The organism is Sulfitobacter delicatus, from assembly GCF_900102535.1.
Taxonomy (GTDB): domain Bacteria; phylum Pseudomonadota; class Alphaproteobacteria; order Rhodobacterales; family Rhodobacteraceae; genus Sulfitobacter; species Sulfitobacter delicatus.
Genome location: NZ_FNBP01000002.1, coordinates 112,262 through 461,127, shown reverse-complemented (window position 1 = coordinate 461,127; position 348,866 = coordinate 112,262). Strand labels below are relative to the sequence as shown.

Sequence of the window (348,866 nt, the reverse complement as noted above, 5' to 3'; positions counted from 1 at the left end):
GAGACGGCGACGGTGGAGATCCTCTACGAGATCAGCGACGGCAATGGCGGGACCTCCTCGGCCTTGGTCACGGTGACGGTGACCGGCACGAATGATCTCCCAATTGCGTCTACAGATGCCTTTGCCGGTCTCAGGGGGCAGGACGTTGTCGGTAATTTTCTTGATGACAACGGAAACGGTGAGGACAGTGACGTAGATGGCGATCCGCTTTCAGTGTTGCCCGGAGAATATCAAACTAAGGAGGGCGGCACCGTCTTTGTTCAGTCAGACGGTAGCTTCATCTACTCTCCCAGCGACTACTTTGTTGGAGAGGATTGCTTTCAATATACGCTTACAGATGGTGAAGGTGGTTCGGCCACGGGGGATGTCTTTTTCACTATCGACGCTCTCAGTTCAGACTCCGTGGGTACGTCTCAGGATGATCTGATTGTGACGCGGAATGGTATTCAAGAGCTATTTGGCCTCAGTGGGGACGATACTATCCGTTCTGGAAATGGTGACGACATTATTGGCGGCGGAGCTGGTAACGACGAACTTTTCGGGGAGAACGGCGCGGATATTCTGAGTGGTAACAGCGGCAACGATACTCTGGTTGGAGGGCGCGGCGACGATACGCTAATTGGTGGCGAGGGTAGCGACGAGTTCCATTTTGAGCGATCCCACGGAAGCGATCTCGTTTTGGATTTTGAGATTGGGGCCGATCTATTGGTCGTAGGAGAGAACCTCAAAGCCAGCTCTTTTTCTGAACTTTCGTTGACACAAGTGGATGGGGACGCCTTTGTAAACTTCGGCGGGGCCAGCGTCACCTTGACGGGTGTCACTGTCGGCAACCTGACGGAGGATGACTTCCTCTTCCTGTAGCAGCATAAGATTGATGCGCCGCTCGCCCAGAACTGGGCGGCGGCCATTAATCAGCGTGGCATTGTCAGAAGAAAACGCGTGGTGCGCAGGATAAGCGCTGCCATTTTAACGAAGAAGCGCGGTCTCTTAAGGTCATTTATGGCGTACCAAGTTAGGAGGGCAAAAGTGACAGATGGGAAGAAGCTGAAAGCGCCTCAGGGCCAAGGCATGCGCTATTTCGGCCAAATGGTACTTAGCGATTACACCAATAGGCGAACAATGCGGCTACGATGAAGTAAATTTCAGCAACTTGCGTTGCCCGGTAGGCTCAAAACAATACAATCGCGATTGATCAGTCTCCTGCACCGCTTTAGCCCGAATGCCGTCGCTTAAATCCCTAATCTGCACGTAGCCAGCCAGCTGTACTTGACGCTCCCATAGGCATGAAATAGTAGATGGTTTTGCAGCGCGGGCGTTGTGTAATGGTAAGACCTCAGCCTTCCAAGCTGATGATGCGGGTTCGATTCCCGCCGCCCGCTCCAGCACTTCCCATATGACCAACTCTCCGCATCCGAAGCGCCGGATCGCTTGCCAATGGCTTGGTTTCCCCTACGTCACCTTCTATAGGGGCCGTGCCGCTGCGTTGCGCAGGGGCCGCAATCCAAGAAGGACATATCATGCTGAAGCACTTCGCGCCGGGCCTCGCCGGTCTGGCCCTCTCCACCCTTGCCACGCCCTTGGCCGCGCAGGAACCCATGCCCGTCAAAGTCTTCATCGGTGCGATGTTCGAGATTGGCGACAACACCGGCGACCGGGCGGGCGAGCTCCAGCACTGGTACGAGAAATACTGGACCGAAGCCGAGGCCCAAGAGATCCCCGGCGCCTTTTCCGACATGTATTGCAACGACGACGGCGTCTGCGGCTCGGTGCTGGGCATGGGCAAAGTGAACTCCTCGGCCTCTATGCAGGCGATCCTGCTCAACCCTGCTTACGACTTCTCGCAGACCTATTTCATGCTCTCGGGCGTCGCGGGCACCCCGCCGTCTCGCGGGACTATTGGCGACGTGGTCTGGGGCAGCTGGCTTATCGATTATGACCTCGGCCACCGTTGGGCGCCCGAAGAAGGCGAGCCCGACGCGCCGGTCTTCATGCCGCGCGCGGGCTATGAGGACTACCGCCGCTTTGAGCTGAACGAGCAACTGGTGAACTGGGGCGTTTCCCTTTCTGAAAAGGTCGAGATGCAGGACAGCGACGCAGCCCGCCAATACCGCCAGCGCTATCCCGACGAGGCCGCCCAAGCCGCGCCCAGCGTCAAGGTCGGCACCCATATGACCGGCGACACCTTCTTTCACGGGCCGGGCCTGTCGGAAGAGGCGCAGTATATGGCCGAGCTTTACGAAGCCGACGACTATATGATCACCGAAATGGAGGCCGCCGCCATCGCGCTGGTCATCAAACGTCTGCACGGCACCGACCGAATCGCCAGCCTGCGCGGCGCGGTGAACTTTGACCAAGGTCACCCGGATGAAACCACGCTGGAGCACCTCGACCCCGCGCCGGGTGAGACCGCAGGCGGCTTTGCCGAGACGGTGCAGAACATCACCCTCGTCGGCGCGCCCTTGGTTGACCGCATCGTCGCCGATTGGGACGTATGGAAAGACGGCGTGCCCGCACTTCCCGCCGAATAAACGATACGACCCCTGCGGCGCTGGCATAAGCGCCGCAGGGCAGGGCGGCAGATTGTCCCTAAGGGCCAGTCCTGCTTGACCCCGCCCCATGCCCGCGCCATGACCTTTGTCGAAAGACAAAGGAACGCCCATGGCCCGCACGCCCACACCTGCACCGACTGCCAAAGACGAACGCGAGAAATCGCGGCGGATCGGGGCGCTTGCGGCGCTCATGCCCTTCATGCGGCCCTACCGGTTGCTGATGGCGGCCGCAGGCGCGGCGCTGGTGCTGACGGCGATGATCTCGCTCACGTTGCCTTTGGCCGTGCGTCGGGTGATCGACAATTTCAGCGCCGACGAAGCCGCATTGCTCGACCAGTATTTCCTCGCCGCGCTGATCATCGCCGGGCTGCTCGCCGTGGGCACCGGGCTGCGCTATGCGCTGGTGACACGTCTAGGCGAGCGGGTCGTGGCCGACATCCGCCGTGCGGTATTTGATCGCGTGATCGGCATGAGCCCGGCGTTCTACGAGCGCATCATGACCGGCGAAGTCCTGAGCCGCATCACCACCGACACCACGTTGATCCTTTCGGTGATCGGCTCTTCGGTCTCCATCGCCCTGCGCAATGTGCTGATCTTCACCGGTGGTCTGGGGCTGATGCTGCTGACCTCGGCCAAGCTGACCGGGCTGGTGCTGCTGATCGTGCCCGCTGTGATCATCCCGATCCTGACACTGGGCCGCCGCCTGCGCGGGCTGAGCCGCGAGAACCAAGACTGGATCGCTGCAAGCTCGGGCAACGCCTCCGAATCGCTGACAGCCGTGCAAACGGTCCAAGCCTTTACCCATGAAACCGCCAGCCGCGGCCAGTTCGCGCAGATGACCGAAGCCTCCTTTGACGCAGCCCAACGCCGGATCAAGACCCGCGCCGCGATGACCGTGATCGTGATCTTTCTGGTCTTCACCGGCGTGGTCGGCGTGCTCTGGATCGGCGCGCGCGACGTGCGGGCCGATGCGATGAGCGCGGGCGCGTTGGTGCAATTCGTGATCTATGCCGTCATGGTCGCCGGGGCCGTCGCAGCGCTCTCGGAAATCTGGAGCGAGTTGCAACGCGCTGCGGGTGCCACCGAGCGTCTGATCGACTTGCTGCAAGCGCAGGACACGGTCAAAGACCCGGCCCCCGAGACTGCGCAAACGCTGCCTGAAAAGGTCGCCGGACACATTGCCTTTGAAAACGTCCAGTTCACCTATCCCGCGCGGCCCGATGTGGCCGCACTTGACGGCATCGACCTCGACATCCGCCCCGGCGAAACCGTGGCCTTCGTCGGCCCCTCGGGCGCGGGCAAGACCACCATCATCCAGTTGATCCTGCGCTTTTATGACCCCGCCTCTGGCCGCATCACCCTCGACGGGGTCGACCTGCGCGACATGGCCCGCGACCACTTCCGCCGCGCCGTGGCGCTGGTGCCGCAAGACCCGGTGATCTTTGCCGCCACGGCCTCGGAAAACATCCGCTTTGGGCGGCCTGATGCCACAGATGCCGAAGTCGAAGAAGCCGCCCGCGCCGCCGCGGCGCATGAGTTCATCACCGCGCTACCCGAAAGCTATGACAGCTATCTCGGCGAACGCGGTGTGATGCTCTCGGGCGGGCAAAAGCAACGCATCGCCATCGCCCGCGCCATCCTGCGCGACGCGCCCGTGCTGCTGCTGGACGAGGCCACCAGCGCGCTGGATTCCGAAAGCGAAGGGCTGGTGCAAGCCGCCGTGGACCGTCTCAGCGCCGACCGCACCACGCTGATCGTGGCGCACCGTCTGGCGACGGTGAAAATGGCCGACCGCATCGTCGTCATGGAAGCCGGGCGCATCGCCGCCATCGGCACCCATGACGAATTGGTTGCCAGCGATGGTCTCTACGCCCGTCTGGCGCGGCTTCAGTTCACCGATGGGGCCGTCGCCGCATAGCGCCAGCCCACTGGCGCAACGTCACCCCCGTTAACGTAGCGTTTCCTGCTGCCGATTGCTTGCGAAACCGCGCGTTTCGCCGCAGTCTGGCAACAGGAGAACAAGCCGGCATACCGGCAACAGGGGAGGAGACCTAATGACATTCGCCGGGATCGAGGACCGCAACGCCATCGCGGCGGAAATGCCGTGGGAAGACCGCGATATCGCCAAGACGCTCTATGGCATGCTCAGCAACACCGCTGGGAAGTTTCCCAACAACAACGCCGTCAGCTACCAGATTTTCTCTGGCCCGAAGGACAAGGCCGAGACGCTCAGCTGGAAAGAGCTGCATGGCCGCGTGACACAGGCCGCGAACCTGTTCCGCAGCCTGGGCATCGGGGAAAAAGACGTCGTGGCCTATGTGCTGCCGAACTGTAACGAGACCACGATCACCTTGCTGGGTGGTGCCGTGGCGGGGATCGTCAGCCCGATCAACCCGCTGCTGGACGCCGAGCAAATCGGCGCGATCCTGCGCGAAGTGGGGGCGTCTGTCGTCGTCACCCTGCGGCCTTTCCCCAAGACGGATGTGGCCCAGAAAACCGCCGAAGCGGTCAAGCTCGCGCCCAACGTCCATACGGTGCTTGAGGTCGACCTCGTCCGCTACCTGACCCCGCCCAAAAGCTGGATCGTGCCCCTGGTGCGGCCCAAAGGGCTGGCCGAGAACCAGGCGACCTACAAAAACTTCAACGCCGAGATCGCCAAGCAGAGCACCACGCTGGACTTCGAAGACGTCCAAGAAGACCGCGTCGCCTGCTATTTCCACACGGGCGGCACAACCGGCATGCCGAAGGTGGCGCAGCACAAGTATTCCGGGCTGATCTACAACGGCTGGCTCGGCCATCGCCTGCTCTTTGGCGAAAACGACAACATTATGTGTCCGCTGCCGCTGTTCCACGTTTTTGCCTGCCACGTGATCCTGATGGCCGCCGTGGCCTCCGGCGCACATGTGGTCTTCCCCACGCCGCAGGGCTACCGGGGCGACGGGGTGTTCGACAACTTCTGGAAGCTGGTCGAGCGCTGGAAGATCACCTTTATCATCACCGTACCGACAGCCATTTCGGCCAAGATGCAGCGGCCCATTGATGCGGACGTGAGCACCGTGAAAACCGCCTTCTCAGGCTCCGCACCGCTGCCGCTGGAACTCTTCCGCCGCTTTGAGAAGGCCACAGGCGTCACGCTGGTCGAAGGCTACGGCCTGACCGAGGCGACCTGTCTGGTGTCCTGTAACCCGACGGACGGCATTAAAAAGGTCGGCTCCATCGGCATCGCTTTTCCCTATACCGACGTGCGCATCATCAAGAACACGCCGGACGGTCCGATCGACGCCGATGTGGATGAGATTGGCGAAATCTGCGTGTCGAACCCCGGCGTCTTTGCGGGCCATACCTATGTCGAGGAAGAGAAGAACAAAGACCTCTTCTACCACGGCAAATACCTGCGCACAGGCGATCTGGGCCGGATCGACGGCGACGGCTATATCTGGATCACGGGCCGCGCCAAGGACCTGATCATTCGTGGCGGTCACAACATTGACCCGGCGGAGATCGAAGAGGCGCTGCTGGGCCATGAAGCCGTGGCCTTCGCTGGCGCCATCGGCCAGCCTGACGCCCATGCGGGCGAGGTGCCCTGCGCCTTTGTCGAACTGGTCGACGGCGGCGAGACGAGCGAGGAAGAACTGTTGGCGTTTGTGCGCGAGAAGGTGACGGAACGCGCGGCGCAGCCAAAGCATCTTACGATCATGGATGAACTGCCCAAAACCGCGGTGGGCAAGATTTTCAAACCCGATCTGCGTAAAAATGCGATCACCCGGATTTATAACGGCAGTCTGGAAAAAGCCGATTGCGCCGCACGGGTGACCGAGGTGACCGACGACAAGAAGCGCGGTCTGGTGGCACAGGTGACGATGAACGGTGCCAGCCACGAGGAAGTCGGCAAAGTGCTCAGCGTCTATACCCGCCCATGGGAGCCTGCGACGGCCTAAGCTTTCTCGACGATGTAGAAGACCAGAACCGTCGGCCGAAAGGCCGGCGGTTTTGCATTTCCGCCGCGCAGTTTGGTGCGGCGGGCGGCACCGTCCTTAGAGGGCGATAAATCCTGAATGTCTGGCGCTGTGCCTCGCCGCGCACCCCAATTCCGCCTGCCGAAACCCCGCAAAGTCACCCTCTACGGGGAGGGCGGTCGGTGCCCAATCCGCTACCGTATGGGGCGTTTCAAAGGCCCCCATTTGCCCCGACAAAACCCGTCAATTTTTCGCAAAGCGCTTATTTAGAAGGCTTTCTTGACCAAAGGGAAAGCAAGATCGCGCCCTTCGCTGAGAACATAGCGCCTATGCGCATTTGGCAGTTTAAAACCTCCCAGGGGCGGACTAACTCTGCATTGCAGCATTGATGTTGCACCGCAGCATTCTGAAAGGAGCCGCACCATGTCGATGGCACTTACACAAGACCGCAGCGCGCCTCTGGGCGCATTTAAGGGGCCGCGCAGCCGCTTTGCGTCGTTCTGGACAGCCACGACGAAGGCTTGGGCCCGCCACGCGTCCTACCGACGCACCCTGTCCGAGCTCCGGGCGCTCAGCGACCGCGAATTGGCCGACTTTGGCGTCGTACGCTGTGACATCCGTCGCCTCGCCCGCGAAGAACTTTTGAAGGACTGAACCGATGAAACTGACACATACCCTTACCGCCGCCTCCCATAGCGCCCCCCTGCGGGACGTTCTTTCCAATGTATCGGCCACCGCCGGCACTTTGGGCACCAAGCTCCGCGCAGGTTTCGCCGCTGGCGTGACCCAGATGCAAATCTCGCGCATGCAGTCGGTGCTGAACGGAATGACCGACGAGCAACTGGCCTCCGCCGGGATCGCGCGTGACGACATCCCCCAGCACGCCCGCGCGCTGGTCACCGAAGAATACGACGGTCTGTAAGCCCCGACTTATGACCGCAAGAGATCAATGGCGCGCCTGATCGCGCCATTGTCAGGGGTCGGACGCCCACCTCCTCCCGGGCTGCTCTGACGCCGCATATTAACGGTCCACCTCCTCCCGGACCCGTTATACCGGCCGGCAAGCTTACCTCCTCCCAAGCTTGCCGGCCCATGCTTTTCTGACAGATGGGGGCCTGCCTGCCGCGACGGACATCGGGGGAGGGTGTCTGCCTCCCCCGCACCCCCTCCGAAAGTATTTTTGGCCAAAAAGAGTTAGGGGGCCGCGCTGTCGAGCCAAAGAGTGACCGGGCCATCGTTGGTCAAGGCGACCGACATGTCCGCGCCGAAGCGGCCCGTTTCTACTGGGATGCCGAGTGCGCTGAGATGTTGGGCAAACTTTTTATAAAGTGCCTCTGCCATTTCGGGCTTTGCCGCGCCGGAGAAGCCGGGTCGATTGCCGCGGGAGGTGTCGGCGGCGAGGGTGAACTGGCTGACCACCAGGGCCGCGCCGCCGGTTTGGGTGAGGCTTAGGTTCATCTTGCCCGCGTTATCTTTGAACAGGCGTAGTTTAGACACTTTGAGCGCCAGTTTTTCGGCGGTCTCGGAGGTGTCTTCGGGCATGGCACAGACGAGGATTAACAGGCCCGGGCCGATCTTTCCGACAATATCTTCTTCGACCGTGACCGAAGCTTCGGTCACCCGTTGCAAAAGCGCGCGCATTTCAGTCCTTCCAGTCGATGATCGTTTCGGGCGCGGCCCGTTCGGTGCGGAACTTATTGGCCGGATGCTCGATATCTGGCAGGCCAAAGGAGATTGCGCAGAGGACCAGCCGGTCGGCGGGCAGGTCCAGATGGTCGCGCACCAGCGGGGCGTAGGAGGCGATGGCGGCTTGCGGGATGCTCGCGATGCCGAGGGCGGTGGCGGCGAGTGTGAAGGCCGACACAAAACCGCCGCAGTCCATCGCGCCATAGGGGCCAAGTTCAGCGGGAGAGGTCACGATGGCCACATGGGGCGCGTCGAAGAGCGCGAAGTTGCGCAACATCTGCGCTTTGCGGGCGGCGCGGTCGGATTTGGCGATGCCGACGGCGTCATAAAGCTGGAAGCCGCAGCTGCGGCGGCGCTCGGCATAGGCGCCAGAATAGCCTGTGGGCCATGGCAGGTCCGGCTCGACCGGGGCATCGCTGTTTGCCGCGTCGAGCAGGGCCGCGCGGAACCGTTCGGTGGCCTCGCCCCGCGTGATGGTGAGTTGCCAAGGCTGCGCGTTGCACCACGAGGGCACATGGCGGGCGGCGCTGACGATCTGGGTGATCGTGGCCTCTGGCAGCGGATCAGGCCGGAAGGCGCGGCAGGAGTAGCGGGCGCGCAGGAGGTCTGAGAAGGCGTCGAAGGTTTCGGTCATTGCTGCTGTGCCACAAAATAGCCGACGATGGCGGCGGCGATCAGCCCTAGCACCACGGCGATGGTGATCTTGATCGCGGAATAGGGGCGTTCGCCCTGCACCTTGCCAGAGTGGCCATTGACGACGAAACGGTAGGTCTTGCCGCGGTATTTATAGGCCGCGAGCCAGACCGGCAGCAGGATATGTTTGAAGGTCACATCGCTCACCTGCGTCTGGATGTCATGCACCCGCTGGCGGTCGCCGCCGATGTCGAATTTCACGTCGCGCTCGATCACCCGGTCCATATGGGCGCGGGCTTGGGTAAAGCCTTCTTCCAATGACACGCCATAAGCCTCGGCCCTGAACCCGGCGAGGTATTCCGGCGCATAGGGTTCCAGCGACGACAGGTCCCAAGGGTGCAACGCGTCGGTGTGTTTCTTGGGCAGGGAGCGTGAGGCCAGCACCAGCACATCGTCAAAGAAGCGCGCCACCCGGCCCGAGGCACTGCGCCAGCGCACTTTCGGCACCTGTTGCCGCACCCGCTTGCCGTTGCGCATGACCGTTTGGGTCACGTAATAGACCGTGCCCCGCTCGCCGCGATAGCTGGAGGCCGTCCGCGCGTCATAGGTCCAGTAGGGTACGTAAATTCCCTGCATTTTCCGCCCCTTGCGGGCATATTGTTGCAGGCCATTGGGCGCGAACCAGAGGCTGCCGAGCCAGTCTTTCATTGCACCGCGCGCGCTTTCTTCGGATTGGGCAAAGGGCAGCACGGCGCGGGGTTTGATGTGGCGGTTGGTGCCGGTGTCGATCACGATGGGCGTGGCGCAGAAGGGACATTCGGTGGCGTGTTTGCCGGGCTCGAACTCCACCTGCGCCGCGCAGTTGGGGCAGGTGGTGACGCGGGTCTCTTCCATCTCGGCGGCGGGCAGGGCGGCTTGCAGCCCGGCGCGGAAATCTTGCTCGGCGATGGCCGAAGCGTGGCGTCCGGTCCCGTCGATCGGCTCGACATTGCCGCAATGGTCGCAGACCAGCAGCGTCTGCGCGGGGTCAAAGCGCATGTCCGACCCGCAGGTGTCACAGGGGAAACGGTGTTCTTCGAGCGGGGCTGCGGGGGGCTGGTCGATGGGGGGCATGGCGGTGGCTTTGCTAGGGCAATCGGAGCCGAGCCTAGCGGCGATGCGCGGTGCGGGCCAGACCTGTGCTCACAAAAACCGGTGCAAGATTTTGGGGGCCATGATCCTCAGCGCGTTGTCACGCAGATGAAGGTGTCGCCAGAGTGAAACAGCCCATGCGCTCCGGCGAGGGCGGCCAGAAGGTAGAACTCAAAGATGTGGACCTTGCCGACCAGATCATGGGCGCGGGGCAGGTCGAGCGGTGGGGCCACCGGCAGGATGCCCCCGGCCATGAACAGGCGCGGCGCGGTGAGGCCCAAGAGGAACCCGGTCAGCGCGACCCCGAACAGCCCCCAGATCAGCGCGCGGTGCATTCCTTGGTGCACGCGCCGCGCCCAGGGTGGCAGTTTTGGTCCCGGACGGCTGGCTAGACCGCGGCGCAGGTAGTCGGCGGTCCAGAGCAGGCAGGCCGTGACGAAGACCAGCCCGAGGAGGGAGTGAATGCGAAAGGCCGCTTGGCCAAAGGGCAGTACATCGGCGGGGGTGACGAGGATGAACCAGATCAGCAGCGGCACCATCGACCAATGCAGCGCCTTTAGGGCGCTGCGGCGGTGGGGGAATTTGAAACGCGCGGTCATAGGGCAGACACGCGCAACCGGGGGCGAGAGTTTCGCGCCCCGCGAAATGTCACGGCGCAGGGGGCGGCGGGGGTGGCGGCATGACGGTAAAGAGCTGCGCAAGCTCTGCCACATCCTCGGCCCGCTGCCAGCCATCTTGGCCCGGCGTCCAGACCATGCTGTCGCGGCCAAGGTTGCCTTCGCTCGCCTTGCGTCCCATCGCGGCTTTGGAAAACGGGCCTGAGGTCGCGCCGTTTTCGGCGATGTGCCAGACCTTTTCCACCGGCGGGGGCGGTGGCGCTACCGGCGCTGCCGTCGCGGCAGGGCGCGCGCCCCAAGGCCCAGCCTGCGCGGTGGCGGCCTGCGCCATGCTCATGCCCAAGCCCGCGCCGAGGCCGGTTTGCATCGCAGCACCCCCCGCTCCATCGCGGCCAAGCGCTTCGGCGGCTTGGAACTGCATGTATTCATTGAGATTTCCAACCACACCCATTGAGGTGCGCTTGTCCATCACCGCCTCGACCGCAGGCGGCAGGGAGATGTTCTCGATATAAAGCTCCGGCATCGCCAGACCGTATTCCGCGATCTGGGCTTCGATTTCCTTGCCGACCAACTGACCCAACTCACGTGTGTTCGCCGCCATGTCGAGCACCGGAATGCCCGAGCTTGCCAAGGTGCGGGAAAACGCCTGCACGATGATGTTGCGGATCTGGAAAGAGATCTCGTCCATCGTAAACTCGCCATCTGTCCCGACAATCTCGGTCAGGAAACGCGCAGGGTCGCTGACGCGCACCGAATAGGTGCCAAAGGCGCGCAGACGCACCGGGCCGAACTCAGGGTCGCGGGCGATGATCGGGTTCTTGGTGCCCCATTTCAGGTCGTTAAACCGGGTCGTGTTGACGAAATAGATCTCGGACTTGAACGGGCTCTTGAAGCCATGGTCCCAATGCTGCAGCGAGGTCATGATCGGCATGTTATTGGTCTCGAGCATATAGAGACCGGGGGTGAAGACATCCGCCAGCTGCCCTTCATGCACAAAGACCGCCGCTTGCCCTTCGCGCACCGTCAGCTTGGCACCGTATTTGATCTCATGACCCTCACGCTCAAAGCGCCAGACCATCGTGTCGCGGGTCTCGTCCGTCCAGTGAATGACGTCGATGAACTGGCCGGAGAGGAAATCGAAAATGCCCATGAGAATGGTCCTTCTGTCGGTAAGGCTAAAGGGTGCGCTACAAGGGCCCGTCCGTCAACTCGCGGGCGATGATGCGGGTGCGGGGATTGACCTCGTCTGCTGTCATGCCGGGGCGCAAGCGGGGATCGTAGAGCATCTTGAGCAGCAGCTCGTCCTGATCCGTCAGCAGCGCGAATTCGTCGTCATCGTTAAAGATCGAGGGCCGTGCGGCGGGGTAGTCATTGGCCAGCCCCAAGCCTTGCGCCAGTTCCTCATGGATACAGGACAGCCGCAGCAAGCCCGGGTTTTCCGAGCGGATCACGGCCACGGCGGCGGTATAGACATTGGGGTTGCTCCCCGCAGCATAGGCGGCCACGGCGCAGTAAGTGTCGCGGCGCATGTTGCGCATGGCCCGCAACGAAGACGCGCTGACCCCGGGGACCTGCTGCGCGGCCTGTGCGAGTGTTTCGACACGGTCATCTTCCGAAGCCACGATCACCATGAAATTCGGAATGCCGGTGGTCGAGATCGGATGGCCGGTGATGCGTGCCAAGCGACGGGCATAGGCTTCGATATTGATCGTGTCGGTGCGGCGTTGCGAGGGGGTAACCGACTCGCCAAACAGGATGCCCATGCGAATGGGGGATTCCCAGCGGCGCAGGGGGCTTTGGCCGCCACGTCCGGCGAAATTGCCGTCATATTCGTTATAAAGCGCAATCTGCTCGAAATTGCGCGCCAGCATGTCAGCGGTGAAAGGCGTGTCTTCCCCGCCGCCATCACGGCGCAAAAGCCCTTGTTCCAACTGCGCCTTTTCCACCTGATGCAGATAGCTGCGCAGCATCGCGCTTTTCTGCGAGGTGGGGCGGGCAACCTGCGGCGGGCGCGGGGCCGGTGCCTCGGGCCGCGCCTGTGGTTTGGCGACGCTTTGGGGCGTTCTCGGCGGGTCGACACAGGCCGACAGCGCCAGCCCTAAGGCCAGCACAATACCGCTCTGCAGAGGACGCTGCAGACGTCTAAACACTTCCGCTTTCTTCACCAGAACCTCAGTTTGGGACTGCACCGCCGGTGGCATCGCCTAGCCCGGTCTCTCGGGCCTTGGCCGAGGCCAGCGTATCGCGCAGACGGGTTTCCATCTCTTGCAACTCTTGCTCGGCAGCAGCGCGTTTGGCTTTGCCTTCGTCGGCAATTTGCAGCGATTCTTCGATGGTGCCAATCAGATCTTCGTTGGCCTGTTTCACGGCCTCAATATCAAAGACCCCGCGCTCCATTTCCTGACGGATCACCTTGTTGCTGTCGCGCAGGTTCTTGGCGTTGGAGGTCAGCAATTCATTGGTCAGGTCATTGGCCTCACGCACCGCATTCGCCGCCTCAGAGCTGCGCTGAATGGTGACCGCCTGCGCCAGTTGGGTTTCCCACAGCGGCACGGTGTTGACCAAGGTCGAGTTGATCTTGGTCACAAGGCTTTTGTCGTTCTCCTGCACCAGCCGGATCGAGGGCAGGGACTGCATGGTGACCTGCCGCGTGAGCTTAAGGTCATGCACCCGGCGTTCCAGATCATCGCGGGCGGCGCGCAGGTCGCGCAGCTCCTGCGCCATCATCACCTGATTCTCATCCTTGGCTTTGTCGAGCGCAGTCTGTTTGGCGGGGATCGTCTTATGATCCAACTCGGTGATCTTGGCCTCACCTGCCGCGATATAGAGCGCCAGTTCATCGTAGAATTGCAGCGTCTTTTCATAGAGCAGGTCGAGCGATTTAATGTCTTTCAGCAGCGTGTGTTCATGGCCGAGCAGATTGTCGGTGATCCGGTCGATCTGGCTTTGCACTTCCTCAAAGCGCGCGGTGAACTTGGCGAAAGGCGTGGCGCGGCCCAGCAATTTTTCCCACCAGCTTTGCTTGCGCCGCACGTCCAGTTCCGACACCGAGAAGCCCCGGATCGCGCTGACCATCGACCGCAGACTGTCGCCCGCCGGGCCCACGTCCTTGTTGCGCACGTCGGCGAGCATCGACTGGCTGATCTCTTGCAATTCCGATTGCGCGGCAGAGCCGAAGCTGACGATCGACTGCGTGTCGGTCACGTCAATCTCGGCCATGCGTTTTTCGATCTCGATGCTTTGAGTCGGGTCGGCCTTGGCCAAGGGCACGATGGCATTGGCATCCGATGGCTCGGGCAAAATGTGGGCGTTAACTTCTTCGACGAGCCCTTGAGACTGGGCAGCTTTTTCGCGGACGGCTTCGGTCATCAAATATCTTCCTTAGAATTGGCAGGGGCGGGTTGTTCCAACCGGACCCCCTCGCGGGAGAGACGCGCGCGCAGCACGTCGATTTCGACATTCAGATCGCTGCGGTCATCCAGCAGGGATTTCGCCGTGCGGGCGGCGAAATTCTCGTCCAGATCGTCCAGCAGCGCGAGGTAATCGTCGCGGGCTTTTTCATCGCGGTTGCGGGCGTATAGGTCAGCAAACTTCACCGTCGCATCATGCGCGCCGCGCAGGTAGACGACAAGGTATTTGCGCGCGGCGGTCAGATCGCGGGGGTCTTCCTCAACCGTGCGGATCAGTGTGCGGGCGGTGTCTTGGAATTCGGCCAGCCGTGCTTCGGCGCGCCGGTCGCCTGCGCGTTTGATCGCGCTGCCCATGCTGGCGAGCAGTTTTTCGGCCTCATCCACCACACGAGCGACGCGGTCCTGCTGGAAAGTATCGACGCCTTCCATCCCTTTGTTTTTCAACGGATCAATGCCAAATGCGGCGAGGTGCAACCCGCCTGCGGTAAGGCCAAAGAGCACCGGGGCCACGACGCCCGGCTCGGAGCTATAGGCCGCGACGGCAGCGCCCAGTCCCGCCAGCAGTGCCGCGAAAATCTTGCGCGGGAAGGTCGGGCGGCGGGCGACTTTGCGGTCGTGGTATTCGGCTTCGGCGAGCAGACCTTCGCGCAGCAGCCAGACGCCGGAGGCCAGCAGAAAGGCGCCGATCAGCCCCAGCACCAGCGTGCTGGCACCCCCGGTGAAGGAGGTCACAGCCAGCACCACAGGCGGCAGGAACAAGAGGTTCACCCGCCCGCCAACCGGATTGACGCGCAACTTTGGCCGGGGGCGTGGCGTGTCGCCGGGCGTGTTTTTGGGGTCGGGGCTATACTGCCCACCAAACCGTTGCGCCATGGCTTAAAGCCCTCCCAGCAGGCCGCTGGTCACGCCCAAGAGCACAAGAAGCAGCGCCACATAGGCGATTTTCTGAAAGCTGGTCGGTGCCATGACATTCCCCCTTTTGCTGCCCCAGATTGGGCGCAACGCCGCATCGGCGCTGTCGGCTGCGCGGCCTAAAGCCGAGACTACTGCGAGGATGATAACGGCGAGCGCGGCGAAGACCAACAAAAACAGCAATATACGTGCCAAATCGGCGCTCCTATTCCGGCGGTTTCACGCCGGAAGGCTCCGGCAGTGCTGACCCAACGCGGCGCTGCGCTGCGGCGTTCCGAAAGGCGCGCGTCTTAGCGGCGGGGTTTTGGCCCCTTGCCACCGGGCCTCGCCGTTGGGCGTGCGCCGGGTTTGCCGGTCGGTCTGCCACCGGAACGCGCAGGGCCCTTGCCCGCAGCCGCTTTGCCACGTGGGGCGTGTTTGGCTTTGCCACCACCACGGCGGGGCGGCGGCGCGTCATCTTCGCTGCGCTCGACCGGCATGCCGGGCTGGCCTGCGCCGCCGAAACCACCGGGCTTGCGCCGGGGCGGGCGACGAACGGAGGTCGGCTTTTTGACGGCGGTGCCAGTGGGGTCTTCCAACTCCAACCCCAATTGGTCACGCACGACCTTGCGGCGCAATTCTTCGACTTCGCCGGTCTTCAACTCGCCCAATTGGAAGGGGCCATAAGACACGCGGATCAACCGGTTCACGGTGAGGCCCACGGCCTCCATCGCCCGTCGAATCTCGCGGTTGCGACCTTCGCGCAACCCGATGGTGAGCCAGGCGTTCGCCCCTTGCTGGCGGTCCAGCGACACATCCATCGGCTGGAATTGTTCACCCTCTACCGTGATGCCTTTGCGCAGTGGCTCCAGCATCTCGTCCGTCGGGCGGCCATTCACCCGCGCCCGGTAGCGGCGCAGCCAGCCGGTGCTGGGCAGTTCCAGCTTGCGTTTCACGCCGCCGTCATTGGTCAGCAGCAGCAGCCCTTCGGAATTGAGGTCGAGCCGCCCCACGGTCATCACGCGGGGCATGTCTTCGGGCAGGGCGTCAAAGATCGTCTCGCGGCCCTTTTCGTCAGAATTCGTCGTCACCAGTCCGGTAGGCTTGTGATAGAGCCAGATGCGCGGCGGCTCGGGCGCGCCGACGGGGGTGTTGTCGACGGTGATCTTGTCCTCGGACGTCACGTTCAGCGCGGGCGAGGTGATTTGTTCACCGTTCACCCGGACGCGGCCCGCTTCGATCATGCGCTCGGCCTCGCGGCGCGAGGCGATGCCTGCGCGGGACAGCACTTTGGCGATGCGGTCGCCTTTGCTGGCTTCGGACGAATCAGCAGTCGGGCCGGAGCCGGAGGAGGGTGGTTTCGCGTTCATACTCAGCGCTTACCCTGTTTCACGCCCTTGCGAAAGGGTGGCGTTTGCGGCCATGTGGCGGAATGGAGTTTCGCTCATATATGGCTCAGGCGCTGGCCGAAGCGCGCGCAGCGGCAGCGCGGGGCGAGGTGCCGGTGGGGGCTGTGGTGGTCTCTCCGACGGGCGAGATCGTGGCGGCGGCGGGCAATGAGACCCGCGCGCGGCATGATCCCACGGCCCATGCCGAGATGCTGGCCCTGCGGGCGGCCTGTGCGGCACTGGGGTCGGAGCGGCTGATTGGTCACGCGCTTTATGTCACGCTGGAGCCCTGTGCGATGTGTGCAGGCGCGATTGCGGCGGCGCGGATCGAGCGGCTGTTTTATGGCGCGGCGGATCCGAAGTCCGGCGGCGTGGCGCAGGGGGCGCGGGTGTTTTCGCACGCTCAGTGCCACCACGCGCCCGAGGTTTTTGATGGTATCGCCGCGGGCGAAGCCGAGGACCTGCTGACCGGTTTTTTCAAAGCTAAAAGAGGGGGCTAACCCATGGCGGGCAGTAAGGACTTGGCCGTATTCGTGCGCGAGGCGCTAAGCGCGGGCCGAAGCCGCGAGGAAATCGCCGCGGTGCTGACAGAGGCGGGCTGGTCGGCGCATGAGGTGTCTGACGCGCTCGACGGTTGGGCCGACGTGCCCTTCGCCCCGCCCGTACCGCGCCCGCAGCCTGTGGTCACGGCGCGGGACTTTTTTGTCTATGCGTTGATGTTTGGCGCGCTCTTGTTTGGCGCGGGCTATCTGGTGGGGCTGCTGCATGCCTTGATCGACCACCTGCTCGAGCCGTCAGGCCGCACGGCGGATCACCGTATCCGCTGGGCCATGGCGGTGCTGATCGTGACGCTGCCGCTGTACCTCTGGCTCGCCACACGTGAGCGCAGGCGGCTGGCGGCGGACCCGGCGTTGCAGCGCTCGGCCATTCGGTCTTGGATGACCAATGTGACGCTGCTCTTCGCCGCCGCCGTGCTCTTGGGCGATCTGGTGGCGGTGATCTATGCCTTTCTGAACGGAGACTTCACCCTGCAATTCGCGCTGAAGTCGCTTGTGGTCGCAGGCGTCGCCGGAGGGATCTTTGGCTATTACCGTGCGGGGAGCGCGCGGGGAGAGGTTGCGTGAACCGGCTGCTTTTTGTCGGGGTTCTGGCCGTTGTGCTGGGGGCCTTGGTTGCGGGCTTGGTCGTGGTTGGCGGGCCGGGGCATGCGCGGGCGGAAAAGCGGGATGAACAGCGGCGGGCTGATCTGCGGCGGGTTGCGGATGCGGTGATTTGTGAGGCGGGCGGTCAGGCGGGGTTTGCGCGGGCCTGTCGCGGGGCGTCTGATGCGGCTGATCCGCTGACGGGGGCGGCCTATGAGGTGGCGCGGGGTGAGGAGGCTTTTGCGGTCTGCGCGACGTTTGAGCTGGCGTCGGAGGAGGCGAGGGCTGATTGGCGCGCGCCTTTGCACTTTGACGGGGCGCGCGGATGCTTGCGCTACGAGCTTGTGCCGACTTCGGGCCAATGGGTGGCGCAAGAGCGCTGAGCCGGGCAGCGCCGGACCGGGGGATGGCGCTTCAGACGGGGCTATTTGGCAGTTTATGTTTGCTGCGGTGACTCGAACATTACCGGCACGCGCTACGACAGCGAAAGCGCCAGCCCATCGCACCAGAGGTGCGCTGTTGAATTGTCGGCACGCCTACGGCGTGACGGACGGTCTGGCGCTGCCCGGCGGCCTGCGGCCTTGATTCCGGGCGGGGTGAGCGCGGCGACGTTTCGAGTGTCCTAGCGACGTCATCCCCCCAACGCAAAAGGCCACGCGCAGTGCACGTGGCCCTTCAAACCATCAGGTCAGGCGATCTTACTTGATCTTGCCTTCCTTGTATTCCACGTGCTTGCGCGCAACGGGGTCGTACTTTTTGATGACCATCTTCTCGGTCATGGTACGAGCGTTCTTTTTGGTGACGTAGAAATGGCCTGTGCCCGCGGACGAGTTCAGACGGATCTTGATCGTGGTTGGCTTCGCCATGTGTCTTCTCCTGCTGCAGCGCCGCGCAGGCCTGCGTGAATTCTGAATTTCGGGTTCTAGTCAGACCCGCGCCCGAGTCAACCGCTATTTGCCCGCCCGAGGTCAAAAGACGCCGGATTTGTCGAAAAACCTGCCTTTCGATGCCGAAAGAGCAAGAAGTTGCGCGGAAGGCCTATAAGCCGGATTCTGTACCTGTCGCAAAACAGGCGATGACCATTCCTCTGACCGCACCGTTGCCGATGCGGCTACAGCTGCCAACCCGGACCTGCTGGGGCAGAAGAGCCCCGCCTCTGACCCAAAGATCAGTGGCGCGCGGTCCCTATTTGGCATTGCTCCCGGTGGGGCTTGCCGTGCCAGAACTGTTGCCAGCCCCGCGGTGGGCTCTTACCCCACCGTTTCACCCTTACCCCTCGGGTATTCCGGCAAGCCGGACCGAGTGGCGGTTTCTTTTCTGTGGCGCTTTCCGTCGGGTTGCCCCGCCCGGGCGTTACCCGGCACCGTTCCTTCTTGGAGTCCGGACTTTCCTCCCCGGTGCTTTTGCAAGCACCGAAGCGGCCATCCAGCCTTCCGCGCCTGACCGCCCTAGACGGGGGCGAGCGGCGCGTCAATGGGCACGGGGAGGGCGGCGAGATCGTCAGGGGAGAGAGGGCCACGCCCCTGCGGGCGGAACCGCATGCGCACGGTGCTGAGGAGCGTGTCATCGTCGCAGGGGGCGGTGAAGCCTACGGCCTCGGCGGCTTGCCGGAATGTCTTGGCCTCGACAGCATCCGGGGCAGGGCCAACCCCCGCGGGCAACGCCAGCCCCTGACGCCCCAACCGCGCCCAATCGAATCGGGGGCCGGGATCGAGTTTGCGGCCCGGTGCCATGTCGGAATGCCCGATCACCCCTTCGGGGGCGATGCCGTGCCGGGCCATGATGCCGGGCATCAGGGCCTCCAGCGCCCGCATTTGTGGCTCGGAAAAAGGATGATCGCCGCGGTTGTCCAACTCAATTCCGATGGAGCGCGAGTTGATGTCGTCCTGCCCCGCCCATTCACCCACACCCGCGTGCCACGCGCGCTGGTCTTCTTCAACCAATTGCAACACGCGGCCGTTGCCACAGATCAGGTAATGCGCCGAGACAGCCGCAGAGGGGTCGCAGAGCCGGTCCAGCGCCGCCTCGGCGCTGTCCATCGCGGTGTGGTGCAGCACGATCAAATGAGGGCGCAGCCCCCCGCGTCGCGGGCCGCAATTGGGCGAGGGATGCGCCGTGACGTCAGGCGCTTGGGCCATGGATCAGCCCTGAGCAGCCCGGCGGAAGGGCGTCGGATCCCAGTCGCAGGCAAAGCCGTCGCCATCAGGGTCCATGCCGTTGCGGTCTTTCTCAGGGCCACCGGCGGCGAGAAAGGCGATCTGCGCTTGGTCGGCATGGCCGTATTGCGAACAGGCCCGCTCATATTTGCGCGCTTTGTTGAAGCCGATGCGGCTATAGAGTTTCTGACCGACAGATTGCTTGGTCTGAAGTGCATAGGCCACAATGTTGGGGCCGCTGTCGGTCCGCTCGGGCAGGGCTTCGGGCTGAACGACCTGATATTGCGCACGGTTGGCGGCGACCCGGGCGGCATCGGCTTCGATGCTGCGCTGGTCCGAGACGGCGTCGAAGTTGTTTTCGTTCGAGATGCCAACGGCGTTGACCACGGCAGGGGCCGGGTTCGACGGGCTGGCCTGAACCGGCGCGCCGCCGGGTCGGGTGGCGGCAAGGACGCGGGCGGTCTCGGCCGCTGTGGCTTCGGGCGAGCCGTCATCAGGCACCGGGGTCGTGGCTGGCGTCGTGGCCGCGATGGCGCTGTCGATATTGTTGCCCGCCAGCGCTGCATCACGCGCACGCTGCTCGGCCTCGAAATTGCTATCGCCGAAACCCACGCCGCGCCCGGAATCGGGAATGGCCGGTTGGCAGGCTGCCAGAAGACCGCCTGCCGTGATCGCTAGAAGTGTCCGTGTGATCATCTGATCCGCTCTTGCCTGTTGATTACCGCCCGCGGGCTTACCACCATTTTTCCGGCTTGGCCACAAACCCAGCCGCCCGTTCCAGCGCATAGGCGGAGGACAGCAGTTCGGCCTCTTCCCACGGACGCCCGATCAGTTGCAGACCCAGCGGCAAGCCTGTCGCGCTTTGCCCTGTCGGCAGCGCGACACCGGGCAGACCAGCGAGGTTCACGGTGACGGTAAAGACGTCGTTAAGGTACATCGCCACCGGATCGGCGTCTTTCATTTCGCCCAGACCGAAGGCCGCCGAGGGGGTGGCGGGGGTGAGGATGCTGTCGATGCCTTGGGCAAAGACGTCCTCAAAATCTTTCTTGATCAGGGTGCGGACCTTGCGGGCGCGGTTGTAGTACGCGTCGTAGAAGCCTGCGGAGAGCACATAGGTGCCCACCATCACGCGGCGCTGGACCTCGTGACCAAAGCCCTCGGCGCGGGTTTTCTCGTACATCTCGGTGATGCCGTCGCCATGGTCGAGCTTGGCGCGGTGGCCAAAGCGCACGCCGTCATAGCGCGCGAGGTTCGAGGAGGCCTCGGCAGGGGCGATGACGTAATAGGCGGGCAGGGCGTATTTGGTGTGCGGCAGCGAGATGTCGACGATCTCGGCGCCCGCGTCTTTCATCATGGCGATGCCGTCTTGCCAGAGCTTTTCGATCTCCTCGGGCATGCCATCCATGCGGTATTCGCGGGGGATGCCGATTTTCTTGCCACGGATGTCGCCGGTCAGGGCCGCTTCGAAGTCTGGCACGGCCAAGTCGGCGCTGGTGCTGTCCTTGGCGTCGTGGCCGCACATGGCTTCCAGCATGATCGCGGCGTCGCGCACGGTCTTGGTCATTGGTCCGGCTTGGTCGAGCGAGGAGGCGAAGGCGACGATGCCCCAGCGGGAACAACGGCCATAGGTCGGCTTGATGCCCACGGTGCCGGTGAAGGCCGCAGGCTGGCGGATCGAGCCGCCGGTGTCGGTGCCGGTGGCGGCGAGGCAGAGATCGGCCGCCACGGCCGCGGCAGAGCCACCCGAGGAGCCGCCCGGTGTCAGTTCCGCCGTATCGCCTGCACGGCGCCACGGGTTCACCGCATTGCCGTAGACGGAGGTCTCGTTCGACGAGCCCATGGCGAATTCGTCCATATTGAGCTTGCCCAGCATGACCGCGCCGCTGTCTTTCAGCTTCTGGCTGACGGTGCTTTCATACTCGGGCAGGAAGCCTTCGAGGATGCGGCTGCCCGCTTGGCTTGGCACGCCCTTAGTGCAGAAGAGGTCTTTGATGCCAATGGGCAGGCCGCACATGGCAGGAGCGTCGCCTTGCTTGATGCGCGCGTCGGCAGCGGCGGCCTGTTCCATCGCGATCTCTGGCGTGCGGTGGACAAAGGCGTTGAGCGCGCCGGCACCGTCGATGGCCTTGAGGCAGGCTTCGGTCAGGTCTTTGGATGTGGTCTCACCCTTACGCAGGGCGTCGCGGGCGTCGGCAAGGCCGAGTTTGTTCAGATCGGTCATTATTCCACCACCTTCGGCACGGCAAAGAACCCTTCACGGGCATCGGGGGCATTGGCGAGAACTGCGTCTTGCTGGTCGCCGTCGGTGACCACATCTTCGCGCCGCTTGAGCCGCTGCGGGGTGACGGTGGTCATCGGCTCGATGCCTTCGACGTCCACTTCGCCCAGCTGTTCGATAAAGCCGAGGATGGTGTTGAACTCCTCTGCCAGCGCGGGGAGCGCATCGGGTTCGACCTTGATCCGGGCCAGTTTTGCCACGCGTGCGGCGGTGTTTTCGTCGATCGACATGAACATCTCCATCTCTTTGTGGGTCCTCTACCGTTTGGGGGCGGGCCTCGCAAGGGTTTGGAGGGTCGGAACGGAGCCGGGCGGCGCCAGACCGGGGGATGGCGCTTGATCGGGGGGCGTGCCCCTTAATTCTGGGCGATAGTATGCTGAGGGCTATCGGCTGCCCGCGGGTCGGCGATCCGACAGAATATCTTGCCACTTTATAGATCAGCCATGATGTGTGTCCTCGAAGTCGTACCCAGCCTCACCAAATCGCCTACCCGGGGGGCGGGCAGGCGATGGCCCGGCGCCTGCGGCTTGATTCCGGGCCGGGGTGGCAGGGGAGACGTTTTCTTGATTCCGCCGCAAGGAAGCGCAACTCTGTTGCGAGCAACAAATCAGGAGGATCCCATGAACATCATCTGGCTCGGCCACGGCTCATTCCGCATCGAGATCGAAGACCAAGTCCTGCTGATCGACCCGTGGCTCAACGGCAACCCGATGTTGTCGGAGGACCAGCACGCAGAGGCGATGAACGGTGCCACGCAAATCCTCGTCACCCATGGCCATTTCGACCACACCCAAGACATCGCCGATGTCGCCAGCCGCACCAATGCGCCGGTGGCAGGGATGTATGAGCTGATGGCATGGTTCGAGAGCAAGGGTGTGGCGCAGACCAACGGCTTTAACAAAGGTGGCACGATCCGCGTGGGCAATGTCGCGGTGACGATGGTGCCTGCTTCGCACTCTTCCTCCATCAGTGGAGACAATGGCCCGATCTACACGGGCATGGAGACCGGCTTTATGATCGCGGGCGAGGGGCATACGATCTACCACTCCGGCGACACCGCAATCATGGCGGATATGGACTGGATGGGCGACTACCACAAACCCGACATCGGCATCCTCTCGGCAGGGGGGCATTTCACCATGGACATGGCGCAGGCCGCCTATGCCGCGAAACGGTACTTTGACTTCAAGACGGTGATCCCCTGCCACTACCGGACCTTCGACCTGCTGGAGCAATCGGCCAAAGTGCTGGCCGACGGTCTGCCCGGTGTTGATGTGGTCGAGCCGCAGGTTCTGCAGCCAATCAAGCTCTGACTAACCACGCCGAATGGCCCGGTGCCAGCCAAGGCATCAGGCGAACTGCTTCAAATTGGGGGAGGGGCCGTTGATAAAAAGGCGGCGCCGCCAGATCGGATGTGCAAAGCAGGTTTCCCTGCACCTCAAAGCGCATTGACGTGACCCCTTTGGGGCCTTTCATCCTATGGGTGCCAAGAGGGTGGAAAGTCCTCTGGCGCAATCGCGATTGGTGAGGGTTCTAACCTTCGATGCTTACCACCACCTAACCCAAGCGCACGGTCCCGGTGCAACGCTGCTGGCTTGCCATGCCGCACCGAAGCCGCGATACTTAACGCTAAGCTATTGGGGAAATGCCATGTCTGCCAAACTGAGTGCCGCGATCCTGATCCTGCTGACAGCGGCCTGCATGCCGATTGAGCAGGCCAAACCGACCGGGAGCGTCGGCTTCACCGGCATTGGCGGAGACCGCCCGGTGATCTTCCCCGCGGACCTGATGGTCTGGGAACCGAACTAGACCGCCCCGCCGCCTCATGCCCAGAGAAGGCCATTACATTAACCGCAGCAACTGGCTGCGCGCCGCCGTTTTGGGGGCGAACGATGGTATTGTGTCCTCGGCCAGTCTGCTGGTCGGGGTGAGCTCTGCCGGAATGGCGCATGACAATGTTGTGCTGACCGGTCTTGCCGGCCTCACCGCCGGGGCGTTGTCGATGGCGGCGGGGGAATATGTATCGGTCTCGGCGCAATCAGATGTGGAACGGGCTGATCTGGAACGCGAACGCGTGGCGCTGATCGAAGACCCGGATTACGAGCTGAGCGAATTGGCCGAAGGGCTGGAGAACCGCGGCGTGGAAAGTGACCTCGCTCTGGAAGTCGCCGCGCAGATGACCGACCACGACGCGCTGGGCGCCCATGCGCGGGAGGAATTGGGAATGTTTGGTCTCGCCGGACAAGCCGACCCGCTGCAGGCTGCTGTCGCATCGGCAGGGGCCTTCGCGCTGGGCGGCGGGTTGCCGTTTCTGGCGGCGGTCCTCGCCCCGGACGGGATACGCGGCATGGCTGTGGCGCTCATTGCCGTGCTGGCGCTGGTGCTGCTCGGGGCCGGCGGCGCGCGGCTGGGCGGCGCGCCTGCTTGGCCTGCAGTGCGGCGGGTGGTGTTCTGGGGCGGGCTGGCGATGGCCGTGACCGCCGGGGTCGGGCAGTTGTTTGGAGCCGTCGGCTAAGCGGGTTCGAGCGCGTGCTCGGTGATCCAACTTTGCCGTAGAGCACAGGCGGCGATCAGGGGGATCGCGGCGGCGCCGAGGAAGGCAATTTCCGGCCCCGGACCTTTAAGCACCAGACCGGCAAAGCTCGGGCCAATGACGCTGCCGCTGGCGGTTGCGAGCAGCGTCGCGGTGAAGCTCATCGACGGCAGAGACGGGAAGAGTTTCTCGGACCAAAAGGCGAGAACGGCGCTGGTCATCATGACATTTATCCCCTGCAACCCCGCCGAGATCACCAGCGCGGTCCAGCTGTCGGACAGCAAAGCGGCGAGGGCAAAGGAGGTCGCGGCGGCGAGCAGCAAGAGCTGCACAAGCGGTGCCAATCCGATGCGGTCGCGAATGCTGCCCGTCAGCAACCCAGCCAGCCCAAAGAACCCGTAGCTGAGAAACACCACCGAGGGGACGGCGCTGTTCGGCATGCCGAGCAAGCTGCTTTGCGAAAAATGGTCGGCGGCGAAGGAAATGTAGATGGACGACGTGATGCCAAAGACAAAGGCCAAGCCGAAGAGCGGGACGGCACTTTGTTGCAGCAGCATCCGCCAAGACGCATCTGGCGCGGCCTCGGGGGCTCTGCCCACGGGGCGCAGCGCGGTCCAGTTGCCGATAAGGCTGGCGAGGGCCAGCAGCGCGAAAACCCCCCAGCAGATGCGCCAATCGAGGCCCGTAAAGACCATGCCGAGCGCAATCGCCGCCGCCAACATCACACCGACGCTCGTGCCGGTGCTGATCTCTGAAAGAGCCGTGGGCCGGTCGGTGTCTCTAATCTTGCGATGCACGGCGTCGTTAAACGGCGTCCAGGCGAAGCCGGCACTGGAAGCCGCTAGAGACACGCCGGCCGCCAAGACAGTGGGATTGGGCGCGAGCGCCACGACGCCAAGCCCCAGCGTTGCCGCTGCCAACCCGGTGAGGACCGGCGCCGCCGGGCCTTTGCGGTTCAGCAGATATTGCGCGATCAACAGCCCGATGAAGAAACCCGCAAAGCCGAGGCTGGAGATCAGCCCCACCGTCGCTGGCGAGAGCTAGAAGGACGATTTGAAGGCAGGCACAAAGAGGCCAAAGCCCATGCGCGCCGGTCCGTAGCTGATGGCAGTGGCCGCGAAACCGGCGGCAGATAGGCTGTGAAAATAGTTAATGGCGCGGCCCTCCGTTCCCTATTTAGCGCGAAAAGGGGCGGCTCGGTTCCGCGCGGGGGGAGATTAAACGTCGCGCCAACGAAAAAGGGCCGGTCCCTTTCGGAACCGGCCCCCCCCCTTGTCTCAATGCCCGCTGGCTTATTCGCGATTGCCGAAGAGCGACAGCAGCATCATGAACATGTTGATGAAGTCCAGATAGAGGCTCAGGGCGCCCATGATGGCGGCTTTGCCCAGCCACTCGGTGTCGCCGTGATGCGCGTGGGCCAGATACTCGGTCTTGATCTTCTGCGTGTCATAGGCGGTCAGACCTGCGAAGATCAGCACGCCGAGGGCGGAAATGGCAAACATCAGCGCCGAAGAGGCGAGGAAGATGTTCACGATGGATGCCACGATCAGGCCAATCACACCCATGATCAGGAAGCTGCCCCAACCGGAGATGTCCTTTTTAGTGGTGTAGCCCCAGAGCGACAGGCCCGCGAAGGCGATCGAGGTGATCAGGAACACCTGCGCGATGGAATAGCCGGTGAAGACCAGAAAGATCGAGCTGATCGAGATGCCCATGACGGCGGCAAAGGCGTAGAACACGACCTGCGCTGTCGCGGCGGACATTTTGTTAATCATCGCGCTAAAGCCGAAAACAAAGGCCAAAGGTGCGAACATCACGACCCATTTCAACGGCGAGGCATAGAGCGCGTAGCCGATTTGCGTCAGGTACTTGCTCTCGCTCAGCTGCGCCACACCGGCGGCAGGGTCCGTGGTGACCGACAGGCCAGAGATGGCCCAAGCGGCGGCGAAGGTGATGAGCATGCCAATCGACATGGTGCCATACACCTTGTTCATATGGGCGCGCAGACCCTCGTCGATCGCAGAGGCGCGCGACCCGGCGGTTGAGCGAATTGTATTGACGTCAGCCATTTAGTGACTCCCATTGGCAAAGTAGCGTGCCCAAAGCTCGGCGGCACGTTGTTGGGTTGAATATCGGGTCTGAGCGCTTGAAATTCAAGTCTCTTAGAGTCTGATTTTAGGGGCGTTTCTGACCCGAAGCTTGTATTGATTATGTCGAATTTTAAGGCAAATTCGACGGGTGTGCAAAGCGACACTCAGCCGCACAGCAAGCGCGACGGGCTCTACCACCGTCCCATCGGCGGATTTTGTCCTATGAGCGCAGCGCTTCATATGTTTACAATTTGACCACCCAACGGCTTGCCGCGCCGCTGCGGGGCAGACATCCCGCGCACGCAAGAACATCTTTAATATCAACCTATTCATCTCAGGGTTGCCTATGATCGTGCCGTAAACATCATAGCAGGGCACCTATTCTACCTTAAGGGCAATGCCGCTTCTTTCCGAGGTCTTCTCCCTCAGGTTGCCGGGAAAAATAGGGCGAATGCTCACTATCGCGTGAAAGGGCTTTGTCGAAAGCAACGCAACCGCTATGTTTGTCTCATGGCTCCCGGTGCAACCCCTGCGGTATTGTTGGGCGGCGGGGCAGACGACACTTCTGTCGCAAATACAGTTCGGCACATGACGCGTGCCCCCGATAAGGAATAGGCGAGATGGTTCATGTGGTGGATGTACATGTCGGCAAGCGCATACGGCAACGGCGCTGGCTGACCGGGATGACACAGCAAAAGCTGGCCGAAATGGTTGGCATCAAGTTTCAGCAAATCCAGAAATACGAGACTGGCGCGAACCGTGTCAGCGCCTCGCGGCTCTGGGACATTGCGGACGCTTTGGAGGTGCCGGTGTCCTTCTTTTTCGAAGGGCTAAAGGAGGACGGCACGGAGGTCGCCCCCGAAGAGGGTCTGCCCGCCGATCTGATGGGCGACAAGGAAGCGATGGAGCTGGTGCGGTCCTATTACGCGATCCCGGAAAACCAGCGGCGTCGGTTGTTTGAACTGGCGCGGGTCTTGAGCGACGTGGCCTGATACGACCTCTGGTTGAAATGCACGTATATGCTGGCCGTTCCGCGGTAAAAGCGGGGCGGCTTTTGCAGTCTGAGGCTTGCGCAGAGACCCGCAAACTGCCAAGCATTTTGCATGGTAAACACGACAGATTTTGACCCCGACATCCGCCGCGTGGCGCATCTCATGGCGGATGCCGCACGGGCGGTGATCCTGCCCTATTTCCGCGCGCTTGATCTGATTGCCGACAATAAACTCGGCGCAGGCTTTGATCCAGTGACGGAGGCAGACCGCGCCGCCGAACGGGCGATGCGCGAGGTTTTGGCGCAGGAGCGTCCGGCGGACGGATTTTTGGGCGAAGAATATGGCGCGCAGCCGGGGACGTCGGGGCTGACTTGGGTGCTCGACCCGATTGATGGCACCCGCGGGTTTCTCAGCGGCACGCCGACATGGGGTGTGCTGATCGCGGTGAGTGACGTGTCGGGGCCGTTTTATGGGATCATCGACCAGCCCTATATCGGCGAGCGGTTTGAAGGTGCGCCGGATGGGGCGCTGCTGACGGGTCCACATGGCCAGCGCAGCCTTGCGACACGCGCGCCGCGAGACCTGCGTCAAGCGATTGTTTTCACGACATTTCCGGAAGTGGGCAGCACGCAAGAGGCCGCGGCGTTTCGCGCCGTGTCGGCACAGGCTCTGCTGACCCGTTACGGGATGGATTGCTATGCCTATGCGCTCGTCGCGGCGGGGCAGGTCGATCTGGTGATCGAGGCGGGGCTCAACGCCTATGACATTCAGGCGCCCATCGCGGTGGTACAGGCCGCGGGTGGGATCGTGACTGATTGGCAGGGAAATCCGGTGCATGAGGGCGGGCGTGCCGTGGCGGCGGCGAATGCCGAAATTCACGCGCAGGCTTTGGCGATCCTGTCGGAGCACTGACCCGCGCGTTGACGCATTGCTCAACTTTAGGTTATGGAAACGGCTCAGGTCGGTTCTCATGCCCGTTTTCCATCGGCCCCATGCATTCTTCATGAGACGGGCGATTGAAGAGTGTGCGCAATGGCCGAAATTCTCATCCGCGGGGCGGACCACCTTGTCACCATGGATGACGACCGTCGTGAGCTAGCCGGCGCTGACCTGCTGCTGCGCGATGGGGTGATTGTCGAGATCGGGCAGGGTCTGCAGACCACGGGCGAGGTCGTCGAGGCCAAAGGCTGCGTCGTGACCCCCGGCTTGGTCAACACGCACCATCATCTGTACCAAAGCATGACCCGCGCCGTGCCGGGCGCACAGGACGCGCTGCTGTTTGGCTGGCTGCAACGGCTCTACCCGATCTGGGCGCGGATGGGGCCGGAGCATATGTTCGTCTCGGCGCAGATCGGGCTGGCGGAGATGGCGCTGTCGGGCTGTAGTTTGAGTTCGGATCACCTGTATCTCTACCCTAATGGCGTGCGGCTGGAGGATACGATCCACGCCGCCGCCGAACTGGGGCTGCGGTTTCATCCGACGCGGGGGGCGATGAGCATTGGCGAAAGCAACGGTGGCCTGCCGCCCGACATGCTGGTCGAGCGTGAGGCGGCGATTTTGGAGGATAGCATTCGTGTGGTGGATGCCTTCCACGATCCGGCCGAAGGGTCGATGTGCCGTGTGGGCTTGGCACCCTGTTCGCCGTTTTCTGTCAGCCGCGAATTGATGCGCGACACGGCGCTGTTGGCGCGGGACAAGGGGGTGATGCTGCACACCCATCTGGCCGAGAATGCTGAGGATGTGGCCTATTCGCTTGAGAAATTCGGCTGCCGGCCTGGGCAATATGCTGAGGATCTGGGTTGGCTGGGTGACGACGTTTGGCATGCGCATTGTGTGCAGTTGGACGCGGGCGAGATTGACCTTTTTGCACGCACGCGCACCGGGGTGGCGCATTGTCCTTGCTCAAATTGTCGCTTGGGGTCGGGCATCGCGCAAGTGCGCGCCATGCTCGATGCGGGGGTGCCGGTGGGGTTGGGAGTCGATGGCTCGGCCAGTAACGACTGCGGCAATCTCGCGGCGGAGGCGCGGCAGGCGATGCTCTTGCAACGCGTGGCGCAGGGCGCGGATGCGATGAGCCCGCGGGCGGCGCTGGAGATGGCGACGCGGGGCGGCACGGATGTGCTGGGGCGGCCTGATTGCGGACGGCTGGCGGTCGGCAAACGCGCGGATGTGGCGATCTGGGATGTGTCCGGCGTGGCGAGTGCGGGCAGTTGGGACCCTGCTGCGCTGCTTCTTGCCGGGCCGACGGCTGTGCGGGACCTTTTTGTTGAGGGGCGGCAAGTGGTGCGCGATGGTCAGGTCGTGACGATTGATCTGGCCGCACAGGTGGCGCGGCAGAATGAACTGGCGAGGGGGCTTGCTGGATGAGGCATGTTTTGGCGGCGGTGATGGCGCTGGCGGCGGTTCCGGCTTTGGCTGATCCGATGGGGCTGGAGGCCGTGAATGCGCTGCGGGATGTGAAGGGGTTGAAGCCTCTGAGCTATAGCGACCGGTTGGAGCAGGCGGCGCAGGCCCATGCCCGCGATATGGCGAAACATGGGTATTTCAGTCACAGCGGGCGGAATGGTTCGACTGTGGGGAAACGGGTGACGAAGGCGGGGTATCAGTGGTGCTTTGTGGCCGAGAATATCGCCAAGGGTCAGCGGTCTTTGAACGCGGTGATGAGGGGCTGGACCAATTCGTCCGGGCATTATCGGAATATGGTTGAGCCGCGTGCGCATGAGATGGGGATGGCGCGGGCTGAAGGCGATGTTTGGGTGATGGTGCTGGCGGCACCTTGTTGAACGCTCGATGAATGTCCCGCCCGGCCTTGGGCCGGGCAGCGTCATGCCATAGGCATGCCTTCGGCATGACCCGCCCCCCTGGGGCGGCGCTTTTGCGCCACCCCGCGGGTCGGCGCTGCCCTTAGTTAGGTGTCTTGACCGATGCGCTTTCCTGCGACCCAAACATCCTTCACCGCCCGGTCATCGCCCATCATGATCGTCGCGAAGAGGCTCTCCCAAATATCCTTCGCCGCCCCATGCCGCTGCGCAATCGCGGATGTGGAGTCTAGCGACAGTACAGTGATATCCGCCTCCATCCCTTCGGCCAACGAACCCACCTGATCCTGCAAATGCAGGCTGCGCGCCGAGCCTGCGGTGCCGAGCCAGATCAACTGCGCCGCGTGCAAAGGCGTCCCCCGCAACTGGCCGACCTCATAGGCCGCCGCCATGGTCCGCAGCATCGAAAAGGACGACCCGCCGCCGGTATCTGTGGCTAGTGCCAAGGGGATGTTCCGTTTCGCCAGTCCGGTCATGTCGAACAGGCCGGAGCCGATGAATGTATTCGACGTTGGGCAATGCACCAGCGCGCCGCCGACCTCGGCCAGCCGATCGATCTCGCGTGGCTCAAGGTGGATCGCATGGCCGTAAAGGCCACGTTCGCCGAGCAGTCCGTGTGTTTCATAGGTGTCGAGATAATCGCGGGCGTCGGGGTAAAGCTCCCGCACCCATGCGATCTCATCGGTCTGTTCGCTCAGGTGCGTCTGCATCAGGCAAGTCGGATGCTCCGCCCAAAGCGCGCCGAGGGCCGAGAGCTGCTCGGGCGTCGAGGTCGGCGAGAAACGCGGCGTGATTGCATAGCTTGAGCGGCCCTTGCCATGCCAGCGCTCAATCAACGCTTTGCTGTCGTCATAGGCCGATTGCACCGTGTCGCGCAGCCCTTCGGGGGCGTTGCGGTCCATGCAGGTCTTGCCCGCGACGATGCGCTGGCCCCGATCCGCCGCCGCTTGGAACAGCGCGTCGGCGCTATGCGGGTGGATGGTGCAGTAAGAGGCAACCGTGGTGGTGCCGTGGGCCAGCGTGAGGTCGAGATACCGCGCGGCAATCTGCTCGGCATAGGCCGGGTCCGACAGGCGCATCTCTTCGGGGAAGGTGTAGCTGTTGAGCCAATCGATCAGCCGCTTGCCCCAAGACGCGATGATCGCGGTTTGCGGGTAATGCACATGGGCGTCGACAAATCCGGGGCAGATGAGCGCGTCACTGTAGCGCGTGACCTCAGCCTGCGGATGCGCGGCGCGCAGTTTTTCGCCATTGCCGACAGCCGCGATATGGCCATCCTCGATCAGCACGCCGCCCGCGCTGTCGATCTGCACGGCGTCTTCCCATGCGCTTTGCATCGGGTTGCCGGAATAGGTGAGCGTCGCGCCCAAAAGGAGTCGTTGATTTGTCATGCCAGTGGTTTAGGTGACGCCGGGACGGGGAACAATACCGAAGCGTCGCGGGTGGCATTGTGCCAGCCGGGGCGCTTGCATATGGTCGGCCCCAAGATCACACAGGCAGGGAGACGGCTGGATGTCAGAGCAGATTGAGGAGCTGGATCCGGCGGTCGCGCCCGAGGATGAGGCCGAGGCCTATATGCTCGACCGCAAGGCCGTATCCGCGATCCTTGAGACCGTGGAGGCCGGGGATCAGGCGCATCTGACCCAGTTGATGGAACCGCTGCACGCGGCGGATATCGCTGACCTTTTGGAGCAGATTGACGAGGCCGACCGGGCCGCGCTGATCCGGCTTTACGGGCAGGAGTTTGACGGCGAAATCCTGTCGGAACTCGACGAGTCGATCCGCGAGGAAGTCATCTCGATCCTGACGCCGCAGGTGCTGACCCAAGCGGTGCGCGAGCTCGACAGCGACGATGTGGTTGATCTGATTGAGGATTTGGAGGGGGACCAGCAAGAAACCATCCTTGACGCGCTGGAGGAAACCGACCGGGTTGCCGTTGAACAGGCGCTGAACTGGCCGGAGTATTCCGCAGGCCGGATGATGCAGCGCGAGGTCGTCATGGCGCCGGAGCATTGGACGGTGGGCCAAGCCATCGACCACCTGCGCGCCACGGCGGAGGAAGACCTGCCGGACCAGTTTTACCACATCGTCATGGTCGACCCGCGCCTGCATCCGGTGGGCAATGTGACGCTTGGCAAACTCATGCGCTCGCGCCGCGAGACGCGATTGGCGGATATTCTGGAAGAGACCTTTCAGATCATCCCCGCGATGCGTGATGAGGGCGATGTGGCCTATGCGTTTAACCAGTACCACCTGATCTCGGCCCCTGTGGTGGACGAGGAGGGGCGGCTGATTGGTGTGATTACCATCGATGATGCGATGGCAGTGCTGGATGAGGAACACGAAGAAGACATCCTGCGTCTGGCCGGTGTGGGCGAGGGGTCGCTGTCGGACCGTGTGGCCGAGACGACCAAGCAGCGTCTGCCGTGGTTGGCGGTGAACTTGGTCACGGCGATTGCGGCGTCGATGGTGATTTCGCAGTTCGAGGCAGCCATTGCGCAGATCGTGGCACTGGCCGTCTTGATGCCGATCGTGGCGTCGATGGGCGGCAATGCGGGGACGCAGAGCCTGACCGTCGCCGTACGGGCGCTTGCGACCAAGGATTTGACCGGCTCCAACGTCTGGCGGGTGATCCGGCGGGAAGTCTTGGTGGGTTTGGTCAATGGGCTGATCTTTGCGGTGATCATGGGCGTGGTCGGGGTGGTCTGGTTCGGCTCGCCCGCGCTTGGCTATGTGATCGCCACGGCGATGGTGATTAACCTCGTCGTGGCGGGTTTGGCGGGCACGGGAATTCCGATCTTGCTGGAGCGGTTTGGTGTGGACCCGGCGTTAGCCTCGGGGGCCTTTGTGACCACGGTCACGGATGTTGTGGGGTTCTTTGCCTTCCTTGGACTCGCGGCTTGGGTGTTGTTGTGACCGACGGGGCAGCGGCGAAGGCGGCAGCGCGCAAAGCGGCTTTTGCGCGGCGTAAGCCTTTGTTCGAACAAGCGAATGCGGCGCAGGCGGGGTATCTGTCGGAGGTGCTGGCGGGCTACCGCGGCGTGCCGCTCTCGGGGTTTATGCCGATCCGTACCGAGATTGACCCGCGCCCGGCGATGGCCGAAGCCTGTGCCCATGGGCCGGTGGGGGTGCCGGTGATTATGTGGCCGGACCATCCGCTATCCTTTTCGCGCTGGACGCCGGAGACGCCGATGGTGGCGGGGACTTTTGGCGCGATGATCCCGGAGCATAACGACTTTTTTGTGCCGGAGATCGTGATCGTGCCGCTTTTGGCGTTCAACCGCAGGGGCGCGCGGTTGGGGTACGGCGGCGGGTTTTATGACCGGACGCTGGCGATGCTGCGGGCGCGGCGTGCGACGATGGCGATTGGTTTCGCTTTTGCGGGGCAGGAGTGGGACGACATTCCGCTGGAGGAGACGGATGAGCCGTTGGATTTGATCGTGACGGAGGCGGGGGTGATTGAGGTGTCGGGCTGAGGTTTGATTTGCGGGCCGCCGGGGGTTTCACACCCCCGGACCCCCGTGAAGTATTTTTGGCCAAAAAGAGGGGGGCGTAGGGGGGCGGCGAATAGGGCTTGCTGTGGCGAGGCTTGCGGCCTAGTCCATAGCCCATGAAAATTCTATTCCTTGGCGATGTGATGGGCCGGGCCGGACGGCGGGCGATCACGGAAAATCTCACCCGGCTGCGGCGCGAGTGGAAACTCGATTTCATTGTGGTGAATGGCGAGAATGCCACCGGTGGCATGGGGCTGTCTGGCGCGCATGCGAAGACCGTGTTGGACGCGGGCGCGGATTGTCTGACGCTGGGCGACCATGCCTTTGACCAAAAGGACATGCTGAGCTTTATCGAGCAGGAGCCGCGCGTGATCCGGCCGCTGAACTTCTCCAAATCCGCACCGGGCAAGGGCGCGCGGTTGTTTACGGCGCAGAATGGTAAGAAGGTTTTGGTGACCCAAGCGCTTGGGCAGGTGTTTATGAAACGGCCTTTTGATGATCCGTTTTCGGCGCTGGAGCCGGTGTTGAAGACACATCCTTTGGGCGGGATGGCGCAGGCGATTATCGTCGACATGCATTGCGAGGCGACGAGCGAGAAGATGGCGATGGGTCATTGGTGCGACGGGCGGGCGAGCCTTGTCGTCGGCACCCATACCCATGTGCCCACGGCGGACGCGATGGTGCTGCCGGGCGGGACTGCTTATCTCAGCGATGCGGGCATGTGTGGTGATTATCATTCGGTGATCGGCATGGAAAAGACCGAGCCGTTGCGGCGCTTTATCACCGGCATGCCGAAGGAACGCTTTACGCCTGCGAACGGCGAGGCGACGCTGTCGGGCGTGTATATCGAGACCGATGACCGTACGGGGCGCGCCACGCGGATTGTGCCGGTTCGGGAGGGCGGTGCGTTACAGGCGAGCGCTCCCTAAGGTTGACGGCTGGTCGCCGCGCGTGACGCTTGCGCCGCGCGCGGCAATCGGGGTAACTGGACAACGCGCCTTTGCCCGAACAACAGGTTCTTGATGGATTTTTTTAGCTTTTCTCCGATGGAGACGGCGGTGCTGACGCTGGTGGTTGTTGGCATGATGTTCGTGCTGTTTCTGCGCGAATCTTTCCCGACTGAGGTGGTGGCCATTGCCGGTGCAGCCTTGTTGCTGGCGCTTGGTGTGCTGCCCTATGACGACGCATTGGCGGTTCTGTCGAACCCCGCGCCTTGGACCATTGCGGCGATGTTCATCATCATGGGCGCTTTGGTGCGGACCGGGGCTTTGGACGTGCTGACCCGACTGGCCGAGCGTTCGGCCAAGACACATCCCAAGACTGCCGTGGCGGGGGTGATCCTGTCGGTCATGGCGGCCAGTGCGATTATGAACAATACGCCGGTGGTTGTGGTGATGATCCCGGTGGTGGTGCAGCTGACGCGAACGTTGAACACCAAAGCGTCTAAGCTGCTGATCCCGCTGAGTTATGCCGCCATTATGGGGGGCTCTCTGACGCTGATCGGGACATCCACGAACCTCTTGGTCGATGGTGTGGCGCGGGGGCAGGGGCTGGCGCCTTTCGGCATTTTTGAGATCATGCCCGTGGGGCTTGTCGTCTGCGCTTGGGGGCTGATCTATATGCTGCTCTTTGCAGACAAGTTACTGCCGGCGCGCGACAGTATGGCGAATATGCTGTCGGACCGCTCGAAGATGAAGTTCTTCACCGAGGCGGTGATCCCGCCCGAAAGCAACCTCATCGGGCGTGAGGTATTGGACGTGCAGCTGTTCAAACGCGAGGGCGTGCGGTTGATCGACGTGGTGCGTGGCGACGACTCGCTGCGGCGCAATCTCAAGGGGGTTGAACTGCAGATGGGCGACCGCGTCGTGCTGCGAACACAGATGACCGAACTGCTCAGCCTGCAGAACAACAAGGAACTGCGCCGGGTTGATCAGCTGTCGGCGGTGGAGACCACGACCGTCGAGGTGCTGATCACGCCGGGGTGTCGCATGGTGGGGCGTTCGCTTGGCTCAATGCGGCTGCGGCGGCGCTATGGGGTTTATCCGCTGGCGGTGCATCGGCGGAACCAGAACATCGGCCAGCAGCTGGACCAGTTGATCGTCAAAGTGGGGGACACGCTGCTGCTGGAAGGCGCTGCCGAAGACATTCAGCGTTTGGCGAGCGATATGAATCTGGTTGACGTGACCCAGCCTTCCGCGCGCGCCTTTCGCCGGAGCCATGCGCCGATTGCGATCACTGCGCTGGTGGGGATCGTGGTGCTGGCGGCCTTTAATGTCGCGCCGATTTTGGCTTTGGCGGTGATTGCTGTCGCGATTGTGTTGGTGACGGGCTGTATTGATGCGGAAGAGGCGTTTTCGTTTGTCGAAGGACGTTTGCTAGCGCTGATCTTCGCCATGCTGGCCGTGGGGGCCGCGCTGCAAAACTCGGGGGCGATTACGCTGATCGTCGAGAATATCGCACCCGGTTTGGCACAACTTCCGCCCTTCTTTATCATATGGGCGGTGTTTTTGCTGACCACCACGCTGACCGAGATCGTGAGCAACAACGCCGTGGCGGTTATTATGACGCCGATTGCGATAAGCCTCGGCAATGCGCTTGGGATAGACCCGCGGCCCTTGGTGGTGGCGGTGATGATCGCGGCGTCCTGCGCCTTCGCCACGCCGATTGGCTATCAGACCAATACGCTGGTTTACGGGCCGGGGGGGTATAAGTTCACCGACTTCATGCGCATTGGGATTCCGCTGAACCTCAGCATGTCCGTTCTGGTCAGCGCGGTGATCCCGCTGCTGTGGTAGCTTAGGCGCTGCGTTTTTCGGTCTGGGCGACGATCTCTTCAAAGCCGCGCTGTGCGACGAGGAAGTTCGCGGTGAGCGGGGCGGTGAGCTCGGATTGGTCCGAGAAGTAAGCGCCGACCCTGCAAATCTGCGCAGCGAACTCCGGGTGCACGCCCGCGTCGTCATAACGGCGGATGCGGTCTTTGCTGAGCCAGCCGCGTTTCTTGGCTTCCTTGCTGATGAGCTTGAGACGCTGCACTGCGTGGAAGGTCAGGTAAACCGATAGGTAGTCGAGGTAGTCGGGCAGGGGGATTCCGCAGGTCGGATCGAAGGCGTCGATCACCACGTCGACCATGTCTTGCGGCGCGAGGGGCCATGCTTCGTCCCCGATCAGCCAAGCGATGTCTTCGGCCCCGTGGCGGAGGCCGGCGTATTCAAAGTCAAACCAGCGCAGCTTGTCATCACGGCCGATCGCGGCATTGCCCGAGCGGCAGTCCCATTTCACGAATTGCCGCGCCGGGGTGTCGATGCGTGTGTAGGCAGCAATTCGGTCGAACTTGTCTGAAATGCCGCCGCCGAGCCCCTGCAGGAAATCGACCGCATCGACGAAGTTCAGCACCCAATCGCGGTTGTTGCCGAGATGCGGCATGATCTCGTTCAACTCGGTCTGGCGCGCGGCACCGTGGATGCGAAAGATTGCGGACACGGCCTGTGCGGCGAGGTCAAGTTGCGCGGGCGGCGCGACCTCGGCGATCTCGACATTAAGGCGGCGTTTGCCGACGTCGGATTGGAACATGATTTCGCCCACCACGCCCAGACATTCGGGCAGGTCGCTGGAGTGTTTGCCGAGTTCTGTCAGCACATGGGCCTCCAGATGGGTGCGGCGGAAGTTCGGGCGCAGGGTGGCGATGACGGTACGGTCGGCCAGATGCAGGCGGAAGCTGGAGCGGTTCTCGCCCCCCGGGGCCGAAACGCGGGCCACGTCTTGGCCGAAATGCTTGCGCGCGGCGTCAACGATCTGCGCCTGAGCGCTCTTTTCCTTGGGTCGTGCCATCGGGGCCTCCGTTCGTCTTTGCGCCTGTCTAGGGGCGGGGCCTGACAAGGCTACGGCGGGGATAAGGCAAAACAAAGGCAATTTGTTCGGACCTCGGCTAGGGTGATTCGGGCGCTGGCAGAAAGGATTGGCGGCAGCTTTGGGACAATGCTTTGGGCGGATTCGGTACTGTTTCCAACTGCGCCGCAAAATGAGGCGAATTTACCGATAAAACGGAAAGAATTTGGCGAGAATGGGCCGCCCCCTGTAATTTGGGCCACCTGTGGGGGACGCGGGGCCAAAGGGCCGCCGCGGCTGCAAATTGTTAGATGAGGGATTGTCGCGATGGGGTATAGATTTTCGAAAGGCTGGGATGGTCATGGCGGTGGTCGTGGCGGCAAATGGGCGAAATGGGCACGCGATGAGCGCGGTTCGGGCTCTGGCGGGACCAAAGGCTCCGGCTCCGGCGGCACGCGCGGCTCTGGCGGTTGCAAGGCCAGCGGCACGAAATCTTATCACAATGGCGGTGTAGAAGGCTCGACCTTTGCAAAATGGTACGATGAGCATCTCGCCAATAAATTCGACGACAAAGATGACGGTAAGGGTTCCGGCTCTGGCGGGACGAAGGGCTCCGGCTCGGGCGGTACGAAGGGCTTCGGCTCGGGTGGTACGAAGGGCTCCGGTTCTGGCGGTACGAAGAGCTCCGGCTCTGGCGGTACGAAGGGTTCCGGCTCTGGTGGTACCAAGGGTTCCGGCTCAGGCGGCACGAAGGGTTCCGGCTCTGGCGGGACGAAGGGTTCCGGCTCTGGCGGGACGAAGGGTTCCGGTTCTGGCGGCACTAAGGGCCCCGGCTCCGGCGGTACGAAGGGCCCCGGCTCCGGCGGTACGAAGGGTTCCGGCTCTGGCGGTACGAAGGGCTCCGGCTCGGGTGGTACGAAGGGCTCCGGCTCTGGCGGTACTAAGGGCTCCGGCTCGGGTGGTACGAAGGGCTCCGGTTCTGGCGGTACGAAGGGTTCCGGCTCTGGCGGGACGAAGGGTTCCGGCTCTGGCGGGACGAAGGGTTCCGGCTCTGGCGGCACGAAGGGTTCCGGCTCTGGCGGTACCAAGGGTTCCGGTTCTGGCGGTACGAAGGGTTCCGGTTCTGGCGGTACGAAGGGTTCCGGCTCTGGCGGGACGAAGGGTTCCGGCTCTGGCGGCACGAAGGGTTCCGGCTCTGGCGGTACCAAGGGTTCCGGTTCTGGCGGTACGAAGGGTTCCGGCTCTGGCGGGACGAAGGGTTCCGGCTCCGGCGGCACGAAGGGTTCCGGTTCGGGCGGCACGAAGGGTTCCGGCTCGGGTGGCACCAAGGGCTCTGGTTCTGGCGGCACGAAGGGCTCCGGCTCTTGCGGCACCAAAGGCTCGGGCTCCGGTGGGACGCAGGGCGATCCCGGTGGGGATGATAAATCCGTGCTGCAATTCTACATGGGTGAGAATGGCGAGATCACCATCTCTGTCACCGAAACGCCAGAAGGGCAGTTGCACTTCAACCTCGCGCCGTCGGAAGGGACCGATCCGGATGACACACCGGACATCGACGGGATCTTCTTTGACGTGGCCGAGGGCAGTTCGGTCGATATCCTGAACTTCTTTCCCGATCCGAATACGGACGGTCGTGATGTGACGGATATTCAGGCCGCGGATGACGGGGTTACGGGCTTGCCCAATGGCGCTGAGGCCGGTGGCACATTTGATGTCGGACTGCAGTTCGGCAAGGTTCCCGATCAATCTACGGGGGACGTCGAATCTACAGACTTCACCCTGTGGACTTGGCCCGGTGCCCTGTCGTTTGAGGACATTGATCTCGGCGGTATGCGTCTGGTGGTGGACTCGGATGACGGCCCCGGGGAGATCCTCGAAGTTACTGGCAGTGATGACCCGACGTGGGTGGACCCTGACGATGGCGGCGCGCTTGAAAGTTCCTCGGCACTGATGGACGCGCTGAGCCTGACCTCGGTTCCGGAAGAAGAGGACGAAGGCTATGACCCGCCTGAGGAAGACGTCTTTGATATGGTCTGATCCAGACCACTAGAGAACGGAAAGGCGCGTCAGAGATGGCGCGCCTTTTGCTTTGGGCGTGAGGTTGGTGCGAGGCGATTTGAAGGCGGATGTGCCGGGTAAATATTCACGCGGAACTGCCGTAACATTCTACACAAGCAGTCCGCGAATGCGTGTCTGTGGCGGGAGTATCTACTCGTCAGCGCAGCCCGCTAAGGCCGCGATGCAACCCAAGCCAGAATATCAACTGGTAGGATTTCCGCCGATCCCGCAGGTAACCTCATAGAAACCGCAGTTATTCGGCCGAACTGCAGGCGTCGCCCGAACTTCTATCACGCAGCAACGCGATCACGCACATTCGCGCGACTTTACTTGAGTTGTGACAAGCGGCGATCCGGCCTACGATTATGGCACCTGAACTAGGGTTTCCTCCCCTTCTCCAACCGCCTCCTGCCCGCTCCCACCTTCCACTTTGCGAGGGGGCGTCTGAACTGGATGAACCCGACTTACCTTGAAAGGAAATGTCGTGAAAATCCTAATTGCAGCTACTGCCGTCACGCTCTTTGCCACTGCCACCTATGCGGGGCAGTCGACGCGCTATGATGATCTGATGCTCGACACCTCGGCAGGTGCGACTGTCGTTTACTCAGAGGGTGCGCAAATTCATCGGCCAGATCACCGTCCTGCCGACCTTTGGCTGGACACTTTTGGTCATGGGAACCACCCCGAGCCAGTCCTCTCTACGCGGAACGTGCTCAGCGCGACGCCGGGTTTCCCGTTCGGGGGCTATGGCGCGGGAAACGACAGCCGGTAAGTTCGTATCTGACCGCCTTATAGATGGCTATCGGCCCGGGCAAAGCGCCCGGGCTTTCCGCATTTTAGACCTGCTGCTTCAGCAAAGTCACAGCGGCCAGAACACCAGTATCGCCGGGATCGAGACCGCCACTACGATGATCTCCAGCGGCAGCCCCATGCGCCAATAGTCGCCAAAGGAATAGCCGCCGGGGCCGAGGATCAGCGTGTTGTTCTTGTGTCCGATGGGCGTGAGAAAGGCTGAGGACGCCGCGACGGCTACGGCCATGAGGAAGGGGTCGGGCGAGACGTTCAGTGTCTGCGCCATCTGGATGCCCACCGGGGCTGCGACGATGGTGGTGGCGGTGTTGTTAAGCACGTCAGACAGCGACATGGTTACCACCATCAGCACGGTGAGCACGACCCATGCGGGCAGACCCTCGGTCAGCCCCACCAGCGCGCCTGCGATCAGCTCGGTGCCGCCCGAGGTTTCCAGCGCGGCGCCCAGCGGGATCATTGAGCCCAAGAGCACGATGACCGGCCATTCGATATGGGTGTAGAGTTCCGACAGCGGCACGATCTTGGCCAGGACATAGCCGACCACCACCAAGCCGAGCGCGATAGGCAGGTAGATCAGGCCGAAGGAGGCCGCGGCAACGGCGCATGCGAACATGCCGATGGCGAGCCATGTTTTGCTGTCTTGGGTCACAGCAAGGCCGCGATCTGCTAAGGGCAGCACGCCGAGCCAGTCAGTGACATGGGCCACAGTGTCGCGCGGCACGAGAAGCAGCAGGATGTCGCCCGGTTTTAACTCGGTCGTACGCAGTTGCGAGGTGATCTTGCGTCCCTGTCGCGACAGACCCAGCAGAACCGTGCGTTGCCGCCATGACAGGCCCACGCCCTGCGCCGTGCGCCCCTTCAGGCGGGAGGCGTCGGTTACCACCACTTCGACAATTTCGACCCCGTCGCCGTCTGCCATCAGCAGCTCTTCGCGGTCGCTGTCGGTGAGGGCGAGGTTCAGCGTGCTGCGGAACTCGTCGAGTGCGTCGGGCGTGGCTTCGAGCACCAGTGCGTCGCCGGCGCGCAGGGTCACGTTGCGCGCGGTGCCGTAGCGGCGCTTGCCGTCGCGCATCAGGCCGAGGATCGCCACATCGGCTTTGTTCGCCTCCTCCTGCAATTCGGCGAGCCGCTTGCCGATCTGCTTGTTGTCTTCGGGCACAGTGAGTTCGGCGATATACTGAGCGATGTCCTCGGGCTCGATCATTGCGTCTTCGCGGGCGGGGATCAGGCGCCAGCCGATCAGGGCCACAAAGACCAGCCCGGCGATGGCCGCGAGCCCGCCGACGGGGGCGAAGTCGAACATCTTGAACGGTGCGCCGAGCGATTCCTGCCGGATCGAGGCGATGATGATATTGGGCGGCGTGCCGATCAGCGTGGCCATGCCGCCGAGGATGGTCGCAAAGCTGAGCGGCATCAGGCTCAACCCCGGCGCGCGTCCTGCCTTGCGGGCGGTCTGGATGTCGACCGGCATCAGAAGCGCCAGTGCCGCGACGTTGTTCATAAAGGCCGAGAGCACACCGCCCACGGCCCCCATGATCGAGATGTGCGCGCCGAGCGAGCGCGATGAATCCACCAGCGTGCGGGTGATCAACATCACCGCGCCCGAGCGCACCAGCCCGGCGGAAACCACCAGCACCAGCGCCACGATCAATGTCGCCGGATGGCCAAAGCCGTCAAAGGCGTTTTCGGTCGGCACCACACCCAGCACCACCCCGGCCATGAGCGCCGCGAAAGCCACAATGTCATAGCGGAGCCGCCCCCAGAGCAGCAGGCCAAAGACCGCGCCAAAGAGGGTGAAGAGGATGATTTGATCTGCTGTCATGAGATAGGTCTAGCGTGATTGCCCTAATGGGGGGGAGGGAAACTGTGGCGGCGACGCGGGGGGCTTTCCGCCCCCCGGACCCCCCGGAAAGTATTTTTGGCCAAAAAGAGCAGGGCAGGGCGGCGGTGGCGCATGGCTTGTTCCAGCGGTGATGCTGGCATATAGAGTGGCGCAAACGCATTGCCAGAACGAGGTATTCATGGCCGGTCACTCCAAATGGGCAAACATCCAGCATCGCAAGGGCCGTCAGGACAAGCTGCGCGCCAAGGTGTTTTCCAAACTTTCCAAAGAAATCACCATCGCGGCCAAGATGGGCGACCCTGACCCGGAAAAGAACCCGCGTCTGCGGCTGGCAGTAAAAGAGGCCAAGGGCCAGTCCATGCCCAAGGACAACATCGAACGCGCGATCAAGAAGGCCGTGGGCGGTGAGGGCGAAGATTACGAAGAAATCCGTTACGAGGGCTATGGCCCGAACGGCGTGGCGGTGATCGTTGAGGCGATGACCGACAACCGCAACCGGACGGCTTCGACCGTGCGCTCGACCTTTACCAAGAACGGCGGCAATCTGGGCGAGACGGGCTCGGTTGGCTTTATGTTCGAGCGCAAGGGTGAAGTGATTTACCCCGCCTCCGTTGGTGATGCGGACACGGTGATGATGGCGGCGATTGAGGCCGGGGCCGAGGATGTCGAAAGCTCTGAGGACGGCCACGTGATCTATTGCGCTGATACGGACCTGAACGATGTGTCCACCGCGCTTGAGGCGGAGTTGGGCGAGTCGGAGTCGACCAAGCTGATCTGGCGTCCGACCACGACGACAGAGATGGACCTTGAGGCCATGGAAAAGCTGATGAAGCTGGTTGATGCGCTTGAGGAAGACGATGATGTGCAGCGCGTCACCACGAACTTCGAGGCCTCTGACGAGGTCATGGCGCAGCTTTAACGCGCCTCTTGAACCAGCGCCCCGCGCGCTGCGGCCTTGATGGCGGCGGTGAGCGGGGCCAGCGCGGGTGCCATGATCCGTGCGACCTGCCAATAGAGCGGCACATCCAGGGGCAGCGCCTCGTCGAGCGAGACGAGGCGGCCTTCCTCCATATCCTTTTGCACCAGCGGGGCGGGGTTCATGCCCCAACCCAAACCTTCTTGCGCGGCGGCGACGAAGCCGTTGCTTGAGGGCAGGTGGTGGCTGGGCGGGGTCAGCCGTTTCCCGGTTTTCTGATGCAGCCAGCGGACCTGTAGCTGGTCCTTGCGGTCAAAGGTCAGCATGGGGGCGGCGGCCAGTGTGGCGGGGTTGACGCCTTGGGCGAACCATTTTTCGCAGAAGGCCGGGCAAGCGGTCGCGTGGTAGCGCATCGCACCCAGCGGCGTCACATCGCAGCCGGGGGCTGCGCGTGACTGGCCGGTGACCGCCGCGCTGACCTCGCCCCGGCGCAGCCAATCGGCGGAGGTGTCTTGGTCGTCGATCACCAGATCGAAGAGCATGTCGGGCACTTGGGCCAGCGCCGGAATCAGCCAAGTCGCCAGCACATCCGCGGGCACGGCGAGCCGCAGCCGGGGTGGGACGCTGCCCGTGTCTTGGCCCAAGGCCTGTGCTTCGAGCAGGGCGACATCTTCGGCATGTTTGGCCAGCCGCTGGCCGAGCGGCGTAGGGGTGCAGGGCTGGCCGCGCAGGACCAATGTGGCGCCAACCCGGTCTTCCAGCGCTTTGAGCCGTTGGGAAATGGCCGAAGGGGTTACCCCAAGCGCCGCTGCCGCTGCGTCGAAACTGCCGAGCCGAAGGATATGGGCGAGGGCGGTCAACTGGGCGCTGTCGAGCTGCATAAGTTTTTCTAATCCACACCAAAACTATTGAATTTGAGTAATCTTGGCGCCCCCGCTAAGCAAAGGCAACACAAGACAGGATTGCCCGATGCTCACCTCCTTTCTCCCCGGCTTTGCCCTGAGCCTCACGCTCATCATGGCGATCGGCGCGCAAAACGCCTTCGTCCTGCGTCAAGGGCTGCGGCGCGAGCATGTGCTGCCGGTCTGCCTTGTCTGCGCGGTCTCTGACGCAATCCTGATCACGGCGGGGGTGGCGGGCTTTGGCGCGCTGGCCGAAGCCGCGCCATGGTTTGGGCCGCTGATGCGCTATGGCGGGGCGGCGTTTTTGCTGTGGTACGGCTGGCGCAACGCGGTCTCGGCCTGGCGCGGCGGCGAAGCGCTGGAGGCAGAGGGGCAGGCGACTCGCAGCTTGGGCAAGGCGATCCTGACCCTACTGGCGCTGACTTGGCTGAACCCGCATGTCTATCTCGATACGCTGGTGCTGCTGGGCTCGATCTCGGCTCAATATCCCGACCGGCTGAGCTTTGGCATCGGCGCAGCGCTAGCCAGTTTCGTTTTCTTCTTCGCGCTCGGCTATGGCGCACGGCTACTCGCGCCGCTCTTTGCCAAGCCGCGCAGTTGGCAGGTGCTGGACGGCGTGATTGCGCTGACCATGTGGGCCATCGCGGTGAAATTACTTGTGATGTAAAGAAATATGCCGCGCCCATCTTGCCCTTGGCAGCGCTTTGGGAAAGGGTCGCGGCATGACACAAAGCCCCGCCACCACACCCGACATCCCCGTTCCCGCCAACCGCCCGCTTGTCGGGGTCTTTTGGATGCTGGTGACGGGGGCGTGCTTCATCGGCGTCACCGCGCTGGTCAAATACATGGGGCCGCGCCTGCCCTCGGCCGAGGCGGCATTCCTGCGCTATGCTATGGGGCTGGTCTTTGTCCTGCCGATCCTGCGCTCGCTGCTGGCAACCCCGGTGAGCAAGCGGCAATGGGGCCTGTTCGGGATGCGGGGGTTTTTTCACGCGGGCGGCGTGATCTTGTGGTTCTACGCCATGACCCGTCTGCCAATTGCCGAGGTGACGGCGATGAACTACCTTGCGCCGATCTATGTCACGGTAGGGGCGGCGATTTTCCTTGGCGAAAAGCTCGCCGCACGGCGGATCGTGGCGGTCTGTCTGGGGCTGGCGGGGGCGGCGATCATCCTGCGGCCCGGTTTTCGCGAAGTCTCGACCGGGCATCTGGCGATGCTGCTGGCGGCGGTGGTCTTTGCCGGGTCTTACCTCTTGGCCAAAGTCCTCGCGGATGAAGCGCGCCCGGTGATGATCGTCACCATGCTGTCGATCTTCGTCACCATTGGGCTCGCGCCTTTTGCCTTTGCTGTCTGGATCACGCCGACACCGCAGGAACTGCTAATCCTCGCCGGCGTCGCCTTCTTTGCCACGGCGGGGCATTTCACGATGACCTTGGCCTTTGCCGCTGCTCCGGTGACGGTGACGCAGCCGGTGACTTTCCTGCAATTGGTCTGGGCCACGATCCTTGGCGTGGTGGTTTTTGCCGAGCCGGTGGACATCTGGGTGGTGCTCGGCGGCGCGGTGATTTTGGGTTCGGTCACCTTTATCACATGGCGCGAAGCGATGCTGAAACGGGAGGTGACACCTCCGGCACACGCGACAAAGTTCTGATAGGCGCGGCGGCCTCCGGTACTTGATTGACGCGTCAATAAAAAATCCCCTATCCTGTGGCGGTCACGCGTCAAAGGATCCGAATCCAATGCCCAAAGTCGGAATGGAACCCATTCGCCGCTCTGCGCTGGTCAAAGCCACCATCGCCGAGATCGGTGCCGCACAGTCGCTGGATGTGACCGTGAGCCAGATCGCCAAGCGGGCGGGCATGTCGAGCGCGCTGGCGCATCACTATTTCGGCGGCAAGAACCAGATCTTCCTCGCCGCAATGCGCCATATCCTGTCGGAATATGCCGCGGGGGTGCGCCAGCGTCTGGCCACAGCGCGCACGCCGCATGACCGGGCGGCGGCGATCATCGTGGCAAGCTTTGACGACACCGGCTTTCACCCCGGCACGGTCAGCGCATGGATGACGCTCTATGCGGGCGCACGGACCAACCCCGAAACGCGGCGGCTGCTGACGGTCTATCAACGGCGGCTGCGCTCGAACCTCACCTATGCGCTGCGCCCGATCAGCCCCCAGCCCGAAGGCGACGCCGACACTTTGGCCGCGCTGATCGACGGGCTCTATCTGCGCGCCGCCCTCTCGGACAACGTCAGCGCCGCCGAGGCCATGACCCGGGCGCTCTACACACTCGACCTGCTGCTGAAAGCAGGCCGCTAAACACGGCCATTAAGCGCGAGGCTGGCTGCCAGTGTTCGCTCTTTTTGGCCCCAAATACTTTCGCCGAAGGCAAGAAGGTTATTGCAATGCCCTATGATCCCCAACCCAACGCCAGCCACTTCATCGATGGCGCTTACGTCGAAGACACAGCCGGCACGCCGATCCCGGTGATCTACCCCGCCACGGGCGAGACCATCGCCACGGTCTACGCCGCGACGCCCGCAATTGTTGAGCAAGCCATCACCTCGGCCCGCAAAGCACAGGCCGCATGGGCGGCGATGAGCGGCACCGAGCGGGGCCGCGTGCTGCGCCGGGCCGCCGATATGATCCGCGATCGTAACCACGATCTGTCGGTGCTCGAGACCTATGATACTGGCAAGCCGTATCAGGAAACCTCCGTGGCCGATGCCACCAGCGGGGCCGATGCGCTGGAGTATTTCGGCGGGCTGGCGGGCAGCCTGACGGGGGAGCACATACAATTGGGCGAAGACTGGGTCTACACCCGCCGCGAGGCGCTTGGCCTTTGCGTGGGCATCGGGGCGTGGAACTACCCGACGCAGATCGCCTGCTGGAAGGCCGCGCCCGCGTTGGCTTGCGGCAATGCGATGATCTTTAAGCCGTCTGAAACCACGCCGCTTTGTGCTTTGAAGGTGGCGGAGATTTTGGTCGAGGCCGGGCTGCCTGCGGGCCTGTTCAACGTGGTGCAGGGCATGGGTGAAGTGGGCCAGTCGCTAGTGACTGATCCGCGTGTTGATAAGGTCTCGCTCACCGGGTCGGTGCCGACGGGCCGCAAGGTCTATGCCGCGGCGGCGGAGGGTATCAAGCATGTGACGATGGAACTGGGCGGCAAGTCCCCCATGATCGTCTTTGAAGATGCCGACATCGAGAACGCGATTAGCGGCGCGATCTTGGGCAATTTTTACAGCTCCGGTCAGATCTGTTCCAACGGCACGCGGGTCTTCGTGCACCGCGACATCAAGGAAGCATTTCTCGCACGCCTCGCCGAACGGCTAGGCGACGCGGTGGTCGGCGACCCGATGGACCCCGACACCAGCTTTGGCCCGATGGTCAGCGAACGCCAGATGCAGATCGCGCTGGACTATGTCGCAAAGGGCGAGGCCGAAGGCGCGCGTCTGGTCTATGGCGGCCAGCGGATTGAGCGCGACGGTTTTTACATGCAGCCCACGGTCTTTGCCGATGTCAAAGACGGCATGGTGATCGCCCGCGAAGAGATTTTTGGCCCTGTCATGGCGGTCTTGGATTTCGAGGATGAGGCAGAGGTCATGGCCCGCGCCAATGCCACCGAGTATGGCCTCGCAGCGGGCGTCTTTACCAATGACCTCAGCCGCGCACACCGAGTGGCAGCCGCGTTTGAGGCGGGCACTTGCTACATCAACACCTATAACGACGCGCCGGTCGAAGCGCCCTTTGGCGGGATGAAGAACTCCGGCGTCGGGCGCGAGAATTCCAAGGCGGCGATCAACCACTACAGCCAGTTAAAGTCGGTCTATGTACGCATGGGCGATGTCGAAGCGCCGTTCTGAACGACGAAAGTGAGGGAGCAGCGCGCGTCAGCCTTGCCGGGCGCTGCCCCACACCCGTGCGGACCCACGGAAGGGGAAACGAATGGAAGCTGAATTTGTCATCGTCGGCGCGGGCTCTGCGGGTTGCGCCATGGCCTACCGTCTGGCCGAGGCGGGCCGCAAGGTTACGATCATCGAACATGGCGGCAGCGACGCGGGGCCGTTCATTCAGATGCCGGCGGCGCTCAGCTATCCGATGAACATGCCGCGCTATGACTGGGGCTATAAATCCGAGCCGGAGCCGCATTTGAACGGGCGCGAATTGGTCTGCCCGCGTGGCAAGGTCATCGGCGGCTCGTCCTCGATTAACGGCATGGTCTATGTGCGCGGCCACGCCAAGGATTTCGACCATTGGGAAGAGAGCGGCGCGCAGGGCTGGGGCTATGCCGACGTGCTGCCCTATTACAAGCGCATGGAGACTTGGCACGAGGGCGGCCACGGCGGCGATCAGGCCTGGCGTGGCAAGGACGGGCCTTTGCATGTGAGCCGGGGGCCGCGTGCCAATCCGCTGTTTGATGCCTTTGTGCAGGCGGGCGCGCAGGCGGGCTATCAGGTGACCGAGGATTATAACGGCGAGAAACAAGAGGGCTTTGGCCCGATGGAGCAGACCGTCTGGAACGGGCGGCGCTGGTCGGCGGCGAATGCCTATCTGCGGCCTGCGCAGAAGACTGGGAATGTGACGCTGATCCGCGCTTTGGCGCAGCGGGTGGTGATTGAGGACGGGCGCGCCGTGGGCGTGGAGGTCAAGCGCGGCGCGGCGACAGAAATCATCCGCGCGCAGCGCGAAGTGGTGTTGGCCGCGTCCTCGATCAACTCGCCGAAACTGCTGATGCTCTCGGGCATCGGTTCGGCGGCGCATCTGGCGGAACATGGCATCGAGGTGGTCGCTGACCGTCCCGGCGTGGGGCAGAACCTGCAGGACCATCTGGAGCTCTATATCCAGATGGCGTCGAGCCAGCCAATCACGCTTTACAAGCATTGGAACCTGCTGTCGAAAGCGGTGATCGGGGCGCAGTGGCTCTTTACCAAGACCGGCATGGGCGCCTCGAACCAGTTTGAATCCGCGGCCTTCATCCGCTCGAAGCCCGGCGTCGAATACCCTGATATTCAATACCATTTCCTGCCCATCGCCGTGCGCTATGACGGGCAGGCAGCCGCCGAGGGGCATGGGTTTCAGGCCCATACCGGCCCGATGCGCTCCAAATCGCGCGGCGACATTACGCTGCGCTCGGCAGACCCGGCAGAGGCGCCGCGCATCCGCTTTAATTACATGTCGCACCCCGATGATTGGGAGGAGTTCCGCACCTGTATCCGCCTCACGCGCGAGATTTTCGGCCAAGAGGCGTTCAAACCTTTCGTGAAGCACGAAATCCAGCCCGGCGCGGCGCTGCAATCGGATGCCGAGCTTGACAGTTTCATCGCCGAACATGCCGAGAGCGCCTACCATCCTTGCGGCACCTGCCGCATGGGGGCGGCGGATGATCCGGGCGCGGTGGTTGACCCACAGGCGCAGGTGATTGGCGTTGAGGGGCTGCGCGTCGCCGATAGTTCGATCTTCCCGCGCATCACCAATGGCAACCTCAATGCGCCGTCGATCATGGTGGGGGAGAAGGTCTCGGACCTGCTTTTGGGCCGCGATCCGCTGCCGCGGGCGAATGAGGAGCCTTGGCTGCATCCGAACTGGCAGGTGGCGCAGCGCTGAGCGTTAACCTCTCTTAACATCTCGCCTTGCAGGGCGCCGAGCAGGGCGTCATACCTGCCCCATGTTAAGAATTTGTTCACTCTTTGCCCTCACGCTGACGCTGTCTTTCGGGGCCGCTTCGGCGCAGGGGATTAGCGGCGCTGTGCGCGTCATTGATGGCGATACGTTTGACGTGGGCGATACGCGTGTGCGCCTGCACGGGATTGACGCTTTGGAAGCGGCGCAGACTTGCGAGACCGAAGGCGGGCAGCCTTGGGCCTGCGGGGATTGGACGACTCGTCAGGTGCGAGACCGCTATCAGGGCGCACAGGCGCGTTGCGAAGCGCTGGACCGCGACCGCTATGACCGTGTTGTTGCGCGCTGCTTTGTCGGTGGCGCTGATGTGGGGCGTATGTTGGTGCAAGAAGGGCTGGCTTTTGCCTATCGCAAATATGCGATGGATTATGATCTGGACGAAAAAGCCGCCTTTGTCGCGGAACGCGGGATACATGGGTTCAAGACAATCTCCCCCGCCCGCTACCGGGTGACCCGCCGCAGCGGAGCCGAGCCCGCGCGCGCCGAGGGAAGCTGCCAGATCAAAGGCAATATCAGCGCCAAGGGCACGAAGATCTATCATCTGCCGGGGCAGGACTTCTATAGCCGGACCCGCATCAACACCGGTAAAGGCGAGCGCTGGTTCTGTTCGGAAGCCGAAGCGCGTGGCGCAGGCTGGCGGCGCGCGCGGCGCTGATTATTCGACGCGGTAGGGCAGCACGTCGCGCAGATGCGGATCGACGACGAGCTGCCGTTCCAAGGGTGGGACGGAACGTTGGTGGCAATCGCGCCGCTCGCAAATGCGGCAGGAAATGCCAATCGGTTCAAAGGCATCGCTGCGGGTGACATCCATTCCATCGGCATAGACCAGCGCGGGCGCATGGCGCACTTCGCAGCCAAGGGCGATGGCATAGCGCCGCACCGGGGCGCCGAAGCGGCCCGCCGGTTTCGAGATGTCCCGCGCCAGACTGATGTAACGCACGCCGTCCGGCGTCTCGGCCAGTTGGCGTAGAAAGCGGCCCGGCGTCTCAAAGGCGCGGTGAACATTCCACAGCGGGCAAGCACCGCCAAATCGCGCAAATTGCAGGCGCGTGGCGGAGTGACGTTTGGTGATCGTACCCGCCTGATCGACACGGACAAAGAAGAAGGGGATGCCCTTGGCGCCGGGCCGTTGCAGGGTCGATAGCCGATGCGCCACTTGCTCGATTGAGGCGCCAAAATGGGTCGCGAGCACCTCGAGATCATGGCGGCAGGCGCGGGCTTTTTCCAGAAAGCGTTCATAAGGCAGCAGGGCCGCCCCGGCGAAATAGTTGGCCAGGCCGATTTTGGCGATGTCGCGGGCGGCGGGGCTGTGAAAGCGAGCCAGATCGAGCGTCGCTTCAATCAGCGCGTCTTGGCGCGACAAGGCGACTTGCAGCAGCAGTTGAAAGGTCTGCGTCTCGGGCGCTGCGCGGGCGGAGATACGCAGTACTTTACGGGCAGGGTCGAAGTCGCGCAGCCGGTCGACGTCGTCGAACTCCACCGTGACCCCAACGTTCGCGAGGGCCGTTACCGCAGCGACGCGGGTGTTGCCGGGGCTGCCGTCGCGGGTGGCGAAGTGCTCGGCGGCGCGGTCGACGGCGTCGATGTAATTGTCGCAATAGTGGAAGAAGTCGCGGACCTCTTCCCAAGGCGAGGGCATGGCGCGGGCGTCCTCGCGGCCCAAGGCTTCATCCAGCGAGGCGAGGCGTTCATGCACCTGTCGGTAGCTTTGATGCAGAGACAGGAAGGCATGGGCCAGCCCCGGCGCGTTTGAGGCGGTTAGGCGGATGTCGGCCATGGGGGGCATGCTGCCTGCAAAGATCGGATCGGCTAGCGCCTCGCGCAGATCGCTGACCAGACGCTCGCCGTCGCCGCTGGAAAGCTCGGTGACGTCCAGGCCAAACTCGGAGGCCAGCGCCAGCACGACGGCGGTGCTGACGGGCCGGTTATTGTTTTCCATCTGGTTGAGGTAGGGAAGGGACACGCCGAGCCGCGCGGCGAAGTCCTTTTGCGTCAGACCCGCGCGGGTGCGCGTTTCCCGCAGCTTTACGCCAGCATAGAGTTTTTGAATGGCCATCACGTGCCTTTGCAGTTTTGCAATTTGCGACAGGGTAGCTTTGCAAACTGCTGCTCGCAAGGTGGCGTGGGTTGGTTAACGCGGGGTTAAAGCCCCAGCACCTTTTCGCGGTGGATCACCAGCCAGATCGAGGCGACAGAGGCCAGAGCCGTCAGCAGCATCAACCAAAGCAATGGGTAGGCGCCGGTCTCTGGCGTCAACAACGCCCCAGCCAGCGCGCTCAGCGCCGCGCCCCCGACGATCATGATCGCCCCGCCAAGGCCGGAGGCCGTGCCGGCAAGATGCGGCCGGACCGACAGCATCCCGGCAGTGGCGTTGGGAATGCAGAGCCCGTTGCCGAGACCGACCAGCGTCATCAGGCCGAAGAAGCTCAGCGGCGAGCCGTAACCGGCGAGAAAAATGAGCAAAGACACAGAGCCGCCCACGGCGTTGGAGATGCAGCCCCAAAGCACCAGAGTGTTCACGCCGTAGCGGGTTGCGGTGCGAGCGGTGATGAAATTACCGACGAAATAGCCGATCGCGGGCGCGCCGAAATAGAGGCCGAGCACCGCAGGCTCCATGCCAAAGACCACGGTGCCCACAAAGGGCGCGCCGCCGAGATAGGCGAAAAAGGCGCCCGAGCAAAAGCCCGTGGCCAGCGCATAGCCCCAGAAGCGCGGTGAGCGCAGCAGTTCGGGATATTCGCCGAATTGCTGGCGTAGCGTCTTGCCCGTTGCGCGGGCCGTTTCGCCCAGATCGGCCCAGGTGACCCAAAACACCAGCGCGCCAAGAATGAGCATCGCCCAGAAGGAAGCCTGCCAGCCAAAGGCTTGCTCAAGCAGGCCGCCTGCAGCCGGGCTGATCATCGGCACCAGCGCCATGCCCATGGTGACATAGCCGATCATCGAAGCGGACTGGTCCTGCGTGTAGAGATCGCGGATCACGGCGCGGCTGAGGACCATGCCGGTGGCAATCACTGCCTGCGCCATGCGGAACACGAGGAAGACCGCGATGTTTGGGGCGAGCAAGCAGCCCAATGTGGCGGCGAGAAACAGGCCCAGACCCCAGAGCATCACGCGACGGCGGCCAAGATTGTCGGATATGGGCCCGATGAAGATCTGCATCACGCCGCTGAAGAACAGATAGAGTGGCACCGAAAGCTGGATGACCGCATAATCCGTGCCAAAGTACTCGGCCATCTGCGGCAGGCTTGGCAGGAAGATGTTCATCACCATGGCTGATAGACCTGCGAGCAGGATCAGTGTGGAGATGTGGGGCGGAGTGGTCCGGTCAAGATAGCGGACAAGGGGCAGGTCGCTCATGCAAATGCAAGTAATGCGACCGCCGGGCATTGTCCATGTTAACTACCACGCTTTGCAAGTTTGCGATTTGCTTCGAAGCCGCTGTAATAGTTTTGCAAATTTGCGATATTGCTCTTTGGTTGGCCGCTGGCCTTCGATAGGATGGCGCAAATCACAGCAGGGGTGCGTCATGAAAGACATTCTCGAACAACTAGAGCAGCGCCGCGCAGATGCGCGTTTGGGCGGCGGTCAGGCGCGGATCGACGCGCAGCATGGTCGCGGCAAGCTTACGGCGCGGGAGCGGGTCGATCTCTTGCTCGACGAAGGCTCTTTCGAAGAGTTCGACATGTTCGTGACCCATCGATGCACCGACTTTGGGATGGAAGATCAAAAGCCAGCCGGCGACGGTGTGGTGACAGGTTGGGGCACAATCAACGGTCGCCTCGTCTATGTGTTCAGCCAGGATTTCACCGTCTTTGGTGGTTCGCTGTCGGAGACCCATGCCCAGAAGATTTGTAAGATCATGGATATGGCGGTGCAGAACGGTGCGCCGGTTATTGGCATCAACGACTCCGGCGGCGCGCGCATCCAGGAGGGTGTGGCCAGCCTTGCAGGCTATGCCGAGGTCTTCCAGCGCAACATCGAAGCGTCCGGCGTGATCCCGCAGATCAGCGTCATCATGGGCCCCTGTGCGGGCGGGGCGGTCTATTCGCCCGCGATGACCGACTTCATCTTCATGGTGAAAGACAGCTCTTACATGTTCGTCACCGGCCCCGACGTGGTGAAAACCGTCACCAACGAAGTCGTCACCGCTGAGGAACTGGGCGGCGCCACCACCCATACGCGCAAATCCTCTGTCGCCGACGCGGCCTTTGAGAATGATGTCGAAGCGCTGGCCGAGGTCCGCCGCCTCGTTGATCTGCTGCCCGCCAACAACCGCGATAAACCGCCCGTCCGCCCGTTCTTTGACGACCCTGAGCGGATTGAGCCCTCGCTCGACACGCTGGTGCCTGCGAACGCCAACACGCCATACGACATGAAGGAATTGATCCTGAAGCTCGGCGATGAAGGTGATTTCTACGAGATTCAGGCCGAGTTCGCCAAGAACATCATCACGGGCTTCATCCGCATGGAAGGCCGCACCGTCGGTGTCGTCGCCAACCAGCCGATGGTGCTGGCGGGCTGTCTCGACATTGACAGTTCGCGCAAAGCCGCACGCTTCGTGCGTTTCTGTGATGCTTTCGAGATCCCGATCCTGACATTGGTCGACGTGCCCGGCTTCCTGCCCGGCACCGGTCAGGAATTCGGCGGCGTTATCAAGCACGGCGCGAAGCTGCTCTTTGCTTACGGCGAAGCTACCGTGCCGATGGTCACCGTCATCACCCGCAAAGCCTATGGCGGCGCCTATGACGTGATGGCTTCCAAACATCTGCGTTCTGACTTTAACTACGCCTGGCCCACCGCCGAAGTGGCGGTGATGGGTGCCAAGGGCGCGACCGAGATCATCCATCGCAAAGACCTGAACGACCCCGAGAAAATCGCCCAGCACACCAAGGATTACGAAGACCGTTTCGCCAATCCCTTCGTTGCTGCCGAACGGGGCTTTATCGACGAGGTCATTCAGCCGCGTACCACCCGCAAGCGGGTCGCCCGCGCCTTTGCTTCGCTGCGCAACAAAAAGGTGCAGACTCCCTGGAAGAAGCACGACAACATCCCCTTGTGAGCGCCCCCATGGTCCTTCATCCTTTTTCAAATACCGATCCCACCGGGGCCGCTCGCGGAACCGCTGGCGGGCTGGGTGGTTTTTCCTGCAAAGGAGGATCAACCCATGCCCAATTCATCGATCAAGGACGAAGAGACCTACAAATCCCTGCGCGAGGACGGGGCGAGCAAGGAGAAAGCCGCCCGGATCGCCAATGCGCAGGCCAACGACAGCCAGCACCCCAGCAAGAAGGGGGGCAAGCAGCCGCCCTACGAGGACTGGAGCAAGGACGACCTCTACGAGCGGGCACAGGAGCTCGATATCGAGGGGCGGTCGGATATGGACAAGGACGCGCTGATCGAGGCGCTGCGCAATCACTAGCGCGGGGTCTCATGGCGGGTGTGCTGGCTTTTGGGCTCGCTGCACCTGCCTTTGCCTTTGACGTGCCCTCGGGCCAGCAGATCGACTTGCAGGAAGTGTTGGTCGAAGAGTTGGGCGGGGAGACCTGGCTGCGCTTTCGCTTCATCGCGCCGCAGATTGCTGAGGGGCCGGAGGCGATTGGCTATGATCTCGCCGCGCCGGATATGGAGCATCTCTGCGCATCGGTCGCACTCCCCTATATGGCCGAACATGCGCTTGCCGGGCAGGTGATCATCGTCTCGCTTGCCGATCGCGCAGTCGATTTTGGCGCGGCAGACCCTGACGCGACCCAATATTTTGAAGCCTTTCGTGCCCAGGACGATAGCTGCATCTGGGAGGGTTTGTGATGCGGCCACAATATCTTGCGGATTTCCGCCGATACCCCTTTTTGAATGAGGCTTTGGAGTCACAGGCAAGTCGTTTGCGCTTGCAGCCATATCCATTGCCATGTGAATCGCATAAGATGCGGTCAAGGAATACCGACGTATCCCTTACCTCAGTACCGGGGCCCCTGCGGCATATCGCCGTGGCGGGTTTCATAAACACAAACAGGAGATTTACATGTCCAAGAGCATCAAGATGCTGGCAGCGTTCGGTTTCGTCGCTTCCGTTGCAGCCTGCACAAGCGGTCAGACCGAAGAAGAATACGTTGTTGTCGAGCCCGCACCGATTTCGGTCGAGCCCGTATACACCGGCAAGTACAAGTAATGCCGTTGCAGGACAGGCGTCCGCGCCTGTCCTGATCTCCACCCTATCTGTCACCCCTGCAATCGGAAGGGGTGTCTGATGCCCGCCTATATGCTAAAACATCGCGGGTTTCCGGGTCGACTGCCCGGTACCGATTTCCAATTCACCATCCGCCGCCCGAACCCCAAAGGGGTCACGCCAATCACCCGGCGCGAGCGTAGGCCGGACCGTCGCCCGCCAGACCGGCGCGCCGATCTGGCTTTTGTCAAAGCGCTTTACGAGCATTTTGGCGACCAACCCTTCGAGCGCGGCAATCTGGACGCGGGGCGTCTGTCATGGCTCTTCGGCCGTGAGGTGCTTCCTGCAACCGATCCGTTCGATCCAGCCGATTATGAAGCGCTTTTGGTACTGGATGTGCAAGCCGCGCGCGCGGCCTTCCCAGAAGCCTTTGGGGATTAATCGGCATGATGTTGCCGCGCCTTTCTCCAGATCAGCATAGGCTTGCCGATGTGCAGGCGATGCCGCCGTCGCACTTGGCGCGCGCGCAGGACTGTCACATGGTTCTGGGGACTGGTGGGACACGATTTGTCCAAGGTTCTGCTAGGCTTGAAGACCATACCCCTTCCCCTGCCGGGCAGCGGACCAGTGCGCTGGCATCGTTGTCCGGCTTTTTCGATCTGTGGTCCTTCGGGCACAAGACGGTGGACAAGAACGCAGCCCCGGAACCCGACGCCTGTCGGTCGGTTGGCCAAAGAACAATAAGCAGTGAAGGAACAGGCAGATGTCGATCCGTACAATCATTCTCGCGCTTGGCGCGACAGCCGGGCTTGCCGCTTGCGGCAACACAATCCCCGAGCAATCGCTTGCCGGTGCCGCCGTTGGCGCAGGCGCCGCAGCGATCACCAGCGGGTCGCTCCTGCAGGGCGCAGCTATTGGTGCGGCAGGCAATGTCGCCTATTGCCAACTCAACCCCGGCAAATGTCGCGGCTACTGAGCCGCGCTCTGATCATTCAATTCTGACGGCTCCGCTGGCCCCTCGCGCCCGTGGCGCCGTTTTTCCCTCTCTCAATACAGGCACCGCGCAGCCCCGGCTGACGCGGCTTTTCGCGTTGCCTGCCAGTGTCAAAGGAAGTGCTGATGTTTGACAAGATCCTGATCGCCAACCGGGGCGAAATCGCCTGCCGCGTTATCAAAACGGCCAAGAAGATGGGGCTAACCACAGTCGCCATTTACTCGGACGCCGACGCGCAGGCGTTGCATGTCGAAATGGCGGACGAAGCCATTCACATCGGCCCGCCCCCCGCCAACCAATCTTATATCGTCATCGACAAGGTGATGGAGGCGGTCAAACAGTCCGGCGCGCAGGCAGTGCATCCGGGTTACGGTTTCCTGAGCGAAAACAGCAAGTTTGCCGAAGCTCTTGATGCGGCTGACGTGGCCTTTGTCGGCCCGCCTGTGGGCGCGATTGAGAAGATGGGCGACAAGATCACCTCAAAAAAGATCGCGCAGGAGGCCGGGGTGTCGACCGTGCCGGGCTATATGGGCCTGATCGAAGACGCGGACGAGGCGGTCAAGATTTCCAACGAGATCGGCTATCCGGTGATGCTCAAGGCCTCCGCGGGCGGCGGCGGCAAGGGAATGCGGATCGCATGGAATGACGAGGAGGCGCGCGAGGGCTTTCAGTCGTCCAAGAACGAGGCCGCGAACAGCTTTGGTGATGACCGTATCTTTATCGAAAAGTTTGTGACCCAGCCGCGCCACATCGAAATTCAGGTGCTCTGCGACGCCCATGGCAATGGCATCTATCTGGGCGAGCGGGAATGTTCGATCCAGCGCCGCAACCAGAAGGTTGTCGAAGAGGCGCCGAGCCCGTTTCTTGATGAGGAGACCCGTAAAGCGATGGGCGAGCAGGCCGTGGCTCTGGCCCAAGCCGTGGGCTACACCAGCGCGGGTACCGTGGAATTCATCGTTGATGGCGACAAGAACTTCTACTTTCTTGAGATGAACACCCGCCTTCAGGTAGAGCACCCGGTCACTGAGTTGATCACCGGCGTGGACCTCGTGGAGCAGATGATCCGCGTGGCCAATGGCGAGAAGCTGTCGATCACCCAAGACGATGTGAAACTGAACGGCTGGGCCATCGAGAACCGTCTTTATGCCGAAGACCCGTACCGCGGCTTCTTGCCCTCCATTGGCCGTCTGACCCGCTACCGCCCGCCGCAAGAAGTGGCCGCCGGGCCGCTTTTGGAGCAGGGCACTTGGCAGGGCGATGCGCCTGCCGGCGACATGGCCGTGCGCAACGACACCGGCGTCTTTGAGGGCGGCGAGATTTCGATGTATTATGACCCGATGATCGCCAAGCTCTGCACCTGGGCGCCGACCCGGGCCGAGGCGATCGAGAAGATGCGCGTGGCCTTGGACAGCTTTGAGGTTGAGGGCATTGGCCACAACCTGCCGTTTCTGTCTGCCGTGATGGACCACCCGAAGTTCGTTTCGGGCGAGATGACGACCGCCTTTATCGCGGAAGAATATCCCGACGGTTTCGAGGGCGTGACCCTGCCAGACACAGAGTTACGCCGCATCGCCGCCGCCTGTGCCGCGATGCACCGGGTGGGCGAGATCCGCCGCGCCCGCGTCTCGGGTCGGATGGACAACCACGAGCGCAAGGTCGGCAGCGACTGGAACGTGCGCCTGCAGGGCGAAAACTTCGACGTGGTCACCAAAGCCGATCCCGAAGGGGCCACGGTGCAATTTGCCGACGGGGCCGAAATGCGTGTCCGCGGCGATTGGACCCCGGGCGACCAACTGGCGGTTCTGACGGTGGACGATGCACCTTTGGTGCTGAAGGTCGGCAAGATCTCAGGTGGCTTCCGCATCCGCACGCGTGGCGCGGACCTCAAGGTTCATGTGCGCACGCCGCGTCAGGCCGAACTGGCCGCGCTGATGCCCGAAAAGCTGCCGCCTGATACGTCGAAGATGCTGCTCTGCCCGATGCCGGGTCTGGTGGTGAAGCTGGATGTGGAAGTGGGTGACGAGGTTCAAGAGGGCCAAGCGCTCTGCACCATCGAGGCGATGAAGATGGAGAACATCCTGCGCGCCGAGAAGAAAGGCGTGGTCAGCAAGGTCAACGCGGGCGCGGGCGACAGCCTTGCCGTGGACGATGTGATCATGGAGTTCGAATAAGGTGCCTATCCCCGACTTCCAGAAGTTAATGAAGCCAGTCTTGGCTTCCGCTGCAAACGGTGAGCGTGCGATCTCTGATGTTGTGGACGAATTGACGGAAGAGTTTGAGCTAACGCCCGAAGAGCGGAATGAGATTCTGCCCAGTGGAAAGCAGACCCGGTTTGCGAACCGGGTCCATTGGGCCAGAAGCTATCTGAAGCAGGCGGGATTGTTAGCGAATACCAAACGTGGTCATTTTGCGCTGACAGAAACGGGAAAAAAGGTATTGGCGAGTTCGCCCAAGCACATCGACAAAACCTTTCTAACGCAGTTTCCCGAATACCTTGAATTTAAATCTCGGAGCGGCACGACTGATAAAGAGGAAGTAGCAGCCGCTCCTAACCAGCAGACCCCCGATGAGGTTTTGAATGCCGCGTTTTCAGAAATTACCTCTGCTTTGGCCGAAGATCTCTTATCCAAACTGCGTGAGGCTGATCCTGCATTTTTTGAAGACGTAATCGTTCGTCTTCTACTGAAGATGGGATATGGCTACGATATGCAAGCCGGGCGCGTTATTGGGCAGGCCGGAGATGACGGTGTTGATGGAGTCATAAACCTAGATCGTCTTGGCGTTGACCAAGTATATGTACAAGCCAAACGTTACGCCGCGCACAATGTGATAGGAAGCGGAGCTTTACGAGACTTCTACGGGGCACTCGGAATGAAGGATGTGACGAAAGGTATTTTCGTTACGACCTCTACTTTTTCACCAAGCGCAGTGCAAACGGCAGAAAAGCTCGGCGCTAGAATTGTGCTTGTCGACGGTCCTCAATTGGCCCGTCTTATGATCGCACACGAGGTGGGTTGCCGAGTTAAACGCACTTATGAAATCGCTGAAGTTGATGAGAGCTTCTTCGAATGAGAATTGCAGCGAATATAGGGTCTCATTCTAGTAGAGGACTATCGTTCGCTTTGCGTTCTCTAATCTCCCGCTGGCGCAATGGCATCTTGTCGATGCTGCGGGTGATCTCGCGCACGTCCCATGGGAAGGGTTTGCGCAGCTCGATGCCGCCTTCCTTGTCGACCAGCACCAGCATAAAGCCACGCGGCCGCATGCGCAGCCTCAGCGGGCTGCGCGCGGCGGGGTCTGTGTCGGTCAGCACGATGACATCGCGCAGGCGTAATTCGTCCTCGCGGTCTTGCAGATATTCCATTTGCGACACGAAGGCGGGGTCGTTTTCCGAGTTGGCAAAGACCAAAACGGGTCGCTTTTTCCACTGGAATTCGCTCAAATCTGCCATATCAGCGGGCAAGAACAGCGGGTCTTCTGCCGGTACATCCGCGCTTTGGGCGCTGGCCGTAGCGGCGATAAATCCTGCAAAAACAAGTGAGATAAGACGTTTCATTAATGCTCCTGTCCCCTCAGATATAGGCGCTCGGCCCGCGTTTGCGAAGGTCAAAGCGCCGCAGGGGGGGATTAATCCCATTGCAAGGCATTTTGGCCCATGACGTCGGTGTTCCCTGCGTCATGGCCGGTCGGGGCGGCCGTTCTGCCAGCATTGGGCCGCGCCATCATGGACGTCATTCTTCACATCGGGGCCCATCGCAGCGGCACCACCAGTTTTCAGCGCTACCTGCGCTACAACCACGCGGAGCTGAGCGCGCGCGGTATCGGCTTTTGGGGCCCCACGCGGGTGCGGCAGTCGGTCTTTCCCGGCTTGTTTCCGGGGCCAGCCGTGGCACGGGGGCGCGACCCGGTGCGCCGGGCCGAGGGGCGGGTGCAGATGCAGGTGGCGCAGTGTCGCGCTCAGGGGCTGAGCCAGTTGCTTATCAGCGATGAGAATATGATCGGCAGCGCCCGGCAGTGTTTGCGGCACGCGGCGTTGTATCCGGCGATTGGCGAACGTATGGCCCGCATCGGCAGCGCCTTTGGTGGGCGGATCAAACGCGTGGTGCTGAGCGTGCGGGCGCCGGACCTGTGGTGGGCGTCGGCGGCGGCTTATACCGTGGGGCGCGGGCATCCGGTGCCGAGCGCGCAGACCCGCGAGGCCATTGCGCAGAACCCGCGGTCTTGGCGCGATGTGGTGACCGATCTGGCCTGTGCCTTGCCGGAGGCCGAGATCAGGATCACTCCTTTTGAGCAATTCGCGGGCCGCTCCGATGCGCTTTTTACTGCCTGCACGGATCAGACAGCCCCCATGGGCAAGGCGCAGTGGCTGAACCGTGCGCCGGACCTCAGCGCCCTGCGCGACACACTGAACGAACGGGGCGAAGACCCCGCGTTGCTGCCAACATCCGCCGGGCGTTGGCAGCCGTTTGATGCGGCGCAGGCAGCAGCCCTGCGCGAACGCTATGCCGACGATCAGTTCTGGCTCGCCGCCGGGGCCGATGGTCTGGCCACTTTGACAGAGGACCCCAGCCGGAGAAGAGCAGGCCCAAGCCTGCCGCCCGGCGCCATGAGAGAAGGACATGCATATGACATCCGAGAACAAGGACGCCAAAGCCCGCTGGCGTGATCTGGCCACCGGCGAATTGCGCGGGCGCAGCCTCGACGATCTGACGTGGAAGACGCTGGAGGGGATCGACGTCCAGCCGCTTTATACCGCTGACGATGTGGATGGGCTGGAGCATCTGGGCAGCATTCCGGGCGAGGCGCCTTTTACGCGGGGCGTGAAGGCCACGATGTATGCGGGGCGGCCTTGGACGATCCGGCAATATGCGGGGTTTTCCACGGCCGAGGAATCCAACGCCTTTTATCGTCGCGCTTTGGCCGCCGGGCAGCAGGGGGTTTCGGTTGCCTTCGATCTGGCGACGCACCGGGGCTATGACAGCGACCACCCGCGGGTTGAGGGCGATGTCGGCAAGGCTGGTGTGGCGATCGACTCGGTCGAGGATATGAAAATCCTCTTCGACGGCATCCCGCTCGATCAGGTCTCGGTTTCGATGACGATGAACGGCGCGGTGATCCCGATCCTCGCCAGCTTCATCGTGGCGGGCGAAGAGCAGGGCCACGACCGGGCCAAGCTTTCGGGCACGATCCAGAACGACATCCTCAAGGAATTCATGGTGCGCAACACCTATGTCTATCCGCCGGAACCGTCGATGCGGATCATCGGGGATATCATCGAATATACCTCGGACCATATGCCGAAGTTCAACTCGATTTCGATCTCGGGCTATCACATGCAAGAGGCCGGCGCGAACCTCGTGCAGGAGCTGGCCTTCACTATCGCGGACGGGCGCGAATATGTGCGCACGGCAATTGCTGCGGGCATGGATGTGGACCGCTTTGCGCCGCGGCTGTCGTTCTTCTTTGCCATCGGCATGAACTTCTTCATGGAGGCCGCCAAATTGCGCGCCGCGCGTCTCTTGTGGTCGCGGGTGATGGAAGAATTTAAGCCGAAGAACCCCAAGTCCTCGATGCTGCGGACACATTGCCAGACCTCCGGTGTAAGCCTCGCCGAACAAGACCCTTACAACAACGTCGTGCGCACCGCTTACGAGGCACTCTCGGCGGTCTTGGGCGGCACCCAGTCGCTGCACACCAACTCGCTGGACGAAGCCATCGGCCTGCCGACGGAACATTCGGCGCGCATCGCCCGAAACACCCAGCTGATCCTGCAAGAGGAGACCGGCATCACCAATGTCGTCGATCCTCTGGCGGGTTCTTACTATGTCGAGAAGCTGACCGCCGATCTGGCCGAAGCCGCATGGGAGTTGATCGAGGAAGTCGAAGAGATGGGCGGCATGACCAAGGCCGTGGCCTCCGGCATGCCGAAGCTGCGCATCGAAGAAGCCGCCGCGCAGCGTCAGGCGGGCATCGACCGGGGCACCGAGGTCATTGTTGGGGTGAACAAATATCGCCGTGACAAGGAAGAGCCGATCGACATTCTCGACGTCGACAACGTCAAAGTTCGGGCCGGTCAGGTGGCGCGTTTGGAGCGCATCCGAGCCGAGCGGGACGAAGACGCCTGCACCGCCGCCTTGGCGGAACTGACACGGCGGGCGGCCGAGGGCGGCAATCTGCTCGACGCGGCGGTCGAAGCCGCACGCGCACGCGCCACAGTGGGGGAAATCAGCATGGCGATGGAAAAACAATTCGGGCGGCACCGGGCCGAGGTCAAGACGCTCTCGGGCGTCTATGGCGCGGCCTATGAGGGCGACGCGGGCTTTGCCGACATTCAGAAATCGGTCAACGAGTTTGCCGAAGCCGAGGGCCGCCGTCCGCGTATGCTGGTGGTCAAAATGGGTCAGGACGGGCACGACCGGGGCGCCAAGGTGATCGCCACGGCCTTTGCCGATATCGGCTTTGACGTGGACGTGGGGCCGTTGTTCCAGACGCCCGCCGAGGCCGCGCAGGACGCGGTCGATAACGACGTGCATGTGATCGGCATCTCCAGCCAAGCGGCGGGGCATAAGACATTGGCGCCGCAGCTTATTCAGGCGCTGAAGGATGCGGGTGCTGAGGATATTCTGGTGATCTGTGGGGGTGTGATCCCGCAGCAGGATTACAAGTTCCTGCAGGATGCAGGCGTAAAGGCGATCTTTGGTCCCGGCACGAATATCCCCTCGGCGGCGCAGGATATTCTCAAACTGATCCGTGAGACACGCAAGTGAACGGTGGCAGGCTCCTCGCCCTCCGGGGCGGGGAGCGGATGGCGGCATGACTCTGCGCGCGGCTGAGCGCAGCGACGCGGCGGCTGTGGCGGGGCTGTGGAACGGTATGATCCGCGACAGCCTCGCAACCTTCACCACGGAAGAGAAAAGCGCGGATGACATCGCCGCGCTGATCGACGCCCGCGCGGGCGTCTTTTGGGTTGCCGAGGTCGCGGGGCAACTCGCGGGCTTTGTCACCTTCGGCAGCTTTCGCGGCGGGCCGGGCTATGCCGCGACGGTGGAGCATAGCATCGTGCTCTCGGGAGCGGCACAGGGGCAGGGGCTGGGCCGCGGCTTGATGACGCGGGCGATGGATGGGGCGGCGGCGCAGGGGCATCATGTGATGGTTGCAGCGATCAGCAGCGCCAACCCCGGCGCGGTGGCTTTCCATGAAAAGCTGGGCTTTGCTCAGGTCGGACGCATGCCAGAGGTTGGGCGCAAGCGGGATCAATGGCTTGACCTTATCCTCATGCAGAAAATACTTGGCGCACCCTGACTTTCACCGCCACGCGGGCTAGGATTGGGGGGTCACCACCGAAGGGCACGCCCATGTCGATCTGGACACGTATTACCGAGGCTTTGTCGGCCCTCACCGCGGGCGAGGGGCTGTCGGCTGTCTTTGACCGTCTGCGCAGCCCGCCGGAGCGGTCGGTGGCCTTTACCATCGCGGTGATCGCGCTTGGGGCCAAGATGGCCAAGGCCGATGGGCTGGTGACCCGCGACGAGGTGACGGCCTTTCGCGAGGTGTTCCAGATTGCCGAAGGCGATCAGGATGGCGCGGCGCGGGTGTTCAACCTCGCACGGCAAGACGTAGCGGGGTTTGAGGAATACGCCCGGCGCATTGCCACGATGTTCGATGACCAGCCCGAGATGCTGCACGATCTGATGGAGGGGCTGTTCCACATCGCTATGGCGGATGGGACGTATCACCCGAATGAGAATGCCTTTCTGGAGGATGTGGCCGCGATCTTTCGGATGGATGAGGAAGAGTTCGCCTCGCTCAAAGCGCGTTTCGTGCCGGACAGTTCGCCCCTGCCACGCACGGTTCTGGGCATCGGGCCGAATGCCACGTTAGAAGAGGCGCGCAAGGCGTGGCGGCGCTTGGTGCGGGAAAACCATCCCGATGCGCTGGTGGCACGGGGATTGCCGGAAGAGGCGATTAAGATGGCCGAGAAGCGCATGATCGACATTAACCGCGCGTGGGAGACGATCTCGGGCAAACACGCCTGATGCGCTTTGCGACTTACAATGTCGAATGGTTCGCGAGCCTGTTTGACGACGACAATCAGCTGTACGACGATGGCGGCTGGTCAGCGCGGTATCAGGTGACGCGGGCGGAGCAAACGGCGGCTTTGGGGCGGGTTTTCACGGCGCTGGACGCAGATGCGATCATGGTGATTGAGGCGCCGAACCATGGGCGGCGGCAGTCTACCGTGCTAGCCCTAGAGAATTTCGCAAAACGGTTCGGCCTGCGGGCTTGCGGCGCGGTCATGGGATTCTCCAATGACACGCAGCAGGAGATTGCTCTGCTCTATGACCCCGAAAGGCTGACCGCGCGCCATGTGCCGCAAGCCTCGGCAGAGGCACCGCGATTTGACCGCACGCTACGGATCGATCTGGACGTGGATGCCACAGAGGATCAGGTCGTCTTTTCCAAACCGCCGCTGGAGTTGGAGGTTGTGACGCAAAGCGGCTTTGCCTTCCAAATGATCGGCGCGCATTTGAAATCGAAAGCGCCGCATGGGGCGAAGTCCGACGCGGATGTGCTGCGCCTTGCCATCGCCAATCGGCGCAAGCAGTTGGCGCAGGCGATTTGGTTGCGGCGGCGCATCGATATGCTGATCGCGGCAGGGCAGCCGGTAATGGTCATGGGCGATATGAACGACGGGCCGGGGTTGGACGAGTTTGAGGACCTCTTTGGCCGCTCCTCGGTCGAGATCGTATTGGGGGAGGGCAACGGCGCGCTTTTTGACCCCCATGCGAAACAGGCGCTGAGCCGCCGTTTGGGCGCTGCGCCAAGCTCTGCACGGTTCTGGATACGGCCCGAGAAGCGCTATCTGCAGGCGCTTCTGGATTACATCATGGTGACGCCGGAATTTTGCGAACGAGCGGCAAGCTGGCGGATCTGGCACCCGATGGACGATCCGGAATGTTGGGGGAATACGGGGTTGCGCGATGCCTTGCTGACCGCGTCGGACCACTTCCCGGTGACGTTGGACGTCGATCTCTAGGCGGGCGCGCGCCTAAATCTTGCGCAGAAAACTCGACAACGCTGAGCGGCTTCCTACATCAAGGGCATGACACGTTTTATGCCCCTCATTGCCCTGTGCACGCTGCTGCCGGTTTCGGCGCTCGCACAGGATGACACCGAAGGACGCGGCCTTGGCTTGATGGAGCAGGGCGCGCAGATGTTCATGGACGGGATCATGGAAGAGATGGGCCCGGTCATGGAAGGGTTCGAAGGCTTTACCGAAGCCATGCGCCCTGCGCTGCGGGACTTTGCCCGCGAGATGGGGCCGAAGCTGACCGAGCTTTTGGACGACGTCGAGGATTGGAACGCTTATCAGGCGCCTGAGATGCAGCCCAATGGCGATATCATCATCCGCCGCAAGCCCGATCATCCGATGATGCCGCCTGAGACTCCCACCGAGCCTGAGCCGCAGATCGACCTTTAAGCTTCGGGCTTTGCCGCGGGCGGTCGCTTGCCGGTGCGCACATGCACCTCGGCCTCCAGCGAGTTCGCCAGAGAGTTCAGCCGCGCCTCTGCCACCTCGCCAAAGAGCGGTACCATGTCGGGCGTAAGCCACAGCTCCAGCTGCTTTTTCTTGGGGAACCAGCGCAATTCGCCGCGCTGTTCGTTCTTGTCCATCCACAGCATCGCGCCAAAGCGCATGGCTTTGCCGAGAATTTCCGCCTCAAGCCGGGTCTGTTCGTCGACCATCTCATAGAGGTCTTCAAACCGCGTGTTCTCGCGTTTGTTGGAGTAGCGGTGTAGCAGGGCGAGGCCCAGATAGATGCGTTCGGCGTGTTTCAGCCCGCCCAAGTTCGCGCGAGTGGCATTGTCGAAACAGGTCTCAGCCCTGTAGTCGGGATGCGCGCGCCAGCTGACGTCGTGCAGCAGACAGGCGGCTTTGACCAGGCGTTTGCGGGCGTGCGGGGCCGAACGGTAGAGCGGCAGGATGAAGTTATAGAGCACCTTGCCGAAGCCGGGCATACGGGCGTCTTTGGCTTCGGCGAAATAGCAGGCTTCGATCAGCGGATCGCGGTCGCGCAGGCGTTGGGGCATTTGCTCGTAAAGCATGCCTTCGCGGATGCCATAGCTGGAAATGGCGATATCTTTGGGGCGGAAGGTTTTGACCAGACGGCTCAGCACCTCCGCCGCATAGGGCACCAGCGACATCCGGCTGGAGGAGACGTTGCAGGCCGCTTTCAGCTCTTTCAGGTCGCTTTCTTGGATGAATTTGACCGTCTCGCGCACCGAGGTCACGGTCATGCGGTATTCGTGCAGCACGTGCAGCGGGTAGCCGCGGCGGTACATGTCGATCCGCGCAATCGCCCGCCATGAACCGCCGACGAGGAACAGCCGGTCACGCTGGCTGCCCATCGTTTCGTGCAGGCTGTTCATCACCTCTTTGATGTGGTCTTTGCGGCCTTTGGCTCCGCCCTTGAGGTCACGCAGTTTCAGCGGGCCAAGCTGCGAGGTGACGCGTTTGCCGACACGCCCGCCGGAGATTTCCGCCAATTCCATCGAAGAGCCGCCGATGTCGCAGACCAGACCGTAGGCACCGGGCCAGCCCAAGAGCACGCCTTGGGCAGAAAGCCGGGCCTCTTCTTCGCCGTCGATGACCCAGATGCGCAGGCCGGTTTCACGCAGCACATCGGCGCAGAATTCGCGCCCGTCCTTGGCATCGCGCACGGCGGCGGTGGCAACGACGGTAAGCTCCGACAGACCCATGCCATCGGCAAGCTTGCTGAAGCGGCGCAGGGCCGAGAGCGCGCGGAGGCGGCCTTCGGGCGAGAGATGCCCGGTTTCGGCCATCCCCGCGCCGAGGGCGCACATGATCTTTTCGTTGTAGAAATAGGCCGGCGAGCGCGCCGCGCCGTCAAAGACCACGAGGCGGACGGAGTTCGAGCCCACATCCACCACGCCCACGCGGGCCAGCGCCCGGGCGCCAGGGTCTTCGAACAGTGGTTTGCCGAAAAGCCCCAGCTCCGCCACGCCGGTTTCAGGGACGGCGGGCGCTCGGGAAGGGTCGGTCTGGTCTGCCATCAATGCTCCTGCGGGCCATCCGTTTGCAAAGATATTTGGCGCAGGGGGGCGGGGAGGTCAATTGCTAACGCCCCCGTTCCGCGCTCAATCCTCGGTATGGGTCAGCTTGGGCACATCCGACGCCCCCGCGCTGCCGCGCCCGGAAAGTGACGGGTTTTCCATGAAAAAGCGGTGGCAGTTAAAGGCGAATGTGCCCTCGGGCACGGCGGGGCGGGTGAATTTTCCCTCCGGCCCCATGACCCAGCTTTGCGCCACATCGGCAAGGTTCGCGGCCATGACTTGGCTGGTGATCTGGGCCTTTACGGTGGGGTTTTCGATCTCGACCAGTGTCTCGACCCGGCGGTTCAGGTTGCGGCCCATCCAATCGGCGGAGGACATGAAAACCCGCGCTTTTTTATGCGGCAGCCCGTGGCCATTGCCGAAACAGACGATGCGGCTGTGTTCCAAAAACCGCCCGATGATGGATTTGACGCGGATGTTGTCCGACAGGCCTATGACGCCCGGGCGCAGCCCGCAGATGCCGCGGATCACGAGGCTGATCTCCACGCCTGCTTGGCTGGCGGCGTAGAGCGCGTCGATCACCTCGGCGTCGATCAGCGCGTTCATCTTGGCCCAGATCGCCGCCGGTTTGCCGTTGCGGGCATGGTCCGCTTCGGCTGCGATCAACTCCAGCAAGCGCGGCTTGAGGGTGATGGGGGAAATGGCGAGATTGTCGAGCTTCTCGGGCGGGGCGTAGCCGGAGAGGAAGTTAAAGACTTTGGTGGCGTCGCGGCCAAGGTTCTGGTCGCAGGTAAAGAGCGAGAGGTCAGTATAGATGCGCGCCGTGATCGGGTGATAGTTGCCGGTGCCGTAGTGGGTATAGGTGACCAGTTGGTCGCCTTCGCGGCGCACCACGGTGGAGATTTTGGCGTGGGTTTTGAGGTCTAGGAAGCCATAGACCACATGCGCGCCGGCGCGTTCCAGACGGCGGGATTGGCGGATGTTGGCGGCTTCGTCAAAGCGGGCCTTAAGCTCCACCAAGGCAGTGACCGACTTGCCATCCTCGGCGGCTTCGCAAAGCGCTTCGACAATCGGGCTGTCGCGCGACGTGCGGTAGAGGGTCTGTTTGATCGCCACCACATCAGGATCACGCGCCGCCTGGGCAAGGAAGCGGACCACCATGTCGAAGGTCTCATAGGGGTGGTGCAGCAGCATGTCTTTCTGGCGGATCGCGGCGAACATGTCGCCGTCGTGGTCGCTGACACGCTCAGGGATGCGGGGGGTGAAACTGGGCCAAAGCAGGTCCGGGCGGGCGTCTGTCACCAGTTTCGACAGGTCGGCGATGCCGAGCATGCCGTCGAGTTCGATCACGTCCTGCGGGCGCACGCAAAGTTCGCGCATGACCACGGACTTCAGCTTTTCCGGTGCCCCGGCGGAATGGGTGAGCCGCACGACCTCGCCCCGGCGGCGGCGTTTCAGGGCGACTTCGAACTCGCGCACAAGGTCTTCGGCCTCGTCCTCGACCTCGAGATCGCTGTCGCGCAGCACGCGGAATTCAAAGTGGGCTTTGAGTTTGTAGCCCGGGAAAAGGTTCGGGATGTTGATGATCAGCAGGTCTTCGAGCGGCAGGTAGCGCAGGCAGCCGTCGGGGGCGGGCAGGGAGACGAAGCGGTCGATCTGGCCGGGGATCGGCAGCAGCGCTTGCAGGGGCCGTTTGTCGCGGGTGCGTTCGAGTTGCAGCGCCAGCGCGTAGCCGGTGTTGGGGATAAACGGGAAGGGGTGTGCCGGGTCGATGGCGAGGGGGGAGAGTACGGCGAAGACTTGGTTGAGGAAGACGCTTTCGAGGTACTTTAGATCGTCCTCGGTAAGGTCAGCGGTGCGCTCCAGCATGATGTTCTGCGCATCCATCTCGGTCATCAGGTCCACCAGCACGCGCTGTTGCGAGAGCATCAGCTTGCGGGCGTCTTCGTTGATCAGCACCAGTTGCTCGGCGGGCGTCAGGCCGTCGGCGGCAGCGGTGGTATTGCCCGCTTGGGCCAATTCGCGCAGGCCCGCGACGCGGACGGTGTAGAACTCATCGAGGTTGGTGGCCGAGATTGACAGGAAGCGCAGCCGTTCCAGCAGGGGCACGCGGGGGTTCTCGGCCTCTTCCAGCACGCGCCAATTGAAATCCAGCCAGCTAAGCTCACGGTTAAAGAACCGGCCCGGCCCGGAAGTGTCCAGCTCGGGCAGATCGGTGGCGGGCGGAAACGGCGCCTCAAGGAAATCGGCTTGGGTCATGCGGGCCTCATGACATTGGAATGTAACGGGTTTATGATAGCGCTGCCCCGTCTGCCCGCCAGTATCACGCCTGCGGTGGGGCGATGTCCAGCACCTGCGCGGCTAGCGCGCGGGTCAGGGGCCGCTTTTGCGCCAGGCTGGCGGCATCCAGCCGGTCGACCAGCGCGATGGCGGCGGCAAAGGATCGGTCCATCCGGGTCATCAGGTAGTTGATCAGTTCCGGCTTGGGCGTGAGTTGGCGGTCGGCGAGCAGTTTGACCAGCAGCGCTGACAGCAGCGCGTCATCGGGGGCGTCCATTTCGACAGCGGTGGCACCGCGCATGCGGCTGACGAGGTCAGGCAGGGTGAGACCCCAATGTGCAACGCCTCCGGTGCCGGTGAGCAGCAGGGCTTGGCCTTCGGCCAGCACGAGGTTGTGCAGGTGGAAAAGTGCGGTTTGGGCATCGTCGTCATTGGCAATGAGATGCACGTCTTCGACCGCGACGGGACCACGGGCGAGGGCGGGGATGTCGGCGTCCATGAGGTCCGTCGCGCTGATGATCTGCGCGCCCGAAAGGTCGGCCCAAACATGCGTGAGATGCGTCTTGCCCGACCCCTGCGGCCCGGTCAGCGCCAGCTTGCCTCCGGCCCAGCCGCGCCAGCCGTCGATCATCGCCATGGCCATGGCGTTCGACGGCGCCACAAAGAAAGCGTCGCGGCCCAGAGCCGTCCGGCTGGGCAGGTTCAACCCGAGTTGGTGGGCCATGTCAGCGGATGTCCTCGTCAAGTGTCGGTTCCGGTTCGCGGCCTTTGTAAAGCACGCTTTCGCGGTAGCGCGCTGTGGCGAAACGCGCGATCACCCCGATGGCCGCGGCCACGGGCACGGCGACCAGCAGGCCGACGAAACCAAAGAGCGTGCCGAAGACCGACAGCGCCAGCAGCAGCCAGACCGGGTGCAGGCCGACGGAGTTGCCCACCAGTTTGGGCGTCAGCAAATTGCCCTCGACGATCTGCCCCAGCACAAAGATGCCCGCCACCAGCCCGATGGAAATCCAATCGCCCCAGAACTGGAACAGCGCGAGGCCAATCGCCAGCGCCCCGCCGATCAGCGCGCCTAAGTACGGGATGAAGGTCACCAGCCCGGCGATAAAGCCGACGACAAGGCCAAATTGCAGGCCCACCAGCATCAGCGCCACAGCGTAATAGGTACCAAGGATTAGGCAGACTGTGCCCATGCCGCGCACAAAAGAGGCCAGCGTCGCGTCGATCTCGCGCGCGAGTTGGCGGATCGTGGGGGCATGGTCGCGGGGCAGCAGGCGGTCGATGGCGGCGACCATGCGGTCCCAGTCGAGCAGCAGGTAGACGGCGACCACGGGGACGATGACAAACAAGAGCAGGATGTTGATCAGCGAGGCAAAGGAGGCCAGTGCGGTTTGGAACAGCTCACCGCCGCGTTCTTGGATCGTGGTGCCTAGCGTGGTCAGCGAGGTGCGCAGGGTCGAATCGTCGTCCAGAAGCGAGGGGAAACGGTCGGTGATGAAATCGGTGAAGTTGCGGGTGACCTTGGGCGCGGTCTCGATCAGGTTGACGGTCTGATTGACCAGCGTCGGGATCACCAGCAGGGCCATGAGCACGAAGATCAGGATTGCCGCCACGGTGATTAGGGCCGTGGCCATCACCCGGCTGAGGCCCAAACGCTCTAATCGGTCAGCGACGGGATCGAGGAAATAGGCAATCGCCCCGCCGAGCAGAAAGGGCAGTAGCACGTCGCCCATGAACCACAGCGCCACCATGAACACCGCCGCAGCGATGCCCCAGTATTTCAGTTGGTCTCGGATTGGCAGGGCCATGATGCTCTCCGGCAAGGAATGTTCTCACATCGCCCATGTGGCGTTTCGTTTCAAGTCTCGCCTGTGGGGCGGGCGGCTTGACAGTGGCACGGATCAGGCGACGATGGCGCGAAATTGAGGGAGCAGATGATGCGCAGTGAATTTGATGACGAGTTAGAACAGCGGCTGGTCCGCTATGCCAAGATCGACAGCCAGAGCGATGCGGACAGCCCGACCTCGCCCAGTACCGAGATCCAACTCGATATGTCGCGGCTGCTGGTGGAGGAACTGACCGCCATGGGGGCTGAGGAAGTGACGCTCACCGACTACGGCGTCGTGCTGGCGACAGTGCCCGCCACGGTCGAAGGCGGCCCGGTGATGGGCTGGGTCGCGCATGTGGATACCGCGCCGCAGTATAACGCGACAGGCGTGAAGCCGGTAGTGCATCGCGGGTATAACGGCGGGGATATCACCTTTGCCGACGCGCCGGAGTTGCGGCTGTCGCCCGAGAATTCGCCCTATCTGGCTGAAAAGCAGGGGGAGGACATCATCACTGCCAGCGGGCTGACGCTGCTGGGTGGCGATGACAAGGCGGGCGTGGCGATTGCCATGACGGCAGCCCGGCATCTGATCGACAACCCGGAGATCCCACACGGCAAAATCCGCCTCGCCTTTACCCCGGACGAAGAGATCGGGCGCGGCGTGGATGCGCGGCTGCCCAAGGATCTGGGCTGTGACTTTGCATATACCTTTGATGGCGGCAAGCCGGGTGAGATTGAGTACGAGACCTTCAGCGCCGATGGGGCCGTGGTCAAGATCACCGGCGTCTCGGCCCATCCAGGCTTTGCCAAGGACAAGATGGTCAACGCGCTGCATTTGGCGGCCAAGATCATCAGCACTTTGCCGCAGGCCACGATGACGCCCGAAACGACCTCGGGGTTGGAGGGGTTTTTGCATGTCTCAGAACTTAACGGCGGCTCTTCGGAGGCCGAGATCAAGCTGATCCTGCGGGACTTTGAGCGGGACGGCTTGCAGGCCAAGGGTGATCTGCTGCGCCAAGTCTGCGCCGCCGTCGCCGCCGGAGAGCCGCGGGCGAAGATTGAGGTCGATATCCAGCCACAATACCGCAACATGCGCTACTGGCTGGAGGAGGATATGACCCCCGTCGATCTGGTGCGCGGGGCTGTGGAAGCAGTCGGGCTAGAGCCGCGCTCGGCCCCCATTCGCGGCGGCACCGATGGCTCGCGCCTCACGGAGATGGGTGTGCCATGCCCCAATGTCTTTACCGGGATGCAGGAAATCCACGGGCCGCTCGAATGGATTTCGGTGCAGGACATGGCGCTGGCGACCCGTGTGGCGGTGGAACTGGCGCAGCGGACCGCAAAAGCCTGAGGCGCTGGGCGCGATGTGATTGTCTCGCCCCCTGACATGCACTAGTCAGGGGGCAATTCGTCAATGAGGAAACACCATGCGTCTGTCCCGATATTTTCTGCCCGTGCTGAAGGAAAACCCTGCCGAGGCGCAGATCGTCAGCCACCGGCTGATGCTGCGGGCGGGAATGATCAAGCAATCCAGCGCGGGGATCTATTCCTGGTTGCCGCTGGGCTACAAAGTGCTGCGTAAGATCGAAGAGATCGTGCACCAAGAGCAGGAGCGCGTGGGCCATATTCCGATGCTTATGCCGACCCTGCAATCGGCGGACCTGTGGAAGGAATCAGGCCGCTATGATGCCTACGGCCCCGAGATGCTGCGTATCCGCGACCGTCAGGACCGTGACATGCTTTATGGTCCCACCAATGAGGAGATGATCACCGACATCTTCCGCAGCCATGTTGGCAGCTACAAAGACCTGCCGCTAACGCTTTACCACATCCAGTGGAAATTCCGCGACGAGATCCGCCCGCGTTTCGGCGTGATGCGCGGCCGCGAATTTCTGATGAAGGACGGCTACAACTTCGATCTGACCAAAGAGGATGCGTTGCACGCCTATAACCGCCATCTGGTCAGCTACCTGCGCACCTATGAGCGCATGGGACTGCAAGCGATCCCGATGCGCGCGGATTCGGGCCCGATTGGTGGCGATGACACGCATGAGTTCCTCGTGCTTGCCGATACGGGCGAGAGCGAGGTCTTTTACGACAGCGAGATCACCGATCTGACCTTCGGCAACCGCGAGATTGACCCCAGCGATCATGACGCCTGCCGCGCCGTGCTGGATGAGTTCACCTCGCGTTATGCCCGCACGGATGAGACCCACGACCCTGAGCTTTTCGCCAAGGTGCCAGAAGAGCGTCAACGCACGGCGCGGGGCATCGAAGTGGGGCAAATTTTCTACTTCGGCACCAAATATTCCGACGCGATGAACGCCAAGGTGCAAGGCCCCGACGGCAAGCAGGTGCCGGTGCATATGGGCAGCCACGGCATTGGCGTGAGCCGTCTGCTGGGCGCGATCATTGAGGCCAGCCATGATGACAAAGGCATCATCTGGCCCGAGGGCGTGACCCCGTTCCATGCGGGTATCGTGAACCTCAAGCAGGGCGATGATGAAGCCGATGCGGCTTGTGAAGCGCTTTACAACAGCCTCAAGGCACTGGGCCTTGATCCGCTGTATGACGACCGCAAGGGCGGGGCGGGGATGAAATTTGCGACGATGGACCTCATCGGCCTGCCGTGGCGCATCACCGTGGGGCCGCGCGGGCTGAAGAACGGCGTGGTGGAACTGACCAGCCGGCGCACTGGCGAAAGCGAAGATCTGCCGCCCGAACAGGCGGTCGAGAAGATTGCCAAGATTTACGCCGGTATCGTCTGAGGGTGGCCATGATCCTGCGGGCGCTGACATTGGCCGGTGGGATTATGGGAGCAGCATTTGCCGCACAGGGCCCGGGTTTTGCCCGGGCCTATCTGTTTGAACTGGAGACACATGCGCAGACCCTTGCTGCGGTGATCGCCGATTTTGACCGGGCCGCCGCCGAGGTGGGGCTGGACCGTGCTGCCGCCTTTGAGCACATGCAGGGCACGCCGCTTTTCGACCGGCGGCGGATTGATTTGGAACGTCAGTTTGCGGGCCATGCCGCTCTCACGGCCAAAGTGGCGCAGATGCGCAGCGCCGGGCCGTTCATGCGCAGCTATCACCTCTGGCGCGACCCTGATGCGGGCACCCTGCGCCGCACCTGGGCGCGCTTCCACCCCAACCTGCCGCGCAGCCGGGCGGAGATGCTTTTTGCCGCGATCGGCGGTGTCTCAGTAGCGCTTCTGGCTGCCGGGCTATTCTGGCTCGCGCGCTGGCCACATCGCCGCCACCGACGCCGGGCCTTGCGCGCTTGACCCTTTTGCGGCAAAGCCTCAGGTTGCGCCCACCTCAGACCGGAGCCGCCCAAAATGGCCAGTAAACCAACCCGCACCGCGCCCTTCGCGGCCTTTGAATGGATGATCGCTTGGCGCTACCTGCGCGCGCGCCGTGCCGAAGGCGGCGTCAGTGTGATGACATGGATCAGCCTCATCGGCATCACGCTGGCGGTCTTTGCGCTGATTGCCACGCTCTCAGTCCGCTCGGGCTTTCGCGCCGAGTTTGTCGACACGATCCTTGGCGCCAATGCCCATGTCACCGTCTATACGATGGGCGAGGTGCAGGAAAACGGCCAGATCGACCGCACCATCGAGAATTACACCGAAATGGCTGCCGAGGTCGCCAAGGTCGAAGGCGTGACCCGCGTGGCCCCGCTGGTGCGCCAACAAGTCATGGCCAACCGGCGTCAGTCCAATGCGGGCGTCGAGGTCTTTGGCATCGCCGCCGACGACCTGATGACGATCCCCGGCATCCAGCCCTCGGAACGCTCGCAGGGCGACATTGCGCGCTTTGAAGAGGGTATCGCCATCGGCAGCGGCGTGGCCCAGAGCCTTGGCGTGCAGGTCGGCGATACGATCAAGCTGATCTCGCCCAATGGGGTCAAAACCGCCTTTGGCACCAGCCCGCGGGTGAATGGTTATGAGGTGGTCTATGTCTTCTCTGCTGGGCGCTATGATATTGATAAGACACGGGCCTATCTGCCCATTGCCGAGGCGCAGTCTTTCTTTAACCGCGAGGGCGTGGCGGATGAGTTGGAGGTCATGGTCGAAGACCCCGAGAGCGTCGACGCAATGGCCTCGGCGCTGATGCAGGCGGCGGGCGATTTGGCGCAGGTCTGGACGTGGCGCGATGCTTCCGGTGCGTTCTTGAGCGCGTTGGATATCGAAGACCGGGTGATGTTCGTCATCCTGTCAGTGCTGGTGCTGATCGCGGCGATGAACATCGTCTCAGGGCTGATCATGCTGGTGAAGAACAAGGGGCGCGACATTGGGATTCTGCGGACAATGGGGCTGTCGGAAGGTTCCGTGCTTCGGGTGTTCTTCATCTGTGGCGCCTTTACTGGGATCATCGGCACGGCGGCGGGCGTGGTGCTGGGCGTGCTTTTCGCTGTCTATGTCGACCAGATTTTTGGCTTCGTGAACTACCTCAGCGGCGGCACCGCGTGGGACGCCTCGATCCGCGGCATCTACTTCCTGCCCGCAAAACTGCAACTGGGCGATGTGCTCTCCGCCGTCGCCCTGTCGCTCGGCCTCAGCTTTGTCGTGACGATCTTTCCCGCCCGCCGTGCGGCGCGGATGAACCCTGTGGAGGCCCTGCGCTATGAATGATCCTATCTTGCGCCTGAGCGGCATTTCCAAGGCCTATAACCCCGGCAAACCAAACGAAGTCCACGTCTTGCGCGGCATTGATCTGGAGGTCGCGGCGGGCGAGGTCGTGGCGCTGGTGGCGCCTTCGGGCGCGGGCAAATCGACGCTGCTGCATATCGCGGGGCTGCTGGACACCGCCGACAGCGGCACGGTTGAGATTGCGGGCGATGACTTCACGGGCCAGAGCGATCGCAAGCGCACCGGGGTGCGCCGCGCGGATGTGGGGTTTATCTATCAGTTCCACCATCTGCTGCCAGAGTTCACCGCGCTTGAAAACATCGTGCTGCCGCAGCTTGCCAATGGTGTGGCGCGCTCTGCTGCCGAGGCGCGGGGGCGCGAGCTGCTGGCTGAGGTGGGCATCTCGGAGCGTGCCGACCACCGGCCTGCGGCGATGTCGGGCGGCGAACAGCAGCGGGTGGCCTTTTGCCGGGCGCTGGCGAATGAGCCGCGTTTGCTTCTGGCGGATGAGCCGACGGGCAACCTCGACCCGACAACTTCGGACCAAGTCTTTGGCGCGTTGATGACGCTGGTGCGCAGCACCGGGCTGGCCGCCGTGATCGCCACGCATAACCTTGAGCTGGCCGCGCGGATGGACCGCCAGATCCGGCTAGAAGCAGGGCAACTCGTGCCTGTCTGACCAGCCCCGCGCATTGGCGTTTGCGCCAGTGCCGCCCGGCGCCTATCATCTTGGTAAGGGCCGCGAGTGCCCGTCCAAGACCATAGGAGCAGATATGCCGACGCCTAAACTACCGCTGATCTTCGTAGGCGCAGCCGCCGCCATCGTGGCCGCCTGCACCGCGCCCTCGATGCCCGAAGCGCCTGATGGGGCCAAGTTCTATGCCGCGAACTGCGTGTCCTGCCACGGGATGCCGGGGCAGGGGGATGGGCCACTGGCGGCGGGTCTGAACCCCGCGCCGGCTGACCTGACCCTACTGGCACGCGAGAACGGCGGCAGTTTCCCCCGCGCACGGGCGCTAAGCTATATCTATGGCGACCCGGAGAAGAGCCATCTGGCCCGCGTCATGCCGCAGTTTGGCGGCGCGATGGCCGATGACACGGTGCCGGTCGAAGTCGATGGTGTGCTGACCCCGACCCCGCGTGTGCTGGCCGGGCTGCTGGCCTATCTGGAGAGCATCCAGCGTTAACCGCAGATGCCGTTCAACTCGACCCCGTCCCACGGCAGGCTCACGTCCGACAGGCGGCTTTGGGGCAGGGGGGCGACGGGCATGACCTCTGAAAGCATGCCGTGCAGCCGCTTGGTGCGCGGCGCTTGCGGGTCCAGCGCGCGGCAGCAAACGAATTCTTCGACGATTGAGCCCTGCTGTTCGTAGCCGAAATCGAGGAATCGCGGTTGGGTGTCGACCTCAAAGAGATAGGGGTCGGGGCTGGAGAACTGCTCGCTGGCCGCCCGCAGCGGGGAATAGCCCGTCACCGCCCGGTTTTGCCACTGCCAAACATGGGTGACCTCATGCGCCAGCAGCATCGCGGCGATCAGGCCGATGCGGTCGGGGTGATCGGGCAAGTAGTCTTCGAGATACCAGTCCTTGTCGAAGAGTAGGTTGTTCCACAGCGCCACGGCGGCGGGTTTGGAGGTAACGGTGTCGCCCTCAGGCGGCGGCAGGATACGCTCGCGACAGGTGGTGCGCGGGCGCGGTTTGCGCTTGAAAGTGACCGCGCGGGTCGGGGCGCCGTCGTGCAGGCGGACGCGGTTGTAGTCGACGGAACTGCCGTGGATGGTGGAGAGATAGGCGCGCTCGTTCTCCGTCAGCGGACGGCCGCAGGCGGTGAGGAGGAGCAGCAGGAGGAGGGCGCGGATCATGGGGGGAGTTAGGACCGGTGTAGGCGGCGGATCAAGGGGAAAGATTGGGGGTTGGCGCTGACGGTGCGGGTAACTGCGGTTGCGGTCCCGACCTGTCGTTGTGTTGAAGCCCCTTCCCCATGGGGGGAAGGGAAGGGGCTATGCGCCAAAGGCGCATGGGATACGGAACAGATGTAGCTGGGAAATTTGTATTGCTTATACGGTCTCGAAAACCATGAGACTTAGCCAAAGCTTTAGATCTTCTAATTTAGGGGATGAGTACATACTAGAGGGTCCGCCGTCGGATACCTTGACCAAGTATGTGCTCTCAAATCTTCTAATTTCAAATTCTTTCGAACGCGCACGAAAGAAGTGAACATCTTCTGTTCTCCGCCAATCGTGGAAGAAATGAGGGCTGCAATTTACAGTTTTGTACTTTGGTTTAAGCGTTTCATATAGCCAAGCCGGGTTCATTCTTATGTAGTTGTCTGCTGCGGCTCTTAGCTTTGGGGCAACGCGTCCCTGTGCAGGGTCGGCAAACGAAACGACTTCCACAACAACACCAGATTCAGCAACGGCCTCCACCAACGGTAGAAAATCGCCATCTGCTCCGTAAAGAGTGCAGGTTCTCATAATGTTGGCGTAGGCTAAGCGGGTAGCGTCAATGGCAAGCTTAACGTCAACACCTTCTTGTTTGCGGGTTTTCGGTTTTTCGACGAGTTCACCCATTTTTACTATGAAACCGTCGTTGGCCTCTATGTCGAGCAGCCATTTGGGTTGAACCGTATTATCGTTGATTGCAGAGTACACATAGCAACGATCATGACCTAAGACACGAAACAATCTGTAGAAATCAAAATAGTCGTTTGCCTTTTTTTCTATCCCATTCCGACTAAGTTCATTCTCGTAAGTTTTCCAAACGTTGTCGCCATCGATAAATGCGAACTTGGGGTCCCTGTGCCCGTGCGTAACTGTCCGACTGTAAGTTCGATATACGTTTGAGTTAGTCAAACATCCAACTCCTCCACAAACTGCGCATTCTGCTGAATATACGCAAAGCGCATCTCCGGCTTCTTCCCCATTAAGCGCTCCACCAAATCCCCGGTCTCCCCCGGCACGTCCTCATCCACAGTCACGCGAATAAGCTTGCGGGTCTCGGGGTCCATCGTGGTCTCTTTGAGGTCCTTGGCGTCCATCTCACCCAGACCTTTAAACCGGCTTACGTCGATCTTGCCTTTGCCGCCCAAGCCCTTCTCCAACCACATGTTTTTCTCGGCCTCGTCCAAGCAATAGACCCGCTTGGCGCCTTGGGTCAGGCGGAAGAGCGGCGGGCAGGCGAGGTACAGATGCCCGGCATCGATCAGCGGGCGCATTTGGGTGAAGAAAAACGTCATCAACAGCGAGGCAATATGCGCGCCGTCGACGTCGGCGTCGGTCATGATGATGATCTTGTCATAGCGCAGATCGTCAAGGTTGAACTTGGTGCCCATGCCGACGCCAAGCGCTTCGCAGAGGTCGTTGATTTCGGCGTTGGTGGTGATCTTGCTGGAGGCCGCGCCGAGCACGTTGAGGATTTTACCCTTCAGCGGCAGCAGCGCTTGGGTGTTGCGGTTGCGCGCGCCCTTGCCCGAGCCGCCCGCCGAGTCGCCCTCGACGATGAACAGTTCCGTGCCTTCGCGGGTCTTGCTGGTGCAGTCGGTCAGCTTGCCGGGCAGGCGCAGTTTCTTGGTGGCGGATTTGCGGGCGGTCTCTTTCTCCTGACGGCGGCGCATCCGCTCTTCGGCGCGCAGCACGAGGAAATCGAGGATCGCGCCGGCGGATTTCGTGTCCGCCGCCAGCCAGTTGTCAAAGTGGTCGCGCACCGCGTTTTCCACCAGACGCGCGGCCTCGGTGGTGGCGAGGCGGTCTTTGGTTTGGCCGACGAATTCCGGCTCGCGGATGAAGCAGGATACCAGCGCGCAGCCGCCGGTGATCAGGTCGTCGCGGGTGATGTCCTTGGCCTTGCGGTTGTTCGCCAGTTCGCCATAGGCGCGGATGCCCTTGAGGATCGCGGCCCAGAAGCCGCCTTCGTGGGTGCCGCCTTCGGGCGTTGGGACGGTGTTACAGTAGGACTGGATGAAACCGTCGCGGGCAGGGGTCCAGTTGATCGCCCATTCGACCTTGCCCGGCACGCCAAAGCGTTCTTGGAACTCCACGGTGCCGGCAAAGGGGTTCTCGGCGTAGGTGGTTGATTTGCCGAGCGTTTCGCGCAGGTAGTCGGCAAGGCCGCCGGGGAAGTGGAAGGTGGCTTCCATCGGCGTGTCACCGTCTTCGATCTCGGACTTCCAGCGGATTTCGACGCCGGAAAAGAGATAGGCTTTGGAGCGCACCATCTTGAGCAGGCGCGAGGGTTTGAACCGATGCGCGCCGAAGATCTGCTCGTCGGCGTGGAAGGTGACGGTGGTGCCGCGCCGGTTGGGGGCGGCGCCGATTTTCTCGACCGGGCCTTGGGGGATGCCGCGGGAGAAGCGTTGCTCGAAGAGTTCGCGGTTCCGTGCGACCTGCACCACCATGGAATCAGACAGCGCGTTGACGACCGAGGCACCAACCCCATGCAGACCGCCCGAGGTCTGATAGGCTTTGCCCGAGAATTTGCCGCCTGCGTGCAGCGTACAAAGGATCACTTCGAGCGCGGATTTTTCGGGGAATTTCGGGTGCGGATCAATCGGGATGCCGCGCCCGTTGTCGCGGATGGTGACGGCGTAATCGGCGTGCAGCTCGACCTCAATGCGCGTGGCATGGCCCGCGACGGCTTCGTCCATGGAGTTGTCGAGCACCTCGGCCACCAGATGGTGCAGCGCGCGCTCGTCGGTGCCGCCGATATACATGCCGGGGCGCTTGCGGACGGGCTCCAGCCCCTCCAGCACTTCGATGGAGGAGGCGTCGTAATCTGTGGGTTCCTGGCCGGAAAGAAGGTCGGTCATGCGGGCCTGCTCTTTGTTTGTGATTGAGGGGCATTTTGACAGTCCCACGCGCCGGGGGCAATCATGCTTTGCAAGGTCGGGTGGATTCAGGTGGCTTTGGCGCGGAGCCATGTGGCGAGGCTGTCTTCGTCGATGCGCCGCTGTGCGACGTCGCGGATCAGGTCACCGGCCTCGATGGTCTCGTAATCGAGTTGAACGCCATTGAGATCAAGGCAGATATCAAGCGCGAGATAAGCAGTGCGCTTATTCGCATCGTTGAAAACATGGCCTGTCGCTACCGCTACGCAATAGGCAGCGGCGAGGTCGAAAACGTCGTTGATCATACCGTATACGAGCCGGTTCTCCACCCGCGCGAGAGCACTCTCAAGCGACTTGTCCATCGCCATTCCTTGTAGCTCGCCGGGGTTCAGTGCGGCATCATGCAGTTGGACGACCAGGTCGGGCGTTAGAAGGACAAAACTCATTTGTCTTTCAGATAGTCAAGAACCGGCTGGTTCATGTGCTTTCGACGCTCGAGACTCTGCATCACCTCATCCAATGTGGCCACCCGCGGCTCTTCCTGCAACGTCGCTTCCGCCGGGACAAAATATCCCACACAACGCGAGTTTTTCATTACCGCGACGGGCTTGCCGCCGGAGCGTTCCAGCACCTTATGCGGTTCGCGCATTTCGGTCATTGTAGCGATGTGGTTGGTGTGGATACGAGTCATGTTGCGCTCCTGAGTGTATATTTGAATATACATTCATGGATACATTTTACAAGTCTACGCCGACACAGTCCAAGATTGCCTCGGCAACTTCCTTAGGCTTTTGGTGGTGCAGCCAGTGATCGGCGCCTTCAATCTCAACACGGGTGAGGTCGGCCGCAAATAACTCCAACCCCTCTGTCGCCTCTGGCAGCAGCGCTGTGTCTTCACTCCCCCAAATCAGCAGATGTGGACAGCGGACCTGCAGGCGTTCGGTCGGGAAGCCCGGCAGGCTGATCGGGCGGCCCGGTTCGGCGACCTGCAGGGGCGAGGCACGATACCAGTTGATCATCGCCCGCATCCGCCCCGGACGACCCCATTCGGCGTGGTATGCCGCGCGGCGTTCGGGGGTAAGCCAGCTGAGGTCCATATTGGCGGAGAAGAGTTCGAGCAGACCTGCGAAGTCGTCGACAGAGAGCTTGCGCGAGCTGCCTTCCTTGCGCAGCACGGGAATATATTGCGACGCTTTGGTTTGCGCGCCCCCGGTTGCAAGGGCTTTCTGAAAGGGAACAGGGTGGACGCCGTTAAGGACGATCAGCCGTTCGACAAGCTCCGGCCGGAACATCGCCAGCGCATAGGCCACCGAAGCCCCCCAGTCATGCCCGAGCACCGTAGCGGGCTTGTCGCCAAGCAGTGCCGCCATATCGGCCATGAGATGCGCCATCGCGTAAGGCTCGATCCCTTCGGGCGCGCTGCTTTGGCCATAACCGCGTTGGTCCGGCGCGATGCAATGGAAATGCGCGCAGAGGTAGGGGGCGAGGTCGACCCAAGCGCCGCCGTATTCGGGAAAGCCATGTAGCAGCAACAGGGGGGGTAAGCTCTCGTCGCCCCAGTAGCGCAGGAAAATATCCTGCCCGTTGACGTGGCGCGTCTCGGTCCTTGTCGGCTCCATGGCGACCCCTCCCGCGTTTAGTTTTGCCGTTTTGCGGAAGTTTTGCAAGGAATACATGGCTTTGGGCGCTGATGCTAAACGTTTCAGGCTGCAGTAGGAGCGGCAAAAGCAGACTTCCCCTTTTCAATGGCGCGGCGTAAGGCTTTTGCATGAAGACACCGATGACAAACCGAAACCATATCCGCGCGATCCTAACGCTCGGCCTGCCGCTGATTGGCGGACATCTGGCGCAGATGGCAATTGGGGTAACCGATACCGTGATGCTGGGCTGGTATTCGGTTGAGGCGCTCGCCGCCGTGGTTCTTGGGAGCACCTATTTCTTTGTCCTGTTCATCTTTGGCTCGGGCTTTGCCATGGCAGTGATGCCATTGGTAGCCGCCTATGACGCCGAGAATGATGAGATCGGACTGCGCCGGGCCACGCGCATGGGGCTGTGGTTGTCCGTAGGTTTCGCCATGATCGCGCTGCCCGCGATGGTCTGGTCGACGCCGGTGCTGGGACTGCTGGGGCAGGGGCCGAACCTTGCCGAGACGGCGGGCGGGTATCTGTCAATTGCAGGCTGGGGCATTGTACCGGCGCTTTTGGTGATGGTGTTAAAATCCTACCTTGCGGCGTTGGAGCGCACGCAGGTCGTGCTTTGGATCACCCTGCTTGCCGCTGGCGTGAATGTGCTGGCCAATTACGCGCTGATCTTCGGCAATTGGGGCGCGCCGGAACTGGGCGTCATGGGGGCGGCGGTGGCTTCGGTCACGACGCAGTTTGTCTCGCTGATCGGGGTGGTTATCTATGTGCTGATCGCTCTGCCGCAGCACAGTCTGTTCGTCCGGCTTTGGCGCGCAGATACGCAGATGTTGAAGCGGGTCTTTACGCTTGGTCTGCCCATTGGCCTAACCACGCTTAGCGAAGTCGGGCTCTTTGCCGCGTCATCGCTGATGATGGGCTGGCTGGGGACGATCCCGCTGGCGGCGCATGGGATTGCGATCCAACTCGCTTCACTGACCTTCATGGTACACCTTGGTCTAAGCAATGTTGCCACGATCCGCGCGGGCAATGCCTATGGGCGCCGTGATGTGCAGCATATGGCGCGGGGTGCGGTGATTGTGACTGCGCTGTCGCTGGTCTTTGCCCTTGTGACCATGGTCGGCTTCGTAGGCTGGCCGGAGCCGCTGATCTCGGTCTTCATGCAGGAGGATGAGCCGGCGCGTATGGAAATTCTCGCCATCGGCACTGGGCTCTTGGTGATGGCCGCGCTTTTCCAACTGGTCGACGGCGCGCAGGTGGTGGCTTTGGGCCTGCTGCGCGGCGTGCAAGACACGCAGATGCCGATGATCATGGCCGCGATTAGCTATTGGCTGGTCGGCATGCCCTGTTCCTATCTGCTGGGCTTCACACTGGGGTTCGGCGCGATGGGCATCTGGGCTGGGCTGGTGGCCGGGCTCGGCGTTGCCGGCGTGTTGCTGAACCTGCGGTTCTGGAAACACACGATTAAGAAGATGCCGTTCTGATTTCTTCTTAGGCCAAAAAGCACCGGTTAGCCGCCTGCTACCCGCGACCCATACGGTCAGCCTTTTTCCGCACCAACGTGCTGCGCAGGTCATGCATGGCCAGCAGGAGGTCATCGGTTACAGCGTCAAGCTGTTCATCCGTGGCGCGGGACTGTACCCATTGGGTCGTAAGGTTTAAATGATCCACCGCCCGGCGGATGTCGTCGATTTCGCGGGCGGCGAGGGTCTCTCGGCGGGCTTCGATCCAGCGGGAGATCTCGGCCTCATCTGTCTCGGTTAGCCGGTGAAGACCGTGCGGTTTCACCTCGCCATTGCGAATATTGACCACGGCGATCTGATCCATCTCGATCCGACGCTGGCGGTTTTCGGAATCGAGCCGAAACACCGCCGCGCCGTTGTCGCGGACCCGGAAGTAATAGTCTGGAAGATCGCCCGCCATTGGTTTCGTCCTTACGTCAGCCCGGCGCAGAAGGTCTGGATGCGGGTGCATGCCTCTTTCAACGCCTCATCCGAAGTAGCGTAGCTGACGCGGAAATTGGGTGAAAGCCCGAAGGCCGCGCCAAAGACGACCGCGACGCCGGTTTCCTCTAGCAGTGCTGTGGCGAAGGCTTCGTCATCGGTGATCTTGGTGCCCGCCGCCGAGGTCTTGCCAATCAAGCCCGAAATCGAGGGATAGACGTAGAACGCGCCTTCAGGCGTCGGGCAGGTGACGCCAGGAATGGCGCTGAGCATCTCGACCACCAGATTGCGGCGGCGTACGAACATCTCGTTGTTGTCGGGGATGTAATCCTGCGTGCCGTTCAGCGCCTCGACCGCCGCCCATTGGCTCACGGAGCAAGGGTTCGACGTGCTTTGCGACTGGATTTTGCGCATGGCGCCGATGAGCTTTTCCGGCCCTGCGGCATAGCCGATGCGCCAGCCGGTCATGGCATAGGCTTTGGACACGCCGTTAACCGTGAGCGTGCGGTCATAGAGCGCCGGTTCGACCTGTGCAGGCGTGCAGAACTCAAAGCCGTCATAGGCAAGATGCTCGTACATATCGTCGGTCATCACCCAAACATGCGGGTGGCGCATCAGCACATCTGTCAGTGCCTTCAATTCATCGCGGCTATAGCCCGCACCGGTGGGGTTCGAGGGCGAGTTAAAGATGAACCATTTGGTTTTCGGCGTGATCGCCTCTTCCAGCGCCTCGGGCGTCAGCTTGAAATTGTTTTCCAGCGTCGCGGGCGCGATCACCGGGGTGCCGCCTGCAAGCAGCACCATATCGGGGTAGCTGACCCAATAGGGCGCGGGGATCACGACCTCTTCGCCGGGGTTCATCGTGGCCATCAGCGCGTTGTAGAGGATCTGCTTGCCGCCGGTGCCGACGCTGACCTGCGATGGTGTATAGTCCAGCCCGTTGTCGCGTTTGAACTTGGCGCAGATCGCCTGCTTCAGTTCCGGGATGCCATCGACGGCGGTGTATTTCGTCTTACCCGCTTCGATTGCGGCGACGGCTGCGTCCTTGATATTCTGCGGCGTGTCGAAATCCGGCTCGCCCGCGCCAAGCGCGATGATGTCACGGCCCGCGGCTTTCAACTCCGCCGCCTTGGTGGTCACGGCGATGGTGGGCGACGGTTTGACACGTTTAAGGGTCGCGGACAGGAGTTCCATTTCGGCCTCGGGTTGCTTATGAATATCCCCACGTTAATAGGGGCCGCCCCCGCACCCGGCAAGGGTGTCTGTCAGGAGAGCAAGCATGAGTGACGAGATTGACTGGTACGGCCCCGACGCTGCCACTTTTGGCGACCGTGTCGCGGCGGCGCGTGAGCAAACTGGCATGACGCAAGCGGTGTTGGCGAAACGTTTAGGCGTGCGGCTTTCCACGCTGCGCGGTTGGGAGGAAGACTTGTCAGAGCCCCGCGCCAACCGCCTGTCGATGCTGGCCGGGTTGTTGAATGTCTCCATGATGTGGCTGATCAACGGCGAAGGCGAAGGGGTTGACGCGCCCGAAGACGGCGCGGCCGCACGGCGGGGTGATCTGGAGGATGTGCTGGTCGATGTGCGCGCGCTGCGAACCGATCTGCTGAAAAAGGCTGAGGCCGTGGGCAAGCTCGAAAAGCGCATCCGCCGCCTGATGTCGGAGCCTGCCGATGTCTGAAGCCCCTGAACACCGCCTCAAACGTCTGCAGATGCGCTCCATGCGGCGCGGGATCAAAGAGATGGACCTGATCCTGTCGGCCTATGCCGAAGCGCGGTTGCCGCAGATGGATGACGCCGGGCTGACGCTCTATGATCAGATGCTGAATGAGAACGACCACGACCTGTATCTCTGGGTCAGCGGACAGGCCGAGGCGCCCGAAAAATATGCAGGATTGGTGAGCGATATACGCGGCCATTTGACTGAAGCGCGCGGCTGACTTTGGCGCGCGCTATTTCGGCGAACGTTAGCTTCAGGCCAGTTTAACGAATTATTCTGTTTTATTGTTCAGTTTCCGGCTCAACCAGATTGAGTCGGAGACAACGCATGAGCATTCAAGACCCCGCCACGCAGCCCTATGCTGTGAAAGGCTTCATGGTCGGCTACCTTGAAGCCCTGTCATTGGTGGAGCGGCTGCACCGCCTGCTTCTGGACGTCATCAAGGATGAGTTTGAACGCGTCGGTGTGTTGGAGATCAACGCCGTGCAAGCGTTGCTGCTGTTCAACATCGGCGACAATGAAGTGACGGCGGGCGAGTTAAAAAGCCGCGGTTACTATCAGGGCAGCAACGTCAGCTATAACCTCAAGAAGTTGGTCGAGATGGGCTATATGCACCACCAGCGCTGCGAGATTGACCGCCGCTCCGTCCGTGTGCGGCTGACCGAGCGCGGGCGCTACATTCGCGATGTGGTATCAGACCTCTTCTCGCGCCATGCCGACGGGATGGAAACCAAAGGCGTGTTGGGCGATGCGGGGATCGAAGACATCACACGTTCGCTCAAGCGGATGGAGCGCTATTGGTCAGATCAGATCCGCTACATCTATTAAGCTGCGGGTCTTAGTCAGCGTGAGCGGGCAGGACCAGTTCGGAAAAGACCAGCCCGTCCAGCTCGCGCAGCAGTTTCTCGGCCATGGCGCGGGCGTAGTCGTCAAAGCCAAGCGCCGTTTGAACAAAAGAATCCGGGCCGAGGATGACCTCGGCGCGGAAATAGGACGACAGGCTGCCAATCTCGGCCTGCCGGCTGTCGCCGGAGGCCGGATTATCGGCGCCGATCACCAGCGCATTGATTGTCACCCCGCTTGCTTCGAGGCTCTCGCCTATGTCCCGAGGCCGCGGCCCGAAGTTTGAGATGCCGTCGCCAGAAATATCCAGCGTATGTTTCGCGCAGCCTGAGCGCGCAGCCAGCAACTGCGCGCCCAGTTGCATCGCGGTGCCAAGTGCCGTGCCGGGGGTCGTGACGCGCCGGGTCGTGCTGCGCAACTGGAAAGTGACGCCCTCCAGCGTTTCAGCATTAGCAATTGTCGTCCAAGGTAGGATCACCGCCTGATCACCCGGGCCGCTCCATTCATAGACCAGCAGATCAACGGCGTGGCCCGGCAGCGCCAGCAATGCCGCCTGCACCCGCTGATCGGTTAGCGCTTGGGCAAGCCCGTCAATCTGCTGGCGGTACTCCCGCGCATCGACCGAGCCGGACACATCCAGACCAAGGGCTAAGGCTTGACGGCAGGCGGCCTCAGCCCCCAAAGGCACAGTCAGCAATGCGATCAAGGTGAAGACTGCGCGGATCATCCATTACGCTCCAGTGCGCGGGGCAGGGCACCGAGCGTTGCGGGGCTGACCTCACGGATCAACTTGGCCCGCATGGCCCGCTCAAAATCGGCAAACCCCGTGGCAATCACCATAAAGGCCCCCGGCCCATGCAGGACTTCTCTGCGGTAAAAGCCGATCAGCCCGATCTCGCCCTCAAAATCTGCTGCGTTGACCACCAGCCCATTCACGGTGATTCCTGCAAAAGCGGGGTCGTCATAAGCCGTCAGCGGGCCAAAGCCTTCGTTGTTCTGCCCGTCACCCGCCATATCGAGTGTTCGGGCATCACAGCGGGGAGCTTGGTCAAAATAAGTGGCACCAAAGCGCAGGGCATGACCCATAGCGGTTGGCAAAGTGGTCGCGCTGCGTTGGCTTGCGTCGATGGTATCCGCCGCTCGCAAAAGCGCATCGGGGTGGTCGATCAGCGTCCAGTCCAGAACGACTTTCTGGTGGCTCTGCCCTGACCATTCATATGCCGCCAAGGCCACCGGCGCGTCATCTGCAAAGAACGCGCGGGCGACCTCAGGGCTGCGCAGCGCGGCGGCAAGACCCCCGCGCTGCAACTTGTCTTCCTCGGGGTCGACCGAACTTGAGACATCAAGCGCCAGCAGCAGGGCCAGACGACAAGGGGCCGCCTGACCGGCCATTGGCACCAGCATCAGCGCCAGCGCGGCACTGATGCAAAACCTTACCAATGGCCGGTGTTCTCCATGCTGGCCCATGGTTCTTGTTGGGGCAGGGCGTCGCCCTCTTGCAGCAGTTCGACCGAGATATTGTCGGGCGAGCGGACAAAGGCCATGCGCCCGTCCCGCGGTGGGCGGTTGATGGTCACGCCGTTGTCCTGCAGGTGCTGGCAGGTCTCGTAAATGTTCTCGACCGTATAGGCGAGGTGCCCGAAATGACGGCTGTCGCTTGGCAGGCCTTCGTCGCCGTCCCAGTTGTAGGTCAACTCAACATCCGCATGTCCGTCGTCCTGTCCTGGCGGGCAAAGGAAGACCAACGTGAAGCGGCCGCCCTCATTATCGATCCGGCGGCGCTCAACAAGGCCCAGAAGTTTGTAGAATGCGATGGAGGCGTCGAGGTCCTTCACGCGCACCATTGTGTGCAAGTATTTGATGGGCATTGTCTTTCCTTTGTTTCTGACGTGACGAGTGTGCAGATCAAAAAAGGGATTGAAACCCCATATTCAACCCAAAACTCTCGGTCTCAAAGCGCGTGACATTCGAGGTCGTCTTGCGCGCTTCGAACGTGAGTTTAGGGGCAAATCCGTAACTGTCAAAATCCGTAAACAACAGCGACGTGGATACAGCGGCACCCAGATCGGCGCGAGGCTCTGCAGTATACAGCGGATCGTCATAGTGTTTAGCCTGCGCTGTAAGTGCCACTTGGGCGGTGGCTCCGAGCACGGGATTGGCAAAGGTGTATTGTAGCCCCAACGTCACTGCGTTGTGGGTCAGAGCGCGGCTGTCAGTATCGGTTCGGCCAAGTTCGGCGTTCCATGCCACTTTGCCACCCGCCGCGGTGGGGCGGGCCCAGCTGGCGCTTAGTATCCCCGTCACACCAGAGCGGCTGTCATCGTCCTTGCGGTGTGAATAGCCAAGCTGTGCGTTCCATGAAAAGAGGCGGCTCTCAGGCCGAGCATAGGTCTGGCGCCAGTTTGCTTTGATTTCATCGGCCAGAGGGTTTTCGCCAGACCACAGCCTGCCGAAGCTTAGCGAGACCGTTTGGCGCGGCGCCTTTGGCCCGGTGGTGAAATCCCTGCCGACTTCTGCTTGGACGCGCCGAAATGCATAATCGGAAGCATCTACCCCGGCGGGCACGTCATCGTCGGTAAAGACGGTATGACTTTCTGTCCAATTCAGCGCCGCGAAACTGCGCCGGGTCTGGGAGATGTCGAAGTTATAGCGCAGGCTGGTGTTCTGGCGCAGCACGAAACCCGAAATGGGGACAGCGGCGGGGTTGGTAAAGATCAGCCCGCCCAGCACAAAGGTATTGTCCGAAGGCGCGCCGTTGACGTTATCGCTGGGATCGATGCTGAAGGACAGGTCGACCGACCAAGGGTTGGTCATGCTGACATAGCGGTAATCGCGGATGGCGCGGGCGCGGGTCTGTTCATCGGGGGCAACATGCGCGGCACGACGTAGCCAGAATTGTGCGCGTGTCTTGGCCCCGTCAGAAGAAAGCGCCTGTGCCATTGCCATGGCCGCACCATAGCGCTCCACCGGACGGTCCGAGGCCTGGTAGCCCTGCCGCGCCACGCGGCGTGCATTGCGGGCGTCGCCCAAGGTGCGTCTAGCATGGGCGTTTAGTATCAGGCTGGTGGCGTCCTCGGGATCTCGCCGGATCAACATGTCTGTGATATCAACGGCAGCCTGAGCCTGCCCCCGCGCCAGCAGTTGCGCGGCAGTCATCCGCGCTTCTTCCGGGGCAAGGGTGGACTGCGCCGCGCTGGAACCGCCCGCAAGCGCCAAGGCGGCAGCGAGAACAAATTTGCGCGTCATTGGGTTGCGATGAAACCGCCAACTTCGCGCACGCCGGATCCTTCGACGAAGACGATGCCAGCGATCTCTGCCCCTTCCGTTCCGGCAAAAACACCTTGCCAATTGCCGCTTGCACCGGTGGAGTCACCCGCGCCGTCAAATTCTGTTGCTGTGGAACTGCCAAGGCTGCTGTTGTCAAAGTCGATTGTCGTATCAGCTAGGGAGATGAAGCCGTCCAAATTCCCGATCAGGGTGCCATCGGTGGTGTAGACTTGCCGGTTGCTAATTGATCCGCCCGCTGCGCCATCGATATCGAAATCGTCGAAATCAACCCGAAGCCGCGCGTCTCCGGTGACGAAGGTTACGCCGTCGTTCGTGCCATCTCGTGTGGTGCGGACCGCCGCATATTCACCATTGTAGGAATAGATCCCCGAAGTGGGCAGATTGGGTTTATTTCCAAGCCGTTGAGCGCCCGCACCGCCATAGCCGAAGTCGACATAGCTATTTGTACCCGCCGCCGCGACTTGTGACTCTCCGGAATCCGAGCGGCGGAAGACTGCAAAATATTGCAGTTCATTCGTGCCCCGTTCTGGATTGCTGTCATACGCATCGAAACCGTTATTGAAGGCTTCAGTGCGAATGCGGTCGTAAGCATTCTCGGGGTCGTCAAATGGAATATTGTTGAGCGTCAGCGTGTCCGTATCCGGGTCATAGGTGACATTGTTCAAGGTCAGCGTGTCGTTATTTTCAGTGAAATAGACGCTGCTGGACCCAGCCTCAGTATCAGGGTCATCGTCTACGCCAAACGGCGCGGTGCCACCACAGGCCGACAGGCCAAAGCCGAGCGCAAGGCCCATCCAAATACGTGTCATATGCTCTGCCTCGATATGAATTGTTTTATTTGTACTTTTTCGCAAACAGTCCCAAATCGGCGGCCCATCTGTCAATGCGCTTACCTCAAAGGGCTGGAATTACCGCGTGACTGCTACCGAAAAACAATAGTCTGAGCGCAGCGCTTGAGGCCGGCCCTTCGCAGGGCTATGCAGAAGGAAAGGTCACGATGACGAGGGTTGCCGCGTGAAACAATACCATGACGCCTTGCGCGAAGTACTGGAGTGCGGGGTCACTTCGACGGATCGCACCGGGACCGGCACGATCTCCCACTTCGGGATGCAACAGCGCTACCGGATGGCCGATGGGTTTCCGCTGGTGACGACCAAGAAATTGCATCTCAAATCTATCGTGCACGAGCTTTTGTGGTTCCTCGCGGGGGACACGAACATTGCTTACCTGCAGGAAAACGGCGTTTCGATCTGGAACGAATGGGCCGATGAAGACGGCGACCTCGGGCCTGTTTACGGCCACCAGTGGCGGCGTTTTCCGACGGTGGGGGAGCCGATGCCGCAACCGGATGGCACGGTGCTGCACCAAGCGGGGCAGGTCGATCAGATCACCAAGCTCGTGGAGGCAATTCGTAGGACCCCCGATAGTCGGCGGCTTATCGTATCGGCTTGGAATCCCGGAGAGGTCGACCAGATGGCGCTGCCGCCCTGTCATACGCTGTGGCAGGTGCGCATCGCGGGGGGCAAGCTGCATCTACAGCTCTACCAGCGCTCCGCGGATATGTTCTTGGGCGTGCCTTTTAACATCGCCTCCTATGCGTTGCTGCTAGAGATGCTGGCCCATGTCACCGGCTACGAGCCCGGTGACTTCGTGCACTCCATGGGCGACGCGCATATCTACTCCAACCATATCGAACAGGTAAAAACCCAACTCGCGCGGACCCCGAAGCCGCTGCCGCGCCTGCGGATTAACCGCAAGGTCTCTTCGATCTTCGATTTCCGCTATGAGGATTTCACCTTTGAAGACTACAATCCCGACCCTGCGATAAAAGCCCCGGTGGCAGTCTGATGCTGAGCCTCGTTGTCGCCCGCGCCCGCAATGGAGCCATCGGTAAGGATGGTGATATACCGTGGTCCTTGCCCGAGGATCTGAAGTTTTTCCAGCGTGAAACGACGGGGGGCGCGGTCATCATGGGGCGGCGCACTTGGGAGAGCTTGCCGTTTAAGCCATTGAAGAACCGGCTGAACTGTCTCGTTTCCAGCAGCGACAGCGATGATGTGCATGTGGAGCGTGACCCGCAATCTGCCTTGGGCTATTGCGCCGCGCAGGGCTATCGACGTGTCTATGGTATCGGGGGCGAGGGGATTTATCGCGCGCTTTTGCCGTTAGCAGATCGCCTGCTTGTGACGGATGTGGATGTCGAGATTGAGGAGGCAGACGCCTTCTTTCCCGACTTCGACCCGACAGATTGGGTGGAACTCGGCAGTCTTTGTCTGCGCGAAGAAGGTCCGCGTGCCGTGGCGCGCGAATGGCTGCGGCGGCGCTGACTCTCCATTGACATAAGGCGCGCGCCGCGCAGACTGCGGCATATGTTTAATCTTGCTGCACCGCCCGAGGGGTTCGTTGATAACCCGTTCCTGCACTACGATCGCCTTTTGCGGGAGAGCCCGGTGTTGCCGCAGCCGGACGGATCGGTGCTGATCTGCCGCCATGCCGATCTGAACGCGATCTACCGCGACACCACGCTCTATATATCGGACAAAAAGCAGGCCTTCGCGCCGAAATTCGGCCCCGGCAGCCCGCTCTTTGAGCATCACACCACCAGCCTCGTCTTTAACGATCCGCCGCTGCATACGCGGGTAAGGCGGATTATGACTTCGGCCCTAACGCCAAAGGCACTGGCCCGAATGGAGCCGGGGCTGATCGCTACGGTGGATCAATTGCTAGAAGGTTTGGGCGAGACGCCAGACCTGATCGACGATTTCGCCAGTTGCATTCCCGTTCAGATCATTGGCAACTTGCTTGATGTTCCGATGGAAGAGCGCGGCCCGCTGCGGGACTGGTCACTGGCGATCCTCGGCGCGCTGGAGCCGGTGCTGAGCGACGCGGAACTGGAAACCGGACATCAGGCCGTGCGCGCGTTCAAAGCCTATTTGCAAGACCTCATCGCCAGACGCCGCGCCGAACCGGGGGATCCGGAAACCGACGTATTGACGCGCCTCATCGCAGGCGACGACCACGGTCAGTTGACCGAGATCGAGCTGATCCAAAACTGCATCTTCATCCTCAACGCCGGGCATGAAACGACGACCAACCTGATTGGCAGCACTTTGGCGCTGTTGCATGACCACCCCGATCAAAAGGCGCGGTTGATCGCGGACCCGTCGCTTATTGCGCCTTGTATCGAGGAAGTACTGCGCTTTCGGTCACCCAACCAATTTGGCAACCGCGAGACGACGGCGCCGGTTACGATCGGCGGCGTGGATATCCCGACGGGCACCAATCTGCACCTCTGTATCGGTGCAGCCAACCGCGACCCAGAAGTCTTTGACGCGCCACAGGAATTCGACATTGCGCGCAAACCTAATCGTCATCTGGCCTTTGCGGGCGGGCCGCATGTCTGCGTCGGGCTGACCTTGGCGCGGATGGAAGGCAAGATCGCGGTGCAGCGCTTCCTGAACCGGTTTCCGGAGTATGAGATTACCGCGGGACGTGAGGGCGGTGGACGCATTCGTTTCCATGGCTACAGCCGCCTGCCGGCAAGGCTCGGCTGACCGGTCGGGACGGAAAAAGCTGGACTTGGCGAAACCAGCCCTGCAATCTTTCGGCATTCCATGCTCAAGCAACAGATTGTGAGGATTATCATGCGTCTACCAACAGCTATCGCTGCCGCTGCTGGGCTTTTCCTGGCCAGCATGGCGCCGGGCCAGCTTGCCGCCCAGCCGAAAATCTATGCCTACCCCAGCAGCGCGAATTACTGCCCGGCAGGTCTGCAGCCGATCACCATCTCCGGCGTGATCTGCTGCGGGACGCCGAACCAGTCCATGACCTACGCACAGGTCAAAGCGCATCCCGCTCCCCGCGTTAAGCGCTACCGTGCTGCGGCGCCACGCCGTTCGGCGCGCGCGCATTGCCCAGTAGGTGCCAAGGGCTGCTCCTACGATTGATCGCCACTGGCGACCCCCGGCGCGCGAGCGCCGGGCGCTGGCTTAGAGTAGGGCGAGATCGGTGGCCATTTTGCGGCCATCGCGCCCTTCGGTCAGCTCAAAGCTCACCTTCTGGTCATCCGCCAGCCCCGTCAGGCCTGACTGTTCGACCGCGGAAATATGAACGAAAATGTCGTTTCCGCCGTCCTCGGGTGCGATGAACCCGTACCCCTTTGTGGTGTTGAACCATTTCACGGTGCCTGTTGGCATAATATCCGTGCCTCCTTTGCTTTGACGTCTTTGCCCGAGGGCAAAATGGCGAAAGCGGTTGAAGTGCTTGCCGCCATAGGGAAAAGATCGCGCAGTCTTTGAAAAAATCAAGCGATCGATGGTTAAAGCTTTCTCGTACGCCTTCGGTTCCAAGCACTTTGGGAGAAATGAAATGCGGGTTTATGGGCTGAAAAACTGCGATAGCTGCCGCAAGGCTATGAAGGCGTTGCCGGGCGCGGAACTGGTCGATGTCCGGGCGGAGGGTGTGCCGGAGGACGTCTTGAATCGCGCTTATGCACAGTTCGGGGATGCTCTGCTAAACACCCGTTCGACCACCTGGCGCGGGTTGGATGACAGCACACGAAGCGCGCCTCCGCTGGAACTGATCAAGGCGCATCCCGCGGTGATGAAGCGACCTCTGATCGAAGCTAACGACCAGTTATTTATCAGCTGGAACAAAGAGGTAGAAGGAAAAGTTAAAGCGATGCTTTAACTGCGACGATCTGTGAGCCGGTCTAGGGCCAATGGCCCGGCACCTCGGATCACGAGTACGATCAGTAGGAATACCCAGAAGGCGCGCTGATCGAGAATTGGCGCATCGGCAAAGCGGTCGAACCATGCGCCAAGGGCACTCGCCTGACCGTGACCGTAGATGTCGGTCAGCGACTGCATGATGACAAAGCCGATCATAGCGAGCGCTGCCAAACGGGTCAGCAGGCCGATGACGATCAGAAGCGGCAAGATAAATTCCGCAACAGTTCCCGCGACCACGACAAGCCAGTGAAACATGTTCATCGCGTCGCTGTCATAGCCCACCGCTTCAAAGGCGCGGGGGAAGATTTGGGCGTAGGCGCCCGTGGAGGGGGATAGAAACCCCAGCACCCCGTCGCCCAGTTTGGTGAGCCCCGAGTTGAGGTAATAGACCAGCAGCACGCCAGCAAAGACGAGCCGCGCGAGGGTGGGTATCAGCCAGTCGGCGGCTTCAAATCGCGCGGTCGCTCTGCGGTAGGTTTGGGAAATCTGCATCATGATGGCGTCTCCAGAGAAATGTCGCAGAACGCCCCGGTGCTCAGGGCGAGAGAAAGCGCGGCAGCGAGGTCGAAACCGTCAAATCGCACGACGGTGGCTTCATGCGCCGCACCGAAAGACGCGCCCTCGACCAGTTGCCCAAGCCAGAACCCGGCGCCGGAGGGCAGCAGGTGGGGGACAGGATCAAAACCCGGGCGCGTGATCAATACGTCCTGCGCCTCGGGCCGGGGTTTGGGGGCGTCGTCAGTAAAGTTAAAGCGCCAGATGTCGAAGAGCGGGTAGCGCGAGCAAAGGATGCGTGTCGCGGGAGCGAGGCGCAGTCGCACGTTGAGCAGCGCATCCGGGGCAAGGGACTGGATCGCCTGCGGGTCAAGCTGGGGGGCATCTGCGGCATGATAGGAGGCACGCAGGACGAGATCGAGCCGTGCGGCATCGGGCAGATAGCCGATATGCTGCAGGGGGGCGAAATCGGCCAAAAAATCGGGCAGGTCATCGCCGTAGTGCATCATCATCGGTGTTTTCGGCGGATGCGCCCGAACATAGAGCGGGGCCAGCGCCGCGAAATTTCGAGCGCCGATCAGCTTGCGCAGCAGCGGAAAGGCTGTCTCCAACGCGGCAATGAGGGAATGGGTGACGTTGTTGCGGTAGACACCGTAGCGCGCCCCTGCCGGCTGTCCCTGACCGTCGCGCAGGCCTTGAGGCACGGGCAGTTCCGGGTCCAGCAATCCGGCGCGAAACGCACGTTGGTCCGTCACGTCAGCACCAGCGCCGCCCGCTCGGCCTCGGCCCGCAGCACCGGCCAATCCGGCACGTCGTTGTCCCATTCGACCAGCACCGGTTTCGGCCCGGTTTGGGCCAGCGTGTAGGAGAGCAAGTCCCAGACGGGATCAACGACCGGCTTACCGTGACTGTCGATCAGCAGGGGCGCGCCATGGTCATCGGTATCCGCGTCATGGCCGCCGACATGGATCTCGCCCACGTGCTCGGTGGGGAAGGCGTCGATATAGGCTTGCGCCGAAAGTCCAAGGTTGTTGGCGGAGATGAAGACGTTATTCACGTCGAGCAGCAACCCACAGGAGGTGCGCTGCACCAGTTCAGCCAAAAATTCGGTTTCCGACAGGGTGGATTCGTCGAAGGCGAGGTAGCTGGACGGGTTTTCCAGCAGCATCTGACGGCCTATGGCCTGTTGCACTTCGTCTATATGCGCGGCTACTCGGACAAGGGTCTGGTCGGTATAGGGCAGCGGCAGCAGGTCGTTAAGATATTCCGCGCCATGGGTGGACCATGCGAGATGTTCCGAAAATGATGCAGGCTGCACGCGGTCGCAGAGACGTTTCAGCCGGGCAAGGTGATCCGCATCAAGCGGGCCCTCGCCGCCAATCGACAGGCCGACGCCATGTACCGAAAGCGCGAATTTTTCTTGTAGGGCGGCAAGTTGCGCCAGTGGTCGGCCTCCGTCTCCCATGAAGTTCTCGGCATGAACCTCGACCCAGCGGACCGTGCCGGGATCGGCCATCAGTGCTTCGAAGTGCTGGGCTTTGAACCCGACACCGGGAGCGTTCGGTAGTGTGTTGATCGGGGGGGCATCATCGCGCATGGGGGCCTCCGGCAGGTTGCGGGGCGGGGTCCGGGCGGTCTGGACCGCCCGGTATGGTTCAGATCACGCCGGCAGGTCGCGATCAAGCGGCTCAAGCGAGCCTTGGCGCTCGGTGCCATCTGCCATTTCGGGCAAGTCCATCTCGGTGCAGGTGCCTTCATCGACAAGGGTCCATGCGTTGCCTTGGTAGTCCTTAACGGAGGTGCCGGCGCAGGTGGTGCCCGGCCCAGCGGCGCAGTCGTTTTCACCGGCGAGCGAGACGCCGTAGCATTTCTCTTGCGAGGCGGCCTGAACGGCGGTGGCATGGGTCGACATCGCCGCAGCGACGGCTCCGGCAATGGCAGCGGTCTTTAGTGTGTTGGACATGTTCTGTCTTCCTCTCCTGTTGGTTGGCTTGGATGGGCTAACTAGAGCAGGCTCTCTGTTCACAAGCTATTCACGAGCCAGTGTGTCACGGATGCGTTAAGAAAACCGCCCAAAAGTGGGGGATTTTGCCGGGTTCCAGCGCTGGAACCCGGGTTTTGTTACAGAATGGGGGGAAGGGCGTGCCACGCAAGCCCGGATTCAAGCCGCAGGCGCCGGGCCATCGCCTGCCCGCCCGGACGGGCAGACGATTGAGCGAGGCTGGGTTCGACACTGAGGACGCACATCATGGCTGAGCCATAAAGTGGCACGAAGAACCGTCACATCGCCCACCCGCGGGCACGCGATGGCCCTCCGTTCCTCAACGCAGATCGGGCGGGGTCGCCTCCAGCGCCAGTTCCCCGGTCAGCGCTTCGAGCGGCTGCACCGAAGTCTGCTTCTGCCCAAGACGCCGGACCGACACAGTACGCTCCTCGACCTCACGCCCGCCCACGGCCAAGATCACCGGCACTTTGCCGACCGAATGCTCACGGACCTTGTAGTTGATCTTCTCATTGCGCATGTCGGCCTCGGCGCGAACGCCTGCGGCTTTCAGGGTCTCGACCACTTCGGCAACATAGTCATCCGCTTCAGATGTAATCGACGCCACGACAACCTGACGCGGGGCGAGCCAGAAGGGCAGCTTGCCCGCGTGCTCTTCGATCAGGATGCCGATGAAGCGCTCGAAAGAGCCAAGCGTCGCGCGGTGCAGCATCACGGGGTGGTGTTTGCCCCCATCCGCGCCAATATAGGTGGCGTCCAGACGTTCAGGCAGGACAAAATCCACCTGATGGGTGCCACATTGCCAGTCGCGGCCAATGGCGTCGGTCAGCACGAACTCCAGCTTGGGGCCGTAAAACGCGCCTTCGCCGGGATTCAATTCCGGCTCGATCCCGGCCTTGCGGGTGGCCGACAACAGCGCAGCCTCGGCTTTGTCCCAAACCTCATCCGAACCGGAGCGTGTCTCGGGCCGGTCGGAGAACTTCACCTTGAAGTTCTCAAAGCCCAGATCGCGGTACATGGAGCTGAGGAAATCGATATAGACGGCGGTTTCGCTCTCGATCTGATCCTCGGAGCAGAAGATATGTCCGTCATCCTGGGTAAAGCCCCGCACCCGCATGATGCCGTGCAAGGCGCCCGACGGCTCGTAGCGTGCGCAGGAGCCGAACTCGGCCATGCGCAGCGGCAGGTCGCGGTAGGATTTCAGGCCTTGGTTGAAAATCTGCACGTGGCAGGGACAGTTCATCGGTTTAAGCGCGTTCACCGCCTTCTCGCGGGCGTGTTCCTCGTCCACTTCGACGATGAACATGTTCTCTTGGTACTTCTCCCAGTGGCCCGAGGCTTCCCATAGCTTGCGGTCCACGACCTGCGGGGTGTTCACCTCGACATAGCCGCCTTGGCGCTGCTTGCGGCGCACGAAGTCTTGCAACTCGGTGTAGATGCGCCAGCCGTTAGGGTGCCAGAAGATCTGGCCGGGGGCTTCTTCCTGCATGTGAAACAGGTCCATTTCGCGGCCCAGCTTGCGGTGGTCGCGTTTGGCGGCTTCTTCAAGCATGTTCAGATGGGCGCGCAGCTTTTCCTTGCCGGTGAAAGCGACGCCGTAGATGCGTTGCAACATGGCGCGGTCACTGTCACCGCGCCAATAGGCGCCCGCGATGGACATCAGTTTGAAGGCATCGCCCGGCACTTGCCCGGTGTGTTGCAGGTGTGGCCCACGGCAGAGGTCTTGCCAGTCGCCATGCCAATACATCCGCAGCGGCTCGTCGCCGGGAATGGAGTTGATCAACTCGACCTTATAAGGCTCGCCGTTGTCCTCATAATGTTTGATCGCACGGTCGCGGTCCCAGACCTCGGTGCGGACGGGGTCGCGTTTGTTGATGATCTCTTTCATCTTCTTTTCGATCACGCCGAGGTCTTCGGGGGTGAAGGGCTCTTTGCGGTCGAAGTCGTAATACCAGCCGTCTTTGATCACCGGGCCGATGGTAACTTTGGTGTCAGGCCAGATTTCCTGCACGGCGCGGGCCATGATGTGGGCCAGATCGTGGCGCACCAATTCGTTGGCCTGTTCTTCGTCGGCCATGGTGTGGATCGCGATGTCGGCATCTGCCTCGATCGGCCACGCCAGATCGTAATGCGCGCCGTTGACGGTGGCGCTGATGGCCTTTTTGCCCAGCGATTTAGAGATGTCGGCAGCCACTTCGCCCGCGGTGATACCGGCGTCATATTGGCGGCTGTTGCCATCGGGAAGGGTGAGGGAGATTTGGGCCATCAGGGGCGCTCCTCGTCGGTTTGGCGCCTACGAGACGCCCGGTTGCGGGTTTGGTTCGCGCTTGTTTGGCCGCGTGGGGGCGGCTTGTCAATGCGGGTGGGGCGGGGAAACTGGCCTGAGGCTACCTGCGCGCTATGTCAGGGCAGGACGATGAGGGACATGACAGATGCAAGATGACACGGTGCAACGCGCTTTCGCAACGATTTCGGGGGCCGACGAACTGGCACCGGGGTTGGAGGATGAGGCCCAGCAGGCAGAGGCGCGCAACGGGCTGCGCCATATCGTGTCGTTGTCGATGACCAAGGTGGCAGACGGGCTGATTGATCCCAAGCTGGTGCTGGCATGGCTGCTGAGCGCGCTTGGCGCACCGGCGGTCTTTGCGGGCGCATTGGTGCCGGTGCGCGAGGCCGGGTCGCTGCTGCCACAGATCGCGCTGGCGGGCATGGTGCAACGTATGGCGCGGCGCAAATGGGCTTGGGTTTGGGGCTCGGTCGGGCAGGGGGTGGCGGCCGCGCTGATCGCGCTGGCGGCCTTATCGCTTGAGGGCGCGGCGGCTGGCTACGCGGTGATCGCGGCGCTGGCGGTCTTGGCGGTTTGCCGAGCGGCCTGTTCGGTGTCGTTCAAGGAGATTTTGGGCAAAACGGTGGGCAAGACCCGGCGCGGCTCGGTGACGGGGTTGGCAGGGTCGGCGTCCTCGGTCGGCGTGGTGATCTTTGCGGGCCTCCTGATGTCCGGCGTGTTTCAGAGCCGCGGCGTGGTGATCGCGGCGATTGCGCTCGCAGCGGGGCTGTGGATCGCGGCGGCACTGTTGTTCTCGACCATTGAGGAAAGCCCGAGCGAGACTGAGAACAGCAAAGGTGTCGATTTCGCGCTCCTTAAAGGCAACCGCGACCTGTGGCTTTTCATTCTGGTGCGGGGGCTTTTGGTCTCTACTGCGCTGGCGCCGCCCTATCTGGTAGTACTGGCCGGATCGTCCGAGAGCGGGCAACTGGGGCAGTTAGGGGCGCTGGTCCTGGCCTCCGCGCTGGCGTCTTTGGTCAGCTCCTACGTTTGGGGGCGGCTATCGGATATGTCGAGCCGTCGGGTTCTGATGCTGACCGGGGTGGTCGGGACGCTGGCAATGGTGCTGGCGGTGGCGCTGTGGTTCATGGGGCTGGCCGAGGCGGTTTGGGCGATGCCCGGCGTGCTCTTCATTCTGATGATCGCCTATCACGGCGTGCGGCAGGGACGCTCGACCTATCTGGTCGACATGGCGCCAAAGGACAACCGCGCCGCCTATGCTGCGGTGAGCAATACGGTGATCGGGTTGCTCTTGCTCTTAGCCGGGGTGCTCGGCGGTGGAGCGGCTTTGATCGGGCCGCAGGCGACCTTGATGCTCTTTGCCGTCATGGCGGCGGCTGCCGCGGTCACGGCGCATTGGTTGCCCGAGGTCGAGCATCTGGGCGACGGCTGACTTGCCCTTGCCCGCGCCGCCTTGCATGATTGGCCCAAAGACGGAGGCATCATGGCAGAGACCCAATTCATCGACACGCCCCAAGGGCGGCGCATTGCGTATCATTACACCGAAGGGCAGGGGCCTTGTGTGGTTTTCCTCGGCGGGCTGAAGTCCGACATGATGGGCACCAAGGCGGTCTTTCTCGAAGACTGGGCGCAGCGCGAAGGGCGGGCCTTTTTGCGGTTCGACTATTCCGGCCATGGGGAATCGTCTGGCAGTTTTACCGAAGGCTGTATTGGCGATTGGCATGAGGACACGCTGGCGGCGGTTGAGCAGTTGACGGAGGGGCCGCTGGTCATCGTTGGCTCTTCGATGGGCGGCTGGCAAGCGCTGCTACTGGCGCGGGCGATGCCGGAGCGGATCGCCGGGCTGGTGGGCATCGCTGCTGCACCTGACTTCACTGAGGACGGCTATTGGGCAAATTTCTCCGAAGGCCAAAAGCAGATCTTGGCCGAAGTCGGACAGGTAGAACTGCCCTCGGACTATATGGAGCCTTATATCATCACCAAGCGCATGATCGAAGATGGCCGCGACAGGCTGGTGCTGCGCACGCCGCTCGATTTGCCGTTTCCGGTGCGCCTCTTGCAAGGCACGGCAGACACTGCCGTCAGTACCGCCACTGCGGTGAAGTTGCTGGACCATGCGCAAAGCCCCGACATGCGGCTGACCTTGGTGAAGGACGCGGACCATCGGTTTTCCGACGAGACCTGTTTGGCGCTCATTACCGATGCGGTGAAGGATGTGTCGGGCGGTAGGTAGCGCGGAACCGCCGATGGGCCGGCGGCTCATGTAGGGTGTTGACCGCGCGTGCTAGAGCAGCGCCAAGTGAAGGAGACTGCATGAGACACCATTTGCCTAAATCCGCGTTCCCCTTTGAAAGCCGCACCCATGGCTGAGCCACTTGTCCTTCTTCCCGGCATGATGTGCGACGCGCGCGTATTCACCCCGCAGGTCGCGGCCCTTTCGGGAGAGACCACGGTGGTTCTGGCCCCGGTGACCCAAGGCGAGCGTATCGAAGAGATTGCTTCGGGTTTGTTGGACCAATTGCCACCGCGTTTTGCGCTGGCAGGGCAGGGAATGGGCGGTGTGGTCGCTCTCGAATTGCTGCGGCGCGCGCCAGACCGGGTTAGCCGGATCGCGCTATTGGCCACGCAAGTTCTTCAGGAACTCCCCGCCATTGCTGCCGACCGTGAACCCCAGATCATAGCAGCGCAATCTGGGCGGTTGACTGAAGTTCTCCAAAATCGTCTGACGTCGGGATTTCTAGCGCCGGGGCCACAGCGTAATGACGTTTTGGCGCTTGCCATGCAGATGGCAGAAGGTCTCGGGTCGGAGGTCTTTGTGCACCAATCCCGTGCGCTCCAGCGGAGACGGGATCAGCAGACAACACTGCGCAAATGCAAAGTTCCGGCGATGGTGCTTTGCGGGGAACATGACACGATCTGCCCGGTCAAACGTCACAGCTTTATGGCTGAACTCATTCCCTACGCCCAACTGCGTGTGCTGGAAAATGCCGGCCATTTGCCGAGCCTTGAGCAACCGGAGGCCACCACTGCCGCGTTACGCGACTGGATGCAGCAGCCTCTGGTTCTTCAGTAAAAGGCGCAGCCTTAGGCTGCGGCCGTCTTGCGCTGCGCTTTAGGTTTACTGTCACCATTGTTCGCGTCGATGAAATCGAGCACCAGCGGTCGAATGTTATTGCGCCAGCTTTTGCCTGCGAAAATACCGTAATGGCCCGCGCCGTCTTCGAGGTGGCTGGCCTTTTTGGAATCCGGCAGGCCGGTGAGCAGATCCAGCGCCGCGATACATTGACCGGGGGCCGAGATGTCATCCTTGCTGCCTTCAACGGTTTTGACCGCCACGGTGGTGATCTTGCCAATGTCGACCTGACGGCCTGCCACGGTAAAGACATTGCGCGCGATGTCGCGCTCCTTGAACACGCGCTCTACAGTTGAAAGATAGAACTCCGCCGGCATGTCCATCACGGAGAGGTATTCATCGTAGAACTTATTGTGCTTGTCGTGCTCATGCGCCGCTTTTTGCGCCACGCGGGTGATCTGATTGGCGAAGGCATCGCGGTGGGTGTCGTTGTTCATCGAGATGAAAGACGCAAGCTGCAGCAGGCCGGGATAGACCTTGCGGCCCACGCCCGCGTATTTGAAGCCGACGCGCTGGATCATCAATTGCTCAAGCTGACCCATGGTGACGCTATGACCAAAGTCCGTCACATCCGTGGGCGCGGCATTCGGGTCGATCGGACCGCCGATCAGCGTTAGGCTGCGGGGCTGTGCGGCTGGGTCTTCCTCGGCTAGATAGGCCGTGGCGGCCAGCGCCAGAGGGGCGGGCTGGCACACTGCGATCACATGGGTGTCGGGCCCAAGCTCGCGCATGAAATCAACCAGATAGAGGGTATAATCCTCGATATCGAATTTGCCTGCACTAACTGGAATATCGCGGGCGTTATGCCAGTCTGTCACATAGACGTCGCAATCAGGGAGCAGGGAGATCACAGTGGACCGCAGGAGGGTGGCATAGTGACCGGACATCGGTGCAACCAGCAAAACCTTGCGGCCTGTGTCTTTGCGCCCCTGCACGGTGAACCGCAGCAGATCACCAAAAGGACGCTCGAGCACCGGCTCGATGCTGACAAGGCAGTCCTGCCCGTTAGGGCCGACCACCGGGGGGATGTTCCAATCCGGCTTTGCGACCATACGGGCAAAGCTACGTTCGGTCACTTCGCCCCAAGCCGCGAGCCATTCCATCGCAGGGTTTGGAAACATGGAGAAAGCGGGGTAGGATGCCATGGCAAGCGCAGAGGCGCCGAGCCATTGATTGGTGTTCCGAATGGACTCCATCATGTCGTAGGTGGCCATATAGCGCATGGGGGGCTCCTTGATGCTGCACCTGCGAAGATAGGAGGTAAAGGTTAAGATGACAACAGAATCCACCACTTCAGATCCTACGGAGGCGGCTGCGCTGACGCGAATGGCGCAAAACTTGAAGAAAGTTGAGGAGTTAACCGAGCGGCTGACGCGTGTGTTGACCTCACGTAAAGGGCATCAGCCGGCGCTCGATGCGCCCAATCAGGAGCTGTTTGCAAAGGCAGCACAGTCCTATTGGTCTGAGGCGATGACCAACCCTGCGCGTCTGATGGAGCATCAGATGGGCTATTGGGCCAAATCGGTCACCCATTTCGTGGAAACACAGCAGGCGCTGGCTAAGGGCGATTTCGCCGCACCGCAGGATGAGGCGCCCCAAGACAAGCGTTTTGCCAATCCGCTGTGGCAGACGCACCCTTATTTCAGCTTCATCAAGCAACAATACCTCATCAACGCAGAGGCCCTGCGCCAGGCGGTGGAAGACGCCGCTGACATGGACCCGGCTGAGAAGAACCGGTTGGTCTATTTCACTCAACAGATCATCGCGATGATGTCGCCAACAAACTTTCTCGCCACCAATCCGGACGCGCTGGAACGTGCGGTAGAGACAGAGGGCGAAAGCCTCGTCAAAGGCTTGGAGAATATGATCTCTGACCTTGAGGCTAACAATGGTGAGTTGGTGGTCAAACTGGCAGACGACAGTGCGTTCGAACTGGGCCGCAACATCGCCACCACGCCGGGCAAAGTGGTATTCCGCAACCGCATGTTCGAGTTGATCCAATACACGCCCAGCACGGATGAAGTTCATAAGACCCCGCTGCTGATCTTCCCGCCTTGGATCAACAAATACTACATTCTCGATCTCAAACCTCAGAACAGCCTCGTGAAATGGCTGGTCGATCAAGGTCACACCCTGTTTGTGGTGTCATGGATCAACCCGGACGCCAGCTATGCCGATGTCGGCATGGAGGAGTACGTCGAAGAGGGTTATCTCGCCGCGATCGAAGAGGTGAAGGCGATTACCCATGAAAAACGTGTCAACGTTGTGGGCTATTGCATCGCAGGGACGACGCTGGCGCTAACTCTGTCGCTGCTCAAACAACGCGGCGATACGTCGATCAAATCCGCAACCTTCTTTACCGCGCTCACTGATTTCTCCGATCAAGGCGAATTCCAGCCCTTCCTCACCAATGACTTTATTGACGGGATTGAGGCCGAAACGGCGGACAAGGGCATCCTGCCGTCGGTGGTCATGGCGCGAACCTTTTCCTTCCTGCGCTCGCATGACCTCGTCTACGGCCCTGCGGTGCGCAGCTATATGATGGGGGAAACCCCGCCGGCCTTCGATCTGCTCTATTGGAACGGGGACGGGGCCAACCTGCCGGGGCGCATGGCGATGGAGTATCTGCGCGGGCTTTGTCAGCGCAATGAGCTGGCCGAGGGCGGCTTTGACCTGCTCGGTCATCATCTGGAATTGGGCGACATCGATGTACCGCTCTGCGCCGTGGCCTGTGAGACCGATCACATCGCCCCATGGAAAGACTGCTTCTGCGGGGTGCAGAAGATGGGGTCGGACGACAAGACCTTTATCATGACCCAATCCGGCCATATCGCCGGCATCGTCAATCCGCCGACCCGGAACAAATACGGGCACTACGTGAACGGCGATCTGGCGCAGGACCATGCAGCATGGCTGGAGGCCGCCAAGTTCCACGAAGGCTCCTGGTGGCCGCGTTGGGGCAAGTGGCTGAAGAAGCGTGCGGGAGCGCAAGTGCCGGCTCGATTCCCCGGTGACGGCGGGCGTGAAATCTTGGCAGACGCGCCAGGGGAGTATGTTGCGCGCAAGGCAAGCGGTTGATCTAGCAGCACATTTTTGGTGAGTAAAGGTTTATGCTGCAATGCAGAAAAAAACCTTGAAATGCTGCGATGCGGCATCTATATTGTGGTCAGACGCGAAACGAGTGGGTCCTTCTCCCGCTCCCCTGCAAATGCAGTAACAAAGGATAGAGAAATGACCAACACACCTGATATGACCGCGATGTTCAAAGACGTCCTGGGCGCTTTCCCGATGGATAACTCCGCTATGAAAGACGCATTCAAAAACACAGCAACTCTGAACGAGAAGCTGTCGAGCGTTGCTTTCGACGCGGCTGACAAATCCGCCGACATCTCCTCGGCTTGGACCAAAGACACGCTGACACGCCTCACAGCGATGACAGCAGCCAAGAACGAGCCAACCGACTACGCCAAAGCGATGACCGAGTTCGCTTCCGCTTCCGCAGAAGCCGCTGCCGAGCACATGGCCGCTTTCGCTGAAGTTGCGAAAAAGGTTCAGATGGACACTGTTGAGCTGATGATGGCCGCAGGCAAAGACATGCAGACCGAAGCAACCGCAGCCGCGACCAAGACTGCCGAAAAGGCACAGGCCGCGACGCAGAAACCTGCTTCCAAGTAAGCCGCCACGCGGCGCAGCCGCGATGGTTCTAAATTAAAAGAGGGGCGGGTCCGAATGGGCCTGCCCCTTTTGTCATGCGCCCTTTCTATTTGCCGATCCCTGTCCTAAGCTGCGGCGCAGCACCACTGGCCGGGAGGAATATCGTGGCGGAAAAACCGAAGCCCTTGCTCATCAAACGCTATGCCAGCCGCAGGCTCTACAACACCGAAACCAGCGACTATGTCACGCTGGAAGACATCGCCGGTTTCATCCGCGATGGCCGCGAAGTGCAGATTGTCGATCTGAAGTCCGGCGACGACCTGACCCGTCAATATCTGTTGCAAATCATCGCTGAACACGAAAGCCGCGGGGAAGCCGTACTGCCGGTTGATGTGCTCACCGACCTCGTGCGCAGCTATATGTCCGGCAATGTTTCAGTTGTGCCACAGTTCCTGCAGGCGTCTTTTGACATGCTGCGCGATGGCCAGAGCAAGGTTGTCGAGAACATGAGCGCCATGAACCCGATGGCCAAGATGCCCGGCATGGAAGCGATGCAAGCGCAGCAAGAAGCCTTTATGAAAGCGATGACCGGCGGTTGGGCCAAATCCACCTCGCCCGATAAATCCCAGTCACAGCCTGAAAAGGGCGATGACCTCGACGCAATCAAAAAGCAATTGGCCGAATTGCAGGACAAGCTCTCGAAAATGAGCTGAACCTCCCCTCTTTTTGGCCAAAAATACTTGCGGGGGAGTTTGAGGGGGCCAAGGGCCCCCTCAATTCTTTGAAAAGATTAGGCTGCTTTGGCCTCAGAAACCTCGGCCAATACCTGCAAAATCACATCCGCCACCGCGTCGATCTCCTTAGGCGTCAACTGCACAGGCAGGCGCACATCACAGGCGCGCATCAGCATGGCGCGGGTGCGCGGCAGGTCCGGTAGGTCTTCGATAAACTGCCAGTTCCAAAAAGCGCGCGCGTTGTCGGTGCTTTGACCAAAGACCTGCACTTTCACACCCGCGACCGCAGCCGCTTCGGCAAAGGCGCGGATCGTCGCGTCTGACAGGCCAACCAGATTGAACTGGATCGAATCCGGCGCACGGGTCTCTCCGGGCAGGGGGGCGGGCACGTCGATCAGGGGCGAGGCCGAGAGCCGTGCGGCCATGTGATCGTGATTGCGCAGCCCATCTGCGACGCGGCGCGGCAGATGCGGCAGTTGCGGGCGGATGATTGCGGCAGACAAGTTCGACATGCGAAGATTGTAAAGCGGCAGCTTGTTCTGCCATTTGGCAAAGCTGTCCTGCAGGGCACTGTGTTTCTTCCAATTGTGCTCATAGGCGCCCGACATGATAATCGCCCGGGCCACCAGATCAGCGTCGTCGGTTATCAAGATGCCGCCTTCGCCCGCGTTGATCATCTTGTAGGACTGGAAGGAAAAACAACCGATATCGCCAATCGTACCGATCTTGCGCCCGTGCCAAAGCGTGCCGAGCGAATGGGCGGCGTCTTCGATCACCGGCACGCCCGCGTCGCGGCAGAGCGTCATGATTGCGTTCATGTCCGACGTATGCCCGCGCATATGGCTGATGATGACGGCCTCGACACCCGGCAGTTTGGCCGCAAAGTCTTTCAGGTCAACGCGGTAATTTTCGCCGACTTCGCAGAGTACCGGTTTGCAGCCTGCGTGGATCACCGCGGAGGGCACGGCCGCAAATGTGAAGCCCGGAATCAGCACCCGCGCGTCTTTCGGCAGGTCCAGCGCCAGCAGCGACAGGAACAGCGCGGCAGAGCAGGAAGACACCGCTAGCGCGTATTTGCTGCCCATCATTCGGGCAAACTCGTCCTCAAGCAGCGACACTGGCGCGTCCTTCGCGGCGGTGTAGCGGAACAGGTCGCCGCTTTGCAGCAGGTCCGCAATGGCGGCTTCGGCCTCAGCGGGGATCGGTTCGGCCTTATGCATGTCGGGCAGTGCCATATTTCAAAATCCTGAATAGTGGTTTCCAGAATTGTAAAACAATCAAAGCGGCGCACCAAGCGATTTCGCGTTGGGATTAGAGCCCGAGACGGTCCCGCGTTGCGTACCAGAGCATCGCCAGCGCCAGCAGCGGGCTGCGCATGGAGGGGCCGCCGGGGAAGGGTGTGGCGGGGATCGCGGCCATCGTGTCGAACCCGTCGGTCTCGCCCTCAATCGCCTTGGCCATGAGGTAGCCCGCGTGGGTCGCGGTGCCGACGCCGTGGCCGGAGTAACCTGAAGCGGAGAGGATATTTGGTGCAACCCGCGCCACATAGGGCAGGCGTTTCATGGTGATGCCCAAGGTGCCGCCCCATGCATAGTCGATCTGTACGTCCTTCAACTGCGGAAAGACCTGCGACATCGGCTTGCGCACCTTGGCAGCGATGTCTTGCGGGAAGCGGTAGCCGTAGCTTTCGCCGCCGCCAAAGAGCAGCCGTCCGTCATGCGACAGACGGAAATAATTGACGACAAAGCGGCTGTCGGCCACGGCCACATCACGCGGCAGCACGTCTTTCACACGCTCGCCAAGCGGTTCGGTCGCAGCGATGAAATTGTTGATCGGCATGACCTTTGCCGCCACTTCGCCGTTCAGGGTGCCAAGGTAGCCATTGCAGGCCAAGACAACATGCTCAGCGCTCACACTGCCGACGGAGGTCTGCACCAGTGGGCGCTTGCCTTCAACGATGTTATGCGCGGGGCTGGCCTCATGGATCCGCACACCGGCCTCTGCCGCCGCGCGGGCAAGGCCAAGCGCATAGTTCAGCGGGTGCAGATGCGCCGCGCCCATGTCGAGGAGACCACCCTTGTAGTCGGGCGAGCGGCAGACGGATTGCAGCGCTTCATGGTCGAGCGCCGTGATCTCGTCATAGCCGTAGTGTTTCTGCAGATGCTCTGCGTAGTCGTGCAGATGCCGTACCTGTGCATCGGTAGACCCTGTCCAAGCCACGCCAGGCTTCAGGTGACAATCGATGTTGTGCTTCTGGATCAGCTCTTTGACCAGTGCCTTGGCTTCTTCGCCCATGTCCCAAAGCCGCGCCGCATGTTCGGGGCGCAGCATCTTTTCCAGCGCATCCTGCTCCACGCGCTGGCCCGAGCCAAGCTGCCCGCCATTGCGCCCGGAGGCGCCAAAGCCCACCCGCTGTGCGTCAATCAGCACCACATCGCGCCCGGCTTCGGCCAAATGCAGCGCCGCCGACAGGCCGGTATAACCGCCGCCCACGACGCAGACATCGGCCTTCACATCGCCTTGCAGCGGAGGGTAGGCCTCATGCGGGGTGGCGGTCGCGGCGTACCAGCTGGCCGGGTATTGGCCAGGGGCATCATTGGCGTAAAGCAGGTTCACATGGGCCTCCGAGGGTCAAACGTTCATCAGCAGATGTTCACGTTCCCAAGGCGAAATGACCTGTAGGAACTCATCATATTCTGCACGTTTCACTATAGAGTAGACTCGGGCGAAATTTGGGCCGAGCACCTCATGCAGGTCATTTGCTTCTTCAAAGACATCAAGCGCTTGGCCGAGCACGCGGGGGATGTCGCCTTCGCCCTCATAGGCATCGCCCTTGAACTCGGCCGAGGGGGCTTTCTTCTCCATCAGGCCAAGGTAGCCGCAGGCGAGGCTGGCGGCGATCCCGAGGTACGGGTTGCAGTCCATCCCAGCGAGACGGTTCTCCACGCGACGCGATTTCGGCCCCGAAAGCGGCACCCGGATACCCGTGGTGCGGTTGTCACGGCCCCATTCGAGGTTGATCGGCGCGGCGTGGTCTTTGACGTAGCGGCGGTAGGAGTTCACGTAGGGCGCAATCACCGCGAGCGCGCTTGGCATGTGGTTCTGCAATCCAGCAATGAAATGCATGAAGGCGTCGGTTTCGGACCCTTCTTCGCCCGCAAAGATATTCTCGCCCGTTGTCGTATCCAGCACCGAATGGTGGATGTGCATGGCGCTGCCCGGCTCGTCGGCGATGGGTTTGGCCATGAAGGTCGCGTAGCATTCATGGCGCATTGCGGCTTCGCGGATCAGGCGTTTGAAGTAGAAGACCTCATCCGCCAGCTTCACCGGATCGCCATGTTGCAGGTTGATCTCAAGCTGACCCGCGCCGCCCTCTTGGGTAATGCCGTCGATCTCGAAGCCCTGTGCTTCGGCAAAGTCATAGATGTCATCGATCACCGGGCCGAATTCATCCACGGCGGTCATCGAATAGGCCTGACGTGCGGCGGCGGGGCGACCAGAGCGGCCCATCATCGGCTGAATTTCCTTGGCCGGATCAATGTTGCGGGCCACGAGGAAGAACTCCATCTCCGGCGCCACCACCGGCTCCCACCCCTGATCGCGGTAAAGCTGCACCACGCGTTTCAGCACGTTGCGCGGGGAGTAGGGCACCGGCTCATTGTTTCGGTCAAAGGCGTCGTGGATCACCTGCAAGGTCCAGTCGCCCGTCCAAGGCGCGGCGGTGGCGGTGCTCATGTCCGGACGCAGGATCATGTCTTTTTCGATGAAACCATCGTCGCCCGCGGCCTCACCCCATTCGCCGGTGATGGTCTGGTAGAAAATGCTGTCGGGCAGGTGGAAGTAATCCTGCCGCGCGAATTTGGAGGCGGGCACCGCCTTGCCCCGTGCGATGCCGGGCAGGTCGGGGATGATACATTCGACTTCGTCGAGCCTGCGGCCCTCAAGATAGGCGCGCGCCGCTTCGGGAAGCCCTTCTGTCCATTCGTTGGCCATCAGGCCCTCTCTTTCCTGTTTTCTTTGAAGAATGTCGCCATTTTGTCGGCGATCTTGTCGTTATCAATCGGCCCGCCAAGTGCGGCGCTGGCCTGTTCCAACTGGTGGTCCGGCACCACGCCTTTGCCCCGGGTGCGGATCAGACCGTCGATGAAGTCATGGCCAAACTCGGGGTGCGGCTGCACCGTCCAGATGCGATTGTCATAGGCGAGCGCGGCATAGGCGCAGAAGTCGGATGAGGCCACCACCTCGGCCCCTTCGGGCAGTTCGACAATCTGGTCCTGATGCCAGGCATTGAGGGCAAGCTTTTCGCCCTCCATGTCATATTCGGTGCGTCCGATGGACCAGCCGTTGGCGAATTTCTCGACCCGCCCGCCAAGCGCCTGCGCGATGATCTGGTGGCCAAAGCAGATGCCCACCATCGGGCGGCCTTCGGCATAGGTGTCGCGGATGAAATCCTCAAGCGGGGGGATCCAGTCGTGGTCCTCATAAGCGCCATGTTTCGAGCCGGTGATGAGCCAGCCGTCTGCTTGGGTCACCGCCTCGGGCAAGATGCCGTCGACGACCGAGAAGATCTCGAAGTCGAAACCGTGGCCGTCGAGCAGTTTGGTGAACATTTCGCCATAGTCGCCCAACTCCTTGCGGAAATTGTCAGGCGAATGGCCGGTTTGCAATATGCCGATTTTCATGGGGTCACCTGTTACACGGTGTCGAGATAGATCTCGACCTGTTCCTGCGGGGTCAGTTCCTGCATGTAATGCAGTTCTTGCCGTTTGGTCAGCACGAAGTTGCGCACCATTTCCGGCGCAAAGATACGCGCGACATGGGGGCAGGCCTCAAACAGATCAATCGCGGTTTTCCAGTCGCTGGGCATCTGCGGCAGGTCGGCGGCATAGGCGTTGCCGGTGATCGGCTCTGGCGGCTCCAGCCCGTCTTCGATGCCGTTAATCGCAGCGCCTAGAACAGCGGCCAGCATCAAATAGGGGTTCACATCGCCGCCCGAGACCCGGTGCTCAATCCGCCGCGCCTTGTGGCTGCCCGAGGGGATGCGGATCGCGGCGGTGCGGTTTTCATAGGCCCAGCAGACGCCGGTGGGGGCATGGGCGCCGGGCACCATCCGGTCAAAACTATTGGCATGGGGGCAGAAGACCAGCGCCGAGCCCTCCATCGCGGACATACAGCCCGCCACCGCATGGCGCATCATGTCGGTGCCGCGCGGGCCGCCGTCGTCAAAGACGTTGTCGCCGTTCTCATCCAGCACCGAGAAATGCGTGTGCAGGCCGGAGCCGGAGTAATCCTCGTAAGGCTTTGCCATGAAGCTCGCGGCAAAGCCGTGGCGGCGGGCGAGGCCTTTGACCAGCATCTTGAAGAGCCACGCATCGTCAGCGGCGCGCAGGGCGTCGTCGCAATGCATCAGGTTGATCTCGAACTGTCCCAGACCCGCCTCGGAAATCGCGGTGTCGGCGGGAATGTCCATCTCTTCGCAGGCGTCATAGAGATCGGTGAAGAAGAGGTCGAACTGGTCCAACGCCCGGATCGACATGGTCTCAGCCGCTTTGCGGCGTTTGTTGGAGCGGGGCGAGATCGGCACCTGAAGGTTGCGGCCCGAATCGTCGATCAGGAAGAATTCCAACTCCACCGCGCAAACCGGCGTCAGTCCGCGCGCTTTATAGCGGTCGAGTACGGCGCGCAGGGCATGGCGCGGGTCGCCGGGGTAGGGGCGGCCGTCTTCGCGGAACATCCAAATGGGCAGCAGGGCCGAGGGCGCGTCGAGCCAGGGCATCGGCATAAAGCCCCGTTCGGTGGGTTTCAGCACCCCGTCCGCATCGCCGCTCTCGAACACCAGCGGGCTGTCGTCGATATCCTCGCCCCAAATGTCGAGGTTCAGCACCGAGATCGGGAAGCGGGTGCCTTCTTGGGTCACCTTGTCGGCGAAACGCACGGGAATGCGCTTGCCGCGGGCCTGTCCGTTCAGGTCAGCCGCCGCCACGCGAATGGTGCGGACTTGGGGATGTTTGCGTAGCCAATTGTTCATACGTCACCTGCAAGGGCGGTGGGCATGTCTTGGGGCCATCTGCCATAGGGGCAATAGCGGTCGACGCCCACGCGCCGGATAATTTGATCAAATACTTGGTACTACCGGATCAGATTAGGACGCAAGCGAATTTTACGGCGTTGTGCCTGCGGTAGGTGGCGGTTGAGCCGGGAATTGATCAAACCGAAAACCCCAATGATGCAGAGCGTCAGCAGAATGAAATAGCCCGCAAGGATCGGGTAAGGCACGAAGGGGTTGAAGGTTTTGTCAGCAAAATAGCTGGCGTAATAGAGCGCGTCGCCGCGTTGCTGCCAGGCCGGGAAACCGCTGAAAAACACCAGTGTCGTGGCGTGAAACAGGAAGATCGCCTCGTTGGTGTAGGCGGGCCATGCAAGCCGCAACGAGGTCGGCCAGATCACCCGGCGAAAGCGCGACCAGCCCGAGAGACCGTAGGCGTCCGCCGCCTCGACATCGCCCTTGGGGATTGACTGCAACGCGCCGTAAAAGATTTCGCCCGAATATGCGGCAGTGTTGAGAAAGAGCACGATGAGCGCGCCGAGCCATGCCGCGGTAAAGGGGGCAAAGAAGGCGTATTCGGACTTCAGCGACAGGAACAGGAAGTAGCCAAAGAAGAACTGGATAAAGAGCGGCGAGCCGCGGAAGATGAAGATGAACCACTCTGCCGGTTTGCGGAACCACGGGTTCGCACTGGCTTTGCCGACGCCCAGTGCGGTGGCAAAGAAGAACCCCACCAGCAGCGCGATGACGCCAAAGTAGATGTTCCACAGCAGGCCCGAGCCGATCAGCGTGAACTGCTCGCAGAGCGTGAACCCTTCGCGCGGGAGCAGCCTTTCGCCATAGCCCAGCGAGCGCAGCCCGTAGTCCTGAATGGTCTGAAGACAGCTCATGCGCCGGCCCTCCGCTGGGCTTCGCCGCCGGTGGTGGCTTGGCCGCGTGTCAGTCGTTTCATCAAGCGGTCCAGCGCCACTTCGGAGATGCGGGTGAAGAGGAGGTAGAAGACCAGCAGCGCCAAGAAATACCACATGCGGTAGTCGGGATGCGGATAGTCGGTAAAGCGCGGGGTCTTGGTGCCGCCCAATTCACGCGCCCAATAGACGATGTCTTCGACGCCCAACAAAAACAACAGCGGCGTGGCCTTGATCAGCACCATCCACAGGTTGCTCAGGCCGGGCAGGGCATAGACCCACATCTGCGGCACCAGCACCCGCCAAAAGGTCTGGCGGTGCGACATGCCGTAGGCCTCGGCCGTTTCAAGCTGCGGGCGCGGCACGGCGCGCATGGCGCCAAAGAGGACATTGGCGGCAAAGGCGCCGAAGACGAGGGCAAAGGTGAAGACGGCAAGGGCGAAACCGTAGGTCTCATGCACCCATTGCGCGGCATTGCCCAAGGGCATTTTGGCGGCTTGGCAGACCACAAAGTCGCTGCCCTGGCGGATCGGCATGTCCCAATCCGCGCAGAGCACCTTGTGGCGCAGGTATTCGATGCCTTGGTCCAACGCGATGACGAAAAACAGGAAAAAAGCGATATCGGGCACACCACGCACCAGCGCGATATAACCCTTGCCGACCCAGCTCAGCGGCGCAAAACGCGCCCGCGCCAGCATCGCCCCGCCAAAGCCAAAGGCCAGCGCCACAGGGGCCGTCACGGCGAGCAGCAGCAAGACCTTGAGAAAGGACATGTAGAACGACATATGGACGCCGGTTGTCAGGTAACAGGCGGTCCAGAACCAGTCGTCCAGGATCGATGGGTCAGTGCAGAAAGAGAACATATGCCCCCATGGGCTAAGCCGCGCGCGGGGCCCGCGCAGGGAAAGTCAGGCGCGCCGGATTGGGGCGCGCCTGAGGTTAGATCACTCGTAGGTGGTGGTGTCGTCGCCGAACCACTTTTTCAGCATGGTGTTCAGCGAGCCGTCTTCTTTCATCTCGGTGATGACAGCGTCAAAAGTGTCGCGCAGTTCGGTGTCGGACTGGCGCAGACCCATGCCGATACCCCCGCCGAGCGGCACATCTTCACCGACAAACATCAGCTCACCGCCGGATTCCTCGACGATTGGCACGAGGTAGTCTTTGTCAGCAAAGACCGCATCCGCTTCGCCATTGCGCACTGCGGCAACGGTCTCTTCAGGTGTCGCGAATTCGATCAGCGTGGCACCGCTTTCGGCCACATAACCGGCCTGAATGGTCGCGGTCTGGCCAGCAACAACGCCGCCTTCCAGATCAGCTTCTTCCGACGCCGCAACATAGGCGGAGGCGGTCGGCGGATAGTAGTTCTGAGTGAAGGCGATGACCTCCTTACGCTCATCGGTGATGCTCATGCCGGCCATGATGGTGTCATAGTTGCCCGACACGAGGTTGGGGATGATGCTGTCCCAGTCGTTCTTGACCCATTCGCAGGTCAGCTCGGCGCGTTTGCACAGCTCGTCGCCCAGTTCGCGCTCAAACCCGTCAACTTCGCCGGCGTCGTTAATGAAGTTATAGGGGGGGTAGGCGCCCTCGGTGCCCATGCGGATGGTCTTGCCATGGCTTTCGGCCAGAGCCATGCCGGCCGTGAGGCTGAGTGCGGCTGTCGCCAGTAGGATTTTTTTCATTTGGTTGCTCCCTTTGGTTTTTATTTACGCAGGCTGGGTTGCCGATAGGAACCCACGCAGACGTTCCGATTTGGGCGCGCCGAAGAGTTCTTCGGGCGTCCCTTGTTCTTCGATCAGACCTTTGTGCAGGAACACGACATGGTCGCTGACGTCGGCGGCCAGTTTCATGTCATGGGTCACGATGACCATCGTGCGTCCCTCTGCGGCGAGGTCTTTGATAACTTTGACGACTTCCTGCTCCAACTCGGGGTCAAGCGCGCTGGTCGGCTCATCAAAGAGCAGCGCCTCAGGCTCCATGCAAAGCGCGCGGGCAATCGCAGCGCGCTGTTGCTGGCCACCGGAAAGCTGGGCGGGGTAGGCGTCACATTTGTCGCCAATGCCGACCTTTTCAAGATAGCCGCGCGCGGCGGTTTCGACCTCGGCACGGTCGCGGCCCAGCACGGTCAGCGGGGCTTCCATGACGTTTTGGAGGATCGACATATGCGCCCAGAGATTGAACTGTTGGAACACCATCGACAGATTCGTGCGGATGCGCAGCACCTGTTTGGCATCTGCGGGGCAACGGTAGTGGCCATCGCCCTTCCAGCGCACCGGCTCACCCTTAAAGATCACCTCGCCCTGCTGGCTGTCTTCTAGCAAGTTGCAGCAACGCAGCAGCGTGGATTTGCCAGAGCCGGACGACCCGATCAGCGAGATCACATGGCCGCGCGGCGCGGTGAGGTCGACCCCTTTGAGAACCTCCAGAGCGCCATAGGCTTTGTGCAGGTTCTTGATCTGAATAACCGGAGTATCTGTTGTCACGGAAGCGGTCGCCAATCTGTCGTTTCAGTGCGCTATAAAGCGACAAATCTCCGATGATTGCAACGTGGTTTCCGTTGTGTGGAGAGGGGAAATGGTTGACCCGTGGTCAACCGTTCCCAGCAACCCTCTGGCGGGCCATGGCGCTGTCCGTATCCGTTACCCCCAACAGGTTCGACACCAAGCGGAGGAGGGCGTCTTCCTCATCCGAGCGGCTGCCATCGGCCAGAACCACTTGCCAGAGCGTTTCAATCACGCCGAGGCGGTGCTCATAGGGAACCGCATCCTTGATCGCGCGGGTAAAGCGAACCGTATCGGGAGCCTGCGCTTCCAGCTCTTCGCCTTCTTCGCGGAGTGCGGTGGCCTCTGCCTCGCTCAATCCATAACGTTGTGCGGCGATCTTATCGATCAGCCGACGCTCGCTCATGGCGTAGTCATTGTCAGACCGGGCGATGCGCACCAAAAGCGCGGTCAGCGCGAGGCGGGCATCGTTGTCGGCCATCGGGGCGGGCTCGGGCTGGGTCAGCCGCTTGAGGAAATCACCAAACATGTTCTGCGATATAGTCCGTGGCGGGGCAAAGGCCAACCCGCAGAGGTGCGGGCGCGGCGTGAGCAGATTAAAGCGAATTCAAGGCTTTGGCGCGGGCATTCGCCATGTCTTCATCCGACAGACCAAGCGCTGTTTCGATGGCAACGAGTTGAATTTCCTCATCGTCATTGCGCGCGCCATCTGAGAGCGCCACTTGCCACATCGCCTCTCCCAAAGCCTTCCGATCGTCATAGTTGACCTCTTCGCGCAGGATGCGGGTGAACTCCGGTGTGCCGGGGGCGTCGCGTTCCAGGGCTTCGCAGGTCGCGCGCAGCTTTGCCGCCTCGATGGGCTTGAGCCCAAAAGTTTGCGCAAGAATGCGGTCAATCTGCCCGATCTCGGACGCGCGGTAGTTCCGGTCGGCCAGTGCCACGCGCACCAGCAGGGCGCCCAAAGCCAGTTGGGCGTTGGGTTGCGGGAGCGGTTTGGGCGTCGCCTTGCGGCGGGGGAACAGTCGGGACAGCATGGGGCTCACTTATCTCAGGGGACGGGGTTGCCAAAGGGGAAACTGCGCCCCGGGCGCTCAGGTTCCGCGAAGGCTTGTTAGCGCCTAGTTATCGTAGCCTTCGACAATCACCAGTGACCCATCTGCCACATTCAGCCGGATGTCCTTGGCGCGCTGGTAGCCGGGGCTTTCGTAGCAGGCGACGGCTTCGGCGTAGCTGGGAAATTCCAGCACCACGGTCCGGGTGCGCATCTGGCCTTCGCGGATCTGCTGGGTGCCGCCACGGACGAGAAAGCGCGCGCCGTAATCGGCGAAAGGCTTGGCATTGGCGGCGCGGTATTTGTCGTAAATCTCAAGGTCGTGGATATCCATTGTGGCGATCCAATAGCCTTTTGGCATTTGTTATTTCTCCTGTCGGGTCAGCGTGGCGAAACGGGTGGTCAGGGCTTTGGCCTCGGTCTCCAGCCCGTAGGGGGGATTGATCACGAACATGCCCGAGCCGACCATGCCATGCCCGGGCCGCGCGGGCGGAAAGCGGACTTCGTGGCGCAGGGCTTCGGGGTGATTGGCGGTAAGCGCGTCCAGCATCGGCAGATGCGCGCGGTTGGTCAGGATCGGATACCACAGCCAGATGATCCCGACGTTCCAGGCGCGGCTGAGCTTGGCGATCTGGCGCGGGATGGTTTCGTAGTCGGTTTTGATCTCATAGCTGGGGTCGATCAGCAGCATCCCCCGGCGCGGCGTCGGCGGGGTGAGGGCGAAGGCCATCTCGAACCCGTCGCTAAGGTGGCATTTGGCCGGGTAGGGCGACATCGCCAGATCAAGCGCGCTGTGTTCTTGCGGGTGCAGTTCGGCCAGATGGATGCGGTCATCGGGGCGCAGCAGTTTGGCCGCCAGCAGCGGCGAGCCAGGGTAGGCGCGGGGGCCGTGGGTGGCGCGGATGTCTTGCAGGACTTTTGCATAGGGGTGATCGGGGGCGAACCATTTGGCGACCTTGTCGATGCCCTGGCGCGCCTCGCCGGTCTTTTCCGCTGCCGCATCGGAGAGGTCATAGAGCGCCCGGCCCGCGTGGGTTTCCAGATAGGTGAGCGGTTTGTCCTTGCGGGTCAGATACGACAGCGTCCAGGCCAGAAGCGCGTGTTTGTGCACGTCTGCAAGGTTTCCGGCGTGGTAGATATGTTGATAGCTGAGCATGGTTTAGGTGTAGCGGAGTGGTTGGCGGGTGCAACGCGAAAGAGTGGGACGGTGAGGGCCAGCGCCTGCCCGCGGGTCGGCGATGCTATGGGTGGTTCGTGCCACTTTATGGTGCAGCCATGTTGTGCTCTTTCGAAGGTGCGCGCCTGCCGCAAAATCGCCTACCCGTCCGGGCGGGCAGGCGATGGCCCGGCGCCTGCGGCTTGATTCCGGGCCGTGTGGTGGGAGCTAGATAAGAAAAAGGCCCGGCGTTTAACGCTCGGGCCTTCTAATTCAAACCAACCGCGATACTTCTTTCGCCGCCCGCACAAAATCCTTGAACAATGGGTGCGGCTCAAAGGGCTTAGACTTCAGCTCCGGATGGAACTGCACCCCAATAAACCAAGGATGATCCGCCCATTCCACGATCTCCGGCAACTTCCCATCCGGCGACATGCCCGAGAACTTCAGCCCAGCCTTCTCAAGCTGTTCTTTGTAAGCGATATCAACCTCATAACGGTGGCGATGCCGCTCATCAATCGTGGTGGTGCCATAGGCTTCGGCCACCCGCGAGCCCTCAACCAGCGTCGCGTCATAAGCGCCCAGACGCATGGTGCCGCCCTTGTCGTCATCCACTTTCCGCGCGACCTTGTGGTTGCCCTGCACCCATTCCTTCAGGTGATAGACCACCGGTTCGAACCGCTTCTTGCCGGCCTCATGGTCGAATTCTTCGGAGCCAGCCGTCTTCAGCCCAGCCACATTTCGCGCCGCCTCGATCACAGCCATTTGCATGCCAAGGCAAATCCCCAGATAGGGCACCTTGTGCTCGCGCGCATATTGCGCGGCCTTGATCTTGCCCTCGGTCCCCCGCTCGCCAAAGCCACCGGGGACGAGGATCGCGTGGAAACCTTCAAGATGCGGCCCGGCGTCTTCACTGTCGAAAATCTCGGCATCGACCCACTCGACCTTCACCTTCACCCGGTTCGCCATGCCGCCATGGGTCAGCGCCTCGGCGATGGATTTATAGGCATCCTCAAGTTGGGTGTATTTGCCCACGATAGCGACTTTGACCTCGCCCTCGGGGTTGTAGATGCGGTCCGCCACATCTTCCCACCGCGTCAGGTTCGGCTTGGGCGCGGGGGTGATCTCAAAGGCGTCCAGCACCGCTTGATCGAGCCCTTCGCGGTGATAGGCGAGCGGGGCCTCATAGATCGACTTCAAATCCTGCGCGGCAATTACCGAGTCGGGGCGCACGTTACAGAACAACGCCAGCTTCTCGCGCTCTTTTGCGGGGATCGGACCCTCGGAGCGGCAGACCAGAATGTCCGGCGCGATGCCGATCGAGCGCAACTCTTTGACCGAGTGCTGCGTCGGCTTGGTCTTCAACTCGCCGCTGGCTTTGACAAAGGGCAGAAGGGTCAGGTGCATAAAGATACACTGGCCGCGCGGCTTGTCCTGAGAGAACTGGCGGATCGCTTCAAAGAAGGGCAGACCTTCGATGTCGCCCACGGTGCCGCCAATCTCGCAGAGCATAAAGTCGACTTCATCGCCGCCGATATCAAGGAAGTCTTTAATCTCATTGGTGACATGCGGAATGACCTGAATGGTCTTGCCCAGATAATCGCCACGGCGCTCTTTTTCCAAAACGGTGGAGTAAACGCGCCCCGAACTGATACTGTCGGTCTTGCGCGCGGCCACACCGGTGAAACGCTCGTAATGGCCCAGGTCCAGATCGGTCTCCGCGCCATCGTCGGTGACAAAAACCTCGCCATGCTCAAACGGCGACATCGTGCCGGGGTCAACGTTCAGATAGGGATCAAGCTTGCGCAGACGGACCGAAAAGCCACGCGCCTGCAGCAAAGCGCCCAGAGCCGCCGAGGCCAGACCCTTGCCCAAAGACGAGACCACACCGCCGGTGATAAAGATATAACGTGCCATGTGAGCGGAGACCCCCGTGAGAATTGAGTTTGTTGCGGGCATAAACCAGCCAAACGCGTTGCGGAAAACCGCAACACCACGGGATTTAAGCCTTACAGGATTCGGATGTGCGAGGCAAGGCCCGCCGCAACATGATGTTGCAAGCTCGGTCCGTGCCTCAAGGTTTTGTGTTCGTTAGGTTAATCGGCCGCAGGGACCAGTGGCGCGTCGCCATCTGCCGAGGGCGGCAACAGATCGTCACCAGCAGGCAGGGCCGGGCTGCCGTTCTGGGCAGGCGGTGTCGCGCTCAGACGGTCGATGACAGAAGAGCCAGCGGATTTTTCAGCCGCAATGATAGTCAGCGTGATCGATGTCGCAATAAAGCCGATGGCAAGGATCCACGTCATCTTGCCCAGAGCGGTCGCGGCCGAGCGACCGGACACAGCGCCACCGCCGCCCCCGATGCCAAGGCCGCCGCCCTCGGACCGTTGCAGCAGCACCACGGCGATCAGGCCAAGGGCCAGAATCAGGTGAATGATCAGAACGACGTTTTCCATGGGCGAGACTGCTTTCGGTTTTGGTTGGCGGGTATCTATGCGTCTTTGATCATGGGGGCAAGGGTGGATTGGCGCGCGGCGGCGATCCGATCAACGGCTGAGAAAAAAAGACTGGTTGAGAAACGCTCGGCGCAAGCAAAGACCGCCGCATGGGGACGACGGTCTTTTGAAGCAGTACTCAACCACACTATGTAAGAGGGCTATCCTGGAAATAAGGTGGTGCAGACTCGCTTCGTAACCCTACTATAGCACAAAAATCGGGCATCCGGGCATAGATTGTTTGCAGGAAAATGAAGCCATTGGCCGCTTCGGCAATGGACAGCCGATTATCGCTCGGGCAGTCTGCGCCCATGCCACATGATCATCACGACCACGACCACCCCCATGCCCTGCTGCCGCCGGAGCCTGCGCTGCGCGTCAAGGCGCTTGAAACGCTGCTCACCCGCAAAGGGCTGATCGATCCCGCCGCATTGGACGAGATCATCGACACCTATGAAAACCGCATCGGCCCGCGCAATGGTGCGCAGGTGGTCGCGCGCGCTTGGAGCGATCCTGGGTTCCGCACCGCTTTGCTAGAAGACGCCACCGCCGTGGTGGCCGACATGGGGTTCTTCGGGCGGCAAGGCGAACATATGGTGGCCGTCGAAAACACCGACGAGGTGCATAACATTGTCGTCTGTACCCTCTGCAGCTGCTACCCGTGGCCGCTCTTGGGCATCCCGCCCGGCTGGTACAAATCCGACGCCTACCGTGCCCGCGTGGTGCGCGAGCCGCGCAAAGTGCTGGCGGAGTTCGGGGTCGAATTGCCCGAGCAGACCGCAGTGCGCGTTTGGGATTCGACCGCCGAAGTCCGCTATCTGGTGATTCCACAGCGTCCCGCCGGGTCCGAAGGGCTCAGCGAGGAAAAACTGACCAAGCTGGTCACCCGCGACAGTATGATCGGCACCGGTTTGGCAAAAACGCCATGACCCGGGTGCACGACATGGGCGGGCGTTTCGGGGACGGTCCGGTCACGCCCGAAGCCGAAGACGTGGTCTTCCATACCGACTGGCACCGCCGGGCCTTGGCCCTGACGCTGGCCACGGGCACCTTGGGCAAATGGAACATAGACGTGTCGCGCCACGCCCGCGAATGTCTGTCGCCGCAGGACTACACGACGTTTAGCTACTATGAGAAGTGGATCGCCGGGGTGGCGGATATGCTCGTCGCCCGCGGCGTGGTCAGCGCCGATGAGCTGGAAGGGTCCGCCGAGCCAACCCCAAGCCCGCTGGCCGAGAAAGCGTTGAAGGCGCCGCAAGTGGCTGGCGTCTTGGCCCGTGGTGGTCCTGCTGATCGACCCAGCGACATCGCCCCGACCTTTGCGCCCGGCGACAACGTCGTGACCCGCAAACACCCCGCAAACACCCTCGTCCCCGGCGGCCATACACGTCTGCCCGCATATGCTGCCGGTGCGCGGGGCAGGGTGGTCCGTCTGCACGGCACCCATGTGCTGCCCGACAGTAACGCCCACGGCCTCGGCGAAGCGCCTGAGCCGCTTTACGCCGTGGCCTTCCCGGCCTCTGAGCTTTGGGCGCACCCCGAACATCCGCGAGACGAAGTCGTGCTCGACCTGTGGCAAAGCTATCTGGTGACGCCATGACCGCCCCATCCGCCCCCGAACCCGTCTTTGAAGCGCCTTGGCACGCGCAGCTTTTCGCGGTGACAGTGCATCTGAATGAAACCGGTCTCTTCGATTGGCCCGACTGGGCTGCGCACTTCAGCGCAACCCTGGCCCGCCACGGGCTGACGCGCGACCTGAACGGCGGCGAGGACTACTTCAACGCGTGGCTCGAAACGCTCGAAACCCTTTTGATTGACCGCGGCCACGCCCAACCGGGCGACCTGCGCAGCCTGCGCGAGGGGTGGGAGGCCGCCTACCTAAACACCCCCCACGGCGACCCGGTGCATCTCGACCCCGCGCTCACCTGATTCTTTTTGGCTCTAAATACTTCCGCCGGAGGCCAGAAAGTTCTACGCCCCCTCCCACCGGGCGCGACGTTTTTGCAGTTTCACAAGCCCGCCACTGTCGCTATACGGGCGCCGGACATCGCAAAGGAATATATCATGGCCAATGTCGTCGTTGTCGGCGCCCAATGGGGCGACGAGGGAAAAGGCAAGATCGTGGACTGGCTCTCGGAGCGCGCCGACGTCATCGCGCGCTTTCAGGGCGGGCATAACGCCGGGCACACGCTTGTCATCGACGGCAAGGTCTACAAACTGCATGCGCTGCCCTCGGGTGTGGTGCGCGGCGGCAAGCTGTCGGTCATCGGCAATGGTGTGGTGCTGGACCCATGGCACCTGCTGAAAGAGATCGAGACCATCGAAGGGCAGGGCGTCGAGATCAACCCCGAGAACCTGATGATTGCGGAAAACACGCCGCTGATCCTGCCGTTCCATGGTGAGTTGGACCGCGCCCGCGAAGAAGCGGCGAGCAAGGGCACCAAGATCGGCACCACCGGGCGCGGCATTGGTCCCTGCTACGAAGACAAAGTCGGCCGCCGCGCCATCCGCGTGGCCGATCTGGCCGATCCAGCGACATTGGAGGCTCGCGTTGACCGCGCTCTGCAGCACCATGACCCGCTGCGCAAAGGCTTGGGCGTCGAAGCCATCGACCGCGACGCGCTGATCGCGCAACTGCAAGAGATTGCACCGAAAATTCTGCCCTTCGCAGCCCCCGTTTGGAAGGTGCTGGCCGAGAAACGCAAAGCCGGCAAACGCATTCTGTTCGAAGGCGCGCAGGGTGCTCTGCTCGATATCGACTTCGGCACGTATCCCTTCGTCACCTCCTCCAACGTGATCGCGGGGCAGGCGGCGACGGGCGTGGGCCTTGGCCCGACCGCCATCGACTATGTGCTGGGCATCGTCAAAGCCTATACCACCCGCGTCGGCGAAGGTCCGTTCCCGACCGAGTTGGAAGACGCCGACGGCCAGCGGTTGGGTGAGCGGGGCCATGAGTTTGGCACCACCACAGGGCGTAAGCGTCGCTGCGGCTGGTTCGACGCGGCGCTGCTGCGCCAGACCTGCGCGACCTCGGGCATCACCGGCATCTGCCTGACCAAACTCGACGTGCTCGACGGCTTCGAGACGCTGAAGGTCTGCGTCGGTTACGATCTCGACGGCGAACGCCTCGACTACCTGCCCACCGCCGCCGAGCAACAGGCGCGCTGCGTGCCGATCTACGAAGAGCTGCCGGGCTGGTCCGAATCGACCGAAGGCGCGCGCAGCTGGGCCGACCTTCCGGCCAATGCGATCAAATATGTGCGCCGGGTCGAAGAGTTGATCCAATGCCCGGTCGCGCTGGTCTCCACCTCGCCAGAGCGGGAGGACACCATTCTGGTGACCGACCCCTTCGCGGATTGATCGGATGGCGTTAAGCTACAAAGCCCGCCGCCGTTGGTCGCTGGTGATCCTTCTGATCGGCTTGCCCAGCTACATCGCTGTCGCGGTCTGGGCGGTGGCGCAGTTTGACCGGCCTCCGGTCCTACTGGAACTGGGCATCTATATTCTGCTCGGCTTGATCTGGGCGATCCCGCTAAGGTTTGTGTTTAAAGGGGTTGGCCAAGCTGACCCCGATGCCGACGACTGAAACAAAAAAAAAGCGCCCCGCGGGGCGCTTTTTCCTATCTCTGCTGCAGTTTGGGCTTAACCAACCGCGCGGTGATCGGGGCGGAAACCGATGTCTTCCGACACGGTGAAGCGTCCGCCTTTGATCTTCTCAATCTTGCCTGCACGCAACAGTTGGCCAAAGGAGCGCAGCCCGTCTTCGCGGGAGAAATCCTCAAGACCCACCGAGCGAACTTTGCCCATCAATTGCGGACGCGAAAACTGATCGCGGCCCTCGACGAAGGACATATAGGACGCAGCAGCTTCGAGCAGTTCGGGCAGTTTATGCGCACCCATATCGGCGGCAAAATCGGCAAAGCTCTCGGCATCGGGGTTGTCTTTGGGCTGCTCAACCACGGCGGCGACGCGGCGTGGGCGCACGGGGCCGGTGGGGCGCAACTGGTCTACGTCGATACGCTGTTCGGCCACCAGTTTAAGCGGGGCAGGACGGGCATCGCTTGCCGGGCGTTCGGTGCGGACGCTGCGGCTTTCGGGGCGACGCGGACGCACCACCTCGGCCAGATCCTCGCGGTAGGCCTCGGTAGACGTGGGTTTCGTGCCGGGGCCGCCCATGGCTTCATCTGCCTTTTTGGCTGCGACCGCAGCGCGCAGATGTGCAAATGCATCGCGGCGCGTGGCGCTTTCGGGCTCGCCCATCTTGCTGTCGGTCTCATCCATCAGACGCGACATATCGGGGCTTGCTTCATCATCGATGGTGGGCAGGCTGCGACGCGCGGGTTGGGCCGCCTCATCTTTTGCTTCCGGGGTGTCGACAAGCGCTTCGGCTTCTTCTGATGTCTCTTCTTCAGAACCCTCTACGGCACCAGCCAACACGGCGGCGAAATCGTCTTCTTCGTCGGTTTCCGGCTCTGCTTCGGCTGCCACTGTCGGCGTTTCGGCCACTGCGGGCTCAATGCTCGGCACGTCGGCTTCCTCTTCGACCGAGGCCGTACCGTTCAACTCGGCTTCAAGCGCTGCCAGTTCGCGGGCCAGATCGTCCTCGTCTTCAGGGGAGAGGGACGAATTGCGGTTGGTGTTTTCTGCTGCAGTCTCAGACGTAGCTGCCGCATCCTTTTGCTCGGTCACCTCTTCGAGGGTTCCGCTGGCAATCGCGGCATCTAGATCGGCACGTTTGACCTTGATGACACGGCCACGGGGCGCGGGCGCTTCGGCTTCGGGCTCACGCGGCGCTTCGGCCTCAATCTGTTCGGGCTCATCACGCTCCAGACGGCTCAGGATGTCGGCGAGGTCGTCGTCTTCGTCCTCTGCTTCAGCTTCCGCTGTGTCGGCTGCGTCGTCGGCTTCCAGAGCATCTTCGATGTCGCGACGTGCGGCGGCGATGGCTGCGTCATGCTGCGCGTCACCCGCTTCTGGGGCTTCGGCCAGCACGGGTGCTGCGGCTTCTGCAACTTCGTCCTCGTCGTAGCTGTCTTCGTCATCCTGCTGCGCCACCACCGCGCGGATGCGCTGCAGTTTGGCGGCGATGCTGTCGGCGGGAGCTTCGTCCTGAGCGAGGATGTCTTCAGCAGCCGAGGCTTGAACTTCGTCCTCGTATTCGGACTGCGGCTGAGGGCTTTCAGCGAAGAAAGCTTCGGCCTCCGTCAGCTCTTCCTCGGTCGCTTCCGCTTCGGGCGCTTCAACTTCAGGCGCTTCGGCCTTCGGTGCTGCTGCGACTTCTACTTCGTCTTCGGCCATAGGCTCAGCAGCAGCGGCTTCCGGCGGGCTTACAGGCGCTTCTTCGGCCACCACGGCAGCTGTATCCGCGATCTCTGCCTCAAGCGCAGCGGCGGGGGCGTCTTGTGCTTCAGGGGTCTCGGCCAGCGTCGGTGCCAGAGCAGTGGCTTGAGGCGCGGGCGCTTCTGCCGCGGCGGGCTCCGCGCTCTGATCCTCCAGCGCGCTCAGCACGATCTTGCCTTCCTGCTCGCGGGCCTGCACCCGGCGGGAGACTTCTTTCTGTGCGATGCGCGCCAACATCTCTGCGTCGGGCTGCGGTGGCTCTGCGCCAAAGTAACGGTCATCCGATGCCAGATCACGGAAATACTCGGCAATGGCCTTCATCGTGCCAAAGCTGTCGTCGAAGCCTTCCAGCGTGCACGAAAAAGTGCCATAGGAGACCGTCAGAATTTTGTTGCTGTTCATCATCGGATGCTCGTCCTCTGCGGTGTTGCAGATATCGTTTACCACGATGTCCAAGACCAAAGCGGCCCGAATCTGTGCCATTCAACGTATGATTTCAAGGCGAGATTAAGGCAGGTTTCCAAAAGGGGCGTTAATTGACCACCTCAGATTACATTGTTCACAGTTCGGGTCCAGTCACCTTAATCGGGGGCGGCGAGGCGACCCAGCAGGATCTTTCAGACGCTCTGGCATTGGCCCCGACCTGTGTGGCCGCCGATGGAGGGGCGGCGCTTGCGGTGGCAGCAGGCGTGCCGCTGGCGGCGCTAATCGGCGATCTGGATTCAACAGCACCTGATGTGCTCGCTCAAATCCCACCGGCGCGCCGCCATTTGATTGCCGAACAGGAAAGCACCGATTTCGACAAAGCCCTAAGCCGGATCGATGCGCCGCTGGTCTGGGGCGTCGGCTTTACTGGCGGGCGGTTGGATCACCAGTTGGCGGCCTTCAATACATTGGCCGCTTTCGCGCATCGGCCCTGTATTCTCCTGGGTCCGCAGGAAATCGTCTTGCTGGCCCCACCGCGGATCACCTTGCCGACTATGGCGGGAGAGGTCGTGTCTCTCATGCCGCTTGCCCCCGTGCGCGGCACGAGCACAGGCCTGCTCTGGCCGATTGACGGTTTGGACTTTGCGCCGGGAGGGCAGATTGGCACGTCCAATCAGGCGGCAGGGCCGATCGATTTGACCTTTGAAAGCCCTGACATGCTGATGATCATCCCGCGTCGGCTTATGGCGCCGCTGACGGCGCAGTTGCTGCAGCCAGATCGCGCGCACTGGCCCGTTCGCGCAGAACGACATAAAGCCCCGCACCCATAATGATAACGATGCCGACCCCGGCCAAAGGGTTCGGTAACTCGCCAAAAATCACCAACCCCAAAAGGGTCGCGAAGGGGATTTCCAAATATTGCATTGGCGCCAGCGTCGCAGCAGGCGCATAGCGCAACGACCATGTCATCAGAAGATGCGCCGCAGTGCCAAGCAGACCGATGCCCAAAAGCAGGGTCCAATCGAAACTGTCAGGGCGGATCATCTGCAGCGGGGCGAGATGGGTCGCCGGGCCGGCTGCCAGAAGCGGCACCACGATCAGAACCGCCAAAACGCCGCTGACAGCTTGCAGGCCAATGGGATCGGTTTCCTTTGCGATCTGGCGGGTGACCAGCATGAAGAGCGAGAAGATTACGGCGACGGCGACCGGCAATAGAGCGGGCCAGCCGACAGTCGCGAAGCTGGGTTGTACCACCAAAAGCGTCCCCAGAAACCCGACGATACAGGCGCTTAGCCTGCGCGGGCCGACCTCTTCGTGCAGGATGTATTTACCTAACATCAACATGAAGAAGGGCATCACAAAGGCGATGGCGACCGCATCTGCAAGGGGCAGGTATTTGAGCGCCGTGAACATCGCCGCGATCCCCGCCATATGCAGGACAGTGCGCAGGACCGTCAGCAGCCAGACACGACCTCGCATGCGCCAGACCCGCTGGCTGCCCCATACGAATGGGACAAGGACAACGGCCTGCACTGCAAAGCGGATCATGACAACCTGCGCCAGCGGCACCGACTCGCCCAGCAGTTTGGCCACTGCGTCTCCTACCGGAGCCATGACGCAAAAGCCCAACATGAGCGCCACGCCGAGAATGGGTTTGTCCTGATGCATGAGAGAAGATTAGAGCAGAATCAACAGATCGCGCAATCTTTGGTTGATAGGTCGAATAGTGCGCAACCAAAGACATTTTGGCTGCGGGCTTGGCCGCTCTCTCACACACGGCGCAAATGCCAGATGGTGCAGGGGGTTAGGTGAGGTGCTTCATCTTGTCATCCTATGCGACCTTAACAAATATTATGCAGGTTTGGCCCGGTTGCTGAGTGAAAAAGTCCGCTGCTCAAGCTGCGGGGCGGCTCAACGTAACTTGGTTTCGACCGTGAACCTTGGCCGAATAGAGCGCCCGATCCGCCTCTGCGAGCAACCTATCCACACTGTCCATTTGACCCTCACCCCTCTTAGGGCCGACGGCAAGGCCGATGCTAATTGTCACTCTTAAGGGCTGGGTCGAATGGGGGAGGTGAAAGCCCCGACCGGCAATATCGGCGCAAAGCCGCGCCGCTGCGGTTTCACCTTCGGCCATCGTGGTACCGGGCATAACGATCAGGAATTCTTCCCCGCCAATCCTGGCGATAAGGTCCATTCCGCGCAGGTTGTCGCGCAGGCGTTGCGCGGTTTGCACCAGTACCGCGTCCCCAGCCGCATGACCGAATTGGTCATTAATCTGTTTGAAGTGATCTAAATCGGCGACCATCACTGCGAAGGGTCGGTCGGTCTCCTGCGCGCGTTCGGCGATCCTTGCCAGATGGGGCATGGCGTAGCGTCTGTTGTGCAGCCCGGTCAGCGGATCGAAAACAGCCGCTTTAAGCCCTGTGCGAACCGTCGCACGCAATTGGTCCGCCGTCCGTTTCCGGCGCAGGAGCGCATGCAACCGAAGGGTCATTTCAGCCGCATCGAACCCGTCGGTCATCAAATCATCCGCACCAAGATCGAGCGCAGTGGCGGCGAGCGCCGTATTTGGCGACAGTTGCACAACCAACAGACCGGCATGCCGGGTATGAGCATTAGCCCGTAGTGCCGAGATCAGACGACAGGCTGCGGTTGCGCCATTTGGATCGGAGGGGAGGGCCAGCACAAAAACATCCGGCGGCCCGTCGGCAGGAATTTCGCAGATCGCATCATCCGGTTTGGCCAGTGAAAGCCGTGCCCGCAAGCGGGGGCGAAGCCCATGCGCCCAGCCAAGTGTCGTGGCACTATTATCGTGAAGCAATACACAGTGGCCCAGTGGCGCGTAGTCTGCCGCCGGTTCTGCCAAGCCAAGCGCCCGTGTCGTGTCGTCCCGCATTTGCCATTCATCCGCAGCATTGCGCGCTCGGATCAGGCTTCGGACACGCCCCAGCAGCAATGTATCATCTAGGGGTTTCAGTAAAACGTCGCTGACCCCGGCTTCGAGCGCCGCAAGCCTGCTGTCAGCATTGTCCCGGTTGCCAATGGCCAGCACAGGAAGTTGCAGAGAAGGGAACCGATCTCTCAGTCCCTTGCAGAGGTCGGAAGCCGTCCCGTCGGGCAAAGTTAGCGCACAGATCACCAGATCCGGCGGACGTCGACCCACCTCAGCTATGGCCTGTCTAATGTCATCTGCTTGAGCAACCTTGTAGTAAGCCGAGGCGAGTTTGACCTTAAGGCTGATCCGATTGGTCGCGATAGTATCGACGATAAGGATAGTCCCCTGCACGACAGCTCCTTCACCGTACAAACCAGTTTATCGTGCCAGTCTTTGCGCCTATTGGTTAACAAAGCGTTTCTACCTTGCCGGAAAAGATGAATTCTATGTCCTATACGACAGAAGCCGCCGAAACTTTGGCTCTGCGTGCCCTCGCATGGCTGGCCGCGAACGATGACCTGCTACCAGTGTTCTTAGGCAGCACCGGGGCTTCAGAAGCTGATGTGAAGGCGCAGGCCGGTGATCCTGTGTTTTTGGGCGCCGTGCTGGACTTCTTGATGATGGATGACGCTTGGGTCATCGCCTTTTGCGACCATGCCGCCCTGCCATACGAGCGCATCATGGAAGCGCGCGCGGCGCTTCCGGGGGGCGAGCAGGTGCATTGGACGTGAGTGAAGTCAAAGCCGTACTCTTCGACAAGGACGGCACACTGTTCGACTTTGCAGCCACTTGGGTACCTTGGGCGGAGCACTTCTTGCTGAAGGCTTTCGAGGGGGATCAGGACCGGGCAGGGGCAGCAGGCGCGGCGATCGGGTTTGACTTGGCTGTGCGGCAGTTCAAGCGCGATAGCATTGCGATTGCAGGCACACCGGATGAGGTTGTCGCGGCGCTGGCGCCGCATCTGCCGTGTATAGACCCATCTGTCCTGCTGACTTTGCTGAACACCGAAGCCGCCGCCGCGCCGCAACGCGAAGCCGTGCCCTTGGCCCCTTTGTTGCGCCAATTGCGCGCGCGGGGTTTGCGGCTTGGTGTCGCTACAAACGATGCGGAACATCCCGCGCGGGCCCATCTGACGGCAGCGGGCGTTGCCGAGATGTTCGATTTCATTGCGGGGTTTGACAGTGGGCATGGGGGCAAGCCTGATACCGGCCAGTTGCTTGCTTTTGCGGCCCATGTCGAATTGCCGCCTGCGCAGATCGCCATGGTGGGGGACAGCTTGCACGATCTAGAAGCCGCGCGGGGCGCCGGAATGATCCCAGTTGCGGTGCTTACTGGGCCAGCAGAGGCTGATGTCCTTGCCCCCCATGCCGAAATCGTACTGTCAGACGTTGGACAATTGCCTGCTTGGCTGGATCAGCGGCAGCCGTAAATAAGAACGAAACTTCTACCAACGGGTATCGCCCTAGTCCTGCGTATCCCGGCGTTGCACGCCTTCAAGCAAATCTGACGACAAGTGCTCGCCGTGAAGCACCGAGATATTGCCCGTCGTTTCCAGCACCACAGCCCGCACCTGCGAGAAATCCAGTGCATTGGCCTCGCGGAGCTTGGCGATCAGGTCGGCCCGTGCCACCCGCGTCTTGCGCAGCGCTTCGTCAAGGATCACACCGTCGCGCATGAGCATCACCGGTTCATTCTCAACCACCCGCTCGAACTGATCCGAAGACTGTCGCATCTGCGCGACCACATATTGCGCGCCGAGCAAGGCGGCGATGGCCAAGGTCGGCTGCGCAAACTCGGGCCATGTCGTCGCTTGGCAGGCCCCCGCCAACAAAGAGCCCGTGGCCACGGTGGTCACGAAGTCAAAGGCGGTCATTTTTGAAAAGGCGCGCAGTCCGATGACCCGCACAACAAAGATCACCCAGCCGAGAGCTATCGCGGAGAGCAGGATCGCGCGGGCGATCAAGTCGAGCATGTCACTGTCAAAGAACATCGGTTAACCAAACTCCTCACGCAGCGCACGTCCACGGCGAATGAAAAGCCGCCCGAGCAGGACAACCATCGCCATGGCGATCAGGCCTAGATAGCGCTCATATAACCCGTCAATCCCGGTAGGCAGAAAGAAAAACGGCGGTGCCGAGATCAGCCAGAGCAGCGAGATCACCCGAAGCGCCTTCCCTTGTCCCGGTGCGGTTTCTTCCAACCCATGCGACAAAAGCCAAGGGATCAGCAGCATCAGCAAACCGAGCGCGTATACCAGATAGATGTGAATCACGACGCCATCGGAATCGTTGTCGCCATATTCATTCCGCGCCCCAACGAGAAAGACGATGAGCGCCAAGGCCGCGAGCCCAATGGTCCCCGCGCTCCAACGCGCGCCGCCGAGGTGCACATGGGCGCAGAGCAGGGCGCATGCGACCAGTGCGGCGGAGAACGCATAGATGCCAATGTCGACGATGGATTCATAGCGCCCCGCACCGAGGTCGCTGATTGTGTCAGCAATCCAGTCATGATCAGGGACAACAAAATCGGCAATGAGGATGGAAACCGCAAAGACGACGCAGCCGAGAACGGCTACCCAGCCAAGGCAGGTCATGAACCCCGGCGCGCTCTGCTGCCGGGGGGCGGTTATCGTTTCATGCATGGTCCTACCTTACGTATGGGGTGCCGCGGGATTAGTCCGACAGACGGGAGCGTTCCTCGGCATTCGGGCTGCCTGCCGGTGCCTCGTCTAGCGTGGCTTCAGGGCGGTGCAGCTTCTCATCTGGCTTCTTCGGTGGTGTCTTGTTTTCTTCTTTGGGGTGTTTGGGCTGATCACTCATGGCGCTGACTCCTGTCTCGGTTGCGGGAAGGGTGGTGCGGATCGGTCATCGCACAAACGCCTTGGCTCACTGTCCGGTTCCCCCGCTACGGTCTGGAACCGCAGCGCAAGGATAGGAGCGGAATTTCCTGACAACTGGATTTATCAGCCCAATCTTAACCCTTCGCGCCGCATCTTGATGTCGGGAAACACGGGAATGAGGCAGCCATGCACGGGCTTATCAACCGCAGCATTCAGAATTTCGTTTGCGACAGCTACGGACCAGCCAACTGGGCCGAGGCCGCGCGTTTGGCCGGGTTGGAGTTCACAGAGTTCGAGGCCATGCTGAGCTATCCGGACACTATCACGCCCGCCGTGCTGGACGCGGTCTGCGACGTGTTGGACCGCCCCCGGGAGGAGGTCCTGGAAGATGTCGGCACCTATCTCGTGTCGCATCCGACCTATGAGGCCGTGCGGCGACTGCTGCGCTTTGGCGGGGTGAACTTTAGCGATTTTCTACATTCATTGGATGATCTGCCAGCGAGAGCGCGCTTGGCCCTTGCGGACCTAGAACTGCCGGGGATCGAGTTGCGAGAGCATGCCGATGGACAGTTCTCCTTGCTTTGCGAGGCACCGGTCGCGGGTTATGGCCATCTGATGATGGGGGTATTGCGGGTGATGGCGGATGACTATGGCGCCCTTGTGTTGCTGGATCACACAGGCAGCGCGGGCGGGGTTGAGACGTTGACGATCATGGTCGTGGAGGCGGACTATTCCGCCGGTCGCAGCTTCGATCTGGGGGCGCGGGCATGACGGACCTGCTCGAAAACGCCGCCGTGCTCGATGTGCTCTGCCCGATGCATCTGGTGCTGACGCCCACCGGCCATATCCACCACGCGGGGCCGACGATCCAGAAGTTGCGCCCTGACACCCCACTGGCCGGGCAACGGTTTCTCGAAGCCTTCGCGGTCAAACGCCCCCGAACGATCCGAGGCATGGACGACCTGCGCCGCGCCGCGGATATCAAACTGCATCTGGAATTTCACGACGCGCCGCGGACCGAGTTCAAAGGCGTGCTTGTGCCCTTGCCGGATGGCCGGATGATCGTGAACCTGTCCTTCGGCATTTCGATCCTCGATGGGGTGCGGGACTATTCGCTGACCAACGCCGATTTCGCCGCTACCGACCTTGCGATTGAAATGCTTTATCTGATGGAGGCCAAGACAGCCGCGATGGAAGCCTCGCGGCGGTTGAACCTGCGCCTGCAGGGCGCGAAAATTGCAGCAGAGGAACAGGCTTTCACCGACACGCTCACCGGGCTGAAGAACCGGCGGGCACTAAATACGGTGCTGGAGCGTCTTATCGCGACGCGCGAAGCTTTCGCAGTTATGCATATCGATCTCGATTACTTCAAAGCGGTGAATGACACGCTGGGCCACGCGGCTGGGGACCATGTCTTGCAAGTGGTGGCCCGCGCCATGGTCGAAGAAACCCGCCGCACGGATATGGTCGCGCGGGTTGGCGGGGATGAATTTACCGTCGTCTTGCAGGACGTGAACAGCGACGACGTTCTGCGCCGGGTTGGGCAGCGGATCATCAACCGTTTGGAAGAGCCGATCCAATTCGACGGCGAGGTCTGCAAAATCTCCGCCAGTATCGGCACGGTGTGGATACAGGGCGGGCAAAAGCTCACCATGGAAAACATCCTCGCTGACGCAGATGTGGCGCTTTATGCCTCCAAACACGCAGGGCGGGCCTGTCAGACATTCTACACACCCGATCTGCGCGATGCGCCGGCCAATGGCACCCCGCCGCCCGGACGCGGCGTCGCCCGGGGGTAACCAGGGCACAGCGCATAGCAGTGGACCGCACAGGCGCCCTGTCGTATCAACCGAAGCATGAAGTCGCCCTCGCACCTGTTTCGCCGCCTGCGCCAACGCCTGCATGACGCCCGCCGTCGCAGACGCTTTGCGCGCGCGTTGACCCATCTGCACGGGCCCAAACAGTTAGACGTGGCTTCCGGTGACGTCGTGTTGATCGCGCTGGTGCGCAATGGTCGCTATTACCTTGATGCCTTCTTTGCCCACTATCGCGCGATGGGGGTGAAGCATTTCGTCTTCATCGACAATGGCTCGACCGACGGCACCATAGAGCGGATCAAAGCCGAGCCGGGCACCGTGATCGATCAGTGCGACCTGCCGCTCGCGCAGTATGAAGACCTGATCCGCCAGTACCCCGCCCAGACCTATGCGCAAAACCGCTGGTGTCTCTATGTCGATATGGACGAGATGCTGGATTTCGAAGGCCGTACGCGCATCGGCATCCAAGGCTTGGTGCAGTATCTCGAAGAGCAGGGCCATACCGCGCTCATGGCTCAGATGCTTGAGATGTTTCCCAAGGGCAGCCTCTCTGATGCGGCCGGGTTGAGCTACGAAGAGGTGCTGCGGGCATTCATCTACTTCGACATCAGCACCTTGCGAAAGCTGGACTATCACAGCGACCAAATCCCCTTTGCAGCGCTGCTTGCAAACAACCAATTGTCCGACGACGCGGTGCAGTTCATCTTTGGCGGCGTGCGCGGCAAGGTGTTTGGGGAGGACTGCTGCCTGACCAAACATCCGTTAATATTCAATGGGCCAAAGGTCACTCCTGCGCCGCACCCGCATCTGTCTTGCGGCGTAGAGGTTTCGGATGTGACGGCGGTGATCAAACATTATAAATTCGCCAACGACCCCGCCGCGCGGGATGCGGCGAGTCTCTCCGCGGGCGATCTGGCGCATGGCGAAGACGCGCGGCGTCTGGCGGTGGTGAGCCAGAACCCTGATGTCTCGCTCTTCTCCCTCGACGCACGGCGGTGGAACCGGGTCGAACTGCTTTATCGGGCAGGGTTTCTGGTGCCGTCCGAGCGCTACAGCGCCCATGTCGCGGCATGGCAGGCTGAGGGCGCGGCGTGAGCCTTGCCGCCGTTGTCATCGGTCGGAACGAGGGCCAGCGGCTGGAGCGCTGCTTGCAGTCGCTTAAAGGTAAAATTTCGCAAGTGATCTATGTGGACAGCGGCTCCACCGACGGCTCTCCCGATGCAGCCCGCCGCTTGGGGGCAGAAGTGGTGGCGCTGGACATGACGCGGCCCTTCACCGCCGCACGGGCGCGCAACGCGGGTGTCGCGGTGCTGGGGGACGGGATCACACTAGTGCAGTTCCTCGACGGCGATTGCATTTTGCGAGACGGTTGGCTCAAGGCCGCACAGGCGCATCTTAAAGCCCATCCAAAGGTCGCTGTGGTCTGCGGCCGGCGGCGGGAGGAGCAGCCTGAGACCTCAATCTACAACACTTTGATCGATCAGGAATGGGACACGCCCGCAGGCGAAGCGCTGGCCTGCGGGGGCGACGCGCTGATGCGGCTCGCGGCACTGCAGGAGGTCGGCGGCTATCGCGACGATCTGATCGCGGGGGAAGAGCCGGAGCTTTGCCAAAGGCTGCGGCGTGCAGGCTGGCAAATCTGGCGACTGGATGCCGAGATGACATGGCACGACGCGCAGATCACCCGCTTCGGTCAGTGGTGGCGGCGCAGTCTGCGGGCAGGGCACGCCTTTGCCGAGGGGGCTGCGCTCCATGGGAGGGGGCCGGATAAGCACTGGGTGGCCGAAACCCGGCGTACGCTGCTTTGGGGGGCGCTGTTGCCAGCGGTGATCGTTCTGTTGGCCTTCCTTTGGCCGCTCGCGGCGCTGCTCTTGCTCTTGATCTATCCGCTGCAACTCGCGCGGCTGGCGAGACGGGGTGGGCTTAATTGGGCTTTTTTCACTTTGCTCGGTAAGTTCCCCGAGGCTTTGGGCGCACTTAAATACCACCTGCGACGTGACGGTCGGATCATCGAATACCGTTAGCGCCGCGCGCGCAGGGCATCGCGTGTCAGTCCCGGCAGGATGGCAAAGCAACGCGCATAACGTGGGACCATGCGGGCGGGACTTTGTAACGCGCGCCAGAGCCATTCGAGCGCCAGCATCCGCATCCACTTCGGCGCCCGGCGCTGCCGTCCGGCCAGAAAATCCAGCCCGGCGCCGATGGAAGCAAAACCGACCTCAGGCGCGACCACCCGTCCGCGTGCAGCAAGCCGTTCCTGTTTCGGCGCGCCGAGGGCCAGAAAACACAGGCGCGCACCGCTTTCAGCAATGGCGCGAAGGGCGGCGTCGGCTTCGAGGCTGTCGGGGTCGAACCCCATCGGTGGAGCGGCTTGGTGGCAGATGATTAGCCCCGGGACGCGGGCCACCAGCGCCTTTGCCGCGCCGTCGAGGGCGTCCGCATCGCTGCCATACAGAGCCACCGGCACGGACAGTTCGGCGGCCATCTCGCATATTGGCAGAATCAGATCTGAGCCGGGCATCAGTTCTACCGGCTGCCCGGCGAGTTGCGACAGCCAGACCACCGGGCGGCCGTCGGCGACCACGAGATCTTGCGCGGCATAGGCCGCGGCGAAGTCAGGTTCGCGTGGCAGTTTTGTCAGATGGTCGAGGTTCAGCGTGGCGAGGGCGAATCCTTGCTGCGCTGCAAGGCGATCACGCAGGGCGAGAAACAATGCTTCGCGGGTCGGCACGTTGACCACAACGGCGGCATCCCCTCGGCCAAACTTCATGCGTGGAAACGCTTGTGCAGAAGCGAGCCAGATGGCCGTAGCGGGGTCACCCGAGACCTCACCTTATTGATTTTATTGGCCATCTATCTGCCTTCTCAGCCCTGCGCCGTTCCATACCCTGAAACTAGCGGGATGACAGGGCGCAGGCCAGATGGTAATTTGCACCGCAATCCGCCCGAAAGACCGGGCGCAGTATCACGGGTGCCTCGCGCCTGCTCATGCAAGGACGTCATGCCAAATCCCGTCGCCTATCTGATGCTGCTGATCTGGCCCTTTATCTGTCTGGGGCTGTTTCGCAATCTGCCGCTGCAGCGGGCGCTGATCTGGTCGGTTCTCGGCGGCTACCTATTCTTACCGCCGCTGGCTGAGTTCAACCTGCCTCTGGTGCCTGCGCTCGACAAGGTCTCGATCCCGAACCTGAGCGTGCTGCTGATCCTCTGGCTGGGCACCAACGAAAAGCTGCGGCTCTGGCCTGCCTCGCGACTGGCGGCCTTGCTCGCCGTGGGGTTGGTCGTATCTGCAATCCCGACGGTGCTGACCAATGGCGACCCGATCCTGTTTCAAAGCTTGCGGGGTTATGAGCCGATCCTGTTTCCGGTCGACGCTTTGCCCGGGCTTTCCCTGCGCGACGTGGGCTCAGTCCTAATTGGGCAAATTCTGACGCTGGTGCCCTTCCTGCTGGCGCGGCAGTTTCTGGCGGACGAAAAAGGGCTGCGGGAATTGTTGCTGGCCTTTATGATCGGCGGGCTGGTCTACTCGCTGCCCTCGCTGTTTGAAATCCGCTTCTCGCCACAGTTGAACACTTGGATCTACGGGTTCTTCCAGCACTCCTTTGAACAAATGATGCGGGACGGGGGCTTTCGGCCAATCGTCTTTTTACCTCATGCGCTCTGGCTCGCACTTTTCATGTGTATCGCGCTTGTCTCAGCCTCGGCACTCGCACGGCAAACACCGGTCTTGGACCGTTGGAAAATGCTGCTTCTGGCGGGCTATCTCGCGCTGGTGCTCTATCTGTGCAAGAGCCTTGCCAGTCAGGCCTATGCGTTGCTGCTGGTGCCCATGGTGTTGCTCGCGCCCGCAGGTTGGCAAATCCGTCTGGCGGTGGCCTTTGCAACCGTAGCGGTGATCTATCCGATGCTGCGCAATGCAGGTGTCGTGCCGCTAGATGCGATCCTCGCACAGGCCGAAGCGGTCAGTGCCGAGCGAGCGCAGTCGTTGGGCTATCGGTTCCACAATGAAGAGTTGCTACTGGCCCGCGCGGCGGAAAAGCCGTGGTTTGGCTGGGGCGGCTGGGGGCGGAACTTGATCCGCGCTATGGACACAGGGCAAATTCTTTCGATCCCCGACGGGCGCTGGATCATCGTCTTCGGCACCTTTGGCTGGCTGGGATACCTGTGCGAGATGGGGCTGCTGGCGCTGCCCATCGTGCTGATCGGCCTACATCTGAAGAAACACGGCGACGCAGGCCTATCGCCTTGGGTGGCACCGCTGACCCTGGTCCTTGGCATTACGATGATGGATATGCTGCTGAATGCCACGCTCACGCCGCTGACATGGCTTAGCGCCGGAGCGATACTGGGGCATGCAGAACGGCTGGCGGCGCGTCGCCCGAGCTCGCGGTCGGATGTTGCAGGGCCGACTTTGTCAGGGTCAAAACGAACTGTGTTTTGATGGTTTCGGGCTAAGCACTTCTTCAAATACGACAAAAATTGAGCCTTTGGGCACAGTCACGGCTAATTTTCGCCAGATTCCCCTGTTGTAAACCGTCAACGGAACTACTTTGAAAACGAAAGGCGCATCGCTGCGGAAACCGCAGGAGATGGGACATTGTTGGCCGGATGAATAGCAACAAGTACAGTTTGTCGCGCGGTGACATTGCCATTGTAGGCATGTCCGTTGCCGTCCCCGGCGCGGAAGGGATCGACGCCTATTGGGCGAACCTGCGCGACGGCGTAAGCGCCCTCAAACGGCTGGATGAAGCGGCGTTGCTCGCCGCGGGCGAAAGTGCAGAGCGCATGGCCCGGCCAAACTATGTCCCCGTCGCCGCGGATATGCCCGGCTATGACATGTTCGACGCCGAGTTCTTCGGCTTCTCACCCAAAGACGCGGCGATCCTCGATCCGCAGCACCGCAAGTTCCTTGAGGTTGCTTGGGAAGCAATGGAGCAGGCCGGCCATCCGCCAGAGAGCATTCCCGGCCCGGTGGGCGTCTATGCCGGCTGCGGCATGGGGAGTTATTTCTATTTCAACATCTGCTCGAACCCCGATCTGGTCGACGACGTGGGCATGTTCCTGCTGCGCCACACCGGCAACGACAAGGATTTCCTGTCAACGCGGGTGAGCCATGTGTTCGACCTCAAGGGCCCGTCGATCAACTTGCAAACTGCCTGTTCTACTTCGCTCGTGGCCATCCACTATGCCGCTCAGGCGTTGCGCGCCGGTGAGGTTGATATGGCGCTGGCCGGGGGCGTGACCATCGAACTGCCGCAGGGCAGGGGCTATGAGTTCAAGGAGAACGAAATCCTGTCGCCGGACGGAGAATGCCACGCTTTTGACCACCGCGCGCAGGGCACTGTCTTTGGCTCCGGCGCGGGTGCTGTAGCATTGCGGCGGCTGGAGGATGCCATCGCCGACGGTGATCATATTTGGGCAGTCATCAAAGGGTCGGCGATCAACAACGACGGCGCGGCCAAAGCGGGCTATCTCGCGCCTTCGGTGGATGGTCAGACCGCCGCGATTGCAAGCGCGCTCGATGCCGCAGGCGTGGCGGCACAGAGCATTGGCATGGTCGAATGCCACGGCACCGGCACCTATCTGGGCGACCCGATTGAGGTCGCCGCCCTCACACAGGCCTACCGCGCCGAGACAAAGGCCCAAGATTTCTGCCGCATCGGGTCAGTCAAAACCAACATCGGGCATCTCGACACCGCAGCTGGTGTGGCCGGGCTGGCCAAGGCTGCGCTGTCGCTGCACCACCGCCAAATCCCGCCCTCGCTGGGCTATGAAGCGCCCAACCCGGCGATCCCGTTCGACGGCTCCCCCTTCCGCGTTAACGACAAGCTGCACGATTGGCCCGCGCAAAACACGCCCCGCCGGGCCGCGGTCAACGCGCTCGGGGTGGGCGGCACCAATGCGCATATGATCCTCGAAGAAGCCCCGGCGCGGGTGGCGTCCGAGGAAAGCGATTTTCCGTTTCAGGTGCTATGCCTCTCTGGCCAGAGCAAAGCCGCGCTGGAAGCCAACTGCGCCGCGCTGGCCGCCCACCTCCGCGCCCATCCCGAGCAGCCGCTCGCCGATGTGGCCTATACGTTGAAAGAAGGCCGCCGGGCGTTCGACAAACGCCGCGTCTTGGTGGCCGAGAGCCATGAAGAAGCCGCAGCCTTGCTGGAGAGCTGGGACAGTCGCCGGGTCTTTACCCATGACCACCTCGGCGAAAATCCCGACGTTGTGTTCATGTTCCCCGGCGGCGGGGCGCAATATGCCGATATGGCGCGCGACCTGTACGAGACCGAGCCGGTCTTTGCCGAATGGATGGACCGTGGGCTCGCGCATCTGGAACCGCAGCTTGACTATAACATCCGCGCGCTCTGGCTGCCTGAACCACAGGACCGCGCCGCGGCGGATGCGAAGCTGAAACAGCCCTCGGTGCAACTGCCGCTCATCATGATCGTGGAATACGCGCTGACGCAGTTATGGCTGTCTTGGGGTGTCAAACCTGCCGCGATGGTTGGGCATTCGATGGGCGAAAACGTCGCCGCCTGTATGGCCGGGGTGATGCGGTTTGAGGACTGCATCGATCTCGTGCTGCTGCGCGGACGGCTCTTTGATGAGGTGCCCGCAGGCGGGATGATCAGCATCTCTGCCACGCTGGGTCAGATCACGCCGCATCTTGGCCCCGACCTCGATATCGCAAGCGTTAACGGGCCGGAACTCATCGCCGTTTCCGGACCGGACACGGCGCTGGCGGCTTTGCAAGACCGATTGGATGCCGCCGAGATTGAGCACCAGCGCATCGCCATCGACATTGCCGCGCATTCGCGGATGCTGGACCCGATCCTTGGGCGCTATCGCCAGTTCCTTGCGGACCTTGATCTGCAGGCGCCGAACCTGCCTTTCGTTTCCAACCGTACCGGGGAGATGATCACGCCTGAGCTGGCCACCGACCCCGATTATTGGGTCGAGCAGTTGCGCCACACAGTGAACTTTGCCGATTGCATCACCCGGCTGGCCGAGGGCCGCAAACGCGTCTTCCTCGAAGTCGGCCCCGGCAAGGCGCTTTCCGCCTTAGCGCAGATGAACACCAACGTCGCGCCGCGGCAGGTGCTGTCTTCGCTGCGGCATCCCGATCAAGACATGGCCGATGACGCCTATTTCATCGGGGTGATCGGGCGGCTCTGGGCCTGCGGGGTCGAGGCTGACTGGACGCAGATCTGGGGTGAGGCGCGGCGCAACCGGGTGGTCTTGCCCACGTACCAGTTCCAGCGTGCACGCTATTTCATCGAGCCGGGCGAGGCCGCGCAAGCCAGCACCACGCCCGCCTTGCAGCGCGAAGACGACATCTCGAAATGGGGCGCGGTCCCGCATTGGCAGCCGCGCTATGCCGAGGTTGATACAACACTGACCGGTGCGTTGAACTGGCTCATTTTCGCGGATGCGGGCGGTATAGCTGCGGGTGCGATCACTGCGCTGCAGGCGGCCGGGCACAGCGTCGTGCAGGTCACTGCCGGGGATGGTTTCGCCAAGGTTTCGGACAGTCACTACACGCTTGCCGCAGAACAGGGGCGGCAGGGCTATGATCAGTTGATTGCCGCATTGGGTGAGGCGGGGCGATTGCCGGACCGCATCGCGCATTTCTGGCTCACTGACGATGTCAGCCCACCACGCCCCGGGTCCAGCCATTTCGACCGCAATGTCGAGCAGGGGTTCTGGAGCCTCACTTGGCTGGCGCAGGCCTTGGCGGATGTGGATCGCGAGGCGCCGCTGCATTTGAGCGTTTTCACCACCGGGGCGGTGCAGGTCCGCGACGAGGCGCTGCCGCATCCGGAAAAGGCAATAATTTCTGGTCCGGTTGGGGTCATGGCACGAGAACTGCCCGCGCTGACAGCCGCGCAGATTGACCTCGAGGTTTCGCCCCCCGTGGCGCAGGTAGGTTGGTTCTCAAAACCCACTGCAGGTACCGAGACGATCTCACCGGAGGATTTGCTTGACGAACTCTTGGCCCAGCCCGCAAACCTGCAGGTCGCCCATCGGGGCGGTCGGCGACATGAGCTTCGGTATCGGCCAGCAGAACTGCCGCAGGACGGTCTGCACGGCTGGAAAATCGGCGGCAGCTATCTGATCACTGGCGGCTTTGGCGGCATTGGCCTGACCCTTGCCGCAGACATTCTGGCAACCGAGGGCACGCGGGTCGTGCTGCTCAGCCGGGCTGCATTGCCGCCCCGCACGCAATGGGATGCCTATCTCGCCGACCACGGGCCCGCCGAGGCCACAGCACGTCGTATTCGCGCCGTGCAGCGGTTGGACGCGCTGGCGGCGCAAAACGGTGGCGCTGTCGAGGTCGCGCAGGCGGATGTGGCCAACCTCGCGCAGATGCGCCGCGTACTTGATGATTTGCAGACCCGCCACGGCGGTCTGACCGGGCTAATCCATGCCGCGGGCGTGCTGGATGATGCGCCGCTGCTGGCCAAGGGCGATGCGGCCATTGATGCGGTGCTGGCACCCAAGGTGCAGGGCTTGCGGGTACTTGACCAATTGCTGCCGGATGGCACGCTTGACCTGATGGTGCTCTTCTCCTCGACCTCCACCGCGACCCGCGCGGCGGGGCAGTTGGACTATGTGGCGGCGAATGCTTGGCTCAACGCCTTTGCCCAAGCGCGGCGCGGGGGCGAAACCCGCGTGGTGGCGGTGAACTGGGGTGTCTGGGCGGATGTGGGCATGGCCGCCGACAGCCTAAGCAACGGCGCTGCTGCGGTCTTGCCCGCGCGCCCGATCGACGCCGCGTTGCTGCGAGAAGCCGGGGCAAGCGAAGATGGCGCACCGATCTTTACCACTCAGATATCCGCGACAGATTGGCTCTTTGACGAACACCGCACCGCGGACGGGAGGGCGGTGATGCCCGGCACCGGCTATGTCGAATTGCTCGCCGAAGCGGCCAAGGCTCACGGGCTGGCAAGTTTCGCGCTCCAAGACCTCTATTTTCTGCGCCCTCTGCAATTGGGTGATCAAGCATCGGCGAGGCTCAGGATCACGCTGCGCCCGGAAGATACTGGCTTTGCCGCTGAGTTGCGGAGCGCTTGTGTGGTGAACGGCAAGGAGGCTTGGCAACTGCACGCCCAGGCACGGCTCGCCCCAATGCCCCAGCCTGCGGAAACCCTTAATCTTTCCGCCATCGCTGCCAACTGCCCTGCTGTTGAAGAATCCGCGCCGGGGGGCCGTTTGCGCGCGGTGCAGGAGGCGCATCTCGAATTCGGCCCGCGGTGGCATGTCTTGCGGCGCACGGCCCTAGGACAGGGCAGAGGATTGGCTGAGCTCCATCTGCCCGAGCCTGGGCACAGCGATCTCGCCGCGGGTCACCTGATGCACCCCGGCCTGATGGACATCGCGACCGGCTGGGCGATGAAACTGATCCCCGGCTACGGCGCGCGTCACCTCTGGGTGCCGCTGTCCTATGGCGAAGTGCGGTTCCATGCGCCTCTGCCCGCCGACATCCGCTCGCATGTCCAGCTGGTTACAGGCGACGCGGCAAGCGGCGCGGCCCGGTTTGACGTGACCATCTGTGACCCGCAGGGACGGGTGCTCGTCGAGGTGCGCGACTTTGCCATGCAACGGCTCGAAGGCGCGCTGGCTGATGTGCCACCGCCCGACGCGCGCGAGGTGGAGTTTGAGGCGAGCAAAGAGACACAAACTCTCAGCCCCGCTGAAGAACGTCTGGCCCGTATGGTGCGGCAAGGTATCCGCGCGCAGGAAGGACCCGAAGCGCTGCGTCGGGCACTGGCGCTGAATGTGCCGCAGGTGATGGTCTCTTCACTGCCGCTTGAGACTCTCATCGCACAGGCCGACGCACCTTTGAACGAGCCTAAGGCCGCGGGGCAGAGCTTTGAACGCCCTGACCTCGACGGTGATTTCACTGCGCCGCGCAATGCAATCGAAGAAAAGCTGGCCGAGATATGGTCAAACCTGCTCGGCATTAGCCCGGTCGGGGTTGAGGATAGCTTCTTTGACCTTGGAGGGCATTCGCTGATCGCTGTGCGCCTTTTTGCTGCGGTAAAGCGCGAGTTTAAAGTCGAGTTCCCGATCTCAGTGCTGTTCGAGGCGCCGACCATCGCCGATTGCGCAGCGCTCATCGCGGCGCGCCGGGGCGATCAGCCAAGCGACGGCGCGGCCCCCGATACCACCCAGCTTGCTGCCCGGCAATTCAGCTATCTGGTGCCGCTTAACCAATGCAAGACTGACGCCGCTCCGCTCTTTGTCGTGGCGGGCATGTTCGGCAACGTGTTGAACCTGCGCCATCTTGCGCTGCCCTTTAGCGATGAGCGACCGGTGGTTGGCATTCAGGCCCGCGGGCTTATTGGCGATGACGCGCCGCATGAAGATGTTGCCGCTGCCGCCGCCGATTATATCGATGAGGTTCGGGCGATGCAGCCCGAAGGGCCCTATCTGCTGGCTGGCTATTCCGGCGGGGGGATCACTGCCTATGAGATGGCACAACAACTCCGCGCGGCGGGCGAGGAAGTTGCCGTGCTGGCATTGCTCGATACGCCGTTGCCCGTGCGGCCTTCGCTTTCGCGTAAGGACAAGGCTTTGATCAAGCTCGCAGAACTGCGCGACAAAGGACCGGGCTATCTGGTCGAATGGGCGCGGAACCGTTGGGAATGGGAGCGCAGCCGCCGCGCGCCTCAGGTTGCCTCCGGTGAAGACACGGCTGCTGGTGTGGCCTTCAACAGTCTGCGCATTCAGTCAGCCTTTCTCCGCGCCGTTGGAAGCTATGAAACTCAACTCTGGGACGGGCCGATGACCCTGTTCCGCCCGCCACTTGACCGCCACTGGAAAGTATCGGACGGCTATTGGGTCAGCACCGAGCGAGAATATGTTTTCGAGGACAACGACTGGCGGCAATACGCGCCGAACCTGCAGGTGATCGAAGTGCCGGGAGACCATGTGAGCATGGTGCTCGCCCCCAGCGTCACGGTTCTAGCACAAGAATTGCGTGAGGTGATCGCGACGGCTTTGGCAGAGGGCACCCCCGCTGACATCCCACAGGCCACGGCGGCGGAGTGATGAAGATGAAACCTCCAAGCCTTTTGGTTATCGTGCTGAACTACCGCACCGCCGAGATGACCCTGCGCGCCGCCGAAGCCGCACTGGCCGATCTGCCCGCGCAGGACGTAGCGCGCGCGGAACTGGTGATCGTCGACAATGACAGCGGCGACGGCTCCGCAGCGCTGCTGGAACAGGCAATCGCCCAGCGCGGTTGGGGGGCGGGCCACCGGGTGCGGCTGATCCGTGCGTCTCGCAACGGCGGCTTTGGTGCAGGCAACAATATCGCGATGCGGGCGGGCATGTCAGACGGCAGCGCGCCGGATTTTGTGCATGTAGTGAACTCGGACGCTTTCCTTGATCCGGGCTGTATCTCGGCCCTGCTTTCGCATCTGCAAGCCAACCCACAGGCCGGCATCGTCGGCAGCCATGTGCGCGGCGAGGATGATTTGCCACACACCACCGCCTTTCGGTTTCCTACTATCGCCGGGGAGTTCGAAGGGGCCGCGCGGCTCGGTCCGGTCACGCGGTTGCTAAAGTCCCATGTGGTCGCTCCGCCGCTGCCGAGCCAGGCTGCGCAGGTCGATTGGGTCGCCGGGGCCAGTGTGATGCTGCGCGGGGAAATGTTGCGTGAAATCGGTCTTTTTGATGAAGGCTACTTTCTCTATTTCGAAGAAACCGACCTTTGCCTACGCGCCGCCCGCGCGGGCTGGCATTGCTGGTATCTGCCGCAAGCGCGCTGTGTGCACGTCGGTTCGGTTTCCACAGGGATGAAAGACTGGCAGCGCATGCCGCGTTACTGGTTCGACAGCCGCCATCGCTATTTCGCCAAGAACCACGGGCGCGCCTATGCGTTGCTCGCGCTGCTCGCCCGCCTTTCGGGCACCGGATTGCACCATCTGCGTTGTCTGCTGACCAAACGCAGGCCGGAAGAAGCCCCCGGCTTTGCCCGCGACCTGCTGGCCCATGCGCTCACCCGCAAACGCCACCGCCCTCATACCACCACGACCCGCCGCCCCGCCACGGAGGACCACTCATGACCGCTGCTTTCCAGACCGCGCCTCTTGCGACTCTACTCATGGGCGACGAATCCCTCACGATTGCCTGCGGCGACATGCTGCTGGCCGGGGGGCACCAGATCGCTGCTGTTGTGGCGCGCGACGCTGCCGTGCGCGATTGGGCGACGGGGCAGGGCCTTGTGGTGCATCCCGACACCGGCAGCCTCTTGGACATGCCGGTCGAGGCTGATTGGCTGCTCAGCATCGCCAACCTGCGGTTGATCCCGGATGCGGTGCTGTCCCTACCGCGGCGCGGCGCGATCAATTTTCACGACGGCCCCCTGCCGCGCTACGCCGGGCTGAACACACCGGCGTGGGCGATCATCAATGGCGAGGCGCAGCATGGTGTCAGCTGGCATCTGATTGAAGGCGGTGTCGATACCGGCGATTTGCTGGCACAGCGTGCCGTCGAGATTGCTGAAGATGAGACCGCCTTTAGCCTGAACTCGAAATGCTACGCCGCCGGGATGGAAAGTTTCAGCGAGGTGCTGGCGCAGTTGGAAAGCGGCGAGTTGACCCCCACGCCGCAGGACCTCAGTCAACGCAGCTATTTCGCGCGGGCCAAACGACCCGAGAACGGCGGGGTGATTGATTTCACCCAGAACGCAAAGGCGATTGAGGCATTGGTCCGCGGGCTTGATTTCGGGGAGTACTGGAACCCTCTGGGCATGCCAAAGGTGATGACGGCGAAGGGGCAGTTTTTGACGGTCGGGCGGGCTGAGGTTTTGCCCGGGACCGGAGGCACGCCCGGCAGCGTTATTGAAGTCACGCAGGACAGGCTCGTAGTCGCAGCGGGCGAAGGCGGTGTAGCTGTCTCAGGGCTGCGAGATCTTTCGCGCAACCAGTTGGACCTCACGAACCTTTTTACCCCCGGCGATATTTTGACCTCAAACACCGGGCCATTACCTGATCCGGCGGAAGAGGCGCATTGGCGGAAAGCACTCTCGGGATTTGATCCAGCGCCCGTACCTCTTGCGAAACCGGCGGGCGAAGACGCCGACATTCAGTCTCTGCCGATTGCCTTGCCCAAGGAGTTGACCCGACAGCAGCAAATCGCCGCAATCGCTCTCGTTGCACTGCGGAGCGCCGGGTTGGAAACGGGCGGATTGGCCCTCGCTCGGAGTTCGGTATCCGCGCCATTGGTTGCGGATTGGCTGCCTTTACAGGTCAGCGCCGCGGCAAGAACCCAGACCAAGGATTTAATTGCAGAACTTGCGCCGCAAATCAGCCGCGCAGAAACGTCGACCGGCTTCGCCATCGACCTGCCTCTGCGTGATCCGGCATTGCAGGGGTTCGAAACACCCGACTTCGCGATCAGCTTGACCGACCAACCGCTGCAAGGCGCAGCCATGACCTTGTGCCTGTCCGGGGACGGTGCGCGCTTGGTCTATGACGCGAACCGGATCGACCAGAATACCCGCGATCTTTTGGCAGCCCGTTTGGCAGCGGCCTTCAAAGCGATCAATACCGCTGAGACCTGTGCCGATGTATGGGCACTGCCAGACGCGGAAAACAACCGCCTTTCCCAGATAAACGACACCACCCGCAGGCATGAGGCGATGCCCATCCACGCGGCGTTTGAAGCACAAGTCGCCGCCACGCCAGAGGCCACTGCGCTGGTCTTTGAAAGCGAGACCCTTAGCTATGCTGCGCTTAACGTCCGTGCCAACCGTCTGGCGCATGTGCTGCGCGATATGGGCGCGGGGCCGGGGGTGCCGGTGGCGCTTTGCACGACACGTAGGGTGGATCTGCTGGTGGGCGCTCTGGGCATTCTCAAGGCCGGGGCCGCCTATGTTCCGCTAGATCCCGGCTACCCCGCAGATCGCCTCGCGCATTACCTCACTGATAGTGGCGCGCCGATCGTGGTGACGCAAAGCGCGCTGGCAAACAGCTTGCCCTCGCATAAGGCGCAAGTGCTGGAGATCGACCGCGCGCCCGCGCTAGCGGATGCTCCGGATAACAACCCGACACATACCGCTGGGAACGACGATCTGGCCTATCTGATCTACACCTCCGGCTCGACCGGCACGCCCAAGGGGGTGATGGTCAGCCACGGCAATGTCGCGAATTTCTTTGCCGGGATGGACGACCGGATCGACCATGATGCGGGCGCGGTCTGGCTTGCCGTGACGAGCCTTAGCTTCGACATCTCTGTGCTGGAACTGTTCTGGACCCTCGCGCGCGGCTTCAAACTGGTACTCGCAGGCGATGACAGCCGGGCGCTGATGTCCAACGGGCCGATTGCCACCAGCGACCGCAAGATCGACTTTAACCTATTTTACTGGGGCAACGACGATGGCGTGGGGCCCAAGAAATACGAACTCCTGCTGGAAGGGGCCAAGTTCGCCGATGCCAATGGCTTCAATGCCGTCTGGACGCCCGAGCGGCACTTCCATGCCTTTGGTGGCCCATACCCAAACCCTTCGGTCACCGGTGCGGCCGTTGCGGCGGTGACGCAAAGCCTCGACGTGCGCGCAGGCTCCTGCGTGGCGCCGCTGCACCATCCGGCGCGGATCGCCGAAGAATGGGCGGTGATTGACAACCTTACCAACGGGCGCGTCGGACTGGCGATTGCCAGCGGCTGGCAGCCGGACGACTTTGTCCTACGCCCCGAGAACACGCCGCCACAGAACAAACCCGCGATGTATGACGCGATCGACCAGTTGCGCCAACTCTGGGCCGGGGAGCCGGTAGAGTTCCCTCGTGCCGACGGAACGCCTCATGCGGTCGTCACCCAGCCGCGCCCCGTCTCTAAGGTGCTGCCAATCTGGGTCACCACGGCGGGCAACCCGCTGACGTGGAAAGAAGCGGGGGAGATCGGGGCCAATGTGCTGACCCACCTGCTTGGCCAGTCGGTCGATGAGGTCGCGGACAAAATCAAGATCTACCACGATGCCCTACGCGCGGCGGGCCATGATCCCGCAGATCACAAGGTCACCGTGATGCTGCACAGCTATCTGGCCGAGACCCGCGCCGAGGCCGAAGACGTCGCGCGGGAGCCGATGAAGGATTACCTGCGCTCGGCAGCGGGGCTGATCAAGCAATATGCTTGGGCTTTCCCCGCCTTCAAGAAGCCAGCAGGGGCAAGCAATCCGTTTGAGATCGACCTCGAAGAGCTGTCGCCCGAGGAAATGGACGCGATCCTCGAATTCGCGTTCCAGCGCTACTTCAACGACAGCGGCATGTTCGGCACGGTGGAGGACGGGCTTGCACGTACAGAACAGCTCAAGCGCATCGGTGTGGATGAGATCGCCTGTCTGATCGACTATGGCATTCCGACAGATAAGGTTCTGGCGGGGTTGCAGCCGCTGGCCGAGGTGCTGCGTCGCGCGAATGCGGGCGGGCAACCGGCAGAGGACGATCACTCTATCGCCGCCCAGATCATCCGCCACGGCGTGACCCACCTTCAGTGCACGCCATCGATGGCGCAGATGATGGTGATGAATGACGAGGCACGCGGAGCGTTGGCGCGGGTGCGGTCGCTTATGATTGGCGGTGAGGCCCTGCCGGGCACGCTGTTATGCGCTTTGCGCGATGCCACGGACGCCCGGATACAGAATATGTATGGGCCGACGGAGACGACGATCTGGTCCACCACCCATATGCTCGACGGCACCGAAGGCACCACCGCGCCCATCGGCACGCCGATTGCCAATACGCAGGTCCATGTGCTCGACGCTGACCGACAACCGCTGCCCATAGGCGCGGCGGGGGAATTGTGGATTGGCGGGCAGGGGGTAACGCAGGGCTATTGGCAGCGGCCTGAGTTGACCGCTGATCGTTTCATCGCCGATCCAACGGGGGCCGGGCGGCTCTATGGCACCGGTGATCTGGTGCGGATGGATGCAAATGGCGTGCTGCATTTCGAAGGCCGCGCGGACGCGCAGGTCAAGATTCGCGGGCACCGGATTGAACTGGGCGAGGTGGAAATCCGGCTTGCCGAACTGCCCGGCGTGACACAGGCGGTTGCGGTTCTGCGCAACGATGGCACGGGGCAGAGCGGTGCGCAGTTGGTGGGCTATGTGGTGGCCGAGGCCGAAGTCGATGGTGAGTCGGCACGGCGTCATCTCGCGACGCATCTGCCCCACATCATGGTGCCGCAGGCGATTGTAACTCTGTCCGCTATGCCGCTGACACCGAATAAGAAAATTGATCGCAAGGCGCTGCCTGCGCCGATGAAACGCGCGACGCCACGCCCTTCGAATGCCTCTGAGAATGAGGCAAAGTCAGCGAGCGGCAGTGCCGCGCGGATCGCAGAAGTTTGGTCGGGCTTGTTGGGCGTCAGCGATATTCGCGGCGAGGATAATTTCTTTGCGCTCGGCGGGCATTCCTTGCTGGCCGTGCAAGCGCACCGTGACATCAAGGTCGCCTTGGGACTGAACGCGCTGTCAATCACCGACATCTTCCGCTTCCCGACCCTTGCGGCCCTCTCTGCGCATGTGGACGGTCTGACCGGAGCGCCAGCGACACCGGAACCCATCGTGGCCGAAACGCCTGCGCGCAGCGAGACTATGTCAAAGCGCCGCCTGATGCGGGCGAACCGCGGACGCGGCTGATGGCTGAGGAAGAGATCGCGGCTGCGGTCCGCGGGCTCTTTGACCCGTCTGTCGGGGTCGCCGTCAGAAGACTGGATGCCACCCATTCGCCGCTTCTGCCGGGCGAGGCCGCGCATCTGTCTCGGGCGCGGCCTGCGCGCATAGCCGAGTTTACCGCCGGTCGGACTGCGGCGCGGAAGGCAATGGAGGCGCTTGGCGTTGACCCGCAACCTGTGCTGATGGCCTCCGACCGTGCGCCGATCTGGCCTGAGGGGCTGGTTGGCTCGATCAGCCACAGCGCCACATGGTGCATCGCGGTGCTGGCGCGAAAAGGTGATTTCGTGTCCTTGGGGGTCGATATCGAAGAGGATAGCCCGCTTCCCAATGACCTCGCCGGGGAAATCTGCAGCCCCACAGAGCTGGCTCACGCGGCAGGTTGGAGCAATGGGGCCACGCGCATCTTTTGCGCCAAGGAGGCCGGGTATAAGGCGCAATACCCGCTCACAGGCGCGCTTTTCGGCTTTGACCGATTTGCCGTTCAATTGAACGACGATCACAGCTTCGATGCACGATTTACCCAAGCGACCAAAGGGTTTAGACGCGGCGATAACCTGCCGGGGCGTATCCTTTCGGTGGCGGGCCACCTTGTCAGCGGGGTGGCGATTGGGCAGATTGCAGCGAAAGGAGCTTGATCTCATGGTCGCATTAACACGCCGCCTGTTTCTCGGCGGAGCCGCATTGGCCAGCCTCGGCGGAGGCACTTGGCTATTTCGCGGGGCGCGGCTGCGCGAACGGGCGGATGCCGTCTATGCGACCCCCTTGGCTGCGCCCTCAGCGCCGATGGAGGTGTATCATCTGGGCCATTCACTGGTGGGGCGCGACATGCCTGCGATGCTCGCGCAGATGGTCGGGGAGGGGCATGATTATCACAGCCAGATCGGCTGGGGCACGTCCTTGCGCGACCATTGGGAGCCCGAGGTGCCGATCAAGGGGTTTGAGCGCGAGAACGGCCACCCGCAGCACCGCCCGGCGCGTGCCGCCATCGGGTCGGGGCGTTATGATGCGGTGGTGTTGACCGAGATGGTCGAGATTGCGGACGCCATCCGCTATCACGACAGCGCCGACTACCTTGCCCGTTGGGCCAATTTGGCGCGCGATGCCAATCCGGATACACGCGTCTATCTCTACGAGACATGGCACCATACCGACGACGGTAATGGCTGGCTCAATCGGATCGACCGCGATCTCGATAAATACTGGCGCGGGCAGGTCCTTTACCCGGCGCTGCATAAGGGCGATGTACCGATTCATTTGATCCCGGCCGGGCAGGTCATGGCGGCCTTTGTGCGCGCAGTGGATGCCGCGGGGGGCGTTGGCGGAATTATCAGCCTGCATGACCTTTTCACCCGCAATGACAAGGGCCGCCCGGACACGATCCACTTTAACGATCAGGGCGCCTATCTGGTGGCGCTGACCCATTATGCCACGCTCTATCATCGCGACCCGCGCGGCCTGCCGCATCAGTTGAACAAAGCAGACGGCACCCCCGCCAAAACGCCGAGCGCCGAGGCAGCGCGGTTGATGCAAGAGGTGGTCTGGGACGTGGTGCGCGCCCATCCCGACACCGGGGTCGCGGCGTGAGCGGCCTCGGCGGGCTGCTTTCGGTCCTGATGGTGGGCCACAGCCTGTTCGGCCAAACCGGCCCTGACATGTTGCAAGAAGCGCTGCGCGCCGGTCGTGGCAAAGGCGAGGTGCGCGCGCAGATCATCAACGGCGCACCCTTGCGTTATAATTGGGAGGAATCGGACAAGGCAGAAGGCGTCGATGCCCGCTCGGTACTGCCAGAGGGCGGGACCACACATTTGATCCTGACCGAAGCCATTCCGCTCGCAAACCACACCCGCTGGTCGGATACCGAAGTCTATGCGCAGGCGTTCTTTGGCCTCGCGGCCGCCGCCAACCCCACGGTCAAAGTCTATCTGCAAGAGACATGGCATTCGCTGAAGAGCGGTAGCGGTGAGGCGGTAGAACATGACGCGCAGGCGGATATCCCTTGGCGCCAACGTCTCGACGAAGACCTGCCTGCATGGGAGAGCATTGTAGATGCGGTCGCGCGCGGGCGGACGTCTGACAGTGCGAGCGTCTCATTGATCCCTGCCGGTCAGGCGATGGCGCGGCTTTATGATGAAATCGCAGCGGATCGGATACCGGAGCTACGGGGCATAGATGCGCTCTTTGCCGATGACATTCACCTCAATGACCTGGGCCATTACTTCGTTGCGATGGTGCAATATGCCACCCTTACGAAGAGCGATCCGCTGGGATTGCCGACAGACTTCAGCGACGGCTGGGGCAAAGCCTTCGACACGCCAAGCCCGGAACTCGCCCGACATTTGCAGCGGGTCGCTTGGGCCGCTGTGCGCGATTATCAGGGCGGGGCCGTGGTTCCCGTGCCACCGCCGGCGCCAGTGCGGCTGAGTGCCTCGGAGCAAAGCGCGCCTGTTGCTCCCAACGCTCCCCCGCCAGCGCCAGCTTTGCCGGACCCGATAGCGGCGGACAGCCTTCCGACTGTGCCCGCGGCTCCGAAAAGCGCAGAGAATGATGCGGCGCCCGCTCAGGCGGACAAACCGGCCCGACCGTTTGCGATTACAGCACCTCCGGACGCCGTGCCGGGCACAACGGACCTCGGCATTGGTCTTGCCGCCATCGCCGACTGGAGCACGCAGCAGCCGTTTCTCGACCTGATGAAGACCGCGCGTCCGTGGCTTGGCCACCTCGCAGGACGCTTTGGCGGTATGGAATACGAAGAACTGCTGGCCGGTGGATATCTCGACGCCGAAGGCTGGCCGGTCAAAATGCCGCGCAAGCTGGGCAGTATCGGGACACTGATCTTGACCGACATGCCCGAAGCCGCGACCTCCCTCAAAGGGCGCTACGTCCTGCGTTTCGAGGGCAGCGGGATTATCGAGGTCACGGGCCGGGCGCAGAACGTCCGCTACGGCAAGAACACGGTAAGTTTTGACTACACGCCGGGGCCGGGCAGCGTGGACATTCGCATCCAGCGGATCAACAGCAAAAACCCGCCGCGCAATATCACCGTGCTGCGTGAGGACCGTATCGCAGCCTATGACAGTGGCGCCCAGTTCAACCCGGATTGGACCCGGCATCTGGAAAACATGGACGTGCTGCGCTTCATGGACTGGATGATGACCAACAACAGTCCGATCTCGGCCTGGAAGGATCGCCCGCGGCCTGAGGACGTTACCTATGCGCTGCGCGGCGTACCGGTCGAAGTGATGGTTTCGCTGGCCAATGAACTGGGGATCGACCCATGGTTCAACCTGCCGCATCTTGCACAGGACGACTATGTCACCCGCTTTGCCGATCACGTGAAGGACGCGCTTTCGCCGCGGCTCACCGCGCATGTGGAATATTCAAATGAGGTTTGGAATTGGCAATTCACCCAGACTGCTTGGGCCGACGAGCAGGCGCAGGCTCGGTGGGACGAGGCCGAAAAGGGGATGCAGTTCTACGGTGTTCGAGCCGCTGAGGTAGCCAAACTTTGGACCGAGGTGTTTGGGAATGAGGCTGAGACCCGGTTGCGCAATGTGATTTCCACTCAGACAGGGTGGTTGGGGCTGGAGACCGAAGCGCTCGAAGCACCGCTCTTCGTCGCGGAGACAGCGGGCAACCAACCCCCGGTGGAAGCCTTCGATGCCTATGCGGTCACGGGCTATTTCGGGGGCGTGCTGGGGTTGGAGGATCGTGGCGAGATGGTGCACGGCTGGCTGAATGACAGCGCCGCCCAAGCGCGGGCAGAGGGTGAGGCAGACGGGCTGAGCGGTGAAGGGTTAGAAGCCCATATCGCCGCGCACCGCTTTGACGCTGCCGCAGCGCTTGCGGAGAAGGAATTGCGAAATGGCGCGGTCAGCGGTGATGCGAACGATACGCTGGCGGATCTGATTGGGCGCGTCTGGCCCTACCACGCAGCGGTAGCCCGCGCGCATGACCTTGATCTGGTAATGTACGAAGGCGGAAGCCATGTGGTTGGCCTCGGCGCGCAGGTGGATGACGATGCGCTTACGGCTTTTTTCCATCATCTTAACTACGCGCCGGAAATGGGGGCACTTTACGCCGATCTTTTGGCGGGCTGGCAGGCTGTAGGCGGGCAGCTCTTTACCCATTACTCTGACGTTTATACCCCGACGAAGTGGGGGGCTTGGGGCGCGCTGCGCCATCTCGATGACGACAACCCGCGCTGGCAGGCTTTGCAGACATGGGAGTAGCGCCGGGCGGGAAACCTCGGGTCAGCGTCATCCTCCCGGCCCATAATGAAGCGGCGTGGCTGCCGGAGTGTTTGCGCGCGTTGCTGCGGTCTGAGCCCGTCGCCGGGTCGGTCGAAGTGATCGTCGTCGCGAATGGGTGCAGCGATGAGACAGCGCAACTGGCGCGCGGCTTTGCGGAGGAGTTCGCGGCGCGAAGCTGGGGGTTGCAGGTGATCGAACTGCGAGAGGGCAGCAAACTCGGCGCTCTTAACGCGGGGGAGGCGGCGGCTTCGGGGGCGGTGCTGGTCTATCTGGACGCCGACGTACTGGTCTCATCCCCGCTGATCGGGCAGCTGGCCGAGGCGCTCGACTGCGACACTCCGCGCTATGGCAGCGGAACACCACGCGTCACGACGGCGGGCAATTGGGTGACAAAACATTACACGCGGTTCTGGCAAACGACGCCTTTTATGACCCTCGGGGTGCCGGGCTTCGGCGTCTTCGCGATGAACCGTGCAGGGCGTGCGCGCTGGCAAGACTGGCCCGACATTATCTCTGACGACACATTCGCGCGGCTGAACTTTCGCCCCGAAGAACGGATCGCCGTGCCTGCCACCTACGACTGGCCCATGATCGAAGGTTTTGCCCCGCTGGTCCGGGTGCGGCGCAGGCAGGATATCGGGGTGCAGGAGGTTGAGACGCTATATCCCGATCTCATGCGCAACGATGATCCGCAAGACCGAGCGCAGCCTCTCTGGCGCCGGGCCATGGCAGATCCGCTGGGTTTTGTTGTCTTCATCTCAGTAAGGCTGGCAATTCGCTCACCGATCCTGCGCAGTTCGAACCGTTGGGCGCGGGGGCGTTAAACGTTCTTTGAGCGCGGCGCCTGCGCGGTTTGCATGTGCCGGGCCAACTTTCCGGCCTCATGAGCCACGTCATGACGCTCAAATACGCGCGTGCGGGCGGTCTGACCCATCTTGTCCAAGGTTAGTAGAGGTGCGTCGTGTAATGCTGCCATAGCTTCGGCCAGCGCGGTCACATCCCCGGCGGGCACCAGCCAGCCGGTTTGCCCCGGTTGCACCAGTTCAGGCGTGCCGGCGATATAGGTGGCGATGACGGGGCGGGCGGCGGCCATGGCTTCCATCACCACCATTGGTAGACCTTCGGCAAAGCTGGGCATGACGAGGCCATGTGAAGCGGCAAGCTCTGCCGTAACCCGCGCTTCATCGACCCAGCCGATCAGCGAAATGCACTCGGTCAGGCCATGGCGCGCGATCTCGGCCTCGATCTCGGCGCGCATTTCACCATCGCCGATCAGGGTGAGATGCAGATCCGGGTGGCTGTCGCCCAGCCGGGCCATTGCTGCCACGAGCGCCAATTGCCCCTTCTGTTCGACAAATCGACCGATGGAGACCACTCGCCGGGGGCCTTCCGGGAGCGCTGCTGTCGCAGGGAACTTCGCAGGTTCAATGCCGCAGTGCACGACCTTGATGCGCGGCCAGTCTTCGGGCGCGGCCCAGCGGCAGAGCTGGCTGCGCCCGAACTGGCTAATGGCCACGGTGAAGGCGGCGTGATGGATTTTGTCACCAAGCGACAAGGCGCGGGGGCTGTCGAACTCTTCGGGCCCGTGCACCGTGAAACTGTAGCGCGGCCCGCCGAGCAAATGGCAGAGCATCGCGACCATAGCCGCGTTGGTGCCAAAGTGGGCGTGCAGGTGTGTGACATCACTGCCTTTGAACTGCTCAGCCAAGTAGCATGCTTCGGCCAGATAGATCAGATGCCGGGTCAATCCGCTCTCTGCCCGCCGTGCCGCGCGCCAGACCTGACGCAGCGCCGTGCCAAAGCGCGAAGGGTTCTGTCTGAGAGTCTTAGCTGCTGCGGCAAGAAGCGCCCCTGCGCCCGCCTGCAACACATAATGCGTCTGCGCCTGCTCGGCTTTGTCCTGCGGATCGACCAGCGCCACATCCGGACCGCGCATGGCAAAACGGGTCACCACATGGCCCGCCGCTTCCAGCGCCGCAATCTCGCGTCGGATGAAAGAATGCGAGGGCTGCGGGTAGGTGTTAAGGATATAGGCGATCTGCACAGGCGGGCCTCGGGCTGGGGGCGTTAAACCTTGTTACCCGCCCGCTTGCCACTGGCACAAGGGCGCGCAAGCCATTAGTCTTGCGACAAGAATTGACAGAGGCGCGCGATCGGGTGTTTTCAAAGGTTTCCCATGCGGTGACGGGCAATCGCCTGATGGCACGCGCGTTGCGGTCGATGTCATGGATTGTGCTGGGCTATGGCGCGTCGCAGGCGTTCCGTCTGGGCTCCAACCTGATCCTGACACGGCTGCTCTTCCCCGAGGCCTTTGGTCTTATGGCGCTAATCCAAGTGGTGATCGTGGGGCTGACGCTCTTCTCGGACGTTGGCATCGCCCCCTCCATCGCGCAAAGCAAACGCGGCGATGATCCGGATTTCCTGAATACGGCCTATACCATCCAAGTCCTGCGCGGCATCGGCCTCTGGCTCGCAGCCTGTGCGCTAACGTGGCCGGTGGCGCAATTCTATGACGCGCCGCTGTTGCTGACTTATCTACCTATCGCCGCGCTCACACTCGTGGTGTCTGGTTTCAACCCCACCCGGATCGAGACCGCGCATCGACATTTGCAAATGGGGCGGCTGACGCTGCTAGACCTGTCTTCGCAGGTCATCGGTATCGTGGTCATGGTGGTGGGCGCGGTGATCTGGCAGTCCGTCGCAGCGCTGGTGGTCGGTGGCGTGGTGGGGGCGCTGGCAAAGCTGGTGTTGACGCATTTCCTCCTCCCCGGCGCGGCCAATCACTTCCGCTGGGAGAAAAGTGCAGCACAGGAGCTGGTGCATTTCGGAAAATGGATTTTCCTGTCGACGATGTTCTGGTTCTTCGCCAGTCAGGGTGACCGCGCGATCTTGGGTAAATTCCTGTCGCTGGAAGGTTTGGGCATCTACAATATCGGCTATTTTCTTGCCAGCTTTCCGCTTTTGCTGGGGCAGAATGTCACCGGACGTGTGATGATCCCGATCTACCGCGAGACGGAAGGCCGCGACCACGCCAAGCTACAAAAAATGCGCTATGCGCTGAGTGCCGGTCTGCTGATGATGCTGGCGGTGATGGCGCTGGCCGGGCCATGGCTGGTGTCGGTGCTCTATGACCCGCGTTATCTGGCGAGCGGGACGATACTGGTGGTTTTGGCACTGGCACTGATGCCACAGGTGATCGGGCTGACCTATGATCAGGCCGCGCTGGCTGCGGGGGATTCGCGGCGGTTCTTTATTTCATCGGCCACGCGGGCGAGCTTTCAGGTCGGGTTGCTGCTCGTGGGCGTGATCTACGCGGGACTGCCGGGCGCGCTTATTGGCATGGGGGTTGCGATGGTGCTGTCACATCTGGTGCTGATCTGGTTGGCCAAAGCGCATGATGTCTGGGACGGTATGCACGACTTGACCTTCGCCACAGTGGCTGTCGGGCTTGGTGGGCTCGCGCTCTGGCTGCATTGGGACCGGCTGCTGGACCTGAGTACGCTTGGCTGAGGTCAGCCCTGCCGTGCGTTCTTACGCGCCTGTCGAGCCGCGCGCCCCTTTTGTCCCGCTTTCAAGCGTTCCTGCCATACTTTGCCTAAGGTGCGGCGCTTTTCGCGCGGGCTGAGATCGGGGATCGAAACCACGGGGATCAACCCCGTTTCGCGGGTCATTTGCCGCGCGGAGCGAATAACCGGGCGGCGCAGCTCCAGCAGGAAAGCCACAATCAGCGCCAGCGCGATGCTGGCCATGCCGCCAATGGCCGCGCGTTTCTTCCGGCTGAGCGAGATCGGATATTCCGGCAGTTCGGCCGCTTCCAATGTGGTCAGTTTCTCGCCGCGCTCATCTGCTTCAAGCGAGAAGCCGACCTCCGCCTCATTGCGTCGGGCGGTGATAACTTCCAACTGATCCTGCAACTGTTCCAAGCGGCGCTCGAACCGGGCTAACTCACGATCGACTTCCGGCGAGGTTTGCAGACTGGCACTCAGGGCATCACGTTGCTCTTCGAGCAAGTTGCGCTGTGTGGTGAGGCTTTCGAGCGTGGCTTCCAGATCGGCCTGTTCGCGGGCGATGGTCGCAGCGCGCGCGTCGGGGTTAACCCGCTCGCGGGCCAGACGCGTCGCGATGATCTCGCGGTCCAGTTCGAGAATTGCTTCGTTGAGACTGCCAATCTCGCCCCGGCGGAATTCCAAACCACCGTCGAGCGAGAGGTCATTCTCAGAGCGGAAATCAGCGCGTTCTGCTTCAAGCTGTGCGATGTCGCGAATGAGGTTCTCTTCCTGACGCTGAAAGAACTCCAAAGTCTCGCGGGTTTGCTCGCGGCGTTGCGCGGCAGAGAGGGCGCGGGTCCGGTCAGCAAATTCGCGGGCCACGGCCTGTGCGTCGGCGGGGTCGTCCATCTCTGCGGTGAAGGTGACGACCGAAATACGACCGTCGTCGCCATAACCCTCACGCGGGGCGGCCACTCCGGTAATAGTGACTGAACGGCGCAGGAGATCGACTTTTTCGGTCATGCGCAGGGCTGTCAAATCTTCATATAGGCCGTATTTCTCAATGATATCGACAAGGTTTCCCCGCGCCATCAATTGCTGTTCGATCAGCTGCAATCGCCGCGCCGAAGAGCCTTCGACGGTCGAGGGTGCAAGGTCGTTAGCGATCTTGGGCTGTTCGATCTGGATCACTTCCGAGGACTGATAAACATGGGGCACAGATAGGGCCCAAAAGACCGATGCAATACAGCCCAGCAGGATGATCGTAATGATCACCCCCGCACGGCGGCGCAGCATGTCGATGAAGTCATCGAGAGTGTAGATCGGTCCCATCGGTCTCTTTCCAGCCAGCCTCAAGCACCCGCGTCCTGTCTCGGGCGGGTTTTCTTAGCCTAGACCAAAACAATTGGGCGATAATAGGGCGTCAGGCGCAACGATAGCGGTCCCGTTAGGCGTATTTTGGTAGGCTGGACGCGCGGGCGCGGTTCAACACGACGCCTAGCAGAGGCACCTGACCGTCCAGCATACGCTCACATTCGCGCAGGTGACGTGCCATCGTCTGGCTGCCATCAGAGACCAGCAGAACACCATCAAGCTGTGGCAGGAAGGCCGAGAGGTCATCATGGCTCAGCATCGGCGGCATGTCGTATAGCACAATCTCCGGGCGCAGGGCGGCGCGCATGCGCAGCAGGGTTTCAGCCGTGGCGCCATCCTGCAGGATTTCGGCAGCGTTAACCTCGGCTTGGTCGTTTAGGCCAAGCGCCAATGTGTCGCTAACCCGCTGCAGATGGCCGCCAAGCGGCGCACGCCCGCCTAGCAGATCGCTCATCGCGCCCGGTGCAGGCATATCGAATGCCCGGGCCAAGCCGGGGCTGCGCATATTCATATCCATCAACACGGTCCGCGACCCAGGCACACGCGAGAGGCTCAGCGCCAGATTGGTCGCCGTGAAAGTATTGCCGCAACCGCTCGTTGGAGAGACCACTGCGATATTGACCCAACCATGCTCAAGCGTGGTCTGGCGCAGCCGCGTGCGCAGCAGGTCAAAGGCCCGCGCGGCGGCACTGTTGCGGTTGTCATCCACCAGCGGCATATCTCCACCGGGGCCGGGGCGGGTGACACGCAGGTCCTGCCAGCGGGGCGCACGATCATCACTGATGACAGGCGCAGCATGGCTCTGACGTTCTGGTCGAACCGTTGCGGGCAGCGGGGCGGGGTGGAATACGTCGATGTTCTCGTCGTCATCCTCCAGCTGCTCAATCACCGTTCGGCGCGGCCGAATGCTGTGGCGCATACCTGCGCCGCCAAAGGAGGCCAGAACGTCGCTGTTGTCCGCCCCAAGGGCGTCGGATGCATAGTTATCTTTCATCTTCTTCCCTTTCGATTTTCTGAACATGACGTGGCTGCATTCCGGTTGTCGATGTGGGCGGGCGCATGGTCAGCATCCTGTCCGGCGCAGCACAACGCCCACGGTTTTCATGAGGATCGTCAGATCCATAGGCAGAGATATGTTGCGACGATAGGCGCCGTCCACCTCATTGCGGTAGGTAAAGCGACTGTTGTTGCGCGCCGAGACCTGCCACAGCCCAGTAATGCCGGGCCGCAGCGCGAAATAGGATTTCGGATCACCATACATCTCAAGCTGGTCGGGCATCATCGGACGCGGACCGATCAGGCTCATGTCCCCGGTCAGCACGTTCCAGAGCTGTGGCAGCTCATCGAGTGACGTGGCGCGCAGGAAGCTGCCCACGGGAGTGATGCGTGGATCATCCTTGAGCTTTTGCATCTCGTCCCATTCCCGGCGCATGGCAGGGTTTTCAGCGAGATAGCTTTCAAGTACCGCATCCGCATCACGGACCATCGTGCGCAGTTTAAGGATGGAAAACCACTTTCCACCACGCCCCAGACGGGGCTGCGTATAGAAGGGAACGCCGCTTTCAATCCACAGGGCGAAAGCGCAGAGCGCGATCAGCGGCAGCGCAATAGGCAACGCTGCAATAACCAAAAGGCGATCCAGCACCGGTTTGCCATAACGGCCATAGAGCCCCTTGGGCCGAAGATTGAGACTCGGCAAGCGGCTCGGGAGGGGGATGGCAGCATAGCCAGCAACAGCGGGCTGCATACGCGCCACAGGACGCTCAAGCCTTGGGGCGAGCGCTGTGTAGGTGTGCAAACCGTATCCCGGCCTGTCCGCGTTGAAATGCTTCATGCAAACCCCCCAGGGTTCATTCGTGACAATGTAGGCCTCACAAGAGGCCTTGGTTTTTCCAATCCGGCGCAAACAGTAGAGCGCGACGGTTCCTTTGGTCAGGTAAGGCAACTAACATTTGTTACCATCTTTTCGCCTTATTCGATCCATTTTCTCAGAAACAGACTGTTTCCCAATGGCTTGGAACGGGGTCTTCAAGGCGCCTTTGCAGCGTTTCCCGGACCGGTTTTTGCTCAGCAAAATTGCGCTATGGGACGCGGGCTACCGAAAGCTACCGACACCTTTAAGGTATTGCGGAGAATGGGATTTTAAAGGCTGGCTATAGAATGAATCTGCGCCTTTTAACGCGGGATGCCAGTATTGTGTTTGGCCTGATGCGGTCATCCGAGGATCTCGGCTCTCATAGCCACGACTGCTATCACGGGCTGCTTTGGTCGACTTCTTGGCGGCGGGAAATGGGCAAGAATTGGGCGCGCAGGCGAGATGAACGACTCATCCCCAAGCGCGCATGCAAGACGTCGGAGCGACGCAACGCCGCCGGGCAGGGCGAAATTGTTTGATTAGCTAAGTGGAGAGAAACTGTGTCTTTGCCGCAGGACGCATAGAGAAATTATGCTGGGCGAAATCGGACGGATAAGTGCGGTGTCCAGCGCGCTGAAATCGTGGACAGGCCCTGACCCTAAGTATGATCGAACTAGATTAAGGACAGCGTTATAGCGGTCCTCGCGTTCAGCAAAACGTATCGGCGCAAGTCTTCATCTACGGAAATTCAGGAATAAAGTGGCAGCCCGTAGGGGACGAGAAGACAGGTAGTCGAATGTTTCTTTTTTATATGTATGACTGCATCATTATACGTTACCTATGGTAAAAACCTATGGGAAATCAGCGTATGTCGAAGCAAAGCTCCTATCTGGAGAAGCAATACAATACCTATTTTGCGGTGCTAAGGATTCCCGGAGATGTTCAGCGCTACTTTCAAGGAAAGACACGGTTCAGTGCCACCCTAAAGACGAGCAGTCTAAGTGAGGCAAACCGTCTTAAGTGGCCGTACATTGAGGGCTGGAAGGCGAACATTGAACTCGCACGGCGCACAAGGAGTGGGGAAGTGCCTGTAGACGTAGCAGAGCAGGCGGCCCGTTATGCTCTTTGGTTGCAGGGTCACCACAATGGCCCGGAAGAAGCAAAAACAGAACTGTTCGGTTTGCTGGATGAGACTGTTTGGCGAGACTACGAACAGAGGGATAATCTCTTCAATCCTACCCATCGGGGCGACACCACAGAGCAAGAAAAAGAAGACACATACCTTGCCTACAGTATGGCGATTAAAGATTGGACAGGTAGCTACGTCGATGAATTTTTGACGCACTATGAAGCTGAAGCAAAGACGAAGGACGAAGCTAGGCGTGCCTTGAAAACCTTCTCTGAGCGGTTTCCCAATTTGGAAGAAATCACTCGCCATGCGGTGGAGGACTGGGTTGAAGATATGCTAGAGTCCCGTTCGCGACCGACCATCAAGAAGCGGATTGGCTTCATTCGTGGTTATTGGAATTGGTGTAGTCACAGGAAGCGGGGATATTTCCCCCCAGAAAACCCGTTTGAGAAAGACCCCTTGCCTCCAGCAACAAAGAGCAAGCAGGCTTCGTCTCAGAAAGCGCAAAGCAAACGTCCGGCATTTACACGCGAAGACTACACAAAATTTCTAGACGCTGCGCGAGATCAAGAGATGCAAGACTTCATCAAGATCGCTGCACACACAGGTTGCCGCATAAGTGAAATAATGCACTTCAAGCTGCAAGATGTTGCCCACGACAGATTTAATGTAGAAGATGCTAAGTCAGAATCTGGTTGGCGTGAAATCCCAATTCACAGCGAGATCAAGCCAGTTGTTGAACGTCTCGTTGCCAATTCCACAGACGGTTTTTTGTTCACAGGGCAGACCCCGAATAAGTACGAAAAGCGAACGACGCGTATGGGTAAACGATTTGTCAGGCTCATTAAGAAAGTTGGCAGTTATAAGAGTGGCGTTGGTGCTCACAGTTTCAGAAGGTCATTAGCCACAATGATGCTAGAGAACGGCGTTGAAGAGCCCAAAGCGGCTGCCATCATCGGGCATGAAATCGGGACTATGACGTATGGTATCTATGCTGGAGGCATTTCTTTTGCCGAGAAAAACGCAATAATTCAGAGCATTTCATATGACGTGGGCAGCGCATCACAGAGCCCCCGTGAGGACAGCTAGGGTTGGTGTGCGTCTCAGAAGCCTATAGCATAATATAGAAGGGCGTTTTAATGGCCGTTAGTCGCTTTAGGCTAGGGTACCTGCCAAAATAGAGGAATGACCCTTAAAAGGCGCTATTTAAGCGCCTGACGCCACCAAGCAGCTATTCAAGGACAAGGATGCTGAAGTGACTGCCAAGCCAGTATACGAAAAGACCGAAGGCACCTTTGCTGTTCCTCGATACTTCATACATGAGTCCAGCCCTGTCTACAAGGAAGCTCAAAAGCTATTCAAGCGGATCAAGTGGGCCAGTCCTCACGCAAGAGCAGACGCTAGGATGAACAGGTTCAATGCATTCACAAGCCTACTTTGGGCCGTTACAACTGATAAAAACTTCGTTGTTCACACTGATTTAAATAGCTCCAGCTATAACATTAGAAAATGGCCAATTCCTTACCGTGCTATGTCTGAGACAGTGAAAGCCTTGGAGGCCATGGGATGGCTAAAGCACCACGGTGTAAGGACTAAGAACCGACAAATACGCTATAGGGCTTCCGGACAGTCACCAATGCGTAAGATGCCTTCCTTTAAGGTGTATGAACTACCCTGGAATCCACCTGTCGTACAAATACGGCTTGGCCGAACAGATTTATTGCAAGCACCTTGGGATATTGAGCTTATGGCAAACCCCAAGTGGAAGGGTTGGATCAAGGAAGACCTTTTACCACCCATGGAAGAACTGAACGACAAGCTGCTCGGTCATGAGTTTGTTTTGTTTCCATACGGCAAATCTGATGATGTTCAGGTTCAATATCGGCGCATCTTTACAAACCTACCCCAAGCTGATGGTCAGCCTCGGTTAACGCATGGGCGGATTTACCCTTCAACCTTCAATATACCCAGCAAGACTAATGGTTGGCGTCAGAAGACCTTGATTGATGGCAATCCAACCTCTGAGATTGATGTTCATGCGTCTGGTTTGCGCCTCTTGGCAGAAGATGAACAAATAGGCTTTGACTTGCCTGACACAGAAGACCTTTACACTTATGGACAGCTATCGGGCTTAGATAGGAAGCTGACCAAGAAGGTTGTCCAAGCTGTTATAAATCGGGTTTCACTGGATCGGCAAAGTTGGCCAAAGAGCTTCAGGGATGACAAAAAAACTTCTGAACTGATCGCTGGCCGGGATTGGAAAACCTACGCAAAGGCTATCAGCGAGACATACCCCGCACTCTCGAAGGTTCGTAAGGATCACGGGATGGACTTGATGCTGATAGAAAGCGACATCATCATTCGGGCAATGAATTACCTGCTAGACAAGGGGATTGGCTGTTTGTCTATACATGACTGCCTCATCGCCCCTACAGACAGCGTGGAAGATGCCAAAAAAGCCCTCTTGGAAGCCTATAGTGACAAGGGATTTAGGCCACCCCAACTGGCTGTAGAATGGTCTTCCAGCTAGGGCTTCGGAAGCCCCCTAAATGGTATTAGTATACGAGAGAACAAACTATATATAACCTATAGGACTTACTTAAAGTGGGTAGTAAGGAAGGGGGGTAAACTGGAGATGGTAACTCGTTACAAGTAACTGGGAATGAAGAGGCTGTTTAGAGATTGTATGACCTAAGATGGCAGGATGTCAGAGAATTAACTGGCATTCAGTTCAGTCTTTTGAATGTCGAACCCCTAATATGATTACATGTAACAGTTGACTATGTTCTGCCCCTTTGCCTCTCTATTGAAAACATCGAAACTGAAGGATTTCGTCAATGATGAAATTTAACAAGAGCCTTTTCTGTATGGTGCTGACTTTATCTGCTCAAGGTCTGCAAGCGCAGGACTCCGAAGGGATGAAACTTACATCTGATGGCCGTTTTCCAATGGTTGAGGAGCTTTGTGGCTTGGTGATCGGTGATGCTTTCGCAAAGTTGACGATGCTAAAGAGGCAGAACGGATCGCCTATGTCTGAAGTGATGGCCGATGCGTTAGACGCTGACAAGACTTTTGGCTTAAGCGGAACGATGCGAGAGATGGTGATTGATGCATATGAACGGCCCCGATTCAGCACGAAGGAACATCGTGAAAGGGCTGTAGCTGATTTCGCGAACGAGTGGATGCTGTCATGCTACAAAGCCCAAAGGTAGGATGCGTTAATACAGATCGGGAACGTTCTGTCTTCTGCCCAACTAAATAAATGCTAACCGTTGAGGCTTTTTAGCGCGCTAGATTCATGTCTCACGAGACCCTGCCTCAGAGAAACAGGGATAAAGTGTCTCAAAACCCTAGGCATGAGGCCCTATTGAAGCTATTCTCATAATATACTAAGAATCATGTGAGAAAGATTGGGTATGCTGGTAGGTTACGCGAGAACGTCGACGCTTGAACAGGATGCCGGGCTAGAAGCTCAGGTGCGCGACCTGACAGCTGTTGGCTGTGAGCAGATATATCAAGAGAAGGTTTCATCTGTAGGTGAGCGTCAGCAGCTGGATGCTGCTATCAGTTCGCTCAGGGTAGGTGACAAGCTAGTTGTCTGTAAGCTAGACCGTCTTGCCCGTTCAGTCCGCCATCTTGGCGATCTGCTCGAGGAACTTGAGGTCAAAGGCGCTGGGGTAGTTATCCTGTCTATGGGGGGGCAGCAGGTCGACACTACCACTGCAACAGGTCGCATGATGCTGAATGTGATGGCCTCAGTTGCACAGTTTGAACGTGAGATGATGCTAGAGCGCCAAAGGGAAGGAATCCAGAAGGCCAAGGCTGAGGGAAAGTACACAGGGCGTAAACCTACTGCTATGGCAAAGACCGATGCCGCCCTGTCTCTGCTCAAGTCTGGTATGTCCAAGGCTACGGTCTGTGAGCAGCTAGGTATCAGCAGGGCTTCTCTGTACCGTATCCTTAGTGCAGCTAAAGACCCCACCTAAAAACGATGGAACCTTCAGGATTCTCATACAGGGGGTTTTCGCTAGCCGCGCTACCCGCCCTATTCCCTACGAAAAGAAAAAATCTCAGGGCTTCGCTTGAGTCGCGCTGCCATCTTGAAAGCTTAGGCAAGACTATTTTGATCTAGGAGTACTTCTAGCAAAGCAATTGGTTATTATGTCTCTATTCCTCTCTTCAACCCTACAAAGGTATATTAAGCCACCAGCGTGTACGTAGAAGAGCCTAGCGAAATTGGTTGCCCCAACGCTCTGGATAGGCCAACTCGCTAGAATGTCGCCCATTGTGAGAATTCTCTGGCTATTGGATTCTGGAATATCGAGGCGCTCAGCTGAAAGCGATGTTGCAGCAAATACGGAAATAACTGTGGCGAAAATTCTTGAGATCATTCTGCCACCTTTAAGTACACATAAGCGTCAAACCCATTGCTCGGTGGGTCGTGACGGGTCACTTTTTCCACAATTTCCCCTTTATAGATTTCGCCTTCAAACGGGATTCTTGCTTCGATGTAAGTGGTGCATAGGCCACCAGCATATTGAACTCTTAGTTTCACTTCATTTCACCTTTTATAAATGGCAATAACATACAATTTCTTGCTTTTTTAATTCCTATACATAAGCTTTTTTGGAGCTTACCCAACCTAATAGTCAATCTGGCTTTGAAGCTGTGAAAGAACATTGCTCGGTTCTCACAGCCGTCCCAGAGGCCACTAAGAGTACCATATTGCCTGCTCCGCTAAGTTCTACGTAATCTAAATCTACGCCGACAACCGCATTGGCACCAACCCTGTGAGCTTCCTTCTTCAGTTCATATAGGGCAGTACGCCTGCTATCTCTCAATGTTCTCTGAACCGCCTCAGAGCGCCCGCCTACAATGTCTCTGATCCCAGCAAACAAGTCTTTGAAAAGGTTCATCCCGAAAGCGCATTCAGCAGTTACAATTTCAATACGCTCGGTGATGTTCAGGTTGGGGGCGGTCTCGGTGGTTAAAATGATTGCCTCTATAGCTTGGTCTCGTTCTTCAACTGCTCTTTGCTCTTCTTGAGGTTGCGTCAATATGCGACCAGCTTCCACCCCAAGGTTGCAATGCCCACAAAGTCCGTCAGACCCCGGATCGAACAAGCCAAACTTCTTCCCGCACTGAGCACAATTAGCCACTGGTTACACCCGCCTTAGTTGAACACTTGACGTCCTTGGGTAGCCTAGACTGATAAAAGCGCACTGCAACTGCAATCTTGAGTACTCAGCGAGGCAACATGCATGATCCGCCCGAAGACTTCTTGTGCTCATCTGGAGTGACCCATGTAGAAGTTCGACGTGGTTTTGCCGGCAAGTTATGCGAGCAGTAAGTGTCGAATTCAAAATGCCAAGGCCAAAGCAAGTCTATGGTAAAAACCTATGGGTCAAGGTAACGCAATCTAAGCGCTAACTGTCTGTACCTAAACCAAAAATAGGAAGTGGCAGCCCGTAGGGGAATCGAACCCCTCTTTCCAGGTTGAAAACCTGGCGTCCTAACCGATAGACGAACGGGCCACTCTGTGTCAGTGCAGCGTTTGAAGTGTTGCTGCGCTGTCTGTGAGGCGGGGTTTAAGTAATCCGGCTGGGGGCCGCAAGCAGAAAAATGCGTTTTTTCTGAAAAAATTTTCAAGCCTTCGCGGCGTCCTCCAAACGGAGCTGTACAGAGCGTCTTCCGCGGAAATTATTGATGTCGAGACGGCCTGCCAGATGGAAGCGCGCGCCGCCGTGGTTCTCCAGCGCGGGGCCAAGCGGGCCGTCGTAAGCGCCAAAGGCGATGGCCTCGAGATTCGCGCCCAAACCGTCGCCAAAGCTCACTTTCAGGTGGTTCTCGCCCACACGTTTGGCAAAGCGGATCTGCATGTCTGCAAAGGCATAGCGCGGGGCGGGGGCGCCTGCGCCAAAGGGGCCGGCTTGGTCGACCATCTCGGCCAGTTCCACGGTGGCGGCACCGGGCATCATCAGGCCGCAGAGGTTGAGGTCCGCGGGGCCCGCCAGATGGGCGCCCTGTTTGGCGAGTAATTCGCCCAAGCGTTCCATGGCGGCCTCGATCTTGTCTTCGGCCACGGTCAGGCCCGCGGCCATCTTATGTCCACCGCCTTTCATCAGCAGCCCTTCGGCGGTGAGACGCTGGATCGGCGCCCCAAGGTCGATGCCGCTGATCGAGCGGCCTGAACCTTTGCCGATGCCGTCTTCGACGCCAATCACGATGGAGGGGCGGTTGGCCGCTTCTTTCAGGCGCGAGGCGACGATGCCGACCACGCCGGGGTGCCAGCCGGGGCCGGAGGCCCAGGCCAGTGGTCCCTCGAAGCCGCGCTCTTCGGCTTGGGCCATGGCACTGGCGCGCACGGCGGCTTCGACCTCGCGGCGGTCGGTGTTAAGCTGGTCAAGCCGTTCTGCGAGGGCGGCAGCCTCATGCGGGTCATCGGTGGCCAAGAGGCGCGCGCCAAGGTCGGCTTGCCCGATCCGGCCGCCCGCGTTGATGCGGGGGCCGAGGAGGTAGCCAAGGTGATAGGCGGTGGGGGCGGTGTCCATCCGGGCGACATCGGCGAGGGCGGCAAGGCCGGGGCGGGCGCGGCGGGCCATAACTTTCAGGCCTTGGCGCACGAAGGCGCGGTTCACGCCGATGAGCGGGGCGACATCGGCGACGGTGGCGAGGCCCACGAGGTCGAGCATGGCCATCAGATCGGGCCCCTTGGCGCCTGCTTCGCGCAACTGGCGGCCTGCTTCGACCAACATAAGGAACACCACCGCCGCGGCGCAGAGATGCGCGAGCGCACCGTCTTCGTCTTGGCGGTTGGGGTTCACCACAGCGACGGCCGCGGGCAGGGTCTCGCCGCCCAGGTGGTGGTCGAGCACGATGACATCCGCGCCCTTGGCCGCCGCGATAGGGCCATGCGAAAGCGTGCCGCAGTCGACGCAGATGATCAGATCGTGGTCAGCGGCCAGTGCGGACATGGCGGCGTCATTGGGGCCATAGCCTTCGTCGATTCGGTCGGGGATATAGAGCGTGGCGCGGTGGCCCATGTCGCGTAGCCAGACCAACAGCAGGGCGGCGGAGGAGCCGCCGTCAACGTCATAGTCGGCAAAGATCGCGATGCGTTGGCGGGCTTTCAGGGCCGCGAGGAAGCGCGTCGCCGCGACCTCCATGTCGCGCAGGGAGCGCGGGTCGGGCAGCAGGTCGCGCAGGGCAGGGGCGAGAAAGCCCGGTGCCTCTGTATCGGTCACGCCGCGCCGGGCCAGCACTTGGCAGACCGGGTCCGGCAGGCCCGCGCGTTGCACCAAGAGTTCGGCGGCGCGAGAGAGTTCCACATCGGGACCAATCCAGCGCCGCCCGGTCAAAGAGGTTTCAACACCGAGAAAACTCATGCTCGCCTCATCTTGCCGTTTTGTTTGTGGGGACGTTACGGCCCTTCACTCGCCGTTGATCGGAGTGCGGTAGTTGATGCGACGGACCGATCCGGTGCGCGAGCGCATGATCAGCGTCTCGGTGGTCAGCCAGCCGGGCTCGCGTTTCACGCCGGGCAGGATGTTGCCGCCGGTGACGCCAGTCGCGGCAAAGATCACGTCTTGGGTGACCATTTCGTCGCGGGAGTAGATACGGTCAAGCTCGGTGATCCCGGCCTTGGCCGCACGGCCCTTTTCGTCGTCGTTGCGGAACAACAGGCGGCCATACATCTGCCCGCCCATGCATTTCAGCGCCGCGGCGGCCAGAACGCCTTCGGGCGCGCCGCCTTGGCCCATATACATGTCGATCCCGGTCTCTGGGTCTGCGCAGTGCATCACGCCTGCGACGTCACCGTCGGTAATCAAGCGGATGGCCGCACCGGTGGCGCGCACTTCGGCGATCATATCGGCGTGGCGGGGGCGCTCAAGGATGCAGACGGTGATGTCGGAAGGCGCGCAGCCCTTGGCGCGGGCCAGTGCTTCGACGCGCTCACCGGGGGTCATGTCAAGGGTCACGACGTCGGTCTCGAAGCCCGGGCCGATCGCCAGCTTGTCCATATAGGTGTCGGGCGCGTGCAGCATCGAGCCGCGCGGGCCCATGGCGATGACGGTCAGCGCGTTGGGCATGTCCTTGGCGGTCAGCGTGGTGCCTTCAAGCGGGTCCAGCGCGATGTCCACGCCGGGGCCGTTGCCGGTGCCGACTTCCTCGCCGATGTAGAGCATCGGGGCTTCGTCACGCTCACCTTCGCCGATGACCACAACGCCCGCGATGTCGAGCATGTTGAGCTGTTCGCGCATCGCGTTGACGGCGGCTTGGTCGGCAGCTTTCTCGTCACCTTTGCCGATCAGTTTGGCCGAGGCGAGGGCGGCGGCTTCGGAAACGCGGGCGAGGCCCAGCGACAGCATGCGGTCTTGAAATTCGGCGGAAGCGGTCATGAGGTGTCCTTGGGGTCAAAAGGGTTTTCTGTCCTGTAACGCTGTGTGCGTCTCGGGGCAAGTTTTGGGTTGGGTGAGACTCAGCGCCCCCGCCCGGAATCAAGCCGCAGGCGCCGGGCCATCGCCTGCCCGCCCGGACGGGTAGGCGATTTGCTGAGGCTGGGCGCAATTTCGCAAACGCACATCACGGCTGAACGATAAAGTGGCATAATCTGCTGTTGGGTCGCCGACCCGCGGGCAGGCGATGGTCCTCAGCGCAAATGCTCAGACCTCTTCGATCCGCAACGCCACCGGCTCACCCGCCAACACACCCGTCTTCTCCATCGCCGCCAAAGCGCTCACCAGCGCATCGCGGTTCGTCTTATGCGTCACAATCAAAACCGGCGCGGAAACATCCGAATGCTCATACTGCCGCATCCGGTAGATGCTGATGCCAGCCTCGCCCAGCACCGTGGCGATCTTGGCCAGCGCACCGGGTTTGTCGACCAGCGCCATGCGCAAATAGTAGGGCGCAGGGGTCTGACTGCTGGCAGCAGTGGTAGCCTCAAGCGTCGCGGCAGGCTGGCCAAAGACCGACCCGCGCAACCCGCGTGCAATGTCGCAGACGTCGGCCATCACAGCACTCGCCGTCGGCCCTTCGCCCGCCCCAGCACCGCGCAGCACGATCTGGCCTACAGCATCGCCTTCGATCACCACCATATTGGTGCCACCGTCCAACTGCCCCAAAGGCGAGGTCTGCGGCACCAGACAAGGCATCATGCGCTGCTCCAAGCCGCGGCCTGTCATCTGCGTCACGCCCAAGAGCTTGATCTTATAGCCCATATCGGCCGCGGCACGGATGTCCTCGATGGCGATGCGCTCAATGCCCTCAAGCTGAATACCGTCGAAATCGATCTTAGTGCCAAAGGCGATGGACGACAAGATCGCCAGCTTATGCGCCGCATCAATGCCGCCCACGTCCAACTGCGGATCGGCCTCAAGATAGCCCAGCCCATCAGCCTCGGCGAAGATCTCCTGATAGGATTTCCCGGCATCTTCCATACGCGTTAGGATGTAGTTGCATGAGCCATTCATCACCCCCATGATCCGGGTGATGCCATTGCCCGCAAGCCCTTCCATCAGCGTTTTAATCACCGGGATGCCGCCCGCAACGGCGGCCTCATAGCGCAGCGCCACATCTGCTGCTTCAGCCTGCTCGGCCAAGGCCTGACCATGCAACGCCAACATCGCCTTATTCGCAGTGACAACATGCTTGCCCGCCGTCAGTGCCGCTTCGGTCGCGGCCTTGGCGGGGCCATCTGCACCGCCCATCAACTCGACAAATACATCCACGTCATCCCGCGTCGCCAGTTTGACCGGATCATCTTCCCAGTCATAAGACGACAGCGACAAGCCGCGGTCCTTGTTCCGGGTCCGGGCCGAGACCGCCGATACCACCATCTTGCATCCCGTCCGGGCCTCCAGAAGCGCGGCCTGCTGGCGCAGAATGCGCAGCACGCCAACGCCTACGGTTCCCAATCCGGCGATCCCGAGGCGAAGCGGCTTAGACATGGAGGTGGTCCTTTTGGTTTAATAGACTGTGGTTTAATCGCGATGTAGCTGGTTCAGCCCCCGCCTGCAACGCAGCAAAACAGGGCTACTCGGCGGGCTCTTCTTCCAAGCGCTTCCGCTCTTGCGGCGTTAGCCCCGCCTGACGCAACTCGGCCGCCCGCGCGCGCAACCGGGCGAGGCGGCTTGCCGAGGCCGCGCTGCTACCACCACCGCTAATCCGATTTGCGCGGGATTGCAGCCCCGCGGCACGTCCGGTCAGTTCGGCTTCGGTCTGGGCGGGGTCAATCCGGCCCGCCTCGGCCTGCGCCAAAAGGGGATCAATCGGAACAAGATCTGGGTAATCGGCTGCTTCCTTCTCCGGCGTAATCGTCCGGTCCAATTCGGGAAACTGAGTGCAGCCCGCCAGTAGGGCGCCGCCTAAAACTAAGGCAACTATAGACAGTGAACGGGGCGCAAATCGATAAAGCATGATTTGTTCTGCATCAGCGCAGAGAAGGGCGCAAGCGGGGTTTGCTTTTGAACGCTTGTTCATTAAATTGCCCGCATGGCACGAACGACAGGCTCACACTCAGACATCACCGGCCCCCGCGTCCGCGCAGCGGCGCTACGGCTGTTCGCGGCAGGGGGCTATGCTGCAGTATCGATGCGCGCCATCGCGGCCGAGGTCGGGGTGCAGGCCGGGGCGCTCTATAACTACACGCCCGACAAACAAAGCCTGCTGTTTGATCTGATGCAGGGCCATATGACGGACCTGCTGGCGGAAACGCCCAGCGACCCCACGCGACCGGCAATGCAGCAACTGCAAGATTTTGTCGCCTTCCACATCCGCTTTCACGCGGACAGGCCGGATGAGGTCTTCATTGCATATATGGAGTTGCGCAACCTCACGCCGGAGAATTTCGCGGTGATCGAAGGTCTGCGCCGAGAATATGAAGACCGCCTCGAAACCATCCTGCGCACCGGCGTCGAAAACGGCTATTTCGCAGTTGCCGACCCCAAAATCGTCACGCTCGCCATCATCGCCATGCTCACCGGGGTGAACACTTGGTACCGCGCCGGGGGTCGCCTCTCGCTCGACGAAGTCGTCGCGCAATATTGGGATATGGTGCGCAAGGCCGTGACTGTCTAAGCACCCACGGTCCATTGCATCAATGCGCGGGTCGAATAAACGTCCCATTGTTCAGATCCCGCATCGCCTGCTGCAACTCAGCGCGGGTGTTCATCACAATCGGCCCATGCCACGCCACCGGCTCTTCAATCGGCGCGCCAGAGATCAACAAGAAGCGTACCCCCTCTGGCCCCGCTTGAACCGTGACTTCATCGCCCGTGCCAAAGCGGATCAACGTGCGGTCCCCCGACATATCGCGGATGTTCACCTCTTCGCCGCCAACCTCTTTCTCTAGCAACACGCCCGAAGGCGCCGAGGCATCGGCAAAAGCACCCGCGCCTTGAAAGACATAGGCAAAGGCGCGGCGGTAAGTGTCGATCTTAAAGGTCTTCTTGACCCCCGCCGGCACAAACACATCCAGATACTGCGGATCAGCAGCGATCCCATCGACGGGGCCACGTTTGCCCCAGAACTCGCCGGTAATCACCTTGACCTGTGTGCCGTCGTCATCAGTCACCACCGGAATATCGCTGGCCTTCATATCCTGATAGCGCGGCGCGGTCATCTTTTGGGCCGAGGGTAGGTTCCCCCAAAGCTGAAAGCCGTGCATCTGCCCGGCGGCATTCCCACGCGGCATCTCTTGGTGCAGAATGCCCGACCCAGCGGTCATCCACTGTACATCACCCGCATTTAAATCGCCCTTGTTGCCAAGCGAATCCGCATGTTCCACCGTGCCTTCCAGCACATAGGTGATCGTCTCGATCCCCCGGTGCGGGTGCCAAGGAAACCCTTTTTCAAAGTCCTCAGGCCGATCATTGCGAAAGTCATCGAACAGCAGAAAGGGGTCCAGCTCCGATGGATCCTGAAAGCCAAAAGCGCGGTGCAGTTTTACCCCGGCACCTTCCATCGTGGGCGTGGCGCGGCGGGTCTCTAATGTGGGTCTGAGGGACATGATGCTCTCCTTTATGGTTGCTCAGCACATAGGTCGCCCGCACCATCCCCACAATCGCAGCCCACGAACGCCGCCTGTGCGCCTACGCGCAGCCCATTCCTCTTTTTAGCCAAATATATCCGGAGGGGGAGTTTGAGGGGGAGGAACGCCCCCTCAAGGTCTCAGCAGTTCGGCACATTCACCGCCAAACCGCCCAGCGAAGTCTCTTTATACTTCTCCGCCATATCTTCGCCGGTCTGGCGCATTGTCTCGATACAGGCATCCAGCGGCACCAAATGCGTGCCATCCCCGCGCAGCGCCAAAGACGCGGCAGACACCGCCTTGATCGCGCCCAGCCCGTTGCGCTCAATACAAGGCACCTGGACCAGCCCCTTTACCGGGTCGCAGGTCATGCCAAGATGATGCTCCAAGGCGATCTCAGCAGCGTTCTCAATCTGCGCGGGACTGCCGCCCATGACGGCGCAAAGCCCGGCGGCGGACATGGCGGCCGCAGAGCCCACTTCGGCCTGACAGCCTGCTTCCGCGCCCGAAATGGAGGCGTTGTATTTCACCAGCCCCCCAATCGCGGCGGCGGTCAGCAAGAAGTCTTCGATATGCGCCTCTGACGCGCCGGGCACATGGTCGAGGTAATAGCGCAGGGTCGCGGGCATCACGCCCGCAGCACCATTGGTGGGCGCGGTGACGACCTGACCGCCAGCGGCATTTTCCTCGTTCACTGCCATGGCATAGACGCTCATCCAGTCGTTGATCGTATGCGGCGCTGATTGGTTCTGCCCCCGCTCGGCCATCAGCGCGTCATAGATGCCTTTGGCGCGGCGTTTCACCTGCAAGCCGCCGGGCAGGGTACCGTCGGTTGTCAGCCCCCGGTCTATGCAATCGCGCATCACCTGCCACAGCCGTTTGCTGCCCTCGCGCAGGTTCTCGGCCCCGCCGCGGGCCTCTTCATTGGCGCGTTTCATGCCTGCGATGGTTTTGCCGGATTTGGCAGACATCTCAAGCATTTCCGCAGCGGACTTAAACGGAAACGGCACTGGCGCGCCTTCATCCGTGTCCTTGCCTGCGGCCAGTTCCTTTTCGGTCATGACAAAACCGCCGCCGATGGAATAATAGGTCTCGCGCAGGGTCACGTCGCCTTGGGCATCGGTGGCCATGAGCATCATGCCATTGGCATGGCCCGCGAGCTTGGTGTCATAGTCGAAGATCATGTCCTTTGCAGGATCGAACTTCAGCTCAGGCAGACCGTCCACGGCAATCCGACGGGTCTGTTTGATCTCCTCCAGCGTCTTCTCGGCAGCTTCGGCATCATAGTCTTCGGGCGTGAACCCGGCGAGGCCGAGGATCGTGGCACGGTCCGTCGCATGACCCACACCTGTAAAAGCGAGGCTGCCATGCAGCGAAGCGCGCAGCCCTGCGAATTTGAACGGCGAGGCCCGCATCTGATCAAGGAACCGACCTGCGGCTACCATCGGTCCCATGGTGTGCGAAGACGAGGGGCCGATGCCCACTTTGAACATGTCGAAAACCGAGAGAAACATCAGGTAGCAGACCCTTCTGGAGGTTGCGGGTATCGAGGGGCGGTGAAAGGGGTATCGCCCAGACCCTCGGCGCTTTGCAAGGCGACTGTGGCGGGCAGCGTCTCGACGGCGGCAGCAAGCCGGGTAAGTGCGGGGTAGGCGGTAAGGTCAAACCAATCGCGCGGCTGGTCGACGGGGTAGAGCGCGGGCCAGCGCAGGAGGGCGGCAGCGTAGAAGTCGACCACACTGGGGGCGGGGCCACCAAGCAACCAGCCTCTTCCCCGCGCTGCCTGGGCTTCTAACGTTGCGTAATGCTGTGCAAGGTCCGCATGCGCGCCAGACCGCAACGCGGCCACATGATCGGCGGCGATGTAGTTTTGCGGATAAAACAAGCGGCGCAGGCCGGGGTGGATGGTGTTTGATAAAAAGAACAGCCACTTAAGAAAATCGCCGCGCCCCGGATCATCCTGCCCCGGTCCAAGTCCGCCATGTCTGTCAGCCAGATAAAGCAGGATCGCCCCGGTCTCGAACAATGCGCCCTCGGGCGTCTCTAGCACCGGGATCAGCCCGTTGGGGTTAAGCGCGCGAAAGTCAACGCTTTGTTGCGCCTTCACGCGGCGGTCCACCAGCGCTGCGCGGTACGGCAATCCGCGATGCTCCAGCGCAAGGCGAACGATGAGTGAGGCATTGTCGGGGGCGTAGTGCAGTACATAGGGCATGGCCCAGTGATAGCCGGTGTGCGCGTCGAAACCGCGTCAAAAGCGACGCCTTAGGCTCCGCAGCGGCCTGTTGCGTCGGTTAAGCCTTAAAAACCACTGTCATGCCCCTCGCACCCTATGCGAAATGGGCCTATAACGCGACAAACGCCTGTAGGGAGCAGCCCCATGTCCGGAGAACTTTCACCCATCGATAAGGCCAAATTCGTCGCGGCCAAACGGGCGGCGGAATTTGTTGAGGACGGGATGCGTGTTGGTCTCGGCACCGGCTCGACCGCGGCATGGCTGGTGCGCTGTCTGGGAGAGATGGTGCGCGAGGATGGTCTGCGCATTAAGGGCGTGCCGACCTCGACGCGCACGGCGCAACTGGCGCGGGATGTGGGGATCGAGGTGATCTCGCTTGATGAGGCGAAATGGCTCGACCTGACGATCGACGGGGCCGATGAATTCGACGTCGATCTGAACCTCATCAAAGGAGGGGGCGGGGCGTTGCTGCAAGAAAAGATCGTGGCGACCGCCAGTGACCAGATGGTCGTGATCGCGGATGTCGGCAAAGAGGTGCAGCACCTCGGTGCTTTCCCCCTGCCGATTGAGGTGATTCCCTTTGGCTGGCAAACCACGCAGGCGCTGGTCGAAGAAACGCTGATCTCGATGGATGTGCTGGGCCGAAGCTCCACCCTGCGGATGAACGGCGAAGTGCCTTTCATTACCGATGAGGGGAACTACATCCTCGACCTGCGCTTGGGCCGGATCGGTAATGCGCGGCAATTGGCACTGGTGCTTAACCAGATGCCTGGCGTCGTGGAAAACGGGCTCTTCATCGACATTTGTGACGTGGTTGTGATGGGCTACGGGGATGGCAGGGTCGAGGTGCGCGACATAAATGAAGGAACCGTGGCGACCGATAAGTTGGAGTTTGTGGAGACAGACAACCTGTTTTCCGACCTGAACGACTGACGCCCCAAGCAATTACGCGCAGCGCATGCGCAGGACCAAATAGAGTGAAAGAGGCGAGCAATGGCCAATAAAGACTTCGACTACGACCTGTTTGTCATCGGTGGCGGCTCGGGCGGTGTGCGCGCAGCGCGTGTCGCGGCGGGCGAGCATGACGCCAGGGTCGGGCTGGCCGAAGAAGACCGCTATGGCGGCACCTGTGTGATCCGGGGCTGTGTGCCCAAGAAGCTGATGGTTTTCGCCTCGGGCTATGCCGATGTGGTGGATGAGGCCAAGTGTTTTGGCTGGGATCTGAAGGCCGGACCGTTTGATTGGCATGATTTCAAAGGCCGTCTGAACGAAGAGTTGGACCGTCTCGAAGGCGTGTACCGTAAGCTGTTGAAGAACTCTGGCGTTGAGACATTTGACGCCCGCGCCCGGATCAAGGACGCGCATACGGTGGCCCTGTCCGATGGCACAGAAAAGACTGCGAAACACATTCTGATCGCCAGCGGCGGTCGCCCGGTGCGGCCAGACCTTGAGAATGCGGAACACGGGTTGGTGTCGGACGATCTGTTCCATCTCGAACAGCTCCCCAAGTCGATGCTGATCATCGGCGGCGGCTATATCGCTTGTGAATTCGCCTGTATCCTCAACGGGTTGGGTGTAGAAGTGACCCAGTTCTACCGCGGCGCGCAAATCCTGCGTGGCTTTGACGACGAAGCGCGCGGCATGGTCGCCGAGATGATGCAGGAGAAGGGTATCGACCTACATGTCGGCACCAATATCCTTGAAATGACCCCGAGCCATGAAGACGGCAGCGGCCCGATGAAGGTCAAGCCGACCAACGGCACCGAGCGCATGTTCGACCAAGTGCTTTTCGCGACCGGACGCCGCCCCAACAGCGACGACATGGGGCTGGAAGACGCGGGCATTAAACTGGGCCGGGGTGGCGAGATTGAGGTCGATGAGTACAGCCAGACCGCCGTGCCCTCGATCTATGCCATCGGCGACGTGACCAACCGGATCAACCTGACGCCCGTGGCGATCCGCGAGGGCATGGCCTTTGTCGAGACCGTCTTTGGCGGCAACCCGACCCCGGTGGACCATGACCTTGTGCCTTCCGCGATCTTTACCCAGCCCGAGATGGGTACCGTGGGACTGAGCGAAGAGGAGGCGCGTGACGCAGGGCCGATAGAGGTCTATGCAACGTCGTTCAAACCGATGCAGGGGGCCTTTGCTGGCAAGAAAGACCGCGTGCTAATGAAGCTCATCGTTTGCGCCGAAACGCGCCGTGTGTTGGGCTGTCATATCGTCGCACCCAATGCAGGCGAATTGATCCAGATGGTGGGCATCGCGGTCAAGATGGGCGCGACAAAAGAGCAATTCGACGCCACCTGCGCGGTGCATCCGACGATGTCCGAAGAACTGGTGACCATGCGTGAACCGGTGCGAACCGCTTGAATTCCGCGCCTGCGCATACGACTTTAAGACCAATAGGCCGCAGGTGCGGTTCAGAGGGGAAGACATAGATGGCAGGAAATTCGCAAGGCCCATGGGGCGGCGGAGGTGGTGGCAACCGCGGTGACGGGGGCAACCAAGGAAACGGCGGACGCGACGAGGGGCCGGAACGGCCACGCGGGCAAGGCAACGGCCGCCCGCAGGGGTCAGAGATCGACGAATTGGTGCGCAAGGGCCAAGAGCAACTGCGCGTTCTGATGGGCGGCCGCGGCGGTGATCGCGGCAATGGCTCTGGCGGCGGCGGGCGTGGGCCTTCTGGCCCGGGCGTGACCCGCAGCACCGTCGGCATCGCGCTTTTGGCCGGTGTGGCGCTCTGGGGCTTTGCGAGCTTCTACACCGTACGTCCCGAGCAGCAGTCGATTGAGCTGTTCCTTGGCGAATTTTCCGGCATTGGCACCGAGGGTCTGAACTTTGCCCCTTGGCCGCTGGTCACCGCAGAAGTCTTTGACGTCACCACCAACCGCACCGAGGAACTCGGCGTGCGGCGCGGCGGTGGCGGCAACGAAGGGCTAATGCTGACCACCGACGAGAACATCGTCGACATCGACTTTCAGGTGGTCTGGAACATCAAGAACGCCCGCGATTTCAAATTCTCGCTGCGGGATCCTGAGGCTTCCGTCCGCGCCATTGCTGAATCCGCGATGCGCGAAGTCATTGCGCAATCCGAATTGGCACCGATTCTGAACCGGGACCGGGGTGCTGTTGCGGACCGGGTGAAGGAATTGATCCAATCCACGCTCGACAACCGCAACACCGGCATCAACGTGCTGCGAGTCAACGTGAACAAAGTCGACCCGCCCAGCCAGACCGTGCAGGTCACGGACGCCAACGGCAACACGACGACACAGTCGGTCGTCGATGCTTTCCGCGACGTGCAGGCGGCTGAGCAGGAACGCGACCGGGTGGAGCGCCAGGCCGACGCGTATGCCAACCGCCGCACAGCTGAGGCACGTGGTGAATCGGCGCAGCTTCTCGAAGCCGCCGAAGGCTACCGCGCCCGCGTTGTGAACGATGCTGTGGGTGAGGCGAGCCGCTTTGAAGCTGTGCTTGAGGAATACCGCAACGCGCCGGAAGTGACGCGCAAGCGCCTCTACCTTGAAACGATGGAAAAAGTGCTGGGCGACGTGGATAAGATCATCCTCGAAAACGGCAGCGGGCAAGATGGTCAGGGCGTCGTGCCCTATCTGCCGCTGAATGAATTGCGTCGCAGCGGAGGGTCGAACTAATGCGGAAAAGAAACTTTATCATTCCCGTCTTGGTGATCGCCATTGTGGCAGTGCTCTCGGCAGTCTTTGTCGTGGACGAGCGGGAAAAGGCGCTGGTGCTGCGTTTCGGTCAGATCAAACAGGTCCGTAACGAGCCCGGCATCGGCTTTAAGGTGCCGCTGCTGGACGAGGTGGTCCGCTACGAAGACCGCATCCTGTCGCTGGAAACACCAGTGATCGAGGTCACGCCAGCCGATGACCGTCGTCTTGAGATCGATGCCTTCGTGCTCTACCGGATCGATGACATGGTGCAATACCGCCAGGCCCTCGGTGCAGGCGGTGAGCGTCAGGCCGAGAGCGAGATGGGCGGTATCATGGAAAGCCAAATCCGTGCCGTTCTGGGTTCGCAAGGTGTGACGTCGAACACCATCCTGTCGCCGGAACGGGCGGACCTGATGGAGCAAATCCGTGTCCGTGCCGATGCCCGCGCCCAAGCGCTTGGGCTCAAGGTTGTCGATGTGCGTCTGCGCCAGACCAACCTGCCAGAGCAGAACTTTGACGCGACGCTTCAGCGGATGATTGCGGAGCGGGAACGCGAAGCCACCGACGAACGCGCCCGTGGCCGCGAGGCGGCGCAGCGTGTGATCGCCTTGGCTGACCGGACCTACGAAGAGATCCTGTCGGAAGCCCGTCGTGATGCGCGCATCATCGAAGGTGAAGCGGATGCCCAGCGAAACAACATCTTCGCCAAAGCCTATGGTCGTGATCAGGAGTTCTTTGAATTCTACCGCTCGCTGACCGCTTATGAGCAGGCGCTGCAGGGGCAGAACTCGACCATGGTGATGTCGCCTGACAGCGAGTTCTTTAACTACCTGCGTTCGGATCAGGGCAGCCGCTCTGCCGAAGGCGAACGGGAATGAGCCTTGTCTTGCTGGCCCTCGGGTCGGTCATGATATTGGAGGGGCTGGTGTACGCACTGGCCCCTTCGCTTTTGGAGCAGATGCTGGAACTGCTGAGGCGTCTGCCAGAAGCGGCTGTGCGGCAGATGGGCGCGCTGGTGGTCGTGGCCGGGTTGATCTTGGTTTGGCTGGCCTTCCAGTTGGGTGTCTGACCGCTCTACCTTCTGCCAGTTCAACCTCAGCAATCGCCCGCCGAATGACCCTCTGGCGTTGAAAAGACGGGGTGTGACCCCATCTTTGCTGTTGCAGGCCATTCCATCGGAATGCACTCTGCCCAGGTTGGCGACAACAGGAATAATCAGGAGACGATGAATGCAGGCCCAGGCGGTTTCCCTGTCCAGAACAGCACAGAACACTCTTTGGATTCGAGCGATGGCGATGGGGGTGATGGCGCTGACCCTTCTGATCCTGCAAGCCACTATGGCACTGGCCAAACCCGAAAGCCTTGCGCCCTTAGCAGAAAAGATCAGTCCTTCGGTCGTGAACATCACCACATCGACGGTGGTCGAAGGCCGGACTGGACCCCAGGGGATCGTGCCAGAGGGCTCGCCATTCGAGGACTTCTTCCGCGAGTTTCAGGACCGCAACAACGGCGAAGGCAACCGTCCGCGCCGCTCTTCGGCACTGGGCTCTGGCTTTGTGATCTCCGAAGACGGCTATGTTGTGACTAACAATCACGTGATCGAAAGCGCAGACGAGATCACCATCGAATTCTTCTCGGGTGAAGAACTGGTCGCCAAGGTAATCGGCACCGACCCGAAAACTGACATCGCGCTTCTGAAGGTCGAAGCTGACAAGCCTTTGCCATTCGTTTCCTTTGGCGACAGCAACGCCGCCCGCGTGGGCGACTGGGTGATCGCAATGGGCAATCCGCTGGGGCAGGGCTTTTCGGTCTCAGCCGGGATCGTTTCGGCGCGCAACCGGGCGCTGTCGGGTACCTATGACGACTACATCCAGACCGACGCAGCCATTAACCGGGGCAACTCGGGCGGGCCGCTGTTTAACATGGACGGCGAAGTGATCGGCGTGAACACCGCGATCCTGTCACCTAATGGCGGTTCGATCGGTATCGGTTTTTCGATGGCCTCCAACGTCGTGACCCGCGTGATCGACCAGCTCAAAGAATTTGGCGAGACCCGCCGTGGCTGGCTCGGTGTGCGTATTCAGGACGTGACCGAAGATGTGGCTGATGCGATGGGTCTGAAGAAAGCCGTTGGCGCCCTGATTACCGACGTTCCGGAAGGTCCGGCGCGCGAAGCTGGGTTGAAGACCGGCGACGTGATCAAGTCCTTCGACGGCGTTGATGTCGTAGATACCCGCGGTCTGGTCCGTCAGGTGGGCAACAGCCCCGTCGGCGCCACCGTCCGCGTGACCGTGCTGCGCGATGGCAAGACGCAGACCATCAAAGTGGTGCTGGGGCGCCGGGAAGAAGCTGATGGCACAACGGCTCCTGATGCCGAGGAGAACGGTGACGAGGGTGCAGAGACCGAGCCGCAGACCGCTTCGCTGATGGGCCTGACCCTGACGCCGTTGACCGACGAGCTGCGTGCGGAACTGGGCGCGGATGAGGATATGGCAGGTCTTGCCGTATCCGATGTTGATGAGACCTCGGAAGCCTTTGAGAAAGGTCTCCGCATGGGCGATATCATTACCGAGGCAGGCCAGCAGAAGGTCGCGAGCATCAGCGATCTGGAAGAGCGTATCGCCGCGGCCAAGGATGCTGGACGCAAGTCGCTGCTGCTGCTGGTGCGGCGCGGAGGTGATCCACGCTTCGTGGCGCTGTCGCTGGGCGAGTGACCCCGCGATCATAGGTAGAGACATCAGGGCGCCTTAGGGCGCCCTTTTCGTTTGCGGCGTGCAATTACTGGCGCGGTACGGCGACAAGGCCGAGGTCGCGCGCGGCGGCGAGAGACAACACACCGCTTCTTGGACCCTTTGCACCCTGATAGCGCTGCACGGCATCGCGCGTCGCGGCGTCCATCTCGCCCGTGATTGGCCCCCGGTAGTAGCCACGCGCCTGCAAAGCACGTTGCAAGGAACTGTTGAACTCCGGCGTCAGCACATCGGGGCAGGGGGTTTCGAACCAATTGTCGACCCGCGCTTTTACGATTTCTTGCCGGGTCTCCGTCTTGTAGATCGGCGGCTTCACGATCGTGCCGTCGGGGTTCATCTTTGCCGGTTCGATCTGGACCTGTTCGGTGACGGTCTCGATCACCGCCGGGCTCACGGTGCGGCCCCAACAACTGCCCTCGGGGGCGCCGACCGGGCCGTTGCGTGTGGCCTCCAGTACGCCCGGTTCTGGCGGGGCGGCTGCCGGGGCGGGCGCCTCACAAGCGGCCAGGCTGGCGCAGGCCAGCAGCAGCGCCGCGCGGAGGGGGATCGGGAGGGGCGGTAAGGGCTGTGTCATGCCTGCTCTTTCGGCTTATGCCTTTTGCTTTGCGCCGCAGACTAGCGGCTTGAAACGCGCTTGCCCACAGCTATGTCGCTGGCCAGAACGACAGGCCGAAAAGGGGGCTGGCACCGCGTGGCATAGCCCGCTAAACAAGGCCGAACTTCTACAGCGAAAGGGCGTTTCAATGGCCAAAATCACCTATGTCGAACACTCCGGCACCGAACATGTGGTCGAAGTCGCCAATGGCATGACGGTCATGGAAGGCGCACGCGACAACAACATTCCGGGCATCGAGGCCGACTGCGGCGGCGCCTGCGCCTGTTCGACCTGCCATGTCTATGTCGACCCGGCTTGGGCCGAGAAACTGCCTGCCAAGGACGACATGGAAGAAGACATGCTTGACTTCGCCTATGAGCCGGACCCCGCACGCTCGCGCCTGACCTGTCAGTTAAAGGTGACGGACGAACTCGACGGCCTGCGCGTGCAGATGCCAGAAAAGCAAATCTGATGCGGGCGGTCGGTGCGGCACTGCTGGCACTGATGGCCACTAACGCTGCGGCGGAGCCGATCACCGCCGCACGCTTTACCGATCCGACCGAACGTTATGCGCATGGCATTTTGGGCGATGCTTTGGAGTGGGGCGGGTTGAAGCTCACCTTAGCGGACGGGACAGCGCTGCAATTCACCCTGCCGCGCGACCACGTGTTCGAGGATACCGCACCCCGCCTTGCAGATGTCACTGGTGATGAATTGCCAGAAGTGATTGTGGTGGAAACTGATGTGAACCGGGGCGCTGCCTTGGCCATTTACGGGGCTGAGGGCAAACTGGCCGAGACACCACATATCGGTCAGAGCAACCGCTGGCTCGCACCTATCGGCGCGGCCGATCTGGACGGCGATGATACGATTGAGATTGCCTATATCGACCGCCCGCATCTCGCACGGGTGCTGCGGGTCTGGCGTTACAAGGATGGGGCGCTTCGCGATGTTGCGCTTCTTGACGGGCTGACCAACCACCGTATTGGCGAGCGGGCAATCTCTGGCGGTATTCGCAACTGCGGGGATGGACCCGAGATGATCGTCTCGGACGCCGACTGGGCGCGGATCGTTGCCGTTCGGTTTGAGGGCGGAGCATTGACGCCAACGGATATAGGGCCGCAAAACGGACCAGAAAGTTTCGCCGCCGCACTGGCTTGCGAATGAGGTCTGGGCTTCTCGCACTGGCGCTGTCGCTCGCGCTACCTGCCGCCGCCCAAACCTTGCTTACCCCCGACGAATTCCTAGACCGCGCAGAGAGCCGGACGCTCACTTTTGAGGATTGGCCCGCTGGCGGGCTGGTCGGCGTTGAAGAGTTCCTGTCGCGCCAGCATAGCCGCTGGGTCCATGCCGACGGGCATTGCACGCGCGGGCAAATCACCGTCGAGGCACCCTACGTCTGTTTCCGTTACGAAGACGATCCCGGACGCGCACATTGCTGGCTGCCCTTTGACTACGAGGGCAAGCTTCTCGTCCAGTCGCCGGAAGGCAATGTCCAGATGGTGACAGAGGTCACACGCAGGCCACTTATCTGCGGCGATGCGCCAATTTCTTAATCAGTCTAGCGCGCGCCAGCCAATGTCGCGGCGGCAAAAGCCTTCGGGCCAATCAATTCCATCCACCATCGAATAGGCGCGCTCTTGTGCTTCGGCCAATGTCGCCCCCCGCGCGGTCACGTTCAGCACCCGCCCGCCATTAGCTAGGATCGCGCCGTTTTTCGCCACGGTGCCGGCGTGGAAGACCATATTGGCGCTGTCCTCGGGCAGGTCCTTCAGGCCTTTGATCTCGCTGCCCTTCTGGTAGTCGCCCGGGTAGCCCTCTGCCGCCATAACCACGGTAAGGGCGTGGTCTTCGGCCCAGTTCACCTGCATATCGGCCAGGGTGCCCTTGGCGGTTGCTTGGATCAGGTCAAAGGCCTGTGCACCTAGGCGCATCATCAGCACCTGACACTCGGGATCGCCGAAACGCACGTTGTACTCCACCAAACGAGGCGCGCCGTCCTTGATCATCAGTCCGGCATAAAGCACCCCCTGATAGGGCATGCCGCGTTTGGCCATTTCGGCCATGCAGGGGCGAATGATCTCTTCGAGCGCACGCTCGGCAATCTCGTCGCTCAGCACCGGGGCGGGGGAATAGGCGCCCATGCCGCCGGTGTTGGGGCCGGTGTCGCCTTCGCCGACGCGCTTATGGTCTTGGGCGGTCCCGATCGGCAGCACGGTCTCTCCGTCGCAGAGCACAAAGAAGGACGCCTCTTCGCCCTCCATGAACTCTTCGATGACAACCTCGGTGCCCGCATCACCAAAGGCGCCGTCGAACATCTCATCCACGGCAGCCAAAGCTTCGGCATCTGTCATCGCAATGATGACGCCCTTACCGGCCGCCAGACCGTCCGCCTTGATAACAATCGGCGCGCCTTGTTTTTCCACATAGGCGCGGGCGCTGGCGGCATCGGTGAAATGACCATAGGCCGCGGTGGGCGCGTTGCAGGCGTCGCAGATTTCCTTGGTAAAGGCTTTTGACGCTTCCAGCGTCGCAGCTGCTTTCGACGGTCCGAACACATCGAACCCTGCTGCGCGCAGATCATCGCCCACACCCACAGCTAGCGGCGCTTCGGGGCCGATGATGACAAAGTCGATGTTGTTACTCTCGCAGAAGGCAACGACGGCAGCCCCGTCCATGATATCGAGCGCCGCACATTGTGCGATTGCTGCGATGCCCGCGTTGCCCGGCGCCACAATCAGCTTGTCACATTTAGGGTTCTGCATCACCGCCCAAGCGAGGGAATGTTCGCGTCCGCCACTGCCAAGAATGAGGATGTTCATCGGGCTCTCCGTATCATTTGCAGCGCTTCTACGCGCAGGCGCGCCGCGGAACAAGTTGGCATGGCGCCACGGTCGCCTAAGAAGTTCTAGGCGTTCTCAATTCAGGGTTGAAATTCTCGAGGCGCCTCGCAAGAAATGAAAGCCTATTTGATAACGACAGAGAGACAGACCATTGAAAAGACGATATTTCCTTACCGCCTTTGGCGCTGCATTCACCTTCGCACAAACCTCAACGCTCCACGCGCAGATGCGCCTCGATATTCTACGACAGCGATTCGAGATGCTGCCCAAACATGAGCGGCGCAAGGTGCAGACCGAACTTTCCTATACCGGGCTTTATAATGCGACCATTGATGGCAGCTATGGCCCAAGCACAGAACGGGCCTTGATCAGCGGGGCACGTTTTCTAGCAGATAACTCGCGCAATCAAATCCGCATCGATCTGACCGGCGCGCCGGGGGTGAACGAATATATCACCGGGCTGGCCAGCGGTCGCTATGCGGCATGGCTCTATGGCGAAGGGGATGAATGCGACGGCTGTTGAACCCCCTCGGGATCTGACGCTATCTAAGGGCATGGCTGATTTATTCGATGAACCTACTGCGGGGCAGAATAGCCCTGAATTCACCGTCACCGAACTGTCGGGGGCGATCAAACGGGTCATCGAAGGCGAGTTTGGCCATGTCCGCATCCGGGGCGAAGTCGGCCGGGTGAGCCGCCCGCGGTCGGGGCATGTTTATCTTGACCTCAAGGACGACCGCTCGGTGATTTCCGGCATCATCTGGAAGGGTGTCACCGCGCGGCTTGAGACCCAGCCCGAAGAGGGGATGGAAGTCATCGCCACCGGTCGGATCACCACCTTTGCCGGACAGTCGAAATACCAGATCGTCATTGAGGATATCAAACCCGCCGGCATGGGCGCGCTGATGGCGCTGTTGGAGAAACGCAAGGCCGCGCTGGCAGCAGAGGGGCTTTTTGCCCCCGAGCGCAAACGTCCGCTGCCCTATCTGCCCGAGATCATCGGCGTGGTCACCTCGCCCTCAGGCGCTGTGATCCGCGATATTCTGCACCGCCTGCGTGACCGCTTCCCGCGCAAGGTGCTGGTCTGGCCTGTGGCTGTGCAGGGCGCGAAATGTGCGCCTGAGGTGGCCCGCGCGATCGAGGGGTTCAATCGGCTGACCCCGGGCGGCGCGCTGCCACGACCCGATCTGCTTATCGTGGCCCGGGGCGGCGGATCGGTCGAAGACCTTTGGGGCTTTAACGAAGAAATCGTCGCCCGCGCAGCGGCGGCCTCCCAGATCCCGTTGATTTCTGCGGTGGGTCACGAGACCGACACGACCCTGATCGATTTCGTCTCCGACAAACGTGCTCCGACGCCGACGGCGGCGGCTGAGCTTGCTGTGCCGGTGCGGCACGAATTGGCGGCTTGGCTTGAGGGGCAGGGCGCGCGGATGCGGCAGGCGTTGAGCCAAGGGCTGACCCGTCGGGGCCAGCGTATGCGCGATGTGGCCCGCGCTCTGCCGCGCGCGGAGACATTGCTCGAAGGGCCACGCCAGCGGCTTGACCGGGGCGGCGAAAAACTGGCGCCTGCATTGATTGCTGGTGTGCAGGGCCGTCGGGTCAAACTGGCCGATATGTCCGGCGCGCTGAGGCCCGCTACGCTACGCCGCCATCTGGATGCGGACCGTCAGCGGCTGGCGCAGCTCTCGGCCCGGCTGGACCCGGCTTGGCAGCGCAACCTTGCGGGCCAGCGTGAACGTCTGGGCAACCGCGTGGCGCGTTTCCGGCCTGACGTCTTGCACCGCCAGATCACCAGCCGCCGCGAACGGCTCACCGCGCGGGCGCAGAATTTCCGCCCCGAAGTGCTGTCTCGCGATATCACGCGGCAAAGCCAGCGCCTCGCCGACGTACTCGCCCGTCTCGCCCGCGCCGGGGAGGCTGCGCAGGAGCGTCGCCGCCGCCAGATCGAAGCGCTCGGCCGGACGCTGGGCACCTTAGGCTACCGTGAGACCTTGGCGCGCGGCTTTGCCGTGGTGCGAGGCGATGGCGATGTCGTCACGAGCGCTAGCGCGGCCAAAGCGGCGCGAGAACTTGAGATCGAATTTGCCGATGGACGTCTGAAACTTGAAGGCAAGACCGATACACCGCCGGATCAAGGGTCGCTACTCTAGCACGTTAAACGCCGACTTCAGGGCCGAGGCACATGAGCGGGCTATCGCTTTCGTCGGCCTCGTATAGTTCGGTCTGCATCGGGTCATTCTCGAACCGCGCCACCAAGCCGCGCGGTCCTTTGACAAAGCTCCAGCACTGCGGCTCGGGATTGTCCTCATAGACAAAGCAGATCAGCCCATCTGCCGCATACCAGCGTCCCTCTTTGCAATGGCCGTCGAGGAAGGACCACTGCACGCGCTGGTCCTCGTGGTACACTTCAGCACCATAGGGGGTGCCGCTTAGCCCGTAGTAGAGTGTTTTTCCGCGGGTGTAGGTATCAAACTCTGTCGCCGTCATCTCCGCCGCGGCGGGCAAGGGCAGCATGAGGCAAAGCAGGGTTAAAAGCTGTTTCATAGCGCCAGCCTGCCAGAACCCGCGCCCGCGCGCTAGGATTTTGCGGTCAGGCCTGCTCCCAGCGTTGCACACGCCGATCCATGACCCGCCGCCAGAGCGGCGGAATTAGCGCAATCGTCGCCATAACGGGCAGGGAATAGGGTAGTTTCGGCATGTCTTGGGTCACCTCCAGTGCGGGGAAGGCGCGGGCCGGGCGCAGGTGGTGATCCGAATGGCGCGGCGCGTTGAGCATCATGGCGGAGGAATACCACTTTGGTGCGTTCCAACTATGCTGCGGGCCAATCGGTTCATACCGCCCGTCGGCGCGCTGGCGACGGCGCAGCCCGTAGTGCTGGACGTAATCTGACAGCAATAATTGCATCTGCGCATAGGCGGTGAGGCCAAGATAGGCCAAGAGCGTCCAGAGATCGCCGATTAGATAGGCCAACACAAGGGCCACGATCCCGCCGCCGATATAGGCGACATAGGGGTGGCTCAGCGCGGAGGGCTTGCACTGCGCCCGCGCGCGTTGCGCATTGTCGGCCTGCCAACCGGCGCGAAACTCACCAATTGAGGCATGCAGCAGGAAGCGCCAGAACCCGATACCGCGTGGCGCGGAATTAGGGTCATCCGGCGTTGCGGCGGCGGGGTGATGAACGCGCAGATGGGCCGAGACATGATGGCCATGCAGCAGTGAGATATAGATCGCCGCCCCGAGGCGACATGGCAGACGGTGGCGGGCGTGGATCAGCTCATGGGCGTTGGAATTGCTCACCTGTCCTAGAAAGAGGCCCAGAGCGGCAAAAATCAGCGCTCGATCCCAGCCATCGAGATGTCCCGCCGTGCCAATCGCCCAAACCCCTAAGGGCAACAGGACGAAATGTGCTAAAGCCAGTGCAAAGGTCAGGCTTCGTCCGTCACTCTCAGACAGCGCTACCATACGCCCAAGTCGGTCCATAAACGTTACATGAAGGGTGATCGACAGCAGCGCCAGCAGGGGCCAAATCCCGCCCCAGAGGCAGGCAAGGGCGATGAGCACGGCTGGGGTCAGGCTGGCGGTGGCATACCAGAACATGGCGGGTCCTCGACTGGGTCACACCATAGTGACGCCGCGCGGGGCAAAGCGAAAGCCCAGAAGGCGGCCCGCCGATGCCCGAATGCGCAACGTAAACATCCGAACGAATGTCGCTTTTTGATCGCCGGGAGCGGCGGTGATGGGCTAGGAAGGGCGCAAAGCGATAGGGGGGAAAGATGGCCTTAGACGATCACGGCAAGCCAGCAGGGCAGGAACCGCAAAAAGGGGTGTGGAAATCCGGCAAGGGCAAGGGGCGTCACCACCCGAAAGGCCGCCAACTGAGCGATGATGCTTGGGAGGAGGTCCGCGCGCTCTTGGGCGACGGCCCGCACCGTCGCGATTTGTTGATCGAATATTTGCATCTGATCCAAGACCGCTTTGGCCATCTCTCCGCCGCCCATCTACGCGCGCTCGCCGAAGAACTGCGCATCTCCATGGCCGAGGTCTATGAGGTCGCCAGCTTCTACGCCCATTTCGATGTGGTGAAAGAGGGCGAGACCCCGCCGCCTGCACTCACCATAAGGGTGTGCGATTCGCTGTCCTGCGAGTTGGCGGGGGCGCAGGCGTTGAAAGCCGCGCTGGAAGATGGTCTGGACCCTGCCGAAGTCCGCGTGCTGCGCGCGCCCTGCATGGGGCGCTGCGACACTGCGCCAGTGCTGGAACTGGGCCACAACCATATCGATCACGCAACGCCGGAGAAGGTGAAGCGGGCCATTGAAGCGGGTGACACCCATGCCCGTCTGACCGACTATGAGGTTTACGAAACCTACGCCAAAGCAGGCGGTTACGCGGCACTCCTCAAGTTGCGCGAGGATGGTGACTGGGAAGCGGTGCAGAGCCAAATGCTAGAGGCTGGGTTGCGCGGTTTGGGCGGCGCAGGTTTCCCGTCGGGCAAGAAATGGGGATTTGTGCGCGCCAATCCGGGGCCACGCTATCTGGCTGTGAACGGGGATGAGGGCGAGCCGGGGACGTTCAAAGACCGCTGGTATCTAGAACGCACCCCGCATCTCTTCCTTGAGGGTATGTTGATCGCCGCGTGGGCAGTCGAGGCCGAGCGCGTCTTTCTTTATATGCGCGATGAATATCCGGCAGTGCTGGAAATCCTACGGCGCGAAATTGCCACGTTGGAGACAGCGGGCATCGTCACGCCGGGCTATGTCGAGCTACGGCGCGGCGCAGGTGCCTATATCTGCGGCGAAGAGAGCGCCATGATTGAGAGCATCGAAGGCAAGCGCGGCCTACCGCGCCACCGCCCGCCCTATGTGGCGCAGGTGGGGGTCTTTGGGCAGCCGACTTTGGTGCACAACATCGAAACCCTGCACTGGGTCGCCCGCATCTGCCGCGAGGGGCCGCAGGTCTTGAACGCGACCGAGAAGAACGGGCGCACCGGGCTGCGCAGCTATTCGGTTTCGGGCCGCGTGGCCAAGCCGGGAATGTATCTGTTGCCCGCAGGGTCAACGATCACCGACATTATCGACGCAGCGGGGGGCATGGCCGAGGGGCATCGGTTCAAGGCCTACCAGCCGGGCGGGCCGTCCTCGGGGCTTCTGCCCGCCTCGATGAACGATGTGCCGCTCGATTTCGATACTTTGCAGCCGCATGGGTCTTTTATCGGGTCCGCGGCGGTCGTCGTACTGTCGGACCACGACAGCGCACGGGCGGCGGCGCTGAACATGCTGCGGTTCTTCGAGGATGAAAGCTGCGGCCAATGCACGCCTTGTCGGGTCGGTTGCGAAAAGGCGGTCAAGCTGATGCAGGCCGATCAGTGGGACCAAGGGCTGCTGGAAGAGTTGTCGACTGCGATGGTTGATGCCTCGATCTGCGGGCTAGGGCAGGCGGCGCCGAACCCGATCCGCCTCGTGATGAAGCATTTCCCCGAGGAAATCTGAACCGGCGGGCGTCAGCGGCGGTTTCTTTGGCATAGGGCGCTCTTCCATCTGGCAGAGCGAGCCTATAGATCAAAGGAAACAACGGAGGCGCCCATGGCATTCTTCACAAAGCTAAAAGATCGTTTGTTCAAATCCTCGTCCAAGATCGACGAGGGGCTGGAAGCGATCGTCAGCGACGGCGGCGAGCCGGAAGCAGAGGCGGCCCCGAGTGAGGCGGCGCCTGTGGATGCGGTGATGGATCAGCCGGGTGTGGCCTCAGACGTCATGCCAGACCGTCAGGAAGACAGCGGCCCGATGTTGGCGGCTGAGCGGGCGGCGGAGCCCGATCCGCAGCCGACGCCGGACCCGGTGCCGCAACCAGAGCCCGACCGGCCCGAGCCGACCCCGGTGCCAGACTTGCCCGAGCCCGATCAGACGCCCGAGCCCCAAGAGCCGCCGCAAGATCCTGAACCGACCCCCGAGCCGGACCCGATCCCGCCTGTCTCGGACCCTGAGCCTGTGCGAGAACCGGAACAGGTCCCGCCAGTGAGCGACCCCGGACTAGCACCCACGCCGACAGAGATGCCCCAGTCTGGCGGATTGCGGCAGGCGATGACTCCGGTCGCGCCTGATCTGGCCGGGGAGGCGTCTGACTCTCAGCAAGCTAAACCCGGCCTGTTAGGTCGTCTGATGGGACGAACGGCCAAACCGACGGTCCGCCGCACCTTGGATGACGACATGCTTGAGCAGCTTGAAGAGCTACTCATCAGCGCCGATATGGGCGTCGATACGGCGCTGCGGGTCACGGCCAACATGGCAGAAGGGCGCTTTGGCAAAAAGCTCTCAGTAAGTGAGATTAAAGAATTACTTGCCGCCGAAGTGGGCCGCATTATGGAGCCAGTAGCCCGCCCGCTGCCGATCTATGCCAAGACCCCGCAGGTGGTGCTGGTGGTGGGGGTGAACGGCTCGGGCAAGACCACGACCATCGGCAAGCTGGCCTCTCAGTTTCGGGCTGCGGGCAAAAAGGTGGTGATCGCTGCAGGCGACACATTCCGCGCCGCTGCGGTAGAGCAGTTGCAGGTCTGGGGCGACCGCGCAGGCGTGCCGGTGCTGACCGCAGCACAGGGCAGCGACCCGGCCAGCCTCGCCTTCGACGCCATGGGGCGCGCGCAGGAAGAGGGGGCCGATCTGCTGCTGATCGACACTGCGGGCCGTCTGCAAAACCGTGGCGACTTGATGGAAGAATTGGCCAAAATCGTCCGCGTCATTCGCAAGAAAGACGAGACAGCCCCGCATAATACGCTGTTGGTTCTCGATGCCACGACCGGGCAAAACGCCGTTAACCAAGTGAAAGTGTTTCAAGAGATTTCCGCTGTCAGCGGATTGGTCATGACCAAGCTTGACGGCACCGCGAAGGGCGGCGTTTTGGTCGCGCTGGCGGACCGTTTTGGTCTGCCCATCCACGCCGTCGGCGTCGGCGAGCAGATCGACGATCTGTCCCCCTTTGACCCGCAGGAGTTCGCAGACGCCTTGGTGGGTGTGGATGCCTGACACTTCCGCCGCCCGGCGCGGCTGCCCGCCTCAATCGTGGGTGCCCAGTTTCTTTTCAACCTTGCGCAGAACGGCTAGCACCGTGACGACCACAAAGGCCGTCAGACAGGCCAGTAGTATTTGCCCCGCCCCACAGGAAAGGCCAATCGCCCCCGCCAGCCACATCGACGCACCGGTGGTGATGTTGCGCACCTCGCCGTTGGACGTGAAAATGATCCCCGCCGCCAGAAAGGCAACGCCCGCCGTGACCGCTTCGATAAGGCGCAGCGGGTCAAAGCGCATCTGGTCACCGTCGCCAAACTCCAGACTACCCAATTCCTGCCCGATGATGATGAAGAGGCAAGCGGCAATGGCCACCATGATATGGGTGCGCAGCCCCGCCGGCTTGTCCCGCCGCTCACGCTCATACCCAACAACCCCTGCCAGAAAGGCCGCCATTAGCAACCGCGCGGCGGCGACGGTGACGGGCACTTTTGAAAAGCTATTGGTGAGATCGGCGATCAGGCTTTCAAACATTGAAATTCCGTGGATTGAGAAGACTTTGAAGAGTAAACTGCTCGTAGCCCGGGTAGTTCCCCAATGACGGACTGGCTGTTATCTATCGAAGGCACGCCAGCGGGTCATACGGCAGCGCTCTGGCTGGCGCTTTCAGCCGCGTTTCTTCATGCGGTATTCGGTGCGTTGCAAAAGGGGCGGCATGATCCCTGGCTCACGCGCGGCGCGATTGATGCCTCTTACGGTCTGATGGCTGCGCCTTTCTCGCTCTTCGTCGTGCCCTGGCCAGAACCGCATATGTGGCTCATTTTTTTCGGCGCCTTTGTCATTCACGTCTTCTACAAGCTGCTGCAGGCATGGGCCTATACCAAAGGAGCCTACACGGTCGTTTACCCGGTGGTGCGCGGCACAGGGCCGCTTTTTGCCGTGGTGGGCGCCTATCTGATCTTCGGCGAAAAGTTTAATATCGTGCAATGGATGGGCGTCGGCGTGCTGCTGAGCGGGATTTTCGGGCTGGCGCTTTACAACCTGCGCAACCTCGTCACCGCCCGTGATACGCTCAACGCGGCGCTCGGGCTTGCTGTGCTCACGGGCTTGTTCGTGGCGCTTTACACCACATATGACGCTTACGGCATTCGCGCCACGGCAGATCCTTTTACCTTCCTCGCATGGTTTTTCATGATCGACGGGCTGGTGATGCCGGTGATTGCATGGCGGCGCTGGCATAGAATGGAAAACCCGCCTGAGGTGGCGCCGCTCATGTTGCGTGGCGTGATCGGCGGGTTCATCGCATTCGCGAGTTTCGGGTCAGTGATGCTGGCCACGCGACTGGATAAGGTGGGCGAGGCAGCGGTGCTGCGCGAGACATCCACTGTCTTCGCTGCGCTAATCGGCGTGGTGGTGCTGAAAGAAACCGTCGGCCCGCGCCGCATCGCGCTGATGGCGCTGATCGCAGCCGGGGCGGTGATTGTAGAAATGGGCGGCTGAAGGAGCAGGCATGTCAGAACCAAGAGAGATCAACCCCATGTTGCGTGCGGCGCTGGAATACGGGCCGGTGCTGGCCTTCCTCGTCGCCTATCTATGGCTGAAGGATAACACCTACAGCTTCGCTGGCACGGAATACGACGGGTTCATCGTGGTCACCGCGATGTTTGTGCCGCTGCTGGTACTGGCCACCGGCGCGCTTTGGGCGCTGACGGGCAAGATCAGCCGGATGCAGGTGGCGACTGTGGTTCTCGTAGTGATTTTTGGCGGACTGTCGGTCTGGCTCAACGATGACCGCTTCTTCAAAATGAAGCCGACGCTGATCTATATCCTCTTTGGCGGCATTTTGGCCGTGGGGTTGATGCGCGGACAGTCTTACCTGAAATATGTCATGGAAGAGATGATGCCTTTGCAAGACGAGGGCTGGATGCTTCTAACAAAGCGTCTGATGATTTTCTTCTTTGGTCTGGCACTGGCGAACGAACTAATCTGGCGCTTCTTCTCGACTGATACTTGGGTGTACTTCAAAACTTTTGGTCTCACGGCTGCGATCTTTGTCTTCTTCATGGCGCAGAGCAAACTGTTCGAAGCCTACGGTGAGAAGAAAGACCAGAGCTGACACCGCAAATTAGCTCTGACCGTATCGAAGTTGTTGACCTGCAGGGCGCAGCGGCGTAATCCACGCCGCGTGGCGATTTGTTACCGGATTGTGGGCCACGTAAAACATGCCGCTAAAAGGTCAGGATGAAAGACCCCTTTCGCTTGGCCGCGTCTGGGGTTTTTTATTGCCCGCAATGTCGGGCCGAAGGGATGATGATATGAGCAATGACCGGCACCCGCGCACGCAGGCGATCCACGCAGGCACCCGCCGCAGCCAATATGGCGAGGTCAGCGAGGCGATCTACCTCACGCAGGGCTTTGTCTATGACAGCGCCGAACAGGCCGAAGCACGGTTCGAAGAGATCGGCCCGGACGAGTTCATCTATGCGCGCTACGGCAACCCAACGGTCGCCATGTTCGAAGAACGTATCGCCGCACTGGAAGGGGCTGAAGACGCTTTCGCCACGGCCAGCGGGATGGCAGCGGTCTCTGGCGCGCTGATCTCGATGCTCAAAGCGGGCGATCATGTCGTGTCAGCCCGGGCGCTCTTTGGCTCCTGTATCTATGTTTTGGAAGAAATTCTTGGCCGCTACGGGGTCGAGGTGACCTTTGTTGACGGCAGCGATCTTGGCGCTTGGGAAGCCGCGATCCGCGACAACACCCGCGCCGTCTTTTTCGAATCCGTCGCCAACCCCACGCTTGAGGTCATCGACATCGAGGCCGTCGCCAAACTGGCCCATGCCAAGGGCGCGCTTGTTGTGGTCGACAATGTCTTCGCCACGCCAGTCTTTTCCCGTGCCATTTCCCAAGGCGCGGATGTGGTCGTCTATTCCGCCACCAAACATATCGACGGGCAGGGGCGTGCGCTTGGTGGTGTGGTGCTGGGCAGCCGCGACTTCATCCGCGGCACGCTCGAACCATACATGAAGCACACCGGCGGCTCGATGAGCCCCTTCACCGCCTGGATCATGCTGAAAGGGCTGGAGACCATCGACCTGCGCGTCCGCGCGCAAGCGGCGAGCGCTCAGACATTGGCCGAGGCGCTGAGCGGCCACGACGCCTTGGCCCGCGTCATCTACCCCGGTCTTGCGGCACATCCGCAACACGCCTTGGTCATGGATCAGATGGGGGCTGGCGGCACGGTGCTGTCGATTGACCTCAAAGGCGGTAAAGCGGCAGCCTTTGCCTTTTTGAACGCACTGAAGGTCGGGATCATCTCGAATAACCTTGGCGATGCCAAGACCATCCTGACCCATCCCGCGACCACCACGCATCAGCGTTTGCCACAGGAAACCAAGGACTTGCTCGGCATTACCCCCGGCTTGATCCGGGTCAGTGTCGGGCTAGAGCATGTCGGCGATCTAAAGGCCGATTTGCTACAAGCGCTGGATGTGGCGGCGCAAGCCTGACGCGAAGTGTCGCAGCCGCAGTGGCATTTCCGGTCTAAGCGTCATACATTGAAGGGGTTAGACCGGAGGGCCGCGCTATGAACATCGTGACAGAGGTGTCTGAGACACCCGACCGGGAGGCGGCCGAGGCTGCGCTCAATACGTTGCGCGCATGGGCCGAGACAGCGACCCCGGCAGAACTGGCCGCCCTCGACCCTGCCATGTCCCGCATGCTCGCGCCGTCTGACTACCCAACGCTCAGCCGTGCCTATCCGTCGGATTTCACCGCCGGCGCCAATTACATGGCCACTTTGCCGGATCTGCAAAACGGCCCGGCCAGCCTGATCCGCGGCGCGCAACAATTGATCCAGCACGTGGGCATCTCGAACTTTCGCCTGCCGATCCGCTACCGCAGCCGCGAGGGCGGGGACCTGCAGCTTGAGACATCCGTGACCGGCTCGGTATCACTGGACGCTGAGAAGAAGGGCATCAACATGTCCCGGATCATGCGCAGTTTCTACCGCCATGCTGAGGCCACCTTCAGCTTTGAAGTCATTGAGGCAGCGCTGGATGACTATAAAGCAGACCTCGAAAGCCTCGACGCCCGTATCCAGATGCGCTTCTCCTTCCCGATGAAAATCGGCAGCCTGCGCTCCGGTCTAACGGGGTACCAATACTACGATATCGCCCTTGAATTGGTCGAGCAGGGTGGGAAACGCAAAAAGCTCATCCATCTCGACTACGTCTATTCCAGCACCTGCCCATGCTCACTGGAACTCAGCGAACATGCCCGCCAGACCCGGGGCCAGCTTGCCACGCCGCATTCGCAACGGTCCGTAGCGCGCATATCGGTCGAGACACTGGACGCGGGCGATTGCCTCTGGTTCGAAGATCTCATCGACCTGTGTCGCCGCGCCGTACCGACCGAGACACAAGTCATGGTCAAACGCGAAGATGAACAGGCCTTTGCCGAGTTGAACGCGGCCAACCCAATCTTTGTCGAAGACGCCGCGCGCCTGTTCTGCGAGCAACTGTTGGCCGAAGACCGGGTCGGAGACTTCCGCATCGTCGCCAGCCATCAAGAAAGCCTGCACAGTCACGATGCGATCAGCATCCTGACCCAAGGCGAAACCTTCGCGGCTGAGAGCATTGATCCGAAACTCTTCAATACCCTCTTCCACGTCGGTTAGTCCTCAGCTCCTCCACGCCCCATTCTTTTTGGCCAAAAATACTTCGGGGGTCCGGGGGCTGGCCCCCGGCATCGATGCTTCAACGCACCATAGCCCTGCAAGCCACGCCCAGCCGCTATGCAGAAACGTCGGTTCTGCTGCGCCGCAGCATTGCCTATCTACCGGTCATCGAAACACTCAGAATTGCAAAGGCAATCAGATGACCTACCAGAGCACCGCTCATCCCGCCCACACTTTCTCGCTGACCGATACCCTCCGCCGTGCCGGCGCTGGTCTGCGCCGCTTCTTCGCAGGGATTGGCCATGGCATCATGACGGGCTCGACCGCGCATCATCGCTATGAGCAGGTCCAACGCCTGCAAGCCAAAAGCGATGCCGAACTGGCCGACCTCGGACTGAAGCGCGACGAGATCGTGCATCACGTCTTTAAAGACCTCTACTACATCTAAACCTGCCACGGGTGCCGGGCAAAATTCACCCTGCACCCGTCGCCGCTTGACAGGAGCGAGCGGCCAAGCCAACGCTGCGCCCATGTTGGATATACGACCCGTCGGATATGTCGTGGGCCTCTTGGTGGCCGTGCTGGGCTTTGCCATGATCGTGCCGATCCTCGTTGATCTGGCCGAGGGGCGGGGCCAGTGGTGGGTCTTTGTCGAAAGCGCCGTCATCACCATGCTCAGTGGCGGTATGATTGCTCTGGCCAGCGCCAATGGCGTGCGCGAAGGGCTAACGATTCAACAGACCTTTATGCTGACCACCGGGGTCTGGTTGATGCTGCCGCTTTTTGGCGCCATTCCTTTTGTCCTTGGTGCGACCGAAGCCTCAATCACGGATGCAGTTTTTGAGGCGATGTCAGGGCTAACCACCACCGGCGCCACGGTTCTTTCGGGCCTTGAGGCGCTGCCCAAAGGCTTGCTGATCTGGCGCGGCATTCTGCAATGGCTGGGCGGCATCGGCATCATTGTTGTTGCCATGGTGTTTTTGCCTGAGTTGCGCGTCGGCGGGATGCAAATTTTTAAATCCGAATCCTTTGACACCTTTGGCAAAATCCTCCCCCGCGCCGGTCAAATCGCCACCCAGATCTCGGTGATCTATGTCTGGCTGACACTGGCCTGTGTGCTGAGCTATCTCGCCCTTGGCATGAGCACTTTTGACGCCACGGTCCATGCGCTCACCACCGTCTCGACCGGAGGGTTTTCTAACTATGACGCCTCCTTCAGCACATTCTCCGGCCCTGCGGAATATGTAGCTGCGCTCTTTATGATCCTCGCCGCGCTGCCTTTCGTACGCTATGTGCAGCTAATTAACGGCAACCCAGTGGCGCTGCACCGCGATCCACAGGTGCGGGGGTTTCTGCTTACGCTGGCTGTGTTGGTGGGCGTGGCATTTGTTCTGCTGCGGGGAACCTTCAGCTACGAATGGGAGCAGATGCTGCGTGAAGCGCTGTTCAACATCACCTCTATCATCTCGGGCACCGGCTACGCCTCGGCGGACTATATGACATGGGGGCCGTTCGCTGTCGCGCTGTTCTTCTTCATCGGGCTGATCGGGGGCTGCGCGGGCTCAACCACCTGCTCGATCAAGATCTTCCGCTATCAACTGCTCTTCGCCTCGATCCGCGCCCAGCTGCGCCGCATCCGCTCGCCCCACGGTATATTCACACCACGCTATGACGGGCGTCCAGTGGGCGGGGATGTGTTGAGCTCGGTGATGTCCTTCTTCATGTTCTTTGTGGTGTCCCTCGGACTGATCTCGGTTGCGCTAAGCCTGACAGGATTGGACTTCGTGACATCAATCTCAGGTGCTTCTGCGGCACTGGCGAATATCGGGCCGGGGTTGGGCCCTATTATTGGGCCTGCAGGTAACTTTGGCAGCCTGAATGACACGGCCAAATGGATCCTCATCATCGCGATGCTGATCGGGCGACTAGAGCTCTTGGCGGTCTATGTCATGTTCACTGCGAAGTTCTGGCGGGCCTGATCTAAGGCCTGAAGAACGTAGGAAAACACACTGCAGAACGGTGGTTATTCTGCCGACTGACGGTCCAAACCCTGACTAAGCCTTCCCATGATATGCGCATCAATAAGATAGCCGCTTCTTATCGTGTCGCCGCGCTTTGTTCCTTCAATTTCGAAACCATGTTTCTTGTAAAGATGGATCGCGCCGGAATTGTCGACGTTCACATCCAATTCCAAGCGCCGCAGCCCAAGCCAATTGTCAGCGAGGTCAATAAGGGCGCTGAGTAATGAACTACCATAACCCCGACCGACATGATCGTCGTGAACGAGCATAAAAACCTCACCAACATGCGCGCGCCGCCGGGTGCCGGGGAACAGCCCGCCATAGGCTACGACAGTTGAGCCGTCACCGTGATCTTGAACCGATCCAACAAGAAGGTGGCTGTTTGTGTTTTCGGCAATTCGGCGGAACACTCGCGCGCTCGGCTCATAAGGCATCTGTAAAGTGCCATGGCGGACCTTCGGCAAGTTGATCAGCGCTGTGATCGCTGCGGCGTCCGTCGGTTCGGCGGCGCGGATGTGCAGGGGAAGAGTGACTGTCATTTCTTGAACTTAGCGATTGGCTCTGCTGGTGCAATCGAAAGTGTTTTGGGTGCATCTGATCAAGGAAATGGTTGCCGACGCCTAGGAAGGCTAAGCATGGAAACATTCGCAACTGCGAAACCTCTGCGTTCGTCTCTTAGGACTGAAAAGGGCGGCACCAACAGCGCCGCCCCAACTATTTCTGTAATTGCCCTCCGGCTCACTCCCAGCAGCTGACCAGTACCGTCATGCCCTGCGCCTGCAGCGTCAGGTCGCGCGGGGCGATGGTTGTCGCGGCGCCCTGTCCGGTCTCTAGGCTGATCCCGGCTTCCTGCGCCGCGCCGCGGATTGCGGCACTGTCGAGGGCAAAGCTCACGTCCTCGGGCAGTTTCCGGTCCCCTTCTGCGCGGGGTAGGAGCATGCCGACGACATGGCCTCTTTCGTCAAACACCGGACCACCCGCATCGCCGGGTTGGGCTTTCATATCCAAGCGCTTGAGGCCCTCTTCGCCGTTCAGGCCTTTGAGGTCTGACAGGTTGCCGAAGGTCAGCGTCGCAGCACTCAAAACACCACCGTAAGAATAGCCCGCGACCGAGACTTCGGATTGCAAGCGGGGGGCTTGGCTGCTGAACTGGGCCACGGCCAACGGAGCCAGGGTGCTCTCAGGCTTCAACAGCGCGAGGCCGCTGTCTTTGTCCGAAACCAAGACCTGCGCTTCGGTGTCTTCGTCCAGGGTCACGCGGGTACAGGCGCCAACAACTTCATTGGTCGTGACCACTGTCCCCTTGGTGTCCACAAAGAACCCACTGCGGGAGATCTTGGGCTGACGGATTTGCAGGCCGGCGACCAGATCAATCGCCTGCGCTTCGCTATCGCCCGCAGCCGGGTCCAATACGCCGGGAAGGCGGGTCAGGCTTTGCGACATCTCGGCGACCACGCGGCGGCGACGGTCTTCGTCACCTGCGGGCCAAATGAGGGTAAAGCCTTTGATCTGGCCGTTCTCCAGCGACACCTGTGTCTGGCTGACGATGCTGCCGTTTTCGCCGATCAGTTCAAAGGAATCGCGCTTGCGCTCGCGGGGGCCTTCGAGGGGGACGATCTCCAACGTCTGCATGATGTCGTAAAGACCATAGAGCGTGTCGCGGTCACCCGGCTGGCTGATTAGCAGTACCCGAGCGCCGATGTTGCCGCTTTCGTCGTAATGGGCGAAGGGCGGCTCATAGCGGGTAAAGGACACTTCGGCAGTGGGCATCACAATTTCGATCCCGGCTTTGTCGTCGCGTACGACTTCCATGCCCAGACCGTTGAGAACCGCATTGTATTGGCCGAGCAGCGCTGCGCGCTGACGTGTGGTCAGAACACCGGTGCCCTCATAGCCGTTGGCCTCTTGCCAAGCGCGCATGGAGCCGCGCGTGCCGCGGCCAAAGGCGCCGTCGATTGCCGCGTCATAAAAACCGGCCCATTTCAGTGCGATCTGCAGGGCGCGACGTTCTTGGCCGTCCAACTCCCGTTCAGAGCGGCGCGCTTCGGCGAGGGTTTCTTCCGGTTCGGCGGGCGTAGTGGTTTCGGGCTCTGCCGCCGTGCTGTTATCAGCAACAGTTGTGCTGTCTTCCTCAGCCCCGGTGGCCGGATCAAGCGGGGTTGTCGTCACCGACGGTGTGTTGCTGCCCGACGCGACCTCTTCCTGAGTGCCGGGAGCTACATTTGCGGGAGGATCAACCTGATCAGTGTCGAGCACATTGGCACCCACGGGCCAGAACTGCTGGCGGAAACGACTCGACTGTTGAATGAAGCTGTCACGCGGCACCAGACCGTCGCGCACGTAGGAGCGTCGCACCAATTGCGCATCTGCCCGGCGGTAGGGACCGACCGCGATACCATACCAGCCGCCGCCCAAGGAAAAGCCGCTTACGTCATCCAGCAGCGTGTCATAAGCGCGCGCCCGGTCGGTAGCCTCAGCCAAAGAGGGCAGTGCCTCGATCTGCACCCAGACGATATCCTCTGCCGATTGCGCCCGGGCAAAACTTGCCAGAGACAGGCTCAGGGCCAGAAAGACTGCCACGGGGGCAAAAAGAAATCGCTTCATCGTCACTCAACTCTCGTAAAACCAAATCCGGGGCAGATTACGCTGGAAACCGTCGCGAATGCCATCGCAAACCGGGCTAAAATCTCACAAACCTGCGATTGACCCCCCGCGCCAGCAGCCGTAGGAAAGGCGCGCATCATTAAGGGGCAAGTGCCATGTCTGACGCCGCGCAAAAACCACGCTCTTTCCAAGAGATCATCCTTGCTCTGCAGGGCTACTGGGCGCGGCAGGGCTGCGCGATCTTGCAGCCCTATGACATGGAAGTGGGCGCAGGCACCTTTCACCCGGCAACGACGCTGCGCAGCCTTGGCAGCCAGCCTTGGGCCGCGGCCTATGTGCAACCCTCGCGCCGCCCGACCGACGGGCGCTATGGCGAGAACCCGAACCGCTTGCAGCATTATTACCAGTATCAGGTGCTGATCAAACCCAGCCCGCCCAACCTGCAAGAGCTGTATCTCGGCTCGCTTGAGGCCATCGGCATCGACATGGCGCTGCATGACATCCGCTTTGTCGAGGACGATTGGGAAAGCCCGACGCTTGGCGCTTGGGGTCTGGGCTGGGAGGTCTGGTGTGACGGGATGGAAGTGTCGCAGTTCACTTATTTCCAGCAGGTCGGCGGGCATGACTGCCACCCGGTTTCGGGCGAGCTGACCTATGGGTTAGAGCGATTGGCAATGTACGTGCTGGGCGTCGATCATGTGATGGACATGCCGTTCAACAGCCCCGACGCGCCGATCCCGCTGACCTATGGCGATGTGTTCAAACAGACCGAAGAAGAATTCGCGCGTTGGAACTTTGACACGGCAAACACCGAGGTGCTGCTGGACCAGTTCAATGAGGCCGAGGCGCATTGCCAGTTTATCCTCGACCAACCCGCCGAGGACCCCAAGACCGGCAAACGCATCGTCATGGCGCATCCGGCTTACGACCAATGCATCAAGGCCAGCCACATCTTTAACCTGCTCGACGCCCGTGGTGTGATCTCTGTCACCGAACGGCAGGCCTATATCGGGCGGGTGCGCAGCTTGGCCAAGGCCTGCGCCGACGCCTTCGTGCAGACCCGCGCAGGCGGTTGGACGCCGGAACAGGAAAGCGCGAACGCACAATGAGCGGCAAGATCGTCGGCATCGTCATCCTCGCCTGCGCGTTGATCGCCGGGGCGGCGCTTTACTACCTGCAGATCTACGGCTTTTACCGCGAGGTGCCGGAGGCGCAGGTACAGCTTGTCTCGCTGACCTCGCAAGAGCCGGAGGAGATCGCGACGCGCAACCTGCAGGCCATTGATGCCGACAGTTCGCCTATCCGCTTTCGCGCCTGTTTCGAGACGGACATGAGCCTCGCCATGGCGACCGAGACCTATGAGTTGACCGACCACACCGACCCGCGCAACGCGCCCGGCTGGTTTGATTGCTTCGATGCGCCAGCCCTTGGCGCCGAGATTAAAGCGGGCACGGCGCTGACCTTTCTTGGGGCCAAGAACGTGCATTATGGGGTCGACCGGATCGTGGCGATCACGGAAGATGGCCGTGGCTATATCTGGCACGAGTTGAATGACTGCGGTGAAAAATCCTATGACGGCACTGTAGTGGGCGAGGCTTGCCCGGAGCAGCCCGCCAACTGATTGCGCCATCTTCTCCATCGACATTCGCGCGGAACCTTTTGCCACTGTCGAACGCTTGTCCCCGAATAGAACGGGGGACGAGCATGTCAGAGAAAACACATGTAGGACTGAAATGGGTGATGCGCGCGGGCTATGGCTCGCGGGGCGTGATCTATACAATCATTGGCGGGCTGGCGCTTCTGGCCGCCTTCAAATCGACGCAAGCCTCTGGCACCAAAGACGCACTGGCCGCACTCCGCGACGAGCCATATGGCGTGCCCGCGCTTTTCGCCATTGGTATCGGGCTTCTGGCCTATCTGGTCTGGCGCGTGACGGCTGGCGTGAAGGACGTAGAGGACCAAGGAACCGACCCGAAAGGTCTCATCGCGCGGATTGGCCAGATCACAACCGGGCTGATCCACGGCGGTATCGGTGTGTCGGTTCTGGCACTGGCGCTTAGCGGCAAGAACAGCGGTGGCGACTCCACCGAAGACTGGACGCAAAAGCTGATGTCGATGCCGATGGGCCGCTATATCGTCGCTGCGATTGCTCTGATCCTGCTCGGCGCGGGCGTCTACTACGCCTACAAAGGCTGGAGCGGGAAATACAAAGGCCATTTGGCTCGGACCCAGTTCACTGAAAGCATTGACCCGGTTCTGACGATTGGACTGGTGGTCTATGGCATCATGATGGCTCTTGTCGCAGGGTCGCTGGGCTATGCCGCGCTGACCGCGAATCCCGAACAGGCAGGTGGCCTCGGCGAGGCGTTGCAATCGCTAAGAGGCATGGCCTTTGGGCGTTTCCTGCTGGGCGGCGCGGGATTAGGTCTCATCGGATTCGCCGTCTACAACTTCGTCGAAGCGGGCTACCGCGTGGTGCCGAAGTTCTCCGACCCCGATATCCGCACGCTGATGGATTAAACGCCACGCGGGGGGCTAGACCCTCGGCCCCCCGCCCGTTATCCAAGCCCCCGATGAGACGCCGCGATGCGGCAAGAATTGGGGGCCGCCCGTGCCAGATCTGCTGATTGAACTTTTCTCCGAAGAAATTCCTGCGCGGATGCAGAAACGCGCGGGTGAAGACCTGCAAAAGCTGGTGACCAACGGCTTGGTCGAGGCCGGGTTGACCTATGGCTCCGCCGCCGTCTTCACCACACCGCGTCGCTTGACGCTCGCGCTTGGCGACATGCTCGCCGCCAGCCCGCGACAGGTCGAGGAACGCAAAGGCCCCAAAGCCGATGCCCCCGAAAAAGCCATCGAAGGGTTTTTGCGCGGCGCGGGGCTGACCCGTGACCAGCTTGAGGAACGCGACTCCCCCAAAGGCAAAGTCTTTTTCGCCAAGATTGAAAAGCCGGGCCGCCCGGCGGCCGAGATCGTGGCCGAGGTGCTGGAACAGACGATCCGCAATTTTCCATGGCCCAAATCCATGCGGTGGGGCACTAACAGCCTCAAATGGGTGCGTCCGCTGCATTCGATCCTTTGCATCATCAGCGACGAGGCCGGAGCCGAGGTGGTGCCGCTGACGGTTGACGGCATCACCGCGGGCAACACCACGCGCGGCCACCGTTTCCTTGCGCCGGGCGAGATCGAAGTCGCAGGTTTCGAGGACTACCAGAACAAACTCGCGCGCGCTTGCGTCGTGCTCGACCCCGCCACGCGGGCCGATACGATCTGGAACGATGCGACCAACATGGCCTTTGCCGCCGGGCTGGAAGTTGTCGAAGACGCAGGCTTGCTGGCCGAAGTCGCCGGGCTGGTCGAATACCCTGTGGTCCTGATGGGGCGCATTGGCGAAGATTTTCTCGGCCTGCCGCCGGAAGTCTTGCAGACCTCGATGAAAGAGCACCAAAAGTTCTTCTCGGTCCGCAATCCGAAGTCGGGCCAGATCGAACGCTTCGTCACCGTCGCCAACCGCACCACCGCCGACGATGGCGCGACGATCCTTGCGGGCAACGAAAAGGTGCTCGGCGCGCGGCTGTCGGATGCCAAGTTTTTCTGGGACAACGACCTGCGCACTGTCACCGCCGAAGGCGGTATGGCGACTTGGGTCAAGGCGCTGGAAAACGTCACCTTCCACAACAAACTGGGCACCCAAGCCGAATTGATCGACCGCATGGCAACCCTCTCGCGTGAGCTTGCCCCGCTAGTCGGCGCCGATGCCGATGAGGCCGAGCAGGCCGCGCGGGTGGCCAAGGCCGACCTCAGCTCCGAGATGGTTTATGAGTTCCCCGAATTGCAGGGCCTGATGGGCAGCTACTATGCGCGCAAGGCCGGGCTGTCGGACGCTGTGGCGGATGCGGCCAAAGACCACTACGCGCCGCTCGGACCATCTGATGACGTGCCGACTACGCCGGTGTCGATTGCCGTGGCGCTGGCCGAGAAGATCGACAAGCTGACCGGCTTCTGGGCGATTGATGAAAAGCCTACGGGCAGCAAGGATCCTTTTGCGCTGCGGCGCGCAGCTTTGGGTGTAATTCGGATTTTGGTGGAGAACGACATATCTCTCGACTTGAACTTAGTACTAACGAAGGCCAATCGAGGTTACCAATTTGCCAAGACAGAGCAGGTTCTAGAGAGGTTCGCCAGCTATTTCATTGAGGTTTCGAAAACTGAAGATTTCTGCAATCAGGAAGCTCTTGGCGCACTTGTCCAAGCAGAACGTTTATTAAGCAAGGATACCGATCTGCCGATGATCGAAGAGGCTACATCAAAGCAAATTCGTGACATCATTGAGCGGTATTCAACCTATCAGTTGTCGCATGCCGAGGACTTGGCCGAGTACGATGGCGAAACGGTGCAAGATGAAATTGCAAATGAAATATCGCCGAGAAGGGCAAAACGAAAAAGTGCTCCGAGCCGACGCAAACTAAGCCGCGCAAGGCATTCAGCTTCGGTGGAGATAGTTTCCTTCATCCATGACCGCCTCAAAGTCTACCTTCGCGATCAAGGCATCCGCCACGACGTGATCGACGCCTGCATCGCCATGGACGGAAGCGACGATCTGACCCTCTTGGTCAAACGCGCCCGCGCGCTGTCGGAGACGCTCAAAACTGACGACGGCGAAAACCTGATCCAAGGCTTCAAACGCGCCAACAACATCCTCAGCCAAGCCGAAGAGGCCGATGGCGTGGAGTATTCCTTTGGCGCCGATCCGAAGTTCGCCGAAACGGATGCGGAAAAAGACCTCTTTGCCGCGCTGGACAAGGCCGAGGCCAAGATCACCCCAGCGATGGTCGAGCAGGATTTCTCAACCGCGATGGCAGCGATGGCCGAACTGCGCGGACCGACCGATGCCTTCTTTGAGGCGGTGCAGGTCAATGCCGAGAACCCGACCGTGCGGCGCAACCGGCTTAACCTGCTCAGCCGCATTCGCACGATCTGCACCTCGGTCGCCGATCTGACCAAGCTTGACGGGTAAACGGGGCAGGGGGCGAGATGACTTGCCCCTTTGCCCTGAACCCCTATGCTGCATCTGAATAGGTAAGGTGCCGCAGTGCAGAATGATCCGAACACCACGCTGGTGACCCCCACCGCGCCGATCGCCAATGACAGCCACGGCGGGCGGGCGAAATGTCTGCAACGTCTGGTGCGGCTCGATCTGCCTGTGCCGCGCACGGTGGCGCTGTCCTTTGACGCGGTGCAGCGGATTGCGCGGGGGCAGATGCCCGATGTGCAAGCGGTGGTGGATCAATTCCCCGACGGCGCGCTCCTCTGTGTGCGGCCCTCCAGCCAAGACCCCGATTGGGGCGGGCCGGGGGCGGTGCTGAACATCGGCATCAACGACACATTGTTCGAGCAGTATGCCGAGACCATCGGCGAAGGCCCAGCGGCGGCGCTTTATTCGCGATTTGTTCAGTCCTATGCGGTGAATGTCGCCCGCCTTGATCCCGATATGTTCGACGAGGTGAACGGCGATGGCCGTGCGGCCCTCATGGATTCCCTGCGCGCCTATGAGGCTGAAACCGAGGAGCGCTTCCCACAAGACCCGGCAACGCAACTGGCCGCGGTGCTGCGTTCCATGGCCCGGGCGTGGAACGGCACTTCGGCGCGGCTTTTGCGGCAGGCCAAGGGTGCGCCTGCGGATGCGGGGCTGGGCCTGGTGGTGCAGCAAATGGCCTTTGGTGTCGGCAAGGGACAGTGCGGTTCGGGCGTGCTGCAACTCGTCGATAGTGACACCGGGCTGCCGCAGATTACCGGGCGCTACCTAAGCCAAAGCCAAGGCCGCGACGCGCTCGAAGGCGATGCGGCGGCCATGTATCTGACCTGCGACCCTCGTGGCCCGTCGCTCGAAGAACTGGTGCCCGATGCCTTTGCCACGCTGAAAGACCACGCCGCCCTGATGCGCAAGCGACTGCGGGCGGAGATGCAGGTCGAGTTCGTCATCGAAGACGGCAATCTCCACATTCTCGACGGTGTGAAAGTAGCGCGTTCCTCACGGGCAGCGGTGCGCATCGCGGTGGCCTTGGCGGATGAGGGCATCATCAGCCGCGAAGAAGCGCTGATGCGGGTTCAGCCACGCACGCTTTCGGAGTTGCTGCACAGGCAGGTTGCTCCTAGCGCCAAACGCGACGTTATCGGACGCGGCATCGCCGCCAGCCCGGGCGCAGCCACGGGTCGGATCGTTTTCTCCGCCAATGACGCGCAGGCCAGCGCCGCGCGGGGCGAGGCTTGTATCCTCGTGCGCCGCGAAACGACACCTGAAGACATCCGTGGGATGCACGCCGCCCGCGCGGTGCTCACAGAACGCGGCGGTATCACCAGCCACGCAGCGGTGATCGGGCGCGGGATGGGGCTGCCCTGCGTGGTCGGCGCGTCGAACATGCGTTTTATCGTTTCGCAGGGGCAACTGATGTCTCCAGATGGTCGCGTGTTCTCTGCGGGGGATCAGATCACGGTTGATGGGTCCACAGGCCAAGTGCTCGCCGGCGCACCGGAGATGCAGGAAGCTGCGCTAGACGACACCTTCAACCGCCTGATGGAATGGGCCGAGGATGTGGCTGATATTGGCATTCGTGCCAATGCGGACACCCCAGCCGACGCCCAGACCGCGCGCAACTTCAATGCGCATGGCATCGGGCTGTGCCGCACCGAGCATATGTTCTTTGAGCCCGGGCGTCTGACCGTGATGCGTGAGATGATCTTTGCCGAAAGCGGGGAAGACCGCCGGGCCGTTCTGGAACGCCTGCTGCCGATGCAGCGTGACGACTTCACCCAGCTCTTCCGGATCATGCAGGGTCAGCCAGTCTGTATTCGGCTCTTTGATCCGCCGTTGCACGAGTTCTTGCCCTCAGACAAACTTGGCCAGCGCGAACTGGCCGAAGCGCTTGGGCTGCAGATGTCGGACGTTACGCGGCGCGTGGCGGCGATGACTGAATATAACCCGATGCTCGGCCTGCGCGGTGTGCGGCTTGGGGTCACGGTGCCCGAGATTTACGAGATGCAGGCCCGCGCGATTTTTGAGGCGACCATTGAGGCCAGTCGCGACGGTGAGCCGGTCGTGCCCGAGATCATGATCCCGCTGGTCAGCGCGCGGCGCGAGGTGGAACTGGTTAAGGCCAGCGTCGACGCCGTGGCCGCCGCAGTGCGTAGCGAACGTGATGCGAGCTTTACCTACCGGCTTGGCGTCATGGTCGAAACCCCGCGCGCCTGCCTGCGCGCCGCCGACATCGCGCCGCATTCGGCTTTCCTCAGCTTCGGCACCAATGACCTCACCCAGATGACTTATGGTCTGTCGCGCGACGACGCGGGGCGTTTCATGTCTAATTACGTCCAGCAGGGGGTCTATCCCGAAGATCCTTTTCATGTGCTCGACACCGATGGGGTCGGCGAATTACTGCAACTTGGTGCCGAGCGGGGGCGCAAAGCGCAGCCAGGAATCACCTTGTCGATCTGCGGAGAGCATGGCGGGAACCCGGAATCGATCGCATTTTGCCGCGAATCGGGCTTCGATTACGTTTCCTGCTCGCCGTTTCGCGTCCCGGTAGCACGATTGGCCGCTGCGCAACTCGCCATCGCGCACAAGATCGGGTAGGGGCGGCGGGCCTCAGCCCAACTTATACCATAATTCGGCGGGAATCTGCACAGTTCCGCCCCGCGACTTTACCCGCGGGAACCTTTTGACTATTCGCCCCGGAGCCATAACAAGTTTGCGAGGCGCGAAATGCGTTTTATCCGTTCGATCTCTCTTGCGCTTTCCGTCGCGCTTTCCACCAGCCTGCCGATCACAGCATCGGCCAATTCCGAAAGCGCCAGCGATCTCGCGCAGATCGAAATTCAAGGTCTCAAATCCGCAGGCGCTGCCCGTCTGCAGGAAATGGTCGCCCAGCCTGCATCTGCCAGCGCGAGCGAAGTGAAGTATTCTAAATCCTGGATCGACAGCCAACCCAAAGCCGAGGGTAGCGCTGAGTTCCGCTGCCTTGCCGAGGCGCTCTACTTTGAAGCGCGTGGCGAGTCTGTCAAAGGTCAGTTCGCGGTGGCCGAAGTCATCATGAACCGCGTGAAATCTGCTCGCTTCCCCGGTTCGCTGTGCGGCGTGATCAACCAAGGTACAGGCCGTAAGTACCAGTGCCAGTTCACCTATACCTGCGACGGCCATAAGGAAGTCGTGAATGAGCCCCGCGCTTGGGCGCGTGTGGCCAAAGTTGCCCGCGCTGTCATCGACGGTACCGCGCCTAAGCTTACCGATGGGGCGACGCACTACCACACGACTGCCGTGAACCCGAAATGGGCGCGTGTCTATACCAAGACCGCTCGGATCGGCGATCACCTGTTCTATCGTCACACCTGGAAAACCGCGTCGAATTGATTTCGAGCGGGCCGGGCCCTTGGGGTGCTGGCCTGCCGTTGGCGGGGCTGCTAGAGGTGGCCCAGCCCTTGGGGCTTTGTCACTGATCCGATAGGCGCCACTCATGTCCGAAGAAACCCGACTAGCCTTTGCGCACCCCGAAGCGCGGGCCGAGGCCATGGCCGGCAGCGAACCGCGCGACCGTATTTCGCTGCGCGATCATATCGTTGAGGTCGAAATCGGCGCCTTTCAGGCCGAGCGTGGCGTGACTCAACGGTTGTCGTTCAATGTAGTGGTCGAGGTAGTGCCTCTGACCGGGCCGGTTGATGACGATGTGGACCGGATCCTGTCGTATGACCGTGTCACCGAAGCCATTGCGGCAGAGCTTGCCGCTGAGCGGCTGAACCTGTTGGAAACCCTCGCCGAACGTATCGCCAACCGCATTCTGACTGAGCCGCAGGCAGCGAAAGTCTTTGTGCGGATTGAGAAACTCGACCGTGGACCCGGAGCGCTCGGTGTTGAGATTGTGCGCAGCGGTAACGCGCAGACCCAGATCGATACGCCCGAGATCTCTGCGCAATCTCCACAGATCGTTTACCTGTCCGACGCCGCGATGCACTCGGCGCATTTGTCCGGCTGGCTTGACCAGTTGGAGGCACTTGATTTGCCGCTCGTGCTCTGTGTTGGCTTGCCGGACCACGAGACACCGCAGGCGGATGGTCCCTCAGCTCAGCGCCGGATCGCGTTGCTGGCGATTGAGCAAAACGGCTGGATGCTTGCCGCCCGTGATCCGCGTCTAAAGGTGGTCGGTAGCCGGACGGAGATCGATTGGGCCATGAAGAATGGCCAGAGCATCGTTTGGGCCCCGTCGCGGATTGTTCTGGACGCTGTCGACGGACCGAGCGCCCCCCCGCAGCAAGCGCTTGATTTGGCGGTCTGGTTCGCCGAAAGCCTGCAGGCTACGCGGCTTCTGGTGATTGGCGCTGAGGCGCCCGTTGCGGAGAATGTCCAAGTTCGTACGGCATCCGTTGAGACAGAGACCTTGCCACTATGACGCGCTATATCCGCCCCTTGGTCCAGATCGGCCCCGCTCGCCCAAAAACCGCCCTGTCGCTGACCGGCGGCTGGGGCTGGTTCACACATGTCGAGGTTTTGTCACGCAGCGCGGCTCCTCAGGTCGTGCCCGTGGCTGACCTTGATGACGCAGCGCTCTCCCCCCTGATCGCAACACGTCCACCGGTGGCAGGGCTTTCAATGGACCGCCCGCGGGTCATGGGCATCCTCAACGCGACCCCGGACAGCTTCTCGGACGGCGGGCTGCATGCGGATGCGCAGGTGGCCGTTAAAGCCGGGCAGGCCATGCGCGCAGCGGGCGTAGACATGCTCGATGTCGGCGGCGAATCCACGCGGCCCGGTTCCGAGACGGTCCCTTCGGAAGAAGAAATCGCCCGCGTCATCCCGGTGATCGAAGGGCTGCGCGCGGGCGGAGCAGGCGCAATCAGCATCGACACACGCAAGGCTTCTGTGGCCGAAGCCGCTGTCGACGCGGGGGCTGATCTGGTTAACGACGTGGCGGGGCTGACCTATGACCCTGAACTCGCGCCCCTTTGCGCGGCCCGAAATCTGCCTGTCTGCGTCATGCACGCCCAAGGCGACCCGGCCACGATGCAGCGCGATCCGCGTTATGATGACGTGCTGCTGGACGTCTACGATTATCTAGCCGGGCGAATTGCTGCGCTGGAGACACAGGGTATCGCACGCAACAACATCGTAGCAGACCCCGGCATCGGTTTTGGCAAGACGCTGGAGCATAACCTGACGCTGCTGGCGCGGCTCAGTTTGTTCCACAGTCTCGGCGTGCCCATTCTACTCGGTGCCAGCCGCAAGCGGTTCATTGGCACCCTCGGCGGGGCCGAGGCGGGAGCAGGGCGTGCACCCGGTTCCATTGGTGTGGCCTTGGCAGCGCTAAACCACGGTGTGCAGTTTTTTCGGGTGCATGACGTGGACGAAACCGTTCAGGCGATTACACTTTGGCAAGGCGCGATGACAGGGAAAGAAAAATGACAAAGCTTTTTGGTACAGACGGCGTGCGCGGCACAGCCAATATCCATCCTATGACCGCCGATATGGCGCTGCGCATCGGTGCGGCGGTGGGGCGCTATTTCCGCCGGGATAAGGACAGCGCACACCGAGTGGTTATCGGGAAAGACACCCGCCTGTCGGGGTATATGTTCGAAAACGCGCTTACGGCGGGCCTAACCAGTACCGGCTTGAATGTCCTGCTGCTGGGGCCTGTGCCGACGCCGGCGGTGGGGTTGCTCACGCGCTCCATGCGTGCTGACCTCGGGGTGATGATCTCAGCCAGCCATAACCCGGCGAGCGACAATGGCATCAAGTTTTTCGGCCCCGACGGGTACAAACTCTCTGACAAGGTCGAGCAAGAGATCGAAGCGCTGGTAGCCGAGGGGGTAGAACCGACCGCACCGAACGAGATCGGCCGCGCCAAGCGGATCGATGACAGTCGCTATCGTTATATCGAACGGGTGAAATCTTCTTTTCCAAGGCAGATGCGGCTCGATGGTTTAAAGGTTGTAATCGATTGCGCTCATGGTGCGGCCTATCACGTTGCGCCGATGGCGCTTTGGGAGTTGGGTGCCACCGTTATTCCAGTGGGCGTGGCGCCGAACGGCTTTAATATCAACGATGGCTGCGGCTCGACTCAGCCTCAATCGGCGGCTGAGGCTGTTGTCGCGCATGGTGCGGATGTGGGTATCTGCCTCGATGGCGACGCCGATCGCGTGATCCTCATTGACGAGAATGGCCGCATTGGTGACGGTGACCAGTTCATGGCGCTGATGGCCGCGCGTTGGTCGAGCGAGCACCGCCTGAAGGGCAATGCTCTGGTGGCGACGGTGATGAGCAACCTCGGGCTTGAGCGCTACCTTAACGACCGCGGTGTTCAGCTGGAACGGACCGCCGTGGGCGACCGCTATGTCGTGGAACGGATGCGCCAAGGGGGCTTCAATCTGGGTGGGGAGCAGTCAGGCCATATCGTGATGACCGACCATGCCACAACGGGCGACGGTCTTATGGCGGGGATGCAGTTCCTCGCGGAAATGGTGCGGTCTGAAAAACCCGCGTCGGAATTGCTCTACCAGTTCGACCCGGTGCCGCAGTTGCTGAAGAATGTGCGTTTTTCTGCAGAGCAAAGGCCGTTGGAAGACACAGATGTGCAGGCCTCTATTGCGCAGGCCGAAGCCGATTTGGCCCAAGGCGGGCGGCTTTTGATCCGAAAATCCGGTACCGAACCGCTGGTGCGTGTGATGGCGGAACATGAGGATGCTGCACTGATGGAGCGCGCTGTAGATAGCGTTGTAGATGCCGTGGACCGTGCAGTATCTTCGCCAAAGGGTTGATTAGCGTCGGTGTCTAACGCAAAGTTTGAAGACTATTGTTCAATTAGGATTTCAAACTATGCGTTTATTTTTCACAGTTTGCGCGGCCATCGTTGCCGCAGCGCCAGCTTTTGCGGACATGAAGGCCCAGGTCCTTTCGCCTTGGAACGGCAAGACGGTGCCTGCTGGTCAGCAATGCACCCTTCATGGTGGCAAGGGGGCGACACCTCCGTTTCAGGTGACCGGGCTTCCGGCCGATACAGTCATGGTTGTTGTCGAGTATAACGACAAAAGCTATCGCCCCCTGTCGACCAAGGGTGGCCATGGAACAATCGGCTATACGGTAAAGGGCAGCAGCGCTAAATTGCCAGCAGTTCCGGGTTTGACTGCAAAATTGCCGCGCGGGGTGCGCGTGATTAAAGCAGCGAGAGGGACCGGCGATTACAGCTCCGCGGGTTACCTGCCGCCATGCTCGGGCGGCAAAGGGAACAAATACGAAGCCGATGTCAAAGCAGTGAATGCTGCGGGGAAGGTAACGGCGAAGACCAAAATGGCTTTGGGACGCTACTAATCCCAATGGCGCTCCGCTTTTTGGCGGAGCGTCAGCCGTTCGCTTAAGAGCGTCCAAACAGCCGCGTCAACGCACCGTATTGGCTTAGCCCGACACCCGCGAGAATCAACGCCATCGCATAAAGCAGCGAAAGCGGCAGCGGCTCTGACAGGATCAGCGCGCCGAGCAGGACCGACCAAACGGGGACTTGGTAGTTGACCAAAGACATGAAGACCGGCCCGGCAGTGCGCACCACATAGACACGCAAGAAAGCCGCGCCTGCGGTGGGAACAAGGCCGAGAAAAGCTAAGACGGCTAATATCTTGGGCGAAGGCATTGGTGGCGGGCCTTCGGTGAGAAAGGCGGCGGGTAGCATCACGACAGCACCGATTAGCATGAGGATGGTGCCAAGCCCAATAGGATCCACCGAAGGCAGACGCCGCATCAGGATCGAACTCACCGCGTAGCAAGAGGCTGCTGCGATGCAGGCGATGCGTCCTGCCGTCTCCATCGCGGCGCCCGTGCTTTCAAAGGCTTGGCCGCCGATCAGCACCACCACGCCGATAAAACCGATCACGAAGCCACCTGTCTTGCGCGGGGTCATACGCTCGCCCGGCAGCAGGAAATGCGCCATTGGGAGAACGATGAGCGCCACCGACGCCATCGTCACGCCTGCAAAGCCAGACGTCACGAATTGCTGCCCCCAGGCGAGCAGGGAAAAGGGGAGGGCTGAACTGATGACACCGATGATGATCAAGGTCACAATATGCCCGGATGCCGGACGTTCGGTGAACAGTGCAAAACCGCGGGTGGCCCAGAGTGCCACCATGACCACGGCTGCCAAACCGATCCGTGAGGCGGCGAGCCAAAAAGGGGTGATCCCGGTGAGTGCAACCTCGGTAAAAAGGAACGTGCCGCCCCAGACAAGGCCCAGCAGGGCGATTGATAGCCAACTGGTCAGGGTGATTTGGGGCGTGGTGTTCATTGCGGCTCCGGGGAAAGTGCAAAGACCCCGGCGCAGGGCCGGGGTCGATGTCGTTCAGTGATGAGGGGAAAATGGCTCAGTTCTTGGCCTTGTCCACCATTTTGCCTGCGGAGATCCACGGCATCATCTCACGCAGCTTGGCGCCTACCTGTTCGATACGGTGCTCATCGTTGATCCGGCGCGTCGCTTTGAAGGACGGTTGACCGACAGCGTTTTCCTGCATGAAGTCGCGCACGAACTTGCCGTTCTGGATGTCCGTCAGCACGTCTTTCATGCGCTTCTTGGTCTCATCGTAGGGCAGGATGCGCGGGCCGGAGACATATTCGCCATATTCCGCCGTGTTCGAGATCGAGTAGTTCATGTTGGCGATGCCGCCTTCATAGATCAGGTCGACGATCAGCTTCACTTCGTGCAGGCATTCGAAATAGGCCATCTCAGGTGCGTAGCCCGCCTCGACCAGCGTCTCAAAGCCCATACGGATCAGTTCAACCAAGCCACCGCAGAGCACTGCCTGCTCACCGAAGAGGTCGGTCTCGCATTCTTCGCGGAAGTTGGTCTCGATGATGCCGGAGCGGCCGCCACCGATGGCAGAGCAATAGCTGAGGCCGATTTCCAGCGCCTTGCCAGAGGCGTCTTTGTCCACGGCCACGAGGCATGGCACGCCGCCGCCTTTGGTGTATTCGCCGCGCACCGTGTGGCCCGGACCTTTGGGCGCCATCATGATGACGTCAACGCCTTCCTTGGGCTCGATCAGGCCGAAGTGGACGTTCAGACCGTGGGCGAAGGCAATCGCGGCACCCTCGCGGATGTTGTCATGCACGTATTTCTTGTAGGTCTCGGCCTGAAGCTCATCGGGCATGGTGAACATGATCAGGTCGGCCCAAGCGGCGGCTTCGGCGATGCCCATGACCTTGAGGCCTTCGCCTTCGGCCTTGGCTGCAGAAGCAGAGCCTTCGCGCAGGGCGACGACGAGGTTCTTGGCGCCGGAATCGCGCAGGTTCAGCGCATGGGCGTGGCCCTGGGAGCCGTAGCCGAGGATCGCCACTTTCTTGTCTTTGATGAGGTTCACATCGCAGTCACGGTCATAATAAACGCGCATGATCTTGTCCTTTGGGTTGTCTTGTTCTGGGTCTCACCATAGCGATGTTGTGCGCAGGAGCCATTGTCATCGCAGAGGTATTTGTGAAAGGATGAAGATAGTTATTCGTCGATTGTGCTAAAAATGGAAAATTCATGCTTGATGACCTGGATCGCCGTATATTGCGCTACTGGCAGGCCGAGCCGAGCCTGAGCCCCGGTGAACTGGCGGAGAAGTGCAATATTACGGCAGGCAAGGCGGCGCGGCGGATTGCTCGGTTGCAGGATCAGGGGATCGTGCAGGGCAGCGGGGTGGTGATCGATTGGGCGGCGCTTGGCTATGCGCTGGAAGTGTCGCTGCGGGTGACCTTGGATAAGACGCAGGCCAATGCGTTTGATACTTTCATGGCTGAAGCGCGGCAGGTGCCGGAGGTGATTGAGATCCAGACCTTTTTGGGCCGGGTTGATTTGCGCTTGTCGATCATCGCACGGGACATGGGGCATTATCAGCAGATTTACCGCAGCCGTATTTTGACCCTCCCGCATATCGCGGAGATCGAGGCGCTGATGCATGTGGCGCGGATCAAGACGCAAGAGGGGCTGCCGCTGTGATCGAGTTGGATGAAATCGACCGGGCGCTGCTGCGGGCGCTGGAGCGGGATGCGGCGCAGAGTGCGAGCGCGTTGGGGCGGAATTTGGGTCTGTCACAGCCAGCGACCTGGCGGCGCATCAAACGGTTGGAGGCCGGCGGGGTAATTGCCGGGCGGCGTTTGCGTTTGAATGCCGAGGCTTTGGGGTTCGGCGTGACGGTCTTTTTGGGGATTAAACTCGCTACGCGGGGGCGGGTGAGTTTGGATGATTTTGAGCGGGCAGTCTCTGCGATCCCTGAGGTGCAGACGGTAGAGCATGTTCTGGGGCTGTTCGATTACCGCTTGCGGGTCGTTGCGCGCGATTTGCCGGACTTTGAACGGGTCTTGCGGCGGCGGATAATGACCTTGCCGGGGGCGGGCGAGGTGGAGGCCAATGTGTTGCTCAGTGAAGAGCGCTTGCCGGGCCCGCTTTGAGGTCCGATCTATCGAAGTTTAGCTAAGTAGCGGCGCCTGCTCTGCATGCGTTAACGGCTCCTTTGCCGCGAGCGCTTAGGGCTGTCCCATGATGCGAGATATATTGAAACTGCGCTTGCGCACATGGGTCAACGTGTGGACCTTCACGGTGATGATGACCATTGGCACGGTATTGGCCTGCGCGTTCTTGGTGACGGTGGTCTATCCCGAGCATCTGCAGGTACTGATGGGGCCACGGGCGATCATCATTACGACTTTGATTACCATCCCTTTTGCGTTCTTCGTTGGGACCAAGCTGCGCGAAAACACGCGGTTAAGCGATGAGTTGGTCCGGCTGGTGAACCGCGACCGGCTGACCGATGTCGCCACGCGCGACTTCTTTTTCCGGCGGATGGAGAGTGATCCAAACGCCTATGGCGTGTCGCTGATGGTTGATATCGACCATTTCAAACGGGTGAATGACACCCATGGGCATTACGCTGGGGACGCGGTGATCAAACATGTCAGTCAGGTTCTGCGCGACGAGGTGCGGGCACAGGATATCGTTTGCCGCTTCGGCGGTGAAGAATTCGTTGTGTTCCTGCATGAGGTCAGTGCCGATCAGGGCTTGGTCGTGGCCGAACGGATGCGCACGGCGGTGGCGGCCTCGCCTGCGTCGGGTAGGGGGCAAGCGATTTCGGTCACTGTGTCGATCGGCGGGTCGTTGAAGGACCGGTTGGCCGATATCAATATCTCCATCCAACAGGCGGACGCGGCGCTCTATCGGGCCAAGAGCAACGGGCGCAATCGCACGGTTGTAGACTGGTTGCCGGCCCCGGCGGATGAATCGCGGGTCGGCTAAGCGCCGCCAGGGCGAGACGAATTGCCTTTTCCAGCAACGCGCCATATGCCTGTTCTTCGATAGATGGAGGAAGATCAATGGCATTGCTCGACACGGTAGATCCGACAGGGTTGGATGAATTCAGCGTGGTTTTCACCGACCGCTCCCTCAACCATATGTCGGCGGAATTTCAGCAGGTCATGCGCGATCTCTCTGCGTGGCTGGGCGAAGTCTATAACGCTGAGGCCGTGGCGCTGGTGCCGGGGGGCGGCACCTATGCGATGGAGGCCGTGGCGCGGCAGTTCGCCCGAGGGCAGGACGTGCTGGTCGTGCGCAACGGCTGGTTCTCCTACCGGTGGAGCCAAATTATTGAGAGCGCCGATCTGACCGGCAGTGCCGAGGTGCTCAAGGCGCGGATGCAAGGCAACACCAGCCCTGCGCCCTTCGCGCCCGCGCCGATTGAGGAGGTCACTGCGGCGATCCGCGAGAACAAGCCGGAGGTGGTTTTTGCACCGCATGTGGAGACCAGCTCGGGCATGATCCTGCCGGACGACTATATTAAGGCGATGGCGTCGGCGGCGGAAGAAGTCGGTGCCCTTATGGTGTTGGATTGCATCGCGTCGGGTTGCGTTTGGGTCGACATGAAGGCGCTTGGCGTCGATGTGCTGATCTCGGCCCCGCAGAAGGGGTGGAGTGCCTCGCCCTCTGCCGGGTTGGTGATGATGTCCGCCCGCGCCGAAGCGGGGCTGGCCGAAACGACATCGGACAGTTTTGCCATCGACCTGCGCAAATGGCGCGACATTATGAAAGCCTATGAGGCGGGCGGTCATGCCTATCATGCGACCATGCCTACGGATGCGCTGCGGCTCTTCCGCGACACGGTGCGTGAGACACGGGGCTATGGCTTTGATCGGCTGAAGGAGGCGCAGTGGCGTTTGGGGGATGCGGTGCGTAAGGCGCTTGCCGAGCGCGGGGTGACCTCGGTTGCCGCTGACGGTTTTGCCGCGCCGGGCGTGGTGGTGGGCTATACCAATGATCCGGATATACAGAACGGCAAAGCCTTTGCCGCGCAGGGCATGCAGATCGCCGCGGGCGTGCCGCTTCAGGTGGGGGAGCCGGAGGACTTCCGGACCTTCCGCCTTGGCCTCTTTGGCCTTGATAAGCTTTATGACGTTGATGCCACCGTCGCGCGTTTGACCAAGGTGCTCGACGAGGTTTTGTAAGCTCTTGCGCCGCTATCTAGCGGCGCAGGCCCAGCCCCATCTGCATGAGCATTTTGCGCACCTGTGGCAAAGCGTAGAGGGCGTTTAACCCGGCAGCCCGCGCTTCGCGGGCCAGTGGCGAGCTGGCCTGACTGGCGCGGTTTAACAGGTCGATGCCGCGCACCCTGAGGGCAATGTCGGCATGGCGGGCGCTGTGATACGCCTCCAGCATCTCGGCGTTGCCAAGTTGGTTTGGTGCCTTGCGGGCAAGGTCGAGCAGGGTGGTCAGATCGGCAAGCGACATGTTCAACCCCTGCGCGCCGATGGGCGGTACGACATGGGCGGCCTCGGCCAGCAGAGCAATGCGTTCACCCGACAAGCGTTTGGCTTCTTGGCTGATGATCGGCCAGAGCGCGCGGTTGCTGGCAAGGGTCAGCGGGCCAAAGAGATGCGCCGAGCGCGCGGTTGCCTCGGCCTCAAAGGCTGCCACGTCCAGCGCGGCGCGGGTCTGAGTGGCGGGGCCGTCGTCCATCCAGACCACAGCAGAGCAAGGCATGCCGTCACGGTCCGGCAGGGGGACAAGGGTGAAGGGCCCGCCAGAGCGGTGCACTTCGGTTGAGGCATTTTCATGTGGGATTGGATGCGTAACGCTGAAGGCCAGTGCCTTTTGACCGTAGCGGCGGGTGCGTACGTCGATCCCGGCTGCCTCGCGCATGGGGCTGTTGCGGCCATCCGCGGCGGCGACAAGGCGGGTCTTGATCCGGCTGCCGTCGCTTAGGCCCACGCGGGCTTCGCTGCTACGGGTGAAGAGGGTGGTCGTGCCGGTGCCGGGGCGAAAATCGACATTGGGCAGGTCTTTGAGGCGGGCCAACAACTCGCGGCGCAAGAGCCAGTTGGGAAAGTTCCAGCCAAAGGGCGCGTCGGATATGTCAGCGGCGTCGAATTCGCGGGTGGTGCGGGGCGTGGCCTCTTCGCCGCCCGCGTCGACAATGCGCATGATTTGCAAGGGCGCGGCATGGGGGGCGAGGTGGGGCCAGAGGCCAGCGTCTTCAAGCAGGGCGCGGGCCGGTTGCAGGAGCGCGGTGGAGCGCATGTCGGCGCCTTCGGCATCGGCGTCGGTCACGGGTGGGGTTGGGTCAACGCAGATGACGCTGAAGCCAGCGCTGCCAAAGGCCGTCGCCGCGGTCAGCCCGGCGATGCCGCCGCCGGAAATGAGAATGTCGCAGTCAAAGTCCATTAGCCCGATATCCGAATAAGGAAGTCCCGAAGGTCTTCCGTATGGTAGTGTATGTGATCGCCTTCGCCACGGGTGGGGGCCACATGGACGGTGCGCATGCCCATGGCGTGGGGGGCGGCGAGGTTGCGCGGGTCGTCTTCGAACATCGCGGCGGTGGTCGTCTCAAAGCCGTCAATGGCAAAGACTTTGTCAAAGGCAGCGCGTTCCGGTTTGGGGAGGTAGTCGGCATGTTCGACGCCGTAAACCGCATCGAAAAGACCGCTCAGGCCCCGCGCGGCCAGCACCCGTTCGGCATAGGTCGCGCAGCCGTTGGTGTAGACAATGCGCCGTCCCGGCAGGGCGCGGATCGCACGGGCGAGGTCCGGGTCAGGGGTGAGCCGGTCCATCGGGATGTCGTGCACATCGGTCAGATAGGGGGCAGGATCGACGCCATGTTCGCGCATCAACCCGGCCAGCGTGGTGCCGTAGGTCTGCCAATAGTGGAGCCGCAGGTGGTTGGCTTGATCTCGGTCGACCTTGATCGCTTGCATCACCCAATCGACCATGCGCGCTTCGATCAGATCAAAGAGCCGCGCCGAGGGCGGGTAAAGTGTCTGGTCCAGATCAAAGACCCAAGTGGTGACATGAGAGAAAGCATCGCGCGGCATGGCGCAAGAGGTAGGGCGAGACGCCGGGGCGCGCAAGGGCTGCGGGTTGCGCATATGGTCGCGGTGGGTAGAGTGGCGCAACTTGCAAGGATGCGTGACTGATGCCCGACCCGACCACCCCTCCGAAATCCGGCCCGACGGATGCCTATTCGATGATCCTTGAGGCCATCGACATTGGCACCTATCGCCCCGGTGACCGTTTGGTGGAGAGCGAATTGGCCGAGCGTTTCGGCATGTCGCGCACCCCGATCCGCGAGGCGTTGCAGCGGTTGGAGACGCAGTCGCTTTTGGTCCGTGATGGGCGCAGCCTGATTGTGGCGTCGCTGGATCATAACCAGATGGCCGAACTCTATGTCGTGCGGGGGGAGCTGGAAGGGCTGGCGGCCCGTTTAGCGGCACGCCATGCCACAGCAGAAGAGGTGCGCGTGCTGCGTGAAATGGTGGATGCGGACAACGCGCTTGCGGGAAACCCAAACGCACTGGCGCGCGCAAACAAGCGGTTTCACAAGCAAATCCACCTGGCCTCGCACAACCGCTACTTGGTGCAGCAGCTAGACCTCGTCCACCGCTCGATGGCGCTAATGGCAACGTCGTCGCTGGCCGTCGAAGGGCGCGGGGAGATTGCGCAGGCCGAGCATGATCAGATCGTACGTATGATCGAGGCGCGGGACGAAGACGGGGCAGATGAGGCCCTGCGCACCCATATCTCCGTCGCCTTTATGACGCGGCTGAAGCAGGAAGCGGCCCGTCGCGAGGACGATTTTTGACGCTCGTAGAGTGTGACGGTGTTTTCATGGGTTCTTCAACTGGAATGGGGGCGAGCCCATGGGCCGTTTTGTCCCAGAAAAACGGGCTGCGCACAAATTCGTAGAGCGCCTTCATCGCGGCTAAGGCTCCGAGAGCGAAATAGAACGGCAATGTCGGAACATATGGCAGCAGATGTCGGTGCCCTCGCTTAGAAACGGCTAGGGCCGACAGGGTCAGATTCAGCAATTCCGACAGGATAAAGAGTACGACCACGCCTGCCATGAATGTAGGTCCAAGCGTTGCCGCTACGGGGTGTGATACGCCGAAAAAAGTAAGCCAGAGCGACCAGAGAAGGGGCGCGAGGGCAAATTGTGAGAAGGTCGCGAGAAACAGGGTTTGCACGCCAAGAAAGCGACGCAGTCCGAGATCTTTCAGTAATCTTCCCGGCGACCGCATATGTACACACCAAGTGACCAGAAAGCCTTTCAGCCAGCGCGACCGTTGGCGCACCCAGGGCCATGGCCGACAATTAGCCTCCTCAAATGTGACCGTCGGTAATATCTCGGTGGTATATCCATACCGCGCGAGTCGCAGCCCGAGATCGGCGTCCTCGGTAACGTTATGCGCATCCCAGCCGCAAAGCTCTTCCAATATCCGGCGGCGGAAGAACAATGTGGTGCCACCTAGTGGCACAACCAGCCCGAGCCGCGCGACACCGGGCAAAAGCATGCGCCACCAAGTCGCATATTCAATCGCAAAGCATCGCGACATCCAATTGCTGCGGCTGTTGTAATAGTCCAGAACCCCTTGCAAACAGGCAACATTGTCGGGTGCTTGCTGGAAACGCGTGACGATCTGTTCGATCTGGTCAGGCTCTGGCGCGTCTTCCGCGTCCCAGACGCCGATAATGCTGCCATTGCAAAAATCGAGGGCGTAGTTGAGCGCCCGCGGCTTGGTGCGCAGATTATCGGTCTCTGGCACTTCAACAATGCTAATCCAATCCGCCAGATCGCTACGGTTGATGGTCTCTCGTGTAACCTTGTCTCCAGCTTCTAGCACGAGCATTACCTGAAGGAGCGATTTCGGGTAGGTCAAACGCGAGAGGCGGGTGATCAACGCGCCGGCGATTTCCTTTTCTTTGAAGAGCGGCACCATGACTGAGACGCGCGGAAGACGGAATCCCGAGAGTTCGGACGGTGTGGAGGATATTGGCGGCGCAACGGGGGACCGCAGTGTGCTGATCAATGCCGCACCCTTGAGAACGGTGGTCATGGCAAGCGTGACGACAGCCCAAAGCAAAGCGCCCGTGATCGCGAAGGCAGGGGCAAGAAAGATAAATAGTAGTAGTGCGCAGACGATTGCGCCCGCCCACCCCTGCCGGCGCGACGGGTGAGCGGCCCAACTGCGGCAGCTCTCAACAGCGGGCACGCGGTTTGTTGCTTTATGCGCCAGTTCAGTACCGTAAAAAGCGCTGAGGTGACGCTGCACTTGTCGATGTTCAGCGATAACCGGCATGAGGCGTTTTCCTGCAGTTCCCATACAGGCCTGAAATCGATCAAATCCGTCCGGCTGACCCGTTGCCACCAACAACCTGTCCCCAATTTCGAGCCAAGGAATCGCGCCGTATTTGAGGCAAAGAGCCGCTGGAAGACGTTGGCGCAAGCGTGGATCAGGCGGGTCGCGCTTTAAATCGACTGTCGGCGCTCCGTACTGCTGTGCGAGCGCGCGAAGGATATCATCACGGGTGACTAGACCCTCCGCTACCAAGATTTCCCCTAAGGGCGCATCGATTCTGCGTTGAAGGGCGAGCCCATGCAGCAGGTCCGTCTGGCTAATGATACCGGACCTAACCAGATAACGGCCAATCGGCAGCCTGCGCTGCGGCGGAGAAGCCGCGCGCGGGTCCGGTAGAAACAGGCGAAGGTTGCTCATCCAAAACCCCGTCAAGACATTTGACGAAGGTTGGCATCGAACGGTTAATCGCCGGTTAATCTCTGCTGGGGCAAGTCAGAACTGTGCTTAAGCCGCCCGGTCTGCCATGGCCTGGCTGAACCGCTCGAACAGGTAGTAGCTGTCTTGCGGGCCGGGGCTGGCCTCGGGGTGGTGCTGCACGGACCAAACGGGGCGGCCATCGACACGGATGCCGCAGTTCGACCCGTCGAAGAGGGAGATATGCGTCTCATGCACACCATCGGGGAGGGACTGGCCATCCACCGCAAAGCCGTGATTCATCGAGGTAATCTCGACTTTCCCGGTGTCGTTGTCCTTGACCGGATGGTTCGCGCCGTGGTGGCCGTGGCTCATTTTGACAGTCTTGGCGCCGAGGGCGAGGGCCAGCATTTGGTGGCCGAGGCAGATGCCGAAAACGGGCAGGTCGGTCTTGTCCAAAACCTCACGGATCATCGGCACGGCATAGGCGCCCGTGGCTGCCGGATCGCCCGGGCCGTTGGACAAAAACACACCGTCAGGCTGGTGCGCCATGATGTCGTCATAGGTGGCCGTCGCGGGCAGCACGGTGACGTCGCAACCAGCGGAGGCGAGGCAGCGCAGGATGTTGCGCTTCGCGCCGTAATCCACTGCAACGACTTTATGTTTTGCCTCTGTCTGAGGGGCGTAGCCGTCGGGCCAAGCCCACCGCATTTCGTTCCACTGGTAGGTCTGTGCGCAGGTGACATCCTTGGCCAGATCCATGCCTTCAAGCCCGGCGAAATCGCGGGCGGCGGCGACCAGCGCTTCGATGTCAAAGTTGCCATCTGGATCATGGGCGAGGGCCGCATGCGGCGCGCCTTGTTGGCGGATGGCGCGGGTCAGGCGGCGGGTGTCGACACCGCCGATGGCGATGCGGCCGCGGGCGGCGAGCCAGTCGGAGATGGGCTGCACATTGCGCCAGCTGCTTGGCGTGGTCGGCATCCATTTTACCACCATCCCGGCGGCGACCGGATCACCGGTTTCGTCATCCTCGGGGTTGGTGCCGACATTGCCGATATGGGGGAAGGTGAAGGTCACGATCTGGCCCGCGTAGGAGGGATCAGTCATGATTTCCTGATAGCCGGTCATGGCGGTGTTGAAGCACAACTCCGCGACGGTCTGGCCGGTCGCGCCGAACCCCATACCGTAGAAAATCGATCCATCCGCAAGGGCAAGGCAGGCGGTTGGGCGAGGGCGAGCGGACGCGGACATGGGGCAGTCTCCGGGCAGGGAATGAGCGGGTAAACGGGTGGCAATCTAATCGCGGTAACAGGGCGGGTCAATAGCTACTGTGAAATGAGATTTCGTGGTTTTACAATCACTTACCCATGGTCACCCCCCATTGCCCGTGGGGTGCATAGCGGCTATGCTCCAAGGCTTGTCATGAGCGAACACAGGAAAACCACCATGTCACTGCGGACCCGCATCTCTGATGCTCTGAAACAGGCGATGAAAGACAAGGCGGCGGACCGGCTGTCGACGTTGCGGCTGATCAATGCTGCGATCAAGGATAAGGACATTGCCGCACGTGCCCAAGGCAATGATGAGGGCGTGTCTGAGGCCGAGGTTCTGGCGATCTTGAGCAAGATGGCCAAGCAGCGGCAGGAATCGGCGCGGGCCTATGAAGAGGGTGGGCGGTTGGACTTGGCCGAGCGGGAACGCGAAGAGGTTGAAGTCATTGAGGAATTCCTGCCCCGTCAGTTGAGCGTGACCGAGGCTTCTGCGGCTGTGGACGCTGCTGTCGAAGAGATCGGCGCGACCTCGATCCGGGATATGGGCAAGGTGATGGGCCTGCTCAAGGAACGCTATACCGGGCAGATGGATTTCGGCGCAGTCGGGCCGGTGATCAAGGCGCGGTTGAGCTGATCTTTGAGCGATCAAATTTAGTTTGAAAACAAAGGGCTGGGCCGGGAGGTTCAGCCCTTTTGTTGTATATGGCGGGAGAGGTCTTCGAAGAGCGCAATGCGTTCGTCTTCGCTGAGGAAGGCGCCGATCTCGACCTCGCGCCCCTCGCCGCGCAGGGTGACGTAATGGGGCACCGGGCCGTCGTCTTCGTATTTTAGCACTTGGGTCCAGTAACGATTGCTGTCCCATTCCTTGACCTCGCCCTTGGCGGTGGTGTGGGTCAGCTTGGCGGTGGTGTCGTCGAGAGTCAGGATCTCTTCGATTTGGCGGGCGCGGTGGTTGTGTTGCAGGGCCCAGTAGACCGCGCCTAAAGCTAAGATAACAAAGGGTAATAGGCCCCAGAGGAGGGCTGTGCCGAGCATCGCGAAGAGCGGGATCATCGCCAGTGTGAAGGTCGAGAGCATGAAGGCCGCAAAGCCGCGCGCGGGCAGGGACTGATGCGGCCAGAGGCGCATTTGCTGCGGGGTCACGCGGGGTGGGGTGGTCCATTCGTAGGGCATGGCGGGGCTCAGGCTCAGGATGGGGAGAAGGTAGCATTTGAGCGGGGGATGGCAATGCGGCGTGGGGACGCGGTGGGAGGCGATTGCACGGGGGTGTGAAGTTTGGGGTGTTAAGGTTTGATATTGTTGGGGATTTGGGAGTCACATGTTGTACACTGGGCGTACACCGGGCGTAGTGCATTGGTGCGGGAAATGGGCCTTCGGGACGACGTTAATACGACGTGCGGTGTAATCGTTACCAGAAGGTTAACTGGTGAGGGCCAGCGTCTGCCCGCGGGTTGGCGATCCGAACTGTGCCTCGTGCCACTTTATGGTGCAGCTGTGATGTGCGTTCGCAAGGTCGCGCCCAGCCTCGCCAGATCGCCTACCCGATGGGGCGGGCAGGCGATGGCCCGGCGCCTGCGGCTTGATTCCGGGCCGGGGTGGGAGGCTGGACGGCACGCTTGACTATGAGGCGCGCCGCTTAAGTGGGTTACTCCAACTCGACCAGCAAATCCTTCGCGTCAATTTGGCCTCCGGCTTGGACATGTACCGCCTTCACCGTCGCGTCCCGCTCGGCGTGCAGGCCGGTTTCCATCTTCATCGCTTCGATGGTCAGCAGCAGGTCGCCCGCTTTTACACTCTGCCCTTCCTTGACCCCAACCGACGCCACAACCCCCGGCATCGGCGCGCCGATGTGGTTGTCGTTGCCGCTTTCGGCCTTGGGCCGCTGGACGGTGGCATCTTTCACCAGACGGTCGGCCACACGGATCACCCGCGGTTGGCCGTTAAGCTCGAAGAAGACTTTGGCCTCCCCATCCTCGCCCGCCTCGGATTCAGCCTGAAGGCGGATTTCCAAGGTTTTGCCGGGGTCAATCTCGGCCGAGATTTCTGCCCCCGGTTCCATGCCATAGAAGAACGTATGCGTGGGCAAGGTGCGGACGGGGCCATAGGTGCGGTGGCGGCCCATATAATCGAGGAACACCTTGGGATACATGAGGTAGCCACAGAGGTCTTCGTCGTCGATCTTGATGCCTTCGAGCTGCTCAGACAACTCCTTGCGCACGGCTTCAAGATCGACAGGCGCGAGGTGTTTGCCGGGGCGTTCGGTGTTTGGTTCTTCGCCTTTCAGCACCTTCTTCACGATACCCGCCGGGAAACCGTTGGGCGGCTGGCCGAGGTTGCCGCGCATCATGTCGATGACGCTGTCGGGGAAGGAAACATCGACCTCCGGATCTTCGACCTGTGCGCGGGTCAAGCCTTGGGACACCATCATCAAGGCCATGTCACCGACGACCTTCGACGAGGGCGTGACTTTGACGATGTCGCCGAACATCTGGTTCACATCGGCATAGGTGCGCGCGACCTCGGGCCAGCGGTCGTCCAGCCCCATGGAGGCCGCCTGCGCCTTGAGGTTGGTGAACTGGCCGCCGGGCATTTCGTGCAGGTAGACTTCCGACGAGGGCGCTTGCATGCCGGTCTCGAAAGCGGCGTAATGGCCGCGGACTTCTTCCCAATAATCAGAGATTTCGCGCACGGCTTTGATGTCGATCCCGGTGTCGCGGTCCGTGTGCTTGAGCGCCGAGACCACGGTGCCAAAGGTCGCCTGCGAGGTGTTGCCCGAGAGCGCGTCCATGGCGCAGTCGACGGCATCGACGCCCGCCTCGGAGGCGGCGAGGATGGTGGCCGTGGCGCTGCCTGCGGTGTCATGGGTGTGGAAGTGGATCGGAAGGCCAACTTCGGATTTCAGTGCCTTGACCAGCACGCGGGCTTGGGCGGGTTTCAGCAATCCGGCCATGTCTTTCAGGCCCAACACATGGGCGCCGGCGGCTTTTAATTCCTTGCCCATGGTCACGTAATACTGAAGGTCGTATTTCGCGCGGTCGGGGTCAAAGATGTCGCCGGTGTAGCAGATCGTGCCTTCGCAGACCTTGCCCGCCTCAATCACGGCGTCCATCGCGACGCGCATGTTTTCAACCCAGTTCAGGCTGTCGAAAACGCGGAAGACATCAACGCCGGTACTGGCGGCGGTGGCGACGAATTTCTGCACCACATTGTCGGGGTAGTTGGTGTAGCCCACGCCATTGGAGGCGCGCAGGAGCATTTGCGTCATCACATTCGGCATGGCGGCACGCAGGTCGCGCAGGCGTTGCCAGGGGCATTCCTGCAAGAAGCGATAGGCCACGTCAAAGGTCGCGCCGCCCCAGCATTCGACCGAGAAAAGTTGCGGCAGGTTGGCGGCATAGGCGGGGGCCACGCGGATCATGTCGCGCGAGCGCATGCGGGTGGCAAGCAGGGATTGATGCGCGTCGCGCATGGTGGTGTCGGTGATCAGCAGTTGGCGTTGCTGGCCCATCCAGTCGGCCACGGCCTGCGGGCCCTTTTGTTCCAATAGGTTACGCGTGCCCATCTGCGGCTCGCCGCGCAGCACGGGCGGCTTGGGGTCGCGGACATGGGCGGCGGGCAGGGCGTGGCCCTTGGTCTCTGGGTGGCCGTTGACGGTGATGTCGGCGATATAGGTCAGCACCTTGGTTGCGCGGTCGCGGCGCTGCTTGAAGTTGAAAAGCTCGGGCGTCTCGTCGATGAATTTGGTGGTGTATTCGTTGTTCAGAAACGTCGGGTGTTTCAGCAGGTTTTCGACAAAGGCGATGTTGGTCGACACGCCGCGCACGCGGAATTCGCGCAAAGCGCGGTCCATCCGGGCGATGGCCATTTCGGGCGTGGGGGCTTTGGCGGTGACCTTGGTCAGCAGACTGTCGTAATAGCGCGTGATGACGCCGCCCGCATAGGCGGTGCCGCCGTCGAGGCGGATGCCCATGCCGGTGGCGGAGCGGTAGGCGGTGATGCGGCCATAGTCGGGGATGAAATTGTTCTGCGGGTCCTCGGTGGTGACGCGGGTCTGCAGCGCGTGGCCGGTGAGGGTGATGTCTTCTTGCCGGGCCTTGCCGGTGGCTTCGGCCAGCGGTTTGCCCTCGGCGATGAGGATCTGGGCGCGGACGATGTCGATGCCGGTGACCTCTTCGGTGACGGTATGTTCGACCTGCACGCGGGGGTTCACTTCAATGAAGTAGAATTTGCCGTCGTCCATATCCATGAGGAATTCGACGGTGCCGGCGCATTCGTAGTTCACATGGGCGCAGATTTTGCGGCCCAATTCGCAGATTTCGGCGCGTTGGTCTTCGCTCAGGTAAGGGGCTGGCGCGCGTTCGACGACCTTTTGGTTGCGGCGCTGGACGGAGCAGTCACGCTCAAAGAGGTGGTAGATGTCGCCCTGTTTGTCGCCCAGAATTTGCACCTCGACGTGGCGGGCGCGGAGGATCATTTTCTCGAGGTAGCCTTCGCCGTTGCCAAAGGCGGCTTCGGCCTCACGGCGGCCTTCGCGGACTTTCTCTTCGAGTTCTTTTTCGGACATGATCGGCCGCATCCCGCGCCCGCCGCCGCCCCACGAGGCTTTGAGCATCAAGGGGTAGCCGACCTCTGCCGCTTCGGCGCGGATCGCGTCCATATCTTCGCCGAGCACTTCGGTGGCGGGGATGACCGGCACGCCGGCTTCCATTGCGACGCGGCGGGCGGAGGCTTTGTCGCCCAAAGCGCGCATGGTTTCGGCGCGGGGGCCGATGAAGGTAATGCCGTTTTGCTCGCAAGCGTCGACGAATTCGGGGTTTTCCGAGAGCAAGCCGTAACCGGGGTGGATCGCGTCAGCGCCGGAGGCTTTGGCGACGCGGATCATTTCGTCGATGCTGAGATAGGCGGCGACGGGGCCCAAGCCTTCGCCAATGCGGTAGGCCTCATCGGCTTTGAAACGGTGCAGGCCGAGCTTGTCTTCTTCGGCATAGACGGCGACCGTTTTCTTGCCCATCTCATTGGCCGCACGCATGATGCGGATCGCGATTTCACCGCGGTTGGCGATCAGGATCTTTTTAAAATCGGTCACTGGCTGGTCTCCCCTGCTGGATTTGGCGGCAGCTTAAGGATGCTGCGGTGCAGCGCAAGGGGGCTGAGGCGGTGTTTGTCACATTTCTGTAAGGTTCCTAGAGCGGCGTGAGGTCGAAGGGCGGGGGCAGGTCGCGCAGATGGCGCGCGCCAAGTTGGCCCATATTTGCGATGAGGTCGCGAGACAGCAGGTCGATCAAATGGTCAACGCCGCGCGGGCCGAGGGCTGCGAGGGCGAAGTGGAATGCGCGGCCCAGCATGACGAAATCCGCGCCGAGGGCGAAGGCGCGGAGCATATCGAGGCCGGACTCTATGCCGCTGTCGAAGATGATCGGCAGGGCGGTGGCTTTGCGGACCGCGGGGAGGGCTTCGGCGCTGGCGGGGGCGGCGTCGAACTGGCGACCGGCGTGGTTGGAGACCCAGATCGCGTCGACGCCTGCTTTTTCGAGTGCAGTGGCATCTTCGGGGCGCAGCACGCCCTTGATGACCAGTGGCCCGTCCCAGTGGTCGCGCAGCCAGTGCAGGTAGTCCCAATCCGGCGCGGTGCGCAGCAGATAGCCGACATGGGCGGTGGGCGGCAGGTTCGCGGTGGCGGTGCCTTGGGTGTATTTGTCCAGCATCTCCATATGGGGCAGGCCGCGGCGGGCCATGCCCATAGACCATGCAGGGCGGGCGGCGACTTGGGCCATCAGACGCGGGGTGAGCTTAGGCGGGCTGGTCAGGCCCGAGCGGGTCTGACGCTCGCGGCGCGAGGCGACGGGGACATCGACGGTGAGCACAAGGGTGGTGAAACCGGCGGACTTGGCGCGGGCGAGCATGTCGGCGCGGATTTCGGGGTCGCGGGGCGGGTAAAGTTGGAACCAGCCGTGCTCGCCCAGATGCGGGGCGAGGTCTTCGGGGCTGGCAGCTGCGACGGTGGAGAGGCCGTAGGGGATGCCAGCGCGGTCGGCGGCGCGGGCGAGATGGCATTCGGCGTCGGGCCAGATCAGGCCGGACATGCCCAGTGGCGACATGCCGAAGGGCAGGGGCATTTTCTGGCCAAGAAGCTCTATGCTGAGATCGGGGGTGAATTCACCATGCAGGATTGAAGGCATGAGGCCCACACAGTCAAGCGCCGCGCGGTTGCGGTGTTTGGTGGCCTCGGTGCCGGTGGCGGAATCGAGGTACTCCCAAACGAACTTGGGCAAGCGTTTGCGGGCGCGGTCGCGCAGGTCGGAAAGGGCGGGGTAGGTCGCATGTAAATCCATGCGCGCATTTGTGCGACCAGCCGGGGGATTGTCCAGAGAGGCAAGGCTATTGCCCGGCGCAATACTGTTGCTTTCTGGCTGGGTGCCTGTTCGATCTGATTTTGTGCGGCCCTGTCACTGCCTGTAGCCGCTGCGGGCGAGAGGCGGGGCTTGGATGGGTTTGCCTGTGGGCGGCGTGGTCAGATTGCCTGCCAAATCGACCAGCGCGGAGATGGCCGCTTCGACTTCGCCGCCGTCGCGGTCTTCTTCGCATTCAAGGTCGATCAGATGCACGCCCGCTGCGGGTTCGGCGTCAAGACGCTCTTGGGCGATGCCGCGTAGCTCTTGCATCGTGCTGTCAATCGCGCGGCAAAGCCCGGCCAGCATACCTGCGGATCCGGTGAGCTTGGCCGGATCGATCAAGCCTTTTTCGGCGGCGTCCAGCACGCTGGAAATTTGTTCGAGTTTGAACGACGAGGTCGCCGCGAAATAGCGGACGTCTTCAAAGGCGAGCGTATCGCGGTTGTCGCGTTGCACACGTTCGACCACGATGGCGCTACCGACAACCCGATCCGCGCCCTTGAGGGTTTGGATATGGTGCAGCGTCGTGTCCCAGATCAGCGGGCCACGCGGCATATGCAGCATCTCGCGGTAGCGGATTTGCGACGCCTCTGACACGCAGCGGGCGTAGCGTTGGTTGACCGCCTCGGCTTCTTCATGAGGCATGAAGTCATGCAGCGGGCGGTGAACCACGTCTGACATGACCATGCCGCTATGGGCTTCATGTGCTGCGTTGAGCGCCAGCAGTTCAAAGTGGCCGCTGTCTGGGTTCAGCTCGGCAACAAACATCGGCAGTTTGAACCGATCAAGTTCTCGGCGCAGTACCGAAGTGTCATCGTTTCTGAACATGAGCGGTTCCTCTGGCTGGTGTGGTCATTGAGGGGTCACCTTGGTTGGAAAGGATTATCAAGGAGTAAACATTTGCGCCTCTTCTAAAATTCGAAGTGTCTTTTGCGCTGGGCGGGGGCGCTGCGGCGGAAAACGGCAACCTGTGCGGGAAGTCATGGAACATTTGTGGAACGTCTCTTTATCTCATATCGCGGACGCGCTAGGTTACGGGCATGAGTGATTTCGATGAAATGGACGCCTTCGAGGGCGCATCTTTGTCCGCCCGCGCCATGGCGGCGCGCCCGCAGCCTTATCTGGAGGGGTTGAACCCCGCCCAGCGTGCGGCGGTGGAGACGATGGACGGCCCTGTGCTGATGCTGGCGGGGGCTGGCACCGGCAAGACCCGGGCGCTGACGGCGCGAATCGTGCATCTGCTGAACACCGGACGGGCGCGGCCCAATGAGGTACTGGCGGTGACCTTTACCAACAAGGCCGCGCGCGAGATGAAAAACCGCGTGGGGCAGATGTTGGGCCAACAGGTCGAGGGGATGCCCTGGCTCGGCACCTTTCACGCGATCTGCGTCAAGCTGCTGCGGCGGCATGCGGAACTGGTCGGGCTGAAGAGCAATTTCACGATTTTGGATACGGATGATCAGTTGCGGCTGCTGAAGCAATTGGTGGCGGCAGAGGGCATCGACGACAAACGCTGGCCAGCGCGGATGCTGGCAGGCGTGATTGACGGCTGGAAAAATCGCGCGCTGACGCCGGATAAGATACCGAGCGCGGATGCGGGGGCCTATAATCACCGCGGGGCGGAGATTTACGCGCAGTATCAAAAGCGCTTGATCGAGCTGAACGCCACGGATTTTGGCGATCTGCTGCTGCATATGGTGACGATATTTCAGACCCATCCGGATGTGCTGGCGCAGTATCAGCGCTGGTTTAAATACATCCTCGTTGACGAATATCAGGATACCAACGTGGCGCAGTATCTCTGGCTGCGGCTTTTGGCGCAGGGGCATAAGAATATCTGCTGCGTGGGCGATGATGACCAATCGATCTATGGTTGGCGCGGGGCCGAGGTGGGCAATATCCTGCGGTTTGAGACGGATTTCCCCGGCGCGCATGTGGTCAAGCTGGAGCAGAATTACCGCTCAACGCCGCATATTCTGGCCGCCGCTTCGGGGGTGATCGCGGGCAATGAGGGACGTCTGGGCAAGACGCTCTGGACCGAGGAAACCGAGGGCGAGAAGGTGCGTCTGATCGGCCATTGGGACGGTGAGGAAGAGGCACGCTGGATCGGGGACGAGATCGAATCCGCGCAGCGCGGCACGCGGGGGATGGACCCGTTTTCGCTGGACGATATGGCGATATTGGTGCGGGCGAGCCACCAGATGCGGGCCTTTGAGGATCGGTTTCTGACCATCGGTCTGCCCTATAAGGTAATCGGCGGGCCGCGCTTTTATGAGCGTTTGGAGATCCGCGATGCCATGGCCTATTTCCGCGTGGTCACTAGCCCGGATGATGATCTGGCGTTCGAGCGGATCGTGAACACGCCCAAACGCGGGCTAGGCGATAAGGCGCAGCAGAAAATCCAGCGCACGGCGCGGGATCATGGGGTGAACCTTGTCGAAGGGGCGCGGATTTTGCTGGCGCATGATGGGCTCACGGGCAAGGGGGCGGCGCAGTTGCGGCTGCTGGTTGAGGGGATCGACCGCTGGTCGTCGATGCTGCGCGGGCCTCGGATCGAGATCAGCGAAGACGATTCCGTGTTGGATGACGGGGCCGCGCCGCTGCGGGTGGACTATGGCCCGCCCGAGGTCAGCCATGTGGAACTGGCCGAGATGATCCTCGACGAGAGCGGCTACACCGGGATGTGGCAGAACGACAAAACGCCCGAAGCGCCGGGGCGGCTGGAGAACCTCAAGGAATTGGTCAAAGCCCTGGAAGGCTTTGAAAACCTGCAAGGATTTTTGGAACATGTCAGCTTGATCATGGACAATGAGCAGGAGGGCGATGGGGAGAAGGTTTCGATCATGACGCTTCATGCGGCCAAGGGGTTGGAGTTTCCGATGGTCTTTCTGCCGGGATGGGAAGATGGCTTGTTTCCCTCGCAACGCTCGATGGATGAAAGCGGGATCAAGGGATTAGAGGAAGAGCGGCGGTTGGCTTACGTGGGAATTACGCGGGCCGAGCGGATTTGCACGATTTCCTTCGCCGCGAATCGTCGGGTTTTTGGACAGTGGCAGAACGCGATGCCCTCGCGCTTTGTCGATGAGTTGCCCGAGGAGCATGTCGAGGTGCTGACGCCGCCGGGGCTTTATGGCGGTGGCTTTGGCGCGGCGATGCCGCAGTCGGACCTGCATGACCGGGCGGCGAATGCAAATGTTTACGACTCACCCGGCTGGCGGCGGCTTCAGGCGCGCAGCGGGGCGCGGGGGATGAGCCAGCCGCATGAGAGCAAGAATGTCACGATTGATATGCAAGCCGTCGCGGCCTTTGAGATGGGCGAGCGGGTGTTTCATGACAAGTTCGGCTATGGCGAGGTGGTCGGGATCGAGGGCGACAAGATGGAGGTGGCGTTTGAAAAGGCGGGCACCAAGAAGGTCGTTTCGCGGTTCCTGACGGGCGGGAATGACGTGCCGTTTTAAGGGCTGGTCGCTATTGCCTCCCATTTGCCAATAGTCTTTTATTGCGTTGTTAAGCTCATACAACCAATTAGAGATTTCTATTGAGACCCTTTTCGATGCCGCCTGTCATTGCTGATCTTGTCAGAGCCCGTAACGAAGTCCGTTCCCATTACGAGAACGTGCTTGAGCGGGGTGGGCACAAAGCAAAGCTAAACTTCATGCTCGACGGCAATCTGGTGGGCGATATCGGTGAGGCGCTGGCAGTTGAACTGCTTGGTATAAAACTGGTAGAAGCCAAGTCTCTTGCTGGGATCGATGGCTATGCGCCAGACGGGAGAACCGTTCAGATAAAGGCAACAGACACCAAGCGTGGACCTGCATTTCGTCCGATTGAACAAAACGCAGACCATTTAATTTACTTCTGTTTAGATTTCGACAATTGCAGCGGCGTTGTCTTTTATAATGGACCTGAAGAGCCCGTTTTGGAATGTCTGAAAGACGGGTGGACAGGGCAGCGGCTAGTCTCGCGCAAGCGCATTAAAGAGTTGGATGCTCATATGGACCCGGCGCTGCGCCTACCGTTCTTGGCTGACACTGCGGTATTATCAGCCGAGTAGTCGGTCCTGTAGCCAGAGGATTGACGGATAGGCGGCGAGCCACGCCCAGACGAAACGGTTCAGGCCGAAGAGGCAGGCGTTGGCGAGGTGGAACAGGGCTGCCACAGCGAGCGCGGCGATGAGCGCCGTCGGGTGGAACAGGGCCACGGGGAAGGCCAGTTCGAACAGCATCACCGACCATGACATCAGCCACAGCAGACGCGGGCGGGCGGCGAGGCTGCGGAGGTCTTCGCTGACCGGATAGGCGGAAAAGGCGAAGACGTCTTGCAGCGCACGGCCGCTGCGCCAGTCGGGGTTGATGACTTTGACCTGCCCGGAGATGAAATAGGACAGCAGCACCTGCACGGCGAGGTAGCCGAACGCGCCTTCGCGAGCGGAGCCGGGGGGCAGGGTTTGGGCCAGGGTCAGGCAATAGAGCGTGAGCAGGCCCATGCGGTCGGAGCCGCCGTTGTAGGGTCCGGAGAAGCGGTGCAGCACCAATAGGCTATGGGCCGAGAGGGCTAAAAGCACCGGGAGCGGGGCGATGCCGGAGAGCAGCAGCAGGGACAATGCGGCGCGGGGGGCGAAGAGCAGGGCCTCGCCGCGACGGTGGAAGATGTGTTCAGCGCTTTGTTGAAGAAAGACCAGCGCCAGTAGGACTTCCGTGGCACGTAGGGCGGTTTCAAGGCTCACGGCGCGGGGTGGGCTGGGAAAGGGGCGGAGCGGTAGAGGAGGTCTTGGCCGTTGTGGTCAATGAAGATCAGGCGGAATTGCAGTGTGGCGTCGGGCGTGTGGGGCAGGGTCGCGAGAATGCGGCGCTGGATTTCGGTGATGCTGTGGGCCGTGGGTTCGGCTTCGATCCGTTCGGCGCAGCTGACGAGGAATAGGGCTTCGTTCCATGCCGCACTGTAGAAGAGCCGCCTGAGCATCTGCGCAGGGCTAAGCCGTTGCGGGCGCGGGCGGAATTCCTGCCAGCGGGGCGCGTCACCGTCGATCCGCGCCCATTGCACGCGGGGTGACGGCTCAATGGTCTTGAAGAACTGCCACGACGGAATCAGTACGGGCAGGACAAGCGAAAGCGTTTTCCTCATGGGCTGGGGGTAGCAAGGGCTTGGTTAACCTCGGGTAAAGACGGTTCAGGACCGAACGAAGCGCAAGAGCACCGCGCCGAGCAGCGTGGTCATGGTGGAGGCGACTTTGATAAGGCTCAGGCGCTCTTTCAAAAACACCACGCCGATCAGTAGGGCGAAGATGATGCTGGTTTCGCGCAGGGCCGTGACCAGCGCGATGGGCGCTTGGGTGAAGGCCCATGTGACAAGCGCATAGGCGATAAAGGACGCGCTGCCGCCGATCAGGAAGACAGGCAGCCCCTTGCGCGGCAGATCGCGCAGGCTTTGTGGCGAGGTGACCGCGAGGAAGGCGGCCATCATCAAACCATTGCCGAGCGCCATCCAGCCGAAGAAGGCGAGAGAACTGCCCGAGAGTCGCGCGCCGAGGCCGTCGACCAGCGAATAGCTGGCGATGAACAGCCCGGTAATCAGGGCCAGCACCGCCGCGTTGCCGTTGCGCAGACCATCGGCGCGGCGCACGAGCGCGAGGCTGATGATGCCCGCCCCGATGATCGCGATGGCGAGAAGCTCCATTCCGTCGAGATGGACGCCCAGCACCAGCACCGAAAACAGCGCCACGATCAGCGGGGCGGAGCCGCGGGCGATGGGGTAGACTTGGGTGAGGTCCCCCAAAAGATAGGCGCGCAGCAGGAACCATTGATAGCCGAAATGCAGGGCCAGTCCGGCAAAGAGGTAAGGCAGGCTTTCGGGGGCGGGGAGCGGGGCGTAGATGACGGCGAGTGTGGCCAGCGGCGCATGGCCGATGATGACAGCGCCCATGTTCAGCGTCTTATCCGCGCCGCCCTTGACCAGTGCGTTCCACAGCGCGTGCAGCGCTGCGGCGGCGATCACCGCGATAAAGACCCATCCGCTCATATGCTGCCCGTTCCCTGCCTGTTGAGACAGGCTAGCGGGGCGGGCAAAACTAGGAAAGAGCGTTTAAAAACAAAAACGACGACACCTTGGGAGGAAGGTGCCGCCGTTTCTATGTCGGCCCGAAGCGTCGAGGGAGGGTCGGCTTCGGGTCTCATGTTGGGGTCCGCCTCATCAGGGAGGAGGAAAGTGACGCGCACCCCGGGTACAGACAACAGAACAGGGAGGGGTCCTGTTGCCCGATCTCTTTGCTCGGCCTTAGCGGCGCGAGGATTCCCAGGCTACGCGGCGCAGCTCGGAACGCGACAGGCCAAGGTCGGCCAGTTCGCGGTTGCTCAACGCGCTGAGACCGTCAAAAGTTTCACGGTACAGGCGGTGCTGCTTGTAGCGGGTTGCAAGACCTTCAAATGCGCCACCGATACGGGCGAAGAAGGAAGGGGTCGTTGCGGAAGTCGTGTTCATATAAGCCATTTCGGCGCCTCATTTTTCATCTGTTGATCATCTCGTTGCCCGCTATTTACGCTCTTTCTGCATCTGCACAATGGGCATAAAGTCATTGCCGCTATGCAGAAAATGCATGGGTGCGCAGAGGGCATAAGCCGTTGTTAAAAAACGGTTCAAACGCGCTTCGCTTGGGGGCGGCGCGGTCACGAAACTGTCATATGGTAGTGAAGGGGGAGAAAGGGGCGACGACATCTGGGAGGAGGTAGATGTCGCCGCCAATAACAGACACATCCGGGAGGAGGATGGACGCGTCTGGTCTTTTCAAGCTCAGACTTGCCCGGGAGGAGGATGGGCTCATCTGACCTTTCCGACAACAGACATATCCGGGAGGAGGATGGATAAGTCTGATGTATTCGGCAGCGGGGCGCTTGGCCCTGCCTATGTCCTTAAGTTAGCGCTAATTGCTGCGATTGCACAATAATCCTTTTTGCAATGCTGCTATGCAGCGAAAACATGGTAACCCTGCGTAAACCTTAGGCATATTGCCTGTCTTGCGGGCAAATCCGCCCCGAGGCTTGCGCTTGCCGCAGAACCTGCCATTTCAGGAGGCGTAATAGAGGAGAATTTCCGCATGTCCGTGACGAAAGCCGAAGTCGAAGCTGCTTTGGAGCGAGTCGCTCTGCCCGATGGCAAGAGCCTGTTGGCCCATGACCTCGTCCGGGCGTTGACGGTGGACGGGGATAAGGTGCGCTTTGTGATCGAGGCGCCCAACGCGGATGTGGCGCGCCAGATGGCGCCGCTGCGCGATGCGGCGGAGCAGGTGGTGCGCGATCTGCCGGGGGTGGGCGATGTCTCTGTCGCGCTGACGGCGCATGGCCCGGCGGCCAAGGCACCTAGCCTCAAGGTCGGCGGCCATCCCAAGCCGCAGGAGGGGCCGATGAAGCCCAGCGGTGTGAAGCGCATTCTGGCGATTGGGTCGGGCAAAGGCGGTGTGGGGAAATCCACCGTGAGTTCGAACCTTGCCGTTGCGCTGGCCAAAGCGGGCCGCAAGGTTGGGCTGCTCGATGCCGATATCTATGGCCCGAGCCAGCCGCGCATGATGGGGGTGAACAAACGCCCCGCGAGCCCGGACGGCAAGACGATTATTCCCTTGCAGGCCCATGGGGTCACGCTGATGTCTATCGGCTTTATGCTCGAAGAGGGTAAGGCCGTGGTCTGGCGCGGCCCGATGCTGATGGGCGCGCTGCAACAGATGCTGGGGCAGGTGGAGTGGGGTGAGCTGGACGTGCTGCTCGTGGATCTGCCGCCGGGCACAGGGGATGTGCAGCTGACGCTTTGCACCAAGTCGGAGCTTTCCGGGGCCATCGTGGTCAGCACGCCGCAGGACGTGGCGCTGATTGATGCGCGGAAAGCCTTGGATATGTTCGCCACGCTGAAGACCCCGGTGCTCGGCTTGATCGAAAATATGTCGATGTTCGTCTGCCCCGATTGTGGATCGCAGCATGAGATCTTTGGCCATGGTGGCGTGAAGGCCGAGGCGGAGAAGATGGGCGTGCCGCTCTTGGGCAGCCTGCCAATTGACCTCGAGACGCGGCTTGCGGGCGACAGCGGGACACCGGTGGCCGCAGGCGAGGGGCCGATGGCCGAGGCCTATGCCCGTATTGCGCAGGGGTTGATCGAAGGGGGCATGGCCTAAGGGCTGTGCTCAGCCGAGCGTGCGGCCTTCGATCAAGTGACCATATAGAGTGGTGAGTGCAGAGACGAAAACCAGCCCCTCTATTATATAGAGGGCGGAATCGAGGAGCAGGCGCACACCGGGGTCATCTGGCAACAGCACGCCCGAGATCACGCCAAGCATCGTGTTCACCACCGCCAGCAGCACAGCCAGCGCCCAGAGGGTGCCGGCGAGCGGGGCCGTGGCCTCCCAGCTTTCGCGTATCGACATGACCCGTCCCATCGCGGCGGCGGGCAGGACGAGACTGAGCCGCAGGGCTACCCAGAGGAAGGCAACCCCGGCGGCGAGGCCGATGAGCATAAGGGTGGCGGTGCTGCGTCCCATAAGCCCACTAAGCAACATCATTGCCAGCCCGATCGGGATCGCGGCGAGGAACTGGACAAAGCCCAGCACGATGGCGCGCCAGACATAAGACCAGTAGAGTTGCATGCTGGGGCGGACCTCGGCCTGCGTCTCGCGCTCCAGCAGCACATGGCGGTGCCAGAGGATTGCCATGAGCGCATAGCCCAGAATTCCGGCGATGCCGCAGATGATCAGGATGAACAGTTGATCGGCGGGCGGGGGCGGGGCGTCTTGGAGGGCATTCTGAACAGTCGCAAGCGCATCACTCGCAAGCATCCCCGCCACAGCCGCTGACCCCATGACCCAAAGCACCGCAGGCAAGACCACACGCAGCGTGGTCGCCGGGGCGTGGAAGAGCATGTTCAGGGCGTGGGCGAAAAAGGCCGTGGCTTTGTTCATGGCGGGCTCCAAAGTTGCGCCGCCTTTTTCGCTCGGTCACGCGCGAAGAGCAAGGTGTCGGGCCGCGGGTGCTGGCGAGCCGGCCTCGGATGGTGGCGCATGGGACGGATCGGCGGCAGCGACATGGGAAAGCATGGGCGCGTGGGAGGTCTTGGGAAAAGTCGCGGGAATTCATGGGCAGGATGGGAAATGAGGGGAAGGCCTGGGTCTGACCTGCGATTCCGAATCAAAATTCATGGGACTTCCGTTGTGCTTTCGTCCCCAAACGGGCAAGATTGAAGAACAGGCAACGAACACAACCTGTGGATAACTATGTGTGCAAAAATAGCTGGGAAATCGTGGGACATTCTGAGCGACCCGTTGAGGCAACAATATCTTGTGTTCTTCGCTGGATTTTAAGCTAATTAAGCCATTTTTCGCCGACAACGTTATACCAGATGTTGTTTTCACACCCTGTGCAAAACAAAATATTGCGGAAAACTCGAAAAAAAATGTAGACGCCCATCAATTCCCATGGCATCCCTAATGCATCGGATGAGAACGGGACACGGGGCAACAAACGACCCCAAAAAAGACAAAACCTAGCAGGTTCATACAGGCACCTCGCTTTCATCAGAACAAAGAGATCCGGCGCGCGAGCGAGCAGACATCCCCCCAGATGGCGCGCGCAGTCGGACTTCCCCGCCAAGCTGCGGGACGTGGGCGGCGGGTTGATCAGTGGCAGCAGATCAACCCGCCGTTTCCATTTCCAGGCCACGGCGGACAACGAATTAAGCGCAGAGGCGCAAGAGGCAGGGACATCAGGTGAGCCGCAGGTTCAGAGGCGAGAGCCAACACAAGGTCGATACGAAGGGGCGGGTGTCCATCCCAGCCTCTTTTCGGCGTGTGTTGGAAGCTGGCGATCCGAACTGGAAGAACGGCGACAACCCTGAGTTGGTCATCGTCTATGGTGACCACCGCCGCAACTACCTTGAATGCTATACAATGGAAGCCATCGAAGAGGTCGACGCCAAGATTGACCGCATGCCGCGTGGGTCGATGGAGCGTAAGGCGCTGCAGCGTCTGTTTCACGGCCAGTCTTTCCCGACCACGGTAGATGAGACAGGCCGCTTGGTGCTCCCCGCCAAGCTGCGCAACAAGATCGAACTCGACGGCGAGGCGTTCTTTATAGCCGCCGGCGACACCTTCCAGATCTGGAAGCCCGAAACCTACGAGACCGAGGAAGAAGCCTGGCAGCAGGAGCTGCCGGACGACGTCGATCCGCTCTCGTTCCTGGATGGCGATATGGAGGTCTGACGGAATGGCTGCTGCCTCTGCCCCTTCCGCCCCCCACACCCCTGTTCTGCTGCGCTCCATTCTGACTGCCGTGGCACCTGTGGAAGGCGTCTGGCTTGATGGCACCTTTGGCGCGGGCGGCTATACCCGCGGCTTGTTAGAGGCCGGGGCCGAGCGCGTCATCGCAGTGGATCGCGACCCGCTGGCCTTTGAGATGGCCGCTGAATGGGCCGGAGACTACGGCGACCGGATCACCATGCAGCAGGGTGTCTTTTCGCGCATGGATGAATATGCGCAAGACCTCGATGGCGTGGTGCTGGACCTTGGCGTTTCCTCCATGCAACTCGATCAGGCGGAGCGTGGGTTCTCCTTTATGAAAGACGGCCCGCTCGACATGCGAATGAGCCAAGACGGCCCCTCGGCAGCGGATCTGGTCAATGAGGCCGAAGAAGAGACCCTCGCCAATATCCTGTTCCAATACGGTGAAGAACGCGCCTCGCGCCGGATCGCAAAGGCGATAATCCGCGCACGGGATGAAGCGCCGATCACCACGACCTTGGAGCTGGCGAAACTGGTCGAAGGCTGCCTGCCGCGCTCCAAACCCGGTCAGAGCCACCCTGCAACGCGCAGCTTTCAGGCGCTGCGGATTGCGGTGAACAACGAATATGGCGAATTGTTTCAGGGGCTTATGGCCGCCGAGCGCGCGCTGAAGCCCGGTGGCAAGCTCGCGGTTGTCACCTTCCACTCGGTCGAAGACCGCATGGTCAAACGCTTCCTTACCGCCCGCGCCGGGGCCAGGGGCAATGCCAACCGTTTCGCCCCCGCGCTGGAGCAGGCACCGCCGCAGTTTACACTGAAATCGCGCAAGGCTATCGGACCGGATGCCCAAGAGTTGGACGAAAACCCGCGCAGCCGGTCGGCCAAGCTGCGGGTCGCTACGCGCACCGATGCGCCAAGCGGTGAGATTGATGCGAAATCCATCGGCATGCCGATGGTTAGGGGACTCTGAGCATGCGTACGGTGATGTATATTCTGACCACCCTCGCCGTTGTCGGTCTGGCCTTTTGGGCCTACCGCGAAAACTACGCCACCCAACAGGCGCTGAGCGACGCGGACAAGCTGCATGCCAACATCCGCGACGCTCATGACCGTCTGGCCGTGCTGCGCGCGGAATGGGCGTTTCAGAACCGCCCCGCGCGGTTGCGCGATCTGGCGGATCTGAACTTTGACAGGTTGGGGCTGCTGCCGCTGCATCCGGGGCAGTTCGGTCAGGTCGATCAAGTGGCCTATCCGCCCGCGCCGCTGTTGCCAATCACCGATCCCGTTGATGTCTCGACGATGAATTACGACGCGCTGAATGGCGTCGCCGAGGAGGTCGCCCAATGATCCGCACGCCGCTGCGCCCGCTGGCCCGTATCCTCGACGCCCGTCAAAAGGGCGAAAACCCCGATGCGATTGAGCGCGAGAACAAGCGCATTCGGCATGAGCAGATGCGCGACAAGGCGCGGGTGCGGGCCGAAGGACGGCTTTTGGTCCTCAGCTTCTTCTTTCTCTGCGCCTTTACCGTGATCGGCGGTCGCATGGGGCTTCTGGCCATGTCCGAGCCGTCAGAGCCGCGCGGCTATGCACCCGGCGCAGTGATCTCGGCCTCGCGTGCAGATATCACTGACCGCAATGGCAATCTGCTGGCGACGAACTTTCAGACCCATGCGCTCTATGCGCAGCCGCGCCATATGATTGACCCTGAAGCGGCGGCGAAGAAACTGGTCAAAGTCTTTCCCGACCTCGAGGAAGAGCGTCTGATCAAAGATTTTACGGGCAAACGTAAGTTCCTATGGATTAAGAAGAAAATCAGCCCCGAGCAGATGCAGGCCGTGCATGACATCGGCGATCCCGGTCTGCTCTTTGCACCGCGTGACATGCGGCTTTACCCCAATGGCTCGCTGGCTGCGCATGTCTTGGGCGGGGCGAGTTACGGTAAGGAAGGCGTCCATGCCGCCGAGGTGATCGGCGTGGCGGGGGCCGAGAAGTATTTTGACGATTACCTGCGCGACCCGGCCAATGGCGCGAAACCGCTGGAACTGTCTCTTGATCTGACCGTGCAAGCCGCCGCTGAGCGCGTGCTTTACGGTGGCATGAAGCTGATGAACGCCAAGGGCGCCACCAGCATTCTGATGGACGTACACACCGGGGAAGTGATCTCGGTCGCCTCGCTGCCCGATTTCGACCCCAACAACCGTCCCCGCCCACTGACCGAAGGCGATGCCTCGGACAGCCCGCTGTTTAACCGCTCGGTGCAGGGGGTCTACGAGCTGGGTTCGACCTTCAAGATTTTCGCCGCCGCACAGGCGATCGAGTTGGGGCTGTTCAACGCCGACACGGTGATCGACACTTCTGGCCCGATGAAGGTCGGCGGTTTCCGCATCGGCGAGTTCCGCAACAAGAACTACGGCAAGCTGAGCGTGGCCGACATCATCGTGCATTCCTCGAACCGGGGCACAGGCCGTATGGCGCTGGAGATCGGTGTCGAGCGGCAGCAGGAGTTCTTGAAAAGCCTCGGCTTTTTCGAGCCGACCCCCTTTGAGATCGTCGAAGCCTCGGGCGGCAAACCGCTCTTGCCAAGCCGCTGGACCGACCTGTCGAGCGTGACGATTTCCTATGGCCACGGCCTGTCCAGCACACCGATGCACCTTGCGGCGGGCTATGCGGCCATCGCCAACGGCGGGCGTGTGGTGAAGCCAACCTTGCTCAAGCAATCCGCCCCCCAGCTTGGCCCCCGCGTCATGTCTGAAGACACCGCCGCCCAAGCGCGCATGATGCTGCGCAAGGTGGTGACGGACGGCACGGCGAGCTTTGCCGAAGTCCCCGGCTACATGATCGCGGGCAAGACTGGGACAGCGGACAAACCAAAGCCCACCGGCGGCTATTACGACGACAAGGTGATCAACACCTTCGCCAGCATCTTTCCAATTGATAACCCGAAATACGTGTTGATCGTCACGCTGGACGAGCCGGTCGAGACCTCAGGCCCCAAACCGCGCCGCACGGCGGGTTGGACAGCGGTGCCCGTGGCCGCCGAGATGGTCCGCCGCATCGCGCCGCTCTTAGGTCTGCGTCCGGCTGTTGAACCGGTGAACGAGGCTGTGGTAACGCTGACCAGCAGCAACTGAAAAGACATCACTATGACCAGCCGGGCCGTTCCGCTTTCCTCCCTCGGGCTCACTGCGCGTGCGGGGGCCAACCCTACGATCACCGGCATCGCCGTCGACAGCCGCGAGGTGCGCGAGGGCACGCTTTTCGCCGCCATGCCCGGCAGCCGGGTGCATGGGGCGGAGTTTGTCGAAAAGGCTTTGCGCATGGGCGCGGCCGCGGTGCTGACCGACGCGGCAGGGGCCGAGATTGCGGCGGAGGCATTGGCAGGCTCTGACGCCGCGCTGGTCATCTCCGACTCCCCCCGCGAAGCACTGGCGCGGACGGCGGCGCTGTGGTCCGGCGGCCAGCCCGCGACGATGATCGCGGTGACCGGCACCAACGGCAAAACCTCCGTCTCGTCCTTCGTGCGCCAGATTTGGGTTGAGATGGGACTGCCTGCCGTGAACCTCGGCACCACTGGCGTCGAAGGCGCTTGGGCCGCGCCCTTGGCCCATACCACGCCCGAGCCGATCACCCTGCACCGCACGCTGGCCGAGGCTGCGCGAAACGGCATCACCCATGCGGCGATGGAGGCGTCTTCGCATGGGCTGGACCAGCGCCGCTTGGACGGGGTGACGCTCACGGCGGCGGGGTTTACGAATTTCACCCAAGACCATCTGGACTACCACGAGACCTTTGAGGCCTATTTCGACGCCAAGGCCGCGCTTTTCGCCCGTGTCTTGCCGGAGGACGGCACGGCGGTCATCAATGTCGACGACGCTAAGGGCGTGGACATGGCCGCCATCGCCCGCGCGCGGGGGTGCGACGTCATCACCGTGGGCCGCGATGGGGGCGATCTGCAGCTGCAAGGCCAGCGGTTCGACTCCACCGGCCAAGACCTGCGCTTTGCCTGGCGCGGCAAGTCCTATCAAAAGCGGCTGAACCTCATCGGCGGCTTTCAGGCCGACAATGTGCTGCTCGCGGCGGGTTTGGTCATCGCCTGTGGCGCGGACCCGCAAGAGGTCTTCGACACGCTGCCGCACCTCACGACCGTCCGGGGCCGGATGCAACTTGCCGCCACCCGCGACAATGGCGCGGCGGTCTTTGTCGATTACGCCCATACGCCCGATGCGGTGGAGACCGCGCTGGCCGCCATGCGCCCGCATGTGATGGGCCGCTTGGTCGCCATCGTCGGCGCAGGCGGCGACCGAGACCGCGCAAAACGCCCCTTGATGGGGCAGGCGGCGGCGCAAAATGCCGATCTGGTCATCGTCACCGACGACAACCCGCGCAGCGAAGACCCCGCCAGTATCCGCGCCTCCGTGCTCGAAGGCGCGCCCGAGGCGATGGAGGTCGGCGACCGCGCCGAAGCGATCCTGCGCGGTGTCGATGCGCTGGAGCCGGGCGACGCCCTGCTGATCGCGGGCAAGGGGCATGAGACCGGGCAGACCGTGGGCGACGACGTGCTGCCCTTTGATGATGTGGAACAGGCCAGCGTGGCCGTGGCGGCACTGGATGGGAGACTGGCATGAGCCTTTGGACAGCGACAGAAGCGGCGGAGGCCACGGGCGGGCAGGCGCAGGGCGATTGGGTCTGCAACGGCGTGTCGATCGACACGCGAACTTTGCAGCCGGGTGATCTTTTTGTGGCGCTGAAGGCGGCGCGCGACGGGCATGAATTCGTGGCTCAGGCGCTGGAGAAAGGTGCCTCCGCGGCGCTGGTGACCCATCTGCCCGAGGGTGTGGCGGAAGACGCGCCGCTGCTGATTGTCGAAGACGTGCAGCGCGCCCTTGAAGCCCTCGGCAAAGCCGGACGCGCGCGTCTGGGGCCGCAGGCCAAGGTCGCGGCGGTGACGGGCAGCGTCGGTAAGACCTCGACCAAGGAAATGCTGCTGGCGATTTTCACCGATCAGGGCAAGGCCCATGCCAGCGTCGACAGTTACAACAACCACTGGGGCGTGCCGCTCACGTTGGCACGGATGCCGCGCGACACCGATTATGCGGTGATCGAGATCGGCATGAACCACCCCGGCGAAATCGCGCCGCTGGCCAAACAGGCGCAGCCCCATGCCGCAATGGTGACCAATGTCGCCGCCGTGCATTTGGAAGCCTTCGAGAATGTCGCCGCGATTGCCGTTGAGAAAGCGAGCATCTTTGACGGCATGGAAGCGGGCGGCGTGGCGGTCATCAATGCGGACCACGACCTCAGTGATATTGTGCTGAACAAAGCGCTGGAGCGTGGGCTGCGCGAGACGACCTTTGGCCGTAAAGGCCACCACTACACGCTCACCGATGTGAAGGTTCAGGGCGAGACGACCGTGGCGCAAGCCGATGTCGCTGGCGCGCCGCTCCTGTATAAAATCGCCACACCGGGCCAGCATTTCGCGATGAACGCGCTCGGCGCGCTGGCGATCAGCGATGCCTTTGGCGCCGACCGGGCGCTGGCGGTGCAATCGCTGGGCCGCTGGACGCCCTATGCCGGGCGCGGGGTGCGCGAGCAGATCTTGCTTGATTCCGGTGACACGGACCATGTGCTGGAACTGATCGACGACAGCTATAATGCCAATCCGACCTCTGTGGCCGCGTCGCTTGCGGTGCTGGCCGGGGCCGAGGTGGGTCAAGCGCCCTCGGGCAGCGGACGGCGCATCGCGATTCTGGGTGACATGAAAGAATTGGGGCCAGAGGCCACCGCACTGCACGCCGGGCTTGCCGATCTCGACGCCATGGCGGCCATCAACCATGTGCATTGCATCGGCCCGCTGATGCGCGCTTTGCATGACGCTTTGCCCGACCAAAAGCGCGGCACATGGGTCGAGACCTCGGACGCGCTGCTCGAGACGTTGCGCAAAGACCTCACTCCCGGCGATGTTGTGCTGGTCAAAGGCTCCTTGTCGATGAAGCTTGGCACAATCGTTGACGCCATCCGCAAAATGGGCCATCCGGTCCCGAATGCCTGAAATCCGGGCAATTGATCCCAAAATGCCGAAGTAAGGACGCGAAACATGCTCTATTGGTTGACGCTGCTGTCGGATGGCGGCGATTTCTTTAACCTGTTTCGCTACATCACATTCCGCGCAGGCGGGGCGTTCTTTACGGCCTTGGTCTTTGGGTTTCTCTTTGGCAAGCCGCTGATCAATGTCCTGCGCAAGCGTCAGGGCAAGGGTCAGCCGATCCGCACCGACGGCCCCGAGGGGCATTTCGTCAAAGCGGGCACGCCGACCATGGGCGGTCTGTTGATCGTTGGGGCACTGCTGACCTCGACGCTCTTGTGGGCGCGGCTCGACAACCCCTTTGTCTGGCTGGTGCTTTTTGTCACCATGAGCTTCGCCGCCATCGGCTATGCCGATGATCATGCCAAAGTGAGCAAGCAAAACACCGACGGTGTGCCGGGTAAGTTGCGGCTTTTCCTAGGTTTTTTAATTGCAGGTATCGCGGGTTTTTGGGCCGCACAGTATCATCCTGAAAGCCTGCAATACCAATTGGCGCTGCCAGTGTTTAAGGACACATTGATCAACCTCGGCGTGCTTTTCGTACCCTTTGCAATGATCGTGATCGTGGGTTCTGCCAATGCGGTGAACTTGACGGACGGTCTCGATGGCTTGGCGATTATGCCAGTGATGATTGCCGCCGGGGCGCTCGGCGTCATCGCCTATGCCGTGGGCCGGGTCGACTTTACCGATTATCTGGATGTGCACTATGTGCCGGGGACGGGTGAAATCTTGATCTTTACCGCCGGTCTCTTCGGCGGCGGCTTGGGCTTTTTGTGGTACAACGCGCCACCTGCTGCCGTCTTCATGGGCGACACGGGCTCGCTGGCGCTTGGCGGGGCCTTGGGGGCAATCGCCGTGGCGACGAAACACGAGTTGGTGCTGGCGGTCGTCGGCGGGCTGTTTGTGGTCGAGGCGCTCTCGGTCATCGTTCAGGTGATCTACTTCAAACGCACCGGCAAGCGGGTTTTCCTGATGGCGCCGATCCACCACCACTATGAGAAAAAGGGCTGGGCCGAGCCGCAGATCGTGATCCGATTTTGGATCATCTCGCTGATCCTTGCCCTGTTGGGGCTGGCAACGCTCAAGGTGCGCTAGGCCCTCAAAAGATCGACCAGTCCATGTGACGCGCCAAAAGGGCCAGTGCTTCGGTGCCCTTTTGGCTGTTGCCATAGCGGTTCAGCCCCGGTGACCAGACCGCGATACTGGCCCGCCCCGGCACAATCGCCAAAATACCGCCGCCCACGCCGGATTTGCCCGGCAGGCCGACGCGGTAGGCGAAATCCCCCGACCCATCGTAATGCCCGCAGGTCAGCATCAGCGCGTTCAGCCGCCGGATGCGGCTTGGGGCCACCAAGCGCGGCACCTCGGGCGCTTCGATCAGGAAGCGGCCCGCCATGGCAAGCTGCTGCACCGTCATCTCCATCGCGCAGTGGTGGAAATAGGTGCCCAGCGTCAGTTCCGGCGCGTTGTTGAGGTTGCCGTAAGATTTCAGGAAATGCGCCAGCGCAAAGTTGCGGTGGCCAAAGTCGGTTTCCGAAGCGGCGACGGCCTCGTTGATGTGGATGTCATCGGTGCCCGCAGCCTCGCGCACAAACCGCATGATCTCGGCCAGCGCTTCACGCGGCTCGCGGTTGCCCAAGACCTCATCGGTGGTGACGATGGCCCCTGCGTTGATAAAGGGATTACGCGGGCGGCCCTGTTCTTGCTCTAGCTGCACAATGGAGTTGAACGCCCGTCCCGAAGGCTCGCGCCCGACGCGGTGCCACAGTTGGTCGCCCGAGCGGCCAAGGGCGATGGCCAGCGTAAAGACCTTGGTGATCGACTGCACCGAGAAGGGCACGGTGGTGTCGCCCGCCACATGGCATTGCCCGTCCGCTGTGACGACCGCGATGCCAAACTGCGCGGAGTCCACCGTGGCAAGCTGCGGAATATAGCCCGCCACATCGCCCCAAAGGTCATCCTCGCGCATCATGCCATTGAGGCGCGGCAACACATCGGCGAGGTCGGGTTTCGCGGGGCTGGACATCTTAGGCGGCCTCTGGCTTGTGGTGGGCGCATCATGCCCCCATTCTGGGGTCAACGGCTATCAGGGGTTTGCAGATGATTCCAGTACAGGGCTTGGAAGGCGCGCGGGTTGCGGTGCTGGGATTGGGACGCTCTGGCATCAGTGCCTCGCGGGCGCTGACGGCGGGTGGAGCAAAGGTGATCTGCTGGGACGACAACCCGGCCGCCCGGGCGCGGGCCGAGGCCGAGGGGCTGTCTTGCGGCGACCTTCTGGGCCCGGGTGCGCTGGACAAGGTCGCGCGGCTGATCGTGAGCCCCGGCATTCCGCATCTCTACCCTGCGCCAAACCCGGTGGTTGCCGCTGCGTTGGAGGCGGGCGTGCCGGTGGACAATGACATCGGGCTGTTCTTTCAAAGCTTCGCAACGTTGGCGTGGGACCACTATGATGTCGCGCCGCGCGTTGTGGCCGTGACGGGCTCGAATGGCAAATCGACCACTTCGGCGCTGATCCATCATATCTTGGAGCATGTCGGGCGGCCCTGCCAATTGGCGGGCAACATCGGGCGCGGGGTGCTGGACCTTGATCCGGCGGTTGATGGTGAGGTCGTGGTGTTGGAGTTAAGCAGCTATCAGACTGAACTCGCCCGCGCGCTGACGCCTGATGTTGCGGTCTTTACCAATCTCACGCCCGACCATCTGGACCGCCACGCGGGGATGGGCGGCTATTACGCGGCGAAACGTCGGCTCTTTGCCGAGGGTGGGCCGGACCGTGCTGTGATCGGCGTCGATGAGGCGGAGGGGCGGTTTCTGGCCGGGCAGCTGAGCGAAGGGCCGGGTGACGACCGCGTAATCCGCATCAGTGCCGAGCGGAAACTGTCAGGCCCCGGCTGGCAGGTCTTTGCCCGCAAAGGGTTTTTGAGCGAATACCGACGCGGTAAGCAGGTCGGCTCGATTGATCTGCGCGGCATCCAAGGGCTGCCCGGCGCGCATAACCATCAGAACGCCTGCGCCGCCTATGCCGCCTGCCGCGCGCTTGGGCTGGCCCCTCGGGTGATCGAAGCGGCGTTTCACAGTTTCGGCGGCTTACCGCATCGCTCGCAGACCGTGGCAGAGGTGAATGGTGTGCGCTACGTCAATGACAGTAAGGCCACCAATGTCGACAGTGCGGCCAAGGCTTTGGCGGCGTTTAAGAATATCCGTTGGATTTGCGGCGGGCTTGAGAAAGAAGGCGGGCTTGGCGGCTTGGCCGAGGCGCAGGGCGGCGTGCGCAAGGCCTATGTGATCGGGCGCGAGGCAGCGCAGTTTGCGATGCAGTTGACTGCGGAGGCCGAGGTCTGCGGCACGATGGAAAAGGCCGTAGCGCTTGCGGCGGCGGAGGCGGAAGAGGGCGATGTGGTGCTCTTGGCCCCGGCGGCGGCAAGTTTTGATCAATACGACAGTTTTGAGCGGCGCGGGGAGGATTTTGTGGCGCAGGTGCAGAAGGTTTTGGCGGAGTAGGGTGGTAAACGCGGAGGGCAGCGCCGGCCCGCGGGTGGTGCTGAAAGCGCCGCCCAGGGGGGCGGGTCGGCGCTGCCCGGCCTGCGGCCGGGCGGGACAGTAGGTTAGGTTAGCCTGCTATCGCTCGCGCTGCGGCCATGCCGGATGACCATGCCCATTGAAAATTATACCCGCCGAGCCAGCCCGTCACATCCACCGCTTCACCAATGAAATAGAGCCCCGGCACCTCTTTCGCCGCCATCGTCTTGGACGACAGCGCATCGGTATCCACGCCGCCCAAGGTCACCTCCGCCGTGCGGTAGCCCTCGGTCCCACCGGGATGCAGCTGCCAGTCTTGCAGCGCCTCGACAAAAGCCGAGAGCCGCGCATCGGACCAATCGGCCAGATTGCCCGAGAGATCAAATTCCTGCCCCAAATACTCCACCAACCGCGATGGCAGATGCTGCGCCAAAACGGTTGTGAAATTCCGTCGCCCCGACTGCTGACGCTGCTCACGCAAAGCCGAGAGCAGGGTGCCTTCGGGGGCGAGGTTCACCGAAATCGCCTCCCCCTCGCGCCAATATGATGAAGCCTGCAAGACCGCCGGACCCGACAGTCCGCGATGGGTGAAAAGCAGCGCTTCGTCGAAACCCGTCGCTCCCGCCGTCACACGGGCCGGGGTCGCGACCCCGGCGAGGGGAGCGAAGCGCCCTTCGGCAAAGGTGAAGGGGACCAATCCGGCGCGGGTCTCGGTCACGGGCAGACCAAATTGGCGCGCCACGTCATAGGCCATGCCCGTTGCGCCCATCTTGGGGATCGACTTGCCACCGGTGGCGATGACGAGGTTGCGGGCGGTGACTTTCACTTTCTTCTCAGGGGTTTGCAGATCAAAGGTAAAGCCGCTTTCGGTCTTGGCGAAATTGCTAGCGCTGCTTCTCAGCTGCAGATCGGCCCCGGCCTGCTGCATCAGCCCGCGCAGCATGGCGATGATCTCTTTGGCGCTGACATCGCAGAACAACTGCCCCAGCGTCTTTTCATGCCAAGCGATGCCGTGTCGATCCACCAACTCGATGAAATCCCACTGGGTATAGCGCGCCAGCGCAGACTTCGCGAAATGCGGGTTCTGGCTCAGAAACGCCTGCGGCTCGCAATACATATTGGTGAAATTGCAGCGCCCGCCACCCGAGATGCGGATCTTCTCGCCCGGCGCTTTGGCATGGTCCACCACCAAGACGCGCCCGCCCGCATAGGCGGCGCACATCATGCCGGCGGCCCCGGCGCCGATAATCGCTGTATCAACTTGCATCCGCGCGCTCTGCCCGAATGTGCCGCCCCGGTCAAGAAGACGTGACAGCGGTTGTTGCGCGCATAGGGCGGCATAGCTTGGGGCGAGACGCAAAATGAACAGGAGCAGAGAATGACCAAACTGACCGCAGGACAAGAATTTCCGAAGATGGATGTGGCAAAGATCGGCGGCGGCACGCTGACCTTGGGCCAACCGCAAGAGGGGCGCGACTGGCAGCTCGTCGTGGTCTACCGTGGCCTGCATTGCCCGATCTGCAAAAAGTACCTCGCGCAGCTTGAAAAGCTTCAGGGCGACTTCCACGAAATTGGTGTCGATGTGATTGCCGTCTCTGGCGATCCGGAGGAGAAAGCCCAAGGCATCGCGGATGAGGACAGCCTGACCCTGCCCATCGGCTATGACATGACGCTCGACCAGATGCGCGATCTGGGTCTCTATATCTCGGACCCGCGCAGCGCGCAGGAAACCGATCGGCCCTTCGCGGAGCCCGCGACATTCGTCATCAACGGCGAGGGTAACTTGCATATCGTCGACATTTCGAACGCACCTTTCTCGCGCCCGGATCTCGAAGGTCTGCTGGGTGGCTTGAAGTTCATCCGCAACAACGACTACCCGGTGCGCGGCACCCATAAAGCGGCATAATTGCCACGCAGGCGGGGCTGATGCTGGCCCCGCCTGACCTGCGGCATCGGGTGTCGCTAAATTCTCTGGCTTCATGGGCCAAATCGCGCTAGCTTACAGGTTGAGACCCCGAAAAGGGGCCGTTGAGGCAGTGTAAGGCAGATACCCATGACAGAGATGGTCTATGGCGCAGTCCCGGTACGGGATGGCGAACCGATTCTTCCAAAGTGGTGGCGTACGGTCGACCGTTGGGCGTTGTCCTGCGTGTTGATGCTTTTTGCCGTCGGGATGCTCTTGGGCCTCGCGGCCTCGCCGCCCTTGGCGGCCAAGAACGGCTTTGACCCCTTTCACTATGTCCAACGGCAAGCATTCTTTGGCGGTGTGGCGCTGATTGCGATGCTGCTCACCTCAATGATGTCGCCCACAGTGGTGCGGCGTCTGGCGGTGCTGGGCTTTATCATTTCCTTTGTCGCACTTGCTTTGCTGCCATTCTTCGGCACAGATTTCGGCAAGGGTGCTACGCGTTGGTACAGCTTGGGCTTTGCCTCACTCCAGCCCTCCGAATTCCTCAAACCCGGCTTTATGGTCGCCGCTGCTTGGGCGATGGCTGCGAGTCTTGAGATCAACGGCCCGCCGGGACGCGCTTGGTCCTTTGCGCTGTGTATCTCCATCGTGCTGATGCTGGCGCTACAGCCAGACTTTGGTCAGGCTTGTCTGGTGCTTTTTGGCTGGGGCGTGATGTATTTCGTCGGCGGTGCGCCGATGCTGCTGCTGGTGGGCATGGCCGGACTGGTCGTGGTTGCGGGCACTGTGGCCTATTCCAATTCCGAACACTTCGCACGGCGGATTGACGGCTTTCTGAGCCCTGATGTCGACCCGACCACCCAGCTTGGCTATGCCACCAATGCGATCCGCGAAGGCGGGCTATTTGGGGTTGGCGTGGGCGAGGGGCAGGTCAAATGGTCGCTGCCGGACGCGCATACAGACTTCATCATCGCCGTCGCGGCAGAAGAATACGGGCTTATTCTGGTCGTCTGCATCATTGCCCTATATACAGTCGTGGTTGTTCGCTCGCTGCTGCGGCTGGTGCGCGAACGTGATCCCTTCATCCGGCTGGCCGGAACCGGGCTGGCCTGCACATTCGGAGTACAGGCGATGATTAACATGGGTGTGGCAGTGCGGCTTTTGCCAGCCAAGGGCATGACCCTGCCGTTCGTAAGTTACGGTGGCTCTTCGGTGATCGCCTCTGGTATCGCTGTGGGCATGTTGTTGGCCTTTACCCGTTCCCGCCCGCAGGGCGAGATCAGCGATATTCTGGGCCGGGGCCGCCGCTGATGTCTGCGCCATTGCTGATCATCGCCGCCGGGGGGACCGGTGGGCATATGTTTCCGGCACAGGCTTTGGCCGAGGTGATGCTGAAGCGCGGTTGGCGCGTGAAGCTCAGTACTGATGCGCGCGGTGCACGCTATACGTCGGGCTTTCCCGAAGAGGTAGAGATCAACCAGATCAGCAGCGCGACCTTTGCGCGGGGCGGTATCGCGGCCAAGGCGATGGTGCCGTTTCGTATTGCGGCCGGCGTGGCAAAGGCGGCGCTCAATATGCTTCGCGACCGGCCTGCAGTGGTGGTGGGGTTTGGCGGTTACCCGTCGATCCCGGCGCTCGGTGCCGCTTGGGCGCTGCGCAAGCCGCGTATGATCCATGAACAAAACGGCGTCCTCGGTCGGGTAAATGAGATATTCGCCAAACGTGTGGATGCCGTGGCCTGTGGTGTCTGGCCCACGAAACTGCCCGAGGGCGTGCAGGGCTGGCATGTTGGCAACCCGGTACGGGCGGCTGTGCTGGACAGGGCCGGAGCAGGCTATATCGCGCCGGGCGATTATCCGATGGAGATATTGGTGATGGGCGGCAGCCAAGGCGCGCGCATCCTGAGCGATGTGGTGCCGCCTGCCTTGGCCGCGTTGCCGATGTCGATGATCCGTAATATCCGCGTCAGCCATCAGGCACGTGACGAAGACGGCCAACGGGTCGCTGACTACTATGCCGAGTCTGGGATCGACGCCGATGTTCGTCCGTTCTTTGACGATGTGCCGCGTCGCATGTCCGAAGCGCAGCTGGTGATCAGTCGCTCGGGCGCGTCGAGCATCGCCGATCTTTCGGTCATTGGCCGCCCGTCGATCCTGATCCCCTTTGCCGCGGCGGCGGGCGACCACCAAAGCGCCAATGCGCGCGGGTTGGTCGAAGCAGGGGCCGCAATCATGGTGCCCGAGCGCAAGGCCAACCCCGAAATCCTGACCGAACAAATCCTGTCGGTGCTGGAAACGCCTGACGGTGCCCTGCAGATGTCGCGGGCCGCGCTGTCGGTGGGCAAGCCCGACGCTGCCGAAACTCTGGCCGATATGGTCGAACAACTGGGATCGACCGGATCGATCTCTGCTGGGGAAGAGGACGAACCTTCATGAATAGTGCCGCTACCAAACTGCCGACCGACGTTGGCCCGATCCATTTTGTCGGCATTGGCGGCATCGGCATGTCCGGCATTGCCGAAGTGCTGCTGAACCACGGCTACCGGGTGCAGGGGTCGGATCTGAAAGCGACCAAGATCACCGTGCGGTTGGCCGAGTTGGGTGCAAAGATATTTGAGGGGCAGGCGGCTGAGAATATTGATGGCGCCGCGGTCATCGTCGTTTCGTCCGCGATCAAACCGGGCAATGCGGAGCTCGACGAAGCCCGCCGCCGTGGCTTGCCCGTGGTGCGCCGTGCGGAGATGCTGGCTGAGCTTATGCGGCTTAAGTCTAATATCGCCGTCGCGGGGACGCATGGTAAGACGACCACGACGACCATGGTGGCTGAGCTGCTGGTGGCCGGGGGCATCGACCCGACGGTGATTAACGGCGGGGTGATCCACGCCTATGGCTCCAATGCACGAATGGGGCAGGGCGAATGGATGGTGGTCGAGGCTGACGAGTCTGACGGCACCTTCAACCGTCTGCCCGCGACCATTGCGATTGTTACGAATATCGACCCTGAGCATATGGAACATTGGGGTGACTTCGATACGCTGCGACAGGGGTTCTTGAACTTCGTGTCGAACATTCCGTTCTACGGTTTGGCGGTCTGCTGCATCGACCATCCCGAGGTGCAATCCTTGGTGGGCAAGATCACCGACCGCCGTGTCCTGACCTATGGCTTCAACGTGCAGGCAGATGTCCGGGCCGTGGGGCTGCACTATAAAGACGGCGTCGCGCATTTCGATGTGCATTTGCAGACGGAGGGGCTGGTCATCGAAGGCTGCGCCCTGCCGATGCCGGGCGATCACAATGTCTCCAACGCGCTGGCGGCGGTCGCCGTGTCGAGGCACCTCGGCATGAGCGGTGAGCAGATCCGCGCAGCGCTTGGTAGCTTTGGCGGCGTTAACCGACGGTTTACCCGGGTGGGCGAGGTTGATGGGGTGACCATCATTGACGACTACGGGCATCACCCGGTGGAGATTGCTGCTGTGTTGAAAGCTGCACGTCAGGCCAGCAAAGGCCGTGTGATTGCGGTGCATCAGCCGCACCGCTATTCGCGCCTGCATCACCATTTCGATGAGTTCTGCGCCTGTTTCAACGATGCCGACGTGGTTGGCATCGCCGATGTCTATGCGGCGGGCGAAGACCCGATCCCCGGTGCCGACCGGGACGGTTTGGTCGACGGGTTGATCCAGCACGGGCACCGCCGCGCCTTTGCCGTGGAGGATGCCGAAGCGTTGACCCAACTGGTGCGGCGCGAAGCCCAGCCGGGAGATATTGTGGTCTGTTTGGGCGCGGGTACGATCAGCACTTGGGCCAATGAATTGCCCGACGCACTGCGCGCGGCCAAGGAGGCTGCGGCGTGACTTTGGCTTGGCTGTCGATCCTCTGGGTCTTCGCCGCTGTTACCGTGGCTATGCTGCCCATGCGCCACCAATACGTGCCGGGGATCGCGCTGCTGATCGCGGCCCCTGCGTTGATCGTGGCGATTGGGGTGAGCCAATCTTGGTTGCTCGCCATCGCTGCGCTTGCTGCTTTTGTCTCCATGTTCCGCAACCCGTTGCGCTATCTTGCGGCCCGGTTGCGTAGGGAAACACCGGAGTTGCCGAAATGAGCATCTCGCTGGTCCTCGCCTGTTTCTGGTTCGTGATTGCCAATATTCTGGCCATGACGCCGAGCAAGGATTTCCACTGGCGCAACGCCTATATGTTGATCGCTGCGGGCATCCCGATTGTCGGCTTTGTGACCACCCAACACGGACCTTGGGTCGGGCTGCTGGTGCTGGCAGGGGGGTGTTCGGTGCTGCGTTGGCCGGTTGTCTATCTCCTGCGCTGGCTACGGCGCGCTGTCAGGCGTGACGCAGGCCAGAACCGCGAGCCTGCGGAATGACCCTGACGCCCACTCTGGCGGCGTTGCTCACGGTATTCGCGCTGTGGATGATCGCCTGCCTCTGGACCGGGTTTCGGGCGCGGGTGGGGCTGTTTTTCCTCGTCCTGGCCGTGGGACTGGCGCTCAACGCGATATGGATGGTCTTTGGCCTTGATGCGCGGGTATTCGAGCCGCATGCACTGGTCGCACAGGTTTCGGTGGTCCTCTATGCCGTGGGCGGTTTCGGCTTCGGCTGGCTGGCAGGGCGCTTGGCGCAGCGCTGGCGCGAAAGCCGGGTCGACAAGGACGACGCTTGACGGTTTGCCCTGCCGCGCAAATAGGCTAAGTCCGCCTTCATGACCAAGCTAAACATACCCGATCTGCGCGGCAAGCTGACGCCTGAACGCGCCCTGAATGACCTCACATGGCTGCGCGTTGGCGGCCCTGCGGACTATCTGTTTCAGCCTGCCGATTTGGACGATCTCTGCCTTTTCATGCGGCGGCTGCCGCAGGGGATTGAGGTCTTTCCCATGGGTGTGGGCTCTAACCTGATCGTGCGTGATGGCGGGCTGCGGGCTGTGGTGATCCGTCTGGGGCGTGGGTTCAACAGTATTGAGGTGGAGAACGACCAAATCACCGTCGGCGCGGCGGCTTTGGACGCTCATGTGGCCCGCAAGGCCGCAGACGCCGGGCTTGATATGACGTTTTTGCGCACCATTCCCGGCAGCATCGGCGGAGCCTTGCGCATGAACGCGGGCTGTTACGGCAGCTATACGGCGGATCATTTCGTGTCGGCGCAGGCCGTGACGCGGGCCGGAGAGGTTGTAACGCTGACCGCAGATGACCTGAATTTCCGTTACCGCCAGACCGATCTGTCGCCCGGTTCTGTCCTGATTGGCGCGACCTTTGCCCCGCCCAAAGGCGTGCCGGAAGAGCTTCACGCCCGGATGGAAAGCCAGCTTGCCAAACGCGATGAAACCCAACCCACAAAGGACCGCAGCGCCGGTTCGACCTTCCGCAACCCGGCTGGATTCTCGTCCACCGGGAAGGCCGACGATGTGCACGACCTGAAGGCTTGGAAAGTGATCGACGAAGCCGGAATGCGCGGCGCCACATACGGCGGCGCGCAGATGAGCCCGAAGCACTCGAACTTCCTCATCAACACCGGAGATGCCACCGCCGATGACCTCGAATCATTGGGTGAGGAGGTGCGAAAAAAGGTTTACGCTTCAAGCGGTATAAGGCTAGAATGGGAAATTAAGCGCATCGGTGAAAAATTGGGTGATCCGGTGTCGCAAAGCTAAGCCGTTAGGCGATAGCCAATGCAGACGGCAAAGCAACGATAACAACGATAGGGGCCGCAAACGGCCCGAGGCAAAGAGGCACTTTGGTGGGTACGTCGAGCGGACACACCCCGACAGTGGCGGTATTGATGGGCGGACCTTCGGCTGAGCGCGAGGTGTCTTTGTCCAGCGGGCGCGCATGCGCTGCTGCCCTGAGGGAACATGGCGGATATGAAGTGGTCGAGGTCGAAGCCGGCCGCGACCTTTTTGCCGTTCTGAGTGATCTCAAACCCGATGCCGTTTTGAATTGCCTGCATGGTCGTTGGGGCGAGGATGGCTGCGTCCAAGGCCTGCTCGAGTGGCTGCATATTCCTTATACACATTCCGGCGTGCTGGCCTCGGCTTTGGCGATGGACAAGCAGCGCTCCAAAGACGTGTTCCGCCATGCGGGGCTGCCCGTGTTGGAAAGTGTTATCGCGCCCAAGGCGGACGTGATGGCGGATCATGTGATGACGCCGCCCTATGTGGTGAAGCCCAATAACGAAGGCTCTTCGGTTGGCGTTTATCTGGTGAATGCCGAGAACAACGGCCCGCCGCAGCTGTCTGACGACATGCCCGCCGAGGTGATGGTCGAGACCTTCGCCCCCGGACGAGAGCTCACCACCACAGTGATGGGTGACCGCGCGCTTGGCGTGACCGATATTATCACCACCGGCTGGTATGATTACGACGCCAAGTACAAGCCCGGCGGCTCGCGCCATGTAGTGCCTGCAGAGCTGCCTGAAGAGATCACCGCGCTTTGCCTCGACTATGCCCGCCGCGCCCATGACGCGCTCGGCTGCCGCGGCATCAGCCGTACCGATTTCCGTTGGGACGAGAGCCGGGGTGCCGAAGGGTTGATCCTGCTCGAGACCAACACCCAGCCCGGCATGACCGCGACCTCGCTGACGCCCGAACAGGCGGCAGCGGTTGGTATCACGTTCCCCGCGCTCTGCGCTTGGATGGTGGAGGATGCGTCATGCGATCGCTGATCCGCCGCCGCCCCGAAACCCCCAAGGTCGATCCAGCGCCGTCGCGCTGGTCTTGGCGCATGCAGCGCCTGATGCTGACGCCGGGCTTCCGCTTTGCCCTGCGCATTGGGCTGCCTTTCACGCTGAGCCTGCTCGCCGGGACGATCTACCTCTCAGACGAAGCGCGGCGCGGGACGGTGGTTCAGGCCATCGCCGATGTGCGCGCCAGCATTGAGGAACGCCCGGAGTTCATGGTCAAGCTTATGGCCATCGACGGGGCCAGCGACATGCTGGCCAGCGAGATCCGCACCGCGGTGCCGTTGGAGTTTCCGCTGTCGTCCTTTGATCTGGACCTCCCCGCCCTGCGTGAACAGGTGACGGCGATCCACGGCGTCAGACAGGCCAATGTCCGCATCCGCCCCGGCGGCGTGTTGCAGATCGACGTGACCCCCCGTGTACCGGTCGCCGTTTGGCGCAGTGCAGAGGGTTTGGCACTGGTGGATAATACCGGCGCCCATGTGACGGACATCGACGCACGGCTCGACCATCCGGACCTGCCCCTTATCGCCGGGGCAGGGGCGGCGGATCACGTGCCCGAAGCGCTCAAGCTGATTGCAGCGGCGAGCATTATGGGTGAACGCCTGCGCGGCTTGGTGCGGGTTGGTGAACGGCGTTGGGACGTGGTGCTGGACCGCGACCAGCGCATCATGCTCCCCGAAGAGAACGCCGTTCAGGCGCTGGAACGGGTTATCGCGCTGGAAGGCGCGCAAGAAGTCCTCACGCGTGACGTCGCGCGGGTGGACATGCGGTTGGCGGCAAGACCAACCCTTAGAATGAACGAAGAGGCCACCCGCGAATGGTGGCACATCAGGCAGCTTTCCGGCCAGTAAGATGGCCTTTGGGATCGGGACAGTAACAAAATGATGGATCTATACGACAGTCAGCGTTCGATGCGGCATATGCGCAAATTGGCGATTCAACGCGGGGTGGTCGCCATTCTGGACGTGGGCAGTTCCAAGATCGCTTGCTTGGTGTTGCGCTTTGACGGGGTCGGCCTCGATGGCGAGAACGGCGACATTGGCTCGCTGGCCGGGCAATCGGGTTTTCGGGTCATCGGCGCGGCGACCACCCGTTCGCGTGGGGTCCGCTTTGGCGAGATCTGCGCCATGGGCGAGACCGAGCGCGCCATTCGCACGGCGCTTCAGGCCGCGCAGAAGATGGCGGGCATCCGTGTGGATCACGTGATCGCTTGTTTCTCGGGCGGCGAGCCGCGCAGCTACGGCCTTGACGCGCAGGTCGAGCTTGAGGGGCAGTCGGTCTCTGAGCAGGACGTGGCGCGGGTGCTGGCGGGCTGTGACGTGCCGGAATACGGCGAGGGCCGCGAAGTCTTGCACGCCCAGCCGGTGAACTTTGCGCTAGACCATCGCAGTGGTCTGGCTGACCCGCGTGGGCAGTTGGGCAACAGCCTTTCCGTCGATATGCATATGCTGACGGTGGATGCCGACACAGTGCAGCATCTGGCGCATTGTATTAAGCGTTGTGATCTGGAACTCGCGGGCATCGCTTCGTCCTCCTATGCGTCGGGCATCTCGGCGTTGGTTGAGGATGAGCAGGAGTTGGGCGCGGCCTGTATCGACATGGGCGGCGGCACAACGGGCGTGTCGATCTTTATCAAGAAACATATGATCTATGCCGATACCGTGCGCATGGGCGGCGATCACGTGACTTCGGACATTTCCATGGGGCTGCAGGTGCCGACGGCCAATGCCGAGCGGATCAAGACCTTCTACGGCGGTGTTCACGCCACAGGCATGGACGACCGCGACATGATCGAGATCGGCGGCGAGACCGGCGACTATGAACATGACCGTCGCACGGCGAGCAGGGCCGAGTTGATCGGCATCATGCGTCCGCGGGTCGAAGAGATCCTCGAAGAGGTCCGCGTTCGGCTGGATGCTGCCGGTTTCGATCACTTGCCAAGCCAGCAGATTGTGCTTACCGGGGCGGGCAGCCAGATACCGGGCCTTGATGGGTTGGCGAGCAAGATACTTGGCCAGCAGGTGCGTCTGGGCCGCCCGCTGCGCGTGCATGGCTTGCCGCAGGCGGCAACCGGACCGGGTTTCGCCTCTGCCGTGGGCCTCGCGCTCTTTGCGGCGCATCCGCAGGACGAGTGGTGGGACTTCGACATCCCCGCCGATCGCTACCCTTCGCGGTCGCTGAAGCGCGCTGTGAAATGGTTCCGTGACAATTGGTGACCCCAATATCGGGTGGTTAACCCGATATGAGGCGGCGACCGGCAAGTTTTTGCCCATATTTAGCGTTAAAAAGACGTTTTTTAGGTGACGATCCGGCCCTATGCCGATAGGGTCGGGTAAATTTGGTCGAAAAACTCCCCGCAGAACGCGGACAACTGTACAGGCGGACAGCACATGACACTCAACCTTTCAATGCCAGGACAAGATGATCTGAAACCCCGTATCACCGTCTTCGGTGTTGGTGGTGCTGGCGGCAACGCGGTCAACAACATGATCGAAAAGCAGCTGGATGGCGTTGATTTCGTTGTGGCGAACACCGACGCTCAGGCCCTGCAGCAAGCGCAGGCCGAGAACCGCGTTCAGCTGGGCATCAAGGTCACCGAAGGTCTGGGCGCGGGCGCCCGTGCCTCCGTTGGCGCTGCAGCGGCTGAAGAGAGCATCGAGCAGATCGTCGACCACCTTGCCGGCGCGCATATGTGCTTCATCACCGCCGGCATGGGCGGCGGCACCGGCACCGGTGCGGCCCCGATCATCGCGCAGGCCGCGCGTGAGCTGGGCGTGCTGACCGTCGGCGTCGTGACCAAGCCCTTCCAGTTCGAAGGCGCCAAGCGCATGCGTCAGGCCGAGGACGGCGTCGAGACGCTGCAAAAGGTCGTCGACACGCTGATCATCATTCCTAACCAGAACCTCTTCCGTCTGGCCAATGAAAAGACCACCTTTACCGAAGCCTTCTCGATGGCCGACGACGTGCTGTACCAAGGTGTGAAGGGCGTGACTGACCTGATGGTCCGTCCGGGTCTCATCAACCTCGACTTTGCTGACGTTCGCGCCGTGATGGACGAGATGGGCAAAGCGATGATGGGCACAGGCGAGGCCGAGGGCGAAGATCGCGCCATCCAGGCTGCCGAGAAAGCCATCGCCAACCCGCTGCTGGACGAAATCAGCCTGCGCGGCGCCAAAGGTGTTCTCATCAACATCACCGGTGGTCACGACCTTACCCTCTTCGAACTGGACGAAGCCGCCAACCGCATCCGCGAGGAAGTGGATCCAGAGGCGAACATCATCGTCGGTTCCACGCTGGACGAAGCTCTGGGCGGCCTGATGCGCGTCAGCGTTGTCGCCACCGGCATCGACGCCACCGATGTGAACTCGGAAATCCCGGTACCCCGCCGCTCCATGAGCCAGCCGCTGCGCCAGAATGTTTCGGTTGAGGATGTCGCTCCGGTCTCCGCAGCACAGGCGCCTGCGCCCGTTGCCGCCGAGATGAAACAGGAAGTCGAGCAGGCTCCCCTGTTCCAAGACCTGCAGCAGAACGAGCGTCAGGAAGACCGCTACGAGGAAGAGAACGTTGTCGAAGATGACGACGGTCTGCCCGCACCGGCCTACCAGCCCGAAGTTGCCGCTTTCGAGCCGCGCCAGGAGCAAGCCATCGAAGCCGAGCCTGAGACATTCGTTGCACCGCGTGCGCCGACTCCCGGCACGCCGTCGCCCGAAGCTCTGGCCCGTCTGCGCGCCGCTGCACAGAAAGCCGCACCCGAGCGTCACGCTCAGCAGCAGCAGTCGCAACAGGGTGAGCAGGGCGACAAAGGTCGCTTCGGCATCAACTCCCTGATCAACCGGATGACCGGCCACGGCGAAGGCGAAGCACAGGCCCGTCCTGCGCGCCAGCAACCGCCGGTTCAGACTCGTGCCTCTGCTGCAGCGCCGCAGCCGCAAGAGAGCAACGACCCGGATCAAGAACGCATCGAAATCCCCGCGTTCCTGCGCCGTCAGGCGAATTAATTCGATCACGATAATCACGGAAAGGGCCACCTTCGGGTGGCCCTTTTTCGTTTTGAAATAATGGGTTACGAAGGGGTAGGCGTTGCTGTGCCCAAATGTTGCAGCCATGTTTCAGACGGTTACAAAGATTGAGTTGAGCAAACCGAACCTGCGCAGTACTTCAGAGTTCAAGATACATGCAGATGTACGACAAACTTGAGGATGCCCCGGTGCAGACAACAATCAAATCAGCGATCAGCTTCAGTGGCACAGGCCTGCACTCCGGTCTGCCTGCAACTGTGACCCTGCGCCCGGCCTCTGCACATCACGGCATCTGGTTCTCCCGCAGCGACGTCGCCGTTGGTGACCGTCTGATCCCCGCCCGTTGGGATGCGGTGAACCGTTCGCCGCTTTGCACCAAACTCGAAAACCGCACTGGCCTGTCGGTCTCCACCGTGGAGCACCTGATGGCGGCGCTGGCAGGGTGCGGCATTCACAACGTATTGGTTGAGATCGACGGCCCCGAAGTGCCGATCCTCGACGGTTCCTCCGTACCCTTCGTACGTGGCATTATGCAGCGTGGCATTCGCCAGTTGGCGGCCCCGGTCATGGCTTTCGAAGTGCTCAAGACCGTGACCGTTCAGGACGGCGACGCCACTGCGACGATCTCTCCCGCGGACACGCTGCGCATTGATTTCGAGATCGACTTTACAGATGCGGCCATCGGCCAGCAGCGCAAATCGCTGACCATGAATAACGGCTCCTTTGCCCGCGAACTTTGCGACAGCCGGACCTTCTGCCGTCAGGCCGATGTGGAAGCCATGCAGGCCAACGGGCTTGCCCTTGGCGGTGCGCCGGGTGAAAACGCCGTGGTCTTTGATGGTGACGAAGTGCTTAGCCCCGGCGGTCTACGCCATGCGGATGAGCCTGTGCGTCACAAGATGCTGGATGCTCTGGGTGATCTGGCGCTGGCCGGCGCACCCTTGCTGGGCCATTACAAAGGCACCCGTGCGGGTCACTCGCTGACCAACACATTGCTGCGGGCGCTTTTTGCCACGCCCGATGCCGTGCGTCTGGTCACGTGCGACGCTGCGCAGGCCGAACGTCTGCCGGGCTTCGGGTTGGTTTGGGACGAAATTCCCGCCGTGGCCTAAACGGCGTTTTGCGCAGTGCGATGTGCCATTGAACGCCCTGCCAATGCCTTGTATTCCTTAATGCGAAGTGACAAGCCTGACACTGGGCGCCGCTTTTGCGCGACTGCCGAATGGCGGGGGCGGAATGAGCGTTTTGCATGGCATATTAATGTGCTAGTCACATGCGCAAGAGGGTCTTTGACCATGGGTTCGACGATGCAAGGGGTGCAGGCATGACGGAAACGGTTTCGCGAAAGCGAGTCATCGGTGCACTGGGCCTCGTCGCTGTTCTTGCAGCCTGTGGTGGTGGCGATGGCCGCTCGGACGGCAGTTTCTTTAACCCGCAAGAAATCCCGCTCGAAACCTATACCGCCGAACAGATTTTCGAGCGCGGCGAATATGAGTTGAACGGCAACAACCCCGGCGAAGCCGCGACCTATTTTGCCGAGATCGAACGGCTCTATCCTTATTCCGAATGGGCCAAACGCGCGCTGATCATGCAGGCGTTTGCTTATCACAAGGATCAGGACTACCCCAACAGCCGCTCCGCCGCACAGCGTTTCATTGATTTCTATCCCGGCGATGACGATGCCGCCTATGCACAGTATCTGCTGGCGCTGAGCTATTACGACCAGATTGACGAAGTGGGCCGCGACCAAGGGCTGACCTTCCAAGCGCTGCAAGCGCTGCGTGGCGTGATCGAAGGCTATCCTGACAGCGAATATGCCCGCTCGGCGATCCTGAAGTTCGACCTCGCGTTCGACCATCTGGCGGGCAAAGAGATGGAGATCGGTCGCTACTACCTGCGTCGCGATCACTATACTGCCGCGATCAACCGCTTCCGCGTTGTGGTCGAGGATTTCCAGACGACGACCCACACAGCAGAGGCGCTGCACCGTTTGGTCGAAGCTTATCTCTCGCTCGGTCTGAACCACGAGGCGCAGACGGCGGGCGCAATTCTGGGCCACAACTACCGTGGCTCGGAATGGTATGAGGACAGCTACAAGCTGCTCACAGGCCGCGGCCTTGCGCCGGCGTTCTACAAGGACAATTGGCTTGGGGCAGCCTATCGCCAGACCATCAAGGGCGAGTGGCTTTAAAGGGGATGACGCAGGTCATTCGACGGTTTTGAATGCTCCGCGGACTTGATATTTCGGACATGCTTATCATCGACCGGCTGGAGCTTGGCTTCCAGCCGGGGCTGAACGTGTTGACCGGGGAAACCGGCGCGGGCAAGTCTATCCTGCTGGATGCATTGGGCTTTGTTCTGGGTTGGCGCGGGCGCGCCGATCTGGTGCGCCAAGGAGCCGCGCAGGGGGAGGTCACCGCTTGGTTTGACCTGCCCGAAGGCCACCCGGCCAATGCGGTGTTAGAAGAGGCAGGGCTGCCCAGCGGGGATGAATTGATCCTGCGCCGGATCAACACGGCTGACGGGCGCAAGACGGCTTGGGTGAATGACCGTCGCTGCTCAGGCGAAGTGCTGCGGCGCTTGTCCGAGACTTTGGTGGAACTGCATGGCCAGCATGATGACCGTGGACTGCTGAACCCACGTGGCCACCGCGCTATTCTGGACGATTACGCAGGCAATCAGAAAGCCATCGCAAGCGTCCGTGAAGCGTGGTCTGCGCTCGCGAAGGCACGCAAGGCGGCGCAGGCCGCTGCCGCTGAACGCGAAGCGATTGCCGCCGAGGAAGAATTCCTGCGCCATGCGGTCGCGGAACTGGACAAGCTCGCCCCTGAAGAGGGCGAAGAAGCCACGCTCGACACCCGCCGTCGACTGATGCAGGGAGCCGAGAAGATCCGCCGCGATGTGGTCAACGCATATGAGTTGTTGGGGCAGGGCGGAGCGGAAACAGCACTTGGCGATGCGCTGCGCTGGCTCGACGGCGTGGCCGACAAGGCCGAAGGCACGTTGGAAGAGCCGATGGCCGCACTGAACCGCGCGATGGTCGAACTGGACGAGGCAATGTCTGGCGTCGCCGATGCGATCGACGGGATGTCCTTTGATCCTTACGAGTTAGAAGCCTGCGAAGAGCGCCTCTTTGCCATCCGGGGGCTTGCGCGCAAGCATGATGTGCAGCCGGATGAACTGGCAGGTTTTGCAGATACGCTGCGTGCCAAACTGGACGCGCTGGACGCGGGCGAGGCAGCGCAGGCGGGGCTAGAGCAAGCGGTGCGCGATGCTGAAGCGCTATACGACGCGCGGGCCACGGCCCTGTCAGAGAAGCGGCGTAAGGCAGCGGCCAAGCTCGACAAGGCCGTTGCGGCAGAACTCGCCCCGCTCAAGATGGAGCGGGCGGTCTTCGTCACACAAATCACCGACGAAGTCGCAGGCCCCGAGGGGCGCGATGCGGTGTCCTTTACCGTGGCCACCAACCCCGGCGCCCCTGCTGGCCCTTTGGGCAAGATTGCCTCGGGCGGGGAATTGAGCCGTTTTCTTTTGGCGCTCAAGGTCTGTCTGACACAAAGCCAGTCCGGCCTGACGCTGATCTTTGACGAGATCGACCGCGGCGTCGGTGGTGCCACTGCCGATGCTGTCGGACGTCGGCTCAAGGCGCTGGCGGCAGACGGGCAGGTGCTGGTCGTAACCCATTCGCCGCAAGTGGCCGCCCTCGGCGCGCATCACTGGCGCGTGGCAAAGTCGGTCACCAAGGGGATGACGACCTCAACCGTCACCCCGCTGGCCCCGGAAGAACGCGTCGACGAAGTGGCGCGGATGCTGGCAGGCGATACGATCACCGACGCCGCCCGCGCTGCAGCCAAAGCGCTGCTGGAAGGGCAACAGGCAGCGACGACTTCTTAAATGACGGTTTTACCTCGGATCAGCTTGGCCTAGACAGGAAGGGTTCCCTTTGGTCAAAGCCCATGCCCCCGTCAGATAAGCCTTTCTTTTCGCAACAGTTTGATCAGGCGCTTGGCGGCTGCAAACGGGGTTGGCATATTCTGCGCACCCAAGGGCCGGGCAAGATCACGTTCTGGTTCATCGCTTTGCTCGTGGGCATTGCTGCGGGCTTCGCGGCGCTCTTTTTCCGCAAGGGCATTAACTGGCTACAGGCCACGCTCTACGGCACCGACGATGTGCAATTCCTGCACAGTTTTCTGGCCGGTCTGCCGTGGTATTGGGTTGTTCTGATCCCCACCATAGGAGGGCTGCTGGTCGGTCTGATCCTGCACCGTTTTACCAATGACGGGCGCGCGCGAACGGTGGGTGACGTGATCCTCGGCGCTGCCATGCACGATGGCCGGGTCGAAACCCGCGCCGGGGTGGCCTCGGCACTGGCCTCGTTGATTACCCTATCCACCGGCGGCTCTTCGGGCCGGGAAGGGCCGGTGGTGCACCTGGCCGCTGTGATCTCGACCAAGGTCAGCCGCTTGATGAATGCCGATGGCATCACCGGGCGCGACCTGCTTGGCTGCGCTGTGGCCGCCGCTGTCTCAGCTAGCTTTAACGCACCGATTGCCGGCGCGCTCTTTGCCCTCGAAGTGGTGCTACGCCATTTCGCCGTTCACGCCTTCGCGCCCATCGTCATCGCCTCTGCCGCAGGCACGGTTATCAATCGGCTGGAGTTCGGCGGATTGACCGAGTTCGTCCTGCCGAGCCTTGGCGATGTGCAATTCTATGTCGAACTGCCCGCCTTCCTCCTGCTTGGCCTGACCTGCGGGGTCGTCTCGGTTGTGCTGATGCGCGCGATCTTCTGGGCTGAGGATTTCGGCAACTACCTGCAAGCGCGCACAGGTCTGGCCCGCTGGTTGCGCCCTGCGGTTGCGGGGGCGGTGCTGGGCGTGATCGCGCTCTGGTTCCCGCATATCATCGGGGTCGGCTATGAGACGACGTCGATGGCGCTCACCGGCGAGTTGGTCTTGCATGAGGCCATCGTGTTTACGGCTCTCAAAGTGGCCGCAGTGGCAATCACCTTGGGCGGACGCATGGGCGGCGGGGTGTTTTCCCCTTCGCTTATGGTCGGCGCTCTCACCGGCTTGGCTTTTGGCCTGATCGCTACCGGCGTCTTCCCCGAGGTTTCCGGCTCGTCCTCGCTTTATGCGCTGGCGGGTATGGGGGCGGTGGCTGCTGCCGTGCTGGGTGCGCCGATTTCCACCACGTTGATCGTGTTCGAGATGACAGGCGACTGGCAAACCGGCCTTGCGGTTATGGTGGCCGTCAGCATGTCCACCGCACTCGCCTCACGGCTGGTGGACCGGTCCTTCTTCCTCACCCAGATGGAGCGGCGCGGTGTGCATCTCGCCGCCGGGCCGCAGGCTTATCTGCTGTCAATGTTCATGGTCGCCCGCATCATGCGGCGCCCCGATGATGCCGATGCCGCCCCCGAGGAGGCCTGCTGGGAATTGATCGACCAAGGCACCTATATCGACGGCGCCGCCACGCTAGAGGCCGCGCTGCCGATGTTTGAGCAGACAGAAAAGAACTTTATCCCCGTGGTGACGCTCAGCGCCAATGCGCCGCCCGAATTGCTCGGCGCATTGTTCCATGTCGATGCGCTCAAAGCCTATAACCGCGCATTGGCAGCGACGGCGGCCGAGGAACATTCCTAAACGGGGTTAGACCCGCTCGATGGCAATCTCTTCGCGCGGATCAAAGGCGAGGTGGCCCTTAATCTCAGCCACATCCTCTTTCGGATCCTCATAGGACCAGACCGCGTCCTGCAACGTGCGGCTCTTGGTCACGACCGAAAAATAGGTCGCATCGCCCTTATGCGGGCAATGGGTCGTTTTGTCAGAGGCGTCGAGGAAGGCCATGGCAATATCACCGCGCGGGAAATAGATGACCGGCGGGTAGTCCCCTTCGCGCAGTTCCAGCGCATTGGTCGACTCGCCCAGAACCGCGCCGCCTGCGCGCACCACCCATGTGCCCTGTGCCGCTGTGATCTTGATATGGTCGGCCATGCCGCATCTCCCCTGATTTGTTGAAATCAGACGCTCATAGCGGCGCCGTAGCTGCATCCAACCACAGTTTCGCGGCAGGGGATACCCGCGGGCCGATCTTTTCCGCAACGTCGCGGTGATAGGCATTGAGCCAGTCACGCGCTTCAGGCGCCAGGGACGCTACATCAATCAGCCGCCGGTCAATCGGCGCGAGCGTCAGCGTGCGCCAGTTAAGCATCTCGCGATGCGCATCACCGCCGGGTACCTCTGGCGCTTCTTGCACGACTAGGAGGTTCTCAATGCGGATGCCAAAAGACCCCTCGCGGTAATACCCCGGCTCATTGCTCAGGATCATGCCCGGCTGCAGCGGCACCATGCTCATCCGGCTCAGCCGCTGCGGACCCTCATGGACCGAAAGATAGGCCCCGACACCATGCCCCAACCCGTGATCAAAATCCTGTCCCGCCATCCACAGTGGCAGACGGCCCAGCATCTCGATATCTCGCCCGGCCAACCCCTTGGGCCAGCGCAGCCGGCTCATGGCGATCATGCCAGAAAGAACCCGCGTAAAGGCCGCCCGCGCTTCCGGAGAAGGGGTGCCGATTGCGACGGTGCGGGTGATATCTGTGGTGCCGTCGAGATATTGCCCGCCACTGTCGAGCACGAGCAGATGACCGTCCTGCAAAACACTGTCGGTTTCCTCGGTCACCCGGTAATGCATGATCGCCCCATTAGGGCCGGTCCCGGCAATGGTCTCAAAACTGATGTCGCGCAGGGATTCATCCCGACGCCGCAACTCTTCGAGGTGCTGCACGACCTGCGTTTCAGTCAGGCTCCCCGGCGGTTGCGCGTCGAGCCAAGCAAGCTGTTCGACTACCGCCGCCCCGTCTCGCAGATGCGCTTCCGCGGCCCCGGCGATCTCCGCATCATTCTTGCAGGCCTTTGGGAGGGCACAGGGGTCTTCGCCCCAAACGGCCCGCTCCCCGAGGATATCCGCCAGGGCCACGGGGGCGGTCTGTTGGTCCAACCGAACCAGGCCCTCTAGCTGTTCGAGGTAGTCCGGCAGGGTGTCCGGCTCCAGCTGCGTGACCTCTTCGCCCAGATGCCCTTGAACTTCAGCGAGCTTGGCGGCCGACATGAACAGATCCACCCGCCCGTCGTCGTGCAGAACCGCAAAGCCATGCGCCACCGGGTTGCGCGGGATATCCTGTCCACGGATGTTCAAAAGCCAGTTATGGCTGTCGGGCAGGGTAATCAGCGCGGCCTTCTGCCCCGCCTCTCGCAGGGTTTCCGCCAAGCGCTTACGCTTGTCGTCGTGGCTTTCCCCCGCAAATGCAATCGGATGCACCTGCGCCTCGCCCATCGGGGCAGGGGGCTGGTCGGCCCAAATCCGGTCGACTAGATTTTCCGAACGCTTCAAGGTGATGTCTGAACCCTGCAGCCCCTCTTCAATCTTCGCCAGTTGCCCCGGCGTATGCAGCCAAGGATCAAACCCCACCACACCGCCTTGGTGGAGCTGATCCTTCAACCAATCCGCCAAGGAAACCTCAGGCCAAGGCACGGGCGTGAATTCCTGCGCTACCTGCGCCTTAACCTGTGTGCGATAGCGCCCATCGATAAAAACGCCCGCCGCCTCCTGCAGCACCGCACAAAACCCCGCCGAGCCGGTAAACCCGGTCAGCCACGCCAATCGGTCATCCCGTGCTGCTACATACTCCCCCTGATGGGCATCCGCACGCGGCACCAGAAACCCGTCCAGCCCTGCGCGCCTCATCTCTGCCCGCAGCGCCGCCAGCCGCGGCGGCCCCTGTTCCGGACGCGCGGTGACCTCGAAACTCTGGAACACGCAGCCCCTCCTTCATCCTTTTTCAAATACCGTCCGACTGCTCAGCCAACGCGACGCATGCCCATGACACGCGCCCGTTTCCGCGGATCACTGTCAAACAGCGCGGCCAACTGCTCGGTCATCGCGCCAGCAAGCTGGTCCACATCCGTGATCGTCACAGCGCGGTCGTAATAGCGCGTCACGTCATGACCGATGCCAATTGCCAACAGTTCCACCGCCCGACGTTTCTCAACCATCGCGATCACATCGCGCAGGTGCTTCTCCAGATAATTCGCCGGGTTTACAGACAACGTGCTGTCATCCACCGGGGCACCGTCAGATATCACCATCAAAATCTTGCGCGCCTCATGCCGGGCCAACATCCGGCGGTGCGCCCATTCCAGCGCCTCGCCGTCGATGTTTTCCTTCAGCAGTCCTTCTTTCATCATCAGCCCCAGGTGGTCGCGGGTCCGCCGCCAAGGCGCATCGGCCGACTTGTAGATGATGTGCCGCAGATCATTCAGCCGCCCCGGCTGCGCGGGCCGTCCGTCGTTCAACCACGCCTCACGCGCCTGACCGCCCTTCCAAGCGCGGGTGGTGAAGCCAAGGATTTCGACCTTCACATTGCAACGCTCCAGCGTGCGCGCCAAGACATCGGCGCAGATCGCGGCGATGGAGATCGGGCGGCCTCGCATGGAGCCGGAGTTGTCTAGCAGCAGCGTCACCACGGTATCGCGGAACTCGGTATCTTTCTCGACCTTAAAGCTCAGCGGCGTCGTGGGGTTCGCCACCACCCGCGCCAAACGGCCCGCGTCGAGCGTGCCTTCTTCGAGGTCGAACTCCCATGAGCGGTTCTGCTGCGCCTGCAAACGGCGTTGCAGTTTGTTGGCCAAACGGCCCACCGCGCCTTTGAGTGGCTCAAGCTGTTGGTCCAGATAGGCCCGCAGTCGCTCCAGTTCGATCGGCTCGGCAAGTTCTTCGGCCCCGATGACCTCGTCATGCTCGCCTAGATAGACGCGGTAATCGGGGTCGGCATCCGACACAGGCGGCGGGGGCGGCGGGTCCATGGGCGCGTCGCCCTCAGGCATGTCGGCCTCGTCGCCCAGCTCCTGATCAGCCTCGTCATCCATAGAGACCTGCGCCTGACTGTCGTCCTGCTGTTCCTCTTGGCTGTTCTCAGGCGTGCCCTCGGCCTCTTCCTCGTCCTGATCGTCTTGTCCGGTGCTGTCAGGGTCTTGCTCTTCTTCCGCGCCTTCTTCGGCCTGATCTTCCTGATCGTCGTCTTGGTTGTCCGGGTCATCGCCCAGCTGATCGCCATAGCCAAGGTCCGAGATCATCTTGCGCGCGAGACGGGCAAAGGCTGCCTGATCGGCGAGGCTGCCGTCCAGCCCTTCGAGCGTGCCGCCCGCTTGATCCTCGATAAACCCACGCCATAACTCCATGGCGTTTTCGGCCCCGGCAGGCAGATCGCGCCCGGTGGCCAGATGCCGCACCATATAGCCAGCGGCGACCGCCAGCGGCACATCGCTGGCCTGTTTGGCCTGATCGTAGCCCTTGCGCAGGGCGTCATGTTTGATTTTGACGTCGATGTTTCCGGCAGTGCCGGGCATATCGCGCGCACCCATCGCCTCGCAGCGGGCGGTTTCCATCGCCTCGTAAAGATCGCGCGCCATGTCGCCTTGGGGCGCGTAACGCGCATGGGTGGCGTCGTCATGGTAGCGGCGGTTCAGCGCCAGCGCATCGGCGGTGCCGCGGGCCAGCAGAACTTCCTCGCGGGTCATCCGGCGGCTGACCTGCGGCAAGCGCATCGAATCGCCGGAAAGTCCCGAAGGATCAACGGAGTAGCTGACGTTCAACTCCGTATCGTCGGCCATGGTTTTCGTCGCCTCGGCGAGGGCTTTCTTGAACGCGTCAGCGGGGTTGTCGGATTTCTTCATGGGCCCATGCCTCTGTCAGCTACGCCATGAGGTTTGGCAGGTTTTCGCAGGAGGGTCAAAGGGGCAGGGGCTCTGCACGGCATGCGCCAGTTCCCGCCCATCCCTCCCTCTGAGCGGGAACCCCCACCCCCAGATCGGGATTTCCTCACCAGTCGACGCAACGGTGCCGCTCTGAACCCTGGCAGCAACGCGTCTCAGCAAGTAGGAGTGAAGAAAATGACCAATTTCATGCAACACGCGAGCCGCTTGGCTATGATCGCTGTTTTGGGTACGGCCCCTCTGGCCGTTGCTGCTCAGGACGACGCTGTGAAGCCCGTTGAGGGCGAAGCAACCGCCGAAGCACCGCAGACCGACGAGGCGACGGAAACCGAAGAGACGATGGAGGCCGAGGGTGAGGTAGAAACCGAAACCGAGACCGACACCGCTGACGCCGAGGCTGATACCGAGGTCGAAACAGACACCGCTGACGTTGAAGCAGATGCCGAGGTGGAAACGGATACCGCCGAGGTGCCTGAGACTGACGACGCAACCGACAGCGCCGAAGCCCCGGCCACGGATGCACCCGCGTCCGGTGACGCCATCGACACCGCAGAAACCCCGATGACCGACGACCCAGCGGCTGCTGACGCCGTGGCAGAAGCGCCTGCGGAAGAGCCTGCCAAACCCGTCGAAGGCCAGATCACCATGCAAAGCGAGAACACCATCCTCGCGGACGACCTGATCGGCAGCAACGTCTATTCGGACGCTGGTGAGAAGATCGGTGATGTGGACGACTTGATCGTGAACCTCGACGGCTCAGTTGAAGGCGTTGTGATCGGTGTGGGTGGCTTTCTCGGCCTTGGTGAGAAATGGGTCGCTGTGAAGATGGACAGCCTCTCCACCATGACCGACGAAAGCGGCACACTGCGTCTGGTTTCCTCGGCGACCAAAGCCGACCTTGAAGCCGCTGAAGCCTTCAAGACGGCTCAGGATATGCAAGCTGAGCAACAAGCGCTTGAAAACACCGCGCCGCAAGATCCGAACGCGGCTGAAAGCACAGAGCCTGTTCCCTCGAACTAATAGAGCTGAGGCTTGAACGACAAAGGGGCGCTGAAACAGCGCCCCTTTTTTCGTGTTCGAGAATTTGGTGGGTCAGCCCAAGCTGAGGCTCGCGGCACTTTCGGGCAGTTCCTCGTCAAACAGACGCTGGTAAAACTCGGCCACGGTCTGGCGCTCCAACTCATCACATTTGTTGAGGAACGAGAGGCGGAAGGCATAGCCGACATTGCGGAAAATCTCGGCGTTCTGCGCCCAAGCGATCACGGTTCGCGGGGACATCACAGTGGACAGTTCACCATTCATAAAGGCCGTCCGCGTGAGGTCTGCCACAGTGACCATCTGCTTGAGGGTCTTGCGGCCCTTCTCGGTGTTGTAATGCGGGTTCTTCGCCAGCACGATGGCCGTCTCGGCGTCGATACTGAGGTAGTTCAGCGTGGCGACGAGCGACCAGCGGTCCATCTGCGCTTGGTTGATCTGCTGTGTGCCGTGGTACAGGCCCGTCGTATCGCCCAGACCCACGGTGTTCGCCGTCGCAAAGAGGCGGAAATAGGGGTGTGGGGTGATGATTTCGTTCTGGTCCATCAGCGTCAGCTTGCCGTCATGCTCCAGCACGCGCTGGATCACGAACATCACATCGGCGCGGCCTGCGTCATATTCGTCGAACACAATCGCCGTCGGGTTGCGCAGCGCCCAAGGCAGGATGCCTTCGTGGAACTCGGTGACCTGCTTGCCGTCGCGCAGCTTGATCGCGTCTTTGCCGATCAGGTCGATGCGGGAGATGTGACTGTCGAGGTTCACACGCACGGTGGGCCAGTTCAACTGGGCGGCAACCTGTTCGATGTGCGTCGATTTACCCGTGCCGTGGTAGCCTTGGATCATCACACGGCGGTTGTGGGTGAAGCCCGCAAGGATCGCCAGCGTGGTGTCGGGATCGAATTTATAGGTGCTGTCCACATCGGGCACACGGGACGTGCGCTCGGGGAAACCTTTGACGACCATATCGGAATCGATGCCGAAGACGTCGCGCACCGAAAGCTCTTCGGTGGGTTTCATGTCATGTTCCAGTGCGCCGTCGGCCATCGCTCGTTATCCTTTTCCTTAGGCGCGCGGGTCGGGCCGCGCGCGTATCTGGTGCAACATATCGTGCCTATCCGCAAGGGAAAGGGGGCAACTGGCATTATCCGCACGCGCCCGCTGGTCTGGCGCGCGCGTCAGTCCTTGAAGTTGCGGCTGCCTTTGATCTGGTCCCAAGCCCAAACGACGAGCTGCAACTGCTCTTCCTGGCTGCGGTCGCCGCCGTTCATGTCGGGGTGCAGCACCTTAATCAGCGCCTTATAGGCTTTGCGCACCTCAGGCTTGGTCCACGTGTCCTTGGCTTCCAGAATTTCAATCGCACGGCGCTCGGTCGGGGGCAGGCGGCGGCCCGCTTGCTGGCCCTTACCGGGGTTCTGGGTGGCGTTCTTGCCCAGCACCTGATGCGGGTCTTCGATGCCCAGACGGGCCCATGCACGCTGCTCGGGGTCGCCCAGCGGCTTGGTGCTGCGCTCCCAGACCTTGTCCTTGGACATCTGCGCGTTCAATTCGGCCTCGGTGGTGCCGTCAAAGAAACTCCACTTGGAGTTATATTCGCGGACGTGCTGCTGGCAGAACCAGAAGTAATCGTCCAGCACGTCAGGCGCTTTCGGCGCGCGGAACTTGCCCGCTTCCTCGCAGCCCTCATGGTCACAGACGCGGGTCGAGGTTTCCGATGCCCCCGACATCCCACGGCGGCCGCGGGGGTTTTTCTTTTTGGACGACGACACGGACATGTCGAATCCGAAGGGATCAGCTTTTGGCATGTGGATAGACCTTTCCGACTCAGGCCGGTCACCATATACCCTGCGTCGCAGGATTGAAGGGGGCCGGGGGTAAAAACATGTCCACAACACAAGAGATTTCGGATCGGCTGGAAGCCGCTTTTGCGCCGCGTGAACTGGAGGTGGTGGATGACAGCGAAAGCCATCGCGGTCATGCCGGGTTTCAGGAAGGGGGCGAAAGCCACTTTAACGTGCGCATCCGCTCGGACCGTTTCAAGGGGCAGAACCGGCTGGCACGGCACCGTGCGGTGCACAGTGCCCTAGGGGCCGATCTGATGGGGCGCATCCACGCGCTCGCCCTTGATCTGGATGTTTAAGAGCGCCGCTTAAGTCTTTGGCTTATCGTCGTTTTCGTCGGCGTCTGTAGCAGAGGGCGCGTCCGCATCATCCGCAACAGAGGTGCCGAGGAAGGCGGGTGGCTTGCCATGGTCTTCGGCCTCTTCTTCGTCCGGGACGATGGAGGCCGGCGCATCGGCGCGCAGCGCAGGTTCGGTCACGGCGGCAGCGCCAGCGGGCAGGTCAGGCGTCGTCTGGGCGGTCGCGGTCAACTGACTGTCACTTGGCGTCGCGGCGTTTTCAGCAACCATTTTACGAAAAACCAAAACATTGCGCCATTCCGTCGTGGTCGAGGTCAGGCCCGCACGCTCCAACGAGGGCAGCGTTTCGGCGCGCTGATATTCCCAGCCCTCGGCGGCCATCCCGTTCAGCAGCGCCTCAATGGTAAAAGCAAAGCGGTCTTCAGAAGACTTAAGATCCTTGTTTTTCAGGCTTTTGGTGGGCGCGGGAACGATCTTATACTCAAAACGCATGGGGACCTCATTGGGAACGGCGCGGGGGCCGGGGTGTCGGGTTTATGTGCGGCGGATGCCGATTTTGCGTCCGGCTTGTTCGGGTTTGGGCAGGGTAGCATGGGCGCGGTGCATCTGCTCTAGCTTGGCCAGAATGGCCTCGGGCATCGGGGCCACGCGGGGGCCGGACTGGTCCACATGCAGCGTCAGCCCTTCGCCAGTGGCAGCAAGCCAGCCGTCGACGTGCCAAAGTTGCTGAAAGCAGTGAAAACGCTTTTCATCGTAGTCGAGCAGTTGGAACGTGGTGTAGACGCTGTCGCCCTCATGCAACTCGCGCAGGTAGCAGACGTGGAATTCGGCCACATAGGTGGTGCAACCGCCGCGCTGGTAGTCGGGGCCGAAGCCAAGCTGCGCATAGGCTTCGTCAACGCCCTGATCGAACAGGACGTTGTAATAGGCCATGTTTAAATGACCATTGAAATCAATCCACTCGGGGCGGACTTTCATCTCGCTGGAGCGGAAGAGGGCGGCCTGTTCGCTCACTGTTGAGCAAGCTTGCGCGAGACGATTTCATTGACGGCTTTGGGGTTGGCCTTGCCGCCCGTCGCCTTCATCACCTGACCCACGAACCAGCCCGCAAGCTTGGGGTTCTGCTGGGCCTTGGCGACCTGATCGGGGTTGGCGGCGATGATCTCGTCCACGGCGGTTTCAATCGCGCCGGTGTCGGTCACCTGTTTCAGACCCTCGGTCTCGACAATCTCAGCCGGGTCGCGGCCGGTTGTATAGGTGATTTCAAAGACTTCCTTGGCAATCTTGCCAGAAATGGCGTCCGAGGCGATCAGATCGACAATAGCCCCCAGTTGCGCCGGGCTGACCGGGCTGTCGGTGATACTCTTGTCGTCTTTCTTCAGACGACCAAAGAGTTCGTTGATCACCCAGTTGGCGGCCATTTTGCCATCGCGGCCCTGCGCTACGGCTTCGAAATAGCCCGCGCTGTCGAGGTCGGCGGTCAGGACGCTTGCGTCATAGTCAGACAGACCGAAGTCCCCGATAAAGCGCGCTTTTTTCTGATCGGGCAGTTCCGGTAGATTGGCGGCGATCTCATCGACCCAAGCCTGCTCGATCTCCAACGGCAGCAGATCGGGGTCGGGGAAATAGCGGTAGTCATGCGCTTCTTCCTTGGAGCGCATGGAGCGGGTCTCTTGCTTGTCGGGGTCGAAAAGCCGCGTTTCCTGCACGACTTCGCCACCCGCCTCAACAATCGCGATCTGACGTTTGGCTTCGACTTCAATGGCTTGCTGGATGAAGCGCATGGAGTTCATGTTCTTGATCTCGCAGCGGGTGCCTAAGTGCGAGAAGTCCTGCGTTTCTTCATATTTTTCATACTGGCCGACACGGCAGATCGACACGTTCACGTCGGCACGCATCGCGCCCGACTGCATGTCGCCATTACAGGTGCCCAAGTAGCGCAGGATCTGGCGCAGTTTGCTCAAGTAAGCCGCCGCCTCTTCAGGCCCGCGAATGTCCGGGCGCGAGACGATCTCCATCAGGCAGACGCCCGTGCGGTTCAGGTCCACAAAGGACATGTTCGGGTCCATGTCGTGGATCGATTTGCCCGCGTCCTGCTCCATGTGGATACGCTCGATCCGCACCAGACGGGCGGTGCCGTCGCCAAGTTCGACCAGCACTTCGCCTTCGCCTACGATGGGCTCATAAAGCTGGCTGATCTGATAGCCCTGCGGCAGATCGGGGTAAAAGTAATTCTTGCGGTCAAAGGCGGACTTCAGGTTGATCTCGGCCTTGAGGCCCAGCCCGGTGCGCACCGCTTGCTCGACGCAGTATTCGTTGATCACCGGCAGCATCCCCGGCATCGCGGCATCGACGAAGGCGACGTTGCTGTTGGGCTCCGCGCCGAACTGGGTGGATGCGCCGGAGAACAGCTTGGCGTTCGACGCGACCTGCGCGTGCACCTCCATCCCGATGACCAGTTCCCAGTCATGTTTGGCACCGGCAATCACGCGCGGTTTCGGGGTGTCGTAACTCAGATCAAGCATCGCGGCCGCCTTCGGTCAATTGGAACTTGGCCGTGCATACTGGAGCGTCTGCCGCGCTTCAAGAGGCAGGGTTAGCCGGGCAGGGTGATCTGGCGGCGTCCTTCGGTAAAGATGACCCGTTTGCCCGCTTCGATCTCGCGCTGGAACAGCCCGGTGATAATGCGCATGGCGTCGGCCCGGCCCGCGGCGGCAAAGCGGCTGGGGGAGCGGACTCGCAGGTTGTTGTCAAAGCCGCGGGCGGCATGGGCCCAGAGCATTGGGTGCAACTCGGTCATATGGTCGCGCACGATCCAGCGGGCGCAATCGGCGATCTCGGCGCGGACCTCGCTGGCAGCATCGTCGCTGGGGGCTTGGCCAATAGCGCTGGCGCAATAGGCGGCGAGCAGGTTGGCGGTATGCGGGTCAGGGCGGTGGGCGAGGATGTCGCGCAGCCCTTCGATAAAGAATGGCACGTCAAGGTTGGCACAGGCCTGTGCGTCGCAGGTGATCGCGTCGAATTGCACCCAAGTATAGCCGCCCGCGCCCCATGTCTCTTCGGTCCGCGCTGCAGTGCGACGGGCCTCAAGTTCAAGCTGGGCATAGGAGCCATGCCACCGCGGCAGCAGGTGGTGGCCCATGGCCCGCATGGGGCGCGGGTTGGCGGGGTTCAGGTCGATTAGCCGCTCGTAGCGATCCGCCACGGCGCGGGGTTCGGCCCCTGTTCCCCCGAGCAAGGCACAACGGGTCGCGGCGAGCAGAGCCGAGCCGGTTGTGTCCTGTTCATAAGGCGCGAGGATATCCCGCGCCCTGTCGAAATGCGCGGCAAAGGCGCTGCGGTTGCGGTTGGGGACCTCGCCTTCGGTGCCCGTGCCGCGCCACGCCCAACCGATGTCGATATGGGTCTGGGCAACGACGCAGGCGATCATCGCGTTGCCGGCGTGTTCTTCCAGCACATGCTCCAGCGCCTCGATCCCGTCCATCATCGGCGCGTCGCGGGCGGGCTTGCCGTCAAAGAGCGCGTGTTCGGCGGCGAGAATCACATCAGCCCGTGCGCCGAAGGCCATGAGCTCTGCCACCGGCATCGCGCCGGGGGTCATCTCACGGGATTGATCGGCGTCGTGCAGGGCTGCGGCCATTTCTTCCCAGCGTTCTTGGCGCACCAGCCATTGGGCGCGGTGCTGGTGACGGTCACGGATGAGGTCTTCGCGGGTGGGGTCAGGGCAGGCGATGCGCACCAGATCGTTGGCCCGGGGGCGGCGGCGGAGGATCGGCATTTCCAGCGGCTCATCGACCTCACCTTCCGGCTGCGGCTTGGACAAAAGCCCCTGCAAGGTGGACGGGATAAGCGTAGAGAGAAGTTTCATTCGGATCCGGTCCTACTTGCCTGTCATTCGTTGGCTTAGGTTTGCCGGTGTAATGGGGCGGAACCATGTCGCACCTGCGGAGGTTTCGGGAAATTTCTGTAGCGCGGGTGGACGCGGGGCGTTTGGTCGGAGGAAACTTGCCGACGGCTGCCGCCCGCGTGGCTTGCCAAGCCCCGCGCAGGGCGCTCTTATGCCGCCATGAAACCTGCACTTATTGCCCTTGTCCTCTCCGTCGCGCCCTCCTTTGCTATGGCAGAGCTTCCGAAGCAGCCCACCGCTGGAGAGGAGGTCGTCGCCACCGCAGTGCCCGAGGTGCGGCCAAAGACGCGGGAAAGTGTGCAGCAAGCGTCGGCGGCTCTGTCCTTCCCCGAGGGCGTAAAGACGGACGAAACCCCACCTGCGCTGGAAACTGCGCCCTTTACCACCACCCTGCGACCGCCTGCGCGCGCCGGAAACCTGCCGCGCACCCGGTGGCAGCATATGCGCGGCCATTCGCTTTGGACGCGGGCCGCGATCTCGGCGTTAAAATCCCATGGCAAACCCTTGGTCGATATGGTGCCGGGTGATGTGGAGACATGGTGCCCGGCCTATCCAGACGCGTCAGACGCGCAGCGCCGGGCGTTTTGGGTTGGCTTTTTGTCTACGCTGGCGAAACATGAGAGCACCTATCGGTCTTGGGCCGTGGGGGGCGGCGGGCGCTGGTACGGGTTGTTGCAAATCCTGCCCGGCACAGCGCGAGGCTATAAATGCAATGTAGGCAGTGGCGATGCGTTGAAAAACGGTGCCGCGAACCTGAGCTGCGCTGTGCGGATTATGGCAACGACCGTGCCGCGTGACGGGGTGATCGCCGGGAATGGCAAGCGGGGCGTGGGGGCCGATTGGGGGCCGATGCGCAGCGCTTCCAAGCGCAAGGACATGGCAAGCTGGCTGCGCCGACAGTCCTATTGCAAACCGCTGAGCGATACCCGCCCGCGGGCGCGGCCCTAAACCTTACTGGATCAGCGTGAAGTGATGCCGCTGCGTGGCGATGCCGCGTTTGGACAACGCGGCTTCGAAAGCACGGTGCGGGGGTGTTGCCTCATAGGGCAGTTTCACCTTGCGACCTGTGTTGAGGACGACCGTGACGCGGACGGACATGTCCAGCCGCGTGTCGAAGCGGATATGGTCCACCCGGTCCAGCGCTACTTCAGCATTCCGGCTTCCGGTGAACCAACTTAAAGTCGTTTTATCAAGGTCTAAGCCGCTGGCCGGATCGGTGATGAGCTCGTAAAGCGCGGGCAGGGTGAAGAGGGCCAGAAGCCCCATCAACCAGCCCGACGCCTCCAGCCAGAACCACGCCGCCACCAGTGCCGCCCAGATGATGGGCAGCAATAGCAGCGCGGCGCGGCTACGGGCTTGACGACGGTAGCGGAAGACTGGCTCTGCCACGCGCTGCGCTTAGGCCTCGCGGATGCGGCTGAGCATTTCCGTCGTGTCGCGGCTCAGCCCCGGTGTGGCGAGGATGCGGTCCAGTTCGACTTCAATCTTCTTTTGCCGATCCACATCGTAACGCCGCCATGTCTGGAAGGCGGAACAAAGCCGCGCGGTGGTTTGCGGGTTCACCGGGTCGAGTTTGATAAGCCAGTCGGCCAGAAGCTTGTAGCCTTTGCCGCTCTCATGGTGGAAGCCTGCGTGATGCATGGCAAGGCTGCCAAAGACCGCGCGGAAACGGTTGGGATTTTTCCAATTAAAGTCCGCATGTTCGGTCAAACGCTGCGCAACCGCGGCGGCCTCGTCGGGCTTGGCCTGAGAGACCTGCAGCCCGAACCATTTGTCCATCACCAAACGGTCATTGCGCCACTGGGCTTCAAAGTCTGCCAAAGCCTTGTCGCCCTGGCCCGACCGCACCAACGCAGCCAAAGCGCTAAGTTGCTGGGTCATATTGTCGGCACCGTCGAACTGCGCCTGCGCGCGGTCTGCACCTTGGACCCGTGTGAGGAGCGACATAGCCGCATTGGTCAGCGCGCGTTTGCCCGATTGCTCGGCATCAGGACGGTAGGGCGCGTCGACCGTGTGGCGGGTGTAGAGGTCGCCTAGCACTTCGGCAAAGCGGGCGGCCATAGCATCGCGGGTGCTTTCGACCGCGCGGTGTATCGCTGCGGGGTCAGGTGTCTCACCGGTATCATGCAGCGTGCTTGCCAGATCGGCATGGCCCGGCAGGCCAAGCATCAGCGCGCGGTAGGCTGGTTCCAGCGTCTCATCACTTAGCACCACCTGCAGCGCGTCGAGCCAATCGGCATCCGGTGCGCTGCCGTGGAGGATCGTGCTGAGCAGCGATTGCCGCGCCAAGGTGCGACCGGCTTCCCAGCGATTGAAAGCGTCGCTGTCATGGGCAAGCAAGTGCAGGCGTTCGTCTTTGCTAAGGTCATGCTTCAGCACCACCGGGGCTGAAAACCCGCGCAGGACTGAGGCAACGGGGCGTTCGTCCAACCCATCGAACGTGAAGCTCTGCTCGGCTTCCGTTACTTCCAACACCCGTGTGGGGGCGACCTCGCTTCCATCGGGTCCGATCAGCCCGACCGCAATTGGCAGCACCTGTGGTGCAGGCTTGGGTGTCGCGGTGCTGGGCGGGGTGTGCTGAGCGAAGGTGAGGGTTAGCATACCTTTGCCCGCGTCCCACGCCTCGGTCACATCCACCCGCGGTGTGCCAGCTTGGCTGTACCAGCGCTTGAACTGGGTCAGATCGCGGCCTGTAGTTTCCTCAAAGACCTTTAACCAATCCTCAATCGTCGCCGCATCGCCGTCATGACGCTCGAAATAGAGGTCGAGCGCTTTGCTATAGGCCTCATCGCCTACCAGCGTCTTGAGCATGCCGATGACCTCAGCACCCTTCTCATAGACGGTCGCAGTGTAGAAGTTGTTAATCTCTTGGAAACTTTCCGGGCGCACCGGGTGTGCGAGCGGGCCTTGATCCTCGGCAAACTGGCGGCTGCGCAGGTCGATCACATCGCCGATGCGTTTGACGGGGGCCGAGCGCATGTCCGAGGTGAACTGACTGTCGCGGTAGACGGTCAGCCCTTCCTTGAGACACAGTTGGAACCAGTCGCGGCAGGTGATGCGGTTGCCGGTCCAGTTGTGGAAATATTCATGGGCGATGATCGCCTCGATACGCTCGAAGTTGTCGTCGGTTGAGGTCTCGGGCGAAGCCAGCACGGCGGCGGAGTTGAAGATATTCAGCCCCTTGTTCTCCATCGCGCCCATATTGAAGTCATCGACGGCGACAATATTGAACAGGTCGAGATCATACTCCCGACCGTAGACGTCCTCATCCCATTTCATCGACGCTTTCAGCGCTTCCATGCCAAAGGCACATTTGCCTTCATCGCCGGGGCGGACATAGAGGTTCAGGTCGACCTCGCGGCCCGACATGGTGGTGAAGCGATCCGAATGGGCGATGAGATCGCCCGCCACCAGCGCAAAGAGATAGGCGGGCTTGGGCCATGGGTCGTGCCATTCGGCGTGGTTCTGGCCTTGCGCTACGGGGTTGCCGTTCGACAAGAGCACCGGATGCGGGCCGTTAATGGTGACGGTGAAGACACTCATTACGTCGGGACGGTCCGGGTAATAGGTGATCTTGCGAAAGCCTTCGGCCTCGCATTGGGTGCAATACATGCCGTTCGACATATAGAGACCCTCAAGCGCGGTGTTGCCCTTAGGGTCAATCTCGACCTCGGCTTCCCAAAAGAAGGGGGTGTCGGGCACATCGCAGGTCAGGCCAGAGGCAGTCACCTTAGGCGTCACCGGCTTGCCGTCGATCTGAGCTGAGATCAGCTTGAGCCCCTCTCCATGCAGAAAGAACTCACCATCTTCTGCCTCTGGATTGCGACGAAAAGAGATGCGGCTTTTCACGCGCGTCTTATGGGGATCAAGGTCAAAGGTGAGCGCCACCTCATCCACCAGATAGCCAAAGGGCTGATAGTCGCTGAGATAGATCGTCTGGGGCGTCGCGTCGCGCATTGGGCCTCCTGAGGGGGGAACGTTTGGGTTGGTGGGAAGTTAGGTCTCCACAGGGCGCGCTGCAAGCCGCACTGGCCCATTCTCCGCTAAACGAGGTGCCTTTATGTCTGCCCCCGATACCGACACAGAAACGCAAAAGAAGCGTCATCGCCATGCGATCCGGGGGATAAAGACAGCTATTATTGTCGGGGCTTTGATGATGATTGCCGCCATCGTCTATGCGGTATTGCAAGCGACAGATCCGACGCCAGAGAATGCAGCCGCGGCCGAAGCCTCCGCCGGGCAAGACCTCTCGCAGGCGCCGGCCTCCGCGCCGCCTGATCTTCAACAGTAAGAGAAAACACCTTCACATCCCCTCCGCTTGCACGGTTAAGGCTTTCTGCTAGACAGTTTCCTATAGGAACCAACAGATGGGAAGAGGGTGGAGTATGACGGGCAGAATTGACAAAGATGGCTTGCAGGTAGACCAGCGTTTGGCTGAGTTCATTGAGACCCAAGCGCTGCCCGGAACCGGTGTTGAAGCCGATGCTTTCTGGTCTGGTTTCTCGCAACTGGTGCATGAATTCGGCCCGCGCAACCGTGCGCTTTTGGAAAAACGTGCTGATCTACAGGGCCAGATTGACGACTGGCACCGCAGCCGCGCTGGGCAACCCCATGACGCAAAAGCCTATACGGCCTTCTTGCGCGAAATTGGTTATCTCCTCCCCGAAGGGCCCGCTTTTGAGATCGAGACGCAGAACGTGGACCCTGAGATCGCGCAAGTGCCCGGGCCGCAACTTGTGGTTCCGATCACCAATGCGCGCTTTGCCCTGAATGCTGCTAACGCGCGCTGGGGCAGCCTCTATGACGCATTCTACGGCACCGACGCGCTGGGTGATCTGCCGGGCGGAAAGGGCTATGACCCCGAACGTGGCGCAAAGGTTGTTGTGCGCGCGAAGGCATTTTTGGACGAGGTGGCCCCATTGACCGCTGGCAGCCATGCGGACCTGGCAGGCTACCGCGTCGAGGACGGGCAACTTACAGGGGTTTTGGCGGAAGACGCGGCGCCTTGCGGGTTGGCTGAGCCCGCTCAATTCGCAGGCTACCGCGGCGCGGCAGAGGCGCCCGATGCGATCCTGCTGCGCAACAACGGGCTGCATATCGAGATCAAGATCGATCCGGACCACGCGATTGGCAAAGACGATCCTGCCAAGGTTGCAGACGTGGTCATGGAATCCGCGCTCTCAACCATAATGGATTGCGAAGACAGCGTCGCTGCGGTGGATGCCGAGGACAAAGTGCTGGCCTATGGCAACTGGCTCGGCCTGATGAAGGGCGACCTGTCCGAGACCTTTGAAAAGGGTGGCAAGACGGTCACCCGGCGCATGGCGGAGGACCGGACCTATACTGCGCCCGACGGAGGCGAAGTGACGCTAAAGGGCCGCTCGCTGATGCTGGTGCGCAACGTGGGTCACTTGATGACCAACCCCGCCGTGCTTGACCGCGAAGGGCAGGAGATTGGCGAAGGGTTGATGGATGCGATGGTCACGACACTGATTGCCATGCACGACCTGCAGCGCGAAGGCGGCAATTCGGTTACCGGCAGTGTTTACGTTGTGAAACCCAAAATGCACGGGCCGGAGGAAGTGGCTTTTGCGGATGAAATTTTCAGCCATGTCGAGAAAGTACTCGGCCTGCCACAATACACCGTAAAGCTTGGCATTATGGATGAGGAACGCCGCACCAGCGCGAACCTCATGGAATGTATCCGCGCCGCGAAACACCGGGTCGCCTTTATCAACACTGGCTTCCTCGACCGCACGGGCGATGAGATCCACACCAGCATGGAAGCCGGGCCAATGGTGCCCAAGGGCGAGATGAAGAACAGCGCATGGATCGCCGCCTACGAGGACCGCAATGTCGACATTGGTCTCGCCTGCGGGCTGCAGGGCAAGGCCCAGATCGGGAAGGGCATGTGGGCCATGCCCGACCGGATGGCAGAAATGCTGGAGGCCAAAATCGGCCATCCCCAATCCGGCGCCAACTGCGCATGGGTGCCGTCGCCTACAGCGGCCACGCTTCACGCGACCCATTACCACAAGGTTGATGTCCTGGCGCGTCAGGAAAAGATCAAAGCAGGCGGCGCGCGGGGCACGCTCGATGCGCTGCTGACCATCCCGGTGATGGAAGGCCGCAACCTCAGCCATGAGGAGATCACCCGCGAGATCGAGAACAACGCACAGGGCATTCTGGGCTATGTCGTCCGCTGGGTGGATCAGGGGGTTGGCTGCTCCAAAGTGCCCGACATTAATGATGTGGGTCTCATGGAAGACCGCGCCACTTGCCGCATTTCGGCGCAGGCCTTGGCCAACTGGCTGCACCACGGGGTCATCAGCCGCGAAGAAGTCGGAGCGGCGCTTAAAAAAATGGCAGCTGTGGTGGACCGTCAGAATGCCGATGATCCGACCTACACGCCAATGGCGCCGGGCTTTGACGGGGTGGCCTTTCAGGCGGCTTGCGATCTGGTGCTCAAGGGGCGCGAACAGCCATCGGGCTATACCGAACCTGTGTTGCATCAGCGCCGGTTGGAGCTGAAAGCGCAGGCGGGGCAGGGCTAAGGTTGAGCCCGAGCCAAACAGCACCTATGTTCGGGCCATCGTGAAAGAGAGGTATCACATGGCCCGACCCGTTGTTGGCATTATCGGCAATTCCTACCTGCTGAACGATAGCTACCCCGTCCATGCGGGCGGCCAGATGAATACCGAAGCCATCGCCGAGGTCGCCGATTGCGTGCCGCTGATCGTGCCGAGCGATCCGCGTTTTGTCGCGGTTGATGAACTGCTTGAGGTCTGCGACGGCTTTCTGCTCACCGGCGGGCGGCCCAATGTTCACCCCGAAGAATACGGCGAGCCCGAAACTGAGGCGCATGGCGCTTTTGACCGGGCGCGCGATGCCGTGGCCTTGGCGCTGGTGCGTGCCTGCGTCGCGCGGGGGCAGCCGTTCCTTGGGCTTTGCCGTGGCTTTCAGGAAGTCAATGTTGCCATGGGTGGCTCCCTCTACCCAGAGATCCGCGAGTTGCCGGGCCGGATGAACCATCGCATGCCCCCCGATGGCACCATCGAAGAGAAATTCGAGCTGCGCCATGATGTGAGTTTTACCGAAGGCGGCGTCTTTCATCGAGTGATGGGCGCGTCAAAGGTGCGTACCAATACGCTGCACGGGCAGGGGATCAAAGAACCCGGTCCGCGTGTGGTGATTGACGGCCATGCGGATGACGGCACGCCCGAGGCGATCTATATCGCCGATGCGCCCGGCTTTACGTTGGCGGTGCAGTGGCATCCGGAGTGGAACGCGGCAAACGATCCGGTCTCGCGCCCGCTGTTTGAGCATTTCGGTGCCGCGGTGCGGGCTTGGGCGGCGGATGGATCGGCGCTGCCGGTGATGACGGCGGCGCAGTAACGGGGCCGCCTGAACGGCGATCACCTTCGGCTGTTATCGCCGTGGGCCCTTTCCGAGGCTGATCCGTTACGACCATTGCTTGCGGAGCCCGCACGCCAACTGCCGCGCTTAACTATGCAGCCTTTCCGGCAGAGTGTGTGTTATTCGCTGGAAGGCCGGGGGCGCCGGGTCGTTTTCTAGAACTTCGAAGTCAGGCTCAATCACCCGCGCCCGGTCACGGTGCAGCGAGCTAAAGGGCCAATCTTCCGGCCGCTCGCAAAGACCGGCATGAACCGGGCTCAGATACACCAAATCGCGATGCCGCTCAAAATCGGCCGTATCTCGTATCCTGTGTTCCCAAAACCGCGGTCGCCAGATGCCTTTCTCACCGCGTTTGATCTGCTGCAAACTGCGGTGCGGCGGGGGCGGCAGATGTTTCGAGAACCGTGCTTTCCACATTCCAATCCGGTTCGCATAGTCGCCATCGCCCTCCGGCAGTGTCCAGATCGTATGGATGACATCGGGCAGGACTGCGATCGCTTCGATGTGAAAGGGCTTTCGGGCCAAAGTCTCGCGCATCGCTTGTCGAAGCAATGAAATCCGCCGCAGCAACATATCGTCACCCCGACGCGCTAAGCGTATGGTAAAGAAGTAGGTGCCGCCGGGGCCATGATGCCGTCTAAAACGTGCCATGCCCCAGTGTCGCCGAGCTTGGTTAAGAAGCGCTTAACGCCGCTACATCTGCCCGCCCGCGATCTCGATACACTGCCCGTTCACGCTTTCCGAGCCTTCGCCCACGAGCCACGCTGCGGCCGCCGCGACTTCGGAGGGGGCGATCAGGCGTTTGTGGCGGTTGGCGTTGACCATCACGTCGCGGGCCTTGTCTTCGGAAAGACCCGCGCGTTTCGCGATGGTCTCGGTGTTGCGCGCGATGATGTCGGTGTCGACGTAGCCGGGGCAGAGCGCATTGAAGGTAAAGGGCTGGCCCATGTAATCCTCGCTCAGCGACCGGATCAGGCCGATCATCCCGTGTTTGGACGCCGAATAGCACGCCGCCCCCGGCAGCCCGCGCAGCCCGGCCATGGACGACACGGCGATCACCCGGCCCCAGTCGGTCTGACGCATGGACTTAAGGCTCTCACGGATCGTCAGAAAGGCGCCGTCCAGGTTCGTGGCCATCATGTCACGCCAGAAGTCGAGGTCGGTCTTATGCAGCGACCGGCCTTCGGCCACCCCGGCGTTCGCAATGCAAATCTGAACCGGGCCGCTGGCCTCTACCGCACGTGCGATCGTATCGACCACCTGCGCCTCGTCGCGCACGTCCATCGCCATGCCGGTTATCCCGTTGCCGGACACCGCGTCGAGCACCTCCTGCCGCCGCCCGGTGATCGTGACCTTTGCGCCTTTGCTCGCCAGATCCTGTGCCATAGCGAGCCCGATGCCAGTGCCACCGCCGGTGATAAACGCGTGTTTGTTCTCTAGTGTCATGATGCCTCCCATTTGCGGGTAGCGTGGCGGGGAAGGGGGCTTAGTACAATAGCTTTGCTGCTGTGACGGGGCGTCAAATCGAGGGCGCGGGTCGGTGGCGGGGCGCTAGGCTGTGGCGCTTGGGACACTGCACGGGGCGCCGCAGAAAACCGCCCTTGCGACCCTCCCGGCATTCCCTCACAGGTTGCAGCGGGTAACCTGATAACAGGGCCCTGTTTTTATTGGAGCAGTATCATGAATTTCTCGCAACTCCCCGCCCTGACGCTCACCGCAGCGCTCGCCTTCGGCGCGACGGCGGCTCAGGCTGTCGAAGTCACCGGCGGCTCGGTCGGCCTGTCGTATTCGGCCTTTACAGAAGACACAGACCTCACCCGGCTTGGTCTCGAAGGCTCTGTGGAGTTCGGTTTTACCCGCAATTTGGGTTTGCAAATTGACACAGGTTACAGCGATTTTGGCGTCTCCGGTGTGAATACCCACAGCCTTGGCTTGCACGGCATCTACCATCTAGATGAAGCGACGTCCTTTGGTGCCTTCTACACCGAAGAAGATATCGAAGGATTCGATCTGGATATCTATGGCCTCGAAGTTGGCCATGAGGCGAACGGCTGGAACTTCGAAGGCTATATCGCGCAGGGTGAGGTAATGGATACCGAAGGCAACATGCTTGGTTTCAAAGCGCGCCACGAACTGGCCAATGACATGGGCCTGACGGGCTCTTATGACCGCGTTGATTCCAGCGGGGTCGAAGTATCGCGCGTGGCGGTGCGTCTTGACCGTGATGTCGCTCAAAGCACTAACCTGTTTGTCGAAGTCGGGTCGGCCAAGGCAGAAGGCGCTGCCGGCAACATCTCTGATCCTTTTGTCGGGCTGGGCGGTACCATTAACTTCGGTGCAGCCCGCGGTGCGACCTTTGACGTCAGAAACCTTTCCCGTTTGGTTCCCGGCCTCTGATAGGCAAGCCAGCTGTCTGCTGGTTTAAGTTCCTCGGCATGGCCTTCGGGCCATGCCGTTCCCGATCCCGCTAGCCTGCCCGGCAAAACGCCTGTTCCATCTTCCTCTCAGAATGCGGCAAACTGCCCCATCAATGTGGCAGTGCAGCAATTTTGCACCCTTTCACGCCTCGGCTTGCTTGTACTATTGCTGCGCGCGCGCTATCGCTCTGACTAACAAAGTTGCGTCACGAGGGCGCAATGGGCCAACAGAGGGGGATTCTTGGTTTGAAGATCGGGACACCGAAAGAAATTTTCGAAGGCGAGAACCGGGTCGCAATGACGCCGGAGAGCGCGCTGCAACTGCAGAAACTCGGGCATACATGCATCATTGAGACCGGCGCCGGCGCGGCGGCTGGATTCGACGACGCTGCCTATGAAGCCGCAGGCGTCGAAGTGGCCAAGACCACTGCTGCGCTGTGGAAGGCCGCCGACGTGGTCGCCAAGGTGCGTCCGCCGTCCGAGGACGAGGTCAAGCGCCTGCGTTCCGGGCAGACGCTGATCTCCATGTTCAACCCTGCTGGCAATACCGAGTTAATGGAGGCCGCCGCCGCCAAGGGCGCGACCGTCATGGCGATGGACATGGTGCCGCGCATCAGCCGCGCCCAGAAGATGGACGCGCTGTCGTCCATGGCGAACATCGCGGGCTACCGTGCCGTGATCGAGGCGGGCAACAACTTTGGTCGTTTCTTCACCGGTCAGATCACCGCGGCGGGCAAAGTGCCGCCAGCGAAAGTGCTGGTCGTGGGGGCGGGCGTTGCGGGTCTTGCCGCGATCGGCACCTCGACCTCGCTCGGGGCGATCACGCTCGCCTTTGACGTGCGGCCCGAAGTGGCCGAACAGGTCGAATCGATGGGCGCTGAGTTTGTCTATCTCGATTTTGAAGAAGAACAGCAAGACGGCTCCGCCTCGGGCGGCTATGCCTCTGTTTCCTCGCCAGAATTCCGCGAAGCACAGCTGGCCAAGTTCCGCGAACTGGCCCCCGATGTGGACATCGTCATCACCACGGCGCTGATCCCCAACCGCGAAGCGCCAGAGCTTTGGACCGAAGACATGGTCGCGGCGATGAAGCCGGGCTCTGTCATCATTGACCTCGCGGCGGAAAAGGGCGGCAACTGCAAGCTGACCAAGATGGACGAGAAGGTCGTCACCGAGAACGGTGTCACCATCATCGGTTACACTGATTTCCCCTCGCGCATGGCGACACAGGCCTCGACGCTCTATTCCACCAACATCCGCCATCTGATGACGGATCTGACGCCGAATAAAGACGGTGTCATCGACCACGATATGGAAGATGACGTGATCCGCGGTGCAACCATCACCCATGAAAAGGCCGTGACATTCCCGCCGCCACCGCCCAAGGTTGCGGCCATTGCGGCGGCGCCAAAGAAGGAAAAGGTCAAGGAAAAGACCCCAGAAGAGAAGCGCGCCGACGAATTGGCGGCGTTCAAAGCGCAGACCAAGAACCAAGTCACGCTTTTGGCCGTGGGCGCTGCCTTGCTCTTGGGGGTTGGCCTTGTGGCACCTGCGAGCTTTATGCAGCACTTCATCGTCTTCGTTCTGGCGGTCTTTGTTGGTTTCCAAGTCATCTGGGGCGTGGCACACAGCCTGCACACGCCGTTGATGGCGGTGACCAACGCGATCTCCTCGATCATTATTCTGGGCGCGCTGATGCAGATCGGCTCAGGCTCGGCACTGGTGATTATTCTTGCTGCTCTGTCGGTCTTCATGTGCGGGATCAACATTTTCGGTGGCTTCCTCGTGACACGGCGCATGCTCGCCATGTTCCAGAAATCCTGAAGGAGCACGCATCATGGACTATGGATTTACGACAGCAGCCTATGTGGTTGCAGCGGTTCTCTTCATCCTCAGCTTGGGCGGGCTTTCCGGCCAAGAAAGCGCCAAGCGCGCCGTTTGGTACGGCATCGCAGGTATGGCGCTGGCGGTTATCGCCACGCTGATCGGGCCGGGGGCGGGGTTCTGGCTTCTCTCGCTGATCTTGATCGCCGCCGGTGGCGCGATCGGCTATCAACTGGCGACCCGCGTGCAGATGACGCAGATGCCGGAACTGGTTGCGGCGATGCACAGCCTTGTGGGTCTGGCAGCGGTCTTTGTGGGCTATAACGCCCATATCGAGCTGAACAATGTGCTGGCGATGGACGAGGTGGCGCGTGCGTCAACCGAAGGCTTTGCGGCACTTTTGGCCAAGAAAGACAGTGTCGAGATCGCGATCCTGCGGGTCGAGCTGGTGCTCGGCATCTTTATCGGTGCCGTGACCTTCACCGGCTCGGTCATCGCCTATGGCAAGCTGGCGGGCCGGGTCAGCTCTGCGGCGACGAAACTGCCGGGCGGTCACCTGCTGAACGCCGCAGCGGCAGCCATCTCGCTCCTCTGCCTCATCTGGTACTTCAACACAGGAGGCTTCCTGCCGCTCTTCGTGCTGACACTGGCCGCGCTTTTCATCGGATATCACCTGATCATGGGCATCGGTGGTGCGGACATGCCGGTGGTTGTCTCGATGCTGAACAGCTACTCCGGCTGGGCCGCGGCGGCGATTGGCTTCTCGCTGGGCAACGATCTGTTGATCGTGGTTGGCGCACTGGTCGGCTCCTCGGGTGCGATCCTGAGCTACATCATGTGTAAGGCGATGAACCGCTCGTTCATCAGCGTGATCCTCGGCGGCTTTGGCGGGACCTCTGGCCCGGCGATGGAAGTCGAGGGCGAGCAGGTGGCAATTGAGGCCGACGGCGTTGCACAGGCGCTCAATGAGGCCGACAGCGTCATCATCATCCCCGGCTACGGCATGGCGGTGGCACAGGCCCAAGGCGCGGTCAGCGAGTTGGTCAAAAAACTGCGTGCCAAGGGCAAGAACGTCCGTTTCGCCATCCACCCCGTTGCGGGCCGTCTGCCCGGCCACATGAACGTGCTGCTGGCTGAGGCCAAAGTGCCTTACGACATCGTGATGGAGATGGACGAGATCAACGATGATTTCCCCAACACCGACGTGGCGATTGTCATTGGTTCCAACGACATCGTGAACCCGGCGGCCCAAGACGATCCCAACAGCCCCATCGCCGGCATGCCGGTGCTGGAATGCTGGAAGGCGAAAACGGTCTTTGTCTCCAAACGCGGGCAGGGCACGGGCTATTCGGGCATCGAGAACCCGTTGTTCTTCAAGGACAACACGCGGATGTTCTACGGCGATGCGAAAGCCAGCCTTGATAAGCTGCTGCCGCTGATCGACTAAACTCCGTTTTCTTTTAAAGAAAACGGCCGGGAAGTTTTTAAAAAATTCCCGCGTAACGCGCTCAGAACGCCCCGCCGGAAACGGTGGGGCGTTTGCCGTTTTGCTGTGCGGTATACTTCGGTACACTTCAACACGCTGAAATATAATGATTATTTACTGTTCAAAGCGCCGCTAGACGCTATTCTTACGACGAACTGGCGTTATCAACAGCGGAACCCCCATGGCCCCGATCAAAGACCACCCCCAGCGGCTTGCCCTTACTGGCGAAATGCACGCCCGTCCGTTTCCGCAGCTTGCCGCGCCGTCGCGGGTGGCTTTCTTGGCCGTGAAGTTTGAAGCAGGCGCGGATGCCAAGGCCGAGTTGAACGCACTTCTGGCGCATTACGGTGCCCCGCGCGCGGATGCTGAGGCAAAGCACTATTATGGTGAGATGGGCCGCTTCACCCTGAAGTGGGAACAGCACACCGAGTTCGTGACCTATACCGTGATTGCGCAGGCGGGAAGTGCGGCGCCCTTTGCCGCGTCGGACTTCGATGTCTTTCCGGACGATTGGCTGTCGAGATTGCATGGGGAGCGGATCACGTCGGCTTTGGTGACGGTCGCACTCAAGCCCACCGAACAGAAAGAAATCGCGACGCATCTGCAGGACTGGTTCGTCCCCGAAAGCCTCGCCGTGGCCGAAGTCTTGGAGGGGGCAGCCGTTGTGGCCAGTGACTTCCGCATCGATCCCGCTGGGCATTTGCGGCTCGCGGTGTTCACCGACGGGCAGACTGGGGAGCGCAGGATCGGTCGGATCGTTCAGCGCCTCTGCGAAATTGAGACCTATAAGGCCATGTCGATGCTGGGCTTCATGCAGGCGCGAGGCATGGCGGGGGCGCTGAACGATCTGGACGGGCAGCTTTCGACCTTAATGGGCGCGATGCGCAGCGGGGCAGGGACAGCGGCTGAGGAGACTCTGCACGCGCTGCTGGACGTCTCGGTGGCTCTTGAGGCGCTAACCGCGGACACCGCCTACCGTTTCGCCGCAACGGGGGCCTATGAGGCGATTGTCTACCAACGGATCTCGGCCTTGCGCGAGGCGCGGTTCATGGGCCGTCAGGGGTTCGGAGAGTTCATGATGCGCCGCTATGAGCCCGCCATGCGCACGGTAAAATCCACCGAGGCGCGATTGCAGACCCTTGCGGCCCGCGCGCTGCGCGCTGCGGAACTGCTGCGGACGCGGGTGGATGTGGAGCGCTCGGCCCAGAACCAAGCGATCCTTGCGAGCATGGACCGGCGTGCGGATTTACAGTTGCGTCTGCAGCATACGGTCGAGGGGCTGTCTGTTGTGGCGATCAGCTATTATGCGGTCTCGCTTGCGGGCTATCTGCTCTACCCGCTCGCGGAGCCTTTGGAAGTCAGCAAGGGCTTGCTGACCGCCGTGGTTACTCTGCCGGTAGTCCTGGGCGTGTGGTGGATGCTGCGGCGTCTGCGGCGGAAGATCGGCTGAGCAGCGCCTGCATGGCCAGCGCGCCCAGAGCGATCATCAGGATGGCCGCAATCGCCGCGACCGACAGGGTCGGCACGCCCGAGAGGCCTGCGCCCAGCGTACAGCCACCGGCGAGCACACCGCCCACACCCATCATCGCAGCGCCGGTCATATAGCGGCCCGTCTGGCTGGGGGCTTCAAAGCTTTGCCAGCGGAACTCTTTGAACAGCAGGCTTGCGATAAGAGCGCCCACGAAGACGCCGCCCAAAAGCCCGGTGCCGAAGCCCGCGGGGATGGAGGAGCTTGCGATGGTCCAGAACAGGGTGTCGGCGGAGGGCGAGGTGAAGCTGAGGCTTTCCATTGCAATGGGGTCAAACTCATCCAGCAGGATGAAACCGGTGCCGACCCATGCAGCGGGGACCAAGAGGCCGATCAATGCCGCCATTGCGAGTTGGCCAAGCCGGTTGCCCGAGCGCAGCGCGTAGGCCAGCGCCGCAACGGCGATCAGCCCGCCCCATAGCAGCGCACCGCCGGGCAGGGCGGCGAGGCTCACGCTCTCACCCATATCGACCGTCACAGACCCGAGCGCCACCCGCAGCGGAGCCAGCACGCCTTTGAGCGTTGCGTGGGCCACCACGGCAAAGACCAGCACCACCAGCGCCGCGCGCAGGTTACCACCGCCGGTCAGCACGGTCAGACGCGAGATACAGCCGCGCGTTAGCACCATGCCCGCACCAAACAGGAGCCCACCAATCGCGATGGCGAGGAAGGGGACTTCGCTAACCATGAACCGGTGGGCGTCAAAATTGATCAGGCCCGTGTAGACGGCGGCCTGCGTGCCGATCACGGCCAGTGCGAGGGCGGTCAACCAGATGCCGAGCGCTTGACGACGGTCATCGCCCACAAGGCTGCGGCGGAAACAGAAACGTGTGCGCTGCGCCAGCACACCAAAAGCCAGACCGATCACAGCCGCGAGCAGAACAGACGCCTGTTTTGCCGTGGTCTCTTCAAAGCCGAAGGACTCAAACATCGCAATAACCCTCAAAAGCGGAATTATTTCCCATTTGGAGGGTGCGCGCCTTGCAATCAAGCGAAAGCTATCGCGTGTGATGGCTGGGGGCGCGAATGATGTTCTGGTAAGGATGCGTTTCGACAAACGCCGTTCGGGCTTCACCCTGCCGCGCAAAACGAAAACGGCCCCCGGAGCAAGCTGGGGGGCCGTTTGGTCCTAATTCACTTAACGTCCGCGAATGCGCGGATCAAGCGCGTCCCGCAGGCCATCGCCGAGATAGTTCACCGCCAGCACCGTCAGCGAGATCGCGATTCCCGGCAGCATGACCCGCTCGGGGAACTCTTGCATCCGGTCGACCGCATCGGCGAGTTGCTTGCCCCAAGTGGGGAAGTCCGACGGGAAACCGACGCCAAGGAAGCTCAGCGCGCTTTCGGTGATGATTGCCGTGGCAAGGCCCAATGTGGCCGAGACCATGATGGGCGAGATCACGTTGGGCAGCAGGTGGCGGCGGATGATCTTGCCCGGTGTGGTGCCGATGGAGCGGGCGGCGAGGATGAACTCACGCTCTTTCAGCGCCAGAATGTCACCGCGCACGATCCGTGCGGTCTGCATCCAAGACGTCAGGCTGATGACCGAGACGATCAGGATGAACATGCCACCCTCAGGCCCGAACTGCGAACGCAGGGGCTGGCCAAAGAGGGTCACGGCCAAAAGCACCAGCGGCAGGATCGGCAGGCTGAGGATCAGATCGGTAAAGCGCATGAGCCAGAAGTCCATCCGCTTGAAGAAACCCGACAGCACGCCGATGGCGGTGCCGATGATTAGTGCCAGTGCCATGGCCATCCAGCCCACAGCCATCGACACGCGGCCGCCAAAGAGCATCTGGGCGAGGATATCGCGGCCCAACTGGTCCGTACCGAGGGGGTGGATCCAACCTGCTTTGGCATCGCCATCCCAAAGCAGGGTATAAATCGGTCGCCAGTCCTTGTTGCGGATGTCCAGCTTCTTGGCGTCGATGTCCCAGATATAGGGGCCGAAGATCACCGCCAGCGTGATGAAGATCAGGAAAGAACCGCCAAAAAGCGCGCCCTTGTGTTTGCGGAACTGGTCCCAAACATCGCGCCACTGGCTGCGCGGCGGCTTTTGCGGGCCCTTGTCCTGCAGGGCTTTCATGAACTCCAGGTCGGCTTCGACGGGGCTGGCGGGAATGGGTTGCTCAGTCATAACGGATCCTCGGGTCAAGCAGGCCGTACAGGATATCTGCGATCAGGTTGAACAGAACGATCAACACCGCAAAGATGAAGGTGAGGGTCATCACCATCGGCAGGTCATTGGCGCGCAGCGCGGTCAGCAAGAGCTGCCCGATGCCGTTCACCTTGAAGACGTTCTCGGTAATGATCGCGCCCCCAAAGATTGCGGGCATGCCGAGCGCGATGACGGTGACCACCGGGATCATCGAGTTGCGCAGCACGTGGACCATGACGACGACGCTTTCTTTCAAGCCCTTGGCGCGGGCGGTGCGGACGTAGTCTTGGTTCAGGTTGTCGAGCATCGCGCCGCGCATGTAGCGGCTGATCTGGGCGGTGGTTTGCAGCGCCAGCACCATGACAGGCATGATCATCTGCATGAACTGCACCTTAAAGCTGGCCCAATCGTTCACCACATGGGTCGTATCATAGATGGACGGCAACCAGCCGAGATAGACCGAGAAGATCACGATCAGCAGCGGACCGGTAAAGAACGGCGGGATCGAAAAGCCGACCATGGTGACAAAGGTACCGGCTTGGTCAAAGACCGAATAGTGGCGGTACGCCGAGTAGATGCCGATCGGGATCGCGATGACGATGCCGACGATATAGGCCAGTCCGACGACCCACAGGGTCTGCGGCATGCGCTGGATCACAATGTCCATCACCGGCGAGCGGGTCTGCCAAGAGATCACGCGCAGCTTGCCTTCGGAGAATGCGGTGTCGGGCAACCAGCTAAAGAGGGCAGAGCGGTTGGTCAGGTAGTCGATGAAAACCTGCGGTTCGATCCAGAAGACCTGCACCAGCCATTTCCAGTATTGAATGTGGATCGGTTGGCCGAGACCAAGCGCCTCGCGCATCTTTTCTTTCACCTCTGGCGGCACCGTGAGCGGCACTTGGGCCATCGGGTCGCCGGGGGCGAGTTGTAGCAGCAGGAAAATCACCAGGCTGATAAACAAAAGCGTCGGGATCGACAAAAGAAGTCGTCGGATGGTGAAGGTCAACATTGGCGTCGCCTTTGTAAGTCAGTCTGTGGGTGGGGGTGAAAAGGGGTGCGCGACCTGCGCACACCCCGGTAGTCATCGGCAGGGCGCGTGGCAAGCCGCGCGCCCCTCATGATGTTACTCTGCCTTCTTGCGGTACCAGTCGGCAACATTCCACAGCTCGGAGTCCCAAGTGTTCAGGATCACACCGCCGAGGGTGTTGGACGCTGCCGAAACCCGACCACGATCTACCAGCGGCAGGATCGAGTAGCTGTCTTTGGTCAGCATGTCGTTCAGCTTCTTGGCGATTTCGCCACGCTTTTCCATTTCGCCAGTGCGGCCCAGTTCGGCCACGAGCGCATCATACTCTTCGTTACAGAAGCGGTTGATGTTCTCACCCTGCCACTGAGTCTCAGGGCTGGGGAATTTGGCGCAGGTCCGCTGGGCTAGGTAGCTTTGCGGGTCGGTGCCGTCGAAGTTGTTGGCGTACATTTCAACGTCTGCATAGAAACGCTGGAATGTGTCAGTCGAACCGGGGTCGCCACCAAAGAAGACCGAAGCGTCGATGTTGCGCAACTCGGTTTCAACACCGATCTGGCTCCACCAATCTTTGATCAGCGCCTGGAAATCCTGACGCACGGCGTTGGTCGAGGTCTGGTAAAGGATTTCCAGTTTCACACCGTCTTTGTCGCGGATGCCGTCGCCATCGCTGTCAACCCAGCCAGCTTCGTCCAAGAGCGCCTTGGCGCCTTCGATGTCTTGGGTCAGGCAGTCGGTGTTGTCGGAGGCATAAAGCTCCGGCGCGGGCACCATGTTGCAGGTTGCACGACCCGCTTGGCCGTAGCCCACTTCGACCAGCAGTTCACGGTCGATCGCCATGGACAGCGCCCGGCGGACCTTCTCATCGGTGAGGAAGGGGTGCGGGTGCTTGGCAGTCGCGCGCTCACCTTCTGGCAGATCCGGGGAAGGGTCTGTCATGTTTAGCTCGAGACGCTCAACCAGCGTACCGAAAGCCGAGATCGGTGTGCCCTTGCCGCCTTCAGCCATTTTCGAGATGACATCGGGTGCCAGCTGCAGGTTCCAAGCGTAATCAAACTCGCCTGTCTCCATCACGGCACGGCCCGCTGCGGTCGCGTCGCCGCCACCTTTGAACGTCAGCTTGGAGAAGGCAGGCTTGCCCTCTTCGCGGAAGTTCTCGTTTGCGGCCATGGTGATCACGTCATTCGGGCGGAATTCGGTGACGGTGAAGGGGCCGGTGCCAATTGGGTTGAAGTTGGCTTCGGTACACTCAGGTGCCTTTGCGCCGGTACAATCAGCGAACTGCGCCGCCTGAATGATCGGGGACTGGCCGCCCATGAAGGGACCATAGGGGTTCGGCATCGGCTCGTTAAAGGTGACGGTTACGGTGCGGTCATCCACAACGTCGACCGAGGAAACACCTTCGAACTTCGCCAGCTGGGCGCAGCCGCCTTCGGGGTTCATGCAGTAGTCTGCGGTGAACTTGACGTCCTCGGAGGTCACAGGTGTGCCGTCGGACCAGAGGAGGCCCTCTTTCAGCTTCCATGTGATGGTCTTGAGGTCTTCGCTCACGCCGCCGTTTTCAAGCGTCGGGATTTCTTCGGCCAGGTAGGGGACCAGCCCGCCGTTTTCGTCATAGCGGCCAAGTGGTTCCAGAACCAGCGAGGCCGATTCGACGTCCTTGGTGCCCGAGGACAGATAGGGGTTCAGGATCGAGGGGGCCTGCCAATAGATAATCTTGACTTCGCCATCCCGGCCACGCTCGCCTTCATGTCCTTCGGCAAGGGCCATGGGGGCGAATGCAGCAGATGCCACGGCCCCCATCAATAGGGTCTTCAGTTTCATACTTTACTCCATGTTGGACACGTGGGCGTGCCGCTTTTTACAAACGGGATTAGCCCCGCCTTTTTGTTGTCGCCCTGAAAAGCCCATTAAGACCGGCTGCTAAACATGTTAAAAACCTACATGTTTCAACCGGAACGAGAGATGTGCTTCCCAAACCGCATGGGCCGTATCGAAACAGGTTTCCCGGAAATTGCAAGACCGGACATGACGCATTTTTGACAAACCCCGCAGAGGGCGCGTCAGGTTTGACAGTCTTGCCATATTCGCCGTAGCGTCAGGCAAAATCCGCCCAAGAAAAACAACAGGGAAACAGATGCTGGATACCATAAACGAGACGCCGATCGCCCGGATCGAAGGGTTGCGCGTTGAATTTCAGACCAAAGACGGCCCCGTGGTGGGCGTTGAGGATGTCAGTTTCCACATTAATCCGGGCGAGACTGTCTGCGTCGTCGGAGAATCGGGTTCGGGCAAATCGGTCTCCTCGCTCTCGCTGATGCGGTTGGTCGAATACGGAGGTGGTGAAATTGCAGGCGGTCGCCTGCTTTTTGAGCGCGGCGAAAAGGGCGAAGTCGATCTCGCTGCCAGCAGCGGCAGCCTCATGCGCAAGATTCGCGGCAATGAGATCGGTATGATTTTCCAAGAGCCAATGACCGCGCTGAACCCGGTCTTTACCATCGGCAAACAGATGACCGAAGGCCTGCGTCTGCATCTGAACATGTCGCGTAAAGAGGCCGAAGAGCGGGCGTTGGAGTTGATGCGACAGGTGCGCATCCCCGAACCTGAGCGGCGCCTGCAGCAATACCCGCATGAGCTTTCGGGCGGCATGCGCCAGCGTGTCGTGATCGCCATGGCCTTGGCCTGCGAGCCGCGTCTGCTGATCGCCGATGAACCGACCACTGCGCTCGACGTGACCATTCAGGCCGAGATCCTCGCCCTGATGGACCGTCTCAAGCGCGAAACCGGCACGGCGGTGATGTTCATCACACACGATATGGCGGTGGTGGCGCAGATGGCCGACCGCGTCGTCGTTATGTTCCGCGGCAAGAAGGTCGAAGAAGGCACAGTCGAAGAAATTTTCGAGAACCCGCAGCATCCTTATACCAAGGCGCTTTTGGCAGCGGTTCCAAAGCTGGGCGAGATGACCGGAAAACCGTACCCCGAACCGATGAAGCTTCTGGGCACCGAAGACAAAGAGATCGTTCCCATCAAAGGGCGCGATGAGGTGCTGCTGTCGGTCAAGAACCTGACCACGCGCTTCCCGGTGCAGGGCGGTTTCCTGCGCCGTACGGTAGCCAACGTGCATGCTGTCGAAGACCTGTCCTTCTCGATCAACAAGGGCCAGACCCTGAGCCTCGTCGGCGAATCCGGCTGCGGCAAATCCACCGCCGGGCGTTCCATCCTACGACTGGTGGAGCCGATGTCGGGCGAGGTGAACCTTGACGGCGTCGACATCATGTCGCTTGACCAAAAAGCCCTGCGCACGGCGCGGCTTGATATGCAGATGATCTTTCAAGATCCCTTTGCGTCGCTTAACCCCCAGATGCACCTGTCGGATCAGGTGGCCGAGCCGATCCACAACTTCAACACCCTCAAGGGCGCGGAGATCACCAAACGTGTTGAGATGCTCTTTGACCGGGTCGAATTGCCGCGCAGCTTCATGCGCCGCTTCCCGCATGAGCTCTCGGGCGGCCAGCGCCAGCGTGTCGCCATCGCCCGCGCCCTTGCGCTGAACCCCAAGCTTATCATCGCGGATGAAGCCGTCTCGGCGCTAGACGTGTCGGTGCAGGCGCAGGTGTTGAACCTGATGATGGAACTTCAGGCCGAAATGGAACTGTCGTTCCTCTTCATCAGCCATGACATGGCGGTGGTTGAGCGGGTGAGCCATCAGGTCGGCGTGATGTATCTGGGCCGGATCGTTGAGCTTGGCTCGCGCCAACGTGTCTTCGAGAACCCGCAGCACCCCTATACACAAGCGCTGATGAAGGCGGTCCCAATCGCCGATCCGCGGCGCCGGAAGGCTGAGAAGGACTTGAATTTCAAGCCGATCCCATCGCCGATCCACCCCACGACCTATGAGCCCGAACCTTCGGTCTATAAGGAAGTAGAGCCGGGCCACCACGTGCTGATCACTGACAGCGGTTACTGAACGAAAGCACAATGCCCAACCCGATGTCCAAAAAGGTGGCGCTCGTGACCGGTGGCGCACGGGGGATTGGGCGGGCCATTGCGCTTGATCTGGGCCGCGATCACTATCTGGCGATCACCCATTTGCACAGCGCGCCCGATGGGCTGCCAGAAGATGCACTGTGTATCGAAGCCGACCTGAGCGATGCTGCCAGCCACGCTGAAGTCATCTCGGCCATTATCGAACGCTTCGGGCGGCTGGACGTGCTGGTGAACAACGCGGGCGTCATCGCGCCGTCGCCGGTGGAAGGCGCGGACCCTGACGCCCTGCGCAACATCTTTGACGTGAATGTGCTCGCCCCGCATGGGCTGCTGGCAGCGGCTTTGCCCCATCTGGGCGCGGGGGCGGCGGTGGTTGGGATTTCCTCGGTCAACGCTGTCCTGCCGCCAAAAGGTGCGGCGCTCTACGGGGCCAGCAAGGCCGCGTTAGACCTTTGGACCAAGGCAATGGCCAAGGAACTCGGCCCCCGTGGCATTCGCGTGAACGCCGTGGCGCCGGGGGCGATCAACCTCCCCGACGCGCCCCGCGACGCGGAACTCACCGAAGCATTCGTTGCGCTGACCGCTCTGGGGCGGCTCGCAACAGCCGATGACATCGCCGCCGCCGTGCGGTATTTGGCAAGCGACAACGCATCTTCCATCACAGGCGAGGTGCTGACTGTATCAGGAGGATACCGACTGTGACCCCACGCATGACGCCGCTCGAGTTGATGACCAAACTCATCAGCTTTCCCACCGTGTCGCGGGATACCAACATCCCGCTGATCGACTGGGTGGCGGAGTATCTCTCCAGCCACGGCATTGAAAGCCACCGCTATATTGATCCCGAGCAGCCCAAACATGCGCTTTTCGCCCATGCGGGGCCGTGGGAAGAGGGGGCGCTGGTGCTTTCGGGCCATACCGATGTGGTGCCGATCGACGGGCAACCTTGGGAGAGTGATCCCTTCACCGTGACCGAGCGCGATGGCCGCTACTACGGGCGCGGCACCTGCGACATGAAGGGCTTTGACGCGCTAGCGATCTGGGCGTTGGTCGAGGCGCATTACGCGCAAGTCAAACGCCCCCTGCAAATCGCGCTCAGCTTTGACGAAGAGGTTGGCTGCACCGGCGCGCCGCCGATGATCCAAGCGATGCAGGGCGTGGTGCCGAAAGGCTCCGCCGTTATCGTGGGTGAGCCGTCGACCATGCAGGCGGTGACCGGCCATAAGGGTGGCATCGGCTTCAACACCCATCTGGTGGGCTTCGAGGTCCATTCCTCGCTGCTGCACACCGGCGTCAATGCGATCATGGCGGGCGCCAAGCTGATCGAATGGGCCAATGACGTGAACAGCGACAATATGGCGGCCAAACCGACCGAGACGGCTGCGATGTTCGACCCGCCCTTCACCACAGCCCATGTCGGCGTGATCGAGGGCGGCACGGCGCATAACATCACCGCCAAAGACTGCAAATTCGCGATGGATTTCCGCGTGGTGCCGGGCGAGGACAAGGACAAATGGGGCACCGCCTACCTCAAGAAAGTGCGCGAGGTGGAAAAGCAGATGCAGGCGATTGTGCCCGAAACCTATATCGAGACCTCGACCCGTTTTGACGTACCCGCGCTCCAGCCCGAGAAAGAGGGCGAGGCCGAGCAGATCGTGCGCCAGATCACCGGCGACAATGCCAGCCACAAGGTGAGCTACGGCACCGAGGCCGGGCAGTTCCAAGAGGCGGGCTATTCCGCCGTGATCTGCGGGCCGGGCGACATCGCGCAGGCACATCAGCCGAATGAATATATCGAAGTGGCCCAATTCGAGGCTGGCCATGACTTTATGCGCAAGCTGGTGACCCGGCTGCAAGGCTAAGCCGGGGGCAGGGGGCGCGCCTTCTGCCACCCGGGTTCGCCAATTTGCAACCTAACTGGCCGCCGTTCTGCTGCTCGCGCGGCCTAACCTCACGGGCCGCGCCATGTCTTCTTTCCCCATCAGCCTTGCCACCCCCGTCACCTATCCGCGCACGCCGCCCCGCGAAGCGGAAATCGTGGTGATCGGTGGCGGGGTGATTGGTGTCTGCACCGCCCTGTTCCTTGCGCAGGCGGGAAAGCAGGTCACATTGCTTGAAAAGGGCCGCATCGCCGGGGAGCAGTCCAGCCGCAATTGGGGATGGATTCGCCAGCAGGGGCGCGACCCGGATGAATTGCCGATCATGGTGGAGGCGGCGCGGCTCTGGCGCGAACTGGCCCCGCAGTTGGACCGCGACATTGGTTTGCATCAGGGCGGTGTGACCTATCTCGCTGGGACCGAAGCGAAACTTCAGCGCTACGCCGATTGGCTGCCCCATGCGCAGGCGCATGGCGTGGACAGCCGCATGTTGGATGCTCAGCAAACCGCGGCTGCCTTCCCCGGATTGGCCAAAAGCTACGCAGGCGCGCTGACCACTCCATCCGATATGCGGGCCGAGCCTTGGGCCGCGGTGCCAGCCCTTGCGGCTTTGGCCACCAAAAACGGCGTGCGCATCATTGAGAACTGCGCTGTGCGCAAGCTCGACCTCGCCGCCGGGCGCATCGCGGGGGTGGTGACCGAAGCGGGGGCCATCAGGACCTCCGCCGTGGTGCTGGCGGGTGGCGCGTGGTCGGCGCTGTTTCTGCGCGCCCATGGGGTGCATCTGCCGCAACTGTCGGTGCGCGAATCCGTTCTGGCAACCAATGCGCTGCCAGAGGTCCACACGGGCGCTGCCGTCGACGCGGGGCTGGCCTTCCGCCGCCGCGCCGATGGCGGCTACACGCTGGCTCCGCAAAGCGCGCCGGACCTCTATGTCGGCCCCGACGCTTTCCGCGCGCTGCGCCACTATCTGCCACAACTGCGCGGCAACCCCTTGGGCCAACGCCTGCGCCTCTCTGCACCGCGCCATTTTCCCGATGCATGGTCGACCCGCCGCCGCTGGGCCGCCGACAGCATCAGCCCCTTTGAGGCGATGCGCATTCTTGACCCGTTGCCGGACCACCGAAAATTGCAAAAAGCGATCAAAGACTTCGCCACCCGCTACCCTGATCTGCCCCCCATCAGCGCCCGCGCCTCATGGGCCGGTATGATCGACGTGATGCCTGATATCGTGCCTGTGGTGGACCACTGCGCCCAGATTCCAGGGCTCACCATCGGCACCGGCATGTCCGGCCACGGTTTCGGCATCGGGCCGGGGATGGGGAAAGTGCTGGCGGCTCTGGTCATGGGCGATGCGCCGGGGCATGATCTGCGCAGATTCCGCGCCGACCGGTTTAGCGATGGTAGTCCCATCCGCCTCGGCCCGGCGCTCTGAGCGTATTTCATCAAAGGATTTTCCCATGCCGATCAAAAACCGCTTTGCCGAGACCCACGCCGAGATCACCGCATGGCGCCGCCATCTGCACCAGCACCCGGAGTTGATGTTCGACCTGCCCGAAACCTCGAAATTCGTCGAAGAGAAGCTGCGCAGCTTTGGCATCACAGACATCACCACCGGCATCGCGCAGACCGGCGTGGTCGCGGTGATCGAAGGGCAGAGCAACACATCAGGCCGCACCATCGGGTTGCGCGCCGATATGGACGCGCTGCCGATCCATGAGGCGACGGGGTTGCCGCATGCCTCCAAAACCCCCGGCAAAATGCACGCCTGCGGCCATGACGGGCACACCGCCATGCTCCTCGGCGCCGCGCAATATCTGGCTGAGACGCGCAACTTCGACGGCCGCGTGGTGCTGATCTTTCAACCCGCCGAAGAGGGTGGCGGTGGCGGCAATGTCATGGTCGAAGAAGGGCTGATGGACCGTTGGAACATCGACGAAGTCTACGGCATGCATAACATGCCCGGTCACCCCACAGGCCATTTCGCGATCCGCGAAGGCGCGCTTTTGGCCGCGGCGGATGAGTTCAACATCACGCTCACCGGGCAAGGCGGGCACGCTGCGGCCCCGCATGAGGCGATTGATACCAATCTCGCCGCCGCCCATGTGCTGATCGCGCTGCAATCCATCGCCAGCCGCAACACCGATCCATTGAAACAGGTCGTCGTCTCGGTCTGCACCCTGCGCAGCGACACCGACAGCCATAACGTGCTGCCGCATCAGGTACTTCTGCGCGGCACGGTGCGCACACTGGCCCCCGAGGTGCGCGATCTGGCCGAGCGCCGTTTGCATGACCTCACCCGCCTGACCGCCGAAGCGCATCAATGTACCGCAGAAATCGACTACCAGCGCGGCTATCCTATCACCAGCAACCACAGCGAACAGACCCGCTTTGCCGCCGACGCGGCAGATCAGATCACCCCCGGCACGATCCGCGACACCCCGCCGATTATGGCGGGTGAGGATTTCTCCTACATGCTCAACGCGCGGCCCGGTGCCTATATCATGATCGGCAACGGCGACGGGGCGACGGTACATCACCCCGAATATGACTTTGACGATGCTGCGATCCCGGCCGGATGCTCTTGGTTCGCGCAGGTGGTTGAGGACCGGCTGGCAAGGGCGTAAGCATGTCTCAGATAAATGCGCATGCATGAATTGCAGCGCCAGAACCTAACCCAGAGGATATCCCCCAATGCCTGTTAAGAACCGCTTTGCCGAACTGCACGACGACATCACCGCATGGCGCCGCGACCTGCATGAAAACCCCGAAATCCTGTTTGAGACGCACCGCACCTCGGGCATCGTGGCCGACAAGCTGCGCGCCTTTGGCTGTGATGAAGTTGTCGAAGGCATCGGCCGCACCGGTGTTGTCGGCGTGATCAAGGGCAAGTCCACGGACTCCGGCAAGGTTGTCGGCCTGCGCGCCGATATGGACGCGCTGCCGATCAATGAGCAAACCGGGTTGGACTATGCCTCCAAAACCCCTGACGCGATGCATGCTTGCGGCCATGACGGCCACACCGCGATGCTGCTCGGTGCCGCGCAATATCTGGCCGAGACCCGCAATTTCGACGGCACCGTCGTGGTGATCTTCCAGCCCGCCGAAGAAGGTGGCGGCGGGGGGCGTGAAATGTGCGAAGACGGGATGATGGACCGTTGGGGCATTCAGGAAGTTTACGGGATGCACAACTGGCCGGGAATGCCCACAGGGTCCTTCGGCATCCGTCCGGGCTCGTTCTTTGCGGCGACGGACCAGTTCGATATCACCTTTGAGGGCCGTGGCGGCCATGCGGCGAAACCGCATGAGACAATCGACACCACAGTGATGTCCGCGCAAGCGGTTCTGGCGCTGCAAACCATCACCGCGCGCAATGCCGACCCGGTGGAGCAGATCGTTGTGTCGGTTACTTCGTTCGAGACCTCTTCCAAAGCCTTTAACGTGATCCCGCAAAAGGTGCAGATCAAAGGCACCGTGCGCACCATGTCCTCTGACATGCGTAGCCTTGCCGAGAAACGCATCAATGAGATCTGCGCCGGCATTGCCGCGACTTTTGGCGGCACGGCGGATGTAACCTATCACCGCGGCTATCCGGTGATGGTGAACCACGAAGAGCAGACAGAGTTCGCGGCCGACGTGGCGCGCTCCATCTCGGGCGACTGTGTCGAAGCACCGCTTGTCATGGGTGGCGAGGATTTTGCCTTCATGCTCGAAGAGCGTCCGGGCGCCTATATTCTCGTCGGCAACGGCGACACGGCGGCGGTGCACCACCCGGAGTATAACTTCAACGACGAAGCGATCCCGGCTGGCTGTAGCTGGTGGGCGGGTATCGTTGAGCAGCGTATGCCTGCGGCTTAAACGCCCCGGCGAAATGATTGGCGCGCCCCCCTCGGGGGCGCGTTTTTCTTTGGATTATCCCCGGTCCCAGAGATCGCGGTACACGGCGTCGATCCCGTCAGCCTCAGCCCGCGCGCTGAAGAGACGCTCGGCCACATCACGTGCCGCTTGGGTAAGGGTGGTTTGATCTTCGCGCGTCAGCAGGGAAAGCGCGGCCTCTGCCGCCGCGTCCGGCGCTTCTTGGGGAACGACATGCCCCACACGGCCCCCGTCCGAGAAAGCCCCATAGTAGCCCGCATCGCTGCCGACGAAGGGCACGCCCGAAGCCAACGCTTCGAGCGGCACCATGCCGTAGCCTTCGTAACGCGGCAGTTGCACAACTAGGGACAAGGCGCGCATCAGTTTCGGCAGATCGGAGGCTGGGTATTCACCGATAAAGAGCAAACGATCCGCAAGTCCGGCGGCTTCGACCTGCGCTTTCAGCTTGGTGAGAAACGGCTCATGTTTGCCGCCTGCACGGCCCACCACCAGGGCAATAGCGCCGGGGCGCTGCGGTAGCAGGCGCAGCATTGCTTCCACGAAAAGGTCTGTGCCCTTCTCAGGCCGGATGCGCCCGACCGTGGCGATACCATGGGTGCCGCCGAACCCAAGCTGTTCCCAAGCCGCGGCGCGGTTCGTTGCGGGTGCAAAGAGGTCGGTATCGACCCCATGCGGCACCACGGCGCGGACATTGGGCACGAACTCCGCCGCGCGATCCGTCGTGGCAATCACCGCATCCATCTGCCGGATCAGCCAGCGTGGATAGGCCGAATGCAGCCGTTGCGCGGCGGAGGTAAAGACGATCTTGATCGGGGCCCGCCGTACGTCTCGCAACCAAATAGCACTGCGCATCTCGGGGTTGCGGCGCACATGCCAGATTGCAAAGGGCCGGTTCTCGGGCGGGTGGCTGCGGGTGATCCTTGAGGCCGCAGCGCGGGTGAGCGGGGTAGGACAGCCGGGCAGGGGCTGGCCGACCAACGCCAGATCATAACGCGCGACCTGTTGTCGGATCACATTGGCCGCCGTTGCCGAAACGCCGGTGAAATTGGGATTGTAGTTGGTGACAAAAAGCTCAGGCATCGCCTGACGTCCCCGTTAAGCGCAGCGCCGTGATCAGCCGCTCGGCGATACTATCAAGCTTATCGGTCTGCGCCTCGGCATAGGCTTTGGCTGAGGCCACCCCCTTGGCGCGGGCGATGTCATTACTCAGCAGATCGGCGACACGTTCCGCCAAATCCTGCGTACCTGCCACCAGACGCGCCGCCCCTGCGGCCTCCATCTCGGCATAGGTCTCGGCAAAATTAGCGACATGGGTGCCCGAAAGCACCATCGCACCAGCTTGGGCCACCTCATAGGGGTTGTGCCCCCCGATGGGATGCAGTGAACCGCCGAGGAAGACCACTTCGCTCAGCGCATACCATGTGCCAAGCTCGCCCAAAGTATCTGCCAGAAAGACCTGTTCGCCCGGCATGTCGCCTCGGGTCCGACGGGTGAAGTTCAGACCAGCACTGCCGATCAATTCAGCCACCTCATTGCCGCGCTCGGGGTGGCGGGGGGCGAGGATCAAGCAGAGGTCAGGGAAGCGTTCAAGCAACTGCCGGTGCGCTTCCAGAACGGATTTCTCCTCGCCCGGATGGGTGGAGGACGCGATCCAGACCGGGCGGTGCCCGAGTGCTGCGCGGGCCTCAAACAGTGCATCTTCGTCTTGCGGCAGCGGGCCAGCCATGGACTTGAGGTTGATCCCCCGCGCGACCCGGTCCGCAGGGGCGCTGATCGAGACCATCGCTTCGGCCATCGCGTCATTCTGCGTGAGGATCAGGTCGAACACCCCGAAGAGGTAGCGCGCCAGCGCAGGCTGTTTCTGCCAGCGCGCGATGGAACGCTGCGACAGCCGCGCGTTGATCAGCGCCATCGCCGTGCCGCGGGCGTGGGTCCGGCGTAGCATCTGCGGCCAAAGCTCGCTTTCCACAAAGAGCGCGGCATCGGGCTGCCAGTGGTTCAGGAAGCGTTTTAACGAGCCAGGAGCGTCCAGCGGTGCGAATTGGTGCTGCGTGCGCGGCGGCAAACGTTGGCCGACCAATCGGGCTGAGGTGGCGGTGCCTGAGGTGATGAGAAAATGCGCCTCGGGCAAGGCGCGGCCCATCCGGTCGATCAGGGCCAATACAGACAGGCTTTCGCCCACGGAGGCTGCGTGGAACCAGATCAACTTGCCCTTAGGGCGCGCAGCGCTGGCGTGGCCGAGTTTTTCATGTGCGCGATGCACTTCGACACCCGCCCGTCGCAGCTTGGCCACGGATTGCCGTGCGGCAAAGGGCAGCATGGCGGCGCTTGCCGCGACCCATGCCTGATAGAGGAACGGCGCGGCCACGGGCTCAGCCGCCCGTGTGGCTCATGTGGCGCGGCATCTGACCGTCGATGCGCTGGCGCGAATAGTCAAAGTCATGTCCCTTGGGTTTGCGGTCGATCGCCGCGCGGATGGCCTCTTGCAGCGGCAGATCGGTATCAGGGTATTCGCGTAGGGGCGCGCGCAGGTCAGCCACGTCTTCTTGACCCAGACACATGTAGATCTCGCCTGTGCAGGTCACCCGCACACGGTTGCAGCTTTCGCAAAAATTGTGGCTGAGCGGGGTGATAAAGCCGATCTTCTGGCCGGTTTCCTCCAACCGCACATAGCGGGCAGGGCCGCCGGTGCGCTCGGCCAGATCGGTGACGGTGTAATGCTCGGCATAACGCGCGCGGACGTCCTTTAGTGACCAGTATTGGCCAAAGCGGTCTTCGTTGCCCAAATCGCCCATCGGCATAACCTCGATCCAAGTCAGATCAATCCCACGCTCGGCGCACCATTCGGTAATGCGGGGCAGTTCCGGCTCGTTGAAGCCTTTGAGCGCCACGGCGTTGATCTTGATCTTCAACCCCGCCCGCTGCGCCGCGTCGATCCCGCGCAGCACCTGCGGCAGACGGCCCCAGCGGGTGATATCCGCAAATTTCTGTTCGTCCAGCGTGTCGAGCGAGACATTCACCCGCCGCACGCCAGCGGCGTAAAGATCATCGGCAAAACGCTCAAGCTGGCTGCCATTGGTGGTCAGGGTCAGTTCCTTAAGCGCGCCGCTGTCGAGATGCCGCTTCATCCCGTCGAAGAAGGTCATAATGCCGCGACGCACCAGCGGCTCACCCCCGGTGATGCGCAGCTTTTCCACGCCGAGGTTGATGAAGTTGCTGCAGAGGCGGTCCAACTCCTCCAGCGTCAGCAATTCCTTCTTGGGCAAGAAGGTCATGTTCTCCGACATGCAGTAGACGCAGCGAAAATCGCAGCGGTCTGTGACGGAGACGCGCAGATAAGTGATTGCGCGCATGAAGGGGTCAATGAGAGGTGCTGTCATGCCTCATAGGTAATGATCCGCCATGGCCGGGGCAAGCGCGATTTCGGCGATTGATTAGGGCGGGGGGCACCGCTAGGCTGAGGCAATGACACGCATTCTTTTCCCGCTTTTCGCCGCTGCCGCCCTATCGGGCTGTGGCAGTTTTGCTGACCGTCTGGGCCTCGGGGAAGACCGCCCTGATCCGGATGTATCCGCTGCAACGGAGGCCGCGGCGCCCGCGCCAAGTGTTGAGGCCTCGGCTACCCCGGTGCTGACCTCGGGCGCAAACAGCGCCGAGAGTTTGGACACGACCACGGCAGAGGAGCGTGAAGCCGCGACGAAGCCGCCGACGGCGGCTGGGGCTTCCTTGGGCGAAACAGTGGTCAGCTTGGGCAGCGCAACCGAGCCGGGGCTCTGGATCAAGACCCCGCTGGTCCAAAACGAGATGCCCGGACGGGTGACCAACCCGGCGAACGGAAAATCCGCGGCGGTGACCCTGATTCCGATCGAGGGGCCAGCGACAGCGGGCAGCCGGATGTCTTTGCCGGCACTGCGGCTTATCGGTGCCTCGCTGACGGATTTGACTACTGTTGAGGTTTCGGCGGCAGGCTGAGGGTAGAACGGGGGGCCAGCCCCCCCGACCCCCGAAGTATTTTGGGCCAAAAAGAATGGCAGTTAGGCTGCGCCGTCTGACTTCTTGAGCAGGCGCAGCGCCTCTTTGACGGAAAAGGGTTTCATCGCATCTCCGTGCGCCTCGATGAAGGTGCGGGTGCGGTCGGGGTCGTGTTTTGACAGGTCGCGCAGCCACCAGCCGATGGCCTTTTGGATGAACCAGCGCTGATCCGGCACAAGCGTCGCGGCCCAGCCGAGGATGCGGTCACGGGCGGCCAGCTCTTCGGGCTTGGGGTGGTTTTGCTTGGTCCAAGGCAGGGTTGAGACCAGCGCGGCCCGGCGGGTCCAGAGGTGGTCAGAAGCGAGCCATGTTTCGACCTCGTCGAGGCGGGTTGGGTCGGCGATCAGGCGTTTTTGCGCGGCCATGCTGGCGTGATCGGCGATGGCCCAGCTGTCAAAGTCAGGTGTCCAACTGGCGATCAGCGCCCACGCGGCTTGGTCGTCAGGGCGCAGGCGTGCTTGGGTAAGCAGTTTGGCCGCCGCGAGACGGGCCTCAAAGATGTCCGATTGCCAGAGAGCATCGGCCAGCGCCACGCGGCCGGGCACGTCCAATGCTTCGCGCCAGCTTTGGGCCAGTGCGTTGATTTGCGGGTTGGACAGGCCCAGATAGACACGCTCTGCTTTATGATAGCGGCGCATTTCCTCGCCGCGGGCAGGGTTGGCTTCGGCTTGCAGCGCGGCGAGCGCGTCTTCGGGGCTCATTCGACTGTGACCGATTTGGCGAGATTGCGGGGTTGGTCTACATCCGTGCCCTTGGCGACGGCGGTGTGATAGGCCAAAAGCTGCGCCGGGATCGCGTAGAGGATCGGGGCCAGCGCGTCGGGGACGGGGGGCATTTCGATGCTGAACCAGACGCCGTCGTTGGCTTCGGCTTGGCCTTTGGCGTCAGAGATCAATATCACTTTGCCTTTCCGAGCCATGACCTCTTGCATGTTGCTAACGGTTTTGTCGAAGAGCGCGTCGCGCGGGGCCATGACGACCACCGGCACGTTTTCGTCGATCAGCGCGATGGGGCCGTGTTTCAGTTCACCCGATGCATAAGCTTCGGCATGTATGTAGCTGATTTCTTTTAGTTTCAGCGCGCCTTCGAGGGCCAGCGGATACATCTGGCCGCGGCCTAAGAACAGCACATCGCGGGCATGGGACAGCTTTAGGGCCGCCGCGTGCATGGTGTCGTTTTTCTCAAGCGCATGGCTGATGGTGGCAGGCAGGCCGCGCAATCCGAAGATATGATCGGCCAGCGCCTCGGCGTCCAATGTGCCACGGGCGCGGGCGGCTTTGAGCACCATCATGTAGAGCACGACCAACTGGCAGGTGAAGGCTTTGGTCGAGGCCACGCCGACTTCGACACCCGCGTGGATCAGAAGGGCGATGTCGCTTTCGCGGGCGATGGAGCTTTCGGGCACGTTCACAACCGAGAGGATGCGTGCGGCCTTGCCTTCGCAATAGCGCAGGGCCGCGAGGGTGTCTGCGGTCTCGCCCGATTGGCTGACGAAGACGGCCAGCGTGCGCGGCGGGATGGGTGGTTCGCGATAGCGGAACTCCGAGGCGACGTCGACTTCGACGGGCAGGCGGGCGATCTGTTCGAACCAGTATTTCGCGGTCAGACAGGCATAGGACGCGGTGCCGCAGGCGACCATGATGATCCGGTCGAAATCGTTAAAATCGATGTCCTGATCGGACAGTTCAATGTCACCTTGTGGCGAGAGATATTTGCCGATGGCGGTGCCGATCACGGCGGGCTGTTCGGCGATTTCCTTGGCCATGAAGTGTTTGTGGCCCGCCTTGTCGATCCGGGTGCTGTCGATTTCGATGGTTTTGACGGCGCGGTTGGCGAGGGTGCCGTTTTGGTCCGTGATCTCAACCGACGTGCGGGTGATCACGGCGCAGTCGCCCTCTTCGAGGTAGGCGATCTTGTTGGTCAGCGGAGCCAGCGCAATGGCGTCACTGCCGACGAACATCTCGCCCTCGCCATAGCCGATCGCCAGTGGCGAGCCTTTACGGGCCGCGATCATCAGGTCGTCATGGCCGTCAAAGAGGAAGGCCAGTGCGAAGGCGCCTTCGAGCCGGGCGAGGGTCTGTTTGGCGGCGGTGACCGGGTCGGCGCCTTGGTTCATGTGGTGCTGGGTGAGCAGGGCGACGGTTTCGGTGTCGGTTTCGGTGACAAAGTTTGCGCCGTGTTCGGCCAGTTCGGCCCGCAATTCGCGGAAGTTTTCGATGATGCCGTTGTGCACGACGGCCACCGCGCCCGCTTGGTGGGGGTGGGCGTTGGTGACGGAGGGCGCGCCATGAGTGGCCCAGCGGGTGTGGCCGATGCCGGATTTGCCTGCCAGCGGATTGTGCACCAGCGTGTCTGACAAGTTCACCAGTTTGCCCACGGCGCGGCGGCGGTCGAGTTTGCCGTCGTTCAGTGTGGCGATACCGGCGCTGTCATAGCCGCGGTATTCGAGCCGCTTGAGGGATTCCACAAGGATCGGGGCAACTTCGTGGTTGCCCAATACGCCAACAATTCCACACATCTTAGCTGCCCCTCTGCATTTTGGCTTTTTTTGCTTTCAACATGTCGCGTAACTTGCGCGCCATGCCTGGTTTTTCCACCTGCGGTGCGCGTGACAGCGCCAGCGCGTCGGGATCGACATCCGAGGTGATGACCGAGCCGCTGCCTGTCATCGCGCCCTCGCCGATGGACACTGGCGCCACCAACATTGTGTTCGAGCCGATAAAGGTGTTTGCCCCAATATGGGTGTGGTGTTTCATCACGCCATCGTAGTTGCAGGTGATTGTGCCCGCGCCAATGTTGCTGCGCGCCCCGACGGTGGCGTCTCCGATGTAGCTTAGGTGGTTGACCTTGGCCCCTTCGGCGATCTGGGCGTTTTTCACCTCGACAAAATTGCCGATGCGCACGTCTTCGGCCAGTTCCGCGCCGGGGCGGAGGCGGGCGTAGGGGCCCACGATGCCGCCGCGTGAGACGTGGCAGCCTTCGAGATGCGAGAAAGCGCGGATGGTGGAGCCGGATTCGACAGTGACATTGGGGCCGAAGACGACGTTTGGCTCCACCACCGTGTCGCGGCCAATATAGGTGTCGCGGGACAGGAAGACGGTTTCGGGCGCGATCAAGGTCACGCCGTCTTCCATCAGCAGATCGCGGGCGCGGGATTGGAAGGCAGCCTCGGCGCGGGCCAGATCGGCGCGGGAGTTGACGCCCATGGTCTCGGCCTCGGCGCAGGTCACCACGGTGGCGCTGCGGCCCTCGGCGCGGGCGAGGCCGATGATGTCGGTGAGGTAGTATTCCTCGGAGGCGTTGCCGTTGCCGACCTTGTCGATCAGGTCGAACAGCAGGTCCGATTTGCAGGCGACCACGCCGGAGTTGCACAGGGTGATGGCGCGTTCTGCTTCGCTGGCATCCTTGAACTCGACGATGCGTTCCAGCGTGTCGCCTTGCATCACCAGTCGGCCATAGCGGGCGGGGTCTGCGGCTTCAAAGCCTAGCACGACGACGTCATGGGTGCTGAGCGCCTCTTGCATCTTTTCCAAGGTGTCGGGCTGCACGAAGGGCGTGTCGCCGTAGAGCACCAGTGCCATGCCGTCGAAACCTTCGAGCGCCGGACGCGCTTGTGCCACGGCATGGGCGGTGCCGAGTTGCTCGGTCTGCTCGACCACCTGCGCGTCTTCGTCAAAGGCTGTCGCGGCGGCGCGCACCTGATCGGCGCCGTGGCCTGCGACCACGACGGTATGGCGGGGTGCCAGCGTGGCGCCTGCGGCCATTGCGTGCTCCAGCATCGGGGCGGAAGCGACGCGGTGCAGTACCTTTGGCAGGTCCGAGTTCATCCGTGTCCCCTTGCCTGCGGCGAGGATGATCAGTGCAGTTTCCATGTAAATCTCTTTGTCCTTCAGCTTGCATTCTCTTTACGCGCTTCGCACAAAGGCGCAAGGCCACCGCCCATCAAACTAGGTTGCGGTCTGCAACACGAACGCATCATGCAGGGCGGGGTTCCGCCAAGGGAGTAATCAGTGAAAACTGTTGTTTTTGATCTCGACGGCACCCTGGCCGATACGTCTGGCGATTTGATTGCGGCCGCCAACGCCTGTTTTCGCGACATGGGCGCGGGCGATGTGCTGGTTCATGCTGAGGATGCGGGCACCGCGCTGCGCGGCGGGCGGGCGATGCTGACGCTGGGGATGCAACGTTTGGGCAGGGCCGAGGACGCCGAGACCATCGACCGCTATTACCCGATGCTGCTCGACGCCTACAAACGCGAGATTGACACCCACACCATCATGTATCCCGGCGCGATGGAGGCGGTCGCGGCGCTTAAGGCCGCAGGCTACTGCGTAGCGATCTGCACCAATAAGCCCGAGGCGCTGGCCGAGTTGCTGCTGACCAAGCTGGGCGTGCGCGAGGCGTTTGGCGCGATGTTGGGGGCGGATACTTTGGCTGTGCGGAAACCTGACCCGGAGCATCTGTTTGAAACCGCGCGCCGTGCCGGGGGCGATCCGGCGCAATGTGTGTTGATCGGCGACACCGATACCGACCGCAAGACTGCCCGTGCGGCGGGGGTGCCCTGCGTGCTGGTCACCTTTGGCCCCGGCGGTGGCGACATGGCCGCGCTGGAGCCCGAAGCGCTGTTGGATGATTTCGCCGACCTGCCGCGCGTTGTGGAGCGGCTTATCGGCAAGGTTGCCTGATGGACGAATGCTTCACCGGCAGTTTCACCCAACAAGAGCCGATCCCCGAAGAGGCGATCGAGGCTGCGGTGGCGGTGATGCGCAGCGGACGGTTGCACCGCTATAACACCGCGCCGGGTGAAGTGGCCGAAGTGGTGCTGCTGGAGCAGGAATTCGCGGCTCTGATGGGGGTGAAATACTGCCTCGCGGTGGCTTCGGGCGGCTATGCGATGTCCACGGCGCTGCGGGCGGTGGGGGTGAAGCCGGGCGATAGGGTGCTGACCAATGCCTTCACGCTGGCCCCGGTGCCGGGGGCGATTGCGTCACTCGGCGCGGTGCCGGTCTTTGTCGGGGTGACGGAGCAGCTAGTCATCGACCTTGATGATCTTGCGGCGAAGGCGGATCAGGCGGACGTGCTACTGCTTAGCCACATGCGCGGGCATCTGGCGGATATGGATGCGCTGATGGCGCTTTGTGACGCGCACGGCATCACGGTGATCGAGGATTGCGCCCATACGATGGGGGCGGCGTGGAACGGCAAAGCCTCGGGGACGCAGGGCAAGGTCGGCTGTTTCTCTTGTCAGACCTACAAGCATATCAATTCGGGCGAGGGTGGTTTGCTGATCACCGACGACGCTGACGTCGCAGCACGGGCGATTATGCTGTCGGGGTCCTATATGCTCTATGACCGCCATGAGGCAGCACCCGGACCGGAGACCTTTGAGACGATCCGCTATGAGACGCCCAATATCTCGGGCCGCATGGACAATCTGCGCGCCGCAGTGCTGCGCCCGCAGTTGCGCAGGTTGCCAGAGCAGGTGGCACGGTGGAATGAACGCTACCGGGTGATTGAAGCTGGGCTGCGCGACACGCCGGGGCTGACGGTCATTGATCGGTCAGAGGCCGAGAGCATCGTCGGCTCATCCATCCAATTCCTGCTGAAAGGATGGTCCGCAGAGGCGGTGGGAGAGGTCGTCAGCCGCTGCGCTGCACGGGGCGTGGAGCTAAAGTGGTTCGGGGGGGCGGAGCCGAAGGGTTTTACCAGCCGCTACGACACTTGGCGCTATGTGAAGGCCGAAAATATGCCCGCCAGCGATGCGGTGCTGGCGGGGCTGATGGACATGCGGGTGCCGCTGACCTTTAGCCTAGACGACTGCGCCTTGATCGCGCGGATCATCCGGGCTGAGGTCAGCGCGGTCTTTCAAGCGGGCTGGACTTAGAACCGTATCGTGCCGTGGTCGCCCACATCCGGCTTCACACCTGTCAACTGTGCTTTGCCAATCTCATAGAAGAACTTGAACCCGCCGTCGGTGGCCCAAACCTCGGCTTCGGTTAGGTCGAAGCGGATCAACTGCACATCGGGGTCTTGCTTGCCATCTTCGAACCACGCGCCCGCGATGGCGTTCCAGATTTTGTCGAGTTCGGTCGGGTTGGTCACCGCCGAGACATGCCCATCAATCCGCGCCCAGAGGGATTCGTCCTTGCTGGCGATGAGATACTGCGCCTCAGAGCGGCCCTCTGCGGATTTTGCCAGATCGGTTTGCTTGGCGGTGATAAACCACAGCACGGCAGAGCGGTCGTCTTCGTCGATATAGTGGGTCATCGGGATCGCTGGGGCGGTCTTGGTCATCAACATCCCGGCGCGGGTGTCGTCCATCCGGTCCCAGAACTCTTTCTTCAGATCATCGCTCATTTTGGTCTCGCTTTGTTGTAAGGTCAGTTGCAAAGCCAACCCCCGGCATAGCAGCGTGGTTCCGCGTGACGCCGCGTGCTGATGCTTGACGCATCGCGGACAGGACGGTAGGTAATGAACAAGCGTTCAATAAATCGGGGGAGAAGTCGTGTTTAACGCAAGTATGCAGTTCGATCTGGGTGAAGACGTTGGCGCGCTGCGCGACATGGTGCACCGCTGGGCGCAGGAGCGCGTCAAGCCAATGGCCGCCGAGATCGACACCAAAAACGATTTTCCGGCCGAGCTTTGGACCGAGATGGGCGAGCTGGGCCTTCTGGGCATGACCGTCGAGGAAGAATACGGCGGGTCCGGCATGGGCTATGTCGCGCATACCGTCGCGGTGGAAGAGATCGCCCGCGCCAGTGCCTCGGTGTCGCTGTCCTATGGCGCGCATTCCAACCTTTGCGTTAACCAGATCAAGCTGAACGGCACCCCCGAGCAAAAGGCACAGTATCTGCCGAAACTCTGCTCCGGTGAGCATGTCGGCGCGCTGGCGATGTCGGAGGCGGGTGCGGGCAGTGACGTGGTGAGCATGAAGCTGCACGCCGAAAAGCGGAACGATCATTTCCGCCTGAACGGCAACAAATATTGGATCACCAATGGTCCCGACGCCGAGACACTGGTCGTCTATGCCAAGACCGACCCCGAGGCGGGCTCCAAAGGCATCACTGCCTTTCTGATCGAAAAGTCGATGAAGGGTTTCACCACCTCAAACCACTTCGACAAGCTGGGCATGCGCGGCTCCAACACCGCCGAGCTGATCTTTGACAATTGCGAAGTGCCCTTTGAGAACATCCTCGGCGAAGAGGGCAAAGGCGTGCGGGTGCTGATGTCCGGCCTCGACTATGAGCGTGTGGTGCTGGCGGGCATTGGCCTTGGCATCATGGCCGCCTGTCTGGACGAGATCATGCCCTATATGGCCGAGCGCAAACAGTTCGGCCAGCGCATCGGGGACTTCCAGCTGATGCAGGGCAAGATGGCGGATATGTACACCGCGATGAACTCGGCGCGGGCCTATGTCTATAGCGTGGCGCAGGCTTGTGATCGGGGCGATGTGACCCGTCAGGACGCGGCGGCTTGCTGTCTTTATGCCTCCGAGCAAGCCATGGTGCAGGCGCATCAATCGGTGCAGGCCATGGGCGGCGCGGGCTATCTGAGCGACAACCCGGTGGGCCGTATCTTCCGTGACGCCAAGCTGATGGAAATCGGTGCCGGCACCTCGGAAATTCGCCGCATGCTGGTGGGCCGCGAAATGATGGGGGCCATGTGATGCGCGCGCCGCTTCTGGCTCTCGCGCTTCTGGCCGGGCCGGCGGCGGCGGAGGACATCACCTATTCCAACAATGCGACGGCGACTTGCCTCGCCGGGGCTGAAGAGTTCGCCGACAAGCGCGCGTGCATTGGCCTGTCGGCAAACCTCTGTATGGATGCGCCGGGTGGCTATTCGACCTATGGCATGGGCGGCTGTCTGGACGGTGAGTTGACCTTCTGGGACAGCTTGCTGAACGAAAACTACCGCGCACGGATGGTCCAAGCGAAGTCGGCGGATGAAGACGCCGCCATGTACCAGCCCGAACTCCCCAAACAGGCCGAGGCCTTACGTGACATGCAGCGCGCGTGGATTACGTTCCGCGATGCCGCCTGTGACTACGAGCGTAGCCAATGGGGCGGTGGCACCGGCGGCGGGCCAGCGACGCTAATGTGTCTCATGCGGATGACGGGCGAGCAGGCCTTGCTTCTTGGGTCGACTTACTAGGCGCGCCCCCTGCGGCGCAGGGACGGAACGGAGGAACCGGGATGGAGAGTCTGATCGAAATGGAAACCGAAGGCGGTGTGCTGCATGGCGCGCTGCCTTGGCTGATCGAGATTTTTGAGATCTTGGCAGCGGTGATCGATATTGCTGCCATCCTGCTGCTGCTGATCGGTGCCGCGCGTTTCCTGACCGGTGTCGTGATCGCCGAAGTCGGCAAAAGCGGCCCGGAACGGGTCAGGCGCACCAACCGCGAGCGGATCGAACTGGGGCGCTACATCCTTGCGGGGCTTGAGCTTTTCATCGTCTCTGATGTGATCCACACCGCGATCAGCCTGCGCTTTGCCGATCTGATGTTCCTGCTCCTGCTGGTCATCATCCGCTCTATCACCTCCTATTTCCTTGATCGGGAGTTGGAGCAACTGAAGAAGGAACTTGGCGATGACTGATTTTTCCGACCTCAAGGCGCTCTACGTAAATTGCTCGCTGAAAAAAAAACCCGGCGACAGCCACACGCAACTGCTGCTCAACGCCAGCGCGGGGATCATGCAGGCGCAGGGGGTGGGCGTGGAACACCTCTATCTGCTGGACCACCAAGTGCCGCCGGGCGTCTATCCGGACATGACCGAGCACGGCTGGGACCGCGACGACTGGCCCGCGATCTGGGAAAAGGTGCTGGCCGCAGACATCCTGATCATCGGCACGCCGCTGTGGCTGGGCGAGGAAAGCAGCGTTTGTCGGGTCTTGATCGAGCGGCTCTATGCCATGTCGGGCAAACTCAACGACAAGGGCCAATCGGTGTTTTACGGCAAGGTCGGCGGCTCTGTGGTGACAGGCAATGAGGACGGCATCAAGCACGTTGCCATGACCACCGGTTTTGCGATGAACCACCTTGGTTACACCATCCCGCCACAGGCCGATTGCGGCTGGATCGGCGAGGCGGGGCCGGGGCCGTCTTATGGTGATGACGTGGACGGCAAGCGCGCAGGATTCGACAATGAATTCACGCAGCGCAACACCACGATCATGACGTGGAACGCGATGCATCTGGCGCGAATGTTGAAAGCAGCGGGCGGCTATCCGCAAGAGGGCAATGACCGCAACGCATGGGATGCCGGTGCGCGGTTTGATTTTGAGAACCCGGAGTACCGAAGCTGATATGAAATCTGACGATTGGAGCATCTGGCAGGGCAATATGGCCGCGCAATGTTTGGCGCAGCCCGAGGACGCCTTGGCGATCATTGACCTGACCGGGGAGGCCCGCCGCGATGTGACATATGGCGATCTGGCCAAGCGGGCCGATGGTCTGGCGCGGGCGCTTCTGGCCGAGGTGCGCCCCGGCGACCGGGTGGGTGTCTTGCTCAGCCAGTCGCCTTGGTGTGCAGCCGCGCATCTGGCGATCTGGAAGGTCGGCGCGATCTCGGTGCCTCTGTTCAAACTGTTTAAACACGATGCGCTGGCGAGCCGGATCAATGACGCTGGCTGTGCGATTGTGCTGACCGATGCCGAGGGCGCGGATCTGCTGGGCGATCTGGCGACACCTTGGATCGCGTCCGAGGTCGGCATCGCGGGCGCTTCGGTCGAGTTTGCCGAGGTCGGCCCCGAAGACCCCGCCGTGCTGATCTACACCTCTGGCACCACCGGCACCCCCAAGGGCGCGCTCCACGGGCATCGGGTGCTCTCGGGCCATTTGCCGGGGGTTTCGGTGAGCCACGACCATCTGGGCCAGACCGGCGATTGCCTCTGGACCCCGGCGGATTGGGCTTGGATCGGCGGGCTTTTCGATGTGGCGATGCCCGCGTTGGCGCTTGGTGTGCCGGTCGTAGCGGCGCGAATGCCCAAGTTCACCGTCGAAGGCTGCGCCGATGTGATCGCGTGCGGCGATGTGCGCAATGTCTTCTTCCCGCCGACTGCGCTGCGGATGCTGAAAGCGGCGGATGTGTCGCTGCCGGGCCTGCGTTCCGTGGCCAGCGGCGGCGAGCCTCTGGGCGCCGAGATGCTGGCTTGGGGTCGCAAGGCTTTTGGCTTGGAGATCAACGAGTTCTACGGCCAGACCGAGTGCAATATGGTCGCCTCAAGCTGCGGCGTCGATTTCCCCGCGCAGCCCGGCTGCATTGGCAAGCCGGTGCCCGGGTTCGACTTGGCAGTGCTGAACGCTGACGGCCAGCCCACCGACGCCGAAGGCGACGTGGCGGTGCGCAAAGGTGCGCCGTCGATGATGCTGCGCTACTGGAACCGGCCCGAGGAGACTGCGGCGAAGTTCCATGGCGACTGGCTGCTGACCGGTGATCGGGGCATCTGGGAGGGCGACTATCTGCGCTTTGTGGGCCGGGAGGATGACGTGATCACCTCAGCGGGCTACCGCATCGGCCCGGCGGAGATTGAGGACTGCCTGCTGACGCACAGTGCCGTCGCGACCTGCGGCGTGGTGGGCAAGCCGGACGCGCTGCGCACCGAGATCGTCAAAGCCTATGTTGTGCTGAAACCCGGCGCCAAAGCCACGGCGAAAAACTTGCAAGATTGGGTCAAGGAGCGGCTCGCCAGCTATTCCTACCCCCGTGAAATCGCATTCGTGGAGGACCTGCCGATGACCGTCACCGGCAAGGTGATCCGCAAAGAGTTAAAGCGTCTGGCGGCGCAAGAGAATGAGGACGTAACATGAAACTGACATCCCAAGCCCTGCCATCCTCGGATGCCTATAAGGCGAACGAGATGGCGCATCTGAAAGCGCTCAGCGAGGTCCGCGAGGCAGCCGAGGCCGCAGCGCTCGGTGGCGGCGAGAAGTCCCGCGCCCGGCACGAGAGCCGGGGCAAAATGCTGCCGCGTGAGCGTGTGGCCAATCTGCTCGATCCCGGCAGCCCGTTTCTGGAAATCGGGGCCACGGCGGCGCATGGGCTCTACGGTGGGGCCGCACCCTGTGCGGGCGTGATCGCGGGCATTGGCCGGGTGCAGGGCCATGAGGTCATGGTGGTCTGCAACGACGCCACCGTGAAGGGCGGCACTTATTACCCGATGACGGTGAAAAAACACCTGCGCGCCCAAGAGATTGCCGAGGCGAACCATCTTTCCTGCATCTATCTTGTCGACTCGGGTGGGGCCAACCTGCCGAACCAAGACGAGGTCTTCCCCGACCGCGACCACTTTGGTGCGATTTTCTATAATCAAGCGCGGATGAGCGCCAAGGGCATCGCGCAGATTGCCGTCGTGATGGGGTCTTGCACCGCGGGCGGTGCCTATGTGCCCGCGATGTCGGATGTGACCATTATCGTCAAAGAGCAGGGCACGATCTTCCTCGCGGGGCCGCCATTGGTGAAGGCCGCGACGGGGGAGGTGGTCAGCGCCGAAGACCTCGGCGGCGGCGATGTGCATACGCGGCTCTCAGGTGTGGCGGATTATTTGGCCGAGGATGACGCCCATGCGCTGGCGTTGGCGCGCCGTGCCGTGGGGCATCTCAACAAGACCAAACCCGCCACCGTCGACTGGGCCAGCCCCGAAGAGCCCGCTTATGACCCCGACGAGATGCTGGGCGTGGTGCCTGCCGATCTGCGCACACCCTACGACATCCGCGAGGTGATCATGCGCTTGGTCGATGGCAGCCGCTTTGACGAGTTCAAGCCGCGCTTTGGCGAGACACTGGTGACCGGCTTTGCTCATGTCAAAGGCTGCCCCATCGGCATCATCGCCAACAACGGCGTGCTGTTTTCCGAAGCCGCCCAGAAGGGTGCGCATTTTGTCGAGCTTTGCAGCCAGCGCAACATCCCATTGGTTTTCCTGCAAAACATCACCGGCTTCATGGTCGGCCGCAAATACGAAAACGAGGGCATCGCGCGCCATGGGGCCAAGATGGTGACGGCGGTGGCGACCACCAATGTGCCCAAGATCACCATGCTGGTCGGCGGCTCCTTTGGCGCGGGCAACTACGGCATGTCGGGCCGGGCCTATCGTCCGCGCTTCCTGTGGTCTTGGCCGAACAGCCGGATTTCCGTCATGGGCGGCGCGCAGGCGGCAGGCGTGCTTGCCACCGTCAAACGCGACGCGATTGAGCGGGCCGGGGATACTTGGACCGAGGAAGAAGAGACCGCCTTCAAACAACCGACGATTGATATGTTCGAGGAGCAGAGCCACCCGCTTTATGCCTCGGCGCGGCTGTGGGACGACGGTATCATCGATCCGCGCAAGAGCCGCGATGTGCTCTATCTGAGCCTCACGGCCAGTTTGAATGCGCCGATTGAACCGACAAAATTTGGATTGTTCCGGATGTGATCGGGGCGCGGTTTCGGGGGGCCAGCCCCCCGGACCCCCCGAAGTATTTGGAACCAGAAAGAGATGAAAAGGGTAGAGCATGTTTGACACGATCCTGATTGCGAACCGGGGTGAGATTGCTTGCCGGGTAATGGAAACGGCGCAGGCCATGGGGGTGCGCTGTGTGGCGGTCTATTCCGATGCGGATGCGGGCGCGAAACATGTCGCCATGGCGGATGCCGCTGTGCATATCGGCGGCTCGGCTCCGGCGGAAAGTTATCTGAAAGGCGATGTGATCATTCAGGCGGCGCTCGACAGTGGCGCGCAGGCGATCCATCCGGGCTATGGGTTTTTGAGCGAGAACCCGGATTTTGTGGAGGCGGTTGAGGCGGCGGGGTTGGTCTTTGTCGGGCCTTCGGCCAAGGCCATTCGGGCGATGGGGCTGAAGGATGCGGCCAAGGCGCTGATGGTCGAGGCGGGCGTGCCGGTGGTGCCGGGCTATCACGGGGCGGATCAGGATGATGCGTTGCTGGCCCGTGAGGCGGAGAAGATTGGCTATCCGGTGCTCATTAAGGCCGTCGCGGGCGGCGGCGGTAAGGGGATGCGTTTGGTCGAGAAGGCCGGGAGCTTTCAGGAAGCGCTGGACTCGGCACGGTCGGAGGCCAAGACCGCTTTTGGCAATTCCGATGTGCTGGTCGAGAAATTCGTGACCAAGCCTCGCCATATCGAGGTGCAGGTCTTTGGCGATGGGACCCATGCGGTGCATCTGTTTGAGCGGGATTGTTCCTTGCAACGCCGCCACCAGAAGGTGATCGAAGAGGCCCCCGCGCCGGGCATGACCGAAGCGATGCGCAGCGCCATGGGCGAGGCGGCGGTGCGCGCGGCGGAGGCGATTGGCTATGCCGGGGCCGGGACGGTGGAATTCATCGTCGATAGCTCGGGCGGGCTGAGCGCTGATGGCTTCTTCTTTATGGAGATGAACACGCGTTTGCAGGTGGAGCATCCGGTGACGGAACTGGTCACCGGCGTCGATCTGGTGGAGTGGCAGTTGCGCGTGGCGGCGGGCGAAGCCTTGCCGAAGCAACAGGATGAGCTGACCATCGAGGGCCATGCCTTTGAGGCGCGGCTCTATGCCGAGGACGTGCCGAAGGGGTTTTTGCCCGCCACCGGGACGCTGACGCATCTCTCGTTCACGCCCCAAACCCGCGCCGACAGTGGCGTGCGGGCGGGCGATACGATCAGCCCCTTCTACGATCCGATGATCGCCAAGGTGATCGTGCATGGGCCGACGCGGGACGTGGCGTTGTCGCGGCTGCGGGCGGCCTTGAAGGGCTGCGAAGTGGGGGGCACGGTGACGAACCTTGCCTTCCTCGGCGCGCTGGCGGGGCATGCGGGTTTTGCCAAGGGCGATGTCGATACCGGCCTGATTGCGCGCGATATTGACGCGCTGACCGCGCAGCCCGCGGTGCCCGGGCGGCATTTTGCGCTGGCGGGGATGGCGGCGCTTGGGCTGCTGGACCCTGCGGCGGAGGCAGGGTTCAACCTTTGGCGGCCGTTGCGGCGGCAGGTGATGCTGGGCCGGGACGGCGAAGAGTATTTGCTGAAGGTGCGGGTGCTGTCGGAAGACGTGCAGCTTTGGACCGTGGGCGACAGCGAAGTGCGCGCCGAGCGGATCGGTGGGCGTTGGAAGGTCGACGGCCATGTGGCGCCGACGGTCTCGGTCGCGGGTGACGTGGTCACGGTCTTTGATGCCTATGGCATTGCCTTTGATGTGATCGACCCGCTGGCAAAGGCGGCGGCGGCGCATGGCGATGGCAATATCGTCGAGGCGCCGATGCCGGGGCTGGTGCGTGCGATTGATGCCGAAGTGGGCCAGAGGGTGACCAAGGGCGACCGCTTGGCAGTGCTTGAGGCGATGAAGATGGAGCATTCCTTGCTCGCCGCCCGCGATGGGGTGGTGGCCGAGGTGCTGGCACAGCCGGGCGATCAGGTCGAGGCTGGGGCAGCACTTGTGCGGCTGGAGGCTGAGGCAGAAGCATGATCACGCTACACCATTGCCCGCAGACCCGCTCGATGCGCACGCTTTGGCTGCTGCATGAGCTTGATGATGTCGAATTTCAGGTCAAGATGCATGCCTTTGACCGCAGCCTGCGCGACCCGGAGTATCTGGTGCTCTCGCCCGCGGGCCGGGTGCCGGCGTTGGAGATTGACGGCGAGCGGATGTTCGAAACCGGGGCGATCACGCAGTATCTCTGCGAGCGCTATAGTCCGGACCGGATGGGCCGCTCGGTGGGCAGCCCGGACCGGATGGCGTGGCTGGTTTGGGTGCATTTTGCCGAGACCATCAGCCAACATGCGGCGGCGCTGACCCAGCAGCATATCGCCCTGCGCGAGGATGCCATGCGCAGCCCGATCGTGATGAAGCTTGAGGCGGCGCGGATTGGCAAATGTTACGACGCGCTTGAGGCGCGGCTCTCGACACCGCTTGAAAACCGCGATTACCTGCTGACCTCTGGGTTTTCCGCCGCCGATATCTCGGTCGGCCAAGCGGTTTATATGGCGCGACATTTCGTGAAATTGGATGACCACCCATCGGTTGCGGCGTGGTATGAACGGATCACGGAACGCGAAAGCTTTGCGCAGGCCTTGCCCGAGGAGGGGCGGCTCTATGCGCAGGATTTCTATGCGCCTTGGCCGGTGGACTAAGCCGGGCGGCGGGACCAACATGAATGGGGAGAGCGGCCAATGAGCCTTGGACATTGTGAGATTTTCGAAGTCGGACCACGCGACGGGTTGCAGAACGAAAAGCGGGAGATTCCGGTTTCCGAGAAGGTGGCGCTGGTCGACAAGCTGAGCGAAGCCGGGTTCCGCCGCATCGAATGCGCCAGTTTCGTAAGCCCCAAATGGGTGCCGCAGATGGCGGGGTCGGGTGAGGTCTTGGCCGGGATCAACCGTGCCGAAGGGGTGCGCTATGCCGCGCTGACGCCGAATATGTACGGCTATGAGGACGCGGTGAAGGCCAAGGCCGATGAGATCGCGATCTTCGCCTCGGCCTCCGAAGGGTTCAGCAAGAAGAACATCAACGCCAGCATCGAAGAGGCTTTCGCGCGCTTTGCGCCGATCCTCGAAGAGGCGCGGCACATCGACATGCCGGTGCGGGGCTATGTCTCTTGCGTCGTGGAATGCCCCTATGATGGCAAGGTCGATCCGGGCGAGGTGGCGCGGGTGGCGGACAAGCTCTTTGCGATGGGCTGCTATGAGGTCTCGCTGGGCGACACGATTGGCGCGGGCACGCCCGACACCATCGCGCGGATGCTGCTGGCAGTGCGCGATGTGGTGCCGGTGGGGCGTCTGGCGGGGCATTACCACGACACCCATGGCCGGGCGATGGCGAATATCGATGCCTCTCTTTCGATGGGCGTGCGGGTCTTTGATGCGGCGGTTGGTGGTCTGGGCGGTTGTCCCTATGCGCCGGGAGCGGCGGGCAATGTCGCGACCGAGGCGGTGAACGCACATCTGACGGATCTGGGCTATGACACCGGGGTGGATCAAACGGTGGTCGAAGAGGCCGCCGAAATGGCACGGGCGATGCGAGGCTAACTATGTACGAGACTTTGACGATCGAGACCGACGCGCGCGGGGTGGCGACGCTTACCCTGAACCGTCCAGAGAAACACAACGCGATGTCGGCACAGATGCTGGCGGACTTGACGGATACGGCGGGCAAGTTGGCCGCAGACGATGCGGTGCGTGTCGTGGTGCTGACCGGGGCGGGCAAGTCATTCTGCGCGGGCGGTGATCTGGGCTGGATGCGCGATCAGGCGGATATGGATGCCGAAACGCGCTCGGCTGAGGCAGGCAAGCTGGCCACCATGCTGGGGGCGCTGAACGCCCTGCCGAAGCCGGTGATCGGCAAGCTGCAGGGCAATGCCTTTGGCGGCGGGGTTGGCATGGCCTCGGTCTGTGACGTGGCCGTGGGCGTGGATAGCCTCAAGATGGGCTTTACCGAGACCCGGCTGGGCATCATCCCCGCGACCATCGGGCCTTACGTCTTGGCACGGATGGGCGAGGGGCGCGCGCGGCGGGTCTTTATGTCGGCGCGGCTGTTTGATGCGGCGGAAGCGGTCGATCTGGGGCTGCTGGCCCGTGCCGTTCCGGCAGATGAGTTGGACGCGGCGGTAGAGGCCGAAGTCGTGCCCTATCTGTCCTGCGCGCCGGGTGCCGTTGCGGCCGCCAAAAAACTCGCGCAGGACTTGGGCGGAATCGCTACGCCCGCAGCCGTAAAACTATCCATCGACGCCCTCGCGGCCCGTTGGGAAACTGAAGAGGCCGCCGAGGGAATCGGCGCCTTTTTCGACAAGCGCAAGGCGGCTTGGGTGATCTAACGTCAGACCTGCGTGAATTGATCGTATTGAACGGGGCAGGGCGGCAATATGCGGCCTTGGCCCGTTGACCCTACCCACCGGCAGAGTTAAACCCGTTTCAAGTTTGTCTGCGCGGGGCTCGGACCCCTTTCGACTGCCGCGCACCGCGAAAGGAGCATCCCCTTGGACGACATGCTGCGGGAATACCTGCCCATCCTCGTTTTTCTGGCCGTTGCCATCGGCTTGGGCCTTGTGCTGATCCTCGCCGCTGTGGTGGTGGCTGTGCGCAACCCTGACCCGGAAAAGGTCTCGGCCTATGAATGCGGGTTCAACGCTTTTGACGACGCGCGAATGAAGTTCGACGTGCGTTTCTATCTGGTGTCGATCCTCTTTATCATCTTCGATTTGGAAATTGCCTTCCTCTTCCCTTGGGCCGTGGCCTTTAAGGAAATCAGCATGGTCGGTTTCTGGTCCATGATGGTGTTCTTGGGCGTGCTGACGGCGGGCTTCGCCTATGAATGGAAAAAGGGAGCGCTGGAATGGCAGTAAAGGATGACGGTCTGGTCACCCCAGTCGTGGGTGACGGCTACCAGAGCCCACGTGTCAAATCCGGGGCCTCTGCGCCGGAAGCTTACGGCCAGTACGGCGCGGGGCCTGACCCTGAGGTGGCCACCCAAACCCTGAATGCAGAGCTGCAGGACAAGGGTTTCTTGGTGACGTCGACCGAGGACATCATCAACTGGGCGCGCACCGGCTCGCTGCACTGGATGACCTTTGGTCTGGCCTGCTGCGCGGTTGAAATGATGCACAGTTCCATGCCGCGCTATGATCTTGAGCGCTTTGGCACGGCACCGCGTGCAAGCCCGCGCCAGTCTGACCTGATGATCGTGGCAGGCACGCTAACCAATAAAATGGCCCCGGCGCTGCGCAAGGTTTATGACCAGATGCCTGAGCCGCGCTATGTGATCTCCATGGGGTCCTGTGCCAATGGCGGGGGCTATTATCACTACAGCTACTCGGTGGTGCGCGGCTGTGATCGGATCGTGCCGGTGGACATCTATGTGCCCGGCTGCCCGCCCACGGCGGAAGCGCTGCTTTACGGGATCTTGCAGCTGCAACGTAAGATCCGCCGCACCGGGACGATTGTGCGTTAAGCTATAGCCTGCGCCCTTAGCGGCGCGGGCGAGACAGACAACGCGCCGGATGCGCGACAGACAGATGGCGTTGATCGGCGCGTGGAAGGAAGATTTGCGATGAGCGAACAACTGCAGGAACTTGGGGCCTATATCGAAGCCAAACGGCCCGATTGTGTGCTCGGCTGGGATGTCACCAAGGGTGAGCTGAACATGAATGTGGCGCTGGCCAATGTGGCCGGGCTGGTGGAATTCCTGCGCAGCGACCCGACCTGCCGCTTCTCGACCCTCGTGGACATTACGGCTGTTGACTATCCGGGCCGGGCCAAGCGGTTCGACGTGGTCTACCACTTCCTGTCGATGTACCAAAACCACCGCATCCGCCTGCGTGCCACGGCCCGCGAAAAGGACATGGTGCCCTCGCTGACCTCCGTGCACCCCAGTGCCGATTGGTTCGAGCGTGAGATTTTCGACATGTTCGGCATTCTGTTTTCCGGCCACCCCGACCTGCGCCGTATCCTCACGGACTACGGCTTCCGCGGCCATCCGCTGCGCAAGGATTTCCCGACCACCGGCTATACCGAAGTGCGCTATGACGAAGCCGCCAAACGTGTGGTCTATGAGCCTGTGAGCCTCGTTCAGGAGTATCGCCAGTTCGACTTCATGTCGCCCTGGGAAGGGGCGGATTACATCCTGCCCGGTGACGACAAAGCGGCCCCCGACGGCCACGTGAGCAAGGACGCGAAGTAATGGGCGGGCTTGGCTGGCTGATCCTCTCTGCGCTGACCGCCATCCCGATGGTCAAGCTCCTGCCGTTCTTCGGCATCAACAAATACTGGGCGGCGGCCTGTCTGATCCCGCTGGGCACGATTGCCCTGCTGTGGTGGATGGGTATGAAGCTGCAAGAACTGGAGAAACGGTAATGGACGGCGACATTCGCACAAAAGCCTTTGACGACGGGTCGACCGACTTTGAGTCCGGCGAGCAGAAGATCCGCAACTTCAACATCAACTTCGGCCCGCAACACCCTGCTGCACACGGTGTTTTGCGGCTGGTGCTGGAGCTTGATGGCGAAGTCGTAGAGCGGTGCGATCCGCATATCGGCCTGCTGCACCGTGGCACCGAAAAGCTGATGGAAAGCCGGACGTATCTGCAGAACCTGCCGTATTTCGACCGGCTCGATTACGTTGCTCCAATGAACCAAGAGCATGCTTGGTGTCTGGCGATTGAAAAGCTGACCGACACGGCCGTGCCCCGTCGCGCTTCGCTGATCCGGGTGCTCTTCTCTGAGATCGGGCGCATTCTGAACCACCTGCTCAACATCACCACGCAGGCGCTGGACGTCGGCGCGCTCACCCCGCCGCTGTGGGGTTTTGAAGAGCGTGAAAGCTTGATGATCTTCTACGAACGGGCCTGCGGCGCACGTCTGCACGCGGCCTACTTCCGCCCTGGTGGTGTGCACCAAGACCTTCCGCCCGCGCTGCTTGATGACATCGAAGCGTGGTGTGCGCAGTTCCTGACCAAATTCATGGTCGATATTGACGAATTGCTGACCGAGAACCGGATTTTCAAACAGCGTAACGTCGACATCGGTGTCGTGACCGAGCAGGACATTCTCGACTATGGCTTTAGCGGCGTCATGGTGCGCGGCTCGGGCTTTGCGTGGGACTTGCGCCGTGCGCAACCCTACGAATGCTATGACGAATTCGACTTCCAGATCCCCGTGGGCAAGAACGGCGACTGTTTTGACCGTTACCTCTGCCGCATGGAAGAGATGCGCCAGTCGACCTACATCATCCAGCAGGCGATTGAAAAGCTGCGCGCCCCCGAAGGGCAGGGCGATATCCTCGCCCGTGGCAAGATCACACCGCCCTCGCGCACCGCGATGAAGACCGACATGGAAAGCCTGATCCACCACTTTAAGCTTTACACCGAAGGCTTCCACGTGCCTGCGGGCGAAGTCTACTGCGCGGTCGAAGCGCCCAAGGGTGAGTTCGGCGTCTTCCTCGTCGCGGACGGGTCCAACAAACCCTACCGCGCCAAAATCCGTGCGCCGGGTTTCTTGCACCTGCAGGCGATGGACCACATTGCCACCGGTCACCAACTGGCCGACGTGGCCGCAATCATCGGGACGATGGACGTCGTCTTTGGAGAGATTGACCGGTGAGACCTGTCCTGCTCCTTCTCGCAGCGCTTGTAGCACTGCCGCTGCCCGCATCGGCAGATGCGTCCAACCCGTGGCCTGCGGTGGATCGCTTTTTGCAGATGAATGGATGCAGGATTAGCGAGGCCCAGCTTGTCGATGTGTTGCGTGCAGAAGGCGTCGATACCTGGACCATCAATATCATGGTTACCAATTACGCAAAGCGGGACACGGTAACCTTTGACAATCAGACCGGCACTTACCGTGTCACGAATACTGGGATTTGCACTTAATGCTCCGCCGTCTACACCCCGACCAGCCCGAGACTTTTGCCTTCACGCCTGAGAACCAGAAATGGGCCGAAGCGCAAATCACCAAATACCCCGAAGGCCGTCAGGCCAGCGCGATCATTCCGCTGCTGTGGCGTGCGCAGGAGCAAGAGGGCTGGCTGACCCGTCCGGCGATTGAGCATGTTTCGGAAATGCTGGGCATGGCCTATATCCGCGGGCTGGAAGTGGCGACATTCTACTTTATGTTCCAGCTGCAACCTGTTGGTTCTGTTGCACATATTCAGGTTTGCGGCACTACGTCCTGCATGATCTGCGGGGCCGAGGACTTGGTCGCCGTCTGCAAAGAACGCATCGCAGCCCGTCCGCATGAGCTGTCGGCTGATGGGCGGTTCTCTTGGGAAGAGGTCGAGTGTCTGGGTGCCTGTTCCAACGCCCCGATGGCGCAGGTCGGCAAGGACTACTACGAAGACCTGACCACCGCGCGTCTGAATGAAATTCTGGACGATCTGGCCAATGGGACCGTGCCGGTGCCGGGCCCGCAGAACGGGCGTTATGCTTCGGAGCCTTTGTCCGGGCTGACTAGCCTGACGGACCATGAGAGCGGGCGTAAACAGTATAACGCCAGCGCGCAATTGGCGGTGGATATTGGCGACACGGTCAAGCGGATCGACGGCAGCGAAGTGCCATTGCTGACGCCTTGGCAGTCCCAGCCCGATGCGCCGCAGCCCGAGCCGATTGAAGAGGTCGAAGCCGAAGAGCCGCGTCCGGCAGAGGGCGAGCCTGCGGATAAGACCGGTGTGTCCGAGCAGGAGGCCGAGGCCGTTTCCAAAAGCAAACCGCGCTCGAAACGTGATCCCAAAGGCGAGACCGCCGATGCTGCTGCCGCCGAGACGAAAACGCCGCGCACGCCGGGCAACAAGCCTGCCCAGTTGGACGGTCCGCGTGAGACGGGCGCCGATGATCTGAAAAAGATCAAAGGCGTCGGGCCAAAGCTGGAGCAGATGCTCAATGGCATGGGCTTTTATCATTTTGACCAGATCGCCAAATGGGGCCCGGATGAGGTCGCTTGGGTCGATCAGAACCTCGAAGGCTTCAAAGGCCGGGTCAGCCGCGACAATTGGGTAGAACAGGCCGGGAGGCTTGCCAAAGAATAACGGAGATTTCGCAACGGGCAGCCACAGACGGCGCCACTAACCAGCCGCATCGCCCGCAATTAGGGAGAAAACGATAGCTATGACACAGATTTCGGAACGAGAGGCCTGTACCAAGCGCAGCTGGTACATGGGCGGTGGCATCGGCTTGCTGGTGGCTTTCCTGATGCTCGCCTTTGGCGGCTCTGGGCTGATCAAAGCGATCGTTGTAGGCGCGCTGGTGGCGGTGATTGCGGGCTATCTCTTGATGACATTCCTTTGCAAGGACGCACCTGCTGACGCGCCGCAGGACAACACCCGCAGCGCAGCAGCGGCATCGACCGCCGCCGCACCCACGGCCTCGGGCAGCGTATCGTCCGCTACGGGCACTGTTCCAGCCGGGGATGCCGGGATTGGTGCTGCCGAACGTTCGAGCGGCCCGGTGACGCCGAAAGGCGACGAGCCGAGCGACGCTGGAGCGACCGCGCCGGTTGCCGACACGGCGGCTGTGGCCGAAGACGCGCCAGCACCGAAACCTGAAACCACACCCGTCGCTGAAACGGCGGAGACGCCAGTTGCGGATACAGCGACAGTTGAAGACCGGGAAGCGCCGAAGGCGTCTACGGCGTCTGTTGATGAGGCTGCGGATGATGCCTCTGCCACAGACGACTTGCCATCGACAAAGCCGACGACTTTGCCAGAACAGGACGTGCACAGCGCCGCCACGGCTTCGTTGGACGAAACTGCGGAGGAAGCGCTCGTTGACGACGGGCCAGCTGCCGCACCCACCACGCCGCCTGCGCCAACGCCTGCATCTGACAAGAGCGCGCCGGTAACGGAAGAAAAGCCGCCGCTGCTCGACGGCCCCCGCGCCGAAGGGGCGGATGACCTCAAACGGATCGGCGGCATTGGCCCGAAAATGGAACAGACGCTCAACGACTTGGGTATCTATCACTTCGACCAACTTGCCGAACTGAGCGACGACGAGATCGCATGGGTCGATTCCCGTCTTCGCTTTAAGGGCCGGATCGAGCGGGACAACTGGGTCGGGCAGGCCAAGGCTCTCGCCGACGCCAGCGAATCCCAGAGCTAACGGGGTCGCGTAGAACAAATGAGCGAAGCCGAAGACAGAGCGCTTGCCCGCAAGGGCCGCACCGCAGGACTGGTCATTGCCGTGACCATGACCCTTTGGGTACTCGTGCAAATGGCCGCCCCCGCGATCGGGTTGCCGGGCCGTTACGCGCTGCTCTTCGACTTCGCTGCCCTCGCCGCGCTAATCTGGGCGCTGGTCGTGATTTATCAAATGTGGCAGGCCCGCCGGGCCAGCCGTGAGAACCAAAGGTAGGCATCATGCTTCAGGACAAAGACCGCATTTTTACCAATATCTACGGCATGCATGACCGCACCCTGAAAGGCGCGCAATCGCGGGGCCATTGGGATGGAACTGCCGGGATCATCGAAAAGGGCCGCGACTGGATCGTGGACCAGATGAAGGCGTCGGGCCTGCGCGGCCGGGGCGGGGCGGGTTTCCCGACGGGGCTCAAGTGGTCCTTCATGCCCAAGGAAAGCGATGGCCGCCCGTCCTATCTGGTGGTCAATGCCGATGAATCCGAGCCGGGCACCTGCAAAGACCGCGAGATCATGCGCCACGATCCGCACACGCTGATCGAAGGCTGCCTGATCGCCAGTTTCGCGATGAACGCGCACGCCTGCTACATCTACCTGCGCGGCGAATACATCCGCGAGCGTGAGGCGCTGCAACTAGCGATCGATGAGGCCTATGAGGCCGGGCTGGTGGGTAAGAACGCCTCCAAATCCGGCTGGGACTTTGACATTTACTTGCACCACGGCGCGGGCGCTTATATCTGCGGCGAAGAGACCGCCCTTTTGGAAAGCCTCGAAGGCAAAAAAGGCATGCCCCGGATGAAGCCGCCATTCCCGGCGGGTGCGGGCCTTTATGGCTGCCCGACCACAGTGAACAACGTGGAATCCATCGCTGTGGTCCCGACCATCCTGCGCCGTGGGCCAGAATGGTTCGCGGGCTTTGGCCGGGCCAACAACGCGGGCACCAAGCTCTTTGCGATCTCGGGCCACGTCAACAACCCTTGTGTTGTTGAAGAGGCGATGAGCATTGGCTTTGAAGAGTTGATCGAGAAACATTGCGGCGGCATTCGCGGCGGTTGGGACAACCTCAAGGCCGTGATCCCCGGCGGCTCTTCGGTGCCGCTGATCCCGGGCAAAGACATGCGCGATGCGATTATGGATTTTGACTATCTGCGCGAGCAACGGTCGGGCCTTGGCACCGCGGCGGTGATCGTGATGGACAACTCGACCGACGTCATCAAAGCGATCTGGCGGCTGTCGAAGTTCTACAAACACGAAAGCTGTGGCCAGTGTACGCCCTGCCGCGAAGGCACCGGCTGGATGATGCGGGTGATGGACCGTCTGGTGACTGGCGATGCTGAGCCTGAAGAGATCGACATGCTGCTCGACGTGACCAAACAGGTCGAAGGCCACACGATCTGCGCGCTCGGCGATGCAGCGGCTTGGCCGATCCAAGGTCTGATCCGTCACTTCCGGGACGAGATCGAAGACCGTATCAAGCACAAGCGCACCGGGCGCGTCAGCGCGGTGGCGGCGGAGTAACCCATGACCGCAGCGCAGTCCGATCTGGTTGGCGCGGCCTTTGAGATGGCTTTGGCCGCGCATGGGCGTCAGACGGATCGGGCAGGGCAGCTCTATATCGGGCATGTGGCGCGTGTAACGGCGCGGTTGGACAACCCAAGGGATCAGGTTGTCGCGCTGTTGCACGACGTGGTCGAAGATACGGATGTGACGTTGGACGAGATCGCCGCGCGTTTTGGGGAAGGGGTCGCTCATTCGGTAGGCTGCCTGACACACCCTGAGAATGAGGCGCTCGAAGACTACATTGCCCGCGTCGCGTCGGACGACTGTGCGGTGCGGGTGAAACTGGCCGATTTGGACGACAACGATGACGATGCGCGGCTGGCGCTCTTGCCTGAGGAGACACGGGTGCGGCTGAAGGAGAAATACCGCCGTTCGCGTGTGCTTTTGGAGCAAGCGCGGGGATAGGCGGGGTCGCGGCATGGCTTGACCATCGCGGCGACAATAGCGATAGCAGACGCGCATTTGACGCGGATGATTTGGAACAGGCGTCAGGGCTAAGCCCCATGCGCAGCGGAGTGACGTTATGAAATTTGCTTTGACGATTTTGACGGTTGGGACGCTGCTGGCGGGCTGCGCGAATGACAGTAAGCGTACGGCTTTTGACGGCCATTTCTTCCGCGCCAAAGTGAGCAAGGTCGATGGCCAGCGCGATGTCTTTCAAGTCCGCGTGAAAGATGCGGCACAATCCATCGACGGCGCCCGCGCGGCGGCGCGTTATGAGGCGACCAAATACTGTGTCGGTCTTTACGGAAACTCCGATATTATCTGGACGCTCGGTCCCGACGCGCCTGCCTCTGCTTTGCGGATGGATGGCGGGGCGCTGACCTTTCAAGGCCGCTGCCCGCAGTGATCCAATCGGCGACATATCGCGGGGTTTATGCCCTCTCGGCCGGTGATATTGAATATCACGCCAGCCGCACTCCATCTGCCAGACGGGCCTTGACGGCCCGCTGCATGAAGGAGAATTGATATGCGCACCCTGATGATCGCCGTGATGGGCCTGAGCCTGACCGCCGCCACCGTGACCCCTGCCGCCGCCAAACCGCCGCTGCGCGAGGTAGCCGCTATCGATGATGCGCTGCTGGACATGGGCGTGGCCGACATCATCCGCAAAAACTGCCCCGACATCAGCGCGCGCATGTTCCGCGCGGTCAAGATGGCGTGGGATTTGAAAGGCAAGGCCGGCGATCTGGGCTACTCTGACGCCGAGATCGACGCCTATATCGACAGTGACGCTGAAAAAGCACGAATGAAAGCGCGCGGAGCTGCGTTTTTCAAGGCCAAGGGGGTCGATACTTCGGACCCGCAAAGCTATTGTGCGCTTGGACGCGACGAGATTCAAAAATCGAGCCGGATCGGTTCGTTACTGAAGGCAAAGTGAGCTTATGAGCGATATCCGCAAGATCATCATCGACGGTAAAGAAGTCGAAGTCGAAGGGGCGATGACGCTCATTCAGGCCTGCGAGCAGGTCGGCGTCGAGGTGCCGCGTTTCTGTTACCACGAGCGTCTGTCGATCGCCGGTAACTGCCGGATGTGTCTTGTGGAAGTCGTCGGCGGGCCGCCCAAGCCCGCCGCCTCCTGCGCCATGCAGGTGCGCGACCTGCGGCCCGGCCCTGAGGGGCAACCGCCGGTTGTGAAAACCAACTCGCCGATGGTCAAAAAGGCCCGCGAGGGGGTGATGGAGTTCTTGCTCATCAACCACCCGCTGGATTGCCCGATCTGCGATCAAGGCGGTGAGTGTGATCTTCAGGATCAGGCGATGGCCTACGGCGTCGACTTCTCGCGCTACCGCGAGCCTAAGCGCGCGACCGAAGACCTTGATCTCGGCCCGCTGGTCGAGACCCATATGACCCGCTGCATCTCCTGCACCCGCTGCGTGCGCTTCACGACCGAAGTCGCGGGTCAGCATGTCATGGGCCAGACGGGCCGGGGTGAGGATGCGGAGATCACGACCTATCTCGGTTCGCTGATCGACAGCAACCTGTCGGGCAATATCATCGATCTCTGCCCCGTCGGTGCGTTGGTCTCTAAGCCCTACGCCTTTACCGCGCGCCCGTGGGAACTGAGCAAGACCGAGAGCATCGATGTGATGGATGCGCTTGGCTCCAACATCCGCGTGGATACCAAGGGCCGCGAAGTCATGCGTTTTTTGCCGCGCAACCATGACGGCGTGAACGAAGAGTGGATTTCCGACAAGACGCGTTTTGTCTGGGACGGTTTGCGCCGCCAGCGTCTCGACACGCCCTATATCCGCGAAGGTGGCAAACTGCGCAAAGCCTCTTGGCCCGAAGCGTTGAACGCGGCTGCGGCGGCGATGAAGGGCAAGAAGCTGGCTGGTCTGGTCGGTGATCTGGCGTCGGTCGAGGCCGCCTTTGCGCTCAAGCAGTTGATCGAAGGGCAGGGCGGTGTCGTCGAATGCCGCACCGATGGGGCGAAGCTGCCTGCGGGCAACCGTTTTGGCTATGTTGGCAACGCGCGGATCGAAGACTTGGACGATGCCAAGATGATCCAGCTCATTGGCTGCAACCCGGCGGTTGAAGCCCCCGTTCTGAACGCGCGCATCCGCAAGGCGTGGAGCAAGGGTGCCGAGATTGGCCTGATCGGCGAAGCGGCGGATCTGACCTATCCGCATCACCATCTCGGCAATGACCGCGCCACGCTCGACAAGCTGATGGGCAGCGACTTTGACGAAGTGCTGGAACAGCCTTCGGTGGTTGTTGTAGGCCAAGGCGCGCTGCGCGAAGCCGATGGTGCGGCGGTTCTGGCCAAAGCAATGGAACTGGCCGAAAAGACTAAGAGCAAGCTGATGGTTCTGCACACCGCCGCGTCGCGTGTCGGTGCGATGGACATTGGTGCCACGGCTGAGAACGGCATGGACGATGTGAACGCGGCAGAGGTGATCTATAACCTTGGCGCGGATGAGATCGAGATCGGCGAAGGCCCCTTCGTGATCTACCAAGGCAGCCACGGCGACCGAGGCGCGCACCGCGCCGACATCATCCTGCCCGGTGCCGCCTATACCGAAGAAGGCGGGCTGTTTGTGAACACCGAAGGCCGCCCGCAACTGGCTCTGCGCGCTGGTTTCGCACCGGGTGAGGCCAAGGAAAACTGGGCGATTCTCCGGGCGCTCTCGGCTGAGATGGGGGCGCAACTGGGGTATGATTCCATCGCGCAACTGCGGAGCAAGCTGGTGGAGGCCGTACCGCATCTGGCGAATGTCGATGAGGTGCCGGACAACAAGTGGAACGCGCTGCCTGCGGGCAAGCTGGGCGATGCTTCCTTTGCCCCCGCGGTGCGTGACTTCTACCTGTCGAACCCCATCGCACGCGCCAGCCAGTTGATGGCGGAACTGTCGGCCCTGGCCGCCGCGCGCCGCGCCGAGCCGATGGCGGCGGAGTGAGAGCCATGATGCTGGCCCCCTTGATGCTGCTAGCCGCCTGCGAACCGCAGGTGCCGGTGGCCGAGGATTTCATCCCCGACTACAAGGGGGTAGAAACCCAGCTTTTGGACGGGGATCTGGTGCAGTTTAACGTGGCGATGACCAAGGCGCTGTCGAACCAAGACGTGTCGGACTATGCCGAATGCGCCGCCGCGCAATATACGCTGATCCGGGGCTACGGTTTCGCACGTCACGTGCGGACAAATGTCACCGAAGAGGGTGGCATATGGCGGGCAGATGCTGTTTACACGATCTCGCCGAGCCTGCCGAAAGGCTTGAAGACAATTGATGCCGAAGTGACCGCGTTTCAATGCGCGGAACGCGGCATTCCGACGGTGTGAGGACTTATGGCTGATTTCTTTTACAACACCTATCTGGGCATCGGTCTGCTGACGGTCGGGCAGGTGTTGCTGCTGGTGGTGCCGCTTTTGCTGGCGCTGGCCTTCCTCATGTATGCCGACCGCAAGATCTGGGCCGCCGTGATGATGCGCCGTGGCCCCAACGTTGTAGGTGTCTTTGGCCTGCTGCAAAGCTTTGCCGACTTCCTCAAGTATATCGTCAAAGAAGTGGTGGTGCCCGCGGGCGCCGACAAGGGGGTCTTCTTCCTTGCGCCGATGATTTCTTTTGTCATGGCGATGATCGCCTGGGCGGTGATCCCCTTTAACGAAGGCTGGATCCTGTCGGACATCAACGTGGCGATCCTCTATGTCTTTGCCGTCTCCTCGCTCGAGGTTTACGGCGTGATCATGGGTGGTTGGGCGTCGAACTCGAAATATCCTTTCTTGGGCTCGCTGCGCTCTGCCGCGCAGATGATCTCTTATGAGGTCTCAATCGGTCTGATCATCATTGGCGTGATCCTCTCGTCGGGCTCGATGAACTTTAATGCTATCGTGGCGGCACAGGATGGCGACTGGGGGCTGTTCAACTGGTACTTCTTGCCGCATTTCCCGATGCTGATCCTGTTCTTCATCTCGGCACTGGCGGAAACCAACCGGCCACCCTTTGACCTTCCGGAAGCGGAATCGGAACTGGTGGCGGGCTATCAGGTGGAATATTCCTCCACGCCCTTCCTGCTGTTCATGATCGGCGAATTGGTCGCCGTGGTACTGATGTGCGCGCTGGTCTCGCTGATGTTCTTTGGCGGCTGGCTGTCTCCGGTGCCGTTCCTGCCCGATGGCTTCTTCTGGATGTTCATCAAGATGCTGATGGTGTTCTTCATGTTCGCCATGGTGAAGGCCATCACGCCGCGCTACCGCTATGACCAGCTGATGCGGCTGGGTTGGAAAGTCTTCCTGCCGTTCTCGCTCTTCTGGGTGGTCTTCGTGGCCTTTGCTGCAAAATTCGATTGGTTCTGGGGCATCTATGCCCGCTGGACCGTAGGGGGCTGATATGGCGAACACCGACTACACCCGCGCTGCGAAATATTTCCTGCTGGCAGACTACGCCAAGGCGTTCATGCTGGGGATGCGCTATTTCTTTGCGCCGAAAACCACCATCAACTACCCGCATGAGAAGGGGCCGCTGTCGCCCCGTTTCCGCGGGGAGCATGCTTTGCGCCGTTACCCCAATGGCGAAGAGCGTTGCATTGCCTGCAAACTCTGCGAGGCGGTCTGCCCCGCGCAGGCGATCACGATCGACGCCGAAGCGCGCGAAGACGGTTCGCGCCGCACCACGCGTTATGACATTGACATGACCAAATGCATCTACTGTGGTTTCTGTCAGGAAGCCTGCCCGGTGGATGCGATTGTTGAAGGTCCGAACTTCGAATTCTCGACCGAGACCCGCGAAGAGCTGTATTACGACAAGGCGAAACTGCTGGACAACGGCGACCGCTGGGAAGCCGAGATTGCCCGCAACCTCGAAATGGATGCGCCCTACCGATGACTGATCCCAAAAACCCCTTTGATGCGATGATGAAACAGGCGCAGGAAATGGCGAAAGCCTTTCCGGCGATGGATGCCTTTTCGCCCAAGGGGTTTGAGGCGATGATGGGCACCATGCCCAAGGAAATGATGGATTTCTGGTTCGGCGACACGGTCAACAAGGGCGGTCTTGACGCCCGCACCCGGCTGCTGCTGACGCTGGCCGGGCTGACCATGCAGGGCGCGCAGAATGATGTGGGTGTGCGCCAAACCGTGCGCCACGCGCTCGAGGCCGGGGCCACGAAACAACATATCGTCGAGACCATCGGCCAGATGTCGGCCTTTGCCGGCATTCCGGCGATGACCCGCGCGCTGGAACTGGCGCAATCGGTGCTGGACGAGAACAAAGACACCAAGAAGGAAGACGGCGCATGACGGTCTTTTCATTTTACCTCTTCGCGATCAGCGTCATCACCGGCGGGCTGTTCACCGTGATCAGCCGCAACCCGGTGCATTCGGTGCTTTGGTTGATCCTGTCGTTCCTGTCGGCAGCGGGGCTCTTCGTGCTTTTGGGCGCGGAGTTCGTGGCGATGCTGCTGGTGATCGTCTATGTCGGCGCGGTGGCGGTGCTGTTCCTCTTCGTCGTGATGATGCTCGACGTGGATTTCGCTGAGCTGAAGGCCGAGATGGCGCGCTATATGCCGCTGGCCTTGCTGATTGCGCTGGTGATCCTGATGCAGTTCGTCATGGCCTTTGGTGCTTGGGAGCAGAGTGCGGCGGCAGAAAGCCTGCGGGCCAATGCGATTGATCCCGCACGCTTTAACACCGAAGCGCTCGGCCTGCTGCTTTATGATCGTTACTTCCTTTTGTTCCAACTCGCAGGCCTGATCCTGCTGGTCGCGATGATCGGGGCGATTGTGCTCACCCTGCGTCATCGTAAGGACGTGAAACGCCAAGACGTGGTGGCGCAGATGATGCGCGACCCGGCCAAGGCGATGGAACTGCGCGATGTGAAATCGGGGCAGGGGTTGTAAGAGCCGGAATTTTTAAAAAATTCCGGGGCCGTTTTCTTTGAAAGAAAACGGTTTGGTGAAAGTGAAAAGGAGACGGCGTGATGTCTAGAACAACAATCGTAGTGCTTGTGGTGGTGTTGATCGTCGTTTTCGGCGGCTACAGCTTCATGGGCTAAAGCCCGACCCTTCGGTGGCAGCCGGGGGCAAGTGATACTAAAAGCCTCAGATAATGGGGCGCGACCAAAGCCCATCAAGGGGCGGGAACGTAAGGGACGACATGATCGGACTTGAGCATTACCTGACGGTGGCGGCGACGCTGTTTGTCATCGGCATCTTCGGGCTTTTCCTGAACCGCAAGAACGTGATCATCCTGCTGATGAGCATCGAATTGATGCTGCTCGCGGTGAACATCAATCTCGTCGCCTTCTCCAGCTTCCTGGGCGATCTGACGGGGCAGGTGTTTACGCTTTTCGTTTTGACGGTCGCCGCCGCCGAGGCCGCCATTGGTCTCGCCATTCTGGTCTGTTTCTTCCGCAACCGTGGTTCGATCGCGGTGGAAGATGTCAACGTGATGAAGGGCTGAGGCAATGGAAACCACGATCCTATTCGCCCCGCTGGTCGGCGCTATCCTCTGCGGCTTCGGCTGGAAGCTGATCGGTGAGAAAGCCGCTCAGTGGATCGCCACGGGGCTTTTGTTCCTTGTGGCCTTCCTGTCTTGGGTGGTCTTTTTGACACTAGACGGCCCGACTGAGCAGATCCAGATCCTGCGCTTTATTGAGAGCGGCACGCTCAGCACCGATTGGGCGATCCGTATGGACCGTCTGACCGCGATCATGTTGATCGTAATCACCACCGTCTCGAGCCTCGTGCACCTCTACTCCTTCGGCTACATGGCTCATGACGAGAACTTCCGCGATAACGAGAGCTATCGCCCGAGATTCTTCGCCTATCTGTCTTTCTTTACCTTCGCGATGTTGATGCTGGTGACAGCCGACAACCTCGTGCAGATGTTCTTTGGCTGGGAAGGCGTCGGTGTCGCGTCCTACCTGCTGATCGGTTTCTACTTCCGCAAACCGAGCGCGAATGCCGCAGCAATCAAAGCCTTCGTGGTGAACCGGGTAGGGGACTTTGGTTTCCTGCTGGGCATCTTCGGCCTCTATATGCTGACGGATTCGATCCGCTTCGATGACATCTTTGCCGCGGCTCCCGATCTGGCGGAGCAGTCCGTCACATTCCTGTGGAACGACTGGAACGCCGCGAACCTGATCGCCTTCCTGCTCTTCGTCGGCGCGATGGGTAAATCGGCACAGCTCTTCCTGCACACATGGCTGCCCGACGCGATGGAAGGCCCGACCCCGGTGTCGGCGCTGATCCACGCGGCGACCATGGTGACGGCGGGTGTCTTCCTCGTTTGCCGCATGTCGCCAGTGATGGAATTTGCGCCTGAAGCCATGGCCTTTGTCACCGTGATCGGGGCCACCACCGCTTTTGTCGCCGCGACCATCGGTCTGGTGCAGACTGACATCAAACGCGTTATCGCTTATTCGACGATGTCGCAGCTTGGCTATATGTTCGTGGCCGCAGGCGTTGGCATGTATTCGGCGGCGATGTTCCACCTGTTCACGCACGCGTTCTTCAAGGCGATGCTGTTCTTGGGCGCGGGCTCGGTCATCCATGCGATGCACCACGAGCAGGACATGACCAACTACGGGGGTCTGCGCAAAAAGATCCCCTATACCTTCTGGGCGATGATGATCGGCACGCTGGCCATCACCGGTGTCGGCATTCCGCTCACGCATATCGGTTTCGCCGGTTTCCTGTCGAAGGACGCGATTATCGAAAGCGCTTGGGGCGGTGGGTCCATGTATGGCTTCTGGATGCTGGTGATCGCCGCTGCGATGACAAGCTTCTACAGCTGGCGCCTGATGTTCCTGACGTTCTTTGGCAAGCCGCGTGGCAATAAGCATACCCATGAGCACGCGCATGAAAGCCCGATGGTCATGCTGGTGCCCCTTGGCGTCTTGGCGCTTGGTTCGGTCTTTGCCGGGATGGTCTGGTATGGCAGCTTCTTTGGTCATGCGGATGAAGTGGGCGAGTTCTATGGCATTCCGATGGCCGAGATGGCCGCGGACGGTGACGCCCATGTCGAAGGCGCTGAGGACGACCACGGCGCGACAGGTCCGGTTGACGGCGACGAGGGTGCCGGCGCATTGGTCGAAGGCCATCAAGACGCAAGTGCAGCGCATGAAAGCTTTGGCGGTGCGCCAGGCGAGGGCGCGCTTTACTTTGGTCCCGACAACCATGTGCTTGACGACGCGCATGCAGCGCCCGTCTGGGTCAAGGTCTCGCCCTTTATCGCGATGCTGGCCGGTCTGCTCATGGCACTGTGGTTCTACATCTGGAGCCCAACAGTGCCGGGCCGTCTGGCGGCCAACCAGCGTCCGCTTTACCTGTTCCTGAAAAATAAATGGTACTTTGATGAGGTCTACGACGTGATTTTCGTGCGTCCCGCCAAGACAATCGGCCGGTTCCTGTGGAAGCGTGGCGATGGCAATGTGATCGACGGCACGCTGAACGGCCTCGCCATGGGGATCATCCCCTTCTTCACCCGGCTCGCCGGTAAGGCCCAGAGCGGCTACGTCTTCACCTATGCCTTTGCCATGGTGATCGGCATCGCGGTGCTGGTGACTTGGATGACGATGAGCGGAGGAGCGAACTGATGGACACGCATCTGCTCTCAATTATTACCTTCGTTCCGGCCTTTGCTGCGCTGATCCTCGCGGTCTTCCTGCGCGGGGACGATGCGGCTGCCGGGCGCAATGCCAAATGGCTGGCCTTTATCACCACCACGGTCACCTTTGTGATCTCGCTCTTTGTTCTCTTTGAGTTCGACCCGTCCAACACTGACTTCCAGTTCGTGGATGAGGCCGACTGGCTGCTGGGACTGAAGTATCGCCTCGGCGTTGACGGCATCTCAATCCTCTTTGTGATGCTCACCACCTTCATGAT

At 61.6% G+C, this 348,866-nt stretch carries 331 protein-coding genes, 2 tRNA genes, 1 other RNA gene, 1 pseudogene and 1 riboswitch (1 of these 336 cut by a window edge); of the genes and pseudogenes, 203 read left to right on the top strand and 132 right to left on the bottom strand.

Annotated elements, in window-relative coordinates:
• The 7 genes from BLS57_RS05485 to BLS57_RS05455 all read left to right on the top strand — a co-directional run.
• A partial coding sequence (locus BLS57_RS05485; protein WP_208597520.1) for an Ig-like domain-containing protein occupies positions 1-861 on the top strand: 861 nt, incomplete at its 5' end.
• Positions 862-1,308: 447 nt separating this feature from the next.
• Positions 1,309-1,382 (top strand) — tRNA-Gly (locus tag BLS57_RS05480).
• Positions 1,383-1,517: 135 nt separating this feature from the next.
• Entirely contained in the window at positions 1,518-2,528 is a 1,011-nt protein-coding gene (locus tag BLS57_RS05475; RefSeq protein ID WP_093739951.1) for a purine-nucleoside phosphorylase, read from the top strand.
• Positions 2,529-2,658: 130 nt separating this feature from the next.
• A complete protein-coding gene (locus BLS57_RS05470) occupies positions 2,659-4,467 on the top strand; it encodes an ABC transporter transmembrane domain-containing protein (RefSeq protein ID WP_093739949.1) in 1,809 nt (602 codons plus the stop codon).
• A 136-nt stretch (positions 4,468-4,603) separates the two neighbouring features.
• Positions 4,604-6,487, top strand: coding sequence for an acyl-CoA synthetase (locus BLS57_RS05465; protein WP_093739947.1), 1,884 nt, complete (start codon positions 4,604-4,606; stop codon positions 6,485-6,487).
• Between the two features lie 441 nt (positions 6,488-6,928).
• On the top strand, positions 6,929-7,159 hold the full coding sequence (locus BLS57_RS05460) for a DUF1127 domain-containing protein (protein WP_093739945.1): 231 nt from the start codon (positions 6,929-6,931) through the stop codon (positions 7,157-7,159).
• Positions 7,160-7,163: 4 nt separating this feature from the next.
• The gene (locus BLS57_RS05455; RefSeq protein WP_093739943.1) at positions 7,164-7,427 is read left to right on the top strand and encodes a hypothetical protein; all 264 of its coding nucleotides are present in this window, start codon (positions 7,164-7,166) and stop codon (positions 7,425-7,427) included.
• Between the two features lie 272 nt (positions 7,428-7,699).
• Here the strand turns inward: BLS57_RS05455 and dtd are convergent, their stop codons facing one another.
• The 10 genes from dtd to BLS57_RS05405 all read right to left on the bottom strand — a co-directional run bounded on the left by dtd (position 7,700) and on the right by BLS57_RS05405 (position 16,243).
• On the bottom strand, positions 7,700-8,146 hold the full coding sequence (gene dtd / locus BLS57_RS05450; protein ID WP_093739941.1) for a D-aminoacyl-tRNA deacylase: 447 nt from the start codon (positions 8,144-8,146) through the stop codon (positions 7,700-7,702).
• A gap of 1 nt (position 8,147) precedes the next feature.
• Entirely contained in the window at positions 8,148-8,825 is a 678-nt protein-coding gene (locus tag BLS57_RS05445) for a nitroreductase (protein ID WP_093739939.1), read from the bottom strand.
• Positions 8,822-9,937: a TFIIB-type zinc finger domain-containing protein gene (locus BLS57_RS05440; RefSeq protein WP_093739937.1), complete on the bottom strand. Its 1,116-nt coding sequence runs from the start codon at positions 9,935-9,937 to the stop codon at positions 8,822-8,824. The genes BLS57_RS05445 and BLS57_RS05440 overlap by 4 nt, the downstream gene beginning before the upstream one ends.
• Before the next feature lie 107 nt (positions 9,938-10,044).
• Positions 10,045-10,554 carry a cytochrome B gene (locus tag BLS57_RS05435; protein ID WP_244153605.1) on the bottom strand — a complete coding sequence of 170 codons (510 nt, stop codon included), beginning with the start codon at positions 10,552-10,554 and terminating at the stop codon, positions 10,045-10,047.
• 49 nt (positions 10,555-10,603) lie between these two features.
• The gene (locus BLS57_RS05430) at positions 10,604-11,722 is read right to left on the bottom strand and encodes an SPFH domain-containing protein (protein WP_093739935.1); all 1,119 of its coding nucleotides are present in this window, start codon (positions 11,720-11,722) and stop codon (positions 10,604-10,606) included.
• Between the two features lie 37 nt (positions 11,723-11,759).
• A complete protein-coding gene (locus tag BLS57_RS05425; protein ID WP_244153604.1) occupies positions 11,760-12,737 on the bottom strand; it encodes a DUF2927 domain-containing protein in 978 nt (325 codons plus the stop codon).
• A 7-nt stretch (positions 12,738-12,744) separates the two neighbouring features.
• Positions 12,745-13,941, bottom strand: a complete 1,197-nt coding sequence (locus tag BLS57_RS05420; RefSeq protein WP_093739931.1) for a toxic anion resistance protein — start codon at positions 13,939-13,941, stop codon at positions 12,745-12,747.
• Entirely contained in the window at positions 13,941-14,855 is a 915-nt protein-coding gene (locus BLS57_RS05415; RefSeq protein ID WP_093739929.1) for a 5-bromo-4-chloroindolyl phosphate hydrolysis family protein, read from the bottom strand. Before BLS57_RS05415 ends, BLS57_RS05420 begins: the two co-directional genes overlap by 1 nt.
• 3 nt (positions 14,856-14,858) lie before the next feature.
• Positions 14,859-15,089 (bottom strand): hypothetical protein, encoded by a 231-nt coding sequence (locus tag BLS57_RS05410; RefSeq protein ID WP_244153603.1) that lies wholly within the window; start codon positions 15,087-15,089, stop codon positions 14,859-14,861.
• Positions 15,090-15,184: 95 nt separating this feature from the next.
• Complete coding sequence (locus tag BLS57_RS05405; RefSeq protein ID WP_093739927.1) at positions 15,185-16,243, bottom strand: pseudouridine synthase; 1,059 nt, start codon at positions 16,241-16,243, stop codon at positions 15,185-15,187.
• Between the two features lie 62 nt (positions 16,244-16,305).
• Between BLS57_RS05405 and BLS57_RS05400 the strand changes: the two genes are divergently transcribed.
• Genes BLS57_RS05400 through BLS57_RS05390 form a run of 3 tightly spaced genes read left to right on the top strand, consistent with a single transcriptional unit; the run spans position 16,306 to position 17,786 of the window.
• Positions 16,306-16,761 carry a nucleoside deaminase gene (locus BLS57_RS05400; RefSeq protein WP_093739925.1) on the top strand — a complete coding sequence of 152 codons (456 nt, stop codon included), beginning with the start codon at positions 16,306-16,308 and terminating at the stop codon, positions 16,759-16,761.
• Between the two features lie 3 nt (positions 16,762-16,764).
• On the top strand, positions 16,765-17,385 hold the full coding sequence (locus BLS57_RS05395; protein ID WP_093739923.1) for a DUF5671 domain-containing protein: 621 nt from the start codon (positions 16,765-16,767) through the stop codon (positions 17,383-17,385).
• Positions 17,382-17,786, top strand: coding sequence for a hypothetical protein (locus tag BLS57_RS05390; RefSeq protein ID WP_093739921.1), 405 nt, complete (start codon positions 17,382-17,384; stop codon positions 17,784-17,786). Before BLS57_RS05395 ends, BLS57_RS05390 begins: the two co-directional genes overlap by 4 nt.
• A 315-nt stretch (positions 17,787-18,101) precedes the next feature.
• Here the strand turns inward: BLS57_RS05390 and rpmG are convergent, their stop codons facing one another.
• From rpmG to gatC, 6 genes are all read right to left on the bottom strand, one after another.
• Positions 18,102-18,269 carry a 50S ribosomal protein L33 gene (gene rpmG, locus BLS57_RS05385; RefSeq protein ID WP_007119221.1) on the bottom strand — a complete coding sequence of 56 codons (168 nt, stop codon included), beginning with the start codon at positions 18,267-18,269 and terminating at the stop codon, positions 18,102-18,104.
• Between the two features lie 159 nt (positions 18,270-18,428).
• Positions 18,429-18,840, bottom strand: an RNA gene (gene rnpB / locus BLS57_RS05380) — RNase P RNA component class A.
• Between the two features lie 11 nt (positions 18,841-18,851).
• Positions 18,852-19,541, bottom strand: coding sequence for an N-acetylmuramoyl-L-alanine amidase (locus BLS57_RS05375; RefSeq protein ID WP_093739919.1), 690 nt, complete (start codon positions 19,539-19,541; stop codon positions 18,852-18,854).
• A gap of 3 nt (positions 19,542-19,544) precedes the next feature.
• Positions 19,545-20,255: a hypothetical protein gene (locus tag BLS57_RS05370; protein ID WP_093739917.1), complete on the bottom strand. Its 711-nt coding sequence runs from the start codon at positions 20,253-20,255 to the stop codon at positions 19,545-19,547.
• 37 nt (positions 20,256-20,292) lie between these two features.
• The gene (gene gatA / locus BLS57_RS05365) at positions 20,293-21,780 is read right to left on the bottom strand and encodes an Asp-tRNA(Asn)/Glu-tRNA(Gln) amidotransferase subunit GatA (protein WP_093739915.1); all 1,488 of its coding nucleotides are present in this window, start codon (positions 21,778-21,780) and stop codon (positions 20,293-20,295) included.
• Positions 21,780-22,067: an Asp-tRNA(Asn)/Glu-tRNA(Gln) amidotransferase subunit GatC gene (gene gatC, locus BLS57_RS05360; RefSeq protein WP_093740354.1), complete on the bottom strand. Its 288-nt coding sequence runs from the start codon at positions 22,065-22,067 to the stop codon at positions 21,780-21,782. Before gatC ends, gatA begins: the two co-directional genes overlap by 1 nt.
• A 390-nt stretch (positions 22,068-22,457) precedes the next feature.
• On the opposite strand from gatC, the gene BLS57_RS05355 reads away from it, so the two are divergent.
• The 3 genes from BLS57_RS05355 (at position 22,458) to BLS57_RS05350 (ending at position 24,352) form a co-directional block, all read left to right on the top strand.
• Positions 22,458-23,150, top strand: coding sequence for a metal-dependent hydrolase (locus tag BLS57_RS05355; protein ID WP_093739913.1), 693 nt, complete (start codon positions 22,458-22,460; stop codon positions 23,148-23,150).
• Between the two features lie 337 nt (positions 23,151-23,487).
• Positions 23,488-23,646, top strand: coding sequence for a hypothetical protein (locus BLS57_RS19720; protein ID WP_167356372.1), 159 nt, complete (start codon positions 23,488-23,490; stop codon positions 23,644-23,646).
• 16 nt (positions 23,647-23,662) lie between these two features.
• A complete protein-coding gene (locus tag BLS57_RS05350; RefSeq protein WP_093739911.1) occupies positions 23,663-24,352 on the top strand; it encodes a VIT1/CCC1 transporter family protein in 690 nt (229 codons plus the stop codon).
• On the opposite strand, the pseudogene BLS57_RS05345 reads toward BLS57_RS05350, so the two are convergent.
• Positions 24,349-25,398: pseudogene (locus BLS57_RS05345) on the bottom strand (MFS transporter); the annotation flags it as partial. The gene BLS57_RS05350 and the pseudogene BLS57_RS05345 sit on opposite strands and share 4 nt — an antisense overlap.
• 264 nt (positions 25,399-25,662) lie before the next feature.
• Entirely contained in the window at positions 25,663-26,439 is a 777-nt protein-coding gene (locus BLS57_RS05340; RefSeq protein ID WP_093739907.1) for a Bax inhibitor-1/YccA family protein, read from the bottom strand.
• Positions 26,440-27,080: 641 nt separating this feature from the next.
• Between BLS57_RS05340 and BLS57_RS05335 the strand changes: the two genes are divergently transcribed.
• The 4 genes from BLS57_RS05335 to BLS57_RS05320 all read left to right on the top strand — a co-directional run bounded on the left by BLS57_RS05335 (position 27,081) and on the right by BLS57_RS05320 (position 30,235).
• Positions 27,081-27,452: a helix-turn-helix domain-containing protein gene (locus BLS57_RS05335; protein WP_093739905.1), complete on the top strand. Its 372-nt coding sequence runs from the start codon at positions 27,081-27,083 to the stop codon at positions 27,450-27,452.
• Positions 27,453-27,563: 111 nt separating this feature from the next.
• Positions 27,564-28,364 carry a histidinol-phosphatase gene (gene hisN / locus BLS57_RS05330; RefSeq protein WP_093739903.1) on the top strand — a complete coding sequence of 267 codons (801 nt, stop codon included), beginning with the start codon at positions 27,564-27,566 and terminating at the stop codon, positions 28,362-28,364.
• Between the two features lie 120 nt (positions 28,365-28,484).
• Complete coding sequence (locus BLS57_RS05325) at positions 28,485-29,819, top strand: 8-oxoguanine deaminase (RefSeq protein WP_093739901.1); 1,335 nt, start codon at positions 28,485-28,487, stop codon at positions 29,817-29,819.
• Complete coding sequence (locus tag BLS57_RS05320) at positions 29,816-30,235, top strand: CAP domain-containing protein (protein WP_093739899.1); 420 nt, start codon at positions 29,816-29,818, stop codon at positions 30,233-30,235. Before BLS57_RS05325 ends, BLS57_RS05320 begins: the two co-directional genes overlap by 4 nt.
• A gap of 125 nt (positions 30,236-30,360) precedes the next feature.
• Here BLS57_RS05320 and guaD read toward each other — a convergent pair whose 3' ends face one another.
• Positions 30,361-31,662, bottom strand: a complete 1,302-nt coding sequence (gene guaD / locus BLS57_RS05315) for a guanine deaminase (protein ID WP_093739897.1) — start codon at positions 31,660-31,662, stop codon at positions 30,361-30,363.
• 121 nt (positions 31,663-31,783) lie between these two features.
• Between guaD and mgtE the strand changes: the two genes are divergently transcribed.
• The 4 genes from mgtE (at position 31,784) to BLS57_RS05295 (ending at position 36,560) form a co-directional block, all read left to right on the top strand.
• Positions 31,784-33,187 carry a magnesium transporter gene (gene mgtE, locus BLS57_RS05310; protein WP_093739895.1) on the top strand — a complete coding sequence of 468 codons (1,404 nt, stop codon included), beginning with the start codon at positions 31,784-31,786 and terminating at the stop codon, positions 33,185-33,187.
• Positions 33,184-33,747, top strand: coding sequence for a 5-formyltetrahydrofolate cyclo-ligase (locus tag BLS57_RS05305; protein ID WP_093739893.1), 564 nt, complete (start codon positions 33,184-33,186; stop codon positions 33,745-33,747). The genes mgtE and BLS57_RS05305 overlap by 4 nt, the downstream gene beginning before the upstream one ends.
• A gap of 134 nt (positions 33,748-33,881) precedes the next feature.
• Positions 33,882-34,694, top strand: a complete 813-nt coding sequence (locus BLS57_RS05300; RefSeq protein WP_093739891.1) for a TIGR00282 family metallophosphoesterase — start codon at positions 33,882-33,884, stop codon at positions 34,692-34,694.
• Between the two features lie 93 nt (positions 34,695-34,787).
• Positions 34,788-36,560 (top strand): SLC13 family permease, encoded by a 1,773-nt coding sequence (locus BLS57_RS05295; protein ID WP_093739889.1) that lies wholly within the window; start codon positions 34,788-34,790, stop codon positions 36,558-36,560.
• A 1-nt stretch (position 36,561) separates the two neighbouring features.
• On the opposite strand, the gene BLS57_RS05290 is transcribed toward BLS57_RS05295, so the two are convergent.
• A complete protein-coding gene (locus tag BLS57_RS05290; RefSeq protein WP_093739887.1) occupies positions 36,562-37,593 on the bottom strand; it encodes a hypothetical protein in 1,032 nt (343 codons plus the stop codon).
• A gap of 324 nt (positions 37,594-37,917) precedes the next feature.
• Between BLS57_RS05290 and BLS57_RS19715 the strand changes: the two genes are divergently transcribed.
• Both BLS57_RS19715 and BLS57_RS05280 read left to right on the top strand, forming a co-directional pair.
• Positions 37,918-39,627: a hypothetical protein gene (locus tag BLS57_RS19715; RefSeq protein WP_093739885.1), complete on the top strand. Its 1,710-nt coding sequence runs from the start codon at positions 37,918-37,920 to the stop codon at positions 39,625-39,627.
• A gap of 505 nt (positions 39,628-40,132) precedes the next feature.
• The gene (locus BLS57_RS05280; RefSeq protein ID WP_093739883.1) at positions 40,133-40,420 is read left to right on the top strand and encodes a hypothetical protein; all 288 of its coding nucleotides are present in this window, start codon (positions 40,133-40,135) and stop codon (positions 40,418-40,420) included.
• Between the two features lie 87 nt (positions 40,421-40,507).
• Here the strand turns inward: BLS57_RS05280 and BLS57_RS05275 are convergent, their stop codons facing one another.
• Positions 40,508-42,280: an SLC13 family permease gene (locus BLS57_RS05275; RefSeq protein ID WP_093739881.1), complete on the bottom strand. Its 1,773-nt coding sequence runs from the start codon at positions 42,278-42,280 to the stop codon at positions 40,508-40,510.
• 199 nt (positions 42,281-42,479) lie between these two features.
• Between BLS57_RS05275 and BLS57_RS05270 the strand changes: the two genes are divergently transcribed.
• Positions 42,480-43,220, top strand: coding sequence for a YebC/PmpR family DNA-binding transcriptional regulator (locus BLS57_RS05270; protein WP_093739879.1), 741 nt, complete (start codon positions 42,480-42,482; stop codon positions 43,218-43,220).
• Here BLS57_RS05270 and BLS57_RS05265 read toward each other — a convergent pair.
• The gene (locus tag BLS57_RS05265) at positions 43,217-44,098 is read right to left on the bottom strand and encodes a LysR family transcriptional regulator ArgP (protein ID WP_093739877.1); all 882 of its coding nucleotides are present in this window, start codon (positions 44,096-44,098) and stop codon (positions 43,217-43,219) included. The genes BLS57_RS05270 and BLS57_RS05265 overlap by 4 nt on opposite strands.
• Positions 44,099-44,186: 88 nt before the next feature.
• Here BLS57_RS05265 and BLS57_RS05260 point away from each other — a divergent pair, with 88 nt between their 5' ends.
• From BLS57_RS05260 to BLS57_RS05235, 6 genes are all read left to right on the top strand, one after another.
• Complete coding sequence (locus tag BLS57_RS05260; RefSeq protein ID WP_093739875.1) at positions 44,187-44,786, top strand: LysE/ArgO family amino acid transporter; 600 nt, start codon at positions 44,187-44,189, stop codon at positions 44,784-44,786.
• 55 nt (positions 44,787-44,841) lie between these two features.
• A complete protein-coding gene (locus BLS57_RS05255; protein ID WP_093739873.1) occupies positions 44,842-45,771 on the top strand; it encodes a DMT family transporter in 930 nt (309 codons plus the stop codon).
• Between the two features lie 88 nt (positions 45,772-45,859).
• Positions 45,860-46,435, top strand: coding sequence for a choline-binding transcriptional repressor BetI (gene betI / locus BLS57_RS05250; protein ID WP_093739871.1), 576 nt, complete (start codon positions 45,860-45,862; stop codon positions 46,433-46,435).
• Positions 46,436-46,521: 86 nt separating this feature from the next.
• A complete protein-coding gene (gene betB, locus BLS57_RS05245) occupies positions 46,522-47,979 on the top strand; it encodes a betaine-aldehyde dehydrogenase (protein ID WP_093739869.1) in 1,458 nt (485 codons plus the stop codon).
• Between the two features lie 82 nt (positions 47,980-48,061).
• Positions 48,062-49,720 (top strand): choline dehydrogenase, encoded by a 1,659-nt coding sequence (gene betA, locus BLS57_RS05240; RefSeq protein ID WP_093739867.1) that lies wholly within the window; start codon positions 48,062-48,064, stop codon positions 49,718-49,720.
• Positions 49,721-49,781: 61 nt separating this feature from the next.
• The gene (locus BLS57_RS05235; protein WP_093739865.1) at positions 49,782-50,450 is read left to right on the top strand and encodes a thermonuclease family protein; all 669 of its coding nucleotides are present in this window, start codon (positions 49,782-49,784) and stop codon (positions 50,448-50,450) included.
• On the opposite strand, the gene BLS57_RS05230 is transcribed toward BLS57_RS05235, so the two are convergent.
• Together BLS57_RS05230 and BLS57_RS05225 are read right to left on the bottom strand one after the other, a co-directional pair.
• Positions 50,451-51,851 carry a helix-turn-helix domain-containing protein gene (locus BLS57_RS05230; protein WP_093739863.1) on the bottom strand — a complete coding sequence of 467 codons (1,401 nt, stop codon included), beginning with the start codon at positions 51,849-51,851 and terminating at the stop codon, positions 50,451-50,453.
• Positions 51,852-51,937: 86 nt separating this feature from the next.
• Positions 51,938-53,152, bottom strand: coding sequence for a multidrug effflux MFS transporter (locus tag BLS57_RS05225; protein ID WP_093739861.1), 1,215 nt, complete (start codon positions 53,150-53,152; stop codon positions 51,938-51,940).
• Between the two features lie 169 nt (positions 53,153-53,321).
• On the opposite strand from BLS57_RS05225, the gene BLS57_RS05220 reads away from it, so the two are divergent.
• The 8 genes from BLS57_RS05220 to BLS57_RS05190 all read left to right on the top strand — a co-directional run bounded on the left by BLS57_RS05220 (position 53,322) and on the right by BLS57_RS05190 (position 60,024).
• Entirely contained in the window at positions 53,322-54,854 is a 1,533-nt protein-coding gene (locus BLS57_RS05220; protein WP_093739859.1) for an acyl-CoA carboxylase subunit beta, read from the top strand.
• A gap of 105 nt (positions 54,855-54,959) precedes the next feature.
• Complete coding sequence (locus tag BLS57_RS05215) at positions 54,960-55,214, top strand: DUF7218 family protein (RefSeq protein ID WP_093739857.1); 255 nt, start codon at positions 54,960-54,962, stop codon at positions 55,212-55,214.
• A gap of 11 nt (positions 55,215-55,225) precedes the next feature.
• Positions 55,226-55,600, top strand: coding sequence for a DUF6497 family protein (locus BLS57_RS05210; protein WP_093739855.1), 375 nt, complete (start codon positions 55,226-55,228; stop codon positions 55,598-55,600).
• 214 nt (positions 55,601-55,814) lie between these two features.
• Positions 55,815-55,961, top strand: coding sequence for a hypothetical protein (locus BLS57_RS19710; RefSeq protein WP_167356371.1), 147 nt, complete (start codon positions 55,815-55,817; stop codon positions 55,959-55,961).
• Between the two features lie 90 nt (positions 55,962-56,051).
• Positions 56,052-56,399 (top strand): hypothetical protein, encoded by a 348-nt coding sequence (locus BLS57_RS05205; protein WP_093740352.1) that lies wholly within the window; start codon positions 56,052-56,054, stop codon positions 56,397-56,399.
• Between the two features lie 322 nt (positions 56,400-56,721).
• Positions 56,722-56,934, top strand: coding sequence for a hypothetical protein (locus BLS57_RS05200; protein WP_093739853.1), 213 nt, complete (start codon positions 56,722-56,724; stop codon positions 56,932-56,934).
• 143 nt (positions 56,935-57,077) lie between these two features.
• Positions 57,078-59,123, top strand: a complete 2,046-nt coding sequence (locus BLS57_RS05195) for an acetyl-CoA carboxylase biotin carboxylase subunit (RefSeq protein ID WP_093739851.1) — start codon at positions 57,078-57,080, stop codon at positions 59,121-59,123.
• A gap of 1 nt (position 59,124) precedes the next feature.
• A complete protein-coding gene (locus tag BLS57_RS05190) occupies positions 59,125-60,024 on the top strand; it encodes a restriction endonuclease (RefSeq protein ID WP_093739849.1) in 900 nt (299 codons plus the stop codon).
• 22 nt (positions 60,025-60,046) lie between these two features.
• On the opposite strand, the gene BLS57_RS05185 is transcribed toward BLS57_RS05190, so the two are convergent.
• Positions 60,047-60,508 (bottom strand): DUF4174 domain-containing protein, encoded by a 462-nt coding sequence (locus tag BLS57_RS05185; RefSeq protein ID WP_093739847.1) that lies wholly within the window; start codon positions 60,506-60,508, stop codon positions 60,047-60,049.
• Positions 60,509-60,607: 99 nt separating this feature from the next.
• Between BLS57_RS05185 and BLS57_RS05180 the strand changes: the two genes are divergently transcribed.
• The 6 genes from BLS57_RS05180 (at position 60,608) to BLS57_RS05155 (ending at position 66,433) form a co-directional block, all read left to right on the top strand.
• Positions 60,608-61,618 (top strand): hypothetical protein, encoded by a 1,011-nt coding sequence (locus BLS57_RS05180; protein ID WP_244153602.1) that lies wholly within the window; start codon positions 60,608-60,610, stop codon positions 61,616-61,618.
• Positions 61,578-63,719 carry a methylmalonyl-CoA mutase gene (scpA, locus tag BLS57_RS05175; RefSeq protein ID WP_093739843.1) on the top strand — a complete coding sequence of 714 codons (2,142 nt, stop codon included), beginning with the start codon at positions 61,578-61,580 and terminating at the stop codon, positions 63,717-63,719. Before BLS57_RS05180 ends, scpA begins: the two co-directional genes overlap by 41 nt.
• Before the next feature lie 46 nt (positions 63,720-63,765).
• A complete protein-coding gene (locus BLS57_RS05170) occupies positions 63,766-64,254 on the top strand; it encodes a GNAT family N-acetyltransferase (protein ID WP_093739841.1) in 489 nt (162 codons plus the stop codon).
• 53 nt (positions 64,255-64,307) lie between these two features.
• A complete protein-coding gene (locus tag BLS57_RS05165) occupies positions 64,308-64,988 on the top strand; it encodes a molecular chaperone DjiA (RefSeq protein ID WP_093739839.1) in 681 nt (226 codons plus the stop codon).
• The gene (locus BLS57_RS05160) at positions 64,988-65,989 is read left to right on the top strand and encodes an endonuclease/exonuclease/phosphatase family protein (protein ID WP_093739837.1); all 1,002 of its coding nucleotides are present in this window, start codon (positions 64,988-64,990) and stop codon (positions 65,987-65,989) included. The genes BLS57_RS05165 and BLS57_RS05160 overlap by 1 nt, the downstream gene beginning before the upstream one ends.
• Positions 65,990-66,055: 66 nt before the next feature.
• On the top strand, positions 66,056-66,433 hold the full coding sequence (locus tag BLS57_RS05155) for a hypothetical protein (protein ID WP_093739835.1): 378 nt from the start codon (positions 66,056-66,058) through the stop codon (positions 66,431-66,433).
• On the opposite strand, the gene BLS57_RS05150 is transcribed toward BLS57_RS05155, so the two are convergent.
• From BLS57_RS05150 to BLS57_RS05135, 4 genes are all read right to left on the bottom strand, one after another.
• Complete coding sequence (locus BLS57_RS05150) at positions 66,430-68,028, bottom strand: Ppx/GppA family phosphatase (protein WP_208597519.1); 1,599 nt, start codon at positions 68,026-68,028, stop codon at positions 66,430-66,432. The two genes, BLS57_RS05155 and BLS57_RS05150, sit on opposite strands and share 4 nt — an antisense overlap.
• A gap of 84 nt (positions 68,029-68,112) precedes the next feature.
• Positions 68,113-70,287, bottom strand: a complete 2,175-nt coding sequence (locus BLS57_RS05145; RefSeq protein ID WP_093739833.1) for an RNA degradosome polyphosphate kinase — start codon at positions 70,285-70,287, stop codon at positions 68,113-68,115.
• 64 nt (positions 70,288-70,351) lie between these two features.
• Positions 70,352-71,032, bottom strand: a complete 681-nt coding sequence (locus tag BLS57_RS05140) for an HdaA/DnaA family protein (protein WP_093739831.1) — start codon at positions 71,030-71,032, stop codon at positions 70,352-70,354.
• Between the two features lies 1 nt (position 71,033).
• Positions 71,034-72,116, bottom strand: coding sequence for an AI-2E family transporter (locus BLS57_RS05135; protein ID WP_093739829.1), 1,083 nt, complete (start codon positions 72,114-72,116; stop codon positions 71,034-71,036).
• 129 nt (positions 72,117-72,245) lie between these two features.
• Between BLS57_RS05135 and pepT the strand changes: the two genes are divergently transcribed.
• From pepT to BLS57_RS05105, 6 genes are all read left to right on the top strand, one after another.
• Positions 72,246-73,487 (top strand): peptidase T, encoded by a 1,242-nt coding sequence (pepT, locus tag BLS57_RS05130; protein WP_093740348.1) that lies wholly within the window; start codon positions 72,246-72,248, stop codon positions 73,485-73,487.
• A 76-nt stretch (positions 73,488-73,563) separates the two neighbouring features.
• Positions 73,564-74,904 (top strand): proline--tRNA ligase, encoded by a 1,341-nt coding sequence (proS, locus tag BLS57_RS05125; protein WP_093739827.1) that lies wholly within the window; start codon positions 73,564-73,566, stop codon positions 74,902-74,904.
• 8 nt (positions 74,905-74,912) lie between these two features.
• Complete coding sequence (locus tag BLS57_RS05120; protein ID WP_139186611.1) at positions 74,913-75,419, top strand: DUF2937 family protein; 507 nt, start codon at positions 74,913-74,915, stop codon at positions 75,417-75,419.
• Between the two features lie 54 nt (positions 75,420-75,473).
• Positions 75,474-76,769 (top strand): lipoprotein-releasing ABC transporter permease subunit, encoded by a 1,296-nt coding sequence (locus tag BLS57_RS05115; RefSeq protein WP_208597518.1) that lies wholly within the window; start codon positions 75,474-75,476, stop codon positions 76,767-76,769.
• Entirely contained in the window at positions 76,762-77,445 is a 684-nt protein-coding gene (locus BLS57_RS05110; protein WP_093739823.1) for an ABC transporter ATP-binding protein, read from the top strand. Before BLS57_RS05115 ends, BLS57_RS05110 begins: the two co-directional genes overlap by 8 nt.
• Before the next feature lie 94 nt (positions 77,446-77,539).
• Positions 77,540-77,953, top strand: a complete 414-nt coding sequence (locus BLS57_RS05105) for a c-type cytochrome (protein WP_244153601.1) — start codon at positions 77,540-77,542, stop codon at positions 77,951-77,953.
• Here BLS57_RS05105 and BLS57_RS05100 read toward each other — a convergent pair.
• The 6 genes from BLS57_RS05100 to BLS57_RS05075 all read right to left on the bottom strand — a co-directional run bounded on the left by BLS57_RS05100 (position 77,950) and on the right by BLS57_RS05075 (position 83,206).
• Entirely contained in the window at positions 77,950-78,627 is a 678-nt protein-coding gene (locus tag BLS57_RS05100; RefSeq protein ID WP_093739821.1) for a hypothetical protein, read from the bottom strand. The genes BLS57_RS05105 and BLS57_RS05100 overlap by 4 nt on opposite strands.
• Before the next feature lie 195 nt (positions 78,628-78,822).
• The gene (locus tag BLS57_RS05095; RefSeq protein WP_093739819.1) at positions 78,823-79,617 is read right to left on the bottom strand and encodes an NYN domain-containing protein; all 795 of its coding nucleotides are present in this window, start codon (positions 79,615-79,617) and stop codon (positions 78,823-78,825) included.
• Positions 79,614-81,569 (bottom strand): DNA topoisomerase IV subunit B, encoded by a 1,956-nt coding sequence (gene parE, locus BLS57_RS05090; RefSeq protein WP_093739817.1) that lies wholly within the window; start codon positions 81,567-81,569, stop codon positions 79,614-79,616. Before parE ends, BLS57_RS05095 begins: the two co-directional genes overlap by 4 nt.
• Positions 81,570-81,655: 86 nt before the next feature.
• Complete coding sequence (locus BLS57_RS05085) at positions 81,656-82,033, bottom strand: type II toxin-antitoxin system death-on-curing family toxin (RefSeq protein ID WP_093739815.1); 378 nt, start codon at positions 82,031-82,033, stop codon at positions 81,656-81,658.
• Complete coding sequence (locus BLS57_RS05080; RefSeq protein ID WP_093739813.1) at positions 82,030-82,278, bottom strand: hypothetical protein; 249 nt, start codon at positions 82,276-82,278, stop codon at positions 82,030-82,032. The genes BLS57_RS05085 and BLS57_RS05080 overlap by 4 nt, the downstream gene beginning before the upstream one ends.
• Before the next feature lie 46 nt (positions 82,279-82,324).
• A complete protein-coding gene (locus tag BLS57_RS05075) occupies positions 82,325-83,206 on the bottom strand; it encodes an alpha/beta fold hydrolase (RefSeq protein WP_093740342.1) in 882 nt (293 codons plus the stop codon).
• Between the two features lie 149 nt (positions 83,207-83,355).
• Here BLS57_RS05075 and BLS57_RS05070 point away from each other — a divergent pair, with 149 nt between their 5' ends.
• A complete protein-coding gene (locus BLS57_RS05070; protein WP_093739811.1) occupies positions 83,356-84,711 on the top strand; it encodes an MATE family efflux transporter in 1,356 nt (451 codons plus the stop codon).
• 37 nt (positions 84,712-84,748) lie between these two features.
• On the opposite strand, the gene BLS57_RS05065 is transcribed toward BLS57_RS05070, so the two are convergent.
• The gene (locus tag BLS57_RS05065; RefSeq protein WP_093739809.1) at positions 84,749-85,150 is read right to left on the bottom strand and encodes a hypothetical protein; all 402 of its coding nucleotides are present in this window, start codon (positions 85,148-85,150) and stop codon (positions 84,749-84,751) included.
• Positions 85,151-85,161: 11 nt separating this feature from the next.
• On the bottom strand, positions 85,162-86,364 hold the full coding sequence (locus BLS57_RS05060) for a pyridoxal phosphate-dependent aminotransferase (protein WP_093739807.1): 1,203 nt from the start codon (positions 86,362-86,364) through the stop codon (positions 85,162-85,164).
• Positions 86,365-86,449: 85 nt separating this feature from the next.
• On the opposite strand from BLS57_RS05060, the gene BLS57_RS05055 reads away from it, so the two are divergent.
• The 3 genes from BLS57_RS05055 (at position 86,450) to BLS57_RS05045 (ending at position 87,718) form a co-directional block, all read left to right on the top strand.
• A complete protein-coding gene (locus BLS57_RS05055) occupies positions 86,450-86,851 on the top strand; it encodes a helix-turn-helix domain-containing protein (protein ID WP_093739805.1) in 402 nt (133 codons plus the stop codon).
• On the top strand, positions 86,844-87,110 hold the full coding sequence (locus BLS57_RS05050) for a succinate dehydrogenase assembly factor 2 (protein ID WP_093739803.1): 267 nt from the start codon (positions 86,844-86,846) through the stop codon (positions 87,108-87,110). Before BLS57_RS05055 ends, BLS57_RS05050 begins: the two co-directional genes overlap by 8 nt.
• Before the next feature lie 107 nt (positions 87,111-87,217).
• The gene (locus BLS57_RS05045; RefSeq protein WP_093739801.1) at positions 87,218-87,718 is read left to right on the top strand and encodes a MarR family winged helix-turn-helix transcriptional regulator; all 501 of its coding nucleotides are present in this window, start codon (positions 87,218-87,220) and stop codon (positions 87,716-87,718) included.
• A gap of 10 nt (positions 87,719-87,728) precedes the next feature.
• On the opposite strand, the gene BLS57_RS05040 is transcribed toward BLS57_RS05045, so the two are convergent.
• The 5 genes from BLS57_RS05040 to BLS57_RS05020 are packed head-to-tail and all read right to left on the bottom strand — an operon-like array spanning position 87,729 to position 91,905.
• Entirely contained in the window at positions 87,729-88,460 is a 732-nt protein-coding gene (locus tag BLS57_RS05040) for a DUF1194 domain-containing protein (protein ID WP_093739799.1), read from the bottom strand.
• Positions 88,457-89,173 (bottom strand): DUF1194 domain-containing protein, encoded by a 717-nt coding sequence (locus BLS57_RS05035; protein ID WP_244153599.1) that lies wholly within the window; start codon positions 89,171-89,173, stop codon positions 88,457-88,459. Before BLS57_RS05035 ends, BLS57_RS05040 begins: the two co-directional genes overlap by 4 nt.
• Positions 89,167-89,601, bottom strand: coding sequence for a VOC family protein (locus BLS57_RS05030; RefSeq protein WP_093739795.1), 435 nt, complete (start codon positions 89,599-89,601; stop codon positions 89,167-89,169). Before BLS57_RS05030 ends, BLS57_RS05035 begins: the two co-directional genes overlap by 7 nt.
• Before the next feature lie 37 nt (positions 89,602-89,638).
• Complete coding sequence (locus tag BLS57_RS05025) at positions 89,639-90,979, bottom strand: surface lipoprotein assembly modifier (protein ID WP_093739793.1); 1,341 nt, start codon at positions 90,977-90,979, stop codon at positions 89,639-89,641.
• Positions 90,976-91,905 carry a HupA family protein gene (locus BLS57_RS05020; protein WP_139186610.1) on the bottom strand — a complete coding sequence of 310 codons (930 nt, stop codon included), beginning with the start codon at positions 91,903-91,905 and terminating at the stop codon, positions 90,976-90,978. The genes BLS57_RS05025 and BLS57_RS05020 overlap by 4 nt, the downstream gene beginning before the upstream one ends.
• A 130-nt stretch (positions 91,906-92,035) precedes the next feature.
• Between BLS57_RS05020 and BLS57_RS05015 the strand changes: the two genes are divergently transcribed.
• From BLS57_RS05015 to BLS57_RS05000, 4 genes are all read left to right on the top strand, one after another.
• The gene (locus tag BLS57_RS05015) at positions 92,036-92,869 is read left to right on the top strand and encodes a thymidylate synthase (protein WP_093739789.1); all 834 of its coding nucleotides are present in this window, start codon (positions 92,036-92,038) and stop codon (positions 92,867-92,869) included.
• Positions 92,869-93,348 (top strand): dihydrofolate reductase, encoded by a 480-nt coding sequence (locus tag BLS57_RS05010; protein WP_093739787.1) that lies wholly within the window; start codon positions 92,869-92,871, stop codon positions 93,346-93,348. The genes BLS57_RS05015 and BLS57_RS05010 overlap by 1 nt, the downstream gene beginning before the upstream one ends.
• Before the next feature lie 42 nt (positions 93,349-93,390).
• The gene (locus BLS57_RS05005; protein WP_093739785.1) at positions 93,391-94,575 is read left to right on the top strand and encodes a cytochrome P450; all 1,185 of its coding nucleotides are present in this window, start codon (positions 93,391-93,393) and stop codon (positions 94,573-94,575) included.
• 90 nt (positions 94,576-94,665) lie between these two features.
• Complete coding sequence (locus BLS57_RS05000; protein WP_341868814.1) at positions 94,666-94,968, top strand: hypothetical protein; 303 nt, start codon at positions 94,666-94,668, stop codon at positions 94,966-94,968.
• 42 nt (positions 94,969-95,010) lie between these two features.
• Here the strand turns inward: BLS57_RS05000 and BLS57_RS04995 are convergent, their stop codons facing one another.
• Positions 95,011-95,217, bottom strand: coding sequence for a cold-shock protein (locus BLS57_RS04995; RefSeq protein WP_093739783.1), 207 nt, complete (start codon positions 95,215-95,217; stop codon positions 95,011-95,013).
• Positions 95,218-95,389: 172 nt separating this feature from the next.
• Between BLS57_RS04995 and BLS57_RS04990 the strand changes: the two genes are divergently transcribed.
• Positions 95,390-95,710 (top strand): ArsC/Spx/MgsR family protein, encoded by a 321-nt coding sequence (locus BLS57_RS04990; RefSeq protein ID WP_093739781.1) that lies wholly within the window; start codon positions 95,390-95,392, stop codon positions 95,708-95,710.
• Here BLS57_RS04990 and BLS57_RS04985 read toward each other — a convergent pair.
• The 5 genes from BLS57_RS04985 to thrS all read right to left on the bottom strand — a co-directional run bounded on the left by BLS57_RS04985 (position 95,707) and on the right by thrS (position 100,514).
• Entirely contained in the window at positions 95,707-96,246 is a 540-nt protein-coding gene (locus tag BLS57_RS04985; RefSeq protein WP_093739779.1) for a DoxX family protein, read from the bottom strand. The two genes, BLS57_RS04990 and BLS57_RS04985, sit on opposite strands and share 4 nt — an antisense overlap.
• A complete protein-coding gene (locus BLS57_RS04980; RefSeq protein WP_244153598.1) occupies positions 96,243-97,001 on the bottom strand; it encodes an HvfC/BufC N-terminal domain-containing protein in 759 nt (252 codons plus the stop codon). Before BLS57_RS04980 ends, BLS57_RS04985 begins: the two co-directional genes overlap by 4 nt.
• The gene (bufB, locus tag BLS57_RS04975) at positions 96,998-97,843 is read right to left on the bottom strand and encodes an MNIO family bufferin maturase (protein ID WP_093739777.1); all 846 of its coding nucleotides are present in this window, start codon (positions 97,841-97,843) and stop codon (positions 96,998-97,000) included. The genes BLS57_RS04980 and bufB overlap by 4 nt, the downstream gene beginning before the upstream one ends.
• A 63-nt stretch (positions 97,844-97,906) precedes the next feature.
• Positions 97,907-98,209 carry a BufA1 family periplasmic bufferin-type metallophore gene (locus tag BLS57_RS04970; protein ID WP_093739775.1) on the bottom strand — a complete coding sequence of 101 codons (303 nt, stop codon included), beginning with the start codon at positions 98,207-98,209 and terminating at the stop codon, positions 97,907-97,909.
• Between the two features lie 358 nt (positions 98,210-98,567).
• Entirely contained in the window at positions 98,568-100,514 is a 1,947-nt protein-coding gene (gene thrS / locus BLS57_RS04965; protein ID WP_093739773.1) for a threonine--tRNA ligase, read from the bottom strand.
• A 166-nt stretch (positions 100,515-100,680) separates the two neighbouring features.
• On the opposite strand from thrS, the gene BLS57_RS04960 reads away from it, so the two are divergent.
• From BLS57_RS04960 to BLS57_RS04950, 3 genes are all read left to right on the top strand, one after another.
• Positions 100,681-101,967, top strand: coding sequence for an MFS transporter (locus BLS57_RS04960; RefSeq protein ID WP_093739771.1), 1,287 nt, complete (start codon positions 100,681-100,683; stop codon positions 101,965-101,967).
• Positions 101,968-102,018: 51 nt separating this feature from the next.
• Positions 102,019-102,768, top strand: coding sequence for an alpha/beta fold hydrolase (locus BLS57_RS04955; protein WP_093739769.1), 750 nt, complete (start codon positions 102,019-102,021; stop codon positions 102,766-102,768).
• Between the two features lie 129 nt (positions 102,769-102,897).
• Positions 102,898-103,608, top strand: a complete 711-nt coding sequence (locus BLS57_RS04950; RefSeq protein ID WP_093739767.1) for an alpha/beta fold hydrolase — start codon at positions 102,898-102,900, stop codon at positions 103,606-103,608.
• A gap of 11 nt (positions 103,609-103,619) precedes the next feature.
• Here BLS57_RS04950 and phaZ read toward each other — a convergent pair whose 3' ends face one another.
• Positions 103,620-104,891 (bottom strand): polyhydroxyalkanoate depolymerase, encoded by a 1,272-nt coding sequence (phaZ, locus tag BLS57_RS04945; protein ID WP_093739765.1) that lies wholly within the window; start codon positions 104,889-104,891, stop codon positions 103,620-103,622.
• A 49-nt stretch (positions 104,892-104,940) separates the two neighbouring features.
• On the opposite strand from phaZ, the gene BLS57_RS04940 reads away from it, so the two are divergent.
• From BLS57_RS04940 to phaR, 3 genes are all read left to right on the top strand, one after another.
• Positions 104,941-106,746 (top strand): PHA/PHB synthase family protein, encoded by a 1,806-nt coding sequence (locus tag BLS57_RS04940; protein ID WP_093739763.1) that lies wholly within the window; start codon positions 104,941-104,943, stop codon positions 106,744-106,746.
• Positions 106,747-106,899: 153 nt separating this feature from the next.
• Positions 106,900-107,343 (top strand): phasin family protein, encoded by a 444-nt coding sequence (locus tag BLS57_RS04935; RefSeq protein ID WP_093739761.1) that lies wholly within the window; start codon positions 106,900-106,902, stop codon positions 107,341-107,343.
• A 143-nt stretch (positions 107,344-107,486) separates the two neighbouring features.
• Positions 107,487-108,035, top strand: coding sequence for a polyhydroxyalkanoate synthesis repressor PhaR (gene phaR, locus BLS57_RS04930; RefSeq protein ID WP_093740336.1), 549 nt, complete (start codon positions 107,487-107,489; stop codon positions 108,033-108,035).
• Between the two features lie 77 nt (positions 108,036-108,112).
• Here the strand turns inward: phaR and BLS57_RS04925 are convergent, their stop codons facing one another.
• The 15 genes from BLS57_RS04925 to secG all read right to left on the bottom strand — a co-directional run bounded on the left by BLS57_RS04925 (position 108,113) and on the right by secG (position 122,171).
• The gene (locus BLS57_RS04925; protein ID WP_093739759.1) at positions 108,113-109,291 is read right to left on the bottom strand and encodes a DegT/DnrJ/EryC1/StrS family aminotransferase; all 1,179 of its coding nucleotides are present in this window, start codon (positions 109,289-109,291) and stop codon (positions 108,113-108,115) included.
• A 76-nt stretch (positions 109,292-109,367) separates the two neighbouring features.
• Positions 109,368-110,672, bottom strand: coding sequence for an NAD(P)/FAD-dependent oxidoreductase (locus BLS57_RS04920; RefSeq protein WP_093739757.1), 1,305 nt, complete (start codon positions 110,670-110,672; stop codon positions 109,368-109,370).
• Positions 110,673-110,687: 15 nt separating this feature from the next.
• A complete protein-coding gene (locus BLS57_RS04915) occupies positions 110,688-112,049 on the bottom strand; it encodes a glutamine synthetase family protein (protein WP_093739755.1) in 1,362 nt (453 codons plus the stop codon).
• A complete protein-coding gene (locus BLS57_RS04910; protein WP_093739753.1) occupies positions 112,049-112,738 on the bottom strand; it encodes a type 1 glutamine amidotransferase in 690 nt (229 codons plus the stop codon). The genes BLS57_RS04915 and BLS57_RS04910 overlap by 1 nt, the downstream gene beginning before the upstream one ends.
• Before the next feature lie 11 nt (positions 112,739-112,749).
• Complete coding sequence (locus tag BLS57_RS04905; protein ID WP_093739751.1) at positions 112,750-114,084, bottom strand: glutamine synthetase family protein; 1,335 nt, start codon at positions 114,082-114,084, stop codon at positions 112,750-112,752.
• A 101-nt stretch (positions 114,085-114,185) separates the two neighbouring features.
• Complete coding sequence (locus tag BLS57_RS04900) at positions 114,186-114,992, bottom strand: ABC transporter permease (RefSeq protein WP_093739749.1); 807 nt, start codon at positions 114,990-114,992, stop codon at positions 114,186-114,188.
• Positions 114,989-115,873 carry an ABC transporter permease gene (locus BLS57_RS04895; protein ID WP_093739747.1) on the bottom strand — a complete coding sequence of 295 codons (885 nt, stop codon included), beginning with the start codon at positions 115,871-115,873 and terminating at the stop codon, positions 114,989-114,991. The genes BLS57_RS04900 and BLS57_RS04895 overlap by 4 nt, the downstream gene beginning before the upstream one ends.
• Positions 115,874-115,954: 81 nt before the next feature.
• The gene (locus tag BLS57_RS04890; protein ID WP_093739745.1) at positions 115,955-116,692 is read right to left on the bottom strand and encodes a transporter substrate-binding domain-containing protein; all 738 of its coding nucleotides are present in this window, start codon (positions 116,690-116,692) and stop codon (positions 115,955-115,957) included.
• Positions 116,693-116,716: 24 nt separating this feature from the next.
• A complete protein-coding gene (locus BLS57_RS04885) occupies positions 116,717-117,493 on the bottom strand; it encodes an ABC transporter ATP-binding protein (RefSeq protein WP_093740334.1) in 777 nt (258 codons plus the stop codon).
• A gap of 106 nt (positions 117,494-117,599) precedes the next feature.
• The gene (locus tag BLS57_RS04880) at positions 117,600-118,040 is read right to left on the bottom strand and encodes a tellurite resistance TerB family protein (protein WP_093739743.1); all 441 of its coding nucleotides are present in this window, start codon (positions 118,038-118,040) and stop codon (positions 117,600-117,602) included.
• A 67-nt stretch (positions 118,041-118,107) separates the two neighbouring features.
• Positions 118,108-118,545 carry a tellurite resistance TerB family protein gene (locus tag BLS57_RS04875; RefSeq protein WP_093739741.1) on the bottom strand — a complete coding sequence of 146 codons (438 nt, stop codon included), beginning with the start codon at positions 118,543-118,545 and terminating at the stop codon, positions 118,108-118,110.
• An 84-nt stretch (positions 118,546-118,629) separates the two neighbouring features.
• Positions 118,630-118,923 (bottom strand): DUF1330 domain-containing protein, encoded by a 294-nt coding sequence (locus BLS57_RS04870; RefSeq protein WP_093739739.1) that lies wholly within the window; start codon positions 118,921-118,923, stop codon positions 118,630-118,632.
• 3 nt (positions 118,924-118,926) lie between these two features.
• A complete protein-coding gene (locus tag BLS57_RS04865) occupies positions 118,927-119,718 on the bottom strand; it encodes a 23S rRNA (adenine(2030)-N(6))-methyltransferase RlmJ (protein WP_093739737.1) in 792 nt (263 codons plus the stop codon).
• Between the two features lie 273 nt (positions 119,719-119,991).
• Entirely contained in the window at positions 119,992-121,635 is a 1,644-nt protein-coding gene (locus BLS57_RS04860; RefSeq protein WP_093739735.1) for a CTP synthase, read from the bottom strand.
• 179 nt (positions 121,636-121,814) lie between these two features.
• On the bottom strand, positions 121,815-122,171 hold the full coding sequence (secG, locus tag BLS57_RS04855; protein WP_093739733.1) for a preprotein translocase subunit SecG: 357 nt from the start codon (positions 122,169-122,171) through the stop codon (positions 121,815-121,817).
• 350 nt (positions 122,172-122,521) lie between these two features.
• On the opposite strand from secG, the gene nthA reads away from it, so the two are divergent.
• The 5 genes from nthA to BLS57_RS04830 all read left to right on the top strand — a co-directional run bounded on the left by nthA (position 122,522) and on the right by BLS57_RS04830 (position 125,796).
• A complete protein-coding gene (nthA, locus tag BLS57_RS04850) occupies positions 122,522-123,139 on the top strand; it encodes a nitrile hydratase subunit alpha (RefSeq protein ID WP_093740332.1) in 618 nt (205 codons plus the stop codon).
• A complete protein-coding gene (gene nthB, locus BLS57_RS04845; protein WP_093739731.1) occupies positions 123,136-123,810 on the top strand; it encodes a nitrile hydratase subunit beta in 675 nt (224 codons plus the stop codon). The genes nthA and nthB overlap by 4 nt, the downstream gene beginning before the upstream one ends.
• Positions 123,807-124,139, top strand: a complete 333-nt coding sequence (locus BLS57_RS04840; protein WP_093739729.1) for a nitrile hydratase accessory protein — start codon at positions 123,807-123,809, stop codon at positions 124,137-124,139. Before nthB ends, BLS57_RS04840 begins: the two co-directional genes overlap by 4 nt.
• A 135-nt stretch (positions 124,140-124,274) precedes the next feature.
• Complete coding sequence (locus BLS57_RS04835) at positions 124,275-125,570, top strand: adenylosuccinate synthase (RefSeq protein WP_067626585.1); 1,296 nt, start codon at positions 124,275-124,277, stop codon at positions 125,568-125,570.
• 4 nt (positions 125,571-125,574) lie between these two features.
• Positions 125,575-125,796 (top strand): DUF2842 domain-containing protein, encoded by a 222-nt coding sequence (locus tag BLS57_RS04830; protein ID WP_093739727.1) that lies wholly within the window; start codon positions 125,575-125,577, stop codon positions 125,794-125,796.
• A 56-nt stretch (positions 125,797-125,852) separates the two neighbouring features.
• On the opposite strand, the gene BLS57_RS04825 is transcribed toward BLS57_RS04830, so the two are convergent.
• Positions 125,853-128,033 (bottom strand): hypothetical protein, encoded by a 2,181-nt coding sequence (locus tag BLS57_RS04825; protein WP_244153597.1) that lies wholly within the window; start codon positions 128,031-128,033, stop codon positions 125,853-125,855.
• Between the two features lie 53 nt (positions 128,034-128,086).
• Here BLS57_RS04825 and BLS57_RS04820 point away from each other — a divergent pair, with 53 nt between their 5' ends.
• Positions 128,087-128,806: a thiamine diphosphokinase gene (locus BLS57_RS04820; RefSeq protein ID WP_244153596.1), complete on the top strand. Its 720-nt coding sequence runs from the start codon at positions 128,087-128,089 to the stop codon at positions 128,804-128,806.
• Here the strand turns inward: BLS57_RS04820 and BLS57_RS04815 are convergent.
• Entirely contained in the window at positions 128,718-129,644 is a 927-nt protein-coding gene (locus BLS57_RS04815) for a DMT family transporter (RefSeq protein WP_093739725.1), read from the bottom strand. The genes BLS57_RS04820 and BLS57_RS04815 overlap by 89 nt on opposite strands.
• Positions 129,645-129,870: 226 nt before the next feature.
• The gene (locus tag BLS57_RS04810; RefSeq protein ID WP_093739723.1) at positions 129,871-131,265 is read right to left on the bottom strand and encodes a diguanylate cyclase; all 1,395 of its coding nucleotides are present in this window, start codon (positions 131,263-131,265) and stop codon (positions 129,871-129,873) included.
• A gap of 95 nt (positions 131,266-131,360) precedes the next feature.
• On the opposite strand from BLS57_RS04810, the gene BLS57_RS04805 reads away from it, so the two are divergent.
• Positions 131,361-131,645, top strand: coding sequence for a DUF3572 domain-containing protein (locus tag BLS57_RS04805; protein ID WP_093739721.1), 285 nt, complete (start codon positions 131,361-131,363; stop codon positions 131,643-131,645).
• On the top strand, positions 131,636-132,343 hold the full coding sequence (locus BLS57_RS04800) for an HAD family hydrolase (RefSeq protein ID WP_093739719.1): 708 nt from the start codon (positions 131,636-131,638) through the stop codon (positions 132,341-132,343). The genes BLS57_RS04805 and BLS57_RS04800 overlap by 10 nt, the downstream gene beginning before the upstream one ends.
• Positions 132,344-132,376: 33 nt before the next feature.
• On the opposite strand, the gene BLS57_RS04795 is transcribed toward BLS57_RS04800, so the two are convergent.
• The 3 genes from BLS57_RS04795 to BLS57_RS19705 are packed head-to-tail and all read right to left on the bottom strand — an operon-like array spanning position 132,377 to position 133,733.
• Positions 132,377-132,904: a DUF421 domain-containing protein gene (locus tag BLS57_RS04795; RefSeq protein WP_093739717.1), complete on the bottom strand. Its 528-nt coding sequence runs from the start codon at positions 132,902-132,904 to the stop codon at positions 132,377-132,379.
• 3 nt (positions 132,905-132,907) lie between these two features.
• Positions 132,908-133,555 carry a DUF998 domain-containing protein gene (locus tag BLS57_RS04790; RefSeq protein ID WP_167356370.1) on the bottom strand — a complete coding sequence of 216 codons (648 nt, stop codon included), beginning with the start codon at positions 133,553-133,555 and terminating at the stop codon, positions 132,908-132,910.
• A gap of 31 nt (positions 133,556-133,586) precedes the next feature.
• On the bottom strand, positions 133,587-133,733 hold the full coding sequence (locus BLS57_RS19705; RefSeq protein WP_167356369.1) for a hypothetical protein: 147 nt from the start codon (positions 133,731-133,733) through the stop codon (positions 133,587-133,589).
• 206 nt (positions 133,734-133,939) lie between these two features.
• On the opposite strand from BLS57_RS19705, the gene BLS57_RS04785 reads away from it, so the two are divergent.
• From BLS57_RS04785 to BLS57_RS04770, 4 genes are read left to right on the top strand one after another with little or no spacing between them, the layout of a single operon-like run.
• Entirely contained in the window at positions 133,940-134,524 is a 585-nt protein-coding gene (locus BLS57_RS04785) for a heme NO-binding domain-containing protein (protein WP_093739715.1), read from the top strand.
• A complete protein-coding gene (locus tag BLS57_RS04780; RefSeq protein WP_208597517.1) occupies positions 134,521-135,552 on the top strand; it encodes a GGDEF domain-containing protein in 1,032 nt (343 codons plus the stop codon). Before BLS57_RS04785 ends, BLS57_RS04780 begins: the two co-directional genes overlap by 4 nt.
• A gap of 57 nt (positions 135,553-135,609) precedes the next feature.
• Positions 135,610-136,665: a glycosyltransferase family 2 protein gene (locus BLS57_RS04775; RefSeq protein WP_093739713.1), complete on the top strand. Its 1,056-nt coding sequence runs from the start codon at positions 135,610-135,612 to the stop codon at positions 136,663-136,665.
• Positions 136,662-137,594 carry a glycosyltransferase family 2 protein gene (locus BLS57_RS04770; RefSeq protein ID WP_093739711.1) on the top strand — a complete coding sequence of 311 codons (933 nt, stop codon included), beginning with the start codon at positions 136,662-136,664 and terminating at the stop codon, positions 137,592-137,594. Before BLS57_RS04775 ends, BLS57_RS04770 begins: the two co-directional genes overlap by 4 nt.
• Here the strand turns inward: BLS57_RS04770 and BLS57_RS04765 are convergent.
• The gene (locus BLS57_RS04765; RefSeq protein ID WP_093739709.1) at positions 137,591-138,340 is read right to left on the bottom strand and encodes a WecB/TagA/CpsF family glycosyltransferase; all 750 of its coding nucleotides are present in this window, start codon (positions 138,338-138,340) and stop codon (positions 137,591-137,593) included. The two genes, BLS57_RS04770 and BLS57_RS04765, sit on opposite strands and share 4 nt — an antisense overlap.
• A gap of 231 nt (positions 138,341-138,571) precedes the next feature.
• Between BLS57_RS04765 and BLS57_RS04760 the strand changes: the two genes are divergently transcribed.
• The 8 genes from BLS57_RS04760 (at position 138,572) to BLS57_RS04725 (ending at position 157,319) form a co-directional block, all read left to right on the top strand.
• The gene (locus BLS57_RS04760; RefSeq protein ID WP_093739707.1) at positions 138,572-140,011 is read left to right on the top strand and encodes a hypothetical protein; all 1,440 of its coding nucleotides are present in this window, start codon (positions 138,572-138,574) and stop codon (positions 140,009-140,011) included.
• Positions 140,012-140,178: 167 nt separating this feature from the next.
• A complete protein-coding gene (locus BLS57_RS04755) occupies positions 140,179-146,616 on the top strand; it encodes a type I polyketide synthase (RefSeq protein ID WP_093739705.1) in 6,438 nt (2,145 codons plus the stop codon).
• A 5-nt stretch (positions 146,617-146,621) separates the two neighbouring features.
• A complete protein-coding gene (locus BLS57_RS04750; RefSeq protein WP_093740322.1) occupies positions 146,622-147,635 on the top strand; it encodes a glycosyltransferase family 2 protein in 1,014 nt (337 codons plus the stop codon).
• The gene (locus BLS57_RS04745) at positions 147,632-152,209 is read left to right on the top strand and encodes a MupA/Atu3671 family FMN-dependent luciferase-like monooxygenase (protein ID WP_093739703.1); all 4,578 of its coding nucleotides are present in this window, start codon (positions 147,632-147,634) and stop codon (positions 152,207-152,209) included. Before BLS57_RS04750 ends, BLS57_RS04745 begins: the two co-directional genes overlap by 4 nt.
• The gene (locus BLS57_RS04740) at positions 152,209-152,880 is read left to right on the top strand and encodes a 4'-phosphopantetheinyl transferase family protein (RefSeq protein WP_093739701.1); all 672 of its coding nucleotides are present in this window, start codon (positions 152,209-152,211) and stop codon (positions 152,878-152,880) included. The genes BLS57_RS04745 and BLS57_RS04740 overlap by 1 nt, the downstream gene beginning before the upstream one ends.
• A 4-nt stretch (positions 152,881-152,884) precedes the next feature.
• Positions 152,885-153,829 (top strand): hypothetical protein, encoded by a 945-nt coding sequence (locus tag BLS57_RS04735; RefSeq protein WP_093739699.1) that lies wholly within the window; start codon positions 152,885-152,887, stop codon positions 153,827-153,829.
• The gene (locus BLS57_RS04730; protein WP_341868813.1) at positions 153,826-156,474 is read left to right on the top strand and encodes a hypothetical protein; all 2,649 of its coding nucleotides are present in this window, start codon (positions 153,826-153,828) and stop codon (positions 156,472-156,474) included. Before BLS57_RS04735 ends, BLS57_RS04730 begins: the two co-directional genes overlap by 4 nt.
• Positions 156,465-157,319, top strand: coding sequence for a glycosyltransferase family 2 protein (locus BLS57_RS04725; RefSeq protein WP_167356368.1), 855 nt, complete (start codon positions 156,465-156,467; stop codon positions 157,317-157,319). The genes BLS57_RS04730 and BLS57_RS04725 overlap by 10 nt, the downstream gene beginning before the upstream one ends.
• On the opposite strand, the gene BLS57_RS04720 is transcribed toward BLS57_RS04725, so the two are convergent.
• Positions 157,316-158,539: a glycosyltransferase gene (locus BLS57_RS04720; protein WP_093739697.1), complete on the bottom strand. Its 1,224-nt coding sequence runs from the start codon at positions 158,537-158,539 to the stop codon at positions 157,316-157,318. The genes BLS57_RS04725 and BLS57_RS04720 overlap by 4 nt on opposite strands.
• Positions 158,540-158,694: 155 nt before the next feature.
• On the opposite strand from BLS57_RS04720, the gene BLS57_RS04715 reads away from it, so the two are divergent.
• Entirely contained in the window at positions 158,695-160,005 is a 1,311-nt protein-coding gene (locus tag BLS57_RS04715; protein WP_093740316.1) for an oligosaccharide flippase family protein, read from the top strand.
• 2 nt (positions 160,006-160,007) lie between these two features.
• On the opposite strand, the gene BLS57_RS04710 is transcribed toward BLS57_RS04715, so the two are convergent.
• The 3 genes from BLS57_RS04710 to BLS57_RS04700 all read right to left on the bottom strand — a co-directional run bounded on the left by BLS57_RS04710 (position 160,008) and on the right by BLS57_RS04700 (position 163,191).
• Entirely contained in the window at positions 160,008-161,315 is a 1,308-nt protein-coding gene (locus tag BLS57_RS04710) for a GumC family protein (RefSeq protein WP_093739695.1), read from the bottom strand.
• A 115-nt stretch (positions 161,316-161,430) separates the two neighbouring features.
• On the bottom strand, positions 161,431-162,351 hold the full coding sequence (locus BLS57_RS04705; protein WP_093739693.1) for a CpsD/CapB family tyrosine-protein kinase: 921 nt from the start codon (positions 162,349-162,351) through the stop codon (positions 161,431-161,433).
• A gap of 69 nt (positions 162,352-162,420) precedes the next feature.
• A complete protein-coding gene (locus BLS57_RS04700; RefSeq protein WP_244153595.1) occupies positions 162,421-163,191 on the bottom strand; it encodes a sugar transferase in 771 nt (256 codons plus the stop codon).
• A gap of 874 nt (positions 163,192-164,065) precedes the next feature.
• Between BLS57_RS04700 and BLS57_RS04690 the strand changes: the two genes are divergently transcribed.
• The 4 genes from BLS57_RS04690 to BLS57_RS04675 all read left to right on the top strand — a co-directional run bounded on the left by BLS57_RS04690 (position 164,066) and on the right by BLS57_RS04675 (position 168,327).
• A complete protein-coding gene (locus BLS57_RS04690; protein ID WP_093739689.1) occupies positions 164,066-165,430 on the top strand; it encodes a tyrosine-type recombinase/integrase in 1,365 nt (454 codons plus the stop codon).
• A 166-nt stretch (positions 165,431-165,596) separates the two neighbouring features.
• Entirely contained in the window at positions 165,597-166,871 is a 1,275-nt protein-coding gene (locus BLS57_RS04685; RefSeq protein ID WP_093739687.1) for a hypothetical protein, read from the top strand.
• Between the two features lie 307 nt (positions 166,872-167,178).
• Positions 167,179-167,553: a hypothetical protein gene (locus BLS57_RS04680; RefSeq protein WP_093739685.1), complete on the top strand. Its 375-nt coding sequence runs from the start codon at positions 167,179-167,181 to the stop codon at positions 167,551-167,553.
• Positions 167,554-167,757: 204 nt separating this feature from the next.
• Entirely contained in the window at positions 167,758-168,327 is a 570-nt protein-coding gene (locus tag BLS57_RS04675) for a recombinase family protein (protein WP_093739683.1), read from the top strand.
• A 663-nt stretch (positions 168,328-168,990) separates the two neighbouring features.
• Here BLS57_RS04675 and BLS57_RS04670 read toward each other — a convergent pair.
• The 6 genes from BLS57_RS04670 to BLS57_RS04645 form a co-directional block, all read right to left on the bottom strand.
• Positions 168,991-169,401 (bottom strand): YbjQ family protein, encoded by a 411-nt coding sequence (locus BLS57_RS04670; RefSeq protein WP_244153610.1) that lies wholly within the window; start codon positions 169,399-169,401, stop codon positions 168,991-168,993.
• 399 nt (positions 169,402-169,800) lie between these two features.
• Positions 169,801-169,875 (bottom strand) — tRNA-Glu (locus tag BLS57_RS04665).
• 111 nt (positions 169,876-169,986) lie between these two features.
• Complete coding sequence (recJ, locus tag BLS57_RS04660) at positions 169,987-171,726, bottom strand: single-stranded-DNA-specific exonuclease RecJ (protein ID WP_093739681.1); 1,740 nt, start codon at positions 171,724-171,726, stop codon at positions 169,987-169,989.
• Positions 171,727-171,771: 45 nt separating this feature from the next.
• On the bottom strand, positions 171,772-172,740 hold the full coding sequence (glpX, locus tag BLS57_RS04655; RefSeq protein ID WP_093739679.1) for a class II fructose-bisphosphatase: 969 nt from the start codon (positions 172,738-172,740) through the stop codon (positions 171,772-171,774).
• Positions 172,741-173,004: 264 nt separating this feature from the next.
• Positions 173,005-174,291 carry a homoserine dehydrogenase gene (locus tag BLS57_RS04650; protein WP_093739677.1) on the bottom strand — a complete coding sequence of 429 codons (1,287 nt, stop codon included), beginning with the start codon at positions 174,289-174,291 and terminating at the stop codon, positions 173,005-173,007.
• An 85-nt stretch (positions 174,292-174,376) separates the two neighbouring features.
• Complete coding sequence (locus BLS57_RS04645; RefSeq protein ID WP_208597516.1) at positions 174,377-174,670, bottom strand: hypothetical protein; 294 nt, start codon at positions 174,668-174,670, stop codon at positions 174,377-174,379.
• A 165-nt stretch (positions 174,671-174,835) separates the two neighbouring features.
• On the opposite strand from BLS57_RS04645, the gene BLS57_RS04640 reads away from it, so the two are divergent.
• Entirely contained in the window at positions 174,836-175,420 is a 585-nt protein-coding gene (locus tag BLS57_RS04640; RefSeq protein WP_093739675.1) for a TetR/AcrR family transcriptional regulator, read from the top strand.
• Positions 175,421-175,439: 19 nt separating this feature from the next.
• Here BLS57_RS04640 and BLS57_RS04635 read toward each other — a convergent pair whose 3' ends face one another.
• The 3 genes from BLS57_RS04635 to BLS57_RS04625 all read right to left on the bottom strand — a co-directional run bounded on the left by BLS57_RS04635 (position 175,440) and on the right by BLS57_RS04625 (position 178,584).
• Complete coding sequence (locus tag BLS57_RS04635) at positions 175,440-176,351, bottom strand: pirin family protein (protein WP_093739673.1); 912 nt, start codon at positions 176,349-176,351, stop codon at positions 175,440-175,442.
• A 161-nt stretch (positions 176,352-176,512) separates the two neighbouring features.
• Positions 176,513-177,886, bottom strand: a complete 1,374-nt coding sequence (locus BLS57_RS04630; RefSeq protein WP_093739671.1) for an L-serine ammonia-lyase — start codon at positions 177,884-177,886, stop codon at positions 176,513-176,515.
• Positions 177,886-178,584 carry a glutathione S-transferase family protein gene (locus tag BLS57_RS04625; RefSeq protein ID WP_093739669.1) on the bottom strand — a complete coding sequence of 233 codons (699 nt, stop codon included), beginning with the start codon at positions 178,582-178,584 and terminating at the stop codon, positions 177,886-177,888. Before BLS57_RS04625 ends, BLS57_RS04630 begins: the two co-directional genes overlap by 1 nt.
• A 165-nt stretch (positions 178,585-178,749) precedes the next feature.
• On the opposite strand from BLS57_RS04625, the gene rpiA reads away from it, so the two are divergent.
• The 6 genes from rpiA to BLS57_RS04595 all read left to right on the top strand — a co-directional run bounded on the left by rpiA (position 178,750) and on the right by BLS57_RS04595 (position 184,996).
• Positions 178,750-179,538, top strand: coding sequence for a ribose-5-phosphate isomerase RpiA (gene rpiA, locus BLS57_RS04620; RefSeq protein WP_093739667.1), 789 nt, complete (start codon positions 178,750-178,752; stop codon positions 179,536-179,538).
• A gap of 60 nt (positions 179,539-179,598) precedes the next feature.
• Positions 179,599-180,978, top strand: coding sequence for a glutathione-disulfide reductase (gene gorA / locus BLS57_RS04615; protein WP_093739665.1), 1,380 nt, complete (start codon positions 179,599-179,601; stop codon positions 180,976-180,978).
• 68 nt (positions 180,979-181,046) lie between these two features.
• Entirely contained in the window at positions 181,047-182,261 is a 1,215-nt protein-coding gene (hflK, locus tag BLS57_RS04610) for an FtsH protease activity modulator HflK (RefSeq protein WP_208597515.1), read from the top strand.
• Positions 182,261-183,160, top strand: coding sequence for a protease modulator HflC (hflC, locus tag BLS57_RS04605; RefSeq protein ID WP_093739663.1), 900 nt, complete (start codon positions 182,261-182,263; stop codon positions 183,158-183,160). The genes hflK and hflC overlap by 1 nt, the downstream gene beginning before the upstream one ends.
• On the top strand, positions 183,157-183,351 hold the full coding sequence (locus tag BLS57_RS04600) for a DUF2065 domain-containing protein (protein ID WP_093739661.1): 195 nt from the start codon (positions 183,157-183,159) through the stop codon (positions 183,349-183,351). The genes hflC and BLS57_RS04600 overlap by 4 nt, the downstream gene beginning before the upstream one ends.
• Before the next feature lie 220 nt (positions 183,352-183,571).
• Complete coding sequence (locus tag BLS57_RS04595; RefSeq protein ID WP_425274331.1) at positions 183,572-184,996, top strand: DegQ family serine endoprotease; 1,425 nt, start codon at positions 183,572-183,574, stop codon at positions 184,994-184,996.
• Positions 184,997-185,060: 64 nt separating this feature from the next.
• Here BLS57_RS04595 and BLS57_RS04590 read toward each other — a convergent pair whose 3' ends face one another.
• A complete protein-coding gene (locus BLS57_RS04590; RefSeq protein WP_093739657.1) occupies positions 185,061-185,606 on the bottom strand; it encodes a peptidoglycan-binding domain-containing protein in 546 nt (181 codons plus the stop codon).
• Positions 185,607-185,775: 169 nt separating this feature from the next.
• Here BLS57_RS04590 and BLS57_RS04585 point away from each other — a divergent pair, with 169 nt between their 5' ends.
• From BLS57_RS04585 to BLS57_RS04575, 3 genes are read left to right on the top strand one after another with little or no spacing between them, the layout of a single operon-like run.
• Positions 185,776-186,099 (top strand): 2Fe-2S iron-sulfur cluster-binding protein, encoded by a 324-nt coding sequence (locus BLS57_RS04585; protein WP_093739655.1) that lies wholly within the window; start codon positions 185,776-185,778, stop codon positions 186,097-186,099.
• Positions 186,099-186,794, top strand: coding sequence for a hypothetical protein (locus tag BLS57_RS04580; RefSeq protein ID WP_093739653.1), 696 nt, complete (start codon positions 186,099-186,101; stop codon positions 186,792-186,794). Before BLS57_RS04585 ends, BLS57_RS04580 begins: the two co-directional genes overlap by 1 nt.
• Positions 186,791-187,183 carry a hypothetical protein gene (locus tag BLS57_RS04575; protein WP_093739651.1) on the top strand — a complete coding sequence of 131 codons (393 nt, stop codon included), beginning with the start codon at positions 186,791-186,793 and terminating at the stop codon, positions 187,181-187,183. The genes BLS57_RS04580 and BLS57_RS04575 overlap by 4 nt, the downstream gene beginning before the upstream one ends.
• Here the strand turns inward: BLS57_RS04575 and purD are convergent, their stop codons facing one another.
• A complete protein-coding gene (purD, locus tag BLS57_RS04570) occupies positions 187,184-188,449 on the bottom strand; it encodes a phosphoribosylamine--glycine ligase (protein WP_093739649.1) in 1,266 nt (421 codons plus the stop codon).
• A 172-nt stretch (positions 188,450-188,621) separates the two neighbouring features.
• Between purD and BLS57_RS04565 the strand changes: the two genes are divergently transcribed.
• Both BLS57_RS04565 and xseA read left to right on the top strand, forming a co-directional pair.
• Complete coding sequence (locus BLS57_RS04565; protein WP_093739647.1) at positions 188,622-188,993, top strand: peptidoglycan-binding domain-containing protein; 372 nt, start codon at positions 188,622-188,624, stop codon at positions 188,991-188,993.
• A 31-nt stretch (positions 188,994-189,024) separates the two neighbouring features.
• Positions 189,025-190,620 (top strand): exodeoxyribonuclease VII large subunit, encoded by a 1,596-nt coding sequence (gene xseA / locus BLS57_RS04560; protein ID WP_093739645.1) that lies wholly within the window; start codon positions 189,025-189,027, stop codon positions 190,618-190,620.
• Positions 190,621-190,624: 4 nt separating this feature from the next.
• Here the strand turns inward: xseA and BLS57_RS04555 are convergent, their stop codons facing one another.
• Positions 190,625-191,014 carry a hypothetical protein gene (locus tag BLS57_RS04555; RefSeq protein ID WP_093739643.1) on the bottom strand — a complete coding sequence of 130 codons (390 nt, stop codon included), beginning with the start codon at positions 191,012-191,014 and terminating at the stop codon, positions 190,625-190,627.
• A 46-nt stretch (positions 191,015-191,060) separates the two neighbouring features.
• The gene (locus tag BLS57_RS04550; protein ID WP_093739641.1) at positions 191,061-192,068 is read right to left on the bottom strand and encodes an alkane 1-monooxygenase; all 1,008 of its coding nucleotides are present in this window, start codon (positions 192,066-192,068) and stop codon (positions 191,061-191,063) included.
• A 176-nt stretch (positions 192,069-192,244) separates the two neighbouring features.
• Between BLS57_RS04550 and BLS57_RS04545 the strand changes: the two genes are divergently transcribed.
• Both BLS57_RS04545 and ftsY read left to right on the top strand, forming a co-directional pair.
• Complete coding sequence (locus BLS57_RS04545) at positions 192,245-193,957, top strand: NAD(P)H-dependent oxidoreductase subunit E (protein ID WP_093739639.1); 1,713 nt, start codon at positions 192,245-192,247, stop codon at positions 193,955-193,957.
• A gap of 93 nt (positions 193,958-194,050) precedes the next feature.
• Entirely contained in the window at positions 194,051-195,487 is a 1,437-nt protein-coding gene (gene ftsY / locus BLS57_RS04540; RefSeq protein ID WP_093739637.1) for a signal recognition particle-docking protein FtsY, read from the top strand.
• 30 nt (positions 195,488-195,517) lie between these two features.
• Here ftsY and BLS57_RS04535 read toward each other — a convergent pair whose 3' ends face one another.
• Entirely contained in the window at positions 195,518-196,003 is a 486-nt protein-coding gene (locus BLS57_RS04535) for an MgtC/SapB family protein (RefSeq protein WP_093739635.1), read from the bottom strand.
• A gap of 63 nt (positions 196,004-196,066) precedes the next feature.
• Here BLS57_RS04535 and BLS57_RS04530 point away from each other — a divergent pair, with 63 nt between their 5' ends.
• From BLS57_RS04530 to BLS57_RS04505, 6 genes are all read left to right on the top strand, one after another.
• A complete protein-coding gene (locus BLS57_RS04530; RefSeq protein ID WP_093739633.1) occupies positions 196,067-196,969 on the top strand; it encodes a DMT family transporter in 903 nt (300 codons plus the stop codon).
• 10 nt (positions 196,970-196,979) lie between these two features.
• Positions 196,980-197,585, top strand: a complete 606-nt coding sequence (locus BLS57_RS04525) for an inner membrane-spanning protein YciB (RefSeq protein WP_093739631.1) — start codon at positions 196,980-196,982, stop codon at positions 197,583-197,585.
• Positions 197,586-197,644: 59 nt separating this feature from the next.
• Positions 197,645-197,721, top strand: a riboswitch (SAM riboswitch).
• Positions 197,722-197,784: 63 nt separating this feature from the next.
• Positions 197,785-198,975 carry an O-succinylhomoserine sulfhydrylase gene (metZ, locus tag BLS57_RS04520; protein ID WP_093739629.1) on the top strand — a complete coding sequence of 397 codons (1,191 nt, stop codon included), beginning with the start codon at positions 197,785-197,787 and terminating at the stop codon, positions 198,973-198,975.
• Positions 198,976-199,052: 77 nt separating this feature from the next.
• Positions 199,053-200,144 (top strand): GTP cyclohydrolase FolE2, encoded by a 1,092-nt coding sequence (gene folE2 / locus BLS57_RS04515; protein WP_093739627.1) that lies wholly within the window; start codon positions 199,053-199,055, stop codon positions 200,142-200,144.
• A 199-nt stretch (positions 200,145-200,343) separates the two neighbouring features.
• Positions 200,344-200,592 carry a DUF1127 domain-containing protein gene (locus BLS57_RS19905; protein WP_244153594.1) on the top strand — a complete coding sequence of 83 codons (249 nt, stop codon included), beginning with the start codon at positions 200,344-200,346 and terminating at the stop codon, positions 200,590-200,592.
• An 82-nt stretch (positions 200,593-200,674) separates the two neighbouring features.
• Positions 200,675-202,123, top strand: coding sequence for a TrkH family potassium uptake protein (locus BLS57_RS04505; protein WP_093739625.1), 1,449 nt, complete (start codon positions 200,675-200,677; stop codon positions 202,121-202,123).
• 44 nt (positions 202,124-202,167) lie between these two features.
• Here the strand turns inward: BLS57_RS04505 and BLS57_RS04500 are convergent, their stop codons facing one another.
• Together BLS57_RS04500 and BLS57_RS04495 are read right to left on the bottom strand one after the other, a co-directional pair.
• A complete protein-coding gene (locus BLS57_RS04500) occupies positions 202,168-202,704 on the bottom strand; it encodes a GNAT family N-acetyltransferase (protein WP_093739623.1) in 537 nt (178 codons plus the stop codon).
• A 199-nt stretch (positions 202,705-202,903) separates the two neighbouring features.
• Positions 202,904-204,769, bottom strand: a complete 1,866-nt coding sequence (locus tag BLS57_RS04495) for a serine protease (RefSeq protein ID WP_093739621.1) — start codon at positions 204,767-204,769, stop codon at positions 202,904-202,906.
• A gap of 155 nt (positions 204,770-204,924) precedes the next feature.
• On the opposite strand from BLS57_RS04495, the gene BLS57_RS04490 reads away from it, so the two are divergent.
• The 10 genes from BLS57_RS04490 to BLS57_RS04445 all read left to right on the top strand — a co-directional run bounded on the left by BLS57_RS04490 (position 204,925) and on the right by BLS57_RS04445 (position 217,118).
• On the top strand, positions 204,925-205,878 hold the full coding sequence (locus tag BLS57_RS04490) for a glycine--tRNA ligase subunit alpha (RefSeq protein ID WP_093739619.1): 954 nt from the start codon (positions 204,925-204,927) through the stop codon (positions 205,876-205,878).
• Positions 205,875-206,390, top strand: coding sequence for a DUF6446 family protein (locus tag BLS57_RS04485; RefSeq protein ID WP_093739617.1), 516 nt, complete (start codon positions 205,875-205,877; stop codon positions 206,388-206,390). The genes BLS57_RS04490 and BLS57_RS04485 overlap by 4 nt, the downstream gene beginning before the upstream one ends.
• An 83-nt stretch (positions 206,391-206,473) precedes the next feature.
• A complete protein-coding gene (locus tag BLS57_RS04480; RefSeq protein ID WP_244153593.1) occupies positions 206,474-207,289 on the top strand; it encodes a DUF1206 domain-containing protein in 816 nt (271 codons plus the stop codon).
• 91 nt (positions 207,290-207,380) lie between these two features.
• Positions 207,381-209,786, top strand: coding sequence for a glycine--tRNA ligase subunit beta (glyS, locus tag BLS57_RS04475; protein WP_093739615.1), 2,406 nt, complete (start codon positions 207,381-207,383; stop codon positions 209,784-209,786).
• 75 nt (positions 209,787-209,861) lie between these two features.
• On the top strand, positions 209,862-212,399 hold the full coding sequence (locus BLS57_RS04470; protein ID WP_093739613.1) for a putative PEP-binding protein: 2,538 nt from the start codon (positions 209,862-209,864) through the stop codon (positions 212,397-212,399).
• Between the two features lie 129 nt (positions 212,400-212,528).
• Positions 212,529-213,173 (top strand): cell wall hydrolase, encoded by a 645-nt coding sequence (locus tag BLS57_RS04465; protein WP_093739611.1) that lies wholly within the window; start codon positions 212,529-212,531, stop codon positions 213,171-213,173.
• A gap of 103 nt (positions 213,174-213,276) precedes the next feature.
• On the top strand, positions 213,277-214,206 hold the full coding sequence (locus tag BLS57_RS04460) for a dihydroneopterin aldolase (protein WP_093739609.1): 930 nt from the start codon (positions 213,277-213,279) through the stop codon (positions 214,204-214,206).
• A complete protein-coding gene (gene folP, locus BLS57_RS04455) occupies positions 214,203-215,216 on the top strand; it encodes a dihydropteroate synthase (protein WP_093739607.1) in 1,014 nt (337 codons plus the stop codon). Before BLS57_RS04460 ends, folP begins: the two co-directional genes overlap by 4 nt.
• Entirely contained in the window at positions 215,213-216,568 is a 1,356-nt protein-coding gene (glmM, locus tag BLS57_RS04450) for a phosphoglucosamine mutase (RefSeq protein WP_093739605.1), read from the top strand. The genes folP and glmM overlap by 4 nt, the downstream gene beginning before the upstream one ends.
• 58 nt (positions 216,569-216,626) lie before the next feature.
• Entirely contained in the window at positions 216,627-217,118 is a 492-nt protein-coding gene (locus tag BLS57_RS04445) for a hypothetical protein (RefSeq protein WP_093739603.1), read from the top strand.
• A gap of 43 nt (positions 217,119-217,161) precedes the next feature.
• On the opposite strand, the gene BLS57_RS04440 is transcribed toward BLS57_RS04445, so the two are convergent.
• Together BLS57_RS04440 and ilvC are read right to left on the bottom strand one after the other, a co-directional pair.
• On the bottom strand, positions 217,162-218,082 hold the full coding sequence (locus BLS57_RS04440; protein ID WP_093739601.1) for a DMT family transporter: 921 nt from the start codon (positions 218,080-218,082) through the stop codon (positions 217,162-217,164).
• A 76-nt stretch (positions 218,083-218,158) separates the two neighbouring features.
• Complete coding sequence (gene ilvC / locus BLS57_RS04435; RefSeq protein ID WP_067622701.1) at positions 218,159-219,181, bottom strand: ketol-acid reductoisomerase; 1,023 nt, start codon at positions 219,179-219,181, stop codon at positions 218,159-218,161.
• A 134-nt stretch (positions 219,182-219,315) separates the two neighbouring features.
• Between ilvC and BLS57_RS04430 the strand changes: the two genes are divergently transcribed.
• From BLS57_RS04430 to BLS57_RS04415, 4 genes are all read left to right on the top strand, one after another.
• Positions 219,316-219,771, top strand: coding sequence for an Lrp/AsnC family transcriptional regulator (locus tag BLS57_RS04430; protein WP_093739599.1), 456 nt, complete (start codon positions 219,316-219,318; stop codon positions 219,769-219,771).
• The gene (locus BLS57_RS04425) at positions 219,768-220,223 is read left to right on the top strand and encodes an Lrp/AsnC family transcriptional regulator (protein ID WP_093739597.1); all 456 of its coding nucleotides are present in this window, start codon (positions 219,768-219,770) and stop codon (positions 220,221-220,223) included. The genes BLS57_RS04430 and BLS57_RS04425 overlap by 4 nt, the downstream gene beginning before the upstream one ends.
• A gap of 88 nt (positions 220,224-220,311) precedes the next feature.
• Positions 220,312-221,064 carry a GGDEF domain-containing protein gene (locus tag BLS57_RS04420; RefSeq protein ID WP_093739595.1) on the top strand — a complete coding sequence of 251 codons (753 nt, stop codon included), beginning with the start codon at positions 220,312-220,314 and terminating at the stop codon, positions 221,062-221,064.
• Between the two features lie 77 nt (positions 221,065-221,141).
• Positions 221,142-222,266, top strand: a complete 1,125-nt coding sequence (locus BLS57_RS04415) for an aminotransferase class V-fold PLP-dependent enzyme (protein WP_093739593.1) — start codon at positions 221,142-221,144, stop codon at positions 222,264-222,266.
• Positions 222,267-222,282: 16 nt separating this feature from the next.
• Here the strand turns inward: BLS57_RS04415 and BLS57_RS04410 are convergent, their stop codons facing one another.
• On the bottom strand, positions 222,283-223,482 hold the full coding sequence (locus BLS57_RS04410; RefSeq protein WP_093739591.1) for a UbiH/UbiF family hydroxylase: 1,200 nt from the start codon (positions 223,480-223,482) through the stop codon (positions 222,283-222,285).
• Positions 223,482-224,129, bottom strand: a complete 648-nt coding sequence (locus tag BLS57_RS04405; protein ID WP_093740304.1) for a pyrimidine 5'-nucleotidase — start codon at positions 224,127-224,129, stop codon at positions 223,482-223,484. The genes BLS57_RS04410 and BLS57_RS04405 overlap by 1 nt, the downstream gene beginning before the upstream one ends.
• Positions 224,130-224,230: 101 nt before the next feature.
• On the opposite strand from BLS57_RS04405, the gene BLS57_RS04400 reads away from it, so the two are divergent.
• Positions 224,231-224,896: a GntR family transcriptional regulator gene (locus BLS57_RS04400; protein ID WP_093739589.1), complete on the top strand. Its 666-nt coding sequence runs from the start codon at positions 224,231-224,233 to the stop codon at positions 224,894-224,896.
• Here BLS57_RS04400 and BLS57_RS04395 read toward each other — a convergent pair.
• The gene (locus tag BLS57_RS04395; protein WP_093739587.1) at positions 224,847-226,808 is read right to left on the bottom strand and encodes a glycosyltransferase family 2 protein; all 1,962 of its coding nucleotides are present in this window, start codon (positions 226,806-226,808) and stop codon (positions 224,847-224,849) included. The genes BLS57_RS04400 and BLS57_RS04395 overlap by 50 nt on opposite strands.
• Positions 226,809-226,895: 87 nt before the next feature.
• On the bottom strand, positions 226,896-228,056 hold the full coding sequence (gene carA / locus BLS57_RS04390; RefSeq protein WP_093739585.1) for a glutamine-hydrolyzing carbamoyl-phosphate synthase small subunit: 1,161 nt from the start codon (positions 228,054-228,056) through the stop codon (positions 226,896-226,898).
• Between the two features lie 195 nt (positions 228,057-228,251).
• Between carA and BLS57_RS04385 the strand changes: the two genes are divergently transcribed.
• The gene (locus BLS57_RS04385) at positions 228,252-228,710 is read left to right on the top strand and encodes a GatB/YqeY domain-containing protein (protein WP_093739583.1); all 459 of its coding nucleotides are present in this window, start codon (positions 228,252-228,254) and stop codon (positions 228,708-228,710) included.
• 50 nt (positions 228,711-228,760) lie between these two features.
• Here BLS57_RS04385 and BLS57_RS04380 read toward each other — a convergent pair whose 3' ends face one another.
• The 4 genes from BLS57_RS04380 to BLS57_RS04365 form a co-directional block, all read right to left on the bottom strand.
• A complete protein-coding gene (locus BLS57_RS04380; RefSeq protein ID WP_093739581.1) occupies positions 228,761-229,249 on the bottom strand; it encodes a DUF2244 domain-containing protein in 489 nt (162 codons plus the stop codon).
• A gap of 472 nt (positions 229,250-229,721) precedes the next feature.
• On the bottom strand, positions 229,722-233,162 hold the full coding sequence (locus tag BLS57_RS04375; protein ID WP_093739579.1) for a pyruvate carboxylase: 3,441 nt from the start codon (positions 233,160-233,162) through the stop codon (positions 229,722-229,724).
• 97 nt (positions 233,163-233,259) lie between these two features.
• Entirely contained in the window at positions 233,260-234,408 is a 1,149-nt protein-coding gene (locus BLS57_RS04370; protein ID WP_093739577.1) for an alpha-hydroxy acid oxidase, read from the bottom strand.
• A gap of 114 nt (positions 234,409-234,522) precedes the next feature.
• On the bottom strand, positions 234,523-235,296 hold the full coding sequence (locus tag BLS57_RS04365; protein ID WP_093739575.1) for a hypothetical protein: 774 nt from the start codon (positions 235,294-235,296) through the stop codon (positions 234,523-234,525).
• A 212-nt stretch (positions 235,297-235,508) separates the two neighbouring features.
• On the opposite strand from BLS57_RS04365, the gene BLS57_RS04360 reads away from it, so the two are divergent.
• On the top strand, positions 235,509-237,926 hold the full coding sequence (locus BLS57_RS04360) for an ATP-dependent helicase (protein ID WP_093739573.1): 2,418 nt from the start codon (positions 235,509-235,511) through the stop codon (positions 237,924-237,926).
• 95 nt (positions 237,927-238,021) lie between these two features.
• Positions 238,022-238,522: a DUF6998 domain-containing protein gene (locus tag BLS57_RS04355; RefSeq protein ID WP_425274327.1), complete on the top strand. Its 501-nt coding sequence runs from the start codon at positions 238,022-238,024 to the stop codon at positions 238,520-238,522.
• Here BLS57_RS04355 and BLS57_RS04350 read toward each other — a convergent pair.
• The 4 genes from BLS57_RS04350 to BLS57_RS04335 all read right to left on the bottom strand — a co-directional run bounded on the left by BLS57_RS04350 (position 238,511) and on the right by BLS57_RS04335 (position 240,954).
• Positions 238,511-239,194, bottom strand: a complete 684-nt coding sequence (locus tag BLS57_RS04350) for an HTTM domain-containing protein (protein WP_093739571.1) — start codon at positions 239,192-239,194, stop codon at positions 238,511-238,513. The two genes, BLS57_RS04355 and BLS57_RS04350, sit on opposite strands and share 12 nt — an antisense overlap.
• Positions 239,191-239,592 (bottom strand): hypothetical protein, encoded by a 402-nt coding sequence (locus BLS57_RS04345; protein ID WP_093739569.1) that lies wholly within the window; start codon positions 239,590-239,592, stop codon positions 239,191-239,193. Before BLS57_RS04345 ends, BLS57_RS04350 begins: the two co-directional genes overlap by 4 nt.
• A 45-nt stretch (positions 239,593-239,637) precedes the next feature.
• Positions 239,638-240,486 carry a DMT family transporter gene (locus BLS57_RS04340; RefSeq protein WP_093739567.1) on the bottom strand — a complete coding sequence of 283 codons (849 nt, stop codon included), beginning with the start codon at positions 240,484-240,486 and terminating at the stop codon, positions 239,638-239,640.
• A 255-nt stretch (positions 240,487-240,741) separates the two neighbouring features.
• Entirely contained in the window at positions 240,742-240,954 is a 213-nt protein-coding gene (locus tag BLS57_RS04335; RefSeq protein WP_093739565.1) for a DUF1127 domain-containing protein, read from the bottom strand.
• A 604-nt stretch (positions 240,955-241,558) separates the two neighbouring features.
• Between BLS57_RS04335 and BLS57_RS04330 the strand changes: the two genes are divergently transcribed.
• Positions 241,559-242,623, top strand: a complete 1,065-nt coding sequence (locus BLS57_RS04330) for an Mrp/NBP35 family ATP-binding protein (protein ID WP_093739563.1) — start codon at positions 241,559-241,561, stop codon at positions 242,621-242,623.
• Positions 242,624-242,632: 9 nt separating this feature from the next.
• Here the strand turns inward: BLS57_RS04330 and BLS57_RS04325 are convergent, their stop codons facing one another.
• The gene (locus tag BLS57_RS04325; RefSeq protein WP_093739561.1) at positions 242,633-243,403 is read right to left on the bottom strand and encodes a hypothetical protein; all 771 of its coding nucleotides are present in this window, start codon (positions 243,401-243,403) and stop codon (positions 242,633-242,635) included.
• 804 nt (positions 243,404-244,207) lie between these two features.
• Between BLS57_RS04325 and mraZ the strand changes: the two genes are divergently transcribed.
• The 7 genes from mraZ to mraY are packed head-to-tail and all read left to right on the top strand — an operon-like array spanning position 244,208 to position 251,894.
• On the top strand, positions 244,208-244,699 hold the full coding sequence (mraZ, locus tag BLS57_RS04320; protein WP_093739559.1) for a division/cell wall cluster transcriptional repressor MraZ: 492 nt from the start codon (positions 244,208-244,210) through the stop codon (positions 244,697-244,699).
• A 4-nt stretch (positions 244,700-244,703) separates the two neighbouring features.
• Positions 244,704-245,687 (top strand): 16S rRNA (cytosine(1402)-N(4))-methyltransferase RsmH, encoded by a 984-nt coding sequence (rsmH, locus tag BLS57_RS04315; protein ID WP_093739557.1) that lies wholly within the window; start codon positions 244,704-244,706, stop codon positions 245,685-245,687.
• Positions 245,688-245,689: 2 nt separating this feature from the next.
• A complete protein-coding gene (ftsL, locus tag BLS57_RS04310) occupies positions 245,690-246,064 on the top strand; it encodes a cell division protein FtsL (protein ID WP_093739555.1) in 375 nt (124 codons plus the stop codon).
• Complete coding sequence (locus BLS57_RS04305; RefSeq protein WP_093739553.1) at positions 246,061-247,848, top strand: peptidoglycan D,D-transpeptidase FtsI family protein; 1,788 nt, start codon at positions 246,061-246,063, stop codon at positions 247,846-247,848. The genes ftsL and BLS57_RS04305 overlap by 4 nt, the downstream gene beginning before the upstream one ends.
• Positions 247,849-247,860: 12 nt before the next feature.
• Entirely contained in the window at positions 247,861-249,342 is a 1,482-nt protein-coding gene (locus tag BLS57_RS04300) for a UDP-N-acetylmuramoyl-L-alanyl-D-glutamate--2,6-diaminopimelate ligase (protein ID WP_093739551.1), read from the top strand.
• Positions 249,339-250,766, top strand: coding sequence for a UDP-N-acetylmuramoyl-tripeptide--D-alanyl-D-alanine ligase (locus BLS57_RS04295; protein WP_093739549.1), 1,428 nt, complete (start codon positions 249,339-249,341; stop codon positions 250,764-250,766). Before BLS57_RS04300 ends, BLS57_RS04295 begins: the two co-directional genes overlap by 4 nt.
• Positions 250,767-250,811: 45 nt before the next feature.
• A complete protein-coding gene (gene mraY / locus BLS57_RS04290; RefSeq protein ID WP_093739547.1) occupies positions 250,812-251,894 on the top strand; it encodes a phospho-N-acetylmuramoyl-pentapeptide-transferase in 1,083 nt (360 codons plus the stop codon).
• Between the two features lie 4 nt (positions 251,895-251,898).
• On the opposite strand, the gene BLS57_RS04285 is transcribed toward mraY, so the two are convergent.
• Positions 251,899-252,825, bottom strand: a complete 927-nt coding sequence (locus BLS57_RS04285) for a glutaminase (RefSeq protein WP_093739545.1) — start codon at positions 252,823-252,825, stop codon at positions 251,899-251,901.
• Positions 252,826-252,899: 74 nt separating this feature from the next.
• On the opposite strand from BLS57_RS04285, the gene murD reads away from it, so the two are divergent.
• Positions 252,900-254,300, top strand: a complete 1,401-nt coding sequence (gene murD / locus BLS57_RS04280) for a UDP-N-acetylmuramoyl-L-alanine--D-glutamate ligase (protein ID WP_093739543.1) — start codon at positions 252,900-252,902, stop codon at positions 254,298-254,300.
• 109 nt (positions 254,301-254,409) lie between these two features.
• Here murD and BLS57_RS04275 read toward each other — a convergent pair whose 3' ends face one another.
• Positions 254,410-255,585 carry a BaiN/RdsA family NAD(P)/FAD-dependent oxidoreductase gene (locus BLS57_RS04275; protein WP_093739541.1) on the bottom strand — a complete coding sequence of 392 codons (1,176 nt, stop codon included), beginning with the start codon at positions 255,583-255,585 and terminating at the stop codon, positions 254,410-254,412.
• A gap of 111 nt (positions 255,586-255,696) precedes the next feature.
• Between BLS57_RS04275 and BLS57_RS04270 the strand changes: the two genes are divergently transcribed.
• The 16 genes from BLS57_RS04270 (at position 255,697) to BLS57_RS04195 (ending at position 272,572) form a co-directional block, all read left to right on the top strand.
• Positions 255,697-256,224, top strand: coding sequence for a peroxiredoxin-like family protein (locus BLS57_RS04270; protein WP_093739539.1), 528 nt, complete (start codon positions 255,697-255,699; stop codon positions 256,222-256,224).
• A 147-nt stretch (positions 256,225-256,371) separates the two neighbouring features.
• The gene (gene ftsW, locus BLS57_RS04265) at positions 256,372-257,538 is read left to right on the top strand and encodes a putative lipid II flippase FtsW (RefSeq protein WP_093739537.1); all 1,167 of its coding nucleotides are present in this window, start codon (positions 256,372-256,374) and stop codon (positions 257,536-257,538) included.
• A complete protein-coding gene (murG, locus tag BLS57_RS04260) occupies positions 257,538-258,662 on the top strand; it encodes an undecaprenyldiphospho-muramoylpentapeptide beta-N-acetylglucosaminyltransferase (RefSeq protein ID WP_093739535.1) in 1,125 nt (374 codons plus the stop codon). Before ftsW ends, murG begins: the two co-directional genes overlap by 1 nt.
• Positions 258,659-260,077 (top strand): UDP-N-acetylmuramate--L-alanine ligase, encoded by a 1,419-nt coding sequence (murC, locus tag BLS57_RS04255; protein ID WP_093739533.1) that lies wholly within the window; start codon positions 258,659-258,661, stop codon positions 260,075-260,077. Before murG ends, murC begins: the two co-directional genes overlap by 4 nt.
• The gene (locus BLS57_RS04250) at positions 260,074-260,325 is read left to right on the top strand and encodes a DUF2484 family protein (protein ID WP_093739531.1); all 252 of its coding nucleotides are present in this window, start codon (positions 260,074-260,076) and stop codon (positions 260,323-260,325) included. The genes murC and BLS57_RS04250 overlap by 4 nt, the downstream gene beginning before the upstream one ends.
• Complete coding sequence (locus BLS57_RS04245; RefSeq protein ID WP_093739529.1) at positions 260,322-260,600, top strand: DUF2484 family protein; 279 nt, start codon at positions 260,322-260,324, stop codon at positions 260,598-260,600. The genes BLS57_RS04250 and BLS57_RS04245 overlap by 4 nt, the downstream gene beginning before the upstream one ends.
• Positions 260,597-260,896 carry a hypothetical protein gene (locus BLS57_RS04240; protein WP_093739527.1) on the top strand — a complete coding sequence of 100 codons (300 nt, stop codon included), beginning with the start codon at positions 260,597-260,599 and terminating at the stop codon, positions 260,894-260,896. The genes BLS57_RS04245 and BLS57_RS04240 overlap by 4 nt, the downstream gene beginning before the upstream one ends.
• A gap of 39 nt (positions 260,897-260,935) precedes the next feature.
• A complete protein-coding gene (gene murB / locus BLS57_RS04235; RefSeq protein ID WP_093739525.1) occupies positions 260,936-261,883 on the top strand; it encodes a UDP-N-acetylmuramate dehydrogenase in 948 nt (315 codons plus the stop codon).
• A 128-nt stretch (positions 261,884-262,011) separates the two neighbouring features.
• A complete protein-coding gene (locus BLS57_RS04230) occupies positions 262,012-262,893 on the top strand; it encodes a D-alanine--D-alanine ligase (protein WP_244153609.1) in 882 nt (293 codons plus the stop codon).
• Positions 262,881-263,762, top strand: coding sequence for a cell division protein FtsQ/DivIB (locus tag BLS57_RS04225; RefSeq protein ID WP_093739523.1), 882 nt, complete (start codon positions 262,881-262,883; stop codon positions 263,760-263,762). Before BLS57_RS04230 ends, BLS57_RS04225 begins: the two co-directional genes overlap by 13 nt.
• 30 nt (positions 263,763-263,792) lie before the next feature.
• Positions 263,793-265,127 (top strand): cell division protein FtsA, encoded by a 1,335-nt coding sequence (gene ftsA, locus BLS57_RS04220; RefSeq protein ID WP_093739521.1) that lies wholly within the window; start codon positions 263,793-263,795, stop codon positions 265,125-265,127.
• 174 nt (positions 265,128-265,301) lie between these two features.
• Positions 265,302-266,909, top strand: a complete 1,608-nt coding sequence (ftsZ, locus tag BLS57_RS04215; RefSeq protein ID WP_093739519.1) for a cell division protein FtsZ — start codon at positions 265,302-265,304, stop codon at positions 266,907-266,909.
• Between the two features lie 182 nt (positions 266,910-267,091).
• Positions 267,092-268,042, top strand: a complete 951-nt coding sequence (lpxC, locus tag BLS57_RS04210) for a UDP-3-O-acyl-N-acetylglucosamine deacetylase (protein ID WP_244153592.1) — start codon at positions 267,092-267,094, stop codon at positions 268,040-268,042.
• A 212-nt stretch (positions 268,043-268,254) separates the two neighbouring features.
• A complete protein-coding gene (locus BLS57_RS04205; protein ID WP_093740298.1) occupies positions 268,255-269,121 on the top strand; it encodes an outer membrane protein assembly factor BamD in 867 nt (288 codons plus the stop codon).
• Between the two features lie 32 nt (positions 269,122-269,153).
• Positions 269,154-270,824, top strand: coding sequence for a DNA repair protein RecN (recN, locus tag BLS57_RS04200; RefSeq protein WP_093739517.1), 1,671 nt, complete (start codon positions 269,154-269,156; stop codon positions 270,822-270,824).
• 62 nt (positions 270,825-270,886) lie between these two features.
• Positions 270,887-272,572, top strand: coding sequence for a chloride channel protein (locus BLS57_RS04195; protein WP_093739515.1), 1,686 nt, complete (start codon positions 270,887-270,889; stop codon positions 272,570-272,572).
• A gap of 6 nt (positions 272,573-272,578) precedes the next feature.
• Here BLS57_RS04195 and BLS57_RS04190 read toward each other — a convergent pair whose 3' ends face one another.
• Genes BLS57_RS04190 through cobT form a run of 3 tightly spaced genes read right to left on the bottom strand, consistent with a single transcriptional unit; the run spans position 272,579 to position 276,664 of the window.
• The gene (locus tag BLS57_RS04190; protein WP_093739513.1) at positions 272,579-272,923 is read right to left on the bottom strand and encodes a DUF427 domain-containing protein; all 345 of its coding nucleotides are present in this window, start codon (positions 272,921-272,923) and stop codon (positions 272,579-272,581) included.
• Positions 272,924-272,957: 34 nt separating this feature from the next.
• Positions 272,958-274,748 carry an aminopeptidase P family protein gene (locus BLS57_RS04185; RefSeq protein WP_093739511.1) on the bottom strand — a complete coding sequence of 597 codons (1,791 nt, stop codon included), beginning with the start codon at positions 274,746-274,748 and terminating at the stop codon, positions 272,958-272,960.
• 41 nt (positions 274,749-274,789) lie between these two features.
• Entirely contained in the window at positions 274,790-276,664 is a 1,875-nt protein-coding gene (gene cobT, locus BLS57_RS04180) for a cobaltochelatase subunit CobT (protein ID WP_093739509.1), read from the bottom strand.
• A gap of 216 nt (positions 276,665-276,880) precedes the next feature.
• On the opposite strand from cobT, the gene BLS57_RS04175 reads away from it, so the two are divergent.
• The gene (locus BLS57_RS04175) at positions 276,881-277,723 is read left to right on the top strand and encodes a PRC-barrel domain-containing protein (protein ID WP_167356366.1); all 843 of its coding nucleotides are present in this window, start codon (positions 276,881-276,883) and stop codon (positions 277,721-277,723) included.
• A gap of 72 nt (positions 277,724-277,795) precedes the next feature.
• Here BLS57_RS04175 and cobS read toward each other — a convergent pair whose 3' ends face one another.
• Positions 277,796-278,782, bottom strand: coding sequence for a cobaltochelatase subunit CobS (cobS, locus tag BLS57_RS04170; protein WP_093739505.1), 987 nt, complete (start codon positions 278,780-278,782; stop codon positions 277,796-277,798).
• A 131-nt stretch (positions 278,783-278,913) separates the two neighbouring features.
• Positions 278,914-279,540 carry a J domain-containing protein gene (locus BLS57_RS04165; protein WP_093739503.1) on the bottom strand — a complete coding sequence of 209 codons (627 nt, stop codon included), beginning with the start codon at positions 279,538-279,540 and terminating at the stop codon, positions 278,914-278,916.
• Between the two features lie 77 nt (positions 279,541-279,617).
• Between BLS57_RS04165 and BLS57_RS04160 the strand changes: the two genes are divergently transcribed.
• Positions 279,618-279,875: a BolA family protein gene (locus BLS57_RS04160; RefSeq protein ID WP_093739501.1), complete on the top strand. Its 258-nt coding sequence runs from the start codon at positions 279,618-279,620 to the stop codon at positions 279,873-279,875.
• Between the two features lie 9 nt (positions 279,876-279,884).
• Here BLS57_RS04160 and BLS57_RS04155 read toward each other — a convergent pair whose 3' ends face one another.
• The 4 genes from BLS57_RS04155 to BLS57_RS04140 form a co-directional block, all read right to left on the bottom strand.
• Positions 279,885-280,367 carry a DUF4177 domain-containing protein gene (locus BLS57_RS04155; RefSeq protein WP_208597513.1) on the bottom strand — a complete coding sequence of 161 codons (483 nt, stop codon included), beginning with the start codon at positions 280,365-280,367 and terminating at the stop codon, positions 279,885-279,887.
• A 42-nt stretch (positions 280,368-280,409) separates the two neighbouring features.
• On the bottom strand, positions 280,410-280,853 hold the full coding sequence (locus BLS57_RS04150; RefSeq protein WP_093740296.1) for a thioesterase family protein: 444 nt from the start codon (positions 280,851-280,853) through the stop codon (positions 280,410-280,412).
• 32 nt (positions 280,854-280,885) lie between these two features.
• Positions 280,886-282,400, bottom strand: a complete 1,515-nt coding sequence (gene gatB / locus BLS57_RS04145; RefSeq protein WP_093739499.1) for an Asp-tRNA(Asn)/Glu-tRNA(Gln) amidotransferase subunit GatB — start codon at positions 282,398-282,400, stop codon at positions 280,886-280,888.
• A gap of 71 nt (positions 282,401-282,471) precedes the next feature.
• Positions 282,472-283,743 (bottom strand): hypothetical protein, encoded by a 1,272-nt coding sequence (locus tag BLS57_RS04140; RefSeq protein WP_093739497.1) that lies wholly within the window; start codon positions 283,741-283,743, stop codon positions 282,472-282,474.
• Positions 283,744-283,941: 198 nt separating this feature from the next.
• Between BLS57_RS04140 and BLS57_RS04135 the strand changes: the two genes are divergently transcribed.
• Complete coding sequence (locus BLS57_RS04135) at positions 283,942-284,730, top strand: transglycosylase SLT domain-containing protein (protein ID WP_244153591.1); 789 nt, start codon at positions 283,942-283,944, stop codon at positions 284,728-284,730.
• Between the two features lie 3 nt (positions 284,731-284,733).
• On the opposite strand, the gene BLS57_RS04130 is transcribed toward BLS57_RS04135, so the two are convergent.
• Positions 284,734-285,171, bottom strand: coding sequence for a hypothetical protein (locus BLS57_RS04130; RefSeq protein WP_093739495.1), 438 nt, complete (start codon positions 285,169-285,171; stop codon positions 284,734-284,736).
• 9 nt (positions 285,172-285,180) lie between these two features.
• A complete protein-coding gene (gene pepN, locus BLS57_RS04125) occupies positions 285,181-287,739 on the bottom strand; it encodes an aminopeptidase N (protein ID WP_093739493.1) in 2,559 nt (852 codons plus the stop codon).
• A gap of 103 nt (positions 287,740-287,842) precedes the next feature.
• Here pepN and BLS57_RS04120 point away from each other — a divergent pair, with 103 nt between their 5' ends.
• The 3 genes from BLS57_RS04120 (at position 287,843) to BLS57_RS04110 (ending at position 291,177) form a co-directional block, all read left to right on the top strand.
• Positions 287,843-288,073, top strand: a complete 231-nt coding sequence (locus tag BLS57_RS04120) for a hypothetical protein (protein WP_093739491.1) — start codon at positions 287,843-287,845, stop codon at positions 288,071-288,073.
• A gap of 94 nt (positions 288,074-288,167) precedes the next feature.
• On the top strand, positions 288,168-290,336 hold the full coding sequence (locus BLS57_RS04115) for a malate synthase G (RefSeq protein WP_093739489.1): 2,169 nt from the start codon (positions 288,168-288,170) through the stop codon (positions 290,334-290,336).
• A gap of 58 nt (positions 290,337-290,394) precedes the next feature.
• Entirely contained in the window at positions 290,395-291,177 is a 783-nt protein-coding gene (locus tag BLS57_RS04110) for a gamma-glutamyl-gamma-aminobutyrate hydrolase family protein (protein WP_093739487.1), read from the top strand.
• A 108-nt stretch (positions 291,178-291,285) separates the two neighbouring features.
• Here BLS57_RS04110 and BLS57_RS04105 read toward each other — a convergent pair whose 3' ends face one another.
• Positions 291,286-291,849 (bottom strand): REP-associated tyrosine transposase, encoded by a 564-nt coding sequence (locus tag BLS57_RS04105; RefSeq protein ID WP_208597512.1) that lies wholly within the window; start codon positions 291,847-291,849, stop codon positions 291,286-291,288.
• 42 nt (positions 291,850-291,891) lie between these two features.
• Entirely contained in the window at positions 291,892-292,644 is a 753-nt protein-coding gene (locus BLS57_RS04100; protein WP_093739485.1) for an SDR family NAD(P)-dependent oxidoreductase, read from the bottom strand.
• A gap of 234 nt (positions 292,645-292,878) precedes the next feature.
• Between BLS57_RS04100 and BLS57_RS04095 the strand changes: the two genes are divergently transcribed.
• The 4 genes from BLS57_RS04095 (at position 292,879) to BLS57_RS04080 (ending at position 298,372) form a co-directional block, all read left to right on the top strand.
• On the top strand, positions 292,879-293,595 hold the full coding sequence (locus tag BLS57_RS04095; protein WP_093739483.1) for a hypothetical protein: 717 nt from the start codon (positions 292,879-292,881) through the stop codon (positions 293,593-293,595).
• 266 nt (positions 293,596-293,861) lie between these two features.
• Positions 293,862-295,436 (top strand): Re/Si-specific NAD(P)(+) transhydrogenase subunit alpha, encoded by a 1,575-nt coding sequence (locus tag BLS57_RS04090; RefSeq protein ID WP_093739481.1) that lies wholly within the window; start codon positions 293,862-293,864, stop codon positions 295,434-295,436.
• 13 nt (positions 295,437-295,449) lie between these two features.
• Complete coding sequence (locus tag BLS57_RS04085; RefSeq protein ID WP_093739479.1) at positions 295,450-296,883, top strand: NAD(P)(+) transhydrogenase (Re/Si-specific) subunit beta; 1,434 nt, start codon at positions 295,450-295,452, stop codon at positions 296,881-296,883.
• A gap of 220 nt (positions 296,884-297,103) precedes the next feature.
• A complete protein-coding gene (locus BLS57_RS04080) occupies positions 297,104-298,372 on the top strand; it encodes a DUF3422 family protein (protein WP_093739477.1) in 1,269 nt (422 codons plus the stop codon).
• Here BLS57_RS04080 and BLS57_RS04075 read toward each other — a convergent pair.
• The 4 genes from BLS57_RS04075 to BLS57_RS04060 form a co-directional block, all read right to left on the bottom strand.
• Positions 298,308-299,381, bottom strand: coding sequence for a YeeE/YedE family protein (locus tag BLS57_RS04075; RefSeq protein WP_093739475.1), 1,074 nt, complete (start codon positions 299,379-299,381; stop codon positions 298,308-298,310). The genes BLS57_RS04080 and BLS57_RS04075 overlap by 65 nt on opposite strands.
• Before the next feature lie 207 nt (positions 299,382-299,588).
• Entirely contained in the window at positions 299,589-300,587 is a 999-nt protein-coding gene (locus BLS57_RS04070) for an ABC transporter permease (RefSeq protein ID WP_093739473.1), read from the bottom strand.
• The gene (locus BLS57_RS04065) at positions 300,580-301,617 is read right to left on the bottom strand and encodes an ABC transporter permease (RefSeq protein ID WP_093739471.1); all 1,038 of its coding nucleotides are present in this window, start codon (positions 301,615-301,617) and stop codon (positions 300,580-300,582) included. The genes BLS57_RS04070 and BLS57_RS04065 overlap by 8 nt, the downstream gene beginning before the upstream one ends.
• Positions 301,618-301,731: 114 nt before the next feature.
• Positions 301,732-303,456: a peptide ABC transporter substrate-binding protein gene (locus BLS57_RS04060; RefSeq protein WP_093739469.1), complete on the bottom strand. Its 1,725-nt coding sequence runs from the start codon at positions 303,454-303,456 to the stop codon at positions 301,732-301,734.
• A 313-nt stretch (positions 303,457-303,769) separates the two neighbouring features.
• Between BLS57_RS04060 and BLS57_RS04055 the strand changes: the two genes are divergently transcribed.
• The 6 genes from BLS57_RS04055 to BLS57_RS04030 all read left to right on the top strand — a co-directional run bounded on the left by BLS57_RS04055 (position 303,770) and on the right by BLS57_RS04030 (position 311,357).
• On the top strand, positions 303,770-305,602 hold the full coding sequence (locus BLS57_RS04055; RefSeq protein ID WP_093739467.1) for an ABC transporter ATP-binding protein: 1,833 nt from the start codon (positions 303,770-303,772) through the stop codon (positions 305,600-305,602).
• Between the two features lie 11 nt (positions 305,603-305,613).
• Positions 305,614-306,324 (top strand): SDR family NAD(P)-dependent oxidoreductase, encoded by a 711-nt coding sequence (locus BLS57_RS04050; RefSeq protein ID WP_208597511.1) that lies wholly within the window; start codon positions 305,614-305,616, stop codon positions 306,322-306,324.
• The gene (argE, locus tag BLS57_RS04045; protein WP_093739465.1) at positions 306,321-307,484 is read left to right on the top strand and encodes an acetylornithine deacetylase; all 1,164 of its coding nucleotides are present in this window, start codon (positions 306,321-306,323) and stop codon (positions 307,482-307,484) included. The genes BLS57_RS04050 and argE overlap by 4 nt, the downstream gene beginning before the upstream one ends.
• A 103-nt stretch (positions 307,485-307,587) precedes the next feature.
• Positions 307,588-308,934, top strand: a complete 1,347-nt coding sequence (locus BLS57_RS04040; RefSeq protein ID WP_093739463.1) for an NAD(P)/FAD-dependent oxidoreductase — start codon at positions 307,588-307,590, stop codon at positions 308,932-308,934.
• A 25-nt stretch (positions 308,935-308,959) separates the two neighbouring features.
• Positions 308,960-310,126, top strand: a complete 1,167-nt coding sequence (locus BLS57_RS04035; protein WP_093739461.1) for a M20 aminoacylase family protein — start codon at positions 308,960-308,962, stop codon at positions 310,124-310,126.
• 67 nt (positions 310,127-310,193) lie between these two features.
• Positions 310,194-311,357: a M20 aminoacylase family protein gene (locus BLS57_RS04030; RefSeq protein ID WP_093739459.1), complete on the top strand. Its 1,164-nt coding sequence runs from the start codon at positions 310,194-310,196 to the stop codon at positions 311,355-311,357.
• Positions 311,358-311,411: 54 nt separating this feature from the next.
• On the opposite strand, the gene BLS57_RS04025 is transcribed toward BLS57_RS04030, so the two are convergent.
• Genes BLS57_RS04025 through moaA form a run of 3 tightly spaced genes read right to left on the bottom strand, consistent with a single transcriptional unit; the run spans position 311,412 to position 314,755 of the window.
• A complete protein-coding gene (locus BLS57_RS04025) occupies positions 311,412-312,455 on the bottom strand; it encodes a glycosyltransferase family 4 protein (protein ID WP_093739457.1) in 1,044 nt (347 codons plus the stop codon).
• Positions 312,448-313,743, bottom strand: coding sequence for a 3-deoxy-D-manno-octulosonic acid transferase (locus tag BLS57_RS04020; RefSeq protein WP_093739455.1), 1,296 nt, complete (start codon positions 313,741-313,743; stop codon positions 312,448-312,450). The genes BLS57_RS04025 and BLS57_RS04020 overlap by 8 nt, the downstream gene beginning before the upstream one ends.
• Positions 313,744-313,747: 4 nt before the next feature.
• Positions 313,748-314,755 carry a GTP 3',8-cyclase MoaA gene (gene moaA, locus BLS57_RS04015; protein ID WP_093739453.1) on the bottom strand — a complete coding sequence of 336 codons (1,008 nt, stop codon included), beginning with the start codon at positions 314,753-314,755 and terminating at the stop codon, positions 313,748-313,750.
• A gap of 85 nt (positions 314,756-314,840) precedes the next feature.
• Between moaA and BLS57_RS04010 the strand changes: the two genes are divergently transcribed.
• Positions 314,841-315,347: a hypothetical protein gene (locus BLS57_RS04010; protein WP_093739451.1), complete on the top strand. Its 507-nt coding sequence runs from the start codon at positions 314,841-314,843 to the stop codon at positions 315,345-315,347.
• Between the two features lie 62 nt (positions 315,348-315,409).
• Here BLS57_RS04010 and BLS57_RS04005 read toward each other — a convergent pair whose 3' ends face one another.
• Genes BLS57_RS04005 through glmU form a run of 3 tightly spaced genes read right to left on the bottom strand, consistent with a single transcriptional unit; the run spans position 315,410 to position 319,279 of the window.
• A complete protein-coding gene (locus BLS57_RS04005; RefSeq protein WP_093739449.1) occupies positions 315,410-316,108 on the bottom strand; it encodes a DNA alkylation repair protein in 699 nt (232 codons plus the stop codon).
• Positions 316,105-317,925, bottom strand: coding sequence for a glutamine--fructose-6-phosphate transaminase (isomerizing) (glmS, locus tag BLS57_RS04000; protein WP_093739447.1), 1,821 nt, complete (start codon positions 317,923-317,925; stop codon positions 316,105-316,107). Before glmS ends, BLS57_RS04005 begins: the two co-directional genes overlap by 4 nt.
• A 1-nt stretch (position 317,926) precedes the next feature.
• A complete protein-coding gene (gene glmU, locus BLS57_RS03995; RefSeq protein ID WP_093739445.1) occupies positions 317,927-319,279 on the bottom strand; it encodes a bifunctional UDP-N-acetylglucosamine diphosphorylase/glucosamine-1-phosphate N-acetyltransferase GlmU in 1,353 nt (450 codons plus the stop codon).
• Positions 319,280-319,417: 138 nt separating this feature from the next.
• Between glmU and BLS57_RS03990 the strand changes: the two genes are divergently transcribed.
• Together BLS57_RS03990 and BLS57_RS03985 are read left to right on the top strand one after the other, a co-directional pair.
• On the top strand, positions 319,418-320,092 hold the full coding sequence (locus tag BLS57_RS03990; RefSeq protein WP_093739443.1) for an HAD-IA family hydrolase: 675 nt from the start codon (positions 319,418-319,420) through the stop codon (positions 320,090-320,092).
• The gene (locus tag BLS57_RS03985; RefSeq protein WP_093739441.1) at positions 320,092-321,291 is read left to right on the top strand and encodes a DegT/DnrJ/EryC1/StrS family aminotransferase; all 1,200 of its coding nucleotides are present in this window, start codon (positions 320,092-320,094) and stop codon (positions 321,289-321,291) included. The genes BLS57_RS03990 and BLS57_RS03985 overlap by 1 nt, the downstream gene beginning before the upstream one ends.
• On the opposite strand, the gene BLS57_RS03980 is transcribed toward BLS57_RS03985, so the two are convergent.
• On the bottom strand, positions 321,288-321,764 hold the full coding sequence (locus tag BLS57_RS03980) for a pyridoxamine 5'-phosphate oxidase family protein (protein ID WP_093739439.1): 477 nt from the start codon (positions 321,762-321,764) through the stop codon (positions 321,288-321,290). The two genes, BLS57_RS03985 and BLS57_RS03980, sit on opposite strands and share 4 nt — an antisense overlap.
• Before the next feature lie 148 nt (positions 321,765-321,912).
• On the opposite strand from BLS57_RS03980, the gene BLS57_RS03975 reads away from it, so the two are divergent.
• From BLS57_RS03975 to BLS57_RS03825, 31 genes are all read left to right on the top strand, one after another.
• On the top strand, positions 321,913-323,073 hold the full coding sequence (locus tag BLS57_RS03975; protein ID WP_093739437.1) for an isovaleryl-CoA dehydrogenase: 1,161 nt from the start codon (positions 321,913-321,915) through the stop codon (positions 323,071-323,073).
• Positions 323,073-323,558, top strand: a complete 486-nt coding sequence (locus BLS57_RS03970; protein WP_093739435.1) for a lysozyme inhibitor LprI family protein — start codon at positions 323,073-323,075, stop codon at positions 323,556-323,558. The genes BLS57_RS03975 and BLS57_RS03970 overlap by 1 nt, the downstream gene beginning before the upstream one ends.
• 41 nt (positions 323,559-323,599) lie before the next feature.
• Entirely contained in the window at positions 323,600-324,001 is a 402-nt protein-coding gene (locus tag BLS57_RS03965; RefSeq protein WP_093739433.1) for a DUF1622 domain-containing protein, read from the top strand.
• Positions 323,994-324,710 (top strand): flavodoxin family protein, encoded by a 717-nt coding sequence (locus BLS57_RS03960; RefSeq protein ID WP_093739431.1) that lies wholly within the window; start codon positions 323,994-323,996, stop codon positions 324,708-324,710. Before BLS57_RS03965 ends, BLS57_RS03960 begins: the two co-directional genes overlap by 8 nt.
• A gap of 1 nt (position 324,711) precedes the next feature.
• On the top strand, positions 324,712-326,214 hold the full coding sequence (locus BLS57_RS03955; RefSeq protein ID WP_093739429.1) for an AMP-binding protein: 1,503 nt from the start codon (positions 324,712-324,714) through the stop codon (positions 326,212-326,214).
• Positions 326,211-327,815 carry a carboxyl transferase domain-containing protein gene (locus tag BLS57_RS03950; protein ID WP_093739427.1) on the top strand — a complete coding sequence of 535 codons (1,605 nt, stop codon included), beginning with the start codon at positions 326,211-326,213 and terminating at the stop codon, positions 327,813-327,815. Before BLS57_RS03955 ends, BLS57_RS03950 begins: the two co-directional genes overlap by 4 nt.
• A gap of 79 nt (positions 327,816-327,894) precedes the next feature.
• Positions 327,895-329,835: an acetyl/propionyl/methylcrotonyl-CoA carboxylase subunit alpha gene (locus BLS57_RS03945; protein ID WP_093739425.1), complete on the top strand. Its 1,941-nt coding sequence runs from the start codon at positions 327,895-327,897 to the stop codon at positions 329,833-329,835.
• Positions 329,832-330,500 (top strand): glutathione S-transferase family protein, encoded by a 669-nt coding sequence (locus tag BLS57_RS03940; RefSeq protein WP_093739423.1) that lies wholly within the window; start codon positions 329,832-329,834, stop codon positions 330,498-330,500. Before BLS57_RS03945 ends, BLS57_RS03940 begins: the two co-directional genes overlap by 4 nt.
• A 39-nt stretch (positions 330,501-330,539) precedes the next feature.
• Positions 330,540-331,394: a hydroxymethylglutaryl-CoA lyase gene (locus BLS57_RS03935; RefSeq protein WP_093739421.1), complete on the top strand. Its 855-nt coding sequence runs from the start codon at positions 330,540-330,542 to the stop codon at positions 331,392-331,394.
• Between the two features lie 2 nt (positions 331,395-331,396).
• On the top strand, positions 331,397-332,179 hold the full coding sequence (locus tag BLS57_RS03930; protein WP_093739419.1) for a crotonase/enoyl-CoA hydratase family protein: 783 nt from the start codon (positions 331,397-331,399) through the stop codon (positions 332,177-332,179).
• Positions 332,180-332,341: 162 nt separating this feature from the next.
• Entirely contained in the window at positions 332,342-332,707 is a 366-nt protein-coding gene (locus tag BLS57_RS03925) for an NADH-quinone oxidoreductase subunit A (protein WP_093739417.1), read from the top strand.
• Positions 332,698-333,312: a NuoB/complex I 20 kDa subunit family protein gene (locus tag BLS57_RS03920; protein WP_244153590.1), complete on the top strand. Its 615-nt coding sequence runs from the start codon at positions 332,698-332,700 to the stop codon at positions 333,310-333,312. Before BLS57_RS03925 ends, BLS57_RS03920 begins: the two co-directional genes overlap by 10 nt.
• Positions 333,313-333,411: 99 nt before the next feature.
• Positions 333,412-334,041, top strand: a complete 630-nt coding sequence (locus BLS57_RS03915; RefSeq protein WP_093739415.1) for an NADH-quinone oxidoreductase subunit C — start codon at positions 333,412-333,414, stop codon at positions 334,039-334,041.
• Entirely contained in the window at positions 334,041-334,214 is a 174-nt protein-coding gene (locus BLS57_RS19700) for a hypothetical protein (protein ID WP_162931847.1), read from the top strand. The genes BLS57_RS03915 and BLS57_RS19700 overlap by 1 nt, the downstream gene beginning before the upstream one ends.
• Entirely contained in the window at positions 334,214-335,458 is a 1,245-nt protein-coding gene (locus tag BLS57_RS03910; protein WP_093739413.1) for an NADH-quinone oxidoreductase subunit D, read from the top strand. The genes BLS57_RS19700 and BLS57_RS03910 overlap by 1 nt, the downstream gene beginning before the upstream one ends.
• A 268-nt stretch (positions 335,459-335,726) precedes the next feature.
• Positions 335,727-336,878, top strand: a complete 1,152-nt coding sequence (locus BLS57_RS03900; protein WP_093739409.1) for an NADH-quinone oxidoreductase subunit E — start codon at positions 335,727-335,729, stop codon at positions 336,876-336,878.
• A 79-nt stretch (positions 336,879-336,957) separates the two neighbouring features.
• The gene (locus BLS57_RS19570; protein WP_139186609.1) at positions 336,958-337,947 is read left to right on the top strand and encodes an NADH-quinone oxidoreductase subunit E; all 990 of its coding nucleotides are present in this window, start codon (positions 336,958-336,960) and stop codon (positions 337,945-337,947) included.
• An 18-nt stretch (positions 337,948-337,965) separates the two neighbouring features.
• Positions 337,966-338,199, top strand: coding sequence for a DUF5337 domain-containing protein (locus tag BLS57_RS03890; protein WP_093739407.1), 234 nt, complete (start codon positions 337,966-337,968; stop codon positions 338,197-338,199).
• A 5-nt stretch (positions 338,200-338,204) separates the two neighbouring features.
• Positions 338,205-339,500 (top strand): NADH-quinone oxidoreductase subunit NuoF, encoded by a 1,296-nt coding sequence (gene nuoF / locus BLS57_RS03885; protein ID WP_093739405.1) that lies wholly within the window; start codon positions 338,205-338,207, stop codon positions 339,498-339,500.
• A 3-nt stretch (positions 339,501-339,503) separates the two neighbouring features.
• Positions 339,504-339,947 (top strand): HD domain-containing protein, encoded by a 444-nt coding sequence (locus BLS57_RS03880; protein WP_093739403.1) that lies wholly within the window; start codon positions 339,504-339,506, stop codon positions 339,945-339,947.
• A gap of 118 nt (positions 339,948-340,065) precedes the next feature.
• Positions 340,066-340,392: a hypothetical protein gene (locus BLS57_RS03875; protein ID WP_093739401.1), complete on the top strand. Its 327-nt coding sequence runs from the start codon at positions 340,066-340,068 to the stop codon at positions 340,390-340,392.
• A 120-nt stretch (positions 340,393-340,512) separates the two neighbouring features.
• Complete coding sequence (locus BLS57_RS03870) at positions 340,513-340,923, top strand: DUF5333 domain-containing protein (RefSeq protein ID WP_093739399.1); 411 nt, start codon at positions 340,513-340,515, stop codon at positions 340,921-340,923.
• Between the two features lie 4 nt (positions 340,924-340,927).
• Positions 340,928-342,943: an NADH-quinone oxidoreductase subunit NuoG gene (nuoG, locus tag BLS57_RS03865; RefSeq protein WP_093739397.1), complete on the top strand. Its 2,016-nt coding sequence runs from the start codon at positions 340,928-340,930 to the stop codon at positions 342,941-342,943.
• Between the two features lie 8 nt (positions 342,944-342,951).
• Positions 342,952-343,323 carry a hypothetical protein gene (locus tag BLS57_RS03860; RefSeq protein WP_007119502.1) on the top strand — a complete coding sequence of 124 codons (372 nt, stop codon included), beginning with the start codon at positions 342,952-342,954 and terminating at the stop codon, positions 343,321-343,323.
• 6 nt (positions 343,324-343,329) lie between these two features.
• On the top strand, positions 343,330-344,370 hold the full coding sequence (nuoH, locus tag BLS57_RS03855) for an NADH-quinone oxidoreductase subunit NuoH (RefSeq protein ID WP_093739395.1): 1,041 nt from the start codon (positions 343,330-343,332) through the stop codon (positions 344,368-344,370).
• 1 nt (position 344,371) lies between these two features.
• Positions 344,372-344,866, top strand: coding sequence for an NADH-quinone oxidoreductase subunit NuoI (nuoI, locus tag BLS57_RS03850; protein WP_093739393.1), 495 nt, complete (start codon positions 344,372-344,374; stop codon positions 344,864-344,866).
• A complete protein-coding gene (locus tag BLS57_RS03845; RefSeq protein ID WP_093739391.1) occupies positions 344,863-345,279 on the top strand; it encodes a carboxymuconolactone decarboxylase family protein in 417 nt (138 codons plus the stop codon). The genes nuoI and BLS57_RS03845 overlap by 4 nt, the downstream gene beginning before the upstream one ends.
• Positions 345,276-345,878, top strand: coding sequence for an NADH-quinone oxidoreductase subunit J (locus tag BLS57_RS03840; protein ID WP_067630634.1), 603 nt, complete (start codon positions 345,276-345,278; stop codon positions 345,876-345,878). The genes BLS57_RS03845 and BLS57_RS03840 overlap by 4 nt, the downstream gene beginning before the upstream one ends.
• 256 nt (positions 345,879-346,134) lie before the next feature.
• Positions 346,135-346,440, top strand: a complete 306-nt coding sequence (gene nuoK / locus BLS57_RS03835; RefSeq protein WP_007119508.1) for an NADH-quinone oxidoreductase subunit NuoK — start codon at positions 346,135-346,137, stop codon at positions 346,438-346,440.
• 4 nt (positions 346,441-346,444) lie between these two features.
• Complete coding sequence (nuoL, locus tag BLS57_RS03830) at positions 346,445-348,577, top strand: NADH-quinone oxidoreductase subunit L (protein WP_093739389.1); 2,133 nt, start codon at positions 346,445-346,447, stop codon at positions 348,575-348,577.
• Positions 348,577-348,866, top strand: the 5' portion of a protein-coding gene (locus BLS57_RS03825) for an NADH-quinone oxidoreductase subunit M (protein WP_093739387.1). 1,273 nt of this gene lie beyond the right edge of the window; only the first 290 of its 1,563 coding nucleotides appear in the window; it begins with the start codon at positions 348,577-348,579; its stop codon lies beyond the right edge, outside the window. The genes nuoL and BLS57_RS03825 overlap by 1 nt, the downstream gene beginning before the upstream one ends.

Bases quoted from the DNA above. Each gene is read 5' to 3' on its own strand.
- BLS57_RS05475 (WP_093739951.1), top strand. From the start codon at position 1,518: ATGCTGAAGCACTTCGCGCCGGGCCTCGCCGGTCTGGCCCTCTCCACC.
- BLS57_RS05470 (WP_093739949.1), top strand. From the start codon at position 2,659: ATGGCCCGCACGCCCACACCTGCACCGACTGCCAAAGACGAACGCGAG.
- BLS57_RS05465 (WP_093739947.1), top strand. From the start codon at position 4,604: ATGACATTCGCCGGGATCGAGGACCGCAACGCCATCGCGGCGGAAATG.
- BLS57_RS05460 (WP_093739945.1), top strand. From the start codon at position 6,929: ATGTCGATGGCACTTACACAAGACCGCAGCGCGCCTCTGGGCGCATTT.
- BLS57_RS05455 (WP_093739943.1), top strand. From the start codon at position 7,164: ATGAAACTGACACATACCCTTACCGCCGCCTCCCATAGCGCCCCCCTG.
- dtd (WP_093739941.1), bottom strand. From the start codon at position 8,146: ATGCGCGCGCTTTTGCAACGGGTGACCGAAGCTTCGGTCACGGTCGAA.
- BLS57_RS05445 (WP_093739939.1), bottom strand. From the start codon at position 8,825: ATGACCGAAACCTTCGACGCCTTCTCAGACCTCCTGCGCGCCCGCTAC.
- BLS57_RS05440 (WP_093739937.1), bottom strand. From the start codon at position 9,937: ATGCCCCCCATCGACCAGCCCCCCGCAGCCCCGCTCGAAGAACACCGT.
- BLS57_RS05435 (WP_244153605.1), bottom strand. From the start codon at position 10,554: ATGACCGCGCGTTTCAAATTCCCCCACCGCCGCAGCGCCCTAAAGGCG.
- BLS57_RS05430 (WP_093739935.1), bottom strand. From the start codon at position 11,722: ATGGGCATTTTCGATTTCCTCTCCGGCCAGTTCATCGACGTCATTCAC.
- BLS57_RS05420 (WP_093739931.1), bottom strand. From the start codon at position 13,941: ATGACCGAAGCCGTCCGCGAAAAAGCTGCCCAGTCTCAAGGGCTCGTC.
- BLS57_RS05415 (WP_093739929.1), bottom strand. From the start codon at position 14,855: ATGGCGCAACGGTTTGGTGGGCAGTATAGCCCCGACCCCAAAAACACG.
- BLS57_RS05405 (WP_093739927.1), bottom strand. From the start codon at position 16,243: ATGAACGCGAAACCACCCTCCTCCGGCTCCGGCCCGACTGCTGATTCG.
- BLS57_RS05400 (WP_093739925.1), top strand. From the start codon at position 16,306: ATGGAGTTTCGCTCATATATGGCTCAGGCGCTGGCCGAAGCGCGCGCA.
- BLS57_RS05395 (WP_093739923.1), top strand. From the start codon at position 16,765: ATGGCGGGCAGTAAGGACTTGGCCGTATTCGTGCGCGAGGCGCTAAGC.
- rpmG (WP_007119221.1), bottom strand. From the start codon at position 18,269: ATGGCGAAGCCAACCACGATCAAGATCCGTCTGAACTCGTCCGCGGGC.
- BLS57_RS05375 (WP_093739919.1), bottom strand. From the start codon at position 19,541: ATGGCCCAAGCGCCTGACGTCACGGCGCATCCCTCGCCCAATTGCGGC.
- BLS57_RS05370 (WP_093739917.1), bottom strand. From the start codon at position 20,255: ATGATCACACGGACACTTCTAGCGATCACGGCAGGCGGTCTTCTGGCA.
- gatA (WP_093739915.1), bottom strand. From the start codon at position 21,780: ATGACCGATCTGAACAAACTCGGCCTTGCCGACGCCCGCGACGCCCTG.
- gatC (WP_093740354.1), bottom strand. From the start codon at position 22,067: ATGTCGATCGACGAAAACACCGCCGCACGCGTGGCAAAACTGGCCCGG.
- BLS57_RS05355 (WP_093739913.1), top strand. From the start codon at position 22,458: ATGAACATCATCTGGCTCGGCCACGGCTCATTCCGCATCGAGATCGAA.
- BLS57_RS19720 (WP_167356372.1), top strand. From the start codon at position 23,488: ATGTCTGCCAAACTGAGTGCCGCGATCCTGATCCTGCTGACAGCGGCC.
- BLS57_RS05350 (WP_093739911.1), top strand. From the start codon at position 23,663: ATGCCCAGAGAAGGCCATTACATTAACCGCAGCAACTGGCTGCGCGCC.
- BLS57_RS05340 (WP_093739907.1), bottom strand. From the start codon at position 26,439: ATGGCTGACGTCAATACAATTCGCTCAACCGCCGGGTCGCGCGCCTCT.
- BLS57_RS05335 (WP_093739905.1), top strand. From the start codon at position 27,081: ATGGTTCATGTGGTGGATGTACATGTCGGCAAGCGCATACGGCAACGG.
- hisN (WP_093739903.1), top strand. From the start codon at position 27,564: ATGGTAAACACGACAGATTTTGACCCCGACATCCGCCGCGTGGCGCAT.
- BLS57_RS05325 (WP_093739901.1), top strand. From the start codon at position 28,485: ATGGCCGAAATTCTCATCCGCGGGGCGGACCACCTTGTCACCATGGAT.
- BLS57_RS05320 (WP_093739899.1), top strand. From the start codon at position 29,816: ATGAGGCATGTTTTGGCGGCGGTGATGGCGCTGGCGGCGGTTCCGGCT.
- guaD (WP_093739897.1), bottom strand. From the start codon at position 31,662: ATGACAAATCAACGACTCCTTTTGGGCGCGACGCTCACCTATTCCGGC.
- mgtE (WP_093739895.1), top strand. From the start codon at position 31,784: ATGTCAGAGCAGATTGAGGAGCTGGATCCGGCGGTCGCGCCCGAGGAT.
- BLS57_RS05300 (WP_093739891.1), top strand. From the start codon at position 33,882: ATGAAAATTCTATTCCTTGGCGATGTGATGGGCCGGGCCGGACGGCGG.
- BLS57_RS05295 (WP_093739889.1), top strand. From the start codon at position 34,788: ATGGATTTTTTTAGCTTTTCTCCGATGGAGACGGCGGTGCTGACGCTG.
- BLS57_RS05290 (WP_093739887.1), bottom strand. From the start codon at position 37,593: ATGGCACGACCCAAGGAAAAGAGCGCTCAGGCGCAGATCGTTGACGCC.
- BLS57_RS19715 (WP_093739885.1), top strand. From the start codon at position 37,918: ATGGGGTATAGATTTTCGAAAGGCTGGGATGGTCATGGCGGTGGTCGT.
- BLS57_RS05275 (WP_093739881.1), bottom strand. From the start codon at position 42,280: ATGACAGCAGATCAAATCATCCTCTTCACCCTCTTTGGCGCGGTCTTT.
- BLS57_RS05270 (WP_093739879.1), top strand. From the start codon at position 42,480: ATGGCCGGTCACTCCAAATGGGCAAACATCCAGCATCGCAAGGGCCGT.
- BLS57_RS05265 (WP_093739877.1), bottom strand. From the start codon at position 44,098: ATGCAGCTCGACAGCGCCCAGTTGACCGCCCTCGCCCATATCCTTCGG.
- BLS57_RS05260 (WP_093739875.1), top strand. From the start codon at position 44,187: ATGCTCACCTCCTTTCTCCCCGGCTTTGCCCTGAGCCTCACGCTCATC.
- BLS57_RS05255 (WP_093739873.1), top strand. From the start codon at position 44,842: ATGACACAAAGCCCCGCCACCACACCCGACATCCCCGTTCCCGCCAAC.
- betI (WP_093739871.1), top strand. From the start codon at position 45,860: ATGCCCAAAGTCGGAATGGAACCCATTCGCCGCTCTGCGCTGGTCAAA.
- betB (WP_093739869.1), top strand. From the start codon at position 46,522: ATGCCCTATGATCCCCAACCCAACGCCAGCCACTTCATCGATGGCGCT.
- betA (WP_093739867.1), top strand. From the start codon at position 48,062: ATGGAAGCTGAATTTGTCATCGTCGGCGCGGGCTCTGCGGGTTGCGCC.
- BLS57_RS05235 (WP_093739865.1), top strand. From the start codon at position 49,782: ATGTTAAGAATTTGTTCACTCTTTGCCCTCACGCTGACGCTGTCTTTC.
- BLS57_RS05230 (WP_093739863.1), bottom strand. From the start codon at position 51,851: ATGGCCATTCAAAAACTCTATGCTGGCGTAAAGCTGCGGGAAACGCGC.
- BLS57_RS05225 (WP_093739861.1), bottom strand. From the start codon at position 53,152: ATGAGCGACCTGCCCCTTGTCCGCTATCTTGACCGGACCACTCCGCCC.
- BLS57_RS05220 (WP_093739859.1), top strand. From the start codon at position 53,322: ATGAAAGACATTCTCGAACAACTAGAGCAGCGCCGCGCAGATGCGCGT.
- BLS57_RS05215 (WP_093739857.1), top strand. From the start codon at position 54,960: ATGCCCAATTCATCGATCAAGGACGAAGAGACCTACAAATCCCTGCGC.
- BLS57_RS05210 (WP_093739855.1), top strand. From the start codon at position 55,226: ATGGCGGGTGTGCTGGCTTTTGGGCTCGCTGCACCTGCCTTTGCCTTT.
- BLS57_RS19710 (WP_167356371.1), top strand. From the start codon at position 55,815: ATGTCCAAGAGCATCAAGATGCTGGCAGCGTTCGGTTTCGTCGCTTCC.
- BLS57_RS05205 (WP_093740352.1), top strand. From the start codon at position 56,052: ATGCTAAAACATCGCGGGTTTCCGGGTCGACTGCCCGGTACCGATTTC.
- BLS57_RS05200 (WP_093739853.1), top strand. From the start codon at position 56,722: ATGTCGATCCGTACAATCATTCTCGCGCTTGGCGCGACAGCCGGGCTT.
- BLS57_RS05195 (WP_093739851.1), top strand. From the start codon at position 57,078: ATGTTTGACAAGATCCTGATCGCCAACCGGGGCGAAATCGCCTGCCGC.
- BLS57_RS05185 (WP_093739847.1), bottom strand. From the start codon at position 60,508: ATGAAACGTCTTATCTCACTTGTTTTTGCAGGATTTATCGCCGCTACG.
- BLS57_RS05180 (WP_244153602.1), top strand. From the start codon at position 60,608: ATGACGTCGGTGTTCCCTGCGTCATGGCCGGTCGGGGCGGCCGTTCTG.
- scpA (WP_093739843.1), top strand. From the start codon at position 61,578: ATGACATCCGAGAACAAGGACGCCAAAGCCCGCTGGCGTGATCTGGCC.
- BLS57_RS05170 (WP_093739841.1), top strand. From the start codon at position 63,766: ATGACTCTGCGCGCGGCTGAGCGCAGCGACGCGGCGGCTGTGGCGGGG.
- BLS57_RS05165 (WP_093739839.1), top strand. From the start codon at position 64,308: ATGTCGATCTGGACACGTATTACCGAGGCTTTGTCGGCCCTCACCGCG.
- BLS57_RS05160 (WP_093739837.1), top strand. From the start codon at position 64,988: ATGCGCTTTGCGACTTACAATGTCGAATGGTTCGCGAGCCTGTTTGAC.
- BLS57_RS05155 (WP_093739835.1), top strand. From the start codon at position 66,056: ATGACACGTTTTATGCCCCTCATTGCCCTGTGCACGCTGCTGCCGGTT.
- BLS57_RS05150 (WP_208597519.1), bottom strand. From the start codon at position 68,028: ATGGCAGACCAGACCGACCCTTCCCGAGCGCCCGCCGTCCCTGAAACC.
- BLS57_RS05145 (WP_093739833.1), bottom strand. From the start codon at position 70,287: ATGACCCAAGCCGATTTCCTTGAGGCGCCGTTTCCGCCCGCCACCGAT.
- BLS57_RS05140 (WP_093739831.1), bottom strand. From the start codon at position 71,032: ATGGCCCACCAACTCGGGTTGAACCTGCCCAGCCGGACGGCTCTGGGC.
- BLS57_RS05135 (WP_093739829.1), bottom strand. From the start codon at position 72,116: ATGGCCCTGCCAATCCGAGACCAACTGAAATACTGGGGCATCGCTGCG.
- pepT (WP_093740348.1), top strand. From the start codon at position 72,246: ATGCGCAGTGAATTTGATGACGAGTTAGAACAGCGGCTGGTCCGCTAT.
- proS (WP_093739827.1), top strand. From the start codon at position 73,564: ATGCGTCTGTCCCGATATTTTCTGCCCGTGCTGAAGGAAAACCCTGCC.
- BLS57_RS05120 (WP_139186611.1), top strand. From the start codon at position 74,913: ATGATCCTGCGGGCGCTGACATTGGCCGGTGGGATTATGGGAGCAGCA.
- BLS57_RS05115 (WP_208597518.1), top strand. From the start codon at position 75,474: ATGGCCAGTAAACCAACCCGCACCGCGCCCTTCGCGGCCTTTGAATGG.
- BLS57_RS05110 (WP_093739823.1), top strand. From the start codon at position 76,762: ATGAATGATCCTATCTTGCGCCTGAGCGGCATTTCCAAGGCCTATAAC.
- BLS57_RS05105 (WP_244153601.1), top strand. From the start codon at position 77,540: ATGCCGACGCCTAAACTACCGCTGATCTTCGTAGGCGCAGCCGCCGCC.
- BLS57_RS05100 (WP_093739821.1), bottom strand. From the start codon at position 78,627: ATGATCCGCGCCCTCCTCCTGCTGCTCCTCCTCACCGCCTGCGGCCGT.
- parE (WP_093739817.1), bottom strand. From the start codon at position 81,569: ATGACCGACCTTCTTTCCGGCCAGGAACCCACAGATTACGACGCCTCC.
- BLS57_RS05085 (WP_093739815.1), bottom strand. From the start codon at position 82,033: ATGAGTTTTGTCCTTCTAACGCCCGACCTGGTCGTCCAACTGCATGAT.
- BLS57_RS05080 (WP_093739813.1), bottom strand. From the start codon at position 82,278: ATGACTCGTATCCACACCAACCACATCGCTACAATGACCGAAATGCGC.
- BLS57_RS05075 (WP_093740342.1), bottom strand. From the start codon at position 83,206: ATGGAGCCGACAAGGACCGAGACGCGCCACGTCAACGGGCAGGATATT.
- BLS57_RS05070 (WP_093739811.1), top strand. From the start codon at position 83,356: ATGAAGACACCGATGACAAACCGAAACCATATCCGCGCGATCCTAACG.
- BLS57_RS05065 (WP_093739809.1), bottom strand. From the start codon at position 85,150: ATGGCGGGCGATCTTCCAGACTATTACTTCCGGGTCCGCGACAACGGC.
- BLS57_RS05060 (WP_093739807.1), bottom strand. From the start codon at position 86,364: ATGGAACTCCTGTCCGCGACCCTTAAACGTGTCAAACCGTCGCCCACC.
- BLS57_RS05055 (WP_093739805.1), top strand. From the start codon at position 86,450: ATGAGTGACGAGATTGACTGGTACGGCCCCGACGCTGCCACTTTTGGC.
- BLS57_RS05050 (WP_093739803.1), top strand. From the start codon at position 86,844: ATGTCTGAAGCCCCTGAACACCGCCTCAAACGTCTGCAGATGCGCTCC.
- BLS57_RS05045 (WP_093739801.1), top strand. From the start codon at position 87,218: ATGAGCATTCAAGACCCCGCCACGCAGCCCTATGCTGTGAAAGGCTTC.
- BLS57_RS05040 (WP_093739799.1), bottom strand. From the start codon at position 88,460: ATGATCCGCGCAGTCTTCACCTTGATCGCATTGCTGACTGTGCCTTTG.
- BLS57_RS05030 (WP_093739795.1), bottom strand. From the start codon at position 89,601: ATGCCCATCAAATACTTGCACACAATGGTGCGCGTGAAGGACCTCGAC.
- BLS57_RS05025 (WP_093739793.1), bottom strand. From the start codon at position 90,979: ATGACGCGCAAATTTGTTCTCGCTGCCGCCTTGGCGCTTGCGGGCGGT.
- BLS57_RS05010 (WP_093739787.1), top strand. From the start codon at position 92,869: ATGCTGAGCCTCGTTGTCGCCCGCGCCCGCAATGGAGCCATCGGTAAG.
- BLS57_RS05005 (WP_093739785.1), top strand. From the start codon at position 93,391: ATGTTTAATCTTGCTGCACCGCCCGAGGGGTTCGTTGATAACCCGTTC.
- BLS57_RS05000 (WP_341868814.1), top strand. From the start codon at position 94,666: ATGCGTCTACCAACAGCTATCGCTGCCGCTGCTGGGCTTTTCCTGGCC.
- BLS57_RS04995 (WP_093739783.1), bottom strand. From the start codon at position 95,217: ATGCCAACAGGCACCGTGAAATGGTTCAACACCACAAAGGGGTACGGG.
- BLS57_RS04990 (WP_093739781.1), top strand. From the start codon at position 95,390: ATGCGGGTTTATGGGCTGAAAAACTGCGATAGCTGCCGCAAGGCTATG.
- BLS57_RS04985 (WP_093739779.1), bottom strand. From the start codon at position 96,246: ATGATGCAGATTTCCCAAACCTACCGCAGAGCGACCGCGCGATTTGAA.
- bufB (WP_093739777.1), bottom strand. From the start codon at position 97,843: ATGCGCGATGATGCCCCCCCGATCAACACACTACCGAACGCTCCCGGT.
- BLS57_RS04970 (WP_093739775.1), bottom strand. From the start codon at position 98,209: ATGTCCAACACACTAAAGACCGCTGCCATTGCCGGAGCCGTCGCTGCG.
- thrS (WP_093739773.1), bottom strand. From the start codon at position 100,514: ATGGCCCAAATCTCCCTCACCCTTCCCGATGGCAACAGCCGCCAATAT.
- BLS57_RS04960 (WP_093739771.1), top strand. From the start codon at position 100,681: ATGCAAGATGACACGGTGCAACGCGCTTTCGCAACGATTTCGGGGGCC.
- BLS57_RS04955 (WP_093739769.1), top strand. From the start codon at position 102,019: ATGGCAGAGACCCAATTCATCGACACGCCCCAAGGGCGGCGCATTGCG.
- BLS57_RS04950 (WP_093739767.1), top strand. From the start codon at position 102,898: ATGGCTGAGCCACTTGTCCTTCTTCCCGGCATGATGTGCGACGCGCGC.
- phaZ (WP_093739765.1), bottom strand. From the start codon at position 104,891: ATGCGCTATATGGCCACCTACGACATGATGGAGTCCATTCGGAACACC.
- BLS57_RS04940 (WP_093739763.1), top strand. From the start codon at position 104,941: ATGACAACAGAATCCACCACTTCAGATCCTACGGAGGCGGCTGCGCTG.
- BLS57_RS04935 (WP_093739761.1), top strand. From the start codon at position 106,900: ATGACCAACACACCTGATATGACCGCGATGTTCAAAGACGTCCTGGGC.
- BLS57_RS04925 (WP_093739759.1), bottom strand. From the start codon at position 109,291: ATGGCACTGCCCGACATGCATAAGGCCGAACCGATCCCCGCTGAGGCC.
- BLS57_RS04915 (WP_093739755.1), bottom strand. From the start codon at position 112,049: ATGGCCAACGAATGGACAGAAGGGCTTCCCGAAGCGGCGCGCGCCTAT.
- BLS57_RS04910 (WP_093739753.1), bottom strand. From the start codon at position 112,738: ATGAAAATCGGCATATTGCAAACCGGCCATTCGCCTGACAATTTCCGC.
- BLS57_RS04905 (WP_093739751.1), bottom strand. From the start codon at position 114,084: ATGAACAATTGGCTACGCAAACATCCCCAAGTCCGCACCATTCGCGTG.
- BLS57_RS04900 (WP_093739749.1), bottom strand. From the start codon at position 114,992: ATGAGCTGTCTTCAGACCATTCAGGACTACGGGCTGCGCTCGCTGGGC.
- BLS57_RS04895 (WP_093739747.1), bottom strand. From the start codon at position 115,873: ATGTTCTCTTTCTGCACTGACCCATCGATCCTGGACGACTGGTTCTGG.
- BLS57_RS04890 (WP_093739745.1), bottom strand. From the start codon at position 116,692: ATGAAAAAAATCCTACTGGCGACAGCCGCACTCAGCCTCACGGCCGGC.
- BLS57_RS04880 (WP_093739743.1), bottom strand. From the start codon at position 118,040: ATGTTTGGTGATTTCCTCAAGCGGCTGACCCAGCCCGAGCCCGCCCCG.
- BLS57_RS04875 (WP_093739741.1), bottom strand. From the start codon at position 118,545: ATGCTGTCCCGACTGTTCCCCCGCCGCAAGGCGACGCCCAAACCGCTC.
- BLS57_RS04870 (WP_093739739.1), bottom strand. From the start codon at position 118,923: ATGCCAAAAGGCTATTGGATCGCCACAATGGATATCCACGACCTTGAG.
- BLS57_RS04865 (WP_093739737.1), bottom strand. From the start codon at position 119,718: ATGCTCAGCTATCAACATATCTACCACGCCGGAAACCTTGCAGACGTG.
- BLS57_RS04860 (WP_093739735.1), bottom strand. From the start codon at position 121,635: ATGGCACGTTATATCTTTATCACCGGCGGTGTGGTCTCGTCTTTGGGC.
- secG (WP_093739733.1), bottom strand. From the start codon at position 122,171: ATGGAAAACGTCGTTCTGATCATTCACCTGATTCTGGCCCTTGGCCTG.
- nthA (WP_093740332.1), top strand. From the start codon at position 122,522: ATGCCACATGATCATCACGACCACGACCACCCCCATGCCCTGCTGCCG.
- nthB (WP_093739731.1), top strand. From the start codon at position 123,136: ATGACCCGGGTGCACGACATGGGCGGGCGTTTCGGGGACGGTCCGGTC.
- BLS57_RS04840 (WP_093739729.1), top strand. From the start codon at position 123,807: ATGACCGCCCCATCCGCCCCCGAACCCGTCTTTGAAGCGCCTTGGCAC.
- BLS57_RS04835 (WP_067626585.1), top strand. From the start codon at position 124,275: ATGGCCAATGTCGTCGTTGTCGGCGCCCAATGGGGCGACGAGGGAAAA.
- BLS57_RS04830 (WP_093739727.1), top strand. From the start codon at position 125,575: ATGGCGTTAAGCTACAAAGCCCGCCGCCGTTGGTCGCTGGTGATCCTT.
- BLS57_RS04825 (WP_244153597.1), bottom strand. From the start codon at position 128,033: ATGGCACAGATTCGGGCCGCTTTGGTCTTGGACATCGTGGTAAACGAT.
- BLS57_RS04815 (WP_093739725.1), bottom strand. From the start codon at position 129,644: ATGCATCAGGACAAACCCATTCTCGGCGTGGCGCTCATGTTGGGCTTT.
- BLS57_RS04805 (WP_093739721.1), top strand. From the start codon at position 131,361: ATGTCCTATACGACAGAAGCCGCCGAAACTTTGGCTCTGCGTGCCCTC.
- BLS57_RS04795 (WP_093739717.1), bottom strand. From the start codon at position 132,904: ATGTTCTTTGACAGTGACATGCTCGACTTGATCGCCCGCGCGATCCTG.
- BLS57_RS04790 (WP_167356370.1), bottom strand. From the start codon at position 133,555: ATGCATGAAACGATAACCGCCCCCCGGCAGCAGAGCGCGCCGGGGTTC.
- BLS57_RS19705 (WP_167356369.1), bottom strand. From the start codon at position 133,733: ATGAGTGATCAGCCCAAACACCCCAAAGAAGAAAACAAGACACCACCG.
- BLS57_RS04785 (WP_093739715.1), top strand. From the start codon at position 133,940: ATGCACGGGCTTATCAACCGCAGCATTCAGAATTTCGTTTGCGACAGC.
- BLS57_RS04780 (WP_208597517.1), top strand. From the start codon at position 134,521: ATGACGGACCTGCTCGAAAACGCCGCCGTGCTCGATGTGCTCTGCCCG.
- BLS57_RS04775 (WP_093739713.1), top strand. From the start codon at position 135,610: ATGAAGTCGCCCTCGCACCTGTTTCGCCGCCTGCGCCAACGCCTGCAT.
- BLS57_RS04765 (WP_093739709.1), bottom strand. From the start codon at position 138,340: ATGAAGTTTGGCCGAGGGGATGCCGCCGTTGTGGTCAACGTGCCGACC.
- BLS57_RS04760 (WP_093739707.1), top strand. From the start codon at position 138,572: ATGCCAAATCCCGTCGCCTATCTGATGCTGCTGATCTGGCCCTTTATC.
- BLS57_RS04755 (WP_093739705.1), top strand. From the start codon at position 140,179: ATGAATAGCAACAAGTACAGTTTGTCGCGCGGTGACATTGCCATTGTA.
- BLS57_RS04750 (WP_093740322.1), top strand. From the start codon at position 146,622: ATGAAACCTCCAAGCCTTTTGGTTATCGTGCTGAACTACCGCACCGCC.
- BLS57_RS04745 (WP_093739703.1), top strand. From the start codon at position 147,632: ATGACCGCTGCTTTCCAGACCGCGCCTCTTGCGACTCTACTCATGGGC.
- BLS57_RS04740 (WP_093739701.1), top strand. From the start codon at position 152,209: ATGGCTGAGGAAGAGATCGCGGCTGCGGTCCGCGGGCTCTTTGACCCG.
- BLS57_RS04735 (WP_093739699.1), top strand. From the start codon at position 152,885: ATGGTCGCATTAACACGCCGCCTGTTTCTCGGCGGAGCCGCATTGGCC.
- BLS57_RS04725 (WP_167356368.1), top strand. From the start codon at position 156,465: ATGGGAGTAGCGCCGGGCGGGAAACCTCGGGTCAGCGTCATCCTCCCG.
- BLS57_RS04715 (WP_093740316.1), top strand. From the start codon at position 158,695: ATGGCACGCGCGTTGCGGTCGATGTCATGGATTGTGCTGGGCTATGGC.
- BLS57_RS04710 (WP_093739695.1), bottom strand. From the start codon at position 161,315: ATGGGACCGATCTACACTCTCGATGACTTCATCGACATGCTGCGCCGC.
- BLS57_RS04705 (WP_093739693.1), bottom strand. From the start codon at position 162,351: ATGAAAGATAACTATGCATCCGACGCCCTTGGGGCGGACAACAGCGAC.
- BLS57_RS04700 (WP_244153595.1), bottom strand. From the start codon at position 163,191: ATGAAGCATTTCAACGCGGACAGGCCGGGATACGGTTTGCACACCTAC.
- BLS57_RS04690 (WP_093739689.1), top strand. From the start codon at position 164,066: ATGGGAAATCAGCGTATGTCGAAGCAAAGCTCCTATCTGGAGAAGCAA.
- BLS57_RS04680 (WP_093739685.1), top strand. From the start codon at position 167,179: ATGATGAAATTTAACAAGAGCCTTTTCTGTATGGTGCTGACTTTATCT.
- BLS57_RS04675 (WP_093739683.1), top strand. From the start codon at position 167,758: ATGCTGGTAGGTTACGCGAGAACGTCGACGCTTGAACAGGATGCCGGG.
- recJ (WP_093739681.1), bottom strand. From the start codon at position 171,726: ATGAGTTTTCTCGGTGTTGAAACCTCTTTGACCGGGCGGCGCTGGATT.
- glpX (WP_093739679.1), bottom strand. From the start codon at position 172,740: ATGACCGCTTCCGCCGAATTTCAAGACCGCATGCTGTCGCTGGGCCTC.
- BLS57_RS04650 (WP_093739677.1), bottom strand. From the start codon at position 174,291: ATGTCTAAGCCGCTTCGCCTCGGGATCGCCGGATTGGGAACCGTAGGC.
- BLS57_RS04640 (WP_093739675.1), top strand. From the start codon at position 174,836: ATGGCACGAACGACAGGCTCACACTCAGACATCACCGGCCCCCGCGTC.
- BLS57_RS04635 (WP_093739673.1), bottom strand. From the start codon at position 176,351: ATGTCCCTCAGACCCACATTAGAGACCCGCCGCGCCACGCCCACGATG.
- BLS57_RS04630 (WP_093739671.1), bottom strand. From the start codon at position 177,886: ATGTTTCTCTCGGTTTTCGACATGTTCAAAGTGGGCATCGGCCCCTCG.
- BLS57_RS04625 (WP_093739669.1), bottom strand. From the start codon at position 178,584: ATGCCCTATGTACTGCACTACGCCCCCGACAATGCCTCACTCATCGTT.
- rpiA (WP_093739667.1), top strand. From the start codon at position 178,750: ATGTCCGGAGAACTTTCACCCATCGATAAGGCCAAATTCGTCGCGGCC.
- gorA (WP_093739665.1), top strand. From the start codon at position 179,599: ATGGCCAATAAAGACTTCGACTACGACCTGTTTGTCATCGGTGGCGGC.
- hflK (WP_208597515.1), top strand. From the start codon at position 181,047: ATGGCAGGAAATTCGCAAGGCCCATGGGGCGGCGGAGGTGGTGGCAAC.
- hflC (WP_093739663.1), top strand. From the start codon at position 182,261: ATGCGGAAAAGAAACTTTATCATTCCCGTCTTGGTGATCGCCATTGTG.
- BLS57_RS04600 (WP_093739661.1), top strand. From the start codon at position 183,157: ATGAGCCTTGTCTTGCTGGCCCTCGGGTCGGTCATGATATTGGAGGGG.
- BLS57_RS04595 (WP_425274331.1), top strand. From the start codon at position 183,572: ATGGCGATGGGGGTGATGGCGCTGACCCTTCTGATCCTGCAAGCCACT.
- BLS57_RS04590 (WP_093739657.1), bottom strand. From the start codon at position 185,606: ATGACACAGCCCTTACCGCCCCTCCCGATCCCCCTCCGCGCGGCGCTG.
- BLS57_RS04585 (WP_093739655.1), top strand. From the start codon at position 185,776: ATGGCCAAAATCACCTATGTCGAACACTCCGGCACCGAACATGTGGTC.
- BLS57_RS04580 (WP_093739653.1), top strand. From the start codon at position 186,099: ATGCGGGCGGTCGGTGCGGCACTGCTGGCACTGATGGCCACTAACGCT.
- BLS57_RS04575 (WP_093739651.1), top strand. From the start codon at position 186,791: ATGAGGTCTGGGCTTCTCGCACTGGCGCTGTCGCTCGCGCTACCTGCC.
- purD (WP_093739649.1), bottom strand. From the start codon at position 188,449: ATGAACATCCTCATTCTTGGCAGTGGCGGACGCGAACATTCCCTCGCT.
- xseA (WP_093739645.1), top strand. From the start codon at position 189,025: ATGGCTGATTTATTCGATGAACCTACTGCGGGGCAGAATAGCCCTGAA.
- BLS57_RS04555 (WP_093739643.1), bottom strand. From the start codon at position 191,014: ATGAAACAGCTTTTAACCCTGCTTTGCCTCATGCTGCCCTTGCCCGCC.
- BLS57_RS04550 (WP_093739641.1), bottom strand. From the start codon at position 192,068: ATGTTCTGGTATGCCACCGCCAGCCTGACCCCAGCCGTGCTCATCGCC.
- BLS57_RS04545 (WP_093739639.1), top strand. From the start codon at position 192,245: ATGGCCTTAGACGATCACGGCAAGCCAGCAGGGCAGGAACCGCAAAAA.
- ftsY (WP_093739637.1), top strand. From the start codon at position 194,051: ATGGCATTCTTCACAAAGCTAAAAGATCGTTTGTTCAAATCCTCGTCC.
- BLS57_RS04535 (WP_093739635.1), bottom strand. From the start codon at position 196,003: ATGTTTGAAAGCCTGATCGCCGATCTCACCAATAGCTTTTCAAAAGTG.
- BLS57_RS04530 (WP_093739633.1), top strand. From the start codon at position 196,067: ATGACGGACTGGCTGTTATCTATCGAAGGCACGCCAGCGGGTCATACG.
- BLS57_RS04525 (WP_093739631.1), top strand. From the start codon at position 196,980: ATGTCAGAACCAAGAGAGATCAACCCCATGTTGCGTGCGGCGCTGGAA.
- metZ (WP_093739629.1), top strand. From the start codon at position 197,785: ATGAGCAATGACCGGCACCCGCGCACGCAGGCGATCCACGCAGGCACC.
- folE2 (WP_093739627.1), top strand. From the start codon at position 199,053: ATGAACATCGTGACAGAGGTGTCTGAGACACCCGACCGGGAGGCGGCC.
- BLS57_RS19905 (WP_244153594.1), top strand. From the start codon at position 200,344: ATGACCTACCAGAGCACCGCTCATCCCGCCCACACTTTCTCGCTGACC.
- BLS57_RS04505 (WP_093739625.1), top strand. From the start codon at position 200,675: ATGTTGGATATACGACCCGTCGGATATGTCGTGGGCCTCTTGGTGGCC.
- BLS57_RS04500 (WP_093739623.1), bottom strand. From the start codon at position 202,704: ATGACAGTCACTCTTCCCCTGCACATCCGCGCCGCCGAACCGACGGAC.
- BLS57_RS04495 (WP_093739621.1), bottom strand. From the start codon at position 204,769: ATGAAGCGATTTCTTTTTGCCCCCGTGGCAGTCTTTCTGGCCCTGAGC.
- BLS57_RS04490 (WP_093739619.1), top strand. From the start codon at position 204,925: ATGTCTGACGCCGCGCAAAAACCACGCTCTTTCCAAGAGATCATCCTT.
- BLS57_RS04485 (WP_093739617.1), top strand. From the start codon at position 205,875: ATGAGCGGCAAGATCGTCGGCATCGTCATCCTCGCCTGCGCGTTGATC.
- BLS57_RS04480 (WP_244153593.1), top strand. From the start codon at position 206,474: ATGTCAGAGAAAACACATGTAGGACTGAAATGGGTGATGCGCGCGGGC.
- BLS57_RS04465 (WP_093739611.1), top strand. From the start codon at position 212,529: ATGCGTTTTATCCGTTCGATCTCTCTTGCGCTTTCCGTCGCGCTTTCC.
- BLS57_RS04460 (WP_093739609.1), top strand. From the start codon at position 213,277: ATGTCCGAAGAAACCCGACTAGCCTTTGCGCACCCCGAAGCGCGGGCC.
- folP (WP_093739607.1), top strand. From the start codon at position 214,203: ATGACGCGCTATATCCGCCCCTTGGTCCAGATCGGCCCCGCTCGCCCA.
- glmM (WP_093739605.1), top strand. From the start codon at position 215,213: ATGACAAAGCTTTTTGGTACAGACGGCGTGCGCGGCACAGCCAATATC.
- BLS57_RS04445 (WP_093739603.1), top strand. From the start codon at position 216,627: ATGCGTTTATTTTTCACAGTTTGCGCGGCCATCGTTGCCGCAGCGCCA.
- BLS57_RS04440 (WP_093739601.1), bottom strand. From the start codon at position 218,082: ATGAACACCACGCCCCAAATCACCCTGACCAGTTGGCTATCAATCGCC.
- ilvC (WP_067622701.1), bottom strand. From the start codon at position 219,181: ATGCGCGTTTATTATGACCGTGACTGCGATGTGAACCTCATCAAAGAC.
- BLS57_RS04430 (WP_093739599.1), top strand. From the start codon at position 219,316: ATGCTTGATGACCTGGATCGCCGTATATTGCGCTACTGGCAGGCCGAG.
- BLS57_RS04420 (WP_093739595.1), top strand. From the start codon at position 220,312: ATGATGCGAGATATATTGAAACTGCGCTTGCGCACATGGGTCAACGTG.
- BLS57_RS04415 (WP_093739593.1), top strand. From the start codon at position 221,142: ATGGCATTGCTCGACACGGTAGATCCGACAGGGTTGGATGAATTCAGC.
- BLS57_RS04410 (WP_093739591.1), bottom strand. From the start codon at position 223,482: ATGGACTTTGACTGCGACATTCTCATTTCCGGCGGCGGCATCGCCGGG.
- BLS57_RS04405 (WP_093740304.1), bottom strand. From the start codon at position 224,129: ATGCCGCGCGATGCTTTCTCTCATGTCACCACTTGGGTCTTTGATCTG.
- BLS57_RS04400 (WP_093739589.1), top strand. From the start codon at position 224,231: ATGCCCGACCCGACCACCCCTCCGAAATCCGGCCCGACGGATGCCTAT.
- BLS57_RS04395 (WP_093739587.1), bottom strand. From the start codon at position 226,808: ATGAGCAACCTTCGCCTGTTTCTACCGGACCCGCGCGCGGCTTCTCCG.
- carA (WP_093739585.1), bottom strand. From the start codon at position 228,056: ATGTCCGCGTCCGCTCGCCCTCGCCCAACCGCCTGCCTTGCCCTTGCG.
- BLS57_RS04385 (WP_093739583.1), top strand. From the start codon at position 228,252: ATGTCACTGCGGACCCGCATCTCTGATGCTCTGAAACAGGCGATGAAA.
- BLS57_RS04380 (WP_093739581.1), bottom strand. From the start codon at position 229,249: ATGCCCTACGAATGGACCACCCCACCCCGCGTGACCCCGCAGCAAATG.
- BLS57_RS04370 (WP_093739577.1), bottom strand. From the start codon at position 234,408: ATGGATTTACATGCGACCTACCCCGCCCTTTCCGACCTGCGCGACCGC.
- BLS57_RS04365 (WP_093739575.1), bottom strand. From the start codon at position 235,296: ATGTTCAGAAACGATGACACTTCGGTACTGCGCCGAGAACTTGATCGG.
- BLS57_RS04360 (WP_093739573.1), top strand. From the start codon at position 235,509: ATGAGTGATTTCGATGAAATGGACGCCTTCGAGGGCGCATCTTTGTCC.
- BLS57_RS04355 (WP_425274327.1), top strand. From the start codon at position 238,022: ATGCCGCCTGTCATTGCTGATCTTGTCAGAGCCCGTAACGAAGTCCGT.
- BLS57_RS04345 (WP_093739569.1), bottom strand. From the start codon at position 239,592: ATGAGGAAAACGCTTTCGCTTGTCCTGCCCGTACTGATTCCGTCGTGG.
- BLS57_RS04340 (WP_093739567.1), bottom strand. From the start codon at position 240,486: ATGAGCGGATGGGTCTTTATCGCGGTGATCGCCGCCGCAGCGCTGCAC.
- BLS57_RS04335 (WP_093739565.1), bottom strand. From the start codon at position 240,954: ATGGCTTATATGAACACGACTTCCGCAACGACCCCTTCCTTCTTCGCC.
- BLS57_RS04330 (WP_093739563.1), top strand. From the start codon at position 241,559: ATGTCCGTGACGAAAGCCGAAGTCGAAGCTGCTTTGGAGCGAGTCGCT.
- BLS57_RS04325 (WP_093739561.1), bottom strand. From the start codon at position 243,403: ATGAACAAAGCCACGGCCTTTTTCGCCCACGCCCTGAACATGCTCTTC.
- rsmH (WP_093739557.1), top strand. From the start codon at position 244,704: ATGGCTGCTGCCTCTGCCCCTTCCGCCCCCCACACCCCTGTTCTGCTG.
- ftsL (WP_093739555.1), top strand. From the start codon at position 245,690: ATGCGTACGGTGATGTATATTCTGACCACCCTCGCCGTTGTCGGTCTG.
- BLS57_RS04305 (WP_093739553.1), top strand. From the start codon at position 246,061: ATGATCCGCACGCCGCTGCGCCCGCTGGCCCGTATCCTCGACGCCCGT.
- BLS57_RS04300 (WP_093739551.1), top strand. From the start codon at position 247,861: ATGACCAGCCGGGCCGTTCCGCTTTCCTCCCTCGGGCTCACTGCGCGT.
- BLS57_RS04295 (WP_093739549.1), top strand. From the start codon at position 249,339: ATGAGCCTTTGGACAGCGACAGAAGCGGCGGAGGCCACGGGCGGGCAG.
- mraY (WP_093739547.1), top strand. From the start codon at position 250,812: ATGCTCTATTGGTTGACGCTGCTGTCGGATGGCGGCGATTTCTTTAAC.
- BLS57_RS04285 (WP_093739545.1), bottom strand. From the start codon at position 252,825: ATGTCCAGCCCCGCGAAACCCGACCTCGCCGATGTGTTGCCGCGCCTC.
- murD (WP_093739543.1), top strand. From the start codon at position 252,900: ATGATTCCAGTACAGGGCTTGGAAGGCGCGCGGGTTGCGGTGCTGGGA.
- BLS57_RS04275 (WP_093739541.1), bottom strand. From the start codon at position 255,585: ATGCAAGTTGATACAGCGATTATCGGCGCCGGGGCCGCCGGCATGATG.
- BLS57_RS04270 (WP_093739539.1), top strand. From the start codon at position 255,697: ATGACCAAACTGACCGCAGGACAAGAATTTCCGAAGATGGATGTGGCA.
- ftsW (WP_093739537.1), top strand. From the start codon at position 256,372: ATGACAGAGATGGTCTATGGCGCAGTCCCGGTACGGGATGGCGAACCG.
- murG (WP_093739535.1), top strand. From the start codon at position 257,538: ATGTCTGCGCCATTGCTGATCATCGCCGCCGGGGGGACCGGTGGGCAT.
- murC (WP_093739533.1), top strand. From the start codon at position 258,659: ATGAATAGTGCCGCTACCAAACTGCCGACCGACGTTGGCCCGATCCAT.
- BLS57_RS04245 (WP_093739529.1), top strand. From the start codon at position 260,322: ATGAGCATCTCGCTGGTCCTCGCCTGTTTCTGGTTCGTGATTGCCAAT.
- BLS57_RS04240 (WP_093739527.1), top strand. From the start codon at position 260,597: ATGACCCTGACGCCCACTCTGGCGGCGTTGCTCACGGTATTCGCGCTG.
- murB (WP_093739525.1), top strand. From the start codon at position 260,936: ATGACCAAGCTAAACATACCCGATCTGCGCGGCAAGCTGACGCCTGAA.
- BLS57_RS04230 (WP_244153609.1), top strand. From the start codon at position 262,012: ATGGGCGGACCTTCGGCTGAGCGCGAGGTGTCTTTGTCCAGCGGGCGC.
- BLS57_RS04225 (WP_093739523.1), top strand. From the start codon at position 262,881: ATGCGATCGCTGATCCGCCGCCGCCCCGAAACCCCCAAGGTCGATCCA.
- ftsA (WP_093739521.1), top strand. From the start codon at position 263,793: ATGATGGATCTATACGACAGTCAGCGTTCGATGCGGCATATGCGCAAA.
- ftsZ (WP_093739519.1), top strand. From the start codon at position 265,302: ATGACACTCAACCTTTCAATGCCAGGACAAGATGATCTGAAACCCCGT.
- lpxC (WP_244153592.1), top strand. From the start codon at position 267,092: ATGTACGACAAACTTGAGGATGCCCCGGTGCAGACAACAATCAAATCA.
- BLS57_RS04205 (WP_093740298.1), top strand. From the start codon at position 268,255: ATGACGGAAACGGTTTCGCGAAAGCGAGTCATCGGTGCACTGGGCCTC.
- recN (WP_093739517.1), top strand. From the start codon at position 269,154: ATGCTCCGCGGACTTGATATTTCGGACATGCTTATCATCGACCGGCTG.
- BLS57_RS04195 (WP_093739515.1), top strand. From the start codon at position 270,887: ATGCCCCCGTCAGATAAGCCTTTCTTTTCGCAACAGTTTGATCAGGCG.
- BLS57_RS04190 (WP_093739513.1), bottom strand. From the start codon at position 272,923: ATGGCCGACCATATCAAGATCACAGCGGCACAGGGCACATGGGTGGTG.
- cobT (WP_093739509.1), bottom strand. From the start codon at position 276,664: ATGAAGAAATCCGACAACCCCGCTGACGCGTTCAAGAAAGCCCTCGCC.
- BLS57_RS04175 (WP_167356366.1), top strand. From the start codon at position 276,881: ATGACCAATTTCATGCAACACGCGAGCCGCTTGGCTATGATCGCTGTT.
- cobS (WP_093739505.1), bottom strand. From the start codon at position 278,782: ATGGCCGACGGCGCACTGGAACATGACATGAAACCCACCGAAGAGCTT.
- BLS57_RS04165 (WP_093739503.1), bottom strand. From the start codon at position 279,540: ATGCCAAAAGCTGATCCCTTCGGATTCGACATGTCCGTGTCGTCGTCC.
- BLS57_RS04160 (WP_093739501.1), top strand. From the start codon at position 279,618: ATGTCCACAACACAAGAGATTTCGGATCGGCTGGAAGCCGCTTTTGCG.
- BLS57_RS04155 (WP_208597513.1), bottom strand. From the start codon at position 280,367: ATGCGTTTTGAGTATAAGATCGTTCCCGCGCCCACCAAAAGCCTGAAA.
- BLS57_RS04150 (WP_093740296.1), bottom strand. From the start codon at position 280,853: ATGAAAGTCCGCCCCGAGTGGATTGATTTCAATGGTCATTTAAACATG.
- gatB (WP_093739499.1), bottom strand. From the start codon at position 282,400: ATGCTTGATCTGAGTTACGACACCCCGAAACCGCGCGTGATTGCCGGT.
- BLS57_RS04140 (WP_093739497.1), bottom strand. From the start codon at position 283,743: ATGAAACTTCTCTCTACGCTTATCCCGTCCACCTTGCAGGGGCTTTTG.
- BLS57_RS04135 (WP_244153591.1), top strand. From the start codon at position 283,942: ATGAAACCTGCACTTATTGCCCTTGTCCTCTCCGTCGCGCCCTCCTTT.
- pepN (WP_093739493.1), bottom strand. From the start codon at position 287,739: ATGCGCGACGCGACGCCCCAGACGATCTATCTCAGCGACTATCAGCCC.
- BLS57_RS04120 (WP_093739491.1), top strand. From the start codon at position 287,843: ATGTCTGCCCCCGATACCGACACAGAAACGCAAAAGAAGCGTCATCGC.
- BLS57_RS04115 (WP_093739489.1), top strand. From the start codon at position 288,168: ATGACGGGCAGAATTGACAAAGATGGCTTGCAGGTAGACCAGCGTTTG.
- BLS57_RS04110 (WP_093739487.1), top strand. From the start codon at position 290,395: ATGGCCCGACCCGTTGTTGGCATTATCGGCAATTCCTACCTGCTGAAC.
- BLS57_RS04105 (WP_208597512.1), bottom strand. From the start codon at position 291,849: ATGGCACGTTTTAGACGGCATCATGGCCCCGGCGGCACCTACTTCTTT.
- BLS57_RS04100 (WP_093739485.1), bottom strand. From the start codon at position 292,644: ATGACACTAGAGAACAAACACGCGTTTATCACCGGCGGTGGCACTGGC.
- BLS57_RS04095 (WP_093739483.1), top strand. From the start codon at position 292,879: ATGAATTTCTCGCAACTCCCCGCCCTGACGCTCACCGCAGCGCTCGCC.
- BLS57_RS04085 (WP_093739479.1), top strand. From the start codon at position 295,450: ATGGACTATGGATTTACGACAGCAGCCTATGTGGTTGCAGCGGTTCTC.
- BLS57_RS04080 (WP_093739477.1), top strand. From the start codon at position 297,104: ATGGCCCCGATCAAAGACCACCCCCAGCGGCTTGCCCTTACTGGCGAA.
- BLS57_RS04075 (WP_093739475.1), bottom strand. From the start codon at position 299,381: ATGTTTGAGTCCTTCGGCTTTGAAGAGACCACGGCAAAACAGGCGTCT.
- BLS57_RS04070 (WP_093739473.1), bottom strand. From the start codon at position 300,587: ATGACTGAGCAACCCATTCCCGCCAGCCCCGTCGAAGCCGACCTGGAG.
- BLS57_RS04065 (WP_093739471.1), bottom strand. From the start codon at position 301,617: ATGTTGACCTTCACCATCCGACGACTTCTTTTGTCGATCCCGACGCTT.
- BLS57_RS04060 (WP_093739469.1), bottom strand. From the start codon at position 303,456: ATGAAACTGAAGACCCTATTGATGGGGGCCGTGGCATCTGCTGCATTC.
- BLS57_RS04055 (WP_093739467.1), top strand. From the start codon at position 303,770: ATGCTGGATACCATAAACGAGACGCCGATCGCCCGGATCGAAGGGTTG.
- BLS57_RS04050 (WP_208597511.1), top strand. From the start codon at position 305,614: ATGCCCAACCCGATGTCCAAAAAGGTGGCGCTCGTGACCGGTGGCGCA.
- BLS57_RS04040 (WP_093739463.1), top strand. From the start codon at position 307,588: ATGTCTTCTTTCCCCATCAGCCTTGCCACCCCCGTCACCTATCCGCGC.
- BLS57_RS04035 (WP_093739461.1), top strand. From the start codon at position 308,960: ATGCCGATCAAAAACCGCTTTGCCGAGACCCACGCCGAGATCACCGCA.
- BLS57_RS04030 (WP_093739459.1), top strand. From the start codon at position 310,194: ATGCCTGTTAAGAACCGCTTTGCCGAACTGCACGACGACATCACCGCA.
- BLS57_RS04025 (WP_093739457.1), bottom strand. From the start codon at position 312,455: ATGCCTGAGCTTTTTGTCACCAACTACAATCCCAATTTCACCGGCGTT.
- moaA (WP_093739453.1), bottom strand. From the start codon at position 314,755: ATGACAGCACCTCTCATTGACCCCTTCATGCGCGCAATCACTTATCTG.
- BLS57_RS04010 (WP_093739451.1), top strand. From the start codon at position 314,841: ATGACACGCATTCTTTTCCCGCTTTTCGCCGCTGCCGCCCTATCGGGC.
- BLS57_RS04005 (WP_093739449.1), bottom strand. From the start codon at position 316,108: ATGAGCCCCGAAGACGCGCTCGCCGCGCTGCAAGCCGAAGCCAACCCT.
- glmS (WP_093739447.1), bottom strand. From the start codon at position 317,925: ATGTGTGGAATTGTTGGCGTATTGGGCAACCACGAAGTTGCCCCGATC.
- glmU (WP_093739445.1), bottom strand. From the start codon at position 319,279: ATGGAAACTGCACTGATCATCCTCGCCGCAGGCAAGGGGACACGGATG.
- BLS57_RS03985 (WP_093739441.1), top strand. From the start codon at position 320,092: ATGGACGAATGCTTCACCGGCAGTTTCACCCAACAAGAGCCGATCCCC.
- BLS57_RS03980 (WP_093739439.1), bottom strand. From the start codon at position 321,764: ATGAGCGATGATCTGAAGAAAGAGTTCTGGGACCGGATGGACGACACC.
- BLS57_RS03970 (WP_093739435.1), top strand. From the start codon at position 323,073: ATGCGCGCGCCGCTTCTGGCTCTCGCGCTTCTGGCCGGGCCGGCGGCG.
- BLS57_RS03965 (WP_093739433.1), top strand. From the start codon at position 323,600: ATGGAGAGTCTGATCGAAATGGAAACCGAAGGCGGTGTGCTGCATGGC.
- BLS57_RS03960 (WP_093739431.1), top strand. From the start codon at position 323,994: ATGACTGATTTTTCCGACCTCAAGGCGCTCTACGTAAATTGCTCGCTG.
- BLS57_RS03955 (WP_093739429.1), top strand. From the start codon at position 324,712: ATGAAATCTGACGATTGGAGCATCTGGCAGGGCAATATGGCCGCGCAA.
- BLS57_RS03950 (WP_093739427.1), top strand. From the start codon at position 326,211: ATGAAACTGACATCCCAAGCCCTGCCATCCTCGGATGCCTATAAGGCG.
- BLS57_RS03945 (WP_093739425.1), top strand. From the start codon at position 327,895: ATGTTTGACACGATCCTGATTGCGAACCGGGGTGAGATTGCTTGCCGG.
- BLS57_RS03940 (WP_093739423.1), top strand. From the start codon at position 329,832: ATGATCACGCTACACCATTGCCCGCAGACCCGCTCGATGCGCACGCTT.
- BLS57_RS03935 (WP_093739421.1), top strand. From the start codon at position 330,540: ATGAGCCTTGGACATTGTGAGATTTTCGAAGTCGGACCACGCGACGGG.
- BLS57_RS03930 (WP_093739419.1), top strand. From the start codon at position 331,397: ATGTACGAGACTTTGACGATCGAGACCGACGCGCGCGGGGTGGCGACG.
- BLS57_RS03920 (WP_244153590.1), top strand. From the start codon at position 332,698: ATGGCAGTAAAGGATGACGGTCTGGTCACCCCAGTCGTGGGTGACGGC.
- BLS57_RS03915 (WP_093739415.1), top strand. From the start codon at position 333,412: ATGAGCGAACAACTGCAGGAACTTGGGGCCTATATCGAAGCCAAACGG.
- BLS57_RS19700 (WP_162931847.1), top strand. From the start codon at position 334,041: ATGGGCGGGCTTGGCTGGCTGATCCTCTCTGCGCTGACCGCCATCCCG.
- BLS57_RS03910 (WP_093739413.1), top strand. From the start codon at position 334,214: ATGGACGGCGACATTCGCACAAAAGCCTTTGACGACGGGTCGACCGAC.
- BLS57_RS03900 (WP_093739409.1), top strand. From the start codon at position 335,727: ATGCTCCGCCGTCTACACCCCGACCAGCCCGAGACTTTTGCCTTCACG.
- BLS57_RS19570 (WP_139186609.1), top strand. From the start codon at position 336,958: ATGACACAGATTTCGGAACGAGAGGCCTGTACCAAGCGCAGCTGGTAC.
- BLS57_RS03890 (WP_093739407.1), top strand. From the start codon at position 337,966: ATGAGCGAAGCCGAAGACAGAGCGCTTGCCCGCAAGGGCCGCACCGCA.
- nuoF (WP_093739405.1), top strand. From the start codon at position 338,205: ATGCTTCAGGACAAAGACCGCATTTTTACCAATATCTACGGCATGCAT.
- BLS57_RS03880 (WP_093739403.1), top strand. From the start codon at position 339,504: ATGACCGCAGCGCAGTCCGATCTGGTTGGCGCGGCCTTTGAGATGGCT.
- BLS57_RS03875 (WP_093739401.1), top strand. From the start codon at position 340,066: ATGAAATTTGCTTTGACGATTTTGACGGTTGGGACGCTGCTGGCGGGC.
- BLS57_RS03870 (WP_093739399.1), top strand. From the start codon at position 340,513: ATGCGCACCCTGATGATCGCCGTGATGGGCCTGAGCCTGACCGCCGCC.
- nuoG (WP_093739397.1), top strand. From the start codon at position 340,928: ATGAGCGATATCCGCAAGATCATCATCGACGGTAAAGAAGTCGAAGTC.
- BLS57_RS03860 (WP_007119502.1), top strand. From the start codon at position 342,952: ATGCTGGCCCCCTTGATGCTGCTAGCCGCCTGCGAACCGCAGGTGCCG.
- nuoH (WP_093739395.1), top strand. From the start codon at position 343,330: ATGGCTGATTTCTTTTACAACACCTATCTGGGCATCGGTCTGCTGACG.
- nuoI (WP_093739393.1), top strand. From the start codon at position 344,372: ATGGCGAACACCGACTACACCCGCGCTGCGAAATATTTCCTGCTGGCA.
- BLS57_RS03845 (WP_093739391.1), top strand. From the start codon at position 344,863: ATGACTGATCCCAAAAACCCCTTTGATGCGATGATGAAACAGGCGCAG.
- BLS57_RS03840 (WP_067630634.1), top strand. From the start codon at position 345,276: ATGACGGTCTTTTCATTTTACCTCTTCGCGATCAGCGTCATCACCGGC.
- nuoK (WP_007119508.1), top strand. From the start codon at position 346,135: ATGATCGGACTTGAGCATTACCTGACGGTGGCGGCGACGCTGTTTGTC.
- nuoL (WP_093739389.1), top strand. From the start codon at position 346,445: ATGGAAACCACGATCCTATTCGCCCCGCTGGTCGGCGCTATCCTCTGC.